At 57.5% G+C, this 461,373-nt stretch carries 387 protein-coding genes, 4 tRNA genes, 2 rRNA genes, 1 other RNA gene and 2 pseudogenes (2 of these 396 cut by a window edge); 209 read left to right on the top strand and 187 right to left on the bottom strand.

Translation table 11 applies throughout. From position 1 onward, the window contains the following. The 5 genes from ETAA8_RS27445 to hpf form a co-directional block, all read right to left on the bottom strand. Window positions 1-44 carry the 5' end (the start) of a hypothetical protein gene (locus ETAA8_RS27445; RefSeq protein ID WP_145096313.1) on the bottom strand. 580 nt of this gene lie to the left of the window's left edge, so the window shows 44 of its 624 coding nt (coding positions 1-44); it begins with the start codon at window positions 42-44; its stop codon lies beyond the left edge, outside the window. 19 nt (window positions 45-63) lie between these two features. Further along, on the bottom strand, window positions 64-393 hold the full coding sequence (locus ETAA8_RS27450) for a Flp family type IVb pilin (protein ID WP_145096316.1): 330 nt from the start codon (window positions 391-393) through the stop codon (window positions 64-66). Between the two features lie 215 nt (window positions 394-608). Continuing rightward, window positions 609-917 (bottom strand): HPr family phosphocarrier protein, encoded by a 309-nt coding sequence (locus tag ETAA8_RS27455; protein ID WP_145096319.1) that lies wholly within the window; start codon window positions 915-917, stop codon window positions 609-611. A 195-nt stretch (window positions 918-1,112) separates the two neighbouring features. Further along, complete coding sequence (locus ETAA8_RS27460) at window positions 1,113-1,589, bottom strand: PTS sugar transporter subunit IIA (protein WP_145096322.1); 477 nt, start codon at window positions 1,587-1,589, stop codon at window positions 1,113-1,115. A gap of 122 nt (window positions 1,590-1,711) precedes the next feature. Then, window positions 1,712-2,089 (bottom strand): ribosome hibernation-promoting factor, HPF/YfiA family, encoded by a 378-nt coding sequence (gene hpf / locus ETAA8_RS27465; RefSeq protein WP_238397585.1) that lies wholly within the window; start codon window positions 2,087-2,089, stop codon window positions 1,712-1,714. Window positions 2,090-2,436: 347 nt separating this feature from the next. Here hpf and ETAA8_RS27470 point away from each other — a divergent pair, with 347 nt between their 5' ends. Then, complete coding sequence (locus ETAA8_RS27470; RefSeq protein ID WP_145096325.1) at window positions 2,437-2,916, top strand: hypothetical protein; 480 nt, start codon at window positions 2,437-2,439, stop codon at window positions 2,914-2,916. Further along, complete coding sequence (locus tag ETAA8_RS27475; RefSeq protein ID WP_238397586.1) at window positions 2,888-4,258, top strand: YifB family Mg chelatase-like AAA ATPase; 1,371 nt, start codon at window positions 2,888-2,890, stop codon at window positions 4,256-4,258. Before ETAA8_RS27470 ends, ETAA8_RS27475 begins: the two co-directional genes overlap by 29 nt. A 394-nt stretch (window positions 4,259-4,652) precedes the next feature. On the opposite strand, the pseudogene ETAA8_RS35455 reads toward ETAA8_RS27475, so the two are convergent. Beyond that, window positions 4,653-5,831: pseudogene (locus ETAA8_RS35455) on the bottom strand (recombinase family protein); the annotation flags it as partial. 519 nt (window positions 5,832-6,350) lie between these two features. On the opposite strand from ETAA8_RS35455, the gene ETAA8_RS27485 reads away from it, so the two are divergent. Beyond that, window positions 6,351-7,229 (top strand): type IV toxin-antitoxin system AbiEi family antitoxin domain-containing protein, encoded by an 879-nt coding sequence (locus ETAA8_RS27485; protein ID WP_145096331.1) that lies wholly within the window; start codon window positions 6,351-6,353, stop codon window positions 7,227-7,229. On the opposite strand, the gene ETAA8_RS27490 is transcribed toward ETAA8_RS27485, so the two are convergent. Further along, window positions 7,206-8,129 carry a nucleotidyl transferase AbiEii/AbiGii toxin family protein gene (locus ETAA8_RS27490; RefSeq protein WP_145096333.1) on the bottom strand — a complete coding sequence of 308 codons (924 nt, stop codon included), beginning with the start codon at window positions 8,127-8,129 and terminating at the stop codon, window positions 7,206-7,208. The two genes, ETAA8_RS27485 and ETAA8_RS27490, sit on opposite strands and share 24 nt — an antisense overlap. Before the next feature lie 107 nt (window positions 8,130-8,236). Between ETAA8_RS27490 and ETAA8_RS27495 the strand changes: the two genes are divergently transcribed. Beyond that, window positions 8,237-9,040 carry a TIR domain-containing protein gene (locus ETAA8_RS27495; protein ID WP_145096335.1) on the top strand — a complete coding sequence of 268 codons (804 nt, stop codon included), beginning with the start codon at window positions 8,237-8,239 and terminating at the stop codon, window positions 9,038-9,040. A gap of 99 nt (window positions 9,041-9,139) precedes the next feature. Here ETAA8_RS27495 and ETAA8_RS27500 read toward each other — a convergent pair whose 3' ends face one another. The 10 genes from ETAA8_RS27500 to ETAA8_RS27545 form a co-directional block, all read right to left on the bottom strand. Continuing rightward, complete coding sequence (locus ETAA8_RS27500) at window positions 9,140-9,997, bottom strand: phage minor head protein (protein ID WP_145096337.1); 858 nt, start codon at window positions 9,995-9,997, stop codon at window positions 9,140-9,142. Between the two features lie 10 nt (window positions 9,998-10,007). Beyond that, window positions 10,008-11,315 carry a phage portal protein gene (locus ETAA8_RS27505; protein ID WP_202921302.1) on the bottom strand — a complete coding sequence of 436 codons (1,308 nt, stop codon included), beginning with the start codon at window positions 11,313-11,315 and terminating at the stop codon, window positions 10,008-10,010. Next, window positions 11,296-11,559, bottom strand: a complete 264-nt coding sequence (locus ETAA8_RS27510; RefSeq protein WP_145096339.1) for a hypothetical protein — start codon at window positions 11,557-11,559, stop codon at window positions 11,296-11,298. The genes ETAA8_RS27505 and ETAA8_RS27510 overlap by 20 nt, the downstream gene beginning before the upstream one ends. A 5-nt stretch (window positions 11,560-11,564) precedes the next feature. Next, on the bottom strand, window positions 11,565-12,089 hold the full coding sequence (locus ETAA8_RS27515) for a hypothetical protein (RefSeq protein WP_145096342.1): 525 nt from the start codon (window positions 12,087-12,089) through the stop codon (window positions 11,565-11,567). Between the two features lie 43 nt (window positions 12,090-12,132). Then, window positions 12,133-13,488 (bottom strand): phage major capsid protein, encoded by a 1,356-nt coding sequence (locus ETAA8_RS27520; protein ID WP_145096345.1) that lies wholly within the window; start codon window positions 13,486-13,488, stop codon window positions 12,133-12,135. Between the two features lie 43 nt (window positions 13,489-13,531). Beyond that, window positions 13,532-15,061, bottom strand: coding sequence for a terminase large subunit domain-containing protein (locus ETAA8_RS27525; RefSeq protein WP_145096348.1), 1,530 nt, complete (start codon window positions 15,059-15,061; stop codon window positions 13,532-13,534). Next, complete coding sequence (locus ETAA8_RS27530) at window positions 15,051-15,380, bottom strand: hypothetical protein (protein WP_145096351.1); 330 nt, start codon at window positions 15,378-15,380, stop codon at window positions 15,051-15,053. The genes ETAA8_RS27525 and ETAA8_RS27530 overlap by 11 nt, the downstream gene beginning before the upstream one ends. Then, window positions 15,380-15,826 carry a hypothetical protein gene (locus tag ETAA8_RS27535; protein ID WP_145096354.1) on the bottom strand — a complete coding sequence of 149 codons (447 nt, stop codon included), beginning with the start codon at window positions 15,824-15,826 and terminating at the stop codon, window positions 15,380-15,382. The genes ETAA8_RS27530 and ETAA8_RS27535 overlap by 1 nt, the downstream gene beginning before the upstream one ends. A gap of 147 nt (window positions 15,827-15,973) precedes the next feature. Continuing rightward, window positions 15,974-17,872, bottom strand: a complete 1,899-nt coding sequence (locus tag ETAA8_RS27540; protein ID WP_202921303.1) for a CHC2 zinc finger domain-containing protein — start codon at window positions 17,870-17,872, stop codon at window positions 15,974-15,976. Between the two features lie 194 nt (window positions 17,873-18,066). Continuing rightward, on the bottom strand, window positions 18,067-18,537 hold the full coding sequence (locus ETAA8_RS27545) for a hypothetical protein (protein WP_145096360.1): 471 nt from the start codon (window positions 18,535-18,537) through the stop codon (window positions 18,067-18,069). Between the two features lie 131 nt (window positions 18,538-18,668). Here ETAA8_RS27545 and ETAA8_RS27550 point away from each other — a divergent pair, with 131 nt between their 5' ends. The 10 genes from ETAA8_RS27550 to ETAA8_RS27595 all read left to right on the top strand — a co-directional run bounded on the left by ETAA8_RS27550 (window position 18,669) and on the right by ETAA8_RS27595 (window position 27,869). Continuing rightward, a complete protein-coding gene (locus tag ETAA8_RS27550) occupies window positions 18,669-19,208 on the top strand; it encodes a magnesium chelatase subunit ChlI family protein (RefSeq protein ID WP_145096363.1) in 540 nt (179 codons plus the stop codon). 318 nt (window positions 19,209-19,526) lie between these two features. Next, window positions 19,527-20,177: a DUF1579 domain-containing protein gene (locus ETAA8_RS27555; protein WP_145096366.1), complete on the top strand. Its 651-nt coding sequence runs from the start codon at window positions 19,527-19,529 to the stop codon at window positions 20,175-20,177. A gap of 220 nt (window positions 20,178-20,397) precedes the next feature. After that, entirely contained in the window at window positions 20,398-21,306 is a 909-nt protein-coding gene (locus tag ETAA8_RS27560; RefSeq protein WP_145096369.1) for a dihydrodipicolinate synthase family protein, read from the top strand. Then, window positions 21,307-22,245, top strand: coding sequence for a proline racemase family protein (locus ETAA8_RS27565; RefSeq protein WP_145096372.1), 939 nt, complete (start codon window positions 21,307-21,309; stop codon window positions 22,243-22,245). It begins immediately after the preceding gene. After that, entirely contained in the window at window positions 22,242-23,495 is a 1,254-nt protein-coding gene (locus ETAA8_RS27570; RefSeq protein ID WP_145096375.1) for an NAD(P)/FAD-dependent oxidoreductase, read from the top strand. The genes ETAA8_RS27565 and ETAA8_RS27570 overlap by 4 nt, the downstream gene beginning before the upstream one ends. A gap of 120 nt (window positions 23,496-23,615) precedes the next feature. Beyond that, complete coding sequence (locus tag ETAA8_RS27575) at window positions 23,616-24,089, top strand: VOC family protein (protein WP_145096378.1); 474 nt, start codon at window positions 23,616-23,618, stop codon at window positions 24,087-24,089. A gap of 10 nt (window positions 24,090-24,099) precedes the next feature. Next, window positions 24,100-24,519, top strand: a complete 420-nt coding sequence (locus ETAA8_RS27580) for an iron chaperone (RefSeq protein ID WP_145096381.1) — start codon at window positions 24,100-24,102, stop codon at window positions 24,517-24,519. Window positions 24,520-24,539: 20 nt separating this feature from the next. Next, entirely contained in the window at window positions 24,540-25,274 is a 735-nt protein-coding gene (locus tag ETAA8_RS27585) for a DNA alkylation repair protein (RefSeq protein ID WP_145096384.1), read from the top strand. Window positions 25,275-25,463: 189 nt separating this feature from the next. Continuing rightward, entirely contained in the window at window positions 25,464-26,948 is a 1,485-nt protein-coding gene (locus ETAA8_RS27590; protein WP_145096387.1) for an FAD-dependent monooxygenase, read from the top strand. Between the two features lie 390 nt (window positions 26,949-27,338). Then, window positions 27,339-27,869, top strand: a complete 531-nt coding sequence (locus tag ETAA8_RS27595) for a hypothetical protein (RefSeq protein WP_145096390.1) — start codon at window positions 27,339-27,341, stop codon at window positions 27,867-27,869. A 179-nt stretch (window positions 27,870-28,048) separates the two neighbouring features. On the opposite strand, the gene ETAA8_RS27600 is transcribed toward ETAA8_RS27595, so the two are convergent. From ETAA8_RS27600 to ETAA8_RS27610, 3 genes are all read right to left on the bottom strand, one after another. Beyond that, window positions 28,049-28,336 (bottom strand): DUF1330 domain-containing protein, encoded by a 288-nt coding sequence (locus tag ETAA8_RS27600; protein ID WP_145096393.1) that lies wholly within the window; start codon window positions 28,334-28,336, stop codon window positions 28,049-28,051. Between the two features lie 33 nt (window positions 28,337-28,369). Beyond that, entirely contained in the window at window positions 28,370-29,125 is a 756-nt protein-coding gene (locus ETAA8_RS27605) for an SDR family NAD(P)-dependent oxidoreductase (RefSeq protein WP_145096396.1), read from the bottom strand. A gap of 66 nt (window positions 29,126-29,191) precedes the next feature. Next, window positions 29,192-30,073: an RNA polymerase sigma factor gene (locus tag ETAA8_RS27610; protein WP_145096399.1), complete on the bottom strand. Its 882-nt coding sequence runs from the start codon at window positions 30,071-30,073 to the stop codon at window positions 29,192-29,194. Window positions 30,074-31,042: 969 nt separating this feature from the next. On the opposite strand from ETAA8_RS27610, the gene ETAA8_RS27615 reads away from it, so the two are divergent. The 4 genes from ETAA8_RS27615 to ETAA8_RS27630 all read left to right on the top strand — a co-directional run bounded on the left by ETAA8_RS27615 (window position 31,043) and on the right by ETAA8_RS27630 (window position 35,424). After that, the gene (locus ETAA8_RS27615) at window positions 31,043-31,264 is read left to right on the top strand and encodes a hypothetical protein (protein WP_145096402.1); all 222 of its coding nucleotides are present in this window, start codon (window positions 31,043-31,045) and stop codon (window positions 31,262-31,264) included. A 50-nt stretch (window positions 31,265-31,314) separates the two neighbouring features. Beyond that, window positions 31,315-33,612: a DNA primase family protein gene (locus tag ETAA8_RS27620; RefSeq protein WP_202921304.1), complete on the top strand. Its 2,298-nt coding sequence runs from the start codon at window positions 31,315-31,317 to the stop codon at window positions 33,610-33,612. 353 nt (window positions 33,613-33,965) lie between these two features. Further along, complete coding sequence (locus tag ETAA8_RS27625) at window positions 33,966-34,739, top strand: hypothetical protein (protein ID WP_145096408.1); 774 nt, start codon at window positions 33,966-33,968, stop codon at window positions 34,737-34,739. Continuing rightward, the gene (locus ETAA8_RS27630) at window positions 34,717-35,424 is read left to right on the top strand and encodes a hypothetical protein (protein WP_145096411.1); all 708 of its coding nucleotides are present in this window, start codon (window positions 34,717-34,719) and stop codon (window positions 35,422-35,424) included. Before ETAA8_RS27625 ends, ETAA8_RS27630 begins: the two co-directional genes overlap by 23 nt. A 160-nt stretch (window positions 35,425-35,584) precedes the next feature. Here ETAA8_RS27630 and ETAA8_RS27635 read toward each other — a convergent pair whose 3' ends face one another. Further along, the gene (locus ETAA8_RS27635; protein ID WP_145096414.1) at window positions 35,585-36,577 is read right to left on the bottom strand and encodes a helix-turn-helix domain-containing protein; all 993 of its coding nucleotides are present in this window, start codon (window positions 36,575-36,577) and stop codon (window positions 35,585-35,587) included. A gap of 104 nt (window positions 36,578-36,681) precedes the next feature. On the opposite strand from ETAA8_RS27635, the gene ETAA8_RS27640 reads away from it, so the two are divergent. From ETAA8_RS27640 to ETAA8_RS27685, 12 genes are all read left to right on the top strand, one after another. Then, on the top strand, window positions 36,682-38,376 hold the full coding sequence (locus ETAA8_RS27640) for an arylsulfatase (protein WP_145096416.1): 1,695 nt from the start codon (window positions 36,682-36,684) through the stop codon (window positions 38,374-38,376). 6 nt (window positions 38,377-38,382) lie between these two features. After that, complete coding sequence (locus ETAA8_RS27645; RefSeq protein ID WP_145096419.1) at window positions 38,383-39,375, top strand: MBL fold metallo-hydrolase; 993 nt, start codon at window positions 38,383-38,385, stop codon at window positions 39,373-39,375. 56 nt (window positions 39,376-39,431) lie between these two features. Next, complete coding sequence (locus ETAA8_RS27650) at window positions 39,432-39,800, top strand: cupin domain-containing protein (protein WP_145096422.1); 369 nt, start codon at window positions 39,432-39,434, stop codon at window positions 39,798-39,800. Between the two features lie 39 nt (window positions 39,801-39,839). Continuing rightward, window positions 39,840-40,706, top strand: coding sequence for an SMP-30/gluconolactonase/LRE family protein (locus ETAA8_RS27655; RefSeq protein WP_145096425.1), 867 nt, complete (start codon window positions 39,840-39,842; stop codon window positions 40,704-40,706). Window positions 40,707-40,710: 4 nt separating this feature from the next. Next, complete coding sequence (locus ETAA8_RS27660; protein ID WP_145096428.1) at window positions 40,711-41,130, top strand: hypothetical protein; 420 nt, start codon at window positions 40,711-40,713, stop codon at window positions 41,128-41,130. Window positions 41,131-41,301: 171 nt separating this feature from the next. Then, window positions 41,302-42,330 carry a fumarylacetoacetate hydrolase family protein gene (locus ETAA8_RS27665; RefSeq protein ID WP_145096431.1) on the top strand — a complete coding sequence of 343 codons (1,029 nt, stop codon included), beginning with the start codon at window positions 41,302-41,304 and terminating at the stop codon, window positions 42,328-42,330. A gap of 43 nt (window positions 42,331-42,373) precedes the next feature. Continuing rightward, on the top strand, window positions 42,374-42,766 hold the full coding sequence (locus ETAA8_RS27670; protein ID WP_145096434.1) for a carboxymuconolactone decarboxylase family protein: 393 nt from the start codon (window positions 42,374-42,376) through the stop codon (window positions 42,764-42,766). Between the two features lie 120 nt (window positions 42,767-42,886). Further along, window positions 42,887-44,314, top strand: coding sequence for a DUF2252 domain-containing protein (locus ETAA8_RS27675; protein ID WP_145096437.1), 1,428 nt, complete (start codon window positions 42,887-42,889; stop codon window positions 44,312-44,314). A gap of 202 nt (window positions 44,315-44,516) precedes the next feature. Beyond that, entirely contained in the window at window positions 44,517-44,690 is a 174-nt protein-coding gene (locus ETAA8_RS34975; RefSeq protein ID WP_202921305.1) for a hypothetical protein, read from the top strand. 216 nt (window positions 44,691-44,906) lie between these two features. After that, window positions 44,907-45,161, top strand: a complete 255-nt coding sequence (locus ETAA8_RS34980; RefSeq protein ID WP_202921306.1) for a hypothetical protein — start codon at window positions 44,907-44,909, stop codon at window positions 45,159-45,161. Further along, the gene (locus ETAA8_RS27680; protein WP_202921307.1) at window positions 45,152-46,651 is read left to right on the top strand and encodes a recombinase family protein; all 1,500 of its coding nucleotides are present in this window, start codon (window positions 45,152-45,154) and stop codon (window positions 46,649-46,651) included. Before ETAA8_RS34980 ends, ETAA8_RS27680 begins: the two co-directional genes overlap by 10 nt. A 442-nt stretch (window positions 46,652-47,093) precedes the next feature. After that, window positions 47,094-47,864: a hypothetical protein gene (locus ETAA8_RS27685; RefSeq protein ID WP_145096443.1), complete on the top strand. Its 771-nt coding sequence runs from the start codon at window positions 47,094-47,096 to the stop codon at window positions 47,862-47,864. An 8-nt stretch (window positions 47,865-47,872) separates the two neighbouring features. On the opposite strand, the gene ETAA8_RS27690 is transcribed toward ETAA8_RS27685, so the two are convergent. Next, window positions 47,873-49,204, bottom strand: coding sequence for a reverse transcriptase domain-containing protein (locus ETAA8_RS27690; protein ID WP_202921308.1), 1,332 nt, complete (start codon window positions 49,202-49,204; stop codon window positions 47,873-47,875). A 655-nt stretch (window positions 49,205-49,859) separates the two neighbouring features. Next, window positions 49,860-50,498: a DUF1016 domain-containing protein gene (locus tag ETAA8_RS27695; RefSeq protein ID WP_145096448.1), complete on the bottom strand. Its 639-nt coding sequence runs from the start codon at window positions 50,496-50,498 to the stop codon at window positions 49,860-49,862. Window positions 50,499-51,233: 735 nt separating this feature from the next. Here ETAA8_RS27695 and ETAA8_RS27700 point away from each other — a divergent pair. The 7 genes from ETAA8_RS27700 (at window position 51,234) to ETAA8_RS27725 (ending at window position 58,842) form a co-directional block, all read left to right on the top strand. Then, window positions 51,234-51,464, top strand: coding sequence for a hypothetical protein (locus ETAA8_RS27700; RefSeq protein ID WP_145096451.1), 231 nt, complete (start codon window positions 51,234-51,236; stop codon window positions 51,462-51,464). A gap of 246 nt (window positions 51,465-51,710) precedes the next feature. Next, on the top strand, window positions 51,711-51,884 hold the full coding sequence (locus ETAA8_RS34985; protein WP_202921309.1) for a hypothetical protein: 174 nt from the start codon (window positions 51,711-51,713) through the stop codon (window positions 51,882-51,884). Between the two features lie 1,067 nt (window positions 51,885-52,951). After that, on the top strand, window positions 52,952-53,248 hold the full coding sequence (locus ETAA8_RS27705) for a hypothetical protein (RefSeq protein WP_145096454.1): 297 nt from the start codon (window positions 52,952-52,954) through the stop codon (window positions 53,246-53,248). A gap of 107 nt (window positions 53,249-53,355) precedes the next feature. Next, window positions 53,356-54,717 carry an IS1380 family transposase gene (locus tag ETAA8_RS27710; RefSeq protein ID WP_145096458.1) on the top strand — a complete coding sequence of 454 codons (1,362 nt, stop codon included), beginning with the start codon at window positions 53,356-53,358 and terminating at the stop codon, window positions 54,715-54,717. 442 nt (window positions 54,718-55,159) lie between these two features. Next, window positions 55,160-57,307 carry an SUMF1/EgtB/PvdO family nonheme iron enzyme gene (locus ETAA8_RS27715; protein WP_145096461.1) on the top strand — a complete coding sequence of 716 codons (2,148 nt, stop codon included), beginning with the start codon at window positions 55,160-55,162 and terminating at the stop codon, window positions 57,305-57,307. Window positions 57,308-57,713: 406 nt separating this feature from the next. Beyond that, window positions 57,714-58,052 (top strand): hypothetical protein, encoded by a 339-nt coding sequence (locus ETAA8_RS27720; RefSeq protein WP_145096464.1) that lies wholly within the window; start codon window positions 57,714-57,716, stop codon window positions 58,050-58,052. Window positions 58,053-58,329: 277 nt separating this feature from the next. Continuing rightward, the gene (locus ETAA8_RS27725; RefSeq protein ID WP_145096467.1) at window positions 58,330-58,842 is read left to right on the top strand and encodes a hypothetical protein; all 513 of its coding nucleotides are present in this window, start codon (window positions 58,330-58,332) and stop codon (window positions 58,840-58,842) included. A gap of 306 nt (window positions 58,843-59,148) precedes the next feature. Here the strand turns inward: ETAA8_RS27725 and ETAA8_RS27730 are convergent, their stop codons facing one another. Then, a complete protein-coding gene (locus ETAA8_RS27730; RefSeq protein WP_145096470.1) occupies window positions 59,149-59,730 on the bottom strand; it encodes a hypothetical protein in 582 nt (193 codons plus the stop codon). A gap of 892 nt (window positions 59,731-60,622) precedes the next feature. On the opposite strand from ETAA8_RS27730, the gene ETAA8_RS27735 reads away from it, so the two are divergent. Continuing rightward, window positions 60,623-61,036 carry a reverse transcriptase family protein gene (locus tag ETAA8_RS27735; RefSeq protein WP_145096473.1) on the top strand — a complete coding sequence of 138 codons (414 nt, stop codon included), beginning with the start codon at window positions 60,623-60,625 and terminating at the stop codon, window positions 61,034-61,036. Window positions 61,037-61,386: 350 nt separating this feature from the next. Here ETAA8_RS27735 and ETAA8_RS27740 read toward each other — a convergent pair whose 3' ends face one another. The 5 genes from ETAA8_RS27740 to ETAA8_RS27760 form a co-directional block, all read right to left on the bottom strand. Next, window positions 61,387-62,247: a hypothetical protein gene (locus tag ETAA8_RS27740; protein WP_145096477.1), complete on the bottom strand. Its 861-nt coding sequence runs from the start codon at window positions 62,245-62,247 to the stop codon at window positions 61,387-61,389. A gap of 2,255 nt (window positions 62,248-64,502) precedes the next feature. Beyond that, window positions 64,503-65,081 carry a hypothetical protein gene (locus tag ETAA8_RS27745; protein ID WP_145096480.1) on the bottom strand — a complete coding sequence of 193 codons (579 nt, stop codon included), beginning with the start codon at window positions 65,079-65,081 and terminating at the stop codon, window positions 64,503-64,505. Window positions 65,082-65,127: 46 nt separating this feature from the next. After that, window positions 65,128-65,781 (bottom strand): hypothetical protein, encoded by a 654-nt coding sequence (locus ETAA8_RS27750; RefSeq protein ID WP_145096483.1) that lies wholly within the window; start codon window positions 65,779-65,781, stop codon window positions 65,128-65,130. Between the two features lie 848 nt (window positions 65,782-66,629). Then, window positions 66,630-67,046: a hypothetical protein gene (locus ETAA8_RS27755; RefSeq protein WP_145096486.1), complete on the bottom strand. Its 417-nt coding sequence runs from the start codon at window positions 67,044-67,046 to the stop codon at window positions 66,630-66,632. A gap of 33 nt (window positions 67,047-67,079) precedes the next feature. Next, on the bottom strand, window positions 67,080-67,955 hold the full coding sequence (locus ETAA8_RS27760) for a DUF1559 family PulG-like putative transporter (RefSeq protein WP_238397588.1): 876 nt from the start codon (window positions 67,953-67,955) through the stop codon (window positions 67,080-67,082). A gap of 279 nt (window positions 67,956-68,234) precedes the next feature. Here ETAA8_RS27760 and ETAA8_RS27765 point away from each other — a divergent pair, with 279 nt between their 5' ends. After that, a complete protein-coding gene (locus ETAA8_RS27765; RefSeq protein WP_202921310.1) occupies window positions 68,235-68,669 on the top strand; it encodes a response regulator in 435 nt (144 codons plus the stop codon). Between the two features lie 350 nt (window positions 68,670-69,019). On the opposite strand, the gene ETAA8_RS27770 is transcribed toward ETAA8_RS27765, so the two are convergent. Continuing rightward, entirely contained in the window at window positions 69,020-69,361 is a 342-nt protein-coding gene (locus ETAA8_RS27770; protein ID WP_261343582.1) for an integrase core domain-containing protein, read from the bottom strand. Between the two features lie 718 nt (window positions 69,362-70,079). Between ETAA8_RS27770 and ETAA8_RS34990 the strand changes: the two genes are divergently transcribed. After that, window positions 70,080-70,223, top strand: coding sequence for a hypothetical protein (locus tag ETAA8_RS34990; protein WP_202921312.1), 144 nt, complete (start codon window positions 70,080-70,082; stop codon window positions 70,221-70,223). 79 nt (window positions 70,224-70,302) lie between these two features. On the opposite strand, the gene ETAA8_RS27775 is transcribed toward ETAA8_RS34990, so the two are convergent. The 4 genes from ETAA8_RS27775 to ETAA8_RS27790 all read right to left on the bottom strand — a co-directional run bounded on the left by ETAA8_RS27775 (window position 70,303) and on the right by ETAA8_RS27790 (window position 75,893). Next, window positions 70,303-74,091, bottom strand: coding sequence for a serine/threonine-protein kinase (locus ETAA8_RS27775; RefSeq protein ID WP_145096497.1), 3,789 nt, complete (start codon window positions 74,089-74,091; stop codon window positions 70,303-70,305). Window positions 74,092-74,240: 149 nt separating this feature from the next. Then, a complete protein-coding gene (locus ETAA8_RS27780; RefSeq protein ID WP_145096500.1) occupies window positions 74,241-74,870 on the bottom strand; it encodes an RNA polymerase sigma factor in 630 nt (209 codons plus the stop codon). Between the two features lie 88 nt (window positions 74,871-74,958). Further along, window positions 74,959-75,411, bottom strand: a complete 453-nt coding sequence (locus tag ETAA8_RS27785) for a hypothetical protein (RefSeq protein WP_145096504.1) — start codon at window positions 75,409-75,411, stop codon at window positions 74,959-74,961. Window positions 75,412-75,602: 191 nt separating this feature from the next. After that, the gene (locus ETAA8_RS27790) at window positions 75,603-75,893 is read right to left on the bottom strand and encodes a transposase (RefSeq protein ID WP_145096507.1); all 291 of its coding nucleotides are present in this window, start codon (window positions 75,891-75,893) and stop codon (window positions 75,603-75,605) included. A 167-nt stretch (window positions 75,894-76,060) separates the two neighbouring features. On the opposite strand from ETAA8_RS27790, the gene ETAA8_RS27795 reads away from it, so the two are divergent. Then, on the top strand, window positions 76,061-76,459 hold the full coding sequence (locus ETAA8_RS27795; RefSeq protein ID WP_145096510.1) for a response regulator transcription factor: 399 nt from the start codon (window positions 76,061-76,063) through the stop codon (window positions 76,457-76,459). Between the two features lie 26 nt (window positions 76,460-76,485). Here ETAA8_RS27795 and ETAA8_RS27800 read toward each other — a convergent pair whose 3' ends face one another. The 6 genes from ETAA8_RS27800 to ETAA8_RS27825 form a co-directional block, all read right to left on the bottom strand. Next, a complete protein-coding gene (locus ETAA8_RS27800; protein ID WP_145096512.1) occupies window positions 76,486-77,688 on the bottom strand; it encodes an efflux RND transporter periplasmic adaptor subunit in 1,203 nt (400 codons plus the stop codon). 2 nt (window positions 77,689-77,690) lie between these two features. Continuing rightward, window positions 77,691-80,054: an ABC transporter permease gene (locus tag ETAA8_RS27805; protein ID WP_145096515.1), complete on the bottom strand. Its 2,364-nt coding sequence runs from the start codon at window positions 80,052-80,054 to the stop codon at window positions 77,691-77,693. Between the two features lie 3 nt (window positions 80,055-80,057). Then, window positions 80,058-80,789 (bottom strand): ABC transporter ATP-binding protein, encoded by a 732-nt coding sequence (locus ETAA8_RS27810; RefSeq protein ID WP_145096518.1) that lies wholly within the window; start codon window positions 80,787-80,789, stop codon window positions 80,058-80,060. A 441-nt stretch (window positions 80,790-81,230) separates the two neighbouring features. Beyond that, complete coding sequence (locus ETAA8_RS27815; RefSeq protein WP_145096522.1) at window positions 81,231-82,337, bottom strand: hypothetical protein; 1,107 nt, start codon at window positions 82,335-82,337, stop codon at window positions 81,231-81,233. A gap of 96 nt (window positions 82,338-82,433) precedes the next feature. Continuing rightward, window positions 82,434-82,871, bottom strand: a complete 438-nt coding sequence (locus ETAA8_RS27820; protein ID WP_202921313.1) for a CBS domain-containing protein — start codon at window positions 82,869-82,871, stop codon at window positions 82,434-82,436. 117 nt (window positions 82,872-82,988) lie between these two features. Then, window positions 82,989-83,438, bottom strand: a complete 450-nt coding sequence (locus ETAA8_RS27825; RefSeq protein ID WP_145096528.1) for an Hsp20/alpha crystallin family protein — start codon at window positions 83,436-83,438, stop codon at window positions 82,989-82,991. 397 nt (window positions 83,439-83,835) lie between these two features. Here ETAA8_RS27825 and ETAA8_RS34995 point away from each other — a divergent pair, with 397 nt between their 5' ends. Together ETAA8_RS34995 and ETAA8_RS35460 are read left to right on the top strand one after the other, a co-directional pair. Further along, window positions 83,836-84,303, top strand: coding sequence for a universal stress protein (locus ETAA8_RS34995; protein WP_202921314.1), 468 nt, complete (start codon window positions 83,836-83,838; stop codon window positions 84,301-84,303). Next, on the top strand, window positions 84,296-84,775 hold the full coding sequence (locus ETAA8_RS35460; protein WP_238397589.1) for a hypothetical protein: 480 nt from the start codon (window positions 84,296-84,298) through the stop codon (window positions 84,773-84,775). Before ETAA8_RS34995 ends, ETAA8_RS35460 begins: the two co-directional genes overlap by 8 nt. Here ETAA8_RS35460 and ETAA8_RS27835 read toward each other — a convergent pair. From ETAA8_RS27835 to ETAA8_RS27895, 13 genes are all read right to left on the bottom strand, one after another. After that, complete coding sequence (locus ETAA8_RS27835) at window positions 84,750-84,929, bottom strand: hypothetical protein (protein ID WP_145096535.1); 180 nt, start codon at window positions 84,927-84,929, stop codon at window positions 84,750-84,752. The two genes, ETAA8_RS35460 and ETAA8_RS27835, sit on opposite strands and share 26 nt — an antisense overlap. 557 nt (window positions 84,930-85,486) lie before the next feature. Further along, window positions 85,487-92,056 (bottom strand): calcium-binding protein, encoded by a 6,570-nt coding sequence (locus ETAA8_RS27840; protein ID WP_145096538.1) that lies wholly within the window; start codon window positions 92,054-92,056, stop codon window positions 85,487-85,489. 833 nt (window positions 92,057-92,889) lie between these two features. After that, window positions 92,890-93,294, bottom strand: coding sequence for a hypothetical protein (locus ETAA8_RS27845; protein WP_145096541.1), 405 nt, complete (start codon window positions 93,292-93,294; stop codon window positions 92,890-92,892). 53 nt (window positions 93,295-93,347) lie between these two features. After that, entirely contained in the window at window positions 93,348-94,973 is a 1,626-nt protein-coding gene (gene groL / locus ETAA8_RS27850; protein ID WP_145096544.1) for a chaperonin GroEL, read from the bottom strand. Window positions 94,974-95,492: 519 nt separating this feature from the next. Beyond that, window positions 95,493-96,440 carry a PAC2 family protein gene (locus tag ETAA8_RS27855; RefSeq protein ID WP_145096547.1) on the bottom strand — a complete coding sequence of 316 codons (948 nt, stop codon included), beginning with the start codon at window positions 96,438-96,440 and terminating at the stop codon, window positions 95,493-95,495. A gap of 15 nt (window positions 96,441-96,455) precedes the next feature. Then, window positions 96,456-96,710, bottom strand: a complete 255-nt coding sequence (locus ETAA8_RS27860; protein ID WP_145096550.1) for a hypothetical protein — start codon at window positions 96,708-96,710, stop codon at window positions 96,456-96,458. 10 nt (window positions 96,711-96,720) lie between these two features. Further along, window positions 96,721-97,197, bottom strand: a complete 477-nt coding sequence (locus tag ETAA8_RS27865) for an aminoacyl-tRNA deacylase (protein ID WP_145096553.1) — start codon at window positions 97,195-97,197, stop codon at window positions 96,721-96,723. Between the two features lie 45 nt (window positions 97,198-97,242). Beyond that, the gene (locus ETAA8_RS27870) at window positions 97,243-97,707 is read right to left on the bottom strand and encodes a universal stress protein (protein ID WP_145096555.1); all 465 of its coding nucleotides are present in this window, start codon (window positions 97,705-97,707) and stop codon (window positions 97,243-97,245) included. A gap of 499 nt (window positions 97,708-98,206) precedes the next feature. Next, the gene (locus tag ETAA8_RS27875) at window positions 98,207-98,629 is read right to left on the bottom strand and encodes a PD-(D/E)XK nuclease family protein (RefSeq protein WP_145096558.1); all 423 of its coding nucleotides are present in this window, start codon (window positions 98,627-98,629) and stop codon (window positions 98,207-98,209) included. A 638-nt stretch (window positions 98,630-99,267) separates the two neighbouring features. Continuing rightward, window positions 99,268-100,230: a RecB family exonuclease gene (locus tag ETAA8_RS27880; RefSeq protein WP_145096561.1), complete on the bottom strand. Its 963-nt coding sequence runs from the start codon at window positions 100,228-100,230 to the stop codon at window positions 99,268-99,270. Between the two features lie 360 nt (window positions 100,231-100,590). Then, on the bottom strand, window positions 100,591-100,797 hold the full coding sequence (locus ETAA8_RS27885; RefSeq protein WP_145096565.1) for a DUF2997 domain-containing protein: 207 nt from the start codon (window positions 100,795-100,797) through the stop codon (window positions 100,591-100,593). A 69-nt stretch (window positions 100,798-100,866) separates the two neighbouring features. After that, window positions 100,867-101,415: a hypothetical protein gene (locus ETAA8_RS27890; RefSeq protein ID WP_145096568.1), complete on the bottom strand. Its 549-nt coding sequence runs from the start codon at window positions 101,413-101,415 to the stop codon at window positions 100,867-100,869. 276 nt (window positions 101,416-101,691) lie between these two features. After that, window positions 101,692-102,330, bottom strand: a complete 639-nt coding sequence (locus ETAA8_RS27895; protein WP_145096570.1) for a hypothetical protein — start codon at window positions 102,328-102,330, stop codon at window positions 101,692-101,694. 457 nt (window positions 102,331-102,787) lie between these two features. On the opposite strand from ETAA8_RS27895, the gene ETAA8_RS27900 reads away from it, so the two are divergent. After that, entirely contained in the window at window positions 102,788-103,024 is a 237-nt protein-coding gene (locus ETAA8_RS27900) for a hypothetical protein (protein WP_145096573.1), read from the top strand. Between the two features lie 1,048 nt (window positions 103,025-104,072). Here the strand turns inward: ETAA8_RS27900 and ETAA8_RS27905 are convergent. From ETAA8_RS27905 to ETAA8_RS27945, 9 genes are all read right to left on the bottom strand, one after another. Beyond that, window positions 104,073-104,294, bottom strand: coding sequence for a hypothetical protein (locus tag ETAA8_RS27905; protein WP_145096576.1), 222 nt, complete (start codon window positions 104,292-104,294; stop codon window positions 104,073-104,075). 12 nt (window positions 104,295-104,306) lie between these two features. After that, complete coding sequence (locus ETAA8_RS35995) at window positions 104,307-104,669, bottom strand: DUF1580 domain-containing protein (protein WP_145096579.1); 363 nt, start codon at window positions 104,667-104,669, stop codon at window positions 104,307-104,309. 214 nt (window positions 104,670-104,883) lie between these two features. Next, a complete protein-coding gene (locus tag ETAA8_RS27915; RefSeq protein ID WP_145096581.1) occupies window positions 104,884-105,927 on the bottom strand; it encodes a hypothetical protein in 1,044 nt (347 codons plus the stop codon). Between the two features lie 31 nt (window positions 105,928-105,958). Next, window positions 105,959-107,239, bottom strand: a complete 1,281-nt coding sequence (locus tag ETAA8_RS27920; RefSeq protein WP_145096584.1) for a tyrosine-type recombinase/integrase — start codon at window positions 107,237-107,239, stop codon at window positions 105,959-105,961. Between the two features lie 110 nt (window positions 107,240-107,349). Beyond that, window positions 107,350-107,424 (bottom strand) — tRNA-Pro (locus ETAA8_RS27925). Between the two features lie 85 nt (window positions 107,425-107,509). Then, entirely contained in the window at window positions 107,510-108,514 is a 1,005-nt protein-coding gene (locus tag ETAA8_RS27930) for a ParB/RepB/Spo0J family partition protein (RefSeq protein ID WP_145096587.1), read from the bottom strand. Continuing rightward, window positions 108,507-109,253, bottom strand: coding sequence for a ParA family protein (locus ETAA8_RS27935; RefSeq protein ID WP_145096590.1), 747 nt, complete (start codon window positions 109,251-109,253; stop codon window positions 108,507-108,509). The genes ETAA8_RS27930 and ETAA8_RS27935 overlap by 8 nt, the downstream gene beginning before the upstream one ends. Window positions 109,254-109,711: 458 nt before the next feature. Next, window positions 109,712-110,212: a hypothetical protein gene (locus ETAA8_RS27940; RefSeq protein WP_145096592.1), complete on the bottom strand. Its 501-nt coding sequence runs from the start codon at window positions 110,210-110,212 to the stop codon at window positions 109,712-109,714. Window positions 110,213-110,313: 101 nt separating this feature from the next. Beyond that, window positions 110,314-111,660, bottom strand: coding sequence for a DUF1015 domain-containing protein (locus ETAA8_RS27945; RefSeq protein ID WP_145096595.1), 1,347 nt, complete (start codon window positions 111,658-111,660; stop codon window positions 110,314-110,316). A 461-nt stretch (window positions 111,661-112,121) separates the two neighbouring features. Here ETAA8_RS27945 and ETAA8_RS35000 point away from each other — a divergent pair, with 461 nt between their 5' ends. Further along, window positions 112,122-112,295: a hypothetical protein gene (locus ETAA8_RS35000; protein ID WP_202921315.1), complete on the top strand. Its 174-nt coding sequence runs from the start codon at window positions 112,122-112,124 to the stop codon at window positions 112,293-112,295. A 100-nt stretch (window positions 112,296-112,395) separates the two neighbouring features. Here the strand turns inward: ETAA8_RS35000 and ETAA8_RS27950 are convergent, their stop codons facing one another. The 5 genes from ETAA8_RS27950 to ETAA8_RS27970 all read right to left on the bottom strand — a co-directional run bounded on the left by ETAA8_RS27950 (window position 112,396) and on the right by ETAA8_RS27970 (window position 117,051). Continuing rightward, window positions 112,396-112,944, bottom strand: coding sequence for a hypothetical protein (locus tag ETAA8_RS27950; RefSeq protein ID WP_145096598.1), 549 nt, complete (start codon window positions 112,942-112,944; stop codon window positions 112,396-112,398). A gap of 8 nt (window positions 112,945-112,952) precedes the next feature. Further along, window positions 112,953-113,402 carry a hypothetical protein gene (locus ETAA8_RS27955; RefSeq protein ID WP_145096601.1) on the bottom strand — a complete coding sequence of 150 codons (450 nt, stop codon included), beginning with the start codon at window positions 113,400-113,402 and terminating at the stop codon, window positions 112,953-112,955. A 190-nt stretch (window positions 113,403-113,592) separates the two neighbouring features. Beyond that, on the bottom strand, window positions 113,593-114,933 hold the full coding sequence (gene ahcY, locus ETAA8_RS27960; RefSeq protein ID WP_145096603.1) for an adenosylhomocysteinase: 1,341 nt from the start codon (window positions 114,931-114,933) through the stop codon (window positions 113,593-113,595). A 280-nt stretch (window positions 114,934-115,213) separates the two neighbouring features. Then, complete coding sequence (locus ETAA8_RS27965; RefSeq protein WP_145096606.1) at window positions 115,214-115,930, bottom strand: hypothetical protein; 717 nt, start codon at window positions 115,928-115,930, stop codon at window positions 115,214-115,216. A 431-nt stretch (window positions 115,931-116,361) separates the two neighbouring features. Then, window positions 116,362-117,051, bottom strand: coding sequence for a phosphoribosylanthranilate isomerase (locus tag ETAA8_RS27970; RefSeq protein WP_145096609.1), 690 nt, complete (start codon window positions 117,049-117,051; stop codon window positions 116,362-116,364). A gap of 146 nt (window positions 117,052-117,197) precedes the next feature. On the opposite strand from ETAA8_RS27970, the gene ETAA8_RS27975 reads away from it, so the two are divergent. From ETAA8_RS27975 to ETAA8_RS28005, 7 genes are all read left to right on the top strand, one after another. Further along, the gene (locus tag ETAA8_RS27975) at window positions 117,198-117,992 is read left to right on the top strand and encodes a hypothetical protein (RefSeq protein ID WP_145096612.1); all 795 of its coding nucleotides are present in this window, start codon (window positions 117,198-117,200) and stop codon (window positions 117,990-117,992) included. A 67-nt stretch (window positions 117,993-118,059) separates the two neighbouring features. Continuing rightward, the gene (locus tag ETAA8_RS27980) at window positions 118,060-118,929 is read left to right on the top strand and encodes a hypothetical protein (protein WP_145096615.1); all 870 of its coding nucleotides are present in this window, start codon (window positions 118,060-118,062) and stop codon (window positions 118,927-118,929) included. Next, a complete protein-coding gene (locus ETAA8_RS27985) occupies window positions 118,914-119,471 on the top strand; it encodes a hypothetical protein (RefSeq protein ID WP_145096618.1) in 558 nt (185 codons plus the stop codon). The genes ETAA8_RS27980 and ETAA8_RS27985 overlap by 16 nt, the downstream gene beginning before the upstream one ends. A 352-nt stretch (window positions 119,472-119,823) precedes the next feature. Then, entirely contained in the window at window positions 119,824-121,302 is a 1,479-nt protein-coding gene (locus ETAA8_RS27990) for a GumC domain-containing protein (RefSeq protein WP_145096620.1), read from the top strand. Between the two features lie 278 nt (window positions 121,303-121,580). Then, window positions 121,581-123,179 carry an ExeA family protein gene (locus ETAA8_RS27995; protein WP_145096623.1) on the top strand — a complete coding sequence of 533 codons (1,599 nt, stop codon included), beginning with the start codon at window positions 121,581-121,583 and terminating at the stop codon, window positions 123,177-123,179. Between the two features lie 51 nt (window positions 123,180-123,230). Next, window positions 123,231-124,232, top strand: a complete 1,002-nt coding sequence (locus ETAA8_RS28000; protein WP_145096626.1) for a P-loop NTPase family protein — start codon at window positions 123,231-123,233, stop codon at window positions 124,230-124,232. A 45-nt stretch (window positions 124,233-124,277) separates the two neighbouring features. Beyond that, on the top strand, window positions 124,278-125,207 hold the full coding sequence (locus tag ETAA8_RS28005; RefSeq protein WP_145096629.1) for an SDR family oxidoreductase: 930 nt from the start codon (window positions 124,278-124,280) through the stop codon (window positions 125,205-125,207). 186 nt (window positions 125,208-125,393) lie between these two features. Here the strand turns inward: ETAA8_RS28005 and ETAA8_RS28010 are convergent, their stop codons facing one another. The 3 genes from ETAA8_RS28010 to ETAA8_RS28015 all read right to left on the bottom strand — a co-directional run bounded on the left by ETAA8_RS28010 (window position 125,394) and on the right by ETAA8_RS28015 (window position 127,720). After that, on the bottom strand, window positions 125,394-126,161 hold the full coding sequence (locus tag ETAA8_RS28010) for a polyprenol monophosphomannose synthase (protein ID WP_202921316.1): 768 nt from the start codon (window positions 126,159-126,161) through the stop codon (window positions 125,394-125,396). A 241-nt stretch (window positions 126,162-126,402) separates the two neighbouring features. Further along, a complete protein-coding gene (locus ETAA8_RS35005; RefSeq protein WP_202921317.1) occupies window positions 126,403-126,570 on the bottom strand; it encodes a hypothetical protein in 168 nt (55 codons plus the stop codon). Window positions 126,571-126,676: 106 nt separating this feature from the next. Next, window positions 126,677-127,720 (bottom strand): FAD:protein FMN transferase, encoded by a 1,044-nt coding sequence (locus ETAA8_RS28015; RefSeq protein ID WP_145096631.1) that lies wholly within the window; start codon window positions 127,718-127,720, stop codon window positions 126,677-126,679. Between the two features lie 134 nt (window positions 127,721-127,854). Here ETAA8_RS28015 and ETAA8_RS28020 point away from each other — a divergent pair, with 134 nt between their 5' ends. The 3 genes from ETAA8_RS28020 (at window position 127,855) to lpxA (ending at window position 132,331) form a co-directional block, all read left to right on the top strand. Next, entirely contained in the window at window positions 127,855-129,426 is a 1,572-nt protein-coding gene (locus tag ETAA8_RS28020) for a hypothetical protein (RefSeq protein WP_145096634.1), read from the top strand. 100 nt (window positions 129,427-129,526) lie between these two features. After that, a complete protein-coding gene (locus ETAA8_RS28025; RefSeq protein ID WP_145096637.1) occupies window positions 129,527-131,170 on the top strand; it encodes a pyridoxal phosphate-dependent decarboxylase family protein in 1,644 nt (547 codons plus the stop codon). A 297-nt stretch (window positions 131,171-131,467) separates the two neighbouring features. Further along, entirely contained in the window at window positions 131,468-132,331 is an 864-nt protein-coding gene (gene lpxA, locus ETAA8_RS28030) for an acyl-ACP--UDP-N-acetylglucosamine O-acyltransferase (protein ID WP_202921318.1), read from the top strand. A gap of 30 nt (window positions 132,332-132,361) precedes the next feature. Here lpxA and ETAA8_RS28035 read toward each other — a convergent pair whose 3' ends face one another. After that, window positions 132,362-132,805 carry a hypothetical protein gene (locus ETAA8_RS28035; RefSeq protein WP_145096642.1) on the bottom strand — a complete coding sequence of 148 codons (444 nt, stop codon included), beginning with the start codon at window positions 132,803-132,805 and terminating at the stop codon, window positions 132,362-132,364. 350 nt (window positions 132,806-133,155) lie between these two features. Between ETAA8_RS28035 and ETAA8_RS28040 the strand changes: the two genes are divergently transcribed. Further along, window positions 133,156-134,040 (top strand): tetratricopeptide repeat protein, encoded by an 885-nt coding sequence (locus tag ETAA8_RS28040; RefSeq protein WP_202921319.1) that lies wholly within the window; start codon window positions 133,156-133,158, stop codon window positions 134,038-134,040. Between the two features lie 14 nt (window positions 134,041-134,054). Here the strand turns inward: ETAA8_RS28040 and ETAA8_RS35745 are convergent, their stop codons facing one another. From ETAA8_RS35745 to ETAA8_RS28060, 3 genes are all read right to left on the bottom strand, one after another. Beyond that, window positions 134,055-135,719 carry a DEAD/DEAH box helicase gene (locus ETAA8_RS35745; RefSeq protein WP_315851579.1) on the bottom strand — a complete coding sequence of 555 codons (1,665 nt, stop codon included), beginning with the start codon at window positions 135,717-135,719 and terminating at the stop codon, window positions 134,055-134,057. Window positions 135,720-135,999: 280 nt separating this feature from the next. After that, window positions 136,000-137,028, bottom strand: coding sequence for a metallophosphoesterase (locus ETAA8_RS28055; protein ID WP_145096647.1), 1,029 nt, complete (start codon window positions 137,026-137,028; stop codon window positions 136,000-136,002). 145 nt (window positions 137,029-137,173) lie between these two features. Continuing rightward, on the bottom strand, window positions 137,174-140,116 hold the full coding sequence (locus ETAA8_RS28060; RefSeq protein WP_145096650.1) for a PAS domain-containing hybrid sensor histidine kinase/response regulator: 2,943 nt from the start codon (window positions 140,114-140,116) through the stop codon (window positions 137,174-137,176). A gap of 212 nt (window positions 140,117-140,328) precedes the next feature. Here ETAA8_RS28060 and ETAA8_RS28065 point away from each other — a divergent pair, with 212 nt between their 5' ends. Both ETAA8_RS28065 and ETAA8_RS28070 read left to right on the top strand, forming a co-directional pair. Next, window positions 140,329-141,024: a phosphoribosylanthranilate isomerase gene (locus tag ETAA8_RS28065; RefSeq protein ID WP_145096653.1), complete on the top strand. Its 696-nt coding sequence runs from the start codon at window positions 140,329-140,331 to the stop codon at window positions 141,022-141,024. A 59-nt stretch (window positions 141,025-141,083) separates the two neighbouring features. Further along, entirely contained in the window at window positions 141,084-142,352 is a 1,269-nt protein-coding gene (locus ETAA8_RS28070; protein WP_145096656.1) for a serine hydrolase domain-containing protein, read from the top strand. Here ETAA8_RS28070 and ETAA8_RS28075 read toward each other — a convergent pair. Further along, a complete protein-coding gene (locus ETAA8_RS28075; RefSeq protein WP_145096659.1) occupies window positions 142,328-143,080 on the bottom strand; it encodes an SDR family NAD(P)-dependent oxidoreductase in 753 nt (250 codons plus the stop codon). The two genes, ETAA8_RS28070 and ETAA8_RS28075, sit on opposite strands and share 25 nt — an antisense overlap. A gap of 370 nt (window positions 143,081-143,450) precedes the next feature. Here ETAA8_RS28075 and ETAA8_RS28080 point away from each other — a divergent pair, with 370 nt between their 5' ends. After that, on the top strand, window positions 143,451-145,046 hold the full coding sequence (locus ETAA8_RS28080; protein ID WP_145096661.1) for a hypothetical protein: 1,596 nt from the start codon (window positions 143,451-143,453) through the stop codon (window positions 145,044-145,046). Window positions 145,047-145,115: 69 nt separating this feature from the next. On the opposite strand, the gene ETAA8_RS28085 is transcribed toward ETAA8_RS28080, so the two are convergent. Further along, entirely contained in the window at window positions 145,116-147,107 is a 1,992-nt protein-coding gene (locus ETAA8_RS28085) for an ammonia-forming cytochrome c nitrite reductase subunit c552 (protein ID WP_145096664.1), read from the bottom strand. Between the two features lie 301 nt (window positions 147,108-147,408). Then, window positions 147,409-147,621 (bottom strand): hypothetical protein, encoded by a 213-nt coding sequence (locus tag ETAA8_RS28090; protein WP_145096667.1) that lies wholly within the window; start codon window positions 147,619-147,621, stop codon window positions 147,409-147,411. A 264-nt stretch (window positions 147,622-147,885) separates the two neighbouring features. Here ETAA8_RS28090 and ETAA8_RS28095 point away from each other — a divergent pair, with 264 nt between their 5' ends. Further along, the gene (locus ETAA8_RS28095; RefSeq protein WP_202921321.1) at window positions 147,886-150,396 is read left to right on the top strand and encodes a heparinase II/III domain-containing protein; all 2,511 of its coding nucleotides are present in this window, start codon (window positions 147,886-147,888) and stop codon (window positions 150,394-150,396) included. 502 nt (window positions 150,397-150,898) lie between these two features. Here ETAA8_RS28095 and ssrA read toward each other — a convergent pair. Beyond that, window positions 150,899-151,259, bottom strand: a transfer-messenger RNA (tmRNA) gene (gene ssrA, locus ETAA8_RS28100). 267 nt (window positions 151,260-151,526) lie between these two features. Here ssrA and ETAA8_RS28105 point away from each other — a divergent pair. Further along, entirely contained in the window at window positions 151,527-152,093 is a 567-nt protein-coding gene (locus ETAA8_RS28105; protein WP_145096672.1) for a YqgE/AlgH family protein, read from the top strand. An 18-nt stretch (window positions 152,094-152,111) separates the two neighbouring features. On the opposite strand, the gene ETAA8_RS28110 is transcribed toward ETAA8_RS28105, so the two are convergent. After that, window positions 152,112-152,999, bottom strand: coding sequence for a LysR family transcriptional regulator (locus ETAA8_RS28110; protein ID WP_145096675.1), 888 nt, complete (start codon window positions 152,997-152,999; stop codon window positions 152,112-152,114). Between the two features lie 146 nt (window positions 153,000-153,145). Between ETAA8_RS28110 and ETAA8_RS28115 the strand changes: the two genes are divergently transcribed. The 6 genes from ETAA8_RS28115 to ETAA8_RS28140 all read left to right on the top strand — a co-directional run bounded on the left by ETAA8_RS28115 (window position 153,146) and on the right by ETAA8_RS28140 (window position 157,917). Continuing rightward, on the top strand, window positions 153,146-154,765 hold the full coding sequence (locus ETAA8_RS28115) for a catalase (protein ID WP_315851580.1): 1,620 nt from the start codon (window positions 153,146-153,148) through the stop codon (window positions 154,763-154,765). 107 nt (window positions 154,766-154,872) lie between these two features. After that, entirely contained in the window at window positions 154,873-155,499 is a 627-nt protein-coding gene (locus ETAA8_RS28120) for an ankyrin repeat domain-containing protein (RefSeq protein ID WP_145096678.1), read from the top strand. Window positions 155,500-155,600: 101 nt separating this feature from the next. Further along, window positions 155,601-156,332 carry a 3-keto-disaccharide hydrolase gene (locus ETAA8_RS28125; RefSeq protein ID WP_145096681.1) on the top strand — a complete coding sequence of 244 codons (732 nt, stop codon included), beginning with the start codon at window positions 155,601-155,603 and terminating at the stop codon, window positions 156,330-156,332. 91 nt (window positions 156,333-156,423) lie between these two features. Further along, window positions 156,424-156,759 (top strand): DUF3634 family protein, encoded by a 336-nt coding sequence (locus tag ETAA8_RS35010; protein ID WP_202921322.1) that lies wholly within the window; start codon window positions 156,424-156,426, stop codon window positions 156,757-156,759. 127 nt (window positions 156,760-156,886) lie between these two features. Next, window positions 156,887-157,348 carry a hypothetical protein gene (locus ETAA8_RS28135; RefSeq protein WP_145096688.1) on the top strand — a complete coding sequence of 154 codons (462 nt, stop codon included), beginning with the start codon at window positions 156,887-156,889 and terminating at the stop codon, window positions 157,346-157,348. A 122-nt stretch (window positions 157,349-157,470) separates the two neighbouring features. Beyond that, complete coding sequence (locus ETAA8_RS28140) at window positions 157,471-157,917, top strand: hypothetical protein (protein WP_145096691.1); 447 nt, start codon at window positions 157,471-157,473, stop codon at window positions 157,915-157,917. A 56-nt stretch (window positions 157,918-157,973) separates the two neighbouring features. Here the strand turns inward: ETAA8_RS28140 and ETAA8_RS28145 are convergent, their stop codons facing one another. From ETAA8_RS28145 to ETAA8_RS28155, 3 genes are all read right to left on the bottom strand, one after another. Continuing rightward, a complete protein-coding gene (locus ETAA8_RS28145) occupies window positions 157,974-159,041 on the bottom strand; it encodes a formylglycine-generating enzyme family protein (protein ID WP_145096694.1) in 1,068 nt (355 codons plus the stop codon). 148 nt (window positions 159,042-159,189) lie between these two features. Further along, the gene (locus tag ETAA8_RS28150; protein WP_145096697.1) at window positions 159,190-159,390 is read right to left on the bottom strand and encodes a carbon storage regulator; all 201 of its coding nucleotides are present in this window, start codon (window positions 159,388-159,390) and stop codon (window positions 159,190-159,192) included. 102 nt (window positions 159,391-159,492) lie between these two features. Beyond that, window positions 159,493-159,816 carry a hypothetical protein gene (locus ETAA8_RS28155; RefSeq protein ID WP_145096699.1) on the bottom strand — a complete coding sequence of 108 codons (324 nt, stop codon included), beginning with the start codon at window positions 159,814-159,816 and terminating at the stop codon, window positions 159,493-159,495. A gap of 265 nt (window positions 159,817-160,081) precedes the next feature. On the opposite strand from ETAA8_RS28155, the gene ETAA8_RS28160 reads away from it, so the two are divergent. Then, a complete protein-coding gene (locus ETAA8_RS28160) occupies window positions 160,082-160,642 on the top strand; it encodes a hypothetical protein (RefSeq protein ID WP_145096702.1) in 561 nt (186 codons plus the stop codon). A 67-nt stretch (window positions 160,643-160,709) separates the two neighbouring features. Next, the gene (locus ETAA8_RS28165) at window positions 160,710-161,915 is read left to right on the top strand and encodes a TolB-like translocation protein (protein WP_145096705.1); all 1,206 of its coding nucleotides are present in this window, start codon (window positions 160,710-160,712) and stop codon (window positions 161,913-161,915) included. A gap of 98 nt (window positions 161,916-162,013) precedes the next feature. Here ETAA8_RS28165 and amaB read toward each other — a convergent pair whose 3' ends face one another. Continuing rightward, on the bottom strand, window positions 162,014-163,534 hold the full coding sequence (gene amaB, locus ETAA8_RS28170) for an L-piperidine-6-carboxylate dehydrogenase (RefSeq protein WP_145096708.1): 1,521 nt from the start codon (window positions 163,532-163,534) through the stop codon (window positions 162,014-162,016). Next, a complete protein-coding gene (locus tag ETAA8_RS28175; protein WP_145096711.1) occupies window positions 163,534-164,931 on the bottom strand; it encodes an acetyl ornithine aminotransferase family protein in 1,398 nt (465 codons plus the stop codon). Before ETAA8_RS28175 ends, amaB begins: the two co-directional genes overlap by 1 nt. Before the next feature lie 348 nt (window positions 164,932-165,279). Here ETAA8_RS28175 and ETAA8_RS28180 point away from each other — a divergent pair, with 348 nt between their 5' ends. After that, complete coding sequence (locus ETAA8_RS28180) at window positions 165,280-165,501, top strand: BON domain-containing protein (RefSeq protein WP_145096714.1); 222 nt, start codon at window positions 165,280-165,282, stop codon at window positions 165,499-165,501. Window positions 165,502-165,592: 91 nt separating this feature from the next. Here ETAA8_RS28180 and ETAA8_RS28185 read toward each other — a convergent pair whose 3' ends face one another. Continuing rightward, complete coding sequence (locus ETAA8_RS28185) at window positions 165,593-165,973, bottom strand: STAS domain-containing protein (RefSeq protein WP_145096718.1); 381 nt, start codon at window positions 165,971-165,973, stop codon at window positions 165,593-165,595. A gap of 269 nt (window positions 165,974-166,242) precedes the next feature. On the opposite strand from ETAA8_RS28185, the gene tpx reads away from it, so the two are divergent. From tpx to ETAA8_RS28200, 3 genes are all read left to right on the top strand, one after another. Continuing rightward, a complete protein-coding gene (gene tpx / locus ETAA8_RS28190) occupies window positions 166,243-166,761 on the top strand; it encodes a thiol peroxidase (protein ID WP_145096721.1) in 519 nt (172 codons plus the stop codon). Between the two features lie 436 nt (window positions 166,762-167,197). Then, window positions 167,198-169,150, top strand: coding sequence for an SHD1 domain-containing protein (locus tag ETAA8_RS28195; protein WP_261343583.1), 1,953 nt, complete (start codon window positions 167,198-167,200; stop codon window positions 169,148-169,150). Window positions 169,151-169,249: 99 nt separating this feature from the next. Next, the gene (locus ETAA8_RS28200; protein WP_145096727.1) at window positions 169,250-170,242 is read left to right on the top strand and encodes a rhomboid family intramembrane serine protease; all 993 of its coding nucleotides are present in this window, start codon (window positions 169,250-169,252) and stop codon (window positions 170,240-170,242) included. Between the two features lie 370 nt (window positions 170,243-170,612). On the opposite strand, the gene ETAA8_RS28205 is transcribed toward ETAA8_RS28200, so the two are convergent. Next, on the bottom strand, window positions 170,613-174,383 hold the full coding sequence (locus tag ETAA8_RS28205; RefSeq protein WP_145096730.1) for an AsmA family protein: 3,771 nt from the start codon (window positions 174,381-174,383) through the stop codon (window positions 170,613-170,615). A 202-nt stretch (window positions 174,384-174,585) separates the two neighbouring features. On the opposite strand from ETAA8_RS28205, the gene ETAA8_RS28210 reads away from it, so the two are divergent. From ETAA8_RS28210 to ETAA8_RS28225, 4 genes are all read left to right on the top strand, one after another. Continuing rightward, a complete protein-coding gene (locus ETAA8_RS28210) occupies window positions 174,586-175,071 on the top strand; it encodes a low affinity iron permease family protein (RefSeq protein WP_145096733.1) in 486 nt (161 codons plus the stop codon). Between the two features lie 271 nt (window positions 175,072-175,342). After that, window positions 175,343-176,494 (top strand): acyl-CoA desaturase, encoded by a 1,152-nt coding sequence (locus ETAA8_RS28215; RefSeq protein ID WP_238397590.1) that lies wholly within the window; start codon window positions 175,343-175,345, stop codon window positions 176,492-176,494. 100 nt (window positions 176,495-176,594) lie between these two features. Next, window positions 176,595-177,818 carry a sulfatase-like hydrolase/transferase gene (locus ETAA8_RS28220; RefSeq protein ID WP_145096736.1) on the top strand — a complete coding sequence of 408 codons (1,224 nt, stop codon included), beginning with the start codon at window positions 176,595-176,597 and terminating at the stop codon, window positions 177,816-177,818. A gap of 148 nt (window positions 177,819-177,966) precedes the next feature. Continuing rightward, entirely contained in the window at window positions 177,967-178,815 is an 849-nt protein-coding gene (locus tag ETAA8_RS28225; RefSeq protein WP_145096739.1) for a ParA family protein, read from the top strand. A gap of 124 nt (window positions 178,816-178,939) precedes the next feature. Here the strand turns inward: ETAA8_RS28225 and ETAA8_RS28230 are convergent, their stop codons facing one another. Next, the gene (locus ETAA8_RS28230) at window positions 178,940-179,194 is read right to left on the bottom strand and encodes a hypothetical protein (RefSeq protein ID WP_145096741.1); all 255 of its coding nucleotides are present in this window, start codon (window positions 179,192-179,194) and stop codon (window positions 178,940-178,942) included. A gap of 321 nt (window positions 179,195-179,515) precedes the next feature. Between ETAA8_RS28230 and ETAA8_RS28235 the strand changes: the two genes are divergently transcribed. The 3 genes from ETAA8_RS28235 to ETAA8_RS28245 all read left to right on the top strand — a co-directional run bounded on the left by ETAA8_RS28235 (window position 179,516) and on the right by ETAA8_RS28245 (window position 181,743). Continuing rightward, a complete protein-coding gene (locus tag ETAA8_RS28235; protein ID WP_145096745.1) occupies window positions 179,516-180,208 on the top strand; it encodes an RNA polymerase sigma factor in 693 nt (230 codons plus the stop codon). A 68-nt stretch (window positions 180,209-180,276) separates the two neighbouring features. Then, a complete protein-coding gene (locus tag ETAA8_RS28240) occupies window positions 180,277-181,083 on the top strand; it encodes a hypothetical protein (protein ID WP_145096748.1) in 807 nt (268 codons plus the stop codon). A gap of 162 nt (window positions 181,084-181,245) precedes the next feature. Then, on the top strand, window positions 181,246-181,743 hold the full coding sequence (locus ETAA8_RS28245; protein WP_145096751.1) for a hypothetical protein: 498 nt from the start codon (window positions 181,246-181,248) through the stop codon (window positions 181,741-181,743). A 42-nt stretch (window positions 181,744-181,785) separates the two neighbouring features. Here the strand turns inward: ETAA8_RS28245 and ETAA8_RS28250 are convergent, their stop codons facing one another. The 3 genes from ETAA8_RS28250 to ETAA8_RS28260 form a co-directional block, all read right to left on the bottom strand. Then, window positions 181,786-182,784, bottom strand: a complete 999-nt coding sequence (locus tag ETAA8_RS28250; RefSeq protein WP_145096754.1) for a methyltransferase — start codon at window positions 182,782-182,784, stop codon at window positions 181,786-181,788. 77 nt (window positions 182,785-182,861) lie between these two features. Beyond that, entirely contained in the window at window positions 182,862-183,917 is a 1,056-nt protein-coding gene (locus ETAA8_RS28255) for an agmatine deiminase family protein (protein WP_145096757.1), read from the bottom strand. Then, the gene (locus ETAA8_RS28260; RefSeq protein WP_391484826.1) at window positions 183,907-184,749 is read right to left on the bottom strand and encodes a carbon-nitrogen hydrolase; all 843 of its coding nucleotides are present in this window, start codon (window positions 184,747-184,749) and stop codon (window positions 183,907-183,909) included. The genes ETAA8_RS28255 and ETAA8_RS28260 overlap by 11 nt, the downstream gene beginning before the upstream one ends. Window positions 184,750-185,014: 265 nt before the next feature. Here ETAA8_RS28260 and ETAA8_RS28265 point away from each other — a divergent pair, with 265 nt between their 5' ends. From ETAA8_RS28265 to ETAA8_RS28280, 4 genes are all read left to right on the top strand, one after another. Further along, window positions 185,015-187,144 (top strand): DUF1559 family PulG-like putative transporter, encoded by a 2,130-nt coding sequence (locus tag ETAA8_RS28265; RefSeq protein ID WP_145096761.1) that lies wholly within the window; start codon window positions 185,015-185,017, stop codon window positions 187,142-187,144. 156 nt (window positions 187,145-187,300) lie between these two features. After that, a complete protein-coding gene (locus ETAA8_RS28270; protein ID WP_145096764.1) occupies window positions 187,301-188,641 on the top strand; it encodes a PhoH family protein in 1,341 nt (446 codons plus the stop codon). 128 nt (window positions 188,642-188,769) lie between these two features. Further along, the gene (locus tag ETAA8_RS28275; protein WP_145096767.1) at window positions 188,770-189,705 is read left to right on the top strand and encodes a DUF1559 domain-containing protein; all 936 of its coding nucleotides are present in this window, start codon (window positions 188,770-188,772) and stop codon (window positions 189,703-189,705) included. Window positions 189,706-189,739: 34 nt separating this feature from the next. Next, the gene (locus ETAA8_RS28280; protein WP_145096770.1) at window positions 189,740-190,156 is read left to right on the top strand and encodes a carboxypeptidase-like regulatory domain-containing protein; all 417 of its coding nucleotides are present in this window, start codon (window positions 189,740-189,742) and stop codon (window positions 190,154-190,156) included. Between the two features lie 35 nt (window positions 190,157-190,191). On the opposite strand, the gene accC is transcribed toward ETAA8_RS28280, so the two are convergent. From accC to ETAA8_RS28325, 9 genes are all read right to left on the bottom strand, one after another. Further along, window positions 190,192-191,550, bottom strand: coding sequence for an acetyl-CoA carboxylase biotin carboxylase subunit (accC, locus tag ETAA8_RS28285; protein ID WP_145096773.1), 1,359 nt, complete (start codon window positions 191,548-191,550; stop codon window positions 190,192-190,194). Window positions 191,551-191,577: 27 nt separating this feature from the next. Further along, complete coding sequence (accB, locus tag ETAA8_RS28290; protein WP_145096776.1) at window positions 191,578-192,084, bottom strand: acetyl-CoA carboxylase biotin carboxyl carrier protein; 507 nt, start codon at window positions 192,082-192,084, stop codon at window positions 191,578-191,580. A 285-nt stretch (window positions 192,085-192,369) separates the two neighbouring features. Beyond that, window positions 192,370-193,011 carry a hypothetical protein gene (locus tag ETAA8_RS28295; protein WP_145096779.1) on the bottom strand — a complete coding sequence of 214 codons (642 nt, stop codon included), beginning with the start codon at window positions 193,009-193,011 and terminating at the stop codon, window positions 192,370-192,372. Between the two features lie 471 nt (window positions 193,012-193,482). Next, window positions 193,483-193,905 carry a hypothetical protein gene (locus ETAA8_RS28300; RefSeq protein ID WP_145096782.1) on the bottom strand — a complete coding sequence of 141 codons (423 nt, stop codon included), beginning with the start codon at window positions 193,903-193,905 and terminating at the stop codon, window positions 193,483-193,485. An 85-nt stretch (window positions 193,906-193,990) separates the two neighbouring features. Next, on the bottom strand, window positions 193,991-195,025 hold the full coding sequence (locus tag ETAA8_RS28305; protein WP_145096785.1) for an ROK family protein: 1,035 nt from the start codon (window positions 195,023-195,025) through the stop codon (window positions 193,991-193,993). Between the two features lie 42 nt (window positions 195,026-195,067). Then, a complete protein-coding gene (locus tag ETAA8_RS28310) occupies window positions 195,068-196,117 on the bottom strand; it encodes an isoaspartyl peptidase/L-asparaginase family protein (protein ID WP_145096788.1) in 1,050 nt (349 codons plus the stop codon). A gap of 41 nt (window positions 196,118-196,158) precedes the next feature. After that, window positions 196,159-199,830, bottom strand: a complete 3,672-nt coding sequence (secD, locus tag ETAA8_RS28315; RefSeq protein ID WP_145096792.1) for a protein translocase subunit SecD — start codon at window positions 199,828-199,830, stop codon at window positions 196,159-196,161. Between the two features lie 105 nt (window positions 199,831-199,935). Then, window positions 199,936-200,349 carry a preprotein translocase subunit YajC gene (gene yajC, locus ETAA8_RS28320; RefSeq protein ID WP_145096795.1) on the bottom strand — a complete coding sequence of 138 codons (414 nt, stop codon included), beginning with the start codon at window positions 200,347-200,349 and terminating at the stop codon, window positions 199,936-199,938. A 232-nt stretch (window positions 200,350-200,581) separates the two neighbouring features. After that, the gene (locus tag ETAA8_RS28325) at window positions 200,582-201,637 is read right to left on the bottom strand and encodes a lysylphosphatidylglycerol synthase transmembrane domain-containing protein (protein WP_202921324.1); all 1,056 of its coding nucleotides are present in this window, start codon (window positions 201,635-201,637) and stop codon (window positions 200,582-200,584) included. 241 nt (window positions 201,638-201,878) lie between these two features. On the opposite strand from ETAA8_RS28325, the gene ETAA8_RS28330 reads away from it, so the two are divergent. Continuing rightward, window positions 201,879-201,951, top strand: a tRNA-Ala gene (locus ETAA8_RS28330). Between the two features lie 756 nt (window positions 201,952-202,707). Here the strand turns inward: ETAA8_RS28330 and istB are convergent. After that, window positions 202,708-203,529 carry an IS21-like element helper ATPase IstB gene (gene istB / locus ETAA8_RS28335; RefSeq protein WP_145086466.1) on the bottom strand — a complete coding sequence of 274 codons (822 nt, stop codon included), beginning with the start codon at window positions 203,527-203,529 and terminating at the stop codon, window positions 202,708-202,710. Further along, window positions 203,526-205,040, bottom strand: a complete 1,515-nt coding sequence (gene istA, locus ETAA8_RS28340) for an IS21 family transposase (RefSeq protein WP_145086469.1) — start codon at window positions 205,038-205,040, stop codon at window positions 203,526-203,528. The genes istB and istA overlap by 4 nt, the downstream gene beginning before the upstream one ends. A 25-nt stretch (window positions 205,041-205,065) precedes the next feature. Between istA and ETAA8_RS28345 the strand changes: the two genes are divergently transcribed. After that, complete coding sequence (locus ETAA8_RS28345; RefSeq protein ID WP_145096801.1) at window positions 205,066-205,881, top strand: DUF1214 domain-containing protein; 816 nt, start codon at window positions 205,066-205,068, stop codon at window positions 205,879-205,881. Between the two features lie 479 nt (window positions 205,882-206,360). Next, window positions 206,361-207,434, top strand: a complete 1,074-nt coding sequence (locus ETAA8_RS28350) for a linear amide C-N hydrolase (RefSeq protein ID WP_145096804.1) — start codon at window positions 206,361-206,363, stop codon at window positions 207,432-207,434. Between the two features lie 103 nt (window positions 207,435-207,537). Here the strand turns inward: ETAA8_RS28350 and ETAA8_RS28355 are convergent, their stop codons facing one another. After that, window positions 207,538-209,154, bottom strand: coding sequence for a sigma-54-dependent Fis family transcriptional regulator (locus tag ETAA8_RS28355; RefSeq protein WP_145096807.1), 1,617 nt, complete (start codon window positions 209,152-209,154; stop codon window positions 207,538-207,540). A 227-nt stretch (window positions 209,155-209,381) separates the two neighbouring features. Here ETAA8_RS28355 and ETAA8_RS28360 point away from each other — a divergent pair, with 227 nt between their 5' ends. The 10 genes from ETAA8_RS28360 to ETAA8_RS28405 all read left to right on the top strand — a co-directional run bounded on the left by ETAA8_RS28360 (window position 209,382) and on the right by ETAA8_RS28405 (window position 220,591). Continuing rightward, complete coding sequence (locus tag ETAA8_RS28360; RefSeq protein ID WP_145096810.1) at window positions 209,382-209,969, top strand: carboxymuconolactone decarboxylase family protein; 588 nt, start codon at window positions 209,382-209,384, stop codon at window positions 209,967-209,969. 72 nt (window positions 209,970-210,041) lie between these two features. After that, complete coding sequence (locus ETAA8_RS28365; RefSeq protein WP_145096813.1) at window positions 210,042-211,004, top strand: alpha/beta fold hydrolase; 963 nt, start codon at window positions 210,042-210,044, stop codon at window positions 211,002-211,004. Between the two features lie 128 nt (window positions 211,005-211,132). Further along, window positions 211,133-211,717 (top strand): carboxymuconolactone decarboxylase family protein, encoded by a 585-nt coding sequence (locus tag ETAA8_RS28370; protein ID WP_145096815.1) that lies wholly within the window; start codon window positions 211,133-211,135, stop codon window positions 211,715-211,717. Between the two features lie 81 nt (window positions 211,718-211,798). Further along, entirely contained in the window at window positions 211,799-212,260 is a 462-nt protein-coding gene (locus ETAA8_RS28375) for a nuclear transport factor 2 family protein (protein ID WP_145096818.1), read from the top strand. A 69-nt stretch (window positions 212,261-212,329) separates the two neighbouring features. Next, complete coding sequence (locus ETAA8_RS28380) at window positions 212,330-212,962, top strand: pyridoxamine 5'-phosphate oxidase family protein (protein WP_145096821.1); 633 nt, start codon at window positions 212,330-212,332, stop codon at window positions 212,960-212,962. Window positions 212,963-213,418: 456 nt separating this feature from the next. After that, window positions 213,419-214,336 (top strand): YHYH protein, encoded by a 918-nt coding sequence (locus tag ETAA8_RS28385; RefSeq protein WP_145101038.1) that lies wholly within the window; start codon window positions 213,419-213,421, stop codon window positions 214,334-214,336. Window positions 214,337-214,464: 128 nt separating this feature from the next. After that, window positions 214,465-214,995 (top strand): sigma-70 family RNA polymerase sigma factor, encoded by a 531-nt coding sequence (locus ETAA8_RS28390; RefSeq protein ID WP_145096824.1) that lies wholly within the window; start codon window positions 214,465-214,467, stop codon window positions 214,993-214,995. Further along, window positions 214,992-216,395 carry a FecR domain-containing protein gene (locus ETAA8_RS28395; protein WP_238397592.1) on the top strand — a complete coding sequence of 468 codons (1,404 nt, stop codon included), beginning with the start codon at window positions 214,992-214,994 and terminating at the stop codon, window positions 216,393-216,395. The genes ETAA8_RS28390 and ETAA8_RS28395 overlap by 4 nt, the downstream gene beginning before the upstream one ends. A 110-nt stretch (window positions 216,396-216,505) precedes the next feature. Beyond that, a complete protein-coding gene (locus ETAA8_RS28400; RefSeq protein WP_202921325.1) occupies window positions 216,506-219,145 on the top strand; it encodes a PSD1 and planctomycete cytochrome C domain-containing protein in 2,640 nt (879 codons plus the stop codon). Window positions 219,146-219,184: 39 nt separating this feature from the next. Then, window positions 219,185-220,591 (top strand): DUF1501 domain-containing protein, encoded by a 1,407-nt coding sequence (locus ETAA8_RS28405; protein ID WP_145096830.1) that lies wholly within the window; start codon window positions 219,185-219,187, stop codon window positions 220,589-220,591. A 351-nt stretch (window positions 220,592-220,942) separates the two neighbouring features. Here the strand turns inward: ETAA8_RS28405 and ETAA8_RS36000 are convergent. The 7 genes and pseudogenes from ETAA8_RS36000 to ETAA8_RS28440 all read right to left on the bottom strand — a co-directional run. Then, a pseudogene (locus ETAA8_RS36000) lies at window positions 220,943-221,084 on the bottom strand (sigma 54-interacting transcriptional regulator); the annotation flags it as partial. A gap of 43 nt (window positions 221,085-221,127) precedes the next feature. Beyond that, the gene (locus ETAA8_RS28415; RefSeq protein WP_145096832.1) at window positions 221,128-222,216 is read right to left on the bottom strand and encodes a heparan-alpha-glucosaminide N-acetyltransferase domain-containing protein; all 1,089 of its coding nucleotides are present in this window, start codon (window positions 222,214-222,216) and stop codon (window positions 221,128-221,130) included. Window positions 222,217-222,219: 3 nt separating this feature from the next. Beyond that, window positions 222,220-223,161 (bottom strand): hypothetical protein, encoded by a 942-nt coding sequence (locus ETAA8_RS28420; RefSeq protein WP_145096835.1) that lies wholly within the window; start codon window positions 223,159-223,161, stop codon window positions 222,220-222,222. Then, complete coding sequence (locus ETAA8_RS28425; RefSeq protein ID WP_145096837.1) at window positions 223,158-224,528, bottom strand: flavin monoamine oxidase family protein; 1,371 nt, start codon at window positions 224,526-224,528, stop codon at window positions 223,158-223,160. Before ETAA8_RS28425 ends, ETAA8_RS28420 begins: the two co-directional genes overlap by 4 nt. Window positions 224,529-224,596: 68 nt before the next feature. Next, the gene (locus ETAA8_RS28430; protein WP_145096840.1) at window positions 224,597-226,030 is read right to left on the bottom strand and encodes a DUF1501 domain-containing protein; all 1,434 of its coding nucleotides are present in this window, start codon (window positions 226,028-226,030) and stop codon (window positions 224,597-224,599) included. A 64-nt stretch (window positions 226,031-226,094) separates the two neighbouring features. Next, on the bottom strand, window positions 226,095-228,539 hold the full coding sequence (locus tag ETAA8_RS28435; RefSeq protein ID WP_145096843.1) for a PSD1 and planctomycete cytochrome C domain-containing protein: 2,445 nt from the start codon (window positions 228,537-228,539) through the stop codon (window positions 226,095-226,097). Between the two features lie 69 nt (window positions 228,540-228,608). Beyond that, window positions 228,609-229,052 (bottom strand): hypothetical protein, encoded by a 444-nt coding sequence (locus ETAA8_RS28440; RefSeq protein ID WP_145096846.1) that lies wholly within the window; start codon window positions 229,050-229,052, stop codon window positions 228,609-228,611. Window positions 229,053-229,423: 371 nt separating this feature from the next. On the opposite strand from ETAA8_RS28440, the gene ETAA8_RS28445 reads away from it, so the two are divergent. Both ETAA8_RS28445 and ETAA8_RS28450 read left to right on the top strand, forming a co-directional pair. Then, on the top strand, window positions 229,424-229,981 hold the full coding sequence (locus ETAA8_RS28445) for a sigma-70 family RNA polymerase sigma factor (protein ID WP_238397593.1): 558 nt from the start codon (window positions 229,424-229,426) through the stop codon (window positions 229,979-229,981). Further along, the gene (locus tag ETAA8_RS28450) at window positions 229,982-231,598 is read left to right on the top strand and encodes a FecR domain-containing protein (RefSeq protein WP_145096849.1); all 1,617 of its coding nucleotides are present in this window, start codon (window positions 229,982-229,984) and stop codon (window positions 231,596-231,598) included. An 840-nt stretch (window positions 231,599-232,438) separates the two neighbouring features. On the opposite strand, the gene ETAA8_RS28455 is transcribed toward ETAA8_RS28450, so the two are convergent. Then, a complete protein-coding gene (locus ETAA8_RS28455) occupies window positions 232,439-232,864 on the bottom strand; it encodes a hypothetical protein (RefSeq protein ID WP_145096852.1) in 426 nt (141 codons plus the stop codon). 1,617 nt (window positions 232,865-234,481) lie between these two features. Between ETAA8_RS28455 and ETAA8_RS28460 the strand changes: the two genes are divergently transcribed. The 5 genes from ETAA8_RS28460 to ETAA8_RS28475 all read left to right on the top strand — a co-directional run bounded on the left by ETAA8_RS28460 (window position 234,482) and on the right by ETAA8_RS28475 (window position 237,593). Beyond that, window positions 234,482-235,078: a hypothetical protein gene (locus tag ETAA8_RS28460; RefSeq protein WP_145096855.1), complete on the top strand. Its 597-nt coding sequence runs from the start codon at window positions 234,482-234,484 to the stop codon at window positions 235,076-235,078. A 134-nt stretch (window positions 235,079-235,212) separates the two neighbouring features. Continuing rightward, on the top strand, window positions 235,213-235,377 hold the full coding sequence (locus ETAA8_RS35020) for a hypothetical protein (protein WP_202921326.1): 165 nt from the start codon (window positions 235,213-235,215) through the stop codon (window positions 235,375-235,377). Window positions 235,378-235,526: 149 nt separating this feature from the next. Next, window positions 235,527-235,964, top strand: a complete 438-nt coding sequence (locus ETAA8_RS28465) for a hypothetical protein (RefSeq protein WP_145096858.1) — start codon at window positions 235,527-235,529, stop codon at window positions 235,962-235,964. A gap of 44 nt (window positions 235,965-236,008) precedes the next feature. Beyond that, a complete protein-coding gene (locus tag ETAA8_RS28470; RefSeq protein ID WP_145101049.1) occupies window positions 236,009-236,929 on the top strand; it encodes a DUF1559 family PulG-like putative transporter in 921 nt (306 codons plus the stop codon). A gap of 130 nt (window positions 236,930-237,059) precedes the next feature. Continuing rightward, on the top strand, window positions 237,060-237,593 hold the full coding sequence (locus ETAA8_RS28475; protein ID WP_145096861.1) for a hypothetical protein: 534 nt from the start codon (window positions 237,060-237,062) through the stop codon (window positions 237,591-237,593). 11 nt (window positions 237,594-237,604) lie between these two features. Here the strand turns inward: ETAA8_RS28475 and ETAA8_RS28480 are convergent, their stop codons facing one another. From ETAA8_RS28480 to ETAA8_RS28495, 4 genes are all read right to left on the bottom strand, one after another. Further along, a complete protein-coding gene (locus tag ETAA8_RS28480) occupies window positions 237,605-238,060 on the bottom strand; it encodes a gamma-glutamylcyclotransferase family protein (RefSeq protein WP_145096864.1) in 456 nt (151 codons plus the stop codon). Window positions 238,061-238,083: 23 nt separating this feature from the next. Next, a complete protein-coding gene (locus ETAA8_RS28485) occupies window positions 238,084-238,899 on the bottom strand; it encodes a transglutaminase-like domain-containing protein (RefSeq protein ID WP_145096867.1) in 816 nt (271 codons plus the stop codon). A 310-nt stretch (window positions 238,900-239,209) separates the two neighbouring features. Continuing rightward, window positions 239,210-240,187 carry a cytochrome c gene (locus ETAA8_RS28490; RefSeq protein WP_202921327.1) on the bottom strand — a complete coding sequence of 326 codons (978 nt, stop codon included), beginning with the start codon at window positions 240,185-240,187 and terminating at the stop codon, window positions 239,210-239,212. Window positions 240,188-240,351: 164 nt separating this feature from the next. Further along, window positions 240,352-240,588, bottom strand: coding sequence for a hypothetical protein (locus ETAA8_RS28495; protein ID WP_145096873.1), 237 nt, complete (start codon window positions 240,586-240,588; stop codon window positions 240,352-240,354). Window positions 240,589-241,507: 919 nt separating this feature from the next. Between ETAA8_RS28495 and ETAA8_RS28500 the strand changes: the two genes are divergently transcribed. Further along, window positions 241,508-242,674, top strand: a complete 1,167-nt coding sequence (locus ETAA8_RS28500; protein WP_238397594.1) for a pyridoxal-phosphate-dependent aminotransferase family protein — start codon at window positions 241,508-241,510, stop codon at window positions 242,672-242,674. Between the two features lie 251 nt (window positions 242,675-242,925). Continuing rightward, window positions 242,926-243,978: an aldose epimerase family protein gene (locus ETAA8_RS28505; protein ID WP_238397595.1), complete on the top strand. Its 1,053-nt coding sequence runs from the start codon at window positions 242,926-242,928 to the stop codon at window positions 243,976-243,978. A gap of 62 nt (window positions 243,979-244,040) precedes the next feature. On the opposite strand, the gene ETAA8_RS28510 is transcribed toward ETAA8_RS28505, so the two are convergent. The 4 genes from ETAA8_RS28510 to ETAA8_RS28525 all read right to left on the bottom strand — a co-directional run bounded on the left by ETAA8_RS28510 (window position 244,041) and on the right by ETAA8_RS28525 (window position 248,032). Further along, entirely contained in the window at window positions 244,041-245,399 is a 1,359-nt protein-coding gene (locus ETAA8_RS28510) for an outer membrane protein assembly factor BamB family protein (protein ID WP_145096876.1), read from the bottom strand. Between the two features lie 140 nt (window positions 245,400-245,539). Continuing rightward, window positions 245,540-245,980, bottom strand: coding sequence for an SRPBCC family protein (locus tag ETAA8_RS28515; protein ID WP_145096878.1), 441 nt, complete (start codon window positions 245,978-245,980; stop codon window positions 245,540-245,542). Window positions 245,981-246,032: 52 nt separating this feature from the next. After that, window positions 246,033-246,986 (bottom strand): transglutaminase-like domain-containing protein, encoded by a 954-nt coding sequence (locus ETAA8_RS28520; protein ID WP_145096881.1) that lies wholly within the window; start codon window positions 246,984-246,986, stop codon window positions 246,033-246,035. 83 nt (window positions 246,987-247,069) lie between these two features. After that, window positions 247,070-248,032: a transglutaminase-like domain-containing protein gene (locus ETAA8_RS28525; RefSeq protein WP_145096884.1), complete on the bottom strand. Its 963-nt coding sequence runs from the start codon at window positions 248,030-248,032 to the stop codon at window positions 247,070-247,072. Between the two features lie 288 nt (window positions 248,033-248,320). Between ETAA8_RS28525 and ETAA8_RS28530 the strand changes: the two genes are divergently transcribed. From ETAA8_RS28530 to ETAA8_RS28540, 3 genes are all read left to right on the top strand, one after another. Further along, window positions 248,321-249,871, top strand: coding sequence for a BBP7 family outer membrane beta-barrel protein (locus tag ETAA8_RS28530; protein WP_202921329.1), 1,551 nt, complete (start codon window positions 248,321-248,323; stop codon window positions 249,869-249,871). 75 nt (window positions 249,872-249,946) lie between these two features. Next, window positions 249,947-250,720, top strand: coding sequence for a hypothetical protein (locus ETAA8_RS28535; RefSeq protein ID WP_145096889.1), 774 nt, complete (start codon window positions 249,947-249,949; stop codon window positions 250,718-250,720). A 921-nt stretch (window positions 250,721-251,641) separates the two neighbouring features. After that, window positions 251,642-251,995, top strand: a complete 354-nt coding sequence (locus ETAA8_RS28540) for a hypothetical protein (protein ID WP_145096892.1) — start codon at window positions 251,642-251,644, stop codon at window positions 251,993-251,995. Between the two features lie 55 nt (window positions 251,996-252,050). On the opposite strand, the gene ETAA8_RS28545 is transcribed toward ETAA8_RS28540, so the two are convergent. The 3 genes from ETAA8_RS28545 to ETAA8_RS28555 form a co-directional block, all read right to left on the bottom strand. Next, window positions 252,051-252,314, bottom strand: a complete 264-nt coding sequence (locus tag ETAA8_RS28545) for a hypothetical protein (RefSeq protein WP_145096895.1) — start codon at window positions 252,312-252,314, stop codon at window positions 252,051-252,053. Window positions 252,315-252,731: 417 nt separating this feature from the next. After that, on the bottom strand, window positions 252,732-252,965 hold the full coding sequence (locus tag ETAA8_RS28550) for a hypothetical protein (protein WP_145096898.1): 234 nt from the start codon (window positions 252,963-252,965) through the stop codon (window positions 252,732-252,734). After that, window positions 252,965-253,159 (bottom strand): hypothetical protein, encoded by a 195-nt coding sequence (locus ETAA8_RS28555; RefSeq protein ID WP_145096901.1) that lies wholly within the window; start codon window positions 253,157-253,159, stop codon window positions 252,965-252,967. The genes ETAA8_RS28550 and ETAA8_RS28555 overlap by 1 nt, the downstream gene beginning before the upstream one ends. A 75-nt stretch (window positions 253,160-253,234) precedes the next feature. Between ETAA8_RS28555 and ETAA8_RS28560 the strand changes: the two genes are divergently transcribed. The 3 genes from ETAA8_RS28560 (at window position 253,235) to ETAA8_RS28570 (ending at window position 257,272) form a co-directional block, all read left to right on the top strand. Further along, window positions 253,235-253,492 carry a hypothetical protein gene (locus ETAA8_RS28560; RefSeq protein ID WP_145096904.1) on the top strand — a complete coding sequence of 86 codons (258 nt, stop codon included), beginning with the start codon at window positions 253,235-253,237 and terminating at the stop codon, window positions 253,490-253,492. A 145-nt stretch (window positions 253,493-253,637) separates the two neighbouring features. After that, window positions 253,638-256,325, top strand: a complete 2,688-nt coding sequence (locus ETAA8_RS28565) for a PVC-type heme-binding CxxCH protein (protein ID WP_145096907.1) — start codon at window positions 253,638-253,640, stop codon at window positions 256,323-256,325. Between the two features lie 191 nt (window positions 256,326-256,516). Further along, the gene (locus tag ETAA8_RS28570) at window positions 256,517-257,272 is read left to right on the top strand and encodes a hypothetical protein (protein ID WP_145096910.1); all 756 of its coding nucleotides are present in this window, start codon (window positions 256,517-256,519) and stop codon (window positions 257,270-257,272) included. A 60-nt stretch (window positions 257,273-257,332) separates the two neighbouring features. Here ETAA8_RS28570 and ETAA8_RS28575 read toward each other — a convergent pair whose 3' ends face one another. Further along, a complete protein-coding gene (locus ETAA8_RS28575) occupies window positions 257,333-258,055 on the bottom strand; it encodes a platelet-activating factor acetylhydrolase IB subunit (RefSeq protein ID WP_145096913.1) in 723 nt (240 codons plus the stop codon). Window positions 258,056-258,288: 233 nt separating this feature from the next. Here ETAA8_RS28575 and ETAA8_RS28580 point away from each other — a divergent pair, with 233 nt between their 5' ends. From ETAA8_RS28580 to ETAA8_RS28610, 7 genes are all read left to right on the top strand, one after another. Beyond that, window positions 258,289-258,903 (top strand): SRPBCC family protein, encoded by a 615-nt coding sequence (locus tag ETAA8_RS28580; protein ID WP_145096916.1) that lies wholly within the window; start codon window positions 258,289-258,291, stop codon window positions 258,901-258,903. A gap of 45 nt (window positions 258,904-258,948) precedes the next feature. Further along, entirely contained in the window at window positions 258,949-259,323 is a 375-nt protein-coding gene (locus ETAA8_RS28585) for a DUF1428 domain-containing protein (RefSeq protein ID WP_145096919.1), read from the top strand. Between the two features lie 12 nt (window positions 259,324-259,335). Further along, window positions 259,336-259,746 carry a DoxX family protein gene (locus ETAA8_RS28590; RefSeq protein ID WP_145096922.1) on the top strand — a complete coding sequence of 137 codons (411 nt, stop codon included), beginning with the start codon at window positions 259,336-259,338 and terminating at the stop codon, window positions 259,744-259,746. Window positions 259,747-259,813: 67 nt separating this feature from the next. Continuing rightward, complete coding sequence (locus ETAA8_RS28595) at window positions 259,814-260,680, top strand: Hint domain-containing protein (RefSeq protein WP_145096925.1); 867 nt, start codon at window positions 259,814-259,816, stop codon at window positions 260,678-260,680. Beyond that, entirely contained in the window at window positions 260,677-261,795 is a 1,119-nt protein-coding gene (locus ETAA8_RS28600; RefSeq protein ID WP_145096928.1) for a WD40/YVTN/BNR-like repeat-containing protein, read from the top strand. Before ETAA8_RS28595 ends, ETAA8_RS28600 begins: the two co-directional genes overlap by 4 nt. Before the next feature lie 131 nt (window positions 261,796-261,926). Continuing rightward, the gene (locus tag ETAA8_RS28605) at window positions 261,927-262,226 is read left to right on the top strand and encodes a MoaD/ThiS family protein (protein WP_145096931.1); all 300 of its coding nucleotides are present in this window, start codon (window positions 261,927-261,929) and stop codon (window positions 262,224-262,226) included. Between the two features lie 145 nt (window positions 262,227-262,371). After that, window positions 262,372-264,318: a tetratricopeptide repeat protein gene (locus ETAA8_RS28610; RefSeq protein ID WP_145096934.1), complete on the top strand. Its 1,947-nt coding sequence runs from the start codon at window positions 262,372-262,374 to the stop codon at window positions 264,316-264,318. Window positions 264,319-264,492: 174 nt separating this feature from the next. On the opposite strand, the gene ETAA8_RS35025 is transcribed toward ETAA8_RS28610, so the two are convergent. After that, entirely contained in the window at window positions 264,493-264,633 is a 141-nt protein-coding gene (locus tag ETAA8_RS35025; protein WP_202921330.1) for a hypothetical protein, read from the bottom strand. 82 nt (window positions 264,634-264,715) lie between these two features. Here ETAA8_RS35025 and ETAA8_RS28615 point away from each other — a divergent pair, with 82 nt between their 5' ends. The 5 genes from ETAA8_RS28615 to ETAA8_RS28635 all read left to right on the top strand — a co-directional run bounded on the left by ETAA8_RS28615 (window position 264,716) and on the right by ETAA8_RS28635 (window position 269,904). Further along, window positions 264,716-266,374 carry a tetratricopeptide repeat protein gene (locus tag ETAA8_RS28615; protein WP_238397596.1) on the top strand — a complete coding sequence of 553 codons (1,659 nt, stop codon included), beginning with the start codon at window positions 264,716-264,718 and terminating at the stop codon, window positions 266,372-266,374. A 164-nt stretch (window positions 266,375-266,538) separates the two neighbouring features. Then, complete coding sequence (locus ETAA8_RS28620; protein WP_145096941.1) at window positions 266,539-267,414, top strand: transglutaminase-like domain-containing protein; 876 nt, start codon at window positions 266,539-266,541, stop codon at window positions 267,412-267,414. Next, window positions 267,395-268,255: a transglutaminase family protein gene (locus tag ETAA8_RS28625; protein WP_145096944.1), complete on the top strand. Its 861-nt coding sequence runs from the start codon at window positions 267,395-267,397 to the stop codon at window positions 268,253-268,255. Before ETAA8_RS28620 ends, ETAA8_RS28625 begins: the two co-directional genes overlap by 20 nt. Window positions 268,256-268,871: 616 nt before the next feature. Next, window positions 268,872-269,333, top strand: a complete 462-nt coding sequence (locus tag ETAA8_RS28630; RefSeq protein WP_145096947.1) for a helix-turn-helix domain-containing protein — start codon at window positions 268,872-268,874, stop codon at window positions 269,331-269,333. A gap of 1 nt (window position 269,334) precedes the next feature. After that, window positions 269,335-269,904 (top strand): PIN domain-containing protein, encoded by a 570-nt coding sequence (locus ETAA8_RS28635; RefSeq protein ID WP_145096949.1) that lies wholly within the window; start codon window positions 269,335-269,337, stop codon window positions 269,902-269,904. Between the two features lie 113 nt (window positions 269,905-270,017). On the opposite strand, the gene upp is transcribed toward ETAA8_RS28635, so the two are convergent. Next, window positions 270,018-270,659, bottom strand: a complete 642-nt coding sequence (gene upp / locus ETAA8_RS28640) for a uracil phosphoribosyltransferase (protein WP_145096952.1) — start codon at window positions 270,657-270,659, stop codon at window positions 270,018-270,020. Between the two features lie 507 nt (window positions 270,660-271,166). Between upp and ETAA8_RS28645 the strand changes: the two genes are divergently transcribed. The 11 genes from ETAA8_RS28645 to flgL all read left to right on the top strand — a co-directional run bounded on the left by ETAA8_RS28645 (window position 271,167) and on the right by flgL (window position 283,532). Continuing rightward, window positions 271,167-271,940 (top strand): DUF6655 family protein, encoded by a 774-nt coding sequence (locus ETAA8_RS28645; RefSeq protein ID WP_145096956.1) that lies wholly within the window; start codon window positions 271,167-271,169, stop codon window positions 271,938-271,940. A 20-nt stretch (window positions 271,941-271,960) separates the two neighbouring features. Next, a complete protein-coding gene (locus ETAA8_RS28650; protein ID WP_145096959.1) occupies window positions 271,961-273,007 on the top strand; it encodes a glycosyltransferase family 9 protein in 1,047 nt (348 codons plus the stop codon). A 376-nt stretch (window positions 273,008-273,383) separates the two neighbouring features. Further along, a complete protein-coding gene (locus ETAA8_RS28655; protein WP_145096962.1) occupies window positions 273,384-274,214 on the top strand; it encodes a flagellar hook-basal body protein in 831 nt (276 codons plus the stop codon). Window positions 274,215-274,274: 60 nt separating this feature from the next. Beyond that, window positions 274,275-275,081: a flagellar basal-body rod protein FlgG gene (gene flgG, locus ETAA8_RS28660; RefSeq protein WP_145096965.1), complete on the top strand. Its 807-nt coding sequence runs from the start codon at window positions 274,275-274,277 to the stop codon at window positions 275,079-275,081. 3 nt (window positions 275,082-275,084) lie between these two features. Beyond that, window positions 275,085-276,173 carry a flagellar basal body P-ring formation chaperone FlgA gene (gene flgA / locus ETAA8_RS28665; protein ID WP_145096970.1) on the top strand — a complete coding sequence of 363 codons (1,089 nt, stop codon included), beginning with the start codon at window positions 275,085-275,087 and terminating at the stop codon, window positions 276,171-276,173. A 30-nt stretch (window positions 276,174-276,203) separates the two neighbouring features. Beyond that, a complete protein-coding gene (locus ETAA8_RS28670; protein WP_145096973.1) occupies window positions 276,204-276,923 on the top strand; it encodes a flagellar basal body L-ring protein FlgH in 720 nt (239 codons plus the stop codon). Between the two features lie 39 nt (window positions 276,924-276,962). Continuing rightward, a complete protein-coding gene (locus tag ETAA8_RS28675; protein WP_145096977.1) occupies window positions 276,963-278,024 on the top strand; it encodes a flagellar basal body P-ring protein FlgI in 1,062 nt (353 codons plus the stop codon). A gap of 93 nt (window positions 278,025-278,117) precedes the next feature. Continuing rightward, window positions 278,118-278,429: a rod-binding protein gene (locus ETAA8_RS28680; protein ID WP_145096980.1), complete on the top strand. Its 312-nt coding sequence runs from the start codon at window positions 278,118-278,120 to the stop codon at window positions 278,427-278,429. Between the two features lie 58 nt (window positions 278,430-278,487). Then, complete coding sequence (flgN, locus tag ETAA8_RS28685) at window positions 278,488-279,075, top strand: flagellar export chaperone FlgN (protein WP_145096983.1); 588 nt, start codon at window positions 278,488-278,490, stop codon at window positions 279,073-279,075. 18 nt (window positions 279,076-279,093) lie between these two features. Beyond that, complete coding sequence (gene flgK / locus ETAA8_RS28690) at window positions 279,094-280,791, top strand: flagellar hook-associated protein FlgK (protein WP_145096986.1); 1,698 nt, start codon at window positions 279,094-279,096, stop codon at window positions 280,789-280,791. Between the two features lie 50 nt (window positions 280,792-280,841). Continuing rightward, window positions 280,842-283,532, top strand: a complete 2,691-nt coding sequence (gene flgL, locus ETAA8_RS28695; RefSeq protein WP_145096989.1) for a flagellar hook-associated protein FlgL — start codon at window positions 280,842-280,844, stop codon at window positions 283,530-283,532. Between the two features lie 78 nt (window positions 283,533-283,610). Here the strand turns inward: flgL and ETAA8_RS28700 are convergent, their stop codons facing one another. The 4 genes from ETAA8_RS28700 to ETAA8_RS28715 are packed head-to-tail and all read right to left on the bottom strand — an operon-like array spanning window position 283,611 to window position 287,117. Further along, window positions 283,611-284,045 (bottom strand): ExbD/TolR family protein, encoded by a 435-nt coding sequence (locus tag ETAA8_RS28700; protein WP_145096991.1) that lies wholly within the window; start codon window positions 284,043-284,045, stop codon window positions 283,611-283,613. Further along, the gene (locus tag ETAA8_RS28705; RefSeq protein ID WP_145096994.1) at window positions 284,046-284,969 is read right to left on the bottom strand and encodes a MotA/TolQ/ExbB proton channel family protein; all 924 of its coding nucleotides are present in this window, start codon (window positions 284,967-284,969) and stop codon (window positions 284,046-284,048) included. A 47-nt stretch (window positions 284,970-285,016) separates the two neighbouring features. Further along, window positions 285,017-286,039 (bottom strand): hypothetical protein, encoded by a 1,023-nt coding sequence (locus ETAA8_RS28710; RefSeq protein WP_145096997.1) that lies wholly within the window; start codon window positions 286,037-286,039, stop codon window positions 285,017-285,019. A 58-nt stretch (window positions 286,040-286,097) separates the two neighbouring features. Further along, the gene (locus ETAA8_RS28715; protein ID WP_145097000.1) at window positions 286,098-287,117 is read right to left on the bottom strand and encodes a vWA domain-containing protein; all 1,020 of its coding nucleotides are present in this window, start codon (window positions 287,115-287,117) and stop codon (window positions 286,098-286,100) included. Window positions 287,118-287,562: 445 nt separating this feature from the next. Between ETAA8_RS28715 and dnaG the strand changes: the two genes are divergently transcribed. Together dnaG and rpoD are read left to right on the top strand one after the other, a co-directional pair. Continuing rightward, a complete protein-coding gene (dnaG, locus tag ETAA8_RS28720) occupies window positions 287,563-289,440 on the top strand; it encodes a DNA primase (RefSeq protein ID WP_202921332.1) in 1,878 nt (625 codons plus the stop codon). Window positions 289,441-289,651: 211 nt separating this feature from the next. Then, entirely contained in the window at window positions 289,652-291,313 is a 1,662-nt protein-coding gene (gene rpoD / locus ETAA8_RS28725; RefSeq protein WP_238397597.1) for an RNA polymerase sigma factor RpoD, read from the top strand. Between the two features lie 74 nt (window positions 291,314-291,387). On the opposite strand, the gene ETAA8_RS28730 is transcribed toward rpoD, so the two are convergent. Both ETAA8_RS28730 and ETAA8_RS28735 read right to left on the bottom strand, forming a co-directional pair. After that, window positions 291,388-291,807, bottom strand: coding sequence for a hypothetical protein (locus ETAA8_RS28730; RefSeq protein WP_145097006.1), 420 nt, complete (start codon window positions 291,805-291,807; stop codon window positions 291,388-291,390). Beyond that, window positions 291,804-292,208 (bottom strand): hypothetical protein, encoded by a 405-nt coding sequence (locus tag ETAA8_RS28735; RefSeq protein ID WP_145097009.1) that lies wholly within the window; start codon window positions 292,206-292,208, stop codon window positions 291,804-291,806. The genes ETAA8_RS28730 and ETAA8_RS28735 overlap by 4 nt, the downstream gene beginning before the upstream one ends. 282 nt (window positions 292,209-292,490) lie before the next feature. Between ETAA8_RS28735 and carB the strand changes: the two genes are divergently transcribed. Next, window positions 292,491-295,781, top strand: coding sequence for a carbamoyl-phosphate synthase large subunit (gene carB / locus ETAA8_RS28740; protein ID WP_145097013.1), 3,291 nt, complete (start codon window positions 292,491-292,493; stop codon window positions 295,779-295,781). 45 nt (window positions 295,782-295,826) lie between these two features. On the opposite strand, the gene ETAA8_RS28745 is transcribed toward carB, so the two are convergent. Then, the gene (locus ETAA8_RS28745) at window positions 295,827-296,312 is read right to left on the bottom strand and encodes a hypothetical protein (protein WP_145097016.1); all 486 of its coding nucleotides are present in this window, start codon (window positions 296,310-296,312) and stop codon (window positions 295,827-295,829) included. Window positions 296,313-296,339: 27 nt separating this feature from the next. Further along, on the bottom strand, window positions 296,340-297,026 hold the full coding sequence (locus ETAA8_RS28750) for a hypothetical protein (protein ID WP_145097019.1): 687 nt from the start codon (window positions 297,024-297,026) through the stop codon (window positions 296,340-296,342). A gap of 337 nt (window positions 297,027-297,363) precedes the next feature. Between ETAA8_RS28750 and fba the strand changes: the two genes are divergently transcribed. From fba to ETAA8_RS28765, 3 genes are all read left to right on the top strand, one after another. Beyond that, window positions 297,364-298,383 (top strand): class II fructose-bisphosphate aldolase, encoded by a 1,020-nt coding sequence (gene fba / locus ETAA8_RS28755; RefSeq protein WP_145097022.1) that lies wholly within the window; start codon window positions 297,364-297,366, stop codon window positions 298,381-298,383. Window positions 298,384-298,630: 247 nt separating this feature from the next. Next, on the top strand, window positions 298,631-301,513 hold the full coding sequence (gene uvrA / locus ETAA8_RS28760) for an excinuclease ABC subunit UvrA (RefSeq protein ID WP_145097025.1): 2,883 nt from the start codon (window positions 298,631-298,633) through the stop codon (window positions 301,511-301,513). After that, window positions 301,506-302,417, top strand: coding sequence for a hypothetical protein (locus ETAA8_RS28765; protein ID WP_145097028.1), 912 nt, complete (start codon window positions 301,506-301,508; stop codon window positions 302,415-302,417). Before uvrA ends, ETAA8_RS28765 begins: the two co-directional genes overlap by 8 nt. Window positions 302,418-302,506: 89 nt before the next feature. Here the strand turns inward: ETAA8_RS28765 and ETAA8_RS28770 are convergent, their stop codons facing one another. The 3 genes from ETAA8_RS28770 to ETAA8_RS28780 form a co-directional block, all read right to left on the bottom strand. After that, entirely contained in the window at window positions 302,507-305,554 is a 3,048-nt protein-coding gene (locus ETAA8_RS28770) for a hypothetical protein (protein ID WP_145097030.1), read from the bottom strand. A gap of 45 nt (window positions 305,555-305,599) precedes the next feature. Beyond that, the gene (locus tag ETAA8_RS28775; protein WP_145097032.1) at window positions 305,600-306,124 is read right to left on the bottom strand and encodes a KdsC family phosphatase; all 525 of its coding nucleotides are present in this window, start codon (window positions 306,122-306,124) and stop codon (window positions 305,600-305,602) included. 84 nt (window positions 306,125-306,208) lie between these two features. Further along, window positions 306,209-307,363, bottom strand: coding sequence for a KpsF/GutQ family sugar-phosphate isomerase (locus tag ETAA8_RS28780; protein ID WP_145097034.1), 1,155 nt, complete (start codon window positions 307,361-307,363; stop codon window positions 306,209-306,211). A gap of 384 nt (window positions 307,364-307,747) precedes the next feature. Between ETAA8_RS28780 and ETAA8_RS28785 the strand changes: the two genes are divergently transcribed. From ETAA8_RS28785 to ETAA8_RS28805, 5 genes are all read left to right on the top strand, one after another. After that, on the top strand, window positions 307,748-310,942 hold the full coding sequence (locus ETAA8_RS28785) for a beta strand repeat-containing protein (RefSeq protein ID WP_145097036.1): 3,195 nt from the start codon (window positions 307,748-307,750) through the stop codon (window positions 310,940-310,942). A gap of 413 nt (window positions 310,943-311,355) precedes the next feature. Next, the gene (locus ETAA8_RS28790) at window positions 311,356-315,783 is read left to right on the top strand and encodes a beta strand repeat-containing protein (protein WP_145097038.1); all 4,428 of its coding nucleotides are present in this window, start codon (window positions 311,356-311,358) and stop codon (window positions 315,781-315,783) included. 804 nt (window positions 315,784-316,587) lie between these two features. Beyond that, the gene (locus ETAA8_RS28795; protein ID WP_145097040.1) at window positions 316,588-317,973 is read left to right on the top strand and encodes a serine/threonine protein kinase; all 1,386 of its coding nucleotides are present in this window, start codon (window positions 316,588-316,590) and stop codon (window positions 317,971-317,973) included. 45 nt (window positions 317,974-318,018) lie between these two features. Next, window positions 318,019-318,801 (top strand): SDR family NAD(P)-dependent oxidoreductase, encoded by a 783-nt coding sequence (locus ETAA8_RS28800; protein WP_145097074.1) that lies wholly within the window; start codon window positions 318,019-318,021, stop codon window positions 318,799-318,801. Between the two features lie 55 nt (window positions 318,802-318,856). After that, entirely contained in the window at window positions 318,857-319,465 is a 609-nt protein-coding gene (locus ETAA8_RS28805; protein WP_145097077.1) for a hypothetical protein, read from the top strand. 161 nt (window positions 319,466-319,626) lie between these two features. On the opposite strand, the gene ETAA8_RS28810 is transcribed toward ETAA8_RS28805, so the two are convergent. The 4 genes from ETAA8_RS28810 to ETAA8_RS28825 all read right to left on the bottom strand — a co-directional run bounded on the left by ETAA8_RS28810 (window position 319,627) and on the right by ETAA8_RS28825 (window position 323,564). Beyond that, complete coding sequence (locus tag ETAA8_RS28810) at window positions 319,627-320,406, bottom strand: sugar phosphate isomerase/epimerase family protein (protein WP_238397598.1); 780 nt, start codon at window positions 320,404-320,406, stop codon at window positions 319,627-319,629. Window positions 320,407-320,513: 107 nt separating this feature from the next. Further along, entirely contained in the window at window positions 320,514-320,729 is a 216-nt protein-coding gene (locus ETAA8_RS28815) for a hypothetical protein (RefSeq protein ID WP_145097080.1), read from the bottom strand. A gap of 48 nt (window positions 320,730-320,777) precedes the next feature. Then, window positions 320,778-322,871 carry a protein kinase domain-containing protein gene (locus ETAA8_RS28820; protein WP_145097083.1) on the bottom strand — a complete coding sequence of 698 codons (2,094 nt, stop codon included), beginning with the start codon at window positions 322,869-322,871 and terminating at the stop codon, window positions 320,778-320,780. 111 nt (window positions 322,872-322,982) lie between these two features. Beyond that, the gene (locus ETAA8_RS28825; RefSeq protein WP_145097086.1) at window positions 322,983-323,564 is read right to left on the bottom strand and encodes an RNA polymerase sigma factor; all 582 of its coding nucleotides are present in this window, start codon (window positions 323,562-323,564) and stop codon (window positions 322,983-322,985) included. A gap of 293 nt (window positions 323,565-323,857) precedes the next feature. Between ETAA8_RS28825 and ETAA8_RS28830 the strand changes: the two genes are divergently transcribed. The 5 genes from ETAA8_RS28830 (at window position 323,858) to ETAA8_RS28845 (ending at window position 327,564) form a co-directional block, all read left to right on the top strand. Continuing rightward, window positions 323,858-325,138, top strand: a complete 1,281-nt coding sequence (locus ETAA8_RS28830; protein WP_145097089.1) for a beta-ketoacyl-[acyl-carrier-protein] synthase family protein — start codon at window positions 323,858-323,860, stop codon at window positions 325,136-325,138. A 129-nt stretch (window positions 325,139-325,267) separates the two neighbouring features. Further along, window positions 325,268-325,420 carry a hypothetical protein gene (locus ETAA8_RS35030; RefSeq protein WP_202921333.1) on the top strand — a complete coding sequence of 51 codons (153 nt, stop codon included), beginning with the start codon at window positions 325,268-325,270 and terminating at the stop codon, window positions 325,418-325,420. A gap of 160 nt (window positions 325,421-325,580) precedes the next feature. Next, entirely contained in the window at window positions 325,581-325,841 is a 261-nt protein-coding gene (locus tag ETAA8_RS28835; RefSeq protein WP_145097092.1) for an acyl carrier protein, read from the top strand. 123 nt (window positions 325,842-325,964) lie between these two features. After that, entirely contained in the window at window positions 325,965-327,017 is a 1,053-nt protein-coding gene (locus ETAA8_RS28840) for a TlpA family protein disulfide reductase (RefSeq protein ID WP_202921334.1), read from the top strand. 250 nt (window positions 327,018-327,267) lie between these two features. Continuing rightward, complete coding sequence (locus ETAA8_RS28845) at window positions 327,268-327,564, top strand: hypothetical protein (protein WP_145097098.1); 297 nt, start codon at window positions 327,268-327,270, stop codon at window positions 327,562-327,564. Window positions 327,565-327,586: 22 nt separating this feature from the next. Here the strand turns inward: ETAA8_RS28845 and ETAA8_RS28850 are convergent, their stop codons facing one another. Both ETAA8_RS28850 and ETAA8_RS28855 read right to left on the bottom strand, forming a co-directional pair. Next, window positions 327,587-329,260 carry an AMP-binding protein gene (locus ETAA8_RS28850; protein WP_145097101.1) on the bottom strand — a complete coding sequence of 558 codons (1,674 nt, stop codon included), beginning with the start codon at window positions 329,258-329,260 and terminating at the stop codon, window positions 327,587-327,589. Window positions 329,261-329,311: 51 nt separating this feature from the next. Then, on the bottom strand, window positions 329,312-330,451 hold the full coding sequence (locus ETAA8_RS28855) for an LptF/LptG family permease (RefSeq protein WP_202921335.1): 1,140 nt from the start codon (window positions 330,449-330,451) through the stop codon (window positions 329,312-329,314). A gap of 268 nt (window positions 330,452-330,719) precedes the next feature. Here ETAA8_RS28855 and ETAA8_RS28860 point away from each other — a divergent pair, with 268 nt between their 5' ends. The 9 genes from ETAA8_RS28860 (at window position 330,720) to ETAA8_RS28900 (ending at window position 344,879) form a co-directional block, all read left to right on the top strand. Further along, window positions 330,720-331,025: a hypothetical protein gene (locus ETAA8_RS28860; protein WP_145097107.1), complete on the top strand. Its 306-nt coding sequence runs from the start codon at window positions 330,720-330,722 to the stop codon at window positions 331,023-331,025. 55 nt (window positions 331,026-331,080) lie between these two features. Then, a complete protein-coding gene (locus tag ETAA8_RS28865; protein ID WP_145097110.1) occupies window positions 331,081-332,460 on the top strand; it encodes a DUF1501 domain-containing protein in 1,380 nt (459 codons plus the stop codon). A 26-nt stretch (window positions 332,461-332,486) separates the two neighbouring features. Continuing rightward, the gene (locus ETAA8_RS28870; protein WP_145097114.1) at window positions 332,487-334,832 is read left to right on the top strand and encodes a hypothetical protein; all 2,346 of its coding nucleotides are present in this window, start codon (window positions 332,487-332,489) and stop codon (window positions 334,830-334,832) included. Further along, window positions 334,829-337,270 carry a DUF1553 domain-containing protein gene (locus tag ETAA8_RS28875; protein WP_145097117.1) on the top strand — a complete coding sequence of 814 codons (2,442 nt, stop codon included), beginning with the start codon at window positions 334,829-334,831 and terminating at the stop codon, window positions 337,268-337,270. The genes ETAA8_RS28870 and ETAA8_RS28875 overlap by 4 nt, the downstream gene beginning before the upstream one ends. A 45-nt stretch (window positions 337,271-337,315) precedes the next feature. Continuing rightward, complete coding sequence (locus tag ETAA8_RS28880) at window positions 337,316-340,447, top strand: HzsA-related protein (protein ID WP_145097120.1); 3,132 nt, start codon at window positions 337,316-337,318, stop codon at window positions 340,445-340,447. A gap of 295 nt (window positions 340,448-340,742) precedes the next feature. Continuing rightward, a complete protein-coding gene (locus ETAA8_RS28885; RefSeq protein WP_145097123.1) occupies window positions 340,743-341,207 on the top strand; it encodes a CBS domain-containing protein in 465 nt (154 codons plus the stop codon). 148 nt (window positions 341,208-341,355) lie between these two features. Then, window positions 341,356-343,236, top strand: coding sequence for a 2-oxoacid:acceptor oxidoreductase subunit alpha (locus ETAA8_RS28890; RefSeq protein ID WP_145097126.1), 1,881 nt, complete (start codon window positions 341,356-341,358; stop codon window positions 343,234-343,236). 69 nt (window positions 343,237-343,305) lie between these two features. Then, window positions 343,306-344,325 carry a 2-oxoacid:ferredoxin oxidoreductase subunit beta gene (locus tag ETAA8_RS28895; RefSeq protein WP_145097129.1) on the top strand — a complete coding sequence of 340 codons (1,020 nt, stop codon included), beginning with the start codon at window positions 343,306-343,308 and terminating at the stop codon, window positions 344,323-344,325. Between the two features lie 41 nt (window positions 344,326-344,366). Next, window positions 344,367-344,879, top strand: coding sequence for a CBS domain-containing protein (locus tag ETAA8_RS28900; protein ID WP_145097132.1), 513 nt, complete (start codon window positions 344,367-344,369; stop codon window positions 344,877-344,879). Between the two features lie 62 nt (window positions 344,880-344,941). Here the strand turns inward: ETAA8_RS28900 and ETAA8_RS28905 are convergent, their stop codons facing one another. The 3 genes from ETAA8_RS28905 to ETAA8_RS28915 form a co-directional block, all read right to left on the bottom strand. Then, window positions 344,942-345,628, bottom strand: a complete 687-nt coding sequence (locus ETAA8_RS28905; protein WP_145097135.1) for a hypothetical protein — start codon at window positions 345,626-345,628, stop codon at window positions 344,942-344,944. A 275-nt stretch (window positions 345,629-345,903) separates the two neighbouring features. Continuing rightward, window positions 345,904-346,590, bottom strand: coding sequence for a hypothetical protein (locus ETAA8_RS28910; protein WP_145097138.1), 687 nt, complete (start codon window positions 346,588-346,590; stop codon window positions 345,904-345,906). Between the two features lie 15 nt (window positions 346,591-346,605). Then, window positions 346,606-347,877, bottom strand: coding sequence for a radical SAM/SPASM domain-containing protein (locus ETAA8_RS28915; protein WP_202921336.1), 1,272 nt, complete (start codon window positions 347,875-347,877; stop codon window positions 346,606-346,608). 134 nt (window positions 347,878-348,011) lie between these two features. Here ETAA8_RS28915 and ETAA8_RS28920 point away from each other — a divergent pair, with 134 nt between their 5' ends. Further along, window positions 348,012-348,707, top strand: coding sequence for a DNA-3-methyladenine glycosylase I (locus tag ETAA8_RS28920; protein ID WP_145097141.1), 696 nt, complete (start codon window positions 348,012-348,014; stop codon window positions 348,705-348,707). Here ETAA8_RS28920 and ETAA8_RS28925 read toward each other — a convergent pair. Both ETAA8_RS28925 and ETAA8_RS28930 read right to left on the bottom strand, forming a co-directional pair. Continuing rightward, on the bottom strand, window positions 348,590-349,834 hold the full coding sequence (locus ETAA8_RS28925; RefSeq protein WP_202921337.1) for an MFS transporter: 1,245 nt from the start codon (window positions 349,832-349,834) through the stop codon (window positions 348,590-348,592). The two genes, ETAA8_RS28920 and ETAA8_RS28925, sit on opposite strands and share 118 nt — an antisense overlap. Before the next feature lie 73 nt (window positions 349,835-349,907). Next, window positions 349,908-350,783 (bottom strand): tetratricopeptide repeat protein, encoded by an 876-nt coding sequence (locus tag ETAA8_RS28930; RefSeq protein WP_145097147.1) that lies wholly within the window; start codon window positions 350,781-350,783, stop codon window positions 349,908-349,910. Between the two features lie 432 nt (window positions 350,784-351,215). Between ETAA8_RS28930 and ETAA8_RS28935 the strand changes: the two genes are divergently transcribed. Then, window positions 351,216-351,920 (top strand): TylF/MycF/NovP-related O-methyltransferase, encoded by a 705-nt coding sequence (locus tag ETAA8_RS28935; RefSeq protein ID WP_145097150.1) that lies wholly within the window; start codon window positions 351,216-351,218, stop codon window positions 351,918-351,920. A gap of 157 nt (window positions 351,921-352,077) precedes the next feature. Here ETAA8_RS28935 and rpsI read toward each other — a convergent pair whose 3' ends face one another. Together rpsI and rplM are read right to left on the bottom strand one after the other, a co-directional pair. Next, the gene (gene rpsI / locus ETAA8_RS28940) at window positions 352,078-352,491 is read right to left on the bottom strand and encodes a 30S ribosomal protein S9 (protein WP_145097153.1); all 414 of its coding nucleotides are present in this window, start codon (window positions 352,489-352,491) and stop codon (window positions 352,078-352,080) included. A 48-nt stretch (window positions 352,492-352,539) separates the two neighbouring features. Continuing rightward, window positions 352,540-352,983, bottom strand: coding sequence for a 50S ribosomal protein L13 (gene rplM / locus ETAA8_RS28945; RefSeq protein ID WP_145097156.1), 444 nt, complete (start codon window positions 352,981-352,983; stop codon window positions 352,540-352,542). Window positions 352,984-353,293: 310 nt separating this feature from the next. On the opposite strand from rplM, the gene ETAA8_RS28950 reads away from it, so the two are divergent. After that, window positions 353,294-353,479: a hypothetical protein gene (locus ETAA8_RS28950; RefSeq protein WP_145097160.1), complete on the top strand. Its 186-nt coding sequence runs from the start codon at window positions 353,294-353,296 to the stop codon at window positions 353,477-353,479. Window positions 353,480-353,547: 68 nt separating this feature from the next. Continuing rightward, the gene (locus tag ETAA8_RS28955; RefSeq protein WP_145097163.1) at window positions 353,548-354,759 is read left to right on the top strand and encodes a hypothetical protein; all 1,212 of its coding nucleotides are present in this window, start codon (window positions 353,548-353,550) and stop codon (window positions 354,757-354,759) included. A 55-nt stretch (window positions 354,760-354,814) separates the two neighbouring features. Here the strand turns inward: ETAA8_RS28955 and ruvX are convergent, their stop codons facing one another. Beyond that, the gene (ruvX, locus tag ETAA8_RS28960) at window positions 354,815-355,315 is read right to left on the bottom strand and encodes a Holliday junction resolvase RuvX (RefSeq protein ID WP_238397599.1); all 501 of its coding nucleotides are present in this window, start codon (window positions 355,313-355,315) and stop codon (window positions 354,815-354,817) included. Window positions 355,316-355,866: 551 nt separating this feature from the next. On the opposite strand from ruvX, the gene ETAA8_RS28965 reads away from it, so the two are divergent. The 3 genes from ETAA8_RS28965 to mqnC all read left to right on the top strand — a co-directional run bounded on the left by ETAA8_RS28965 (window position 355,867) and on the right by mqnC (window position 359,401). Next, window positions 355,867-357,195 carry a DUF1501 domain-containing protein gene (locus tag ETAA8_RS28965; RefSeq protein WP_145097166.1) on the top strand — a complete coding sequence of 443 codons (1,329 nt, stop codon included), beginning with the start codon at window positions 355,867-355,869 and terminating at the stop codon, window positions 357,193-357,195. Between the two features lie 190 nt (window positions 357,196-357,385). Beyond that, window positions 357,386-358,225, top strand: a complete 840-nt coding sequence (locus ETAA8_RS28970; RefSeq protein ID WP_145097169.1) for a menaquinone biosynthetic enzyme MqnA/MqnD family protein — start codon at window positions 357,386-357,388, stop codon at window positions 358,223-358,225. Window positions 358,226-358,267: 42 nt separating this feature from the next. Next, on the top strand, window positions 358,268-359,401 hold the full coding sequence (gene mqnC / locus ETAA8_RS28975; RefSeq protein WP_145097172.1) for a cyclic dehypoxanthinyl futalosine synthase: 1,134 nt from the start codon (window positions 358,268-358,270) through the stop codon (window positions 359,399-359,401). A 12-nt stretch (window positions 359,402-359,413) separates the two neighbouring features. Here the strand turns inward: mqnC and ETAA8_RS28980 are convergent, their stop codons facing one another. The 8 genes from ETAA8_RS28980 to ETAA8_RS29015 form a co-directional block, all read right to left on the bottom strand. Continuing rightward, entirely contained in the window at window positions 359,414-360,283 is an 870-nt protein-coding gene (locus ETAA8_RS28980) for a phosphorylase family protein (protein WP_145097175.1), read from the bottom strand. Window positions 360,284-360,286: 3 nt separating this feature from the next. Further along, the gene (locus ETAA8_RS28985; protein ID WP_145097178.1) at window positions 360,287-360,583 is read right to left on the bottom strand and encodes a DUF1232 domain-containing protein; all 297 of its coding nucleotides are present in this window, start codon (window positions 360,581-360,583) and stop codon (window positions 360,287-360,289) included. Between the two features lie 19 nt (window positions 360,584-360,602). Next, window positions 360,603-361,715 (bottom strand): hypothetical protein, encoded by a 1,113-nt coding sequence (locus ETAA8_RS28990; protein WP_145097180.1) that lies wholly within the window; start codon window positions 361,713-361,715, stop codon window positions 360,603-360,605. Between the two features lie 106 nt (window positions 361,716-361,821). Next, window positions 361,822-362,793: a class I SAM-dependent methyltransferase gene (locus tag ETAA8_RS28995; protein WP_238397831.1), complete on the bottom strand. Its 972-nt coding sequence runs from the start codon at window positions 362,791-362,793 to the stop codon at window positions 361,822-361,824. 86 nt (window positions 362,794-362,879) lie between these two features. Continuing rightward, window positions 362,880-362,987 (bottom strand): 5S ribosomal RNA (rrf, locus tag ETAA8_RS29000). Window positions 362,988-363,152: 165 nt separating this feature from the next. After that, window positions 363,153-366,049: ribosomal RNA gene (locus tag ETAA8_RS29005) — 23S ribosomal RNA — on the bottom strand. 708 nt (window positions 366,050-366,757) lie between these two features. Further along, window positions 366,758-366,830 (bottom strand) — tRNA-Ala (locus tag ETAA8_RS29010). Window positions 366,831-366,923: 93 nt separating this feature from the next. Next, window positions 366,924-366,997 (bottom strand) — tRNA-Ile (locus ETAA8_RS29015). Window positions 366,998-367,388: 391 nt separating this feature from the next. Here ETAA8_RS29015 and ETAA8_RS29020 point away from each other — a divergent pair. The 3 genes from ETAA8_RS29020 (at window position 367,389) to ETAA8_RS29030 (ending at window position 370,051) form a co-directional block, all read left to right on the top strand. After that, complete coding sequence (locus ETAA8_RS29020; protein ID WP_145097186.1) at window positions 367,389-369,347, top strand: TlpA disulfide reductase family protein; 1,959 nt, start codon at window positions 367,389-367,391, stop codon at window positions 369,345-369,347. A 93-nt stretch (window positions 369,348-369,440) separates the two neighbouring features. Beyond that, window positions 369,441-369,671: a type II toxin-antitoxin system Phd/YefM family antitoxin gene (locus ETAA8_RS29025; RefSeq protein WP_145097189.1), complete on the top strand. Its 231-nt coding sequence runs from the start codon at window positions 369,441-369,443 to the stop codon at window positions 369,669-369,671. Continuing rightward, complete coding sequence (locus ETAA8_RS29030) at window positions 369,668-370,051, top strand: type II toxin-antitoxin system VapC family toxin (RefSeq protein WP_145097193.1); 384 nt, start codon at window positions 369,668-369,670, stop codon at window positions 370,049-370,051. Before ETAA8_RS29025 ends, ETAA8_RS29030 begins: the two co-directional genes overlap by 4 nt. On the opposite strand, the gene ETAA8_RS29035 is transcribed toward ETAA8_RS29030, so the two are convergent. The 3 genes from ETAA8_RS29035 to ETAA8_RS29045 form a co-directional block, all read right to left on the bottom strand. Continuing rightward, window positions 370,052-370,678 (bottom strand): FMN-binding negative transcriptional regulator, encoded by a 627-nt coding sequence (locus tag ETAA8_RS29035; RefSeq protein ID WP_145097196.1) that lies wholly within the window; start codon window positions 370,676-370,678, stop codon window positions 370,052-370,054. Window positions 370,679-370,713: 35 nt separating this feature from the next. Beyond that, entirely contained in the window at window positions 370,714-371,706 is a 993-nt protein-coding gene (locus ETAA8_RS29040) for a bestrophin family protein (protein WP_145097199.1), read from the bottom strand. Between the two features lie 66 nt (window positions 371,707-371,772). Beyond that, window positions 371,773-372,399, bottom strand: a complete 627-nt coding sequence (locus ETAA8_RS29045) for a universal stress protein (protein WP_145097202.1) — start codon at window positions 372,397-372,399, stop codon at window positions 371,773-371,775. Window positions 372,400-372,918: 519 nt separating this feature from the next. On the opposite strand from ETAA8_RS29045, the gene ETAA8_RS29050 reads away from it, so the two are divergent. The 9 genes from ETAA8_RS29050 (at window position 372,919) to ETAA8_RS29090 (ending at window position 384,727) form a co-directional block, all read left to right on the top strand. After that, entirely contained in the window at window positions 372,919-373,842 is a 924-nt protein-coding gene (locus ETAA8_RS29050; protein ID WP_202921338.1) for a LysR family transcriptional regulator, read from the top strand. 472 nt (window positions 373,843-374,314) lie between these two features. Further along, entirely contained in the window at window positions 374,315-375,832 is a 1,518-nt protein-coding gene (rho, locus tag ETAA8_RS29055; protein WP_145097205.1) for a transcription termination factor Rho, read from the top strand. A gap of 95 nt (window positions 375,833-375,927) precedes the next feature. Beyond that, window positions 375,928-376,809, top strand: coding sequence for an SMP-30/gluconolactonase/LRE family protein (locus tag ETAA8_RS29060; protein WP_145097208.1), 882 nt, complete (start codon window positions 375,928-375,930; stop codon window positions 376,807-376,809). A gap of 1,286 nt (window positions 376,810-378,095) precedes the next feature. Then, window positions 378,096-378,935 carry a hypothetical protein gene (locus tag ETAA8_RS29065; protein WP_145097211.1) on the top strand — a complete coding sequence of 280 codons (840 nt, stop codon included), beginning with the start codon at window positions 378,096-378,098 and terminating at the stop codon, window positions 378,933-378,935. Window positions 378,936-379,129: 194 nt separating this feature from the next. Beyond that, window positions 379,130-380,578, top strand: a complete 1,449-nt coding sequence (locus ETAA8_RS29070) for an outer membrane protein assembly factor BamB family protein (protein ID WP_145097214.1) — start codon at window positions 379,130-379,132, stop codon at window positions 380,576-380,578. Window positions 380,579-380,602: 24 nt separating this feature from the next. Next, window positions 380,603-381,757, top strand: a complete 1,155-nt coding sequence (locus ETAA8_RS29075) for a lactonase family protein (RefSeq protein WP_145097217.1) — start codon at window positions 380,603-380,605, stop codon at window positions 381,755-381,757. Window positions 381,758-381,776: 19 nt separating this feature from the next. Continuing rightward, window positions 381,777-382,238 (top strand): hypothetical protein, encoded by a 462-nt coding sequence (locus ETAA8_RS29080; protein ID WP_145097219.1) that lies wholly within the window; start codon window positions 381,777-381,779, stop codon window positions 382,236-382,238. A gap of 43 nt (window positions 382,239-382,281) precedes the next feature. Continuing rightward, window positions 382,282-383,184: a hypothetical protein gene (locus ETAA8_RS29085; RefSeq protein WP_145097222.1), complete on the top strand. Its 903-nt coding sequence runs from the start codon at window positions 382,282-382,284 to the stop codon at window positions 383,182-383,184. A 10-nt stretch (window positions 383,185-383,194) separates the two neighbouring features. Then, a complete protein-coding gene (locus ETAA8_RS29090) occupies window positions 383,195-384,727 on the top strand; it encodes an oligosaccharide flippase family protein (protein ID WP_145097225.1) in 1,533 nt (510 codons plus the stop codon). On the opposite strand, the gene ggt is transcribed toward ETAA8_RS29090, so the two are convergent. Further along, a complete protein-coding gene (gene ggt, locus ETAA8_RS29095) occupies window positions 384,721-386,436 on the bottom strand; it encodes a gamma-glutamyltransferase (protein ID WP_145097228.1) in 1,716 nt (571 codons plus the stop codon). The genes ETAA8_RS29090 and ggt overlap by 7 nt on opposite strands. Before the next feature lie 55 nt (window positions 386,437-386,491). Further along, complete coding sequence (locus ETAA8_RS29100; protein WP_145097231.1) at window positions 386,492-386,809, bottom strand: metal-sulfur cluster assembly factor; 318 nt, start codon at window positions 386,807-386,809, stop codon at window positions 386,492-386,494. 180 nt (window positions 386,810-386,989) lie between these two features. On the opposite strand from ETAA8_RS29100, the gene ETAA8_RS29105 reads away from it, so the two are divergent. Further along, window positions 386,990-387,544, top strand: coding sequence for a hypothetical protein (locus tag ETAA8_RS29105; protein WP_145097234.1), 555 nt, complete (start codon window positions 386,990-386,992; stop codon window positions 387,542-387,544). Next, window positions 387,541-389,343: a hypothetical protein gene (locus ETAA8_RS29110; protein ID WP_145097237.1), complete on the top strand. Its 1,803-nt coding sequence runs from the start codon at window positions 387,541-387,543 to the stop codon at window positions 389,341-389,343. The genes ETAA8_RS29105 and ETAA8_RS29110 overlap by 4 nt, the downstream gene beginning before the upstream one ends. On the opposite strand, the gene ETAA8_RS29115 is transcribed toward ETAA8_RS29110, so the two are convergent. From ETAA8_RS29115 to def, 3 genes are all read right to left on the bottom strand, one after another. Then, entirely contained in the window at window positions 389,309-390,877 is a 1,569-nt protein-coding gene (locus ETAA8_RS29115; protein ID WP_145097240.1) for an Nramp family divalent metal transporter, read from the bottom strand. The two genes, ETAA8_RS29110 and ETAA8_RS29115, sit on opposite strands and share 35 nt — an antisense overlap. A gap of 107 nt (window positions 390,878-390,984) precedes the next feature. After that, entirely contained in the window at window positions 390,985-391,941 is a 957-nt protein-coding gene (gene fmt, locus ETAA8_RS29120) for a methionyl-tRNA formyltransferase (protein ID WP_145097243.1), read from the bottom strand. A gap of 17 nt (window positions 391,942-391,958) precedes the next feature. Beyond that, entirely contained in the window at window positions 391,959-392,537 is a 579-nt protein-coding gene (gene def, locus ETAA8_RS29125; RefSeq protein WP_238397600.1) for a peptide deformylase, read from the bottom strand. A 231-nt stretch (window positions 392,538-392,768) separates the two neighbouring features. Here def and ETAA8_RS29130 point away from each other — a divergent pair, with 231 nt between their 5' ends. Then, a complete protein-coding gene (locus ETAA8_RS29130; protein WP_145097246.1) occupies window positions 392,769-393,149 on the top strand; it encodes a GlsB/YeaQ/YmgE family stress response membrane protein in 381 nt (126 codons plus the stop codon). Between the two features lie 6 nt (window positions 393,150-393,155). On the opposite strand, the gene ETAA8_RS29135 is transcribed toward ETAA8_RS29130, so the two are convergent. From ETAA8_RS29135 to ETAA8_RS29145, 3 genes are read right to left on the bottom strand one after another with little or no spacing between them, the layout of a single operon-like run. Then, window positions 393,156-394,694, bottom strand: coding sequence for a pilus assembly PilX N-terminal domain-containing protein (locus ETAA8_RS29135; RefSeq protein ID WP_145097249.1), 1,539 nt, complete (start codon window positions 394,692-394,694; stop codon window positions 393,156-393,158). A gap of 1 nt (window position 394,695) precedes the next feature. After that, window positions 394,696-395,490 (bottom strand): type IV pilus modification PilV family protein, encoded by a 795-nt coding sequence (locus ETAA8_RS29140; RefSeq protein WP_238397601.1) that lies wholly within the window; start codon window positions 395,488-395,490, stop codon window positions 394,696-394,698. A gap of 58 nt (window positions 395,491-395,548) precedes the next feature. Further along, window positions 395,549-396,178 carry a type IV pilus modification PilV family protein gene (locus ETAA8_RS29145; RefSeq protein ID WP_145097255.1) on the bottom strand — a complete coding sequence of 210 codons (630 nt, stop codon included), beginning with the start codon at window positions 396,176-396,178 and terminating at the stop codon, window positions 395,549-395,551. A 407-nt stretch (window positions 396,179-396,585) separates the two neighbouring features. Between ETAA8_RS29145 and ETAA8_RS29150 the strand changes: the two genes are divergently transcribed. The 6 genes from ETAA8_RS29150 to ETAA8_RS29175 all read left to right on the top strand — a co-directional run bounded on the left by ETAA8_RS29150 (window position 396,586) and on the right by ETAA8_RS29175 (window position 403,322). After that, window positions 396,586-398,196, top strand: a complete 1,611-nt coding sequence (locus ETAA8_RS29150; RefSeq protein ID WP_145097258.1) for an ABC transporter substrate-binding protein — start codon at window positions 396,586-396,588, stop codon at window positions 398,194-398,196. Further along, on the top strand, window positions 398,193-399,200 hold the full coding sequence (locus ETAA8_RS29155) for an ABC transporter permease (RefSeq protein WP_145097261.1): 1,008 nt from the start codon (window positions 398,193-398,195) through the stop codon (window positions 399,198-399,200). The genes ETAA8_RS29150 and ETAA8_RS29155 overlap by 4 nt, the downstream gene beginning before the upstream one ends. A 109-nt stretch (window positions 399,201-399,309) precedes the next feature. Beyond that, a complete protein-coding gene (locus tag ETAA8_RS29160; RefSeq protein WP_145097264.1) occupies window positions 399,310-400,167 on the top strand; it encodes an ABC transporter permease in 858 nt (285 codons plus the stop codon). Between the two features lie 238 nt (window positions 400,168-400,405). Next, window positions 400,406-400,990 (top strand): flavin reductase family protein, encoded by a 585-nt coding sequence (locus tag ETAA8_RS29165; RefSeq protein WP_145097269.1) that lies wholly within the window; start codon window positions 400,406-400,408, stop codon window positions 400,988-400,990. A gap of 194 nt (window positions 400,991-401,184) precedes the next feature. Further along, window positions 401,185-402,540, top strand: coding sequence for a GTPase HflX (gene hflX, locus ETAA8_RS29170; protein WP_238397602.1), 1,356 nt, complete (start codon window positions 401,185-401,187; stop codon window positions 402,538-402,540). Window positions 402,541-402,542: 2 nt separating this feature from the next. Then, entirely contained in the window at window positions 402,543-403,322 is a 780-nt protein-coding gene (locus ETAA8_RS29175; RefSeq protein WP_145097275.1) for an SDR family NAD(P)-dependent oxidoreductase, read from the top strand. On the opposite strand, the gene ETAA8_RS29180 is transcribed toward ETAA8_RS29175, so the two are convergent. Next, window positions 403,257-404,837 (bottom strand): hypothetical protein, encoded by a 1,581-nt coding sequence (locus ETAA8_RS29180; protein WP_145097278.1) that lies wholly within the window; start codon window positions 404,835-404,837, stop codon window positions 403,257-403,259. The two genes, ETAA8_RS29175 and ETAA8_RS29180, sit on opposite strands and share 66 nt — an antisense overlap. A gap of 550 nt (window positions 404,838-405,387) precedes the next feature. Between ETAA8_RS29180 and ETAA8_RS29185 the strand changes: the two genes are divergently transcribed. Together ETAA8_RS29185 and ETAA8_RS29190 are read left to right on the top strand one after the other, a co-directional pair. After that, window positions 405,388-407,868 carry a type II and III secretion system protein family protein gene (locus tag ETAA8_RS29185; RefSeq protein ID WP_145086001.1) on the top strand — a complete coding sequence of 827 codons (2,481 nt, stop codon included), beginning with the start codon at window positions 405,388-405,390 and terminating at the stop codon, window positions 407,866-407,868. 125 nt (window positions 407,869-407,993) lie between these two features. Then, entirely contained in the window at window positions 407,994-408,572 is a 579-nt protein-coding gene (locus ETAA8_RS29190) for a hypothetical protein (protein WP_238397603.1), read from the top strand. Window positions 408,573-408,596: 24 nt separating this feature from the next. Here ETAA8_RS29190 and ETAA8_RS29195 read toward each other — a convergent pair whose 3' ends face one another. Beyond that, a complete protein-coding gene (locus ETAA8_RS29195) occupies window positions 408,597-408,902 on the bottom strand; it encodes a hypothetical protein (RefSeq protein ID WP_145097281.1) in 306 nt (101 codons plus the stop codon). 503 nt (window positions 408,903-409,405) lie between these two features. Beyond that, entirely contained in the window at window positions 409,406-409,813 is a 408-nt protein-coding gene (locus tag ETAA8_RS29200; RefSeq protein WP_145097284.1) for a hypothetical protein, read from the bottom strand. On the opposite strand from ETAA8_RS29200, the gene ETAA8_RS29205 reads away from it, so the two are divergent. Further along, window positions 409,812-410,225 carry a hypothetical protein gene (locus tag ETAA8_RS29205; RefSeq protein ID WP_145097287.1) on the top strand — a complete coding sequence of 138 codons (414 nt, stop codon included), beginning with the start codon at window positions 409,812-409,814 and terminating at the stop codon, window positions 410,223-410,225. The genes ETAA8_RS29200 and ETAA8_RS29205 overlap by 2 nt on opposite strands. A gap of 77 nt (window positions 410,226-410,302) precedes the next feature. Here the strand turns inward: ETAA8_RS29205 and ETAA8_RS29210 are convergent, their stop codons facing one another. From ETAA8_RS29210 to ETAA8_RS29225, 4 genes are read right to left on the bottom strand one after another with little or no spacing between them, the layout of a single operon-like run. Then, the gene (locus tag ETAA8_RS29210) at window positions 410,303-411,103 is read right to left on the bottom strand and encodes a YqjF family protein (protein WP_238397604.1); all 801 of its coding nucleotides are present in this window, start codon (window positions 411,101-411,103) and stop codon (window positions 410,303-410,305) included. Window positions 411,104-411,148: 45 nt separating this feature from the next. Next, window positions 411,149-411,388, bottom strand: a complete 240-nt coding sequence (locus ETAA8_RS29215; RefSeq protein WP_145097291.1) for a hypothetical protein — start codon at window positions 411,386-411,388, stop codon at window positions 411,149-411,151. Next, window positions 411,385-411,945 carry a hypothetical protein gene (locus ETAA8_RS29220; protein ID WP_145097295.1) on the bottom strand — a complete coding sequence of 187 codons (561 nt, stop codon included), beginning with the start codon at window positions 411,943-411,945 and terminating at the stop codon, window positions 411,385-411,387. Before ETAA8_RS29220 ends, ETAA8_RS29215 begins: the two co-directional genes overlap by 4 nt. A 16-nt stretch (window positions 411,946-411,961) precedes the next feature. After that, entirely contained in the window at window positions 411,962-412,231 is a 270-nt protein-coding gene (locus tag ETAA8_RS29225) for a WXG100 family type VII secretion target (protein ID WP_145097301.1), read from the bottom strand. A 204-nt stretch (window positions 412,232-412,435) separates the two neighbouring features. On the opposite strand from ETAA8_RS29225, the gene ETAA8_RS29230 reads away from it, so the two are divergent. The 5 genes from ETAA8_RS29230 to hisH all read left to right on the top strand — a co-directional run bounded on the left by ETAA8_RS29230 (window position 412,436) and on the right by hisH (window position 418,034). Continuing rightward, window positions 412,436-414,319, top strand: coding sequence for an Nramp family divalent metal transporter (locus ETAA8_RS29230; protein ID WP_145097304.1), 1,884 nt, complete (start codon window positions 412,436-412,438; stop codon window positions 414,317-414,319). A 688-nt stretch (window positions 414,320-415,007) separates the two neighbouring features. Beyond that, window positions 415,008-415,382, top strand: a complete 375-nt coding sequence (locus ETAA8_RS29235) for a rhodanese-like domain-containing protein (RefSeq protein WP_145097307.1) — start codon at window positions 415,008-415,010, stop codon at window positions 415,380-415,382. Between the two features lie 83 nt (window positions 415,383-415,465). After that, window positions 415,466-415,672, top strand: a complete 207-nt coding sequence (locus ETAA8_RS29240) for a hypothetical protein (RefSeq protein WP_145097311.1) — start codon at window positions 415,466-415,468, stop codon at window positions 415,670-415,672. A gap of 117 nt (window positions 415,673-415,789) precedes the next feature. Continuing rightward, window positions 415,790-417,223: a DUF1501 domain-containing protein gene (locus tag ETAA8_RS29245; protein WP_145097314.1), complete on the top strand. Its 1,434-nt coding sequence runs from the start codon at window positions 415,790-415,792 to the stop codon at window positions 417,221-417,223. Between the two features lie 199 nt (window positions 417,224-417,422). Further along, window positions 417,423-418,034 (top strand): imidazole glycerol phosphate synthase subunit HisH, encoded by a 612-nt coding sequence (gene hisH / locus ETAA8_RS29250; RefSeq protein WP_145097317.1) that lies wholly within the window; start codon window positions 417,423-417,425, stop codon window positions 418,032-418,034. A gap of 110 nt (window positions 418,035-418,144) precedes the next feature. Here hisH and ETAA8_RS29255 read toward each other — a convergent pair whose 3' ends face one another. Next, a complete protein-coding gene (locus ETAA8_RS29255) occupies window positions 418,145-419,473 on the bottom strand; it encodes a PQQ-binding-like beta-propeller repeat protein (RefSeq protein ID WP_145097319.1) in 1,329 nt (442 codons plus the stop codon). A gap of 779 nt (window positions 419,474-420,252) precedes the next feature. Between ETAA8_RS29255 and ETAA8_RS29260 the strand changes: the two genes are divergently transcribed. Then, on the top strand, window positions 420,253-420,543 hold the full coding sequence (locus tag ETAA8_RS29260) for a hypothetical protein (RefSeq protein ID WP_145097322.1): 291 nt from the start codon (window positions 420,253-420,255) through the stop codon (window positions 420,541-420,543). Between the two features lie 187 nt (window positions 420,544-420,730). Here the strand turns inward: ETAA8_RS29260 and ETAA8_RS29265 are convergent, their stop codons facing one another. Together ETAA8_RS29265 and ETAA8_RS29270 are read right to left on the bottom strand one after the other, a co-directional pair. Next, window positions 420,731-422,128 (bottom strand): sigma-54-dependent transcriptional regulator, encoded by a 1,398-nt coding sequence (locus ETAA8_RS29265; RefSeq protein WP_145097325.1) that lies wholly within the window; start codon window positions 422,126-422,128, stop codon window positions 420,731-420,733. After that, complete coding sequence (locus ETAA8_RS29270; protein ID WP_145097327.1) at window positions 422,094-423,743, bottom strand: sensor histidine kinase; 1,650 nt, start codon at window positions 423,741-423,743, stop codon at window positions 422,094-422,096. The genes ETAA8_RS29265 and ETAA8_RS29270 overlap by 35 nt, the downstream gene beginning before the upstream one ends. A 179-nt stretch (window positions 423,744-423,922) precedes the next feature. Here ETAA8_RS29270 and trmB point away from each other — a divergent pair, with 179 nt between their 5' ends. The 4 genes from trmB (at window position 423,923) to ETAA8_RS29290 (ending at window position 428,607) form a co-directional block, all read left to right on the top strand. Further along, window positions 423,923-424,582: a tRNA (guanine(46)-N(7))-methyltransferase TrmB gene (gene trmB / locus ETAA8_RS29275; protein ID WP_238397605.1), complete on the top strand. Its 660-nt coding sequence runs from the start codon at window positions 423,923-423,925 to the stop codon at window positions 424,580-424,582. A gap of 166 nt (window positions 424,583-424,748) precedes the next feature. After that, window positions 424,749-425,627: a hypothetical protein gene (locus tag ETAA8_RS29280; RefSeq protein ID WP_145097330.1), complete on the top strand. Its 879-nt coding sequence runs from the start codon at window positions 424,749-424,751 to the stop codon at window positions 425,625-425,627. After that, window positions 425,624-426,676, top strand: a complete 1,053-nt coding sequence (locus ETAA8_RS29285) for a DUF362 domain-containing protein (protein WP_145097333.1) — start codon at window positions 425,624-425,626, stop codon at window positions 426,674-426,676. Before ETAA8_RS29280 ends, ETAA8_RS29285 begins: the two co-directional genes overlap by 4 nt. Before the next feature lie 158 nt (window positions 426,677-426,834). Further along, window positions 426,835-428,607: an arylsulfatase gene (locus ETAA8_RS29290; protein ID WP_145097335.1), complete on the top strand. Its 1,773-nt coding sequence runs from the start codon at window positions 426,835-426,837 to the stop codon at window positions 428,605-428,607. Window positions 428,608-428,669: 62 nt separating this feature from the next. Here the strand turns inward: ETAA8_RS29290 and ETAA8_RS29295 are convergent, their stop codons facing one another. The 7 genes from ETAA8_RS29295 to ETAA8_RS29325 all read right to left on the bottom strand — a co-directional run bounded on the left by ETAA8_RS29295 (window position 428,670) and on the right by ETAA8_RS29325 (window position 443,898). Beyond that, on the bottom strand, window positions 428,670-431,060 hold the full coding sequence (locus tag ETAA8_RS29295) for a synaptonemal complex protein 1 (protein WP_145097337.1): 2,391 nt from the start codon (window positions 431,058-431,060) through the stop codon (window positions 428,670-428,672). Window positions 431,061-431,087: 27 nt separating this feature from the next. Beyond that, on the bottom strand, window positions 431,088-433,667 hold the full coding sequence (locus ETAA8_RS29300; protein WP_145097340.1) for a hypothetical protein: 2,580 nt from the start codon (window positions 433,665-433,667) through the stop codon (window positions 431,088-431,090). Window positions 433,668-433,705: 38 nt separating this feature from the next. Then, window positions 433,706-435,364: an outer membrane protein assembly factor BamB family protein gene (locus ETAA8_RS29305; protein WP_145097343.1), complete on the bottom strand. Its 1,659-nt coding sequence runs from the start codon at window positions 435,362-435,364 to the stop codon at window positions 433,706-433,708. A 30-nt stretch (window positions 435,365-435,394) separates the two neighbouring features. Next, on the bottom strand, window positions 435,395-439,414 hold the full coding sequence (locus ETAA8_RS29310) for an outer membrane protein assembly factor BamB family protein (protein ID WP_202921339.1): 4,020 nt from the start codon (window positions 439,412-439,414) through the stop codon (window positions 435,395-435,397). A 57-nt stretch (window positions 439,415-439,471) separates the two neighbouring features. Then, on the bottom strand, window positions 439,472-441,823 hold the full coding sequence (locus ETAA8_RS29315) for a BatA domain-containing protein (RefSeq protein WP_145097350.1): 2,352 nt from the start codon (window positions 441,821-441,823) through the stop codon (window positions 439,472-439,474). Further along, complete coding sequence (locus ETAA8_RS29320) at window positions 441,823-442,737, bottom strand: DUF58 domain-containing protein (protein WP_145097353.1); 915 nt, start codon at window positions 442,735-442,737, stop codon at window positions 441,823-441,825. Before ETAA8_RS29320 ends, ETAA8_RS29315 begins: the two co-directional genes overlap by 1 nt. A 96-nt stretch (window positions 442,738-442,833) precedes the next feature. Next, window positions 442,834-443,898 carry an AAA family ATPase gene (locus ETAA8_RS29325; protein ID WP_145097356.1) on the bottom strand — a complete coding sequence of 355 codons (1,065 nt, stop codon included), beginning with the start codon at window positions 443,896-443,898 and terminating at the stop codon, window positions 442,834-442,836. 890 nt (window positions 443,899-444,788) lie between these two features. Here ETAA8_RS29325 and ETAA8_RS29330 point away from each other — a divergent pair. After that, entirely contained in the window at window positions 444,789-446,375 is a 1,587-nt protein-coding gene (locus ETAA8_RS29330; RefSeq protein ID WP_145097359.1) for a chromosomal replication initiator protein DnaA, read from the top strand. A 178-nt stretch (window positions 446,376-446,553) separates the two neighbouring features. On the opposite strand, the gene cimA is transcribed toward ETAA8_RS29330, so the two are convergent. Both cimA and ETAA8_RS29340 read right to left on the bottom strand, forming a co-directional pair. After that, window positions 446,554-448,125, bottom strand: a complete 1,572-nt coding sequence (cimA, locus tag ETAA8_RS29335; protein ID WP_145097362.1) for a citramalate synthase — start codon at window positions 448,123-448,125, stop codon at window positions 446,554-446,556. 340 nt (window positions 448,126-448,465) lie between these two features. Continuing rightward, complete coding sequence (locus tag ETAA8_RS29340) at window positions 448,466-448,696, bottom strand: hypothetical protein (protein ID WP_145097365.1); 231 nt, start codon at window positions 448,694-448,696, stop codon at window positions 448,466-448,468. A gap of 1,274 nt (window positions 448,697-449,970) precedes the next feature. On the opposite strand from ETAA8_RS29340, the gene ETAA8_RS29345 reads away from it, so the two are divergent. The 7 genes from ETAA8_RS29345 to ETAA8_RS29375 all read left to right on the top strand — a co-directional run. After that, entirely contained in the window at window positions 449,971-450,615 is a 645-nt protein-coding gene (locus ETAA8_RS29345) for an SOS response-associated peptidase (protein WP_145097367.1), read from the top strand. Between the two features lie 5 nt (window positions 450,616-450,620). Continuing rightward, complete coding sequence (locus tag ETAA8_RS29350) at window positions 450,621-452,042, top strand: aldehyde dehydrogenase family protein (protein ID WP_145097370.1); 1,422 nt, start codon at window positions 450,621-450,623, stop codon at window positions 452,040-452,042. Between the two features lie 90 nt (window positions 452,043-452,132). After that, a complete protein-coding gene (locus tag ETAA8_RS29355) occupies window positions 452,133-453,014 on the top strand; it encodes a YihY/virulence factor BrkB family protein (protein ID WP_202921340.1) in 882 nt (293 codons plus the stop codon). Window positions 453,015-453,016: 2 nt separating this feature from the next. Next, window positions 453,017-454,663, top strand: coding sequence for an L-serine ammonia-lyase, iron-sulfur-dependent, subunit alpha (locus ETAA8_RS29360; protein WP_238397606.1), 1,647 nt, complete (start codon window positions 453,017-453,019; stop codon window positions 454,661-454,663). 503 nt (window positions 454,664-455,166) lie between these two features. After that, window positions 455,167-457,941, top strand: coding sequence for a flagellin N-terminal helical domain-containing protein (locus tag ETAA8_RS29365; protein ID WP_145097376.1), 2,775 nt, complete (start codon window positions 455,167-455,169; stop codon window positions 457,939-457,941). Between the two features lie 222 nt (window positions 457,942-458,163). After that, window positions 458,164-461,250, top strand: a complete 3,087-nt coding sequence (gene fliD, locus ETAA8_RS29370) for a flagellar filament capping protein FliD (RefSeq protein WP_145097379.1) — start codon at window positions 458,164-458,166, stop codon at window positions 461,248-461,250. A 27-nt stretch (window positions 461,251-461,277) separates the two neighbouring features. Further along, a protein-coding gene (locus ETAA8_RS29375; RefSeq protein WP_145097382.1) for a flagellar export chaperone FliS crosses the window boundary here: on the top strand, window positions 461,278-461,373 show its start. It continues 429 nt past the right edge of the window; 96 of the gene's 525 nt are visible here — the first part of the coding sequence; it begins with the start codon at window positions 461,278-461,280; the stop codon falls past the right edge of the window.

A 461,373-nucleotide genomic window follows, 5' to 3' on the forward strand; every position in this document is an offset into this window, starting at 1 on the left:
ATCGTGGCAGGCGATGATCGCAAAGGTGGAGATGCGGTTTGCATTGGCAGGCGTTTCCCAAACCTACGGACAAACCGAACTACCGCCGGAACTGCCACCCGAACTGCCGGAATCGGTGGATTCGCCGGACGAACTGCCCCCCGACGATGAGCTGCCGGACGAACCGCTCGAGTCGCCCGAACCGCTGCTGCCCGACGATGAGCCGCTGGCACTGCCGAAGCTGCCCACCAGACTGCTCGGATTGCCGACGTTCGACGCGACTTGCGTCATCTGCGATTTGCTGGCCGAACCGAGTTGGCTAATGCTGCCGATCACTACCAGGGTGACCGCGCCGAGTACCACGGCAACTTGCACTGCAGTTGCTCCCCGTCGAAGCGTTGCTTTCAGTTTCATTTCAATCCCTCCACAAAACAAACGAGACACGGGACCGAGTTGTCCCGACTTCAGACCGTAGGTTTCTGCGGTAGGGCAAGATTGGGGACGACGCCCAGAAGTGGTCGTCCAGGACCTGAAAAAATCAATCGACGGACACTTCTGCCGATTACGTCAAAGTGCCAGGAAGTCTCGACAAATTGTCGCAGTGCAGCTCGGTACGCTTGCCGACAAAACTAGTTGGCGGCTGGCTCATGGCCATTTTCGTTTAACTCGCCAAAGCCACCTTCGACCAGTTGCGCCAAGGCTTCGACAGCTTCTTCGGCATCGGCTCCAGTGGCCTGCAATTGCAACTGTGTGCCGTTGCCGGCACCGAGGGTGAGCAGATCGAGAATGCTCTTGCCGTCGATGACCTGGTTCCCCTTGCGAATCTGCACTTTGCACTTGTAGGACATTGCCAACTTAACGAACAGATGCGCTGGCCGGGCGTGAAAGCCCTGCGTATTTGCGACAACCACCGTTCGCTGGGCAGACGTTTCAGACATAGCGCACGACGCCGAACTGGGGAAAAGGAACCAACTCAAACCACGAACGGGGCAGGCACGAAACAACGAAGAGATAAGACCTGCCGCTAACGAGAATCAACACACGGGGCGAACATCCATTCACCCGCCGCCAATAACTGCAGCTGGCGAGCCCGCCACAATCGCCAGCGAAAACCAGCTTCGGCCGCAAATGCCTTAGGTGGAGAACTGATTGTGATCGGCTTCGTCCAGCAGTTGACGAATGTCTTGCACCGACTGGGCCTGCTTGAGGAACCGACAGAAGGTGTCGTCGCGCAACTGGCGCGAGATGTTCTCGAGTGCTCGCAAATGGTCGCCGGGGCGATCGGGGGGAGAGACGAGCAGAAAGAACAGGTGGACCTTGTCGCCATCCAAGCTATTGAAGTCGACACCTTCGTGGCTCACGCCGACGGTACCCACCAGCTTTTCGACACTGGGGTGCTTGGTGTGAGGAACGGCGACGCCGCGGCCAATCCCGGTGCTGCCGAGCTCTTCGCGCTTAAGAATCGCTGCGATGATGCCTTCTTGATCGCCGGCCTTGATCGCGCCTGCCGCAGCGAGCGACTCGACCAGTTCGCGAATTACGTCGGGTTTGGCGGTGGCCGTTACGCTCGCTTTGATCGCATCGGTCTGAACAAAATCACTGAACTTCATAACCAGTTTCCTTGCAAGGATGGGGTCCAGCCACGCCAGCGAGTGCGGTGGTCTTAGTCCACAGAGCAGGTATTCCAAGGGGCAATTATTTGTTTGTTCTACGTTCGCTTTTGGTCCTAGGCCTATTCGGCCTCATCTTCAGCGATTTCGGGCAACGGAGCTTCCAGGTGCTTGTGACCCGTGGCCTTGTGATCCTTCAGTCGTTCTTTGAACTTGCGCACCTGAGCTTCGACCTTGTCGATCACTCCATCGAGTGCGGTCAGCACATTTTCGGCCTTCACGGTAGCCACGAACTCATCGTGATGCTCGGCGAGGATTTTGATTTCGACGCTAGGCTCGTCCCGATGCTCCAGATCGACCACGACTTGAATCGCCGTGATGCGGTCGAAGAGTCGGCGGATGGATTCAACCTTATCCGAAATCTTCTCCTGGGTGCCAGTACTCAGGTGGCCATGACGTGCCGAGATGTTGATCTGCACCGAAGATGTCTCCATAGGCATAAAGGGAAGCCCTCTAGTGTAGCTTCTGCTGTCCGCAGCAACAGGGCAGGGAAACCGCCCCCCACCATCCAGGGCAGGATTGCGCCCAGCCGTAAGGCCAGAGGCACCCACGGTTAATGTACCTCTCCTTCTGGCTGGCAGGCTAGAGCCAGAGCCGGCAGTCATCCGTCCCGGATCGGTCTGTTCTAGGCCCACAACCGGCAATTGTCACAACCGGGAGAATCCATCCATATTGGCTGCCGCGCAAAATGTCTCGCCGGTTTTTGCTTATCATTCCCACAGCTTCCTTCTGCAAACTTCGCTCAGCGCCACTAGCCTCCACCGCGGCTCACCGCCACAATATCACCATGACTTTCGACGACCGCTTACGCCAGGCAATTGAACGGGGCCAACGCCGCGGGGAAGATACCGCGCGCGAAGCTAAAGCCAAGCAGATGACGGAGGAAGAATTCCGTCGTTTGCACTCGCAACATCGGCTGGCACTTTCCGATTACATCGAAGACTGCGTTCGCCGCCTGCCAAATTTCTTCCCCGGCTTCAACTACGAAACGATGTTCGGCGATCGCGGTTGGGGTGGTGCTTGCTTTCGAGACGATTTTCAAACCGGCGTCAGCCGCTCCAGCACCTATAGCCGGCTGGAAGTGACCGTCCGTCCTTACTCAAGCCTGCACGTACTCGATCTGGCCGCGAAAGGGACAATTCGCAACCGCGAGGTCTTCAATCGCAACTACTTCGAACGGTTGGAAGAAGTCGACATCGATAAATTTCGCACGCTGATCGATGCCTGGGTGCTCGAATATGTCGAGCAGTTTGCCACGCGCACGTAAGTCGTTCACACGGGTTCGCTTTACCGGTCGCACGCCGCACTTGACTTTCACCACTTGCGAACCTGCCATGCTCGCAAAGCTGCAAACCTTCTCGCTCCTCGGCATCGATGCGGTCCCGGTCGAAGTAGAAGTCGACGTATCGCCCGGTGCGCTGCCGAAGACGATTCTGGTCGGACTGCCTGAAGCGGCCGTCAAAGAAAGTCAGCATCGCATTGACCGCGCCATTGCCAACAGCGGCTTCCTGCGGCCCAACGATCGCGTCGTGATCAATTTGGCCCCCGCCGAGCTCGCAAAGTCGGCTGCCTCGTTCGACCTCCCCATCACGCTCGGCATTCTTGCCGGCAGCGGACAGCTGCAATCGGAACTGCTAGAGCAATATGCCGTCGTGGGCGAGTTGTCGCTCGAAGGCACCACTCGCCCAGTGAAGGGCGCGCTCTCCATGGCAATGGCCACTGCCAAACAGCGGGGGCTGCGCGGCTTGATCTTGCCCGCCGAGAACGCGGCCGAAGCGGCCGTTGTGGAACAGATCGAAGTCATCCCCGTCACCAGTTTGACGCAAGCCGTCGGTTACTTAAGTGGCGTCGTCGATATCGCTCCGGTCCCATCGCGCGTGGGAGAACTGTTCGACGAATTGGGCCGCTACGATGATGACTTTGCCGATGTCCGTGGCCAGGAAATGGCCAAGCGGGCCGTCGTGGTGGCTGCTGCCGGATCTCATAATCTATTGATGATCGGCCCGCCCGGATCGGGCAAAACGATGCTCGCCAAGCGCGTGCCGACAATTCTACCCTCACTCACCGCCAGCGAATCGATCGAAACCACTCGCATCTATAGCTCACTCGGTAAGCTCACGCCGGGTCAGCCGCTGCTCGCCCGGCGGCCATTTCGTTCGCCGCATCACACCATCAGCGAGGCCGGACTTGTTGGCGGCGGCAACCCACCGGCACCGGGCGAAATCAGCCAGGCACACAACGGCGTACTCTTTTTGGACGAACTCCCCGAGTTCAATCGCCGCACGCTCGAAGTCATGCGTCAGCCACTCGAAGATGGCACCGTCACTATCTCGCGAGCGATGAATAGCACCACCTTCCCCGCCGAGATCATGCTCGTGGCGGCACTCAACCCTTGCCCGTGCGGCTATAAGAACGATCCACGCCGCGATTGCAATTGCTCGATCCCTCAACCGGAGCTTGATGTACCTTGGCAAGATTTAGGCTCGCCTGCTGCTCACCAAGGCGGTAACTACAGTCAGTTGCTAGCTGATAATAATTCCGAATTTCTTTTCCCCACTGCTTCTTTTCACAGGTCCAACGTAGGCGCACTTGAGCGCCGAGCTGCCTAAACACTTCGCGGGTGCCCAGCCGGTCGTGCGAGAAACTGTCCTCGCACCACTTACGCCAGTTCGCCAGTTCGACCAGCAGCTGGTCAGTGATCGGAGCATTGTCCCAATCGAGCGGCTTGTTCGCATTCTTGGCGTGCAACAGTTGCTCTTCGAGCGCGTCGTATTCAGTGAGCCACTCATTCACAGTGTCGCTGAGTTCGTTGCGAAGCCGCGCGTGTTTGACTTCCAGCAAAAGGCCCTCTTTCCCGATTCGGATTTTTTCACCGAGTACGCGCAGACTCTGTTCCAGTTCTGAGACGGTGTTATCAACTGGCTCATCGCTAAAAAATCGCTCGGGCTTCGGTCGGATCAGCTCGGCTTGAGCTTCGTCAATCTCGGCCTTCATTCGCTCCATGAGAAACGGAAGGATTTTCTCTTCGCGAATCGTGTGATTGCCACACACACTGGCTCCGAATCGTGTTCGGCCCTCGCAGCGGTACTCGGTGTGCCGGAACACTTTTCCGTTGTACTTCTTCTTCACGTCGACGCCGTACATCCGGTTGCCACAGTGATCGCACACAAGCACGCCGGTCAGCACGAAAGGTGTTTCTCGCGTGCGAAGCCGCGCGCTCTTTGCAAAGCTTGCAATGCGATCCTGCGCGGCCTGCCAGGTCTTTTGATCGACGAGCGCTTCGTGGGCATCGTGATGACGAATGACGCCGTCTTCAGTCGGCTTCCAGGCTTGCCGTAGCGGGCCTCTCTCTGGTGCCTCAACTACTTCGCCGTCTTTGTTGAGGATGAAGAACTCGCCGGTCTTTTTCAGGTTGTACGTGAACGTCCCCTTGTAGACTTCATTCTGCAGGATGTTTTTCACCGTCTGATTCGACCAGTGCTTGCCGCGGGGCGGCTTCACTCCCTGCGAGTTCAATTCGTTGGCGATATACAACATGCTGTGGAACTCGCACACGAAGCGATTGAAGATCGACTTCACTACCTGAACCTTGGCGGGATCGCCAAGAACGATCGTTCCTGAATTTTTCTCACCGTTGTTGTAGCCGTACGGTGCGTTGCCGCCCGACCGCTTCCCTTCACTGGCCTTGTTCCGGCGCGTGAGCGCAAGACGACGGCCGAGCTTGCGCGAGAAGTCGTTTCCGCCGTGAATGTCGATCACGAGTTTCAGAACTCGGCCGATGTCGTTCTGGCCAGCGCCAACCAAGTCGTACTTGCCTTGCTTGACGCAGTGCAGCGCCACGACGCCACCATTTTTCAGCGTGAGCAAGTCGGTGAAGACGTCCATTACGCCGGCGCGGCTGAACCGGTCGATGTCGTCGCAGAGGATCACGCGGAAGTCGCCCAGCTCTTTCGCCTCCCGAAGCATGCGATCGAACTGCGGCCGCTTGCCGTCACGCTTCCAACCGCTCACACCTTCGTCGATGTACCAGCGGATGATGATGTAGCCGTTCGCAGCTGCAAACTGCTCGATTTCCCTCCGCTGCTGCGCTAACGAGTTCTCTTGGCGCTCGGTGCCGTCGGCGCGTGTTCCCTTCGTCGATTTGCGGAGGTAAGCGACGGCGGGGATGAGCTTTGGTTTCATTGGATCGCTCGCTCTGTTGTGGAGATTCGGTAATATATATATTACCGAATCCCCTTAAGAACATCCACACGCTTGGAGTCTTGAGCGGAAAGATTTTGGTGCAAATGATTTGAAAATCAGCGGTTGCTGCGAAAAGTGCGGGTAGCCGGGAGCAAATCTCGCCAGATTTTGGCCCAGACTGTGTAGTATATATACTCCACAGTCCACGCAAGACGTTGGGGGTGGTAGATCACCAGCTCAGAGCGAACACGCTGTATATATACAGCGTGTTCGCTCTGAGCTGGTGATCCAGGGGGGTGCTGGCGTAAACCCTTACAGGAAAGCATCTTGCGGATATAGACCTGTGTTTGCCGATTTTCCGGCTCGGATGTGCCATGCAAAGACAGCCGTTTTTTTCTCGGAGTGCGTTACTCGTTTCGCAGGAAGAGCTTGCGTGCATTGGGCTAGCTCCAGCGGCCTTTACTTGCTGGTGTCTAGCAGTATATATACTGCTAGACACAGCCTTAACCGGAGTAGAACATGCCAGTTTCCTATAAAAGCCGCTTCCTTGTCGCCCGACAGGATATCGAAACCGCACTGGATTCGTTGTCTTCGAGGGTTCTGACAGCTGACGTCGTGACTGATCTGCTGAATCAATTCCGCGAGAACTGGCGACTGGGCAATATCGCTCCCTTGGCTTTCCTTCGCCTGCTAGAAGAACACTCCCACCTTCACACAGTCAAATTGCGATTTCCGACTCGCCCCGTAACTCGCCTCGTTTGGAGGGAGGCCAGCGAATTTGAGATTGTGCAGTCTCTAAGCGAGAAGGGGTATTTCAGTCACTACTCGGCGATCTACTTCAACGGTCTAACGGAACAAGTTCCGAAGATATTCTATTTCAATATCGAGCAAGCCGTTCGCCCCGGTGGCGGAACATTGGTTCAAGAGGCCGTTGATCGGGTGTTTCGAGGCAAGTGCCGACAATCATCTCGCATCGCTTCGTTGGGTGAGCGATCAGTGTGCATGGTGAACGGCGGAAACACCGACAACCTCGGAGTCTTCCCAAGGAAACTCGCGGAGTCGACATCTGAGATTCACGTCACCGACATCGAACGGACTCTGATCGATGCGGCCGTCCGCCCTGCGTACTCCGGTGGCGTTCATCAGGTTCTCGCGGCATACAGGGCCGCGAGCAAGAATGTCTCAGTCAATCGACTCGTATCTTACCTACTTAGAATCAACTACACATATCCATATCACCAAGCGATCGGTTTCTATATGGAGCGCGCGGGCTACCGGGCCACACAGATCGAGCTTTTGAACGAGTTCAAAATAGAATTTAACTTCCACCTAGACTACGGACTGAAGAACCCCGACTTCAATTCACGTTGGCGATTATTTATTCCAAAGGGGTTCTAACTGTCGGCACTTCTCTACAACGAAAGCGAAATAGAGTTCAAAGTCGTTGGAGGGCAGTTCCACGCCGGGCAATATCGTGTCAAGTACAGATGGAAAAGCCAAAACGTGAACGTCAAATGTGTCTTTGATCTTGCCGATCCAGTCGAGAGGGACTCGCTTAGCCTCGAACATCTTCTGAACTAAGGAATGAAACTCAGCGGAGCCAAAATCCACTTCCAGGCCGAATTCCGGATGGTTGCAAATCACATAAATATCTGTGAAGTCTTTCGGCCTAGCTCCCGCTCCACGCGATCGCTTAACAATCAAACCATACTCCGGCATCTGCTGACAGATTGCCCTGATCTTTTCGGCGACTAGCGCCGCGGGCGTATAGATTGCGATCTTCAGCCCCTCGAATACTACAAACTTCCGCGATTTGTTGTACTCGTGCTTGCTAATATCTATTTCAAATTTAGTAGACCCATTTGAACCAACTTTCTCACACTCTCTCCTTATTTGCTCTTCATTTCCCTTGAGTCTTTCGTAGTCTTCCGCGCTGATGATCTTGAAGTCAACTGAGTAGCCGCCCCAAAACTCGATCAGCTCTGGATCTTCTTCGACTCCTCTCGGGACTGCTCGGAAGTTGAAATCGATAACGCGGTACTTTTCCCGGGCAAAGCCATCTTCGATTGCTCGCTGAATCCTCTCCCTAAATTCATCGTTCGTCTCGAACTGCTCGTCCATCGATAGATCGAGGTCTAACGAGGAGCGGGTCGATACGTTTAGACCGAGATCGAGAGCGTTACCGCCCTTTAGCACGAGGTTTTCAAGGATAGTGTCGTCAGAGAACAGCGATTTGAGCGCGATGCTCTTGATCTTGCGAATGAAGTCCAATTCGCTCGTACTGACCTTCTTAGCCATTGTAATCTCGCATCGGTTGAAAAGAGCTTGGCATTCTAGTTGACCGATGAAGCATCGGAAACCATGATCTAACTCGCAATCTGCTAAACAGCTTTGAGAACACTACCATGCGCGTTTTCGTCAGTTGGTCCGGCCCCCGCAGTCAAAAAGTCGGCGAGGCACTCAGCAAGTTCATTCGTCGCGTACTACAGCGAACCGAGCCGTGGTATTCGAAGAACAGCATCCGCTCGGGGCGTCTTGCCTACGACGAACTTGTAAAGGCGCTGATCGGAACGAAGTTCGGCATTCTCTGTGTCACCGCGGACAATTGGGAGCGACCGTGGCTGAACTTTGAGGCCGGCGCATTGCTGCGAAGTGTGGAAGCGACGCAAGTCACGCCGTACCTACTGGATATTAAGCCGAGCCAGTTGCAAGCGCCTCTCAACCTGTTTCAAGCGAGAGCAGCTAACCAGAGCGACACGCTTGAGCTGTGTAGGGACATTAACACCGCACTAGGTAGCGACTCGCTTCCGCCCAATGAATTGAACGATCATTTTGAAAAGTGGTGGCCCGAGCTGGAGTCGCAACTTAATGCGATCGAGTCAACCGGCGCTGAGCCGCCGAAAGCTCCTGACGAGAAACAGCTAATACTAGAGATGAGAGAGATGCTGTCGCTTGCCTTATCGCAGAAGCGGCCTGAACATCCTGTAGTGCTGTTGCCAGACACCGTACCGAAGGTAGCCGAAGAGACTTATCTCAGGATGCAAATTCGTCAAAACGAACGCGAACTGAAGAAGCATCAGAATCTACTGAAAGAGGCAACAGATCAAGAAGAAGCTGATCGGGCAAGGAGTAAGATATATCGATCACAGCAAGCAATTGAGCACGCTCAAAATCGACTCAATCTGATTAACAAGGGAACATTAGACTAACGCGCTCGATTATCCAGATCGCAGCCATCGCCCTTTTCGATTACGTCGATTTTGCTCATTGCGGCATTGTCGATGCTCACAGTTGCTCGCACCACTGGCCTATAGCATTCCGGCCGCGGCCATCAAGTTGATTAGCTCGGCGTCGTCCTCGTACTCATCCTCCGTGCCTTCCTCAAACGCGCTCTTCGTTGTCGTGAGGCATCGACAATTCACCCGCTGTTGAGCTGGTAAGCTCCAATGCCCGGGATAGGGAACTAGAAAGCCACCGACGTTGAAGTTCTCGTCCGGCTTCACCGTGACGCCATGCAGGGACAGGTGAGCCGCTCGCACGTCTTTGTCGAGCGTCGCCGACCACGTTTTGCCGGTGATGAGTCCAGCATCGCCGAGCGTCTTGTGAACGGCTGCATGCCCCGCATTCATCAGGCCAGTTGTTTCGGTGCGAGCGATTGCCAGTGCGCGGGCGGCACTCCCCGCGCCCAGCTCTTCGGCAATCAGTTTCGCTAGGTCGCGATTCGTAAGGCCGTCCGCTATGCCGCCTGTAATGAGTTCGGTAAGCCGCTTCTCAGTGGAAGCTTGTATCCCGGCCCAGAACGGCTGAGCTTCCAAGTCGTGCAGGTATTCCTTCAGCAGCTCGAATGCTTCTTTCGGAAGGCCCTTCAGTTTGAGAAGCGATTCTTCGAGTGAGTCATCGGCCTTGTTGCGTTTCTTCGGTTTCGCGTGTCGCCGCAGCTCGGCGAGAGCGGCCCCAGCGATCGTAGTGGCCATCGGCGTGCGAACCGCCTTCAAAAACGCCAGGTGTTCGACGTCGGCGCGGAAGATGAGCGGCACAAGCGCCGCGGTAATTGTGCCGTGCTGACGAACTTCGGCCGCGACGCGCCGGGCTTGGCCGGTGAGAAAGAGGCGAATCGGTTTCGCGAGTCGACGCTCATTAGTGCCGTGCGTTTTCTCGGCTGACATATCACACTCGCTAGTTGCTGAGACTGGCCAGCGTGTACGGGTCGAAACCCTTCATCGGCTCCAGCGCCTCGCGCAGTTCGTCGCCCCCGTCGATATTGGGCAAGCTGAGCACGTTCCGCCGATACTCGTTCGGCGTGACGTAGCCGAGCTGTGCGGCGCTCTGCCAGCGCTTCAGGCTCAACTCCGGATCGTGTGCGACAGCGGGCTCAATCCAAACGGTGAGCCGCTTGTCGTCGGGAGCGAACAGCGGCCCGAGCCATTCAGTCATTGCCTGTGAAAGCAGGGTGAGCAGCGGGTTCACTTTGTTGCTGACGAAGATTTCATCGGCGACGGTGGCAGACGCTCGATTGGCCCCCTCAACTTCGCCCAGCAAGATCGGCGAGACGCCGAAGCCTTGCAGAATTTTGGCCTTCGTGAGCTTGGACGAGTTCAAGAAGTCCATTTCAGCGACGCTGCTGGTCAGCTTCGTGATATTGTCGATGAGCCCGTCTAGTATCAGGGGCTCGCCGGCATTCATCGCCCCGCGGTGCATATTGCGAATGGCCGATACCAGTTCGCGGCGTTGCCATGATTCGAGAATTGGCCGCTCGCCTTGTTCACCGGTCACAGGATCGGTAGGGAGCCGGCCAGCGTGAAGGATGAGCCCGGGCAGCAATCCATTCTCGAAGGCCGCACGCTGAGCGGTGCCGATGGATTCATCGGCGAGCACGGCATCAGCAATTCGCTGCAGCGTGGAAATGCAGCCGAACGGGTCGCAGGGGTCCGGATAGAAATAGTGGGCGATTTGCTCGCCGGGAATCGGGAAGGATCGAGTCGAACCATCGGGCCGAATGTTCCAAACGGTACGACGCCGATCAGTCGACTCGATCCAATGAGTCGGCAAGTGAAAGATGCGATCTTGGCCATTCTCCGACGTCACCCACCACAGCGCCCGGCCGGTCAGTTCTAAGCTCGCGACCGTACAGAACATCAGCGTCCACTGCGTGTGCAGGTCGCTGGGGTCGCTCAGCACGTTTAGCAGCCGGTGCGAAGAGAGCGGCTCGACCGCGTTGCCACCTTTCCTCACAGGCAGCGAACCGGCGCGGTAGCCCACATTGATCGCTTGGCCGGCGACGCGAGTGGCAATCAGCCGCACGGCCGCGAACACCCACCCTTTGTTGTGATCGCACAGTTCGCGCGCACCGCTTGGTGCGGGTCGTGTTTCGCCAATCGTGCCCCCGCTCTGGATGGCGGACAGAGCGGGGGCGACGATGGCAGCTTTTGCATTCGCTCGCAAGGATTCGAGACGTGCAAAAGCTTTAGCGATTGCGGACGACATGGGCGAGCCCTTCATTCTTTGCCGTCTTACGGGCGAACGTAGACGTTTCGGCTTCGATTCGAGCGCGATCGCGGGCCAAAACAGCGGCCAGCGCCTCGCATTCGGCCTGTGAGACAGAGAGCGTTCGCCGCGTCGCTTCGTGTGCAGCTTGCTCGTCTGCGAGCTGTTGCCGCGCAGTATCGAGTCGCAGCAGCAAACGACGCTCACGAGCCGAGCCCTTGAATCCAAACAGCAACCACCGCATGGGCGTTACTCCTTAGAGAGCTTGGCCAGGAGAGCCGACATCAGTTCGTTCTGCCGTTCCATCGCAGCGAGAAAGCGATCCTCGCGCGTGTTGTCAGCTGGCTTCGTGACGGTGATAAAGCTCTTTTTCACCGGCCCGTCCAGCTTCTTTGGCATCGTTCCCTGCGACACGCGAGCGATGCCGGACTCAACGCCACGATTCAGCCAGAACAGCCAAGTCGAAACGTCGACACCGGGAAATGGTCGGCGAGCTGGCGCGATGCTCAGACCGCGGCCTTCGATCCGCTTCCGCGTCGCTACGTGATCGGGCTCATGCAAGGGCTCGATGATGTAGCCCTCGCCGAATTCCAAATCAACGCCGATGCGTTGACCGGGAACTGGTTCGGGGAAGTCCACGATCTTCATGCGGGCGAGCGGTTCCGTTTCGCGGTTCAAATCGAACCGGCCGCGGATTGTTTCGCCAATTGGGCGGAAGTGAAAACAGTCGTTTCGCTTTCCGCCCGTAATCTCGATTTCAAAAACTTTGGCCATCTATCAATCTCCGACTAACGGGAATGGGTAATTAAATTTGGGCCTAGCTTTGGCCGTCCGACCACTTGGCGAAGGCATTGCCATCAGCCACGCGGCCCCCGAAACGGCCCCTGACGATCAGCAGCGCCATGTTCTTCAGCGCCAATTCCTTGCCGCCCATTTCCCAACGAACCTCAAAGCCCTGCCTCCGGTAAAGCCGGTAGCGCGAGAGAGCGCCGAAGATCGCAGTCGCGTTGGGAATGTCACCATTAATTCGGTGCGGCCAGTCGAGCGTGATGTAGCTATTGACGGCGTCCAGGCCGAACACCGGGCGCTGGTCGCGAGTCTGAATCGACGGGTCGATCTGGATAGCCCGGCTGCGACGATAACTGACATCATTCGACAAGAAGGCCGGCCGCATGGCCTTCGAGCGATACTGCTTACCAATTGCGAACATCAGGCCTTCGTAGTCGCTCAACGACGGCGGGCCGCTGCTGCCTTCATCGGTGTTGACGGTGCCGATGCCGCTCGCATTGGCGATGCCCTGCGGCTCGCTGGTGCCGTTGCCGGCCGCGATAACACGATCCAACTCTGCCGACAGCCGCTGACCGACATTCTCGACAAGTTGCCGCCCGACGTCTGCCGCGGCATCGACAAGCATATCCTTGCCAACTTCGATAGCGACCGTGACGGCGTGAATCGAGCTGTTGATGTCGTCGATCAAGTTCGACGTATTGAACACCGAAATCGACGTGCCTTCCGGAGTGCCCCAAATTACTGTCGGATTGCCCACGCTCGCAGCTTCGACGCTGTTGGCACGTGGAACCGGTCGCAGGTCGACGAACGGGAGCAGCTCGCCGCTGAGCAGTGGGAAGGAAATCAGATTGTCGTCGAACCATTCCGGCACAATTTCAGCGCCACCGCTCACAGCGTCATTGAGCACGGCCTTGGCGTTCGAGCCCGGGATGCCGGCCAGATAGTGCGAATGGAACTTGCCGGCCCACGCGTCGCCGTAGCATTCTTCCAGCAGCTCGCGATCGGTTCGGGCGAGCGAGTTGCCGAGCCCGGCCCGCGACGCCAGGTGTTTCAGGAAAGCGCCGGCCTTGGCGTTTTCGTGTTCGCTCGGCTGCATGGCAATTCGGCCGCGCTCATCCTTCACAGTCTCGCCGGTTTTGTTGTGTCGGCCGACCGCTTTGGTCGTGTTGAACTTGCCGTCACCCTTGTTGCCACCGTTCATCGAACCGAAGAGGGCATCGGGCGTGAGTTCGTCGCCGTTCAGCAGCTCGGCGAACTTGGCCGGCGAGAGCTTGCCGCTTTCCACAGCGGACGCGGCTTGAGTTCTCAGGACGTCAGCATCAGCTGCTTCCGAGACGCTGTAGTTCTTAACGAGCCAGTTGCGGAGTCCATTCGTGATCTTCATTTGCAGTTCCTTCTGCTATGTGAAGTCAGAGCTAAGCTCTAACTTAGGGATAAAGTACTAAACTTCTATCAACTTTTTTCGTTGGCGATAGATTGAATTTGCGAGCAGCGTACAAACTGAGCACCAAAGCTTGTGCCGCATCGCCGTGATGAGTGCCACCTTTGGCGGTGCCGCGGTCAGATTGCAGCCGGAAGCCATAATTCTTTTCTGCCACCTTCAGCCCGCTCAGATCGGCCAGCAGCTCATCATGCGGATATAGGTCGATCATCCGTTCGCGGAATGAGTCGAGAGTGGTCGTTGCCATTGCTTGCAGGTTTTGGCCGGTGAAGTGAATGGCTTGGATCGGCACGCCACGCTTCCGCAGTCGCTGCACCATCAGTTCGGCCTGCCAGTAATCCGCGGCGACCGCTGAGAGGCGATATCGCTGGTGAGCTTGGACGACAGCCTCTTCGACTTGTTCGAGGTCGATCTTGCGGCCAGGGCCCGGTTGCCACGTTTGCATATTGAGCAGTCGCAGCCGACCGGTGCCCTCATGGCGAATGAGCTGGTCTTCGCGATGGGGCGCATCGAACACCCCGACGTCAATCATCGCGGCCATTTGCGGCGATAGGTGTCGCTGAGCTTCCGATTTGACTTCGGTATAGCCCACGTGGGCCCCTACGATTGCGAGCCCGGTAGCGTCGCGGGTGGTTGAGAGGTCGAGCCCGGCGACTGAGACGTAGCCCTGCGGTGTTGCGCCTGATGGGCCTGTGAGTGTAAGAGCGTCGCGGAGTTCCTGCTCAGTAAGGGCATCGCCACCGCCACCGGTCCACTGATTGAGCCACAGCCGACGATAGGCGACGAACGGTAGCAGCCGCTCCTGCTCGGCAAGGCGCTCGGGGGTGATCCATTTCGCTTGCGGGCCATCGAGCGAATGGAAGTACCACGACGCGTCGGTTCGGATCGCTTCGCGGAGTGGCCAGACCCAATGCGTTTGAAAGCCGGCGTTGAGGATGCAAACGACCACGCAGTTCGGGCGTTTGGCCGCGGCGCTGATGAGTGACTGCCACAGGTCAGGCTTCGACCAGTGGGAGATTTCGTCGCACACGATGAAGTCGGGTGTGAGCCCGTACGAACTGGCCACGTCGCTGCTGATGATTTCGAGCCGCGATCCGGTGTGCGGGTTCACGATCACGCTGCGCTGCACTTCGAGGCATTGCAGCAGCCAGGGATTAAGCCGCGTGAGCTTGTCGACTGCCTCACGGACGAGCGTCGCTTGATCGTGGTCACTTGCCGCGACGACACCGGTCAGCTTCCGGCGAGCGGCGAAGAGCACCCACGCGGCCGTCACGGCGATGTCATGCGTCTTGCTGTGACCGCGGGGGCGTTCGAGCCATGCCCGCGTGTGCTGGGGTTCGGTTGCGATGCCTGCCAGTCGTCGCCACGCCGGGTCGAGCGCCGCGAAGTCTTGCAGCTGGTAGGGTTCGAGCACATCGCCGAACTTCACCGGTTCATTGCCGGCCGCGTCGATCATCAGGCAGCGTCGGAACTCCGCGGGATCGGCCTGCAGCCTGCGGAGTTGGTCAGTTCGCACGGAAGCTGTCCCTTAACCGCTCGTCAATTCGTTCGCGAGTTGCATGCGGATCGTCTCCATGTTCTAGCACTACGTCAAGGATCGCAATTGCCAGCGATTCCTTGGTGACAGCTTGGTCTACCCAAAGCGAATTGAACTCAGCCATGAGCAGTTCAAGGTCTTCAAAGGTGACCGCAGCGTCTAGTTTCCCCGTTAGTCGGCAGCACGCAGTCGCAATCGCTGGCACAAAGTCATCCAGCGGCTCAAATCCCACTGGCAGTAGACTCCGCCCATAGTCTGACTGCCTCACGAACATGACGTACGCTTTTGACGTGTCCATTAGTTGCTCCCAGGAGAAGAAATTGCAGGGGCATCCGAAATAGTGTCCTGCTGCGCCAGTGTGGCCGGTGAAGTGTAGAGGGATGCGAAGCCCGCGTCCTCAATTTCCAGGTCGAGCAGTTTCAGCACGCGGTCACGTTGGTCGCTTGCGGCCCCTATCTCACGCAGTACCGCCATTCGCTCCAAAAGCTTGAGCCCGGCTTCACCGTCACGCAGCCACCGCGTAAGGAGCTGCGCGCGGCCTTCATGACGAACCGCGGATTGGATTAGCGCGGCCCTGTAGAGCGTGATTGCGCCGTGCTTATCCTTGACAGCATTGGCGACAAACTTCTCGAAAACGCCGAGCTGCCGGCGAATGTACGATGCCCCCTTGGGCAGTGAGCCGATGGCCAGAAACCCATAGGTTCCGTGCGTCGTTCTGTTCCTATTCCCTTTGGGACCGGGCATTTACGTCGTCATCCGTGACTGGTGGCTAAGGGGTCGCGATGGTCAGGTATCAAGTTCCGTGTGCGGAGCGTGTCACCTGACCATCGCAGCGGGGGCCGATCCGTCGAACCCCGCGGGCAAGGTCGTTTTTCAAAAACGGGCTTTCGATTAGTTATTTAATATCTCAGTTAATTCTATATCGATACTAGCAATCGATTCCACAATATCGTCGTCAACTTCAACGTGGTTCCAAGAGAGCACGCGAATGTAAGCACCGGTGATGTGCCCAAGCTTGTACAGAAACTCGTCATGATCGAATTCCTTGCCTGCATCGAACACGGTGCGAGGGAATCCACCCTTCGCGGTGTAACATTGAAGCGAGGTAATGACACCCGATTGCCGCAGTTCTTGAAGAGCCAATTCGATCTTCAACCACTCTTGGCGAGTTGGCGTTAGGATCATCTTCCACTGGCAGACTGGTTTGGGGCGTTTCCAGCCCTGACTGCTCGTGAGAGGCCGATGGCGGTTGGCTCGCATTTCGGGCGTGATCGCGAGAATTTGCTTCGCAAGCTCACGCTGCGCTTGCTGCAATGTAATCGGCCGCGAACCTTTGAACTCGACCGTCGCGATCAGCGTTGCGCGGCTGGCATCTTCGCTGTGCTCGACCGCGACATACTGAATTGCAGCCGAGTCGATTCCTGTGCGATCGGTTGCCCGGTTGATGTACTTCGTGATCGTGGGCAGTGATGCCTTCCGGATATCGGCGACGTAGAACTTTTCGCCGCCATACTTCGCCTGATGCTCGACAAGGTAAGGCACCGAATCCGGTTCGGTCGCCGCGGCCTGTACGAACTGCGAGACGTAGCCGGCCTTGTAGTGATCGTGGCAAACCGAGCATCCCGAACATCCGCATGGGTAGAGGCCGAAGAGGCCCTTGTTCGCATTTTTTGACGCGATACCCACGAAGTAGCCGTGCTTTGGTTCCGGGCATTTCTGTTTGCTTAATCCAGCGTGGAAGTCCGGAAGATTGCCGCTAGCAGCTTGCGAACTTCCCGCCATGTCCGAGTTTTCAGCAGGGGCCCCAATACCCCTGCTGTTAATTCGGACATCGTTCTGCAAATCCGTGTGTTGTTGAGCTTTAGGGCGATCAATCTGCAGCCCTAAAAATGCTTTCGCCGCTTTGAAGTCCAGGCCGCGGCGTTCCTGCAGCCATTCGAACACGTCACCCGTTTTGCCGCAGCCGTGACACTTGAACCGCCCCCGCCCATCACGATTGTCGACGAAGGTCGATAGCGACGGGCTCCGATCATCGTGGAACGGGCAGCACCAGCTATCGCCGCGATGTGGCTGGCCAAGGTCGTGGGTGATGAGCGAGTGTAGGTTGTCGACACTCAAAGCCCCCTGCAAATCGGCAGGAGCGAAGTACAGGTCATTGGGCGAACTTGCCACCACTCGCTTCGGCCGGCCTTCCCACGCAGCCAGGGCGTCGCCTGTGAGCGGGACGAACTTCTTAGCGTCAACCAGGGCACGCTCTAAGTGACGCTTGAAAACGACGTGGTTCGGATCGCTGCAGTGAAGCGCCGAAACATCTTTCGTTGGAAGTGTGAATGTCCGTACGCCGGCTGTGTGACCGTGTTGCAGCACGAACTGTGGGACATCGACGGCGAACTTCTCCCCGGCCTTGTCGTGCTCCTGAATGACGAACACAGGAACTCGAATGTGCTGGACGAACTTCTCCAAACACTTGTAGAGGTTGGCACCGGGAATGCCCAACGACGGGAAGCCATGAAACTTCAGCGTCCAGCAGTCGGTCTCCCCTTCAACGATGATGAGAAAGCCAGCTTTGTGAGCTTCGCTGAGTCTGTCGAGAAAGTAGGGAACGATCTGAAGTGCTGATTTTTTTGGTAGCAACTTGCCGCTGTCGTCGCGGCCCTTGATTGGTACCAGCCATCGCGACTCGCTACCGCTTACACCGTGCCGCACGCGGACGCGGCAGGGGGAGCCGTCCAGCCCCCGATAGAGAATGTGCAGGTGTTGCCCGTTGCGATGTTCGCTTGCGTATTGCAATATATCTTGCTTAGGAAGACGCTTCGAAATAGACACTTTTTCAGTAAGTGTACTTGCATTAGTAGTCATTGTGTGTTCAATTCATCGGTGGTGTAAAACGGTGTTGCGTGCGTGCGGAATCCGCCATAGACTCCGCTCGCATCCGTGATCGAAGGGCTCCCCCAGCAGCTATCCTTGCCTGCTGGGGGAGTTTTTTATTTCTTGGCAGTGTCTGCCTTCGCGACCGCTGCCGCAGATTTGCCGGCAAAAAGCTTGCTCAGGTTTGAGTAGGCGCGGCTCAGGTCGAACACGCTGAAGGCCCGCAGCACGTCATTTTGCTTTTGCATGACGTCAGCGAGCTGCTCGCCGCTGATGAGCCAAGCATCGTCGTCGCCCACGAAGAGATAGGGCCGCGATTCTAGGTCGCAGATCAGTTCTGAGTAGTCCATCGCCTGAATGAAGCGACAAGCACTCTCAGCTGTTTTGTGGCTCGCTCCAGCGCGACGCAGGCCGCTCGCGACACCCGCGGCTAAAAGATCGTGCTCGCTGCAAAGCACAGCGCCATTGCCGGCACCGTTTGCTTGACGAATAGAGGGAATGAAAACTCTACTCGCGATCCATGAGGCCAAAGTCTTGGCCGGTGTACCGGTAAAATTTTCGACGTCCGTGATCGTGAATCCATTCATGACTGGCTCCTTAGTTTTGCCGGGCCAATCCTAGGTTCCGCGGATTCCTTGTCAAGTTCGCTGCAAAGTGCAATCACTGATTGCACTTTTGAAAACATTCGCAGTAGTTGAGCAGTTGTCTGCCGGCCTTAATGCTGTGTCGAGTCGCGGAAAAGACTTCCTCAGATCAAGCGCCGACCCGTCAAATATGCGAAAAACACGGGAAAACTGCACCTTTAGTCTTTGCCAAGGTACGTCAACTTCCGCAAATCGAACGCTACATGGCGAAGATCTCCGGACCGCTCATCGACCGCATCGACCTGCACATGGAAGTTCCCGCCGTTCCCTACAAAGAATTATCTGCCGAGCGAGCCGGCACCAGCAGCGCCCAAATGCGTGAGCAGGTTGTAGCGGCCCGGGCCATTCAGGCGACGCGTTTCACTGGCGTCAACACCCGCTATAACGCCCACATGAGCAGTAGGCTGATCCGCCAGTTCTGCAAACTCACTCCTCCCTGCCAGGAACTCATCAAGGCCAGCGTGAATGACCTCGGGCTCTCTGCCCGCGCTCACGACAAAGTCCTCCGCGTTGCCCGCACCATTGCCGACCTCGAAGCCAGCGACGCCATCGACGAAAACCACCTCAGCGAGGCCATCAACTACCGGATGCTAGACCGGCAAATGTGGACGTAAGGCAGATTATACGGAGTTGCCTTTTTCGATTTTTTCAAATCGATCACAAAGCGCTGTGTTCTGCAGCCAGCTGCCGCGCGATTCAGAATTGACCAAGATATGAGCCCGTGGTGGACGCACCTTCAGCAGTGCTCGATAATTGGTTCCCAGCAGGAATTATTTCGACACCACATGTCGATCCGAGGCGTATTCAAGCGACTAGGAATGTCGGGGATTCGTCGTTTTATTTGATATGCACACTTCACACCTGTGCATTCACGTCCGCCGATTCGACTTCTGTCCTCGTGGGGCGGCGAATCGGCACTCATAGGAGGTCTAATGATGAACGTAAGGAATTGTTGCGTCGCGGGAATGTTGGCGGTTGTCACGGTCGTGGCCGCTGCGAATTTGGCGGTGATTGCCCAAGAAAAGGAACCAAAGCAGGCAGCACAGCCCGATTTCAAGCTGCCACCAGGTTGGACTTTAGAGGACCTGCAAAAGTGCATGGCCGCCGGCACTCCTGGCAAAATGCAAGCCCATCTGACAAAGGGCGTTGGTACGTGGAACGGTAAGACCACGATGTGGATGTTTCCCGATGCACCCCCGATGAAGAGCGATTGCACGAGCAACGTGACTTCGATCCTCGACGGGCGGTTTATCAAGGTGGAAATGAGCGGCGATTTTCCCGGCATGGGCCCGTATCAAGGGCTGGGAACTTACGGCTTCGACAACATCGGCCAGAAGTTCGTGTCGACCTGGATCGACAATCACAGCACCGGAATCATGAGCGGCGAAGGAGAGATTTCAGCCGACGGCAAAACAATGACCTGGAAGTACAAATTCAACTGCCCGCTCACGCAAAAGCCGGCAGTGATGCGCGAAGTCGAAACGATCACCGGTGAAAACACAAAGACTCTCGAATCGTTCATGACCGACCCGAAGAGCGGCAAGGAGTACCGTATGATGCTCGTCGAGCTGACGAAGAAATAGTTCCTTCGCAGCAAGAATCGTGATTGAGAATGGATGTCGCCCTGTGACGATGCTGGGGTCGCGTCGTCACGGGGAGTGAGCGTGCTAGATGCTCAAGTTGCACGTCGACACGAAGGCAGAAAGTTAGTGTTCCTGTGCCACCCTTGCGGCAAGCGCGTCGCGAGCCTTCTAATGATGCAGCTGAAATTAATAGCACCGTTGTTTGGAGTAAGGTTCGCCGATGTCGCAAGCAAAATGGCAGGGTGTGTTTCCCGCAGTGACAACGCAGTTTCATCAGGACTTGTCACTCGATCTAGCCGCTACTTCAAAACACATTGAGGCGCTGATTGCCTCGGGCATTAGCGGGTTGATCGTCGCGGGCTCGTTGGGTGAGAATCAAACGCTGGAACCCGCGGAGAAGCGAGCCTTGGTCGCGGAAGCGGTTAAAGTGGCAGCTGGGCGAATTCCCGTTTTGAGTGGCGTGGCTGAAACCAGCACCGTCGCAGCCTGCCAGTATGTGCGCGATTGCGAACGTCTGGGGGCCAGCGGTTTCATGGTCATGCCCGCCATGGTTTATAAAGCCGACGGTGCGGAGGCGATGCATCATTTTCGCCGCGTCGCAGCAGCATCAGAACTGCCTTGGATGCTTTACAACAATCCGGTTGGCTATCCAGTCGATATCAGTCCCGCGCAGTTCGCCGAGTTAGCAGACATTCGCAACCTGGTCGCCCTCAAGGAAAGCTCGGCAAATACACGACGAATTACCGAACTGCGAATTGAAGTAGGCAATCGTTACCAGATTTTTGTCGGTGTCGATGACCTCGCGCTCGAGTCTTCGATTCTGGGAATCGATGGTTGGGTCGCGGGGTCGGGAATTGCGTTTCCCACTGAGAATCAATACTTCTGGGAACTCACCCGCGCGCAGAAGTGGGACGAAGCACGAGCCCTCTATCAATGGTTCTATCCGCTGCTCAAACTCGATACGCATGTAAAGTTTGTGCAGTACATCAAGCTGGCCGTGCAAGAGACCGGCCTGGGAAAAGAATGGGTGCGCGAGCCGCGCTTGGCGCTCACCGGTCAAGAGCGCGAGCGCGTCTTGGCAATCATTCGCCATGGCATTGAGAATCGGCCCACGCTGCGAGGTCGCTAAATGCAGCGGATTCAGGTCATCGACTCGCATACTGGCGGCGAGCCCACACGCGTCGTTATCAGCGGAGGACCACAGTTAGGCAGTGGCACGCTCGCGGAGCGACGCGAGCGCTTCCGTGCCGAGTTCGACCACTTCCGCCGCGCGATCATCTGCGAACCACGCGGCAGCGACGTGATTGTAGGTGCGTTGCTTTGCCCGCCCGTTGATCCCACTTGCGCCGCGGGCGTGATCTTTTTCAACAACGTCGGCTACCTTGGCATGTGCGGCCACGGCACCATCGGATTGGCAGTGACTCTGGGGCACCTCGGCCGGATCTCAGCAGGCTGTCATCGATTGGAGACTCCTGTCGGGCAGATCCCGTTTGAGTACGACGGTCGCAACACGGTTTCGCTAGAGAACATCGCCAGCTTTCGGCTGGCCGCAAATGTGCAAGTTGCCGTCGAGGGTCTTGGCGAAGTCAGCGGAGACATTGCTTGGGGAGGCAATTGGTTTTTCCTGGTGCGCGATTGGCCTGAACCTATTTCGCCCGCAAACGCAGCCAAGCTGACGGATATCGCCCAGAAGATCAAAGCGGCGCTGCGGCAGCACGGCATTACAGGAACTGGTGGCGCGGAAATTGACCACATCGAACTATTCGGTTTGCCTAGTGAACCTGGGAATCACAGCCGCAACTTTGTCCTGTGTCCCGGAGGTGCCTACGATCGTTCTCCCTGTGGCACCGGGACCAGCGCAAAGATTGCTTGCCTGGCCGCGGATGGCAAACTTGCACCCGGCAAGGTCTGGCGACAGGAGGGAATTCTCGGCAGCGTGTTTTCTGCTACTTATCGTCTGCACGAAGGGAGCATACTGCCACGGATCGCTGGCGAGGCCTATCTAACCGCCTCAGCTGAGTTGCTGATTGACGAAGGCGATTCGCTAGCCTGGGGCTTGCGGTCATGAGTGCCACGGAGCGAGTGGTGGTGGTAGGCGGCGGCGTGATTGGTGCCGCCTGTGCCTACTACCTGCGGCAGGCCGGGCGCGACGTCACACTCATCGATCAAGGCGAGTTTGGTCGCGGCTGTTCGCACGGCAACTGCGGCTACGTCTGCCCCAGTCATGTGCTGCCGCTCGCAGGCCCGGGTGCTTTATGGGGAACGTTGAAAACGCTGCTCGCCCGCAACTCACCACTGAAAGTGCGAATGCGGTTCGACCCGGCCATGTGGCGATGGTTCTGGCAATTTGCCCGCAAGTGCAATCAGCGAGACATGCTCGCCGCCGGTCATGCGATCCAATCACTCTTGACATCGTCACGCAATTTGTACGACGAACTGCTACAGTCCACGCTCGCCGACGTCGAGTGGGAACCGTTAGGCCTGCTCTTCGTATTTCGCTCGCAGAGTGGACTAAAGCACTACGAAGAAACAGACAAGTTACTCCGCGGTGAATTCGACTTGGGCGCGACGCGCTACGATGAGCAGTCATTGTTGCAGCTTGAGCCAGCCCTTAAGCCCGGCTCGGCTGGGGCGTGGCATTACGAAACCGATGGCCATTTGCGCCCCGATAAGTTGATGCGTGCTTGGCGAGCGGTGCTGGAACGTGGCGGAGTTGAAATACGCGAGCATTGTGAACTACGCGACCTGATTACAGATCGTCGCCAGGCAAAACGCTTGAGTACGAGCCAAGGTGAATTGGCTGCCGATCAAGTGGTGATCGCGACGGGCGCCTGGACGCCTCAATTGCACCGCCTACTACTTCGGCCCATCGCCATTCAGCCCGGCAAGGGTTACTCGATAACGATGCCCCGTCCCGAGATCTGTCCGCGGCATTCCATGATCTTCGAAGAACATCGCGTGGCCGTTACTCCCTTGGCAAGTTCCTATCGCATCGGCTCCACCATGGAGTTTGCCGGCTACGACAGCAGTATGAATCCCGATCGCATCAACTTGCTGAAGCAAGGTGCGGAAATTTACCTGCGCCAGCCACTGGCCGAACCAATACTCGAGACCTGGGCCGGTTGGCGGCCGATGACGCCCGACAGCTTGCCATTTTTGGGGCCCGTGCCGAGTTTCGACAACGTGTTTCTCGCCGCCGGCCATGGCATGCTCGGCGTATCGATGTCGCCGAGTACCGGAAAGTTGATAGCAGAACTGGTTACCAGCCAAACGCCGCACATCGATCCGCAACCCTATGCCGTGGACCGTCGGCTTTAAGGGACGAAAGCACTGCGAAAATAATTCCTCGCATCTGTCGAATCGGTCTCTGAGCCTTCGACTACTGATATCGATTCAGTATGACCTTTCGTCGACGGCTGAATTTCCAGGAACTGAAACATGCAGAAGATCTCGCCCTTTTTGTGGTTCGATGGCAAAGCTGAAGAAGCCATGAATTTCTATGTGTCGATCTTTAAAAACTCCAAAGTCGGCGACGTGATGCGTTGCGGCGAAGCTGGTCCGGGGCCGAAGGGTTCAGTTCTTGGAGTAACTTTCTCGCTGGATGGCATCGAGTTTCATGCCATCAATGGCGGGCCGATGTTTCAGTTCTCGCCGGCTATCTCGTTCTATGTGAATTGTGAAACACAGGCGGAAGTCGACGACTTATGGGATAAGCTCTCTGCAGGAGGCGAGCAACAGCGTTGCGGCTGGCTCAAAGACAATTTTGGTGTCTCCTGGCAAATCATTCCGACAGTTCTCGGCAAGTTGCTCAGTAACAAAGACCCTAGCAAAGCGGGCCGGGCTATGCAGGCCATGATGCAGATGACCAAGCTCGACATTCTAGGTCTTCAACAGGCCGCTGAGCAAAAGTAGGATTCTCCTCATGGCTAAAGCAAGAGCTGCATCGCAAGCGAAATCACCTTCGCAGGCACGAATCAAAGCCGCAACGGTCGACGAGTACCTCGCCAGCGTAAGTTCCCCCCAGCGCGAGGCGCTCGAGAAACTGGGACGATCGATTCGCTTGGCCGCTCCTCAAGCCGAGGAATGCATCAGCTACGGAGTACCCGCCTTCAAGCAGAATGGCATGCTCGCCAGCTTTGGTGCCGCAGCAAAGCATTGCTCGTTCTATGTAATGAGTTCGTCGATTCTGGCCAGTTTTCAAAAGGAACTGGCAGGCTACGATACGAGCACAGGGACAATTCGCTTTACAGCAGAAAAGCCGCTTCCCGCGTCCCTCGTAAAGAAGATCATCAGAGCCCGGTTGGCCGCGAATGCAGCTCGCCAGGCAAAGGCACGAAAATAAGCAAACCATCGACGACAATCATGTCTGCCAAAAAGCGACAACCCGCGCCAAAAGCGGCGTCCCCACCAGCGGCCGACGAGGTAATTGCCAAACTCAAGAAGATGGCCAGCGCGAAAGTGCGCGATGGGATGGCTCGCTACGCAATCCCTGCAGACAACGCGTTTGGAGTTTCAGTTGGTGCGATGCGAAGCTTGGCTAAGAAGTTAGGGCGGAATCACGATCTGGCCGCTGATCTCTGGAAATCGGGCTGGTACGAGGCTCGCATGCTCGCAACGTTTGTTGACGAGCCAGAGCGAGTGACCTCCCAGCAAATGGACCGCTGGGCAAAAGACTTCGACAGTTGGGCAATTTGTGATACCGCCTGCTTCGCGCTCTTCGATCGCAGTCCATTCGCCTGGAAGAAGGTGGACCAGTGGGCTCCGAAGCGGGAGGAGTTTGTCAAACGGAGCGCGTTTGCGCTACTCGCCAGTCTGACAGTTCACGACAAGTTGGCCGAAGACGATAAGTTCGCGCATGGCCTGGAACTGATTGAGCAAGCGGCCTGCGATGAGCGGAACTTTGTCAAAAAAGCGGTGAATTGGGCCCTCCGCTCCATTGGCAAACGAAGCTTGCTGCTGCACTCTTTGGCGATTGCGTCGGCACAAAAGCTGGCCGCCTCGACGGATCCTACTGAACGCTGGGTCGGCAAAGATGCGTTACGCGAACTAACGAGCCCCGCGGTCGTGAAGCGATTGGCCAAGCGACGGAACAAATAGCCTGCTCTCGATCCCGCCGACTGATGATCGGTCACAATTGCAGGCTGAAGTCGACTTGCTTTCTGACCTTCAACGCGAGCTAAGAAAACGGTTAGGATTCAGCAGCGCGACGGCGTACCAGCAGCGAGGCTTTCTAGTTGCACACTCTCTGGCTAGGAGATTGTGCCGCGCACCCTTCAGGAGTGAACGATGAGTGCACAGGTATTGATTGTGGGCGCAGGCCCGGTTGGCTTGACCCTGGCTGCTGAACTGGCGCGCTATGGGGTGGCTGTTCGGATTGTGGAAAAGAGTGCACAGCGAACCGACAAGTCAAAAGCTCTCGTGCTGTGGAGTCGCACCCTGGAATTGCTAGCCCGTGCGGGCTGTAGTGAAACATTCGTTGCCGCAGGTCATAAGGTACTCGCTGCAAATATCGTCACGGGCAACAAACTGATCGGCCACATCAACATTTCTACGGTTGATAGTCCATTTCCGTATGCTCTGATGTTGCCCCAATCCGACACTGAACGACTTTTGGAGGAGCATCTTCTTCGCCAAGGTGTGAGTCTCGAACGTCAAACAGAACTCCTTTCTTTTTCGCAAACGGACCAAAGTGTTACATCGATCCTGCGTCAAGCAGACGGTTCGGAAGAAACCCTCGCAACAGAATGGCTCGTCGGCTGCGATGGTGCGCACAGCACCGTGCGCCACGGCCTCGGTCTCTCGTTCTTAGGAGACACACTGCAAAGCAACTGGATACTTGCGGACATTCACGTGAAAGGCTTCCCATTTCCCGATTCAGAGATTGCCACGTACTGGCATGAAGATGGAGTGCTCGTCGTGTTCCCAATTCTGCCTGGTCGCTTCCGAGTCATTGCGAACATAGATCTTGCGGCCGGAAGTCAACCAACAGAACCATCACTTGAGCAAGTTCAGGCCATCATGGATCGTCGTGGCCCCGGGGGAATGGTTGCTTCTGATCCGATCTGGCTCGCGGGGTTTCGCATCAACGAGCGCAAGGTGGCCGACTATCGACTGGGCCGCGTATTTGTGGCAGGCGACGCCGCCCACGTGCATAGTCCTGCTGGAGGCCAAGGGATGAATACCGGCATGCAAGATGCCTTTAATCTCGCGTGGAAGCTGGCGTTGGTTTGTCGCAAGAACTGTGCGGACGGCAAGTTGCTGACTAGCTATAGCAGCGAGCGTAGCGCCATCGGTGCCCAAGTCCTGGCCGCTGCCGGTCACTTAACCGCTGTCGCGATCATGAAGAATCATGCCGCCCAAACAGTGCGAAACCTGGTCGGGCACTTCATGCTGGGATTTGCTCCCGTTCGCACTGCAATCGTGAATAACATGACCGAAGTCTCCATAGGCTATGGCCACAGTCCGCTGAATGGACCAAGCGACAGCGGCCTGGGCGCACCAGTGCCGGGGCAGCGCGTGGCTCCACTTGCCGATCGAGCTCCCGCGGGCTCAGGCAATAGTCCGCGCTTTGTTCTGTTTGCGTCGCCAAGCAGCGAAGTGCAGCGATTAATCGAGGAATTTCCCACACTGCTCGACTCCCAATTGCGCATGCCCTTCAAACCCGATGGTCTGTGGCTCGTGCGCCCCGATGGCTACGCGGCCTGCGCCGTCAAGGCTGGCGAGGAACAAGCGATCGCCGAATATTTGGTAAGCATCACTGGCGGCAACTGAGAATGCCATTTAACGCTCGACTTCAATAAGGAGGCATTGCTAGACCAAATCCGCGTTCAAGCCACGATCGGTTCACCCGTCCAGGCAAGTGAGTTCTCTAGCAGCGTCGATTTCTCAGCGTATGCTGGGTTGATGAAGAGAACGTTTAAAGGACTGCCCAATAACACCTGAGCCCCATTCGTCGGCCACTCAAGTTCGTTGATGGCGGCACAGCGGTTGAGGAACTGTTTTCATAAGTCGCGAAATTAATCACTTCTCGTTAGCAGAAATGAGTTCTCTATGCTGTTCCTCTCTCGATGTTGTCTGGCGGGGCTTATCTTCGTGATTGCGTTGAGCACTAGCCGCGGTGCAGATCGTCCGGCCAAGCCCACGCATATACTGCAACCTGTAATGTTGGAAGTTCAGCCGACGCAGCCGAATGGAAATCCCTGGGATACCGGAATCGGCGCCTTCGCCCGTCCTGATCCGCAAGTCACGATGATGCGCAACGATCCGAAGTTATTGCAAGTTGCTACCGACATGCTCATTGATGTGATGGAGCAACGGATGAAGGACCTAGGAAGGCCCGTTCCTCCGCGGTTCCGCGAAGTATTCGCGCGCGGGGCAATGACATCACTCCGCTGCGGAAAATCACTTGAAGCACTACAAAACCCAGAACTGACGGCGATCCGCGGCAAGTTCGCGAGTGACACTACCGTCGCCAGTGATTCCCTCCTGACAAAACTTGTCGATGGAGGAATGAAGGTGGCCGTCGACGACAACATCTTGATTTTTGTGAACGATACCGATCTCGCCGCTCACGACCTGATGGGACAAACTGAACTGAAAATCACGAAGGATCTGCTTGCCAAAGGCGAGGTCGAGCTGAAATTCAACTCCGTCGATTCGCTGAGGCTCAAGCTGTTACCAATTGCCGACTAGGTGATCGCCTAACGAAAAAAGCCCTCGGACAGGTATGCCAAAGGGCTTCAATGAGTCGAGATGACAGCACACCAATAGAACTTTTTCTCACCGGGTTGCGAACCTGGGATGTCGTCTTGCAACGCATTTTCGCGGTGAAATCAATGCAAGTGTGATCCGAACCGGACTGCGTAAGGCAGTCACACGCCTTCGACGATCAAGCCGCGATAGACGGCACCGCGATGCCGGTGTTGGGCTGCCTCCTGGTAGGCAGGACTGTAGTACCAGTCACGGGCTTCTTCCAAGGTCGGGAACTCGGCAATGACGACGCCCTCAACCTCCTGACCCTCGAGAGTCAAGTGCTTCCCGTAGGCGGCTAGCGACTTGATCGGGCGGCCGTCAAGCGTCCCCATGACCTTTTCCCAGTAGGCCTCCAATTCGGATTGGTCGAGTGTCTTTTCACGCATGAACACCATATAAGCGGGCATGATCTTTCTCCAGTTAATGAGTGGGAATCGAGACTAGCGCAACCCGCCGGAAGCGAGGATGACTTCGCCGGTCAGCCAGCCGGAATCATCCGAGGCGAGAAATGCAACAACCTTGGCGATGTCCGATGGCCTGCCCGTTCGCCCCAGCGGGGTCATGGCCACGAGTTGCTTTTCGAAGTCGCTGCCGACTCCGTATAGCCCAGCCTCCTTAGTTCCTTCGCTGAGTGTGGCACCGGGATTGACGGAGTTCACCCGAATCCGTCGGGGAGCCAGTTCTCTGGCAAATACACCGGTCACGGCATCAAGGCCTGCCTTGCTTGCGGAGTAGATCGAGTATCCGGGTGCGTGCGCGCGGGAAGCAACAGAACCGATGTTAATTATGCTCCCGCCATCGGGGCGGAAGTGCTTGAGCGATTCTCGAATGGTCAAAAGAGGCCCGAGCAGATTGACGTTGATCTGGCGATGAAACTCTTCCTCTGTCAATTCAGCGACAGGCATGGCCTGATAGACTCCGGCATTGTTTACCAGAATGTCGAGAGCGCCAAAGGCTTCCTTCGCCCGCTCAAAAAGCCGGGCGACGTCAGCGGACTTCGCGACATCTGCCTGAATCGCGATGGCACGGCCACCGGCCGTGGTAATCGCATCGACGACGGATTGCGCACCGGTTTGGTCCCTCGTGTAGTTCACCACAACTGCCGCACCAACAGCGGCAAGTTCCTTGGCGATTCCGGCTCCGATGCCTTTGGACGCTCCCGTTACGAGAGCCACTTTGCATTGCAATTTCGACATGACTTGTCCTCCTTACTCCCGTAGACACCACGGGAAGGAGACTGTGACAAGCGATTTCCAGATTCTTCAATTGAGTTGCAGGGCTGTCGCAAAATCGCCTTTGTCGAGCAGTTGTCGCAGCCAGTCGAACTGGTTCTTCGGTTCGAGAAAGGGGTGCTCGCGGAAGATCGCTGCGTATTGTTCATCCACGGTATTCTCGATGGTCCGCACGATACCCACTGCCGCTTCCGAGATTCGTCGTATGCGGAGCGGGACAAATTGCAGATGATCGGGATCGACATGCCCCGCGGCGATGAAGCCTTTGGTCTTTTTCGGGCAGCGACACGGATTGTTTGCGTTAACCAGGCCGCACTGGCCGTGCATGAACTGGTAGAGGTCGCGGCGGGCGCGGGAGAGGCTCTGCCTGAAGTTGTCCGCGCTAATCTCCAGGATCTCGCCACCGACCGAATCGCTGGCTTCGAAGATCTCGCCGAGCGTGAAGATCAGCCGTTGCCTACGGTCAAGGCAGAGCAGCATCCCGGTCGTACAAGAGATTTTGGCTTCTTCGACCAGCAGTGGCACATCCACCGGTACGGTCTGTGGGTCGGGCAGGTCGAGGTCGGGAGTATTGTTGATGGCATCAGCAAAGCTGGAGAACGTCTGGGATTCGATTTCCCCGCCGCGGCGCCTCATGTTGAGCACATGGTTGGCCGTGACGCGATATAGCCAAGTGCGGAACTGACTGTCTCCCTGAAAAGTGCTTAGCCGGGTGATGGCCTTGATCAGCACTTCCTGGGTGACTTCCTCAGCGTCCTCCGGTCGGAAGACCATCCGCACAGCGATATTGTAAATCCATGACTGATGCCGAAGAACCAACTTTTCCAAAGCCTCACGGCTGCCATGCTTCGCCTGCTTGATCAGGTCTGTATCGGTCGATTCATCAATGACCTCGGCAAAGGGATTGTGCATCGAAGCACTCCTCGTTCAGCGCATCTTATTGTACTGGGATGGACATCAACTCCTTGGACACGTGAGGCAAAGGACTGTGACAATCGCGTCTGAAATTGCAGCTTCGGCCCTAAAAGTTCTAATCCCGCCAATAGTCGCTTTCGCAACCACTGACGGGATTTGAGTTTAGGAATCAGTCGGGGTGACTGCCAATCGGTTGAACCACGGGAGCGGCTGGTCGATTTGTACGTTGAGGCGATGATCGAAGCGTCGGGTGTGCATCTCGACACCGTTGCCGAACTTGCGCGGGAATGCGCGTAGTCGCTAGCGGATGGCGAGATGCGGGGGTGTGGTGAAAGTCCCTTACGGCACCGCTATTTTCTTCGGCCCTTTCTGGGCCATGTTGCCCGCGGAGTAATGCTCCGAATTTCCAGGGACAACTCGTTCGCATTTTGCGGATGTTATTAATAGCAGCCGATGAAACTTTTTTCACATTTCTTGAGATTGATCCCGCTAAATCGGCCCGCCGTCCGGTAGGTAAGTAATAGAGGGCTGTAGTCAACGCAGCCGAATTGGTCGCGACAACTCAGCCGCATAAATCACATCCCGTTCGGTGATTTTTGTGGTGGGTTCGTCAGTTTGCGCCCCAACCGGGTTCTTAACAAATAGCGGACGACGTTATTTGGCAGAATTTTCGTCAACTCGGCCGGCAACCGGGTAGGTCATCAGATAGGCGGGCAACTTTGTTCGTGAATTGCGCGCAGGCTCGCATCGTCACGGCATAGATAACCAAGGGGAGGAACGCTTTCGTAAGTTGCGCGGCAATTCGGTCAGCCTTCCAATTATTGCGGACACCGAGGTCACGGCGAGCATAAGTAACACCTCGCGGCATTTCGTCGACGCCGAATTGCGGACTAAACGACATTTCCGCGGCATACAAATCCAGGGGAAGTCAAAACATCTTTGCCCGTACACGGAGTCATCCCAGAAATGTACTTAACCCTCGAAGCGGATCTCAATTTCCCCATGCCGAGCATCTACCAGATCGCCGCGCAGTTGCGAGCCATGTACGACGGGCGAACTCCGGTCAAGGCAGCGGCACTGGCGAAGTCGTATGAACTGGCGGAGGGAGCTATCGCCCAAGTGCTGCGACGCGCGGAGCAATTTGAATTGGTGCGCAACATTCCCGGCCAAGGATGGATTCCTCTGTAAGCCAAACCGACTGCCGCTTTCCTTCTATCCCTTCATTGAGGCACCACCACATGTTGCTCGACCGCTTGGCTCTTCTCGATTGGTTGCTCCCGCACTGCGAGCCAGGCACCGGGAGCATCATGTATCCGAAGGGAAAGAGCGACGGACCGGGTTGGGCCAACGGCGAAGCGGATGTTGCTCGCGCCGTCGCTGCGTATCGGGCCGGCACGTTGAGCGCCGAGCAATTTGCATCGATCACCCAGGACGGAAAGCAGTATGCCATCGCCGGCGGCAATCGCCTGGGGCTTGTTCCGCACCGCGACCGATTGGTCGCGCGCTTCTGCCTCGACTTTGATGATCACGATGGCGACGGCGGTAATGTGCATCTGGCGCAAGCCATCGGCCGTTTCCTCGGCGCAGAGGCGATAAAGTTCACCAGCAAAGGCGGCAAGGGACTGCATTGCTACTACGCGCTGACCGAGCCGATTTCGGTTGAAGCGTTCGTCGAGTGGGCCAAGGCCTGGGGCTTCAACAAGCGTGGCGACATCGAGTGCTTCCCCAAGACGCCGAAGCGCTCGCAGATGTGGTTGCCGAATGAGCCGAATGAAGATGGTGGCGATGCTTTCCGTGGTGGCGACTTTGATTCGTGCATAATCAGCGCGCTGCCTGCCGCGCCGTCGCGACGCCTCAACAAGGCGACGCTCGACTTCCTACGCGGATTCGTCGCCCCTGGCTATCGCAACGACGCGCTCAACAAGGCCGCCTACCAATGTGCCAAGCAGCGAATCGGCGAGACGGAAGCTCGCATACTCTGCCTGCGTGGCGCGGAACTCTGTGGACTCCTGGCTGACGAACCCGATCAGACGCGAACCACCTTCACCAGCGGTTACCACTCGGGCAGCGAGGAAGTGCGGGCACGACAACTGAAGGTCACCGAGGATCGCACCGCTGCGCCAGATCTGCTTCGCGGCCTGGGCTGTACCGACTTCGGCAACGCTCAACGCCTCGTGCGCCGGCATGGTCATAACTTGCGGTACTGCTACGAGTTCAACCAGTGGCTCGCCTGGACCGGCACGCATTGGTCGTTCGGTCCGGCTGTCGCGGAGCGCCATGCGAAGGACACCGTCCTCAGCATTTACTCGGAGGTCGGGCAACTGGCGGACGCCAAAGAGCGCGAGATCATGCATCGGCATGCGGTCGTCTCGGAGCAGGCGTCACGGATCGCAGCCATGTTGTCGCTAGCCCGCAGCGAACCAGGCATTGCCATTCGCCCCGATGACATGGACCGCGATGCCTGGTTGCTGAATTGCACCAACGGCACCGTGGATCTGACCACTGGCGAACTGCGTCCGCACCGGCAAGCCGATCTGATCACGCGCTGCCTCAACTTCGGATTCGACGCCGAGGCCGAGTGCCCGCGGTGGGAAGCGTTCCTGCACCGCATCATGGATGGCAACGCCGATCTGCTCGGGTTCATTCAGCGGGCCGTGGGCTATACGCTCACCGGTTCAACGGCCGAACGCTGCATGTTCATCCTCCACGGCGGTGGAAAGAACGGAAAGACGGTCTTCCTCGAGGGGATGCGACTGTTGCTTGGCGACAGTTATGTGGCGCGAACGCCGACGCAGACGCTCCTGGCCAAGCGGGGCGACACCATCCCCAACGATGTGGCCCGCCTGCGCGGCGTCCGCTTGGTGACCGCCAGCGAAACCGGCGACGGCAACCGGCTCGACGAAGCGCTCGTGAAGGACATCACCGGCGGCGACCGGATCGTGGCTCGCTTCATGCGAGGCGAATGGTTTGAGTTCACGCCGCACTTCAAGATTTACTTGAGCACGAATTATCGGCCGCGCATCTCCGGCACCGACGAAGCGATCTGGGATCGTCTGCGGCTCGTGCCGTTTCTGATCCGCATCCCCGAAGACGAACGCAGGCCGATGGAAACCATGCTGGCCGAGTTCGAAGCGGAATTGCCGGGCATCTTGAATTGGACGATTCGCGGTTGTCTGGATTGGCAGCGTTACGGCATGGGCGAACCCTCCGAGGTTCGCATCGCGACGACCGAATACCGCGACGACATGGATGTGCTCCGGGATTTCATCTCGGAATGCTGCGTGGTTCATGCCGACGCGAAAGTTACGAGCCAGGACATCTATGCCGAATACCGGCGGTGGGCGACGGACGCCGGTGAGCGCGTGCTGCCACAGAAGCGCTTCTCGCAGTGGATGGAGCATCGTGGAACTCAGGGAGGCTTTTGCAAGCAACACACGAACTCGGGCAAGAAGTGGAAGGGGATCGGGCTGGCGTTCGCGCTGACAACCCAGACTTCCGAAACGGAGGAATCAGACGGTGACGGGACGAATTTCTGATCGGTCACTCCCGTCACTTTGCGCACGGAATTGAACCGGAATGTTGCCGTCACATCCGTCACGGCGGTGTTTCGAGGCTTCTGAAAAGTGACGGGTGACGGGTAGTGACTGCTTTTTAGGATTAATCGCTCTAAGGCCAAAACATGAACATGAATACGCATAACACACTCATGCTCACACGCGAAATGGTCTCTATGGCCCGTTATGCCCCAGCAGCCGTCACTTGCCGTCACCCGTCACTTACGCCTACCGAGCGGTTCCTTACTGGGCATGACGGCAGGTGACGCCAGTGGGAACAAACGCAAGGTTAGGCAGAATTTGTTTTAGTTGTCCGAATTTCTGAAAGCCAATGTATGAAACAAGTTACGCAACAGAACCCCACTGTGGGCCACCTTGGCGACCACGGTGCCAGCCCGCTGGCCAAGGCCGAAGCGCTCTGCCGCGCCGTAGCTGGTCGCGACTTTAGCGAGACGCCGTTGTACATCGTGGCGCAGTCCGCCCTGCCTGCCAGTTACTACTCCGGCGACTATCACGGTGCGTTCACGGTGGAGGCGCTCGACATCTACCTTCGCGACCACATTCCGAACTATCGCGGCCGCGGGCCGTGCATGGTCATTAACGATCTGTCTTTGGCGGAAATGTACGAACCCGAGGACCAGGAGTATTTGACGCAGCAGTTCGCGTTGCACGAATTAGGACACATCTTGAATCGGCCAGCCCTCTTCGAGGACCGCACTGGCGTCGATCCCGACAAGTTGCTGTTCGAGTCGCTCGTCGTCGCCGATTGCACCAAGCGCCCGCCGCGCGAGGACATTCCGCTCTACCACGGGCACGAAGTCGACTTCATCCGGATTGCCTTGCACCTCTGCTATCGCGCCCAACAGGTCGGCTTCGACGCCTATCACGTCGCGATCTGTGCCGGTTACCGCTACGGATTGTCGCACGCCAGTCTCTATCTGGATGCCCTCGGCGACGAACCAGCCCGCTGCGCCGACATGCTCTTCAGCGACATTCGGGCCACCGAGCCCCCGCAATCGTTTTCGTCCCTGTGGTGCGACGACTACATCGCGTACCACCAGAATCCCCGTAACCCAGGAGTCTCGCATGAACGTGACAACGCTCTTTGAACGAATCGCCGGCAAGCAGCACGAACGCCGGAAGCAGCGCATCGATGGCTACCGCGAGTTGGTCGCAGCCATCGCCACCGGCAAAGAACCTGACGCCGACGAGGTCGAAGCGACGCTCGCTAACGCCGGTAAGTCGCTCGATGAACTGCGGCAGGCGGTCGCACTGTTTCAGAAGCGAACGGAGCTCAAGGCAAAGGTCGCTGCCATGCCTAAGCTCGAAGCGGAGCAGCAGGAAGTACAACGCCAGATCGCTCAGGCTGACGACGCTCTGGCTGACGCCGAGCAGCGACATAACGAGGCGACCGCGCCGCTGTATGGCAGGTTGCAGCAGATCAGGTCCACGCTTTCGGATGCCGAGTCGGCGAAACGCGAGCTATATCACACCTGCGATGATTCGCAGTTCCGCCATCTGCTCGATGAAAATGCGGCCGAGGCTGAAAAGCTGCGGCAACGATATTCCGACCTGCAGAGCCAGGCGTCCGACCTCGACTATCAAGCGAAGAAGCAGTTGGACCAAGCCGACCGCGAGTTGGGCTACGCCGATGCCGACCATCGTCGCAAGCAAGCGGCTGTATTCCAAAAACAAGCCGCAGCACTCCGTCGCACCGGGGATGCTGTGGCCCAGGAATTAAATGCGGTGGGCAAACGCCGCGAACAGATCGAGCAGCAGATGCGCGACTTCTGATCGTGGCCAGCGACAAGCACTCGGCCAGCCCGGCTTCACTCACCGCGTGGGTCGACCGGACGAGGATGTGCGTCCGCGAATCGCTCTTTGACAATTTGGTTGAACCGTAGTGAGCCGTCGGGCTGGCAACCCGACGGCTCGGCGAGATGCAAACGACGGTTTAACGACGCAACGTCTCCGATGGCAGCTCGCCGAAGCATTCCTTGTAGGCGCGAGAGAAATCGCCAAAGTGCCAGAAGCCCCATCCCAGCGCCTCGGCAGTCACGGTCGTCGTACCATGAGTCGCCGCTCGAAGCGATTTACGCACTTGATGTAATCGGAGCCGGGTCAGATAGGCCACCGGGGTCATCCCCATCAACTCTTTGAAGGCGTATTGCAGGGTCCGCTCGCTCACCCCCGCCGCTTCGCACAGGTCTGTCACATGAAGTCGTTCCGCGGTTTGCGACAGCACGAAGTCTTCGGCAATCCGCACGACCCGGCTGTGACCCTGTCGCGACAGGTCGTAAGGCGTTGATACGGTCCGGACAGTTGAGCGGAGGGTCGCCAAAAGGTTTTCGATCAGCTCGACATTAGCAAAAGTCCGCGTTTGCTGGATGTCGAACACTTCTGGCTGTCTAGTGGCCAAATCAATCAAGCGACGCCCCCAGCGATATAGTCCGTGAACGTCGGCGGCACTTGGTGTGATTAACTCGATACCGTCGGGAAGGTGAAACTCATCTTCCCGATGGCGGCTCCGAAGATGGGCCCGGATATCGTCGGGCGGCAATAGGAAGGCTACGCTCTCGTAGCCGGCCGCAACGACGAGTTCCACCTCAATGCCGGGCATGCACGCCAACAACCGGTCGGGGCTAACCGGCAACCCATTTACGGTGCCAATAGACTTGGGGGCAAAGGCGGTATAAGCCACGAAATCGGTATGCAGGCGGGTGCGCGTGCGAACCGCAAGGTTCGTGGAATGAAACAGCACGAGTGCATTTCCCAACCGGACGACAACCCTTCGCACCCTGATGGGCTTCGACTCCAGCTGCACGACGTCCTGCTCGATCACCTCGATGGACTCGCCGACCGCCGTAGGGTCGCTGATCTCGGCAATCGTGACAGCCGGGTCGTGGCAGGTGGCGGCGGTCTTGGAGGGAAGCTGCACAGTTTTCACGGTTTGCGGAATTTCGATAGACGGCAGCGCCCGCCCAGCGAGATACTGATGGAATGTTTTCCTCCATTTTTCCAGCCTGAGGCGACGAGCCGGGAGTCACGGACATGCCACACATTTGGCCGATCGCGTTTGCCATAACTCTAGCAATTGCATTGCCTTGTGGACAATCAACTAGCTTAGCAGCAGACGGCCCAAGGGACCAGCCGAACGTCCTACTGATCGTCGCCGATGACATGGGCTACTCCGATCTTGGCTGTTTCGGCGGTGAGATCAATACTCCGCACCTCGACGCGCTCGCCGCGCGGGGGCTGCGGGGAACGAACTTCTACGTCGCCCCCAGTTGTTCCCCGTCGCGCTCGATGTTGCTGAGCGGAACCGACAATCATATCGCCGGGATCGGCAACATGGCCGAGTGGACCGGCCCGACACAACGAGGGAAACCAGGTTACGAAGGTCATCTAAATAATCGCGTTGTCACCATAGCCTCGCTCTTACGCGAGGCCGGTTACCACACTTGCATGGCCGCCAAGTGGCACTTGGGTGAGAAACCCGACCAGTGGCCGGCGAAACGAGGATTCGAGCGGGACTTCGCGCTGCTGCAAGGGGCCGGTACCCACTGGTCCGACATGCTGGGACTGCTTCCTTCGGAACCTAGGGTCACCTTCACTCGCAACGGGGAGAAGGTAAAGGAATTGCCAGCCGACTACTACTCGTCGAGGTACTTCACTGATTTCGTCATGCAGAGCATCGACGAGAACAGCCGTGACGGCAAACCGTTCTTCGCCTACCTCGGCTACCAGGCCCCGCACGGCCCATTGGCGCTGCCGGCCGAGTGGCGCGACAAATACAAGGGCCGGTACGACAAGGGGTACGACGCCATCCGGGCAGAACGGCTGGACCGGCAGAAGAAACTAGGGATAGTCGGCAAGGATGTGGTCACGTTCCCGCGACTGCCGAACATCCCCGCCTGGGAAAAGCTAACCGACGAACAGCGACGCCACGCCGCCCGCAAGATGGAACTCTACGCGGCGATGATCGAGTACATGGACGACCAGATCGGACGGTTGATTGAACATTTGAAAAAGTCTGGCAAGTACGACAACTCGCTGATTGTCTTTCTCTCCGACAATGGCGCGGCCGGCGAGGACATGGCCGAGTTAGTCGCAAAGCTGGCCCCGACGGCAAAGGACTGGTTCGACAAGACCTTCGACAACCGTCCGGAGAACTGGGGCCATCCGGGTTCGTGCGTGGAATATGGTCCGTCTTGGGCCCAAGTCAGCAGTGTGCCGTTTCGCCTGTTCAAAGGTGTCGAGGCCGAGGGGGGCATCCGCGCACCTCTCATCGTGAGCGGTCCAGGCGTCAAGCACGCGGGGGCAATCAATCACTCCGTCCTGCACGTCATGGATATCCTACCGACGCTCCTGGAGTCGGCCGGTGTCGAACATCCGGCAATGAAACAAGGGACCACGGTCGCGCGGCCGCAGGGGAAGTCGATGTGGCCGCTGCTCGCCGGACGGGAGACAGCCACTCGCTCAGATTCGGACTGGCTCGGTTGGGAGTTGTTCGGCAACCGGGCGATCCGGCAAGGCGATTGGAAGCTCCTGTACTTGATGAAAGGGGCCGGCGGTACTGGCGATTGGGAACTGTTCAATCTCCGTGAAGACCCCGCCGAGTTGCATGACCTTTCCGCGAAGTACCCGGACAAACGCAAGACGCTGCTCAAATTCTGGGATGAGTACGTGACGAGAAACGGCGTGATCGTTTCCGAAGCCGGCCCCTACGCCCAACAAAAACCGTAATTCTGAGTGGAGACGATCCCCATGAAAATGCATCAAGTCAGCGATCACTGCTTCGCGGTGATTAACGAAAAGAATCGGGTTTGCGACGCCAATTCCGGACTCATTAACTGCGGCGGCGGCGTCGTGATCGACACGCAGTCGGACCTGGCACACGCCCGTCAGATGATTGAGATGTTCGGCAAGGTGTGGCCGGCCATGCCTCAGCGGGTGATCAACACCCATGAAGACGCCGACCACGTGTGGGGCAATCAGCTCTTCAAAGGCGCGGAAATCATCGCTCACCGCTCGGTGCCTGAGCGCATGAAGCAAGTCGCCGAACCCAAAGAGAGCCAGAAACTACTTCACGGTGTCGGCCGATTTCTGACGCGACTCGTCCTCAAAACTCTGCATCCGGGTTTGGAGGCTGCCGGAGAGCAATTGCTGGAAGACTACAACTTCGACGGGATTGAACTGGTCCTGCCGACGACCTTGTTCGACACGCGCTATGAGCTGAATCTCGAAGGCAAAGAGGTCCACCTGATTTACGTCGGGCCCTGCCATCAGGTTGGCGACACCATCATCCATCTGCTGGAGGAACGTGTCGTGTTTGCCGGCGACGTGTTGTTTCGGCAGTGCACGCCGATGGGCTGGACCGGCTCTTACGAGAAGTGGTTCCAGTGCCTTGATCTGCTGATCGAACTCGATCCCGAGGTCATCGTCCCCGGACACGGCCCGCTGTGTGGGATCGAGGGAGCGATGGAAATGAAGGCGTACCTGCAGTACGTCCGTGACGAATCCCGAAAGTGCTTCGATGCTGGAATCACATCGCTTGAAGCCGCCAAGAAGATCGAGTTCGGCCCCTATGGTGAATGGCGCGCCCCGGCGCGGCTTTACATGAATGTCGAACGGGCGTACCGAGAGTTCCGCAACGAACCCCCTGATGCCCCGTGGGACTCGGCCGCCACGTTCGACGCGATCTACCAGGTGGCGAAGGCCAAAGGGATCGAAGCGGAATTCTAATTTGCCGAGATGCATTCAACGAACTTAGTAGCCACATACCAACGAAGTCACCAGACATGAAATTCGCCATGATCCATGCGGACGAACGGGGTGAGACGCACTTCGGCGTCCAGGACATCCCGGAGGGTGAGCTTGCCGTGGGACCACCACCGAACCCCACGGGGCAGATGAGCGATCTCGGGGCGGTCACGACCATGTGCGTCATCGCGTTCCGCGCCGGGACGGAGGCACCGGCCCACAACGCCCCTCAGCCGTACGTCTGCATCATTCTGTCCGGCGAGGGAGAGGTGGTGACCAGCGACGGCGAAGCGCGACGATTCCACCCCGGCGACCTGCTCTTCTGCAACGACCTCTCCGGCAAGGGGCACGTGACTCGGGCGCTCACTGATTTGGTCCTGGCGTTCGTCAATCGAGTCAAATCCTGAGAGGAAACTCGAACCCAATTACCAACGAGAAATTACGCTATGAAGTCCCCGATTAAAACACTGGCAGATGCCACCACCGGCCTCAAGTTCACCGAGAGTCCCCGTTGGCACAAAGATAAGTTGTGGTTCATTGACATCCACGACAAACGGATCAAGACGATGGACCTTTCCGGTACTGTGGCAACGGTACTCGAGTTGCCGTTCATCCCGAATGGCTTCGGGCTCACTCCCGACGGCGGTGTTGTGGTGGGTGATGCGTTTCAGCGGCGGATTTACCGCAGCAGCGGAGCTTCCCTGCAACCGTTGGCCGATATCAGTGCACTCACTACGTTCTGCCTGAGCGACGGCATCGTGGATGCCAAGGGCCGACTGTACGTGGGAGACATCGGCTACAACTTTGTCGATCCGGCGGCCAAGCCCGTCGAAACCTGCGTGATCGTTCTCGTCGGCCCGGATGGTCGAGCGTCCGTGGTCGCCGACAAACTCTTCTTCCCGAATGGCATGGTGATCACCCCCGACAGCAAAACGCTCATCGTTGGCGAGACGATTGGCCATCGCCTCACCGCCTTCGACATCCGGGAGGATGGCTCTCTCGGCAACCGTCGCGTTTGGGCGCAATTGCCCTCGTCCGTTGGCCCTGACGGTATCTGTCTCGACGCCGAGGGAGCCGTGTGGTGCGCGAATCCGGAAGGCGCGGACAGTGTGGTGCGGGTCCGCGAAGGCGGAGAGATAACGGATCGAATCAGGGTGGACACGCACGCCTATGCGGTAATGCTGGGCGGGCCCGAGCGACGACACCTCTTCATTAGTACGTCAGCGTCTCACGATCCGGCGGAGATCCAGCGACACCCGAGCGCGAGCTTTCAGGTTGTCGAGGTGGAGGTTCCAGGTGCGGGAACGCCATGATGGAATGCGTAGCGCGGCTGCTTATGCTTTGGATACGCAGGAAACATTGGCTGCCAAGCCCGTGAGAAAACAACAATTTTGTGAAACGACGGCAATGACTCAGCTCCAGCATGTCCCTGATTCCGATTTCCAAGCAACTACTGGAGAGCGGGATATGGTTATAGCCTTGGTGGAAACACAGATGAAGATCGCCAGAGGTCTAACCATGCACGGGCTCATCGCCGGTGTTGCCATCGCTTTGGGCGTACCACTCATCGTCATCAACCTCGCACCGATGAACGAATGGATGCCTTGGGTGGTTGTCTGCAGTGCAGCCATTACCGGCGCGGGGATTATTATTACCACGCTAGCCGTAGTGATCGTCTCTTACCTAAGGACATCGCGCTGTCTCATGAAAATACTGGAACGGAATCGTGCGGCATGACATCCGATGGGGGAAACTTACCTGTTGATATGCTGCGGAAACGAGAACATTTCCGACAATCGACGCCGGCAGACTTCTCGTCGTCCTGCGAAAAGCAGATCCAGAAGCCAAAACTAAAGACATTGAAACTGAATTCTTTTTTGATACGTAATCACCAGAGGGACCACCGTCATGAAACTGATCCGCTTCCTCACCGTCGACTCGCCGAGCCCTGAGTTAGGTGTCATTGTTCGAGACCAGGCTGTTTCGTTTGCCGCACTCCAGTCCAGAGCGGGGAAAGTGTCCCCTCATTTGGACAACAGCCGATCCTATCTCTCGAATCTTCCCGGCAGTGAGCAAGTCGCCAAAGAACTATTGGCATGGGGAGAACAGCATTTCGACGAATTCAAGCCAAGAGAACGGTTCCCCCTCGAAGCCGTAAGATTGCTAGAGCCGATCGAAGTGGTTGCATTATTCGACTTCGGCTTGACGCCTCGGCACTTGAAAAACTCCGGCGAAACGATCGGGAAGTACGAGAAAGACAACCCGCAGACCGCTCCGCTTTTGCAAGCGTTCGCGAAAGCCGTCATGGCTCCGAAAGCCAAGCCTCCTGCCGGTCAGCCCGAACCGTTGTCCTATTACAAGAGCAACATGAACACCATCGTCGGCGACGACGAGACGATTCCGTGGCCAGCATACACGTCGCGGTTGGACGTCGAGCCGGAACTGGCGGTCGTTTACGGGAACGAGCGGCAGCCTGTGGCGGGATTCTGCATCTTCAACGATATCTCGGCCCGGGACATCCAGGCCACGGAGTTCGTGGGTGGATTCTGCCTGACGAAGGACATGGCTAAAGGGAATCAGCTGGGACCGTACTTGGTAACGCTCGATGAGGTCGGTGATCCCTACAACCTCAAGGTGACGGTTCTCGTGAATGGCCAAGTGAAGTACCAGGGTTCCACTTCGGAGATCAGCCACAAAGCCGAAGATGTGTTTGCGTGGCTGGGGTTCATCGCTCCGCTTAAGCCCGGTTCCGTAATGGGCTTCGGCACCATCCCGGATTGCACCGGCTGTGACCACGACGACTTCATTGATCCCGGTGTCGAAATCCAAATTACGTTCGAGCGCCTGGGCACGCTCCATTGCCGGTTTGCCGAACCGCAAGGCAAGCTGCTGCCAAGCCGCTGGCCCATCCGGGAGACGTTGAAAAAGTATCACTGATTTGTCCTGCGATCCCCGGATCACAACTGCGGAGAGCCTGAATATGCAGCCCGAAGAAACTCGCTATGACCGTGGTCTCGCCACGATGCGGAAGATGTTCGGACCAGGGATCGACTCCGCACTGAAGAGTCTGGAAGCGGCCAGCCCGGATCTGGCGCGCTGTCTGGTCGAGTTTCCGTTCGCCGACGTTTACACGCGTCCTGGACTCGATTTGAAGACGAGGGAAATGCTCACGGTTGCCGCCTTAACGGTCCTCGGCTATCCGCAGGCCGAGTTGAAAGATCATATCCGAGGTGCCTTGAACGTCGGCTGCACTCCGGATCAGATCCTGGAAATCATTTTGCAGATGGCCGTCTATGCCGGATTTCCTGCGGCGCTGGAAGCGGTCAAGACGGCTGCGTCCGTATTCGGGGAATCCGCAGAAGCCAAGAATTGATCCGGGTCCGAATCCGAATCATACTCGATGGAATTGGCCTGACACGGTCTGGTGCGATCCGCCCGCACCGATCTGAGTCCGTGAAATCAGCTAGTTTCCTGAGTGACATCGAGAATCAATATGTCTGTTGCTGACGAATCGCTTGGGAATACCAAACCGGTAGGAGCAAAGACCGGAACAAGCGCGCCGGTGTTTCGTTCACGCGACGAACGGATCGCCGCCGGCAAAGCGTTGCGCGACAGCGTGCCGCGTCAAAGTCACGCCAATTGGAAGCCGCCAGCGAACCACCGCGATCCGATCGAGATTCTGAAGGGATCCAATCAGGATCGACTAGCCGAACTTGTCCCGATTCGTTACGGGCGCATGCTGCCGAGTCCGTTTACCTTTCTACGCGGTTCTGCAGGACTAATGGCTTCCGATCTGGCCGGCACCCCAACCACTGGCCTGCGGGTCCAGGCCTGCGGTGATTGCCACCTGCTCAATTTCGGCCTGTTCGCGACCCCCGAGCGCAATCTGATCTTCGATATCAACGATTTTGACGAAACACTCCCTGCGCCGTGGGAGTGGGATGTCAAACGTCTGGCGGTCAGTTTTGCCGTGGCGGTGCGTGACATCAAACTCGGCGACAAGCGAGCCCAAGCTGCCGCCATCGAATGCGTTCGCGCATACCGGGAGCGATTGCGGGAATTCTCAAAGATGAGCCCTCTAGATGTCTGGTATTCCAAATTGGATGCCCAAACCATCATCGACATGGCTCCTGATGCGAAGATCAGAGAGATTCGTGAGGATATCGTCGCCAAGGCCAAGCATCGTATTAGCGATTATCTTTATCCGCAGATTAGCGAAGAGATCGCGGGACGCCGTCGTCTGATCGACCAACCGCCGGCGATGTTTCATGTTAACCAAGAGCAGGAGCCGGAACACGAGACGCTCGTTCGGGAAGCATTGGAACAATACCGATTATCGCTGCCAGACGAGCGCCGCGTCCTCTTAGACCGCTACAGCCTGGAAGATGTCGTCATCAAAGCGGTGGGCATCGGCAGCGTCGGCACATTCTGCTTTGTCGGATTGTTTTTCTCTGCGGAAAATCACCCACTTTTGCTTCAATTCAAGCAAGCCTGTCCCTCCGTGCTGGAACCCTACGCGGGCAAAAGCCAGTATGAAAACCACGGTCAACGCGTCGTTGTGGGGCAACGCCTGATGCAGTCCGCCAGTGACATCTTCCTCGGTTGGACGCGGGGTCGGCGAGGTCGCGATTTCTTCATCCGACAACTCAGAGACATGAAAATGTCGGCTCGCATTGAAGAAGGTGCATCAGCCCAGCAAACGATGCTGTACGCGGAGTTGTGCGGTCGAACCCTAGCCCACGCCCATGCCAAATCTGGAGATGCGGCGTTGATCAGCGGCTACCTCGGCAAAGCGGATGTCTTCGACCAGGCCATCGGTGAGTTCGCCTTGGTCTACGCGGATCAGAATGAAAGAGATTACGCAGCGCTCGTGGAAGCGTTTAAGGCCGGGAAGATCGAAACGATTGTTGAAGAACATTGATGAATCTGTAGAAATCGCCGGTCGGCTGCGTTTCTGATCGAAGGCGATGGCCATGAAGGGATTGGAGCAGCCCAGGCGGCGTGAACCCCGTCGCGACGCTATAAGCCTCGACCCTTCGGGACATCAACGCCAAGGGCAAAGACGCCCGCTTCAAGAAGACCGACCGGGGCCAGTTCGCCCTGGCCAGCCGCAAGACGAACCCATGGCGACGCAGATGCAAGTTGCCGACGCCATCCGCAAGGTGACCGCTGCCATGCAGACGGAACTCGAAGCGGGCCGGCGTTCTGCCAATCTCGATGCCCACGATCTGGTCGAGGTGCTTTTGGCGGTCGCGGATGGACTCGCCCCGCCCTTCTCGGACGACGCCAACGGCTAACGTCCGTTTGGCCCCTACGTCGCCCACGAGGCCGCACTTCGCGGCCTCTTATTACGGTAGGACCGTTCTTTCGACCACATTCCGAACGCCCCGGTGGCCCACCCACGCGTTCGCGTGACGAGCCGCTGGATGCCTGCGGCGATGTTGAGGTAACTGTGGTGGTTGGCGTGGCGGCGGTCGCCACGCGGGATTCCCGTTTCATGGAGGGCAAGTTTCATGCAGATGCAAACGACGACCAGCGACTGCGAACGCAGCGGCGAAACGCCATGCGATTCATCATCAGCGGTGAGCGTGCGCGCGTTTCATCCCTGGATCACCGACGAATTGTTCGCGGATACGCGGCGTATCTGGTCCAAGGCGTATGGGCGTGTGCTCAGCGACGAGGAGGTGGTGGAGATTTTGGGCAATGTTCGGCGGATGGCGGAAGCGATCATGTTTTCTCGACGAAGGAGGTATCAACGATGCATGTGATCATCTGGGCGCGGGTTTCGTCGCGCGAACAACGAGAAGGTTATTCCATCGATGCGCAGCTGCGTGCCAACCGCGAGAGCGCTCAACGCAACGGCTGGACCGTGGTGCGCGAGTTCGTGGTGGCGGAATCCGCCAAACGCGGTGCCGAGCGGACGGTCTTCAATCAAATGTTCTCGTGGGTCAAAGCCAACGCGAAGCGCGAGAAGATCAGGGCGATCCTCAGCCACAAGCTTGACCGCGTGTGCAGGAACATGCGAGACGCCGTTCGCTTGCAGGAGTTGGAAGATGACTGCGGCGTGCGATTGGTGTTCGTCGAGAATCAGTTCGGTCCTGGCGCGGCGGGGGCATTATCCTTCAACGTCATGGCGGCGGTTGCACAGTATTACAGCGATAACTTGCGAACCGAAGTTCTCAAGGGGATGGACGAGAAGGTGCGGCAGGGATGGCCGACCGGCCTCGCGCCCTACGGTTACATCAACACCGACGACCGCGAGGCACCGGTGCAGCCGCATCCGGAGAAGAGCAAGACGGTCCGTCGAATCTTCGATCTCTATTCGTTGGGCAATCACACATTTCGCAGCCTCGCCGAGAAGCTCGAGCGGGAAGGGCATGTGTTTCGGACAAGCCAGACCAGATTCGGTCGCACGGCCCTGTCGTACATCCTCAACAATCGGTTCTACATTGGTGAGCTTCGCCGCAATGGGACCGTTTTCGAGGGACGATACGAACGGCTCATCGAGAGCGCGACCTTCGACGCCTGCCAGGACATTCTGCATGGTCGCAATCGCCGCATCAGCACACCTTCCCACCCATTGGCCGGCGGCTTGCTGACCTGCGCCTTCTGCGGGCAGGCGATCACCGGCGAGCGCATTCGCCGCAAGCTGCGCGGGGGCGGGGTGCGCGAACATCTTTACTATCGCTGCGCCAACAACGAGCCGAGCCCTGACCATCCGATAGTGCGTTGGAAGTCCGATGACTTGGAACGAGCCATCATCGATGACCTGCACTCGCTCAGGCTACCAAACGTGGAAATGGCGACCTGGTTCCGCTCGACGCTCCAAACCACGCTTGGCGATCTACTCGCGCATCACCAACGGCACGACGCAGCGTTGAAGAAGCGCCAGTCCGAGGTAGCCACGATGCATGATCGCCTGCTCAACACATATCTCGCGGGTACGATTGATGAGCCGACGTTCAAGGCGAAGTCAGCCGAACTCAAGAGCGAGAGCTTGCGGATCGAAGAGGCACTCCACAAGGCGGGGGCGGGCGACGCCGAAAGGAACCAGCGGGCGTTGGCCCTCTTCGACTGGTCGCAAAAAGCCGCCGAAGTCTGGCAGGGTTCAAACAATACCGTCCGGCGGCGAATCTTGGACGCGGTCTGTTTGAACCGTATCCTGAGCGACGTAACTCTAGTCACCACAAAGAGAAAGCCGTTCGACCAATTGGCCGAACGGCTCAAAAACGACTTTAGTCGGGATGATAGGATTTGAACCTACGACTTCTTGGTCCCAAACCGTTCAATGCCGACCAAGCAATTCAGCTTCAAGCGCTTACAGCGGTGCAGTTTAGCGTTCTCCAAAGCCTCATCAATACCCCCGCAAATCCGCGCAAAAAACAAGCGAAAAACGTAGTACTTAGCAGCTTTTGGTAGTACCAGTAGTACCAATCGGCAGCAACGCGAGCGATACTCGGTTGATCAATAACAAGGTACGAAGCATGCCACCTTGGTCCTCGTTCTCGTCGATCAGTCGGCGGACTTGATCATCGAATTCGCCCGATTGCTAACCAACCTTTTTTCGTTGGTGGGTTGGAACATGGACTGTCCTCCACTTCGCCGCAAATCCAGGTTCCATCGTGACATCCGTGACGTTCTATCATCTCGCTTATCGGCCCAGCCCGCCCAGGGGAGACGAGTCACGCCGGGTTGCCTCCTTGGTCTACCGCAAGCACATCGTGCGTGGGACCGGATTCCCTCAGTCATTGTGCGCCTCGTTGTTGACCGCTGAGAAGGCCGAAACTTCGATTCACCGCGGCCAGGTCAAGATGAAGCCGGTAACTGAAACGTACTACGAACGGACCAAAGGAGGTGAGGTTACGCTCCCGGCTGGGCTCGGAGATCGTCTGGTCGAAGCACTTGAGAGGGAAGGCTACACGGTACAGCAGTTCAACAAGACGGAGTGGCCCGTACTGAGGTCAGCATGGAGGTTGCTTCAAAACAGCAAGGCAGAACTCGAATCGGAGGAGGTAGCTCGGAGATCGCTCTTCGCAACCTTACCCAGAACACAGTTCAAGGTCGCCAATACGGATCAAGCGGCGAGTTTACTAGTTTCAGCGACCAGCACCCACCCAACCGTGACGATTCATGTGATCGCCAACAATCCAAGGACGGCATCGGATTTGGTGAAAGGGCTGAAAAGGCGGGGTACTACCAAACTCCACGGGCCGGATAGCACTGAAAACTGGCGAAAGGGAGATATCATCGTCAACACGCCGCCCTATCTCCAATCGGAAGTCACGCGAAATAGCGGAATGGTTGCCTTTGTCGGGGCCGAAGTTTTCAGGAGCGAACAGGTGTTGTCCAACCTTGATTTGCTGAACGACGTAATGCGGTGCGGAATCCTGATCGGCGAGAAATCCATCAGCGCTCGAGAGCAACTGACGATCGAAGGCCTCGTCGGACGCATGATTCCGATTGAACCATGAGAATCAAATCAGAACGGACACTCATCCTGGTCTTGAACGACGATTGCTGGAATTTGCCTCTGTTTCCTGGGCAAAACTAAGCGTGGATTGGGGTCGGTTAATCGCGACCACCGCCGCTGCGAATTGCGCCAGGCGTCTCGCAGCTCGCGTGTCGGCACGCATCCGTTGCTGCTAACCCTGTCAGCTAGATCTTTCGCGCCGCGGAGCACTGATGCGCGATCTTCGTGGTCGTAGGTCGGCCCCAAGTAATCGAACCACCCCTTCAACACACTTTTGGCCGAAGATGCACCGTCTTCGGTCGCGCTGGCACGTTCAAGGCCACGTTCGAGCCGCCGCCATCTCTGCTCGCCAATTCGCACGGAAAGATTGGCCTGCGTTGCAACCGTGAACCCTAGCCAGTCAGCAGATTCTCCAGCGCCAAGGTTGGAAGTTGCGTCGCGTGCGTTATCGCGGAGCTGAAACCCGGAGGGAGTCAACAAACGGCGGAGCAGCGCGTCAGCCGACTGTGCTCCTTCGTTATTGCCGACCAGCACCAAGATGTCGTCAGCGTAACGCAGCATCGGCGTTAAGGGGCACTGCAATTGCCACGGCGTATCAAGATGCTTGGTAAGGTAGAAGTTCAGGAGCAAGGGAGACAGCGCAGACCCTTGGGGAATGCCATGCTTGCGGCCAGTGTCAATCAAACGAGACAGCACCCTGAGCATGGCGCTCGGCACCCAGGCCAGCAGATCGAGCAAGCGGTTGCGCGGCACTCGATCAAATGCACTGACCAGATCATGGCACAGCCAATGATAGAGGTCATTTCTCGTTGAGACCCGGACTGCCTCTCTCAACGCGTGCCATGTGCCACGTTGGCTCCGGAATCCGTACGACCTGCGGTAAAAGTTCGGCTCCATCCAAGGCCAGAGCCATTGATAGGTGGCTCGTGCCACGATGCGATCGATCAAGTTTGCAATCTCAATCGTGCGAAAACCTCGACCGGACAGCTTGGCGATTTCCACTTTGCGGGGAGGGCTGGGGTCATATTCGCCGTTGATTAGCAACGGTTGAATCTGTCGAAAGACATCAAACCATTCATTGATCGTGTAGTGCTCGGGACGGATACCGTCTGGTCCAGGTGATTCACCGCCGCGCTGCTGGATGTGGATGAGGGCGAGCGCCAAGTTCCTTGTGTCGTACCAGTGCTCCAACAAGGGTACGGACTTTTCCGCCCTTGGAACCTCGAATTGCTTGTGGCAGGCGCGAACGTCTCGTTGGAATCGATGAGCGAAGTCTTCGAGCGTGCCTGCGTGAGCGCCGACCGGAATGGGCCGACCGGGCGTGTAGCCAGCTTCGTACATTGGCATCTCCGTGTGTTGGCTCCGGCAGCTGCGGCCCACTAATCTGCGGGCCGCAGCCTCGGATACGATTGCGCTGACCGCGATCGCGATGGCAGGCGGAGCCGCCGGTGCATCCAGTCCTCTGGTCTGTTCGGCCGTATCCCGGGTACGTGTGCCCTTGGGGCTTGGGTAACCGGTGTTCAGTGCCGCTCAGTTGCTACTGGAGATCTGTCTGTCCTAACGGTCAGAGTAGTCTGCCAGAGCGTCCAGTGGATGTGGGTGATTGGCCCATCCGCCGTGAGAGCCGTGTCGGCTCGTCCGGCAGCAGGGCCACCGGGGAGCGGGCATCGACTCTGAGTCCGACCATGGCCGTCCTCAGCTATCCATTGTTATCGGATCGCGAATCGGTAAGCAACCCACGGTGGCCATATTTGTAAACGTTTACACTTCAGCACAAACGGCTGAGGTGGCGGCCTTTCCCAGCGATCAGGGCTTTCTGCCCCTTCAGTTTTTCACCTTGCCCCGGGCCGAATGCTTGCCTTTGCCATTTAGCCGGCTAGTACGTGGAGGCTGAGCCTCCGTAGCCATTGAACATCCAGCGTGGACGGACTCCACTGGGCGAGCACTGTTTGTAGTCAAGGCCAGAGCTCGGGTTGTAACGCACGGCATCCAGCAACTAGGAATTCCGTCGCCCACCGGATTGCACCTTGGCTACTTCGCCAGCCAGCTTTTGCATTGCCAGGGTGACTTCATCGACCCGCTTCCTAAGGTTCTCGGGTAGCTGTGCGGCGGAGAATGCTCCTGATTCTCTGGCCACATCGAGGTGTCCTACCCACCGATTCCACTGGTCGCACTTCTCCGCCAATTGTCGCAGCGCTTCGTCTGAGTTTGTCGGCAATCGAGGAATCCTGCCACCCTTTCTGGCCAGCTCGCGTAATCCAACGCGACGCCGAACTTCAGCCTCCACGTCACGGATAGACCAACCGCTTTCTGCCGCCCGGCGTGCAATTGACGTTCTTCGTTGGCGGTTGGCGACATACATGATCTGGTACGCCACGCTGATGCTGAGCGGGCTACCGCTGGGCGTTCGCAGCCGCTGAAACTCCTTTAGCTCTTCGGTCGAGTACGTCTGATAGAACTTGATCGCTTTGCGCAGTGACGGTTCCGAGACTCCTCCTTCCGCGGCAATTCTCGCAACAGCGCCGGCTGAGTATTTTCCGCCAGCCTTTTTGATCTTGGCGACGGCGTGCGCTCCCAGCAAATGGACTCTCAGAACATCCTGTCGGATCGCGCGGATCTGGTCACGTTGGGTCATGTCGGCTGACTTTCGTTACCAGGGAGTGCGCCGCTGTTCGATTGGGGCTTGGTCGTCCGCATCTTAGCCTCTGGTGGAGTTCCTTTGCATCATACTCGCTGCCTGGCCGGATTTTAGCTGTTCCCAACGGTGTACATCTGGGCTGCACAGCATGGGCTTTGCAGATAGAAACGGCGTTTGGTCCACCGTGCCAGGTCTCGGTTTAACGGCTATAGGACCGGACGACTACATCCGCGAACAACTTCTGAAAGTAACGATCCCTTCTGGAGGCCGCCGAAGGGTCGCGAAAACGCGTCGGCGTTGCGCAGGAGCGTTGTCCTGCGGAATCCCAGAGAATGTGGTGGCCTAACCGGACTCTGCAGGGCACTCCGCTGAGACGACCAGGTCCCGGTGTCGTAATATATGTAACCGTTTACACAACGGCGGTTCGTCACTGCTCAATTACTCACTACCGGTTCTTCCTGCACTTTTCCTTTGAACGCCCTTTCCGACTCCGGACATGATGTCCGGAGTCGGTGCCGCAACTTCGGGAACGGTCTTGCAGACTGTCCAGACGCGGGACCAAGCCGCGGGGCCCCTCCCAGAGGCCCTGGGCGTCGTTCTGGAGCGTTTCTCGGTTCAGGCATGGGCAGGACGCCGCCTCAGCTGGATGAGCCCTCTCCTGGCTCGGCGAACTGCTTGATCGCACATCATCTGTAAACGTTTACAGAGCTTGGTTGCCCGAGACTTGATGGATTGCAACGCACCTCGGCGCCAGGTCCGGCGTGGCAATCTACAGAGCAATGGGATGGTGTGCTCCGGCAGAACCTTGTGGGAACGGCTGCCCCTCCAAGTATTCAGGTGCGAATTGCGCTGGCTGACTTCGTCTACGGCAATCAGGGCCGCGACTGGGCCATCGACTTTGCCCTCTTCGATCTCCTCCTCGATTTCAACGGCAACGCCACCACAGGTGACAAGAAAAGCTAACTTCTTCCTCAGTACCTGCGCGACCAAGACCAATCCTCGCTTGTAAGTGGAAACGCGGCACGCTGCGTCTACCATGGGATTGAGCTACCACCAGACATACCTGCCGTAGCACCGAGCTACCACCAGCCATACCCGCAGTAGCACTGAGCAGTCCTTTGTACGTGATCCAAAAGCCTACGGGCTTCGTAGCATGATAGTTCGACGTGGAACCGTCGAGTTGAGCTGGGGTCACGGAGGGGTTGGGTCATGTTGCATGAGGAAGTGTTTCAGCGATTGGCGGTGAAGCATCCCGAGGCGGTGGTGGTGCGAGCGACGCTGGAGCATGCGTTGCCACCGTCGTTGGTCAACCCTCCAATGCCGACGAACGCTCGCGACCCCCGCCAGAACGCCCCAGGCGTCACACAGGGGCGTTTTTGTTGACAAAATGAACCTGCCTAGCCAGCGGCATTCACAACGCCCTGTGAGTCCTGCAGTCGACTGGTGGTTGTATTGGGTGAGTGCGGTGGAATGGGCCTCCTACAGAACACAGACCCTTGCTGTAGCGGCGACCTACAGAACACAGACCCTTGCTGTAGCGGCGAGCTACAGAACACAGACCCCTGCCGTAGCGGCGAGCTACAGAACACAGACCCTTGCTGTAGCGGCGAGCTACAGAACACAGACCCTTGCTGTAGCGGCGACCTACAGAACACAGACCCTTCCCGTAGAGAACAGCTGCTTTATCGGATGCGTATGCTCTGCAATTCCTCTCGCGTGGTTCCTGCGTTTTGTAAACGTTTACAAAACACAGAGGCTGTCACGTAAGTGACTGTAAGCATATCCAGATGGATAGAGCTGGCCGTCGTCGGATCAATGACATAGAACGCGGCGCTATCCGCCTCAACATTCAAATTACGATTGGAGCCTGTCGTGGATGAATTGTGTGTGCTCGCGTTGGGATTCGTTGCCGTGCTGTGTGTCACGACCTTCTGGAGTTTTCTGCGCGAGTTCTCGCCATTCTAGTCGAATCGAGGCGGCGATTTCCGGGAGGAAATGATTCAAACCGAAGCGGCCGTGGGCCACGAGTACGATCAGCTCAATATGGTGGTGCTCCAGGGCTGACGCACTACAGCGGCATTGGGCAGTTCAGCCGTTCGTGAGGCGCAAACCCAGTTTTGGCCTCTAGCGCCAGCAGCGAGGGCAGGTATGTCGATACCCGCAACTTGTACCGGTGGGCCTGGGGTGAACGCGGGCACACAGACTGATCTGGGAAGGTGCAGCGCCCAGGAGTCTTCGCTCCGATCCCGGGTTGCCCGGGCAAGGGCGGGATGTACAGGTTGGCCCTGCAGGCCGCACAGCTTCGGATCGTCAGTTCATAGTGGACGGTGCTACCGCAAGATTCTTAGAGATCCTGTGGCGGGGGATGCAGTCGATTTGCGGGCTAAGGGTGACGAAGCAACGAACGCTTCGCAACACGAACAAAACCCCTCAGATTTGGAGTCCTGACCATGAAACTTGCAACTCTCGCCGCTGCCCTGGTTGTTGCCGCTGTCGCCCTGATCGCCGTCGAATCGGCTTCCGCTCAAGGATACGGTGGTTTTCAACAAAGCTTCTCCCAGGGTTACGGCTGCCGCCCAGCCCCTTACTGCCCACCCCAGTTCTGCCCGCCGCAATACGGTCGGCCTTACTGTCCCCCAAGCTTCCAGCCCAACTGCTACCCAAACCGCCCGCAGCCTTGGTGCGGTACCGGGATGCAACGCCCAAATTACGGTTACGGCTTCGGTGGCGGCTACGGCAACCCCTAAGCCCGCATTCCCCAGATGAGTTCTCGATCTTCGGCATGTAATTTGCGCCAGACCCTGGAAAACCAAGTTGATTCTGCCAATTCATGTCCTGCTGACCGAGGAACCCAATGGGTGACTGCCAAAAGAGCGATTTGCGGGTCGGTTTCGACCGCATGCTGAAGCTGAAATTCCTCGGTAGTCAGGTCACCACGGATGCCGGGTTGCTTGCCTACCGCGAGTTGGATGAGGCGCTCGGGCTGACGGAAATGGGCGCAGTGGTGCTGACCGATTCCCGCCAGGGGAGCAACAAGCAACACCAACTCGTGCCGCTGCTACGTCAATCCATCTTTAGCCGCTTGGCCGGATACGAAGATGTCAATGATGCCGAGCGACTGTGCATTGATCCTGCGATGCGCCACGTCGTCGGCGGGCGAGCGGCGCTGTCCGATAAACGTGCGGCTTCCGCCAGTGAGGTCGGCCGCTTCGAGACCGAGACGCTCAGCAGCAAGAGCAACCTCACGGCGTTGATGAAACTCTCCGGCCGCTGGGTCGACACGGTTCACCAGCGGAAGCCGCTCCAGCAACTGATTCTCGACCTGGACAGCTCGGTCAGCGAGACCTACGGTCGGCAACAGGGCACGGCCTACAACGGGCACTTCGAGTGCCTCTGTTACCATCCGCTGTTTCTCTTCAACCAGTTCGGCGATTTGGAAAGCGTCCTGCTGCGGCGCGGCAACAAAGCCAGTGCCAAGTACTGGCGGCGGGTGCTGTTGCCGGTGGTCGAACGGTATCGCCACCTGAGCATCCCGAAGTTCTTTCGCGGCGACGCCGCGTTTGCCATCCCCGAGTTGTACGGCTTTCTGGAAGCGGAGCAGTTTTGGTACGCGATCCGCCTGAAAGCCAACGCCGTGTTGGAACGGGAAATCGCGCCTCTGCTCACCCGACCGGTCGGTCGTCCTTCGCATCAGCCGAAGGTCTTCTATCACAGCTTCCAGTATCAGGCCAAATCCTGGCAGCAAGCACGCCGCGTAGTAGCCAAGGTCGAATGGCACGCGGGCGAGTTGTTCCCGCGCATCGGTTTCATCGTGACCAATCTCTCCTGGCGGTCCAAGAACGTAGTCAAGTTCTACAACGGTCGCGGCACGGCCGAGCAATGGATCAAAGGGGGCAAGAACGCGGTGAAGTGGACCAAGCTCTCTTGCCGCACGTTCAACGACAACCAGACTCGGTTGCAACTCTTCGCGTTGGCTTACAACCTGGGCAACTTCCTGCGGCGACTGGCCTTGCCGAAAGCCGTACGGCACTGGTCGCTGACGACGCTCCGGGACAAGCTGATCAAGATTGGGGCCAAGGTGACGAAGCACTCGAAGTACGTGACGTTTCAACTGGCGGAGGTGGCCGTGACGCGGAACTTGTTCGCGGCCATTCTCAACCGGATCGCGCAGTTGGCGATCCCGCCGCCGGTTCTCGTGTGCGGAATGCCCGTCTAGGAACAGGATGACGACGAAAACAGGTTAGCCCCAGGGGAAGGTCTGCGCGGTGCCCGTGTTGAAGGCTGAAAAACGACCGTTTCGGTCTCAAATCCAGTCGTCGAAACGAGGGAATCGGAATCAGGACGGAGAAAACGATGAAAATTCATTCCGCGCTAGACGCGGGGGGGGGGCGCGTTGTTAAAATTGCGACCGTTACGAGCTGGGATCGGTTCCAGGCTCAAGCCATCTGGGGAATCCCGGGTGAACCATAAACGAAGAGAACTGAGCTCTCCGAGGGCTTAACGCGGAAACTCATCGGTACAGGAAACAGACCGACACGATTGGAGAGGTGCACCATGGAGAGTTCTGGCACGCTGATGAAAATTCCCTTCACGTCAGTGCTAAGATCATCGAGCCAGTCATCCCCGTTCTCGCCCACGATCGCCACCTGGAATCGATCATGAAGAACGTCCTCGTTGGACTCTCGTTGCTCTTCTTCGCGACCTCAGCCGTCGCACAGCAAGCGACTGCACAGCCCCGATCGATCAACGCGCCCACCGCGAATCGTGAGCCTGCGGTTCCGTTGCGCACTTGGCAAGGAATCCCCGGCTTGGAGCGCACGGCCAAAGGTCGGGTGTTCGTTTCTTGGTTCACCGGTGGTCCGAAGGAGCCTGCCCCGGAGAACACCGTCTTGCTCTGTTACAGCGATGACGGCGGCGCGACCTTCACGCTTCCTCGGGCGATGGCCGGGCCGCGCGACGGCTCGCGAGCTTTCGATCCCACGCTGTGGATCGATCCGCTCGGTCGGCTCTGGTACATCTTTAATCGGGGTAACAAGGACGCGGCCGTGCATGGTGTGCAGGCTCGCATCTGCAACGATCCGGACGCGAAGACGCCGGTGTTCGGCACCGAGTTCCGCGTCGGCTACGACGCTCCTTACAGCTTCCGCATGAATAAGCCGACCGTGCTCTCCACCGGCGAGTGGATCATGCCGGTGACGCACGCGGCCGAACCGATTCACGAATGGTTCGCCGGGCCGAAGCAACTGCAAGGCGTCGGGATCTCCACCGATCAAGGAAAGTCCTGGAAGCTCCATGGCTCGCTCCAGGCACCGAACTGGGCCTTGGAGTGCATGATCATCGAGTTGCGTGATGGTCGGCTCCGGCTGTTGACCCGCACCGGGGGCGGCTTCCTGTGGGAGAGCTATTCCACCGATCGAGGGCGATCTTGGAGCGCAGCCCAAGCCAACAAGATCGCCAATCCCGGCTCGCGCTTCTTTATCCGGCGTTTGTCCTCCGGCAATCTGCTGCTGGTGAACCACTACAACTTCAAAGGTCGCAGCCACCTCACCGCGCGACTATCCACCGACGACGGAGCGAATTGGAATGAAGGCTTACTGCTCGACGAACGGAGCGGCGTCTCTTATCCCGACGGAGTTCAAGACGCCGACGGCCTGATCTGGATCGTCTACGATCGCGATCGCAAGGGAGCCGGTGAGATCCTGCTGGCGAAGTTTCGCGAGGCCGACGTCGCCGCAGGCAAGGATGTCTCCGGAGTCGTGAACCTAAAACGTGTCGTCGATAAGCTGGGCAAGCCATCTGCGAATACGACCCAGACGGCACCGCCGCCGGTTCGCGTCCCCTTTGATGCACGCCAGGCAAGAGCTGCGCAGGAGGCCTGGGCGAGTCACCTTGGTTTGCCGGTCGAGTCGAAGAATTCCCTGCAAATCAAGTTCGTCATTATTCCGCCGGGCGAATTTCCGATGGGGAGCACCGATGCGCAAGTCGTCCAGGCGTTGAAGTGGTCCGACCCTTTCCGCATGAACGAGAATACCCGCAACCGCATCCGTGAGACGGAGCGACCGCAACACAAGGTTACGATCGAACAGCCGTTCTTGCTGGCGACGACCGAGGTCACGATCGGACAGTTCCGGCAATTCGTTGCCGAGACGAAGTACGTCACCGAGGCCGAGGTGTTCGGCAACGCCAATGCGGCCGGGCCGAGTCCTTCCACGGAGGTGAAGAAAAACGGATTCGATTGGCGTAATCCGGGCTACGCCCAAATCGAGGAAGACGCCGTCTCCCAAGTCACCTGGAACGATGCCGTCGTTTTCTGCAATTGGTTGAGCAGGCGCGAGAAGCTCCGACCTAGTTACGAACGGAATGAAAAAACCGGCTGGCGATTACTCCCGGACGCCGACGGCTATCGTCTGCCGACCGAAGCCCGGTGGGAGTATGCCTGCCGGGCCGGGACGACCACGCAGTATTCCTTCGGCGACGATCCCGGAGAGTTGGAGAAGTATGGTTGGTTTCTGCTGAAATCGGGGAGCAACCCCGTGCGCAAGGTGGGATCAAAACCGGCCAATCCTTTCGGCTTGTACGACATGCACGGCAACCTCTTTGAATGGTGCGAGGATTTCTACGAAGCTCGGCGCTACGACAATCCCGACGGGGAAAATACCGGTGGTGTTCCCGACGATCCACCACGAGTGCTACGCGGCGGCGACTGGTATGGAAACGCGCTGCGTTGCCGATCGGCCTTCCGGGGGTACGGTGCTCAGTCCACTCGTAGTGACGACGTCGGCTTCCGATTGATGCGACCGCTGTAGCGTGCCGAGCTTCGCCCAACGGCGATTCGTCGTCGGACTGCAAGGTATCGATCAAGAAACCACCCGCGCCCGGCAACACCGAGAAAGTGTCGAGACTTTCGCCACGCGATAGGCGCGCGTGCGTTGTTAGAATAGTGACCATTACGAGTCGGGATCGGTTCCAGGCTCAAGCCAGCCGCGAAATGTCCGCTAAGTTGTTTCTGAATCACAGCCCAAGAAGATAGCCCCGGTGTCACAGCCGGGGCTTTTTTTGTTGTTGCCGTGTTCTCCCGTTTCTTTCGGGCCCAACTACGGCCGCCAAAGAATTCTCTAAATACGTGGCGGGTGCTCCTGTCCGTTTACGGGCTAAGTGTGACGAGGCGAATGACGCTTCGAAAAACAAACACTCAGGTTTAGGAACTTGGCCATGAAGCTCGCATCTATCGCCCTGTCGCTCGTCGTTGCTGTGATCGCCCTGGTAGCCGTCGAATCGGCGTCCGCTCAAGGCTTCGGCGGGTACTCCTACAGCTGGTCGAGTGGTGGCAACTGCCAACCCGGTTTTCAACAGAACTGCTCGCCCTACGGCCAACCCAACTGCCAGCCTGGGATGGGCCTGTACAACCGACCTGTGTGTCCACCGCAGTACGGCATGAACCCCGGCTACTGCCCGCCCAGCTTCCGGCCTTATGGCCAGCAGATGACGCCCCACTGTGGCACCGGCATGACACCTCGTCAGCACAGCATGGGATACGGCTACAACCCGTAGAGCGACCGGCAGGTCATGAGCCACACCAGCCCCGCCAGCTACGCCCCGCCAAGCTCTGCACGTTTGCAACTGGCACTACGTTTCTAAGGAAGACTTTGCCGCAGATATTCAGTCAGCAATTGATGCCCAGATCACGGAGCAGGAACTCGATGCCCAATACGCCCAGTTCCTCGATGAAGTGGAAGCTGTACAGTTCGAACAGATCGACGAGCTGCGAAAACTGATTCACGAGCACAACCTAAAGCACATCTGGCTCGAAGGCCTTACCGAGAGCCGAATGTCCGATTTCGAAGAACTGATCAAGCAAACCAAGGCAATCGAAAACGAGAACCTGCCGGAGGCCAATGCAGAACTGAGCAAGGTACGCGAGCTGTTAGCAACTCTTGAATCCGATTCTCCGGAAGCAGCTGCGGCACGCGAAGTCGAGGCTCGGCTGGTCGCTCTAGTGCAAGAGCAAAGAGAGCGGCGGTTACGCATCGGGGCCGCTGGTCTGCTCTACATGAAGGGCGAACTTGAACGGATCATGCCGCTAGAAGATGAGGCTGCGTTTGCGAAGGCGAATCCGGTCACTTCTGAAGGAAAGGTTGTCTTCGACGATGCGGCGAATGATGAACGCCAAGATGCGATTGCCAAAAGGATTATCGATGCCCGCGAACCAGTATCGCTGATCGTGCTCGGCGGCGGCCATCAGTTATCGGACAACTTTAAACGCAGTTCGCGAACCAATGTTCAATACGAACGAATCGAGTTGCCGGCCTGGAAGACGCTTATGGAGCAGTACGGCCGATGACATTAGGTCCACCGCGATGCTGGGAGCGTGGCTGCAAACATTTTATCGGAGTTGATCAGCCGGATGGTACCGAGTTCACAGAGCGGGTTGCATGCACCGCGTTTACGAACGGGATTCCAAGCAAGATCGCCTATGGCGAGAGCCTTCACACGGAATCGTTCCCTGGAGACAATGGCAACCGCTTAAACTCGTCCGAAAAATCAATCGGGACAACCACGCGCTGTTTCGGAATCCAGGACATTGGAATCTCTCCCAGAGAGGTGGATCTGCGGAATGCTGTAGCAGCGACTGATTCGACTCTGCCCGCTATTTCACGGCCTGCATAGGCGCCGGTACAGCGATCGACTGGAGGGCTTTTTGGCGAGCGCGGGCGACCACGGCCTCAAGTTCCGGGGACTCCACAGCGGCCATCTTCGAATGCCGCACCAGCTTATGACACTTGATGCAGTTCATCGTCATTTCTACATAGGCCAGCGCGGCGCCATCGAGATTCTTTTTCTTCGCCGCAGCAGTGATCGCGTCGGCGGAGCGGCGGAAGGCAATGCTTTCGTGCAGATAATCCTCGGTTTGCAGCAACTGCCACTGGGCCGCCAGCGTCAACAGGCTCATTTCCTGGGAGCTTTTCGCCATCGCTTCGTAATCCTCCCCGGCCAAAGACTCGATCAGCTTTTGGGAATGCTGCAACTTGGCCCGCATGAACTTGCCGATGTCGGGTTCATTTTCGTCCAACAACCGACTTTTCGGCTTGGATTCCTGAGCGCTGGAGAGCAGGGACAAAGGGCTAAGGATCAAGACCATCGCAATCAGAATGAGCCGGCGCATCGTGACAATTCTCCACTCGGGATCGGTTTTGCGCCAGCAAACATAGCTGGCAGCGAAGTAACGCATTATGCAAACCCTGGTCCCTGATGGAAACCTGGGCGCTGCTGCGCGTCACAACATTTGGGACTTTTGTGCGCGAGTTCTCGCCACCCCACGTATGGGTGACTGCGATATGCCCGTTCTTGAATGAGGACAACGCGTTACGGCAATAAGGGTCTGAAGCAGAATCGCTAGGTGGTATTTCCGGCCAGCCCCCCTTTTTTGGATTGGGTGGCGAGAACTCGCGCACAAAAGTCCCAAATGCTGTGACGCGCAGCAGGGCGAGAACTCGCGCGAAAAGTCCCGAATGTCGGTATGCCGTGAAAAGACGTCGATCTCCAGCAGGTGCGAATCCTGTCCGGCTAATCGATGACGCGCAGCAGGGCGAGAACTCGCGCGAAAAGTCCCGAATGTCGGTATGCCGTGAAAAGACGTCGATCTCCAGCAGGTGCGAATCCTGTCCGGCTAATCGATCGCTCAGCCGGAAGCAGCCAGAGCGGCGAAGGAGGTAACAAATTCGTTGAAGTACTCTGCGTAAAGGTCACCTTGGGTGATCGAGCGAACGCGTAGGCCGAAACGTGAGTGAACGCTGAGCAGGCCCCGAAAAGGACCATGGCGGAAGCCGACCCATCCGACATTTGGGGAAGGCCGTCGCCGGCGGATGAGAGTTAGCGATAGCATCCTGCTGGTTCCGCCGGGGTAATGGCGTCGGCATGCGTGGAAGAGGAGACGGACGGAACACGGGAAGCCCGATGCGGTGGTGGCGCGTGACTACCAACCAGACGCCGGTGACGGCAGGACTGGGTCGCATGGGGCGGCGGATAGGCCCGTAGTAGCGATGAAACCGGGTAATGCCGGTGGAGCCAAGGGGCCTTAGTTCAAGGCCAACGTAAGAAGTGGTAACAGCCGGGAGATTGGCGTGAGCCTATTACCTCCGACAAAGGTTGGGAAGCTACAGGCGACGTTGCATGCTAAAGCGAAGGAATCGCCCAGCTACCGATTCTACGCGCTATACGACAAGATGTATCGAGCGGATCTGCTGTGGCACGCCTTCCGCATCTGCCAGGTCAATGGCGGAGCGGCCGGTGTGGACGGCCAGACGTTCGACGACATTGAGGAGTATGGAACGAAGAAGTGGCTGGTCGAACTGGCGGAAGAACTTCGAACGCATCGTTATCATCCTGAGCCTGTTCGGCGGGTGCATATCCCCAAGGCAGGAAAACCAGGGGCAACGAGACCGTTGGGAATTCCGACGATTAGGACTCGTGTCGTCATGACGGCGGCGATGCTGGTCTTGGAGCCAATCTTCGAGACCGACTTGCAGCCGTGCTGACAACCACAACATTTGGGAGTTTTCTGCGCGAGTTCTCGCCACTTGGGGTGCGGGAGGCCAAGAGATGTGCGAGTCCGGGCAAGAGAATCGCGGCTACACTCCCCGGAACGACGGCTTGTCCGCTGCCCGGAGCACCTTTCAAGCCGTTCGCGCGCACCTTCGACGTCGTACATGCGGGTGGTTTCGGGCAGCGGCAGTGGAGGACTCAGCGGCAGTTTATGGATCTTCCAACGAGCAGCCTCCAACTTAGCGTTGGGTTGACGATGACTGGGGATTATCCCACAGTCGCTGCAGGAATTGGGTTCCACGCCTGTAATGGTACATGGTATTACAGCTACCAGAGTCCCTGCTTATGGCGAAGAGTCTGTGGCGCGAAATACCCCGGTCGAGCTCATCAGTCTCAAACCTTCCCGGAGTTCGAGAACCTGCTTGACCTCAGCCGCTGGCCTAGTCAACAACCCGAAGGGATATTCGCAGTGACGGCCGACGAGCTTCGCCATCTCGTGTTTTTTGCCGTAAGTCCTATGGTACACAACGCTGAGACCAGGGGAAGCAGTCTCAACGCATTTCTCCGTAAAATTCAGGGGTACAAAAGCCAGTACCCGGGCCTCCACCTTCCACCCGGCTGTGGTTGGCTCCAGTACGGCTAGCCGGAGGGTCCCGGGTGATTTAGCCGCTCCTAGCGTCGCCACCAGGGCCTTACAGGCCCCGCTCAGCAGTAGTCGGATGTTCTCCAGTGGTTGACTAAACGGCTCGACATACTGTGTATTGACCGCTTCCAGCAGCTGCTGGCGGGCAAAATAGTACGGCCCTACCTTCCGCATTCTCTGCCACTGGGCCGCGGCCACCAGCCGGCCCCAGCAGAACGGGCACCAGAGCGACTTACAGGTCCAGTGCTTGGCGTCTGTGTTCACGAAGCTGGGCGGACAAAATGTCTTGTCTGGCAGTCGCCGGCAGTCGGCCCGGTCCAGAGCCACCAGCTGGATGGCTCGCAGGTTGTACAACTTGGCGGCGTACTTCGGCACCCAGCGGGGCAGTGGTCCGCGGTAATTGACTGGTACCATTTTGGGATTTACCCAGGGGAACAGGGTGGCCCCGCACATCGCCCAGGCCTCCTGATCGCGTCGCATCTTGCCGATATCTTTGGGGTGCGTTCCCCAAGTCGGGAACGGAAACCCGGGCGGGATCGTGTAGTAGCGATCTAACTCCATGTCACCTCCGGAGGTTGTGTTAACGTTTACAGAACTAGCGCGGGCGGGCGTATTGCCGTTACCAAGCCACGGCGAGGCGCAGGTACGTGGGATTGGTTCCTGGGCCAGGTACAAAGCCTTTGGCCGGGCACAGTTTCTATGGCCGGCGGACCCGTACAAAGCCCAGGTCCGGGCGATGCAAAGCATGTCAAGGCGTCTCCTACTAAGCCGGAAACAGGCGTCGCCAGAAGGGCCGATGTGCCGAGAACGAGGCCCTCGCACGGGCACAATACGTACACTCCGCCAACTGGTCGCGATTAAGAAGCCATCGCGAAGGCGCTGATCAGCTGTGAAGCGGGTCCCGTACAAAGCCCAGGACCGGGCGCTGGCATGTACAGTCGAAGTGTCCCCTAATAAGCCGAGAACAGGCGTCGCCAGAAGGGCCGAGGTGTTTTATGCCTCATGTGGAGTGTGGAGAACGAAGCCCTCGCACGGGCGATAGGTGAGTTCATGGTGTGGCTAGAACGAAGCCCTCGCCAGGCGCAGTACGTAGATTCCGTGTCGCGATTAAGAAGCCATCGCGAGGGCGCCGAAGAGTTCAGGGGCGGGTCCTGTACACTGCCCAGGACGAGGCGTTTTGTACTCCAAAAATGTCCCGAAAACAGACCCAAAAATAGACCCAAAAATAGGGCTGAAAATGACCCAAAAACCGCTTGTTTTTACCAGTGGCACTCGGACACGCGTTTGGATGCATGATTTAGGCCTCCAAATCGCTCCTTAGAAGTAAAGAGCTTTACTTCTAAATGTAGATTACTTAGCGTAATCTACGTACCGGTCGTTCAAAGAACAGTACGTTCTTATCACCCGGTTCAAAAACTTCGACCTCCGGTCTCCGTTTTTGGTAATGGCTCCGGCCATCGTGGCCGGAGCCGAAAATACATTCACATGCCTCCGGCGGTTCCGATCAAGACGGTCGGCCTGGTTACGAAACCACCAGACAGGTTTTGACATCGTTCGTTTCTGGTCGACGTTTTTGAACCGGCGGATAAGACCTGGTTACGAAACCACCAGGCAGGTTTAGAAGGTCGTTAGTTCCTGGCGCTGTTCGAATCAATCGTTCCACTCTGGTCGGATGTTATTGGTGACGACCAGTCACTGGGTACAACCGGTGTCGATGGAATCGAAGGCATATACGGCCCACCTACGAAGCCGGTGGGCAGGCAACATGAAAACTCGTTTCGACGGCGAGGTGCCAGTGGTCGCAGCCTACGAGGCCGGCTGGCAGGCGTTAATCGAACGTCGCCGTCGGTCCCGCCAACAAAGCCGGCTGGCTGGCGTTAACGGAAGGCGGCTCGCCCTGGCGAGGCAGCGGCCGGCGGCCAACCTACGAAGCCGGCGGGTGGCGTTAACGGAAAGCGGCTCGCCCGATGATGAGGGAACGCTGGGCGGCCAACCTACGAAGCCGGCTGGCGGGCACTGATCGGGCAGGGTTTGACGCGGCCAACCAACGAAGCCGGCAGGCGGGCACTGACGGCGACAGAAACCCGGAGCCCTGGGTACGAGGCCACCAGGTGGCACTGATCGAACCGACAGGAGCAGCCATGGCCCGCCAACAAAGCCGGCAGGCGGGCGGGTTGACGGTGATTGACCGTGGCCCGTCAATCACGCCGACGGGCTGGCACTAAGCGAGTTACGGCTTGTCCCGGCTATACGGCCGCTAGGAGGGCACTAATCGAACCGGCTGAGTAGCCATGGCCCGCCAACGAAGCCGGCGGGCTGGCTACAAAGCCGCCGCCGGGGCACGCCCTGGCTACGGCCAGCCCACAAAGCCGGCTGGCTGGCACTGCGGGCACCCACGTTTCGTCGCAGCCTACGAAGCCGGCCGGTGGCGTTAACGAGATCGATACGGCCGGATAGCGCTGGCCAGCCTACGAAGCCGGCGGGCGGCAATCGAACGGCTTTCCTGGCAACGACGCCACCAGGGGGCCCAGAATCGCTGCCAAGGCCCTGGTGGCTGTCCCCCAGGACCCTTTTTCCAATAAAACGCTGTAGCGTGAAGCCTATTGCGTTACACGAGGGGTTTGAGACGGCCTACCGCCGCCTAAACCTCTGCAAACCACGTGGAGGAGGCTGGGGAGGCCGAATAGGGTCTTTTGGGACCTTCGCCTCGTCCTTTTTCGCCGGGGCCGTAACGGGGCTCTCCGGCGGTTTAACAGGGTCCTCAACTGGGACAATTGGCAGGGTGCGAGGGGCCTCCTCAGCACGGGTTTGCGGCACTAGTTTTTTGTTGGTGGTTCTCCACCCAGCGGGATCGTGCCGGTGCGGTCCACCTTCGGCGGCTGCCTTGGCTGAGCATCGTCAGCCGGGTCTCGCGACGGAGGTAACGTAGCCGGCCTTGGCGGACCTTCGGGCAGACTAATCAAGGCCGAGGCACCCTGGTCGACAAGGCGCTGAAACTCCTGTTCGTCGACCAGACGCACCTCGCGAACTGGCCAGGTCTTCTGGGCAGCACCGGTCGGTTCATAAACACCAAGGTACATTTTGCACGTGGCCTGCGGCCGTTCCCCGAGGCGAGGTACCTCGATTGTCAGGCTACGGGCGTCGACCACCAGCTTGCCGGCATTGTCGTGAACCAGTGCCTTACGCAGATCGCTGGTGCACAGCGTCAGGGTGATGCCCTCGTTACTGTCGCTTTGCCGGGCCAGCCCGGGAGAGAGCGGAGCTTCTTCCTTTTCGAGGAAGCCCGGGGCTTCGCGTTCCTGCCCGGTAGTGTCGTGCACCACAAAACTTACCAAGAGCGACAGGGTGATTATCGTTAGCCAGAACACGGGCTTGTTACTTATTTCATTCGACATCGACTTCTCCTTCGGGAGGTTGCGGCTCTGTTAACGTTTACAGAACCTAGTTACGTCTACGTTTCTTACGGGGCCGGTCTTCGTCCTCGTCAGCGACAGCGCCGGGTGCCCGCTGCAGTAGGGCGTCGGCCGACAACCGGGCCAGCGTTCCGGTCGGCACGTGCCGGTACTCATCGGACGTGACCATCTCCCGGATCGCGTTGACTTCGTCCCGCGTGAGTCGCTGCGGCGAGGATCGTGGACAGGACGCTTGGTCGGCCAGGCTGCAACGCGTCTCGTTGCTCCAGGCGTGGTACCTGGTGTGAGACAAGCCCACCATGCGGAGCACGGCACGCAGGGTGAAATGCGATCGGGAGCGGTCAATGGCTCTCAGCAGCCGTGTCGTAGCAGTCCCGTCCGGCAACCGCACGTTGGCCAGGGAAAAGCCCGCGACCTTAAGCAGCAGCGTAATCAGTCGCAGCAGCGAGACGAGGCGGTCAAGGCGACGACGGAGGGCCAGGACCTGTTGCTGCAGGTGAATGTTGTCATGGTTGGCGGCTGGCAACGTGACGACTGGCAGCGTCGTCGTCGGTGCGAGCCAGCCTCGCGCTGTAGATCGGGGTACTCCGCGACGGACAGCCGCGTCGATGTTCTTGCTGTTGCAGACCATCTCTCGCAGGCGATGATCATACCGGCGTTGGGTCCGGGTGGTTGAGGTCATCCCTCAATAATCACCCAAAACACGTCGGATTGAAATTCAATGGGGCAGTTAGAAGGGCAGTCCAAGTGGCGAGAACTCGCGCGAAAAGTCCCAAATGTCGTGACACGCAGCACGGCAGGTAATCGCCGAATTAGTCAGACCGACTGATGAGGAGGTTCGACGTACAATTGCGGCACTTCCGCGTCCTGACGCGGAACATCAACCAAAAAAGTACTGGTCGGGACGCAGATGCTAACTGGGGAGCGCAAAGTAAAGTGAAGTCCCTACCCTACCTGCTGCTCTCGGCTGTCCTCGCAGGTTCAATACCAACTGCCGCTTCAAGCCGTTGCCGAGTGATGCCGATCTCCTCAGGCGACCTTAGGCCGGTGTTCGATCACTGGTTCAAACTATCGTCGCTTTGATTCGCCAGCCAATCTACGAATGCCGCTCGGTTAGCGAACCGACTGATAACAGGTGTCGTGTCGAAGACTGCCGGTGCTCCAGTCTGATTCGCGTAACCGTACAGAAACTCACTGCCGATTCGGGCAAGGCAAACCTCGTCAAAATATGGGTGGCGACTTGGGATCTCGCCGCCTGCCTGAAGGAAGTTGGCTACCCGCTCGGCCAGTGAACACCCGAACTTAATTTTGTCCAACGGCGGCAGAGGCAGGGAAACCGTGAACCGAGTGCGGCAGATTAGGCAGACACGAGAATCGCCTTGGCGAAAGGTATCATTCGCACCAGAGTTCAATACGTTTCCGCAGTTCGGACACTTACGCTGTTCGGCCTGACGCATGTCCTCTCCTCAATCATATTCCGCGGCAAATTCGCTACCCAGCGCGTTCGCTCGCGCGATACCAACGTTCGGCCTACCGCGGTAGCTCAAGCATCAGTTGGTTATGCTTCGCCTCAATCGTCACTTTCTGCGGCAAGGTAATTGGTGGGGAATAAGCGACAGTCTGATCAACGTTTACCGGCTCATAGACGACGGTGTATTCCCCAGCGGGCGCGCCTGGCCGGCGCTCGCCACGGCTATCGGTAGCACGAACCGTGGTGAGTTTAAACTTACCGTCGGCCTCAACCAGGCTGTTGATGATGAAGTCTTCTTTGTCTGCCACTGGCGTGAAGCGGACCATACCACCACTCATCAGCTGCCCACCACGACGGACGGTTCCGTTCGCCGTAAACAGCGGAGCGAATTCAGGTTGCGGAACGCCATTGCCGCAGCCTAAGGAAAGTGCCGAAACCCAGACAATGGTTACGGCAAGGATAAAACGATTGTGCATGGTTCAAGATTTCGCGGTTGATAAGAGCACTCGTTACCAGTCACCGCCCAAGGGTTCAGCATCTCGCGGGTCGACGACGCGTTGCCACGTCAGGTCTGTCATGCTTGCGGACAAAGTCTTCACGCTGCCGTCTCCACAAGCCACAACGATGACCGTCGGGTGAATCCCCTGTGGCCTGTCAGACAAACAGTTCTGAAAATAGTGGGGACTAATCTGAAACTTGGGTGAGGCGGGAAACGTAGTCAGTCCACCGCCGCCTTTGCCAGATCCCAGGTTGAACGCCGGCCGCCAGATGCTGTTGGCGTCGGCCCATAGAGACCCGTGGGCAATCGACACGCTGCCTGTGTTACCGCAGGTGCCGTACATTTCTGCCAGAAAGATCGTATTTGATAAGCCATCGGATACGATCCGGCCCATTTCAATCTTGTCCATGGAGTAGGTTCGGCTCTTCAGTGGTTCACCGAAGACATAGTTATTCACGCCGTAGTTTGCGATCCCCCAATTCCACGCGCTGCCATGGGGTGTGAGACACTTACCAGCTTTGTGAGTGATGTCGGATGGACAGATAAGGCTTTTGATCACTGCCGGGTACTCGCCGCCCGCATACCCAGTGATCGTGAATTTACTGGCGAGATTACCCTGCTCCATATACGGAAAGATGAAGTGGTAAGCCGTGTAGTTGTGCTTTCCGAACGGACTGTCGTCGGGCGTAAAGCAACTAGCATTCGCTGGATCAGCGCAGGGAGAGGAGGTTGGGGGCAACGTGCGCAACGCATCATTTAGGTTATGAATCGCGAGGGCAACCTGCTTGATCTGGTTGGAGCATTGCGTTCGCCGGGCCGCTTCTCGGGCGCTTTGAACGGCCGGCAAGAGCAGTGCAACGAGAACCCCGATGATGGCGATAACCACCAACAACTCAACGAGGGTGAACGCCGCTCGCGTGTGACGAGCACTTCTGCTCGGAATCCAGCAGCACAGACCCTTCATACTCCCTCCGACGATCCACGAAAGATATGCGGGGGCTAACCGGCGATTAGTTTAACCATCTTTCCCGGCTTGATGCCAAGCGAATTCGCAGCGTTTTCAATAAAAAATCGATCAGGTTCTCGTGGACCTAGATCATCACAATCGGAGACTGCCTGCGTAGCCCTCCTACCAGGCAATGACAAAATGAGAGAAGATTGCTCGGTGGCGACCTCTCCGCTCTCCTTTCGCCAAGGACAATCCGTGTCTGAAACTTTTGAATCTCACACGCCTCTTCGGATTTTAGTCGTCGAGGACAACAAAGACGCAGCGGATAGTCTGGCAATGCTGTTACGAATCGAATGCGCCCACTCGGTCGATATAGCCTACACCGGGCTCCAGGCTTTGCAGATCGCCAACATTCGTCGCCCGGACGTGGTTCTGCTTGACCTTGGTCTGCCGATCATGAATGGCTATCAAGTTGCCGAGGCAATTCGCTCAATACCAGATTCTGACGAGATCGTGATCATCGCCATCACGGGCCACAACCATCCCGAGGATCTGGAAGCGTCCAAAGCGGCTGGCATCGATCTCCACCTAACAAAACCGGTCGACATTCGACACTTGCTCAGCTATTTGAGCGGCCGTGTCATGAGTTGATCACTTCGCTGCGGCCGCTAGGGCATCGACTAGCTTGCGGACTCATCGGTACGAGCTTTCGCATCGGAGGCTGGTCCAGTGTGCTGAAGCCGGATAATGGCCTGCACCGCATCTCCGAAATAGCCCTGCAAGCCAAGCGTTTCACGCGTGCTGACAACCACAACATTTGGGAGTTTTCTGCGCGAGTTCTCCCCACTTTGGGTGCGGGAGGCCAAGAGATGTCTGAGTCCGGGCAAGAGAATCGCGGCTACACTCCCCGGAACGACGGCTTGTCCGCTGGCCGTAGCACCTTTCAAGCCGTTCGCGCGCACCGGCACCCAACTTCGCCCGATTCCTTCGTTCGACCGGCGTCAGTTGCTGATGGCCACTGGTTCGCTGCAACTCTGGCAGCGGACGGCCCGATTGCCCGCCAGACGCGCTTGCCGAGCCGCGACTTTCGCAGCCGCCAACTGTTTGGGAATGTCTGCGCCCGTGCCGAAGTACATCTCGTCGGGTGTCTGGCCCTGAAACGCGGCATGCGGGAGATGCTTGTTGTGCTGCTCGACGTAGAACGCGACGAGCTTCTGCACCGTTGCCCGGGTATCGAGCCTGTTCAGGTACAGCCACTGATGTTTGAGAACTCGCCACCAGGATTCGATCATCGCCCTCGGCGCGCGAGCCATCCTCGCGCTGTAGATCGGGGTACTCCGCACCCGACTGCCGCGTCGATGTTCTTGCTGTTGCAGACCATCTCTCGCAGGCGATGATCATACCGACGCTGGGTGCGGGTGGTTGAGGTCATGCCTCAATAATAATCACCCAAAACACGTCGGGGTGAAACTCAACGGGAGCGAGGAGAGTAGCCGTCCGAGTGGCGAGAACTCGCGCCGAAAGTCCCAAATATCTTGGCGCACAGCACGATTGTCAGCACGGTGCAGATCGTAAGGCTTGAGACGCTGGGAAGTCTTGTCTGACTCAGCGAGTAGCCGGACATTCTCCATACGACCAAGAACACTCGCAGCAGCGCGATCATTTTCTGAACGCGTCGGCGGAGCCGTAACACTTCCCGCTGCAACTGAGTCGCGTCTAGGTTGAGGGCCTCGACGGTGACGACTGGAACTTCTGAATCCGTCAGCCAGCCACGTGCGGTCGAACGAGGGACCCCTCGTTGGATGGCGCAGTGAATGTCCCGTGTTGTGCGGACCAGATTCCGGAGACGGTGATCGTAACGGCGTTGCGTGCGAGTTGCGGTGGCCATGCCTTCATCATCGTGGCCGCGGCATGCGGCTCAACGGGCCGCATGGCAATCACGGCCTCGATTCGACTAGAATGGCGAGAACTCGCGCAGAAAAGTCCCGAATGTCGTGACACACAGCACCGCTTCGCGTCAGCGAACTCGCGAGCGAAGAGAACAAAAAAACCGCGAACGATTTGCTCAATCGCTACCTCAAGCGCCTGGGTGAAATCGACGCCGAAATCGAAAAGCACCGCGCCGATCGCCTTCGCAACGAAGAGAAGCTGAGCAAGGCCAAACCGGCGCTGGAGCAATTGCTGGCCGACATTGTCGTGGAGTAGGCTGTTGCTCCGCCGCAACGCCCGCAAGCAGCTCCGGACCAGATGACGAATCCTGCCCAAGTCGCCGTCTTTTGCCTTGCTACTTGCGGGCGTGGATGTTGCGGGGGATGGCGGGATCGTTTTTCCAGTCGAAGCGGGCGGCGAACTCGGCAGGGGTGAAGTGCTTTTGCTCGCCCGATTCGAGTTCGGCGAGGTAGACGATGTCGCCCCGTTTCACATTGTCAGTTTCCCAGAAGTGCCCTTCGAGCGACACAGCCAGATACGCATCAGGCGTGCGGGGAACCCAGGAGAGGCCCCGCTTTCCGGCCGGCAAGTTCAGCGTCCGAACCATCTGGCCATGATCGACCCACGCGAACTGCGTCCCATCGCGACCAAAGGCCCCCAGGTAGCCGTTGACATAGGGATAAGTCGCCGTGAACGACTGTGTGGCCGGATCGTACAACCGCAAGCCGGTGCGATTCGCCATTGCCAGCGTCTTGCCATCGGGGAGCCAGACGAGGGAGCGAATCCCGCTGACGCCCTGGGGAATTTCGAGGATCTTTTGGTTCTGGGCATAGTCCCACAGTTGAACGACTTTATCCGTGCCGATGGCCAAATTGGTCGTTCCCGGTTGGAAGGCGAGGGCATTGAGATAGCTTGTCGGCTTGAATTCAAAGCAGTGCTGTTTCTCACCGAGACGCCAGACGATGCCCCGCCCGTGTTGCCGAGGTCCGAAGGCGATGACGGAACTGTCGGGCGACCAGGCAATGGGCCCGATGTCCGAATCAGTCAGAACATCGGGGTGCTCCAGTCTGTGGATCACCTGTTTGGACCGGATGTCGAAAATATGGACGAATCGCCTTTTGTCCTTCTCCGAAATGGCTGCGAACTGGCTGTTGGGTGCAAAGAAAATATTGTTTCCAGTCACGTCTGGCAGCGGAATCGTCTCCTTGGCGCCCGTTGCCTGATCCACCCAGTCCAACTGGTTTTTCTTGGGATGTGCCTTCCACTTTTGATCCGGGCTGGAATCACCGGGATGGGATCCGTAACGTTCGTAGTAACTAAATTGCGTATTGCCAACGCTAACAGGTTGAGTGGGATCAAACGAGTTCCCATTGCGGGACCAAAAGACGTTACCTGGATTAAGAGCGCCCTCGGGACACCATTCCGTCTTGGCGAATGTTTTGCCATCGCCTGGTTTCCGCCAGGCAATGGCTAAACTTCCACCGTCAACCAGTAGTCCGCCCGTGTGTGACCAAGCCGGACGCTCAATCACGCTGCTGACGTGATCAAATTTCTGCCTAACCGTTGAGGTGGCTAGGTCGTACAGTTCCAAGCCAATTTGGCTGCGGACTGCCAATTGCTTGGAATCTGAGGACCACGCGCAAGACACTGTGCGCTCCCAGCCGTTCGTCTTGATGTTTTGTACGTCCTGACCCTTGTTCACATTCCAAATGCGAACGCCCTCCCACTTCGACGCCTTAACTCCCACCGCCAACTGCGAGGAATCAGGTGACCAGGCGAGGGTGTTATTACTGGTTTCGTTCGCAAGCTTATCGGACCATTGAGGCGTGACGAAGACGATTAGCGTTTTCGAATCCCAAATTGCGGCTCGAGCGTTTTTATGCACGGATCGGGATATTTCGCCGGATGCCAGGAACTTGCCGTCGGGTGACCAACGCACCATGCCAATGGTTCCGTCGTGACGGAGTTCCTTGTGCAGCTTGCCCGTCACCGTGGACCAGATGCCGATCACGCCCGAATTGTTGTTGCAAGTGGCGATCAAGTCGCCATCCGGATGCCAATGAATGCAGGTCGGCGCTGGGATGGCAGCGCTCAGCGTCTTGATTCGTTTTCCCGTGACGGCGTCCCAGACATGGACTTCGGCATTCCCTTCACCATCGCTGCCGCAGGTGGCGATGGAATCCCCTTTGGGTGACCAGCAGAAATAGTCTTCGGTGACGGTTCCAGGCGTGCTGAACATGTTTCGCAACTGCCGCGTCTTCGTATCAAAGATGCGAATCACGCCGCCGCTGTAGGCTGCGGCCAGCCATTGATCGTCGGGGCTGAACTCGGTTTGCAGGCACTCACGCCGGCCCAGGAGCGGCTCGATCGTCCAGCTTTTCACGCCCGGCAGCTTGGCCGGCGTGAGGACCATCGCCGCGGGATTGAGGGGCGGCGTGACTTCGACTTTGGTAAGCGCGGAAGGGTCATCGACATTCGCGGGAATGGCCGGCATCTTGACGATGGCCGGCGCGACGGGCGCAGGCAGCGGTTTGCTTTCGATCAGCTTGCCGTCGTAGACAACCTTTACTTCGCCGGGGAGCAATTGAATATCGAGGATGGTCTCCCCCTTCTTTTCCAGCTTGAACTGGGTGGTGATGAATTCGGCATCCCCCCGCTTGATGACGATCCCCTGTTCGCCGAACTTCAGGTCAATCGGTTTGGGATCGATCCCTTCGACGATCGCGCCCGTCTTGTCAAACTTCACGCTGATGGATGGATCATTGATCGTGACTTTGACGGCGCCGTGTGGCGTTTGGACGAAGAAGACGATGGCGGCGAGCAGGGCGGCAGCGGCGAGGGCGATGGTTTTGACGCGAGTCAACGGCGCGCGGGGCCGAGTGGGTGAGGGCGAGCTGATAGGGGCGAGCGTATCGACGGAGGCGGATTTGAGGCTGGAGTAGGTATCTTCCTTGTTGGTTTTGATGCCCGTTCCGGCAGCTTGGGCGGCGAGCGCCACGAGGTTGCTGCCGGCCGTGAAGGGAGCGAGCGCCGCGGCGACGGCGGCGGGAGTGGCGTAGCGGTCTTTGGGTTCCTTCGCCAGCATCTTGGTGACGACGGCGGCGAGCGGGGCGGGAATCTCTGGACGACGATCACGGATGGGGAGTGGCTCTTGCACGGCGAGGGCCATCAGCTTCTTTACGGGTGTATCGAACTTACGATCGCCGAAGGGGGCGACGCCGGTCAGCAACTTGTAGAGACTCGCGCCGAGGGAATAGATGTCGGCGCGGATATCGACGTGGTGCGTATCGCCCCCTTGCTCGGGCGCCATGTAGTCGAGCGTTCCCATCATCTGGCCGGTGGTCGTCAGTTCGCGGCCGCCGGGACTGCCGTCGCCGGAGAGGAGGGCGAGGCCCAGATCGAGGATTTTCACGTTGCCGGACGGCGAGAGCATCAGGTTCGAAGGTTTGATATCGCGATGGACCAGCCCCTGTTCGTGGACATGCTGTAACCCCGCTGCCGACTGGCGAATCAACTCGCAGGCGTCCGCAATGGCGAGCGGCCCTTGCGCCTTCACCAGTTGCGAGAGGTCGGAGCCCGCAACAAATTCCATAACCAGGAAGTGCATGCCGTCCGCTTCCCCTGCATCCATTGCGCGGACCAGATGCGGATGCTCCAGTTTGCCTACCGCTTCCATTTCTCGCTCAAAGCGGGCGATGGAATCGGCCCCAATGACGCGGTCGCGGGGCAGGATTTTGAGAGCCACGATCTTCTTTAACCGCGAATGCCGGGCCTTGTAGACCGCCCCCATGCCGCCTTCGCCGATCTTTTCCAGAATCTCGTAGTCGCGAACCGTTTTTAGGGCGCTCCAGGAGTCTGTTGCACTCGGGGAAGAGTTTAACGAAGCCGCCGTTGGCGGTTCATGAGTACATGCCAAAAGCCGCGGCAGGGCCTGCTGCAAGGCGGCTTCGCCAGCGAATGGCAGTTCGGCCGGCCGGCGAAGCGCGGCCGCCAAAGGATCTGGCGTGCTTGAAATCGCTTCGAGCAGGGTTCGGCAATTCTCGCATGAATCAACATGCGTGGCGAATTCCTCTGCGGAAGCCTCGGTTAAGTGTCCGAAACTAAATTGGGCAAGTTCGCCGCGATCTGGGCAGGAAATCAACATAACGGGCTTGCCTCGATATATTTCGGTAGACGACTGACAGGTAAAGCAGGGCTCTACCTATACAACGGCGGAACCTCACACGACTTTTTTGGGGATTAAAGAGCTGCGTACGAAGTAAGCGGATTGCACCGCAATATCACCCCCCCGCTTTAGGTGCTTAGCTCCTGCCGTAACCGCTTAAGCACCCGGCTTTTAGCCATGTAAACCGAGCCGATTGACAACTGTAAGTCGTTCGCGACATCAGCCGGGCGGCGATCTTCAACCACCACCTGCCAAAAGGCCTGCCAGGTGCGGGGTTCAAACTCGGCTTGCACGGTCCGCAAAAGCTGTCCGCTTAGATAAGACTCGCTGACCGAAACACCGCCGAGCGCGGTTTCATCGGGGGGCTTAACCGGCACGTCCTGGAGCAACAGACGCTGGTTGGTTCCGCCGACGGCCGGTGGGCGACCGGTAAGCTCACGAAAGTGGTCGCGAATTTTATTGCGAGTGATGGTCCAAAGCCAGCCGCGGAAGGTTTCTCCTGGTTCTGAATTGCGAAACGCACCGACCCGCGCGACAAGGACGCGAAAAGTCTCCTGCATGACGTCGGCTGCGTCGGCTTCCTGAAGCCCAGTCTGCCGGGCCCAGGAATAGACGATGGGAGCGTAAAGCTGCGTGAGGCATAACCAAGCCTGCGGGTCGTTGCCTTGGACGCGCCGCAGCAGGCTGGACGACGTGTTTGAGTCAGTACTGGTATGGGCGTCAACCATCGAAGGGGGAACCACCAAGCAGGTGCGCATGGCCGCAACCAACACTCGTACAATAACCCACCCGGATAGGTCGGGCAAGCGATGCGACCCTAGTGTAGCGTTTCACTCAGATGGGATCTTATCCAGAACCTCCCGGGCGCGGCGGACTTTCCTGCTGTGTGTCACGACTATTCTGAATTTTTGTGCGTGAGTTCTCGCCACTTTGGCCCATGCCGGTCCCGGCTTGGTAGATCCCGCTGGGATGAAAGGTAATGGAAATGGTGCCTTCGCGCCCGTCGTAATCAACGCGCTCGATCAAGAGTTGCAGCAGGCGGGCCTGCTCGCGGGTGCTGAGTGTTTCCCACAACGGATCGAACAACGCCAGCGCCTGGGCGGCCTCGGCCTCGTCGATCTGGTCGCGTTGCAACCGCTCCCGTTCGTCACGCAATTCGCTTAGCCGCCGCTCGGCCGTTTGCACCCGCTCTTGAATGTCGGCCAGGAGCGCCGTGGCCACATCGTTGGCGCTGGCGGCCCCCAGTTGTTCAATGAGCTTGTACAGATCCTTCTGGTGGCCCACCGTGCTGCGTGTCACGACATTTGGGACTTTTCGCGCGAGTTCTCGCCACCGAAGACGCGGGAGCCAAACATTGGCCACGTAGTGCGTTTCGGAATTACGTGGGGACGCCTGGACGGAGGGCTTTTCGATACCTTTCGACAACCAGCAGTCCTTGCGGTGCGCGCAATCCTGCGAATGGTTTGGGCAGATTCCTCACTCGACCGACTTCAGTTAATGGCGGCAACGGACTGGCTGCAGCTTTGGCAACGCAGGGACCGATTGCCCGCCAGACGCGCTTGCCGAGCCGCGACTTTCGCAGCCGCCAACTGTTTGGGAATGTCTACGCCCGTGCCGAAGTACATCTCGTCGGGTGTCTGGCCATGAAACGCGGCATGCGGGAGATGCTTGTTGTGCTGCTCAGCGTAGAACGCGACGAGCTTCTGCACCGTTGCCAGGGTATCGAGCCTGTTCAGGTACCGCCACTGACGCTTGAGCACGCGCCACCAGGATTCGAACATCGCCCTCGGCGCGAGCCAGCCACGCGCTGTAGATCGGGGTACTCCGCACCCGACAGCCGCGTCGATGTTCTTGCGGTTGCAGACCATCTCTCGCAGGCGATGATCATACCGGCCCTGGGTCCGGGTGATTGAGGTCATCCCTCAATAATCACCGAAAACACGTCGGATTGAAATTCAACGAGAGCGAGGAGAGTAGCCGTCCGACTGGCGAGAACTCGCGCACAAAAGTCCCAAATGTCGTGACACGCAGCACGGCGGATGGCAAAGACAGGCGATGTCGATTAATTAACGGATACGTTGGTGCCGCAATCACCCAACGGATTGTGAACCAAGCGCTCCGCAGCGTTGACGAGTCGAAGTCGCCGATGGAGCGGCTCTCCGATCGCAAGTTGGAGATTTTTCGCATGATCGGCGAGGGCCTCACCAGCGGTGCTATCGCCAATCGTCTTTTACTCAGCTCTCACACGATTGACACCCACCGCGAAAACCTGAAACGCAAACTAGAACTCAAGAATTCTGGCGAGCTATCACGCGCCGCGGTGCAATGGGTGCTGGAGAACGGTTGATGTACTACAAACGCATCGCTGATCCATCACTTCTCCTTCAACGAGACGCCGCTTCGGACTTGATCGCTGGGAAACGCTACGACGGTCTCACCTTCCGAAAGTCCCTGCAAGATCTGCGTCATCCTGCCATTGCTGCGGCCGCTGCTCACCGCGCGAAGTTCGGCTCGCCCATTCTTGTTTACAAAGACGGCCCATTCTGAGCCGCTACGAAACAGCGCCCCGGCAGGCAACTGCAGAGTGTCATCGATTTCCCAGATCACAATTGCAGCTTCGACTCGAAAGGCGTCTCCTAAACTGCGGAGCCGCTCGGGCGGTTCATCAAAATCGGCAATCACATTCACGCGTTGCTCTTCCACACCCAGGGCAGAGATCTTGGTGAAGCCCGATGGCTCTACGAGACGCACTCTTCCCTTGAGCGGCACTTCGCCTCCCCAGTGCTGTAGAATGACCCGTGCCCCAGACTGAATCTGCGCCGCGTCGGCCGACAACACATCGATTTCCATTTCCAGCTCCTGCGTGTTGCCGACTTCGAGCAGGGATTTGCCCGGCGTTACGACAGCGGCACTTTCCTGCAATACCCGCAGCACGCGTCCCGAAATCGGCGAACGGATTTCGAGCCGCGTTTGGTCGGATTCGACGTCAGTGATTGGGCGGGTTCGGACAAAAGCAGACTTCGCCAGATCTAATTCATACTTGGCGACCTGTAAAGCAAACACCGCAGCCCGGAGAGTCTCCGCGGCGATTCGTTCTTGGTGTTCAGCCGCATCGAGCAGTTCTTTGGAAATTGCGTTGGTCAGGCTGAGTCCCTTCGCTCGCTGATACTGGTGGTCCGCAAGGCCATGAGCTTCGCGAGCTGCAGCGCTGCGAGCCTCCGCCTGCTGCGTTGCCGATTCGGCGGATTTCACCCGAGCTTCTGACTCCGCACGCAGGCGGGCATCGAGCAACGCGGGATCGGTTGGCTGAATCGTCGCCAGCACAGTCTTTTCAGCTTCGATAGTATCGCCAGCTTCCAATTCGATGCGAGTTAGTTGACCTGTCAACGGTGCCGAAACTATGTACCGCTCCTTGACTCGCGTTTTACCGTCTTCCTCGACTACTACCTGCAATGGCCCGCGAGTTACCCGTACGACATCCACTTCCACCGGCCGCGGCCAGAGCGCGTACGCAAGCAAGGCAGCGCCTCCGAGAGCAGCAGCAACGAGTGGTAATTGGCGGACGATTGCTTTCATAACTAATCGCGAGTCTTAAGCACTTCGACCAAATTGACGTGATCCATTCGTCGACGTACCGCCAGTGCCGAGGCCATGGCTGCAAGAATCACGACGACAATGGCGAAGGCATAGGTTCGGCCGTGAATGATCAAAGGAAAACGATGGACTTCCGTGTTCAGGGCGGCCGTGAGGAGCCAAGCGAACCCATGCCCCACTACCAACCCCCAGGGAATCGCTGCCACCACCAGTATGGCGAGTTCGCCGAGCAACACCCATGAAGTCTCGCCGCGTGTGAATCCGAGCACGCGTAACGTGGCTAGCTCACGGCTCCGCTCAGCGAGTGATACTCGGGCGCAGTTGTAAACCACGCCGATTGCGACGATGCAGGCGAACAACACGTTAATTCCTTTCATCCGGAGCAAATTCTCTGCCATCGTCTTTTGATAACTGTCGATTGCGGCTCGTTTGATGCTAATGCCTGCAACTCGCGGCGTCTGTTTCAGTTCCCGATACAGTTCAGGCATTTGATTGCGATCCGCCAGCAGAAATGCACCCGAGATAGCATCCTGCTCTCGCAACAAACGTCGCAATGTTGCCAGCTCAATATAGGCATTCAGATCGAGATAGTCGTCGATCACCGCCACGATGGAAACGTCGGAAGCAATCCGTAAGCCTTCGAGCACTTCGAGTTTCACGATATCTCCGACGCGGCATTGCAGCACCTCCGCCAGACGACGCGAGATCACCAGTCCAGACTGAGGAAGCGGCATGGGGCCCCGCTGAGGATCAACAACTCGCATCAACTGTGCATCAGCAGTAAGTCCCAGCAAATCCAGGCGGCGCTGGTTTTGTCGATGGACAAGGCGGACGGGAACAGCTCGAAAGGGTTCCACCACGATAACTCCGGGCAGCTTCCCCAAGTCTCGTGCGGCCTGCCCGGTTGTGGGCTCTACGAAAGAGACCATCAGATCCTGACGTTGTGTGGTGAAGAACTGAAAGTCCATGACGTGATCGACGGTATCTTCCAAAAAGTTGCCCATGACGAGAATCGCAATGGACAAAGCGATTCCGAGTGACGAGAAAAACGCACGCAATGGTCGCCGCTCCAGCTGCCGCAATATCATGCGCACGATCTGTGGTAGCCAGGATTGCAACCCCATCCGCTCCAGCAAACTGCGTTGATATTTCCGCGGAGCTTCCGGCTGCATCGCTTGGGCGGGCGGCAACGACGCCGCATTCCAAACAGCATTCCACACGCCAGCGAGAACGGCTGTGACACCGACCGCGGCTGTAAGCAGGACCAGCCACCAGTCCAGCCGATATTGCATGACGGGAAAGCGAAAGAATTCGGCGTACATGATCGTTAAGTCGACTCCGAACTTTGCACCGATAGCTGTACCCAGGAGACTGCCGACCAACCCAATCACAAGTGCGTACTGCAGGTAATGAATCGCAATCTCTCGCTGCAAGTACCCAAATGCTCTCAGCATGGCAATGAGTTCGCGCTGGATTGCAATTTGCCTGGTCATTACCACTTGGAGAAGGAAGATGGTGACGGCCAGAAAGATGGCCGGCGGCACGAGAGCCATCGTACGTAGCTGAACGAGTTCGTTCTCCAGGAACCGATGCGACGGCTGCAGTTCACGGCCATACGCATTGGAGCCCCCATACGGTGCCAGGAGTTCATCGAGCTGCGCAAGTACAGCCGCTTCGCGGGCCGAAGGTAATAGTGTGACTGATACGTCGTTGAAGGCTTCGTGCATGTCGAACGCCGACGACAGTTCCTCGTAACCCATCCAGAGCACTCCGAACCGCCTGTCATCCGGGAGTAATTCACCAGGCCGTACGGAGTAAACAAACTCGGGCGACAGCACGACGCCGACGACCTGCAGCCGCTGTTGTTTTCCGTTGATCACGGCGGTCAGTGGCGAACCTGGATGCAATTGATGCGTACGGGCAAAAGCTTCCGAAACCAGCACCTCCCCGCTGCGGCGAGTTCCCAACATACGACCTTCACGCAGGTACAATCGGTTGACTAGCGGCAATCCCCTGTCAGGATGTGAGACCAACCGGCCGGTTCCTGGCTCCAGCAAACCAGGAATATCGAGCGTGACCATCATTACGACTCGCGCCTCCGCCGCAGCGACTCCATCGATCGCCCGAATTCGCGGCAGCAGTGCGAGCGGAGCACGCTTGAGGTGCACGAAGCCCTGTCCGAAGTTGGCCTGAGAGTAAAAGTCGGCTCTGGTGCGATTCAGCGAAAGTAGCGTGCTGATCGACATCACGACCGTTGCCACACCAGCCGCCATTACCAGCACGATGGCCAGGTTCTGCCAGCGCAATTGCCAAAGCTCGCGCCACAACTTGGAATGAATAGCCCGCATGGGTCACCAGACAATTTCTACGGCTGGCGCCCGCCGCTGGTTGACGACAATCTCGACGATGCGACCATCGGAGAGTCGCAGTACGCGGTCTGCCATGCCGGCAATTGCCGCATTGTGGGTAATGATGGCAGTCGTCGTTCCCAACTGGCGGTTGATTTGCTCAATCGCCTGCAAAACAACAATCCCCGTCTTTACGTCCAGCGCTCCAGTCGGTTCGTCGCACAACAGAACGTCGGGTTGTTTGGCAATCGCCCGCGCAATGGCCACTCGCTGTTGTTCACCGCCGCTGAGTTGCGCCGGGTAATGGTTCAAACGTTCGCCAAGTCCGACCAGGCGCAACGCTTCCGCAGGCGGGATCGGCCGCTCTGCGATTTCAGTCACTAGCGCGACGTTTTCTTCGGCGGTCAGACTAGCGACCAGATTGTAAAACTGAAAGACAAATCCCACATGCTCGCGGCGATAGTGGGTCAGCAGGGCATCGTCGTTCCGCGAAAGATCATGATCGCGAAACCGCACCTGCCCCGAGGTCGGCACATCAAGGCCTCCCAGGATGTTCAATAACGTCGACTTGCCACTACCCGAGGCACCTAGCAAGACCACAAACTCACCAGGAAACAGATCGAGATCGACGCCGCGCAAGGCGTGAATGTCCGTCTCACCCGCGCGGTAGACCTTCGTAATACCGCGAGCTTGAAACAGCGGTAAGCGGTCAGTCTTTGATTGTCGAGTCGTCATAGGTTCGCAACATGGAAGAACTTTCGAATCGACAGCGGTTGCCTCGCCATTGCAATTACTGCACCGACGCATTTGAGCGGCAATAAGGAGGCGCACACTCCTCGCGACTGTGCGAATTAGCGCGCGAGTGTGACAGAAAGAGGGTCGCTGCAACTCACTGACATTTACCACTTGGCTCGAGATTACGCAGATGACGGCCTCCGAAATGGAATTGGCAAAGCCCAGTACAGACGCTGAATGACACCAAGGTGAACCGGTCAGCTGCTGAATGACGAAAAACTCGACTTGCCGCGTGCAGTTCAAACGAACGCGAAGTTGTCCGCCGCTATCGCTGAAACCAGCACGACGACATCTGCGAAAACGAACGGCATAAACGCGAGTACGTGGACCAGTCACTTAACGATACCCCTGCGTTTTCTCAGGCTGTTAAGCGCCTAAGCTTCATGTACCTACGATAGCGAGCACAATCTCCAAGATGATTAGCACCACGACGCTCAACTCCAGCAATTCGAGCCGGAACATCGAAGACTGCTCGGCCAATGTCTCGTGGACATCGGAGGTGACATCGATCGCTTGTCGAACATTTTGTGCCCACTCTCGCAAGTGAAAACGATCTGCAAGCAGACGATAGACCCTGGAAAGATACTGATCGCCTACCAATTGGAGGGTGCTATCGGCTCGTTCAAATGTACCGACTGCGTCCATGCGGATCTCGGTAAGGAAGCGAAGCGGTCTGGCGTGCGTCCGCCAAAATGGGAGCCACGAGCGAGCCGAAGCTTGTATCTGGCGTCGCGCAATTTTCAGTGCAGAGTCTACTTTCTGATCCAAGTATCGATATTCAAGCAACTGAAGATTTGCAAACTCGATCGTATGCAGCGTCTCGTCACAATCGCAGTCGATAATTACTGTGGCAGCCCAGTCAATAAACACGATATCGTTTCGGCCATAGGATATCTGGCACCGTAAAGCCTCGGACATCTCTACATCAGACAAAGGTTCTTTCGTGAGTCGGAGCAAGCTGACAATCGATGGAGCCAACTGAGTGTTCACTACGCCATTCTCAACGAGCAATGGGTGCGGATCGATTTGGAATATAAAGTATTCCTCGTAAGACTCGTTCCAAAGCGGTTCGTCGATCGTCGGGAACAGTTTGTCGAAAATGGGCTTAGCGACAGAGTGCGCCAATGACTGAAGCCAATTCTGATTCGCGAGATTCACTGCCAGTTCGCGTAGTTGGCCCAGCTCTAAATTAATCGGAACTCGGAACGCAACATTTGCTGCTCCAAATTCGAAGACAATAACCTCCGCATCCGCGGCAGATTCGAGACTTGGAAAAGGCAATCGGATACTTCCTAAGCTACACCGAACCGGCGACGGTCGATAAGCGATTGCATCGGGAGTGCGCCTGCGGCGGGGAAGATCGCCAACTTCTGCGGGGATTTGCCGTATTGCTTGTTCAAGGTCAACTGACTCACCCCAGTCAAAAGCAATGATGCAATGTAACTTACCCGAGACGCGTATCTCATCAACCTTTGCTTCGCTTGCCATTTCCACCTTTAGTCACTTCCAGCATGGCCGACATAGGGAACGTTGCAAATCAGTTGGACGGGCAACCGGACTTTCGGGGACGCCATTCATTGAATGCTACTCGCAACGCGAGGCTGCGGCTTCAGCAATACCTTGCGGTGTTCCGGACCGGAGCAAAGCAGCAATCCGTTGAAAGTCCTCTCCGTAAGCTGCCAGGATATCGTCGAGTGTGACAATCCCGCAGATGCGTCCGAGTTCGTCTTCAACGGGAAGTCGTCTTACGCAATTTTGCTGCATGACTTGTAGTGCCCGAACACTACCCTCGGTTTCGGCAATCACCACGGGAGACGTGGTCATGACATCAGCCAAGAGAGTGGTAGTCGGGGCCTTACCTGCAGCGAGGACTCGTTCGACTAGATCTCGATCGGTGATCATTCCCACAGCTGCATAAGCATCATTCACGACGACAAGTGATCCGACCGCTCGCTGCCGCATACGCACGGCGGCCTGTTGCGCAGTTTCCTGCGCTTCCGCAAAGTCTGGAGCACGGCTCATTATGGTCTTCACCAACATGTGTGGTTCCCTCGATCATGTTGCCCTACTATCTTCCCTCACTTACCGTCCCCAAGGCCCAATCCTGGGGATATTGCTCGTTTAGCGGGAACGAATTGCCTACCCTTGACCGGCTTTGACCACGATCTTTTTCGGCCGCGCTTCTTCAGTTTTGGGAAGCTTGACCGTTAGCACTCCGGCCGTATATTCCGCTGCAACTTCATCCGCCTGAATATTGCACGGAAGAGTCACCGTGCGAGCAAACTTACCGGTTCGGCGTTCTGTGCGATGCCAGGTTTTGCCTTTCTCCTCTTTTTCTTCTTTGCGTTCGCCGCGAACGGTAACGACGTTGCCGTTCACATCGATATCGAAGTCTTGAGCATTCATTGCTGGTGCATCCAGCCGCAATTCGAAAGCATTGACCGTCTCGGCAATGTCCAGGGGGGCTGCGATTTCCGACGTCAGCCAACCATCTGTGGGCTCGCCGAGGAAACGCCCCAGCACATCTTCGACTTCATCGCGGAGATGCTTCAGTCCCTGAGTTCGGCGAGTTGCCAGTGTCCCAATCATGACGATGTTCCTTTCTGCTTGAGAAAGCCAGCGAATATGATTCGTTCTTTTGCAATCAGGATGCCAAGAACTTTAGAAATGTGATTTGGGCGACTTAGTCGAAGTAGAACGCATTCTTGATTTACCTCACGCTAGTCGGATGATCGCTAAAACGCTTCAAATGACACATAGCGCGCGAAGCCGCACACCCACCTCGCTGGTACTGATACCGACACAGTGGAGCATCGCCAGCAATTCGGCAAATGGCGGACTGCATTCAGCAATTTCTGTCGTAAGTCGAGTCAAAGAGTGCGAGGTTAACTATTTGTGCTCGACGGCATTCCAATTGCGATCAAGAGGGAGAGGAACGATAAGTCCGTTAAGCCTCGTTCGGATTCACCAATCGGAGATGCCTTCCATGACCACGAGAATTCTCTTCCCTGTTGATTTTTCCCAAGGATATCAGCAGGCACTGAAGCTAGCCGTTTCTCTGGCCCGCGATCACCGGGGCGAGCTCTTGCTGCTCCACATCGAAGAACCGCCCATGGCGTACGGTGGCGGTGAGTTCTACTACGGACCCGCAGAACCCAATCGCGAACACCTTCAACGAATGCTCGATGAAATCGTCGTTGATGATCCTAATATCCCGGTTCGACGGTACGTCGGGATGGGATCTCCAGGCTCGGAGATCGTCAAATTTGCCGCGGACCACCGCGTTAGCAATATTGTCATGCCGACGCATGGCCGGACTGGTTTACGACGCCTGTTGATGGGCAGCGTCGCGGAAGAAGTCGTTCGCAAAGCCCATTGTCCGGTGATCACTATCAAGTGCACAACAGCCGCGGCAGAAGCCGCGACTCAAAAAGAGGAGTGCTCCAATGTCTGAACATGACGACTGCCGCGCTTACACGGACCTTATTCGGCTGCAACACCGAGAATTGCGTCGCCTAATCGAGCAATTACTTCCATTGGTTCGGGTTGCTGGGGAGTGCAATTCGGCCTTTAATGACGCAAAGCAATTGGTCGGTGATCTGGCGGATCATTTCGCGAAGCATGTGGCACAGGAAACTGGCGGAGGCTGTGTTGAAGAGGCTGTTTGCCGATGTCCACGGTTGAAATTGCAAGTTCGCGATGTGTACGCACAGTATCCGAAAATCCAGGCAGAAATCGCCCGCATTTTCGCCAAGTTCGTGAGTTGCGGTCAACTTGGATCAACCAGCCGGATGGTCGAGCAGGAACTTGTCCAGTTAGCTCAAAGCTTCGACCGCTTAGAGAGCGATGAACGCTATATCCTGCGCGAGGCATTCGGCTCGGACGAGTCGTTCGCTTCGATCAAAACAGAGTCGAGTCCTGAATGATGTAAACGACGGTCGAATAGTGCAGCGCGCGGCGGAGCCGATGGTCGGTCGCTGCCACCTGTCGCGAAACCAGGGGCAATACGGCGTCCACGTGCTCGTCGGGAACCGGCTTCACCTTCTCGGGCTCGCGGGCGGTCGTTCTGCCCTTCTTCAAAGGCGACACCGACCGCAGGCCCTCCAACACTAACGGTGGAATCAGCTCATTCTCCACGCCCCAGCGGAAGATTCGCCGGATGCGGAGAATCCGCCGATTGATTTCGGGCCCTGCTGTGTGTCACGACATTATGGAGTTTTATGCGAGAGTTCTCGCCACCCCACGTATGGGTGACTGCGATATGCCGGTTCTTGAATGAGGACAACGCGTTACGGCAATAAGGGTCTGAAGCAGAATCGCTAGGTGGTATTTCCGGCCAGCCCCCCTTTTTTGGATTGGGTGGCGAGAACTCGCGCACAAAAGTCCCAAATGTTGTGACGCGCAGCAGGGCAAAGAACCAATCGGCAGTAGTCGTTCTAAGCTGAAGAAACTTCGGCAGGTGGGCATGATCTAGATTGTCGACAAACTTCAGGATTTCCACCTCAAAGATGCATTGCAGCAGTTCACCGGTTCGGCTGTGTTGGGCCGACTTGGTTTCATGGCAGTTGCAGCTGTATGGTTTTCGGAGGTGTCGTCTCAAATGCAAAGACGACACCTCTCGAACATCTGGAGTCGACCTAATTCGCAATCTCGCCAACCGTTTGGTCGGTGAGGCTATCCTTGTATGGAGCTGCGAGTTTAGCGAAGTACCAGTCGAGACCGGCGTTGCCAGTCAGCACATCCACGGAAGTATCCTTTTTTACAGTAGTGCTCGTCAGCCGGTAGGTTCCGTTGAGTCCTCCCGTCAACGTGCCGTTGAGATTGGCCACCCGGGTGGCATAGTCTCCTGCCGAATTCCATTCGTTGAGTAGTGCCAGTAGTGCAGCCGCATTCGAGTCATAACTGGTCGTGCCGTCGATCAAAAGGTCTTCGTTTCCGCCGCCCACCAGTCGATCGACTCCAGTTCCGCCGATCATTAATGTGCGCCCCGTTGCAGCTTGGAGCAGATCATTGCCCGTACCGCCGAGGAGAATCGCAGGGCCGGCACCACTCTTCAGCGTGTCATTGCCTGCGCCACCGGAGAGTTTCAACTGTCCGCTGAAACCGGTTGCATCGAGCACGTTGTTACCTGTACCACCCGTGAGGTCGGCATCCTCAATGCTGGTCAAAGCGAAGGCGGCTCCCACCGAACGTGTCAACTGCGAATCGCTAAGCGTGAAGTTTGCGTTGCCGGCGACAATGAGCTTATCAATTCCGCCCCTTCCGTCGACCGTACCCGATCCGCTCCAGCCGGTGACATTGAAGGAGTTCTTACCATTGTCACCCACCAGTGTGGCCTGCTCCAATCCGTTTAGATTGTTGGTTTCTGAACCCACCTTCAGTTGAGTGCTTGTTACGACGAACGCGCCAGCGCCCGATTCCGTAAAACTGTCCACGCCAGCACCGCCGTAAAGGTAATCTCCTCCCGAGCCACCAACGAGTTGATCGTTTCCGTCGCCTCCGGTAAGCCGATCGACACCGTCACCGCCATAGATCAGGTCTGGTCCGCTCCCTCCATAAAGGTAGTCATTCCCGGCGTCGCCGTACAACTCGGTCGGCTTCGTAATCGTCGAGTAGACATAGATGTAGTCGGCTCCACCCAATCCGTGCACTTCAATCTTGCTGATCGAAGCCGCAGGAAATCCTCCAAGAATGCTTCCCCCAATACGTACTTGGATAACTTGGATGCTGCTGCCACTTGGGTAGACATAGATATAATCAGCGCTATTTGTGCCAATCACCAACAGAATCTTCTTGCCGGGATTTGCCGGATCGTCGATTAGTTGGGTGCCGCCTTGCGTCACAACTTGAACGGAGTAGTCCTCAACTTCGCCATCTGCAGCGGCGCCTAGCGACGACAACCCACCAGCGCTACTCACCCGAAAGCGGGCGAACGACGTTCCGGCAATTGCGGTCGACGGCACTGTGAAGGCAAGTGAATTTTGCCCCGCAATGACGCTTAGATTCGTCGCAATTTGTTCGGTTGCTTCGAAAATCCCGTCTCGGTCAAAGTCGATCCAAGCATCGAGCTTTCCAGCCAGCGAAGCGGTTACCGTGATCGTGGTGCTCAACCCAGAGAATAGGCTGGCTGGCAAGATGACTCCGTCTTCATCGTCCCCATTCGCATCGAAGTCATCCCCCGTTGCGCTCGTGTTCGGCTGCCCGTTCAATTCGGCGTCAACTCCGCTTCCCAGGAACAACTTCGAACCTGGCAAGTGTCGGGCACCATTGCTGGACAACAAAGTTGGGTATCGTCCATTCGCGTTCAGGAACGGGTCAGGCGCATCGCCGAAATCAAACAGACTTTGGTAAAGACGTCCATGAACTCCTTCCACGTGATCGGGGCCCTGTCCGAGCCAGAAGATGCCGAAATCACCGCCGGGAGCCTGGGCAACAACAGGCAGAATCTGCGGCCCCATCTGCCAACTGTTGACCGACAGTTCTCCCCCTTCAGGGCTCCCGTTGGCACTGTATTGGCGGGCAAACAGATCCCAACTACTCCCTTCCGGACTCCCAGGTTCCTGCTCGCCACCTCCACCTCCACCGCCACTCCCGCCATCCGTAAGTTCAGCGCGGGTATTCGACTGCCAGGTGACGACAAAGCGGCCAAACTCGTCCATTCCCAATCCGACGTAGCGTTGTGGTCCCATTCGTGTTTCGTTGACGACGAACTCGCGCCGTTCAATTGGCGTTTTGTTCGCCTCAAAACGCCGAGCAAAAATGCCCCAGGAATTGCCGTCCTGATTGATGCTTTGCCAGGCGACGACGAATCGTCCTGAACCGTCGATGCCAACGGCTGGGGCTTCCTGCCCGTCCTTCACGTACCTGTGGACGAGCACTTCGTTGCCGGCCGCTGGCTGCCCGTTGCTGTTGAAACACTGGGCGAAAATGCTCTTTTCCGTGTCTTCTGTTCCCGGCACCGCGGCTGGGTGATCGCTTACCCAGGCAATCACGAATTGCCCTGCGGCATTCATCGCAATAGACGGATCGAACTGGTCCAGAAGGACTTCGTTATTCACACGGAATTCCGAGCCGTCCATCGCACCACTGGCCAAATATCGCTGGGCCTTGATATCCAAACCGTTTGCGCCGGCGCTCTCCCAGGCGATGACGAAATGTCCGTCGGGTGCAATCGCCACGGTTGGGGCCCTTTGATCACCGGCAGTCACGGTGTTGACCTTGAAGATCGCTCCGTCGGGAGATCCGTTCGCGAAATAGCGCCGGGCGTAAATGCCGTAACCGCTGCCGTCCTGGTCTTCGCTTTCCCAGGCGATGACGAAGCGGCCATCGGCGGCCCGCGCCACCGCCGGTGCCCCTTGGTTTCCTTGGGTGAACTCGTTAACCGTAAAGCGGCTGCCGATGGGCAGTCCCTGGTCGTTGAGCAACTGAGCAAATACGCCCTGCCCGCTGCCGTCCTCGGCATAGCTTGTCCAGGCGACGACTGATTCACGTCGACCATTCATTGCCGCCGCAGGGGGCATTTCTTCGAGGCCCGCGTAGCTTGTGAGAATGATCTCACCCTCAACCTCCGTGGCAGGCAGATCGAAAAGGTGAGCAAAGATGGATGGCTCGTGGGTTGAACTGTTTCCGAGCCAGGCAACGACCGCGTCTCCGGTGGCATTACTGGAAACAGTAGGAGCCGTTTGCGGCCCTTCCACACGATGATTGACGATCACTTCTTCGCCGACGCGCCCGCCAGCGGCATTAAACGCTTGGCGGTAGATGCCCCAGCTATAGCCGTCCTGATGCTGGCTCTGCCATGACACGAGGGAGTTCCCTGCCGCGTCCACGGCCACAGATGGTAGACGCTGCGGCCGTGTCTTCGTCGTGTTGACGAGTACGTCGGAGCCTAGCAAATTTCCCGCGGCCGTCATTTGGCGGGTGTAAACGTCCGAGCCGCTGTTACTTTGCCCCTCCGACTGCCAGACAAAAACCACATTGCCGGCGGCGTCCATGCCCAGGTCGGGAAGAATCTGGTCTTTAGTGAGAATGGAGTTGACGACGAATTCACTGCCCTGCGGCGCGCCGGCGGGGCTCAAGCGGCGAGCGAAGATTTCAACGCTCGCCTCCGTCACCGCCTCGCCCGGCCCCTGCCAGGCGATCACGAACTGGTTGTTTCCTGGACTGCTATCGAATGCTGCGGCGCTGACACGGGGCGATTGTTGGTCCCCGGCAGTGCTGACGTTGGCTAGATGTTCGCTACCGCGGATGTCGTCACCGACCGTGTCGAGCAATGTGTAATACACACCGAGACCGGCGCCATCCTGACCGACACTTTGCCACGCCACGATGGCCGTGCCGTTCTCGTCGATGGCAACATCTGGGTTTGTCTGGTCGCCAATTATGGTCGAGTTGAGCCGGAATTCGCTCCCAACTTTTACGCCTGCCGCACTCAACCATTGGCCAAAAATACCGCTGCCGCTGGTGTCTTTGCTTTGCCAGACGATGAGCACATTGCCAGCGCCGTCGCTGGCAATGGCGGGTGCCGACTGATCGTCAACAACCGTCGTGTTAACTTGCACTCGCGACCCTGGGATGGCATTTCCAGTAGCGTCAAATCGCTGGGTGAAGATGCCGAAACCGCTGGTGTCTTCTTCAAACGTCTCAAAGGCGAGCGTGAACGACCCATCGCCATGGACTGCAATCGCTGGCGAGCCGAATTCGAACCCAATGGTCTGACCCACCAGGAATTGATCCCCAACTGGAATCCGGCTGGGCTCGCCCGGATCATCCACCAGGTTCACGTCATAGAGCCGGCCATGAACACCATCGATGTGGCTGAAGCCCTGCCCCATCCAGAAGATGCCGTAGTTTCCCGTTGCGGCACGAGCCACCACGGGCAACGTCTGTGGACCGCCACTCCACGTGTTGACTAGGTTCTCGTTACCGTTTGCAGTGCCATTGGGGAAGTACTCGCGACGGTAAATATCGGTGCTGATGCCATCATCAGTTCCAGGCAACGTGTTTTCGAAGGCGATGACGAAGTTCCCTGCCGCATCGACACCTAATCCCACCAGTCGTTGGAGTCCTTCGGTAATCTGGTTGACCTGGAACTCGGTGGGTTGGACGGGTGACTTGCTCGCCAGGAATTGCCGGGCGTAGACGCCCCACGTGCCACCATCCTGATTGATGCTCTGCCAGGCGACAACAAAGTTGCCGGCTGCATCCATGCCGATCTGTGGTGACTCTTGGGCGTCCTTGACATAGGCATGGGCGAGAACTTCCGAGCCAGTCGAAACACCATTTTCGTTGTACCACTGAACAAAGACACTCTTTTCAGGGTCGATCTCGGGAATGGTTGCGGCGGGATGACTACTGACCCAGGCGATGGCGAATTTACCAGCCGCATTCATGGTCACGGCCGGCATGATTTGATCTGTCGCCTCCTCCTGGTTCACCTGAAATTCGAGCCCGATTGGAGAACCAGCGCTGTCGTAACGTCGTGCAAAAATGTCACTCGTGCCGTCGGCGATGTCGCTGCCAACGCCGTCATCGTCCTGATCGGCCCCTTGCCACGCGATCACAAACCGGCCATCGTCTCCCATTGCCACCGTCGGAGTTACCTGATCCCCGATTGATTGGGTGTTCACCTGGAATGCACTTCCAACCTGCGCCCCCGCCGCGTTGTACCGCTGGGCGAAAATGCCGTAGCCGGAGCCGTCTTGGTCTTTGCTGTGCCAAGCTACGACGAAGTTACCATTCGGGGCTCGCCCAACGGCTGGCGCACCCTGATTTCCTGTGGCGAATTCCGTGTTGACCAGAAAGGCACCGCCGAGCGGGTCGCCAAAGTTGTCGAGTAACTGGCCAAACACCCCCAGGGCGTCGCCATCCTCGTCGTAGGACTCGAACACGACGACCGAGTTTCCGAGTAGATCCATCGCCGCGGATGCACGGCTTCCCTCCAGCTCAACGAACGACGCCAACTCCGTCTCACTGCCGACTCGAAACAGATTCAGGTCGGTATTTGGTACCTGGAATCGCTGAGCAAATAGCGCTGACTCGTGATCTTCATTCTTGCCATGCCAGGTAACCACCGCCCGTCCAGTACCATTCATGCCAATCGAAGGAACACTCTGCGGACCTTCGGTCACTGTGTTTACCTGGAACTCGTCAACCAATGTATTGCCATTGAAATCGTATTCTCGGCCGAAGATCCCTTCGCTGAAGCCATCCTGATGCACACTTTGCCAGCCAACGAGAAAATTACCGGCCGAATCCATCGACACGACACCGCCCACTTGCGACGCGGACGTCGTGTTGTTGACGCGAAATTGCTGACCCGCTCGGGTCCCCAACTCGTTGAACCGTTGTCCAAAGACGTCAGAACCGCTGCCGGGAATACCACCGGCAACCCACACCACGACGAAGTCACCATCGGCATCGATGGCGGCTTGCGGTGTGACCTGATCACGTAGTTGGTCGGAGTTGACCAGTTGCTCGCCCAGAGTGATTTCCCCTCCGGCAGCGTTGTACGCTTTGGCGTAGATATCGAGACTTGCGTCGTCGCCTGCCAACGGTTCGATCGCTTCCCAGGCGATCACGAAGTTGCCGTTCGCAGCTGCCACCACCGTAGGGTTCTGCTGGATTCCCGCCGTGGCATCATTGACCAGAACGTCGCCGGAGGGCGTTGTGTCGGGGGCAACGCCGACGACGGCGTCAAGCCGCGTGTAATAGACGCCCCAATCGCTGCCGTCCTGTCCAAAGCTCTGCCAGGAGACGATGGCCTTGCCAGAGCCGTCGATCGCAACTGACGGGGATTTCTGATCGCCAGAAGTCGCAGTGTTGATTTTGAATTCAGAGCCCAACGGCCCCGCGTTGTTATACCACTGGCCGTAAATACCGAACGTGTCGCCGTCGACGTCGTCCTGGCCCTTGCTCTGCCAGACGATGAGATGATTTCCCGCGGCATCGACCGCAATCGCGGGAGCTGACTGCTCACGGTCGTCCACCGTATTGACCTGAAAGGATGGGGCAACGGGGGTGCCATCCGCATTGAATCGCTGGGCAAATACTCCGAACCCGCTGCCACTTGCCTCCTCTTCGAAACTCTCCCACGCAGCGGTAAATGAGCCGTTAGCCTGCACCGCGATCGCCGCGGGTGTGCTCGCAAAGCCTACGGTCTCTGCCACAACGAACTGGTCTCCCGCTGCGGCAGTGGCCAATAGCATTCGTGGTTCCAGAGGCTCGCAGAATAGTTCCACTCTTGCTCGCTTACGAGCTTCCGCCGAACTTTTGCGGCGACGTTGATTAGATAGCGCGAAAGAAGATTGCTTGTGAGTCAAAGTTGCAGATGCCATTTTCCCCGCTTGCTCCCCAATAGTGACAAAACCGCACACGCCCGGCAAAATGCCGCAAACGGTGCATGAACGTAAAATGCCAGTTGCAATGGATATGCCAAAAGTGCTGAGTTTCCGTAGCTGATCAATGCACTTTTTGCGCATACTCCCGATTCAATGGGGAATGCCTTCAACTATTTCCAGAAAGACGGAAGAGATTGCGGCAACTTTCGCTTCTGGCGAACCTGGCGATAACGTGGGTCGATGCGAAAAACCTGGCGGGAACCGCACTTATTGCGCGAATGGGCACACTACCGTACCGCTGTAGCAACAGAATTGGGATGAGCAGAGTCGCCGATGACGCGTGTGCGTTGTCCTGTACCTGGGTTCGTCACGCCTCAACCTCTCGCTCGTATCGAGAGCCCCGGTTGCAACGCCTATGCTCTTTCGGCATCGACCCGTACAAAAGAGGCACCAGAAGTCACCACGAGACTGAATGCCATTTGAAGAACATGGCGTTGGCAATTGGTAAACTCCACATGCCCGCACGCGAATAAGGAGTTCATTTGCACGAGGGTCAGGCCGTTCAAGCTCACTTTCCAGGAGCGGTACGCCGGGGATGGAAGCACCATCGCTCGCATCTTACTGAACTCTCTGGGACCAAATGAACACAGCAATCTTTGGCCAAGTTCTCGCTTCCATTAGAAGCGAAGCATTGATTATGATCACGCGAGACGTTGGAGCACTTTTACGAGTTGTCCCCAATGAGCGATGAACTCATGGTGATGCCGCTTGAGCTCTTCGTGCTTGGTTCTTTGCTGAGTCTGGCGATCAGCTTCCGCTTTGTGCTTAGGGACCAGCCCCGGCAAGTCGGTTCCCGTTCCACCCATTTCAAACTCTGCAATCGAATGTTCGTGTGCCGCGATTCGTTCTTCGTCCAGTCGAATCGATGCCGCATGCTCGCGCAACGACTCTTCGTGCTTTTTTAGGGAGGTTTCCAATTCCTTCCATTGATCCCAGGCCTTTTTGCATTCCAATTGCCAGGCATGCAGATCAGCCCGCCAGAACTTGATCTCACTCTCCCACAAATGATGGTCTTGATGCATTTCGATATGTAACTGGGCAGTCATGGCGGAAAGTCCTGGAACGAGGGGTGAAATGAACTTGCTAAAATGTGATGAACTTATTCTGCGGGGTAGCCAGCGGCCTTGCCGCCTTCCCTGGTTGTTTCTGGGATTTCCGTAAGGGTGGCTTCGGTCAGCAGCAGGATGCCTGCCACGGATACCGCGTTTTGCAAGGCGAGTCGCACGACCTTGGTGGGATCGATAATGCCGGCCTCGACTAGATCAACATAGTTTCCGGTAGCGGCATCGAACCCAACGCTGCCTTGAGATGCTCGCATCTGAGCGACAACCACTCCGCCGTCGACCGACGAGTTCTCGGCGATCTGGCGTGTGGGGGCTTCGAGGGCCCGCTTGAGAATTCGCAGGCCAGTCCGTTCGTCACCATCGCAGTTCGCTTCCTCGCGTTCCAGCGCATCGATGGCTCGCAGCAAGGTCAGACCGCCACCAGGCACGACCCCCTCGGCGATCGCAGCTTTCGTGGCGCTGATTGCATCGTCGAGCGCTTCCTTATGGCTTTTCATCTCGGCCTCGGAGGGCGCGCCGACGCGAATGACCGCCACACCTCCGGCTAACTTGGCTAGGCGCTCTTCAAGCTTCTCCCGATCGTATTCGGAAGTCGTTTTTTCGATCTGCCGGCGCAGCTCTTGGCAGCGACCTTCGATTGCCTCCTTGCTTCCAGCTCCGCCAATGATGGTTGTGTTGTCCTTGTTGATTACCACGCGGCTGGCGCGGCCGAGATCCGTCAGCTTCAAGCTGGCGAGATCGACGCCAAGTTCACTGGCGATGAAAGTGCCGCCGGTCACCGTGGCAATGTCACCCATCAGTGCCTTTCGCCGATCGCCGTAACCGGGCGATTTCACGGCGATGCAATTCAGAATGCCTCGCAGCTTGTTGACAACCAGTGTCGCCAGTGCGTCCCCATCCACTTCCTCGGCGATAATCAGCAGCGGCTCGCGGGTCTTGGCAAGCTGTTCCAGGAGTGGGAGCAGATCTTTGATGCTGGAAATCTTCTTCTCACAAATCAGAATGACGGGAGATTCCAGCACGGCCTCCATCTTTTCCGGATTCGTGATGAAGTACGGCGACAGGAAGCCGCGGTCGAACTGCATCCCTTCCACAACTTCCAGCGATGTCTCTGTCCCTTTCGCTTCCTCGACCGAGACAACTCCTTCGCCGCCGACCTTTTCCATGGCATCAGCGACCAGTTCACCTAATGTGGGGTCGTTGTGGGCCGAGATCGTCGCGATTTGCGCTTTCTCTTTGCGACTAGCCACAGGACGCGATAGCGCGCGGATGACTTCGACAGCGACTTTCAGCCCTCGATCAAGTCCCCGTTTGAGATCGATAGCACTGGCACCTGCCGCCACATTACGAAGACCGTCGGCATAGATGGCATGGGCGAGAATCGTTGACGTGCTCGTGCCATCGCCCACCGCATCGCCCGTTTGTTCAGCCGCCTCGCGCAGCATGCGAGCGCCAAGATTCTCCTCGGGGTCCTTGAGTTCAATTTCTTTGGCGATGGTCACACCGTCGTTGCAGACGAGCGGCCGCCCCCATTTTTTCTCGATTAGCACGCACTTCGAGCGTGGGCCAAGCGTCACGCGGACAGCATCGGCGAGAGCGGTGGCGCCTTTGAGGATCTTTTCACGAGCTGCGGCGCGAAACAGAAGTTGCTTCGATGACATGATCGTCTACCTTTCGAAAAACATCGCAACGCCCAGTTGCAACGATCGTGCCGCAATTGCGAAGTCCTAAGGCCACACAATTCCATGCTTAGATGCCATTTATGCGACCCCTAGCGATCGGTTCCGCGCGCATTTGTGTGCGCCGGTGCGCGCTGCGATGTGCGTGGATTGCGGTTTCAAGCATTCGAATGCAGCGGTGGCGATTTTCATTACTGGACTCGATTGCCGCGGGATATAATCCAACAGAAGGAGCGATGAGGGGCTCAGGGATGGGTGGGCGCGAGTCGCAGGGGCCAATCACCCCACGACCGGCATCTGTGGTATCTGCCAAGGAGGTGTAGAACTTGTTTACGACCTGTAGCGTAAGGGAGCCCCGTGTGGCTCGGACGTTTCGCGGCTAAATGGCAGCGGCGCGAGAAAACGGTGGCCGTTGCATCCTGCGGGCGGGAATCAGCGACGGCGAGCAGGGCACGAGGCTCGGGTGGCAGTGGACGCGGTCGCATCGGTGGTTTTTGCGACCTAGCTTTTCTTTTTGAATAGATCCAAAAAGCGATCTTCATACTCGGCAAAAACACCCACGCGATCTAGCTCGCGTTTCAGTTCGTAAGCCTTGGAACGATCCGCCGCCGATTCAGTGAACAGCGTTTCGATTCGCTCGCGATCGACTGGACTAAGTCGATCTTCTTCAGCGGGAATGGTTTCGAACTCGCCTTCTTCGTATCCCCCAGGCTCGCCTAGTTCATCTTCGCCGTTTTCACGCTCCACATGCTTGAGGAGATCGGTAAGCTTCATGTTCATCATTTCGGCTTGGCGTTCCATTTCGCCCAAATCGATTTTGACTCCCGAAATTTTTTCAAAGGCTTGCAGTACGGCCAACGAAGCCTTGGGGAAGGGCAACTGGGCGAAGATGTGCGGCATTTCTCCCAGCAGACACGCCCCCTCGATGCCGGCTTCGACCGCAGCGGCGAGGAGCACGCCATTGAGTCCGCTGATTTGGCCTTGGGTCAAAACTGCCAGGCCATGCGGCTTGAGCGATTCCAGTAAGCCCTGATTTGAGGCCGTGCAAAATACGCAGGCTCGCTCCTTCAAGCCCACCTCAGTCGCCATCGCGGCGAAGGTGAGCACGCGTTCCACGCCCCAGCCTTTGGCCAGTTCGATCAGGCTGCGACAGAAGTGGAATTTGCCCAATGGCGGTTGGGCCTCGCCAATGAAAACGATCAGATCGTGCTTCTGGTTCGGATCATGCCAGATGAAAAATCTGCTCCGCGGGAAACGGCCCGCTTGGAGAATGACGTCCTTGATCTCGACCGCATCAATGTCAAACAGATCTTGCGCCGCGACCTCCGTAAAAAGGTCCATGTGCAGTTTGGCCATCAAATAGTAGCCGGCACTGATCGCAACGTGCCCCATTCCGGGCCAAACCGCGACGAGCCTGGGATTGTGCAATTTGCTTTCCTCCGTCGCCATCGCGGTTCATCCCAATCAACGGTTAAGCGCCGGAAATTTATTGGCGATCACTCGCACTCGCCACGGTGAATTGCCGGTCCCGAGAACGGAATAGATCTCCGGCGGTGTCAGGGCTTCGTTACCGGGACAGAACGGGCAACTGACTGGAACGGTCGGCGGTCCTTCTGCAGTATCTTCCACCTTTTTCGCCGTTTCGTGCGGCCGCAATCCTCGCGAAGGAGCGAGAATTACCCAACCCGAAGTCGTCGGATCGAATCGCAGAATGGACATTGTCGAGTTCTCAAGTAGAAACCGGTTCGGCAACCGCAAATGAAGCTACCAACGGATTCTCCAGAGTCGCAAAATCGTGCCATTTCATGCGAATCGCCTCCTCGTGAGTATTGCAGTCGAAGACGATGTACTCGCCACCTGCCAGCGACGCATCAACAATCGTGCGCATACCATATTGCGACCCGAAGGGAGGCAACACGCCACGTTCGCAATCTGGACAATGAATCGCTAGGTCATCCTCGTCGCCGAACTTTACTTCAGCGCCGCCGAGTAACTTGCTCGCTTGCTCGGGGTCAACTCGTAGGTTAGCAGGGAGCACGGCCACCACGTCGCGGAAGCCGTGGTTGACCTGCAGCAGTACGGTTTTTGCAACGTGTGCACCTGTCACGTGCACTGCATGAGCCAGGTGAGAAGCTCCCTCCGTATGCTGATGCGAAAGAATCTCATACGGGACATGTTTCTCGTTCAGAAATTGTTTGATGTTCATGAACGGTCTCCTGCGGAAATTGGTAAAGAATGCGCCAGCCGTCGCTTACGTGTGACTCGGACTGGGTTCTTTGACTTCACTGGGTTTTGCAGCCTTGGGGCTAACCGTCACCACCGGGCACGGCGCTTTTCGAACTACTTCTTCGGCCACGCTTCCCATAAGAAGGCGACGCAAGCCAGTTCGGCCATGAGTCGGCATGACGATATAGTCGATCGCATTATTGGCAGCGAACTCGACGATTGCCGTGGCTGGTAAACCAACGACTAAGTGACGCTGCACGATCATTCGCGAATCATCGATTGAAACCTTCTTGAGCATGGTGAGCAACTCTTCACGATTCGGCTCTGCGATTCCGTAGTACATATCGCCCGCTCCATACACCATCGGAGGCTCCTCGACGTGCAGTAGCACGAGTTCTCCTTGGTGATCGCGAGCTAACGAGGTCGCGAGCTGCAACGCCTGCTCAGCGCCAGTTGAGAAATCAACAGGAACAAGAATCTTCAGTGCCATGGCGAATACCTCAACTGGATAGGCAAAAGTCCTAAAGCGTCGCGAACATCCGCCCGCAAATGTAATGCCACATGCGATCTGCACGGCGAGAAATGCAGTTCCGTCTCTGATGGCTGGGCCAGATCCTTTTGGCCAAAAAACCCTGAAAGACTAGCTGTGCACATCCGCACGCATGAAGGCATAGGTTGCGCGCGGATTCACTACTTTCTTTGACACACTGCTCGTAGCACTGGGAAAATGCCCTGCTGCGCGTCACAACATTTGGGACTTTTCCGCGCGAGTTCTCGCCACCGCTGGATCAAAATGCAATGGAAAAGCGACTAGCGACTCCTCCGGTCGGCAACCACAATCGGGAGAATGGCCAGCACGACAAAGCTGCCCCTCTCAGTACTCGAACCTGCGACCCGGCGGTTAACAGCCCCGGATCCCACATGCTAAAGAAAAGCTTTATCAGCCCCGGCCGCCTGGCGAGCGACCGGGGCCAACTGATTCTTAACTGTTAGCCTGGCCACTTACGACAGGGATCGCGAAACGGGCAGCCACCACAAGCCAGCGGCGACGGAGCAGGATAAAAGTGCTCGGAGTTGATCGCATTCCAAACGCGTTCGACGACGCGCTTCATGCGATCGACTGGCGCCCGCTGCACCGCGACCGAGTGCTGCTCGATGGCGACGGTCTTTGTCTTCGTTAGCACTGCGAACTCAATGCGAACCGGCTTGCCTGGTGCAAAGTCCGCGGCCAGCTCTGAGTACAGCAAGAGCTGCTCGGTCGATTCCTCGACTTGCTCCGCCGACCAGCGCGAACGGCTTGGTGGTGTAGGCCGCGGAATTTCACCTCGACCCCAACCCCAAACCGGACGTGCAAGTTTCCAAGCATCCGGCTTTCCAGATGATTCTTCACGTTGGACTTCGTCGATGTTCATTTGGAAGCCTCCAAATTAAAGAACACTTCAGTCATCCTCCACGAATCATCCTGCACCCCTTCGCCCTGTGGTCGGCTTTCCCGACCTCCGACTACTACGGGTGCTCCGCCACTCGGCTGTCTCATCGGCAGGTGCTTGGGTCGGTCTTGCGATCGGCCTAGCGGTGTAACTGCCATACTCAGCCGAGCTTCCCTGGTTCCCTTGTTGGCACTCAAACGCATCCGTTTAGACTCTGACTTTTTCATACCCAACAGCGGTCTGCTGCTCCCCTAAACATCACGGGATACTTGGTTGGCCCGTGAATCGTTGGCACAGTTGCCAGGGATCGCGAAGCCGGAAAACAGAGCTTGCGATCGTTTAGGACACTCCCTATCCCGGTGTCCGAATCCGGGCGGCTCTGATATTGGCGGAAGTGTGGTTCCGATTTACCGAAGGTAATAGCCAGTTCCTTTCGTAGTCGTGCGGATACTCTGGTTAGCAGGACTTCCAAGGCTACAGAGCGTTGCCAGTGTCCCACATTGTTGGGGTAGCTTTCTTGCCGATGAATTACACACTTCATCAACGTAACCCCTTAGCCACGGTGGCCGACCAAACGGCCACGGTCTTTCGACATTGTCAACAAGGCTTCCCGTGCTTGCTCATTGCTGAGCCAGCACGGATACATCAGGCGCACTTTTCCAATCGCTGACTAAAAGCTCGCTCGGTGTCTCCACGATCAGATCAACGCGACCGAGCAAGTCTGGCAGGCCTGAAATGAGCGGGCCGCGAAGTTCTTCTTCGATGGCGAGAATCGTACCCGAGGGCTTGGCCAATTCGCTTTCCCGAAAGGCGGTCAACATTCGAGCAGCCAGATCGGTGAGTGCAGCCGCATCATCCTCACGACCGAAACGCACAGGCTTCGCGTCCCGTTCTTGCCATTCGGCCTGATAGTGCGTGAGCAATTCATCCACGCCTGGCGCGGCACCGCCAATCATCTGCTGGCGATAGAGATGCTCGATCGCCCGATGGATCGCACTGCCAAACACGAGGCTGGCTGAAACTGATTCTTCGGGCAAGCCAGCGATGTACTTGAAAAAATACTTCAATGGGCATGACTGGTACGTGCGGATCGAACTGAAGCTAAGGTAACTACGCACGGGTTTCATTTCAGCCGGCGGCGCGCGTGACGGGAGTGGATGCTCAACCACTACGAACAATTTGTCGAGTTCCGTGGGCGCCTGGACCACGGGCGACAAAATAATAACGAACGTGCGCGATTGCTTGCCGGCGGTGAGCTGCCGACTCAGAGCCTGCACAATCTCCGCCGACTGCAGGAAGCGGTGGAAATTGACGAGCACCAGAATCCCGGTGCTGCCGGCAGCGGCCAGCGTGCTGGCCGAACGGATGGCTGCGAGGGGATCAACGGCGCCAGCTGCACTTCCCGCCAGGCTCTCCTGCCCAGGAATGCACAGGCCCTGCTCCAGATCCCAGACGTTTAATCGCCAGGCTTCCTGCTGGCACAGTGTACTGATTTCGGCCAGAGCATCTTCATGCTCGTGACTTTCGACCCAGATGCCCGTGAAGCAAGCCTGGATCAGTTCCGATAGACGATCTTGAAGCATGGAGTGACTCCGAAGGTGGTGAAGCAGACTTAAACGAAGCCGGACAAATTGCCCGGCGAGTGGATTGATTGACTCGGGTACACGCGTTCCCGACGTAACCTGAGTGAAGGAAATGGCGGAGAGTGCATCCAAGGTGGGCAGCCAAGGCAGCCCCGAAGTAGGTGTTTTTGAGGCTCGCAAACTCACCCGGCACGCTTCCTGCTGTTTTGGTCTTCCGGCAGCGCTACGCCTTGCTAACTTGGGAACTGCGTGACGCAAAGAGTGCAGGGAAATCAGCGAGCTTCGTAGCAGGCTTGACCCTGCAAGGTCGCAGCCAAGATGCGAATGCAGCTGGGTATTTCTCCCACCAGTCGGAGCCTTTTAAAGGCCGCAACCCTGCTGCCGTTCGACCTGGTCCTGGTTGACTTGGCTGGCATAGAACTCGGGTGACAGCGATTCCAGCAGCTTGGTACCCAGAGCCTGTTCGAGGAATTGGCTGGCTTGTCGACAAGCTCCGCCGGCGAAGCCGCGAGTTTCCAAGCGTGTCTCCCCAGAGGCAGTGATCGTAACTTCGATCGTCTGATGCACGTTGCACCTCCTGTCACTTGTGGGACATGCAGACCTTTCTGGACGAAGGTGGTTCGATGGACGAACGTACTACAAGGGCGGAGGCTGTTGATCCTCGTCCGGTGTTTCGGGCTTTGAGCGATCGGGCTCTGGCAGCAAAGGCAGTGGCTCAGCCAGTAAGTGGTGGGCAAGTTCTTCGATGAGAACCTGGCCTTCCTCTTCCTTCGTCGTTTCCCGCCATAGACCGATAAGTGAGATGGCTGCAAGCACTAGCGGTGCCAGGGTTGCGAGTAGCGTTCCCACGGCGGTAAGCCCGCTGGTAAGAAGTGATTCTTTGTGTCGAGCCTGAGCGACTTCCCGTCGTTCGACCTCCAACACGTCGCGCTGTTCAGCGATCCCTGCCTGGTCGCGACGCAGCTCGTGCTGAAGGTCGATTAGTTCACGGCGCGCTTGCGCATCGGCCACGACGAGTTGTTGGCTTCCCAGGGCGACAGTCTGGGAGGCTTCAGCCATCCGTTCATTCTGAGCAGCCTGTTCATGCGTGACCTGCTGAGCCAGGTCCGCCAGGCGTTCGTCGGTGCTGCAACCGGCGAGAGCGCAGCCTGCGGCGATGCCGATCACGAGACCGAGTCGTTTCATGCGTGCTTGTTCTCCTTTGAAGAAGGAACCTTCCCAGCAGCCTGCGCGTCGCTCGGTACAGCCGAACTTGCCGCACCAAAGCTACCGCCAAAGCCGCCAAGGACAACGAAAAACAGACAACCAACGTGGTGAGCTGCAAGCGCACCTCCTTTCAAGAAGCTGGGATGAAAGAACGCCTACGTTTGCAGGGCAAGCTGGCACTGCGTTCAGCATCTCCGCGGCAGACCTCGCAGCCGCGGAGAACTCCAAACGATTGCTACACTCGGTAAGCTAGATTCAAGCCGCGGCAACCTCCTTCGCCTCACCCTGAAACTGCTCCCAGGCCTCTTTCAGCTCTCGCCTGAGCTGACTAACCCGACTTTGACTCAGGCCGAGCTGCTGAGCGGCATCCATCGTGGTCGCACCGCCAGCCAACAATTCGGCAGCGGTTCGCTTTGCCCGTTCGAGCCCACGCAGCCAGGCCCGGAAATCGAGTCGGCAGGCAGCCACATCAGCGGGCGTCGCGCGCCGATCTTCGACGGCCAATTCCTCCCACTGGCTGCTCTTGTGGCAATAAGAGAACGAGCGCGACGCCAGCCCATTCCGCTTCTGGCAATTTGGCGACAGGACATCATGAACATTAAGCGATGAGCCCACGCGCCGGCCAGCGCGGTACTGAGCCACGGCGTAACGACTCAGCGGCCAAGCGTAGGCGATCGACTCTTTGCCACGTTCGACTAGTCGGCCGTAAGCCGCGAAGGTGTTGGCAATCACCTCTTCAATCGCATCTTCGCGTTCTTCAGCGGGAAGCTTGCGAAAAGCACAGCGGGCGATCAGGCGAATCTTGGGCAGCAGCAGTAAGTAGCGATCTTGCCAGTTGTTCTGGGTGTTCGTGCGGCGGGGAGCGGGGGAAGAGATAGGCGCAATGGCAATCATGGGTACGATCCTTGGGAAAGGGACCGCCCCAGCACGGGGCGGTCGTGCTGAAGAACACAACCGCCCCGCGGAAACGCCGCGAGGCAGGGACAAATTGTCTCAGGCTCGCAAGACGCAAGCCTGGAAGGCGGCGATCGTTAGATCACCGCTGAAATCGAGCCCGGGGAGCGTTGGAACGAGGGGTCCCAATAGTTAGCTTCCGGGAGCATGTTATTTTGACACGCTTATCGAAAAAATTCAGGTAAAGATTTGGCGGACAAGCCACCACGGGAGAGGCAGGGCAATCAGTGGTAGGAAACGGTCTTAAAGCAGGTCTAGCTCATCCAGCGTGAGCTGTTTCTTGACGATGGCTGCTTGAATGAGAAGTGCTGGATCACCCATCGAGACGGCCCTGTAAACGTGCAACAGTTGCCGAAACTCGGCCCGTGTAAGGCCTTCGCAGGCAGCGTGCTGGAAGATGCCAACAGCCCGCCGATCGTCTACTCAAAAGAAGGCTCAAGCACAGCAACTTCGTTTATCGGGAATCACTCATGCCCGGCGAACGCTGGTCCGCTTGTTGAGCCTGGTCGTCTGCCGCGTGCGGCCCTCGGTTCATGCGGCGTACCAGGCGATGGAAGGGACGCTGCAGGTAATCGCCAAATCGGTCTATAAAAAACTCGATGGCACGGAGGCCACGGTAGCGAAGCTTTGGTGAGCGAATCCGCGCGGCGAATGGCAGCGATGGCGGATGAGCTCGATGCGCCGTTGCCACCGCTTGTGCCCGGCTAGCGGCGGGAGCTCTTTAGCCTCCGCTCGCTTCCGCAGTATTAGCTCCGGCGGCGGCTGAGTCCTGTTGCCGTTAGGGGCTTGGACTCGGGGACGGATCGATGCGTTCATTGGTCAGTTTCCGGTCCGGCACGACCATGATGTAATTTCCCACGCTGCCGGCGTGCTGGATTTTCTCTCTGCCGAGACCAACGAGCATTTCAATCAACAAAGAATCGGTTGCACCGGCCTGCTTTGAGACCGGATGATCAGTTGCGGATCAAGTCGCCGTGTGGGGCCGGGCAATAGAGACAGTGCGGGAGTATCGGTCGCTCACTTGAGCGACCCCAATTGAGCTGACCCTAGCTCGTTACTTGCTCCCAGCGCGTCACAAACGATCCTAGCTAGCTCTGGGAGATTTCTCAACCCCAGTTTGGCGTCAAGTCACACAGTCGATCGAGAATTGGGCAGCAATTTCGGCGGCGCACGGCGTGACGAGTTGCAGTAAACGTCTACAAGAGCGCACCCGATGACTGGTGACCAAACCGATGACAGAGAAGAGGCCGCCTAAGCCCGTCCCTCGCTGTTATGCGAGGGACGGGTGGCTCTGCCCTACTGCTCGATTGGCATCATCTGGCGAAGCCGCCGGAATGAAGCCAGCCACATTGACCAGTGCAGGCAGTCTGCGGCACTCGCCGGACATCATGTCCGTCTTGGTTAGACGCGTGACGAGATGCTGTAAACGATTACTCAAGTATGGCGAGAAGAGGACGACTCTCAGGCCATTGTCTGGGGAGATCAGCCGATGGCTCGTGCCGCGGAGGGGCCTTTCGTCGGCTGAAAGTAGCGGTCGAACTAACTCACCAGAGCCCATTTATCCAATTCACGATGAACCAAAACAATCGAATTCCTTGCATTTCGCTGCGGAACGCTTCTTCAATCGCTTGAGTTCAACATTCCCGACTTTCGTCTCCGCCGACCAACAATCCCAAATCAGATCATGCGAGTCGGCGACATTCGCTCCCAGAACCTGGACCAACCATCCAGCCGCGCCCACTCGGATCGCCCTCGTGGCGCTGCATCCGAGTTGCCTGCAGTTCAATTTCTTCCGCCGTTTGCCGAGCATTAGCAATGTTCACATCGCCCGAGCCGAGCTTGCGATTCAACAGTTCAAAATAATCAAGCCATTCTTTCGGAGTCTTATTCGAGTTGTTGTTCATATGGGGCATCGTTTAGTTAAGTTTTTTAGGCGTTGCAATCTTTGCAACTCGGGGAGTTCGTTTCTCGGTGCTATGCGGTAACAATCCTTTGGCGGCGAGCTTGGCATCGATGGCGGTTCGATTGATCGAGATCTCTTCGATTTTGGTGGATTTAGGCGAGATCTCGGCGATGAATTCCGAAAGCCAGGTAGCCGTTGTGCACAAGGTCGCTCCGATACGCACCGAGCGCAGTCGCCTGCCTCGCAGGCCTCGCAAGGCCCACCTGGCTACAGTACTCGGATGCACCGGTCGTCCTGCTCGCAGTCGCGGTAGTAGCGATGTAGCCTCCGCCATCGTCATGAAGCGTTCGGCTGCAAGATCGAGAGTGGCGCTCATTGGCCGCGACTCGTGGCGAGGAGGCTCTCAGCTCCTTTCCGCTGCATTGGCAGCCAATAGACGAAGACAATACAGGGTCGGTCACCTCGACAACTTGCGGACCTCATGCGGTTCTCCAACGTTACTAGGGAATGGACGAAACTTCGCCCATCTTGCGAGCTCCCCGGAAAAATGTCCAAGTGGGTATACCCACCCGCCGACAGAGAAAAGTCGGTTAAAGTCCGAATTGCTTGAGTGACCGCAATTCACGCTCAGTTTTGGCTTTCCGAAGCCCGGCTTTGACCGGTTCGGTGTCTTTCAGCACACCAGGGAAATCTGGGCAGATCTTTCGCCGTTCGCTGTCAGGCAAATTATTCCACCGCTCCATAAGGCGTTTTTTGAGCTTTTTGGAGTCTCTGGGGGGCAAATTTTCCGCCCACTGGAGAAACAACTGATCTCGTCCAAAACAGGCGCGAGGTCGCCCCGAGTATTTCGTTCGGAACAAGAGTTCGGGCGGAAACCATCCCGGAAAGATGGCGGGAATGGTTTGTTCGTCGATGATCAATTTCTGAACCGGATCATAGGGATTCCAGGACGACGGGGCGATTTCCTCCCCTTGAACGGACAGCTTATCGGCCAAGTTTCTGACTATTTCCAGATTCTTAATTTCGGGCGAGAAGCGTTCCCGGCTCGAGAACTCAAGTGGTTCGAGGCCCGGCCACTCTTCGGGAGGAGCCTCTGTGTCGCGTTCGTCGAAACAATCGGAAACGACGAGTCCTAACTGCAACCATGCTTCGAGAAGCGGACAATCACGATGTCGCCCAACTTGGCGAATCGAAGAAATTGCAGCTTCCTCGACTTTGTCAAGAAGCTGCCCCGCTTCGCTCTTGGCTTGCCCTGGCCAAATGACTAACCCTCCATGAACCGTGTAATCGTAAGTCCACTCCTCTACAGGCGCGCGCCAGTCGCTGATGGTCTGGCAGGCATCCAGCAGGATGCCGACGCTCGATCTTTCGAGTTCCGTAGCACCTGAATCAATCAGGTTCTTCCTTAACTCGCTCGTGATCCTGACAGCGCGCATGGCCCGCGCTCTAAAGAGCGCAAGTATTTCAAAATCGAAATCTGAATTCGGCGACTGGCGCTCGGGAACATCGAAATACGTTCGGCCCATTACCCAGTATCCGGCTACCTGTTTAGCTTGACTGATCCGCAGGCCAAGGCCAAAAGCTAGTGCTTCAAGTTGCTCGGAATTTTCGCTGGTCGATTCGGTTTTCGACATTCGTAACTGCATTCATTCAGGAGGCAAGCAGCTAGCCCGACTGTCGCATAATGTCTGCCGCCTTGGAAAAATCGCGCTCGGCGTAGATTTGGGTTACAAACGCCTCCGAATGCCCGAGGACGACCTGAGCCCCATCTAGGCCGTGTACCTTTCTCAGTTCCGTAGCGCGGGTGTGCCGCAGCTGGTTGGGATGCCAGCGGTGTCGTCGCCGCCATTCTAGCGCCAGGGTTTCACGTCTCAAGATTTCTGCGTCGGTTAATTCGGCGGCGGTTGCGATCACTAATTCAGGAGGTAGCGGAAACGCTAGATCGCACGCCCGTTCAATCGAGCGACGGTAGCTCGTTGTCGTATATCGGTCGCCTGCGGTTCGTTTCGGTTTGGCTTTGCGATTCGTGCCAGCGCGATTACCACGATCGAGCGGAGTCCTGCGGCGAGATGCCTTGAGCGAACGTTGGTGAGCTACGGCTTCTAGCGGCGAGAAACAAAACGTCTCAGAATCTCGATCAAGCCAGGGCCGAAGGATCGCCTGGGCACGCGGCCCCAGAAAGATCCTTCGTTCAATGTCATGATGTGCTGTCTTGTGACAACGTGGTGTGTAGCACCAGATGTCTTCGCTGCGCTCAACGTCAACCGGGCGCAAGATGCAAATTTCACCGGGCCGACAGCCGGTCAAACGCTGGAGGCGAACCATGGCCTCCACCGTGGGCGTAAGGTAACGCAACGTGGCCTCAATCGCGGCATCGCTGACAGAGGCAATTGGCGCTGATTCGCGAACATCGCTCCGCCCCTTTTTTAGGCCGCTCACCGTTGCCAGTGCTTGGTGTACCGCGACCGGAATCAGTTCATTCTCGACGGCCCAGCGAAACATTCGCTTAATCCGGCTAATGTTGTTGTTGACCACGGATCGGCAGTGGCCATCGCGAACGAACTCATCCCTCACGAGCTTCAACTTGGAGGGACTAAATTCGATGGCAGGCAGATCACCGAAGAGTTTGAGCAACCGACGCAAAGCCTGCTGCACACAGACCACCTCGGAGGTAGCTTTGCCGTCGCGACGGTAGTACCCTTCGCAGTACGTGAAGAAGTGAAGCGAAAGCTCCTTAAGGGTGAGAGAAGCGATCCGTTCATCGGGTTTGGGGAGCTCGACCGGGTCCGAGTAGAACCGCTCAGCGATCAAGCGATGGTATTTCTCCCAGCTGGCCGGGGAACCATACGGACCTAGATAGAAATCCTGGCCGTGGATTCGAACCACGGCAAGATTCTTGGGCTTGTAGTGCCGATACGCGGGGACTTGTCGGGGACGGTCGAACATGGCGGCAGCTCTCCGGTAGTACTGGTACTACCATTTTGAAGAACTTAAAGCCGCACTGCCGACCATCGGCAGGTAATGTAACCACTTATTCGGCAAAGATTTACGAAAAGTCGGGATGATAGGATTTGAACCTACGACTTCTTGGTCCCAAACCAAGCGCTCTAGCCAGGCTGAGCTACATCCCGAATGTGAATAGGTAGTTTATCGGCGAAAGCCGAATTGGACAATGCTAGTAAGAGCCCCATTTCGACAAGTCCTGGTGTCAAAAACTCAGGCCGCCCGCTTGGCTCGCGGGGCAGAATCGCTGAGGAGTTCGCGCAGGCGGTCGAAGTCGTCGGAATCGGTGAAGTGAATCACGACGGTGCCGCGGCCTTTTGCCGACTGCTTAATCTCGACCTTCGTGCCGAGAGCAATCCGCAACTCCTGCTCTAACGACGCGATTTGGTCGTTTCGGGTTCGCTTCTTTTTAGCCGTCGGAGCAGTAGCGGTGTGGCCGTCGTCTTCGGCAGCGACCTGCTCGTTCACTAGGCGTTCGACTTCACGCACGCTGAGTTGTTCATCGGTAATGCGGTGAGCCAAGGCAATCTGCTCGTCGTCGTCCCCCAGCGGGAGCAGCGCGCGGGCATGTCCGGCCGAAATCGCGCCAGTCCGCAGGCTTTCGAGGACTTCGGGCGGCAATTCCAGCAGCCGCATCAAGTTCGCGATGGTGCTGCGGTCGATGCTCAGCCGCTTGGCCAATTCGTCCTGCGTGCAGCGATGCTCGTCGAGATAGCGTTTGAAAGAGAGAGCCTTTTCGATCGGATTGAGATCCTTGCGCTGCAAGTTCTCGACAATGGCAAGCTCGGCAACCAGGCGATCGTCGGCTTCGCGGACTCGGGCAGGAATGGTTTTCCACCCTGCGCGAATGGCGGCGCGCAGGCGACGCTCGCCGGAGATCAATTGATACCGGCCCGCGATGCGGCGCACGAGAATCGGCTGCAGCAGATCGTGCTGCTTTAAGCTCTCGGCCAGCGAGGCGATTTCTTCTTCGTTGAATTCGCGGCGAGGCTGGAACGGATTGTCTTGAATTTCTTCGACCGCCAACTGCAGCAGTCCGGTATCACCGGTGCTAGCAACTTCAGTCACTGAGCCCTGCAGCACGCTGTCGTCGAACAGTCGCGGCTCGGTTCGCAGCGGCAACGAGACCGTTTCCACGGGGGTTTCGAGATTCTGCTCATCTAGCGGCGAGCCCAGGAGTGCCGCAAGTCCACGGCCTAGTCGACGGTCTTTACTCATGAGCCAAAATCTCCAAACAGAGTTCAATGTAAGCCCGAGCGCCGCGCGAGCGAGGAGCGTAGTCCATCACGGCCTGGCCATGACTGGGTGCCTCGGCGACGGCGACGTCGCGGGGGATGACTGTATCAAAAACCACCTCGCCGAAGAAATCCCGAACTTCGGCATCGACCTCGCGGGTCAGTTCCAGCGAGGCATCGTACATGGTGAGCAAGATGCCGCCGAACTCGAGCCGCCCCGGATGCTTCTTCATCACCGAGCGAATGACGTTAATCATTTGCGTCAGCCCTTCCATGGCGAAATACTCGCACTGAATGGGCATGAGAACTTCGGTGGAAGCAGCGAGGGCTGTTTGCGTCAGGCCGCCCAGCGACGGCGGTGAATCGATCAGGACGAAGTCGTACCCTTCGAGTTCGCCGGCCAGGTGCAGGCGAATCGCATCGGCCTGGCTGTCGTTGCTCTTGGCGAGTGCGTCGACATCCTGGAACGAGCGACTTCCGGGTAACAGCGACAGACCTTCGTAGGGTGTCGGCAAGACCGACTCGTGCAGCGGATTGCGTTGAACCAAGGCATGGCGGGCCGTCGGTTGCTGGCCGAGGCCGGAAGTGGCATTGCACTGTGGATCGAGGTCGATCAGCAGGGTGCGTTTACCGGCGCGTGCAAACCCGGCAGCCAAATTAATGGCTGTGGTCGTCTTGCCGACGCCTCCCTTCTGGTTGGCCACGCACAGAATCCTTCCCACCAGTTCCCTCCGCTGGAGTTCCGGCTTTAGCCGGTGTCTTTGCCGCACTGCAGTCAGCCGGCTAAAGCCGGAACTCCAGCCCGGTTCCGCGGCGGATGATAGTGGCAGGTGACAACTGGGGAAAGAGCGTTTGCGGTGAAGGCAGAAGTAAGTAGGCAGAATGCAGAAGTAAAGACAGGAGGATTCGGCGGGTCGCGGTGTTTCACGTGAAACGGCAAGGTCGACGCGGCCGGCGTTGTTTCACGTGGAACGGGCGTGCCGGTTCACTCGCTTGATTGCGATCTGGCTAGGCACCAGGGAATCACTTCGCTCTCAATCGCCCTTCGAATCCGCGAGTCATCGCCCGTGGCTTCCAAGAGGAAGGCGATGCCGTCAGGCACATTCCCGGAATACACGCCGTCGAGATTGAACACTTCCGCACCGACACCGAAAGTGCGTCTTCGATTCAGCGGATCATCCTAATTGCTAGCGTCAATCAACTTCAGCGAACCGAGACACCACGCCGAAACGATCTTGGGCACACCGGGAAAATCGTTTGGTAGATAGCCATCCAGGCAGGTTTCGTCTTTGATAAGGCAATAGAGTTCGCCATGTTGGTCCCAGTCGAACGATTGCGGTTCACGCAGCCAGCCCTCGATTGCTTGGAGCACCTTACTTGGAAACTCCGGAGCTACGTTGTCTGGAATCATATCTCCGTGCTCCTGAAACGCCGCCCGCCAATCGGGAAGGAATTCTCGAAACGCCGCCAATCCCATTCTCAACGCAGCTTCGTGAGTGTACGGCCATAAGGTTGCCGGACCATATTCAAAACCATTTGGCAAGAAGTCGGCAGTCGACATGAACAGGCGAATGCCGTCGTCGAGCGACTGACGATCCGAGTTCGAGAGTCGAGCGATAGCGACCGTGCTGCCGAGTGACGCGGCCAACTTCAGGAGCGATGCGGGTTGAGTTAGTTCCATTCGAGGCACCGTCGTGTTGCGGATCAGCCCCTCATCCCGGCCCTATCCCCGTAGTACCGGGGCGAGGGAGTGACTCGTCGCTACGCGACCACATCTTGGACCTACTCCAGCGGATGCACCACCATGCCGCCGAGCAGCTTGGGATAGAAGTAGGTGCTCTTGGCGGGCATGCGTTCGCCGTGTTCGCTGATGAGCCGAACGTGCTCGACGGTGGCCGGCATGACGAGGGCGGCCAGTTCGAAGCGGCCACCGGTGCCCATTTGGCCCGTAGCATCGCGGCCCGCTTTATCGCCACTCTTCAGGTTTTCGATCACTTCCTGCACCGAGTGAACGTACATTGGCTTCGGCAGCGAAGTTAGGCCGAGCAGGTCTTCCATCACCAGGCGATGTAAGATCGAAACGCCCAGTCCTTGCCAGTCGCTGCTGTGCTCCGAGGCGAGCTTAGCTAACTTCTGTGAACCTTCTTCCGTGGCGAGTGCTAGCGTCCAGGTATCATCCTGGGCGGTGTAGAAGGCGAGCTTGTTCTGCAGTCCACCAGCCGCGATCTCCTGCCAAAGCGCACTGGCCAGATCCGCGCCAACGCCAATTGGCCGGGTGATGAACGAGCCTTGCAATTTCGACGACAGCTCGACCGAAGTAATCGGCGGCACGCCGCGGAACAATCGATGCGTCGGCAGCACCAGCAAACCCGGATCGTTCATGCTCACGCACTGCGTCAGCACGAAGTTCGCCGGGTGATTCGAATCGAGCGGACCCGCAGCGGCCAGTTCATCCCGATAGTTGCAGGCGGTCTCATAGCGATGGTGACCATCGGCAATGAACATTGGCTTGGCGTCCATGATGCTCGCCACAGCTGCGATGGTTCGCACATCGGTCACCGGCCAAAGGCGATGCACCACGCCCAAGTGATCGGTCGCCGTCAGCGGGGTTTGCTGGGATACGGATTCCTCGAGCATGTTCTGGGCTTCATTGGCCGGATCTGGGTAGAGGCCAAAAATCTGGCTGAGGTTTGCCTTACAGGCCTTTGTCAGCAGCAGGCGATCTGCCTTCGGACCCGAGTGCGTCTCTTCGTGCGGATAGATCTTGCCTTGGCCGAAGCGTTCGAGCCTTACGCGGCACATAAAGCCCCGGCGCGTGAACGTCTGCCCAGCAGCTTCAAAAGTCTGATGATAGACGTAGAGCGCCGGATCGGGGTCGAGTTGCATCACCCCTTCGCTGCGCCAGTTGCGGAGGAACTTCGCAGCCCGGCTGTACTTATTCGATTGCTCATTGTCCCCCGGTTCGTCCCGGTTCAATTCGAGGCGAATGAAATTAGCCGGGTGCTTCTTATAAAGCTCGTCTTGAAACTCGGGGGAGATAACGTCGTAGGGAGGCGTGACAACGTCGCTCAAGGAACCGACATGGCCCAGGTCGTAACGAAGTCCGCGGAAGGCTTGAATCGTTGGCATGGAAGAAACTGCTCGGCTGCGAGAGGAACGCTCAGTTTTTGAACTGATTGGCCCAGAGGTTGCAATACGGTGCCCAGCCTACCTGCCGCGTCCACTGCAACCCGACGAATGTACGAAGTTGCGATTGGAACGGTTGTAGGCGAAGCCACAATTTTATCGCCGGGTCGCACCGATGAGCAGGGGGCGAACCACTCCGAAATGGCCTGCCGGTCGGATTAGTCCGCCGAGCACCAGCCAATCAGGGGCGGTCGGGTTGTGCCGCACAGTGAAGATGTGCTGCACGACTCCCTTAAGACTTGCCGAGAAAATGGTCGTATAGCAATCACGATGACTGCTAGCTGACCGGATCTCACTTGCTTGGATTCCTGCCAGGTGAAGATGCAACCCGTTGGTTCAAGGGTGGCCTGCCACTTGATTTCAGTTCATTGGTCACATTGCACAAAACACTTGGGAGATTTCGCATGAGGACTTTACTGGTTATTGCCCTTCTGACCATTGCTTTCGCACCGATGGCCGAGGCTCGTGGCCGTCAATACTCGGGTGGTCATGTCGTTCATAGCCGTCGCGGGCTGGTGATTCTGCACCGCGCTGTGCCAGGCGGTGGCGGCGTGCATGTGTATGCCGGCGGTCGATAATTGGAACTTAGCCGCACCGGCAGCAGCCCGTAATATTTGCGGGCCGAATAGGAGTGGTGCTGGGATCAATTTGAGATCCAGCACCGAAGTGATAACATCCCTACGTGGGCCCCGAGCCACCAGCATCGGCAATCTTGGCCAGGTCTTGATAGGTCAGGCCTCTCTTCGCCAGTTCAAAGGCGTGCCTGGTCGTGGGACTAAGATAGATGATTAGCCCGTAGATCAAAATCGCCAAACCCGTCGGCAGGCAGTAGCAGGTCATGCCACCCACAATCAGCGATCCGAGCGCCGCGAGTCCCCACCGATAGCCGCGCAGCCAGAAGTTGCGAATGCCGGCATAAATCTGCAAGACCCCGGCGATCAGACCGCCGCTGGCCATACACACATAACTGATCACAAGCACGCTTTTCATCTGGTCCATCCGCGGATCGTCGGGACCATTACCGCGGTACATCAGGTCTGGAATGACGAAGGCCGAAACGATGTACATGCCTCCCATCATCAGGGTCAGCAGACCGTGAATGATCAGCAGCACGCAGATGACGCGCTGCTGCAATAGAGTGGCCGGGCTCAATCCGCCGGGCAATATAGTCTCCGGCGCGTCGTCATGAACCGGCGATTGATAAGGGTTGTGCGATTCCGGAACCATAGATTTCGTTACCGCTCCTCAAACTGCTTGAGGTCAGCTCCCATGAAGCCAACCTTGATTCCGCCCGCGGTTAGCTTTTTGGTTGCCGCGCCGTTGGCCATCAGCATGAACAACAAACCAACGCAGGGAACAAACGAAACTAAGGCAAGCCCAATGGCACTGGCCGAGCCATAAACCCGCTTTCCCAATCCGTACATGGCGACCGACTGCAACACTGAAATCACCAGCTGAAACCCCAGGATAATGTAAACGCCAAAACTCTCACCCAAGCCGCTAATGAACCGAGCCAGCACACCGAACAACAGCCCGGTGAGCAAGACATAAATCAAGAATCGCTGCGCCTTGGCAATTTCCAATAATCTCGCGCGATGGGACGCGTCTGACAGCTTGGGAAATTCCTCGACCGAAACTGGCGATGCGTACGGATTGAAGGGCTCTTGAGACATAGAACTGGCCATAACCTGATGGGTGAAGACTTGAAGACCAGCATCGTAGTCCACTGCTCGATGCTTCGCCAATGATCCCTCAACTTCAGCCACCGCGCAGCAAAAAGCCCGGCAGCATGCACTCACACCACCGGGCTTCCCTGTTGGAGTTCCGGCTTTAGCCGGTCTTTCGCATTTACATCTTCCTAATTCTGCCTTGGCATTAGTACCGATAGTGCTCGGGCTTATAAGGACCTTCGACTGGCACGCCCAAATATTCCGATTGCTTGGCCGTCAGCTGAGTCAACTTCACGCCGATGTGCTCGAGGTGCAACCGAGCCACTTCTTCGTCCAGCTTCTTGGGCAGGCGATAGAGGCTCACCTCGTACTTGTCGGTGTGTTGCCACAATTCGAGTTGTGCTAGCACCTGGTTCGTGAAGCTGTTGCTCATCACAAACGCCGGGTGGCCAGTGGCACAGCCGAGGTTCACCAGGCGACCTTCGGCGAGCAACAACACGCTGCGGCCAGTCGACTTGAAGGTGTAGCGATCGACCTTACCCTGCTCGGCAGGCTTGATGTTGACCTTCGTGGCCTTGCCGGCCTTCACTTGGGCTTCCATCCAAGCGACGTCGATTTCGATATCGAAGTGCCCGATGTTGCAAATGATGGCATCGTTGTGCATCTTTTCGATGTGCTCGCCGCGAAGAATATCGCAGCAGCCCGTCGTGGTGACGAAGATGTTCCCTTGCGGAGCAGCGTCTTCCATCGTCGCCACTTCAAAGCCTTCCATCGCGGCTTGCAAAGCATTGATCGGGTCGATTTCGGTCACGATCACGCGAGCACCGTAGCTTCGCATGCTGTGAGCACAACCCTTGCCCACGTCACCGTAGCCAGCGACGACGCAGACCTTGCCGGCAATCATCACGTCGGTCGCGCGCTTGATGCCGTCGGCCAGCGATTCGCGGCAGCCGTACAAGTTGTCGAACTTGCTCTTGGTGACCGAGTCGTTGATGTTGATGGCTGGAACCTTGAGGGTCCCTTGTTCCAGGCGCTGAGCCAGGCGATGCACGCCCGTCGTGGTTTCTTCCGACAGACCCTTGATGCCCGCGAGCAACTCGGGGTACTTGTCGTGGACCATGTTCGTCAGGTCACCACCATCGTCCAGAATCAGGTTCAACGGCTGGCCGTCGGGGAAGAACAAAGTCTGCTCGATGCACCAATCGAACTCTTCGTTGCTCATGCCCTTCCAGGCGTAAACCGGCACACCAGCAGCGGCGATGGCGGCGGCCGCTTCGTCCTGGGTGCTGAAAATATTGCAGCTGCTCCAGGTCACTTTCGCGCCCAGTTCCACCAGCGTTTCGATCAGCACGGCGGTCTCGATGGTCATGTGCAAGCAACCGGCAATCCGGGCACCGGTCAGCGGCTTGGTCTTGCCATATTTACGACGCAAGGCCATCAAGCCGGGCATTTCGTTTTCGGCGAGCATGATCTTCTTACGACCGAGCTCGGCCAGGCTGAGATCCTTCACTTTGTACGGCAGACGTTGAGCAACGGCAGTAGACACAGGCAAAACTCCTAAGCAAACAAACGGGCCGCGCGGCAGACTCGCCCGCGGAACAGATCCCTGCCATGCCAACCGTTCGCAATCGAGCCAGTTAACGCAGGCGGTGAGTACGGCACTATCATAGGGTTGAGGCAAGCAGATCGACAACCCGGAAGGCCCCCAGCAAAACCCCCAATACAGGTGGACTGAATTAGCGGTCCGGAGTCTTTGGCGAGCAGTCGCTCACCCAACTGAAAAAGCGCTTTTCGCCAAAGCCCCCCGTCTTCTCTCACCCGTTTACTCATTCCTGCGTCCGCCGTCGTCGCCGCGCCCCCGGCCGCGGTTGCCGAAAAGACTTTGCCGCTTCCTCTTTCCCGTGCTCCACGAACGCGCACATTTCGATCGCCGTGCGGCGATCGTCGGCCAGCTTGGCCTGATGGCGTTCTTCCTTCTCTTCTTCGCTCAACGGTCGCGGATTTTTCGCCCGATGCGTCAAGTACCAGGCTGCCGCCCGCCAGTTCTTGCGCGCTTCCGTCATCAGCGTCAATTCGGGCTGCAAATCACTCAGTTCTTCTGCCCGGCGCAGTTCGAGCGCCAGATTGGGATCCCGCTTTACAGCGCGAGAAATCGAACTCTTATCGATTCCTAAATGGGCAGCTGCCTGATTCCGCGAGAACCCGATCGAAAGGAGCAACCACAACTGCTCGATGAGACTTTCAGTGAAGACGGTTAGCCGTCCCCCTTTGCAAAACGGCGCAGAATTGGGCAGTGACAGTGGCGGCCCTTCATTGGGCTTGCGCGGGATGAGATTCTCCGGCAGTGCGGGCGTGGCAATCGCAGAAGTTCCGGACTGACTTACGTCGATCTGGGCCAAACTCAATACATCCTGTTTGTTGATTTTCTCAGGGAGGCTATCACCACTAAACTCGCGATTTCCTGGGGAAATCGCTACTTTTTGCCCCTTGGACTCAGCAGGTTTATCAACACCCCCCTTTTGCGGTTCTGGACGTAACTCCATTCCGCAGACCACCACCTTTCCACCATTTTCGCTCGTATTAATGACAATCTCCCAACAACAGGCGCACCTACTCCGCAGCAACACCTTGTTAACTGCTGACGAAATTGTACACATGCACACCTCGCCTGCCAACAACTTTTTATCAGGTGTTGTCAACTTTGTGGACAAGAGACTGCGGCCTGTGCTGAACCCAAATCATTGGCAGCACCGAAGGTGCGACCCTGCCAGTTGAACTATCGATGGATGTCAGGGTGCCAGATCCGGTTAACCGGGCCGCTTGCGGCCGTTGAACTGGTGGTTCGTTTGTTTTGCAGTTCACCCGCGCAAGCGCGTGGGTGAACCAGATTTTAATGAACGCTAGCCGGACGCCTACGTCAGCCAAGGGCCGGGAGCCGAAAATGCTGATCGCAGTGGTGCGCTCAAGTGTGTTGTTAAATGGCCGCTAACGCCGCCTTCGCGGCGGCAATAAAGTCACGCACTTTGGCCGAATCCTTCTTGCCCGGCGAACTTTCGACGCCGCTGGCGACGTCGACCGCGTCGGGCTGAGCGATCCGAACTGCCTCGGCAACGTTTTCGGCGGTCAGCCCACCGGCCAAGATCACCGGCAGGCCAAAGAGTTGGTCGCGTTCGTCGCGGACCACGTTCCAGTCGACTACTTTGCCCGTCCCGCCGAAGGCATCCGGGGCATAAGCGTCGAGCAACACGGCAGAAGGGAGGGCAACTGCCGCATCGCAGGCGAGCAGGTCGTTGGCAATCGCCGATAGATCCCGCTCTTTGCAGCGATAGGCCCGAATCATGCTCACGCGCACGTCAGGATGCGTCGAGAGGGCCGCCAGAAACTGCACCGGCTCATCGCCGTGCAGCTGCCAGGCATCGAGCTTCAACTGCTCTTGCAGCGTCATCAGCCCGGGCTGACTTTCGTTGACAAACACCCCCACAATGGTCACGCCCCGCCCGGCAGGCGACGTTCGCACAGCCCGCACAATTTCGGCTGCCTGTTCCGGCGTCACATAGCGCGGGCTCCGCTTGTAAAAATTGAGTCCCAGCGCATCCGCGCCAGCTTCAATTGCCTGCAAGGCGTCGTCAACGTTCGTAATGCCACAAATCTTAATGCGAAACAAAGGGAACTCCGGGAGAAAGCTGAACAGGCACGTCGGGGAGAGGTTGAAATCGGGAGGGCAAGGCTCCCAAAACTCATTCTAATGGACAACTGCTACTTCGTAGGATTGGCAGACCGCATCACGACCATTGTTTGGGCAACGCGCCTATGACTCCCAATCCACTTGTCACTTCACAACGATACGGGCTATTCCTGTTCGGTATGGGACAGTTTGTGGCACCCTTTCTTTGTAATACAGAAGGAGTTCGAGAATCGATGATCTTGGCTCAAGTTGCCTTGGTGGCAGTCTTTGCCGGGCTGAGTGGACTGGATTGGGCTCGATTATTTCTGCTGGCACCAATCGTCCCCGCTACTTTCGTTCTTTGGCTGGGACAGACTCCGTTGCTGTACCAAGGGTACATGAATCAGCTTGTGTTTTCGCATGCCCTCTTTAGTTCACTCGCCATACTGGGGGTACGGCTGAGCGGAATCCGCGGTGGCTGGCCAAACCCGCCTAGTTCAGAGGGGAAATGTTGGCAGATTTCGATAAAACAACTGCTGATCGTGACGACCGTTGTCGCGGTGGTGGTTTCAGGGGCCACCTCATTGCGCCGACTTGTCGAGGGACAAGCAGAAACAGAATCCTATGTGCCGCTCTATGCCTTGGTTGATGCACTCGCTACTAGCCTGCTAACTCTCTCGATTGTTTGGGCACTAGGAACTTCGTGGCGGTGGTTGAACTTCAGCCTGATGCTAGTGTTGGCAGTTTTCGTCTACACGATTCAGGTTTTTGCCTTTCGCATGGAGAAAAGTTGGGATTCCCATGCCCTTCAGTTTACGGCGTGGCAAGCATTCATGATTGCCTCACTAATGGTTCTGCGGCTTGCCGGCTGGCGATTGATTCGCCCTCACCAGCAACTTAACGAATCAAGAAACTTGGACGGCGAGTACTCCATCGAATGAAATGGGGCGATCGTCGATGGCCCCGTGAAACGATCGGCCGAGTCTTTCGTCTAACTAGCAGGTAGTAATGTCCGCCGAGAACGAATCTGAGAACGAACCCGTGAACGCGGTTGCCACCATCTCGACCAGTGAACCCAACCCGTTATCCTTGGCGATCATCTGGCTCCAGCGCGCGATGATCGGCCTGTTACTCGTCGGCCACCTTCTGCTGCCTCTTTGTGCAAACGGCGATTTGTTGCGGGATGCGGCGTTTTGCGCTCAACTGGGTTTGTTCACGAGCGTCGTTTTTCTCGGTGGACTCTCCTGGCGGACAGCGGTTCCGTTTCTGCTAGTTGGGCTCTTGGTTGGCGCCATTTGGATTCGCGTCTTTCCTGCGGAATATATTCGCGATTACGTCGTTCCCGCACTGCTCGTTCCGCAGATTCTGGCGGTTGTTTGCCTCCTGCTCGCGGCCCTGTTCTGGGTCCAAGGAACTTGGAACGCTGTTGAGACTCGCGACTTGGGACCGCTGCAGGTTTCGATTCGCGGACTGCTAATCGCGACGACCCTGATCGCAATCACACTCGCCGGTGCGAATTGGCTGCAGACGATTGCCAGCTTTTACGATGGCTCGCCAACGTACTACGTTCTCGTTTGCCTTGTCGACGGCTTCGGTTCAGCGCTCCTCAGCCTGGCCGCGGTCTGGGCGATAGGCACTCGCGGAGCAACTGTCGTGAAGTCGCTGATTCTGCTCCTGCTCACCGCGTTTCTCGCGCTGGTGCAGATCATTGCGTTTGGGATGGCGGATTTTTGGCAATACGTCGCCGTCTATTGGGGCTGGTATGCGCTGCTGACATTCGGTTCGCTCTGGACGATGCGTCTGGCGGGCTGGCAACTTATTCCTTCGGACCGCACTCTTCTCTCTCGTCTGCGAGGTTCATCATGGTCAGCCAGCTGAAATCCGTCGCCAAACATCCTTCGCTCGATCTGATTGAAGTCGCTTCTCCCTGCACGGCCGATTGGAACGCGATGCAAGGAGAAGAGCGGAAGCGATTTTGCTCGCAGTGCAACTTGAATGTCTTCAATCTCTCCGAGATGACGCGCGAAGAGGCGTTCGCGTTCGTCGCAAAAAGTGAAGGGCGCACCTGCATTCGCATGTACAAGCGGGCCGACGGCACGCTCATCACGCGGGACTGCCCCGTTGGCCTCGCTGCGGTCCGGGCGAAGTTCGTTCGCCTGGTCGCAGCCTCCGTCGGTTTATCGGTGGCCCTGTTCGCGAGTCTACTAACTGCAGCGGGCGCGATTCCCGGCATCCGCGCCTTCACGGCGCAATCAAAAGTCTGTCGCCTGAAAAGTCACAACATGCCCGTTACCGGCAAAATGGTGATGGGCAACGTCGCTCCGCCGGTGATGGGAGTCATGCCAGCAGGTGCCGTCATGGCGCAGGGGGGCATGCAACCACCGCCCCTGCCGCCAGCACCGATCGCACCCGCAAAGTAGGGTGGGTCGACGTCGCGCCCGTTGTCACTTCCGAATTGATCGACCCTCCCGCGACGAGGCCCAGCAGCACGGCGGGATGACTGGCGCTCTCGCGTTCCTCTGAGCCGGCAGCGTCAGCGCCCGGAGGTTTCTCCGCGAAGAGAGAGAGAGAGAGAGAGAGAGAGAGAGAGCAAATACTCTCCGGGCGCTGACGCTTCTGGCTCATCAGTTTCCATGGAAGCCACGCTAGCAAACGAGTCCACTTGTAGCGGTCCTGACAGCATGGCCACCTGCCTTGAAGGGCGAGGATGGTCTGCGTCGATACCACCGGAGGATTCTCCCCACAGGTCGAACAAGCCAGGATGCGCTTGCGATGCACGATGGACCGTATGCCGCGCGAAGTGAGCCCGGGTTTGCTGACCCGTCGGCAATGTCGCGGAAATATGCGCCGATTCTGCTCGTTGCCACGGCTGTCTTCCTGCTGGTGTTGGTTCTGGCTCGCTCGCCCCTCGAAGGGTATATAGTCAGCCAGAAGATTCAGGCGGCCGATGACCGCGCGATGACGACCGCGCCGCTCGCGACGGAACAGGTAGCCGCCTGGATCAAGACCGATGCCGTTTTGGCTGCCACCGTGCAGCAAGTCTGTCCGCGGGACTCGCTCGCATCGCAGAACGACCTGATTCGGCAATTGCAAAGCGGTCTATCGGTGAAGCCCCTCTCCGCTGAGGCTGCGAATTCTAGCTGGCAGTTGGCCCTGCAACATCGCGATCGCCAATTGGCTTCGCGCTTGATTACGAAGCTCAGCCAGTCGCTCACCGAACAGCTGAAGCATCTCGATCAAAGCGAAGCTCAGTTGCTCGTGCAGCACTATCAAAAAGTGCTGACCCAGGCCCGCGATGAAGAAGAATTCGCTCGGCAAACGCTCGAACGGGCCCGCCACGAGCAACTTGCCGCCGCAATGCAGGCCGCCGAGCGCGAAACCAAAAGTTCCAGCGCGGTGGCCGCCAATCAAGTGAATCCCGCCTGGCAAGCTTTGCAGCAGAAGTTGCAATTGGCTAAAGCCCGGCTCGACCAATTGCTCTCCGCTCGCACGCCCGAGCATCCGCAAGTGATCGAAGCCGAAGCTCAACTCGGTGCGCTGCAGTCGCAACTCAATGCCACGCCGCAAACACTGGACGGAAGTCGCGCAGAAGAAGGTCAACATGCCCCCGCCTTGCGCGGTCCACAATTGCAAGAAGCGGCCCGCAACGACTCGCGCCTGAGTGTGCGACTGATCAGTTCGGCCGGTGAGTCGGCTGATGTAAATTCACTCTCGAGCGTCGGTCACATTCAACAACTAACGGCCGCCTGGTCGACCGCGACTGGCAAGCGAACCATGGCCGAACGGCAGTGGAGCGAAGCTCAGCAGCAATGGGTTCGCGGACTGAATACGACGGGCTGGCAAACTTCGCCCGCCTGGACGCAGCTGCAAGTTGGCGGTCGCGTGCAGCCGTTTCAATGTTTGCTGGCAGGAGCGCTCGCCCTGTGCGCTGGTCTTGGTACCTGGCGGATCAGTTATCTGGTCGCCAGCGATGGCTCGCTGATGAGCGTCGCGCAATTGGCCGAGACCTTGCCCCTGCCGGTGTTGGGCGAAGTCCCGCTCACAACCGAGTTGCCCCGCCGCACGCCAGAACGCATGAGCTGGCACTTGCAGCGCCTCACGCAGTTAAGCCTGGCCATCATTGCGGCCGTGATCCTCGTCTCGGCCTGGGCTTCGGCCGCTGATAGCAACCTGAGTGCCCAGTGGACCAGCGATCCGGCCTCGACACTCGGCCAGGCTTTCGACCTGCTGCATCACCGCGTACTGGGCTGATTCAATCGCTAGAGTTCGTTGAGCCGGTCTGTTTCCGAAAAGTTCAACCAACTCCCGGCCGAAATTAACCTCTCCACCCTGCAGTCAGCTGCAATGTTTGGTCGATGCAGAAGGTGATTCGATTGAACGCGAGTGGTGGTGATGCGCTGCCCAGGGCCCGCTAGCAGCTGGCAGCCAGCAGTTCCCCGCTCGCGCGATGGCGTCTCTCCCGCCTGAGTCGTTTGCACTTCCGCCGTGGATTCACTGACGCCTGACAACGATGCTTCCAGGATAGGCCGATGTACGAAAGCTCCTTTCAGATGGCACAACGTCCCTTCGCCTCCGCACCCACGGCAGCCGCCTATGTGCGCACCGGCACGCACCAGGCAGCGCTCGAAAACCTGGTTCGGTGCATCGAGCGGGCTGAAGGTGTGGGGCTGGTCGTGGGCCCCGCAGGATCGGGTAAATCGCTGCTACTGCAATTGCTGGCCGCCGGTTTCCGCAGCAAGTTTCACATCGCCATGCTCAACAGCGCTCAGCTTTGCACCCGCAAGGCACTGCTGCAAAGCATTCTGTTCGAACTGAAACTCCCCTATCGCGAGATGGACGAGGGTGAACTCCGCCTGTCGCTCTTGCAGCATTTGGAACCGCGCGAAGGTGGTCCGCTGGGGTTGTTGCTCCTCGTCGATGAAGCCCACTCGTTGCCGCTTCGTTTGCTGGAAGAAATTCGTCAGTTGACGAACACAGTTCGCGATGGTCAGCCGCGCGTGCGACTGGTGCTGGCCGGCAATGCGTCGATGGAAGAACGCCTGGCCAGCCCCAAGCTCGAATCGTTTCAACAACGACTCGCAACCCGCTGTTACTTGCAACCCTTGACCCGCGAAGAAACGCTGCACTACGTGCGCGAACAAGTGCGCAACATTGGCGGCAAGCCCGAGGCGATGTTCACTGCCAGCGCGCTCGAGGCGGTCTTCATCGCCACCGATGGCATTCCCCGGCTAATCAATCAGTTGTGCGATCACGCGCTCGTCCTCGCCGCGCTCGGCGGTCATCAGCAGTTGGACGACTCGGGCATCGAAGAAGCCTGGGCCGATCTGCAGCAGCTGCCGCTTCCTTGGAGCGAAAAGAGCGTCCCCGTTGCCGAAGAAACCGGCAACATCATCGAGTTCGGGCAACTCGACGAGCCCGGCCTGCAAGTGACCGCCCCAATCGCCGACATGCTCAACAGCGATCCAGCCGCCGAAGCTGCCGCACTCATCGATCAGATCGATGATGAAATCGCCGCGCTCGATCTGCCCGAAGGTGTTCTCGCGCAAGCTGCCGGCCCCGGTGCCTATTCGCGCGACTTTTTACCGCTGCACGCTAGTAGCACCGAAGTGGAAGTGATCTTCCAGTCGGCCGCTGATCCGTTCGGCAAAGACTTCTCCGAAGAAGAAATTATCATCGACCGTTATGCTTCGCTCGAAGCGGCTGCCATGCGTGCTCGGCCGCAAGTCTATAGCGAAGAAGGTCGTCAAATCGCCGCAGCCTTGTTCAGCATTCAAGAAATGCAGGCTGCGACCGCGCCGCAAATTGCCCGCACCGAAAGCACGCCAATCGTGCAGCCGATGATTGTCGCCTCGAAGCCCGTCGAAATCAGCGAAGAGATGTACGCGGAGCCCGAGCCGGTGATTTCGCGCATCGAACCTTCGCCCGCGGCCAACGATCCGGTCTATCCGGAGCACGATCTCGCGGCCAGTGGCCAACGCGCCACTCTGCCACTCAAAGATTTTGGTAGCGACGATCGCGACATGATCATCATCGAAGAAGAAGCTCCGCGGCGTAAGACGCACTCGGCTCCCGGCAAGCCGAAGCGGGCCGAGTATCGTCAATTGTTCAGTTCGTTGCGGCGAGGTTAGTCCGGCGAAAAAGCAAGCGGGCAGTTTTGGTTTAACAGGCGAGGAACAGTCATGAGTCGGATGCGGCAAGCGCTAAAGAATCTCGAAGCGCGCTTTCCCAGCGCCGGCTCGCAGTTGCCCTACGGAACCGAATCGACCATTCCACATTATGTCGGCCCGCTCCAAGGACTCGTCGATTCGTCCTGCGCACATTTGGTCGTCCAGCCTGTCATTGCGGAAAACGTGCGTGTGGCCCTCGCCGAGCCCGCCTCGCGCCCGCCACAACCAAGCTTGGAAGACTATTTGCAGCAGCGGACCATGCCGCGCCCCGAAGTAATGGAAGCCCCCGCGCCCGTTGTTCCTCCAGCGCCGACCGCGGCCCCTGTCAGCAATGCTCCGCTCGCGACCGATGCCGACGCCCCAGCTTGGAAATTGAACGGACCGAAGCAAGAACTTTCCGCACTTGAGCAAACAATGGTCCGCCTGCTCGCCGATCCGCGGTTTGCCGGCGCGTATGGCGACCTGGCCGAACGCTTGTCGCAAGACTATGCGGAGCGAGCCGTTTCCAGCTTTGCCCTGGCAGCGATCGAACCGTGGCGCGGGCACACCGAACTCGCCTTGGGCATTGCCGGGATGATCGCCGATCGTGGCGGAGATATCCTGCTCGTCGATGGTGGCGGATCAGGTTCCACGCTCTCGTTCGAAATGGGCTTGCCCCGCGCGCCTGGTTTGGCCCAATGGCTGGCCGCGCCGAACAGTTGGTCCAAATGGGTTCAACCCACGGGCCTGCGGAATCTTTATTTTCTTCCTGCAGGTACCGGTGAACCGGCCGCCGATCGCGACTGGGGATTAGTCCTGCCGTCGTTGCGGAATACTTTCCGCCAGGTAGTTTTTCACACTATCGAATCGCCGCCAGCGCGGCTCGAACTCTTAACGCGCGCGGCAACTGCGACCTATCTGACAGTTCCGCTGGGCATCGCTGAGACAATTCCTGCCCAACAAATGCTGACTCGGCTGCGCAGCAAGGGAGCCCGGGTGTTAGGCTGTATTGCCGCTCAGGCATCTGGCTCCTAACTTTCGAATATGGTCCGGCAAACCGCCCCCCGCGCATCCCAGCACATGGCAAAAATACTCGTCACCGGCGGCTGTGGCTTTATTGGCTCGCATCTGGTCGATGCCCTCGTCAAACGCGGCGATCAGGTTCGCGTGCTCGATCTGCCAGATTCGGATAAACGCGAAAACCTCGGGGCGAATCGGCATCGCGTGCAATTGTTCGTCGGTGATGTCGCCGACCTGCAAATCGTGAAGCAAGCGGTGGACGGCGTCGACATCGTCTTCCATCAGGCAGCCTTGGCATCGGTGCCCCGCAGCGTCGAAGATCCGCTCGCCACGCATTCGGCCTGCGTCACCGGCACCCTTGTGGTTTTGCATGCCGCCCAGCAAGCGGGCGTCAAGCGAGTGGTCTATGCCGCCTCGAGCAGCGCTTACGGCAATCAGCCCACACCGCTGAAGAAAGAAACGGACTTGCCGTCGCCTATATCGCCTTATGCTGCTGCGAAACTGGCGGCCGAACACTATTGCCATTCGTTCTATCACAGCTATGGCCTGGAGACCGTTTCGCTGCGGTACTTCAACGTGTTTGGTCCGCAGCAGGATCCGAATGGTCCCTACGCAGCCGTAGTTCCCCTCTTTGCGCAAAAGCTGCTCGCCGGCCAGGCACCCACCATCTATGGCGATGGTAAACAAACTCGCGATTTCACCTACATCGATAACGTGGTGCAAGCGAACCTACTCGCCTCGCAAGTGCCCGCAGCAGCTGGGCAAACCTTCAACGTCGGTAGCGGACAGGCCACCAGTTTGCTCGACATGCTCGGCATGCTGCAGCCCATTATCGGCACCAATCTCAAGCCCAACTTCGCCCCTTCCCGCGCGGGCGATGTGCGCGATAGCCTCGCCGATATTTCTCTCGCCCGCCAAGTGCTCGGATATAACCCGACCATTGATCTGAAAGAAGGGATGCTGCGAACCGTCGCCGCGATGAAGGGCTAACCTAAACCCACTTAGCGCGACGCGTCAGCGAGGGGACATTCGCTGCCGGGTTCTAATTCAGCCGCGCATGCTTTCTTGCGCAATTGATTGACCGTGGTCCCTCACGCCTGAACGCTGGTTCACAAAATCCCCTCGTTGACGCGTCGGGCTGTGTAAGGCGTGCAATTCGAGGCAAGAGCGGGAGTATTAAACGCCCAGCCAATTCTTTACGCCGAGGCGAAAGATGATCCAGAGCGCTGCGAGAGCTTCGCGACTGTTGATCTTCGACTGACCACGCTCGCGATCGGCGAACAGAATGGGGGACTCAGCAAACCTCGCCCCCACTCGTTTCAAGTGCCACAGAATCTCTTCTTGAAACGAGTAGCCCCGACTGCGAATCTGCTCGAACACTATTTTCTTCAGCGTAGCAACACGGAAGCAGCGGAAGGCACCGCTGCAATCGCGGGGCTTAAGTCCGAGCGAAGTGCGGGCATAAAAGTTGACTGCCTTGCTCATCAGTTGCCGTTTAAGCGGCCAATCTTTCACGCCGCCGCCGGGGCAATAGCGCGAGCCGATCATCACGTCGGTTGTTTCCATCCCTGCGATCAGTGCCGGAATGTACCGCGGATGATGACTGAAGTCGGCATCCATGTTCAGCAGGTAGTCGTAGTCGTGGGCAATTGCGTACTGCATTCCCGCAATAATCGCGGTTCCCAAGCCAAGTTTGCCAGCCCGATGCAGTACGTGCACGCGCGGGTCCGCACTTGCTCGCTCATCGGCCCACTGACCAGTTCCATCGGGCGAGTTGTCGTCGATCACGAGGATGTCGACGTGCGGCGCGACGGCAAAGATTTCATCGACCAACTGCGGTAAGTTGGCCAGTTCGTTGTACGTGGCCACACTCACGAGCGTGCGTGCCGAACTCTGCGCGGGAGGAATTTCGTCGACGGGCATGGGGAGAGTCGAAGTGGTCATCGGGCGTAGCTTCCTCAGAAGAAATCGCCCTTTTTTGTGGCGATATTTCGATTCTACGTCCGCAATTTCTCACTCCGCAAAAGTTGCTTCGCTGCCAGGCAATTCGATCCGCACAGCCCGCACATTCCGAACTGCGGCCAACGCAATCGAGTGGGGTCGGGAGTCTTCGGCGATTAATGGCTCAACGATGTGGTGGCCGGTTGCTCGCCAAAGACTCCCGACCCCGGACCAACGGTGCTTCTTAACCGCGCAGCTTGGTTGCTTCCGCTTCCATGGCCGCAATGTCTTTTTCCAGTTTGCGAACTTCTTCCACGTCGTCCATTTGCTTTTTCGCGCCCGCCAATTGCTGCTTCAGCATCGGCAGCTTCTGGCGAATCACTTCCAACCGCTTCTTGGCTTTGCCATCCATCTTCGTTGTACCTCGCACTGATTCTGATCGCTCGTCTGTTTGTAAATTACTTGACGACTTAGCCGTTTGATAGAGCCTGGCGAAAGAGCGCCAGAGAATACATCGCTTATTCGTTGGCGACAGTTGCAAACCTCGCCGAAGCATGCTTTTGCACATTCGTGCCGTCATCGGCGGCCGTGATCATCAGCGCGCTGGTTTCAGGGCAACTGTCGATGAGCTTGTTTCCCTGCTCGGGCCCCAGCACGGCAACAGCGGAGGCGAGTGCATCGGCTTCGATGCCGCGCGGGGCGATCACAGTCACGCTCAAGCGGCCGCTTAGCGGTTGGCCAGTGCGTGGGTCAATCAGGTGCGAATAGCGCCGCCCGTTCACAATCAGGTGCTGACGTGCTTCGCCCGAAGTGGAGATCGCCTGCTGTTTGAGGTAAACGAATGTCGTGGGTTCCTCGGTGGGATTGAGCGGAGCGAGGCCCACCTTCCAGCCCATTTCACCGGGGGGCGGATCACCAGCGGCGATGTCGCCGCTGGCGCGCACGAGTGCGCGGGCAATGCCACTCTTCGCCAGTGTTTTCAGCCCTTCGTCCGCCGCGAACCCCTTGGCGATGCCACCCAAGTCCAACCTCATTTTCTCGTGGTGCAAAGAGACGCGTCGCTGCTTCGAGTCGGTTTGCAGTTTTCGATAGCCGACGCTGGCAAAAGCCTCTTTCAATTGCGCTTCGTCAGGAAGTTGGTGCTGCCGACGAGCACGCCGCCACAACTTGGTGAGGGGTCCAATGGTGGCATCAAAGGCCCCGCCCGAAAGCGAAGCCACCTGCTCGGCCTTGGAAAGGACGTGGAAGAGATCGTCGCTAACCGGAACCGGTTGGGGTGTTGGCGCAGAAGCGCTCAACTTCGAGAGCTCGCTCTCCAAGTTGTAGTCGTTGAGTTTTCCATCGAGTTCGGCAATCCGGGCAAAAGCCGCAGCAATTCCCTGGTCGGCAAGCGACTTTTCGGCGGCATACACGACAATCTCAAACTCAACCCCCATATGGACTTGAGTTTGATTGAAACGGGCCAGTTCGGCAGCCTTCGCCGGTTCCCAGGGGCAAACGATGGCCCAGCAGCAGATGGCGAGGCCCAGCCATCGCTGCCCCGCAAAGTTTGCCAGGTTCATGCCAACGGTCCTCTTCGACGGGCTCACTGCAATTTGCGCAAGTTTAAGCGGAGAAACGACTTCCCTGCCGTGATTGCAGCCGCTATATTAAGCAGCTTGGCAGAAAATCTTCTCCTTACAAACTGTACCACGGCATGGCTGATACACCAAGAAAAGACCACTGGGCATCGTTGCTTGAAAGCATCGGTCTCGCTTCCTCGTCTCCAGCAGCAGCTGCTGCTGCTCCCGAGGCCCCGCCAGTCGAGCCGCCACCGGCACCTGTCGCGCCCGAGCCCGTCGCTGCTACTCCAGTGGCAGCTGCGCCAACGGTCGCTGCGCCAGCTCCGGTAGCTGAAGTTGCCAAGCCCATCGCCAAAAAGCCCGCCAAGACCTCCGGTCATTGGGGCAAACTAGCTGGCATGCTAGGACTTTCGGTCGCCCAGGCCGAACCCGAGCCAGAGCCAGAGCCTGAACCAGAGCCCGCGCCAGCGCCAGTGCCCACTCCGGTGGCCAAGGTCGAAATTCAACAACGTGAAGTCGCGCGGATGGCACCCGTCGCCGACGATCTTCCTGCCGACCTGTTTGCTCCGCCCGCACGAGCCGAAGCCGATACTCGTCCCGCACGACCAGAACGCGAAGACCGCGGGCGCGGCAATCGCGAGCGGGCAGACCGCGATCGCAGTGAGCCACGCCGCGAAAATCGTGGTGGCGAACGAGGCGAACCACGTCGCGAACGTGAGCCACGCAGCAGCGAAACACGTGAAACCCGCGAGCCTCGCGGAGCTGAACCACGCAGTGCCGAACCTCGGGCTGCCGAACCTCGCGACTCGCGCGGTCCAGATTCACGCGGGCGCGATCATCGCGGCCACGATGCCGGTCGTCGTCCCCCACGCGAGACTCCCACTCCACGTCGCGGCTTTGGCGATGGCGTGATTGAAGATTGGCCGCCAGAAACACATCCCGAGCCTGTGAGCGAAGCCGTCGATCACGAAGATGACTTTGTGCCCGCCCGCGAACCACTCGATGAACCAGCTGCCGACGATCGTTTGGGCTTTGATCGCCCGAGCGAAGAAGGTGGTGAAGGTAGCGATCCACGTCGCCGCCGCCGTCGTCGTCGCCGTGGTGGCCGCCGCGATGAAGTCGAAGCAAGTGCCGCACCGGCACGCGCGCCGCGCGACGAGGATTTCGATTTCGCACCAGTCCCCGATGCTTTTGTCGACGACGAGTTTGCTCCTGAACCCCTCGCAGATGACGACCACCTGGCTGCCGAAGATCGCCCCAGTCGGCCCGAACCACGCGAAGGCGAAAGTGAAGACCGGGGGCCGCGCCGTCGTCGCCGTCGTCGCCGTGGTGGCTCGCCGCGCGAAGAAGGTGCCGAAGCTCCCCGCAGTGCAGCACCTGCACGCAGTGTGGATCGTGACGATTCCGATTCTGATCTGGACGATGAATTCATTAGCCCGGCACCTCCCCGTCCAACTTCCGCTTCACGTGGTCGCCCCCAGCGCGACGCGCGACACAATCCCGAAGATGATGAAGTCGACGAATCCCTGGCCGCCGAGTTGGGCGAAGGGGGCGATGAGGGTGAAGAAGGCCACGCTCACAAGAAAATTCCCACCTGGCAAGATACCGTGGGAATGCTGATCGACGGCAACATGAACGCTCGCTCCGAACGGCCCGAACATCGCGGTGGCGGTGGGCGCGGTCGTCGTCCGCCAAATCGGCGATAGTTCGCACCGCTCTGTTCTGAAGTTACGATTGAGAGACAGGTAAGCCTTGCATTTGCTTTCCTGTCTCTTCACTCAAAACAATTAGCTCAGAACCTCTCCCATGTCTCGTTATCACGAGCTGCTCGAGCAATTGAGGCAGGCATTTCCGGCACCGGTTTCGAATCCGGTGCACGACGGTTATGTCGTCTTCTCGTTACTGAAAGCACTTGATCGCGTCGATGCCCTGAAGACGCAGGCTCCCATTCTGGGGACGCCGCGACTTCCCGACTATGCAGCAGCGGGCCTCTCGCAGTTGCCGGCCTGCGGCTCATCGCTGGAAGAAGTGATTCCTGAATTGGTCCGCTGCCTTGATGGCCAGCTGATCTTTGGCCATCCGCGCAGCCAGGTGAACGTCGTCGCACATCCTTCGATCGCCAGCATTATCGGCGTCGTCCTGCCGTCGATGTACAACCCGAATCTTTGCAGCGATGAAACCAATCTCGGATTCTCCGAAGCGGAAGTTCGCGTAGCCGCGATGACGGCTCAACTGGTGGGTTACGACGCGGCGAATGCCGGCGGGCTGTTCACCTTTGGCGGCACCGGCACGCTGCTGTACGGCATCAAGATCGGCCTGGAAAAGGCGATTCCGGACGTCTTCGAGCGCGGGCTTCAGCAGCCGGCGGTCGTGCTTTGTTCCCAGCAAAGCCACTATGCCGCCGCCACAGCTGCCGGCTGGCTGGGACTCGGGCAGCAAAGCGTGGTGCGAGTCAAAACGCATCCGAACAATTCACTTGAGATTGCAGCACTCGAAGTTGCCTTTCGCGACGCACATGCTGCTGGTCAGCGCATCGCCGCGATTGTGGCGACAATGGGCACGACTGATGCCTTCGGTGTCGACGACCTGGCAGGCATCTATGGCCTGCGCGAACGATTGATCGACGAGCTAAAACTCGACTATCGGCCCCACATTCATGCCGACGCGGTCATCGGCTGGGCCTGGGCGGTGTTCAACGACTACGACTTCTCCGCCAATACGCTTGGCTTTCGCGGGCGAACATTGCGGGCCCTCGCGGCCACTCAACATGCCATGCAGCACCTCAAGCTGGCAGACTCCGTTGGTATCGACTTCCATAAAACCGGGTTTGCACCTTATATCTCGTCGTTGTTCCTGCTGCGCGACCGCGCCGACTTCAGCCAGATTGTTCGCGATCGCGCGACGACTCCGTATTTGTTTCATTCGGGTGAGTATCATCCGGGGCTATTCTCGCTCGAAACATCCCGCAGCGCGACAGGGGTGATGGCAGCCCTTGCGAACCTGCTGCTCTTAGGTCGTGAGGGTTTTCAAACGCTCATTGGCCATGCTGTCGAAATGGCCGAACTGCTGCGCGAGCAGATCGGCGCTCGGCCAGAACTATCGGTGATGAACGACCAGAACTACGGGCCGGTCACGCTGTTCCGCGCTTATCCGCGCGGGACCGATACCTTCTTGGTCAAGCAGCGCGAGCAGCACGACCCGACCTATCGCGAGCAACTGCGGCAGAACAACGAGCTGAACCGGCTAATCTACGAACGGGTGCATGCAGAAGCGATGGCCGGACGCGGTGTGGCTTTGGGCTATACCGGCGAATATCGCACGGCCGATTGCGGCGAACCGATCTCCGCGCTCAAGAGTTACGTGCTATCACCCTTTGCCGACGAGGGTCGCATGGGCTCGGTCATCTCGCATGTGCTGGCAGCGCGCGAGCAGTTGCTCACCAGTTCTTAGAACGCTTGCCGAGCATACTTTCAGGTCGAGATCGGTCTCTGCTAGCGTCGATGCGGAAAGCTAGGCAGAGCGTGTGCCGTGGGAAGAAAAAATTGATGTCGACAGGTTCAGCAAACTTGGCATAATCCGCACCTGCGCTTCAACGCGCAGACCGGGTTTTTCCGATTTCATTGCTAGACACGGAACGATGTGGGGCGGCGACGAGCGTCGCAATGAGTGCGACTGTTCGGCCCACTACTGCAACTGACCCAAAACCCCCATGAGCGACGACCCAGCTGTCGCGAGAAAAGAGCACCTGTGGCCCACATTCATCCAACGGCGATTGTCGATCCCCGCGCGGAACTTGGCCAGAATGTAACCATCGGGCCGTTCTGTGTGGTCGAAGCCGAAGTGCGCATTGGCGACGATTGCAAGCTGGAAGCCCGCTCGGTGGTCAAGAATCGCACCACCATGGGTGTGAATAACGAACTGGGCGAAGGGGCCGTGCTCGGCGCGAAAGCTCAGCACCTGGTCGAAATGCAGCCCGGTGGCGTGCTGATTATCGGCGATCATAACCGCATTCGCGAAAACGCCACGTTTCATCGCGGCCACGCCAACGACGCGTCGACGGTTGTCGGCAATCACAATTTGATGATGGTCAACTCCCACGTTGGTCACGATGTGCGCATTGGCAATAACTGCGTCCTCGTAAACAACGCCATGATCGGCGGCCACTGCCACCTGGAAGATCGCGCGTACATCTCGGGCGGTGTTGGCGTTCATCAGTTCTGCCGCATCGGCCGTCTGGCCATGGTCGGCGCACTGGCCAAAATTGTGCAAGACGTGCCTCCCTTCATGATGGTCGAAGGTGGCGGTTCGACCGAAATCGTCGGCCTGAATCGCGTCGGCCTGCGGCGCAACGGTTACACTCCCGATCAAATCCTGCAACTGAAAAAAGCCTATCGCGTCATCTATCGCCAGGGTCTGCGGTGGACCGAAGTGCTGCACATTCTCAAGGCCGAGTTCAACGAAGGACCAGCTGCCGAGTTCTTCGAGTTCCTCAAACAGGGCAAGCGTGGCTTCGTCCAAGAGCGCCGCATCAGCCGCCGGGCGACACTGAAAATCGTGGGTGCCGACGAAGACGATCTCGACGAAGTCGGCGACAAGCGCGAAGCTGCCTGAAGCGCTCAGTCAGCAGGAAACTAGCCGCTACTATTCAGGCAGCGGCACCAGTTCCTGCAACATGCTAACCGCGATCGCCTGAAACACCGGCTCGCGGCGTTCGAACTCGCGGCTTTCTGCCTGATAGTGCCAAATCAGCGTCGCTGAAGGGGTGCGCAAGGTCCGAATTCTGGCTTCGACCAGCAGGTCGAGATAGAAGAAGGCCAGGTCGACTCCCTTGGTCTTGGCATCGCCGATGATCTCTTCCCGCGGCAGCACTTCAATTTCTTTATACTCGGCTTCGAGGCTTTCGCAGATCTCTTTGACCTTCGGCCGCACTTCGTGGCCGGGCGGATAGATGTACAGCGTCCAGTAGGCCGTTTCTTCGCTTTGCAGAGTGAAGGCGTAGGGCTGTCCCTCTGCATCGAGATCGGTGATTTGCCAATTCTCGGGGTACATCAACTTGACCCCGAACTTTTCGAAAACCGCCGGCATATTCAGCTACCAATAACGAGCAAACGAAACCTCAAACACCATTGCCAACCTAACCCGCGTGTTGCCAGCTGAATAGTGCCCGGTGCTGGCAGGCTGTTCGCTGTCGCTAGCAATTGGCCGCGCGGTTCTTCTTCTTTTCAATTCGCCGAGAATTTGTTATTCCCCGTTACTACCGGTTCCGACCTTTCCGCGCTCAATGATTGATCGCGGCCTGCCGATACCATCGATACCCGGCAGTAGGTCTTGAAGTTCCATTCAGCAGACAGGCACGGATGCCCAAGTCGTTTCCGCCTTGCACGACGCTGCGCGAGCGCGCTCCTCACAGGTGTGCCTGCGGGATCGTTGTTTCTATGCTGATCGCTGCCGGGCTGGTCGGTTGTCGCTCGCTGCCTTGCAAGAAGGAATCGGACGAGACCATTTCCCTCACGCGGCAACTCTCGCTGCGGGGAAAAGACGCTCAGCAAAAGGGACGTTGGGATCAGGCCGAGACCTACTTCGCGCAGGCCGTGCAGAATTCACCCAAGGACGAACGGGCCCGGTGCGGTTATGCCGAATCGCTCTGGCGTCGTGGTGCTCAAGACCAGGCTGTCAGTCACATGGTCGAAGCTGTCAAGCTTTCGGGTGACGATCCCGAACGGCTAGTGCAGCTTGGGCAGATGTATCTAGAGCAGAACAATCTTCCGGCAGCTGGTCGCCAGGCAGACAAAGCGATTATCGCGAACAAGCATCTGCCGAGCGCTTGGGCGCTGCGCGGCAACGTGCACCGAGCCGCTGGCCAGCGAGAAGAAGCGCTGGCCGCCTATCACCGGGCGCTCAGTTATCACCCCCACTTTCCCGAAGTGCAGGTGGCTCTCGCCGAGATTTATAGCCAAAGTCATCGTCCGCAACGTGCGCTCGCAACGTTGCAGTCGTTGTCCGATCAGTTCCCGCCGGGATCTGTTCCCGCCGATGTGCTTTTTCGGCAAGGTCTGGTGCTGCGGCAGTTGAATCGCAATCACGATGCGGCCGAATGCCTGGCCAAGGCCGCCAATCAGGGCCAGCCGTCGGCAGAGCTTTTGTACGAACTGGCCCAAACGCGGATGGCAATTGGCGATCAGACTGGCGCAGCGATCGCTTTGAATGGCGCGCTGCAGATTGATCCGCGCCATGCCAGTTCGCTGCAGATGCAAAGCGAACTTTCTCTCCAGCAAAAGCGGCTCACGGCCGCTTTGATGCCGGTCAACATCGAGCGTTAAACCGCTCCGTCAAACTAGCCCCGCCCAGCAGTTGCCGGACGTCGCTTGCTCTTGAACTTGAACTTACTGGCGCCCCCAAACGACTTGGCCGGTCGATCGCCCTGCGGACGTGGACCATTGCTGGGGCGCGATTCACCAGAACGCGATTCGCTGGATCGCTGGGGCCGCTCGGCACCGAACGGACGTTCGCTCCGCGACCGACTTTGATCGGCCGAAGGACGATCGCCTTGCGGGCGATCCTTCTGAGGGCGATCTCCGCCAAAACTGCTCGGCCGACCTTCACGGGGCGGTGCCGATCGGTCGCCGCCATTGCTGGCTGGACCGCGCGACGACTTGCCGAATGGCTTGCGATTACGAACAGCACCACCGAAGCGGAACTTACCGGGTGGATTGGCCGGAGCCGACTTCACCTGGGCAGCTTGCAGAACTTCGACACCGTCCGGATGATCTTTCTGCACGTCCAAGCGGCGATTGATCAGCCGTTCGATATCGCGCAGTTCGGTCCGTTGTTCCTGATCGCAGAACGAAATCGCCAGACCAGCAGCCCCCGCGCGGCCGGTGCGGCCAATGCGGTGAACGTAGGTCTCTGGTTCGTTCGGCAGATCGAACTGAATCACGTGCGTGATGTTATCGACATCGATACCGCGTGCGGCGACATCGGTGGCCACGAGCACTTGAATCTGGTTCGACTTGAACGCGTTCAGGGCTCGCTGGCGAGCATTCTGGCTCTTGTTGCCGTGAATGGCTTCCGAGCGAATGTTCGCGCGATCCAACTGCTTGCAAACGCGATCGGCTCCATGCTTCGTCTGCGTGAAGACAATCACGCGCGAGAAATCGGGGCGTTGCAGCAGGCCAGTCAGCAAGTCGGCCTTCTGCCCCTTCGCAACGTGATAGACCTGTTGCTCGATCAGTTCCGTCGTCGCCTTTTCGGGAGCGATCTTCACGTGCGCGGGATTGCGCAAAATCTGATCAGCCAGGCGTTGAATCGGGTCCGGCATCGTGGCCGAGAAGAGCAACGTCTGCCGTTCGGAGGGCAAGCAATCGCTGATCCGCTTCAAGTCGGGCAAAAAGCCCATATCGAGCATGCGGTCGGCTTCGTCGAGGACGAACATTTCGATGGTGCTGATGTCGATCCAACCTTGCTGAATCAAATCGACAAGGCGACCCGGCGTGGCGATGATGATATCGACGCCTTGCTGCAACATGCGCACTTGCGGACCTTGGCTCACACCACCATAGACAGTGACGAACCGCAGTCGCGTATTGCGACCATAGGTATCGAGGCTATCGGCAATTTGCGAAGCCAATTCGCGGGTGGGCGAAAGGATCAAAGCGCGCGTCGGACGACGGTGCTTGGGGGCATGCCGCGTGCGAGAAAACGCATTGAGCATGTGCCCGTGCTGCGGACGATCGTCATGAAAACGACCTTCGCGCGACGGGGTAACTTCGCCGCGAGCCGGTTCGGGCTGCTGCTTGGGTTTCGTCGTGGACAGGCGATGCAAAATCGGCAGCGCGAACGCAGCGGTCTTGCCGGTACCGGTCTGAGCGCAGCCGAGCAAATCTCGGCCAGCTAACAGATGTGGGATCGCCTGAGCCTGGATAGGAGTAGGAATTGTGTAGCCTTCGGCTAACACGGCGCGCAGAATCTCTGGCGCTAACGAGAGCGATTCAAAGGACATGCTTGGTCTCTGGAGAGCAGGTGCTCTCGCTGGGAGAATCCCAGGACCGTAAGGTGGCGACCGCAAAACACGCGGCAGCGAAAAAACCATTGGACCTGGCGGAAATCCGATGGCTAAAAACCGAAAGGATCAATCCGTAGTTCGTTCTAACATCCGCCCCGGCGAGTGGTCTAGGGGAGAAAATGAATCTGAGGACGAATTTCTCAAAAAGTGTGAAACTGCCATCCACGCAACCTAACTCGCCATGGCAGCAGCCGCACTCTTAAGCCGGAAGTGCCGGTTATTGCGGTGATTTCGGCGGCCCGCTGGCCGAATGCACAATCGGCTTTTCGAGCAGGAATTTCCAGGTCCACGTTGGGTTTTCGAGTATCGCGGGGTCCATTTTCACGTGGTAGCCCAGACGCATCCGCTGCTCCGAGACTTCAACCACGAAGAAGCCCTTTTCGGTCTGTCCCGTATTTACCCCATCGAGCGGCCGGTCCTCTGCTGTGGGCTGCCATTTGCGATAGCCAGTCCCGCTGTGACCGTAGCAATAGGCAATCACGTTGTATGGCTTCACTGCTTGATAGAAGGCGGTCCAGTCTTCAGCCACCCACCAATCGGTATCGAACCCACAATGGGCCACGATTACCACCGGGCGGCCACTGTTGCCAACCTGGGCTGCCAGATCGTCCTTCACAAATTGCAGCGCCATCTGCGGGTCGTGCCAGGGGAGCGAATAGCGAACTTTTGCATTCTGCTTATCGGCCGGGTAGAGATTCGTTTGAATGAAATGCACACCATTCCAGTCCCAGGAGTAATGCAGGCCATTCGGACTAACCGCGGTAATCAACTTTTTCTCGAGTCGCAGGAGATTGCGCCGCTTAATCTCCGCCTGCACACTACGTCGCTGTTTAATGAACTTCTCGGGCGGCCCATCGTGATTGCCCCATCCTTCAAACACGGGAAACTTGAGCAAGCCATCGGTTCCATCGAGCCCAAATTGCTTTTCGAAGTGCTGCCATTCGATCTCGGTCTCGCCGTTCTTGTCGCCGTCGTCAATCAAGTCCCCCAGGACCAAGACGCCTAGCGGTTTACCAATCTTCCCACCGCCAATTTTCTCCGGCCAACTTTGTTCGGCAATCGAGTTCATTCTCTCGATTGTCACACGATTCCGGTCATTTCGTTCCACCTTCTCGACCGCTTCGTAATGCGAATCGGAGGTAACAATAAACGTGAATGGCTCGGCCGCAGTGAGCGGCGAAACAACTGCAGTGATGGCCAATAACAGGAGATTTGATCTTGTCAGCGCACGAAGAGGCTTCAGCATTTCGGCTCACTCGGAGAGGTGGAGGCGGGCACTTACAGGTGAGGTACTTGCAACAGCGACTTATTTTCACTCTGCAAGTAACTCGACTAAATGATAATCGCCGCAGCGACGTAAGAGTACTCAGAGAACTCTTCTTTTCTCATTTTCACGAGTTAACCACCAGCGAATTCAGCAGCTTCTCGAGCATCCCCGGGTCGACTGGCTTGACCAGGTGATAGTTAAAGCCAGCTTCCTTCGAACGTTGGCGGTCTTCATCTTGCCCCCAGCCAGTGAGAGCGACGAGATAGATCTTCTTGCCCCACTCTTGTTCGCGAATGCGGCGGCAGGCCTCGTAACCATTTAAGTTTGGCATGCCGATATCGAGCAGGATCACTTCGGGGCGAAACTCCTCCGCGGCAGCAACAGCTTGCAGGCCATCGTGCGCCATCCGCATTTCATTCCCCATGTACTTGAGCATGAGGGAGAGACTGGTGGCAGAGTCGACATTGTCGTCGGCCACCAGAATCTTCCGTTTAGGCCTGTTGCTGGCCGACTTGATTGCCGCCGCGGGTGCGGCCTTTTTCGCGATCGGATCGACGACTGGCAAACGAACCGTGAATACGCTGCCGCGATCGTCCCCTTCGCTGAGCGCCGTGACTGTGCCGCCATGCATGTCGACCAGTCGGCGCACGAGCGTGAGGCCAATGCCCAAACCACCCTGCGCGCGTTCGAGAGTGCGGTCAACCTGCGTGAACATGTCAAAGACTTTGGGGAGCATGGCGGCAGGAATGCCCAGGCCGTTGTCGGTGACGGTGACGACAACCTCATCGCCGCGACGCTCGGCGTGCAATTGAATCTTGCCGCCGCGGGTGGTGTACTTGGCTGCATTGTTCAGCAGGTTCGAAAACACCTGAGCTAGGCGCACCAGGTCGGCGTCGAGCAAGATTGGTTCACTTGGCATTTCGACCGTCAGGTTGTGACCGCAGGATTCAATTAACGGGCGACTTGTTTCGACCGCGCTGCTGATGACTGTGGCCAGTTCAACGCGATCTTTCCGCAATTCCAGCTTGTTGCGTGTAATACGGCTGACGTCGAGTAAGTCATCGACCAGCCGCACCATCTGGCCGAGTTGCCGTTCCATCATCGTCCGCGTTTGAATGACGGTGCTATCGGCCGAACCGGCAATTTTCAGCACCTGCAGGCCGTTGCTGATGGGTGCGAGTGGATTGCGCAGTTCGTGAGCCAAGGTAGCGAGAAACTCATCCTTGCGACGATCGGCCTCAGACAAGTCAGCAGCCAGCTGTCGCAGTTCGTCGGCCATCTTACGCTGCTCGGTCACATCGGTATTGGTGCCGAACCAATGCAACACTCGACCCGTTTCATCGCGAATCGGTACAGCCCGAGAAAGAAACCAGCGGTATTCGCCCTCCTTGCTCCGCAGTGGAAACGTATCCTCCCACTGCTCGCCCTCAGCGACCGCCTGCTTGTATTTGGCAACAACGCGGTCCAGATGATCGGGATGATGGACCTGCTGCCAACCCCAGCCCTGCATCTCTGCGGGCGTGGTGCCGGTGTAGTCGTACCAGCGCTGGTTGTACCAGAACAACGCGCCGTCCGAGTCGGCCATCCACGCTAGCTGAGAGATGTTATCGGCCAGCGTGCGGAAGTGCTCTTCGCTTTGCTTGAGCGCTGCCATGGCCGTTGTGAGGTCAGCCATTCGCCGTTGCACACGATCTTCCAGATCGTCGTTGATCCGCTTCAATTCAGCTTCGGCCTGCTTGCGGAATGTGATGTCGTGCATGGCGACCACCGCGCCAAGCAACTCGCCGCGATCATCGTGAAACGCTCTACCACTCGCGGCCAGAGTGCGGGGCGCTCCTTGCTTGGGAGCAATCACCATTTCGACGTCGACCAGGTTCTCGCCCCGCAATGCGCGAAACAGGGGAACCTGATCCATCGCCATTCGCGACGCTCCATCCGCCTGGAATAAGTCGTAGTGGTCGGCCCATTGCTCGGCCGGAATTTGCGTGAGTGGCAAACCATGAAACTCACGCGTGGCTCTGTTGAACAGAGTGAGAACTCCCTGCTGATCGCAGGCCACAATCCCGACCTGAATACTTTCGAGCAATGCCTGCTGAAACCGATTGGTAGTAGCCAGTTCTTTGGTCCGCATCTCGACTCTGCGTTCCAGTTCTGCGTGAGCGCGAATTAGCTCGTTCTCTTGTTCCTTGCGCTCGGTGATATCGCGGAATACCAGCACTGCGCCTGCAATGCCGCCGCGGGGATCGCGAATTGGTGCTGCGCTATCATCGATTGGCCGCTCGGTGCCATCCTTGGCAATGAGCACAGTATGATTCGCCAGCCCCACGATGACTCCCTCACGCAGGGCGCGCAGCGCCGGGTTGTCGACCGGTTGGCGAGTCGACTCGTTGACGATGTTGAACACCGTTTCGAGCTGAACCCCCCGGGCTTCCTCGTTGGTCCAGGCGGTTAATTGTTCGGCCACCGAGTTGAGAAACGTCACTTTGCTGTTGATATCGGTGGCGATTACCGCATCTCCAATACTCGCCAGCGTCGTGTGCAGCAGCTCGCGTTCGGCTGCCAGTTCGGTCATGGCTTGCGATAATTCGAGTGTCCGTTTCTCGACCCGCTGTTCCAACTCAGCATTGGTCAGTTGAAGTTCGTTCTCGGCCTTGGTACGGGCGGCAATCTCTCGTTCCAGTTCCTCTGGCGCGCGCATCGCTAAGACGCGCGGCACCACTTGCACGAGTGCCACCACAGTTCCCCACGAGACCACGGCCGTCACAAACTTCAGCACGCCGGCGAAGCGATAGATGGGCCACCAGAAAATGGCTGCATCGACGAGATGGGTCGCCCCACACAACAAAATGAACGCGCCGAACAAGACGAAGATGCGGCGAAAGGGAAGATCCTTCCGTTGCACAATAAAGTAGATCAGCACCAGGGGAATGGCGAAATAAGCAGACCAAATTCCCAGGTCCGAAAGGATATGCAGCCAGCCCAGCCAGGGAGACTCCGACCAGCCAGGCCCGCAGCTCCAACGGGCTGGGAATCCCGCGGAGTCGAAGAGCCGAAACAAAAAGGACATGATCGCCCCTGTTTACTTGAAAATACGTTGGACTGCGGACTCACATGAGTACGGCGGGGCAGGCTACCGCGACCCGGAATAACAGGTGTGTGTTTCCAGAATACACAAATCTGCCTTGAACCGGGGAGGGATGAACCTTGGCCAACTCAAGTTGTCTTTGATTTAAAATCGGCCGGCCACTACAAACACGACATTCGGGCGAGAAAGACCAGATGTTTCGACCACCTCGTGCCAAAATCTGTTGCATTGCCAGTGTGCAAGAGGCGGCCCTTGCCGTGCGCTGCGGTGCCTCAGCAGTGGGACTCGTCTCGCAAATGCCCAGCGGTCCGGGGCCGATTGAGGAAACGTTGATTGCGCAGATTGCCGCCACGATTCCCCCGGCAATTGGCTCCTTCCTGCTCACCAGTCAGCAAAGCGTCGAGCAGATTGTTATCCAGCAGCGCCGGTGTGGAGTGAATACGCTGCAAATCGTCGATCGACTGGAAGTGGGCGACTATCACGACCTGCGGACTGCGTTGCCCGGTATCTCGCTGGTGCAAGTGATTCACGTCACGGGGGAAGAATCACTCGTAGAGGCTTGCCAGATTGCCGAGCGCGGTGTCGATGCTCTGCTGCTCGATTCCGGAAACCAAAGCCTGGCGATCAAAGAACTCGGTGGTACGGGCCGGACCCACGATTGGTCCATCAGCGCGCGAATTGTAGCCGCCGTGCAGATTCCTGTCTTTCTCGCCGGGGGCTTGAATGAGCACAACGTCGCAGCTGCGATCCACGCGGTTCGTCCCTTTGGCATCGACGTATGCTCCGGCGTACGGACGTTGGGGAAATTGGACGAAGTCAAACTGCGAGCCTTCGTTGCCGCAATCGCAGGCAGCAGTCCTTCTACAGGCAGAGATGCAGATAGAACATAGAATCTCTGCGGACTATATTCAGCAACGATCTTCTGACGACGCTCACCCAAGGCTTTGCAATGAAGCACTACATCCTGCTGCTGGCTGCCGGTCTCTGCTTCCTGCAATCTGCCACCGCTGCGGAGCCCACCGGACCGGCTACGAACGTCTCGCTCGATCAACTGTTTGAAAGATTCATCACCGAGCAAGAGGTTGCCGGTTGCAGCGTCGCCATCACTGAACAAGGACGGCTCGTTTATGCCCGCGGCTTTGGCTGGGCTGATGTCGCCGCTCGCAAGCCCGTTGAGCCCACCAGCCTGTTTCGCATCGCCAGCATTTCCAAGCCCATCACAGCGGTCGCGATCCTGCAATTGATTGAACAGCGCCGACTGAAACTCAATAGTCGGGTCTTTGATATTCTCGAGTATGAACCGCTACTGCTGGGTGATGCCAAACTCGACGAGCGGCAGACGAAGATCACGATTCGCCACCTGCTCGAACATCGCGGGGGCTGGGACCGCGCGAAGTCATTCGACGGCATGTTTCAATCCGTGCGGTTTGCCGATGCCTTGAAGAAGCCCGCCCCGGCCAAACCCGACGACATCATTCGAAACATGCTCGGGCTGCCGCTCGATTTTGAACCGGGCGAGCGCTATGCCTATTCCAACTACGGCTACTGCCTGCTTGGCCGAGTGATCGAGAAGCTCAGTCGGCAACCGTACGAAGAGTATGTGAAGGAGCATGTACTTGCTCCGCTTCAGATTCGTACGATGCGAATCGGCGCATCTCACCTTGAGGGGCGCGCCAAGCACGAAGTTCGTTATTACGACTCTAAAGAGTCCCCCTCAGTTATTGAGGCGACGCGCGGCAAACCCGTTCCGTCGCCCTACGGCGGGTTCTATCTCGAATCGCTCGACTCCCACGGCGGTTGGATTGCCTCGGCTGTCGATCTCGTGCGATTCGCCAGCGCATTCGATGCACCGCAAAAATGCCAGATTCTGAAACCGGACTCCATTCGAGCGATGTTCGCCCGCCCCGAACAGATTGCGACGGATCAATCGACCAGCAACTCAGCTGAAACCTACTATGCTCTGGGCTGGAATGTGCGGCCTATCGATGGCAAGCTCACCACCTGGCATACCGGTTCGCTTCCTGGCACCGCAACAATCTTGATTCGCCGCTATGACGGCCTGAATATCGCGGTGCTCTTTAACGGTCGTACGGGCATCAAAACCGAAAACCTCGTGCGGGCGATCGAAGGGCCGCTGCATCAGGCCCTGGATGACGTTCGCGATTGGCCGCGTAAAGACTACTTTCCTCAATTTCAACGCATCCCGCCCGAGATGTAGAGCGTTTCACCGGTCACCCAAGCCGAGTCGCTCGACGCCAGATAGACCACTGCCGGGGCGATGTCTTGTGGCTGGCCGATTCGACCGAGGGGCGTTTGCGATTCGACCTGTTTGCGGAAGTCGCTTTCAGCGATCCCCGTTGTGTGAACCCCTTCGGTTTCGACCATGCCGGGATTCACAGCATTGACGCGAATCTTACGCGCACCGAGTTCTTGAGCCAATGCGCGAGTGATCGAGTTCACTGCAGCCTTGGTCGCACTGTAAACCGAGCCCTGAGGAAGACCGGCAGCTGCGACGGAACTGATATTCACTAAACTGCCACCCTCCGAATCGAAATGCTTAACGGCTTCTTGGGTCGTCAGTAGCAAACCGAGCACGTTCAGGTCGAACTGTTTGTGAAAGTGGGGAGCGGTGACTTGTTCGAGTGGAGCGAACTCGTAGATTCCTGCGTTGTTGACCAGCACATCAACGCGACCGAAGGCCTTCTTGGTTTCGGCGAACAAGTTTTGAATATCCTGCTCCTTCGAAACGTCTCCTTGTACGGCAACTGCCCGCCCGCCAGCCGATTCAATATCGGAGACAACCTTGTCGGCCCCGGCCTTGCTCGAAGCGTAATTCACTACGACAGCAGCCCCTGCGGCCGCCAGTTGACGGGCGATTTCGGCCCCAATCCCTTTCGAAGCTCCGGTGACGACAGCGACTTTTCCACTCAATTTATTGGCGGACATGGCTTCATTCCTTCAAGCTGAGGTGTTAATGTCGCAGCCGATTCAGCCGCGGCAGGTGTTTGACACAGGGGACTACCGGCCAACGCGAACGATCCAACACGAATTGGGACTTTTTCTCAGCTCGAGTTGTAACTCGTGCTGCAGCTTGGTTCTTCGCTCCTTATATCCCATTGTTCCCACAAGAACACGCGGGAAGCACGGTTTGGAACGTCATCGTACCGGCTGCAACTTGCTACGAAGATGAAGATCGATCACGATCCGTTGGTGTTTAGCTTGCAATTCGCCCCGGAAAGAGTCTAAATGGTGCCGCTGAGAAGTTGTTTTGCCCCTGCTCAGCGCCTGAACCATTATTAGTTTCCGGAGAGTTCGCATGCATCTGATTCGCACCTGCGCGGCGCTCGCTATGGGATTGCTGCTTGCTGCGGCCGCTGGTTCCGTTCAAGCAGACGTCAAGCTGCCTCCCTTCTTCAGCGATCACATGGTCTTGCAGCGCGAGGGAAAGGCCCCGTTGTGGGGCACTGCCGACGCGGGCGAAAAGGTGACTGTTCGCTTTCGCAACCAAGAGCAGCAAGCAACGGCAGACGACAAAGGTGCGTGGCGTATTGAGTTTCAAGGCCTGAAGGCCGGGGGACCGGATGAATTGAACATTGAGGGAAAGAACAAAATCACGCTAAAGGACGTGCTCGTCGGCGAAGTGTGGGTCGGCTCGGGACAATCGAACATGGCAGGCACCGTCGGGGGCTATGCCAAGAACGATCCGACGCTCGCCAAATTGGCCGCCACAGGTTATCCCCAGATTCGTGGCTGCAAAGCCACCGGGGGCTGGACCGTATCCGCAACTGGCACGAATGGAGCCTATTCTGCTCTCCTCTTTCCGATGGCTGTTCGCTTGCATGAAAAACTGAATGTTCCCATCGGGATGATGCTCGGTGCGGAAGGCGGCACACCATCGGGAGCTTGGCTCAGTCCCGAGGCAGTCGCAGCTGATGTTCCGACCCAAAATCTGATGGCCGAATATGTCAAAGCCTATCCGGCTCTTGCCAAGAAATTTGAAGAAGTCGATCTGCCCCATTGGAAGCAAGGCGCAGAAAAGGCCAAGGCCGCTGGCAAAACGGTGGGACGCTTACCAGCTGCGCCTCCCGTTCCAGGCACGGTGAGGGGCAAGCCCATCGGCTACCTTTATGCCGCCCACATCAAGCCGTTTGTCGGGTACGGCATTCGCGGCGTACTGTGGGACCAAGGCGAAGCCCGTACGCAGGTCGGTGGCGTCGACCAGTACACAATGATGGGCGCACTGATTCGTGGTTGGCGGAATGAATGGAACGTCGGCGAATTCCCCTTCATCTACGTGCAAAAACCAAGCGGCATGGGATGTGCCTGGGAAGCTCCGCCCGCTGTCGCGACAACACCGGCAACGACCGCCGCCCCTGCCAATCCACTACCTCCGGTGATTCAAGCCTTCACTCCCTTGCCGGCGGCAGTTCCCAGCACTCAAGAGGGCATTTACAACGAAGACTACCTCAAGCTGATGAAACTCCCCAATGCTGGAATGGTCATCAGCACTGACCTCGGCCCTGGAATTCACCCCATCATCAAATCTGGCTATGGTGCCCGCGCCGCGAACGTGGCCCTTGGCATTGCCTATGGCAAGCCAGTCGAATACTACGGGCCGGTTTACGAATCACATGCCATTGAAGGCAATACCGCGCGCGTGAAGTTCAGCCACGCCGGGAAGGGGCTGACCGCCCGTCACAGCGACAAGTTGCAAGGCTTCGCCATTGCCGGCGATGACAAGGTCTTCCACTGGGCCGATGCCAAGATCGACGGCGACACAGTTGTTGTCTCGTCAGCAGCAGTCCCCAAGCCCGTCGCCATCCGTTACGCCTGGGGCAACAACCGCACCTGGGCCAATCTGTTCAATAACGACAAACTCCCCGCCGTCACCTTCCGCACTGACGCTTGGTAAGTCCATTCTAAGCTGGTGGTGCAGAATCAGCCTGAAGAACGCTCGCCAATTCGGACTAGAACTCAGGTGCTAGTCCAGAGTCTTGTCCGGCGGAGCGACGGTGCCTTGTTGTGCCGCAGCACCAACGGCCGGCAGGACCTCGCGGCGTTCGGTTGGCGTCATCCAAAATCGGTAGCCGAAGTCACGTTCGAGGTCGCGCTGCAGGAGAGCCTCAACGGCATCATGCGCAAATTGCCGATGAACCAGCTTGGGTGCGTCGAGTTCCTTGATGATCTCCGGTAAGAGCCACTTGGCCTGTTGGCGCTTGGCGGCAGCGAGACCGGAGAATCGCACAGTTGCAATCGGACTGCTTAAGTATTCGCGCCCGGCAAGATTGTCGGGAGCAATCCCTTTGACATCGTCCTTTGAAAAAGTGCGGCCGTACCAGTCGTTTAGCCGCGACAAAGTCCAGGCGGTGCTCTTGTCTAAGTGGCAAAGATTGCACGCATTTGCGCTGCCAGTCAGGACATTGGCAGTATCGGTTGGAGATGAAATGCGATGCGTTCGCACAACATCTTCCAGCCCCTCAGTCGTGTGTGGCATATGGCAGTTCATGCACCGGTCTCCCCTACTGCCGGCCGAATGATGAGTATGAGCCGCGCGCGCGCCTGGCGACGAGAGTTTTTCGTGGCAGCGGAGGCAGCTGTTGTCGTCTTGTTCTGCTGTCTTACCCCATTTAGTACCAGTCGCCGTGTGGGGTTCATGACAGTCGGTGCACTTAAGCTGCGAATAGCAAGAACCGGCGATCGCGTCTCGAAACTCCGCCGAATTCTTATGCGATTCACCGCTGGGATGCAGATCTCGAACGGCCGAGTGGCAACGCCCACAAACATGGTTAATGTTACTGGGCGTGCGACCAAGTTGATTCGCAACGCGCGAAGCTTCGACGAGATGCGGCGAACATGGAACGAAACGCGGGGGTGCCTTCCCATTCGCCTGCGCATGTTCGCGGCCGCCGAAATGGCATGCCTCGCAACTAATCCCCAGTGAGACGGTGCGTTCCGCTGATATCTGTCTGCGCATTTCATCGAGCAGCGGCAATAGCTCCTGCTCGTTTAGCGCGGGATGAGTGTTCCCATTGGCAACCAATCGAGGCAGCGACTGTTCCAATAGCGGCCAGAGACTCACTTGCAATGGCGACCGATTGCCGGCTGGTGGATAAGTATCAAGCAGCAGGCGATCGGCCTCGGGCAGAGTAGTGTGGCAGAGGCTACAACGCTCGTAATAACGCACCGGCTTGAAGCGGTCGTACAAATCGAATCCGCTGGTCGGTTGGTCGTGATCGATGAAGTCGAACACATCGTAGGCCGGCACCCACTTCTTTCTGGTAATCCAATAGCCGACCGGCAGGACAACTTCTTGATCAGGCAACGCACTTTGATCCACCGACTGGTCGGGTAGCGGCGCGCCAGCGACGAGCTTCCCCACGTAAAATTGAAAGATGCGGGAACCAATTGTGCGAGAAACGCAGAATGTGCGGTCGAGGTCGCCGCGTTGTAAGCGTACAAAGCGTTCCTTGTCGCGAGTGAACATCGAGATCACTCCGCCTTGCAATGACAATCGATCGCCCTGGAAGCTGCCAACTACCGTCTGGTCGTTCGCCGCGGCGTTCATTCGCGCATGCGGATGTTGCTGCCATTGACGGAACTGCTCAGCATGACACTTCCCGCAACTTTCCGGGCGTACATAGTCCTGAAACAGCACATTGCTGAATTCGCTATGAGTCGCATCGGCACGGGCGACTTCGTCTGGAAGATACTTGTAGCACTCCAGCCGTTCATTCAGAGTGGCCACAATCGGCGATTTTTCAATCGGGAGTGAGACCTGCTCCCCCAGCAGTTGCGGATCCGGGGCGCGAAACATTTGCCAGGCGATGATCGCCACGGCCATGCTGACTGCAATTGCCAATATGCCGGTGACTGTTGGCTGATTTAGCTGACGAGGTGTATTTTGACTCGGCGACGATTGCTTGTCAGGCGCAGAACTAAGTGCTTTGCCTTTAGCACGTCGAGATTGGGACAAGTTAGACCTCCGAATCAACCCGCCCGAATCAGGACCAACTCTTGAAATTATCCGTGCGACCATGAAGATTTGGCCGGCAAATGATGAAAATACGGTGAGCTTCAGACTATTTGCTCGGTGCAGCCCTGGTAACGATGGCTGATCCAGCGAAGTCTTACCTCCGCAAGCGAGCGGCCTCAGTCCCATAGCGTTTGATTCGCGTAGATCGGCGCGCGAAGAACTAAGCCTCGAAAGCAACTAATACTGAATTGATTGCCGATCAAGCTTGGCGGGAAGGGCCGCGCGTCAAGGCAATCGAATCTTATTCTCCGCAAAAACCGTAGAGAATCCGTTCCAGGAAGTCTTCGTTCCAGCCTGCTTGGAGTCTTTTGCCCCGCAGGCTTCCTTTTGGAGAAGTGTCACGCTGGAGCACCATCAGCGCCAGCTTGCGAAAGATCGAGGCGACATCTGACGCGTTGCCGGAGCGGATGCGCGAGCGGTCGTCTGAAAAAATTACATCGAGCGTCCGGTGCAATCTCTCGGTCGGAACCCGAGAGGCCGTCCTCGGAGAGGATTTACTTATAGGCGCCTGGTAAACTGCAAAGCCTGTTCAAACTCACCGTCAGCAACGATGGATCACCTCGGAACTAGATTCCGGACAAGCCGTTGACCTATGACGATTGATTCGGCGACATATCCAATGTGTTTCAAAAGAGACGAGACTGTGAATACAAAAACTGCTCGCGCTGCTCATTTCGTCCCAGGTTTGTTAACTGGAAAGCTCGGGGCACGACTGGGCATGATGATTATCGTTTGGTTCGCGACCGGGATGGTACGAGCCGACACGCGGGTCTCTGAAGATTACAAGGCAAGGACCTGGCAAAAGCTGGCCGACGGCGGGCTGGAGTACCGTTTCAGCTTCAAGTTGCAAGGTGATAGCGAAAGCCATACTCGGGTGATTGCCCAAACCGGCCCGACGGAACATTTCAAGATCAACGTTTCCCCGCCCGCCGACGTTCCCGCAAATAAAGAGGTCGCGTTTGAGGTCATCGCCACGCTCGATGCAACCTCGGCCAAGAATCTGCCTCCCTTCACATTGGATCAATGTGAATTGACATTCTTCAGTCAGGAGAAGCGTTTGCGTGAACTGAAGCGCGGGACCTTCGTCTTGCGTCTGGCGACGCCGGCGGAACTCACGCCCCCCGGTGAAGAATTCGTCAAAACCATTAGGCACAAGGTAGCGACGGAGGAATGGGCGCAAAGAAAATTCAGGGCAATCACTAAAAGCATGGATGAGAAACTCAAAGAGTTGGGAAGTCCCATCCTACCGCCTGCCGAAGGTCAGTGGATCAAGGGCGACTTTCACGTCTGGCATAGCCCCAAGAAAGTGAAGCTCATCCAAGGGGAAAACGGCGTCGTTACATGCCAGGAATGCGAGAGGAGTTGGACGCCGGAACAGATCAAAATGGGGAGCGAACGCGTCGGCCTGTTTCGAGCCACGCTGGCGGAGTTGGGGATGGCCGCCATGGTCAGCGGCGACCAGCGATATGGCCAAGCGGCTCGCCAAATGCTGCTGGGAATGGCTGACGTTTATCCGAATCTGCCGCAGTGTAAGTATGGAACCCGTTTAATTTGGTTGGTCGGCGATGAAGCGCGGTTCTCCCTCGAAGGGCTCCTGTGTATCAGGCGTCTGCGGGCGGCCAACATGCTTTCGGATGAAGATCTGAAAACCATTGGTGCCGGATGGATCATTCCCAGCCTGGAGGAAGCCATGCAGCGGGGATCCGGCACTCCCAATCTGGCGATGGCTACCGCCTGCGCAGTCTCCATGGCGGGGCTAGCGTTGGATTGGCCTCCCTTCGTCGCGTGGTCCTTAAGGGACAGGAGGGGGATCATGAACATCGTCGAGAAGAGGATTGGAGATGACGGAGGATGGCTGGAAAACAGCCTTTCCTACCACATCACCACGGAGATCTTCTTCACGCCCATGCTGGCCGAATTAAAACTCTACGGGTTTGATTTGCTGCAAATCGACGAAGCGCTAGGTGAGCGGCTACGGCGGTTCTATCGCTTTCCCATTTTGGCCATGCGTCCCGATGAAAAATTGGTTTCCATCGCCGATGGCGGCCTAGGAAACCCGTATCCGGCCAGCAACATTGCCGCCTACTGGGTCACTCGCGATCCACACCTCATACCGTTCATTAAAGGCAAGGATCTGGAATTCGGCGTAACGGATCTGCCGCCGGCGCAGAAAGTCGAGATGAAGTCGCGAAATTATCCCGACTTTGGGATCACGATTCTCCACGACGGAGGGCCGCCGGGTGAGGAGAACTGGGCCCTCATTCGCCACGGCAAACAGCACGGCGGCCATTGCCACTACGATATGCTCGGCATGGTCAGCTATGCGGGCGGGCAACCTCTGCACGACGACTGCGGATCGAGCTATAGGAACCCGCTGCATTACAGTTGGGCCAGAAACACGATCAGTCACAACACCATCACCGTCGACAAAGCTTGCCAGCAGAAAAGCGAGGGGAAGGTCGAATATCTCAGCACACCGGCGAAAGGGCCGCAGGTGGTGGTCATATCTGACGAAAGCGCGTATCCCGGAGTTCGCCTAGAACGGGCGCTGATATTCGTTGAGGGAATCCAGTTGTTGGTCGACCGGGCGACTTCCGACACCGAACACACCTATGACTGGACTTTTGCCTGCTACGGCGATGTTCGCGGAACGAGCGCCGAGTCCAAGGCCATCCCGCCGCTTGAGGGCACAGCCCTTTCGGAGTCCGTCTATCAGAACAGCGATGTCAGTCCGACGCCGCCGGGCGTCGGCTACGATGTTCCCCGCAATCTGAAGGAAATGAACGTCAGCGGTGATTGGTGGATCGATTGGGGCAACATTCAAGCCCCCTACAAGAGCATTCTCAAAAGTCCCCCGTTGTCGATGAAATGGCTCTGCCACAGTTCGAATCCCGTCCGGGTCGTTTGGGGCGACGCTCCAGGCGTCGGACTCGTTCCCGATCGGCAACGGTGGGTAATGGCCCGGCAGGTAGGCAACGAGGCGCTGTGGGTGACGGCGCTGATTCCCGAAAGCCGACCGGCGAAGGTGGAAGGCATGAAAGTCGTGCCGGCCACCGTGGGAAGAGGCATCGCTATTCAACTGAAGTCCGCCTCATCCGAGACCTGGGTGGGCGTGAACTGGCAAGCGGGGAAACCTCTCACTGCGGGCCCTGTCAGCACTGTTGACAAGGTGGTCGTTCAACCGAGTCACTCTAGAAAGACAATTTCTGGTTCACCCGGTTCCCCATAATTGCTGCCGAAATCCAAGCCTTAAAACTAAGAACCCTGGCCCGAAGTTAACTCGCATCGAGTCGGCTCCGGGCTTTTTCTTTCCTAGGGCTTCGACGGGGGCGTCATATTCCCCGAAGAATATCGCAAGCGGGCCCAAGGGCCGGGCCGGTGGGCGAATGCGAACCTGCGGACGACGCTGGAAAAGATCATTGGTCGCGCTGGACTCAAGAGTTCGACACGCTTGTGGCATTCCATGAGGGCAAGCGATCAGACAGATTTGGCTGGCGAGTATCCCTTGCACGTTGTTGCAAAGTGGCTTGGCAACACTCAAGCGGTGGCGATGCGACACTATGTCGATGTGACGGATGCTGACTTTGAACGGGCAATAGTAGGCGATGAAAAAGTGACGCAGTACACTGCCGTTTCGGGTGGCACCGAGTCGCATGGAGCTACCTCCGCGCACGAAAAAACCCTTGGTTTATTGGGAAATGCGGTAAATGCCGCAATTCAACAAACCAAGGGTATGGAGGCGGCGGGAATTGAACCCGCGTCCCGCGATCTTTCCACGGCAGCTTCTACGTGCGTAGCAATCAATTTAAGTCTCGTCGATCACGTCGTCTGTTTGCACACTACGTTCTCGACCAGCCAGAAACTTTTTGAACCGCGTGCGTTTCCGACATGACACGCGGCGAACCGGAATTGGCAACGGATTTTTGGATCTCTCCGGTGAAGACCCGCAATCCGTGCAGACTATTTAACTAGGCTGCAAGGCTGAGATTGCTCTCGGCTAGTAAAGTGTGATCTGCTTTTAACGTGGCCAACAGATCAACCACGGCACGCCACTGACGCTTCTAGCGACCCGGTCGAATCCAGTTCGCCCCCAGTGCTGCGAGTGGTAATTCCTCGCAACGTTCATTCTAGCGACATTCGGCGGGAAGAGAAGGTTCGCTTGAGTGCGGAGTTCAGATTGTGGAATGGGTAATGGAAAGGCAGGAATTGGGAGTTAGGAAATGAACTGAGCGTCGCCGTACGTTTTCTCCTTCACTCCCTCTCTGGCTCTGCCCTGTCTCACCTCGTTGCGCCAGCGGCTAAACTAGTGAACTGACTCCAGAGCACCGCACACGCCTCATTGGCTGCAAGGTTTCACCGATGCAATCGTTGCAAGGCAAGTTACTCGTTGCTTCGCCTCACTTGGGAGATGGCAACTTCTTCCGCTCTGTCGTACTAATGGTGAAACACGACGATGAAGGGGCGTTTGGGTTGATCTTGAATCGCCCTCTGAATAACTCGCTGGCGGAAGTTTGGGAGTCGATTGCCAAGGAGTATGGCATCGACGGGACCGTCGCCTCCGATCGACCCATTCACTACGGCGGGCCTGTGCAGGGCCCACTCGTCGTTGTCCATACGCAAAAAAAGCAGTCGGAAGCGCAGATCATCAATGGCGTCTACTTTGCAGCTCGCGAAGATCACTTGCGCGAAGTAATCACACACTCCAAGAAGCCGTTTCGCGTTTTTAATGGCTACGCGGGCTGGGGTTCCGGTCAATTGGAAGGGGAGCTTGAAGCCGGGGGCTGGCTTGTGACTGAAGCGGGCAAAGAGTTGATTTTCTACGAGGCCGACGACCTGTGGGAACGAGTCGTGCAAGGCATTGCCGAGCAGATTATGGCACCAGCGATGAAGACAAAGCATGTGCCGCCCGATGCCTCGCTGAATTAGTCGTTCATTGGTAAGACGTCACTTTCTCATCGTATATCGGAACGACTTTACGAAGTCGCGAAACAGCTTCACCAGCCGGCTCTCGAAGCGGTAGGGATTGGAAACGAGCGCTACGGTACGCGTTGGCTGAGTGCCGGCCAGGTGGCGGTAGATGCGGCGAGGACTATCGTCGAGATTGCAGGCCATGGCTGGGACGAGCGAAACTCCATGACCTAGTGAGACCAATTCCTGAACCGTGGCGAGTTGGCTGGTCCGTTCGACTGAGACTGGCTGAAGCGACCGCTGGCGACAGAACGAGACGATGTCGTTCGACAGGCAGTGCGTTTCGTCCAACAGCACGAACGAATAAGGCTGCAAGTCATCGAGTACGATCTGCTTCTTCTTGCTCAGCGGATGATCGACGGGAAGTACCAGTCGCAATTCCTCTTCAAACAATGTTTCGACATGCAGGTACTGCTTGGGAACCGGTAGCGCGAGAATTGCCAGATCAATCTCGCCATGCAGTACTCGCTGCAGCAGTTTCTCGGTTACTTCCTCGTAGACTATCACATTCGACTGTGGACACTTAGTGGCGAACCCGCGCAAGAGGGGTGGCAACAGGTAGGGAGCGATGGTGGGAATCGTCCCCAGCCTGATTCGCCCGGTTCGACCATCATCGGTGATCTCGGCAACCGTATCGTCGACAAGCGTCAAAATCTGCTCAGCCCGTGCGAGGAGCAATTTGCCGGAGTCGGTAAGTTCCACTGTCCGCGCATGTCGTTCGAACACGGGCTGGCCCAGTTCCGCCTCGAGCTTGGCAATCGACCTGCTCAGCGCCGGTTGGGTGATCAACAAATCCTCTGCTGCGCGGGTAAAATTTCCACGTTCGGCCAGCTTGAGGAAGTAGCGGAGTTGAGTGATTTCCATGTTTCCCATCCCATCTATGCTTTTTGTGCATAGTAACTAGGATTGCAATGAATTGGAATCATTGCTTGCCCTAAGGCAATAATGCTTCACGAAGCTGGAGCCGCGCGCTGCTGGCAAGCCTTTCCCTAAACCAGAAGGAATTTGACATGACTCTCACCAAATATTTGACCGCAATGGCGGTGGCTGTTGCCATGGCCACGAATACGCTTCCGGCAATAAGTGCGGCGGAACCCGGCCGCGTTTTGACGGAAGATGGCGGGCAGCCCGTGGGAGACAACCAGAACTCGCGCACGGCTGGTCCCCGCGGCAGCGTGCTGCTCGATAATTTTCACCTGATTCAGAAGCTATCGCGATTCGATCGCGAACGTATCCCCGAACGAGTTGTGCATGCCCGCGGCGTTGGTGCGCATGGCGAATTCGTCAGCTATGGCGACTATTCGCAGCACACCAGGGCAAAACTTTTCGGAGCCAAGGGAAAGAGGACGCCAGTCTTCGTCCGATTCTCGACGGTGATTCATCCCGGCGGTTCGCCCGAATCGCTGCGCGACCCGCGCGGCTTCGCCGTGAAGTTCTACACCGAAGACGGCAACTGGGACTTGGTCGGCAACAACCTGCCGGTGTTCTTCATTCGCGATGCGATGAAGTTTCCCGATATGGTTCACTCGCTGAAGCCTTCGCCGGTGACGAACCAACAGGATCCGAACCGCTTCTTCGATTTCTTTAGCCATGTGCCCGAGAGCACACAGATGTTGACGTTTGTCTACTCAGACCAGGGAACGCCAGCCAATCTGCGGCAAATGGACGGCTTTGGCGTGCATGCCTTTAAGTGGGTGAACGCCGATGGCCAAGTGACCTATGTGAAGTTCAACTGGCGATCAATGCAGGGACACAAGCGGCACACTGCCAAGGAAGCCGCCGAAGCGACAGCCATGAATCACAGCAATCACACCGAGGATCTTTATCAGGCGATTGGCAAGGGTGAGTATCCCTCGTGGGAACTGGGCGTGCAGATGCTGAAGCCCGAACAACTCGATGGTTTTGATTTCGACCCGCTCGACGCGACGAAGGTCTGGATCGATGTGCCGGAATTGAAGGTCGGCAAGATGACGCTCAACCGCACGCCAGGTAACTTTTTCGAAGCAACCGAACAGGCAGCGTTTTCGCCGGGAATGATTGTGCCGGGGATCGAGCCCTCGGAAGATCGTTTGTTGCAAGGGCGATTGTTTTCGTATGCCGATACGCAGCGCTATCGCATCGGGGTGAACTACTTGATGTTGCCTATCAATCGCCCCGTCGTTGATGTAGTGAATAACAGCCAACATGGGGCGATGAACTTCGGCGAAACTAAGTCGGACGTGAATTACGAACCAAGCGTGTCGGTGAACGTGCACGCAGACCCGGCGGCCAAGTACTCTCAAGCTAACCTTGTCGGCAGCGTCGAGCAGCAGCGAATTGCGAAAACGCTGAACTTTCAACAAGCGGGCGAACTCTATCGCAGCTTCTCGAAGTCGGAACAAGCGAACCTGATTTCGAATCTTGCGGGCGATATGAAAAAGGTCCGTGACAAGCAGGTTCGTCAGCGGATGGTGGGCTTCTTCTATCAGGCAGACGCCGACTACGGCTCTCGCCTGGCAGAAGCGCTCGGTGACGATCTGGGCGAAGTCAAAGCACTCGTCAGCGCCACGAAAGACGTAGAACCAACCATGTGGAAGCGGGCACTCAATGCTGCTACTCCTGCCGCGCGGGCAACTGGCGGCGGCAAGTAACAATGTTTGCTGGAGGTTCAAAGTTCGAAGGTTGTCCTTCGAACTTTGATGCCCGTTTGTAGTTTGAATATCGCCTTTTGAAATCTCTTCCGTTTGAGGAATTGGTCATGCGTCGTACTCTCCTTCGCGCAGCAATCGCCGTTATCACAATCGTGGTGATCGCGTCAGCTGTTGGGGGTGGCTACTACTATTCGCTGCCTACTCCTCATTCGCCACAATTGGCAGATCAACAAGGCGTCGTGCTCGATGAGGCGACGCAGGCCAAGCTCACCGAGATCGTGTTTCAAGCTGCTCGCGACGATGACGCCGTGACAATTGCCGAGTACCTGAAAGAGGGCTTCACGCCCAACGTTCGTAGTCCACGGGGCGACACGCTTTTGACCGTCGCTGCCTATCACGATAGCCGGCAAGTGATGGAGCAACTGCTTACGCAACCGACGATCGAGCTTGAAGGGCGCAACCGCATGGGACTGACCGCGGTTGCAGCGGCGGCGTTTAAGGGACACGACGAAGCACTGCGCCTGTTGCTCGGGCACGGCGCGCAGGTCGATTCGCCCAACAGCACCAATCAAACGGCCATCATGTTCGCCGCGCTCGCCGGCCGTTCTTCGACGGTTCAATTGCTCAAAGAGGCCGGTGCCAATACTGCCCGCCAGGACGAACTCGGCAACTCGGCCGCTTCGCTGGCCAGTTCGCAAGGGGCCGACGAAGTGCTCGAAGTGCTGGCGAAGTAGTTTCGCCGACGATAGTGCGAGTCTCGACCGTGCCCAAGGCGAAGCGTATCATCGGAGCTTGTTTGGCTCCCGTGAACACCTCCCGCCGAAGGATGCTGCCGATGTTGCTCGCCTCATGGATTCGAATGCTTGCTGCCGCTCTGCTGATTGCCAGCAGTTCAATTGGTGGAGTAATGGCCCAGGATGCTTTACCCAAGGCGACCATCGATGGCACGAGTGGTCCGGGCTGGGTTGCACTCGGCGAAGCGGATTTCAAAAACGTCAACTGTGCGGATGATACTTGGTCGTGGAAAGACGGGGTCGCTCACTGCACCGGCAAGCCGGTCGGCGTGATTCGCACCGAGAAACAGTACAAGAATTTTGAACTCGTCGTGCAATGGCAGCACCTGAAGAGTGCCGGTAACAGCGGCGTGTTCGTATGGGCGATTCCCGAATCGCTCGAAGGGCTGAAGCCGAACTCCCTGCCGCAGGGAGTTGAGGTGCAAGTGCTCGATCATGGCTATACCGAGAACTACGAAAAAGCGACCGGCAAGAAGGCCGATTGGTTCAGCACCAACGGCGACGTGTTTCCCGTCGGCAAAGTGAAAATGAAGCCGTTCCCGCCGACATCGCCCAATGGTCAGCGGAGCTTTCCGACGAAGAATCTAAGCAAGGGAATCAACGAGTGGAACCACTATTATATTCGCGCGATCAACGGTGAAGTCCGCCTCTGGGTCAATGGCGAAGAGGTCTCCGGCGGCACCGACATCACTCCGAGCAGTGGTTTTCTTTGTCTCGAATCGGAAGGTTCGCCGGTCGAGTTCAAGGGAATCAAGATTCGGGAACTCCCTTGATCCGCGGTTAATTCCCGTAGCGTGGGCTGAAGCCCACGCTACTCGGAACGCGCTACTCCGACCACACTATCTTTCGACGCGAGTCGTTCCCTTGGACCCACTCATCATCGGAGTGCTGATCGTCACCCTTGTCGTTGGCTGGTTGCTATACAAGAGCAAGCCGGCGGCCCAATTTGTCGTGGAGATACAAGCAGGCGTGGCGCGGGCGAAAGACGGCAAGGTGACCGAGGCATTCTTGAACGAACTGACCGAGCAATGCAGGGAAGCAGGGATTCGAACGGGTGAGGTTCGTGGCCTGCCGCGGGGGCCAAGGATCGGGCTCTGGTTCTCGCCGGAGTTTCCCGCTGAGGTTTGTCAGCGACTGCGAAACTGGTGGGGGATGAACGGCTGGCTGGTTGTGCCGCGTAGTTCGCAACGAAGAAAGTAGCACCGGGAGGGAGGTCGCTAGCACCCGCGACAACCTGACGTTGTCCCCTCAGATGCACATTGCTAAAGTGCGGCGAGCGGGCATTGCCCGATCGATTGCCGTCAGAATTTTCAGGATTCGATTTCTCATGATGTTTGCGTACGTTCGTCGTTTCGTCGTGCTGACTGGTCTTGGCTGCCTGACGCTATTGACCACTGGCTGTAGTCCGGCACAGCAAGTGGTGGGAACGTGGAATATCGATCCCAGTAAGCCGATTCCCGCGGAGTTCTTTGATGCCAATCCGCTGGTGGCCTCCCTCATGTCTGTCGGCAGCCCGGAAGTTCGAGTGACGATGAACGGCGACGGAGCGTTCAGCTCGATTGCCGGCATTGGCCCCATCAAGCAAGAGAGAACGGGGTCGTGGCGTTTCGTAAAAACCGAAGGGAAAACGTTACTTTTAATGGTCAAAGAATCAGGAAAAGACGAAGAAACAGAATTAAGATTCACACCGCTCGATGCCGAACATGCCGATCTTCGCATGGAGTTGGATATCAACGGTAAAAAAATCAAGCCCGCGTTTTCGTTTGTCAAAGCGAAACCCGGAAGTTAGGTCGATAATCTTAGTGGAGCTTCGCGCAGCAGGCAGCGATCGGTTAAACGCTCGATAGCTGACAGCTCGCCAGCATCCGCTGAGCTACAGCTCATCACCCTGGTCGATCAAGGAGGATCACCATGCTACGGTTCGTTCAATCCACAGTTCTCGGTTCTTTTCTCGCCGCCCTGGCGGTTGCTTCCGTTGGCTGTGGCTCTGGCAGCCCACCACCGGCACAGCGTCTGCCTGGTGCCTGGCACGGCAAGATGGTCGTCGACAAGGAGTCGGTCGGCTCATCGCTCACGCCGCTGCAAATTGCCGATCTCGAAAGAATGGAGATGGGCATTGAGTTCACCAAGGAAGGCGCGATGGTCCTTTCGGGCGTGAACAACAATCAGCCCTACAAGAGCGAAGGAAAGTGGCAGTTCATCTCGCAAGAAGGTGATCAGCTGACGATCAAGTCGCTGGAAAGCGACGGCACGCAGAAGGACGTCATCATCCTGTTCGATGGGACCGACAAGTTCCACATGCCACTGAAGACCGAAGTGGCTAACATCGGTGCGATGACGTTTGAACGGCTGCGATAGGAGAAGGGGTGAGGGACGAGAGGCGAGGGAGAATCGCTCGCCTTCTTACCTCTGACTCACTCGGGTTTCTTCACGCGATCGATTTGCGGCGGTTCTGATTTATCCCACTTGGCAGCCCGTTCGGCTGCAGTGGGTTCGGTCAGCGGACGCACGACGCGAAAGCCTACACCGAGAGCATCGGTCAGATACCAGATGCTCTGCGGCAGTTGTGGATCTTGTTGTTTCCAATCGGCGTGCGAAGCCACCCGAGACGCAGATCGAAGAGCCACTGCATCGCTATCCCACGAGCCGCCGCGGACCACGCGGTTGTATTCAGTGAGCGGAATAGCCAGCGGGTTCACGGCGATCTTACCCATCAGCTTGCCATAAAAATCGGTCGAGTGCTGATCGAGCACCCACTCGGCAACATTGCCGTGCATATCGTGCAAGCCCCACGGATTGGGCTTCTTCAGGCCGATTTTCTGATACTTCTCTTCGCTATTGTCGGTGTACCAAGCGTAGTCGCCAAGATCTGCCGGATCGTCGCCAAATGAATAGGCCGTGGTTGTTCCCGCGCGGCACGCATATTCCCACTCCGCCTCGGTGGGCAAGCGATAGTAACGTCCGGTTTTCACACTCAGCCATTGGCAAAACACGCGGGCTGAATGCTGAGTCATGCAAATGGCGGGATAGCCGCGTTTGCCCATGCCGAAGCTCATATCGGTGTACGGTTTGGTCGGCTGTGTAAGTTGATACTTATCGGCCGCTTTGTCCCGCGCGTTGGGAGCTGTCCCCAGTGCCTCGCGGCGAAAGATATCGAGGTCCGAGGCCCAAACGTCGTAAACGTCCCATGAGATCTCGAATTTGGCCATCCAGAAGGGATCGACTTGCACCTCGTGCTGCGGACCTTCGTCGGGCTTTCGCCCCTTTTCGGTCGGCGGGCTCCCCATCAAGAACTTGCCACCTTTGATCGGCAGCATTTGAAACTTCCCCTCCGCATGTTCGAGCACTTCGGTGTAGGGTTTCATCTCCGCTTCGGTCTTTGCCGTTGAATCGGGCACATCAAACGGCGGAGGCAGTGCCTCTTGGGCGATGGCAACTAGCGGAAGCAGTCCAAGAACGAACAACGAACATATACGTCGCATCGGTGCCGGCACTCTCAATGGAAGAAGAAACACTCGCCAAGTTGATGGTCCAGCGCGGCGGGCAACGTTGTTGCGACCTGTCGCGCCGGACCAGCTTCTCATTAGAACATGGAAGCAGGCGAGATTTCGAGGGTGCGGCTTCGGGAAATTAGCTGAGGCCAATCGCCATGTCTTCGAACGACAGGTCGGCCACGGCCGCATGCGGTTCGAGTTCTTCGCGGAGGACGACAATATTTGCGGGTGCATCGATGCCCAGTCGGACCTTGTCGCCCGAGACCCGGACCACAGTCACGACAATCGAATCGCCCAGACGAATTCTCTCGGCCTCTTTACGCGATAGTACAAGCATGGAACATACCTCCGTGTATGAAATGGTTTTTGTTATTGTGATTCAGAAAGCTGAGCACTGAACATTAGTCAGCACTGGTTGAAAATCTGTGTCGATCTGCGATTACGCACCAGCGCCAACGGCGGACAGTTCCGCTTCTGGCATGGCAAACTTCGGGGCGCGAAGCAAACTAGTCTTATGAATCCGTTCGCCTTGAGAGTTGTAAAACAGGATCGTGTTACGATCCGTTTCCCAGATGGCCGTGAGCTTCACGCTACGGGGGCCATGCAGGCAAAAGAACAGACCGCAGGGCCGCTTGCCGCGGATCAGAATCCGTTCCGAAATCTCAAAGGCACCGGGTTCTAAGTGATTTTGTTCGCACAGGGTCTGTTGGACGTAACTTCGCAGGCCGCTCAAATCTTCAATGGGGAGAACGCTGGCCACCATGTTGGCTCCGCAAGGATGTGGGGCAGAGGGAAGGTTATCACTGGGGAATTTGGATAACCTGGCGGGGTGTTGATAGAGTTACTATCGGCAAGCTGCGCGGACTGCGTTAAGAAACGAGACTCTGCGGACTGGTAAATGTGTGCTTGCGACGCAAGACGAAACGAATACGCGCAGGCCGGCCACAGGCGCATCAGCATGTTGAACACGTTGCAAAATCGCGGAATAATCGAACCTTGAATCTCCGCCAAACCTGGTGAGCCCCATCATGAAGCTTTTGAGCATTTTTCTGCCAGTGGCTGCTCTGTTTCTGCAGGCGACAACTGGCCACGCTCAAACACTGTTCGATCAGACCCTCAACACTTGCTTGCATCCCAAGAGCGAATGGGAGCGCTGGTCGAGCACAAAAGCCGGAGACTTCGTCGAGTTCAGCGATGAGACTAGGTTGTGCTTACGATTCGAAGCGGTGAACGTTGGCGATCACGAATTGTCCGTTCAAACGAAGACATATCATCATCATCCAAATCACCTCGGCCATATACCTGGGCCAAGCTTGAACGTGATTAAGCACGTCTTTAAGCTCGCAGAGCGCAAATCCGTCAAGCCGACGAAGGTGACCGACGACACACTGAAACTGGGCAATCGCGAATTCTCGACAAAGCTCGAAGAGTTCATCTACCAAAAGCGAACCGTAAAGAAGTTTTGGTTCAGCGAAGCAGCGCCCTTCGACGGTATTCTCCAGCACCAGCAATATGTGCTCGGCAAGGTCGGCCAGACTTACGTTGCCACCCGTTTCAAAAAAGGTGACACGACGTTTGGCAAAGAGTAGTCTTGTGCATGCTTGTCGGGCAGCGAGTGCCGTTTCGAAACCTATCGTAAAAAGTTAAGGCGGACCCATGCGCAGTGTAGTCCTTGTCGCACTTGTAGCGTTTCTACGGCTTCACTCTGCCAGTTTTGCGGTTGCTGCGGAACCGGCATCGCCCAACTCACTCGCAACTTGGGAACAGAAGGATAATGTTAAAGTCTCGCTCGTCTCTGACAACGAACGCCATTCGCTGCATACTTACTTCAACACCTCGCCCGAAAGTCCCGACGGTAAGTGGGTGCTGTTCTTTGCCTCGACAGCTGCGCACGGACATGCGGGGGAGATTCGCATTCGCGAGCGCCAGTCGGGTGAAGAAATTGTGTTGGCGACGGACATCGCCACCGAAGATGCTCACCGCGCGGCCTGTCAGCAATGGGCCTGCGGCGGCAAACAGGTCGTCTTTCACAACGTACTGCCCGATGGTCAATGGGCAGTGATGGCTGTCGATGTGCCAACGAGCGATGGAAAAGTCGGCAAACCGCGCGTCGTCACCCTCGGTCGGCAACTGGGGTTTGGTCAGCCCGGTCACGCGGTGTTCCCCATCTATGGTCCCCATTGGAACCCCGGCGATCATCGCGACCTGGAATTGGTGAACATCGAATCGGGAGACGTAATCAAAACCGGCATGACGGCAACCGGTGTGCGCGAGCAGTTTCCCGAATTCATTGAGAAGAAATTCGGCGACAAGCCGATTTCGATCTTCTTTCCCATTCTCAGTCCCGATAGGAACCGCGTCTTCTGCAAAATCGCTTCGCCCGCCGGTGGCGATTTCCGCAGCAAGGCGGCCAGCTTTCGTTTTGGTCAGGTCGCCTATGACCTGAAGGAACAAAAATTCCTTAGTTTGACCGAACAATGGGGCCATCCCTCGTGGCATCCAAACTCGCGCGACATTCTCGACTGCGGCCGTGTAATCGACTGCACGACCGGCAAATGGCAGAAGATACCCGATTATGCGAAGTATCGCGGCGACCACCCCACCTACAATCCAGCTGCGACACTATTTACTACCGACACAATTTCCGAGGGCTTCGGCGGACCAGCTGGATACTGGGACGTAGTTGTCGGCGACGTCATCACCGGAAAAACCGCGCTCGTGCATCGCTTCGATCATTCGAAGGGCGCACGCTCCTGGCGAGTTAGCCATCCGCATCCCGCCTTCAGCGCCGATGGGAAGCGACTGTACTTCAACGTGAGCGATGGACCATGGACGCGGGTGCATGTGGCGGAAGTAAAGTAAATATTTCTTCTGAGCCGGAAGCGTCAGCGCCCGGAGGGTATTTGGAACTTATATGCGGTGTACTCTCCGAACGCTGACGCTTCCGGCTCAGATAGGACTCACACACCCACATCAAACTTAACACCCTGCGCTAGCGGCAAAGTCTTGCCGAAGTTGAGCGTGCAAGTTTGGCGACGCATGTAGGTCTTCCAGGCATCGCTGCCCGCTTCGCGACCGCCGCCAGTTTCTTTTTCGCCGCCGAAGGCTCCGCCAATTTCGGCGCCACTGGGGCCGAGATTGACGTTCGCAATGCCGCAGTCGCTGCCCCAGGGCGATAAGAACTGTTCCGCTTCGCGAAAACGATCCGTGAAAATAGCGCTGGAAAGACCTTGGGGCACACCATTATGCAGGGCGATGGCCTCCTCGAGTTCGCGGTAGGTGAGCACATACAGAATCGGGGCGAAGGTCTCGTGCTTGATGATCTCCATCGCAGGCTTCGCGCGCACGATGGTCGGCTGCACGTAGTAACCGGCTCGGTCGATCTGCTTACCGCCACAAAGAACTTCGCCCCCTTGCTGTTTGATTGTGGTAATCGCTGTGGTGTATTGCTTAACCGCTGACTCACTGATGAGCGGCCCAAGTAGCGTACCCTCTTCCCAGGGCAACCCAACGGTAATATTTTGATAAGCCTTGGTCAGGCGAGTTACAAGCTGCTCGGCATGAGACTCGTGAACGATCAGCCGCCGCAATGTCGTGCAGCGCTGACCAGCAGTGCCGACGGCAGCAAAGAGAATCGCTCGCAGAGCCAAATCGAGATCAGCCGATTCAGTAACGATGCAGCCGTTGTTGCCGCCGAGTTCCAACAAGCTTCGTCCGAGTCTTTCCGCGACTGTCTTCGCCACACTCTTGCCCATAGCAGTGCTGCCGGTCGCACTGACCAGAGGCAGCCGCCCATCCGCAGCCATCTGCTCGCCAACATCACGATCCGCAGCACATAAGTTGAGTACGCCGGCCAATCCGCGCGGTTCGAGAATGTCGTTCACCAGTTGCTGCACGGCAATCGCAGTGAGAGGCGTAAGCTGCGAAGGCTTCCAGATGACCGGATCTCCACAGACCAGCGCGAGCGCGGCATTCCAAGCCCACACAGCGACGGGAAAATTAAAGGCTGTGATGACACCAACAGGCCCGAGCGGATGCCATTGCTCGAACAGTCGATGCTCGGGGCGTTCGCTGGCGATGGTCAGGCCGTAGAGTTGTCGCGACAGCCCGACGGCGAAGTCGCACATGTCAATCATCTCTTGAACTTCGCCCAGACCCTCGCTGCGGATTTTGCCTGCTTCGAGCGTGACGAGCATGCCGAGGTCATCTTTGTGTTTGCGCAATTGCTCGCCGATCAGCCGAACAATCTCGCCTCGTTGGGGAGGTGGCATTTTTCGCCAGGCTGCAAACGCAGCCAGCGAATTGCCGGCCACAACGTCGTAATCGTTCTCGCCGCCCAGAAGCACCCGCGCAAGCACTTCACCCGTCGCCGGGTTGAGCGATTCAATCGTCTCACCACTCGGACGATCGAGCCAACGACCGCCATAGACACCCGAATTGATATCACGCAGTCGCAGGCGGCCAAGCAAGGATTGCCACATCACCAGGTCCTGGAAGCTGAAGGAGAGTTCGTATGGGCCGCCAGCTCAGCTGGACTGCTGAGCACGGAATCGATGATCTGCACGGCAGTATCAACTTCGTCACGCGTGACGACCAGCGGCGGACAGAAGCGCAGGGTACTCGTGCCGCAGCCCAACATCAGTAGGCCGCGGTGAAAGCAGGCTTGAACCACGGCATCGCGAATCGATGCCGCCGGTTCCTTCGTTTCGCGATCCTTCACCAACTCGGCCCCGACCATTAAGCCCAGACCGCGCACGTCACCAATGATTGCATGTCGGCTCATCAGTTCGCGCAGTCGCTGTTGAAGGTAGTTACCCACTTCGGTCGCGTTAACCATCAACGACTCTTCCAGCAGCTCAATAGTTGTGAGAGCGGCCACACAGGAAATGGGATTGCCGCCAAACGTACTGGCATGCGAACCGGGGCCCCAGTCCATCAGATCGGCCCGAGCGATAATAGCACCCAGAGGCAAACCCGAAGCAATTCCTTTCGCCAGGCAGATGATATCGGGCACCACGCCCCAATGCTCGATGGCGAACATCTTGCCAGTGCGTCCCATACCCGATTGCACTTCGTCGACGATATACAGAATGCCGTGTTTCTCAGCGAGGGCCTTGAGTTCACGATGAAATTCTGGGGGCGGCACAACGTAGCCACCTTCACCTTGAATGGGCTCGACGATGATACCGGCCACTTCGGTTGGCGGCACAGTGCGACGGAAGAGATCCTCCAATTGATTGAGTGTGTTCAAGCAACAAGATGTTGCTTTTTGATGGCACTCGCCGCGCTGTGGGCAGCGATAGCAATTGGCATAGTCGATATGCGTAACTTGCGGGATCAGCGGAGCAAAGCCGCGGCGCTGAATCATTTTGCTGCCGGTGAGTGACAACGCTCCCATCGTGCGACCATGAAAGGCACCGAAGAAGGCGATCATGTGCTGCCGACCCGTATGAAAGCGGGCCAGCTTGAACGCCGCTTCGACACTTTCGGCACCACTGTTGGTAAAGAAGACTCGCTTGTCGCCCGAGCCGGGCGCAAGTTCGGCGAGCTTCTGCGCCAGGTTGCCTTGGGGTGCATAATAGAAGTCTGTCCCCGACATGTGGATCAGCTTCCTGGTCTGCGTTTCAATCGCAGCCACGACGCGGGGATGGCAATGTCCGGTGGAACAAACGGCAATCCCGGAAGTGAAATCGAGAAAACGATTCCCATCGACATCCTCAATCGTCGAGCCTTCGCCCCGTTCAACCGCCAACGGATAAGCGCGAGTGTACGACGGGGACGTGTACCGCTCGTCGTTGGCAATCAGCTGCTTTCCCTTGGGGCCGGGTAACTCAGTAAGAATCCATGGCGTTGGCAAGGTGCTTTTGGGAATGTTCATGGCAATGTTCCCTCGTTGCAAATCCCGGTGAATGGCCCGCAAAGGGCAAGGCTGGCGGTCTCTGCCAGCAGTCTTTCACTGAATCGTACGCGGTTGAAAGGTTGGGGCAAGCGATTGCGCGCCGAATGGGCGATTTACGGCTGTTTGCCCCGGCGAACCGGGTCTTGGCAGCCGGTTGTTCCCCTACCATCACTGCAAGCGGCGAGTCTTCACACAAATCCCAACAGAACTGCATGAGATATTTTCAGCCGAGCGGCAAAGTTTACCGATATAGAAAGAGTTCGCGCGCTGCGAAGCGTCACTTTGACGCTATCAGCCTGTCGATACGATGGGAGCTAATTCGTACTTATGCCGCTTTTCGATGCTACTCTGGCTGAACGTGTAGGTTCCGCCATCCAGACCAATCCCTATCTGAGTGGCAGGACGCTGCGGTTTGAAGCCCATGAAGGGCGAATCACCTTGAACGGGGTCGTCGCCTCGTACTTCCAAAAGCAGATGGCTCAGGAAGTTCTCAAGCGTGTTGAAGGAGTCGAGCAGATCGAGAATCAGCTCGAAGTCTCCTGGTGCTAACCAGAGAGTTCAGCGGTCACAGGATAGACGTCAGAGATCGCAGTTCCGATCTCTGACTCCTCACCTTCGACTTCTACCTTTCTCGATATTCCTAACGAGGCTGCTTCGGTCGATGCCCCATCACGGCATCGCCGCGTGTGGCATACTGTGGAAAGCGCTCATCCAGCCGGACCATGTGCAGCACTTGCTGATTGCTGTCATTCATTCCAGCTAGTCGCATCAACCCTTCGTGGGCGACCACGCGTTTGTGAAGCATCACCAACTGGCTAATGAGCCAGCTGCGCAACAACGTCACCTGGTCCATCTCCAGCACGACGCGATGATTGAACTGTTGCTGCATGCGATCCCAAATCGCTTCGGCCAGTTCTACCTCGGCGATCTCTCCGCCCGCTGGCGGCACCACCTTGATAAATAGCCAATCGGGCCCGCGATCCATCTCCAAATTCCAGCCTGGCGCAAGATCAACCAGCATGGCGATGCTCCCATGCAAAGGGTTCAGAACGAACCCGCCTAAGAATTACCCTAACCCCTAACGGTTCATCTTAGGGGGTGCCTTTCGGAACGCAATTCTTTTTGCCCGCTTCCCAGCGAGTTTGTCATGAAGTCGTCAGCCGTCATGCGCGGCCGCTAGCAAACGGCGTTCATCCCCTCTACGACAATTGCTCGCGGCGTTAGAATGGGCACTCCGATCGCCATGCTAATCAGGCAATCTCCACATCCCATTCTATAGAGGAAAACACCATGTCCCGAGCCGCTGCTGTTACATTCAAGGGCACCCCGATGACACTCGCCGGCGAGGCAGTGAAAGTCGGTCAAGCAGCCCCCGACTTCACCATCCACTACTTCGAAGGTGGCCTGAAGGCCATCACGCTGGCCGACCTCAAGGGCAAGGCCACGATCCTGAGCGTGATCCCGTCGCTCGATACCGGCGTCTGCAAGATCCAAACGAAGAAGTTCAACGAAGAACTATCGGCCCTGGCCGGCAACGTGAACGCCGTCGCCGTCAGCTTGGATCTTCCCTTTGCGATGAACCGCTTTTGTGGTGCCGAAGAGATCAAGAACCTGCGCGTCGGCAGCGACTATCAGAATCGCAACTTCGGCGAGGCCTATGGTGTGCTGATCGAAGAGTTGAAGCTGCTCGCCCGCAGCGTGTTCGTCATCGACAAGGATGGCAAGGTTGCCTATGCCGAAGTCGTGCCCGAAGTAACCAGCGAACCCAACTACGCCGCGGCGGTCGAAGCTTTGAAGAAGGCTCAGTAGAACCGAGCACTTATTACTAATGGTATAGCCGTTTGTATGAATGACCCTGCTCAAAGCAGGGTCATTTTTTTTGCAACCAAGCTTTTGCAGACCAATTACGGATTGGCTAAAATCGCTCCGAATGTCGCTGGCGATTCGAACTTATGTGAAGTGAATTCTTATGCGTAACTGCTTCAAATCGGCTGCAGTCATTAATCTTTTTTGGCTTTGCACTTTGCAATGCTTGAGCTTCGCGCAGGTTCCTAACCAGGCGGCCCCAGCGATTCCGCCGTCGGGAACGGAAGTAGAGTATCTCGATCTGCGTGGAGCCCTGAAACGGGGTAAGTTTGTCGACGTAGCGCCGAATGGAGCGGTACGAATTCGAATTGAAGATGGCTCGACTCGGTTAATGCCACCAAATCGCGTGCGCGTGGTCGGTGGAACCGTTCCTCCTCCCATGAACGCCCCTGCGGCGCAACCGGCAGCACCCGCGCCGGGTGTCGACGCGAAGTCAAGAACCTGGGCAGATGCGAGCGGCATGTTCAAGATCGAAGCGGAGTTTATCAGCCTGAAGGACGACACGGTCGAACTTAAAAGGCCAGATGGAAAGGTGATCACGTTAACTCTCGACAAACTGTCCGTCGCCGATCAGGCCATTGCCAAGTCACTTGGGGAAGCCACGAAGATTTCAGGAGATCAACCGGTTGCTAGTACTCCGTTTAAAGCAAGTCAAGGTATTCAAAGTGACTCGGGAGTTGTAAACGTCACTGTTCAAGAAAACGAGACCAAAGTCAGCTTTCAGGGAGCAACACAGGTTTCGCTCACACCTCCTCCAACATGGAACGTCACACCAGATCCAGCAACCACCGCACCTTCGCAGCTGAAGCTGCGGAAGATATCAATCCCAGCACGACTTCAGGCTTCCAATCAACCTGGACATGTACAGGCAATGCTTAGCGACCCGCGGCGAAATTGGATGTGGCTGGGAATTGCGCCAGATTCAAACTCCTTTAAGACCTATCGGTTCGAACGCGTAGATTTGGAAAGCGGCAAAGTGTTGCCCGCCGTCGAGCTTTCCATTGCCTCAATACCACTCGCCATCGATCCGACGGGAAAGTTCATGGCGAGCCTCCGCTGTACACGTTACTACTCGCACTACCGGGACCAGATAGATCTTTGGCAAATTGACGGCGAATCGGTCAACTATTCTCAGTCCTTCCGCCCCTATCCGCCGAGCGAAGTTGCTGTTTTTTCGACAGATACCATCAAGAAGGCAGAGTTCATCGATGCCGAAAATTTGATTACGGTGAGCACGAAAGGACGTCTAGTTGTCTGGTCTCTCCCTTCGCTGACGGCGAAGTACCAGGTTAACTTAGGCCGCGATTTCTCGACGTTCGCCCTAAGCCCTGGACGTAGGCAACTTGCCATTTCAACATCGACCGGACAGTACGTGCTCGAGGCACTAACGGGTAAGGTGCTCGGTAAGTTCGCCGCAAAAACCAATGAAGTGCGTTTTTCGCATGTCAGAGTGTTGCACTTTAAAGATGATGGTTCCCAGCTTGCTGGCTACGACTCCTACACAGGAGGCGGATTGACGGATCTGCGAGTTTGGGACGTCAAGAGTGGCGGTGAACTGGTGCATCTAACAGGCCACGTGAATGCGGGGCCAACCGAAGGAGACAACTCTGCCATCTGGCTGAGTTCGGGCCACCTGCTGGTGGGAAGCCACTGGGCCGTCGACCTCGAGCGAAGAGTTTCGACAGCGGTTTTTCGCGGCTCCTGGTTTGCATCTACCAGCGTTGGCGAAGCATCGTGGTATTTGTTTGCCGACGAGAGAAGCAGCACTTTCCAGCTCGTGAACTGTTCGCCAATCACCGACCAACTTGTTCAGCGCGCCCGGGCGGTGCCTGTCGATCAACTTCTGGCCATCAAGCCGGGTGATAAAGTAGCTCTGTCACTTGAGTTTCCCACCGACCACCCAACCGATGAAATTCGCGCGGCGTTTACCGCGAGAATCGAAGCCAATGGCTGGAAAGTTGGAAGTCCCAATGATCCTTGTCGGGTATTGATTCATTGCATCAAGCGACTTGCGGGGTCTAGGGAAGTGACCTATCGAAGTGCCGGCCAGGTAAGTCGTGGCAACCTAGAATTGAGCGACACTCGTGTCGAAATTTACTCACTTCCAGACAGGAGACTTCTGTGGTGTTCATACGTTAACTACGTCGAACGATACAAAACCTACGAGCTCGCGCCGGGTGCAACGTTAGCTGAATATGGGCGGAACTTTCCTGGGCCGGCCGATTTTCAGAACTTTGAACTTCCCAGCCGCATTCTTGACTACCAACGAATCAATCCGGGCATTTTTGATGGCACAATTAGTTTGCAGCGTGGAGTCACGTTCTCGAAATAGCCACTGGCTACTATGCACCGGGCATTGTGAAACTCGTCATCGGCTGCGACGATTTAGCGATTGATTCCTGTTCGCTCGGCCACTCGAAAACTCCATTCCATGCGCCAACTGACTACTTTCAAGGATGAGGCCACTGCCCAGCGGTTCGCGGCGTGGCTGGTGACGCAGAAGATCGAATCGCATGCCGAGAAGGAAGGGGAGCAGTGGGCCGTCTGGGTGCGTGAGGAAGATCAACTTGCCAAGGCTAAAACTGAACTCGCCGCGTATCAAGCTGAGCCCAATAGTGCCCGCTATCAGGGGGCCGAACGTCAGGCAGCAGCGCTCAGGCTCGAAGAACAGAAGAAGCGCGACCAGGCGCAGAAAAATCTGATCGAGATGAGCGGCAAGTGGGGCAAAGGAATGGCCCAAACCCGCTCCAGCCCCATCACGCTCGCGATGATCGCCGCTTGCGTGCTGGTCGCCGTCCTGACCAGCCTGGGCGAATCGCGCGACCCGCGCATCCTGGGCACATTACAGTTTTCTGGCGGCCGGTTAGCTGCCGTCCAAGATGCCGACGGTGAATTGCGTATGCCTGTAGTGCCGGTTTGGCAAAGCGTGAAGTCGGGCGAAGTCTGGCGACTCGTCACGCCGATTTTCATTCACTTCGGCATTATGCATCTGGTTTTCAACCTGATGTGGCTGTACGACCTGGGGGGCCAGGCCGAATCGATTATGAAGAGCGGACGTTTCATCCTGTTCGTGCTGATCGTCGCTGTGATCTCCAATATAACTGAGGTCTTCACTGGTTCGTTTTTGAACCGACCTTTTTTCCCAGCCGCCGGCAATTTCGGCGGTATGTCGGGTGTGAACTACGGGCTATTCGGCTTCATTTACATCCGGTCGGCGGTCCTGCACCGAGGCAACTACATGCTCCGCCCGGGCACTGCCTTGATGATGTTCCTCTGGCTCTTTTTCTGCATTGGTCGCGACTTTATGTCCGCTGACTTCGCTGGCGGCATGTCATACGTCGCGAATGGCGCGCACGTTGGCGGCCTGCTCATTGGCATGGCACTCGCCTATGTGCCGAAGCTCTTCGATCCGCCCGGCCAGTAAGCCGCGAACTGAACGCCGACTTGTCGACACATAATTGACAATTACCTTACAACTAATTAAAATATTGCTCGGTTATTTGACATCTTGGTTGCGGAGTTGCGCGCACAAATCGCGGCCATTTGTGCTGAGTTAAGTCATTGTCGCGATTGAAAACGGGGGGGGTAGTTCAAGGCGGTTACTCGCGGGCTTAGTTGGAATTTTTCAACAAACAGGCTGTTTCCGGCATCCGCAAATTCACCGCAAGTCGGTGCTGCTGAATCACTTCTCGCGAAGACCGAAAACATACCCCTGTTGATAAATTCCACGAACTGCCCGGCTCGCTATCGAGGGGCAGCGGCTGGGCGACAGCTGCAAACCGGCTGCGTGCCAGTTACTTCTTGAAGATGTTGCGGAACTGATCGAGCGGGTTGACCGCTGGAGCGGGAGTTGTACCAGGGGCAACTGGTGTGGTGCCTGGGGCTGCAGCGCCGGGATTGAAGCCGGGGAGGAACTTGTTGATTGCTTCGCCGGCTTTGTCTTGGAAGATGCCGGTTGCTGCGCGGCCGGCGAGGTCTTTCGTCAAGTTCGCAATGACGCGCAGGTCGGGCGATGGTGCCGCGAGAGTGCCACGAATGGGAATCTGCAGCGATTGTCCCTTCAGCCCGGCGAGTGCCGAATTCTGTTTCAACCAACTGTCTTGAATGGGGACATCGGCCACAATTTCCATCGTCTGATCGAGTCCGACGCTGCCGCGGGTCGTGATCGTGACGTTACTCACATTCATCTTTAGCCCATGATGATGCACGCGGCCGTCGATCAGTTCGAACTTCACTTGTTGTTCGGGCATGGTGAGAACGCCACGCGTGGGCGAGTTGGCGGTTTCCGTGAGCGCGGCTCCCGCAGCGCCGGGAAACAGATTGGCAATGCCCGCATAGTTCCCTTCAGCAATGTCTTTCAACTGCTTGGCCAGGTTGATGTATTGCTGCGATAGCGGACCGGGGCCCACTTCGGCCGTGTGAATGGTCATCACGCCGCCGATGCTGCTCTGCATGGTCTGGGTGAGCGGTACCTTCGCGCCATCAAGATCGATCGAGAACTTTCCTTCCGCGCGAGTAACGCCGGCGAGCATCGGGGCCACGAACTTCATCCAGCCGTCGCACAACTCGGGAGAGATGCGCAGGTTTTGAATCACCGGCCCCTTGTCCATTTCCAATACCGGCGTGCTGCTGGTTAGATTCAAGCGCGGAGCACCGAGAACTTTACCTTCGTTCACGGTGAGGTCGAGCGGGCCGACGAAGACAATGCTTTTTTCCAGCTTCGCTGGAATTGCCCCCTGGCCCATATCCAGCCCCATGTAGCGGGCGGTCTTCCAGCCGATTTCGACCTGCGCGCCAAGTTCAGAACTCACCAGGCCGCCATCACCGGCCGATCCAATCAGCGGGCCACGAATAGCGAACGGGCGGGTCTCTTGGCCCGTGAGTTCAGGAGTTAAGAGCGGCGATGCCTTTGTTGTCGTGTTATTTGCGCCGGGGATGTAACCGTACTGGGCAGCTTCGCGAGTGAGGACAGCCCAGTCGTAGGCAATATTGCCCTTGATATCGGCCACGCAGTTTTTGGTCAGTTGGTTGATCGTACCATCGGCATTGAAGCTGGCTGCCGATGACTGCAACTGCGCTGTCGTCAGGACGAGCACATCGGTGGCCGGATCGTAGCTGGCTTGAGCCCCGACCTTTACCAATTGCTCGGTGCGCCGAACCACGAACGGCCCAGCCGTCGAACCCGAGACGAGTGTTGCAGGCCGAGCGCCCGCGACCGGTGCATCCGGCGTGGCATAGGTGAGATTCTTGATATCGTTCGACCAGACTGCTTCGACCTTGCCATTTCTAAGTGCGGCTTCGAGGCGACCCTCGAGCATGCCGGTCACTTGATAGGTGGGTGGCTCGGCAGAGGGTATCCAGGTCATCAGCCGGGCAAGATCGCCGCGGTAATCGACCACACCTTGCACGGTGGGTGTACCGCCGCTGAGAACGGCTTTCACATTTTCCGCACGCAGCGCGACGGCCGAACTGGCGAGAGTAGTCGAGGTGCTGGTGAATGTCAGATTTTGCTGATCCCAAGTGCCGCTCGTTTCGAGTACGACCTGCGGCTCGGACATCGCCAGACCAGGCCCCGAGAGAGACAACTTGCTGAGCACCAGCTTGCCGGTTTGCAGCTCGGCAGTTTGGAGAGAGAACGTTCCCGCGCCTTGCAGATCAATTCCGCCGGCCGTTCGCCAACCAGCAAGGGGAACGAAAGCTTGTACGCGAGGTTGCCAGGTGGCGAGATCCCCCTTGAGTTTGAATTGCAGCGGCCAGGCAGTGGCCATGCTCGGTTCCGTAACTGGTTTGGTCAGGTTTGCGTCGAGTTGATCGGCCGACGACAGCACGCTGAGCGTCGCACTCGAAATCTCTTCGAGCGAAGTGCCCGAAATACGGCCGCCCACTTGCAATCCGACTTGCAGGTTCTCTTCTCGCCACGGCACCACGCCCGGCGCTTCGAGCGCGAACTGTTGCACCGAAGTAGCGGCAGTTGCCTGCCATTGTTCCCCTTGGGTCTGTTGCCAATTGAGTTTGGCAGACAGGTTGCCTGCGAGGCGAGTATCGCCAAAATCGACGAATTGATCGAGCTCGGCGACCAGGCGATTCAGATCGGCGCTGGCGGTGATTTCACCTTTGGCAAGTGCGCCAGAGCCGTTGAGTTCGAAGAAGCTGGCCTTGCCGACGAGTTGCTCGATGGTGATGCCCGCAGCTGACTGCCGCGCAGTTCCTTCGAGCTTGAGTGGTTCATCCCAGCGGACTTGGCGACCGGCAGCTTCGGCGACGAGGTTATCGGTTTGCACCAGAACCTGCCAAATTCGGCCAGTCGGTTCGTTGCGACTGGCAAGGCCCAGGTTGACGCGGCCACTGGTGATGCGAGTATCGTTTTTCAGATGGAGCGTGGCCGGTAATTGGGCAGCGATCGCAGCTAGATCGAGTTGACCCTGCAATTGAAGTTGCGAATCGCCGGCGATCGCGCCGCCAGCAGTCGCGGCCTTCAGTTCGTCGACGACAGCTTGGCCGCTGCCGGCAATTTGCAGCAGGCTAGTGCGGATATCGAGACCAAGGACCGTTAGCTTGCCCCCGGCAAATTGCATCTGTCCCTGACCGGACTGAATGCTGACTAAAGGACGATCGGTGCTCAGATAAGTGGCCGAAGCAACTTGCAAGTTCGGCGCGCTGAGTTGCTTAAGGTTCAACTGATGATCTTGAGCGTCGCTGGCAAAATCGTATTGCAGATCGGTCGATAGCGCCCCAGCTGCCTGTATATCAACTCCCGCGCGGCGCAGAGCACCTTGAGAGATATCGAGCGCGAGGCTATTGGCTTTGAGGAGTACTTTGCCCGAACCGAGTCCCGCTGCGGTGGGTTGCCAGGCGAACTCAGCCTGCAAATCACCGGTTGCGACCGCGACGGGAAGTTGACCAGCGGGCTGAATGCCTGCCGAGAGCTTTCCGGTGCGGGGAAGATTTGCATCGGCGGGCCAATCGACATCGGCGTTGATGCCGGCGACGAGCCACTGTTTGCCGGCGATTTGATCATCTAACGTTACTTCGCCACGCAGTAGTTCCAGTTGAAATTGAATCGGCTGCCCAGGACCGGTGGGTTCCCCTTCGCTCTTGGGAAGGAGCTTCAAGAAGTCCTCCCAATTGCTTCCATCGGCCCGCAGCACGACACTCGCCTTGGGATCAAGCACGCGAAACTTGCCCAGTTGATTGCTATTGAGCGCCAGTGCATACAAGGGCTTCACGCTGGCCACCTCGGCCACTTGCGCGAGGACGCTTCCCTTGTCGTCTTTAAGGATCAGGCCTTTGATGCGGATATCGGAGAGCCAGCCAAGCGATAGCGAATCGATGTGAATGCGGTCTTTGAGTTCCGGCGCGGCGAAGCCTAGGCCCGCTTTCCAAACCGCGGGCTGCGAGATAATCGCCGGCAGAAAGAAGACGAGCACGCCCAATAGCAGTAGCATCACAACGAGGCGACTGATGAACCAGCCTAGTCGCGAGGGGCGAACTCGTTCGCTTCGGTCTGAGGTGGTCGAAACTTCATCATCCAGGTCTTCGGGCGGGGCAACTTTGGTTTTGGCCATGGGGCGGCGCTCACTCACTGCACGAGGGATCCATCCATTCGACGGGCGGATTGTAGCGGCCAGACGCTGTTTCGCCCTAGATCGACTTCAGCTGGCAACAATGACGAAGTGGTCAGGATTCAGGGGCAGTCTTCGACAGGCGCGCAACGTGCTTGCATGAGGGGCGGCTGCAACGACCTGACAGCAGAGAGTAGAGGAGACGATGAAACGAGAGTCTTGGATTGGGCAGTTTGCTCGCTGGGCGACCGATTGGACGGGTAGCACGACAGCGTTTTTAATGGCGCTTGGCGTCATCGCAATCTGGCTCCTAACGGGTCCCATCTTCAACTATAACGACACCTGGCAACTGGTCATTAACACCAGTACCACGATCATTACCTTTTTGATGGTCTTTCTGATTCAGCGCTCGCAGAACAAGGATTCGCGCGCGATTCACCTGAAATTGAACGAACTGGTGGCCGCGGTGCACGGTGCCAGCAACCGTTTGCTCAACGTCGAAGATCTCTCCGAGGAGGAGCTGAAGTTGCTTCACAGCCACTATTGCCACTTGGTGAAGTTGGCAAAAAAGGATGGGAGCCTTACCGTCTCCCATTCGGTCGAAGAAGCCGAAGACCGACACGAGCTGAAAAGATCTCAAACTCTATCGGCAAAAACAGACCGACATCGCTCGCGGGGCAAATCTGGCTGACTTTTTTCGCACTATGCCCCAATCCCAATCACGGGTAAATTCCCGCAGATAAGGCATCACGGCTACGGTCGGGGGCAGTGGAAGGCTCTTCCCAAGTCCTTTGAAGGCCTTGTCTTAGCCCAAACGAGGGGATGACTCGCGAGCGCTTACAAAGGTTTTACGCATGTGAACCGCTCGCAAAACTCAACTCTGGTCGATGACCATTACAATTCTGCTGTAGAGACGATCCGGCACACTTCGTGTGGGAAAGTCGAAAATCGGAAATGACCCAGTGGCTGCTGCAAACAGCGCCGCGCATTACAAGGGAACGACCGTGTCTGTTGGCACCAAGTCCTCTGTCCAAAAGCTCAAAGCCCGCCGAGCGAAGAACGATAAGAAAAAAGCGGCCCATCTGGCCGAACCTAAGCATCCTAAGTCGCACGTCACGGCAGAAACGCATGCCGCCAAGCTGGAGTCGCTTCTGAGCGATGGCCAACACGCCGGCAAAGTGAACCAAAGCGAAACGAACAAAGCGGCCGACGAGCGGACCGCAATCAACTACGCGTCAATTATCTGGATTGTGCTGTTGCACGTGGGTGCGTTGGCTGCCCCTTTCTACTTTACGTGGGAAGGTCTCGGCCTGATGCTGTTCATGCATTGGGTAACCGGCTGCGTCGGCGTCACGCTGGGCTTCCATCGCTTACTTACACACAGCAGCTTTCAAACGTGGAAACCAGTTCGCTACTTCCTCGCAACCGTCGGCGGATTCGCTGGCGAAGGGGACGTTATCGAATGGGTGGCCAATCACCGTCAGCATCATGCTCACAGCGATCAAGAACACGATCCGCACTCGCCTCGCGATGGTTCGTGGTGGAGCCACATGTGGTGGTTGTGTTGGACCTTCCCGTCCGAAGCTCAAGTTCGCCATCACAAGCGTTGGGCTCCCGACCTAGTAAAAGACCGGGGCATGGTTTGGGTTGGACGGATGTTCCTCCCTTCGCAGTTCATTCTCGGTGGTCTATTTATGGCTGCCGGTTATGGCGTGGGCCTGCTGACCAAAACCGATCCTTGGTTCATGGCCACGTCGTTTGTCGTCTGGGGTGTGTTTGTTCGCATGGTTGCCGTGCTGCACACCACTTGGTTTGTAAACTCGGCCAGCCACATTTGGGGCTATCGCAACTACGAAACAACCGACGACAGCAAGAATAACTGGTGGGTTGCCATCATCGCTTACGGCGAAGGCTGGCATAACAATCACCACGCCTGGCCGCGGATGGCTCCGCACGGTCACCGCTGGTGGGAATTCGATGTCACTTTCCGCATCATTCGCCTGATGCAGTGGACGGGCCTCGCCTGGAACGTGGTCGACTACAAGCGTAAGAGCGAAAAAGTCGATCTGAAGGCAGCCCCCGCCGATGGCAAAGTTGATAAAGTAACGGTATAGCCGTCCCTGATTCGACAGTCTGAAATCTCGAACGGCCCGCAGCTAAAACTTGCGGGCTGTTCTATTTCTTGATCCGGAAACTGCCGGATACGATTGATCCATGCCACAACCGCGCAGCGTCATTGTCCTGGTTATCGACCGTTTGGGAGCCGGCTTTCTCGGCCCCTATGGCAACACCTGGTTGGAAACGCCAGCTTTCAATCAGCTCGCCAGCAAGTCGCTCCTCTGCGAACAGATGATCGGCAGTTCGCCTGACCTAGCGACCATCTACCGTGACTACTGGTTGGGTGCTGACGCGTGCGGACAAACGAAATCTCTCCCAGCCATAGCCAAAGCAGCCGGCTGTAGTGCGATCCTGCTAACGGACGACGAAGAAGTTCAACGATTGGCGGGCTCGGCCGACTTTGACGAGTGTCATTTCATCAGCACCTCGAGGGACAACTCGCAGTTTCAACAGCCTGTTGACGATCCGGCGGCCAGTGCCTTCGCTGCCGTCATGGAGCTAGCACGCGAACTGCTGCGAACTCGCCCGCAGCCTTGTTTCCTATGGATTCATGCTCGGGCAATGAATGGCCTGTGGGATGCGCCCGTGGAACTCCGCCAGCAGTTTGGCGATGAAGACGATCCAGCACCAGCCGAAATTGTTCAGCCTCCAGAAGAACAAGCAGCCAAAGGTGAGCAAGATCCCGATTATCTACTTAGTCTTGCGCATGCTTATGCGGGGCAAGTCTCAATGGTCGACATCTGCCTGCAATCGCTGCTGGAAGCGGTCGACGAATTGCCGAATACGGAGGAGTGTATTTTCGCCGTGACTTCCCCGCGTGGCTACCCGCTCGGAGAACATGGACGTATCGGTCCCTGCGACAACGCGCTCTTCGGCGAATTGCTGCAAGTGCCGTGTCTAATTCGCCTGCCCGACGGCGAGGGCGCACTTCTGCGGCTGCAAGAGCTCACCCAACCCGGCGATTTGCTGCCGACCATTGCCGAAGGCGCAGGTTGGCTGGAGCCGACCGATACCAAACCAATAAACGAATGCCTGCAGCGCAGTTTGCTACGACTCGTACGCGGTGAGCCCGGTTCGTCGCGACAGTTAATCCAAGCCTCAGCTCCCAAGCAAAAGCTGATTCGCACTCCAGCCTGGCAATTGCGCGTGACCACCACCGAGGCGGGTGAGCAGTACGAGTTATTCACCAAGCCCGACGACCGCTGGGAGGCCAATGACGTCGCCAACCGTTGCGGCGACATCGTTGCAGCACTAATCGACCATGCAGCGAATCCCCTGCAGTCCGAACTCGCGACGGAACTAACTTCGCCGTGGCGGTAGAATTCGAGTTTTGGAAGTTCATTCTGCCTTCTACCTTCGCACTTCTGCATTCCCACCGCTAGCACCGTCATTTTCCATCTGGCTTCAAACGGCACTCGTCCCTAAACTCCGCCGGCCGATTTCTCGATTGCTGGCAAGGAGTGCCGCCATGCGCATGATCGCTGTGATGAATCAAAAGGGAGGCGTGGGAAAAACCACGTCGGCCGTCAACCTGAGTGCCGCGCTGGCTGAAGCAGGCAAACGCGTCTGCGTGATCGATCTCGATCCGCAAGCCCATGCATCGTTGCACCTAGGAGTGTCGCTCCGCGATGGGCAACAGTCTGTTTACGACGTGCTGACCGGCGATGCCATGCTCCCCGATGTCCGCATGCAAATAGATAAAAGCCTCTGGCTGATCCCTGCCCATCTCGATTTGGCAGCTGCTGAAGTCGAACTGGCCAGCGAGGTGGGGCGCGAGGTCATCTTGCGCGACAAGCTCGTGCAAGACGACATGCAGTTCGACTACATCATCGTCGATTGCCCGCCGTCTCTCGGCGTCCTCACAATCAACGCACTGACGATGGTTCGCGAAGTCTTTCTGCCACTGCAGCCTCATTTCCTAGCGCTGCATGGACTGTCGAAATTGCTCCGTACGATCGGCATCGTCAGCAAGCGGCTGAATCGTGGCCTGCGATTGAGCGGCGTGCTGTTTTGCATGTATGACTCGGGAACTCGCCTGGCGGCAGAAGTCACCAGCGATGTTACTGCCTACTTTGAAGGCGAAAAAACTGCGGACAGCATCGCGACCGGCGCGAAGACGTTCGAGACGCGCATTCGCCGCAACATTCGCCTTGCGGAAGCCCCCAGCTTCGGGCAATCGATCTTTCAGTACTCGCCCCATTCACCGGGCGCTGAAGACTACCGTTCGCTCGCGGGCGAAGTGCTGAGGATGAACTTCGAAGAAGCGCCCACAACACTCAAACTGACGACGCACGCCGCTGCACGCCGCGCAGCATGACCTAGCTCACTCGAAGCTGCAAGAAATAGAACCAGGGGCGAAGCAAGAAGCTTCGCCCCTGGTTCGTTGAGTATCACGATTCGATCACAGTCTGCGGTGACTGCGATCAACTAACTGAAGGAAACTATTCCTTCTTCTCTTCTGGCGCTGGGGCAGCGGGAGCCTCAGGAGCAGGAGCTGGTGTGGCTTCTGGCGCTGGGGCAGGAGTGCCTTCCGGAGCAGGAGGAGTCGTGTCGCCAGTGGTCGGAGGTGCTTCGACAGGAGCTTCGGGAGTCACGGCGGGGGTTTCGACTTTGGGTGCTTCAGCAGGCTTTGGTTCGCAACCAACAGTCGACAGACCCAGACCAGCGATCACGAGCAGAGCAAACAACTTCTTCATGATTTCTCTTCCTCACACGGAAATGGACAAAAACCGTTTAACGATCAGCAGGACGACCCTGCTTGAGTTGCCAAAATACAAGTCGACAACATTACGAGACCGTCACTGGGCAGCGTATTCCCGGAATCTTCCAAAAAGTGGAAAAACACCGGCGAACCGCTTTCGCGGCGCGCAAAGCTACCCATGTTGGGAACTTAGGTCGCTGCTGGGCGGCTGATTGGTCCCTTCAGCCGATTTTCTCGCCAATAATGCGGGCAGGAGGAGCGAATTTCGGGAATAATCAGGCGCTAGAACGGTTCTTCACTCAAAGCGAGGCGATCAATGGCGGATCAGCCCCGGCCGGGCACGACGCAATCACCAGTAACTCCTGCGGACCTTTTGTCCGCCCAGGGAGTTACTTCGTCGACCCAGCCAGCTGAATTGTCACTCGCAGACTTGATTCGCGATCATGCGGCTCCGTTGTATCGGTATGCCTTTCGGTTAACTGGCCAGGCCAGCGACGCGGAAGATCTGGTGCAGCAGACGTTTCTGATCGCACAACAAAAATTGCATCAGATACGAGCAGCAGAGCGTGCTGCGGGCTGGCTGTTTGCTGTTTTGCGAAGTTGTTTTTTGCGGTCGCGGCGGAAGAAGATTCCCCTCACCAGCGAGGATCAGTTTCCGCTCGACAATGTGGCAGCGCAACCGGCCGGCGAAGCCGACGACAGTTGGCTCGACCGCGAAACGCTGCAAGCAGCACTCGCGGAAATGCCCGACGAGTTCAAGCTGGTCGTGCTGATGTTTTATTTCGAAGACTTGACGTATAAGGAAATTGCCGCCCAGCTAGAAGTTCCGATCGGCACTGTTATGAGCCGGCTTTCCCGAGGCAAAGCCCATTTGCGCCGGCGCCTAGCTCCCGAGACTGCGCCCGAACCTCTAGCTGAACGCAGCGACAGTACAAAAAATGACAAACTGGCCGGTGACATAACCAGCCGCACCAGTTCTCAATGGAGTATTCCCTCAGCCAAGAGTTAACCCTCGCAGCTGAGGCTGTAATGGATTGCTAACCCGAGTCGATTGCCGAGCAAAGTGATTGATCCTGCATGGAAACGAAACCAAACTGGCGCGAATTGCTCGATGCTTGCCGCATCGATCAGAACGACCCTCAGCGGCCCGAATTGGCTGCCGAGTTGGCTCCTCTCGCGCGCGAACTACCAACTCAGCCCGACTTGGTCGAGGCTTTAAATCGCTCGCAACAGTTCGACCGCAACGTTCGATCGGCGCTCGAGGACGTCCCAATTCCAGCCAGTCTTGCAGAACGTTTGCTCGCCGGTTGTGACGCTCACATGGTTGCGCCCGCAGATGCTCCAACGGTTCCGACAGCCCCCGAGCCGGTTTTCACATCCACAGCTTGGTCGCGGCGCAAGGCGTTGACCGTGCTGGCGACAGCAGCCAGTCTGCTTGTGCTGTTGCTCGGAGGAATTGGCACCGCCCTTCGGCTCAACAAACCCCAGCACGTTACCAATGACGAATTGGCGCTTCGCGCTACGCAGTGGTTCAATCACTGCGGGCCCGCCGCCAAGTGGCTGCCAGGCTCGCAGGCTCCGCTCAAGCAATTTCCACTCGACCGGGCAATTGTAGTTAGGCCGAGTCGCTGGGCCCAAATCGATCCGCAAACGGTAGCCTACGAACTCGTCTTGCCGCGAACCGGACAGCGCGCGTTGCTGTTCGTCCACCATAATTCATTGCCTCATCCGCAACTGCGGACTTACCCTTCGACTCGCCTCAATTCATCCGGCGGGATCATGCTTGGTGCCTGGCGTAGGGGGGAAGTGATCTATGTGCTGTCAGTCGTCGAAAATGGCGATCAACGGCTCGACGACTTCATCAAATCGGTGCCACAGGCCTAATGCTTAGCCGTCATGTTTAGCTGACCGTTAAAGTTTGACACGACTTTGCGGGGCGTGCGCGTTGTATTGGTTTTTTCGGGCAAAGCAGGACGATGCCTTGCCTATGCACGGGCCATTCTTGTCGGAAGCCCGGCCAGCCAATCCGCAGCAAGGATGCCTGCAATGAAGCTTTTCGCCGCCAGCGTTTGCCTATTCACCATCAGCTTGTCGGCTGTTGCCTCCGCTCAAGAAGGCCCGCTCGGATTCGACCGGCCATTGCCGCCGCCGATGCCCGCCGCTGTACTGCAACCGGTACTGCAAACCATTCCCCAACAGGTTCGCCCCGGTGATCAGTCCGAAGACCAAGTGACGCTTCCTGGCGTTTCGTCCTCGCAGATGACGCCCGAAATGTACCTGTACTTGCACGAACTCAAGCGGCACGATGACCCCAAACAGGCCGTTCGCCGCAAGGCCGAACTGAAGACCGCTCAACGGATGCAACGTCTCGCGGCCCAGAAGTGGTTCGGCGTTTCGAACGCTCGCCCCATGGCCTCGGCCCAGCCCTTCATGGACCTCTACTCGCCCCGCTGGATCGGCAACAGTTACAACGCCATGGATTGGGCAGCCGTTCAAGGTGGCCCAACTGTATTGCGAATCGAAACACAGAACGTGCAGCGGTAAGCAATGGCGACTCGGCAAGCCCCTCACCTTCCCGAGTAAAAGCTACGCCGGCACAGCTTCCAAAATATCGAGTTCGCCGGCGGTATGCACGACGCGCTGGAGCTTGAGGCCGGCGGCGGCGAACAGTTCGCGATATTCGCTTTCGGTTCGCTCTTTCCCTTCGGGGATGACAAGCATCGTCAGGTCGAGCCACTTCACGAAACCGGGCTCGTTGCCTGTGGGAACCACGCTTTCCACGACCAGTACCTTGCCATTCGGGCCGATGGCCGCGCGGCAGTTCTTCAGAATCGTAATGCACTTGGCATCGTCCCAGTCGTGAATGATGTGCCGCATCATGATCGCGTCGGCGGTGACATTCACCTGTTCGAAGAAGCTGCCGCTCACCAGTTCGCAGCGAGCAAGCACACCGGCGGCCGAGAGATTGGGCTTTGCACGCTCGACGACGTGAGGCAAGTCAAACAACACGCCTTTCAGTTTGGGATTACGTTGCAAAATGGTGGCGATCGTCGAGCCGTTTCCGCCGCCGACATCGCACAAAGTGCCGAACTGCGAAAAGTCATACGCGTCGGCCATGAGCGCCGTCTCTTTGCCGTGGATGCTGGTCATCGCGGCATCGAAGACCGCGGCCTGCTCGGGATGCTTGCCCAGGTAATCGAAGACTCCTTCGCCGTAGACCTTTCGAAAACTCCCCTGCCCCGTTTGAATGCTGTAGAGCAATTCGCCCCAGGCAGAAAAATGCTCTTCGCCCATCATCACAGCCATTGCCCACTGCGAATCCTCGGCATTCTTTCGCAGCGGGTCGGCCAGTGGCGAAAGGGCGAACTTTCCATCGGCCTGTTGCGTGAAGACACCCACGCTGGAAAGAGCCCGGAGCATGCGAAACAGCGCACCTTCGTCGGTGCTAGTTGCTTTCGCCAGCTCGGCAACACTTTTGGGTCCGCTCGCTAACTTGTCGGCCAGTTCTAACTTCGCCGCGACATAGATGGCCTGCGAAGTCCAATAACCGGTGATCATCTGCTTTAGAGCGAGGACGTTGTTCATAGCAGGTCAAATCGATGGTAGCTGAATTCGCCAGAATTCAGTCGTCTCGAGTATTTCCTGAATTCTGGCGAATTCAGCTACAAATGAGCCAACGGCTCTTGTTGGCTGAGGCAATGGAACGAGCCCAAGCCCCAGACTAGATCAAGCGATGGGCTGCCGACGACCTGGTGCTTGGGCATCAAATCTTGCAAGATGCCGATGGCCGTCGCATCGGCGGGGTCGCCAAACTGAGGCACGATTACGGCGTCGTTCACAATCAGGAAGTTTCCGTAACCGGCCGGCAGACGTTGATCGTCAACGAACAAGGGCTTCGGTAGCGGCAGCCTCACGACTTCGAAAGGCCGTCCTTCCAGGTCGGTGAGATTCTGCAACTCAACGAGATTCTGCTGAGTAGGGCCGTAGTTATCGTCGGTGGGATCGTCGCAGACGCAGACGACGATCGTGCGCGGATTGATAAAGCGCGCGATCTGGTCGATGTGCCCGTCGGTATCGTCGCCCGCCATCTCACCGCCGGTGAGCCAGAGGACTTTCTTAATCGCCAAATAGTCGGCGAGGTACCTTTCCACTTGCTCGCGGGACAAGTGTGGATTGCGATTGGGATTCAGCAGGCACGATTCAGTCGTTATCAGCAGCCCCTCGCCATTTCCTTCGATCGCGCCACCTTCGAGGATGATGCCCGGAGTAAACACTTTTCGTCCCTGCAACTTGCCAATGATCTTCGGCACCAGGTTGTCTTTGTCGAAGGGCGGATACTTGCCGCCCCAAGCGTTGTATTCCCAGTCGACCAGCGCGGGCTGAGTTCCCTTAGGCCCGCTGAGGAAAATAGGCCCGTGGTCGCGACACCAGGCATCGTTGGTGGCGATATCGTGAATCGTCACGTTTGGCAGATCACCGACCAGCGACTTCGCCTGCGCGAGAATCTCGCTTCCGCCCGCCAGGATGTTCACGGGCTCGTAGCGGGCGATGGTCCGGACGAATTGCGCAAACTCCGCAGGGACTGGCTCGAACTTGTCGGGCCAGGTTGCGGGATTGCGCGGCCAACTGAGCCAGACCGAAGCCTGGCGTTCCCATTCAGCGGGCCAGCGATAGCCGAGAGAGGCAGGAGTCTGTGCAGGAGCAGTTTCAGCGGGCATCGTCTATGTACCGTTTTGTCAAATCGCCGTAAGCGTCAATGCGTCGATCGCGCAGAAATGGCCAATGCGTGCGGACAACATCGATCAAACCCAAGTCGCAAGGGACGATCAGCGTTTCTTCCCCTTCGTGCTTAGCCTTCGCCAGCAAATTACCGTTGGGATCGCTGACGAATGAACCGCCCCAGAATTGCAGGGCGCCTTCGAGGCCGACACGATTCGGGGCGGCGACGAAGACGCCATTCGCAATCGCGTGGCTGCGCATCATGGTTTCCCAAGCACTGTGCTGGCTGGCACCGAAGACTTCTTTCTCTTCCGGCAGCCAACCGATGGCCGTGGGATAGAACATGATCTCTGCGCCGCTCAGGGCCGTGAGGCGAGCTGCTTCCGGATACCACTGGTCCCAACACACGCAGACGCCGACCTTGCCGAACTTGGTCTGAAAGCTGCGGAAACCAAGATCGCCGGGCGTGAAGTAGAACTTCTCGTAAAAGAGCGGATCGTCTGGGATGTGCATCTTGCGATAAAGGCCAAGTTGCGTGCCGTCCGCATCGAAGATGACCGCCGTGTTGTGATAAAGTCCCGGCGCACGACGCTCGAAGAGCGAGCCGACAATCACCACGCCATGCTGCTTGGCAGCTACTTGGAGTGCATTGCTGGTGGGCCCGGGAATGGACTCAGCCTGGTCGAACTTGGCGTGGTCTTCGCTCTGGCAGAAGTAGTGCCCGGCAAACAGCTCTTGCAGGCAGATGACATTCGCCCCCTTGGCCGCGGCGTCGGCAATCTTCGCCAGCGCTTTTTCGACGTTCGGTTCTTTTGCCTCAGTGCAAGTCATCTGCACAACGGCAACATTCACAACCCGCGAGTTTTTGTATTGATAGGTCATCGCACCGGAGGGTGAAAATGAAGGGAGAAGGCGAAAGCGTGGCATTATACGCAATCGTGTGCGGCCTGTGACGGGCCAGCCTGACCGCGGCCAACCAGACGGCTATTTTTCTTCGCAGAAAGTTCATCGATTCTTCACGCTGAGGCGGGAAAGTGAGTCGGCTCGTAGGTGGACAGTTCGTACTATTGTTTTTGTCAGTCGACCGAGGTTGAACATGAATCGCAGTTGGTGCCTGTTGTGGGGTGTGGTGCTGGCGATTTCGCTCCTCGGCTGTGGCGAAAGCAAGCTGGAAAGAATGAAGCGGCTCGCCGGCGTTGGAAATCCAGATGATCCGCCTGGAGACCCCGCGTTGGTGGCTGCCACACCACCGAAAGAGATCGAGCCGGCGAAGCCTGAAGCTGCCCCACCACCAGTAGCTCCACCCGCACCAGCAACGACCGTTGCTCCGCCGTCCACAGTCGTTACCACAGTTCCTGCCAGTGTTACTCCCGCAGCCAATGAACAACTGCCGCAGCCGACAGTTGCTGTCCAGCGCCCACCAGCCGTCAGCACGCTCACCCAACCGGAACGACGCGAGCGAACCATCAAGAATCTTGCAGCAATTGCAGCCGCGCTGGAGAGCTACATGCAATACTCCAACTCAGTTCCAGCACCGGCGTTCTGCGACGAAAACACCCAGGCTCCGCTACTAAGTTGGCGTGTCGCGATACTTAAGGAACTCGGGCATGCTGAACTTTATCGTCAGTTTCACCTGGCTGAATCGTGGGATAGTCCACACAACTTGAAATTGCTGCAGCAGATTCCACCGGAGTATCAATCGCCCGACCGCCTCGATGAAAAGACCAACTATCTATTTCCCATCGGCACGTCGGTGGCGATGGCTCCCAACTCTAATCGCCCTTTCACGCAGTTCAATGATGGTCTGCAGAATACGCTGTTGGTCGTCGAAGTCGACGATGCCCACGCAGTACCGTGGACCAAGCCGGCCGATCTACCTGTAAATCTCGATGTGCCGCAAACGGGGCTAGGTTCGCTGCGCGAAGACGGATTCTTTGCGATTCTGGCAAATGCGACCGTGCGACGAGTGCCTAAAGAAACCACCGCGGAACAAGTTCGCGCTCTACTGACTTTCGCTGGCGGCGATGGACCCAAGGCTAACGAAATTGTGAAGGACGTCATCACGGTCGCTGGTGGACCGGTGGCCGGAGCCCCAGCCAATCCAAATGCCAACATTCCAGTAGCGGTCGTCGGCACATCGTTAACTAGCCCAGATTCAAACGCAACTGCACCAGAAAGCACTAATCCTCTGCCCCCGATGGCTGCAGCTGCCAAAGTCGACCTGCCAGCAATTACAGCGTTATTAGTTACCAGCAGCAACCAGCGAATCGGCGTCCTTCCCATTCCACACGAGGCCGACTTGAAACTGGCACGCGACTCGTTGCGCGAAGTCTATGCACCTGACTATGCCAGAGCTCGCACACCGCAAGACCGGCAGAAACTAGCCGTTCAACTGCTGGCCGACGCTGCCACGCTCACCCGACCGGCTGAACAATACGAATGCATGCGGATTTCACGCGATTTGGCAATTCAGATTGGCGACTACGCGACTGCGCAAAAATCTCTCCAGGCGCTAGAAAAGACGTTCGACATCAATGTCCTCGCCTTGCGAGCGAAGACGCTTGCCGACTTACAACAACCGGCAGGTCGGTCAGGACAGCTAGGTGCGCTGCAAGGAGAAGCGCAGAGCCTGGTGATTGCCGGCATTCAGCAAAACCAATTCGACGTCGCCAACACCGCGCTCGATGTGATGGTTGCCTGCTACCGTGCCCAGCAGAACAAGCAGGCACTCAATAGCACTGAATTTTTGCGGCAATACATAGAAGCCGCCAAGATCGCCTACGAAGAAGTTCCCGGCGCACTAAGCACGCTCGCGCAGCAGCCGACCGATCCCCAGGCCTGCGACACTATCGGCAAGTATCTGTGCCTGGTTCGCTGCCGCTGGGATTTAGGTTTGCCACTATTGCTGCAAAGTGAAGATATCCGGCTGAAGTTTGTCGCTACGATTGACTTGGAACCCAACAAGACCCCGAAAACGCTCGTGCAATTGGGCGACAGTTATTGGCAACTGGCTGACGAATTCAAGACTTCACAACGGGCCGCAATGCAAGTCCGGGCGTACTCTTGCTATCAACAAGCGATGCCGCATTTCACGTCCGGCATCGAGCGAATCAAGCTGCAAAAGCGGATCGCCGAATTGGAGAACGGCATTGGGCGAGAAACAATTGAAAGAATGCTGGCCGCGGACCCCGCCTTCGTCAAATCCATGCCCCCGGCGAATGACTAAGAGCGACCTCACAAGGCCCGCTGAGGATTGGCAAGCAGTCAGTCACTATCAGCACCGCCACTTTCCTGGCCCCATCCGTCCTTGTCAGCTTGGCGGGAATCGGGCAGACTGAGGTGCGTTCTCAGGAGGCACTTCTCGCCATGCACGGAGCGCAGAATGACTGAATCAGCGGCCCTCACGCCCAAGCTGTTTGTTCTCGATACGAACGTCATCCTTCACGACAGCGGCTGCATTCAGAACTTCGAAGAAAACGATATCGCCATCCCGATTACGGTGCTCGAAGAACTCGATCACTTCAAACGAGGGAATGAAGCGATCAACTTTCAAGCCCGCGATTTTTTGCGGCGTATCGACGAACTGACTGGCGATCTACTCTCTGCTAACGGCATTAGTCTCGGCCCTGGTCTCGGTTCGATTCGTGTCGTGCTCGGCGGCGAAATCGAGCCGCGCGTCAAAGCCGCCTTCGCCGCCGATACGCCCGACCATCGCATTCTCAACTGCGCGTTGGTGATGCAAAAACGCGAAGCCAAGCGCCGCGTGGTGCTGGTAACCAAAGACACCAACCTGCGGATGAAGGCCAAGGGACTCGGGTTGCCGGCGCAGGATTATACAACCGACAAGGTCGAGAGCTTCGATAAGCTCTACACAGGCAAACGCGTGATTGAAGACGCGCCCGGCGACGCGATTTCAATGTTTTACAGCGAGGGTGGGCTCGTTCCTGTTGAGAGGATTCCGTCGATCGTGAATCCGTTGCCCAACGAGAACTTCATTTTGCGCAACGGCAGCAAGAGCGTACTGTGCACGTTTCGTCATGCAGACAAGATGCTGGTGCGGGTCGAAAAATCGATGACGTACGGTATTTCTCCCCGTAATGCTGAGCAGTCGTTCGCACTCAAGATGCTGACCGACGACAGCATCAAGCTGGTCACGCTCGCGGGTACCGCGGGAACAGGCAAGACGTTGCTCGCCCTGGCCGCAGCACTGGAATGCCGTCAGAAGTATCGCCAGATCCTGCTCGCCCGGCCGGTGGTGCCACTCAGCAATCGCGACCTGGGGTTTTTGCCCGGCGATATCAGCGCCAAGCTCGATCCGTACATGCAACCGCTGTATGACAACCTTACCGTGATCCGACATCAGTTTGGCGATCACGATGTGGCCGCCCAACGCATCAACGAAATGAGGGAAAGCGAAAAGCTGCTCATCACGCCGCTGGCATATATTCGCGGCCGCAGCTTGCAGCGGATTTTCTTCATCATTGACGAAGCGCAAAACCTGACGCCACACGAAGTAAAAACGATTATTACCCGTGCGGGCGAAGGGACAAAAATCGTCCTGACCGGCGACATCAAACAAATCGATCAGCCCTACCTCGACGCTCTCTCCAATGGCCTGAGCTATCTCATCCATCGCATGATGGGGCAGCCCATTTACGGCCACATCACACTGGAAAAAGGCGAACGCTCAGCACTGGCCGACCTCGCCAGCGAACTGCTGTAAGCTCTCGAACGCGTTCATCCAGCGCCGGTAATTGCAGAATTTTCCGGTGGATTTTAGTTGGCGCTCACGCTACATTGCCGACTACCTTTTACTGCCGAGGGAACGCTGCTGAAATTGGTTCGATCTCTATGAATGGTTCCTCTCCAAGGCGTGCCTTCACGCTGGTTGAGTTGCTGGTCGTGATTGCCATTATCGGCGTGCTCGTGGCCTTGTTGCTACCCGCCGTGCAAGCTGCCCGCGAAGCGGCGCGACGCTCCCAGTGCTCGAACAATTTGAAACAACTCGGGCTGGCGATTCATAACTATCACGACACGTTTCAATATCTTCCCATTAGCATCAGTCGTTGGTCGGAAGGGGCACGTCCGACCCCCGTGCGGAATGGCAAAGGTTGGATTGTCAGCATTTTGCCGCACGCCGAGCAGACGGCCCTCTACACCCGCTTCGAAAAATACTTCAACGGCGATTTTACAGGAGGGGCAGGTCTCAACGATCCAGCAGTCGAGTGTCGCGACGCGATGAAGACACCCGTCAAGTTCCTGCAATGTCCATCCGATCCCGATGCAGGTAAAGCTGCCTTGGGTCAGTGGCAGTGCGAGACGTTCTTGGTAACTCGCACCAACTACAAGGGAGTGATGGGTGATCACAAGATGGGAAATGCCAGCAGCGTGCATCCCAGTCCCACGCCCGATCGGCACAACACCAATCTGTGTAACGGCATCTTCTATCGCAACAACTATCAAGACGGAGTGCGGCTCGGTTCAATTACCGACGGCACCTCGAATACGTTCATGGTGGGCGAAGACGTCGTCTCGCAGAATTTTCATTCGGCCGCGTTCTATTCCAACGGCGACTACTGCAGTTGCCACGGCCCACCGAACTTCTTCGTCTATCCGCCGACCGTGGGCAGCTGGTGGAACGTCATGACCTTTCGCAGCAAGCATCCGGGAATTGTCCAATTCGTATTGGGCGATGGCTCGGTGCGCATCATTCAGCAGAACATCAACTACGACTTGTATCGCTACCTGGCCACCAAAGCAGAAGGGGAAACGGCGATTGTTCCTTAACCTCGATGTCTGCGTACAGAGTTGTATTCGTCCGATGTTCAATGATCGCCAGCTAAAACTCCCCACCTTGTTACTGGCCTGCGGACTATTGGCGCTGGTGGGCTGTCAGGGCCCTATTTCCACGGTCGAAGGACAGGTTACGCTTGACGGCCAGCCGTTATCGAGGGGCGACATCTCGTTCTACGCGCCAGGCGGAGCACTCGCCAACGGAGCAATCGATGTATCAGGGCGATACCGGATTCAGACAGGCACAGAACGTGGCCTGACTCCAGGGACGTACCGGGTGGTCGTCGTCGCCAACGACGTCATTCTTCCCACGGAACCCGGTGGCGCGCCAATGCCCAAATTGATTACCCCGGCCAAATATAGCGATCCTGCGACCAGCGGGTTCACAGCTGAAGTGAAGCCCGGGCACAACAAATTCGACTTTGAATTGAAGTCGTCGCCCTAAGTGGCGGGTCCGCTAAGCGTGCCAAAAATGCCGAGCTATTTGTGAACTTCGGGGGCGAGGAACGTCCGTTCGACGAAGCCGGTATCGACCAGTGCATCGGCAAAGGTGGCGTGACTAAGCACCTTCTTGTGGAACATTGCAGTCGTCGCTATGCCTTCGACTCGCAGTTCGTCAAGCGCGCGAATCATCGTGGCAATCGCTTCGGCCCGAGTGGGCTTATAGACGATCAGCTTGCCGATCATCGAGTCGTAATGAGGGGGCACGACATATCCGGCGTGAGCATGAGAATCGAACCGCACGCCCAGACCGCCGGGAACGAACATCTGCTTGATGAGCCCCGGATTGGGCTGGAAGTTGCGGTCGGGATTTTCGGCATTGATGCGGCACTCGATAGCACAGCCCGTCTGCTTGATGTCTTCCTGCTTGAATGGCAGTGGCTCGCCGGACGCTACCAGAATCTGCGTCTTGATAATGTCGATGCCAGTCACCATTTCGGTGACAGGGTGTTCGACTTGCACGCGCGCGTTGACTTCGATGAAGTAGAAGTTGTCTTGCTGGTCGACAATGAATTCGACGGTGCCGGCGTTGGTGTAGCCGACTTGCTTGATGAGTCGCACAGCCGCTTCGCACATCTCTTTCCGCCGCTCGGCAGGCAAGCGAGGAGCGGGCGATTCTTCGATCAGCTTTTGATGGCGACGCTGGGTCGAGCATTCGCGTTCGAAGAGGTGGCAAACATTGCCGTGATGATCGGCGATGATCTGCACTTCGACGTGGCGCGGCTTTTCGATGTATCGTTCGAGATAGACGCCACCATTGCCAAACGCAGCTGCGGCTTCGGTCTTGGCAGCTTGCAACGCGGGCTTGAGCGCCAGTTCGTTGGCGGCGACGCGCATTCCTTTGCCACCACCACCGGCAGTCGCCTTGATGAGGACGGGATAGCCAATTTCGCGGGCAGTGCGGACAGCTTCTTCGTCGTCTTCAATCAGGCCAGCTGAACCGGGAACGACAGGGACGTTGGCCTTGCGGGCTGCTTCGCGAGCGCGGTTCTTATCGCCGAGGGCATCCATCGCTTCCGGCGTAGGGCCAATAAAGTCGATCTTGCAGCTGCGGCAGACTTCGTTGAAGTGGGCGTTCTCGGCGAGAAAGCCGTAGCCAGGGTGAATGGCCTCGACGTTGCCGACTTCGGCGGCGCTGATGATCTGATCAATCTTTAGATACGACTGCGCGCTCTTGGCGGGGCCGATGCAGTAGCTTTCATCGGCCAGCTGTAGATACTGCGAACCGCGATCGGCAGTGCTATAGACGCACACCGTCTCAATGCCAAGCTCTTTGCAGGCCCGGATGATCCGCAAGGCAATTTCGCCGCGGTTAGCAATCAAAATTCGTTTGTACATATGCTCGATGGCCGGACGACCGGCGGCTTACTTGCTGGTATCGACCTTGAACAGCGGCTTGTCAAACTCGACCGCTTCGCCATCTTCCACCAGCACGGCGACAATCGTGCCCCGTACTTCGGCCGGGATTTCGTTGAAAACCTTCATGGCTTCAATAATGCAAACGGTCGTGTTGCTGTCGACCCGGTCGCCCACTTTAACAAAGGCATTCGCCTTAGGATTGGCCCGCGAATAAAACGTGCCGACCATCGGGCTCTTGATGACTGTGATGCCCGGACCATCGGCCACGGGTCCCTTGGGTGCGGCGGTCGCAGCAGCTGCGACGGGTGCCGGCGCTGGTGTGGCGGCTGCCATGATGGGAGCGGCGAACTGCTGCGGCGCGTATTGAACAGCGGCTCCGCGTTGAATGCGGATGCGATGCCGCGACTCGCGGAGGTCGATCTCGTTCAGGTCGTGCTCTTTCATGAGCTCGACCAAACGGCGAATCCGGTCCACATCGAACACATTGCCAGTAACCGCTTCCGAATCTGCCATGATATTTTTCCGAGGCTTCTTGACCGCGACCGCCTTGGTAGCGGGCCGCGCGGACGTCCCGGCTCGCTGGGAAGGCTTGCGGGCGTCGGCCATACCTATTTCCTATGAATCACTAGATGAGCAAACGATAAGCAATCATGCGGGCTGCGAACGGACGCAATCAGCCAGCAGCAGGTAGTGGGCAAAAGCTCAAGTTGCAGATTTGCGGAAGAACTGCTGAGCACCCGTTTTCGGAGGAGACTCTCGCGGCACAAACCGTTATCTGTCCTAGAGTTTGGGCGGATTCTAGCTTTGCTTGACGGGCCCGTCAAGCCGCGACTCCGTAGCCCGCCGAGTCCAGTATTTCTCGAACAGGTCCATCAGCAGAAAGACCCCGCCGGCGCAGGCTCCGGTCAGGTACCCGAGGAAGCCACCCAGCGGCACACTGATCAACAGCGAGCAGAACAAAGCCAGCATGGGAGCCCGGCGATCCACAAACATAGCCATCCCAACGACAAACAGCGGCAACAGCACTGCTCCGGCGACCACCGATACCTGCCGAGCAATGCCTCCCCAGCGCATTTGGACCAGGCAAATAATCATTGCTAGCAGCCCGAAAAACAGGTACAGCAACTCGTGGGCACTGACCGCGCGAAGCAAACCGAACAGCAAAGCTAACGCTGTTGTAATTCCTAAAATTGCCGACATTCCAAATCGGGTCGGCACATGAAACGACGGAGCCGCCGTGACTTGGGCCGAATAGTGCCGCCAGATCGAGACTGATTGGGTCCAGGGGAAGGTTAGCCACGACCAGAAGACCGGACCTCGCATCGCCCGCTCAGACCGAACCTGCTGTTGAAACTCTGCCTCCGTGGCAAAGCGATAGCCGGTGAGGCCGGCCGCTGGGTCGGCGGGCTGCTGCTTGGGATCTGGGTCAACGTTGGACATGGCCTCATTGTCACGCGCTCGCTCGTCACTTGCCAGGGAGTTCTCTCGGTGGCTTCGCAGTCCATGCTGGTGCAGCGTCCCTAGGCTTATCAACACCCCCCTTTTGCGGACAAACTTGCAACCCGTTTCGCGACAACGAATTGCACCAAATTTGGCAACCCTGAAATCATCCTATCTGTTGAAAAACCCCTGCCGGTGAACCCTTGTGGCTCTAGCCGTTGACGCCAGCATGATGTCGGGGGTACTGACACTCAATTTCGCCTACCTGTGGCTCGTCTCGCCGCACTCGATGAATTCCCTGCAATGCCGCGAAACAGTTCCAGGGTACAGCGCGAATCGCTTCCACCGCGCAGCCTCCTCCACCAAGTTGCCAATCCAGCCACTCCTATTATTTATACTTAGTGACTACTTGCCAAGCAACTGCCGATGATATTTGTCGTGCTGTGTTAGCAACTGGCAGCAAGCGAATTACTATTTCTGGCGGTTGCGCATGGTTGCCGTATACGACCGCTTGGTTCGTTGTGGGTTGGGAGTTGCATCCATGGCAACCGTCGCGGGGCGCTCGAACAGTTGACCCAAGCCCGGACCATGACCGCTGAGATTGGGGCCAGCCTTGACCCACACCCTCACGATTCCCTTACCGAAATGAGAGCCCGACCCACCGATTGTCAGTTGTCTCCCTTGCAGGTTTTCGTACCGCTGCACCGAGCCGTCGGAGTACTGCAACGCGACGTTCGACACATCGAGCAGCGAGGAAATTTCCACGGACGACTCGTGAAATTGCACAGCGATCGTCGGCCCGCTCATTCCTCTCAGTTGCGGGGGAATGGCCTGCGCTTGCGATAAGCCCAGAATTGTCGCTGCCACGACGAGCCCAACCACTCGCTGATTCATAAGGCACCCCAGAGAGAGAAAGACGCCATCCGCAGCAACTCATTCTGGCGAGTTCGCCGCGCTGCGACAACGAAATTCGGGCGAACTATTTTTCGCTATTCGCGGCCAATGCCAAAGCGCCGTGCACGACGGTCAACTCGCCCAACTCGGCAGGGAGCAAACGATAGGAACCGCGCAGCGCTGGAAAGACATAGCGCTCGATCTGCTCAGCCAGCGGTTCAAAGAAAAGTTGATCGCCGGCCAGCGAGACACCGCCACCGACAACGACGACCTCGGGCGCGACGAGCGTAATGGTTTGAGCAATCGCCCAGCCCAACACCTGCGTGGCATGCAAGTAAACATCGCGGGCGATATCGTTGCCGTCCTGCGCTGCTTGGGCAATGATCTTGGCCGTCAGTCGCTCGGGGTCTTGCTCGCAGCGCTGCAATAGGTCGGCGATATACTCGCGCTCGGTCTCAGCTACGAGCGCCATGCGCTGCAGAATCTGCTGACGATGGGCAGGTGTTACTCCTTCGCTCAGCACTTCCAAACGGCGCGAGACTTCGCCGCTGATGCGGGCCAAGGCAGTGGCCGCGATGCCCCAACCGCTGCAGTGAGACTCGACGGTCATTTCGGGTCGATCGTCGTGCAAGCCGGGGCGCAGGTGACCAATCTCGGCCACGGCTGGCCGGCCGCTGCCATGCACTTTCCCTTCGATCACGAGACCGCCGCCAACACCGGTTCCCACAGTGACATAGAGCAAGCTTCGGCTACCGCGCCCGGCACCCAACCTCGCCTCGGCCAGCGCTGCAACGTCGCAATCGTTCCCCATCACCGCCGGCAATTGGAACGACTCTTGGCACCAGCGGACGAGCGGGAAATCATCCCAGCCATCGACTTGATGACTCTTGGTCACGATGCCAGTGGCCGAATTCACAGGACCGCCGAAGCCGATCCCAATTCCTTGCAACTTGTACTTTTGCAACAGCGCGGTGCCGACCGCTTCAATATTCTCGAGAATGCCAGCTGAACCTCGCCGCGCATCGACATCGCGCCGCTCGATAGCCACCAGATGTGTGCCGCGGCCGTCGCTGACGCCCAACTGCAGTTTGGTACCACCAATTTCGATGCCCAAGAACATGAGGCTCGTCCAGAGACAGCGAGTGAGGAGGCCAGCGAGTAATTACCGTCCGAGTTTAATCTCGCGTTTGCCGCGCGAATCGCCCGCAGCGCGGGCCATGCCGTCGGTCGTGTAGTCCATCACAATTTCGCCGGACTTACTGACCGCGATCAAGCCGCCATCATCGGGCTTGAGGACCTGTTTGAGCAAATGGTCGACGGCTGCGGCCAGTGTATCGCCACGATAGGCAACCCGGGCAGAAATCTCGTGAGCCACATTGTGCCGGATGAACTCTTCGCCGGTGCCAGTGCAAGAGATGGCGCACGTGTTGTTATCGGCGTAGTTCCCGGCACCGATAATGGGCGAGTCGCCGATCCGTCCCCAGCGCTTATTCGTCAGCCCGCCGGTGCTTGTACCAGCGGCGAGATTGCCGTGAACGTCTAAGGCGACGCAGCCCACGGTTCCCATTTTCTTTTCGAGCGATTCTTTCCGCTCCGCTTCACGCGCTTTCGCGCGTGCTAGTTTCTCGCGTTGCAGATCTGTAGAGAACCATTCATTGGCAACTCGCTCGACTTGCGCTTCGTCGGCGAATTGCTCGGCGCCATCACCCATCAACAGCACATGGCGCGTCTTGGTCATGACCAGGCGAGCGAGCGAGATGGGATTGCGCACCGTGCGAACGGCAGCGACCGCGCCACACGCTTTGGTCTTGCCATCCATGATCGAGGCATCGAGTTCGTGCTTGCCAACGTGATTGAAGCACGCACCGCGGCCGGCGTTAAATTGCGGATCGTCCTCCAGGTGGCGGATGACCTGCTCGACGGCTTCGAGGCCGGTCCCATGCTTGGCGAGAATCGCCAGGCCGATATCGAGCGCCTGGCCGAGCGAAGCTTCCATCGCCTGCCGCTCGGCAGCGGTCATCTTATCGGGCTCCGTTCCCGCACCGCCATGCAGCGCGAGAGCGTAGACGCGGCCTGGCTTGGCGGCGGGTTCTTCGGCAAGCCCCAATCCCTGAGCATTCACAAGCGAACCTCCGATGATCGCGGCCAGCGAGCCCTGCAGCCAATGGCGGCGGGAACGATTCGGTTGACGATCGAACCCGCGCTTGCTCATGACGTTTTCTCGCTTGAATGCCTGCCGAAATGTAAACCGCGTTAAGCCGCTCCGCGCGTCGAATTGTTGGGAGTCGGCTTGGTGCTCCCCACCTGGTCTAACTTTTGGTCGAGACCAATCAGGTACACCAGCAGCGGTGAAGCAATGAACACGGTGCTATACGATCCCGAGATCACACCGACCACCAAGGCAAAGGCAAACGCGTGAATGCCAGAGCCACCCATGAAGAATAGAATCGTGATTACGATTAACGTCGTTCCTGCGGTGAGGAACGTGCGGCTAAGGGTTTGATTGACGGCCAGGTTAATCATGTCGCCATTAATGTTGGGGCTCTTGCCGCGAATCTCGCGCACGCGGTCGAAGATCACGATCGTATCGTTGACCGAATAACCGATGAGCGTCAAAAATGCGGCCACCACGGGGAGGCTGATCTTGAACTCTTCGATCATCAAGAAGCCGAGCGGACCTGCCAGCCAATAGCTAATGGCGATCGCACCCAGCATCACTAGAGCGTCGTGAGCCAGAGCGACGGCGGCTGCGATGCCCCAGCTGATCTTATGGAAGCGAATCCACATGTAGACAATCATGCCGACGATGCTGCCAATGATCGCCAACACCGCGCGCCATCGCGTATCTTCCGAGACTTGACCGCCGATCTTGCTCGACGTTTGCCAGACGGGCTGATCCTTCAGGTCAAGTTCCAGTTGCTTAAGAACCTTCTCGGCTTCCTCTTTGGGGAGCGAGAACGTCACGGTCCATTTGCTGAACGATTTGTTGTCGCGCGGTGACCAACCAGGGTTGGAAACTTCGACCACCGTTCGCTGATTGATGGCCTTTTCGGCAGCTGCCTGAATTCGATCGACCAGGGCATCGCCGCTGATGGTCGTATTCTTCAAATCAACAACTGCTTCGGTCAGCGCGATCCCCTCCGGAGCTGTGGGCTTGGTTGGCAGAACGATCGGTGGCAAGGCAGGAATCTGCTTGGTTGGATCGGCGTCCACCGCGGCTGGCGCTTCGGTCTTGGGAGTTTCTGTCTTCGGCGTCTCCGTTTTTGGCTCTTCAGCCTTCGGCGACTCTACCTTCGGTTCCGCAGCTTTATCAGCTGGCTTGTCATCAGTCTTTTCAACCGGCTTATCTTCGGCCTTGGGAGTTTCGTCTTTCTTTTCCTCTTCCGGCTGGCAGTCGGACGAGTCCTGCTTTTCTTCTTCCTTCTTTTCTTCGTCCTTCTTAGCTGGCTCTTCTCCCTTTTTGGCCGGCTCAGTCTTTTTCGGTTCTTCGGGCTTCGGTGCCTCTACCTTTGGTTCCTCAGCCTTGGGCTCTTCCTTCTTGGGTGTTGCTTCGTTAGCTGGTTCTGGCTTGGCCGGTTCTGGCTTAGTTGCTTCCTTGGCAGGTGGTGCTTCAACGCTGGGCTGGTCAGCTGCAGGAACCTTCTTCTCGGGCGTTTCCGGAATGTCCGGAGTGGCTGGCAACGGAGGCGCAGGAGCCTTTGGTGGTGGGGCAGCTTCGCCCGATTGGAGTTCCTTCACATCGTGATAGGAAACACCATAGGTTTGCAGCCCTTCGCGGCCATCGGGTGTGCGGAAGGCTTTGAGAATGATGTCTTGCAGCAGTTCGACATCTTCGAGCGAACTATCGACCTTCCAGACCATTTGGTCTTCGGCGGCAGCGCCTTCAACAGTCGTCTGGGCCACAAACTTTTGATAGGTGTTGTGATCGATCGAGCTCTTGGTTGCTGGATTGATCTCTTTACCGATCGCATCCTTAATCCGAGCGCGAATCTGATCGGCGGTCTCTTTCCCGTAAATGGTTGGATCGAGAATGAACTGAACGGATGTCCCACCCGCCAAGTCGATATCAAAGATGCCCGCTCCGCGGTACACGGTCGCCACCAGACCAGCAGCAATCAAGACGACGGACGCAATCGCGGCCGGCTTGAAGGACCCCATCCAGTCGATGTTGGCGTGAGTGAAGAACTTCAACATCGAGAGCGTATTCCAGCGGTAAGCTCGTTCGCCAATTTCGAGAATGGCTCGCGAGCAGAAAATCGCGGTGAACATGCTGGTGACGATACCCAGGATCAGGGTCATGCCGAAGCCGCGAACCTGGTCGGTACCGATTACATACAGAATGACCGCCGTGAGCAAGGTCGTCACGTTCGAGTCGATAATGGTGACCAAGGCTTTATCGAAGCCGTTGCGAATGGCCATGCGGAGCGCGGCCCCGCGTTCTAATTCTTCGCGAATGCGCTCGTAAATCAGCACGTTGGCATCGACCGACATACCGACGGTGAGCACCAATCCCGCCAGACCGGGGAGCGTGAACGGGGCCTTGAGGGCGAACATCAGGGCGACCGTCAACATCATGTTGAGGACCAGCGCAAAGCAGGCAATCACGCCGGCGGTGCGGTAGTAGAACATGACGAATACCAACACGATCGAGAGCGAAATAAGAATCGCCTGGCTTCCCTTGCGGACGGTATCGAGCCCGAGCGTGGCACCAATCCGGTCGTCGCTGATCGGATCGCGTTTGAGCACCACGGGCATACTTCCCGAACGAAGGAGTTCGACCTTTTCCTTCACTTCACGCTGTGTAAAGCGGCCGGTGATTTGACCGCTGTCGCTAATCACGCTTTGAATGTTGGGGGCCGAAACCAACTTGTTATCCCAAACAATCCCCAACTTGCGCGTGGTGTTGCCGACTGGCTTGTTTTCGTTGGTCAAGTGACGCATCTTCCAAGCGCCATCGGGCTTCATGTTAAAGCGAATGCACCAGCCGCCACCTTCGTCGATATCTTCGCTGGCGCGGGCCAGGTCGCTGCCGCGCACATCGTAATCGGGATCGAACGTCATCAGCACTTCCACATCGCGAATGCCGCGCTTGGCGAAAAAGCTGACCGGATCGCGCTGAAAGTCTTGTTGCGCCGTCGGGCCGCCGGCGTTGATATCGATCAATTGCCCTGTCTCGCCGTTACGAAGGCGAGTGCCGTAGAGTGCTTCGGGGGCTAGGAACGGGCGAGTTTCTTGATCGGAACCGGGCTGACGGTCAAGTCCCACCCAGACGCCCATAATGCGTTCGCCCGTGGGATCATCGGGATCGATCACGTTACGGGCCAGGCGATTCTTCGCGCCGACCGCATCTTCGGACTGAGCAGTGGCAGCTTCCCACAGCCGTTGATCGCGTGTGGCGCTATCGGCCAGAATCAAAAACCGGAGCACGCCGGCTGCAATGATCCTCTCCTTGATGACATCCACTTCGTCCTTTTCCACTTCGGGAACGACGATTTCGACCTGCTTAGGACCGAACGGGCGAATGACAATTTCTTTCAAGCCGTCGGGATTCAAGCGCCGCTTGAGCACCTGCATCAGGTCCGACATCTTCCAGTCGTCGCCGCGCCCTTGGGGATGATTTTCGGCAGTCGCCTCGACGTCCACCTCGTAAACGAGAATGGCACCACCTTGCAGATCGACCCCCAGTTTGTACTCCCAAAAGAGAATGACCGAGAGGGCAGCCAAAAAGCTGGCAGCAATCAGACCGACGCGCCAACCGTGGTCGGGCATGCGGATGAAGTTGCCGTACAGAATGCCCAACACGATTCCCACCACCGCCAGAATCAACGGCAGTACCGAATCGAGTTGCACGCCGAAGTAGGTGGGCAACGCGGGCAACAGCCGGTTTTCGGCAGCAAGCAGGAACTGGAAAAAGGGAGAGAGCATGTCAACACGTCCCAAAACGCGAACTGAGAAATAAACTCACCCGGCAGCAATTCACCGGCGAAACAAGGAAGCCCCTGGATGCACGCCATCCAAGGATGCGGACATCTAGGCCAGCTCTTTTTTGCCGTCGCTGGGCGCGTCAGGTTCGCCAACGCGAGCTACAGCGGAGCGGAGAATCTTCAGCCGGGTATTGTCATCCACACGAATGGTGATGGTGGCTGAGCCAGGCGATATGTTCACGACCGTGCCGCAGATGCCGCCGATCGTCACCACATGATCGTTTTTTTTCAGGCTGTTGAGCGTTTGCTCGGCCTCTTTACGTTTCTTTTGTTCGGGCCGCAGCAGCATGAAATACATCAGCAGCAGCATGGCCATAATAGGCAACGCGAATGTGCCGAAAATCGTATCGGTCAACCCACCGCCGCCTGCTGCAGGAGCAGCTCCGCCGGCAGGTGCAGCTGCAGCGCCTTGCGCCAGCAGCAGACCGGTCAAATAAATCACCCCTAACAATCCGCTCAAGACCCGCTCCTTGTTGGTACGGCGGCACAACACCTAAACAGGTAGGACCGCCGAAAGAACTGCCAACGGAAGCCCGTTGAATGGAAACGGGCCTCATGCGCATGCGCCGGCCCGTCCAGAGACTCCCGCGCCGTATCTTAAGGCCTTGCACAGTAACGAACAAGGGCAGCCAGCAGCGTTCAACTGGCCCTGGCAGAAGCCGCCAAAGCGATCCGTTTTGCCGCGCAAATGACTAGGCCTTGCCGGCCGCGACATCGGCCGCGACTTGCTCGGCCAGCAGTTGCTTCACTTCCTGACGGCCAGCCAGGTAATAGACGACACCAATCGTAGCGACCGACACTTGCAACAAGCGATAGATCACCGCAATCATCAGCCCCTGGCTCTCAGGCACACCAACCGGCGAGAAGGCGTAGTAAAGACCGTTGAGCGTCGCTTCGAAGGCCCCAATGGGTAAAGCACCAGCGACCATCGAGATGGGCACAAACACAAAGTGAGTCGCCAGCGATGGCTGAGGAAAGGGCTGCGGATGAGGCAGGATGCTAGCGTCTAGCAGGCCGCGCCCCGCGAAGTAGACCATGGCCACGTAAAAGCAGTGGACGGCAAAACTCATCGCCACCGCCACCATCAGCCGGCCCGACGATTGCCGGTAAGTCCGCATGGTAGCGACCAGTTTTTTAAAGACGCCCCCGACGCCCGGCCAACGTTCGAGGCCATCCCAGAACTTCAGGCCAGTCACGCCGGGAATCAACATGAAGACAAAGCCCACGGTGTTGGCGAGGGCCAGATACTGGGCAAATCTGCAAAGAAACAGCGTTCCCGCGTTATTCTTGTCGGCAAAAAACTCGGGCTGACTGCGCTCTAACAGCAAGGCGGCGACCCCCGCCATGACCAGCAGCGCATAGAGCCCGAGAATGCGATCGATAATCACCGAAGCAATTGCCTCGGTCTTGCGCGAGGGATTCCGATGGATTAAAAACCCAGCCTTCACGGCATCGGCACCGGCCAGCCCCAGCGGCAACAGATTGAACAGATAGCCCATGAACCCGGCCCGCAGCGATTCCCGGAGCGTGAATTGCAAACCCAGCGTGCGCAGGAGCAAATGCCAGCGAAGAATGGTGGTGAGCACCGCCGTTAGCACGGCACCAAGCGCCACCAGCAGCATGCCCCAGGCTTTGGGCCCTTCGACCAGTTCTGGCAATTTGGGGTCCAGCGAGGCGCGGTACCCCAAAAAGCCGAGCAGGGCCACGGAAATGCCGATTTTCGCAATGGTAGGGGCAAACTTGTTCAACTGCCGCAGCCTTTCCCGTCGATGTAATCGGGCGTGTTGCTACTCGAGATTCGCGGATGGGCCAGGTGAACCAACGGTCACCGTCGTCCGTCCTTGACATCATCGGGCAGCATCAGTAGTTTACGTTATTCGGCGACTACGTTAGCCGGCAGAAGGCCAAATCAACAAGAGCGATTGCTGCTTCCCCAAAGTGGCAGACGTCGATTTTCCTTCGCCGGAAGCAACATCACCGAACACGATCGGGGGATTAGCTCAGTTGGGAGAGCGTCTGCATGGCATGCAGAAGGTCATCGGTTCAAGTCCGTTATCCTCCACTCGCTATAAGCTCTTAGAAATAAGCAACTTACAGCAACTGCCCTTCGGGGCAAAAATCGTTCTGACACGCAAAATGCAGAGTTTTGTGCAGAGATAGCCGCCCGGCTGTCCCCTTTCGGCCTAGTCTTTAGCCGAGAGGGTATCTTTCCATGCGTGTTCCACTCCCGTTCTTCCGCAAGCAAACAGCGTCGTGGTATGTCCAGATAAAGGGTAAGCAAGTCCCACTTGGACCCGACCGCGAAGCGGCTTGGCAGAAGTACCACGATCTTATGGCGGGCCATCGTGAAATGGCTCCCTCGACTCCCGTGGTCGAAGTGCTAGACCAGTTCCTAGTTTGGGTCGGCAACAACCAGGCTCCCAAGACGCTCGAATACTACAAGCGTTACTTGGACAGCTTCGCCCGGCATATCGGAACTAGGGTCCGAGTCCAAGACTTGAAGGCGTACCACGTTACCCGGTGGGTAGATCAACAGTACAGCAGTCAATCGGATTCGTCTAAATTCGGGGCCTTCCGCAGCGTCCAGCGGGCATTCAATTGGGCGAAGCGGCAGGGGGTTATTCAGGCTTCACCGGTCGCAAACTTGGACAAGCCGACGCCCGGATGTAAACGACGGTCGAATAGTGCAGCGCGCGGCGGTTGAAAAGTGTGGCGCTGAGGTGGGGAAGGGTCTCAGTCTAAATCAGGGTGTTGGGGCATTCCAGTAAGAATCCTTCCTCCTCCGGAGGAGGAAGGATTGCGACGGTTGTAACGACGGCTAGGATTCTGCCGTTTCATCGGCGGGTGACAAGGATGAGGTCGCCGGTTTCGGGCGCGATCCTTTGCGGCGGCGCCGCGCGTCTTGCAAGCGATAACTTTCGCCGGTCGATTCGAGGATGTGGCAGCGGTGTGTCAGCCGATCGAGCACGGCGCCGGTCAGGCGCTCGCTGCCCAGGACTTCGGTCCATTGCTCGAACGGCAGATTGGTGGTCACGATCAACGATTGGCGTTCGTAAGCGCTACTGATGACCTCGAAGAGCAACTCCGCGCCCAGCTTACTGGCGGGGACGTAACCCAGCTCATCGAGGATCAGCAGATCGAACTTGGCTAGTGACGACTTCATCCGCAGCAGCGTCCGTTCTTCTCGGGCTTCCATAAGTTGCGTGATCAGTTCCGTCACGCGGCAGAAGCGGACCCGTTTACCCCGCTGACAGGCGGCAATGCCAAGCGCGATGGCCAGGTGCGTCTTCCCCGTGCCCGGATGCCCGAGAAAGATCACCGACTCGCGGCGTTCCACGAACTCGCACCGCAGTAGTTCTGCCACCAGCACGCGATTGAGCGAGGGCTGGGCGGCGAAGTCGAAATCACCAGGCGATTTCAGGTTGGGAAAGCGCGCTGACTTGAGCCGCCGCTCGCTGGCACGCTTCTCACGGTTGAGTAACTCCAGCTCACACAGTTGCAGCAGAAAGCCCAGATGATCGACGTTCTCCGTCGCACACCGCTGGGCCGTTTTCTCGCAGCCCTCCAGGAACGACGGCAACCGTAGGGCCTTCAAGTGATGCTTGAGCAGCACCGTGCTTTTGGTTTCGAGAGATTTCATAACACACCTCCCGTCGTCAGCGCGCAGGTCAGTTCACGGTAAGACAGGAGATTGGGAGGAGGGATCGAGTGCGACTGCAGATGCGGATGATTGTCCAGCCGAAACCACCGCGTCGGCTCTTCCAGTCCCTGCTGCACGAGCAGCCGAATCGCATCGACGGCCAGAACGTCGATCTCCAGTGCCCGCTCAATCGCCGCAGTTAATGCAGCCAGCGAGATAGTCTCCAGCAGCCGCAAGGTTTTGATGAACTCCCGGCGGCCGTGTGCGCCGCCATCTGCTTCCAGACGCCGCCGGAGGAGATCGAAACAGTCCGGCAAGCCCCAGTTTTCCAGGGGTTTCGCGAAGTCCAAGCCCCCTGGCTTCCGCTCCAAGAGTGCCAGGTAATGCAGCGGGTTGTAATGGACCTGCTCCTTCGACCAGTCGCGTGGATGCTGGGCAACCAACTTGTCGTTAACGACCAGCCGAACTTCCTCCAGGCCGCCAATTGCGGTCACTTTCTGATGAGCATACTGCGTCGGCACCGAGTAATCGTTGCCGTCGAAGCGAACCAAGGAAAGAGAGTTGGCCTGGGCCGGTTCGACTCGCCGCGCTTCAAAGCCCGACTTCGGCAGCGGCAACAACGCAGCCTGCTCCTCTGCCAACAACGTGGCTTTGTTCGCCGGTTGTCCGCGTAACTGGCGTTCCAGATCTTCACAGCACTGCCGCTCGAGTTCGGCATTCAGCACTTCCAGGCTGCCGGTCCGTGGTACCGGCACCAGGAAGTTCCGCCGCGCGAAACCGATGAGGTTCTCCGTATGCCCCTTCTCCATCGGCCGTCGCACCAGGCAGAAGTGATGCTCAAACAGATAATGACTCTGCAGCCGTAGGAACTCACGCGTCGGCGTGTCACCCCGTTTCCCCACGAACCGGGCCACAGCAATCCGGCTGTTGTCGTAGCTGATCCGGCGGGGCACGCCGCCGAAGAACTCAAAGGCCCGCTGATGGCCCGCTTGAAACGTCTCGGTGCATTCGCGAGGAAAGACCTGCACGAAGAACGCGTCGCTGTACGGCAACGACATGACGCAGTACGCGACTTTCGTCGGCATGCCTTGCAGCACCACCTCCGCTTCGCCGAAGTCGAACTGGGCTTCGCCCGGTTGATGCGACAAGGGTAAGAACACCTCCGCCGTGGTCGTTCGCCACTCCCGCACGACCTCGCCGACCACCGTGATCCCGCCGGTGTAGCCATGCTCGGCACGCAGGCGGTCGAAGATCCGTTTAGTGGTGTGGCGCTGCTTGCGGGGCGCCGTTTTGTCCTGCTCCAGGATCTCGTGGATGATCGGCAGGAACGGATCGAGTTTGGGCCGCTCCCGGGGCAGACGTTGTCGATAACCGGGCGGCTCAGGGTGCTGCAGGATCTTTTCGAGGGTCTGCCAGTGAAGGGAAAATTCCCTGCAAACCGCTCGTTTGGATTTCTTCTCGGTCAGGACAAGACGACGGATTTCGGTCCAGTTATGCATATCTCGCAGCATGGGCTACGCTCGCGGATCGTAAGGCTTGAGACGCTGGGAAGCCTCAAATCTGCCTTACGGATTCTCACGAGCAGGGCTAGCGCTGCACTTTTCGACCGACCATCGGCTCCGCCGCGCGCTGCACTATTCGACCGTCGTTTACATCGTCCCGGAGAAATACTTCGATCAACTGGGCGCCGTGCTTGATTCTGTGCCGCCACTTCCCGGGGAAGAGGCGCTCTACGGCCAGTTTCGCGTGCTGCTCGATTCCGCGGAGAAAGATCCGGCGATCAAGAAGGCGCTGGTCGATGTTGCAGTCGAAACCGAGCGCGGAGTACTCGAACCCTTCTTCGAATGGAACCGAAATGGCCGCCCTGCGGGCAACGGCTGGCATCGCTCGACCAACAACGCGCGGTTTGGCTTCGATTATTTCAATCGCACGGGAACCGCCAAGTCGAACATGTTCGACAACAAACCGGAAGAGACACAGTATCTGTACACCGACAACGACTCGGCCGGTGGATCACTCGATGGCAACCAGAGCTACGAAGTTACTTTTGCCGCCGGGCAGGAACCACCGGTGAGTGGGTTCTGGTCGCTGACACTCTATAATGAGCAGCACTTCTTCCATCCCAACGACTTGAAGCGCTACTCGTTGGGCACGAAGAACAAGAACCTCAAGCGCAACTCCGATGGTTCGCTCACGCTCTACGTCAACAAGGCTTCTCCGGGCAAGGACAAGGAATCAAACTGGCTGCCGGCTCCAGGGGGTCATTTTTCTCTGTACATTCGCGCCTATTGGGGCCAAAAAGGCATCCTCGATGGATCATGGAAACCGCCCGTCATTCGAAAGGTGAAATAGCGCATGATCGAAGTTACCCGGGTAACTTCGGAACACTGTCTTTGAGACCTCAACTCGCAAGTGCTTGTGCGATAGCGATTAGCGCCTTCGTCCGGTCGCCAAACGAACCCGATAAAAGTTCAATAGACGTCTGTCACCCCGACTTGAGCTTTTCACGGCTCGCAGCGGTTACTCGCGGAGAGCCGCTTTTCGTTGTGGGACAAGGGTTTGCAAGAATTGGCTCCTTGTTCAATCGACTGGTACCCGGAAGATCGATTTGGTATTACGGTAGCTGGAAGTTGAGGTGGCTTAATGGGATACGGAGTTCAAATCCCGCTTGAAGAGGCCGACTGATAAATTCGCGGATGTCAGTCTGGGGAGGCTCTGCACTTTCCGGTTGGGGCTCCATTCATCGGCCTTTGCTCAGCCGACAACGGAACAACTCGGCAGTCAATTGCTACCGCACGTCATCGATCAAACACCCGTTGGGCGAGGAAATCATGTGTCTAAGAATTGAGAGAATTGCCACGTCGAGTCGTCTTTCAGCGTTGCTGATCGTGGCTGCTGTGGCAGCGGTTTTGTCGAGTTTGCACTATGCGGAAGCCTGCACTCGCGCCATCTACTTCGGCAAGGAGGGGCAGACGGTTACCGGCCGGTCGATGGACTGGGTCGAGGATATGCACACCAATTTGTGGGTGTTCCCTCGTGGAATGAAACGCGATGGCGGCCTGGGGAAAGGGTCGCTGCAATGGACCAGCAAGTATGGCAGCGTCGTGGCCTCGGTTTACGAAGGCGGCAGCGCCGACGGCATGAACGAGAAAGGGTTCGTTGCGAACTTGTTGTACCTGGCTGAGTCCGAGTACCCCGCAGCCGATGACAAGCGGCCGGGTGTTTGTATCACCGCCTGGGCTCAGTACCTGCTCGACAACTTCGCGACGGTCTCGGAGGCGGTTGCTGAGGTCGAGAAAGAAGCATTCCGCATCGTTCCCGTCGTGGCACCGAACGGAGCGAAGGGAACCGTCCACATGGCCATATCCGACCCCACTGGTGACTCGGCCATCTTTGAGTATGTGCAAGGTAAGCTGGTTATTCACCACGCCCGGGAACACCAGGTCATGACGAACTCGCCAACCTACGACAAGCAACTCGCAATCAACGAATACTGGAAAGAGTTCGACGGAGCTGTGATGCTCCCGGGCACGGTCCGGGCTGCGGATCGCTTTGCACGGGCTTCGTATTACATCAACGCGTGCCAGCAGTCGGCGGATGCTCGTGAGGCAGTGGCCGCCGTGTTCAGTGTGATGCGAAACGTCAGCGTTCCTCGCGGTATTCGCAAGCAAGGAGCGCCCAACGTTTCATCAACGATTTGGCGAACGGCGGCCGACCAGAAGAACCGCGTCTACTTCTACGAAGACACTAACAGTCCGGGTGCCTTGTGGGTGAAGCTAGACAAAATTGACTTTCAAGCCAGTGCCGGCGTGCGTAAGTTGACTCTTGCCGGCAAGCTGGATGTCGTCGGGGATCAGACGGCGAATTTTGCGCCGAGCGAACCGTTCAAGTTTCTTGCACCGTAACTATTACCCGAAACACAAATCATTTTGCGATAAGAAGTTCAAGACAGGGTTGCCGTAAGGTGCAAGTTGTGCGGCAACTTGGATGGCTTGGCACGGTCAAGGTTCATGCATTCTTGATACCGAGGGACTTGATTCGGGAGTTGAGTGTTGTCGGTTTGACTCCCAGCAGCGCCGCTGCCCCATTGGCTCCGTAGACCTTGCCGTGACATTTCGACAGCGCGGCTTGGATGTTCGCGGCTTCAAGCGATCGCAGTTCCTCGTCGGTCAGAATGCGTTGAGGCGAAGGAGATTCTGAAAGCTCAGATTGCCGCTTTGCGGCAGTCGTCGGTAAATCAAATCGCAAGCGACCGTCAGCGGCAACGATACATGCCCTTTCCAATGAGTGTTGCAGTTCGCGCACGTTTCCGGGCCAGTCGTAGCGCTGAAGCTCCTGGACATTCGCCAGCGTCAGTCGTGGGCGAGGGCGTCCCAATTGACGAGCAAACCGATTGAGAAAGTGCTCCGCGAGCAATGGGATGTCTTCCACTCGCTTTCGCAGCGGCGGCAGTTCCATTGGGAACACGCTCAGTCGATAGAATAGATCCTGTCGAAAGCGACCCGCCTCAGATTCGGCTCGCAGATTGCGATTGGTCGCGGCGATGATGCGAACGTCGATCTTGCGAGTTCGTTCCTCCCCGATTCGCTCAATCTCCCCTTCCTGTAGAACTCGCAACAACTTGGCCTGCATGTCTAGCGGTATCTCGCCGACCTCATCCAGAAACAACGTGCCGCCATCGGCCAGTTCAAACCGACCGGCCCGATCCCGCAGCGCGCCGGTGAACGCACCTTTGGCGTGTCCGAAGAATTCGCTTTCGTAGAGTTCTCGTGGAATCGCCGCGCAATTGACTTTGATCAAAGGTCGTTGGGCTCGACGGCTAAGACGGTGAATCTCACGGGCGACGACTTCTTTTCCCGTGCCACTCTCCCCGAGGATCAAGACAGCGGCATTGGTGGGCGCGACGAGTTCGATCTGACGAGTCACCGCTTGTAGCGCCGGCGCCTGTCCGATCAAGTCGCCAAACATTGCCGCCTGCTGCACTTCCTCGCGAAGATACTCATTCTCCTGTTCGAGCCGCTTCTTCAGCGAGTTGATCTCTTCCAAAGCGCGCGCATTGGCGATGGAAGCGGCGAGATGATCGGCAATCATTCGCAGCCACTCGAAACACGAGTCGCCTGGCCGTTCGCGAGCGAAGAGTCCAAGCACGCCCAGCACTTCCCCTCGGTGGATTAAGGGATGTCCGACGAACGATGTGATGCGCTCGGCAGCGATCCAGTCCGGTGCGGCAACCCAAACTTGGTCTTGTTCCACGTTCGCGACTTCGAGCGACTGTCCCGTGGCAGCGATTTGCCCGACCTTTCGCACGCCGATGGGAAAACGACGAAATGCTCCATCGAGTCGTTGCCAATTCGCATTCGTGTCGGTGACCGATCTGCCGGAACTTGCCACCAGATGTAAGCAGCGTTCTCGGTTTGAGCACTCACTCGCCAAACGGCAGGCCGAACAATCGTTGGGCAGAGGCGGCTGTGTGAGCCAAATGCGAACGAGCGCCACCGAGGACGCTTCCGACAATCGCTGAACCGCCAGCGGAAGTAGTTCTGAGAATTGGTGGAGCGACGCGAGTTCGAGGAGGAGCCGTTTGGGATCACCGACGATTCCGGAACTTAGATGTTGGTTTGCCATACGGCCATTGTGACGAAATCTCGTCAACCATCAACGAGATATCGGTGAACAACGATATCTCGTTGATCTGTCTGGTTGGCCAATATGTTCGTAAGTCATTGCAATAAAGCGACTTGTAGCAATCCGGCGAGTGTGGCACGGAAAGTGACTTGTATGTCCCATCGGCCGCTGAACTGCTCGGCTGGCCAAAGAGGTCCATCAAATTCCGTTCTCGAAAGGTTTTGCACATGTCACGAATTCACCAGATCGTCCCTGAATCAGCTACCGGAAAAGCCAAGGAGCTGCTCGATGCCGTGAAGGGCAAGCTGGGATTGGTTCCCAACATGACCCGCGCGATGGCCAACGCTCCAGCGGTCCTGGAAGGTTATCTCTCGCTCAGCGGCGCGCTGGGCAAAGGAGCGCTGTCGGCGAAAGATCGCGAGCGGATCGCACTCGCCGTGGGGCAAGCAAACGGCTGTGAGTATTGCCTCGCCGCACATTCGACAATCGGCAAGATGGTCGGACTCACCGCAGATCAGATTTTGGATAGCCGCCGTGGGACATCCGTCGAATCGAAGTCCGCGGCGATTGTCCAGTTCGCTCGGCAGGTGTTGGACAAACAGGGACGCTTGAGTGACGCGGACCTTGCGGACGCTCGCATCGCGGGTCTTGACGATGCAGCCATTGCCGAAGTCGTGGGCAATGTCGCGCTGAACATCTTCACCAACTACTTCAACCACGTTGCCGCGACGGACATTGATTTCCCGAAGGCCGAACCAATCGTCGATCACCATGAGGTTTGTGCAACGATCCCAGGTTGCGATGAAACTCGCTAAGCATTTTCAACGCTCCGTTCGCTGAGCATCTCATTAAGTAAAAACAAACTAAGCCCCTTGGAGAAAGAAGCCATGAACCTGTTCCACAACTCCGTCGCCGTGCTGACTCTTACCACGATCATTGCGTATGGCTTGCCTGTCAAAGCCGCTGAGCCGCAATCACCGACGACGCAAGTGTTGCACCGTACGATCAAGGTCGACAACCTGGATATCTTTTACCGAGAGGCCGGGCCCAAGGACGGCCCCACCATCCTGCTGCTGCATGGCTTCCCGACTTCTTCCCACATGTTCCGGAATCTGATTCCGGCGTTGGCGGAGAAGTATCGCGTCGTTGCCCCGGATTACCCTGGCTTCGGCCATAGTTCGGCTCCGTCGGTCAACGAATTCGACTATACCTTCGACAACCTGGCGAACGTGATCGAGAAGTTCACCGAGAAGGTCGGCCTGAAGACGTATTCGATCTACTTGATGGACTATGGCGCCCCCGTGGGGTTCCGTCTCGCTGCAAAGCACCCGGAGCGGGTCGAAACGCTGATCGTGCAGAACGGTAACGCCTACGACGAAGGAATCGACAACGCATTCTGGAAGCCGATCAAGGCGTACTGGAAGGACCGCAGCAAGGACAAGGGCGACGGCCTGCGTTCGCTTTTGACTCTCGATGCAACGAAGTGGCAGTACACCGCTGGTGTCCGCAATGTGGAAACGATTAGCCCGGACACCTGGGGACATGTGCAGCCCCTCTTGGATCGACCCGGCAATCAAGAGATTCAACTCGCTATGTTCTTCAGCTACGGCAGCAACCCGCCGCTCTATCCGAAGTGGCAGGAATACTTCCGCAAGCACCAGCCACCGACGTTAATCGTCTGGGGCAAGAACGACCAAATCTTCCCTGCCGCCGGTGCATTTCCTTACAAGCGTGACCTGAAGAACTTGGAGTTTCACCTACTTGATACCGGGCATTTTGCCCTCGAAGAAGACGGAGCGGAAATCGCCACGCTGATCCGTGGCTTCCTCGGCAAGCAACTCACCAAGTAGCCCCTCGATTCCATCTACAACCACACCAACAAGACCTGTCTGTTCTTTCCGAATCGGGTAAAGCTGAGCCGAGCATGTTGCTCGCCTCAGATCACCCAAATGTCCTTGAATTCCTCTGGAGAAGTTCCATGCAACGCCTCATTTCCGTCAATCCTCAAGTCGCCACCGGCCGCACGAAGGAACTGCTCGACACGGTGCAGCAAGCCTTTGGCATGATCCCCAACACTGCCAGGGTCATGGCGAACTCGCCCGCGGTACTCGACAGCTTCCTTGCCTTTAGTACGGCAATGGGTGGAGCCGGAATCGGCACAAAGCTGCACAACCAATTGAAGCTCACGACCAGCGAAACGAATTCCTGTAGTTACTGCACGTCAATCCTGAGTGCCGTCGCTCCATCGGCGGGACTGACTGCCGACGACATTCTGGCAGGTCGCACCGGCAACTCCGAAGATCGCCGTACCAAGGCGGCGCTGGCGTTCGCAAGCGATGTGCTGGAAAGCCGGGGCAAGGTCAGTAACCAGCAACTCACAGCCGTTCGGGATCATGGTTTTGGCGATTCCGAAATTGTCGAGATCGTCGCCAGTGTGGTGCTGGGCTGTTTCACCAACTTTCTCAACAACGTGGCCGATACCGATCTCGATATTCCGAAAGCCGAACCAGTCGAAGCCTGCGCGACTTCGACGTGCGGCACAGAAGCTTGCTCCGCTCATTAACCATACGGACATTGACCGGATGCCTGACCTTCTTCAGGCATCCGGTTTACTTCGATCTCAGTTGATTACAAGGGAACTGCCATGACGATCATTCGGCCGCCATTTACTTTGGAGACCGCAACGGCCAAGGTCCGAGCCGCAGAAGATGCGTGGAACAGTCGCGATCCGCAGCGAGTGTCGATGGCCTATTCGGAAGATTCGGAGTGGCGCAATCGGGACCGATTTCTGCGTGGTCGCGATCAGATTCGAGAGTTTCTGACAACCAAATGGGACCGAGAACTCGACTACCGCCTTACCAAGTCATTGTGGAGTTTCACAGAGAATCGAATCGCCGTCCGGTTTCAGTACGAATACCACAATGTCCACGGTCAGTGGTTTCGGGCTTATGGTAATGAACTGTGGGAGTTTGACGATGAGGGGCTGATGCTGCGTCGAGAGGCGAGCATCAACGACCTGACGATCCAAGTCGCCGAACGCAAGTTTCACTGGCCCGCTCCGGGGCCACGACCTGCGGACGACTCGGGGATTCCCACCGTTCGATGAAAACAGCGCACCCTGTCATTCGGTAAGCGGTCCTCGCAACGAATCACCAAGAAACAAAGGCATCTTTCCATGCGACAATTTTCCAGCGATATCGCTTTTACTCCTGCGGTGAAGGGGATTCAGTCCGAAAAAGGATCTCGCTCCGGCTACGCCCGCATGGAAACAGGAGGGAGTTGGGAAACGACAGTGACCCCAGAACTCGAAGCGTTTTTGGCCGATCTGGATATGTTTTACCTGGGTACGGCGAACGCTGAGGGGCAGCCATATATCCAGTACCGAGGCGGTACCCCCGGCTTTCTCAAAAAGGTCGACGAGAAGACTCTTGGCTTCGCCGACTTCGGCGGCAATCGCCAGTACATCACGCTCGGCAATTTATCGGAGAACCCCAAGGCGTTCATCTTCCTAATGGACTACGTCCGCAGCCGACGAATCAAGCTCTGGGGCAAAGCCCGTGTCGTGGAAGACGATCCCGCGCTGCTCAACAGGCTGCGTGACTCAACCTACCCGGGCAAAGTCGAACGGGCCATCCTGTTCGAGATCGAGGCGTGGGATGTGAACTGCCCGCAGCACATCCACAAGCGATTCTCGCAGAAGCAGGTTGCTCCCATTATTGAACAGCTTCAGGCAAAGATCGCAGAACTGGAAATGAAGCTCACAACGCTGGAATCAGTTAGGGAAGGGAATACCCCGGGGCGTACTTGAAATTCTGTTCAACTGACTGAGCTCGCAAGTGCTTGGCCGCTGGCGCTCGTGCCTAGCCGCCGATCGAATGTGATCGGTGGCTTTTTTCGTGGGCATTTCGCAAACAAGGGCTTCTCTCGGAAAGTTCAATCAGCTCGGGCAATTTCGGCGAAGAATTCTTAAGTGGCTATTCTGTAAGCACTTGCGGAGTTTCACCGTCCACTATCCTTCGCCTGGTTCTACGCCAGTTCCATCGGAAGTACGAGCTTACCGAGGCGTCTAAGGAGCAGGGCAATAGACAGGAAGCCTTCCCAGCATTGGGAAGCCAGCAGAATTTATTGGAAATTCTGTCACGCCGACAGCGGTGTGCGGAGAGATATCCGTGAATAAGGCTTCGCCCCAGTAACTACGCCACGAGGGCGAAAGGGGCGTGGACCATCGAAGGCTTGATTGCCGTTTGAATTGGGGAACCAGAGCATGAGTATCAGCCGTCGTGATGTGATTACGGGAGCCGTCGGTGCGACAGTTGGCGCTGGAGTACTTTCCCTCATCGGACTTACAAATAGGGCAATGTCCGTTGACGAAGCTGCGTCAAAAATGAGCCTGCGAATGGAAGGAGACTTTCGAGTTCTTGAATCCAACGGTTTACCCGGGCACGCCATCGGTGACTTTCCTAATCGACACGATCCAGTCGCAGTCCGTCCTCAGTCGCATCAGCTGCGTATGCCGGCAAAGCCAATCCAGAACGAAAAGCCGATACCCATCAACATGTGGTGGTTCGGAGTTGCGGTGAATGGCGTCCCCTTCGATCCGTCTGGACCATTCTGGAATAGTGATGTTTCCGCTGGCTGGCAGTTTGAAGTCTTGCATCCGGCGAATTCGATTGCTTTAGGAATCGATCGAAACAATGCACATACACAAGGCGGAGGGATGTACCACTACCACGGAATGCCTGCAGGACTTCTGGCGAGCTTGATGAGTTTAGATCCCTCGCGCCGAATGATGTTGGTTGGATACGCTGCGGATGGATTTCCCATTTACGGACCGGAGTCGCCTGAGTCTCCGGGCGATCTGCAAAGCCCCATTCGCCGGCTACGATCGAGTTATCGACTCTCGGATGTCAAGCGAACCAGCGGGCCACTTGGAAAACCGGACGGACGATTCTGCGAAGACCACATCTACGAACCAGGATTCGGCGACCTGGACGAATGCAACGGACGGTTTGGATGCACGCCGGAGTTTCCTGACGGAACGTATTATTACGTTATCACGGACAGTTTTCCGTTCATTCCGCGACTTTACCGCGGCCAGCCTGACGCGAGCTTTACACACGGCCCGCCCCCGGGTGTGTCGCCGCCGATTCCGCAGGAATTACGAGCATATCGCGGTGCCTAGGGAGCGAGACACTCCGATGGGAGCCCTGGAATCAATGAGCAGGGTAAAGATTCTTTCAGAATCCTGTCACACTACTCCCACTTCGTGGAGAATCATGACAGCCACGATGGATCAGGACTGAAATTCAGATGCTCGATGAAGACCAACAAATTCGATTCACGCAACTTTGGACTGACGCTCAGCCGACGGTCAGTCAGTTCGTCGTGTCGCTGGTCAGAGATCCCTGGGCAGCCCGCGACATCGTGCAAGAGACATCGCTGGCCCTGCTGCGGAAGTTTGCCGAGTACGACGAGTCGAAACCGTTTCTTCCATGGGCGCTGGGAGTGGCGAAGTTTGAGATTTTGGGGCATCGCCGAGACGCGGCACGGGATCGGATGATCTGCGACTCGGTGTTTCTGGATCAATACACACAAGCCTGGGCGGACGTTGCGCCTCGCATCAGCAATGAGGCGGAAGCGCTGCGGCACTGTGTTGGCGAGCTGGCAGGGCGACCGCGAACGATCATTAAGATGCGATACGCCGAAGGTGAGACTTCTGAAACGATTGCCGAAAAATTGAACATCACGGCGGATAACGTGCGAACCATCCTGAAGCGGACGCGTGATGTGCTCCGGCAGTGCGTCGAGAGACACGTCGGCCTGCAAGGAGAATCAGCTTGAGCCAGCCAGATGACAAACTGCCGGCTGACGGAGCACCGTTCGATCGGCTGATGGAACAGTGGCTCGAGAGTTCGCTCGACGCGGGCCAGCAAGCCGAACTTTCAAATTGGCTGAAAGATCATCCGGAACAGATGCAGCGATTTGTCGAAGCCAATGTTCGTGAACAGATGCTGTGTGATGCCGCTCGCGGACTGCTTCTCTCGGACCAGGTTCACGAACTCACTCCGAGTTTGAACAAGCCACTGCGTTGGTCGACCAAGCGAATCGTGGTGGTTGCGGCCAGTGTTGCAGCCTGTTTGATATTCGCACTGTTTCTGTTGCAGAAGAGCGAACGAGGTGGACCGGCGATCGAACCCTCTGTGATCGAACCCTTTGCGTCGGTTGCAGCCATCGATCAGACAGATAGTGTGTTGCGGAATGGCGATCGCCTTGGCAATAAGACCATCGAGATTCAGCGCGGACTCATTCGTCTGCAATTTGATGATGGAGTGGAAGTCACATTGCAGGGGCCGGCCCGTTATGAATTGATCAGCCCGGGAAAAACACGATTGCACTCGGGCTTGCTGACGGCCACGGTTCCGCCCGGCGCGGAGGGCTTTCAAGTCAGCACGCCGACGGCCGAAGTTGTCGATCTCGGCACGGCCTTTGGAATCGAGATTGATTCTGAAGGGATTCCTGTGGTTTCGGTGTTCGACGGAAAAGTTGAGGTTACTCCGGCCGACAGCGGTGCTGGGCGACTGGTTCAGGAAGGTGAAGCGGTTCGCGTGACCCAACGTCATGAAATCCAGGCCGCGAAATTCGATGCCGATGTGTTTGAAAAGGTCTGGCCGGTTGCGTCGGGAGTTTCTGGTTCCACGGGTGCCTTCCGGTTTGCACCACACTGGCCTCGACCGATGGGGCTCGTTCAAAGTAACACGGATATTTTCGTCCTGCCGGAAGGCTACGCACGGATTCTGAGCGAGCCAATCCGCGTGAATGTCACTTCGCCTGGGAAGGTTCGTTTCGCTGCAGACTTGACAACGGCAGATATTCCGTCGGGCAAGCGTGTGAAGTCATTTCTTCTGCAATTCCGACCGCTGGATCAAAGGGACGAAGCGGGCCCGCCACAGTTGCAACCCAACCCCAATGAACTGAAACGCATCGTCGGCGAAATCACTTTCAATCGCCCTGTGTTGGGTCTGATTGTTGTCGGCGATGACCTGCGCGCAAGTGATGGGCTTTTCTCTAAACGTGGCGGGCAGTTTCCGCAGAAGGGGCGAGCACTGGAATTGTCCGGCACGCCGCGCGATGACACGATCACGCTGAGTGACGATCGTCGCACCGTGAAGCTTGATCTGGCAGCGTTTGGAATCTTTGGCGATCACGTTCGTGTGATCGTTGACCAGTCGTTGGAGAATTGAGGACGTCTATGAATACCAACCAACACCTGCTGACGCCGACGATGAATTGCGATTCCATAAGGTCTTGTCGTTTTCGATCCGCTTGTATAGTTGTCGCTCTGCTGCTGTGGATGATATCCAGTGACGCACTGGGACAGGAGAAGATCTCTCCAGAGCAGTTGCAGTTCTTTGAAGCGAAGATTCGCCCTGTGCTGGTCGACAAGTGCTACTCGTGTCACTCGGCAAAAGCGGGTGACGTTAAGGGAGGTCTGCTGCTGGACAGTCGCGAGGGGATTCGGCGCGGCGGGGATTCGGGGGCGGCTGTGGTACCGGGAAATCTGCAGGCCAGTCTGCTGATCTCCGCGATCCGATATGCGAACGACGATTTGAAGATGCCCCCTAAGGACGACGGCGGAAAACTTCCCGACAGCGTCATTGGCGACTTTGAGACCTGGGTGCGCATGGGTGCCCCCGATCCTCGCGACGGAGCATCGAAAGTCGTGACGCGATACGACACGTCGCAGGCGCGAAAATGGTGGTCTCTCCAGCGGCTTGAGTCTGTCACGGGGCCATCTACGACAATCGCGACACAATTTGCCAAGTGGCCGCAGTCAGACATTGATCGCTTTGTCGCAGCGCAGTGGGAACGAACCAAACTTTCGCCGGTGGCAGATGCTGAGCCGCTGGTTCTCTTGCGCCGACTGCGGTTTGATCTGACCGGGCTTCCTCCGAGCGATCAGGAGTGCGAAGACTTTTTGAATCGATGGTCATCGTCGGGTGATCGCGAGTCCCTGCTGAAAGAGACGGTTGATCGCTTGCTGGACTCGCGTGAATACGCGGAACGCTGGGGACGTCATTGGCTGGATGTCGCGCGCTACGCGGAGTCGTCGGGAAAAGATGCGAACCTTGTTTATCCGCATGCCTGGCGTTACCGCGATTACGTGATTGATTCGTTCGACAAAGACAAACCGTTCGACCAGTTCGTGCGCGAACAGATCGCTGGAGATTTGCTGCCTGCAAAGATGGATTCGCAGCGTGCAGAACAATTGATTGCCACTGCCTTTCTGGCGATTGGCGAGATCCCAATCAACGAGCGAAATCCGAAACAATTTGCCGTCGACCTGGCCGACGATCAGATTGCGGCGGTTGCGCAGGCGTTTCTCGGGCAGACCGTTGCCTGTGCGCGATGTCACGACCATCGGTTCGATCCCATTTCTCAACGCGACTACACTGCGCTGGCAGGCATCTTTCTCTCGACAGAAACCAAGTATGGAACGCCCGGCGCGGTGGGTGGGCGCAATCGTGCGGGATTGGTCGACCTACCAGCCCAAGCAGGTTTGCCGGTGGTCGCGAGTGGACTCAATGCCGCCGAAATCCAACAGAAGCAGCAGAAACTAGAGCGACTCCAGCAACAACAACGTTCTGCACGGGCTCAACGCGCGAATGGTGGCAAGCCCACCGATGGACTCTCCGACTTCGACGTGGTTCGGATCAGTACTCAAGTGTCGCAACTGGAATTCGAATTGAGTTTCGTCAACGAGGATGGATCGGCAAAAGCTTTGGCGATGGGCGTCAGCGACCGACCCAACTCAGCGCCGCAAGCTCGTCGACCTGGCCCGGGTCGTCCGATGCCAGGTGGTCGGCCCAGTGGTGCTGGCCCAGCAAGGCCAATGCCGCCGGACGGTCCACGACAACCCGGCGGTCCGAAGCAGCAACCGGGCGAGCCAATGGCGGGAAGTCCGGCTGGACGACGCATGCAATCCAGCGGCTTTGAGGCCATCGCCGATAGTCCGTTGTTCCTCCGCGGCAGCATCGAGAATGTGGGCGAAGCTGTTCCGCGAGGTGTTCCGGGGCTGCTCGGTACAGGAACAGATCTTCTGATTCGCCAGGGCAGCGGTCGGCTCGAATTGGCCAATGCACTTGTGTCGGCAGAGAACACGCTGACTTCGCGAGTGATCGTGAACCGAGTATGGCACTGGCTGTTCGGACGCGGGCTTGTCGAGAGCGTTGATAACTTTGGGACCACCGGCGCTCAGCCAACTCATCCGGAGTTGCTGGACTATCTGGCGGCTCGATTTGTCCGCAATGGATGGTCCATCAAACAGCTGATCCGCGAGATTACTCTCAGCCGCGTCTATCGCCTGTCATCCAACTACGACGAGACATGCTTCGCGGCCGATCCCGACAATACCATGTTGTGGCGACACAATTCGCGACGGCTGGAAGCGGAAGAAATCCGCGATGGCATTATGACGGCCTCGGGACGGCTTAATCGACAGCCTCAGCCAGGTTCGCTCATCGGTCGAGCTGGCGATGGACCCATCGGTGGCGAGCGTTTTCAAGCGGTGACTCTGCAACAGATCGAAGGCGCGAACAACAACTTCCGCTCCATCTACCTGCCGGCAACTCGCAGCCTGACGCCGGCAGTGCTGTTTGCGTTTGACCCGCCCGACACTTCGGCCACCGATGGAGCGCGCGACGCCACGAATGTGCCGTCGCAGGCGCTGTTCATGTTGAACAGCGATTTCGTGGCGGAGCAATCGCAGGCTCTGGCGGATATTGTGCTGAAGGCATACCCAGCGGCAACTCCTCTGGCTTCGTTCAAAGAAAGACTGCGGTTCGTATTCCGCCGAATCCTCAATCGCGATCCTTCCGAGACCGAATCGATGGCCGCTGAGACTCTGGTGAAGGCAACTGGTAACTCCCGCGCGGCGTGGACCAGCGTCGTTCGCGGATTGTTCGGATCGGCGGAGTTCCGTTTCCTTGATTGAATTGCAGTCTCTCTCAGGACTTTTCAAAAGGGTGACATCATGAATGATTCGAAAACCTGTTCGAGAGTCAGCACGCTCTTCACACGGCGCGATGTGCTTCAGACGACCGGGTGCGGTTTTGGTTGGCTGGCGTTTTCCGCCCTGGCTGGCACGCAGGCATCACTTGACGCACAAACGGCAGACAACGGATCGCCTCTGGCTCCGAAGAAAACTCCGCTGAAACCCCGAGCCAAACGAGTGATCTTTCTCTGCATGAGCGGCGCTCCGTCTCACGTGGACCTGCTGGACTACAAACCTCAACTGAATCGTGACTCCGGAAAGCCGGGGCCTCGTCCCGGATCGAAGTGGCTGGGGTCTAAATGGAAGTTTTCTCAGCACGGGCAGAGTGGCTTGTGGATGTCGGAGTTGCTTCCGCAGCTGGCAAAACATGCCGATCGAATGTGTGTGGTTTCATCTATGCAAACCGACCAGCCGGCGCACCCTCAAGCCTTCATCAAGTTGCATACGGGAACTGCCCAGTTTGTTCGACCTTCCCTCGGTGCATGGACCTTGTATGGGCTGGGAACCGAAAACCAGAATCTACCGGGATTTGTCAGTTTGACGCCTCCGAGCGGCTTTGGTGGAGCGACGAACTATGGCAGTTCGTTTCTACCAGCCGTCTATCAGGGAACGCGTGTTGGGCAAAGTGATCGCCCAATTCGATACGCAAGCGTTCCGAATCTGACCGCCAAACGTACCGATGTCGATCAGCGAAAGGAATTGGATTTCATTCAGTCGCTCAACCGCGAAAAGTTGAACCGCGACTCATTCAATCCAGCCGTGGATGGCGTGATTCAATCCTACGAACTGGCGTTCCGCATGCAGCGAGAAATGCCGGAGGTACTGAATCTGTCTCGTGAAACGGAAGCGACTCAGCAGGCTTATGGCATTGGTTCAGAGCAGTGCGACGATATGGGGCGCAAATGCTTGCTCGCGCGGCGCATGGTCGAAGCAGGCGTGCGCTTTGTCGAGATCACTCATGGCAACTGGGATCATCATTTCAATCTCAACGCCAAACTCAAGCAGAGTTGTGATGAGGTCGATCAACCGATCGCCGCGCTACTGGCCGATCTGGCCCAACGAGACCTTTTAAGAGACACGTTGGTTGTCTGGACTGGCGAGTTCGGTCGCACGCCATACGCCGAAGGTCAGGAAGGTCGCGATCACAATACAAAAGCCTTTTCGATGTGGATGGCGGGCGGCGGCGTGAAGCCCGGCATCGCTTACGGACGGAGCGATGACTACGGCTACGAAGCCGTTGAGAACCCGGTCCAGATCGCAGACCTCCACGCCACCATGCTGGCCATTCTGGGCCTGGACCACAAATCGCTCACCCACCGCCACGCTGGCCGCGATTTCCGACTCACCGATGTAAAGGGTAATGTCATCAGCGACATCATGGCGTGAGAAGTTGTCTGTTCTATTTGAGGGCTCTCACGTCCTCCGGTTGTCTCAACCCGAATTCAATTGCGAAGTTCAAACGGAACTTCACCCCAGTGCGCCCAGCGATCGAATCAGGGAAGAAGTTGTGGTTGCAAAGCCACTGACCCCGGTCAGAAAAAGTTTTATTGGTGTCCTTTTGCCTCCACTGACCCGGGTAAGGCAATGTGCCATTACCCGGAACACAAATCATTTTGAGATAAGGAGTTCAAGACAGGGACGCCGTAAGGTGCATAGTTTGTGGCAACTTGGATGGCTTGGACAGCGCGGCTTGGATGTTGTTGGCTTCGAGCGATCGCAATTCTTCGTCGGTCAGAATGCGCAAGTGAACGCTCCCTTGGCGTGCCCGAAGACTTCACTTTCATAGAGCCCTCGCGGGATCGCCGCGCAATTGACCTTGATCAGAGGTCGTTCTGCTCGACGACTCACGTGCGACGACTTCCTTTCCGGTGCCACTCTCAACTTGAGTTACACTTGCCGCCAAAATGCGAGACCCAGTGAATTCAATCACAGAGCCAACGCATCCAGGATTCAATGCCGTAGGTTCGATCAGGGCCGAGTCGTCGCAGGATGCCATAGCAGCAGGCGAGAAACAGGATTGCCAGCAGGATCGACGTCGTGATCGGCAACGCTGTCATCCAAAAGTAGGTCGGATCGAAGCCATTGGCCGAGCCGTAAATCCAGAGGGGCCACAAATGAACCACATGATGCAAGATGTAGATGGTGAATGAATAACGACTGAACGTCTTGGCGATGTTAAGCAAGCCATGCCAGCGTAAAGCCCGTGGGTTGTGATCGATAAAGCGGTGCGTGAGTCCCAGCAGCATCAGGGTCATACCCAATGTTCCGAGCACATATTCAATCGTGGGCGGAAACATGGTCCAGCCTCCCAAGTAGTTGTTGGCGAGTAGCTCCGGCAAGTAAGGTCGTGACAGGCGCGCGAGCTGCGATGTCGCGATAAACGCGGCCCCTAACAGAACAAGCGGCCAAAGGGAGGGGAGCGGTTCGTCGCTGTCGGTCTCGGCGAACAGCGTGGCGGCGGCGACATATCCGCTGAGCGAAAAGGCGATCCAAGGGAAGATGGGAAAGTAGCCGGTACACAAGAAGCCGATCAGCACATCGGACAATGTGAGGTCGCATTCGAAGTAACCGTTTTCCCAATAGGCGGCATAATCGGCTTGCCCGCGTAAGATGGGACTCACCAGCAGCGCCATCACCGCGGCCAGCACGGTGATCGGCAGCGGCAGGCGGCGAAAACCATTGAGCAGGATCAGAGCGGTTCCCACAAACGTGAGGACATCCCAGTTGAAGGTATCTTCGGGTAGCCACACGAGAATGTTGAACGCGAAGCCGATGCCGATCACAAACAGGCCACGGCGGATGGAGACCTTGGAGATATCTTCTTCACTCGTGCCGCGGGCTGTCTGCCCTTGCACCCAAAGGAGATAACTAACGCCACTGAGGAATGCGAAGAGCGGCGCTCCAAAACCGGTGAATGGCGACGTGAAGCCGGAGAGGTTCTCGCCAAAGTGTACCAGCACCATCACAAAGATGGCGAAGGTACGAAGGATATCTATCGAAGGAAATCGCATTGCTTACGATTCCACGTGCGTCGTAGTGGGGATCGTAGGTTGAGCGCTGGCAGGCTCGATGCTGGCCAGCAGTTCGAAACCCGACAGCAGAAGCTGCACCACCAATAGCACAATGATCACCCACTCCAGCATGTGGCCTGTACGGGCGAGTTTGAAGTCACTCGCCCGTTGGCCGCACATTTCGTAAACGCGTTCAAAGACCTCTAGCTGTTCCCCCAGGAACTCATGGCGATGCATCATCCGAGTACGCTCGCGGAACCGCTCGCCGATCTGGCTGGCCAGAGTGGGTGGATGCAGATGAGGTGTATGCACAAACGGCCCCAAGCGTGCCAGTCGGGCACGCGACAACAACACTTGCTGAAAGCGTCGTTGCAGTGTTTGGTGTTTGCCGAGCGATTGCTCTTTGAACTCAAAGGCCGATGGCATGTCCGCTTCCATTGCAGGCCACGCTTCGCCTAAACTCCGTTCGATCTCGTTTAGTTCGGATTCGTAAAAGTAGACCTCAATCACCGCCCGCTTCACAGACTCTAGACGTTCGGCAGGGGCCAGGATGGCACAGCGCTGAGGGGTCCAGCAGATTTGCGTTCCCTGAAACGTCATCCATTGCGCGACAGCGGCGCAGGAACTTTCTGCCGCCTCGACCCAGTGCTGCATCTGCCCCTTGCATTCGCCATCGTTAGCTTGGTTTGCCGCTCTGGACACACTGGAAACCGCCAACAATGTGACGGTCGGTTTCTCATCTTCGGCGGAGGTGGAATCGTTCGCCAGAACCACAGCCCGCTGGTGAATGGGAGGTGGGAAGGTCAACAACACTTCCTGACCCAGCGCAGGCTTGGCAACGAAGGCAATCCGTTGCAGGGCCGCTCCCTCCGGTAACGTGGCAACGCCGTTCGTAGAAAGTGTGGAATGGTTTTGTTGGTAACGCGTTTCGCTAGTCAGAATCATGTGTCACTTTCGGAATAACTCGTCAACCGTGCTGCCAACCACGATGCTACATACTGCGCAGAATCGAGCACGCCATTCAAAGTTGAATCAAACAGATAGTCCCCCACTACAAACAAATTGGGATGGTCGAGTGGTTCAGGCTGGTGTCGGCGATCCAGGTTTTGGACCTGCAATCCGCCGGGAATGGCGTTGACCGCGCCGATCCAACGATGCACCCGCCCTTCCAACATCGAGTGCCGGCCAGACTCCAGGAAGGATGGGAGAGAATCGAGCGCTTGTGCCAGCAATTCCTCGTCGCTGCTGTCACTCATTTCTTCAGCCGCTTGACCGGCCAACAGCCACCCCAGCACGCCGTGGGTGATGTTGGGGTCACGCGAAGACTCGTCGTACAAACAACACCCCCCAAATTTGTCGAGCATCCAATAGGAGTCGGTACAGGAATTGCGCCAAAACGGTTGCTCGAACAAAATGGTGATTCGCAGATAATGCGCGGGGAAATCATAGTGCGCGTGATGGGAACGCAGAGCTGCCTCCAGCGCCTCGCCACGATAAGCAACCGTGTTGAGACGGTTGTGCGGGAGCGCGATCACGACGAAATCGAATTCGTCTTCACTTGGCACGCCTTGGTGAGTGGAAGCGATGCGCAGCCGACGCCCGACTCGTTCCACCGATTGAACCGGTGATTGCAGCCGGATAACGGCGTCGATTCTGGCCGCCAATTCCTGGACCAACCGTTCGTTGCCCCCTTCGATGCCATACAGGTGCATGTACGCCGGATCGTTCATCAAGTAATTTTGCAGGCCGTAGCCGATACTGGTCTGCGCCGGCTCGGTCGCTAAGTCGCTATGGATCATCTTCTCGATGTAGCCCCGAGCAGTTGGTTCAGCGACGGTTGTCAGCAGGGCATCGAAGCGTTTCTCCTCTACAAGCTCCGTCGTTCCCTCAGGGTTGTCGGAATGATAAAACTCTTGCGGCGTCATACGGTCTTTCGCACGCCGATCGAACTGTACAAGCGACTGATAGGCTGACGAGCCCAGTTGCTCCCGAATGTCATCCCAGTTCTCCAGAATCTGGCCATTCATCACGACAGATGGGCCACCCATAGGGCGAATGGGGAGCCCCAATTCCATGATCAGCTCTTTCAGCGGATCGTCATCAAACTGGGAATAGTCGTAGAATTCCGCAGCTCCTGCTTCATAGCGAATGGGAAGTCTGTCGAACTGCGGAGTTAGGATTTTCCCTCCCAAGCGCGGACTCGCTTCAAAAAGGGTCACTACCAATGGACGGTTCGCAAACTTTTGCAGCATGTAGGCAGTCATCAGGCCGCCTGGCCCACCTCCCACAATACCGATTCTTGGAACATGCATTGGCGACTCGCGAGAAAACCGTTGCAAAGGCAAAATGTGCAACGTGGTTTGTTGTTCGTCTGAAAATGTTAGGCGATAATCGCCTTGGCTACGGAACCGGCCACTTCAGTTAGCCGCATCTCTCGGCCGCCGTAGCGGTAGGTGAGTCGCTCGTGATCGAAGCCAAGTAAGTGCAGAATCGTGGCATGCCAGTCGTGAATGTGCATCTTGCCTTCGACGGCTTCGTAGCCGTGATCGTCGGTCGCGCCATACGCAAATCCGCCCTTGACGCCGCCGCCGGCCAGCCACGTCGTGTAGCCTTTGTGATTGTGATCGCGGCCGTTGCCGTCGGGTGAATACGGAGTGCGGCCGAATTCACCACCCCAAATGATGAGCGTGTCTTTCAGCAAGTCACGACGCTTCAAGTCGGCGATCAGGCAGGCGATGGGCTTGTCAGTCTCGGCACAGTTGTCGGACAGCGCCGTTTGCAGGTTGCTGTGCTGGTCCCAAGTGCCATGCCCCAGTTCGATGAAACGGACGCCGGCCTCCACAAAACGGCGAGCCAGCAAGCACTGGCGGCCGAAACCGTCCGTCGGGTCCTCGTTGACGCCATACAGCGCGAGCGTCTCTTTCGTCTCTTTCGACACGTCCATCACTTCAGGCACTGCTTCCTGCATGCGGAAGCCCAGTTCGAAGTTTTCAATTGCTCCTTCAATAATTGGGTTGTGCTTGTCGCGTGACAGCTTGTCTCGGTTCAGTGACGCAATTAGGTCGAGCTGTGCACGCTGGAGGGGCTTGGAAAGTTGTTTGTTGACTGCATTGTTAATGCCGTAGGGATTCACCTCGCCTCGCCGCAGTTGATCGATACGGCGGTTTCGAGCGCTGCTGTCGGCGACGGTGAATTTGGTTCCTTGATAAGCGGCCGGCAGAAAGGCACTGCCGTAGTTCTTCGATCCCCCATTGGCTGAGGTCGGATTGATCGAGATGAAGCCGGGTAGGTTCTGATTCTCAGTGCCCAATCCGTACAGCGTCCACGCTCCCATCGACGGTCGCACGAACTGAAAGTGCCCTGTGTGCATTTGCAAGTACGCTTGCGCGTGTGCCGGCTGATCGCAGTGCATTCCCCGCAACAAGCACAACTCATCCGCTTGTTTGGCCAAGTGCGGGAACAGTTCCGACATCCACAGACCGCTCTTACCGTGCTGTTGAAACTTCCAGTGCGACGCACACCAAGGAGTCCCGTAGTGCGACGGCTTTCCGTGATCTTGCTGAAGCCGCGGTTTGTAGTCGAACGTGTCAACGTGCGACGGCCCGCCGCGCATGCAGAGAAAGATCACTCGCTTTGCCCGCGGCTCGAAGTGCGGCGCGCGCGGAGCCAATAGCGAGCCATTCCTTTCCTCGGCAGCTTGCGCAGACGCCAAGCCGGCGAACGCCAAGAAGCCAAAACCTGCCGAGAGGGACTTGAGCGCGTCTCGCCGTGAAACGGCCGAGATCTGGTTTGAGCAAAACAGTTTTCGTTTCATGGTTTGTCCGTGGAGTGGGGAATGCTTCTTGTGGTGCTTCGCAAGCTGATAGCTTTCGCCACGATCAATCAATCGAACAGAACTCCGTGGTGCAGATTAACGCCTGACAATAGGCTGTTAACTTCTGCTGCGTGCTTAAACGAGCGCTACCAATGTCGTTCATGAATGAGTTGGCAAGCTGCTTTTCTTCCTCGCGTGGCTTGCGGCCCAAAGCGAGGAGATACGCATATTCGATCTGTTCGCTCGGCGGGCGATTGGCGACGAGCTGGGCGAGTCCTTCCGCCTGACGCTGCACGAAGGGGTTGTTCATCAAGAAGAGCGATTGCAGCGGGCTGGAGGTCTGCTCGCGCGAGCCGGCCACAAGGCTAGCGTCTGGCGCGTCGAACAACTCCAGCAGTTCGGGCAACACCCCGCGAACCCGCGGCAGATAGACGGATCGGTGGTTCGAATCGATCGCGCGAATCACCGGCTCGAAGACGTTTTGACCGACGTTGCCTTCGCCCACTTCGCGAAGCAAAGTGCCCAACGGCCGCTGCGGATCGAGATTGCCGCCGACGACCAACATGGCGTCGCGAACCGCCTCGCCCTCCAGGCGTCGCTGGTGCATTCGCCAGAGATATTGATTGTCGGGATCGACGGCAAAGTTATCCTCTTCGAACGAGGTCGAAAGTTCCCAAGTGCGCGAGAGGGCGATTTCACGAATCAGCCTCTTGGTCGACCAGCCATTCTGGATGAAGCGATTTGCCAGGTAATCAAGCAATTCCGGGTGCGTGGGGCGATCACCGGTAGAGCCGAAATCGTCAACCGTCCGCACGAGACCACGGCCGAACATCCAATGCCATACGCGATTGGACATGACGCGGGCAGTGAGCGGGTTCTGTTGCCACGCGATCCAATTCGCCAAATCCAACCGTCCGCTTCCCTTGCTGACGGTTGGCAAAGAGTGCTTTCCCCGCGGACTAAGCACTTGCAGCACCCCACGCGGGACGCTTTGCGCCGGCTTGTCAAGTTCGCCGCGCACGAGCAACCGAGTCGCCAACGGGAGGTCGCGATCCTGCGTCCCCATCGCAAACACGCGCGGCTGTCCGCGATTTGAGTAAGCTTGCAGTGCCGCTTCAGTCTCATCACGATCTGACCGATATTTGCGGAGCAGTCCCCGAAAGACATTTTCGCCGGAGCGGATCTTCTTCATTGCATCTGCGATTTCCTGGGCGGCATCATCACGTTTTTTGACAAGCGCTGCGTATTCTTCCGCGTTGAGTTCCGGAGTTCCCGCCGGTGGTCCCAGGCCAGTCAAGTCGAGCAGGGTCGTGGCTTGTCGCGCCTGCGCCTTCAGCAGACCGTAATGCGTTTCGGTCGAGCGGAAGATTCCCGCTATCGCGTAATAATCGAACTGTGGAATCGGATCGAACTTGTGATCGTGGCATCGTGCGCAAGCCACGCTCGTCGCCAGGAACGCCCGCGTCGTGGCGTCGATCTGCTCATCCACTAAATCCGCGAAGAATTTCTGTTGGTCCTCTTCGCCAACGATTTTCGTGCCCACCGCGAGGAAGCCGGTGGCGATCACGTTATCGGCCCACTCCTGATCGTTGGCGATCGGCAGCAAGTCGCCGGCAATCTGTTCACGGATGAACTGGTCGTATGGTTTGTCGCTGTTGAAAGCGTTGATCACCCAGTCTCGATACCGCCAAGCGTGCTGAAACACGTTGTTCTGATCGCCGCCGGTCGATTCGGCAAAGCGGGCCACGTCCATCCAGTGCCGCCCCCAGCGCTCGCCGTACTGCGGCGATTCGAGCAAGTGATCGACGAGTTCGGCAAGAGCGTCCTGCTTTGCCTTTTCGGACGGTTGCGTTTCGATCCTTTTCGTCCAGTTCTCTATCTCTTCGGGCGTAGGGGGCAGGCCGGTGAGCACGAAGTACAGACGGCGAACAAGCAATCGTGGCGGCGCGTCAGCAACCGGCTTCAGCTTGTGTTCGTCGAGCTTCGCAATAGTAAACTGGTCGATCGGCGTCCGAGCCCAGGACGAACTGGGGCTGCTCGGCGGCTCGGGTCGAACCAGGGGGCGGTACGCCCAATACTCACGCCCCTTTTCGACGTCAATCACCGTTTTCACGGCGGGATTGATTTCAGTGACGCGCGGGTCGGGCGCGCCCATCAGAATCCATTTACGAATGTCAGCGATCACATCGTCAGGCAATTTTCCTTTAGGAGGCATCTGGAAATCACCATCGTGAGTGATCGCCTTGAACAACAAGCTCTTTTCCAACGAACGCGCGACAACCGCCGGCCCCGTGTCACCGCCAGCCAGCAGGCCGTCACGTGAGTCGACTTTCAGGCTACCCCGCGCCTTGCCCGACTTTGTCGAATGGCATTCGTAACAATGGGCTACCAATGCGGGACGGATCTTTGCTTCAAAGAATTCAGCCTTCGCGCGATCGCTCTCCTGCGCACGCGCAAGAGTCGGACAAAGCAGGCAGAAAGCGATGAGTATCGAAAACTTTTGTCGCATAGCTTTCACCACGTGGCGCGAACGTTCAGACCGGAAAATGCTTAAGGCAGACAGCAATGCTCGCTTCTGTTATTTTTTCTTCAGCGGGGGGCGTTTGGGGCGGATTGCAATGACCGTCTGTCCGCTCGCATCCGTCTGTGACTGGTTGATGTCAATCTGCGGCGTAATGACGTTGATCTCGGTGATACGGTTACCTTCCGTTACGATGCGGGCGGAAAGGGGCCCTTTCATCTCTCGGAAAATGCCGTGTTGCAAGCCGCCGGCCAACTCACCGCCGACACGAAACTCGAATGTTCGTCGCTCTCGCATCGCGGTTGTGATCTTCGCATCGGCTGGAACGGTTAGAACCGTGGGTTGGCTGGCCGCCGCCGCTCCGCCTCGACGACCTCCTCCGACAGCATCCTTGACGACCGCAATTTGATTGCCGCGCACTTGCTGGATGGTCATGAACGTCTCTTCGGCCCAGCTGGCCCCGGGCAGGAGCATTAGCACGATGCACAGGATGGAACGCATTTCACATTGCCTCTGGTGGACAGGGACGTTTCGCCTCAGGGCTTGACACCACGTTTACTTACGGCGATTGCCGGATTGCCCGAAGAATTCCGTAAAATTCTTCGCGACACGTCCGTTTCGGAGGTTCGTCGCGGTTTTCTGCGGGAATCGCGAAGAATCCGATTTTTTGCCGTCCAATTTGCTGCTGAGCGTAAGAGAATGAGTTGGGAAGCGGTAAACCCGGTATTCGAGGGCGTTCCGAGAGCCCGTTCGGTGACGAATGCAGAGAAGAGTTTCTGCGGGACGATAGCCGACCATCAGAATGCCAAGGCCGTCACACCGAAAGAAGTAGGCACGGTTCGAGTCGAGAACCTCGCGGATAACATATAGGCATGCCAGACTCTCCCAGCAATCACGAATCAACGACAAGCGACAACGCCAGCGATCTGTTTGTCGCTCAGCTCATGGAGCATCGACACCGCATCTACGCTTTCATCGCCAAGCAACTTGTTAATCCGGCCGACGCCGAGGACGTGTTTCAGAAGACAAGTATCGTGCTCTGGAAAAAGATGCAGGATTTCGACGCCGAGGGTAGTTTTTTCCACTGGGCGTGCGGTGTCGCTTTCAACGAAGTGCGAAACTTTTTGACTGTGCAGCGCCGCAGTCGGCTGCACTTTGACGTGGAACTGGTCGAATTACTGGCCGAAGAAGCCAAGTGCGAAGGTGAGCTAAGTGAGTCACGGTTATCGGCACTTCGCCAATGCATGGAGAATCTTTCGGAGCGACAACAGGAGATTCTTCGCCGCAGCTACATGGGAGCGTCAACCATCACTGAGGTTGCGGAGGAACTCGGTCGCGAACGTGCGGCGCTCTATAAACAACTCGCGAGACTGAAAGAGAAACTGATTGACTGTATCCGTGTTCGGCTTGCCCAAGAGGGGGTCGGATAGATGAACGAAACAGAACTTCGGAACCTGATTGACCTTTGTGTGGCCGGCGACATCAAACCGGAACAACACGAGCTCTTGCAGGCGGAATTGAAAGCCAGTTCGCAAGCTCGCGCCGCTTTTCGTGAGCAGCTCGACATGGAAGCCGCACTGCGCACTTGGGCCGCGGAAGACGGAACAGCAAGCATTCACTCTACCCGCCAAGAAAGTTCCGAGAGCCGAAAGATTTCGCTACGAGTCAAGCTCGCCATTGCAGCATCGGTTGCATTCATCGCCGCCGGTTGGTGGATGTGGGGTCTCCGTGAAGATCAGCCGCAACCGATCGTCGAATCTCCCGGCGACTCCAATGTCAGTCGCGTGGTTTATGTTGGAACCATTGGGTCGCAGCACGATTGCGTCTGGCAAGGCGATTCGCCCGTGATCACGGGCGGCAGGTTTTCGTCGCGGAAGCTATCTCTTACCTCCGGTGTTGCGGAATTGAAGTTTGACTCCGGTACGAACGTGATTCTGGAGGGGCCGTGCGAATTCAAGGTTGTTGACTTTGATACCGCGCACTTGTTGGCAGGAAGCGTTGTTGTGCATGTCACCGAGCTGTCGGATGGCTTTGTGCTCAGCACTCCCGAGGCCACGATCATCGATGAGGGAACCGAATATGCAGTAACGCTGAATGAAGAGGCAACGGAGATTCACGTCTTCGATGGGGCAATACGTTGGGAGCCAATTTCTAAGGATGATGCACCGGCAACTGAACGTATTGAGACCGGCGAAGCCCGGCGCTATTCCAGATCGCAGCCCGGGCATGGCGCGCGCATTCCGTTTGGGCAACGGCTCTTTGTGCGGCAAATCGAAGCCGAGGTGCGAAACGAAGCCGGGCAGGCATTGCTCGCCTACGACGGGTTTGAAAACCTTGCCGGCCGCATCCAGCGGGATCGCAGCGGCTTCGGTTGGTCCGGCGGTTGGCAATCAGGCCGTCGCGGTCGCGGACAGCTCGGCGAGATCGTAAACACCCCCAGCGACACCGTCTTCGGCATCGAGCGATCCGGGCGAAGGCTGTTGCGACTTTCCGCGGGGGAGGCGATTGTTCGCGAGTTCGAGAAGCCGTTGCCACTGGACAAGGGAAATGCCTATTACGTCAGCTTTCTTTTGAGGCGTTCGGCCGTCAATGCGTTGTCAGAAAGCGCAGCCAATGAATTCTTCGAACTGGCGCTGATCAACGACGGTGAGCGAACCGGTCATCGATCCCGAAAGTGGTTCACGTTTGGAATCACGTCATCTCGACAGCCGTTTATCAAGAGTGTTGGCACAATCGCGTCTGCTGCCCGCGTGATCGACGTTGATGAGCACTACTTTTGTATTGGCAAGATACTTGTGACTCATGAGCAAGTGACAACGTCGTTTCGAATCTACGACTCATCCGAATCGCTCGACACTCAAGAACCAACGGCGTGGACAGTCGTAGGTAGCACGGGACCATGCGACTTTCGCCTGGCTGGAGTCCGGGTCGGCACGGCTCAAGATGCCAAATACGACATCGATGAGTTAAGGATTGGCACGACCTGGCTGTCGGTCGTCGCAACTCCTTCTGATGGCAAAAAGCCGTCTGAAATCTCAACGGAGTGAGATGGGATTAGACCCCATAAGCCTCCGACAAAGGGTAGGTTTCGCTGCAAAGAAATCAAGTTGCTGGGACGGGGAGCCGCGGCGCAAGTCTATATCAGAACGGCCCTTCCGATAGCTCAAATGGAACTCTATCCCAAAGGAACTAGCGATCGAACCAGCAAAGTTGTCGAGGTTTCAAATCCACTGACCCCGGTCAGAAAAAGTTCTATTGGTGTCCTCCCGCCTCCACTTTCGCCAGCCCTCATGGGGCCCCTTGGTTCGATCGCATGAACCAAGGCACAGCTTGCAAAGCCTTTCAGTTCCCTAACTGAAGGGCTTTTTTTATGCAGTGGGACTGCCCGCCAGCATGAAGCAACCTTCTTTAGGCGTGTCACTGGCTCCCCTGGCCCAGTGCAGATGCGGTTACCATGCTGATATCGCAGCTAGACGCCAAGCAAGTTTTTGGCACGAGGCATCAGTTCTAATCAGGCCAGAACTCAGGCGAGCCGAACAACGTGATTGCATAAGTTGCGGACGATCCGGCCGTGGGTCGCTCATCTGTGCACTCTGCAACCCAAGGCGCTTCCCATCGAAGGTCGATTGTGCCCAGCGAGAAGTCAGTTCGCTACCCAATTCAGCAGTGCTGCGAACAACCAGAAACAACGCCACGGCACCTTGCCAAAAGATCGCTTGGGCCGCTGTTGCCAATCAGAGTCTGTACCCGCCTCAGCACTGGCCAAGGCAGCCAGTGGCACACCTTAGAAACTCTTGATTAGGTTGGCGGTGCCACCCAGCCGGCATCCGTCGATAACACGAAAACGTGAGTTCATGCACGTCACCCGGTTGCTCACATCGCAATTGTCAGCGCGCGGGAGGACATGTCTTGCGCAGTACTTCATCTGGCCTTCCGAGTTGGCTTTCGAGATCCTTTCGCCGAATTGGCACTTTAATCGATTTACCATCGACGATGACAGCGAAATGCTTGTCGGGATTTAATTCAGTGGTTTTATGGATAGAGATACGAACTACACGACCGTTTTCGACAAATGCATGAAGGCCAAGATCAGTCGCGAGTTCGTAGTTGCCCATTTTATCATCAAAGTCGACCCTAGCGTTTAGACCAGCTGCCGTAATGCTTGCAACTGATAGTTCATTGATTGCAGACACTTCTTGACCTGCAATTCCAATCTTGATTGCAGGCGACGCTACTCTCGTAACAATGACAATTTTGTCGTACCGCGTAATTCCGTCGGTGCTAAGAAAATAAACACCACCATAGCGGGCCATGTCAGGTGCTTGCGGCGAAAACTGCTGACTAGGGAATCCGCACCCACATCCGATCATTATTATCGAGAGTGCCTTAATAACGAAATAGGCGATAGTGTATTTTAACATCTTAGCAAGTAGCACCAGTTTATAGGTTAGGTCGGTACTCCGCCCTGATAGCATAGCAAATCGTCGTGACGCAGGTCACTCGCCAATCCTGGCGGAAGGTTGCTCGTACCTGCCTTGGTTCAACCAGCGGCGAGTGAATTTGCTGAGATGTACTTCGAGCAACTTGTATCGCGATCGTCGACGGGAGCAATTGTCCCGACACGCGTGAATGATCGGGCAGCAAAATCACGGCAATCACGGTGAATTGCCGCTGACACCGCAACCCTCACCGGCCTGCTCAACCTGGTCCCCTCGCATTGTGTCCGGGCGGAGTACCGACCTGACCTACCGGCTCGAAATCGCAGGCTATGCATTAACACTAGATATACACCTAAAAAGAACCACGACTGCAGCTGTATAGCATAGCAATACAACAATGTAAGAAATAACAATCGACTTACCTGGCAAGTAAGCATTCATCGCTCTAATGAAGCAGTGCTTAGAGTATATCCTCCGGCTACCGATCTTAGGTTGTGCAACTCCCGCCAGAATGAATGCTACGGTAGCAATTCCCGTTGACGCAACAATTGGAGCAGCAGCCATCATCATTGTGTCGAAAACAGACAAGCCAGCTACTACAGTCATAATCGCAATTGGTGCGAACACGACTATCCACAACCAGGCACTTATGCAAACAAAATGGCCCAGGATAAGTCGAGCGAACGCCCAGTAAAGACCGATTTTCCTCACTGGTCAGCCCATTCTGCGCGGATGGTTGATGTTACTCTCTTGATGAACGATCCAAATCCAAGCAAGTAGCAAGTAACCTAGCAGGATAGCAAATCGTCGTGACGCAGGTCACTCGCCCATTCTGGCGGAAGGTTGCTCGCACCTGCCTTGGTCCAACCAGCGGCGAGCAACTTTGCTGAGATATTCTTCGAGCAACGTGAATCGTGATCGTCGCCGGGAGCAATTGCCGCGACACGCGTGAACGATCGGGCAGCGAAACCGCGACAACCACGGTGAATGGAAGCTGACACCGCAACCCTCGCCGGCCTGCTCAACCTGGTCCCCGCGCTATTGTGTCAGGGCGGGTGCCGACCTGACCTATCGACTGATGTGGGCACAGCCGTCATGCGGCAACAAGAAATCGACGTAAGTCGAGAATAGCTAAAACGGGTGGTGTCCAACTATTGCCGCAGCCACCTGCGATTATTCTCGGTAAATCCTATCATTAACCACCCGAAAAAACTGGTCTTAATTGGACAAGTTGGTGGCGTGGAGTGACCGGGCCCGCAAAGTTACGTCGCGGATAAGCGGGGCGGGGTCCCCGACTTCGCTGGATATTTTCGAGCGACGGAGAATGGCCATTGTTGGTCGAGTTCAGGCCGTTTTGAGATAAGGCTTTTTCGTGCGCTGATGAGAAGAAGACTGGTCTGCCTCGCTAATTTCTTAACCTGCTTGTCGTCAGCTGATGCGAGGGCTTAGGCTAAGGAGAAAGAGCAACCGCCAGCAACGGAGACGGACATCATGACACGTTCTGATTTCGATGGACTTTACGCTCGTGGCAAAAGCCTCGAGGATCTGTTTTTTGCCAAACGCGATAGCGAGTTGGCTGCGGCCCTGCAGCGCAAATACACCGCCGAGGAGAAGGAGCAATTGCTCGCGATGGCGGTCAATATTCGCGACGACAAAACGCTGGGCGAAATTGCCAAGCTGGACAGCGGAGTGGAAATCGTCGCAGCGATGGCCCTGCTGCCGCTGGTCGAAGTGGCCTGGTGCGATGGTGACGTCTCGCCGGCTGAGAAGGCTGCCGTGCTGAAATCGGCCGTCGAAATGGGTGTGGATTTGGACTCGCCCATGTATCAGCTGTTGCAAGGTTGGCTCGGCCAGCGCCCCACTCCGGCCGCAATCGAAGCCTGGAAAGGCTACGTGAAAGCCTTGATCGCCACCGTCACACCAGACACGGCAGATAAGATCAGACACGGCGTCCTGGGGCGCACCGAAAAAATTGCGCAGGCGGCAGGGGGCTTTCTCGGCCTCGGCAGCAAGATTTCGGCTGCAGAGAAGGCCTGCCTCAATGACCTGGCGACTGCGTTCGAGCCGCCTGCTTCGGAACCGACGTAAACTGCCTGGCAGATGTTTTTGGACGAGTTCCCGGCAAATTGAGTGTGGAGGAGCGATTAACAGGCCGCCAGTGGAAGTTGTCGGCTAGGATGCACAGGATTCACGTCAGCCAGAACAAATCGATCGGAATCCTTATGAAAATCCCTAGCGGCCTTGGCATCATCCTGTTGGCCGTGTGGCTCATTCTGTTTGGAATTCTGACGGCTCCATTTCTCGGAATTCGCTTCGCGAATAGTGGCGACGTATTGGCGATTCTGGCCATCGTCACGGGTGTCATCCTCTTGGTGCGACGCGGCTGAGTTCCGCCAACTCGGCAAACGGGAGACAGCGCCGAGCCCAGTGCTCGCGCGCATTTTCCCCACCGGAAAATATTTGACATTCCTAATTCCCCCCCGACTACGATGCGACCTCCTTGAGATAGGTCCTCGTTGATTGGTAGGGAAAATTGATGCGAACCTGGGTGGATGTCGCTTATTTCTTGCTGGTTGCAGGCATTCTCACCCTGGCCCTGGGGTGCGAACGAACGTTGCCCCCCATCCCAGAAGCGACCATCGATCGACTCGACACCATCAGCTGGGCTTATCTCAAGGCGGCAGAATCGCTCAATCGGGGTCCCAAGGACATGGCCGAGTTGCAGAAGTTCTTGCCGCCGGATCAAGCTGTTGATGAGCTGCTGAAATCGCCCCACGATGGCCAGCCGCTGATTCTGGTTTGGAATATCGACCCGCGCCAGCCTCCAGAAACCGAAATCCCGCCGGTCATGGCTTATGAACAGCAGGGCGTAAACGGTGAGTTCGATGTGCTGACCACGATGGGGATCATGCGAGTCAATCAACAAGAACTCAATAAACACCTGGCAGCCACGCCCGGAGTTCGCCAGAAGTAACATCAGTCGCAGGCAAGCGTTTCCCTCTCCCGGAATGAATTGTCATGACTTTCCACGCACGTCGCGCCTTCACGGTTGTTGAACTGCTTGTCGTGATCGCCATTATCACCGTACTGATGGCGCTGCTGATGCCAGCCGTGCAAGCAGCTCGTGAGTCGGCGCGGCGCACAACGTGCGCGAATCACCTGCGCCAGATTGCCGTGGGAACGCTGACTCATAATACGCAGTGGGAATACTTCCCCAGTGCCGGTGTTCACTGGAGCGATGCCCGAACCAAGGCCGGCAACTCATCGCCGCACATCGCCAAACGACAGAACTGGGGAGCCTTCTACCAGTTGTTGCCGTACATCGAGCAAGAGGCGGTACACGAGGGGGCCGACGACGCCAAGGTCGCCGCCACGGTAATCAAGATCTATTTTTGCCCCACCAGACGGAAGCCGGTCGCACTTCCCGGCATTGAGAGCGGGCTGCCAAAGGGCCTGCGAGGTGCCGTTGACTATGCGGGCAACGGCGGCAGCGGACGGGGCGGCAAGACCGTTTTTCCTGCTGCGGCAAGCTTTAATAGCCAGGATGGAATTATCATTCCCCGTACAGCCACCGGCCGCAACTTTCCTTGCAAGAACGAATTGATCAGTCTCGGAATGATCAAAGACGGAACCTCCAGCACCTTGATGTTTGCCGAGCGTAACTATAATCGCAAACGAGCAGGTCAAAGTTCGCAATACGACGAAAACAACGGCTACATCGGTGCCTGGGACTGGGATACCATTCGCTGGAGCTATCACCTACCGGCCCCCGATCGTCGCGACACTTCGATATACGACCGGCGTTTCGGCAGCTCACATTTCGCGGTGCTAAATGCCGCGTTTTGCGATGGTTCGGTGAAATCATTGCAGTACAACATCGACCTGCAGGTGTTCCGGCAGTTGACCGTTCGTAACGACGGCAAAGCGCCGCAACTGTAGTCTGTGGTATAATCTTGCTTTGCGGCTGTAAGGTCGCACCTCTCCACAGGTAAGTACGGTAGATGCACCGGCCAACCGATCACATCGATCGGGCCCGTGCAGGCCCTCCATCCCGAGGAAATGGTGCCTTATGAACGCCCTGCTCGCTTTTACTCTGGTTCACGTTGTGATCAGCCTGGTAGCGATTGCCGCCGGTTTTGTGGTGATCTGGGGCCTGCTGACCAATCGTCCGTTGCCACGCTGGACGGCCTTTTTTCTGACTACAACGGTACTGACGAGCGCATCGGGCTTTGGCTTTCCGTTCGAGAAGTTTCTCCCCTCGCACGCGTTCGGCATTCTCTCGCTCATCCTGCTGGCAGTGGCGATCTACGCCTTGTACGCCCAACAGCTAGCCGGCAGTTGGCGCGTCGCTTATGTCGGCACCGCGATCTTCGCCCAGTATCTGAACTTCTTCGTGCTGATCGTGCAGGCCTTCTTGAAGGTCCCGGTGCTAAAGCTGCTCGCCCCCACGCAATCCGAACTACCGTTCGCGGCCGCCCAGTTGATCGCCCTCGTCGGCTTTATCGCGATTGGCGTGCTGGCGCTACGCAACTTCAAACACAGTGCTGCTCCGTTGGCACAACAGGGAACAACTGCTGTTTCGACAAGCAAGTCACACGTTTGAGTGAAGAAGCATTAGCCCCAAGCCAGCAGCTCAATGGCTTGGATGTGCTCGGCGGGTAAGCCGTGCTCACGAGCACCCTTGAGGATCGTTTGCAGGTAAGTGGTGTTGGGCCTGCTGCCCGGGGCGATGTTTTCCAGGCGGGACAGATAGACCCACGCGGTGATCGGTTCCTGCTGTTCGTTGGTCACCACAACTTCGCGGCGGTCGTAACCAGTCTCGTAGGCGTCGAGCTTTTTAAATGCTTCGAGATCGCAGCGATACAGCACCCCATGCACGCCGCTGCCGGGCCACACAATGTTGGCGTAGAACTCGCCATCCTCGCCGCGCATGTTAAACGCCAGCTGATAGTTCGGCAGGTAAGCCCGCTGAAAAGTATCGGCCGCGTCAAACGAGAGCTTAATCCGTCGGCTGAGTTGCCCACGATGCAAGTTGCTGCCGTAGGCAAAGTACCACTGATCTCGCTCCATGTGCCGCGCCTGACTTCCGTGTGCTAATTGCTGGGGACTTCGTCGGTCCAAACCTTGAATGACTTTAGCGTATTCACGCCGAAGGTGGTCGTCAGGGCCACGTCGGCCGCATCGCGACCGCGAGCCATCAGCACGCGACCGACGCGCGGTTTGTTGTTTCGTGCATCGAAAGCATACCACTGGCCACCGAGAAAGACCTCGAACCACGCACTGAAATCCATTGGTGCATCGGAGCGCGGTACGCCAATATCGCCGAGATAGCCCGTGCAATAGCGAGCAGGGATATTGCAGTTGCGGCAGAAGGTAATAGCCAGGTGCATATAGTCGCGACAAACGCCCACGCGCTCGCGGTAGACTTCAAGGGCCGTGCGCGTGGCCCGGGCTTGCATGTAGTCGAAGCGAATGTGGTGATGGACATAATTGGTGATCGCTTGTACGCGAGCCCAGCCAGCGGGTACCTGGCCAAACAGAGTCCACGCCACATCCTTCAGTTCACTATCGACTTCGCAATAGCGGCTGGCGAGCAGATACAGCAACACTTCTGCGGGCAGATCTTGCACCAGGGCTTGCGGCGCATGCGGGGCCTGCAAATCGGGCAAGCCGCAATCGTCGACGAGGGCTTCGTTGCGAAAAGTGATTCGTCCCGCCGGTGCGACGATACGTCCACAGCGGTTGCCATACGAGTCGTAGTACTCGGAAACGAACTGCGGCGGATTGACTTGCAAAAAGTCGGGCTGCAGTGTTGTCGGCACCCGCGTGGGATGCAGGTAGAGCATCAGCAGCATCGGTGCTGGCTGGGGGGAATCGAAAGAAATCTCGTAACCAACTTTAATGCGCATCGAAGGCGTAATCCTCTGCCAGATAAGAAACTCAACACACTTTCCGGGCCGTGAATCGCAACGTGCGAAACCAGCTGGCGGCAAGCGGGATGGTGCAGGGGTTAAGTGAACGCCAAGAGCAGAGAGGGTGACGAACAGATAAGAAAGAGGGCCATCCGGCCAACTTGTAGCCGTCATCTTACAGCGAGAGAAGATAAAACGCCAGACGCAGAATACTCGCCAAATTTGGGTGGCTGCGGCTAAAGGCGTACTCGCCGTGCCCCAGGATTCGCTCCCACACGCTGCGTTTCGCCACCAACCACCGAGAGACTTACGACCGATAGTTTTCGTGGCATTCCACGCAGCTTTTGCCGATTTCGATCGACGCTTTCGACGCGCGATCGAAGTCCTTGGTCTTGCAAGCTTCGACAATTTCCGTTGACGCATTTTTCAGCTTATCGCACAGCGCCGTGTACTCGCTGGTATCGGCGTCTTCCATTCCTTCCTTAGCGAGCACCGCACCGATGGCCGCGAACAGTTCCGCATCGAGCAATATTTTGTCGATGTTCGCCGCAAACTGCCCCTTATCAGAGAGGGCCGGCTTGAGCTTGGGTTCCCACACATTTTCGAGGTGCTGCATCAAAGGCGAACGGTTGCAGACGCTTCCCCAAGTAGCTTTCGGCTCTGCCGATTTTCCTTCGAACGGATTGGCTCCGCCGATTAAGTCCTGCAGTTCCTCCTTACGCTTCTTCGCTTCGTTATAAACGCCTTGCGTGCCGACCTTGGCATTGGCGGCGGTCTGGGCGAAGGCGTCGCGAGCGGCGGGGGCATCTTTTTTCCAACGTACATCACCTTCGTATTCGCCAATGATCGCAAACGTCATCGCCATCACGCTGAAGTCTCGGCGAGCCGCTTTGTAACCCTTGCCGGCGAATTCGCTGGGGGTCGTCACTCCGGTATCGATCTGCAACTTCAGCGTTTTCACTGCGTCTTCGAGCGTCGCCGGCGAAACGAGGGCCGCCCAACCCGAGCCTGCCACACCGGTATTGCCTGCCGGTGCAGCCGTCGGCGAGCCGGTATTCCCCCCCGTCGAAACAACCGCTGCAGCGGCGACACCAAGATTGCCGGGGCGTTCGCCCGTCAAACCTTCCTTGAACGCATCGGCAAAGTAGGTGCTATCGGGCTTATCGAACTTCGGCGGCTGCGCGCGACGAACCACCTTAGGCTGCTTGGTTTGGGCCCAGGCGAAGGTAGTCACCGCCAGCGCGAGCAACACATATGCAGTCCGTACCAACATCGTGCGAGCCATAGCCCGAGCCTCCCTGGCAAGAGTGTTTCTGAAGAGTCCGTTCATTATCGAATACTCGGCCTCCGAACGCAACGGATTTGCTGTGGGGGTTGTGAGCTAATTTGAGCGTTTAGCTGGTTCACGGCAGCAACCGGCGGGGCGTCGACTCTTGTTCCAGAGAGTGCCTACCAAAGATACCAGCGGTTCGGTCTCAGTTTCCGGTCGATCTGCTCCAGAGGCCAAAACACTTTGGCAGCATAGGCCCCGCCCCAGCGATAGTGCACGTATTCCATCTCCAAAGTGCCTTTCACGATCCACACAGAACGATGATAAGGCTGCACAATCGCGACATAGCTCACCACGTACAACAACGGGAGCAGCAGCAAGACGATGGCGACGATGAGTGGTGCGCGGTTCGTCATTTGCTGTCGATTTGAACGGGTTGGTTTTCTCGAATGATAAATGGGCCAAGATCGTCATCCTCGTGCAGGTAAAGTGACGGTTGAAGGCACCAGGTTCCGACGAGCCAAACGGCAGCCAAGAGGGGCGGTAGTATCGCCAACAAAATCAAGCTGGTTCGTAGACTCAGTTGCATCGCCCCATTTTAATCGCGCACGAAACAGCCCCGCTACATTGGCGCAGACGGGATGTTGCCAAGTTTCGAGCGACCAGAGTAGTCACGGACTTATACCTCCAGTCGCAATTGCCAGGCCTGTTACTTGGAGAAAGTCCGCTCCAGAACCCAATCAAGTCCAACGAATATTGCCACAAGGAGCCCTGTTCCTGCGAGTAGAAATAGTGCCCTTTCGAAAGTCGAAAGGCTGGCGTTTGTGCTTAAGAGCGGAACACTACTAGCATAAATCAAAAGTACTGCGTCTCCGCGAATCCCAGTCCACTTAGCGCCCCACTTGAGGATGACTGGCCAACTAACACGACGCGTATTTGGTTCACTGTCGAATTGTGGTGATTCATAGGGATTGGGTTCCATGCGGTCCATCTAATTACCGGTTTCAGTGCACGGCGAGCAACAGCCAACGAAGCGCGACGACCAAGAGTGCAACAACCACAAGCTCGATCCAGCTGAACCCACTAGGTCGCGACTTCACCGGCGAGTTTGTTTCATCGGCACCTGCTTTCGGCGACTCGTAAGGATTTAGCTCCATAACCCCATTCTACCCACTGTCAAAATATCCCTACCAGAGTGGCGGAGGCGGGTTGCCTGAGAGAAAGTCGAAACTCCGCGGGAGCCAAGCGGACAAACGGGTGGGCGCTCGGCTATCATGGCGAGCAATTGGCAACCACCTTTCCGCGGCAGCGGAGTCTGCTTGAGGAGTCTTCAACGTGATCGCACCAGAACTGCACCCTCCCGTTCGTCTGCTGATGGGCCCTGGTCCCAGCGATACTCATCCCCGCGTGCTGCAAGCCTTAGCCAAGGGTACGGTCGGCCATCTCGACCCGTTCTACCTCGAAACAATGAACGGGCTGCAGGATATGCTGCGGCAAGTCTTTCGCACCCAGAACCCCATGACGATGGCCATTAGCGGCACCGGTTCAGCCGGCATGGAAGCCACGGTCGTCAACCTGATCGAGCCGGGCGATGCGATGGTCGTGTGCGTGAACGGTGTGTTCGGCGGCCGCATGGTCGACGTGGCCGAACGGGCCGGAGCGAAGGTCACGAAGGTCGAAAAACCGTGGGGGCATGTCTTCACACCCGAGGATCTGGCCCCCGCTTTAGCGAGCAAGCCAAAGGTGGTCGGCATTGTCATGGCCGAAACATCCACCGGCGCTCATCAGCCCATCGAAGCAATCTCGAAGGCGGTACATGAGGCTGGCGCACTACTCTTGGTCGATGCCGTGACGGCGCTCGGAGGTGTGCCATTGGAAGTCGACGCCTGGAACATCGACGCAATTTATTCGGGCACGCAGAAGTGCCTCAGCTGCCCGCCGGGTCTTTCGCCCGTCTCGTTCAGTCCGCGGGCGATGGAAGTCGTTATGTCGCGGAAGACGAAGGTCCAAAGCTGGTATCTCGATGTCTCGATGCTGGCAAACTACTGGGGGCAAAACCGGGTCTATCATCACACCGGGCCGATCAACATGACCTACGGCCTGTACGAAGCCCTCCGCCTCATCCTCGAAGAAGGACTAGAAAACTGCTTTGCCCGGCATAAGAAGAATCATGAAGCCCTGCGCGCCGGCCTGGCCGCGATTGGCATTCGCTATAGCACCCAAGAAGGGCACATCTTGCCGCAGCTGAATGCGGTGCATATTCCGGAAGGGGTCGACGACGCCAAGGTTCGGAGTACCCTGCTGACTCGCTTCGGCATCGAAATTGGTGCTGGTCTCGGCGCGTTCAAAGGCAAGGTCTGGCGCATTGGGCTGATGGGTTACGGATCGCGACAGGCCAATGTCTTGCTGTTCCTTTCCGCGCTCGAACAAGTTCTGGCCGAGCAGGACTACTTGTTCCAGCATGGTTCCAGCGTGGCCGCTGCGAACGATACGTATGTCTAGTTCCTCAGTAGCCCGACGCGTGAGCGAGGGAGAGATGCTCTCAACGGTTGCTCACAATTCACCCTCGCTAACGCATCGGGCTAAGTAATGCGGGCAAGTCTCTTCCCCCACAAAAGGCCTCTCCCATGCAACCTGCACTGAACATGTTTCGCCAGGCCCTGTTGAATAAAACAGCTGCCTGCGGAATGATGATTGCCCTTCTATCTCTCCTCTCCCATACCTCCGCACTTTGCGGAGCAGATAAACCTTCTATGAGCGTTGACATCAAAGCGGTCGGCAAAGCCGAAGATGGATCGATCCTGAACGAAATCACCATGCAGAACAAAAACGGTCTGCGGGTGAAAATGATTTCCTACGGCGCGACGATCACCAGCGTCGAAACGCCCGATCGCAATGGAAAACTGGCGAACATCACACTCGGCTTCCCCGAACCCACGGGCTATTTCCAGCGGCATCCTTATTTTGGCAGCACCGTCGGTCGTTACGGCAACCGAATTGCCAAGGGTAAGTTCACGCTCGACGGCAAGACCTATACGCTGGCTGTTAACAATGGCGACAATCACCTGCACGGCGGCTTGAAGGCGTTTGACGCTGTGAATTGGTCGGCCCGGAAAATCCCGACGACGGACGGAGTCGCGGTGGAGTTTACTTACGAAAGCCCCGATGGCGACGAAGGATATCCCGGCAATCTGAAAGTTGCCGTCACCTATGCCCTGACGAATGAAAACGAATTGAAGATCGACTACGTTGCCACGACCGATAAGCCGACGGTGGTGAACCTCACCAACCACGCCTATTGGAATCTGGCGGGGGCAGGAAGCGGCGATATCCTCAAGCACGAGTTGACGATCAACGCCGACAAGTGGATTCCTACTGATGCCGGTTCTATTCCCACGGGCGAACTCGCGCCCGTCAAAGGAACGGTGATGGATTTCACCACGCCCCACGTGATTGGCGAGCGAATTGCCGAACTGAAGAAGCCGCCGCACACGACCAAGGGGTATGACCACTGCTACGTGCTGCGCAATCAAAGTGGCAAACTGGAACTGGCAGCAAAGGTGACTGACCCAAGTTCCGGTCGCGTGATGGAAGTCTTCACCACCGAGCCAGGCATTCAACTTTACTGCGGCAACTTTCTTGATGGCGACCCGAAGGGAAACAACCACCAGCAGCACGAGGGATTCTGCCTCGAAACGCAACACTTCCCCGATTCGCCAAATCAGCCGACCTTCCCGAGCACAGTGCTGAAACCCGGCGAAACCTTCCGTTCGCAAACCGTACACAAGTTCAGCGTGGCGAAGTAGCGACCGTTGGTCAGTAACTCCGAGACCGACTTTTATCGTTGCTCAGTCACGCCCTGACTCGCCTACGGGGTGCCGATGCAATAGAGATGTTCCTGGCAGCGGAGATACATTCGCTGACCAGCGAACACGGGATTGGAACCGTAATTCTCGAGCTTGTTCGAGGCAACTTCCTCGTACTCACGACCGGCCTTGATGACCAGCGTCGTACCTCGGGTGCAACCGAGGAAAATATAGTCGCCCGCGCAGGTGACGCTCGAATAGAGATTGCCGTCGAAGTCGAGCCGTTTGCGATAAACGATCTCGCCATTCTCGGTATCGGTCACTTCCAAGATTCCTTCCGTCGTGGCGCCATACAGCAAGCCCCGATGCAGCACCGGAGATGGAGTGCGGCGACCGCGCGACGCGCTAACCTGCCAGAGAACTTCCAAGCCATCTTTCGCATCACCACTCGGCAGCTTGAGCGCCGACGTTTTCCCTTCCTGTGTATAGAGGATGTCACCGGCAGCGATAGCCGAGCATTCGGAAGTTCGCAGCGCTTGGTCTGCCAAGATCACCTTGCCGTCACTGGGCCGAATCACGCTGCCAGCGGGAGAAACGATCAGGTCCTCTTTGTTGTGGCGAAACAAAACCGGGCTCGCATGGCGGGCAGGGAGTTCCGTTCGCCAGGCAATTTCGCCTGTCTCGGCATTCAATGCCACCAGGTCGTGAAAGTGAACGATTAACTTGCCATCGACCAGCAGCGGGGAACTGGAATGGCCGAAGCCGATGACCGAACCTTCGATGAACTTAATCCAACGCCGCTCGCCAGTGAGTGTGTAGCAAGCCACGATTCCGGTGCCATAGACCGCGTAAACATGCTTGCCGTCGCTGATGGGTGTGGCCGTCGAATTGCCGCTGCCCCGATCGGAATGGATCGGGCTCTTGCGCTTCATCACATCGAGTTGCCGTTCAAGCTCGGTTAGTTCGTTGCGCCGCCGCTCGTTCTCTTCTTTGGCTTCGGGATTCGCCTTGCGAAACTCATCGGACGCTTTCTGAAAGTCGCGTTTTCGGTCGTTCAGAGCTTTCCACTCGTCAGCTACTTTGATGGCCGCTTCCTGCCCGAGCACTTCCACTGCAGAGTTGGTGTGTTGCCAGACGACTTTTCCATCGCTGGCTTGCAAGCAGAGCAGTTCAGCAGGATCGGACGGGACGAAGATTTTGTCACCCACCAGAATGGGCGAACCGTAGCTCTTGCCAGGCATTGGCGTCTGCCAAACGATGTTTTCTTTCGCCGACCATTTGGTTGGGGGCAATGCTTGGGGATAGTAGCCTTGTGCATCGCTGCGCCAACCGACGGCTGGCACATCCGCAGCAGATGTCGGCGAAACTAATAAGGCACCAAAGCAAGCGAGCGCAAGCAGGGGCAATCGGTAATCCTTCACGGCGAGACTCCTGGCAGTTCGAGAGGCGGGGCTAGATGCAGGCGCTGTACTTTAACGCACGACCGTTGCGGTTCGCAAAGTGAATATGCCAAATAGGGCCTGCTAAACCCAGATCTGTCGGGAGCGAGGCCGCCAAGAAATCAGACAACTTCTGCCAGTTTGACCAGCATTTGAGTCCACCCGGCATGTGCCTTTTGCGCGAACGCAGCCCACTTCGGTTGCATCTGGTGCTGCAGGGTCAAATGGCAGTCTTCGCCTTGCGGGACGATCTCGATTTCGACGCGCGAAACATCAGGTAGCGTGTCGACCGTGGCCCAAGTAAATGCCAGTCGCGTCGGACGGACAAGTTCGAGATACTCGCCCACGTGCGCCACTTCTGCACCTTGGCGAAGTACCACAAATTTGAACTGGCCGCCAACCTGAGGATCGAGATCGAGGCTGATAATCTGCTCGTCGCGAATGTTGGGGCCAAACATCCACTGGGCCAGCTTCGATGGCTTTAACCAGGCATCGTAAACTCGCTCGGCTGGTGCCGCGAACTGATGCATAGCGCTGGCGCGAACGGGGAATTCCTGATCCATCAAGGCGATCCTTCTATGGGAGCGAGACGAGACCAAATGACGCGTCAGTGAGTTACTTCTTCACCCGCTCACCGATGAACTTCACGATTGGGTCGGCCTGGGCATTGGCCGCCTTTAGGAACTGCTTTACGTACCGCTGCGGGAGTTTTTCTTCGGGCACTTTGAAGTTGTCCCCCTTTTGCAGAATCGGACGGTCTTCGAAAATGGTGCCAAATTCGCGAGCAGCGCCCGCCGCCTGACAAGGAAACCAGTGGCCGTTGCCGGCGGCATCTTCCAGGTAATACTCGGGATACGTGTGTCCAGGAACCCACACGGCCCGCGCGGGAATCTTGTTGGCTCGGCAGAAGGCGATGAACAGGCTAGAGAGTTCCTCGCAGTCCCCTTCTTTATCCTTGAGCGCCGCGATCGCCGGTTTGATATCGACCGCGAACTTGTACTGCACATTCGCCCGCACCCAGTCGAGAATAGCGCCGGTCTGATCCCAGGCTGTTGCCTGACCTTCGATAATCGTCGGTGCCAATTGCTTGATCTGAGCGTCGTTGCTTTCGATGAAGGGGCTCGGCTGCAATAGTTTCTGCAGATCTTTATTGAGCTTGGTGGGGATCACAAAATCCGCTGTAAGATCGGGCGCAAGAATTTCGCGCTTGGTGATTTCATATACGACTTCAACGCCGGCTTCCTCGCCCTTTGCCAGGCGAGGAATGTTTACCACCATTTGCTTCACGCCGTTGTCGATCACCCGATAAGTCACGCGGCATTTTGGTGTGACATCTTCGCTGATGACCTTCACGGTCTGTTCGGGCCAGTCCATTGGCACTGCCATGGTCGCCACAATACCAGTTACCGCGCCAGCCGGAGCTTCGACCTTGAAACCAAAACGATACTGCTTGGTCACTTCCTTGCCAAAGCGGATGCGAGGCTCCGCGCCGTAGGCATTCGCCACCAGCAAGATTCCGATGCCGAGCAGCAGAAGGTACAGACGGCCACGATAGTGCGATTTGATCATAACTGCGAGCTTGCCGCTTGAATTGACCGGAATGGACTAATCGTCATCGTGACACTTCGTGATCGACAACTCAAGTTGCGATCTTAGTGTTCCACGCGGCGGACGAACTCAACTTCAGGACGCCCCCCCGTACCACCTTTGCCGGTCAGATGTTCCGCCACAAAGCGCTGCGGGTCTTTCAACTCTGGAACGCGGACGTTATCGCCTCGCTGCAAGATAATCGTCGCTTCGGGGCGATAACCAAAAGCCTTGTCTCCTTCGATCACGCACGGGAACCAAAAGCCTTTGCCAACGGCGTCTTCCAAATAGAATTCCGCATGACAGGAGTCGGGCACGAACATCGTGCGAGCGGGAACCTTATGCGCGCGGCAGCAAGCGACAAAGACCGCGGCCACGTCTTCTTCCGCACCATGCCCATCGCGCAAGGTCAGGGCCGCACCTTTCAGTTTGTCGTTTTCCAGCTTGACCTTCTCGCGCACTCCCTCGTAGATCGCAGCGACCTGTTCCCAGGCAGTTTCCTTGCCGTCGGTCAATTCTTTCGTGAACGCACGAATCTTGGGATTGGCAATCTCAATCTGCGGGCTAGCTAGCAAGTGCTTGCGGACCTCACGTGGCGGGTTCTTGGGAATCACAAGCCCGGCTGTATCAGTGGGAACTTGGGTTGCATTGGTGACGACTTCAAACGTGAACAGAATCGTCGCGGTTTCTTCCGCCGGAAGTTGAGGAATTTGAAACACGATCTGCTTCAGTCCGCTATCACCAGATCGCAAGTTGAACTGGCGAACATGCGGCGAGACCTTCTCCTCGAGCTTTCTCACTTGTTGATCTTCCCATTCGGCGGGAATCGCAAAGGTACCAGACAAGCCGTTGACCGGTCCGCCAATCGCACGAATCCGCATCCCCACCTGGTAACGATTGGTTACCGCCTTATCAAGCTTCGGGCCCGTGGCTTCCGTGGCTGGGGTTTCGGGTTTCTTATTGAACTGGCACCAAGCTGGCGAAGCAGTCGCCACGACCAGCAAGCAACTCAGGAAGGGACGCAGCATAGAGGCAATCTCGATCGGAGTGAGTCAGTACAAAGCACCTCGCTAGCTTATGTCGCAGCGGCGATGCCACTCTTCCAGCATAGCTAGCAGTGAAAGCTCATGCGTGACATTTTCGGCTGCAAAACCGCTGTGACCAGAAAAGTCGATGCAAATTGCCAGGTTCATTCAACCGGCACGCCATGCTTTGCCGAAAAACTCGATGCAACCGGAACATGTTCCGGTTGCCAAGGCATTTTGCGACACGGTTCTCCCCCCGAGACCTTTCCGAGCACGTACGAGTCGTCCCCCATGACCGAACGCAAACAGATCGTCGGGCTTTCGTCACTTCGTTGCACCTGGCCGGATTGCACCTGGCTGGCCGCACTTGTGGTGGTCGCGGCAATTGCCTCGAGCGCTCAAGGCCAAACCAGGCCCGTGCCGCGCGGAGCAGTCAGCCCCTATCGGGCTCGTCCTGCCGCCTGGCAAAACACCGATCCGAATCAGTTTCCCGCTGAACAAGCTCCCATGCTGGAACAGTCAATGCCGCAGGGCCGAGCTGCGCCTCATCAGGCCCAGCCTCAGTCGCGGCTGGTCAACCCTCCGCCAGCTGCCCCGCAAAGTAGCTATCCCCAGGGTGGTCCCGTTCATCAGGACTTTGCTGCGGAATCGCTCGATCAATGGATGCAAGGCGATGGCGGCTGCGCGACCTGTGGTCCTGGCGGTTGCGGTCCCTCGTGTGGACCAAGCAGCTGCGGACCTCGTTGCTGTGGTCCTGGCGGCTGTCTCAACTGCCCCAGTCCCGAAGATCCCTGCTTTCGCTGCCGACCGAACTTGTGGTGGTTTGATGCCGACCTGATGCTCGGGTTTCGCAAAGGACGAAGCTATCCGCCATTAGTGACAACCGACCCCTCGACGGAAGACTCAACTACTTCAGGCGTGCTGCCAAATGCGACGATCCTCTATGGCGACGATGCCGAAGGACGTAACACGCAAATGCAGCCTGGCGCTCGTTTCGATTTTGGTACGTGGCTGAACGATTGCCAGAGCATTGGTTTCGGCGGTCGCTACTTCTTCCTGGGTGCCGACAACGCTGACTTCTCGACCAACAGCGGCGAACACGCCGTGCTGGCCATTCCCTTTTTCAGTCTCGATCTGGGAGCTCCGGCCGCACTACTGCTGGCACACCCCGATGTCGGCGGCGAATTGCGAACCGGAGCCGTTTCGATTCGTGCCAGCAACGAAGTCTATGGCTTCGATGCCTATGCTCGCTTTTTGTACTGCCGCACTCCGAACGGACGGGTCGACTTCGTCACTGGTTGGCGCACGACAACCGTCATCGACTACTTCACCCTGCGGATGCAAACCGACGGCAATCAAGTCGACAACGACGTTCGCCTCTTCGATCAGTTCGATACCCGCAACACCTTCAATGGTGTGACCTTCGGCATGTTGACCGAATATCAATGCTGCTGCATGACGCTCAAGACCCGGACGCGCATTTCGGTCGGCAATATGCACCAGCAAGTGGATATCAACGGCGGCACCACGGTGAATGGAGTGCTTGACCAGAACGAACCAGGCGGCCTGTTCACAGCTGAGTCGAACATTGGCAATCACAGCCAGGATCAATTCGCGGCGATGAGCGAAGCCGGCGTTTCGCTAGGCTACTTCATCAATCCTAATGTGCAATTCACGGTCGGCTACAACTTGCTCTACTGGAGCAACGTGGTTCGCCCCGGTGCTCAAATCGACACCACCATCGACGATGTCAACGTACCGCCTACCCGCCCCACCTTTAACTTCAACACCAGCAGCTTCTGGGTGCAGAGCGTAACGCTCGGGCTGAATTGCGAATTCTAATGGGCGACTTGCCGGGGGTTGAGATATCGGGCAATATTCAGCAGGCAATTCACAGCTCCTGCTGAACTGACACGCATGTTCGATTGGCTCTTCCCACCTTCCTGCCCTTGCAACTTGCCGGCGAAGGAATGGATCGAATACCGACTCCAGTGGCTGAGCGAAGAGTTTGACGATCATGCGTTCAACGGACGCCGGATCGTCCTGCCCACTGCCGACTTCTTTCCGAGTAACTACGACCGCTCGTACGACGCCGTCCGCGATCTGCTTGACCAGACGTGTGAGTATATGGACGTCGATCCGCAGTTCGTGCATCTCAAGATCCTGGATGACACAGAACAGAAGACCTACTTAGAAAATGAGTACGGTCAGTCGCTCGTAACGGCAGGCACCTATGAAGAGGGTCGTCGTATGACGATCATCACGATCGCCAAGTCGGGCCTCCACGACCCGATGAGCCTGGTGGGGACGATGGCTCACGAACTGGCCCACAAGCGATTGCTGGGCGAAGGGCGGATTATGCGGGAGGAATTCGATAACGAATTGCTGACCGATCTGACTACTGTCTTCTTTGGTCTCGGCATCTTTCAGGCCAACTCCAACCGCCCCCTCATTCGCAGCGACGAGCTTTGGCAAGGGACCGGCTTCGTTCGGCCCGAATATATGACCCCGCCCATGTATGGCTACGCGCTCGCCCACCTTGCCTGGTTTCGGGGCGAACAGAGTCCAAGCTGGGCGAGGCACCTGCACTTGAATGCTCGCCCCGATTTCAACCAAGGCCTCCGCTTCCTGCAGAAAACCGGTGAATCAGAATTCAAGCCGCCGAAGATGCGCAACCAGCGACGGCGCTGAACTGCCAGCTTCCAGCGGCGTCGCAGAGCCCCGAGGTTTATCAACACCCCCCTTTTGCGTGCATCACATTCAAGCCGTTTCGCAGCAACGAATTGCGCCCATTTTGCAAAACCCGAAATCATCCTCTTTGTTGATAAACCCCATTCGTTGAACCTCCGTGGCGTGATTCACGGCTACTGAGGAAACCCGAAGCGTCAGCGAGGCGCGTGCTGATCGCGGTTTCGATGCGTCGTGGTTGCCGGGCCATTCGCTTTGCCAAGTTCTATTGCGCATGCGGGCGTCGTCTCCACGAATCACCAGAGAAATATACTTCGGTGCCCCCGTTTCGCTCTCCTCGCTCACGCTTCGGGTTCCCTAAAAAGGTGCTGGCGTGACTCGCCACGATCGGTGCAGCGTCAGGAACGCCAAGAACGAGGCCCTACCGCGACGGCGCGCACAGCTCCCGCATCGCAGTAACACTTCTTCAACCAGATTGCCAACACAGACAATTTATTTATCACTATTTAGTGCGTACTTGTCAAGCACATGCCGCCAACATTTCCTTGTCGTTTTGGCATGGCCCATTCCACTCACGCTCGGCAGCTATCCGGATTTGAGCTGTACCGCGAAGCGGCTAAACAACCTAGTGGCTGAGCTACCGATGGATGTCGGGGTGCCAAACTTGGTTAACCGGGCCGCTTGCGGCCGTTGAACTGGTGGTTCGCTTGATTTGCAGTTCACCCGCGCAAGCGCGTGGGTTAACCAGATGACGTTGATCGCTGGTCGGACTACTAGCCCAGGCCTGTGAATAACTTCCGTTGGCTCACGCAGATCATCGTGTACTTCAGGATGTGGCGGAGTGAGGACATGGAAGCAAATATAGTCTTGCGTGGATAGAATGGGGGCGAAGAATCATCGCTGTCCTGCGGAATGGGCGTGCTCATGGTTAACTACAACGAAAGTCCATTGCATCCGAATATCGATCAGCCGCACCAGTTTCAAATTGTGCGGTTTGACTACAGGTTCGACCCCGACGATTGGCGGAACTCCTTCATCGACTTGGTGCTCCGGCGAGGTCCAGTCACGCGACGATTAAGGTTTCACCGGCCTCAGAATTTGAAAATCGAGGAGGGATTTCCGCTGGCAACCGGTGGCCTTCAGTTGCTGGATATCAGCCATCGACAGTTAGACGGCTTGACTGTGGAGGTCGCCGATTTCGAAGCCACCCCGGGTGCGATCACATTCTATGCAGCGAACGTGATCGATCTCGATAAGTCCGATCCAATATCAGACTGAACCACAACCGAATTTCTGTTGGCGGGTGCTTTGAGTGGCTCACTGCGTTACGTGTTCATTTCGTAATCAGCGTCTTGAAAACATCCCACGCTTCAGGACGAACCTTTCGGTCGATCTGTTCAAGTGGCCAGAACAATCGCCACGCCCAATCGCCACCATTCCAATAGCCGTCCTGGCAACGCACTCCGTCACTTTCAACCGCGAATGATCGGCCGCCGAGATATGGGTCCACCATTACCAAATAGCTCCCCACGTACAGCACCTGCAGGATCATCAAGATCGCGACTAAGATCGGCGCGGCTGTACGGGTGGTGGGCATGACCTGATTCTACGTGAGTGGAACTGGCCACGTTAACCTGGCATGGCTTCGTCGCGCGAGTAGAATCGGCTGATATGAACACAAACACCCCCAACAGAATGTCCAAGGTCGGCAACTGGATCTGCACCGCTGGATGGGCAGCCGGCACCTTGGCTGGATTCGTTGCGATAAAGGCGATAGAGGCCGACGGATTGTTGGGTGCTGCAATCGTGGTCGGACTCGGCATCGTCGGCTTAACAGTCGCGTGGCCCATTGCCGTCCAGTTCCGGAGAACCGACTAGCCAGTACCGGAAACGGAGTTACCCAATTCGGCCTGCAGAATCGGGCAGTAACGAGCACCTGGTAGTGGGTCAGTTTGAAATTGGCGGGCGAAGTGGACAGCTACTCGACTATCGCTGGGTTGGTGTTTGTGTTGAATCAGAGGGAATCCCAGGCTTCTGGCCGTACCCTACGGTCAATTCGTTCCAGGGGCCAGTACACCCTCCAGGCCCATGATGCAGTACCGAAGCGGTAGGTGGGAAGGTATTGCAGGCTGTTCGCCAATTCGAATCGCTCTCCATCCGGCAACACCAGCGCCAAATAGCTCCCGACGTACAGCACCGGCAGAATCAGCAACACGATGGCAACGATGAGGGGTGCGCGGTTGGTCATTAGCGAAAGTTTTGCTTAAGCAGGTTCCTGAGCGGAGGAAAATGCTCTCCTGTAAGTGCAAAGGTTATTGCCTCAATCGTGATCCACAGCAGGATGGTGAACACAATCAGCACCAATAAGCGAATCTGGCGGCGTTCCAGCGGCCTTGTCGATGCAGTGGCAACTCCCGGCGACTCGTAGGGATTCAGGTTCATTTCTGCCATTCTACCCGCGCACGAAAAAGCCCCGCCAGATTCGCGAAGCAAAATCGCCAGCCATAGAATGCTCCCATGTACACCACCCGCTCAGCCGCGCCAATCTTCGCCGCCATCCTGCTGCTAGTTCCGGTGATTTACGTGGGTAGTTACCTGGCGCTAGTCAATCCACCAGGCAGCCCCGTGCCGTATGGGAGTGGTACTGATTGCTATCGCGCGGGCAAGCAATGGTCAGCGCGAATCTTCTGGCCCCTCGAGCAGATGGATCGAAAGGCGCGACCGGGGGCGTGGCGCGATGAGCTGAATTGGCAATCCTACCCAGCTTTGCCATGACCTAACTGGCCCGGCAAAACCGAGCACCACTGAGCAGCTTACCTAGTTGAATCGCTGCTGCAGCCCAGTCAGAATACGAGGTTCCACCGCCTTGCTGGTGGTTCCTGGATCGGTTTACCTGTTCCCACCTCGCCGAGAACTTCGCATGTTCCGTTTCTTGCTCCGCAGTACCTGCCTGCTGCTCTGCACTGGCTTATTAACCCTGGCCTTGAATCGAGCTACGGCTGCCGATGCGCCGCAGCTGAAGTTGGCCAAGGGGAACAAGATCGTTCTCATTGGCAACACACTTGCCGAACGGCAGCAGCACTTTGGCCATTTCGAAACGCTGCTCCACTCGCGCTTTCCTGAGTTGAATCTTGTGGTCCGCAACCTGGGCTGGTCGGCCGACGAACTGACGCTGCGTCCACGATCGAAAGACTTCAACGATCACGGCCACAAGCTGACCGATCACAAGCCCGACGTCATCCTGGCGTTCTTCGGCTTCAATGAATCGTTCGGTGGCGAGAAGGGCTTGGAAAAGTTCAAAGGGGACCTACAGAACTTCATCCAGGAAACAACGACCACCAAGTACAACGGCTTGAGCGCTCCGCAGCTGGTCTTGTTCTCACCAATTGCTCATGAGAATCTCGGCAAGCGCGAACTACCCGATGGCGCTGCCAGCAATCGCAACCTGGCGATGTACACCGCCGCCATGAAGGACGTTGCGGCGAAGGCCGGCGTGGTATTCGTCGACCTGTTCGACCCCACCCAGGAATTGATGGGGAACAGCAAGATCAAGCTGACAATCAATGGCATCCATGTGAACGAATACGGCGACGAGCAAGTTGCCAAGATCATGGACAAGAGCCTGTTTGGCGATCGTCCGGCCAAGGAAGCAGACCTGGCCAAATTGCGAGCCGAAGTGAACGAGAAGGCACTGCAGTTCTGGTACGATCATCGCGCGGTGAATGGCTTTTACATCTATGGCGGGCGCAAGGCTCCCTTCGGCGTCGTCAACTTCCCCGCTGAATTCGCCAAGCTGCGAAAGATGATCGCCAAGCGCGACGAGCGCATTTGGGCCGTCGCTCAAGGCAAGAGCGTGCCAGAAAAAATCGACGACAGCGAGACCGGTGAGTTCACCAAGATCGAGACGAACTTCAAGGGTGTGATCAACATCTCGCCACCGGAAGAGTCGATCAAGAAGTTCACGGTGCCCGAAGGTTACGAAGTGAATTTGTTCGCCTCGGAAGTCGAGTTTCCTGAACTCGAAAACCCGGTTCAGTTCACCTTCGACAATAAGGGACGGCTGTGGGTCGCCACGATGTCCAGCTATCCGCAGTACCTGCCGGGTACACCGGTGAACGACAAGATTCTGATCCTCGAAGACACCGATGGGGATGGCAAGGCTGACAAGAAGATCATCTTCGCCGACAAGCTGCACATACCAACCGGTCTCGAAGTGGCCGATGGTGGCGTGTATGTCGCCCAGCAGCCGAATCTGATGTTCCTCAAAGACACCAACGGCGATGATGTGGCTGATGAACGGACCATTGTGCTCCACGGGTTCGATTCGGCCGACTCGCATCACTCGATCAGCGACTTCACGATCGATCAGGGTGGCGCACTTTATTTCTCTGAAGGAACCTTTCATCACTCGCAGGTCGAATCGCCCTATGGCCCGGTCCGCGTCAAGGATGCTGGCTATTTCCGCTTCGAACCGCGCACGAATCGCTTGAGCGTATTTATCTCGTACGGCTTTGCCAATCCTTGGGGCCACTACATCGATCGTTGGGGCCAGAATCTGATTGCCGATGCTTCGGGTGGTGCGAACTACTTCGGTGCTGCGTTCTCGGGAGATGTCGACTATCCCAATAAGCATGCCAGCATGAAACAGTTTCTCACCAAGCAATGGCGTCCTACGGCCGGTTGCGAATTGGTGAGCAGCCGGAACTTCCCCGATGAGGCTCAAGGGAACTACCTGCTCAACAACTGCATTGGGTTCCAAGGGACGCTGCAGTACAAGATGAAGGACGAAGGAGCCGGCTTTCACGCCGACCCAGTCGAACCACTGCTGCAATCGAGCGAGCAGGCTTTCCGCCCTGTCGATCTCGAATTCGCTCCCGATGGTTCGCTCTACATTTGCGACTGGTTCAATCCGCTGGTCGGCCACATGCAGCACAACCTGCGTGACCCGAACCGCGATCACGCGCACGGCCGTATCTGGCGGGTGCGTTACACCAAAAAGCCGCTGGTGAAGCCCGCCAAGATCGCTGGCGAACCGATTCCTCAACTCCTCAGTTTGCTCAACACCGAACCAGAAGAACGAACTCGCTACCGCGTTCGTACCGAACTGGCGACTCGCGACACCAAAGATGTACTAGCCGAAACCGAAAAGTGGTTGGCTGCCTTGGACAAAAAGGATGCCGATTACGAACATCAGGTGCTCGAAGCCCTTTGGATTCATCAGCGTCAGGATGTGGTCAACGAAAAGCTGCTAAAGCAAGTTCTCCGCTCACCCGACTTCCGTGCTCGGGCTGGCGCGACTCGCGTGCTCTGCTATTGGAAGGACCGTGTGGCCGATCCAATCGCCCTGTTGCAAGTTCAAGTGAACGACGAGCATCCGCGCGTTCGCCTAGAAGCGGTTCGTGCCCTAAGCTTCTTCAACTCGCAGCAAGCCATCGACACCGCGGTCGAATCGCTCATCTACGAGCAAGACGACTACTTGAAATACACTTTCAACGAAACGATGAAGACGCTCGAACGTCGCGTGAAGGGGAGCACTGCCCTACCACACGTGCCGACGGAGCGTGAAAAGAAGAATGCGGAAAGTGACAAGAAGGGTAAGAAGAAATAGCTCTTGCCGTCAGCGACTGCAATCAACAACGCCAAGGGGGACCAACTCGGTCCCCCTTTTTTTGTCACGCAGATTCTCCACCTGGAACTGTTTCCTGAGCTAGTGTTTCTGTTAACCCCGCGCGAAGTGCGCGCGGGTTGTACACACACACTGGTCTGCGGTGCCGCTCTGGCACGGAAACGGATATTCAGATGAATCGCTTCTTTCGTCAACTCTGGAGCATCTGCTGCCTGGCATGTTGCCTGGTTGCCACGTGGGTCACGTTTGCCACGGGCGAGGAGTTCATCCTGGCAGATGGCAGAGCCTGGCCGGGGAAAATTGTCGTTGCCACGGAGCAGGCAGAAAGTGTGTTTGCCACGCGCCCCGACCGATTGCCAACGGATCTCACGCCGCGGGTACAGAGCTTGACCAAGCTTAACGATGGCCGGATTATCTTCTGTAGCGGGCTCGATCGCTCACTGATCGAACTGTTGCCGCGCGGCGAGCGGGTCTTTAAGCACGGTGGTTATTTAGCTCGCCAAGTCCGCACTGATCGCGATGGCACTCTTTACTGGAGCGGGCTGGAAACACCACTGAACAGTAATCCGCTGCCGGATGGTTTCATCTATAAGTTAGATGCCAGCGGCAACACGCAAACGGTGATGACGTTTTCGCAGGGAGATGTTGGCCGCGATTGGTGGGGCGCGTTCGATGTGGTCGATGGTCGCATCTTTGTGGGCACCATTTCCGGCCGCACGACCATCTACGACGTTTCCGTTTCGCCCGTGCAGCGCGTCTGCACGCTGCCGATCTCGGCCACGGCTTTTCGCTTTAGAGCGGATGGCAGCATCTATGCCTGCGATGGTCGCGGCACGCTCCATCGCTATGCCGACCGGAACAATCCCGAACGCTCGGAGGTAGTTCTGCGGAGCACCACGCCGTTCGTGGACTTTGACTTTAGCCGATAGTGGGATAGGCATCTTGCCTGTCATGAACTGTCCACAGGCTGCAAGCCGATGCCCCGGTCGCTATTCGCCGAGCATCTTCTTCACGCTCGGCTCGATGGCAGCGCCCCAAATCTCGTAGCCTTTGGCCGAGAGATGCAAGAAGTCCGGCATAATCTCCTTTGAGAGCGTGCCGTCTTCACTCAGAAACTTGTTGCCGATATCGAGATACTGCACACGCTCGCTATCGGCCAGCTTGGCCAGCCCGTCATTGGCGGTGGCAATCCGTTTGCGAAAATCGGTCCCCGGCTTCTGATCGCGGGGAAACATACCGAGTAGCAGGATCTTGGCCTCGGGCAACTTCTCTCGCAGGGTCTTCACTACAGCGGCGACACCGCGAACGACATCTTCGGGTTTGTCGTTGTGCAGTCCAAAGTTATTGGTGCCGATCATCAGCACGACGGCCTTGGGGTGAATGCCATCCAACTCGCCATTAGAGATGCGCCACAAGACATTCTGCGTCGTATCCCCCCCAATACCAAAGTTGATCGCTTTGCGTGGCACGAACAGCTTCTTCCAGGTTTCGTTGTTCCCCCAGCCTTCGGTGATCGAGTCACCCAGGAACAGCAGGTCGCAGTTCCCCTCCTTGGCCCGCCTTAAGTACTGCTCATGCCGCGCATCCCAGGTGGCGACTTTCATCCACGAGTATTCTTTCGTTCGTTTCATTGGCACCGCAGGGTCTTCGGCGGCGAGCAAAGAAACGTGAGCAACGAACAGGAGTGCGAGTGACGCCAGTTGGGAATTCATGAGGAAACCTCGAGGGAAAACGACAGTGATTTGGCGAGTCCGATTCTACTGGCCGTTGGCGGCGAAGAAAATTTGCCTGGGAGTGATTTTCCTGTCGAATTCGCAATTGCACCAAACGACTATTCATCGAAAATCAACTCGGATTTGTCCTCTGGATGGCAGTTTGCAACTTGAACTAGTAATCTGAGTTGCGACTCCCCTGTCTTCGCAAAACCTGCCTGGAGAATTAAGCGATGGTGAAGAAAATCGTGATCGTCGTCGGCACCTTATTGCTGGTTGTGGTGCTTGGATTCCTAGCCATCGTGGCCATGCAGCCCTCGACTTACACCGTCACTCGCACTGCCAAAATGCAAGCACCGCCGGAGGTCGTGTTCGCGCAGGTGAACAACTTTCAGAATTGGAAAGCCTGGTCGCCGTGGGAAAAGCTCGATCCAGAGATGAAACGAACTTTTGCAGGACCGGAGGCAGGAACCGGTGCTAAGTATGGCTGGAATGGTAGCGACAAGGTGGGAGAAGGGTCCATGACCATTACCGACAGCCAACCCCATGAGAAAATCCTCATCAAGCTGGAATTCAAACGCCCGATGGTCGCGGATTGTCCCACCGAATTCAAATTCTCCCCCGACGGCAACGGCACCGAAGTCGCCTGGACCATGCGTGGCGAGAACGACTTCATGGGCAAAGCATTTTGCCTGCTAATGAACATGGACAAAATGATTGGCGGCGATTTTGAAAAAGGCCTCGCCAGCATGCAGGAAATTGTCGAGAAGTCGCCGGCACCAGCAACCGAGTCGCCAGCCCCGGAGTCTTCAGCACCAAGTGATCCAGCCAAGTCAGCCAATGATTAGTTGGTTTTCGTTTTCTCATCGTCCCCAGCAAACTGCGAGTTCAACATGAGCTACGTCGATGGATTTTTGTTCTGTGTTCCCGAAGCCAAATTGCCAGATTTTGTGAAAATCGCCAAAAAGGCATGCAAGATCTGGCTGGAGCACGGTGCCCTTGAGTATTTCGAGTGCCAAGGGGAAGATTTGGAAATTCCCAACATGCTCTCGTTCAACAAAGTCGCCAAGCCTAAAGCGGGCGAAGTGGTCCTGTTCTCGTTCATCATTTACAAGTCGCGCAAGCATCGCGACCAGGTCAACAAAAAGGTGATGGCAGACCCCCGAATTCATGAGGGTATGGATCCCAACAACATGCCTTTCGATTGCAAGCGAATGGCCTATGGTGGATTCAAGGCACTCGTCGAAGCCAAAGCCAAATCTGCTTAGGAGTTAACAACCGTGTCTCAGATTCCCAACCAATCAACCGCCGTTACGACTCAGCCCAAGTGGCTGACCATCACGGGCTGGGTTCTTACGTTGCTTATTTGCGCGCTGCTGACCTTTAGTGCAGTGACAAAATTCATTCCCCCCGAAGGTGAGATGAAGGCGCAAATTGAGAAGATGATGCCGCTCTCTCTGCTGCCGATCATCGGCATGATTGAGATCGGCTGCATGGTGGTCTATCTCTTTCCGCGAACTGCCGTGCTTGGGGCGGCGTTGCTGAACGGCTACCTCGGCGGAGCGGTCATGACTCACTTACGTCTCGAAGATGGGAATTTTCCTGGAGCAATCGTAATTGGCGTGGTCATGTGGCTTGGGATCTACCTGCGCGAGCCTCGCCTGCGAGCAATTATGCCGTGGCGCACGTAGCCAGTTAGAACAGTAGCGTAGGTGCTAAAGCCCACGCTACCTTCGAAACCCTTCGCAGGTTCTGATCATGACCACCCAAGTTCCGCGACGCTGGTGGAACTTCAGCCTGCGAACACTGTTCGTGCTGGTGACGCTGCTGTGTTGCTACCTGGCATATCAAAGGAGCTACATTGGCGAGCGGCAAGCGTTTCTGGAGTATCTGCGCGAGGAGCGCTCTGTCGCAGTGGTCACTGCCGCGCAATGGCGGAGCGGGATGCTCCCCGGGGAAATCCCGTTTGATGTGAAACCTGAGTTCGTTGCCCGGATTCCCCTGACCCGCAAACTGCTCGGGGACGAAGCAATTCAGTACATTCGTCCTCAGTATTGGCCGGGTCTGGAGACCGCAGACCGACAGCGTTTTGCCCAACTTTTTCCGGAGGCCAAAGTGGAAGAGGCAGCGGTGCCCGTACCATGCCATCCCGGTTGCTTCCCGCACGGAACTCTGGTGAGCACACCCTCTGGCCCGCGCAATATCGAAGAAATCGTCGAGGGAGACGCCGTATTTACGGTCGCGCCAGCGGGAGAAAGAAAATCTTTGGCGGTGCTGTCGATTTTCCGCACCCAGAATCGACTATGGGATGTCGAGACCAGCCAAGGAGTGCTCCGCACGACAGAAACCCAGCCCTTTAGCATCAGCCTGGAAGAGTCTTTGCCCGCTGGCAAATTGCAGCCGGGGGCCAAGATTCTGCGCTGGGCCGATGACAAGGTTCAAGTTGCCGAGGTTATGGCCGTGCACTGCACGCAGCAGATGGTTCCCGTGATTAATCTGGTGCTCGGCAACCGCGAGCCCTTTATCGCCAACGATTTTCTGGCGCGTAGCAAGCCGCCAGAACTGTCCTCAATTGTTACGACAAATTCAACTAACACGAACTCACATTCCAAGGATCAACCATGAGTCGCGTTCGAGTCTTAGTGGGAACTCGCAAAGGGGCCTTCATCCTCACCTCGGATGGCAAGCGCGAGAAGTGGAATGTTTCCGGCCCTCATTTCGCCGGTTGGGAGTTGTATCACCTCAAGGGCTCGCCCGTCGATCCGAATCGCATCTATGCCTCGCAATCGAGTGGCTGGTTCGGCCAGATGATACAGCGTTCCAACGACGGTGGCGAAACTTGGGAAGCTATGGGCAACAAGTTTGCTTACGAAGGCGAAGTGGGTACGCACCTGTGGTACGACGGCACGCCCCATCCGTGGGAATTCAAGCGGGTCTGGCATTTGGAGCCTTCGCTGACCGATCCCGATACGGTGTATGCGGGCGTGGAAGATGCCGCCATGTTCCGCACCACCGATGGAGGTGCGTCGTGGCACGAACTGACCGGCTTGCGTGGGCACGGTGCCGGCAAGTATTGGCAACCTGGTGCGGGCGGCATGGGCTTGCATACGATTCTGATCGACCCCAAGGATCACCAGCGAATCTTTGTGGCCATCTCAGCTGCCGGTGCGTTCCGCACCGACGACGGCGGCCAAACTTGGAAGCCGATCAATCGCGGGCTGAAGAGCGAATATGTCCTGCCCGATCCCAACGCGGAAGTCGGTCACTGCGTCCATCGCATCGCGCTGCATCCGTCCAAGCCCAGCACGCTGTTCATGCAGAAGCACTGGGACGTGATGCGCAGCGATGACGCGGGGGACAATTGGTACGACGTCGGCGGCAACCTGCCCACCGACTTTGGCTTTCCGATCGACGTACACGCACACGAGCCCGAGACGGTATACGTGGTACCGATCAAGAGCGACTCCGAGCACTTTCCGCCCGAAGGCAAGTTGCGCGTCTACCGCAGCAAGACCGGCGGTAATGAATGGGAAGCGCTCACCAATGGCCTGCCGCAGGAGAACTGCTTCGTCAACGTGCTGCGCGATGCAATGTCGGTCGATTCGCTCGACGACTGCGGCATCTACTTTGGCACCACAGGGGGCCAGGTCTATTGCAGCCCCAACGGCGGTGACACCTGGCACACGATCGTGCGCGATCTTCCCGCCGTCGTCAGCGTCGAAGTTCAAACGTTGAAATGAAATAGGGATGAAGGGTGGAAGCGAGGAACGGTTAAACAGAAAATCCATTTAGCCACACCTACGTTCTACGCTCAATCCTTGTTCCAATCTCTTCGTCTCTTCATCGCCTCCACCCTTCATCCCTACCCCCCATGCCTGTTCGCGTTCACTTGCCGTTTCACCTTCGCACCCTGGCGAAAGTCAGCAGCGAGGTGCAATTCGATTTGGAATCGCCCATAACCCAGCGGGCGATTCTCGATGCACTTGAAGCTCGCTATCCAATGTTGCTGGGAACCATTCGCGATCACACCACCAGGCAGCGACGCCCATTCATTCGCTTCTTTGCTTGTCAGCAAGACCTCTCGAACGAATCGGCCGACGCCCCACTTCCCGAGCCCATCGCCACCGGCAAAGAGCCGTTCTTAATCATCGGCGCGTTGGCGGGCGGATAGTCTTTCGAAGAAATGCTGCCGGACGTGCGTTGAGTCCGGTGCTTTGCGAAATCTTCATACTGCGCGGCGCCACCTTGCCTGCAAACCAGATGATTGCTGGAATGGTGGCTGCAGTTATCGTGCAGCCCTTCGTCAGTTTGCCAACATGTCCAAACGCTTGCGACAACCGATTCGCCCTGCCACATCTCGGGTCGGTAGCTTGCCGCGGCGTGACACCTGCAATTGGTGCGACTTGGCAGCCATCGCCTGCATCGTTGCAGCAGGAGCCCTTGCCTATGCAAATAGCTTCGAGGGTGCGTTTGTCTTCGACGACATTGGTTCGATTGTTGAAAACTCGACCATTCGTGATCTGACAGACTTGCCCGCGATATTTTGGTCCCCTCCGCGCGGCGGGACAACAACGGACGGCCGTCCAATTCTGAACTTGAGCCTGGCCCTCAACTACGCAATCCATGGACTCGACGTCCAAGGTTACCACGCCCTGAACCTGGCACTTCACATCGGCAATGCGCTGTTGATTTGGCTGATTTTGCTCGAGGTCTTCAACTCGCCACAGATCCCGGAGCGGCTTCGATCACTGCAGCGAACTCTGGCGTTTTCGGTGGCGCTCCTCTGGGTTGTTCATCCGCTCACGACAGCTGCAGTGACCTATACAGTTCAGCGCGCCGAAGTGCTGATGGCAACATTTTATCTACTTACGATGTTTTGCTTTCTGCGGGGTTGCCGGGCGAAGCAGGCGAAATATCGCTGGTTTATCGCAGCCACGGTGCTCTGTCTGATTGGCCAAGGCACGAAAGAAGTCGCCGCTACGGCACCGCTGGCACTCCTCCTGATTGATGTGGCCGTGGTCAGCGGATCGTGGGCGGAGACATTTCGTGCGCGACGATTCTGGCACACTCTAAATTTTCTGACGCTGCTTGGGACGGTTGCAGTGGTCATTAGCCAAGGTGGACGGAGCGGCACTATCGAGGTCGAACGGCACGCTGACAGGTGGGCCTATCTGTTTCTACAAACGCAGCACCTACTCAACTACGTACGGCTCTGCTTCTGGCCCGCGCCCCTTGTTTTCGACTACGGGGACGTGATTCCCGCATTGGATTGGTCTCAGGTGCCAGCGTTCCTTTTGGTCTCGGCGATCGGATTGCTATTCGTCTGGTTGTTCTGGCGAAACCCCGTGGCAGGACTGCCAGGAGTTCTGTTCTTTGTGATTTTGGCACCGACATCCAGTTTTGTCCCGGTGGCTACGCAGGTTGCTGCAATCCACCGCATGTACTTGCCCTTGATGTTGGTGCTCACGGGCTGTGCGACGCTTGTCGCCACGGCGCTGACTTTAAGAACTGAGCAGCAGGCGCCCAATGTTGATGGTGCCGCTCGCCACAGCGAGCAGTGGCTGATTGCGCTCACATGCTGCTTGGCTGTTGTTTTGGGCATGCTGACGTTCGCTCGCAACGAAGCCTTCCGAAATGCCCAGTCGCTGTGGCAGGACACTGTTCTGAAGGTGCCGACAAATGTTCGCGCTTGCAGCGCACTCGCGAAGGCTCGATTGGAGGATGGCCAGACGGAGGGAATCACCAGTATTTTCTCTGCTGCAGTTGCAAGCCCCCGAGCCGTTGACGCACTTGTCGCAAGGGCGGAAATGCTGGCCAGCTTGAACCAGTTTGACCTGGCCGAGCAGGATTGCAGGGCAGCCCTCAAACTGGACCCTCGTTCCGATCAGGCCTACAACTCCCTTGGCGTCATCGCGTTCATTCGCGGAGAGAATGCGCAGGCGATGGAGTATTTCGATGAGGCCATCAGGTTATTTCCCCGAGCAGAAACTTATCTACGAAATCGGGGCAACTTGTTCGTTAGGCTGGAACAACTCTCCGCAGCTCGGCGAGACTATAACGCAGCACTCGCTGTCCGGCCTAGCGACACGGAAAGCCACTTCTTGCTGGCACTGCTCGATTACAAGGAAGGTCGTTTGCAATCCGCTGCGGTTGGCTTCCGCCTTGCAACGTACTACAACGCCAATTATCAAAAAGCTCAGCAGTCACTCGCAGTGGTCGAGGAGGAACTACGTCGAGGGGGAGCAGCATCTCCCACGCCATAAGTAGTGTGATTGAACCCCTGCGGAACCGACCTGGAGACCGTATAACTTCTCACTGCCCACCGGTTAGACTGGGAAAGGCAATCCGGAAAGTCTCTCTGGTTTTTGGCAACTCAAAATCATGTCTAAACTCTCGCGCGGTTCGAAACAGCGCGCGGCAACGCCCGATCTCGCCGTTCAGCCGAACATCTCGCAAGCGTGGCGAAACGCAGCAGCGGCCGCGAGCATCATCGTGGCTGGCTTGCTGTCGTATTCCAATACCTTTTCCGTACCCTTCACCTTCGACGACAAAGAAGGGATCGTCAAGAACTCGACCATTCGCGACCTCACCGACTTGTCCTCCGTGCTTTGGGCCCCTCCTCGTCGCGGTGCTACGACCGATGGCCGCCCTGTCCTCAATTTGAGTTTAGCGATCAACTACGCATTGCACGGACTGGATGTGGAGGGCTATCACGCCACAAATTTGGCCCTGCACTTGCTGAATGCGATCTTGATTTGGCGCATTTTGTTCGAAGCCTTTCGGTCCCGCTTTTTGCCGGAACGAATACGCTCCTTTGCAGAGCAAATTGCTTATTCCGTCGCGCTCGTGTGGGTAGTTCATCCCTTACTAACGATCGCCGTAACGTATGTGATTCAACGAGCTGAAGTGCTGATGGCCACGTTCTACTTGTCGGCCATTTATTGCTTCCTGCGCGGTAGCCGTGCTGACAATCCGCGCCCTTGGTATCTTGCCACCGCATTCCTGTGTGCAGTCGGGCAAGGAGCCAAAGAAGTCATGGCCACCGCTCCCCTTGCAATCTTACTCATTGATGTCGCATTGATTGCTGGATCGTGGAGAGACGCATTTCGTGCTCGGCGATTCTGGCACGCTCTGAATTTCCTCTCGCTCTCCATCACTTTCATTCTGATTGCCAGACAAGGCGGTCGAAGCGGCACAGTGGGAGCAGAGAATCTGGGCGATCGGCTCGCGTACCTCGCTCTTCAATCCGAAATTATCATCCGCTATCTGCAACTATGTGTTTGGCCTTCGCCACTCGTATTCGACTATGGCACATACATTCCTCCCCTTAGTGCCAGCCAACTCCCAGCGTTCATCACCGTCTCTGTGCTGGCCGTTCTGTTCGTAGTCCTGTATTGGAAAAAACCGGTTGTCGGACTTCTCGGAGTATTGTTTTTCGTCATTCTGGCTCCCACCTCCAGTTTTGTGCCCGTGATCACGCAAGTTGCAGCTGAACACCGAATGTATTTACCGTTGGCTTTGGTTCTCACCGGTGGAATGGTCGCAATTGTCGCATTCTTGCCGCGCCTGCGTCCTGACCAATCTGGGATAGGCGAACCTAATAAACGAGGGCTAACTGCAATCACGGTGGTTTTAGCCATTTGCCTCGGAACGTTTACTCTCTTCCGAAACGGTTACTTTCGCAATGAATTTACGTTATGGCAGGACACCGCCCTGAAAGCTCCTACGAATCTGCGAGCCTGTCGATGGTATGCAACAGGCCTGCTTGCACTTGGTCAGAAAGAAGCCGCCATGCATGTATTTGACGTTGCAATAAACAGCCCGCGGGCAGCTGAGGCATACTGCGGGCGCGCCGATATCTACCTCAATTCCGGCGACACTGAGCAAGCGGCGGAAGATGTGGAGGCTGCCCTGAAAATCGATCCTAAGTGCCACCAGGCACTCAACATGTTAGGAGCCATGGCTCTCAATCGGGGCGACAACGAAACTGCTTTAAAGTACTTCACGCAGGCGATTCAAGTGAGCCCCCAAAATGAAACCTATCTTCGCAATCGTGGCAATGCACTTGTGGTGCTCAATGAGTTGCACGAAGCGAGGTCCAACTACGATGCCGCCATTGCAATCTCGCCGGGTGACCCCGAAAGCCATTTCGTCCTCGCCATGCTTGATTTTAAGGAAGGTCACTTGACCGCCGCTGCAGCAGGCCTGCGCCGCACGCTGTACTACGATGCTGCTCATCCCGAAGCGCTACAGTGGCTCCCCGAGGTCGAAAAACAAATCCGAACCGGAGTTGCTACGAAACTGGCGCCCATTCGCTGAGCAGTCAGCAAAACACAAACTAGCTTTCGCGCCTGTATTTCCCGCACAGCCAGATGTTTGGAACGCGCCTTGCTATAAAAGGTGAATCCCAATGTGCCCAGGCGGACCCACGTTGGCGTTTTGCAAAAAATCACCCTCTTTCACCACGGTTTGAGCTACCTGCCATGCGTTTTCTTGTTTCTGGTCACCTCGAGTACACTGTCGCTTTTCCGTCCACACTGATCTTGAACATTCACGCTCAGCGTAACTCCGGTCAAACAATCCTCGACGAAAAGTTCGAAGTCACTCCTTATGTAAAGTTCGAAGAGTTCGTGCTCGAGAATGCCAGCAGTCGCTTTGTGCGGCTAGAAACCGGCAAGAAGAAGGCCCTGACCATCGACTATCACGCCACGGTCGAATGTACCCACGAAGTCATCTCGGCCAGCAAACTCGACTTCACTCCCGTGGCCGAAATGGACCGCAAAGCGATCCCCTACCTGTTCCCAAGTCGCTATTGCCAGTCAGACCGTCTCGGCCGCCTGGCGTGGGACTTATTCGGCAAGATTCCCAATCCTTACGAGAAAGTGATTGCGATCGTCGATTGGATTCACGCGAATGTCGAGTATCTGCGGGGCAGCACCAATAGCGAAACATCGGCCTACGACACCGTCACGCAGCGGACGGGCGTCTGTCGCGACTTTGCCCACCTGGGCATCTCGCTGTGCCGCGCGCTCAATATCCCGTCGCGCTACTTTTCGGGCTATGCCTACCACTTGCAGCCCCCCGATTTTCACGCCTGCTTCGAGAGTTACATCGGTGGCCGCTGGCTGGTGTTCGATGCCACCCGCCTCGCGCCGCTCAATGGACTGGTCCGCATCGGCACAGGTCGCGATGCCGCCGACGCCGCCGTTGCCAGCTGCTTTGGCCGCGTAGAATTGGTTTCGATGCAGGTCGATTGCCAACTGGCACCCGATCAGAAGTTCACCCCGCTGGAGCGAAAGCAGCTCGGTCGCAAGGGGATTTCGCTGGAAGCGCACAGTAATGTCACGCCTACGAATTGAACACGGAACCACGTACACGTATCGACGTCCTGTCTCCTTCGGTCAACATCGTCTGGTGCTCCGCCCGCGCGAAGGGCACGACCTGCGCGTCGAAAGCATGTCGCTCGAAATCTTCCCTGCCCACCGCCTGGTCTGGGCGCGCGATGTCTACAGCAACAGCGTGGCCATTGTCGACTTCACCGAAGAGGCCAATCGCCTCGAAGTGCTCAGCAACATCATTGTCGAGCGCTCGGGCAAGTTCCCGCGCGAAGACCTGCACGAGCCGTGGCGAATTCCCTGGCCGGTCACCTACGACGAGCGCGAACTCCCCATCGTCAACGGCTATCGCAACGTCTCCTATTACGACGATCGGAACGACGTCCGCCAGTGGATGCAGCAGCACGACAGCCTGACCAGGGCAACCGACGCCGAGTCGCTCCTGATGTGCCTGTGCGAACTCATCAACAGCCAGATCAGGTATCAGCGGCGAATGGTGAAGGGGGTGCAATCTCCCTCGCAAACGCTGACCATTCGCAGCGGCTCCTGCCGCGATATGGCCGTGCTGATGATGGACGCTGCCCGGCTCCTCGGGCTCTCTGCTCGGTTTGCCAGCGGCTATCTCGATTGCCCCGCAGCGGAGGCCGGCCGCGCGGCCATGCACGCCTGGACTGAAGTCTATCTGCCCGTGCTCGGCTGGCGCGGCTTCGACCCGACCATCGGCGAACCCTGCTCGCTCAAGCACATCGTGGTCGGCGTCTCTCATCACCCCCGCGGTGTCATGCCCATCTCCGGCATGTACAGCGGCGACTCTGCCGACTATCTCGAAATGACCGCCCCGGTCAAACTCGAACGCCTCTCCTAACTCGCCCCGCTCGCGCCGTAACTTCACCCTGCGCACGATCCGAAAACATCGTATTCGTTGATAATGCTCTGGGGTAAATCAACACCAACCAGCGCCAAACCCGAGCGCCACGCCTTTCGCTGTTGAAAAACCCCGACCATTTATCAACACCCGGCTGCCGATGGGCCCCCAACTTACGTCAACTCAACCGGCTTGGGTGCCACTCACCGACAACCTCGAAATGACCGCCCCGGTCAAACTCGAACGCGGCTCCTAACTCGCCCGCTCGCGCCCAAATCGCGCCCCTGTTTTGCACCAACTTGTTCAACGAGCACCCTCTTAATTGGACACACTCCTGCAGCCAAACCCGAGCGAAACTCACCTCGCTGTTCAATTAAGGCCCCCTTAATTGAACACCCCTCGTTTTTGGAGAAGTCACGCACTCGCCAGATTGGCGGCGTGAAACTACGTTGAGGCGACAGGCCGTGGAACAAATCCGCCGGAGAACGAAAAACTCCAAGTCATTACAGGAAAATCACTTAAGTCACACACAGGCTCGTTTCGATAGTTTCGATTGTTTCACTTATTGCACTTACTGCGGATAATGCTACTGTTGTCCTTTCAAAGGAGCCACGCAATGAGCGCATTAACCGACAAGCTGGAAACTGTCACACCAACTGAACATGATGCGACCCTAGCCAAGAAATCTGGCATACAGATTGCGCGCGCCATGGGGAAGACCGCCCGTGATTTGCGTGTGAAAATCGAAGGGGACGATGCCGAGACAATCGAATTACCCCACGCTGCGCTCCGATTGCTGGCAAACATTCTTGCTCAAATGGCACAGGGAAACGCGTTTACAGTCATTCCTGTTCATGCAGAACTAACCACTCAGCAGGCAGCCGAGGTGCTAAACGTGTCGCGGCCTTTCGTAATCGGACTAATAACAAATGGAAAACTCCCCTGCCGCCAGGTTGGAACCCACCGGAGAATTTTGTTCCGCGACATCATGAATTTCAAGAACAAGATCGACGAAGACAGGATGAAAGTTCTGGATGAGTTGGCCAAAGAAGCGCAAGAGTTGAACATGGGTTACTAAATTGAGTAAGTTCACTGTCGTCTACGATGCCTGCGTCCTTTATCCGGCACCGTTGCGCGATTTCCTCATGCACTTGGCTATGACGGATTTATTTCGCGCGAAGTGGACGAACAAGATTCATGAAGAATGGATTTCGAATCTGCTCCTCAATCGTGATGACCTGACAAGGGAAAGGCTGGAGCGAACACGAGACTTGATGAATCAGCACGTCCGTGATTGCCTGGTCGAAGATTTTGAGCACTTTGAGAAAGATCTTGAGCTTCCAGACCCCAACGACAGACACGTCCTCGCAGCGGCAATTAAAGCCCGAGCAGATGCAATTATTACGATAAACCTCAAGGACTTTCCCGATTCGACCTTGTCGAAATATGGCATCGAAGCAATGCATCCTGATGACTTCATTAATTCCCAAATCGGCTTGTCGAGTGCTGCCGTTTGTGGGGCAGCAAAACGGCAGCGAGAGAGCTTGAAGAACCCACCAAAATCCGTTGAAGAGTATCTCCAAACGCTGGAAGCCCAAGGGCTTCCGCAAACGATTGCTGCTCTTCGATATTATGCAGAGTTAATTTGAATCGCCTTCACCATCGGTTGGCCATCGGTCAGTTTCAAGTGAGGCCACCAGTGCTGCTGTGAATTCTCAGGTAATTCTCGCTGCAAAGGTGAATCCGCTTGTCACAACAACCTTCACTCGTCCCCATGCCGAATCGTATTAAAAATGCGGTCGCCGGCGTCGCCGAGGCCGGGGACAATGAAGCGGCGATCGTTGAGTTCGGGGTCGATCACGCAGACGAAGATTTGCGCGTCGGGGAAGTCGCGCTGGACGGTTTCAATCCCTGCCCGCGAGGCGATGACCGAGAGGATCTTGATTTGCTTCACCCCCCAGCGCTGGAGCGTGCTGAGGGCGGCGAGCGCGGAGCCGCCGGTCGCGAGCATTGGGTCGAGGAGTAGAGCCACATCGACGGGGCGCGTTTGCGGCAGCTTGCTGTAGTACTCGACGGGCTGGGCGGTGGCTTCGTCTCGATAAAGCCCCAGATGCCAGACTTCAGCCGTTGGAATCAAATTCAAAATCGGATCGACCAATCCGAGCCCGGCGCGCAAGATCGGCACCAGCCCAATCCGCTGCGACAGCACCTGGCAAGTCGTCGTGGTAATCGGCGTCTGCACTTCCAGGGGCTGCAGCACTAAGTCTTGCGTCGCTTCGTAGGCCAGCAGCCCGGCCAACTTTTGAATCAGCCCGCGAAACTCCGCCGGCGAGGTATGGACGTCGCGCAAGCGGGCCAGGTGGTGACGAACCAGCGGATGATTGACTTCGACGACGGGCTGCATGGTGAATGCTGAGTGTTGGAGATGGCGAATAAAGTGCTAGCTGCTGAGACAATCGTATCGCGCGACGCACGCCAAGTAACCCGTGCTAGCATTTTTCGCGCAAGGGCCTGGCGATTGTGTGCCTGGTATCGCCAACTTCTGTCAGGTAACCCGCCAGTTATGAGGCCGGTTGCAAAAACGTAGCAGCCTCAAAAGAGATTGGACGATGTACGCCAGACGGGCGAATTGACCGGGCATAAGTCCCGCAATGCGCGCCACCAAGTCAAACGCGGGACCGACCTGCCGAAATGACGAGATGCCCCAACTGAAGTGAGGGCTAGCAGCCAACTTCGGTCACACCCCATCCTGCGGACACGGCGAAAAAGTGCGTCGCTAGCCACCTAAACTCACGTTCAAGGAAATCTGGAAGAGTGTTAAACTCCCGCCATGCGTCTCCCCTCTCTCTCGACATCTCAAACTTGCCTGTGGGCAGCTTGGACCTTGCTGCTTGTGGGCGGAGGCTGCTCTGTGAATAAGTCGCGCCTGGCGACCGAGCAGCTCGTCGTGGCCGATGCGGTGGATCACGCGGTGAGCCAGATCGACTTCAGCCCGCTGTCGGGCAAGAAGGTCTTCTTCGATAAGCAGTACATGCCCGCTTCGAATGCGCCGAACAGGCCGCCGATGAACAACTCGAACGTCGAGTATGTGATTAGTTCGCTGCGGCAACAAATGCTGGCTTATAACTGCCAGCTGCAAGACAAACCCGAGACGGCAGATATCATCGTCGAGGCTCGCCTGGGTGCGCTCGGTTCCGATGGCAACGAAGCCACCTATGGCTTGCCTACCGGCGTGGTCGTGCGGACCGCAGCTGCCGCGATGGCTCCCGGTGGCGAATCGCTGCCGACAATGCCCGATCTGGCGCTCGGCCGGCGCAATCATCAACTGGGTGCCGCGCGCATCGGGGTCTTTGCCTACGACCAACGGACGCGCGAGCCCGTGTGGCAGGCCGGCGTAGCGACCGGCAATAGCCAGGCGCGCGACCTGTGGGTGCTGGGAATTGGCCCCTTTCAGAATGGGCGAATCTATGACCAGGTGCAGTCGACAACCCACGGCCCCAAGCTAATCCAGGGCAAGGATAAAACTCCTAAAGGAATGGCCAACTATCTGCAGCCGCAGACTTTTCAACGGGCACTCGCAGCCGATGAACAGAATCCCGCGAGAATTTTGACACCAGCGTCGCTTGAAACAGATTCCAATTCCTCAATCAATCCCGCGAGTTCGATGGCCGGCAGTCGGCCCTGAACCAAGTCAAAGCAATCCCCATGACAAGTCAGCTGCAGACGCGATTCTTAATCACTCGCCTCAGTGCCATTGGCGATTGCGTCTTGACGATGCCGATGGCCTGTGCGCTGCGAGATGCGTTTCCCCAGGCTTGGATTGGTTGGCTAGCCGAGGCGCCTGGCGCGTCTCTGTTGCAAGGACACGCCGCGCTCGACGAAGTGATTGTGGCTCCCCGGCGCGTGTTGCAAGACCCGGTTGAACTGTGGAAGCTGCGTGGCAAGCTCCGCACGTATAAGATCGATATCACGCTCGATCCTCAAGGCCTGACCAAAAGTTCGGTGCTGGGCTGGCTCACCGGAGCGAAGCAGCGAATTGGCTTTCATTCGCCTGTCGGTCGCGAGATCTCGCGCTGGTTCAACAATTGCAAAATCACCAGTCGCCAGTCGCACGTGGTCGATCGCTATCGCGAACTGCTGAGCGTGCTCGACATTCAACCGGGGAAGGTGCGGTTCGATGTGCCGCGGCAACCAGGCGCGACCCAAGTCATGGCGCAGTGGCTCAAAGAGCAGAACCTGACGACCCAAGCATTCGCCATTATCAACGCTGGTGCCGGTTGGGATTCGAAGGTCTGGTTGCCCGAGCGATATGCCGCGGTCAGCCGGCACCTGCTGGCCAAACACGGCCTGCCGACGGTGGTTGTGTGGGCCGGTGACCGCGAAGAAGGCTGGGCCAAGGAAGTCGTCGCCGGTTCGCAGCAGGCGGCCCGGATGGCGCCGAATACTACGTTGCCGGAGTTGGCGGCGCTATCGCGCCACGCGCGGCTGTTTGTGGGTTCCGATACGGGCCCGCTCCATCTGGCCGCAGCCGTGGGTGTGCCCTGCGCGGGGGTTTATGGCCCGACGAATCCGGCCGAATGCGGCCCGTATGGTTCGGTCCATCGCTCGGTCCAGACCTTTCTGCAGAAGGGCTCGGTCAAAGAACGACGCAAGGCCGAGAACGTGGCCATGCAGGCCGTCACCGTAGAACAGGTCAGCGCAGCTTGCGACCAGGTGATGGAAAACTCGCGCGCCAGCCGAGCTGCGGCGTAGTCTTTGATCGCGTAGTCTTTGATCGCGCGGATTTTAATCGCATGGTCTTTAATGTTGCCTGATGCGGCTGCGAAGCGAGTGCTTCTGACGGCACGAACGTGTTGTCGCAGCCAGCCATTCGCTACGAGGTTCTTGAGACAATAGTGGCGTGAACGCCCGCTCAGAACTTGAGTTATTTTTTGCGCTTGTTACAGAGGCAGTTTTCGCCTCTGCCCTTCGGCAACTTCTGCGCGTCACAGCTTACTGCGGTCATTTCTGCTGGTCGCATTCTCGCTCGTCGCCTGGGCAACTAAGTAGCGACTGAATGGGCACTTAGTCACGCTAGCACTCGCTGTTTTTACCCTCTCAACGCAGCTGGGCACGACGATTGCTTTAGATGCATCATCGCGACGGAGCACCACTTGGCCGCCGCGAACTCATCCACACTCTGCTCGCTTGTGCTGACATGTACTACGGACTTTATACCGCTGCCGCCGGTGCGAACGCCTTGAGCCAAAAGGTCGAGGTGCTGAGCAACAACCTGGCGAACGTCGACACGATTGGCTTCAAGCGGGAACTGGCGCTGTTGCATGCTCGCGAAAGTGCAGCCATCGAACTCGGCCAGGACTATCGGGGTTCAAGGTCGCGCAACGATCTGGGTGGCGGCGTCGATTTGGCTGCCACAGCCACCGAGTTTGGCCTGGGCAACTTCAAATCGACCGGCATGCAAACAGACATGGCCCTCGAACAGCCCAACATGTTCTTCATGGTTCAACGGGGCGATGAACAACTCCTGACTCGTGCCGGCAACTTTCAATTCAATAACGAAGGCCAGTTGCAGACCGGCGATGGCGACGCCGTGCTGAGCGCCGATGGCACTCCGATTCAACTCGACCCGACGTTGCCGTGGCACATGCTGCCTGGCGGTCGCATCAATCAAGCGGGGGACATCACGGACATTGGCCTGCGTCGTCCCACCAATCTGGCTGACCTGCAAAAGGTCGGACAGAACTATTTCAAGAGCACCACCGATCAATGGTCCACCATCGAGCCGGAAGATCGTCGCGTGCGGAGCGGCTTTACCGAAGTCTCGGGTGTGAACTCGCTGCAAGAGATGACCGAGCTGATTGCCACCTCGCGAGCTTATGAAACCAACATTCGGATGATGCAAACTCACGACCAGACCACCGGCTCGCTGATCTCGCGATTGCTGCGGCCCGCTACCTAATTCGACAACGCCTAACGATTCACGAACTGTCTCAGCAGACATTGTCAGGGAAGACAAACGATGAGCGTACAAACCCTCTACACCGCCGCGACTGGCATGGAGTCGCTGCAAACCAAGCTCGACGTCATCGCCAATAATCTGGCGAACGTAAACACCACCGGCTACAAGAAGGGCCGGGCCAACTTCGAAGATCTGTTCTACCGCACCTACGAGTTTCCGGGTGCCCAGGATCAGCAGCAGAACTATACCGCGGTCGGCACGCAGGTTGGTCTCGGTTCGCGCGTGCAAAGCGTGCAGACCAAGTTCTCGCAGGGTGCCTTTCAAGATACCGGCAGCCCGCTCGATGTGGCCATCGAAGGAAACGGCTTCTTCCAAGTGCAGGATCCTTTCAACGGCCAGTCGGTTTATACCCGGGCCGGTAACTTCTCGATCAACGCCAACAATCAACTCGTCGTGGGTAGTGCCCAGACGGGCCGCCTGGTGGTGCCAAACATCACCCTGCCCACCGATACCACGGCCATCTCAATCACGGCTGACGGCCGCGTGCTGGTGCAGCAAGCGAACCAGACTCAGTTGCAGCAACAGGGTCAGATTGAACTGGCTCTGTTCCCGAACCCGGAAGGTTTGCTCAAGCTCGGCGAAAACTTGTACCAGGTGACCGATGCTTCGGGCGCTGCCGTCACAAGCAACCCCGGGCAACAAGGTGTGGGTGTGCTCCGCCAGACGTTTCTGGAGGCTTCGAACGTCGAGCCCGTGCAAGAACTGATCGACCTGATCACCACGCAGCGGTCATTCGAACTGAACAGTCAGGCCATTCAAGCCGGCGATCAAATCCTGCAGCTCATCTCGAACCTGCGGCGGAGCTAACCGATGACTGTTCAACTGCAGAAGAGCATGTTTTTCGCCGCAATCCTGGTCGCCAGCCAATGGTCGGCCCGGGCTGCGGAAATTCATTTTCAAGCCGATGCCACCGTCGCTCGCGGGATCGTTCGCCTGGGCGATGTTGCCGAAATCATCACCGGCGACGATGGCGAAGCTCGACTGCTCGAAGGGATCGCGCTCGTACCGGCTCCCGATGTGGACCAAACCCGCTTGCTCAAGCGACAAGAGGTTCAACAACTGCTGCAGCTGAGCGGTGTGCAACTCCGCGAACATCGCTTCAGCGGGGCTGAGGTCACTCAACTGCGGGCTGGAATGCCGATTGCAACTCACAACGTCCGCAAAGTCGCGTCGGCGGTGGAATTGATTCCCACCGTAATCCCTGCCGAACAACAGCCCGCGACCGAAGCCAACGCTGCTGCCCGGATCGGCCAGGCCCTTGTCAGTCACTTGAATGCTGTCTCGGACTTTCCTGCCGAGTGGCAAGCCGAAGTCGCCTTCTCACCGCGCGTTGCTCAGGCCGTGGAAGGCCAGCAGATCGTTCGCGTCGAAGGTGGCATCTCTCCTTGGCTGGGTCGGCAGACTTTCATGCTGCTCATCGGCAACGAAGCAGCTCCCACTCGCCTGCCGATCGAAGCCGAAGTCTCGGGCACGGCCCGCGCGGTCACCACCATTCGCACCATCGAACGGGGCACCATGCTCACCGCTGACGACCTGCAACTGCAAACGGTCTCACTCAAGAGTGGCGTACGTCTGGTCTTCGATCCGCAGCAACTCATCGGTCAAGAAGCGACTCGCACGCTCAACGCGGGGCAACTCGTCGGCATCGATATGGTTCGCGCTTTGCGGCTCGTCAAGCGAGGCGAAGACATTCAGGTCTTCTCGATTGGTGCAGGCTTGCAAATTGTCGAACCAGCCAAGGCCCTGGCCGATGGCGGACAAGGGGACTCGATCACGGTCGAGTTTGCCGATCGTCGCAAGATGACGGCCCGCGTCACGGGCACTCGCCGGGCCGAAGTCTATGCGATGCAGACCATCCGCTCGCAAGTAGATACCACCACGCAATTGATTCGCCGTTAATTCGCACGCACGCACAGGCACGCTGGCATCATGCAACACCTCAACCGCACATCCTGGCGAACGATTCCTTCAGTGGCTCTGCTGATGGGGAGTTCCACGCTGTACGTCATCGCTCAGCAGCCTCGCCAAGAGGAAGGCCCAAGTTCGAGCTTGTACGCATCGCGGGTCGCCTATCAGGCTCAGATGCAACCGGGGCCACCGATGGGCAACGGCTGGTACGAAGCTCCGCTGCCGCCGCCGAAGGAAGTGAAGAAGGGGGATCTGATCAAGATTCGCGTCGACATCAATTCGCAGATGGCTTCGGAAGGTGAAGTTCAACGCCGCAAGAATACACAGTACGACGCAATCCTGAACGACTGGGTGCTACTCAACGGTCTGCGCTCGGTGAAACCAGCACCGCAGAGCGATGGCGACCAACGCATTCGCGGTACCAACAATCAACTCTATCGGGCCACCGGAGAACTCGACACGGCCGAAGTGATGAAGTTCAACATCACTGCAACCGTCGTCGACATTCTGCCCAACGGCAACCTGGTGGTCGAAGCCCACTGGAAGATCAACAACAACAACGAACAGTGGATTCGTTCGCTGTCGGGCATTGTTGCACGCGAAAACATCGGCCCGGGCAATCTAGTGTTGGGCGAAGATGTCGCCGAACTCCACATCGGCAAAAAGGAACTTGGCACCGTCCGCGATTCCTACACGCGGGGCTGGGTCACTCGCCTGCTCGACGTCTTCAGCCCGTTCTAATTCATCCGACTTTTGCACTTGCTGCCCGAAAATAATCCAATGAAAAACTTCATCCTCTTCCTTGCGACAATCTTCACGCTGGCCAGCACGGCCCGCGCCGAGATCAAGCTGAGCGATGTCTGCCGCATCAAGGGCCAAGAAGAAAACACGCTGCACGGCATGGGTCTGGTCGTCGGCTTGAAGGGGACTGGCGACGGAGACTCGCGAACCACGATGCGGGCGCTGGCTCGCTACATGGAATTGATGGGGCATCGCCTCGGCAACGATCCACGCGGTCAAACCATGCTGGAAGAGTTGAAGGGTGTGAAGAACGTCGCGATGGTGTTTCTCACCGTCACGGTTCCCGCGGGTGGAGCCCAACAGGGCGACTTGATCGATTGCAAAGTGAGTGCCCTCAGTGCCAAGAGCATCGAAGGTGGTTACTTGATGCTGACCGAACTCCACGGCCCCGTGCCGGGCGATAAAACGGTCTATGGCATTGCCAAGGGTCAAATCTCGATCGACGACATCATCAAGCCCCAAACGGGCACCATCGCCCGTGGCTGCCAGATGGAACAGAAGTTTCAGAACGAGTTCGTGAAGGACGGCAAGTTGCTGCTGGTGATGAGCAAGGACCAGGCCACCTTTCAAATGACTTCGCTCGTCGAACAAAGCGTGAACCGCGAACCTGACTTTCGCATCGGCAGCACCGGCGAAGGAATCGCCCGTGCTCTCGATCAAGTGCGCGTGCAAGTGATCATCCCCGCCACCTATGCCGACAACCCGGCTTTGTTCGCTTCGGTGCTGATGGAAACTCGCGTCGGTCGGCCGCAGACCGATACCACCGTCATTATCAACGAACGAAAGCAGGCCGTCATTGTCGGGGCTGATGTGGAAATTGGCCCCGTCGCAGTGATGCACAAGAATCGCCTGATTCAGGTTGGCGGCGAACAGTTGAATCAGTTTGTCGAAGTGAATCCCGCTGCCGAAACCCAAAAGCCCAAGTTGGCCGCTCTGGTCGACGCCCTCAATACGTTGAAGGTTCCCGCTGAAGACGTGATCGACATCATCAAGATGCTCAAGCACAAGCGGGCCCTCTACGGCGAATTAATCATCGAATAGTTCCCAAGTAGCCCGACGCGTCAGCGAGGGGAACTCCTTCGCAGGTCACCTTCGCCAACCACACTAAACCTCACACTTCTGCATACAACTCCCATGCAAATCAACGCCGCAACCCTGACGATGGCTGGCCCGCGAGGTGAAGCACCCACCGGCTTGATGGCCAAGACGACTTCGCACGACGAAGCTCGCGAAGCGTTCACCGATTTTGTCGGCCAGACGATGTTCGGCCAGGCTTTGTCTTCGATGCGAAAAACCGTCGAGAAGTCGGAGTACTTTCACGGCGGTCGTGCTGAGGAAGTGTTTCAAGGCCAGCTCGATCAAATCCTGGCCGAAGAATTGACGGAAGCATCGGCCGATTCCTTCGCCGGCCCGATGTTCGACATGTTCATGCTGCACCGCTCTTAGTTTTGCTCGCGACCCGCAGTTCACCCTTGCTCCTCACCTGAAAATAGTGCGATCTTCCATGACGACAGCCTTAGCCACATCGCCAGTTGCCGTGAACGCTGTAGTGCCACCGGTGCAGATCGCTCCGCAGGTTGCTCCCCAGACCGCCACGAAGGTCGATTGGGAAGCCGAGATTTCGCAACTACTGGCCGAACTGAGCGGCGTGCAAGCAGAACTACTGGCCGTGCTGGGCGAGAAACGGCAACGGTTGGCCGCGGTCGAAATCGGCAGCATGTCCGAACTGCAGGTTCGCGAACAAGCACTCTGCGATCGCTTGCAAGCGTGCCACACGCGGCGCGAGGAATTGCTGGCCGCGGCCAAGCAGCAAGGTCTGCCAGCCGACAGCATGACCTCGCTAGCGAAAGCTGCTGTCGGGACCACGAGCACATCGCAGCGTGACAAACTGCGCAAGGACCTGGCAAACTCGGCAAGCCGTATGCGACTGTTACAGGCCCAGAGCCTGACAAACTGGGTCGTGGCTCAACGTTCGCTGCTGCATGTGTCGCAATTGCTGGAGATTATCGCCACCGGTGGCCGCTTACAGCCGACCTATGGAGTAGGGGAAGGTGTGCACAATCGTGGTGGCATGGTCGACCACGAAGCCTAAGCCAATAGCGACCAATCCATGTCACTCTTCAGCACCATCCAGATCGCGAAGAACTCGCTGGTCGCAGCCCAAATGGGACTGCAGGTCACGAGCAACAACGTAGCCAACGCGAACACTCCCGGCTACATTCGCCAGAATCTGGTCCTGACACCCGCCCCCACGCAGCGTTACGGCGGCCTGCTGCTTGGCCTGGGCGTCAGCGTGCAAGCGGTCGTGCAACAGACCGATCGCTTTCTCGAAGAGCGGGTGCGCAACGCCGCCAGCGATCTGGCCAACAGCCAGGCCCAGGAAGATACCTACGTTCAACTCGAGTCGCTGATCGGCGAACTGAGCGACACTGACCTCAGCACCGGCCTGAGCGAGTTCTTCAACAGCATTCACGACATTCTCAACCAGCCCGATAGTGCCAGCGTCCGCAACCTGGCCGTGCTGCAAGGGAAAACGCTGACCGACGATATCCGCCGGCTTGATACGCGGGTGCGCGAAGTGCGCGATAACGTGAACGATCAGATCGGCGCTGCGGCCGACGAGATTAATCGCCTGTTGAAGGAAGTCTCGACGCTGAACGTGCAGATCTCGATTGCCGAAGGAGGCGGGGCAGTTGCTAGCGATGCCGTCGGCCTGCGCGATAAGCGGAGCCAGGTGCTCACGCAACTCTCGTCGATCATCGATATTCAAGCGGTCGAACAGACCAGCGGCGATGTGACGGTCTTCTCGGGCGGTGATTACCTCGTATTTCAGGGCACTTTTCGCCCGGTGACGACGGTCACCAAGTCTGACCGCGATTTGAACTCCTACGAAATTCGCCTCGCCGAAACCGATTCGCCCATCAACACCTCCAGCGGTTCGCTCGCCGGACTGATCTCCTCGCGCGATAACATCCTGGGGGGCTTTCTCGATCAACTCGATACGTTCACACAGAACTTGATGTTCGAGTTCAACAAGCTGCACAGCAGCGGGCAGGGACTCACCGGGCTGAGTGAAGCGACGAGCGAATTCGCCGTGAATAACACGGCTGCGGCCCTCGATCAGGCTGGCTTGACCTTCAATCCCGTGAATGGATCGTTCGAAGTCCTGGTGCGCAATCAACAAACGGGCCTGACCACCACCACGCAGGTGCGCGTCGATCTCAACGGCCTCGATGGCGATACCACGCTCGACGAACTGGCTGCTGCGATCAACAACATCGACGGCATTTCGGCCATTGTCACGCCCAATCGCAAGTTGGAGATCAAAGGGGACTCGCAACTAGTCACCTTCAGTTTTGCCAACGACACCAGCGGAGCACTCGCAGCCCTGGGTGTGAATACGTTCTTCACCGGTTCCGGCGCGTCGAGCATTGGCATCAACAAGACAGTGCAAACCGATCCCTCGAAGTTCGCAGCCAGCGGCGGTGGCATTGGCGAAGACACCGCCATTGCCGTGAAACTGGCGAACTTGCTGAACGCACCGCTGGCTTCGCTCGGCGGTTCGAATTTGGCCGTGCAGTACGATCGCTTTGTGGGTGAAGTGACGCAAGGCGCTTCGGTCACCAAGAGCGTGGCGGAAGGCTTTCGTGTTTTTCACGGCACGCTCGAAGGTCAGCTGTTGGCCGTGCAAGGCGTGAACATCGACGAAGAGGCCATCAAGATGATCGCCTATCAGCGGGCCTTTCAAGCGTCGGCCCGCGTTGTTTCGACCATCAGCGAACTGCTGGAGACGCTCGTCAACCTGTAATCGATTGAACTCATTGCCCGCCTCACCGCCCGCAAACTATCCCACCGCCCATGGCAGCCATCTATCCCATTCCGACCACGCGCGTCAGCGAAGCGCTGACCCATTCGCGCATGCTGTCGCAGTTGCAGTCGGATGAAGTTTCGATTCTGCGATTGCAACAACAGATCGCCACTGGCCGGCGCATCTTTCAGCCCAGCGACGATGCTCCCGCGGCCCAGCGCGCCATCAGCTTGCAGCGCTTGCTCGAACAAAAGGCGCAGGCCCGCGAAAACCTGAGTACGAGTCAGTCGTATCTGTCGGCCACCGATACTGCCGTGCAGGGAATCACGAATACGCTTAACGCGGTTCGCTCCGAAGTCCTCGGCGTCACCGACTCCGTCAGCAGCGAAGCAGCACGCGAAGCGGCAATCCAGCAAGTGCAACTCGCGATCGAGCAGCTGGCCGACGTGGGGAACCAGGTCTTCCGCGGTCGCTATCTGTTTGCTGGCTCGCGGACCACGACGCAGCCCTTTCAACTGACGGGGAACCAGGTTTCGTACCTCGGCAACGAATCGCAGCTGCAAAGTTATTCCGATGTCGACCTGCTGTTTTCTACCAACCTGCCCGGCAGCGATATCTTTGGCGGGTTTTCGAACGAGGTGCACGGCACGATCGACCTGAATCCCGTCGCCACGCGCGAAACACTCCTCACCGACCTGCATGGTGGTCGGGGCATCACCAAGGGAAGCATTGCCATCTCGGACGGCACTTCCACGAAGATCATCGACTTCGCCGGTGCCGAAACACTGGGCGATGTTGCCGATCTGATCAATGCCAATGCTCCCACCGGTCGTACGGTCAGCGCGCGAATCACCAACAATGGGCTGGTACTGGATATCGACGATGCGGGGGGCGGCAACTTCACCATTCGCGAGGTGGGTGGTGGGACCACCGCAGCCGAACTCGGCATTTATCAGCCCACAGGTGTGCTGACCGGCGCAATTACGGGTGCTGACCTCAATCCACGTTTGCGACCAACCACCAGCTTGAACGCTGTCTTCGGCAGCCGTGCGCGCACAGTGCTGGAGTCGCCGGGCCTGAACAACAACATCGTTATCGAATCACTCACGCGTGGTACGGCCAATAATGGCGTCACTGTTCAATTGGTCGACGATGCCCTGCTCGATGCTGGGCCCGGTCTGATCGCCGGCTTTGAAACAGCCACCTATTCTGCTGCACCAGTGGCTGCTCGCGCGGGGCTCACGTTCAACGGTTTTGGCAACAACCTGCAATTGACGGGCAACGTAACTGGCACCTCCCTCAACAACGTGCAGATTCAAGTGGTTGATGCGGGAGCCATCGGTGCGAATGCAACGGCTACATTTAACTCGACCACCAAAACGCTGACGATCGGCATTGATAGCGCCGGCGGCACTGAAATTCAAAATGTCATCGCCGCCATCAATGGCGAAGGAACGTTCACCGCGGCCTACGATGCTGCCAATCCGGCCGACGGCGGCTATAACCCAACCGCCACGATTCCTGCCGGCGATGCTGGACTGGTCACTGGCAATACAGGGAACAGTGGCGGCGATGCGAACACAATCTTTGTAAACGTGCAGCGGAACGCGACCACAGCCAACCAGGTGCTCGTGGCCCTACAAGGCAACGCGGCCATTCAGGCCCAGTTTTCGACCACACTCGAACAGCAAGATTCCACGGGTGCAGGGTCGGCGGGAAGTGGCGGCGTCGATCTCAATGCCACGGCCGTTACTAGCGGTGGCAGCGGCTTCGAGCCCGACCTGGCTTCTGGCCTGCGAATCGTGAATGGGAATAACACCTATAACGTTTCGTTTGCCGGCGCCCAATCGGTGCAAGATATTCTCAATACACTTAATGGTTCCGGCGCGGGTGTGCTCGCCGAAATTAATGCGGCTGGCGACGGGCTGGTGATTCGTTCGCACGTCAGTGGGTACGACTTCTCGATTGGCGAGAATGGCGGCAACACCGCGACCCAACTCGGTGTCCGCTCGCTCACTGCGGCGACCGATTTGGCCAACCTGAATTACGGCCGCGGCGTAACGTCGATTGCCGGGACCGATTTCACGATCGTGCGCAACGATGGCGTCCCCCTCGAGATCGATGTCTCCTCCGCCACCAACATGCAGCAAGTGCTCGACCTGATCAACAATCATGCGTCGAACCAGGTTCCCGGCGCGCAGGTAACGGCACGGCTGGCGCAGTTTGGCAACGGCATCGAACTCGTAGATTCGACCGTCGGTGCGGGCTCGCTACACATCGTGCGCGCGACCGGCAGCAATGCAGCTACTGAACTTGGCCTGATTCCGCAGGGGGCCAATCAATCGCTGCCAGCAGTCGTCAGCGGGCCGAATACTGTCCTTACCGGCGTCGATGCAAACCCGCAAGAAGTTTCCGGCGTCTTCAATTCACTGCTGCGAATTAAAGATGCCTTGGTGAACTTCGACCTGGGCAAACTCGAGCGTAGCGTCGAACTGCTCGACGCCGATATGGACAAGATTCTCTTCGCCCGCTCCGAACTCGGAGCCCGCGCTCAAGGACTCGATACGCTAGACGCTCGGCTGGAAGACGAAGACGTCGAACTGCAAGCGGCCCTCTCGAACGAAATTGAAGTCGACTGGACCGCAGCCATCTCGACGCTCGCCGCCCGCCAGGCGTCGTTGCAGGCCTCGCTGCAACTCACGGCGCAAGCGTTTCAGTTGAGCCTGCTCAACTATCTGTAAAGTGGGATAGGCTTCCAGCCTGTCATCCTCAGTAAATGAAAATTCCTGACAGGCAAGATGCCTGTCCCACGTAAACGGTCACTTCGCGCCTTCGCGCTCAAAGACGGCGTAGCTCACGTTGCGAATGCCGTTCTTCGCGCAGGCCAACAGAATGGGGCTGACGAAGCGCGAAGGAACGCTGCGGTCGGCGCGAATGCAAACCTCAACATCCGTCCCCAGCTTTTCGATTCGTTCAGCCAATCGCGACGACAGTTCGCTGGATGGTACCGGCGCGCCGGTCATCAGCAGGGTGCCATCCGCAAGCACGGTGATCGTCAGGCGAGGCTGCTCCGGATCTCCGTCGTCATCCTGGCCACTGTCGGCGACTGGCAACGGCAATGGCAGCGAATTCTCTAACTGCGAGAGATTGCTCGAAAGGAGAAAGAAAATAATCAGCTGAAACACAACGTCGATCATCGGCGTCATGTTGAAGCCCACTTCGCCGCGCGAAGTCGTCGAAGACGGCACGCGCATCTATCGTCCTCCGGCGGCACGGGGCGGAGCTGGTGGGGCAGGAGGTGCCGGCGCAATCGGCGGGGCCTGTGTCCCTCGTTGCCGCTGTTTAAGCGGAGCAAGAATATGCAGCCCGGCATAAGCGGCTTCGGCAATCAGCTCGTCAATCCAGCTGCGGAACATTGCAAAAAATCCGAGAGCTGGAATCGCAATCACCAGACCATAGACGGTGGTCACTAGCGCTTGATAAATACCATCGGCGAGCGCCGCTGCGCCCGCTTTGCCTTCGGTTTCCGCCACTTCCTTAAACGCCAGCAACATCCCGGTCACGGTGCCAAGCAGCCCGACCATCGGTGCCAGGTTACCGATTACGGAGAGGTACTCAATCCAGCGAAACAATTTGGCCGCTTGTTCGGCCGTGGCATCTTCCATCGCCTTTTCAATCTCGGGCCAGTCGCCATCGGCCTCCGTGAGTGCCTGCTGCACAATCGCGGTGAGAAAACAGGGGTTTGCTTTGCACAGTTGCGTCGCTTCGGCCAAGCGACCTTGCTCGACAAGTTTGCGCAGTTCGCGCGAAATCTCCTCGGGCACGAGGTCCTTGCGGCGAATGCGAAGGATGTTGTCGAACACCAGGTAGACCGCAGTGAGCGATAGCCCGATCAGCACGAGCATGTTCGCAATGCCGACGGGGCCACCTGAGAAGAATATCTGCAAAAAGGTTTTCTTCGGCGGCCTGGCTGACGGCTTCTGCATCAGTTCCGCAGGTGCGCCACCAGCTGGCGCAATCGCCGGCGGCGCGGCCGGGTTGGCTGGCGGCAGCGGCTGCAATTGCTGCGCGGGAGCGTCAGTCGGGCTCAGCAGGATTGCGCCCCACAAGACGAGCAGGGGCAATCGCATGTGCCAACCGGCTGAGGACCAGGCATTCGCTCCGCTATTCACTGGCATTCCTTTTCTATTTCTGAGCCGGAAGCGTGAGCGCCCGGAGAGTTTCCTTACGGTTGCTTCGCTGGAGTCGCCAGTTGTTCCCACCGCTGGCGAGCGGTTGCGGCTGCTGGCAACGAAGCATAGTCGGTCAGTACCTCGCGGTAGAGCGAGGCCGCCTGTTCACGACGCCCCATCTTTTCTAATTGCGAGCCCGCCGCCAAGAGCGCTTCAGCTGCCAAAGCTCGCTGACGACCGTGCAAAATGGGAATTCGCAGGTAAGTCAGGGCCGCCTGTTCAGGCTGATCGTGTCTCGCTAACCCATCGGCGGCAATGAAATAGCCGAGCGGTCGAACCTCCGGCGGCAAGCGTTCGAGCCCCGCCAGCCATTGCGCCGGCTCTTCCGCAGGCGCTGCTACCACGCGCGTGCGCCAAAGTTGAATCACGGCCAGCGTGGCGATTTTCTTGTTCGGGCCACCGGCCAAGGCTTGTAACTTGGCGACCGCCTCCGCGCGCTGGGCACCATTCAGCAGCCAACTGGCACCGAGCAACTGCCGAGCGGGATTGGTCGGGTCCTTTAGCCACTGCGCTGCACGCCCCGGCAAGTTTGAATCATCACTCGACCGCCAGGCCAGCGGCGCAACTTCCCAGCCTAAGGTCTCGGGATCGCTGGCCACCAGTGCAAAGAACTCTTCTGCAGCCGGGATGATATTTCCCGCAGCTGCCTGGCACTCGATGCTTCGCTCCAGGATTTGCCGCCGGGCCCAGGTACGAGATTCTTCCTCTCGCGCCCGACCATAGGCGGCCGCAGCTTCGGCAAATTTCTTCTCGGCCAGCAGCGCGTCCCCCTGCTCTTTCGCGGCCGGCCACGTCGTACGCCACTCGGTAATTTGATCGAGCGGAATTGCTTCGACCGCTCCAGTCTGCCCCTGAAAGGTCAACTGATTCCCCAGCAGATCGACGATCTCACCTTGTCGCTGTGCCGACGGTTGCCCCGGCTTGCTACTCTTCACCAAGATGACGTCAGCCGCGACGAGGTTGTTCGCCACTAGCGCAGGCAGCAGCGTGCAGACGGAGATGAAGGAAAGATTCATTCCAACTATTCTAGTGCAGAACCCGTTCAGCACCGAGATGAGTTCAAAGAGAACAAACTTACTGCAGTGGCAGCGATGTAACATCGACATAGGCGTGCTTGCCGTTGTTCTCGTCAGCCAGTTGGCGCAGGAAGGTATAGCGGCCGCTGGAAGGGCCAGAACCGAATTCAATGGTGTTGATCGAAACGCCGCGGCTGCGGTCGCGAATCTTGCGCAGTTCCACCGCGCTTAGGCGCGGTTCGTCAGCATCGGTGAGAAAGAAAATGACGTCGGGTCGCATCTGAATTGCCATCAGCAGGGCGTCGATGTGCCGGGTGCCACCGTCGGCCACAACGCCACCGACAAACGTCGAGGCGAGCCGCTTCCCTTGATCGTCGGCAAACACCAACTGCGGCTGCTGGCCGGGATTCAAGTTCATCAAGTGCGGCCGGTCGTTGTAAAAGATGACCTGGAACTGGTGCACCCGCTCGAGGCTTTGCAAACTGGCAAGCAGTTCTCGCTTGGCGGCAGAAAGAGGTCTCCCTTCATAGCCCGACATACTCGCCGAACGATCGAACACATAGACAAACCGCGAACCTCGCCCGCTAACACCAAAGACGCTCGTCTCGGCCTGCGAGCTATCGCCAATGCCCCGTTTGCCAGTGCCGCCGCTCCCTTGGGTCATGCCTGTGGCACCAGGCAAGCCATTCCTTTGCAAATCGCCAGGCAACGCACCAAAACCGGTGCTGCCATCACCTGTGGGCAACTGTGGACCGCTGTTGAGAGGCTGTTCGGTTAACTCGGGCAGTGCGGAACCGCCAAACGCCGCTGGACTGGCGGCAGTGCTGGCATTGCTCGTCCCGGCTTCTTCCCCTTCTTCCAAATAATTCATTGCCCCGCCGCTGGCACTCGCCAAAACGATGCCGCCGGTGCGCGTGGGTTCGATATCGATGCCGCGCGGCGTTGGTTGCAGGTAAATCGAGAGGACCGTCAGCGCCGACAGATGCACCACCAGCGACATCAACCACGACGGCAAGCTGGCCCCTGTCGCCAGGCCCGCAGCGCGGGGAATTTCTTCGCGAGTGGAAATAGTCGTCATTCGCGAGGAACGCCAAAGTGATTTGAACGCGGTAAAAAGGGCACCGCGCCGAAATTCTAGGTTGCGGGTTAAGGAGGGTCAACGCGGATCGGCTGCCGCAGGTTCAGCCCCCAATGGAGCAGCAATATTTTGGAATCTGGCAACAAAGAAAGCGGAACAACTGATCTTGCCAAAAACTGGGGTTGTTTTGCGCAAGCCGTTCGCGCTAGAATTTCCGCCGTGCTAAGGATGGCACACCCTATCGGCTGACAAGTGCAGTCGATGGCATGGATGCTGCCGCTGGTGGGTTCGACTCACGGCTGGCTGTTTGCGGTTAATCCCAAAAGGGACGACTGGCGTCAACAGCATGCTGAACCTTCCGGTGACTGCTAAACTAAACCTCCAACGGAGGCCCCTGCGAAGTAAGTTGTTTCGCGCAGGCCTTAGCCCCCGTCAGGAGTCGACCGTGAGTTCCGCTAGTTTCGGCACAGCCAAGGACGAAATCCGCCAGGCGATTAATATCGTCGACCTGGTCGGCTCGTACCTCGACCTGCGCCGACAAGGGAGCGGATACGTGGCCCTCTGCCCGTGGCACGACGACTCGAAACCGTCGCTGCAAGTGAATCCCGCCCGCCAGATCTGGAAATGTTGGGTCTGCGGCATCGGCGGCGACATCTTCAGTTTCATCATGCGGCACGAAGGGGTCGAGTTTCGCGAAGCCTTAAAGCTGCTGGCCGATCGGGCTGGCATTCAACTCACCCAGCAAAAGCAGCGGCCAATCACGCCGGGAAGTCCAGACGATAAGGCAGCCCTGCTCGCTGCAACCGCCTGGGCTGAGAAGCAATTTCACGAATATCTACTGAAGTCAGAAGCGGCTGAAGTCGCCAGACAATACTTGGAAGACCGCGGCATCACCCCCGCCAGCGTCGAGAAATTCAACATCGGCTTTAGTCCCGACAGCTTCACCTGGCTGCTCGACCGAAGTCGCAACACGCCCCATTCCCCCGCAGTTTTGGAAGCGGTCGACCTGGTCGGCAAGAGCGAGCGGGGAACGTTCTATGATCGTTTCCGCGGCCGCGTAATCTTTCCGATTCGTGACGCACAATCGCGACCCATTGCCTTTGGCGGTCGTGTGCTGCCGAGCTCGAAGGACCAGGGTGGCAAGTACGTTAACTCGCGCGAGACAAAACTGTTTAGCAAGCGGGAACAACTCTACGCCCTCGATCTCGCCAGCAAAGCTGCGCGAAAGTCGCGACACTTGACGGTTGTGGAAGGATATACCGACGTAGTGCTGTGCCATCAGTTCGGCGTCGACGATGTCGTCGCCTGCCTCGGTACCGCGCTGGGCGAAGGTCATATTCCCCTGCTCCGCCGCTTTGCCGACACCATTACACTTCTACTCGATGGCGACGAAGCAGGGCAAAAGCGAACCAACGACATTCTGGAACTGTTCGTCACGGCGACCATCGACTTGCGGGTACTTACACTCCCCGATGAACTCGATCCCGCTGATTTTCTGCTCGAGTACGGTGCCACTCAGTTCAATCAACTGCTGAAGGAAAAGTCGGTCGACGCGCTCGAACACAAGATTCGTGTGGCCACCCACGAACTAGATATTGCTCGTGAAACACATCGCGCTTCGACAGCACTCGAAGAAATCCTGGCCACACTCGCCAAGTATGCGATGGCCCGCGGTGCCGACCCCAAGAGCTTGCGAACCCAACAACTAATTGCCCGCCTGGCCCGGCAGTTTTTGGTCGAAGAAACGTTCGTCCGCGAGCGTTACAACCAACTATGCCAGGTAAGTCGCGAAGCAAAGCGCCCGGTGATCGTCACTTCAGCGCCGGCTTCTACTTCGCAGATTCCGCTTCGCCCCGAATTCAAACTGAACGCGATTTCGATGGACGAAATCGAGTTGCTCGAGATTCTGGTCGCTCATTACGAATTGGCCGGCACGGCACTTTCGGAACTAGGTGAACTCGATCTGTCGGCCGACGCCACCAAGGTGATTTTTCGAACGTATCGCCAGCTGGAAGAAGCCGGTGAGTCGCTCGACTTTGGCCGTGTGCTGGCAGAAATTGAAGATGCCCAATTGAAGAGCCTGATGGTGCAACTGGTGGAAGTGGCCGACCGCAAGGCCAGCAAAGCGAACCTCGATCCACCCACACGATTGCGGCATTTGTTACAGAAGATTCACCGCGGCCACGAGCAGCGGATCATTCGCGAGAAGGAAGAGTATCTACAGTTACCGGAGGCCAACGACCAACAAAAGCACGATGTGTTTTTAGAGATATTGGAAGCGAAACGCCGGCAGCAAGGATTGATCGCGCCCACGGATGGGTAGCGACTGCCAGTGCCTGAGATCATCGTTCCCGCATGGGGGGCAAGCGATGTGCTTGGGTGCGAACCATTTCGAGTTTGCAGCGTCTTAGCGGGGTGATGTGTAGTCACCACGCGAAGAACATTCGGGGAGCAGGTCTCGCAACTTGCTGCTCGAATGATCCTCCCAGGGATCAGCTGCGGGCTCATCGTCGACACGTTCAAGGAGGAACGAAATGAATCAGAACCACATGCCGAGTCATTTGGAATTCGACCTGCAAGCTTTGGTAACCAAAGGCAAGACGCAGGGCTATCTGACCTACGAAGATGTCAACGGCTATCTGCCCGATCAGGACATCAACCCCGAGAAACTCGACAACTTGCTGGTCGCCATCGATGAAGCTGGCATCGAGCTGATGGATGAGCCACCACCAGGCCCAGGCGACATTCTCAAGTTTCAACCGCGCGAAATCGAAGGGCCTTCGCTGGCCAACAAGTCGACCGAGCCGCCAACCAAGCTGAATAACGACCCGATTCGGCTCTACCTGTCGCAGATGTCGGAGATTCCGCTCCTCTCGCGCACAGAAGAAATCTCGCTCGCCAAGAAGATCGAAGTCACCCGCAAGCGATTTCGTCGCACGCTCCTGAGCTGTGATTATGCGATGCGTGAGACGGTGAAGATTCTGACGCAGGTCTATAAGGGCGAATTGCCCTTCGATCGCACGATCAAGGTCTCGTTGACCGAACAACTGGCCAAGGAACAGATTCTCGCTCGGATGCCGCACAACCTGCGGACCATCGAGAACTTGCTCGACCGGAATCGCGAAGACTTTACTCGCCTGGTACGCAAGAGCACCAGCCGCGAGGAACGACAACTGGCCCGTCGCAACTTCCTGCGTCGCCGTCGCAAGTGCCTGCAACTGGCCGAAGAGATGAGCCTGCGGACGCGCCGCGTTCATCCGCACATGTCGCAGCTCGAAAACTACTCGCGCCGCATGGATCAAATTCAGGCTCGGCTGAACATCATCCGTGGCGATGTCGCTTGCCGCGATGAGCGGGCCGATCTCCGCCGCGAACTGTTCGACCTGATGCGGATCACGCTCGAGAGCCCGAAGTCGCTGCGTGAACGCTGCAAGGCTTTCCGCCGTCAGCATCAAGAATACGAAGATGCCAAGCGCAATTTGAGCAGCGGCAACTTGCGGCTGGTCGTTTCGATCGCCAAGAAGTACCGCAATCGCGGCCTGAGCTTCCTCGACCTGATTCAGGAAGGAAACACCGGCCTGATGCGTGCCGTCGACAAGTACGAATATCGCCGCGGCTTCAAGTTCAGCACGTACGCCACGTGGTGGATTCGTCAGGCGATCACTCGCGCGATTGCCGACCAGGCCCGCACGATTCGCATTCCGGTTCACATGATCGACATTCTGTCGAAGCTGCGAAATATCCAAAAGAAGCTGCAGCAGGAACTGGGGCGCGAAGCTACGACCGAAGAAATCGCCGGCCAGACGGAAGTGCCGATCGAAGAAGTGCGCCGCATTCTCGATATCGGTCGTCACCCCGTTAGCTTGGATCGCCCCGTCGGCGACAGCGAAGACTCCAGCTTTGGCGAATTCATCCAGGACAACAGCAGCGACAATCCTGTCTTCTGCGCCAGCAACGCGATCCTGCGTGAGAAGATCGAGCAACTGCTCAAAACCCTCACCTGGCGCGAACGCGAGATCGTCCGCCTCCGTTACGGTCTGCAAGACGGCTACACCTACACGCTGGAAGAAGTAGGCCGCATCTTCAAGGTGACCCGCGAACGCGTTCGCCAGATCGAAGCGAAAGCCGTCCGCAAACTACAGCACCCCAACCGCAGCCAACACCTCGAAGGCTTCTTGAAGCAGATGGCTGGGTAAATCGAAACACTCGGCAATCGCAATCGTCACTTCATCAGGGCCTGAGTCACCGCAGGCCCTGTTTTCAATTCTTGCTAAGTCTTGGGACGCATCTGCTGCTGATAAGAGTCAATTGCCACCTTGATCTCCGATCGTGCCGGTTCGGCATTGCATTGCTGTAAGAGAGACTCGACGTACCGAGCGAGTTCCACACAGCGCATGGCGCGAATCTGTTCTTCGATGGCGGTATCGGCAAGGCGATAGTCGGCTCGACGCCGGTCGTCGTACAGATCGGCAAGAATCCTGGCTGCATCCATTGCCAATGGGTGCTTGCTCGCCAGCAATGGCTTGTGAAGGTCGTGATCTTTCCCGGTGTTGAAACCTATCCCGGAAAGAAATTCGGTGACCAGGTGAAACGCTCCGTAGTAGGCTCGGCTGATGGACGTGCGAATGCGCGCTTTCTCAGTCTGGACCGATAAAGTTCCCGCGAGGGCAATAAATTCAACGGGCTTCATACTGGCGACACCGCCAAACGAATGTCCCCCGCTTCGTCGGGAAACGCTTCGACCAGGCGACGACCGAACTTCAACTCTCGTTGTATGGACTCCTGGATGTCTTCCTTACAACTCACAAGGAATACGTACCACTGCGCCGATGGATCATCGGGAGCACAAGCGACTTCGATCTCCAATGGGCCGGGAAACAATTCCTCACACAACTGCCGGGCAAAGTCCATGACGGGCGAGTTCAGAGAAAAAAGGGGCGGGCGTAGTGGAGGTTGCTCGGGCTGCCGCGCTTCCAACTGCTGGATTCTTGCGAAGGCCTCGTCAAGCCGCGTTTGCAGGACGAGCAGCTCTTGTTGAATTTCAGGTTGATTTCCGGAAGATGCGGGAATTGACGTGGGTTGAGCAATCATCTTCGCTGATCCGTCCTAAGTCGTTTCGCGTACTCACTATTTCATCATATCTCACGCAAACGTGTGTGTCGCCGCTCGCATGCGACTTAACATCTTCGTCAACTGTCGCATCCTGCCCCTTGAACGCTAGCGGCGAACCGTGTTACCTTCGAGAGATTTTACACGCCACTCGGTTTTGCGCTGAGGCTGCGCGCACGCAATTGGTGCGAGGCGGTCCTCAAGGGTGGTTAGCCAGAGCCTGTCTGCTGTCCGCGTTCTCGTTTTCCAAGGATTGATCTGCCCGTGCCAAAGCGAACTGACCTCAAGAAGATTTTGCTGATTGGCTCCGGTCCCATTGTGATCGGCCAGGCTTGCGAGTTTGACTATTCGGGTACGCAAGCTTGCAAAGCGCTGCGCGAAGAGGGGTACGAAGTGGTGCTGGTGAACAGCAACCCGGCCACGATCATGACCGATCCGGAAATGGCTGACCGGACCTACATCGAACCGCTGACGTGGGAGATCGTCGAAAAGATCATCGAAAAAGAGCGTCCTTGCGCGATCCTGCCTACACTTGGCGGCCAAACGGGCCTCAACCTCGCGATGGATCTGGCCAAGCACGGCGTGCTCGCGAAGTACAACTGCGAAATGATCGGCGCACGCCCCGATGTCATCGCCAAGGCCGAAGAACGCGAGCTGTTCAAGCAGGCGATGCACAAGATTGGCCTCTCGGTTTGCAAGGGTGAAACCGTCAAGACTGTCGAACACGCCCGCAAGGTGCTCGAGATGGTCGGTCTCCCCGCCATCGTCCGCCCTAGCTTTACGATGGGTGGCAGCGGTTCGGGCATCGCCTACAACCGCGAAGAATTCGACCGGATGGTGCGGAACGGCCTCGATTTGTCGCCCGTCACCGAAGTGCTGGTCGAAGAATCAATCATCGGCTGGAAAGAATACGAGATGGAAGTCGTCCGCGACATGGACGACAACGTAGTCATCATCTGCTCGATCGAAAATTTCGATCCGATGGGCGTTCACACCGGCGACTCCATCACCGTCGCTCCCGCTCAAACCCTGAGCGACAAAGAATATCAGCGGATGCGCGATGCGAGCATCGCCGTCATTCGCGAGATCGGCGTCGAAACCGGTGGTTCCAACATTCAATTTGCGATTAATCCGAAAAACGGCCGGATGATCGTCATCGAAATGAACCCGCGCGTCAGTCGCAGCAGCGCGCTGGCCAGCAAGGCGACGGGCTTTCCGATTGCCAAGATTGCCGCGAAACTCGCTGTTGGCTTTCGGCTGCACGAATTGGCCAACGATATCACGCGCAAGACGCTGGCCTGCTTCGAGCCTTCGATCGACTACGTCGTTACCAAGATTCCCCGCTTTGCCTTCGAAAAATTCCCCGAAGCTGATGCGACGCTGATGACGCAAATGAAGAGCGTCGGCGAGACGATGGCCATTGGCCGGACGTTTAAGGAATCCTTCCAGAAAGCGCTGCGTGGACTCGAAGTCGGCGCGTTCGGCTTTGGGTGCGACAACAAGGATCTCTGGGGCACACCGCATCAGCCCTCGGCCGACGACATTCGCGCGAAGCTCGCCGTGCCCAACGCCGATCGAGTCTGGTACTTGCGCTATGCGATCAAGAGCGGAATGTCGCTCGCCGAAATCTTTCAACTCACGTTCATCGATCCTTGGTTTCTCGAGCAGTTGCTCGGCATCGTGCAGATGGAAGATTCGCTGCGCGCGATCGGCGATATCTCGCGCGTCGACGATGCCACGTTCCGCAAAGCCAAGCAATTTGGCTTTTCCGATCGCCAACTATCGACGATGTGGGGAGTGCCCGAAATCGATGTGCGCAGCAATCGCAAAGCGCGCGGGCTGGTTCCCACGTACAAGGCGGTCGATACCTGTGCTGCGGAGTTCGAAGCCTACACTCCTTACTTCTATTCGACCTACGAAGAAGAAGACGAAACGCCGCCGCGCAAGCCGGGCAAGAAGCGGGTCATGATCCTCGGTGGTGGTCCGAACCGCATCGGCCAGGGGATCGAGTTCGACTATTGCTGCTGCCACGCCAGTTTCGCGCTACGAGAATTGGGCATCGAATCGGTGATGGTCAACAGCAACCCCGAAACGGTCAGTACCGATTACGACACCAGCGATCTCCTCTTCTTCGAACCACTCACCACCGAAGACGTGCTGAATATCTTCGACCGGATCGAGCCCGAAGGAGTGATTGTGCAGTTCGGCGGGCAAACACCGCTGAATTTGTCGCGGGCGCTGCACAACGCCGGCGTGCCGATCATTGGTACGAGTGTCGAAACAATCGAAGCAGCTGAGGACCGCGAAAAGTTCGCCAAGATTCTCACCGCGCTCAATCTCAAACAACCGGCCAACGGCATTGCCCGCAACATGAACCAAGCGCGAGCCGAGGCCGAGCGAGTTGGCTTCCCGTGCCTCGTTCGCCCCAGCTTTGTGCTCGGCGGACGGGCGATGGAAATCTGCTACGACCATTCACAGTTCGAACGCTTTGTGGCGGAAGCATTTGTGGTGGCTCAGGGTCAGCCAGTGCTCATCGATCGCTTTTTGGAAGATGCCACCGAAGTCGACGTCGACTGCATTTGCGACGGCGAAAATGTCATCATCGCTGGCATTATGGAACACATCGAAGAAGCCGGCGTCCACTCGGGCGACTCGGCCTGCGCGATTCCTCCCTATAGCTTGCCCGGACCAATCGTTCAGGAGATTCGCGAAGCAACCGCAGCCATGGCCCTGCACTTGAAAGTGATTGGGCTGATGAACGTGCAGTTCGCGGTCAAGAAAGAAGATGGCAAGATGGCCGTCTATGTGCTTGAGGTGAATCCTCGCGCCAGCCGCACGGTGCCGTTTGTTGCCAAGGCCACGGGAATGCCCGTGGCGAAGATCGCGGCCAAGGTGATGACCGGCGTCACATTGCCTGAACTAGGCGTCACGCGCGAGCCGATTCCCTCACACGTCAGCGTGAAGGAGAGCGTCTTTCCGTTCCGCAAGTTCGCTGGCGTCGATATCGTGCTCGGTCCCGAGATGCGCAGCACGGGCGAAGTGATGGGCATTAGCGAGCGGTTCAGCATCGCGTTTGCCAAGGGGCAATTAGCCGCAGGGACGATTTTGCCGACAGAAGGAAAGATCTTCGTCAGTGTCTCGGCTCGGCACAAAGAATCGGTCGTCGAACTTGCCCGCCGCTTGAAGAAGCTGGGGCACGAACTGGTGGCCACCGAAGGAACCGCTCGCCGACTGGAAGAAGCGGGCATTCTGGTGACGCACGTGAAAAAGATTGTCGAAGGGCGGCCAAATCTGCTCGACTATTTGAACGATGGACAAATCAAGCTCGTCATCAACACGCCGAGCGGCAAGGGAGCACGGACCGACGAGGGGCGCATTCGGGCAGCAGCGGTGCAACTTGGCGTCCCGTGCATCACCACCATTCAAGCGGCCGAAGCAGCAGTGAAGGCGATGGAAGCGTTGCGGGAAGAAACGATGGAAGTGCAGGCGCTGCAAGATCGTTTTCCCGCCATCAAACCCACGCCAGTTCTGTTGCCCGTGGAAGCGGGAGAATAGAGTTGTCGACGGCCGACAAGGTGCGCGAGTCAGGTACTGTCGCGCCTACGGCTTGACTTTGGTCTTGCGAAGAATGATATCGCCCTGGCAGCATTCGCAGATTTTCAATTCGTACATGGCGATTGAGCAGATCTCGCACCAGTAGTCGATTTCGAACTTCCCTTCGCCGGTCACTTCGTACAGGCGAATGATCTGGCCCGCGGGTGAGCCGCGAAATTTGCGGACGAGGACTTCCAGGTCCATCTTTCGCAGGCGCTCATCGTTTCGCAAAGCGCGGCCGCGCACGTCTTCCACAATCGGCAGCAGTGTCCCCTCTTTCGTTTCAATGGCCAGCGTGCGTTCAAGCGCCTCATCGACCGACTGCACGTTGTGCAATCGCTTCAGCGCCTCGGCAAGAAACACCGCCTTGCCGCGATAGGTTTGCAGGTCAAATGGGGCCGGAGCATCAGTAGCGGGCTTCGGCTCTGCTGCCAACAGCGACGGCCCGATCAATAAGCAACCGCCAGCAATCAGCAATTCACGCCTTTTCATTCTGCATTCTGCCTTCTAACTTCTGCATTATTCTCCGGCGTTACCAACCACGACCAATTCCATCGCCTGGTCTGCACTCTTCCCCCCCTGCGAAGTCTTGCCGACAAAGCGAATGATCCACCATTCCTTCTCTTCGTTATGACGCACTGCGAGGGCTTCGGTCGAGTCGCTTAAGCGTTGCAACGAGAGGATTGCCGGATGCGTGGCACCGGTTGTTTCTTTGCTGGCTGCAACCAGTGGCTTGTATTCGAGTGCCGCGGGCGAACGATCGTTGGCAGCGGGAAGCAGCAGCAGGAAGTCGCGCGTGGGTGAAGTCCCCACGTGGGCACCGTCGACAGGTTGCTGGCCGTAGCGCAGCACATAAGTGCCCGGCGGAATGTCTTGATCGCGGAAATCGCCACCCTTGCGCGGGTAACGAATGACGCCAATCACCTGGCCAGGCTGCAGAGGATAGATCACGTCGCCGCCAACCTTGTCACCCTTCAGTGGCCATTCTTTGCAGGGCCAGATTTCGCAAACCGTGCGGGATTCACCTTTCACAAACTTAAAACCGGTCGGCTGCAATAGACCGGCGATCTCCGGGGCCAATTCATCGGCCGGGGCGGCCTGATCGATCTTTTCAACCTTGTAATCCTGGGCACGTGCCTCCGTTGGGCACAACGAACCGATTACGAGGAGCGAGCAGCAAACCGACGAAAAAACACGACAAAGCATGGGCGGGCCTCGGGCTAGGAGGGTGGGGCGGGAGAAATCTTCTCCCCTAGTATACCCCGCAGCGTGCCCGAAAGCTCCCTCGGGGCGCTGCAAGGCAGCATCCTTTTCCCTTGCAGAGACCCGTGATTTGGGCCCATTGGCCGTTTCGAACAGGCATTGCGGGCCGGCGAATCACGGCGATAATTGCGGTTTCTGTTTTTGCTGTTATCTCGTTGCGGAATTCCCGTAAGAGAGGACTCGCAACGACGACAGTTGGCGGTTCTCCCTCGCTGACACGTCGGGCTTTTTCGCACCCGCTACTCGGCCACCCCTATTCCGCCAATAAGGAGTTCATCGAATGCCACTCGTTACCCTGCGCACCGTTCTGGATCATGCTGCTGAAAACAACTACGGCGTTGCTGCCTTCAACGTCAATAACATGGAGCAGATCCAGTCGATCATGGAAGCGGCCAAAGAAACCGACTCGCCCGTGATTGTGCAGGCCAGCCGCGGCGCTCGCTCGTACTCGCAAGACAACTACCTCCGCCACTTGATGCTCGCCGCTGCGGAACTCTATCCGCAGATTCCGATCGTCATGCACCAGGATCACGGCAACAGCGTGAAGACCTGCTTGTCGGCCATCGAAAATGGCTTCACCAGCGTGATGATGGACGGCAGCCTCGAAGAAGACGGCAAGACCCCGGCCAGCTACGAATACAACGTGAAGGTCACCAGCGAAGTGGTGAAACTCGCCCATGCCAAGGGTGTGGGTGTGGAAGGTGAACTCGGCTGCCTCGGTTCGCTCGAAAGTGGCGAAGGCGAAGCGGAAGACGGCCATGGTGCCGAAGGGGTCCTCTCGCACGATCAACTGCTGACCGATCCGGTCCAGGCTCAAGACTTCGTCGCCAAGACCGGCATCGATGCTTTGGCCGTCGCCATCGGCACCAGCCACGGCGCTTACAAGTTCACTCGCCCGCCCAAGGGTGACGTGCTGGCCATGGACCGCATCATTGCCATTCACAAGCTCCTGCCGAACTGCCACCTGGTGATGCACGGCAGCAGCAGCGTGCCGCAAGACCTGCAAGACGAATTGAACAAGTACGGCGGCAAAATGAAGCCGACCTGGGGCGTGCCGGTGGAAGAAATCCAACTCGGCATCAAGAACGGTGTGCGCAAGATCAACGTCGACACCGACAACCGTATGGCCATCACCGCCGCAGTCCGCAAGGCTCTGATGGAAAGCCCCGAAAAATTCGATCCTCGCGACTACATGAAGCCCGCTCGCGACGCCATGAAGAAGGTCTGCGTCGCCCGCATGGTCAGCTTCGGCCAAGCCGGCAACGCCAGCAAGCTGATGGCCAGCGGCACGGTGAAGTAGTCGCTATAGTAGGGCACATCCGCTGGATGTGCCCTGGACCTGCAGTTCCCTTGGACTGCATACCACGACCTGCGGTAAATCAATTCGATCACCGCTTCAAGGCCACATCGAGCCGATGTGGCCTACTTTTTTAGGCACGACCATCGCCGCTGAGCCTTCCTTCCCCCACCTGCCTGCTGCGGCCCAAGGGCGATAAACTGCGGGATGCGTTTGTGGGCTGGGGACCAGGCAGGGCGGGGGCCGATTCGTGGAACGTGGGCAGATCGAACTTCGTGGCGTCGAGGTGCATAATCTCAAGCACATCGACCTCGATCTGCCGCGCGGCAAGCTGATTGTCTTTTGTGGCGCGAGTGGCAGCGGCAAGACGAGCCTGGCCCTCGATACGCTCTATGCCGAAGGTCAGCGGCGGTTCATCGAGAGCTTTTCGACCTACACGCGGCAATTTCTCCAACGGCTCGAGAAGCCCGCGGCCGAGCGCATCGACGGCATTCCTGCAGCGATTGCCGTGACTCGCGACGAAGGGAGCAAGTCGAATCGCACGACCATTGGCAGCGTTACCGAGACGATCGACTATTTACGGCTGCTCATGGCGCGCATCGGCCGCCTGACCTGCCCCAGCTGTGGTCAGCCCATCGAGCGGGAGTCGCCCCAAGAGGCCGCCGCCGTCATTAGCGAGCTTCCCGCTGGCGCCAAGCTGTTGATTGTGGCTCCCTTGGCACTTACGCCGGAGCAAGCGGCTGCTGGCCCGCAGCAACTGCTGACCGAAATGCGCGAGCGTGGCTTTGCGCGAGCTATCGTGGATGGCCAGACGTTGCAACTCGATCAGCCCGCGACCTGGCCGAAGCAATCAGCGGGAACGATCAGGCTGGTGATCGACCGCCTTGTCGCTGGCCAATCAGCCCCACGGCGCGTGGTCGATTCGCTCGAAACGGCCTTCAAGCAAGCCCAAGGACATTGCGAAGTCTGGTGGCAGGCCGATGATGCAAACTCGTTCACACGCTCCAGCATTACCGAGCAACTCGATCAACAGGCTTGGCGAGTCTGGAGCTTCGTTTCCGAATTACGTTGTCCTCGTTGCCAAGTGACATATCCGCAGCCCGAGCCGCGCCATTTTAGTTTCAATAACGCACTCGGGGCTTGCCCGACCTGCGAAGGCTTTGGCAATCTCGTCGACCTCGATTTCGAGTTGATCGTCCCCGATCCGAGCAAATCGATTCGCGAAGGGGCCATCGCCCCGTGGAATACGCCAGCCTACGAACACGAGCTTCAAGAGCTCTTGGCCTTGTCGAGCGACTACCAAATTCCCATTGATGTGCCGTTCGGCGAATTGCTCCCCAAGCACGTGGAACTGATTCGCGAAGGAGTGCCCGAGCGGAACTTCGGTGGGCTGAAGGGCTTCTTTGCCTGGCTGGAAAAGCGGAAGTACAAGATGCACCTGCGGGTGTATCTCAACCGCTGGCGCAGCACTCGTGATTGTCCCAGCTGTCATGGCGCGCGACTTAATCCGCTGGCACTCGCGTGGAAGATCAACGGCCTCAATCTCGCCGAGCTTTCCGCCCTGCGACTCGATGCCGCGCAGCGATTGTTTCAAGACTTGCCACTTACGCCCCGCGATCGTCAGGTCAGCCGCACCATGCTGGAGCAAGTTCGAGGCAGGTTGCAGTTTCTCGTAAAAGTCGGTCTCGGCTATCTCTCACTCGATCGGACGTTGCGCACCCTCAGCAGCGGTGAATCGCAGCGCGTTGCACTCACGTCGGCTCTGGGGTCCAGCCTGGTCAACATGCTGTATGTGCTCGATGAGCCTTCGGTGGGACTTCACCCGCGCGATGTCGAACCACTCGTGCAGGCTATTCGCGCCTTGCAGCAACGCGGCAATACGGTAGTCGTCGTCGAGCACGAAGAGGCCATGATTCGAGCTGGCGATTGGATCGTCGAAATTGGCCCCGGCGCGGGCGAACTCGGTGGTCGCGTTACCTTTCAAGGGACGCTGCCCGAACTGCTGAATGCCCAAGGTAGCACCACCGGCGATTTCATGGCTGGCCGTCGCGGCGTTTCCCGTCCGGCCCAACGCCGCGCACCGCGGGGTTCGCTTCGCCTGCTCGGTGCCCGCGGCAACAATTTAAAAAATCTCAAGGTCGATTTTCCTCTCGGTGTGCTGTGCCTCGTCACAGGCGTGAGCGGCGCGGGCAAGAGTACACTTGTTCAAGACACGCTGTACGGGGCACTATGTCGGCGGAAAAAGAAGGACTGCGACAAACCGCTGCCGTACGACGACGTGATTGGCGATGGGCAGATCGATGACGTGGTCTTGGTCGACCAAAGCCCAATCGGACGTTCGCCTCGTTCGAATCCGGTGACTTACATTAAAGCGTTCGACGAGATTCGCAAGGTGTTTGCCGAAACGGTCGAAGCCCGCACGCATAACTACACTGCGGGGCACTTCAGCTTTAATGTTGACGGTGGACGCTGCGACGCGTGCCAAGGCGAGGGCTACATTCAGGTCGAGATGCAGTTTCTAGCTGACGTCTTCATGAAGTGTACGCAGTGCCACGGGACGCGTTACCGGCGCGAGATCCTGGCTGTCACTTACCGCGGCCGCAACATCGCCGATGTCCTCGATATGACGGTCCGCGAGGCGTTTTCTTTCTTTCGTGGGCAGGCGAAGGTTCAAGGCAAACTGAAACAACTGATTGATGTGGGGCTCGATTACCTGCGGCTCGGCCAGCCCGCAAATACACTCTCCGCTGGCGAGTCTCAGCGACTCAAGTTGGCCGCGCATCTGTCCGAAGCGACTCGCAGTCGCACGCTGTTTTTGCTGGATGAACCGACGACCGGGCTGCACTTTGCCGACATCGTGCAACTTCTCGATTGCTTCGATGCATTGCTCGCGATCGGGCACTCGCTGATTGTGGTCGAGCACAACCTGCAACTGATGCGCTCGGCCGATTACATCATTGACGTTGGTCCCGGCGCTGCCGACGAAGGTGGCACCATTGTGGTGCAGGGGACTCCTGAAGAGGTCGCAGCTCATCCCGATTCCATCACGGGACAATACTTGAAGGAAGCTCTGGAAGCAGTGGAAACGGCCATTGCCGAGGCAACTGCGGCGGAAGCTAACACTAATGAATAACGAAATCGAACTCGATCCCGATGTCTTTCATGGCGAACTAACGACGAATCGCGCGCAGATCTTCGTGCGAGTTCCCCGCGAAGCGGAATTTCAAGATTGCATGCTATACGGCAAGGTAATCGGACCTCGCTGCGAACTGGCGCACACGCTGCCAGCCAAGTTTGCCCTGACCGATTTGGGCGCTGGTCCCACGCTGCTCGCGCGGACGACAATTACCGATCCGTGCTACTGGACCGGCGATTTACCACAGTTGTACGACGTGCAGGTGGAGTTGCGTCGCGGGACCGAAGTGATCGCCCGCGAGCAGAGAATGATTGGACTGCGGGGAATTGGCGGACGTAGTTCACCAACTGGCAATCAGTTAATTCGCGAAGGAAAGGTGTGGGTGCCGCGCGGGGTGGAACTCAGTTCGCTGGATTCGAGTGAACTGTTGTCTTTGCGCGAGCAGTTGCTCGTTGGCATTTGCCAGGCACCGCCGCTCGATTTACTTGTCGAAGCAACGAGGCGCGGGGTCTATTTGATCGTACTGGTTGACGCCGCTCAGCAAGAAATCGTTGCTGCGCTACGGCAATTGGCACGCTGGCCAGCCGTGATGATGGCAGTAGTTCGCGGCGCTGATTCGCACGATCGCGGGCTCGCGCAAGTTGCACCGAACCTGCTACTGGCACAACCGGTTCCCGCCGCGGACTTGGGATCCTTTCAGCCCGCGGCGTGGGCGAGCGTGATGATTGCCGAAGTGGCAGGTGATTCGGTGCCAGTAGCTGGAATAACAAATTGCCCGTTGCCAGTGATTATTCAGCGGCCGACTCAGCAGAAACTGTCTGCGGAAGCTGCGCGGGCCGAGTGCGATCGGCTACAGAGAGATCTGGCTGCGAGTGGGCAATTTGCCGGGTATTTGGTGTGAAAGTAAAAGCGAATGGCCGGACAGCGATCAAGCTTCGAGCAGGTGCAAGTACACTCCTCGCTCACGCTGCGGGCTTCCTGGGAATACAACTATCGCTGGCGATTGGGGCGCGGCTTATTAATATTGCCCAGCTGTTGCAGGTCGATGACGCGGGCATCTTCGACTTCGAGCGCGCCGGTCTTGGGCCAGAAGCGGAATTCACGGGCCGCTTGATAGGCATGGGCTGCAGCGCCCCGCTGCTGATACCACAGTTCAGCATCGGAGCGGCCATCTCCTTTGACGACGAGCATGTCTTTCATCGACGTGTACGAAATGCGATGTGCCCGCGCGGTGAAAGCCCGACCATCGACGCGAGTATTTCCCTCGGCCATCAACTCGTACCACGGTTCGCCACCCGCCGGTGGTAAAGCCTGAGCCACCTGCATGGCGTCGCTCGTCATCAGAATCCCTTGCTCACCGAGGGCAGCCAAACCGCGCTGATCGATCATCTCGATGGTGAGGCGATCTTTCCAGTCGGGAATCTTGGTATAGACCGTCTCTACGTTCTGTTCGAATTGCACCGTGCGGCGATTCAAGTCGCCGGTCATGCCACGATGAAACGATACGAGCAAGTGCGTCAGCTGATTGGGATCGGGTGGAGTACCAGCCACTGCGGTGGGGTCAGGCGCGCCGGGGACTTTGATCGCGCCCTTACGAATCGTCAACAGTTTGCCACGCCCCACGGCCCGCATGGCGCCGGTGATTTGATTGAGATATAAGTTGGGCGTTTCGAGCGTATCGAACGAAGTCTGTTGGCCGGCGAGATCGAGCGTGCGATTCTCCAAGTAAACGCCACCGTCGAGCTTCATCTCAGACAGCCCGACCTTCTCCGATGTGCCGGGATTCGCAAAGTCGATCCGCTCGGTAATCGTCGCATCGAGCAGCCCGCACAGGACAAGTTGCGTCGGCGTGCGAGCTTGCACGTCTTGTTCCAGGCGAACCGTCTGACCATCGAAGTTCATTCGCTTCTGCCAGGTCACACGCATGAACTGCGGCGGCTCGACCGGGCGACCTTCGGGAGCAATCTTCGTGGGCAAGGGAAATGTCGCTTCGCCGGGGCCATCGATCCAGACGCGATTCTCGCCGCGGTGCAGGTGAATCGCATCGCCGTTGAGCGACAATCCGCGGGCCGAGATTTGTGCGGGCTGACCCACCACATGCACAATGGCGTCGGGCGTGGTGCCCCCCCGCAGTTCGACAGCTTCGCCGCGCAACTTGAGTGGCACTTGCCCGGGCTGAGAAGTTTGGATTTCGTCGATCAAGGCATTGCCTTGAATGGTCAGGTCTTCGATGCCCGACGCCTTGCCACCACTGGCAATGCGCATCTGCACCAGCTGACCACTAACGTCAAACTTTTGCGTCGCCTGGTCGGGGCGAGGGGGGCCACCAAAAATTGTGCCGGGCTTGATCCCTGCTGGTTGCCGCGCCGCAGCAGCTTCGGCAGCCGGGTCGGGAGTGAAGAACCAGGCTTCCAGTCGTTCCGTCTTGGCGTGCAACTTGGGCGAATCGACTTCCACGCCGCGGAGGGCCAGCAGACGGTCGGGAATGATTTGCACCTTGGGCTGACCGGCGGTCGAATTGGGCGCGGTGCCAAACTCGGTCGAGCCGAGCATGTCGTTTTCGACAGGAATCAGACCATCGTTACCCGCTTTGTGGCGTTTGGTTTCGTGCAGCCAGAAGTGAAGTTCGTCGGCTACAAAGATGCCCAGCGATTGCAGAGACACCGACGCCTGCGAAACAAGCGAGACAACCTGCGAACCATCTTGCGGCTGAATTCGCAGTTCTTTGTTCCACTTGGCATCGAGCGTGCGGGCCTGCCCGCTAACGAGTTGCATCGTTTGCAATCGGCCCGGACCAGCGGCCCAGAGTCGACCCAAGCCACCCGTAGCGGACATTTCGTACTGCAGTTCGACTGCGTCGAAAGCGTGCGGTCCTTGCCGCAAAGAAACCTGCTTCAGCCCCTGACCACTCTCGAGCGCCAGGCGGCGCAGGGGGGGCGTGAGTTCCATCCGGGCCGCTTTCACGTACAGCCCCGTGCTTGGTCCTTCGAGAATCACTGGATTGCCGGTGGCCACAATTTTGGCCACAGCCACCGCCCGCATGGGATCGATAGCCGGCGCTTGTCCTGGGGGAACGGCCACAGCCAACTTGTCTTCGGTCGCACCTTTGTCTTCATCTCCGCCCAGGTAAAGTCGCAGTCGTGAGCAGGTTAAACGGTCGGGCAATGCACCGGGAAGAAGACGCGTGATTTCGACCTGGTCGTCAAAGGCAGCAAGTCGCTGTTCGAAATCGAACACAAAGATGCCGCGGCACGTGATTTCGATGGGAGCTTTGCGTTTCGTCGCCGCCGGGTTGGCCCCCTCGGCGCCAGGTAAGGTGGGCATGAAACCTTGACCGGGGAGATCGAGATGGAGCCGCTCGATGCGCGAGAGTTGTAACGTGCTGATGCCGCCAATGGCCGTCTCGGCACCGTTTTTCTCGCTCGGCTTGAGAAACAGGGTGAGATCGCGACCGCGACCGAAGCTATCGCCATATTGAAAATCGACATCGTGCGGCGTGAAGGCCCGCTGAGCGTCCATTTGCAAATTGCGCGTCGTCAGTTGCAGGGCATCGTTCGCATCGGGCTTGCTAGGTGGACTGAAGATTGTGATTTCGCCGGGCAAGCGACCGCCGATCAGGCGGCCGAAATCGGCGCGGGCAAAATCAAGCTTGCGATCGAACTGCAGAATGGCTCCTTGCGGCGCGCGCAAAACGACGGGGCGGCCTTTGTTTCTGCCCCCGGGAATCGCCGGCATTCCCTTTTGTGCCACATAGAAAACAAGCGTGCAGGGCTTTAGTTCCAGCCGGCCATCTTCGGTCGGTTGATAATCCTTGATGAGCAGAGTGCATTGCTCCGTCTCGATGATTTTGACCGCTTCCCGTTCCCAGGCATCTTCGGGAAAGAGCTGCATCAATTCGCGGCGCGCGTCGCTCGCGACGGTCGGAATCGTGGGCGCGACAGGGCCCGCCAAGCCCGGCTTGACCGGCGGGGGCTCGAGCAGCGGCGCGGCGAAGTAAGCGTACGTGGCAAATGCCACTACGATTACCATTGTCGCCATCAGCCACCGCCGAATGTGGATCACTACTAACTGCCTCGTCGTCGCCTAATCGGCCAGATAGGTTTGAATCGTTTCGTCCCAGCGCCCCTTGGCTTTGAGAATCACTTCAATCAGTTCGCGCACGGCACCTTGGCCACCGGCCAAGCGCGTGATGTGTCCTGCTGCCGCGCGAACTTCATCGGCTGCATCGGCCACGGCCACACCCAGGCCCACGTTGCGAATGCAGGGAAGATCGGTCAAATCGTCGCCGATATAGCAGCACTGTTCGGGAGTCAGGTTCAGTTGCTTCAGCACTTCGCGGGCGACTGGCAGCTTGGTCTCGAAGCCCTGGCGAACGATTTCGATATTCAGTTCGCTGGCCCGCAACTTAACGAGGTGCGAGGTCCGCGCGGTGAGCACGCCGAACTTAAAGCCCGCGCGCTGCCACAGCTTGATGCCGAGCCCATCGCGAATGTGGAACTTCTTCTGCTCGATTCCCTGGTTGTCGTAGGTAATGCCGCCATCGGTCAGCACGCCATCGACGTCGGACAGGATCAATTCAATTCGGCGGCAGCGGTCGATCAGTTTCATGGAGCGAAGGGAGTTTGAGGTTCGAAGTCGACTTGATAATCTCCCTCGCTTCGGCTGTGCGGGGAGAAGGACCGAGGCTGGGAGCTAGTCCCAGCAGCTTTCGACATTGCACGTGGATGAAGGTGGAATCACTGAGTCCATCGCATGCGGAGCGGGCACATCTCCTTGGTCGCGATAAACGGGGCGATGCAGCTTCAGAATCTTGCTCCGATCGGACTCGACTTTCGCCGCGGCGACCGGCACATTCCAGACGTCGGTGATGTCGATTAAACCGGCAGGACGATGGGCGGAATCGACGACCGGCAGTTCACTGATCTTGCGATCGGCCAGCAATTGACAGGCAACGACCAGGCGCGTGCCAACTTCCACGGTCGTGGGAGAGGAGGTCATGACGTCGGCAATCGGACCGTCGATGCACGACTCGCGGCGGGCTTCGAGCAGTTTGGCGAGGTCGCTATCGGTGAAGATGCCGCTCAGCTGGCCCTCGTCACCGACAACCATCACGGCCCCGGTGCGACGGCCAGGACGGCTTTGCAGCAGCAGTGCCTCGCGCACGGTTTGATCCGCGCGAGCTAAGCGACATTGATCGAGCGGGCGCATCGCTTCTTCCACCTTCGCCAGTTTGCGTCCCAAACTGCCGCCGGGATGAAAGCGAGCAAAGTCTTCTTCGCTGAAGTGCCGCATTTGACTCAGCACCAGCGCCAGCGCATCGCCGAGAGCCAGCATGGCCGTGGTGCTCGCACTCGGTGCCAGGCCCAGCGGGCAAGCTTCGCGAATGGAACCGAGGTCGAGAGTGACCGCGGCGAATTTTCCCAGCGTGCTGCTGGGCTGGCCAGTCATGGCGACCACCGACGCGCCCAATTGGCCCACGGCAGGTAGGAGCCGGACGATCTCTTCGGTCTCTCCGCTATAAGAGAGAACCAGCAGGACATCGTCGCGATGAATGCGACCGAGGTCGCCGTGAATCGCTTCGCTGGGATGAACAAAATGACTGCGCGTGCCGGTTGAAGCCAGCGTAGCCACGATTTTTTGCCCCACGAGGCCGGCCTTGCCCATGCCGGCGACCAAAACACTTCCTTGGCAATCGTGTAGCAACTGCACGGCCGAGCAAAAGTCTTCGCCCAAGTGTTCGGCCAGTGCGACAAGGGTTTGCGCTTCGGCCCGAATGACCTCGCGCCCCTGCCGCAGCTGTTCCATCGAAGACAGCAGTCCGTAGCTACCCGCCGGTAAAGCGCTCATGGCTCGTCATCCTTGACGTAGCGTCGAAATAGGCCCGCCGCTGACAGTTGCCTGCGAACAGACGAGGGGCCCGAGAATGCAACGGCTGGGATTGTAGGTAAGCGAGCTGAATCGAACAATGCGAACCCTCGCGGTCCGCCGGTCTGCTAGCAAGAATTCGCCCGCCCAGAGAAGTAACATCAACAACGATGGATTCTCGCCCAATCGAGGTAATGTAAGCGGAAAAACACTGTTTGAGTCGAACGCCAAACATGCAATTTGCTGTGTATTTCTCGCATCCCTAATTATGCTAGCTGAACTTGGCATTGAGTCGCTTAGCTATTGCGCTCGCTTTTTGCCTGATTTCCTCCTCGATCTGCACTGCAACTTTAAGGCTTTCACTCGATGGCATCTTCGTTCTCGACTCGTAAACGGCAAGCACGTCAGAACCAAAAACGCCGGCAGACCTTTCTGGGCATTGAGACCCTGGAAGAGCGGACCGTGCTAGCGAGCAATGTCATCGCGGCCGCCGCGGGTGGCTACCTGACCCTGGTGGGTAACGCCGACGATAACCGCATCGAGATTCAGCGGTCGGGCGAATCCGATGTGGTGGTTACTTCGCTAGATGGCGTAACCAAAATCAATGGGCGGGAAGGCCCGGTCACGTTCCGCAAAGTCACGCACGGAATTATCGCCGTGACTGGCAGCGGCGACGACGAAATCCACATTACCGGCAACGATACCACCGTGTTCCGCCTGCTCGGCAGCACCACGATCAACACCGGCAATGGTGACGATATCGTGCGGTTCACCAATGTCTCAATGGCTGGCTCGCTGGTGGTCGCCACAGGAAATGGCGAAGATCAGTTTATCGCCGAGCGCGATCCCGACTTGAACCTGGTGGTGAACGGTCTGCGCGTAGCCGGGGCTACGGTCATCAACACCGGCAATCAAGACGACATCGTCTCGATTCAAGGTTCGTACTTCAACAAGAACTTCGTGCTGCATACGGGCTTGCAGAACGACTCGACCGATATCCGCTCCAGCGAATTCCGCTCCTTTGCTTACCTCTACGGTGGCTATCAGTCGGGAGATGAGTTGAACCTGTTTGGTAACTCCTTCCGCTTCACCCCCTTTGCTTTTGGTTTCGCCACGCGCACAACCAGTGGCGGTCCGACTGCCGTCGCCGACACCGCCACCGTTGACGAAGGGGCGAGTATCGACATCGAGGTTCTCGGCAACGACACGATTGTGAACGGCACCATCGATGCGGAAGCTGTGGAGATTATCGCCGGTCCCGATCACGGCACCGCGACCGTCAATCTCGACGGTACGATCACCTATGAACACAACGGTGACGAATTCGACACCGATACGTTCACTTACACTGTTCGCGACAGCTTGGGGTTCATTTCGAACGTGGCGACCGTCACCGTGACCGTTACGCCGATAAACGATGTGCCCGTTGGCACTGACGATGAGTTCACGGTGGCTGAAGGCTCGACGACGACCCTTAACCTGGCCGCCAATGACTCGGACGCTGAAGACGAGTTGGATCTGGACTCGATCACGATCCTGTCTCAGCCCACCCTCGGTGCGATCGCCATCAACTCCGATGGCACGGTGAGTTATACGCACGATGGCTCGGAAACCACCGATGACTTCTTCACCTATACCATCGCCGACCTGGCCGGCGAAGTTTCGTTGCCAATCACGGTGAATCTGACCATCACTCCCGTCAACGATGCGCCGACGATTGCCCCGTTGGCACCTGCTGTCACCGATGAAGATATCGCCACCGATCCAATCGACGTGGCGATTGACGATGCCGAAACTCCCGCCAATCTGCTGACCATTTCAGCCACCTCCGACAATCAAACGCTGGTACCCAATGGCAACATCGCATTCGGCGGCTCGGAAGGTGCGCGGACGCTCGTCATCACACCCGCTGAGAATCAGTCGGGCAGTGCCAATATCACCGTCTCGGTCAGTGACGGCACCACCACCACGACGCAGACGTTCCTGGTGACCGTCAATCCCTTGAATGACGCGCCGACCGTCGCCGTAGCTGCCAACGTAACGACCGCCGAAGATACACCGACCGCGGCAATTGCTGTCACTGTGGGGGACGTCGAGACCGCCGCAGCTGACTTGACGATTTCTGCCACGTCGAGCGACATCACGCTGGTACCGAACATCAACATTGTCCCCGGTGGTTCGGGGACGGACCGAACACTTGTCATCACGCCCGCCCCCAATCAATCGGGCACTTCGACAATCACGGTCTCGGTTAATGACGGCACAACCACCACTTCGCAAACCTTCCTCCTTACTGTGACTGCGGTAAACGACGCACCGTCGATTACCACGATTGACGACATCACGGCAGCCCTCGGCACTCCCCTCGCTCCCATCGACGTAACGATTGAGGACCTCGAAACGGTCGAGGCCAGCCTGACGATTGCGGTCGAGTCGGACAATCAAGCCCTGATTACGAATGCCAATCTGGTGTTCACTGGCACGGGTACCGATCGAGTCCTGACCATCACTCCAGAAGCGGGTGTAACTGGCGTGGCGACGGTGACGGTCACTGCCAACGACGGCAGCGTCACCACGACCGAGACGTTCACGGTTAGCATTCAGGCCGCACCCACTATTTCGGCAATTGTCGATCAGCCAATCGATGAAGACGGTGCCACGGCAGCCATTCCTTTCGTCATCGGTGATGCCGTCACCGACGCAAACGCTCTGGTGATCACGGCGACGAGTTCTGACTTGACCTTGATTCCCGAAGTAGGAATCGTCATCGCCGGCACGGGAACGGATCGAACCGTCACCGTCACGCCTGCCTCGAATCAATTCGGACAGGCCATGATTCGGCTCACTGTTACGAACGAATTTGGCTTGAGCTCATTCGTGGAGTTCGAGGTGGACGTGGCCTCAGTGAACGACGCGCCGCTCGTAGCAAGCCCCACATTATCGGTCGACGAAGGAGCTGCCGCCCTGTTTGACCTGGGTGCGTTAGCCTCAGATATCGACGGCACAGTTGACGTGACTTCGATAACCATTGTTCAAGGGCAGGGTCCAGTGAATGGAACCGTGGATGTTCACCCCGACGGTACGATCACCTATACACACAACGGCAGCGAAACGACAACGGACTCTTTCAAGTACACCATTCTCGATAATCTCGGGCAGGCGTCGGCAGAAGGGACAGTTACCGTCAACGTGTTTCCCGCGAACGATGCTCCCGACGCGGTCAACGACCTGGAAGCGATCAACTCCGACTCGCTGCCGGTGACGTTCAACGCCCTGGACAACGACACCGATGCGGAAACTCCCGCCGGTTTAACGGTCACGAGCGTCGCGAATGGTGCCACTCAACAACAGGTCGGATTCCAATACCTGGGCAGCTATGGCTTCGTGACGCTTGGCACCGACGGCGTGCTTTCGTACTCCATCGATCCCGCCGCTGTCGATCTGCTACTGCCCGGTGAAACGGCCGACGAACTGATTACGTATGGCATTACCGATGGCGAATTGACGGATACCGCAGTCTTCACCATTCGAATCACCAAGGTCGCAGTTGCCGCTCCGTAAGGTAACAGGCGACTAACTTGCTTCGCAACGAAATTGCGCTGGCCGGACCAACCTGGTTCGGCCAGCTTTTTTTGCGAAGTCTGCGATTGTCCCACGCGCTGAGGGAAATCTCGGATCATTCGCTCAATTGCGGCTAAGCGCCAAGCGAGGAAGCGATTGCAGCAGCGGTCTGGTTGACTGAACGTCAGGCTGCTGCGGACAAGTTCATCTCCGGCTGATAGCAGGCAGATCGTTGCGGAGCCGGCAACAATTCTTAAAGTCTTGCGCAGCGGCAACTAAGCCGCTCATTGCTGGCTACATCGCGAATTGCCACCGCGAAACTTGGCGCTTGGTACTGCGTTTGCAATTGATGGCAACTTCTCGTCCTGCCGCATTCGATCCCCTCCTCTGCAAACCTCAAAGGTTTTTTTGCCATGGCAGCTTCGTTTTTTGGCCGCAATCGGTCTTCCCGTACCGCTCAACAGCGCCGCCGAACTTTCCTCACCGTCGAGAGTCTCGAAGAACGAACCGTACTGGCTGGCAACATTGCCGCTACCGTCAGCAATGGCTATTTGAATTTGACAGGTGACAGCGCCGACAACCGCATCGAAATCATGCGCTCCGATTCCAACGACGTAACCATCCGGTCGCTCGATGGGACCACGCGAATCAACGGGCAGGACGGGCCGATCACACTCAGTAATGTTTCGAAGGGAATTATCGCCAACACGGGCGATGGGGACGATGAACTCGACATTACTGGGTCGAGCACCACAGTTTTTCGCGTGCTGGGGGACGTTCGGCTGAACACCGGCAACGGCGACGACATCATCCGGTTCACGAACTTCTCGATGGCTGGTTCGCTCACCGTGACCATGGGTGCGGGTGAAGATCAGTTCTATGGCGACCGCGATCCCAACTTGAATCTCGTCGTCAACGGCCTGCGCGTCTCGGGGGTTACGACCATCGACACAGGCGCCGATGCTGACCTGGTTTCCATTCAAGGTTCGTACTTCAACAATCGCTTTTTGGTGAATACCAACCTGGGAAACGATACGCTCGACATCCGTACCACCCGCTTCAATAGCCTGGCGTCACTGAATGGAAGTTCCGGCACCGACCGCTTGAATCGGTACGACAACTCCTTCGGCAGTTCGCTCTATATTTATAGCTTTGAAACCAGAACGAACGATTTCGAGCATTCGCCAGGAAGCAACCTGGGCCCAACCGTTGGGAATGACACCGTCACTGTCGCCGAAGGGGGGAGTGTGACGGTCAGCGTGCTGACGAACGACACTGCCAACAATGGCACGATCAACACCAGCAGCTTGGCGATTGTCCAGCAACCGGCCCGCGGTTCTGCCACGGTCAATACCAATGGCACGATTACCTATGTGAATAACGGCAGCGAAATCGCTTCCGACACATTCACTTATACCGTGCGCGATAGCTTGGGAAACATCTCGAACACGGCCACCGTGGCGGTGACGGTTACTCCCATAAACGACATACCGGTCGCCGGTGCCGATTCCTTCACGATCGTCGCCGGAACAACCACCGCGCTCAATTTGGCTGCCAACGATACCGATGCAGAAGGTCGTCTGTCGCTCGGTTCGATCGTGATTGTTCAGCAGCCCACCAACGGCACGATTGGTGTGAACGCCAATGGCACGGTGAGCTTCACTCAGAATGGGACTTCGGTCACCAGTGACTCGTTCAGGTACACCATCGCCGATCTTGATGGGGGCGTTTCGCTCCCCGTGACCGTCAATCTGACGATCACTCCAGCCGCCAACACGGCCCCGACGATTGGAACATTGGCCGGAGTTACCACCAATGAAGATACGGCCACCGGGACGATTGCGGTTTCGGTCAACGATGCCGAAACGGCAGCTGCGGCACTCGTGGTCACCGCGACTTCCAGCAACCAGACCCTGGTGCCGAACGGCAGCATTGCCGTTGGTGGCTCCGGAACTGCACGCACGCTAGTTATCACGCCTGCTGCGAATCTTTCCGGCACTTCGACGATCACCGTCACCGTGAGTGATGGCACCACGACCAGTTCGCAGTCGTTCCTGCTGACGGTCAATGCGGTCAACGACGCGCCGACTATTCAGCCCATCAGCGACCTGACTCTCAATCAAGATACCGCCAGCAGTCCGTTCACCATTACTCTTGCCGATTTGGAAACACCAAACGGGCTCACGGTGAGTGCAACTTCTTCTGCGAATGGAGTAGTCGCGCCGGCCGGAGTATCAATCACGGGATCCGGTCTTACTCGGACCGTGATTGTCACCCCAGTAACCGGAGCTTCGGGAACGGCTGATATCACGCTGACAGTCAGCGACGGCACTGCGACGAGCACGCAAACCTTTACGGTCGACGTGAGTGCCACGAATCAGCTGCCAACTGTCTCCACACTGGCCGATGTAACCACAACCGTCGGCACCACGATTAACCCAATCAATGTCACGGTCGGTGATGCGGAAACTGCCGCCGGCAGCCTGACCGTGAGTGCCACCTCGAACAATCAAGCGCTGATTCTCAACAACGGGCTGGTATTCACCGGTTCCGGCAGTTCACGAGTGCTGACGATCACTCCCGTCAGCGGCGCAACGGGGACTGCGAATGTCACCGTGACGGTCAACGATGGATCAGGCGGAATCACCACTGACACTTTCGTCGTGACGATCAATGCCGCTCCGGCCAACACTGCCCCCACGATCACTTCGATTGGCAATCAAACCATCGCCGAAGATGGCGTGACCAGCACACTGGCGTTCACCATAGGGGACGCGGAAACACCGCTGGCCAATTTGCAACTGTCGGCCACTAGCAGCAATACCAACCTGGTATCGCTCGCGGGGATTCAGTTCGGCGGCAGCGGCGGGAATCGCACGGTCGTGGTCACGCCCCTTGCCAACGCCTCGGGAAGTTCGACGATCACCGTCACCGTGAGTGATGGCACCACGACCAGTTCGCTGTCGTTCCTGCTGACGGTCAATGCGGTCAACGACGCGCCGACCATTCAGCCCATCAGCGATCTGACTCTCAATCAAGATACCCCCAGCAGTCCGTTCACCATTACCCTCGCCGATCTGGAAACGCCGAACGGGCTGACGGTAACGGCGACTTCTTCGGCCAATGGAGTGGTCGCGCCGGCTGGAGTATCGATTACTGGCTCTGGACTCACGCGCACCGTTGTAGTCACGCCAGTGACGGGAGCTTCGGGGACTGCTGATATCACGCTGACAGTCAGCGATGGGTCTGCGACCAGCACGCAAACCTTCACGGTCGACGTGAGTGCCCAAAATCAGCTGCCAACTGTCTCCACACTGGCCGATGTAACCACAACCGTCGGCACCACGATTAACCCAATCAATGTCACGGTCGGTGATGCGGAAACTGCCGCCGGCAGCCTGACCGTGAGTGCCACCTCGAACAATCAATCGCTGATTCTCGACAACGGGCTGGTATTCACCGGCTCCGGCAGTGCCCGAGTGCTGACGATCACTCCCGTCAGCGGCGCAACGGGGACTGCGAATGTCACCGTGACGGTTAACGACGGCTCAGGCGGCATCACTACGGAAGTGTTTGCGGTCACCATTAATGCGGCAGTGGCGAACACTCCGCCCACGATCTCCGCCATTGCCGATCAAACCATTGTCGAAGATGGTACAACCGGCGCACTGGCCTTTACCATTGGCGACACGCAAACACCACTGGCGAATCTGCTGGTAACTGCCACTAGCAGCAACACGAACGTCGTCCCACTGGCGGGCATTCAACTCGGTGGCAGCGGTGGAAGTCGTGCCGTGATTATCACACCCGCGGCGAACGCCGGTGGAACGGCCGATATCACCATCACTGTTAGCGATGGCATGGCAACGGCAACCGAGACCTTTACGGTTACGGTGACTTCTCAGAATGACGCGCCCACGATCTCGTCTCTGGCCAACGTCAGCGTCGGGGCTGGCGAAACCATTAATCCGATCAGCATCACTGTCGGCGATGTCGAGTCGTCCACGTTCCTGATCGGGGTAACAGCAACTTCCGACAATCAAGCGTTGATTGCCGATAGCGGACTGTCTGTCACGGGTTTTGGTGACAATCGAACCCTAACCATCACGCCTGTCGCCGGTGCCTCCGGCACTGCCAACGTAACTGTATCCGCGAGCGACGGCTCAGGCGGAATCACTACCGAAACGTTTACAGTCACCATCGGCGCGACTGGAGCGAACATAGCTCCCGTGGCGGCCAATCGCACGGCCACGGTGGCAGAAGCCGGTTCGGTGAATATCGACCTGGGAGCTTTCGCGACCGATGCAGACGGTACCATCAACGTCGCTTCGATCGTCGTCACGCAGAATCCGACGCACGGAACCGTCACGGTGAATGCGAACGGCACCGTGACTTACGTTCACGATGGTTCAGAACTGGCAACCGATACGTTCCAGTACACCATCAGCGATGCCCAAGGGACCGCTTCCGCGCCTGCCACCGTCAGCCTGACCATCACGCCGGTGAACGACGCTCCGGTGGCGATGAACGACCATATCGAGGTCAATTCCGACGTGACGACGGCGATTATGCTCAATGTGCTCGATAACGACATTGATGTCGACACAGAAATGCCGCTCAACGTGACTGCGGTGATTGGCCAACAGGTGGGACAATCGTACCAAGGGATGTACGGGACCATTCAGCTGAATTCGAACGGCACCCTGTCGTACACCATCGACCAGACCGCAGTCGACGAACTCATGGCTGGCGAAGTGGTCGAGGAGTTCATCATCTATCGCATCTCGGATGGCAGCTTGAGTGCCAATGGCCTCGTCAACATTGACATTCGTGGTGTGTAGTTCGCCTTAACACCGTCTCGAAACAGCTTTCAACTGCTGGCCGGACCCTTTTGGTCCGGCCTGCTTTTTTTTGTGCAGATGACGCGAAATAAATGTAGCTGAATTCGCCAGAATTCAGGCGGCAATCAGCTACAGAATAAGGCACGACAGCGCAGAGAAATACAGCTGTTTTCGCTTGACACATGCGCACCATGTTTTCACAATCTAACAAACAATAACTGCGATTCTTAACTTCAGTTTCGCAATAATCCACCCGCTGGGGAGGCCTTTCGTCTCCGCGGCCAGTGGATTGCCATGCGCGCTGAGCATTAGCACCAGTTGCGTCGGGCGTGTGAAACCAGATAAGAATCAACGGACGAAGGCTCATGAGGAAAGGATCGCCAGGCATTGATTTGACCAGGACAGGCCCAGTTCGAAACGGAAATTTCCGGAAACCGATTTTGGAACTTTCCTCTCGAGCAGACTTTGCAAAGGAGACAAGACAAGTGACTTAGGTCGATTTTCTGACAGTGAATTCAATTCGAATTATGGAAATTTCCGTTACCGCGGCGGTCGCAAAATGGGTGAAATGCACCCTTCACCAGCGGGGGTATTGGAGAGGTAGAGTTAATCGCGAAGAGCGAATCCTTGGCAATTGGCGAATTGCCACCATCAGAGTGGCCGCAGCGGGGCTGGAACCGAAGGAGGGATGGAATCGTCTAACTTCGGTCCTTTTGCCGCGCCCCCGCGTAACGCTGGCCTGGCGCGCGGTAACTTAAGAGTGTTGGCCCAGCATTTTTTGTTCACCTTAAGGACCAGTCACCCATGAGCACGACGCGATCGATGTTTCGCTCGTCCGCGCTCCTCAGCGGGCTGGTGACGCAGGACCAATACGACGAAGCCACCAAGGCCGTGCGGGCGGCGGCGCTCATTCCGTCGGAAGTGACGGAAATTGACGAAGCGGCGCTCGCCACCAAGTTGATTGAGATGAAACTGCTGACGGTCTATCAGGCCGAGCAGATCAAAGCGGGGCGGACCAAGCTGAACCTGGGGCCGTACGTCATTACCGATTCGATCGGCCATGGTGGGATGGGCCAGGTGTTCAAAGGTGTGCATCGGATGATGGGGCGGGAATGTGCCGTGAAGGTGCTGCCGCTGCATAAGGCGACGCCCGAAGCAGTCACTAACTTCATGCGAGAGATCCGCACGCAGGCTCAACTCGATCACCCGAACCTGGTGCGCGCTTACGACGCGGGCTGCGATGGCAAGGTGCACTACCTGGTGACCGAATATGTGCCGGGCATGGACTTGCGCCGGCTCGTTCGTTCGCAAGGTCCACTCACCCAGCAACAGGCAGCCAGCGTGGTGCTGCAATCGGCCCGCGGACTGGCCGAAGCGCATGAGCGGGGACTCATTCACCGCGACGTGAAGCCAGGCAACATTCTGGTGACACCGGAAGGAATCGCGAAGGTTTCGGACCTGGGGCTGGCTGGCTTTATGGAAGAGGCCGATCGCGACCCACGCGCTGGCAAGGTCGTTGGCACTGCAGATTATTTATCGCCGGAGCAAATTCGCACGCCGCGCGACATTGGCACCGTCAGCGATATCTACTCGCTGGGCTGCACGCTCTATTACTCGGTGTGCGGCAAGGTTCCCTTCCCGGGGGGGACCGCCCGCGACAAAGCGCGCCGGCATTGCGAAGAAACCCCTTGGCATCCGCGCAGGTTCAATCCCGAACTGCACGAAGAGTTTGTCGACGTCATTGCCGACATGATGGAAAAGGACCCCACCAAGCGCATTCAAACGTGCGACGAAGTGGTCGCGCGTCTGGAGCAATGGGCCGGCGACTTGAGCCCGATTGCGACTCCCAAAGTTGCGTCCTCCCCCTGGACCACGCAAGCGCTTCCGGTCATTGAAGACGATCGCAGCAAGGGTGATGGCGCGCAAGATACCGATGCCAGCGATCACTCGGTGAGCAGTTCGGCCCCCGGCCAATTCTCGCAAGTCACTGGTTCATTGGCCGGCGGTAGTCAAGACACGACTACGCTGAGCAAGTCGCATCACAAGAGTAGTTCGGTTTTCGGCTTTCATTTCACCCCGCCGGCGAACCCCGCTTCGATCGTGCTGCTGACCCTGGCGGTCTCGGTACCCATTTCGATGGCCCTGGGCGCGCTGGTCGCGTCGTTTCTTTTGTGGCTGATGCGCAGTTAAGATTAGCTCACACTAAATCTTGACTCACTCCACACGAGACTCGCCATGTCTGTGCTCGATCGCTTTCGCCTGGATGGCAAACGCCTGTTGATTACCGGAGGTAGTCGCGGACTTGGCCGCGAAATGGCCTTGGCTTGTGCCGACGTTGGTGCTGACGTGATCTTGCTCGGGCGAGATGTCGAGAGCCTGAACAAGACGGCCGACGATGTGCGGGCACGCGGCCGGCAGGCCTTCACCATTGAGACCGACGTCGGCGATATGACGCAGTGCCAGGCGGCCTGCGAGCGAGCGCTGGCCGAGTTTGGGCCGATCCATATTTTGATTAACAACGTCGGCGGCAGGCGGCAGAACATTCCCACGCACGAGATGCCCCTGGAGACCTGGCGGCAGTTGATGGACCTGAATCTGACTAGTACTTTCCTCTGCACCAAGCTGATCGGCGGCGCGATGCTGGCCCGCGGCGAAGGGGGGCGGATCATCAACATTGCTTCGATCAATTCGTTGGTTGCCGGGCGAAAGATCGAAGGGCGGCATTACGAAACTGCCAAGGCGGCGGTGCTGCAATTCACCCGCGCGCTGGCCGCCGATTGGGCTCCGCATGGGATTACCGTGAATGCGATTTTGCCGGGGGGCTTTATGACGGAGCCGAATCAGCGGTGGAAGAAGCTGCACCCGGAAGTGGTCGAGACATTCTTGCAGCAGATTCCGATGGGCAAATATGGCGAGCCCGAAGACCTTGGTCCGCTGGCCGTTTATCTGGCAAGCGATGCTTCGCGATACATGACGGGCGCGGGGCTTGTGATCGACGGCGGCTATACGCTGTGGTAGGAATAGAGGTACTACTCTGTCCTGCATTCGCTTGCTCGTCCCTGTGAGCCGGTTCGTGTCTGCTAATCGTATGTTAGAACTTTGGCCGCTGCCGGTGCTCGCCATCTATTTCATCCTCAGCGCTTCGCTGCTGGGACGTTGGATGTTGCAGCCAGTGAACGAAACGGCGGGCCGCTTGCAAGCGCCACGCAAATTCATGCTCACCGACTTTGCCTGGTTGGTGCTGCAGTTGCAACTGGCATTGGGCTTCAGCGTATCGTGGATCGGTCCCGAGCAGCGGGTGTTCTTACCAATCCTGGGCTTCCTGATGTTCGCCGTTACGATGCTCTGGCTCTTCGGCGTTGGCTTTCTGTCGCGGGCTAATGTCACTCAACCGCTGCGGCGAGCGATCTTCACGACCATCCTGCTGCCAGCGACTTTGGGCGTCATGATGGCCCTGCCGGCACTGGTGCTGATGCTGGGAATTCTCGAAACCGACTTCACCAACTGGGGGGACCTGGCGATTCCGCTGCACGAGTACAATCGCTGGAAAGTGCTGCTGTGGATTGTGACACCGCTATTGCCCGTGCTGGCCTGGCTGCTGCGGCAGATCTCGTTTTGGGTCGTCAGTGCCCAAGCCGATGAGAAGCTGAAGGGCGAGCCGACCCGGCTCAAGCCCACGTAACTAATCACAAAAAGCTACGGAAATCGTTCACACCGGCAACGTGAGATAGCTAAGTAGCCCGACGCGTTAGCGAGGGAGCTATGCTGATTTCGCATTCCGCTGCGAGGAACGGTTGTTCTTGATTTCCCCTCGCTGACGCGTCGGGCTATCTGCAGAGGCTGCTACAGCAGGCTTTCGAGCAGCAGGCGGAGTTTGCGCAGTTCGCCGGCGTGGTCGACCCCTTCGACCTCGGTGATATACACGCTGAGGCCGTAGTTGTATTTCACCTTTTGCAGTTGCGAGATCAGCTTGCCGTATTCCACATCGCCTTGGCCGACGCGAACTTGAAAGCCCTTCTTGTTCGTATCGCGCAGTTGGGTGTGGAAGGTGTATTTCATCAACTTATCGATAGCTTTGCCCTGGGCATTGCCATAGATGTACACGCTGGGATCGAGCGTGAGGCCGAGCCCCTTCACGTTGTCGCAGAGGACCGTGACGGTATCCATGTCTTCGCTGAGGCGGCCGATCTGGCTCTTCATGCCGACGCGCACACCTTGCTGAGTCGCGATATCGACGAGGCGGCGGAGGTGATCGACCTCTTCATTGAACGGCGTACCCACTTCGGCCGAGGGGATGGTGAGTGTGACCACTTTCACCGTCTTCGCCAACCGGCAAATGGCCAGGAACTGCTCGTAGTGCGCTTCGCCGGTGGCAGCGATGCGAACATCAAAGGCGATGATATCGAGCCGCTCCGTGTTGCGACATTGTTCGACCGCTTTGTCGAAATTGGCGGCAATGAACGAAGGCTTGAACTGCTCGCGATCTTCGAACATCGCTAGTTCAACGCCGGTATATTCCAAGCCACTGAGGCGGTCCAAAGCGGCAGGCAACGACAAGTCGGGAAGGCAATCTGTAGAGGCCGAGACAAACACCGTGCAAAGCTCCTCGTGCGTGCGAACCATCCGTGACGGGCCAACCAGGAGAGGAATGGTCCCCAGTCGCGTAGCTTAGCGGCAAGTGCCATCTGCGGGCAACACCACCCAGGCAGTTGCGGTGCTAGCGAGGCAGGTCACTTGCCATCGTCTTCCGGCTCGGGTTCGGGTGCCACGTAGATGAAGCGCGAGACTTGCATGAGCACGATTCCCACGCCCCCCAAGGCTAACGAACCCCAACGAACTCCGGTCAAATCGATCCGGGCGAAGCGAAACAACAGCGAGTCAGCAATGGCCAGCAGCATCAGCACGACGCCGAGCCAATAGATGCCGCGAATCACGGAGGGAGACATGATTTATTCCGCCAGAGATAGCAACGCTTCACCACGCAGCGGAATATCTTAGCGGATAGCCGCCACCAGCGCGCGGGCGAAAGCAGCTCCATCATCGGCACCCTTGCCAGTGATGATCTTGCCGGAGGTAACGACGCCACTTTTCTCTCTCTGAGCGGGGCAAGCGCGAAAATCGGGCAGCAACTCAGCCGTGAGCCCGCCAGCAACATGTGTTTCACTGGTGAGCAGATCGAAGGCCGCGAGGACGTTCTGGCCCCCGCAAATCGCAGCGATTGGCTTGTCCTCCTGCTGGAACTCACGGATGAGCCGTTCGGTCTGAATGCGACCTTCACCCGGGCTGGTCAATTCGCCCAACGAATACCCGGCAAACGCCAGCGCGTCGTAATCGCGGGCACGAACGGCACTCGACAGTTTCAGATCCGGCACTAACTTTCCGCGCGGGCTTTGCTGCACCAAATTGCAAATCGTTCCATCGCTGGAAGCAGTCACAAGGTCGACAGTATTGGGCAACGCGTCTTTGACGTTCGCATAGTCGGGGTAATACAACTGATATTGCGGCACGATCATCAAGATCTTAGCTCGATTCCCCACCGCAGGCGGCACCACCTTCGGACTGGTGCTGCTGTTCGTTTTTGGGTGCTGACTGACGGGCGGGGCCACGGGGAGTTGCTGCTGTCGTTCGATTTTCGGTGGCTCGTTTGCCTTGGCCAATTCGGGCTGGCGCGTTGCCTTGCCACTGCCGCCGAAGATCAGCCACGCGACGGTAATGACCAAGGCCGCGGCGGTGGCGATTGCGCCACCCCACAACAGCGGCGGAACGCTGTCGGGCTTTTTGGCGTGGATGCCCGAGAGTGACTTGCCAACAACAGGGAGGGCTCCCAGATCGATGGCGTTTAAATCGGGAAGGGCCAGTTCAGGAACCAGATGATCGCCGGCCAGGGACTTTGGTGATTCAGCTTCTGCCAGCATCGTTGCCGCGGGAAGTGGCCGAGGTTTGGGTTCCGTTGATGTCGTCGCCAGCGACCGCGAGCGGGCTATCGGCTGCAAAGCTTGAGCGAGATCGGCTGGTCGGGCGTAACGGTCCGCGGGATTCTTGGCCATCATCCGTTCGAGAATCGCAGCCAGATCATCGGGGACTTCCGGCCGGCGGAGTTGAATCGGCGTGGGCTGACAAGTCTTATGGGCGTGCAACTTGTCGACGATGGAACCACCGATGAATGGTGGTTCGCCAGCCAGCAGAAAATAAAGGGTGCAGCCGAGGCTATAAATATCGGCCCGGATATCGGCGGCATGAGCGTCGGTCGCCTGTTCGGGGGCGATGTAATCGGGCGTTCCAAGCACTGAGCCAACACGGGTGGCATTCGCGGGACGTTCGGGCTCTTCGCCCGCTTCGTGGGCACTTTGCCAGGCCTGACTAGCCAGCCGCGCGAGGCCAAAGTCGAGAATCTTCAAAACACCGGCCCGAGTCACCATCAGGTTTTGCGGCTTGATATCGCGATGGATCATTCCCTTCTCGTGCGCGTGCTGCAAGCCGAGTGCAGCCTGACGAATGAGGTGAGCGGCCTGCTGCGGCGGCAAGGGGCCCGTCTTGGCCAGCAGGCGATCGAGACTCGCGCCGTCGACGAACTCCATCACCAAAAAGTGCAGGTCGCCGGCATGCTCTGCATCGTGCGCGGTCACGATGTTGCCGTGAGACAGCTTGGCGGCGGTCTTCACTTCTCGTTCGAACCGTTCGAGCGCGGCAGGACTGGAGACGAGCGCGGAGTTAATCACCTTGAGGGCAACCATCCGTTCCATCAGGCGATGCTCCGCCTTAAAGACCGCCCCCATACCCCCTGCACCGAGCAACCCGAGGACGCGATAGCGCGCGTGGTCGCGCAGGGGCTGCGGAATCTCGTGCAACTTGGCTGGCTTGGCTGGGACGGTCTTATCGCTGGCACGAAAGCCGCTCGTCGCCGCTTCGCGAGCGCGAATGAGGAGGGTATCGTCGGGAGTGCTGGCCAGCGCTTCGCAGCACGTCGTGCAGCTGCCCAGGTGCGATTCGACGGCGATCATTTCCGCAGGTGACAACCGCCCCTGGCCATACGCCAGCAGCGAGGCCGGCGACGGATGCTCAGGCGCAATGGAAGCTGCTGGTTTCATGATGACGAGAACTGCCCAGTCTGCGAACGATTCGGCGGACCGCCTTACCTTCTTAATGTACCCCCCGCGAACGATCTTTCAGAGCTTTTCTGGAAAATCTGATTTTGACAACTAGTCATCGATCAGGCCGCGAGATTCCTGCCGCAGGCGGGCCAGGATGCGGCTCTTGGCGATGAACACGGCATTCACGGTAAGCCCTAACTCCGTTGCCACTTGCGCGGCGGGCGTGCCATCGAGCGCTACTCGCTCGAAGGCTTTCCAGGTGGCCGGCTCAAACTCGCTTCGCAGCCGGCCCAGCAACTGCTGGGTAACGTAGCGGTCGTGTTCCAGATCCCAGGCCTGCGTCAGACCGCTGTTGGGGTCGGTCAACTGATCGAGCAGTTCCTGCACCTGCCCCTGGTTGGCATTTTCCCGTTTCTTCGACCGCCAGGAATCGCGTACGCAGTTGATCGTCACCGTTCGGAGCCAGGTGCGGAAGGCCCCGGTCCGGCCGTTATGTTCGAAATCTTTCAACCGTCGCGCCACCACCGTCAGCACGTCTTGCACCAAGTCGTCGGCATCCGCCTGCAGCACCGATTGCCGCTTGAGCCAGCCACGAATCAGCGGATCGTACAGTTCCACCAGCGTTTGCCACTGCGACGCAGCCGGATCGTGGCGGATTCGCTCGAGCAAGCTGGCCGAAGTTGTGGACATGGCAGATGGTCTCGCTGAAGGCAGCGAATCTCAAGGGGACGAAGTTGTCCGCGGTCCGCAATTCTACCCCAGTCCGAATTCACGAGCGGAGGCGTTCTGGCGGCTGTGGCGAAAGAATTCTCGGAAGATTTCCCTGCGACCAGTGAACCACTGTCCACGTTGTGCGGTTACAAGGGGAGCGAGCCAGGAATACTTGTGGAATAGGCAGGAGCGCGATAGGTTCGAGCTTTTGGCTGCAGAAGTTCGTTGGCAGGATATGGGGACGCGCTGCCCGCCCCGGCAATGAGAAAAAAATGCCCGTTTCGCACATCATACCGACGCATCAACCGGCCCAACTGCCGGACCATCAACGGATTGTCATTACGGGCATCGGTCTGACCGCGCCAAACGGCAACAACCTGGCCGAATATCGGGCTGCGCTGCTGGCTGGCAAGAGTGGCGTAACGGCCTACGAAATTCGGTACGTCGGCGAGACCCTGGCGGGCATCTGCAAGTTCGATGCGCTGCGGTATCAATCGAAAAAAGATCTGCGCCGCGGCACTCGCGCCGGCAGCGTGGGGATTTATTGCACGAACGAAGCGATTCGCGATGCGGGACTCGCCTGGGACACGATCGACAAGAGCCGGGTCGGGATTTATCTCGGCATTACCGAGCACGGCAACGTCGAAACCGAGAACGAAGTCTATGCGCTGAAAGGCTACGACTACGACGTGCAGTTCTGGTCGCACCATCACAATCCGCGCACCGTGGCGAATAACCCGGCCGGTGAAACCTCGCTGAATCTAGGTGTGACCGGTCCGCACTACACCATTGGCGCCGCCTGTGCCGCCGGCAATGCCGGGCTGATTCAAGGGGCTCAGATGCTGCGGTTGGGCGATTGCGATGTGGCACTGGCCGGCGGCGTGTCGGAAAGCGTGCACACGTTCGGCATTTTCGCCAGCTTTAAGAGCCAGGGAGCGCTCGCTTCGCATAGCGATCCGGCGAAAGCGTCGCGGCCGTTCGACACTCAGCGGAACGGCATCGTCGTGGCTGAAGGTGGTTGTACTTACGTTCTGGAAAGGCTGGATGACGCTCGTCGTCGCGGGGCAAAGATTTACGGCGAATTGGCCGGCTACGCCATCAACACCGACGCCACCGACTTCGTGCTGCCCAACCCTGAGCGGCAGGCGGAGTGCGTTCAATTGGCGCTCAAACGGGGCGGGCTCGAGCCGCGCGATATCGATATCGTCAGCACGCACGCAACCGGCACTGGCCAGGGTGACACGCAGGAATGCGATGCCTTGCGACGCGTATTTGCCTCCAGCGACAAGACCTATTTCAACAACACCAAGAGCTTCATTGGTCACGCGATGGGCGCGGCCGGGGCCCTGGAACTGGCTGGCAATTTGCCCGCGTTTGACGACGGCATTTGCCATCACACGATCAATGTCGATGAACTCGATCCCGAGTGTGCCCTGACCACGCTGGTGATCGATGCTCCCCGGCCAATTGGTCCGGTGAAATACATCCTGAATAACTCGTTCGGCATGCTGGGAATCAACTCGGTCGTGATTATTCAGAAGTACATCGGCTAATGATGATGCAGGGGTCGGGAGTCTTTGGCGAAAGTCGATTCAGCTACGAAGAAGGGTTCACTTCGCCAAAGACTCCCGATCCCGGACGCCTCACCACAATTGCAAACCGCAAAAGAGGGATGTTGATAAATGCCAGCATTTATCAACATCAATTTGCATGGCGCACGGGTTTGGCGCTCGATGCTGTTGATTAATCGCGGTGATAAATCAACAAAGAGGATCAAAATGGTGCTGGATTTTCGCGAGGGATGGTGGCGGCTGAGGGAATCGGCCCGCTGCTGAAATTCTGCCAGGGACCAAGGCCTGCCCGTCGCCAATGGCGGCGTTTTCGCTACAATTCGGGATTCCGGCCAGTTCGGGTGGGGCACAGAGGCCCGCGCAGTCTGCCAGGCTGGATCATGGGTGGCCTCACAGGTTTTGATTTGAAACGGTTGAATTTGCTATGACGAACGCTGAAATTCGCGACGAAATTCTCGATATTCTTTCCGACATTGCCCCCGATGAAGACCTCAGCGGGCTGGTCGACGAGAAGCCCTTCCGCGAGCAGTTAGAGCTCGACAGCATGGACTTTCTCGACATCGTGATGGAACTGCGCAAGCGGCACCGCATCCAGATTCCGGAAGGGGATTACACCCATCTCGCCAGCATGGCCAGCACCGTGGCCTACCTGGAACCGACCATGAAGGACATGGTGAAGAAGTAGTTCGGTCGCCCGCCCAGCAAACAGCACTTGAATTCTGCAAGTGGCGTTTGGTGATGGCTGGCGATACATTCAAGGCTGCCGATGGGCGTTTGTGGGCTGCATTTTCTCCTGCGGAGTTTAGTCATGTACCGTAATTGGCTCCTGCTGTTGGTCGTCGCGCTGGGCTTGGCATTATCGTCGCCGGCGGTTTTCACCTCGCAGCAGACTCTGGCGAATCAAGACGCAGCTGGTGACGCCTTGCCGGAGGGCAAAGACGCGGCAGATGTCGTCCAGCAGATTCAGCAGCAGCTGTTCATGAAGGGGCTCGAAGGAATCGATACCTTCAACAAGCAGAAGGCCGCCTTTTATAGGAAGTACGCCGACGATCCGGCCCGCTGGCAACTCAAGTTGGTCGAAGTGCAAGTGGCTATGGTCAGTGGCAAGGCAAACGAAGCCACCGCACTCTTGAAAGAGATCGAAGCCGCCAAAGACGCACCCGAAATGGTGAAGGGGAATGCCAGCGCGTTTCACTTGCAAGGACAAGCCCGCGACGTAATGGCTGGCAAGATCAAGCTGGACGATTTCGGTGCCCAAATCGAATCGCACCTGAAGAAGTATCCCCGGGTGCCAGCCAATCGCCAATTGGCGTATATCCTGGTCGAAGCTTCGGCCGCTGATCCCGCGCAAGCCGAACAGCGGCTCACCGCGCTGGCCAACAACTCTTATTTGGCGATTGCCGACCTGGCCGAGAAGAAATTGAAGGTCGTGAAAATCCGCAAGGAACTAGCGAGCAAGCCACTGGAGCTGAGCTTCACGGCCGTTGATGGTCGCGAAGTCGATTTTGCGAAGCTGCGGGGCAAGGTTGTCCTGATCGACTTCTGGGCGACCTGGTGCGGGCCCTGCATGGCCGAAGTTCCAAACGTGGTGCAGATCTATAAAAAGCTGCACGACAAGGGCTTTGAAATTGTGGGCGTCTCGCTCGACAGCGACAAAGAAAAGCTGATCCAGGTAGCCAAGGAAAACGAGATGTCTTGGCCTCATCAATTCGATGGTAAGGGCTGGGAGAACGAGCTCGCCCAGAAGTACGGCGTGCAATCGATTCCTGAAATGTGGCTGGTCAATAAGAAGGGAATCATGAGAGTCTTCAACCGCAGCCAGAACTTGGGCGAAGAAGTCGAGAAGCTGCTGGCCGAGTGAGGTCATTGCAGATTGAGGGAATTGGCGGTTTGTCGCCTTTCCCTCTCCGCTTGGTGCCAGCCCCTGGCAAAAGCCGCTAGCACGGGCAAATGTTGGGCTAGAACTGCGGCAATCAGCGGCCAGGATTCATCTTTCCGCAATTCGCGGACGAACCTAAGATTCCAGGGCGATCCTCAACTAGAGTGAGGATTGCTGGTGATCTACCAGGTTAGAGTGCTGATTGGAACTATTGCTGCTGAAGCAGGAGAGTATGCCCGTGCATCATTTTCGCATTGTTTGCGAAGACGTCGCCAAGGCTCGCCAGGTCGAGGTTTTGGTCGATTACACCGTGCTCGGCGGACTGGTTCAGGTTGGTGCGATTCGCCCGACAAAGGTTACGCTCTACGACGTCGCGACGAATAAGATTGCCCGGGAACTGCCTGTCTGGACTTCCACCGGCCGGCGTCTCCTCCGCCGCTCGTTCCTGAAAAATCGCTCGGGCTTCGTCGCGCTGCAGCACGAGATTCAAAGTCACTTCGAGCAACGCGAAGCGCTGACAGCTGTCTAGATTTGGCACGCGGCACAACCGCTTAGGCCATGTCCTGCTCTTTCAGTCCGAGTTCTTCTTTCATGATTTCGCGGATGCGAAATTTTTGGATCTTGCCGGTCACGGTTTGCGGAAACGCCTCGACAAATTTGACGTAGCGAGGCGTTTTGTAGTGCGCCAGTTTCTGCCTGCAATACTGGCGAATCTCGTCTTCTGTTGCGGTCTGTCCGGCACGTAGCTTAATCCAGGCGCACAGTTCTTCGGTGTATTTGGGATCAGGTACGCCGACCACCGCAGCTTGCTCGACGGCCGGGTGGGTGAAGAGGAACTCTTCGATCTCTCGCGGATAAATGTTCTCGCCGCCACGAATCACCAGATCCTTCAAGCGGCCGGTGATCTTGTAATAGCCGTTGGGCAAGCGAACCGCGAGATCACCAGTGTGCAGCCAGCCGTCGGCGTCGATAGCACTCGCAGTTGCTTCAGGATTGTTGTAGTAGCCGAGCATGACGCCGTGACCACGGGCACAAAGCTCTCCCTGCTGGTTGTCTGGCAGAGTTTTGCCAGTTTCGGGTTCGACGATCTTCACGTCCCAGCCCGGCAGCGGCCGGCCGACAGTCTCGACCCGCAGGGCAACATCATCGTCGCAGCGGGTCTGCGTAATGACCGGCGAAGCTTCGGTTTGACCATAAGCAATCGTTAAGTCGGGGACCCCGAACTTATCGCTAACTTGTTTCATTACTTCGATCGGGCACGGACTGCCTGACATGATGCCGGTGCGTAACGAAGTCAAATCTCTTCCCGCTAGCGTGGGGCATTGCAGCTGCGCGATGTACATGGTTGGCACGCCATAGACGGCGGTCGCTCGCTCTTTCTCCATCGCCTCCAAAGTAGCCTGGGGTTGAAAGTACTCGGCGGGAATGATCATCGCTGCACCATGGACGGCACACGCGAGTGTGCCTAGGACGCAGCCGAAGCAGTGATAAAAGGGAACGGGAATGCAGAGCCGATCCTGCTCCGTCATCCGCTGGCAGTTGCCAACGTAATAAGCATTGAGGAGCAAGTTGCGATGGCTGAGCATCGCCGCCTTGGGAAAGCCAGTGGTTCCCGACGTGTACTGAATGTTGATCGCCTGGTTGCAACGCGTGGCTTCCTCTCGGGCGTGCAGTTGCTCGGCTGATATGCTGTCTGCCAGTTTCAGCAACCCGGGCCAACTGAGCATGGTTGCCGGCGGCGAATCACATAGGGCAACCACGCGCCGCAGTTTGGGGAAATTGGCGCAATGGATCAGGCCATCGCTCGTTGCTGCCAGTTCAGGGCAGATTTCGCCCAGCATGGCGAAATAGTCGGAAGTCTTGAACTTCTCCACCAGCATGAGCGCGACGGAATCGCTCTGCCTGAGAACGTATTCCAGTTCGAACGGGCGATAGGCTGGATTAATATTAACCAGCACGACGCCGATGCGGGCCGTGGCGAATTGCAGCAGCACCCACTGCGGGACGTTCGTAGCCCACAGAGCCAAGTGCTCGCCATGTTGCATGCCCAGGGCAATCAGGCCGCGGGCTACGCGGTCTACATCGGCATCGAACTGCTGCCAGGTCCACCTGCGATCTGTCTGGGGGAACACGAGGGCATCGTGCGTGGGAAACTTGCGCGCGGTCTCACGCAGCACTTGTCCCATCGTCAAACCATCGACCCACGGAGTATCAGCCACCGCCATCGGCTTACCTCTTTGGCATTGATGCGCGGCGTTTCCAAGTGAGTCAGTCAGCTAGTCCCACAGCGGCCGCGCAACCGTGAAGGCAATGGGGCCGAAGATCATCAGGGGCATCCAAGCTGCGACCGTGGGCCGCAGCAGGAAGTTGTTCCCCAATCCCTGGCAGATGAGGGAGACGATAAAGAACGTCGCCATCAGCCCGAGACAGACTCCGCCCGCTACGAAAATATTACGGCTGGCGCGGCCAAGTACCAGCGGCAATCCGAGAAAAACCAGCACGATGTCGAGGAGCGGTTTGACAAACCGGCCGTGCATGGTCACCAGGATATCTGCTCCCGATTGCAGTGAACGGTTCTTTAAGCCGTGGACGAGTTCCTTGGTCGACAGGTTTTGCCGCCAGCCATTGCCGAGGGCAAACTGCTCGAACGTGACGACGCTTACCACAAAGCATTCGTCGGGCTTGAGCCAGGGAGTATCGCGGGGGCTGAGCAGGATTGGCTCGCCAGCGATAAGGAGCGTACCAAGGCTAGCAAGGTTTGCCGGCTGCTTCACTCCGCTCAGCAAGTAGCCGGCCGGACGACCTTGGTCCACCGGCAAGTACCAGGCGGAGTCAGCTGTAATCTGTCTTCCCCAAGTGGCAAACTCTGGCGAGAGGAGACGAAACATAGGTCCTTCAATTCTCTTCTCCTTGCCAATTGTTTTCTTGCCCGAGAGCAGAACATCACTGCGTGGATCGAACTGCGGTGTGCAGTTCTTCGCCTTGTCGCCACGCCAATCTTGAGCGTTGCGCGCTAATTGGGAACGGAACGAGGGGAGCCAAACTTCGCGATTGGCCACGCCCAGGCCCGCAACAATCAGCGTGCAAAAGAAGATGGGGCGCAGGACTCGCGTCGGGCGAATACCTGCCGAGAGAATTGCCGTCAGTTCCTGCGTTCCCTGCAGCCAGGTGACGGCGAAGATCGCAGCACTGGCGGCCAGAATGCCGGCAGTCTTATCGAACACCCACAGCAACCGCGGGCCGTAATAGTCTGCGAGTAGGTGGGGGACCTTGAAGCGGTAGTCGGCGGAGTTGGCAATGTGCTCTTCGAGGTTGGCAAAGACATCGACGAGCATATACATGCCCGCCATTACCAGAAAAGACATGAGCAGGGCCTTCAAATAGAGGCCAAGTACATAGCGGTCGATGAGCGTCATACGAAAATCCTTCTCGGGCCAAACCCAGCCATCCTGGCGGGGCAATCGACAGCTTCTGCGTGAGAAATCGGGAGTTACCGCGGAAGTTTGGTTTTTTGCTGCCAACCGGTCAAGACGAATTGGGTTGCTAGCGAAGTTGACACAGCCCCGGTGCCCGTTTCCGCCATGCAAGCCTTTGCGGAATTCCATTGATTTTGCGACATCAATCGGTAACAGTAGATACGTTCTCGCCCCGCCCTCCCAATCTCACCACCCTGGAGCGCTCCCGATGGATCAGAAATTCGATGTCCCTCCCCAGGCGGAGATTCGCCTGACTGGCCAGCGAGTGGAGCGCGGTCCTGTAAAGAACGACTGGGGCCTGCGATTGCAGTGGGAAGTTCGCCACAACGGCAAAGTGGTTGCTACTCCACCAGCGCGGGCTGACGTTGCTTATGAGCATGCAGCGAGCGAGGCCGGTACGTATGAGATCGTGCTGCAGACCTGGCAATATATCGACTACAAAAAGAAGCCCGACGGCGAATTCATTAACAGCAAGTTCATCGATATTTCGAACAAGGTGAGCTACTCGATCTGACGGTTGCCTCCCCACCCTCACCTCTCGCCTTCCGCCCACTTGGAGTTCCCTCCCGATGTTCAATATTGGCGAAGTTCCAGTTCCTGTGTGCCACGGCGTTACCCGCCGCAGTTTTCTGCAAGTTGGCACCACTGGCCTGGCGGGAATGACCTTGCCATCGCTGATGAACCTGCAAGCGCAGGGCGCGGTGGGCATTGGTGGCGGCAAGATCAAAAACTGCATCACGATCTTTCTCGTTGGTTCGCCCGGGCATCTCGACACTTGGGACATGAAGCCCGATGCACCTGCAGAGATTCGGGGCAAGTTTCAACCGATCAGCACGAATGTCGCTGGAATTCAGATTTGCGAACATTTTCCGCTGATGTCGCGCATGATGGACAAGGTCGCTCTCGTCCGCAGCTTGCACCACAAAACGGGGTCGACGCACGAAAATGGTCAGCGCTGGATGATGACCGGCCATGAGTTCAACGCCGATAGCGTGAAGCCTCACAGCGGCAGCGTGATCTCCCGCGTTTTCGGCCAGAAGAGCGAACTGCCAGCCAATGTGATTCTCCCCGCACCCATTGGCAACACGGGCGCAGGTCCGTTGCACGGTCAGTCCGCTGCCTATCTTGGTAGCGCTCACGAACCCTTCTTTCTCAACAGCGATCCTGCTCGTCCTGACTTCAAGGTGGCCGATCTGGAGCCTCCCAAGGGGCTATCGGAATTTCGGCTCGATGCGCGTCAGAAATTGCTCGGTCAACTCGACGCCATGCAGCGGCGCACAGAGACCCGCAGCACGCAGATGCACGACAGTTCGTACGAACGGGCCTTCCGACTGCTGACTTCGCCCAAAGCGAAGGAAGCGCTCGATTTGAACAAGGAAGCTGATACGCTGCGCGATCGCTATGGGCGTAACACGTTTGGCCAAAGCTGTCTGATGGCGCGCCGGTTGATTGAAGGGGGCGTGCGATACGTGACGGTGAATCACTTCGACACCGTCTTTAATCTTACATGCTGGGACATGCACGCCGACGGCGGCGGGCTGAACAACACCTACCTCGACTACGAGCGCCATCTCTGCCCGCAGTTCGATTTGGCCTTTACGGCCTTGATCGAAGACCTCGATCAACGGGGCCTGCTACAAGAAACGGTCGTTGCCGTGCTGAGCGAAATGGGGCGAACGCCGCGCATCAACCCGCGCGGTGGTCGCGATCATTATCCAAGTGCCTGGACCAACTTCCTGTGCGGTGGCAACATTCGGGGTGGGCAGGTCGTCGGCTCGACCGATAAGCAAGGTGCGCGGCCGAATGATAATCCCGTCGAGCCGCCACAAATGCTGGCCTCGATCTATCACGGCATGGGGATCAATCTCGATACCACCATGATGCCCGGGCCCGGCGAACGTCCGGTTCGCTTGATCGAAGCTGAACCCATTCGCCAACTTTTCGCTTAGTCCAATCTTGCTCGAGGATCGAAGCGATGGCTTTTGGTTTCGTAAAACACCGACCGATGCTGCGCGGTGCGCAATACTGGGGAGTGTTGTTCACGCTCGCTGCCACGATCGCTGGCGGAGCAGAGCCTTCCCTGCGCGCGATCAGTGTCCGCGGGCTGCAAATCGGCGGGACGACCGAGTTGATCTGCGATGGAGATGATTTCTCGACCGAACCGCGTCTGCTGCTACCCTTCGCAGCTGAGCAGATCATCAAGCCGGGCAACACTGACAAGCGGGCAACGATCAGCGTGACGCTCGGCGATGACGTTCAGCCTGGCTATTATCAGCTGCGAATGGCGACCGCCGGAGGCCTTAGCCTGCCGGTGGTGATTGGTGTCGATCGTTTGCCGCAACTCGTGACGGCGGCAAGAATCGAACAACTCCCTGCTGCCTTGCACGGCAGCCTCGCAGGGAGCACCATTGCCGAGACACGGTTCGTCGGCAAAAAGGGAGATGCAGTCGCGGTGGAAATCGAGGCCCAGCGAATCGGCAGCAAACTGCGCCCCGTGATTCATCTGGCGACGGCTGCGGGACGCCAATTGACTTGGTCCTGGCCGCAATCGACTCTGTTTGGCGATACGCGACTCGAAGCAATCCTGCCTGAGGACGGTGAATATCGCGTCACCTGGCACGACCTGGAATATGGCGGTGGTAACCCCGGTTTCTATCGCGTGAAGATCGGCCAATGGTCTCGCGTCGACCAGGTTTTTCCTCCAGTCATCAAAGCCGGCGAGGCGCAGTCTGTGGAACTGCTTACAGCCGGCGCTGGGGTAGTCAAGCAAACTGCAGGCCCCACGACCGAACCGATCGCACAACTCGCTTGGCCCACCATTGGGCAACAACAGACCGTGTTCAGCGGACCACGGCCGTTTGTGCGCATTAGCCCGCAGCGAGAACTGATTGAAGAAGCCGCTAAAGGTGAGCAATCGTTGCCAGATGGATCGCTAGGCATCAGCGGCCGGCTGTTGCAACCGCAAGAGGAAGATCGTTATTCGCTGACGGTGACTCCAGGCGATAAGCTCAAGTTGGAAGTGACTGCGCAGCGGACGGGATCACCGGTGGACATCGGATTGATTGTGCGCAATTCGCAGGGAGCCGTGCTAACACAAGCCGAAGATTCTCCCGGTTCGCTCGATCCGGTTTTAGAATACACGGTTCCCGACAAAGTAACTTCACTCGTCGTCTGCGTCATCGATTCTCAAGGGCGCGGCGGCCCGCTGGCTGCCTACCATCTGCAGCTGAGTACTGCGACTGAACAAACTTCAACCAGCAACTTTCACCTCGCCACAAATGTGGAGCGGACAGCAATTCCCCGCAACGGTCGCTGGGTATTTCCCCTCTGGGTCGACCGGCGTGGCACGACCGGGCCAATCGAAATCACTGCCCATGGTTTGCCGCCGGGGGTCACGCTACCAACCACAGTTATTCCTGCCGAAAGCGACGGCACACTGGTAACCCTGTCGGCCGATGGCAGCGAGGTAAGTGCTGAGCAACAGGCAACCATCACGCGCTGGCAGGGAACGGCCGGTGATCGTAAGCGAACCGTCGTCGTAAGAAATCATCCGCTAGAAGTTCTGCAGCCCTGGCTAGCCGAAGAAATTGCTCTGGCGCGAGCGAGTGCCTCGGCCGATGCGTTCACCATCGATTGGCGGGAGTTCCCGGAATCGGCAGTGCTGCAACCGACGGTCAAGTTGCCGCTGCCCATCAAGCTGACGCGGAACGAAGATAAGACAGCGGTTCGTTTGTCCCTCCTTACCAGCCAGTCGGTGACGCTGGTTAATAAACAGCCCGATCCCCGTTCGACGCTGCGAGTTGAACGGGCGGTGGAACTCGGTGCCAAGCTGAACGACGGAGATTTAACCTTACTCGTTCCAGCGGAACTAGCCGGGCATGCTTACGACCTCGCCGTGCAAGCGGAACTCCTTTCAGCCGACAAGCAAAAAGTGCTGGCGACGGCGTTCACTCCTGTGCGTCGACTGCCGGTCCAACTACCCATTGAAGTTCAGCTGGCGAGTGGGCCCGTCATGGAAGTTAAACTCGAATTGCAAAAAGGTGGTACTCACAAAATCGATGGCAAGATCAAGCGATCCGCAGGAAGCAGCGGCGACGTGGTGGTCAGCATCGCCGGCCTTCCGGCTGGCGTCCGCGCGGCTCCTATCACGCTGAAAGCAGATGCAACCGACTTTGTGCTCGAAGTTGTTTTTCCTGCCGCCCAACCAGTTGGCGAACTCGCCGGCCTTAGCCTCTCTGCCACGATCACTCCCGACCCCAAGCAGGCCAACGTGCGAGTGAAAAGTCGCGACGTTGAACTGAAATTGCAGGTGGTTCGATGAAGTCTGTCCTGACAACTCTACTCTGCCTAACCGCACCATTGCTCGCTGCGGGGCAATCGCCAAAGTTAGCAACCGTGCGTGTCGTGCCCGAGCAGATCAAACTGCTCGACGTGCGCCGGCCGCATTCGCTGCTCGTGCTTGGCACAACGGACGATGGATATACACTCGATCTTGGTTCGCAGGCTAAATTCAGTTCCGCGGACGAAAAGATTGCCCGCGTCGATGCTCAAGGCTGGGTTCACCCGGTCGCCAGCGGCAAGACCGAGATTCACGTGCAAACCGGCGAGCAGCGGTTTTTGGTAGCGGTCGAAGTCGATCTTCCCGCTGAACGTCGAGTCCTCAGTTTTCGGCACGAAGTGATGCCGGCCCTCTCGAAGGCCGGTTGCAACATGGGAGCCTGTCACGGCTATTCCCTGGGGAAAAACGGCTTCAAGCTCTCGCTCCGCGGTTCCGATCCCGACCAGGACTTTGCGGCCATCACGCGCGAGGTCTTCGGCCGCCGCGTGAACCCCGCCGTGCCAGAGGCGAGCATTCTCATCAGCAAACCGCAGGGAGATGTGCCACACGAAGGGGGCGTCCGGTTCAAGAAGGGAAGCCTGGTCGCCAACACGTTGATCGATTGGGTGCGCGATGGCACACCCGGCGATATTAAGGACGAACGCCAAGTCGTACGAGTTACGCTCACCCCCGCGACCCTGGTGCTGCAGCCCCAGCAGCGACATCAACTGCAGCTTACGGCTGAGTACAGCGACGGCACTGTGCGCGATGTGACCAAGTGGGGCATATTCACCGCCAACAACACGCAGTTTGCAGAAGTGGGTGACGATGGCCTGGTGACAGCTGGCGATGCTGGCGAAACGGCTATCGTCGCCCGGTTCGAGCGAACCTTCGCCGCCACTAGTATCATTGTGTTGCCTACTGGCAAGGACTTCACTCCTGTGCCGGTGCCTGAACAGAATCTGGTAGATCGCCCGGTCATTGAAAAACTGAATCGGCTAAAGATCACGCCGTCACCACTGGCCAGCGATGAAGAGTTTCTTCGCCGCGTCTATTTGGATTTGATCGGCATTCAACCCAAGCCGGACGAGATCCGGGCCTTCACCAGCAGCAGTGACCCAAACAAGCGGCTGCAAACCATCGACGATCTGCTGCAGCGGCCCGAGTTCGTCGACCATTGGTCGCTGAAGTGGGGCGACCTGCTACAGAACTCGCGCAACAGCGTCAGCTCACCGTCGATGTTCCTGTTTCGCGAGTTTATTCGCGGCGCAGTTGCCGAGAACATGCCCCTCGATCAATTCGCGAAGCACATCCTGACCGCTAAAGGTGGCGCGGCCGACGATCCGGCCAGCGTGTATTTCGCGATCAGCAAAGATGCCAACGATACGGTCGAACGCTCGACTCAAGTCTTTTGCGGCGTGCGGATGCTCTGTGCCCGTTGCCATACGCACCCCATGGAAAACTGGACGCAGGGAGATTACTACGGGCTGGCCAGTTTCTTTAGCCAGGTGAATACGCGGGCCGATACTCGTTTGCCCGGGGTGCAGAATGCGAAGATCGTGCAGTTGAACCTGGCCGCTGGACTGGCAATGAATCCGCGCACCAACCGTCCGCAGCCACCACAATTTCTGGGTGGCTCGCCCGTTACGGTAACCACCGGTAACGACCGCCGCCTGCAATATGCCGACTGGCTTACTTCGCCGGATAACCCATTCTTTGCCCGCGGGCTGGTGAATCGGATTTGGAGTTACTTCTTTCATCGCGGCATCATTGAGCCCGTCGATGATATTCGCAGCACCAACCCGCCCATCAATCCTGCTCTGCTCGAAGCGCTGACAAAGGATTTTGTCGCCCACAAGTTCGACGTTCGGCACTTAATGCGCACCATTGTGACGTCGCAGACTTATCAGCGGACGAGTTTGCCGTTGCCAACGAATCGGCACGATGAGCAGAACTTTTCGCACGCAATTCCCCGCCGCATCGCCGCTGAATCACTGCTCGATTGCCTCGTGCAAGCGACGGGTGTGCCAGAAGCCATCAGCGGAGCACCAGCTGGCTTTCGCGCGGCTCAGTTGCCCGACGCCAACGTTACCAGTCCATTCCTGAATCTGTTCGGCAAGCCACAGCGGATGGAAGCCTGTGAGTGCGAACGCGACAATCAATCGAACATGCTGCAGGCACTTCACTTTATCAATGGCGGCAGCATCCTTGGTAAAGCGCAAAATGGCAACGGTCGCCCTGCCACCATCGTCAAGCAAAAGCTGCCCGACGCGGAACAAGTGACCGAACTCTTCTTGTGGACATTGGCTCGGCAACCATCGCCTGACGAGCTGAAGCTCGGCGTCGATCATTTGCAAGCCTATGGCGATAAACGGGCTGAAGCGTTGCAGGATTTGATGTGGGCCTTACTCAACAGCAAAGACTTTTTGTTAGTGCACTAGGAGTAGTGTGGGCGTTAGACCACACTTTTTCCGGAGACCTCTTCCATGCGGACTGCAGTTTTCATTGCGACCCTGTTGCTTATCGGCAGCATCTCCCGTGCCCAGGACAAAGAGCCTCTCTTCACGCAGGAGCTCGACGTCAATCCGCCGCCGATCAAGACCGACAAAGAAGTGAACTACAACTATGACATTGTCTATGTCCGGGCTCAGCGCGCCGGCGACGACAAGCACAAGCGGTTTTACACCGACTTCTCCCAGCCTGTGACGATGGAGCCTGGTGCCGACCTGATGCTGCTGCATCCCGACGGTTCGGAAGAACTACTGGTCGCAGGGGGCAGCGGTTCGATCACCGATCCGGTTGTCTCGTTCGATGCGCAGTGGTGCTATTACGTCCACCTCTACAACCTGGAGGGACGCTCGCAATGGTCGCCGCCCAAGCAAGGTGCGGACATCTTTAAGATTCATCTCGCCTCGCGCAAGATCGTCAGGCTCACGAATCAGCAGTTCGCGCCCAATACCGGCGCAGCCAATTGGACCAGCACCTATCGGGCCGAAAGCCAGAATGGCGAACGGAAAACGCACTATGACTACGGCGTGTTCAACATGGGGCCGCATCCGTTGCCGGGCGGCAAGATTGTCTTCACCAGCAATCGCGAAGGCTTCGAACCAAGCAAAGGCTATCCTTCGATAGCCTTGCAACTGTTCGTGATGGACGACAGCGACGTCGATGTCTCGCCGCAGGAACAATATCCCGCCAACATCGAAAAGATTGGCCACCTGAACATTGCGGGCGCTTTGCACCCCGTTACGCTTGCCGACGGAAGAATCATGTTCAGTTCGCTGGAGTCGCAAGGGATCCGCAGCCAAATTTCGTGGGGCATTTGGACGATGCACCCCGATGGCACCAATTGGAATCCGCTCGTCAGCGCGTTCGATCCCGGCGGCGCGTCGAACGGCTTTCATTTTCAAACCCAACTCAGCGATCGCTCGATCATCATCGAAGAGTACTACAACCAAAACAACAGCGGTTTCGGGGCTTATCTCAAGCTGCCGCCGTCACCGCCCAAAGGCTATGCCGCGTTTGGTCCCGCCTCGATGAACGACCCACGCAATCCCCCGCTGCGGTTCGGTCGGCACGACAACGGCAAGGGCAAATACTATCGACTTCCCTTTCTTCCCACCGGCGCAGTTTCGTTCACTCCCTTTGCGCTCAACAACGAAGGGCCTGCTGATCCGTCCATCTTGAAAGATAAAAGCTCGCCCAAGGTCGGCAAGTTCACGCATCCATCGGGAGCGCCGGAGAATCACCTGCTCACCATTTGGTCGCCGGGACCAGCCAATCATCAATACACCTACCTGCCGCAGATCGATGGTGGCATCTACCTGATTAAAGACGGCAAAGTGGTGGAAGAGCCCGGGCAGATGAGGCTGATTAAGAACGACCCCAAGTACAACGAAAGCTGGCCGCGGGCTGTTGTGCCCTATGGCCGCGTGTATGGAATCACCGAACCAAAACAACTCCCGCGACTCGCCAATGACGGCAGCAAATCGAAACTGCTTCCCGCAGGAACTCCCTTCGGCCTGATCGGTACTTCCAGCATGCTCAAGCGTGAGAGCTATCCGAATGCCTCGGTGCCTGAAGGAAAGGTCACATCGACTTTTGGCGGCAATAACAAAGATCCTTGGCGCGGGCTGGATGCTTTCACAAGCCATGGCAATGGGATGCCTCTGAATTGGCACAACCAGGGTGCCGAAGCGGGCCTGTACGAGAACGAAGAGGTTCACGCCGTGCGCATTCTGGCGATGGAGCCAACCACTCATCGCAACCGCGGCGAGAAATCGGGCAGGCTCTTCTTCAGCCATGCGATGGAACGGCTGCGAATTCTCGGCGAGTTACCGGTTCGTAAGTTCGCGGCGAAAGGCGACCAGCCTCTCGATCCGGACGGACTGCCCGATACCAGTTTTCTGGCCAAGATTCCCGCCGATCTGGCGTTCACCTTTCAAACGCTCGATCGCAACGGCCTGGTGCTCAATGCAGCGCAGACCTGGCATCAACTGCGGCCCGGCGAAGTGCGGCACGATTGCGGCGGCTGCCACGCCCACAGCCAGCAGCCTACTGATTTCAATCTGACCGCAGCCGCAAAGGCTGATTATCAAGTGTTCGATCTCACCGAGCGGAAGACTCCGCTGCTGACCGACAAGAGCCGGGACGAATCGAAACGGCAATGGGACGTTGAGGATCAAACCGGGCTGCGTTATTCAAATGCAGAAATCACGAGCGTCGAATATCACCGCGATATCAAACCGATCCTGGCCCGCAGTTGCGTCGCCTGTCACACCAAGGAAGCCAAAGAGCCCGCCGGCAATTTGGTGCTCGACGATGACGAGCCGATCTCGTTCGAACAGCACGGCAAGTTCCCGGGCACGTACTACCGGTTGGCCGTCGACGAGCGGGCCAAATTCGGCCACAAGCCCATTGGTTACGATTCGTGGGGTTATCCGAATGCTTCGCGCTACGTGCGCAAGCTGCAATCGCACCGCAGCCTGCTCGTGTGGAAAATCTTCGGCCAGCGCTTGGACGGTTTCAGCAACGACGATCATCCCTCGGAGACCAAGCCGGGTTCGGGCGAGCTGCAACTTAAGGGTGAGCCTGTAGAGACGGCCAAATACCGCGCAAAATGGGATATCGACTTCACCGGCAGCAGCATGCCACCGCCGGAAGCCGTTGCCGCAGGTAAGGTGAAACCACTTTCGGACGAAGACAAACGGACGCTGGTCCGCTGGATCGACCTGGGCTGCCCCCTCGACCGCGACTACGACCCGGCTCATCCCGACCAGCGCGGCCTGGGCTGGATGCTCGACGATCAGCGCCCGATGCTTACACTCACAACACCGGTCGCTGGCGAAAACGCCAAGCTCGAGCAGATTTCGCTCGGTGCGTTCGACTCCTATACCGGGCTGGATGCCGCGAGTTTGAGCATCGTCGCCGATGTGCCCCTCGCGGGTGTCGCAGCCGGTGAGAACCTGGCGGACAAGTTCCGCGAAACTTCACCCGGTGTACGAGTCTGGAAGCTGCCGCAGCCCATTACCGACCTGCCGGCAGCGAAGTTGACGGTTTCCATTCGTGATAAACAGGGGAACACCACTCAAATCGTGCGACGGTTTTCGGTGAAGTAGCAATTCCGCGACCTGCGTAGCGAGCGAAAGAAGCTTGTTCAACGTACGGCCCCGCACCCCAACCCTTTCCTCGTGCGTACACGTGGAGAGAGAGTTAATGCGCGAGACCTCTGTCCTCTGCCCCCCGTCTCCCGCCCCGGTGGCATCCCCGTAATTTTCCCAGCCGGCAGAATCTGTCTCTTGTCGCAGTCGGACCAGGGTGGTAGGCTTCTAGTGTGGGTTAGAGCGGCGGCGCAGTTTATCACGTACGGAACAACTGCAGTTTCACTGCCTCCCTGAATGGTCGGATTGAGTCGTGGATTTTCAACTCCATCTTGAGACCGATACGGTCGAGCAAGCCTCGCCTTCGCCGGCAGTATGTGCTGCGCCGGAAGAAAGCATTCGCAACGTCCTTCGCCTGCTGCGTGAGGCCCAAACCGGGGCCGCGATGGTTTGCCGGGACGAAAAGTTGCTGGGCCTCTGCACCGAACGCGACTTGGTTCGTTACTTGGCGTCGGAAGGTAACTTAGGTGCCAGCGTCAGTACGATCATGGTACGCGACCCAGTGGCCTTGCAGCCACAGGATTCGCTAGCGACAGCAATCACTTTGATGGCAGGCCGCGGTTTTCGCCAATTGCCAGTCGTGGATGCGGCAGGCCGCATTTTGGGCGTCCTCAACGCAACGGGGATTCTGCACTATCTGGTGCAGCACTTCCCCAAGGTGGTTTATACGCTCCCACCCGCACCACACCACAAGACGTCGGAGCGGGAAGGGGCTTAAATGGCCTATTCCGCTCAGTCTCTTCCCACCTTAGTCCGAGAGCAAAACGGCCGATATTAATTCGATCTTCTGTGCTGAATAAACTGCCTGAGATCGCTCACCTAACAATTTTTTGACGAGTATTTCGAGAAGGGGCTAATTGCCAGCCATGTCTACCACGATCGAGCCAGTAGTGCAGTCGCACAAGCAAACGACCAAGATTCCTAGCGCCACTATCCGCTTTGCCGGTGACTCCGGTGACGGTATGCAGATCACGGGCGACCAGTTCACCCGCACCACGGCCCTGCTTGGCAACGACATCGCCACGTTTCCCGACTATCCGGCCGAAATCCGTGCTCCTAAGGGGACGCTGGCCGGTGTTAGCGCCTTCCAAGTTCACTTTTCGAGCGAAGACATCTTCACACCTGGCGATCAACTCGACGCGCTGGTGGTGATGAACCCAGCCGCGCTCAAGACCAACCTCAGCGACTTGCGCAAGGGCGGTATTCTCATCTGCAACTCCGATGGCTTCGAGAAGAAAGATCTCGAATTGGCCGGCGAGACGGAGAATCCGCTCAACTCGCAAGTGCTGGAAGACCAGTACCAGTTGTTCAAAGTGCCGATGAACAAGATCGTCGAAATCGCACTCAAGGAGCTGAAGGCTGCGGGGATGTCGACGAAAGAAATCGACCGCTGCAAAAACTTCTTCGCGCTGGGCCTCGTGTATTGGCTTTACGGCCGCGATATGGACGCCACGATTCGCTTCTTGCAAGCGAAGTTCGGGAACAAGCCGCAGATCATCGAAGCCAACACCAAGGCACTCCAGGCAGGCTGGAACTACGGCGAAACGACCGACGCCTTCGTCAGCAATTATAAGATCGATCCCGCTCACTTGCCCCCTGGCAAGTACCGCGATATCAACGGTAATCAGGCCATGGCCTGGGGCCTGATGACTGCCGCCAAACTGAGCGACAAAGAGCTGTTTCTCGGCTCCTATCCGATCACTCCCGCCAGCGATATTTTGCACGAACTGGCCAAGTTCAAGAACATGGGCGTGCGGACCTTCCAGGCCGAAGATGAAATCGCCGCTATCACGTCGGCCATCGGTGCTGCCTACGGCGGTGCCATGGCCATCACCACTTCCAGCGGGCCGGGTATTGCCCTCAAGGGCGAAGCCATTGGCCTGGCTGTGATGCTGGAGATTCCACTGCTGATCATCAATATCCAGCGCGGTGGTCCAAGCACCGGGCTCCCTACCAAAACCGAACAAGCGGACTTGTTCCAAGCGATCGTAGGTCGCAACGGCGAATGCCCGCTGCCAGTGATCGCCGCCCGCGGCCCGGGCGACTGTTTTTATGTCGCTCAAGAAGCCTGGCGAATTTCAACTCGCTTCATGTGCCCCGTGATGATCCTTTCGGACGGCTACATCGCCAACGGCAGTGAGCCCTGGCTGATTCCCTCGATGAAGGATCTGAGAAAAATTCCTGTCACACATGCTCCCGAGCAAATCGATGGCAGCAAGTTCCTGCCCTACAAGCGAGACGAATATCTTTCGCGTCCCTGGGCAATTCCTGGCACTAAGGGCTTGATGCACCGCATCGGTGGTCTCGAAAAGCAGGACGTGACGGGCAACGTCAACTACGAGCCCGACAATCACCAGCACATGACGAACACCCGTGCTCAAAAGGTGGAAAACGTCGCCCTTGAGATTGGGCCACAGGAAGTCGAAGGGCCAGAATCCGGCGACGTGCTCGTCCTTAGCTGGGGTGGCACATATGGCGCTTGCCGGACAGCAGTTGAAGCTTGCCAAGGCCAAGGCCTGAAGGTGGCTCATGCGCACCTCCGCTGGCTGAATCCCTTCCCCAGTAACCTGGGTGATGTGCTGAAGAACTACAAAAAAGTGCTGATCCCCGAACTCAACATGGGTCAACTCCGGACGTTCATTCGCTCGAAGTATCTGGTCGACGCCATCGGCTTCAATAAGGTGAAGGGGCGTCCCTTCGCCATCGCTGAACTGATTGCCGAGATCAAGCGGGTACTGCCCAAGTAATTGCTGCTGACTCACTAAACCAAATCACACGACCGCTCAAACTCAAATGTTTCGGATGAAATAGCTGCTATGGCCAACGACATTGCTCCTGCTTTGACTTCTGCTGATTTTGCCAGCGACCAAGACGTTCGCTGGTGCCCTGGCTGCGGCGATTACTCGATTCTCGCCCAGATGAAAAAAGTGATGCCTCAGTTGGGCATCCCGCGCGAAAAAATCGTGTTCATCTCCGGCATCGGTTGCTCGAGCCGGTTCCCGTACTACATGAACACCTATGGAATGCACAGCATTCACGGCCGTGCGCCAGCCATCGCCACGGGCCTCAAGTGCGTGCGCCCCGATTTGCAAGTCTGGGTTGTTACCGGCGACGGTGACGGCCTGTCGATCGGCGGCAATCACTTCCTGCACCTGATGCGCCGCAATGTGGATCTCAAGATTCTGCTGTTCAACAACCGGATCTACGGTTTGACCAAGGGGCAGTACTCGCCCACCTCACCACTTGGCAAAATCAACAAAAGCGCGCCGATGGGCGTCATCGATAACCCGCTCAATCCGCTGTCGGTGGCGATTGGTGCTGAGGCGACCTTCGTCGCCCGTTCGATCGATGTGAACATCAAGCACCTGGGCGAAGTTCTCAAGCGGGCTGCCGAGCACAAGGGAACTGCCTTCGTCGAAATCTATCAGAACTGCAACATCTTCAACGATGGTGCCTTCGATTACGCGACGGACAAGGTTTCGAAGTTCGATACCACCGTCGAACTGGAGCATGGCAAGCCGCTGATTTTCGGCAAGAACAAGAATAAGGGCATCCGCCTGAACGGTACCGAGCCAGAAGTGGTTGAACTTGGCAAGGGAATCAGCGAAGATGACTTGCTGTTCCACGACGAGAAGGCCCCCGAGCCGACCCTCGCTTATCTGCTCAGCCGCATGCGGCACCCAGAATTCCCCGAGCCGATTGGCGTGTTCCGCGCGGTGGACCATCCCAAGTACGATGTTGAATTGAACAAGCAGGTCGAGACGGCCCGCGAGAAGAAGGGTCCTGGCGACCTGGACGCTCTGTTCAACAGCGGCGAAACTTGGACCGTCGGCTAAGTTTGGCACCATTGGTAAGGCAACTACAGGGTCTCTCCCGCATGGAATGTCCTTACTGCGATCACCCGGTCATTGAAGGGGCCGACCACTGCGACGAATGTGGTCTTCCCCTGGACGATACCTCGTTACCGGAACCAGCCAACGCGGTCGAGTTGGCCTTGCTCACCGACCGCGTGTCGCTGTTCGAGGGACGACGACCGCTCCTCATATCTCCTTCGCTGCCCGTTCGCGAAGCGATTCGCTTGCTCGCCCTGAACAACATCGGCTGCATGCTGGTGGTCGAGAAGGGAGAGCTAGTGGGCATCTTCACCGAACGAGACGTCCTGCTCAAAGTGGGCGAAGACCTGGCCACCAGCGGCGAGAAACCCGTGAGCCAGTTCATGACGGCCAACGTGCAATCGCTACCCGTCACCGCCAAAGTTGCGTTCGCACTCCACCGCATGGACCTCGGCGGCTATCGCCATGTTCCGATTGTCAACGAGCATGGCCGACCCGTCGGCATCTTCAGCTTGCGCGAAATGCTGCGTTATCTCACACGCACCCTGGCCGAATAGTTCCTGAGTAGCGTGGGCTTTAGCCCGCGTTGCTTTTGTTGGCGGTCGATGTGGTGGTTGCCTTACGCTTTCTGCATTTCTCGCATCAGCCGATTGTATTCCTCGGGTGAATCCCGTTTGTCCGCCCGCTTGTTGCGCTCCAGCATCCAGGTCGGCTCGAAATACTCCTGCAGCTTGGGGCCGCGAATGAAATACTCGAACATGCTGTTGTCCATCGGTTGGTTTTGGACGAAATAGCGCTGCACCATGCTCTCCTTGAGCACAGCTTGAGGCATAAAAGTTCGGACGAGATCGGCGTCGTCCAGCACGTGTTCGAGTTCGTGCTGAATGATGATTCGAAAGCGATTGACGCTCGATTTGTCTTTGTCGTTCGGTTTGTATTCGTCGAGAATGTACACACTGACGGTGGAATCGAAGTAGACCTCGCCCCCCATGAACTGCCACTGGGGCGGGCCGTTTTTCGTAGGGATTTGTCGCCACTGTTGATTGAAGTTGGCATAGGCCAGCGAGAACTTCGCTTTGGCGACCCCCTTTACGCTGGGACGCGGCTTGCCCAACTGCTGATCGAGTTCCTTGCGAGTGACGAACGACGGCTGTGGGGCGTCCGCTGCTGCGAGTCCCGGGGGCAGTTCGATTTTGTATTTGCCCACATCAACCTTGGCGCTATTCGCGAACTTCAAGCGACCAACAAATTTGGCCTTGAGCAAATTGCTAACGAGAGGCAGCGTAGTCAAAATCGGCGAAGGCATGAGAAACTTCCGAATTGCAGAGAGGTGAAAACGTGCTGGCACGTTCCAAGGCAGGAAAACCAGTTCTCTCTTGAGCGCAATTGGGAGAAATTTGTGACAGGGCGCGCGCAGGCCCGGGTACAGAACGCCCAAACGAGATGGTTTCCCACCAAGTGGGTTAGGCCTAGCGAGGCTGCCAGTTCAACGATCCCGCAGGGATCCAAGCCATTAGCCCCGGGTCGCGCAGCGCACCTGGGGATGAGGATTTCTGTCGGATATTTCTCGCCAAGCCCGACCTACCGGTCCCGAAACACTGGCCTTAACAAGCGGTTCGGCTTTGCTGGAATTCCAGATTCCAGTATGTCTGTACGCAACTTCTTCAGCTCGGCAACCGCCGTTTTATCATCATCATTTTGCCTATTTCCAGCGGCGTCTAATTTGTTGATCGCCCAGTCAATAGCCTCTACTTGCAGTTCAGCCAATCTGCGACCATCGCGTTTTTTCATTTGCTGCTTAGAAATGAGCGGATAGTTGTATCGGTTCCAATGTGGAGCATCTGAAAACCGAATTTTGTTGCGGTAGACCTCCAATTGAGAAGCAATGATATCTCGACAGATAGCACCAACAGAATAGTTGTAGTAGGCATCTCCTTCAGCCCAACTAACCGTCATGCAATAACGCTTGTCGTCCAACGCCTCGACTAGGAATGGCAAGGCAGCTTCGAAATTTTCCTGCAACTCTTTTCGCGTCTGATCTATGCGACGTTGTGCCTCCACATCGTAGCCGGCGGGAAACCGAACGTGCGGTTCACCACCATGTGTGGTCGTCGCATTTTTGTTCGGGCTAGCGAGACCTGCGACTAATTCACGATAGTCGGCAGCTTGAGCCAACTGCTCCGGACCTTGAGCGGTCAGCGTTAAACACGAAAACATTGAGACCCAGAGTAATCCGTCGAACACAGGGGAGAGATGTGTCTTGAGCATGACTACTCCTGCGAGCTATTGACCAATCTGCATTAGCTTAGGTCTTGGCGGCGGCGTTTCCTGTCGGACATCAATCCACTTCTTCTCGTCGAAGTGCTTGCCGTAGGTGCCGTAGTCGTTGAAGAAGAAGTATTTGGCCAGGCGATAGGCCCACGATTTTTCGGGCACTTCGGCCCCAGGGTTGTATTGGCTCGGGCGGAGGTCCATTGCGGCCAGTTCTTGCAGTTCGGCCTTGCGCGCAGTGGTATCGCGGGCTCCGTGTCGCTGAGCCAGTTGTTCCAGCAGGTCGGGACGTTCGAGAACAATGCAACCACGCGTGTGCTGGGCGGCCGTTTGCCGGAAGTCGCGCAGAAACTCACTCTCTTGAAAGACTTGCTTCAAGGGGCGCTCGTCGTAGATTGTTTCTTTCGCGAGTTGAATGATCGGGCAGGGTTCGATATCGCCCCAGGGACTGATGTGATGCGTGAAGCCGGTCGCAGCAGGACAAAGGGCGCGCCCTTCCCCATCATAGTAGGCATCGACGATGACAATCGGCTTCTTGGCCCGCATCTCGACGACGAATTTTCTGCACTGCAACTGCTGCTCGGGGGTTAACGACAATTCTGGTTTGGCGTCGGGACCGACCGGGCGATAGATGTGAAACCAGGTGTACATCACACCCATTTCAATCAATCGGTCGAGCCATTTTTCGCTCAACAGTTCAAAGTTCGTCTGACACAAGCTGGTGCAGACGCCCGCCATCACCTTGTGTTTGAGACAGTTCTGCAGCCCTTGCATTGTCTGGCTGTAGACGTGTTCGCGCCCGCGGCGCTCGTCGCTGACGATCTCATTCCCCTCGACACTGATCAGTGGCGTGACGTTGCCGCAGCGGCGAAGTTCGCGAGCTACTTCGTCGGTGATGAAGTGCCCGTTGGTGAAGACTTGAAAATAGCAGTCCGGGTGATTCGCAAAGATCTTCAGCACTTCAGGGTGCATGAAGGGCTCGCCGCCGAGAATGCCGAAGAACGAATTTCCCATCGCCTTAGCTTCGGTGATCAGCCGATCCATCGCAGCGACTTCAATTTTCGATTGCTTGGCCGCGACGTCGACCCAGCAACCCTGGCAGCGGAGATTGCAGCTATTGATGACCGAGACGTACAAGAATGGCGGGAAGAACTCGCCCCGCTTGAGGCGCGCCTTGTGCTTTTGGACGGAGAGCACGCCCTTGAAGCCAAAGTTCCACGCAAGCTTCCACAGCAGGCGTTTATCTGTTTCGCGCAGCAGACGCCACGCCATACGAGCATACATCGTCTCACCAGATCCAGTTCGAGCCACGGTTTCGAACTTCGATTATAAGCTGAAGCGACAGCCTACGACAGCGCCGCGCCTGTCACTATGATGGTGCAATGTCCTGTACCAAACTCTGGAATCGATGAAGTTTCATGACCAAATTACCGGCAAGAAAAGAAGTGATCCGCTGCCCCTGGGCGAAAGGTGAGCTTGATCAGCAGTATCACGATGCTGAATGGGGCGTGCCGGTACACGACGACCGGCTGTTGTTCGAGTTGCTGATGCTCGAAGGTGCGCAGGCGGGACTCAGTTGGTCGACGATCCTCAAAAAGCGGGCTAACTATCAGAAGACTTTTCAGCAGTTCGACCCTGCGGTCGTAGCCAAGTTCGGGCCAAAGCAGGAAGCTGCCCTCATGCAGAACGAAGGGATCGTCCGTAATCGGCTGAAGGTCGCTTCCGCCGCCATCAACGCCCAAGCGTTCTTGCAGGTGCAGGCAGAATTTGGTTCCTTCGATGCTTTCATCTGGACGTTCGTCGACGGCCAGCCGCTGCAAAACAAACGGACGGCAATGAGTGAAGTTCCCGCGCGAACCGAGCAATCGGACGCGATGAGCAAAGCCCTGAAGAAGCGCGGCTTCAAATTCATCGGTACCACTATCTGCTACGCCTTTATGCAAGCCACCGGCATGGTCAACGATCACCTGGTGAGTTGCTTTCGGCACAAGCCAGTTCAGGCGCTGGGCAATTGCCGGCGCCAGTCTCGCGGTTCGAGCTTCGCCGGGGGCGGAACTCTGAGCAGCACCTCGTGCATCAACCAAATGAGCAGGGCCAGCAGCACACTGAAGTAGGCAATGGCCTGCAAATTCACGCGTTCGGCGAGCAGCCCGGCAAAGGCAGTGATAGAAGCGCCCCCGAAGGTTGCGGCACTTACCTGAAAGCCAATCGCATGCACAGCGTAGTTAGTCCCCAAGCGCGCCGGTGTGCGCGACATCAGGCAAGGAAAGATCGGAGCTAAACCTAGCCCCAACAGGACGAGTCCTGAAGTACTCAGGATTAAGCCGGGCGCAATGGCAAAGAGCAGGCTGCCGCTGACGGCAGCGATCGTCGCCACCCGCAGCAGGCGATCGACGCCGACCCAGGTTGTGAGCGTGCCGAGCACCACTCGCCCTACACCAATCGCGAAGTAGTAGGCAGTGACCACAAAGCCCGCGGTGGTGGGATCTACGCCGCGCGATTCGGTCAGCATTGTTTTGCTCCACGCGCCAACCATGAACTCCAAGCCGGTGTAGAGGAAGAAAATCGCGATGTGCAGCCAGACGCGCGGAAGCTGCAGCGTGGCAGCCATCGAGACCGATGGCGCTGCTTGCTCGCTCGCGTTCTGCGGGCTGTTATTCCAGGCACGGATGGAAATGCCGAACAGTAACGTCAGCCCCAGCACTATCGCACCGACAATCGCATAGCCCAGTCGCCACGAGTCGCTGCTCGCGATGCTGAGGGTCATGATGATGGGCCCCAGCGTCGCGCCCAAGCTGTAACAGGCATGCAGCCAGTTCAGATGCATCGGTGAAAAATGGCTGGCGGCGTAGTGGTTCAATCCGGCATCGATCGCGCCGGAGCCCAGTCCCCAGATCACCACACAGATCAGAATCACGCTGAAAGCGGGCGAACCGGCGTTGCCAAACATGGCCAATGCCACCAGCAGACTGCTGGTGGTGAGCAGCAATCCCACTCCCAGCCAATTCAGCAGCTTGCCGGCAAAAAAGCTCGAGAGAAAATAGGCGCAGCCCAAAGCGACCGAAACCCAGCCGAGTTGACCTTGAGAAAGGCGAAAATCATCGCGAATTTCCGGCCACGCGATGCCAGTAACCGCGTCGGGAAGTCCGAGGCTAATGAAGCCCAAGTAGGCATTGACGAGCAGCAGAATGTGCGTGCTCGGAGTCACTTGTAAGTCTGTTGAGTCTTTGCGCTTGTCCATTGCCGATTCCGCTTCGTCTTCAGGTGCGACTCGGTGTTTGTCTTGGCAGGACAAGTGAATCAGATCGAACCAATTAAAACAGCGTTTCGTCCGGCTCCCGACCCAGCAGCTCTTTGGCCTTGGCAAAGTCCCGCTTCGCCTCATCCTCGCGCCCCAGCTTTTGCAAATTGAGGCTGCGGTGGTAGTACAGCACGGCCAAAGTTTCGTCTACTTGTTTCTGGCGTAGGCTGGCACCGGCTTTTGGCCGCTGCTGATTGCGGGGTTCCTTCTCGAACGCGCGACTAAACTTCAGTGTTTGCTCGGCCAGAGAAATCGCTTGATCGAAATCGCTCTGAGCATCGGCTGCTTCATCGCGATACAAGCGAACCAGTCCCCGCGTATCGAGATGGCCAGCCACAGTGAAGCGTTTGTTGGCTACGGCCGCTTCAGACTCAAGCACATCCTTTTTCTTTTCTTGAGCACGCTTGAGTTGATTGGCAGCGCTCGCGAGATCCGCTTCGGCCAGCTTCACGGCCTCGTTGCTATGCTCAAAAGCCGCGTCGAGATCAGTTTTGGCGATTGCTTGTCCATAGGCCAGATTGTTCAGCGACAGTGCTCGTTCGGGCTGGCCGGTAGCCTCGCTGATTTGCATGATTTTTTGTAAATCGGCAATCGCCTCGGGATGTCGCTGCAAATGCTGGTACAGCCGACTCCGAAAACCGATTAGATCAGTATTGTCGGTGAAGATCTCGCACAACTCCTGCACGATCGCCAAGGCTTCGGCGTATTCACGGTCCTCGTGTTTCCACTCGGCCAAAACTTGCTTGTATTCCAAGTTGTGGGCACTGCGCTGGCGAGCCTGCTCCAGCAGTTCGTAGGCCTTCTCTTTTTCACCGGCTTCGCGAGCTTCGAGCGCGGCAGCATACTTCCACTTGGCCAGTTCGTTCGGTGCTTCGACCAGCAGAACCATTCCGCCCAGTCCCAGAGCAAGGGCCCAAGCGAGCCACGAACCACCGCTTCGCCGCGGTGATGTGGAGCGTTCCGGAGTTGGCTTTGGCGATCCATTCGACGTTGATGTCGGTTGCTCGGTCATGATTCCCACAGCTTGCGCTGCTAGCGAAGTACGGTGCGAAAATTCATCTTCCTGTCAGCATAGCAGCGCTACCTGCCCCTGGTTTAGCGGTCGATTGGTAAGCTGTAAGCCTTATTGGGCAACGGCTGATGATGCCTGCAGTAGTGGCCGATGCAGACCTAGTGCGCTAACGTGCACGGTCGTAAGTCATTTTTGATAACTTGTATTCAATTCGTCCACTGCTACGATGACGACTGGCCGACGCTGGAGGCGGGGGCACCTGCCGGTAGCCCGCATTCGTCTTTTTGCCCTGAATTGGAGACCCCGCCCATGTTGCTGCGCAATCCTCGTCTACAAAAGCTGATCGGTGGTACGTTCATCGAATGGCTGGGCATCGACATGGCCGCGCGGGCTGAAATGCTCGCCCTGATGATGCACAAGGATTGGAACAAGCTCAAACTGCTCCGCCGGGCCCGCCGCGAACGCCGCTCGATGGTGACTAACTTCGAGTCGTTCATCGTTCACTCCATTGCCACCGGCATGGCCAAGGCTCCGGGCGATATTGCCGAAGTGGGCGTGTTTCAGGGCAGCACAGCCAAGGTCATTTGCGAAGCCAAGGGGGAAAAGACCTTCCACCTCTGCGATACCTTCGAAGGGCTTCCCGAGCCGTCGGAAGTGGAGAAGCACATCGAGGTCAAAGGCCGCTTTGCTTGCAGCATCGAGTCAATTCAGAAGTACCTTAAAGACTACAAGCAGCTCGAGTATCACAAGGGGTTTTGCCCCGAAAGCGTGAAGGGGGTACTCGACAATCACAAGTTCTGCTTCGTTCACCTGGACGTCGACTTGTATCAAAGCACCAAGGAATGTCTCGAGTATTTCTTTCCTCGCCTGATTCCCGGTGGAGTCGTCCTCTCGCACGACTACTCGATTCTGCCCGGCGTTCGCCAGGCCTTCTCTGAGTTCTGCGAAGGTCGGCAAGAACAAGTGATCGAGCTACCCACCACCCAGTGCATGCTGATTAAGACGACCGCGTAGTGAGAGGTGGGAGTTTATAGGAAGTAGGGGCGAGAACCCCAACCGCTGCCGGGACTAAATAGCTGACCCAAGCAAGAAAAGCAAAAGACCCGTGATTTGCACCACAGGTCTTCGGGAGAGGTTGATTTGTTGTCGATAGCGACTGGAATTTTCCAAATTAACGCTTCGAGAACTGCGTTCCACGGCGGGCACCACGCAGACCGTAATGCTTGCGTTCCTTCATGCGGGAATCGCGCGTGAGGTAGCCGCCACCACGCAAGGTGTTGAAGCTTTCGGTATCGGCGGCGAGCAACGCGCGGGCGATGCCCATGCGAATCGCACCCGATTGGCCGGTGGGGCCACCACCTGCGACGCGGATGATGACGTCCATATCGGCGCGGTGACCGGTTACTTCGAGCGCGTCGACAACGTTCATGCGGTCGGTTTCGACCGAGAAGTAATCTTCCAGAGTGCGATCGTTGATCGTTACTACACCGCTGCCAGCACGCAGGCGAACGCGTGCGACGGCCGTCTTGCGGCGGCCAGTACCCAGTGCATCACCAGTAAGCTTGTCTTTTTTCGCTGCAACCATGTTCGTCTACCGAGTCTATTGACAGTGATTGAATTGGTGAGGGATGAACTACTTAGCGCCCATCTCGCGAGCTTCAGGCTGTTGGGCCTGGTGAGGATGCTGAGCGCCGGTGTAAATCTTAAGGCGGGCGAGCATTTTACTGGCCAGCTTGTTCTTGGGTAGCATGCGGCGGACCGCGTCACGCAAGATGCGATCGGGGTGGTTGGCCAATTGGCGCTCGGCCGAGACAGTACGCTGGCCGGTGTAACCCGTGACCCAAGCGTATGACTTTTGCGTCCACTTGCGACCGCTGAAGGCGACCTTCTCGGCGTTGATGACGACGACAGCGTCGCCGGTCAGCACGTGCGGGGTGTACGTCGGACGATGCTTGCCCATGAGCACCATGGCAATCTCGCTGGCCAAACGGCCCACGACTTTGTCAGACGCATCGACAACCCACCACTTTTCAACAATTTCGCCCGGTTTGGCGATGTAAGTCTTCGTGCCAGCCACGAGGTCTCTCCTCAGGGAAGCACCGCTGCATGGCAACGCCAGCGGGGCCTATCTTCTTCGATCCGATTTGGGGAAACGCACAGTTTATCGGTCTGGGCCAGTTCCTTCAAGAGCCAAAGCGGGTGCAATTACCTTTTTGTCCTTCCTCGGTAGTCATCTTACTCCGCAAGATGCTGCCATCTCGGCGGAGCGAGATGCGTACGATTGGATGACCACATTGATCGCTTTCGTCCTTGTGGCCGGCAGGGGAGCTCGATATATTACGGGGCTTACTTCTATTTGTCTTTGGCACTTGATTTGAGACTTTCCGATGAAGACCCGCCCACGCACGAAGTTCGTGCTTCAGACTGGTGAACGCCGCTGCCCCAAGTGCCACGCCAAGCTGAACAATCAGGTTACGCGTTGCAAGAAGTGTCACGCGACCCAGACTAAGCCCAAAAAGCGGATTAAGCGGAAAGTAAAACACCGCGTGAAGGCCGCTGCCAAGAAGGGCTAAGGCGGGGCGAACACTCGGTAGGTTCAGTTCTGACCATTTACCCGAGCCAGTTTTGCGGAGTTGCTGCCATGCGGTGGTTGCTCGCGGATCCCCAGAACCCAGCTGATCGCGAGTGGCAGCAACAAGTGGTTGCCGCGACAGATCGTTGGTGGCAGGCTTTTCAGGCCAATGCGCCGGCCATCTCGCAAAGCTTTTCGCAGCGCGGCAAATTCGATGTCGTCCGCTTCATGGACGAGAACCTGGGCCCGCTCAATGCCGCCGTCTGTTGGCGCGCAGATCTTAGTTGGGAATTCGGCCCCGCTCGACGCGCCGCCAATCAACAGGCCAGTGGAAGTCGCCTCGTTCTCACGCCAGAAAGTTACCATTGGCTGCGACCGGTGCTCGGCTACGTTCTTGGCCGTGCACCGCAAATTCCCAATTGGGAATTTTATGCCCATCGCTTGCCCGAAGATGCCGAACATGTGCGCGCCGCCGTGCAAGGGAGACAGGGAGTCTCGTTTCAACAGGCAGGCATCGAAGCCCGCGTTGGGCGCAATCGCAAGATCGATTTGCTCTATACATTTCCGCAGGAAAAATGGGACGAGGACAAAGCTCGCCAGGTCGCATTTGTCATTACCGAAACGCTGATGGGCGAAGAAATGCTCGATGCCTGGATCGGTGGCGTCGACGTGGCCGACGCGCGCGAACCGGGTCATCGTTGGCTGCCGTTCGAGCGCGGTCAGGCTACAGTCACCGCGCTGGCGCAAAGCCTACTGGAACAGTTGCCGGCACAACCGTGGTTTCGGGTCGATAAGCAGCAAGCCAACTGGTCGAACTACAAGCTCGAAGCGGAGCGGGGACTGCAGGACTATCCGCAGCGGAGCGATCTAGTTGTTGGCTCTACCTGCTGCACCGATGTGTTGGAGGCGGCTCTCTCGGGCACGTTGTTCGACTCTCGCTGCCACTCGCGCCACAACGAGTTCTTCTGCTACTTAAAGATCGACGCCACGCAAGTTCCCAATAGCGCGCGAGTTGAACAGCGGGCCAATATCGAAGATCCGCTCGACGAGGCGTTGCAGCGGGCAGGAGTCGGCGGCAGTATTGGCGGTGGCAGCGGACTGCTTTACAGCTACATCGATCTTTCGCTGACAAACGTCAATCAGGCGGTTCCCATCATCCGCCAGGTTCTCGCCCAGCAACGCGCGCCGCTGCGAACGTGGCTGCTCTTTCTCGATTCGCAATTCGCCCACGAATGGGCAGGAGCCTATCCGCAGACTCCGCCACCACCGGTTGACCCGTAGGCGAGTCATTCCATGACTCGCGGAACCAGTCACGGAGTGACTGGACTATGGGAACTCATTCGAGCGTCGTGGGCGAGTTGAGCGTGCGCGAAGAATCGAGATAACTCAGTAGCAATACGTGCGCGGCGATTTTGTCGCGGCGTTCTTTCCGCTGCTTCGTGGAGAGCCCCGCTTCGGCCATCAATTCGTTCGCTTGCGAGGTGGTGAAGCGCTCGTCGAAGAGTGCGATCGGTACTTTGACGAGTGGCGCAAGCCAGGCTGCGAATTTGCGGACCTCGGCCGACTTCTGACTTTCGGTCCCGCTGGTGTGCAAAGGCAGCCCAATCACCAGGCCCACAATCCGTTCCGATTGAACGAGTTGCTGCAGCCACTCGGCATCCTTGGGCTCGCTGCGTCGAGAGTAGTTCTCGAGCGGGCTGGCGAACTTTTGCTCCGGGTCGGTGATCGCCACTCCGATGCGTACACTGCCGTAGTCGATGGCTGCGATTCGCCCCGTGCGCGGCACCCCATCGGGTTCGTGCGGCGGGGATTCTTTCATCGTGGGCGGTTCCGACATAACGTGCATTCTAATGGGAAGCGATCAAAGGTTTTTTCATTTACCCACCGGGCATTGACCAGACGTGTCACGGCTGGCGGCTTCAATAGGAGGGACAACGCTACTAACGCTGGCCTGACAAAGTGCCTTCGCTGGAAAGGATGTGAACGCGATTCAGCCCACCCCCCTGAAAGAGGCCTGTTCAGCCCTGTTCATTGAACAGCGTTGAGTAGCCCCCGCAGCGACGAATACCGCAACCGCAAACCCTTATTCCACAATCACTTGCAGAGCGCCCACGGGATACATAAGACTCGCAATGACACAAGTATTGGCACCTGTTCAAGCTCCTGTTCACCCCGGCTACTCATAGCGAAATGGCGAGCCCGATCATGCTCATTCCGCGCGGCCTGCAATTCCCAGCTAGCTGCTAGCAATACCGTCCCCTTATTTTTCGAAAACAATTGCATCCACAAAATCCGATCTGTTATGATACGCAGTTGCTGCGCGGGTCATTCTGTCGTGGCTCCTTCCTCCCTTTCCGCTTGCCAGAATTCTCCCGCCAAGGTGCCCTCATGCTCAACCTGTTTCCTGGTCGGACGCGTGATTGCGAAGGTGTCTCACGACGCAGCTTTTTGCAGGTTGGTGCGCTCGGTGGACTGGGCCTTTCGCTCCCCGGTTTTCTCGCCAGCCAAGCTGCTGCGAAGTCCGCGGGCAAGTCTTCGCTGGGGCAATGCAATGTGATTCTGGTTTGGACCCGCGGTGGTACTAGCCATCACGACACGTTCGATCCCAAGCCTGATGCACCGGTCAACGTGCGCGGTGAATATAGCGTGATCGACACGGCAATTCCTGGCGTGAAGTTCACCGAGATCGTGCCGACGTTCGCCAAGGAAGCCAAGCGGTTCGCGCTGCTGCGTGGTTGGAATCCTTTGAACGGCAGTCACGGTGCGGCCGATCAATACGTGATGTCGGGCCGCAAGATGAATCAGGCTGTTCGCTATCCCACGATGGGTGCGGTGGTCAGCCACTACAAAGGTTTCAAATCAGCTTTGCCGCCGTTTGTCCAAGTGGGCACCGAAGTCGATCGCCGCTTTGGTGGCGGCAGCCCGGGCATTCTCGGACTGGAGCATGGTGCGTTCGAAATCGCCGCCGATCCAAGTGCCGAAAAGTTCAACGTCCGCGATATCACACCCCCTGCTGGTGTCACCAGCGAGCGGATCGATCGTCGCCGCAAGATGCTCACTGCTGTCGATCAACTGCAGCGGCAGAACGACCTGCAGCCTGCCGCTTATGAAGCGCTCGATGAACACTACAAAACGGCGCTCAACATGATCACCGCGCCGGAAACGAAGGGGGCGTTTGCTCTCGAAAAAGAAGACGACAAACTGCGCGATGCGTACGGTCGAAACAAATTCGGCCAAGGCCTGCTGCTGGCTCGCCGGTTGATTGAGTCGGGTGTGCGTTTTGTCACCGTGACCGATGGTGGCTGGGACACGCACGCTAACAACTTCAAGACCCTCAAGAACACCCGCATTCCGCCCGTCGATAAAGGTCTGCCCCAGCTTGTGATCGACCTGGAAGAGCGGGGCATGCTCGACAGCACGCTGGTGGTCTGGCTCACCGACTTCGGTCGTACGCCAAAGATCAACTCGGCCAGCGGTCGCGATCACTGGGCCACATCGGGCTTTGCAATGATGGCCGGTGGCGGCGTTCCTGGCGGCCAGGTTCTCGGCCAGACCGATGACGAAGGTGGTCACGTCATCAAGGACGAATACCTGAGCGAAGACATTGTGAACACCATCTATCAGAAAGTCGGCATTCCGACCGACCTGATGGTCAATGCTCCCGACGGTCGCCCGATCCGCCTGCTGGAAGGCAAGCCGATCAAGGAATGGCTGTAAGGGAGGGAGCTAGGAACTGGGGGCTTAGGGAAAGACTTGGTTCCTTAGGAATCACCGGCCGTTAACTCCCGTCTATTTTTGCAGTTAACACTCTGAGAAGAGCCCGCTAGGGGCTTACCTTTCGAGCATTTGCGAGCCCTCGTATAATCGGGGTCTGCTGCGAGTGAATTGACTGCGAAGGATGGACGCGATGAAGGTCGGAGCTGTTTCCTATCTGAATACCAAGCCGCTGGTTTATGGCTTGACTGCAATTGAAAGCAGCACGCGCGAACCCAGCACGCGTGACTTCGAACTGGTCTTTGACCTCCCCAGCAGACTGGCCGATCGTCTGGCCCGCGGCGAGCTCGATGTCGCGCTGATTCCCTCGATTGAGTTCTTCCAGAACCCCAGCTATTCGATCATTTCCGATGCCTGCATCGGCTGCCGTGGTCCTGTCTTTAGCGTAAAGTTGTTCTCGCGCGTGCCCGTTGGCAAGATTCGGACCCTGGCACTCGACGAAGGTTCCCGCACTAGCGCGGCACTCGTACAGATCCTGCTCAAAGAGCGGCACGGGATTTCGCCCCAGTTGTTGCCGCTGCCGATTGGATCGCCCTGGGAAGAATCGCCCGCCGATGGCATCCTGGTGATTGGCGATCGGGCCATGCATCCGCCAAAGAGTCAGTTCGCTGAGATTTGGGACTTGGGAGATGTCTGGTGTCGCTGGGCCGAGTTGCCGTTTGTCTTTGCGATGTGGGTCGCTCGTCCGGGTATCGAAGGGACCGATGAACTAGCAGCACAGCTATCCGCAGCACGCGATCAGGGGCTCGCGAACCTGCCGCAGATCGCCGCGACCGAAGCGCCCCGCTATGGCCTGACTACCGAACAATGCCTCGTCTATCTGCGAGACAACTTGCACTTTTACCTTCACGACCGTGAGCTTTGCGGCTTGCGCAAATTCCACGAACACGCGGTTCGCCTGGGCCTCGCTCCTGCGGGAGTTGCAGTACCGGCTTTAGCCGGCGCTGCCCGAATCAATACGGGCACCACGTAAGAGAAAATTCCGATACAGACCGCCTGAAGGCGGAACTCCAACATGATCAACACCATCCTTAGTAAAGCAGTCGCCGGTGAGCGACTAACGCCCGAAGAAGGGCTCGCGCTGCTGCAATCGAACGATCTCGCTGCGATCGGCCGCGCTGCGGATGCGGTGACGCGCCGGCTGCATCCCGAGCCGATCCGCACGTACAACATCGACCGCAACATTAACTACACCAACATCTGTACGGCAGTCTGCGATTTCTGCGCGTTCTATCGCCGGCCTAAATCGCCCGAAGGTTATGTGCTCCCTCGCGAAGAGTTGCTGCAAAAAGTTCGCGAGACGGTCGAGCTTGGCGGTGATCAAATCTTGATGCAGGGGGGCTTACATCCCGACTACAAGCTTGAGTGGTACGAAGAACTGCTGCACGACATTCGGTCGAACTTTCCGACGATCAACGTCCACGGCTTCAGTCCGCCCGAGATTCATCACTTCACGAAGGTCAACAAGCTGCCGCTGAAAGCGGTACTGCAGCGGCTGAAGGATGCGGGCCTGGGCAGCTTGCCGGGCGGCGGCGGTGAGATCCTGGTCGACCGTGTGCGCGGGGCAATGACGCGCGGCAAGGTGATGACCGACGACTGGCTGAACGTGATGCGCGTCTGGCATGAACTGGGCGGCAACGGCAGCGCGACGATGATGTTCGGCCACATCGAAACGCTGGCCGAGCGAATCGAGCACCTAGAACGACTGCGGCAAGTGCAAGACGAAACGCACGGCTTCACTGCTTACATCTGCTGGACCTTTCAACCCGACCACACCGACATGGCCGACGTGCCGCCGGCTGGCTCGTTCGAGTATCTGAAGACGCAGGCTGTCAGCCGCCTGTATCTCGACAACTTCCCGAACATTCAATCGAGCTGGGTGACGCAGGGCTTAAAGATCGGCCAGCTCGCGCTGCTGTTCGGTGCGAACGACATGGGGAGCCTGATGATCGAAGAGAATGTCGTTGCCGAAGCGGGAACGGTTCACTTCCTGACGCTCGACCAGATTCGCGACTCGATCAGCGAACTCGGCTACACGCCCCGGCAACGGAACGTCCATTACGAACTGCTCGACCTCGCGCACGAAGCTCGCGCAATTGAAGCGAATCGTAAGCCCAAGACATTGCCACTCGTGCAACTGGCGAGTTAGCAAGGCTCTTGCTTACGCGGGCAATTGAGGCAACACCTGCAGCAGGAACTTGGCCAGGCGTTCCGCGGCTTTATTCGCTTCGTCTCGGAGTTTCCACAAGTCAAGCGCCGCCGCGGGGCGCTTCATCAGAGCCTGGATCGCGATGCCTGCCTGCTTGGCGAGATTCTTTTCGTTCATCAGTTGCTCGACTTCGAATGGTAGCTCGTCGCTGAGGCCATCGCTAACAATCCGCACCGAGAGAAACCGCACGCCGGCCAGGCTGCACTCCTTGGCGACTGCAAACGTTTCCATATCGCAGGCAATGGCCGAGTGCTCTGCCCCTGCAGTCAGTTTCTCGGCGGTTGTTTTCAAGAGCCCATCGACGGTGAGCAACCGCCCAACGTGCAACTTGGGGGTGGGCTGCATTTTGAGTTCGATTTGCATTTCTTCGCCGGCCAAATTCACCACCGAATTGGCCATCAGCATGTGACCGCGATGCAATTGATCGTTCAGCGCGCCCGCAAAGCCGGCAGACACAATCCAGCGCGGCTCGTAGGCGCGGATCATTTCACGAGTGGTTAGCGCGGCCGCTTCTTGACCGACTCCACCTTCGGCAATCACCGCGAGTTTGCCAGCGAGGGATCCCGCATGCTCAACGTGCTTCGGCCGTTTGGTCGACGCGACATCTTTCAACTGATCGACCAGTGGCCCCGCTTCCATTCCCAGGGCAAAGATGAGGGCAACATCGCAAGGGAGATCTTCACCGGCAACTTCACCCTCTGCACCACCTGAGGTGGGAACTGTCTGCCCGGCCTGTCCGGAACTTGTGCCGCTGAAGTGCTGCCGTACGGCCTGCTCGGCAGCATCGCGCAAGTAGTTGTTGACCAGCCAACGTAGCAGCATCGCTTAGTTTTTCCGTTCGCTCGTGGTCGGACCGCGTTGAGGGAGAATGTTGATTCCCAAGCGGGCAAGACAGGTGAGGAAAATCGTCGTCGCGACAACTTCATCGATGTTGCCAATGCCGGGAAGATTGTCGGGAAGTAATTCAATGACTCCCCAGCCTGGATTCGCCAGGTAGACCCCTGCCAGCACCAGCCCAACAACGGATACCAGGCTCCCCACCAAACCAGACTGCGTCGGCGGCATTACTTCGCCCTGCAATGGAGGGGAAGCATCTGCGGAATATGATTTCGGCTCAGCCATTCGTCGTATCTCTCCATGGTTACTTGCCACCACGAATCAGCCAGCGATTGCATTCCGGCTCGAGGTTGGCGATCGATTTTCCGTAGGCTTCTTCGAGAGCAGTGGTGGGATCGGCCGCAGTGCGCAGGTTGCGAACGTAGACGAGAAACTTTTTCGGCTCCGTTTGCAGCAGGAACGCGGTCATCCCGAAAATCTGTAGGTAGTCGCGGGCATCCCAATCTCGAATGTCGCGTTCTACCTGCTCGACCCAAGGTCGCAAGTTTTTGTCCACCGCGAATTTTCGCAACTGTGAAACCCAATCGCCCGGCGTTGGGCCCTCTTTTTGATTATAGACCGTTCGCCACAGATTCTTCTTGAGCGCCGCGAATTCGCAATACTCGGCAAATCCTTCAGCGAGCCATTTGGGGGCGCGATTGTTGGTGGCGACGTGCAGTTGCTTGCGGCCCCCCATGAAACAGACGCCATGTACCGGCGGCCGATTCTTGATTGTCTCCGCTGATTCTTGAAAAAACGGGATGAGCGTATGATCGAAGGCGCTCAGGCCGCGACTCACCGACCAGGAAGGGCCACGCTCGTCGACGGAATAGAGCTTTTCCAGTACGGTGCGAAAATGTGCATAGGCCTCGGGGCCAAACAGGCTCATCTGTTCGTAAGTATCGGGCCGTGTGCGGGTCAGCTCCATCGAGCCAGTCAGTTCCTGAAGATGAGCGGCCAAATTTTCGAATCCCTGGCCGATCTTCACGCATTCCGCCACGGGCATCTGAGCATGAACCATGATGTGGCGAGTCTCGACCCGCTTCAGGGCGAAGCCGGTCTCCTTTTCCCACTTTCGGTGGTTTTCGAGGGCCGTTTTAAGCCGTTCGGTTTCCTCGTCGACTAATTCCTGCTCGTTGCGGTCACCGCGACACTTAGGACAGAATCGATGCGGCACGGACTCGGCTGCATTGGCTCCCCCCTGCCCTTCCACGCGAAAGTAAGGCCTCCGCTTTTTGAGCGGCAAGAACCCGAGCCCGCCGCAATCTGGACAGTCGCCGGCAGGATCTTGTGCAAACAAAATTGCAGGGCAGGCCGCGAGAAGCGAACCTGCGGCGGTCGACTTCAGCCAGGTGCGACGATCGACACGAGAAAACATGCGGCAAACTCCGGAACGGCAAAATTCTATTGCGGCCCATTATGCCGAATGCTTCGATGGCAAGCCAGAAATTACCACTCCGCCGACGCTGCGAAGTGGAACTAACTCAGCTTTTTCTGAGAGTGAGGAGCAGATCGATCCCCGAAGCTTCGGCGGAGATCTCAAAATTGTTCGCGGGAATCTCAGCTTCGCTGGCGATTCGAGCCAGATCCGCACGATTTCGGTAAAGAAGGTACCAGTTACCGATCCATTCCATGTAAGCGCGAGTAGGATTCCAGGGGGCAAAATTGAAAACCAAAGCTTGGCCGCCAGGCCGCAGACAATTCCAAATCATTCGGAGCATCTCGGTCGCTGCGTCATCTTCAAGATAATCGAAAAAGCCAGTGCAAATGACCAGATCGGCTCCGCTTAGGCGACTTACTTTGGCAGTCTTTCTGGGGAGCCGGACAAGATTCTCCGACTCGGCAACTAGCTGGATATTGCCCAAATGAGGTCGCAAATTCTGCTCGGCGAGAAGAATTGCCGTCGGATCGAGATCGAGGAGTACAATTTCGCCGCGGTCCTTCTGAGCGGCTGATAACTGCTGAAGTGCAGCTGCCACTTCAAGCGCTGAACCGCTGCCGACCACGACAACTTTTTTTGGTAAATCTGCTGTCAGCAGCAGATCAAAGATCAAATCGCGGACCAGGTACATTCGATTGCGAACTGCGTGGGGTGCTGCCTGGCGAAGAAAATATCGATCAAACGCCTGGCCGAGTGGGTTGTCGGTAACCCGCTCTTGAAAAATGGCTCCCAGCATTTCGTGATCACCGGCATAGCCTCGCGGCTTTTCGCGCGCCCGCAACTGCAACCAACCGGGCTGAAGAATTTCGCCCGCCTGCTGCCACATCAAAAAAGATGGCTCGCGATTCTCACTTCCCCACAGATTGGTGAGTGAGAGTTCGGCCAGGCCGCGGTCGAGAACCAAACTAATGTCGCGACCCGTGTGGATCGCGCGAGGCAACTGCTCGCGCCAATAGGCACCCACACGGGCTGCCGTTGCAGCAGGGTCGAGCGGCAGTGATGGGTGATTCGGCATAAGCACGAAAAAACCCCTTGCAAGTTACCCTGCAAGGGGTTCGTATTTCGAAGTGAGAGTAAACTCGTCACTTAACTATCAAAAAACCCCGGCAATACCTACTTTCGCGTTTGTTGCACTATCATCGGCTCCGAAAGCTTAACTACTGTGTTCGGGATGGGAACAGGTGTGGCCTTTCGGATGTAGTCACCGGGAATGATACGGCAGCCGGTAAAGACTGCCGCACCCTATACATTAAGGTTGTTGGGTAAATGGCACCAGGTTAGTTCAAGTCCGCAGACTTGATTTTGCCCAATCTTAGCCTGAGAAGCTTCAGAAGCTATCATACTTCAGCTGCCTCAGGAGAATTGTGAATAAATGTGGCCAAGCGTTCGTCCATTAGTACCAGTTAGCTAAGCATATTACTACGCGTACACATCTGGCCTATCAACCTCGTCATCTTCGAGGGGACTTTCGGCAAAGCCTACGAAATCTAATCTTGGAGAGGGCTTCACGCTTAGATGCTTTCAGCGTTTATCCTTTCCGCACTTAGCTATCCAGCCGTGCCACTAGCGTGACAACTGGTACACCAGAGGTGCGTCCTTCTAAATCCTCTCGTACTAAAGAAGATCCTCCTCAAATTTCGTACGCCCATGGCAGATAGGGACCGACCTGTCTCACGACGGTCTGAACCCAGCTCACGTACCACTTTCATTGGCGAACAGCCAAACCCTTGGGAGCTTCTTCACCCCCAGGATGTGATGAGCCGACATCGAGGTGCCAAACCGCTACGCCGCTGTGGACGCTCGGTAGCGATCAGCCTGTTATCCCCAGAGTACCTTTTATCTGATGAGCGATGACCCTTCCATACGGAATCACCGGATCACTAAGCCCTACTTTCGTATCTGCTCGACTGATAAGTCTCGCAGTTAAGCACCCTTCTACCTTTGCGCTCGGCGCCTGATTGCCAACCAGGCTGAGGGTACCTTTGGACTCCTCCGTTACTTTTTTGGAGGAGACCGCCCCAGTCAAACTGCCCAACTGACACTGTTCCCCACCCGGATTCACGGGATGGGGTTAGAATTAAAGCACATTCAGGGTGGTATTTCAACGTTGGCTCCCTGATAGCTGGCGCTACCAGTTCACAGCCTCCCACCTATCCTACACAAAACGTACCTCAACCCAATATCAGCCTACAGTAAAGGTTCATGGGGTCTTTCCGTCTAACCATGGGAACGTGGCATCTTCACCACGACTACAATTTCACCGGGTCGGTGGTTGAGACAGTGCTCCAGTCATTACGCCATTCATGCAGGTCGGAACTTACCCGACAAGGAACTTCGCTACCTTAGGACCGTCATAGTTACGGCCGCCGTTTACCAGGGCTTCGGTTGCGAGCTTCGCCTTGCGGCTAACCCTCTTCCTTAACCTTCTGGCACCGGGCAGGCGTCAGACTCTATACATCCTCTTACGAGTTGGCAGAGTCCTGTGTTTTTGATAAACAGTTGCTAGAGCCGATTTTCTGTGGCCTTCAATAAAGAAGGCACCCCTTATCCCGAAGTTACGGGGTGAATTTGCAGAGTTCCTTAACCACCGTTCTCCCGAGCGCCTGAGACTACTCGTCTCGCCTACCTGTGTCAGTTTTAGTACGGTTACTAATGCTTTAACCCTTAGAAGATTTTCTTGGACGTCCTGCAAGTGACTTCGAGAACATAAACGCTCTCGGGCTTACCCCTTGGCTTATGTGGACGGATTTACCTATTCCACACCTCAGAGTACTCCACGGACATTTCTAGTCGTACCGCTCACTATTCAGACGCCGTCCCTCCATCAGTTCACATTAGCAGCGCAGGAATGTTGACCTGCTATCCATCGTCTACGCCTTTCGGCCTCGACTAAGGTACCGGCTAACCCTGGGCGGATTTCCCTTCCCCAGGAAACCTTAGGCTTTCGGCGAACAGGATTCTCACCTGTTTTATCGTTACTCATTCCGGCATAATCACCTGTACAGCCCGGCACCGCTCGTTACCGTGCGGCTTGTATCTGCTGTACAGCGCTCACCTACCAATCTTTCGATTCCATAGCTTCGGTTTAATACTTACTCCCGTTCATTATCGGCGCGACATTACTCGACCAGTAAGCTGTTACGCACTTTTTAAATGGTGGCTGCTTCTAAGCCAACATCCTGGCTGTCACAGTAACGTCACTTCCTTAGTGACTAAGTATTAATTTGGGACCTTAGCTGATGGTCTGGGTTGTTTCCCTCTCGACGACGAAGCTTATCCCTCGCCGTCTGTCTCCCGAGATAGTCGTTATGGTATTCGGAGTTTGGCTCGGCCGGGTAGTCGGGAATGACCCCCATACCAATTCAGTCTCTCTACCCCCACAACGTAGTTTCTCGAGGCTATACCTCAATATATTTCGGTGAGAACCAGCTATCTCTGCGTTTGATTAGACTTTCACTCCTCCCCACAGGTCATCCCACCGGTTTTCAACCCAGACGAGTTCGGACCTCCACGCAGTATAACCCGCGCTTCATCCTGCCCATGGGTAGTTCACGCAGTTTCGGGTCTACCACCAGCGACCAATTGTCGCCCTATTCAGACTCGGTTTCCCTATGGCTTCGGCCCGTAAGGCCTTAACCGAGCCGCTGACGGTAACTCGCCGGATCATTATGCAAAAGGCACGCCGTCACACATTCCCCGAAGGGCATAGTGCTCCGACAGCTTGTAAGCACATGGTTTCAGGTTCACATTCCTCCCCTCGACGGGGTTCTTCTCATCTTTCAGTCGCCCTACTGAGTTTGCTATCGGTCGTCAGAGAGTATTTAGCCTTACGGGATGGTCCCCGTAGATTCAGCCGGGGTTTCACGTGACCCAGCTTACTCAGGTTTCCTTCGAGAGATCAGTTGAATGCCGCTTACGGGGCTGTCACCCTCTGTGGCTGGCTTTTCCTTGACCATTCTGCTATTCACTGATTTTGTAACTCTCATGTGAAGGACCCTACAACCCCACATAGGAAAACCTACGCGGTTTGGGCTGTTTCGCTTTCGCTCGCCGCTACTTACGAAATCGATTTTTCCTTCTTTTCCACCGGATAATGAGATGTTTCAGTTCTCCGGGTTGGCCGTTAACACCTATGGATTCAGTGCTAACTAATTAGGGAACTTCGGGATCAACGCTTGTTTGACAGCTACCCCAAAATTTTCGCAGTCTTCCACGCCCGTCATCGCCTTCTGACGCCAAGACATCCCCCATGTGCCCTTAGTAGCTTGACCACAATTATTCAAAACTCTCCACCAACTACTATCGCACCAGCCTTTCGACTTTTGCGATTTGATTAGTAGAGCATTCTGGATTGAGGCAGCTACGCTTTTGGTACCCAACCGCACGTTGTGAAACGTGGGGCCGGTACATCCAGCGTTTTCTAGTAACGATAGCTCTATTTCATCTCACCAAATCAGGCTTTCGCCCAACTTGGCATACGCTTAAGAGTTTCATCGTGAGTATTCCGTTTTGACTTAGCCCTTTCGAGCCAAACCAAGACGACACTCACATGAAGATGCCATCTACCCAACAACCAAATTGTCAAAGATCTAACCAGGTGGAGCTGGCCGAAACCAGACTCAAGCCTGCCTGTTGACCAGGAGAAGTGGCTCACTTTTGAAGCAACTTCTCGCGATCAACTTGCGACTTTCACTTGGGGTTAACCAAAGTGGGAAAGAGCAAATTTACAACTCTTGGCCACCCTCGTCAACACCACCGACAAAAAAATCACTGCTGCTTTTTAACCGACTGGAACTTCGCTTCCCGAAAGGAAGCGTCCCGCAAGGATGCGGAGAGCAGTGATTCCTTCGACGGGTTCTACTATATGAATTCTGGAGAGGCGGACAAGGGGTGATTTCCGATTCGCCACAGAATTCTTTTTCGTACCCATCCTTTGCACTGCAGAACCGAAGCAAACCGTCAATTTTATCGAAAACCAGTGGAGACGAAGGGGATCGAACCCTCAACCCCTGCCTTGCAAAGGCAGTGCTCTCCCAATTGAGCTACGTCCCCGGCGGGCAGAGCGGAAGCGAAGAAGGGAGAAAGGGTTGAAGAGAAGGCATTCTCTTCGTCCCTGCGTCCCTTCAACTCTTCATCCCTGCCAAGTGCGCGGCACAAGATTCGAACTTGTGACCTCGTCGTTATCAGCGACGCGCTCTAACCAACTGAGCTAGCCGCGCATTTGACCGGCTGTTTCCAGCGGGAAACCTCGAATTGTAAACAAGCTGCGAGGCTTGTCAAACGGGGCTGACCACTGAGAAAGCCGGGCGAAACGAGCACGTCCCTGCTAAACCTGGCTCGGCTCACCCATGTGCCGAGAAGCGAAATTATCGTCCGCCGGCCTCCGAAACGTGAGCAGACTCCGAAAAAATGCTGGAAAATCACTAGTCCAGCCCCATACAATCCGGAAATCTTGCCAAACGTGCTGAATCTGCTGCGGCTGAGCCGCCGAAAAGAATCAGAGTCGCTACGACAGGATTTCAAAAAATCGACAATTTCGCGCGAGTGCGGGTTCGCAGCTGCTGATTTTCTGCCCCCGCATCAAGTCCACACACGGAAGGAACGGAAGCCATGCTGCGAACACTGTGTCTCTACACCGCAGGTCTTTGCGCCGAGGGCTACTGGAAGCATTTGAGCCGCTGGACGTTTTTGGCCGGCTTGGCAGCCCCAGCGTGTTTCGCCACGCCCATCTGGGCCGATTCTCCCTCTGCTGCTGACGCGCTTCGCCTGGTCCCCGTTCAGCCCGGAATCAACTTCGATACACCCGAAAAACAAGACCTTGCGCGCTGCAAAGTCGATGTGGAAACTTTTGGCGGAATCACCGGTTGGGTGGTGCGCGATGCTGGCGGTCAACTACTCCGCCGCTTTCTCGACACCAACGGCGACAACAAGGTCGATCAGTGGTGCTACTTCGCCAACGGCATCGAGATTTATCGCGATATCGACGCGAATTACAACAACAAGGCGGACCAATATCGCTGGCTCGGCACGGCGGGAATTCGCTGGGGAACCGACGAAAACGAAGATGGCCGGATCGACGCCTGGAAGAGCATTTCGCCCGAGGAAGTGACCGAAGAATTGGTCGCAGCCCTGCGAGATGGCGATGCTGCTCGCTTTCAACGCCTGTTGCTCACCGCGGAAGAATTGCAAACGCTGGGACTTGGCGCTGATAAAGTGACCGAGATCAAAGCGAAAATTACCGATGCTGCCGAGAAATTTGGCGATGTCGCCCGCAAGCAAACGATGGTGGGCAAATCGGCGGAATGGATCTCCTTCGGCGCGAGTAAGCCGGGGGTGTTTACGGCCGGCAGTGAAGGTTCGACGAAAGATCTGATTATCTACGACAACGTCACCGCAATTGTCCAGAATGGCAAGGATAAAACGTCGCAACTCATTGTAGGATCACTAGTTCGAGTGGGCGATCGTTGGCGATTGATCGACCTGCCAAAGAACCTCCTCTCCGACCCGAATGCCTCGACCGTGGCAGGTTACTTCTTCCAAGCAGAGCCCAGCACACGGAGCGGTGGCGACGACAATCCAGAGAATCGCAGCGTTAGCCCGGAAGTGCAAAAACAGATCGCTGACCTGGCCAACGTCGACAAGGCCCTGGCGGAAGCGACACCCGCTCAGCTGGGAAAACTCAACAGTGCCCGCTGCGATGTGCTAGACCAACTTGTTCGCTCGACAACCGGCGAAGACCGGATCATTTGGGTTCGCCAATATGCCGAAACGGTTGCTGCAGCTGTGCAATCCGGTGCCTTTCCCGAAGGAGTCCGGCGGCTCAATAGCTTGCTCGACACGATCAAGAACGACCCCAAGTCGCGGGACTTGGTGCCTTTTGTCGAATTCCGCCAAATGAGCGCCGAATACAACCTGAGCTTGCAGGCTAAAGAGCCCGATTTCGAGAAAATCAACACCAGTTGGATGAACAACCTCGAAGCGTTCATCAGCCAATATGCAACCAGCCCCGATGCGGCCGAAGCAATGCTGCAACTGGCGATTGGGTATGAATTCTCGGGCAAAGAAGAGAAGGCTCTGGAGTGGTTCGGTCGCATCGTCAAAGAATTCGGCTCCACCGAACTGGCGAAAAAAGCTGCTGGCGCGAAACGGCGGCTGGAGTCGGTCGGCCAGCCGATGTCGCTGCAAGGGAACACGGTCGACGGCCGGAAGTTCGACCTAAGCGCCTATCGCGGCAAGATTGTGTTGGTGCACTACTGGGCGACCTGGTGCGAACCGTGCAAACAAGACATGACTCTGATCGCAACCATGCTGAACCGTTATCCGAAAGAGTTCGTGCCTGTCGGTGTGAATCTCGATAACGAAGTGGGGACTGCCCGGCAGTTCATCACCACCAAGAAGGTGCCCTGGCCGCAACTCTTCGAGGAAGGTGGCCTCGAAAGCCGCATTGCCAACGAAATGGGCATTCTTTCACTTCCCACAATGCTCCTCATCGATCGCCAGGGGCGCGTCATCAATCGCAACATCCACGCGAGCGAGATTGAGACGGAACTGAAGAAACTGACGAAGTAAGCCTTGACTTCGCCAACTGAAAAAGCCTCCAAAGCCCGCAGAAATCAAGCGTTTCCGCGGGCTTTGTGCTAGAGTGGAGTTGGAGAAAATCAAATGCGCACCGACATCGAAATCCAAGATCTATCTGCCCGACTCGACGAGGCTCTAGCGCTCGCAAATGCTGGTGAAGAGGTAATCCTCGTCGCGAACGGAGCACCGAAAGCGAAGTTGGTGCCGGTCGAATCTGCCGGCGGTCGTGTATTTGATCTACATCCCGGAGCTTTTGTCGTCGGACCCGAGTTTGACGATCCGCTTTCTGATGACGTCTGGCCAAACAAACGATGAAGTTGCTTCTTGATACGCATGCGTTCATGTGGCTCGATAGCAGTTCCGCGAAACTATCGCCAACCGCCAAGCAGGCGATTGGCGACCCCGCAAACGAAGTCTGGTTCAGCACAGCAAGTATTTGGGAAATCCAAATCAAGCTCGCGATCGGGAAGCTCCAATTGCAGGAGCCGCTGGCTCAAATCATCGCCAAGCAGAAGAGCAATCAACTCAGTGAACTTGCAATTCGATCAGAGCATGTGATTGGACTGGCGGGATTGCCTTTGGTTCATCGAGATCCTTTCGATCGAATGCTCATCGCACCTGCCGTTGTAGAGGGGTACACGCTGGTCACCGCTGACGCGACGTTTTCACAGTACCCCGTCAAACTGTTGTGGTAGCTATACTTCCCGCATTAGCGCTGCCACTTGTTGATCGTCGTAACGACTGGAACTCTGCAGGACTTCAATCACGCGCTCTCGCCGGGCTACTGTTTGGTTCTGGTTGAGCTTCCATTTGCCTTGCAATTCGTCGATGGTGATTTCGAAGCCAACGATGCCGCCGAGAAGCTTCTCGATGAACGTCGCGTCTTGATCTTCGAGTCGCCAAGGCTGGGGCTGAGGTGCTTCGTAGACGTTAACAGTTTGGCGGATCAGTTCCAGCAATCGACTTTGATCCGCGATCAATTTCAGCCGACCGGTGGCATGCACAGCGGTGTAATTCCACGTAGGAACCGTATTCGGCTCGGCATACCAGGTGGGCGAAATGTACGTGTGCGGGCCGTGGAAGATGGCGAGCGCCGGAATTCCGTCGGCCAGCCCTTCAGCGGCTCGCCATTGCGGATTGGCTCGCGCGAGATGCCCCACTAACACGCCGCGTGAGCCCTCCGCAGGTTGATAGAGGAGCGGCACATGGCTGGCGAAGGGAACGCCTTCGTACTCGGTGACGACCATCGCAAAGCTATGGTCGGCCATGAACTGTGTTAGCCGGGCGGGTTCGTTGACAGCAAACGGAACAGGGACGTACATAGTTCCTCAACCGTCTGCCAAGTGGACCTGATATGCTACAAGTGCGAATCGATCGGCACGGTGGTGCCTGTTCCATCGCAAAGTTCGCTGGCAGGTGGAGTAATCACCATTCTTACCAGTCGACTCTCGTGATGACTCTCTACACGCGACGTAGGTTCACTGTTCAACAAATAGCGTTGGCTTTCGAACACATTGCGCTCGATGTTAGCGGAGATTTCATCGAGCGGCAAATGACTCAGGCGGTCGAGCGCGAAGGGATTTTGCAGCTCGATTCCAATCTGGTCGAGAGACAAGAGTGGATAGGCCACGACGAGCACGATAATCGGTGTCATCACGCCCGTCTTGTCGACAATCGCGATTGGCAGCGCGACCAAGTAGACGAACAAGAAGCGGCGAATTTTAATCGAAAACACCTTGGCCAGCGGCGTTTTCAAGATGCGTTCGCAAGCGCCGATATGGTCGATCAGTGAAGCCCGCTCATGCTCGGCCTGCATAAAGGCGAAGCGGTCGAGTTGGCCATCGCGCACGGCCCTAGCCAGCAATTGGGCGAGCCGACCGGCAACATACATCGGCGCATGCGGAGCTGCCGCCAGGAGCGCTGTCTGCGATTTGCCGAGCAGTTTTTCCATATCTTGGAAGTCGGTTTCACCGCGCAGGCTATGGCGGCAGGCATGGGCGAATGCAGCCGTCCAGCGACTGAACTCGTCCTGCCATTGACGATCCTGGGGCCCATATACGGCACCGATCGTGGCCAGGTTACGCGTCTGATTCACGATGCCGCCCCAAAGTTTGCGAGCTTCGTACCAGCGGTCGTAACCAGCATTCGTCCGCGTGACCAAGATCAACGCTAAGACTACGCCAACAATTTCGTACGGTGCGACTGCAAGCCCCGTCTGAACATCTGTCCACACCACCACGGCATGCACGAACATGCCGATCAAGCAGAAAATTAACACGCGTACCGCCACTTGCGGCGTAACCGAGCCATTCACGCGAACGACTTCTGACCAAAAGTCCTGGCGATTCATACAACAACCTTTCGATCTCAAAAAACGATATTCGCGGTACGATCATCGCCGATTCGCTGACAACACCTACGCCATGAGATACAGTCCCATGTTTGTCTGCTGAAGAATCAACCGGGCAGGATCGGGCAAGAGAGTGCGCAGAATCGAGTTCCCCTTGGGGATGCCCATGACCACCAGGTCGGCTTGCCACTTCTGTGCATAGGGAAGCAACATGCGGCGCAACGAACCGCGCAGCCAGCCACTTTCACAGTCAAGCTGGCGAGAGCGACTGTATTCAGCCATTTCCCGCAGCAGTTCTTGAGCCTGCTCATCGGTCGCGCCGATAGCCAGCAGGCGTTGTTCGGCCGCAGGAAAGAGATTCTGAGAGAGGAACTGCCGAATTGCCTTGGCAGAAGCAAGTAACCCATCGGTAACCAACAGGACTCTGCGGATCTCACTTTCGGCATCCCGCAGAACCAACAGCGGCTGCACGCCGCACGAGAGCAACGCCAGCGTTTCCGCAGCAGTTAAGCCTTGCTCCCCGAGCGGCCCCTGCTGAGAGAGATGCCCGGTCACCACCAGGTCGTGGAACTGCGCCTCGCGCGGGATGACTTCAAACGGATCGCCTTTGCTCCGCCTAACATCGAAGTTGACGCCGGCTTGAAAACAGGCCGCCGACAACTGCTGGCAAACCCGATCGTGTTCGCGATCCACTCAGTTCAGCCGTCCCGACTCTGAATTGCAGTAAGCGGCAGACTCGCAAGTCGTTGCTAAGGAAGTGAATTGACGTGTGTCCAGGAGCGTCAAGCCGCGCACTCGGGCTCCGCTGCGCTGCGCCAGCTCGACTCCCAGCGCGATGGCCCCTGGAGCCAAACGCGCGTCGGACAGGTGTAGCAGCAGGCGGCTGAGCATTGTGACCGTTTCGCACGTTGAAACCAGTGGCGGGAAAATTGCTACACGACGGAATCCACTGCTGCGTCTAGACTTGCGACAATTTGTCGTAGTTGACCTTGCCATAGACTGGATTACATTTTCGTAACTTTAGGCAAGTCCTCGTCCATAGGCAACTTCAACTTTATCACTTGCACCATTGAAAATTTCTATACATTGGAGTGCGTCAATGCAGCGCATTAGCTCTGCCAACGCAGCTGCTTCTGTAACAGCCAGCTGCAAGAACCTGCCTGCCTAGATCGATCGCACCCCGCCAAAATCCTGCTTCAGAGCCCTGCTGCCATGATGGAAAAACTGCAAGACCTGAACTTTCTCCACCTCTTTTATTTTTGGATGGTGGTACGTCACGGCAGCATCACCGCTGCCTGCGAGCGGCTACACCTCACGCAACCCACGATCAGCACTCAAATTCGCAAACTCGAGAAGTCGCTGGGGCACGAGTTATTTAGCCGAACGGGGCGAGAACTCGAGCTAACCGAAGTTGGTCAGTCGGTGTTTGAATACGCCGAAGATATGTTTGCCGTCGGCCGCGAATTGCTCGGTGCCCTGCGGGGAGTTCCCTCGAAGCGAGCGTTGCGCTTGCATGTCGGCGTGCCGATGGTCATGCCGAAGTGGATTACCTATCGCTTACTCGAGCCGATTCTGCATTTCCCGCAACCGCTGCAGATACTTTGTCACGAGGCCCCGCTCGACATCCTGATCGCTGACCTGATGCGACATAAGTACGATGTGATCCTCTCCGATACGCCCGTTCCTTCCAGCAAGAGAGTCCGCAGCTATAGCCACCTTCTGGGAAGTTGCGGCGTCACCTTGTGTGCCTCACGCGAACTGGCAAGTCGCTTGCAAAGAAGATTTCCGCAGTCCATGGACGGTGCGCCGATGTTATTGCCAGCCGCGAACACCGAACTGCGCCGCTTGATCGATCGCTGGCTGGATGACACCGGCCTGTCGCCGCGCGTCATTGCCGAAATCAACGACAGCGCTTTGTTGCAAGTCTTCGGCCAGGGTGGCGCGGGCGTGTTTCCCATTCCTACAGCAGTGCTGCCTGAGGTGAAGCGGCAGTTCGATGTGGAAGAAGTCGGCCAACTGAACGATCTGCAGCTCAATTTTTATGCGATTACGCTGCAACGCAAGTTGACCCATCCCGCTGTGGTGGCGATCTCAGCGGCGGCCAAAGATGACCTGCTGACGTTTACCACCGCTTGAGTTTTCCCATAACTGTTGCTTGATTCATGGCTGCCGAAGCAATTGGACAGTTAGCGTCGGAATCGAACCTGGCAACGTTTTTAGGAGTGGCAACGATTTGACATTCTCCAGCCATTTATTTCCATTCCGCCCTTTCCCCGGTCTTCTGGGCGGAACATAATACGTGAGTCCAACTTAAGCTGACGCGGCGGAACTATCCGGTTTTGCCCACCCGAGTGACCTCATCCTTTAGCTCGAGTGCTGTCTGGCCTGCTGATCCTACCGCCCAGCCTTTTCATGTTTTGAAGTCCGCAGGCTCCTTTCCCCGCTGCCTGCGCACGGTTTGCAGTACAGGACACAACAGTCAGCTGCCGGATATTCATCCTGGCCAGCTACCGCTTGTTGTTTCCGGAAGGATCGCTTCGCACCCCACCCATGCGCCGTTCGCGCGCCACAGGCATCGTCCCCGCTCAGCTCATCAGGAGCGCCAGGTATGGCTACGTTTAAGAACTTTCGCCGCGGTGATCGAGATTCCCGCCGGCCCGATCCGTCTCGCCCCGACTCTTCACGACCACCCGGCGAGAACGGCAGCACGACTAATCCCAACTTGCCCAAGCACGTGCAGCGCCTACGCGAGATCGAGCAAGAAGGCGAGCCCCTGTCGCTGGCTGAAGAGCTGGCCGACTTGATGGCCCACCATCGCGAAGAAGCAGGCACCGAAGAGCGCTACGAAGAGCTGAAGAAGAGTGGCTTCCAAATCGCCGATCTGCAGAAGATGACGATGGGCGAGCTGATGGAAGAAGCTCGCAAGGAAAAGCTCGACGAAGTCGCAGGCGTTCGCCGGCAGGATCTGATCTTTCGCATTCTGAAAGAACGGGTCAAACAAAGCGGGCTGATGTATGGCGAAGGAACGCTCGAGATTCTGCCCGATGGCTTCGGCTTTCTCCGCAGTCCCGATTATCACTACTTGTCGTGCCCCGACGATATCTACGTCTCGCCCAGTCAGATTCGCCGCTTTGGCTTGAAGACGGGTTGCACCGTTGCTGGCCAAATTCGTCCGCCGAAAGAGAACGAGCGGTACTTCGCCTTGCTGCGGGTCGAAGCGATCAATTTTCAGGATCCGAGTCTTGCCTCGGGCCGCGTGACGTTCGACGACCTCACGCCACTCCACCCCGATCAACGCATCGTGATGGAAAGCGATCCGGAAGACGTTTGCACTCGCGTCATCGATCTGGTCACCCCGATTGGCTTCGGTCAGCGCGGTTTGATTGTCAGTCCGCCGCGGGCCGGCAAGACCATCTTGATGCAGAAGATGGCCAAGGCGGTACTGAAGAATTTTCCCGATGCTTACGTGATGATGCTGCTGGTCGACGAACGGCCGGAAGAAGTGACCGACATGGAGCGGCAAGTCAAAGGCCGCAACTGCGAGGTTGTGAGCAGCACCTTCGACGAAGCCAGTTCGCGGCACGTGCAAGTCGCCCACATGGTCCTGGAAAAGGCCAAGCGATTGGTTGAGTGCGGCGTCGATGTCGTGATCTTCCTTGACTCGATCACGCGTCTGGCCCGCGCCTGGAATAGCGAATGCCCGCAATCGGGCAAGTTGCTCACCGGCGGTCTCGATGCCAACGCCCTGCAACAGCCCAAGCGATTCTTCGGTTCGGCACGCAAGGTCGAAGAAGGGGGCTCGCTTACCATTTTGGCCACGGCACTTGTCGATACCGGCAGCAAAATGGACGACGTGATTTTCGAAGAGTTTAAGGGAACCGGAAATCTCGAAATTCACCTCGATCGCAAACTGGTCGATAAGCGAATTTGGCCAGCCATCGATATCAACAAGAGTGGCACGCGCCGCGAAGAGATTCTGATGGACGCGGACGAGCACAAACGGGTCAGCTTGATGCGCCGCGCTCTGGCCGAACTCAATCCGCCCGATGCCATGGACATGCTCGTCACCAAGCTCGCAAAGACTAAGACGAACGCCGAGTTTTTGATGAGCGTGAACTTGAAGTGATTGCAGATTTGAGATTGAAGATTGCAGATTGAATATAAATTGGCCACAATCTGCAATCTGAAATCAACAATCTGCAATTCCTCGGAGCCTGCCTCATGTCGTCGTTGCTGCTGGTCGTTGCGCTGTTGGCCGCGGAGCCGAATGAAAAACTGTTTCAAGCTTCACCGCTAACGAAGCCGGGCGAATTTACTGCCGGCATCGAGGGCCCCGCTTGCGACAAGGACGGCAACATCTACGCCGTGAACTTTGGTTCACAAGGGACGATTGGCCGCGTAACGCCCGACGGCAAGGGGGAAGTCTTCGTCAAGCTCGACGGAAAAAGTGTCGGCAACGGCATTCGCTTCGATGCGGCCGGGCAGATGTATGTGGCCGATTACGTGAGGCATAACGCCCTGCAGATCGATCCCCAGACGAAGAAGATTTCGGTCTTCGCGCACGAGCCGAAGATGAATCAGCCCAACGACCTGGCAATTGCCGCCGACGGCACTCTCTTCGCCAGCGACCCTGCCTGGGGTAAGAACACCGGACAACTCTGGCGAATTTCGAACAAGGGTGAAGTCACCCAACTGGCCAAGGATCTGGGGACGACCAACGGAATTGATGTCAGCCCCGATGGCAAGACACTGTATGTAAACGAGAGTGTGCAGCGGGGAGTGTGGGCCTTTCCGATCCATGCGGACGGTACGCTTGGCGAGAAGAAACTCGTCAAGCAGTTCGAAGATCACGGCTTCGACGGGATGCGCTGCGATGTGAAAGGCAATCTCTACATCACCCGCTACGGCAAGGGAACGGTCGTCAAACTGTCTCCGCAGGGAGAAGTGCTGCAGGAAGTCGATGTGCTCGGCAAACGACCAAGCAACCTCTGCTTCGGCGGTCCCGACGGCCGGACGGTCTACGTGACTGAAGTCGAGCACACCCGGCTCGTACAATTTCGAGTCGACGATCCCGGTCTCGAATGGCAGCGGCAGCAGAAGTAACTCAGCGTCTCGCTGGACGATTCGCGGCAAGCATGGCCGCAGAGAATCTGTGTAATCATTTCGCGCTATCTTCGGTAGGTTCTGGCCGCTGGCCGGAACCTGAAGCGGTGAGACACCGGATTTGCAATTTGTCGGTCCTGTGCCCAATGACGGCCCCAACTGCGGACCAGGATCACATCCGGCGGATGTGACCTACTTATGGGCGTGAACGGTTAAAAATCTTGCTACTCGCTGACCAGACTTGTCACGCGCCGCGCGTCTAATTGCTGCGGCGATTTATTTTTCAATCTGGCATCATCTGCTTGCAAATTGCGAATTTTGTCTCGACGAATCAGGCAACATGTCATGAGTTATTGATATTTACTAAGGGCGAGTACTCTTCCGTAGTCGCCAGCGGCGGCGTTTGCGTGGACAATTGCCGGCCGGCTGCTGGGGAGCGAATAAGGGCTTAAAATAACGGAAATTAACGGAAATCGACTTTTGGAGCTTTTGGTCAGACGACAAGGACTTACGGCGAGCCAAAAGATCGCAATGATCTGCCACAGAAGCACTTAGCGACGTAGCCGCAGAAGTCGAAGAAATTGAAAATTCCGGAAATTTCCTGCTGTCGTTTTCGCCGCTCGCATGGCAACTGAGTCGCAAGGCGGCCAAAGCCGTTAGGGCGGCTTGTCCGCCACCGACAGAAACTTACTCGTCCCTACCTAATCAAACAGATCTGCCACCGAGTGGCTTTGCCTATAAATCGGATTTGCTATCGCATTTCGTAGGGCCCGGTATGCGGACCATCGCAGCGGGTTGTGGTCCGCACAGTGGACCCTCCAGATTTTGGGCAAAGCCCTACCGTGCCGGCAGAAACGGTGGCGGTGACTTTGCTGCTGCGAAAAAAATCTTCCTCGCTCGGACCTAACTAGTCACAGACATAGCGACAATTGTATACGTCGGAAGTGATTGCACGTTGCGATCGAGTCCGGCGGCCGTCGCTGGAGTTCTAGCCCCGGCAGCGGATCGTCCAAAGTGGTTTTTGGCCAGCCAGGCGTTCGTCTCATTTTGGCGACAAACTTTCACCAAAATGAGAAGTTCCGTTGTAAGAGTGACATTTCGTCGCCGGTACAAACTGGTGAACAGAAATCGCTTGATGAACGTAAAGTCTTGGCAGGACAGCAGCAGCGAGTTGAGTTGCAAATGAGTCGCTGGTTTTGGCCCAAGGCTTGCTTCGATGGCTTTCGCCCATTGAACGCCAGTCCGGAAGGTGGAACCATCCGTCAAACGAAACAGGGAGGTGTGTGATGTCAGGAAACCCGTTCAAATTTCTCGGTGGCATGGTCCTCGAAATCGCCGCGGTCGTCGCCGTGCTGGCATTGCTGCCAGCACTAGGCAGCCGCGAAAAGCAGGCCACTGCGTTGTCGCAGTTGTCGAGTGCCATTCCGAACCAGGTCTTTTTCGATGCCAAGTCAGCTCGCACGCTCGACTTGATTCCGCCCACTCAGGTTCCGCACGACCAACCGGTTCAGAGCCAATACGCTCCGGCGCGGTCGACCCCGCCAGCCGTTTGGGCGAGCGACTTTTCCCGTCCCGCTCCGGTAGCTCAGCAGCGATTTGTAGAAGAGATGCTCGACTACAATAGCCAGCGGGCGATGGACGTGGCCACTCGGGTTTTTCAGCGTGGTGAAGAACTGTTGCCGGCCGAGCTGCGAGTTGCTCGTCAGCCTGCGAACGAAATTCCGCGCCTGGTGCCTGAACACAATGGTTACGCGAGCAATGCCAGCAACGTGGCGCAGCGCGATTGGAACCAGAACGAACTCGACCGCGGCCAGTTGATTGAACTCCCTTCGTCGCGGCCCGTTGCTTCGCCCCTCACCCAGGCACAGCACCCTTCGTTCGCTGAAACCTATCAGCGGCCAACCCAGGGAAATTATGCTCCGAACCCGAGCAAGTATGGCCAAAGCGATTTCGGTCGGACCAATCGCGAATTGAACAACTATGGTCAGTCGCCGGCCGAGTACGGTCAGTCGTCGGTCGAGCAGCCCGTTGCACCAGCCAGCAACTACGGCACATCGTATTACTCGCGAACGCCAGCTGCCCAAACGGCTGAGCCTCGCGTGCGTCAGTACGATGGCCGCTATTAATCGATCGTTTGCCCGCTTGAACTTCGAAATCCAAACAGTCCTGTTTACGCGAATCTTCTCTGACTTTCTTTCCTTGAGGTGCGATCGATTCAGGCGGAATTGCGAGTAGAACCGCTCGCATCCTGAGCAGAAATGGTTGAGAATGTGGGACCAGCCGCTGGTTCATGCCCGCCCTCAATCGTGGATCGCTCGCCATGAAATCTCGTTCGCTATCGGTTCCCTCCCTATTGATTGCCTTGGGAGTCGGCCTGTCGCCATGGATGGCACAGATTCAGGCCGAAGATTGGCCGCAGTTTCGCGGCACTAACTCAGCGGGCGTGGCCCCACTGGGAACAAGTCTGCCGGCCGAGATCGGCCCAGAGAAAAATGTTCTTTGGAAAGCTGCGTTGCCCCCCGGACACTCTTCCCCCATTGTGGTGAAGAACAAAATCTTTGTTACCGGCGTGCGCGACAAGAAACAGCTCCTCACGATGGCCCTCGATCGCTCGACGGGGCAGATCATTTGGGAGCAGGAAGCGCCGCACGAGGAATTAGAAAAGATTCACAGCATTGGCAGCTTTGCCCAATCCACTCCTGCAGCCGATGACGAGCGGGTCGTCAGCTTTTTCGGGTCGAGTGGACTTTATTGCTACGACCATGCTGGCAAGCTGTTGTGGAAGAAAGCGATGGGCCCCTTCAACAACGACTTCGGTGCCGGCAGTTCGCCGATCATCGTGGGGGACCGTGTGATTCTGTGCCAAGACCACGATCAAGGCTCGTTCCTAGCCGCGTATGACAAACGGACTGGCGAACAGTTATGGCACGTCGACCGCGGTATCGATTTTTCGCGCAACTGGTGCACACCCGTCGTTTGGAATGTGGATGGTAAGTCGCAAATTGTTCTGGCTGGCACCTTGAAAGTTGTGGGCTATGACCTGGAAACCGGCAAAACAATCTGGACAGTGCGCGGCGTCTCGCGCGTCGTCTGCATGACACCGGTGATCGGCGACGATCAACATTTGTATGTCGCCGGCTGGTCGGCGGGTGGCGATCCCGGCGAACGGATCGCCTTGGATGCCTTCGACAAAGTGGCTCCTGAATACGACCAGGATAAGAACGGCACCTTCGAAGAGGCCGAATTGCCCAAGGGTGCCTTGCGACAACGCTTTACCCAGTGCGACCGCGATAAGGATGGCAAAGTCACGCGGGCCGAGTACGACGAATTCCGCATGCTGTTCGATCAATCGCAAAATGTGGTTTTAGCCATTGCTCCGGGTGGACAAGGTGACATTAGTGAGTCGCATGTCCGCTGGCGTTTCAGTCGCTATGTGCCATTTTGTGCTTCGCCACTTTACTACCAGGGTCGCGTCTTCACCGTGAAAGACGGCGGCATTTTGACTTGCCTGGATGCAAAGACGGGCGAACCCAAGCGAACCGCGCGGGTCTCGGGAACAGGCGATTATTTCTGCTCGCCGGTGGCGGGCGACGGCAAGGTCTATCTGCTGAGCCAGGAAGGTAAGTTGACCGTGGCCTCGGCCGAAGACCAATGGAAGACGCTGGGCACCGGCGACTTCGGCGAAGAAGCGTATGCCACTCCTGCGATCGCGGACAGCAAACTCTACATTCGAACTGCCGGACATTTGTATTGCTTTGGAAACAAGTAACCAACTTCAACAGCGGAACTCACCATGAAATTCAGCCTCATTCTTAGCTTGCTCGTGTTGGTCTCGGCCACGGCCATTCAAGCGGCCGACGATGCCACACCAGCCAAGCAGCGGGTCTATCTCGGTACTTACACCGGAGCAAAGAGCAAAGGGATTTACCTCAGCGAGTTCGATGCCGACAGCGGCAAACTAAGCGAACCCAAGCTCGTTGCCGAAACGGTGAACCCCACGTTTCTTGCCTTACATCCAGACGGCAAGCACCTCTATGCCGTGAATGAAGTGGGCGAATTTCTCGGTAAGAAGGCAGGCGGAATTACGGCTTTCTCGATTGACGAGAAGGGTGGCCTGACCCAACTCAATCAGCAGCACTCGGGCGGCCCTGGACCATGTCACCTGGTTGTGGATCGCCAAGGCAAGTGCGTGTTGGCGGCCAACTATGGGGGCGGCAGCTGTTGTGCGGTCGTGCTGAAGGACGACGGCAGCTTGGGTGAAGTGACGTCGTTCATCCAGCACGAGAACAATCCCGTGCCCGGCCCCAATGGCAAAGTGCGCGTACCACGCGGACATTCGATCAATGTCTCGCCCGATAACAAGCTGGCACTTTGTGCCGACCTGGGTCTAGACAAGGTTGTGATCTATAGCCTCGATGCTGCAACGGGCAAGCTGTCGCCCCATGAACCGGGCTTTGGCAAGACGCCCGACCGCGCTGGTCCACGACATTTTGCGTTTCACCCATCGGGCAAAACAGCTTATGCCATTAACGAAACGGGTTCGTCGATGACGGTCTTTGACTTCGACGCAGCCAAGGGCTCGCTGACCGAAGTGCAAACTCTTTCGACGTTGCCAGAAGGTTTCACCGCGAACAACAGCACGGCCGAAGTAGTCGTTCATCCCAGCGGTAAGTTTGTCTATGGCAGCAATCGCGGTCACAACAGCATCGCCGTCTTCAAAGTCGACGAGGCAACTGGCAAGTTGACAGCTGCAGGTCACCAGGGTGAAGGAATTAAAACGCCGCGGAACTTCAACATCGATCTCACCGGCAAGTGGCTGCTAGTTGGCAATCAGTCGGGCAATGACGTGCTGGTCTTCAAGATCGATCAGCAGACCGGCGCTCTCACACCAACGGCAAATAGGATTGAGCTGGCCGCTCCGGTGTGCATCAAGTTCCTCAAACAATAATGTGCGGGTTTGAACGTCCATGTTGAATCGGGACCAGGTTGCTTTCACCATCGCCGGCACATTTCTGCTGGCGAATATCGTGGTGCCGGTCGTGTGGGGAGACCTGTACCCCTTCACGTCCGGCCCGATGTTTCGCGATGCGCCCACGCAGTATTGCAACTACCGAGTCTATGGTCCTGATGGCAACTTGCTCGCAGCCGAGGCCTTCTATTGTCAACGAATCTACGATGGCAATCCGGTGGGCTATGGCGTGGGCGTTCGGCCGCCGAAGGTCATCGAAGAATTCGGCACCGCGCGCGACGAAGCCTATTGCCGCGATCATATCCTTTCGCATTTATCTGCCGCAGAAAACCGCCGTTATCCGTTTGTCGAAATCGAGCAGGAAGTAATCGGCCCCATTGATGGCGAGCATGTCGGCATCGTGAAGACGGATCGGTGGAAGGTGGAGAATCCACATTACACTGGTCTCCCAGGATCCTAGTATTTTTGTTCGCCGCTGTGGTCATAGAAGCCTGCAAGTACAAGTGACACAATCCTCTACTATTCTCTCAACTCCTTCCTGGCAAGATTCTCTCTGCCGTCGATCGCTGCCGCACTTTGGTCAGCTGATCAATTGGTTGCTGCTGGCAACTTCTTCAGTGCTGCTGATCTGGTCATTTGAGCCGCACCTTGGCGATCGACAAACGCCGACGTCTGTCCTGTCATGGATGCCGCAGGCCTGGCTCCATTCCGCCATCACCATTTGGCTATGCCGCGGCATGCTCGCAATGGGGGGAGTGCTTTGGTTCTTCAATCGCGGGTTGCCGTGGAGTTGCTGGCTGACGACGGCGGGCTTCACCGCCCTGTGGTCGCTGCATGTGGAGACGACGCACAATACGGCCCACATCTTCAACCTGCCGAACATGCTGATGGTGATTCAGTCGTTGTGGGTCACGTTCGAGGCCAAGGAGATTCGAGCCGCGATCAAGGCGGGCAGGTATTACCAAACACCTCTGATGCCGCGCTGGGTGTTTCTCACGGGGGTGGCTTACATCGGACTGTTTCACACCGCAGCGGGCCTGACGAAGCTGGTCTACAGTGGTCCCGGTTGGGCGAACGGAGTCTCGTTGCAATTGTGGACGCATTTGTGGGGGCACAGTTGGGCTCCCTCGACCTGGCTGATTCTATCGAGTCGCACCTTCACACGGATCCTGCAAGCTGCCACGCTGGTCATTGAGACGGCAGGCGTGCTGGCGATCTTTCCGCGCTTGCGCCCTTGGATTGGTCTGGGCATTTTGGGTTTCTATGCGGGAGTGCTGTTAACGTTCGACTACGGGTTTCATTTCAACGCGCTCTTCACCGCACTCTATCTCCTCCCCGTAGAATCCTGGCTGACGAAACGAGCGGAGCAGCGAGTTGCTGCCGCCGCCTCAACTCACAGCCCATGATTCCGCCAGCATGTCCGTCGATCCCACTTCACCCACTGCCGCCGAAGAGGCAACCCTCGCACACGCCGCGCGGCGAGGTGCGCCGATCGTCCTTGCTGGGCATTTGATCTCGCAGCTGATGGGTCTGGGCACGCTGGGCTTGCTCTGTCGCCTGCTAACGCCTGCTGACTATGGCCTACTCAGTGCGGTGTTGCCGGCGGTGATGTTGCCACGCATGGCAGCGATTCTTGGACCTGGCATTGCGGTGCTGCAGCAACCCAAGCTATCGCAGCAGCAACTGAGTTCGCTGTTTTGGCTACAAGCTGCGGCGGGCGCCGTCGCCGCCATTGCGACCACAGTCATCTGCTGGCTTTTGGCGATCTGGTCGCAGCAGCCACCGTTGTTTGCCCTCGGTGTGGCCTTAGCTGGAGGGACCTTGCTGGCCGCACTCGGCAACCAGCATCAGGCGCTACTTGAGCGAAACTTGCGCTTCGGCACCGGCAGTGCCTTGCGGCTTGTCGCGCAGGCGGTCTCGTGCGTGGCGGCAATTGCCTATGCCTGGCATTGGCCCGATGTCTGGGCACTCGTCGTGCTGCACGTGGCCGAATTGGCGGTTCTGTGGCTTGGAAGTTGGCTCCTCGCCGGTTGGTGGCCCGACGCGCCGCAACGAGCATCGTGGCGTGAATCGCACGTCCGCTTTAGTGCTGCCTATTCGGTCAGCTCGCTCCTGCAGTTCCTCTCCCAGAACAGCGAAAAGCTGCTATTGCCGATTTTCGCGGGCGCGGCTGGCAACCATGCTCTTGGGCTCTACTCACAGGCTTTTGGCCTCATGATCAAGCCCGTCTATCTGCTCACCACGCCGCTCGCTGGCGTCATGATTTCGTCGCTGGCCAAGAGCCAACCGGGCAGCGAAAACTTCACTCAACTCATGCTGAGGTTTTTTCGTATCTCGGCACTCGGACTGTTCCCTTCCGCAGTCGGACTAACTTTAGTGTCCAGTGATGTGATCGCAATCGTCGGCGGCGACCAGTGGCAGTCGTCAGCCTTGCTCTTGCGTTGGCTCGCTCCGTCGCTGGCCGCCATCGGCCTGATGAACCTCGGCATTTATGTACTTAGCTCGCGCGGTCAGGGACGACCCCTCGTGATTGCCGCGAGCATCTTGCTGATTCTCACTTTGCAAACAACGGGCATCGGCTATTTTTTTGGACAGCACTTTCTGACGGGCAATGCCGACCCTGCCTTCCGCGGCACGTTCGGAATTGCGGTGGGTTTTACGCTCCTCAACACCTGCATCTGGTGCGGCGCTTTTCTGTGGTTCACGTTCCGCAGCGTCGGTGTTCGGCCACTCCGTGTTGCGCTCGCCCTGTTACCCTCGCTGCGAGCCGCGCTGCTGATGGGGCTCGTTGTGGCTGGGCTGCGCTACTATTTACGTGACCTAGGAGTTACTTCAGCTGCGAGCAGTCTGGCCCTTAGCATGGCGACTGGAATGATCTTCTACTCGCTGGCTGCCTTGCCCGAAATCTTGTCGCTTCTTCGCGACGATGCGAAGAGCAAACCTCAGTAGCCAACCGCAGCCCCATCTTTCCGAGGTTCGGTAGCGCCTTGCAACACACCTTGCTGCCCGTCAATCAGAATCCCCTGATACCCACCATATCCGCCGCGGCTGCGAAACACTTTGTGCCCCTTCGCCCGCAAAGCCGCGACAGCTTCATCGCTCACGCCTGCTTCGAGGTGTACGGTTCCCGAACCGTTGGCGGGCGAGCCCGTTGGGTCGGCACTGCCGGTATGCATCACCCGGGCTGCATCGCCTGCCGCTTGCACGTTCAGTCCGAAGTCGATCATGTTCAGCAAGATCTGCACATGCCCCTGCGCTTGCATGTCGCCACCCATCACGCCGTAGCAAAACCAAGGCTTGCCGTCCTTGGTAACCATCGCCGGAATGATCGTGTGAAACGGCCGCTTGTGCGGCTCGAGGCGGTTGAGATGCATGTCGTCGAGCGCGAACAGGCACCCGCGATTCTGCATCGCGAAGCCCACATTTCCGGGCACTACCTGTGAACCGAAGCCATTGAAGATGCTCTGAATGAACGAGCAGCAGTTGCGGTCCTTATCGACCACCGTTAAGTAGACCGTATCGCACGTTTCGAGGCGCGGGTTACCAGCGGGAACATCAACACTGGCCTTATTCCGATCGAGCAGCTTGGCCCGCTCGCGCGCGTACTCCTTCGAAATCAGTTCCGCAGTCGGCAGTTTCTCGAAATCTGGATCTGCATAAAACTTGGCCCGGTCTGCAAATGCCAACTTTTTTGCCTCCAGAAATAGATGAATCGTCTCGGCCGAATTGTGCCCCAGCTTTTTCAAGTCATAAGGCTCGAGCAGGTTTAGCATCTGCAGCGCCGCAATGCCCTGGCCATTGGGCGGCAGTTCCCAAACATCGTAGCCGCGGTAGTTGGTCGACACGGGCTCGACCCAAGTGCTGGTGTGATCGGCAAAATCCTTGAGCGAAAAGTAGCCGCCGTTTCGCTCGCTGAAGGCAACGATCTCTTTGGCAATCGGCCCACGATAGAACGCTGCCGGGCCTTGCTCGGCAATTTGTCGATAGCTCTTGGCGAGGTTCGGATTGCGGAAGACTTCACCGACAGCTGGGGCCCGCTCGCCATCGATCAAGTAGGTCGCGGTCGAATCGGGCCAATCGCGCAAACTCGGCACGCTCGACTTCCAACCGCCCGCGATCACTTCGGAAACAGGAAAGCCTTCCTCAGCGGTCGCAATCGCCGCCTGCAGATTCTCAGCCAACGTCTGGTTGCCAAACTTGCCGCGCAACTCTTCCCAGCCATGCACGCAGCCCGGTACCGACCAGGACAAGACTCCGTCGCTGGGAATCTCGCTCAGACCTTTATCGGCGAACGTCTTGCGCGAGATGTTATACGGACTTCGCCCACTCGCATTCAGCCCGTACAACTTCTGGGTCTTGTTATCCCAATAGATGACGAACAAATCTCCACCAATGCCGCAACTCATCGGCTCCACAACGCCGAGCATCGCATTGGTCGCAATTGCCGCATCCGCTGCCGTGCCCCCGGCCTTGAGCACATCGAGCCCCGCTTGAGCGGCCAGCGGATGACTCGTTGCCACCATCCCGTGCCTGGCCATCACGACCGAGCGGCTCTGGTTGCGCATCGCCCCGGAACGTTCATATCCCGCCTGCGGCGATTGAGCGTCAGCAGCAGCCGTCATGAACAAGACTCCGCACAGAACGAAGAAGCGATGCATGGCAGGTGCCTCTTTGCCCGACGCCTTGGCGAAGGGAAGTCACAAGCGAGTTGTCTTAGAAAATTCCCAACTGATCGCGAGCATCTTCGGTCATGCGATCGGGGCTCCACGGCGGATCGAGCACGATTTTTACTTCCACTTCACCCACGCCTTCCACCGCCGTCAACACTTGTTTGCTATTGGCAATCATCTGCGGCCCGGCGGGGCACATCGGGCTGGTCATTGTCATGTCGATCGAAATATTCGTCTTCGCTTCCGGAGTTTCCGCCAGCGTGACGTTGTAGATCAAACCCAGGTCGATGATGTTCACGAAAAGTTCGGGATCAATCACCTTCTTCAATTCTTCGCGGACTACTTCTTCGCTAACTGCCATCGCACCACCTCTAAAAAATGAAAGCTCTCATTCGCATTATGGCCCACATTGGCGGTTCAGAACAGGAGCATTGGTCGCACATCCTTTACACGCCCTTCATCACTGCTTCTCATTCGACAGCGCCAATAATCGGCGATCGTTTCCCCCACCCCCAAACCTGCCACAGGGTGTGCCAGAATCATGTTCGGCCGACTTTACTCGCATCCACACGCCCTAACGGTGTGCCTTTCCACATTCCTCCTCGTCAGTTCGGCAGCCTGCACCCAGGAGGACTTGGATGCCGCCAAGGAACAATTGAAGAACGTGCAGCAAACGGTGGCCAAAGTGACTCCCCTGGCGGAAACGGGCGTAAACTTAGGACCGCAACCAGCGATCAAGACCGAAGATTGCTTCGCAAAATTCATCCCTGGCGATAGCCAGCGCTCGAGCGTCTTGCAACTCACCAGCTATAAAAGCCCCACCGCGGAAGACTATCCCGCGGTATTTTTTCGAGCCACGCTGACAGCGACCAACAGAGCTCAGTTGGCCGATCAATCGATCGCCGGTGAACTGTACGTGCAAACGGTGAAGGGCGGGCCGCTGTGGTCGACGGCGTGGGAGAAACCACCCCAATTCAAGGTCTCGGCCGTTGGTGAGTGGTCGATTACCATCGACGTCCAAAACATCGAGATGTCGCAGGTCGATCAGGATGCCAAGGCGACATTCTCGGGCCAACTGGTGGGAGCCTGGAAATGAAGCTTGTGGCCCTTTCGGTGTTAATCTGGCTGGCGTTCGGTTGTGCCGGGGGAACTGCCTCGGCACACACATCAACCGCCAACCCTGAGGAACTGCTCGAGACATTGCCGGTGGGCGAGGGGCCCGCCTTGCGCGCCCAGGCTCAAGCCAGACTGACGCGCGCTGGCACATTGCTCGCAGCTGCCGAGAACAAAATTGCCAGCGGGAGCATGACCAGAGCCACGATTGTCGACGTGGCCAATGCCGCCAGCGAATTCTCTCTCCTCGGGCATGCGGCCGAGCGATTGACGGTCATCGGCGAAGCCGCCGGCAGCGATTTGCAGCAGCGCCTCATTGCGATGGCAACGCGCATCAAGGCCGCTGCCCGGCAGGCTCAACAAAATCCCGACTTTCGCGCAGAGATCTTGCAGCAAGAGCTTGATGCTATCGTGCGTGCGCAGGAAGTGCGCTTTCCTTTTTACCGCAAGCAGATCGAAGCGGGCAATCGGGTTGCCATCGAAAGCACCTTGATTCAGCTTTTATCGGAAGTACACCGCCGGGCAGTTTTTCTCGAAACCGAAACCGGCCGCTTCTATCAGCCCTTTCGCAAATTGCTCAACGAGTTTCAGCCTGCGTTGCACGCGGCCCGCTGGCAGGAACATAGCGCGGCAGTCCAATCGTTCGCTGCCCCACCTCGCCTTGATAAAGTTGCCGAAGCACTAAATAAATGCGCCCAGGATTTACAGACGGGACCGTGCCTTTGGAATGGAAAAGAATGCACAGCCCTCGAATTGATTGACTGCCTGGCGGAGGACTTGCGCCGACTGCAGTTGGCTGCTCTCCGCACTCGCGGCTGGCAATTGGCGGCCATTCCGCCGGACCTTGCTGCGGAGCCTCAAACCCCGGCGATTGAAGGCAACCACGCCGAACTGATGGCGCAAGTCGAGCCCCTCGTTCTCAACATCGTCAAGCTAAGTGCCTCCCGAGCTACTCCCGAGGCTGCAGAGGCAGAGTATCGTGCCTGGCTGACCACACTCAGCAAGCTGGGCATTGGACAATGGGACGAAAAGACGATCGACAGTTTTCAAGCTGCCCTGGAACCGCTGGTGAACCGTTCGCGTGAGATGCAAAAGCAGGTTGCTCACTACCGAGAGGCAACTGATGATTACCTCCGCTGGCGACAACGACTCACGCTCTCCCAGGCTGCGAAGTTACACAAGACTTGCCCCCCGTTAATTAACGCGATTACTCCAGTGGCACGTGCCCACGATGGAAAGCTTTACCTTATCGGCGAGCGTTCTTCGCTCGAAGTTGCCAGCGTCCTCTCTTCAATCGCCGATGTTTGCCGCGAGTTCAACGCCAAACTAGTCGACCAACCAGTGTCCGCACCTCGCGTTTTCGCACCCCCAGGGAGTAACTGGGGAGCAAGTCGCTACGAAGGACGAGTTCATGCTTCAGTGCCACTCCCTCTGGCACCTGAATTAGCTCAGCAGACCTCTCGGTTGCGCGAGCGGCTACTCTGTCCACCCGGGGCACAGCCTCTTTCGCTGCGCGGTTCGCTCTGCCTGTTGGCGGCGGAGACGGGTTACTATCAACACGTTGGCGGCAAGATACGCGAAATCCGCGTGTTACCGCTCAGCTTGGGCTATGTCCATTTTTGGGACCACCAGGCAGGTCTCGCGCCCTGCAGTCGCCTGCCCAAGGAACCCGTTCATCTCAAACTGCACAACCACGTCATGCTCGATGTCCGACTGGAACCGACCTGGATTCAGCACGAAGCGTTTCTCATTTCACTGACTGCAACTGCGCCTTCGCCGTAAACCGCGCCGCAATCTTTTGCACTCCGTCATAGACTGCCCAACTGCTGAAAAAGCCAAAGAACAGCACCGTCCAGCCCAAGATCGCCAATCGCCACCGAGGAATGCGAATATCGGCGGGCAAGCAGCGCGAGTTCATAAACACCAGCAGCATGGCATACAAGAACATCACGCCGCCATTCATCGCCGCGGTAAGTTGAAACAACGCCAGCGCACCGATCTTTAGTCCCACGTACTCCAGCAGCAGGATTCCGGTTGCGAGCAGTATTTCGCCCCACAAGAACCAGAAGTAGAGCCGCCCTTCGCTCCAGCGCTTGCTCTCACGCAGCCAGGCGATCTTCACCAGGTCGGTCGAAATTCGACTGCTGGCATCGAGGACTCCGAACTCCGTGGTGAATAGAATCGCCACCCCCATGACAAGAAACACAAATTTGGCAGCTGGCCCCACGATCTCACCCAGTCGCAAGGCCTCGGCCCACACAAAGCCGAGTCCCTCTTTGTAGAGCTTGGGGTCGACCTGCAACTCACCCGCTGCGTCGTAAAACACGATATAGCTGATGAGCGTCAGCAGTGTGAGGCAAATAATGCACGTCAGCAGGAATGAGACGAAATGTTCCCAGCAGGCAGATCGCCACCATTGCCGCCAGCGCGTCATGTTCTCGGGCGTGTGCGGAAAATGAAACCCTGTTTCGCTGCTTGCTTCTTCGTTGCCAGTGAACGGGTTGGTCAGACGGCCGATGTGCGCCCCCATGCCGTAACCCTTGTCCTTGATGTAATTCGCTTGCGCGAGGTTCATCGTTCCACCCGCACCGGCAAATGCGAGCGCGCCCAGCAAGGCCATTGGCGTTAGTGACTCATCGAACGTGGGCAACATTTGCGGCCAGCCCAGGGTGGCAACCGAAGTAACTTGTGTCACCACTGCATCGGGCCGCAAACAAATGAGCCAACCGGCCAGGCCAATGACGATCACCAGAATCAGGGCGACCAGTGCGAGCTGGATCTTCTCGACTGTTTCATAAATGACTGGGCCAGATGTCAAAATAATGCCGCAGCCCAGGATTGTGACAATCGCGATCGCGTTGTCATAAGGACCAGGAATGATCGCGCCGCTCGAATCGAACGTCGGCCCGAACACCAACCAGCCCAGCAATTGCGCACAGCCTTGGGCCCACGCGGGTATCATCCAGGGAATGATGTTGAGCATCAGGAACACGGGCGCAACGAATCGATGCATTCGCTGCATGCCAATTAGCGTTGTCTCGCCGGTGGCAAGCGTCCAGCGCATGATCTCCAGGTTCAAAAAGTATTGCGTCACCACTGCGAGCAGGCAGGCCCAGAAAAATACGAACCGGCTCTTGAACGTGATGAACGGCCACAGCACGAACTCGCCGCTGCCCAGCGCCAGTCCCGCCAGAATCACGCTGGGCCCAATCATTCTGAGAATCGGCAGCGCTGCAGGAAGGTCTCGCCACCGCAGCGGCGGCAACACCCCAGCTGGAATCACACTATCGGGCACGGGCTGATCGACATTGCTCATCGTGACAACGCATTGCTGGAGAGGAATGGAACAAGCGTGCCGGCATTGTAGGGGAAGCGGAGCGGGGGCGGTGCCACGAACGGAATGAGGGGAGCAATCAGAGAAGGCTAAGCGCCAAAACGGTCGCCGGGCTTTACCGGATAGCCACGCAGAAACTCGCTGATTTGCAGCACTCGTTTACCCGCAGGTTGCAGGGCATCGATCGCGAGACGCCCCTCGCCGGTAGCGATCACCAGTTGTTGGCCGTCGCTGCTGACGACAGTCCCCGCTTCAGCACCAGCTGGTTCAGTCAGGATAGTTACCCGGTCGATAATTACGCGCAGCGGTTCGCCCGCCGCTCGGAGCCAATGAGTATAGGTGGTTGGCCACGGCTTGAGCGCCCGCACTTGCCGCTGAATGAACGCCGCGGACTTCGTCCAATCGATTTGACCATCGGTTTTGGCAAGTCGAGGTGCCTTGGTGATCAACTCGGCTGGTTGACGACTGCCGATTGGTGAGAAGCGATCCCACTTCGCCAATTGGTCGATGGAGTTGAGTACCGCCCCGACACCCATCTCGCTCAGTCGTTTCTCGAGTTCCGGTGCGGTCTCTTCGCTGCCGATGGGAGTGCGGCAGACGACCAGGCAAGGTCCGCCATCGAGCCGGGGCGTCATGTGAATGACCGTGATTCCCGTCTCTTCTTCACCGGCCAGAATCGCCCAATTAATCGGCGCAGCGCCGCGAAATTTTGGCAATAGCGAGGCGTGCAAATTAATGCCCCCCAGCGGGGCTAAGCCAAGGGCCGAGCGCGAGAGGATTTGCCCGTAATCGCAAACCACAAACAAGTCGGCATTCCACTCGCTCAGCTGAGCTTTCGCCTCATCCGTATTGATGCTGTCCGGTGCATAGATCGTCAGCCCGCGCTCTTCGGCCAGATCGCGCATGGGGTTCAAGCTGGCCTTCTCACGCCCTTTGGCCTGCGGCGTGGGGCGAGTGACAAGTGCCAGGACTTCGTGCGGCGAATCGAGCAGCGCGCGGAACGTGGGGACGGCAAACGGGCCGGTTCCCATCATGAGCAAACGCATGGAGGTCTTCTTTCCGCTCAGCAGTATTTCTGTTCCCACTCAGCTCGTTCCGCCGCGAGCACTTCGTCGCTGCGAATGTTGCCGGTCGACCGCTGACTGTTGAAGAGCATTTCGAATTCCAGCAGCTCTTCCAGGGCATCGGCTTTTGCGCCGGCACTCATGCGGTCGGTGAATAGTACCCCGTCGAGATGGTCGACTTCGTGCTGCACGCAGCGAGCCAATAGATCGGTCGCGGCAATGTCGATTTCTTTGCCATCGAGCCCATACGCAGTGATTCGCACGGTCTTCGGTCGAACAACCGGACCGTACAAGCCCGGCAAACTCAGGCAGCCCTCTTCGGCCTCGGCCGATCCCTTGGGCGCACTGATCACCGGGTTGATGAAAACCAATTCGCGCCCCTTCTCGGGATCGGATTCAAGGTTCATCACGAACAGTCGAAGCGGCAGATTCACCTGGTTCGCGGCCAGTCCAATTCCCTTGGCCTCGTACATGAGGGCGAACATCTCGCGAATCATCTGCTTGAGTTCAGCATCGACGCGGCGAATCGGCTTCGAGACGTGCCGGAGGGTGGGATGGGGGTACGCGATGATCTGCACGACTGGGTCCTGGCAGTGCTGGCGAGCAAGTAAACCATGATTATAGGAAATTGGGGCGGAATACGGGAGGAGGAGAGGCGGAAGTTTGGAGTTTGAACTCGTCAACTTGAAGCCTTCCTCGCTCCACTAACTTCCGCAGCTTCACCCTCCCGCAGGGTCGCTCCCAAGTTCCTGACTGAACCAGCCGATATCAATGACTGGTACGGTAATGTGCAACCAGGGAAGGCTGCCATGGATAACGCTCAATTTCTCGAAACGGCCCAGCAATTCGCGAACACGTTTTTGACCTGGATCGGCTTCGGTACCATCGTCGGGCTGCTGGCCAAGGCGATCATGCCGGGTAAAGATCCGGGCGGTGCTGTCGCCACGCTGGCAATGGGAATTGGCGGCACGGTTATCGGCTGCGGCATTCTCGCCTTCGTACAAGGGACGCGTGTCACGCCGATCAGCCCGATCGGATTCTGTGTGGCCACCGGTGGTGCCTTTATCATCCTGTTCTTCTACAAACTGCTAGGGGGCTATTGGTTTGTCGAAGGCGAAGGGCCGATCAAGCGACGCCCGGCGCGCATTGCTCCTCGCCGCCGCGCGGCAGTCGTCTATGAAGACGATTAATGCCACTTAGAGCGGCTTGACGCGAATGAGATTCCACTTCAGGCCGGTATCGCCCGCAGCTTTGACATAGATGCTTTGCGACCAATCTTGCCAGCGATACTGTACACCGTCGGTGTTGGGACGCAGTCGCAATTTGGGCGAGCGGTAATCGAAGCCATATCGCAGACGCATCCACTCGGGAAAACTCGTCACGGTCGAGGCGAGCGGCGGTTCGCGATACTGAAACTGAAAACTGAGCCGCTCAATATCCCACCAGGTATCGCTCAGATCCCAGTTATCTCGACCGCGCCCCAAGAACTTATTCGTCAGCAGGCGACCGGTGAAATCCAGCGTTTGATCTTCGCCTGCATACGTCAATTCAAAGTCATCCCAGACAATTGCCAGCCCACGAATCGTGGCGCTGCTAGTCCCTAAGAGATGCAGATCATCACCGGCCAGAATCGTCGGCAATTGATAGTTCGTGCTGTTCCCTTCGAGCCCTGGCAAGTTACGGCCGACAAGATTCACGTTCGAACCCGAAATGCGCACTTCTGCCGATGAATCGCCAGCTAAGAGCGTACCCGTTAGCGACACGTTACTGCCCAAGGTGAGTTGCCCTTCGGAGCGAAACACACCCAGCGGATTCGTCACCGGATCGGCAGAGAGCGTGAGATTGCTCGGGCTGCTGCCGTATGTCGCATTGAGCGAAGTGATCGTGTAATTCTTCCCGCCCGGATAAAGCTGATACGACGAAACCGTGCCCGGACGAGTTAAGGGCGCGGCAGTGCTCGCCGATGAGTTGGTCACACCAAGTCCCAAGCTGCTCGTCACACTGTTCACGACATCGGCAAGTTGAGAAGTAGTACCCAGCGTAACATTGCCGCCAAGCGGTCGATTATCCGCACCCGTTGTGAGCCGCAATTGATTCAGGTCGGATAAGTACCGATCGCGGGTGGCAAGCGTTGCCGGATAGTTCGTGCACAATCGGAGACGGCCGAGAAACGTCGTCGTTCCCTCGATTCGCATAGGAAAATTGAGGTGGGCGTCGCTCGTACTCCATTGATAGACGGTGGGACTCAGATACGAGTTCCAACTCGACGGATTGCTGTTGCGTAAAGCCCGCCGCACCAATTGCACCACGGCTTGCAGCCGATAAGTCGTTTGCAACGTGGGCTGCTGCGGGTCGGTGGCAGTGCCGGTCGACGTAATGGTGACGCGAAACGGATACTCAGCGTATTGCGAGTCGGTGGAAGTTAGCTCCGGATCGCCGGTCGCGTATTCCACCAGGTAGCTAGTGTTGGCATCGACGTTCGCCGACAACTGACTGGTCACGCCGGGCCAGGCATCTTCGTGCATCTTGCGCAGCGCGGTTGCGAGCCCCGCCTCGGCGGCCAACCTGGCATCCAATTGCCGTGTTCCATTGCGAGCAATCAGGCTGGCAGTCGCCTGGGTACGCAGCAAGGCATACGACAGTGCTAAGGTGACCGTGAGCAATCCCAGCACCACGATCACGGCAATTCCCGCGCGACGGCCCACGACTCGCTTAGCTTTTTGGTTTCGGCACATGTTAGCGGCTCACCTGAAAGCTATAGGAGCCACTGCCGAAGAATGGCAACACATGCCCACTCGTCGTGACGCCATCGCTGGCATCAACTTGCAATTCAATTTGACAGGCGATCGCGCGCGTGCCGGTCGTACTGCCGTAGCGGTCGAGGGGCCACTCGAGATCGTCCCACGCGGTCGTTCCCGCGCGATAGGCCGTCCACTGCGCATCGGGAGGTCCAGCCAAGATGAGAAAGCGAAGCGCCCCGCGCGTGCTTTGGCCGACAGCTGGCAGGGCCGTATGCAGTCGCGTGGTGATGACCGTGCGAGTTGCTGTGTTGCTCGTTTTCAACTGTGTGACCAGCGTGTTCCAAGCAGTAGTTGAAGTGGCAGCTGGTGCCGTCGCCGTATTCGTAGTGTCGCGAATCTCAAGCAGTTCATTCGGAGCGGATGGATTGTAGGTGTACAGCAACAGTTCATTCACTCGGGGCAAACCAGTCGGAGCCATGGCGGTGGCGAGAGGCTTCCAGACAACGAGCGTATCGGGAAAGGCCGAGCCGCTGACGGTTGTGGCAAACACACGACAACCCGGGAACTGCTCGTTGGCAGTACAGGTCGATAGATTGCGCTCGATGCGCGACAGCGTTACGCGCGCATGCTGGGCCGCCTGCGTTTGCCCGCTGCAGTAGGAATTCGACGAGCGAACGGCCGTCGCCACGCTGCCGAGCGAACCTGCGATAAGAATTAGAATCGTCATCGAAGCCAATAACTCTGGCAACGATAGACCGCGGCGTGGCGATCCCTTCCGTGGGATAGGCATCCTGCCTGTCATGTTCCTTCCCAAGAGTCCACAGGCTGGAGGCCGATGCCACGAAGCCTTAGCTGGGCGGAGGCAAGTACGCATAGACGCGTCTCCGCTTGGCTAAAAGAATGACCCGGCCGTCGACATGGACGTATTCGATTGTCACTTCGAACGCGCGATAGTAGCTGGTGCTCGAACCGGTCAAGCGCACCGAATGATCGGTGGCACTGACAAAGTAGATCTCGACCTTCTGTCGCCAATTGGTGAAATAGCTGCTGGGAACACGAAAATTGCTGTTGCGCAAACTCCCGCTGTCGTTGCCGGTCCCGAGTGCTTCGCCCCAGATTCCCTCGGCTGGTTTGACAGAAAAATTCTTGTAGTCGTCGAGATCGTTGTAGCGCTCGCGGCCACTGCCGGAAGTTTCATACGCAGACGGCCCGCTGATCGACAGCGGGGTGTCACCCACCGCCATGAACCGCTTCAACGCCATTTCGTTCAGCAGCTGGTTCGCCATGCCGTCCGCAATCATGCGGTCGACGGCATCGCCGGTGGAACTCAAGCAGCTTTCAATCGCCAGCAGCATCACGCTGCCAGCGAGCGTGGTAATCGTCAAGGCGACGAGAGCTTCAACGAGTGAGAATCCAGAGCGTTGCCAGCCTAGACGATGTGAGCGAGGGCCAGGCGACCCGAGTTGGAGTGCAGACATGTCGTTCGCTCCTCCGCTCGTTCCCCGTCTCTGAGGTGTGCAAGAATCGGCGAGTAAGTCGCCACGGGAAAATAAAAAGCACGGCGGGGTCCCCTCTAGCTCCAAGCTATCCCCGCCGTGCCCAGAACCAACGCCCCTCCCCGAGGCGCGGTTGCACCAAACCCTAGGTCAAATGGGAACGCTGTCAAATCTGGAAGTGGCAAGCTCCCTCACTGCCCCGATTTCGGCCCACCTGTAGCGGTTGTATCGACTGCCAGCCCCCAAAGTGCTCCTCACGCATCGGCCGGAAAGCGCTCCAGCTGACGCCGCGTGAAGCCCGCCCCGAGTTAACTCGCCTGGAAGGCTGCGGGCAGTGGCACTAGAATCACCAGCGTTCGCGCCGCTTCCCTCATGCTGCGAGTCTCCCTGTGCTGCATCGTCTTGCTTTGCTTCTCTGGCTGCTGCCAGTTCTTGTGCTGTTAACAACTAGCGGCTGCAGCCGCTCTGCCCCATCGAACGAAACACTCATCTACGCGCAGGCCAGCGATCCCAAGACGCTCGATCCGGCCAATACCGACATCGCCGAATCGGTGCACGTCATCACCAACGTCTTCGATACACTCGTCACCTACGATGACCTGCGGGCCGAGCTCGTCCCGTCGCTGGCCGAAAGGTGGAACATCAGCGACGACGGCAAGACTTGGACCTTCACGCTGCGCGATGATGTGATCTTTCACGACGGCACCCAGTTTGATTCAGCTGCAGTGAAAACTACCTTCGAGCGATTGACCGCCAAGGAGCATCCGCTGCTGTTCGATCAAGCCCGGCCCTATCAATCGGCCTATGCCATGATTGAAAAGATCGATACGCCTGATGCGCGAACAGTCGTGTTTCAACTGAAGAGTCCTAGCGCGATTTTTCTGACGAACCTGGCGATGTTCCCAGCGAGCATCGTTTCGCCCACGGCACTTAAGGCAAAGGGTAAAGAGTTTGCTGATGCACCTGTGGGAACCGGCCCGTTTCGAGTGGTGAAATGGAATCGCGATCAACAGCTGGTGCTGCAAAGCTTCGACAAGCATTGGCGCGGCGCTCCAGCGATCAAGAACTTGATCATCGTGCCGGTGAAGGACAACACCACGCGCATTCAACGACTCATGCGCGGCGAAGTGCAACTGGTCGATAGCCTCGCGCCGCAAGATTACGACGCGGTGAAAAAGACCCCGCTGGTGCTACTCGAACAGACGGGGATGAATGTTTCGTACTTGACCATGCAAATGGACAAACCACCGCTCAATCAGTTGAAAGTGAGACAAGCGATTGCCTTGGCAATCGACAAACCCACGCTGATGAAGATCGGCTTCGATGGTCACGCCGAGCCCGCCGTCAGCATGGTTCCGCCCGGCATGTGGGGGCACGATCCGAGCCTCGTCGATCACCCGTTCGATGTTGCCAAAGCGAAAGAGCTAATGCAAGAAGCGGCAAAGGAAGGGAACTTCACGCTTCCCATTCAACTGAATCTGTCGGTGATGAGCCAGGCTCGTCCTTACTTGCCGCAGCCCACATCGATGGCGGGATTCCTGAAGGATTCGCTGCGCGAGATTGGGATCGAAGTCACCGTCACCGGCCGCGATGTGAACGAACACTTCGCGCACTTGATGGCCGGACGGCATGAGTTGGGCCTCGCCGGCTGGAGCAGTGACAACAGCGACCCGGACAACTTTCTCTATCAACTGCTCGATCCCGACAACATCAGCGAAAACGGCAACAACCTCAGCCGCTTTCGCGATCCGAAGTTTCATGAACTGCTGCTGGCTGGGCAAGTCGAAATGAATCTTGCCAAGCGGTTGCCCCTCTACCACGAGGCGCAGGCGATCGCCCTGCGCGAATTGCCCGTCGTCCCCCTGGCCCACACGCAACTGCGCGCGGTACACGCTCCGCGCCTGACGGGTTTCAACTTGCATCCCACCGGATTGATTCGCTTAGGGAAGGCGAAACTCACGAGCGAGCAGCCGGAAACGAAGCCCGGGGCCTCACCGTGATTCGCTACCTCGGTTGGCGCTTGCTGCACGCCATCGTCACTGTTGTGGTGGCAGTTTCGCTCGTCTTCATCGCTGTCCGTCTGCTCCCCGGCAATCCACTCCTCGCGCGGTTTGGTCAACATCCCGACCTGAAACAGATCGAGCAATTGCGGGCGCAGTATGGCTGGGACCAGCCCATTTACATTCAGCTGGGTCAGTTCTTTTGGCAGGTGTTGAAGACTGGCGACCTGGGGAACTCCCTGGCCCGCAGTCACGTGAGTGTGAACCGCGAACTGCTGCAGCGAATTCCCGCGACCGTGGAACTAACCATGGCCGCTTGCCTGATCGCCTTTCCGCTGGGCATCACTGCGGGAGTCGCCGCAGCGGTCTGGCGCAATCGCTGGCCCGATTGGCTCTGCACGGCGGGTTCACTCGTCGGCGTTAGTGTGCCGGTCTTTTTTCTCGGCATCTGTTTGCGACTGATTTTCTCAGGGCTCCCCACTTCGCAGCGTTTGCCGGCGGACGTGTTCGATTTTGAACCGCTCACTGGACTGTTTTTGATCGATACGCTGCTGCGCGGCCGCCCCGAACTTTGGCTAGCTGCCGTGCAGCACTTAATTCTCCCAGCCATGGCTCTGGCCACAATTCCCGCGGCCATCATTGCCCGCATCACCCGCGCTGCGATGCTCGATGTCCTTGCGGCTGACTACCTGCGCACCGCCCGCGCCAAAGGCTGTAGCTTGTGGCGCAGTGTCTGGCGACACGCCCTGCCGAATGCCGCTGTCCCTGTTGTAAACATCGCCGGTTTGCAAGTCGGACTCCTCCTCTCTGGCGCAGTGCTCACCGAAACTGTTTTCGATTGGCCCGGCATGGGAACTTACATTGCCAGCGCCGTCCTCGGGGACAAAGACTACGTCGCCGTGCAAGCGGGCGCGATCGTGATCTGCATCCTGTTCGTCACCATGAACCTGTTACTCGATTTGGTTTTCGTTTGGCTCGATCCGCGCATCAGACTCGGCGAGTAACGTATTTTCACTCAGTACCACGCAGGGATCGGGAGTCTTTGGCGAATAGTGCTTTTGCTATTGAGTGGATCATTGCTCGCTAAAGACTACCGACCCCCAAGCCTACGCTATGTCTCACCCTCCACCACCACCCGACTCACCCGCCGCTCGCGCCTGGCAACGCTTTGCCCGCAGCCGCGCGGCTCTGTTTGGTGCGGGAGTCGTTACGCTGCTGATGGTTGTGGCACTGGCCGCCGATTGGATCTCGCCCTATGACCTGAATGCTACGAGCGAAGTCATTGCTGCGCCGCCATCGCTGCAACATCTGCTCGGAACCGATGCGCTGCGCAAAGATGTCCTCACGCGCGTTCTGCATGGTTCGCGACTGTCGCTCTTTGCCGGGCTCTCTTCGATCGCCCTGGCTTTAGGCATTGGCGCGCCATTGGGCGCTCTCGCGGGATTCTTGGGAGGACGGACCGATGCCCTCGTGATGCGCGCCATCGACGTGGCCCTGGCCTTTCCCAGCATTCTGATTGCCCTGCTATGCTCTGCCGCCTTTCAGCCCGGCTGGACGACCGTGATTGTTGCTGTGGCACTCATCAACGTTCCGGTCTTTGCGCGGCAATCTCGGGCGACGGTGCTTTCGATGGCCAATCTCGACTATGTCACGGCGAGTCGCGCCATGGGAATGAGCACCTGGCAACTTTTGACGCGAGTGTTGTTTCCGTCCCTGGTCGGGCCGCTCACCGTGCTTGCCAGTTTGAGTGTGGGGACGGCCATTCTCGAAGTTGCCGGCCTCTCGTTTCTCGGTCTCGGCGGCGACATGACAGCTGCCGAATGGGGCGCGATGCTGTCGCAGGCCAAAGACTATTGGAGCCGCAACTTATGGTATGCCCTGGCTCCCGGGCTGGCGATTTCGCTCTCGGTCCTTGGCTTCAATTCGCTGGGAGATGGGCTGCGCGATGCGCTTGATCCGCGGAGTGGATAAAGTGAGTTACGTCGCCACGAACTGTGCAAATGGCAAAAGGGGGGTGTTGATTAATGACCGGAGTTTTTCAACACCAGGGCTCATATCTCTCGAGAAATACAGGGGGTTGGTGTTGAAATTCCACCTCGAAAATCAACGAATAGGATGATTTCAACGGATGCGATTTGCCGCGGTGGTCGACGTAAGTTTTCCAGCCAATAAGCAATAACTTCTTAAACGCCTGTTTCGAGATTTTGACATGCAGCCCCCGAACCTTGAACAGATTGATTCGCTCCTTCGAATAGTCGATCGCGAAATCTGGCTGATTACTGCCGCGCACAACGGGCAGCGATCAGGGCTAACGGCCACTTGGGTTTCGCAGGTCTCGCTCGACCCCGAGCGACCGGTTTTACTCGCCGGTCTCTCGCCACGTAATTACACCACCGAACTCGTACAGCAGCGCGGTCTGTTTGCCGCCCACCTGATGACCCATGAGCAACTTCAACTAGCCTATGCCCTGGCCGCTCACAGTGGTCGCCAGCAAGACAAGCTGGCCGGCGTGCAGCTGTCGCCGCACGAATCGGGAGCGCTTATTTTGACCGAGTGTCGCGCTTGGTTTGTGGGAAAAGTCTTCCGCCAGCAGAGTACAGGGGACCGCGAATTTTTCTGGGCCGATGTGATTGCGGCCGGAGAAAACGCAGCTGGTCCGGCGCTGCGCGAACAGGCTTTCTTTCAAGGACTGACCGCTACCGAGCGAATACACCTGAAGGAACTGCGGGCCAGTGATGCGCTCGCACTGCGTGCTGCCGCCCGGTTGTGGCGACAGCAACCGACCGAATTATGAATAAATCCGCGCGTTATAACTGGCCCGTAGTGAGGCCAAGCGGTAGAGTTTGATAGGCAAGAGCAACGTTGGCAGGCACGCGCTTTGCTGATACAAGCAACAGCGAATTCACCTGCCGTTTTGTAGCTGGCCAGCGCCGCTGATGATGAGCGGTGATGGCTTGGCTTCCAAAAATCTCAGGAGGAACTAACTCAGTGCAAAGTCTCGACCGCGCTTCCGGCGTGGCACGCGAGAAGGCCATTCTCGTCCGTGTCGTTCTTCAATCCGAATCTCTGAACGAGCAGCCCTTGGCGGAATTGACCGGGCTGGCAGAAACGGCTGGCGCGAAGATCGTCGGCGAAATGACGCAGCGGCGTGAAACGCCCGACATGACCACTTATCTTGGCCGCGGTAAAGTCGGCGAATTGAAGGCGCTCGCGGCAAACCTTGATGCCGATGTGGCGATCTTCGATAACGATTTGAACCCGGCGCAGATCCGTAACCTGGAGCAGGCGCTCGGTATCAAAGTGCTTGACCGCACAGAGTTGATTCTCGATATCTTCGCTACGAACGCCCGCAGTTCGGAATCGCGCCTGGCGGTGGAACTCGCACAGCTTGAGTACTCTTTGCCTCGCCTGAAGCGGATGTGGACGCACTTGTCGCGCATCAAGGCGGGCATCGGCATGCGTGGTCCGGGTGAAAAGCAATTGGAAGTGGACCGCCGATTGGTCGAAAAGCGAATTCACGACCTGCGCGAAGAACTGGGCGGCATCGAGCGCCGGAAAGAACGGCTCGTTGCTTCGCGCCACGACCGGTTGACCGTCTCGCTGGTGGGCTACACGAATGCCGGCAAGAGCACGCTGATGAACACGCTGACCGGCGCAGGTGTGCTGGCCGCGGACAAGTTGTTCGCCACGCTGGATACCCGCACGCGACGCTGGCAGCTCGACAACTGGGGCCCGGTGCTACTCAGCGACACCGTCGGCTTTATTCGTGATCTGCCGCACGGACTCGTCCACAGCTTTAAGGCGACGCTCGAAGAGGCCCGGCAAGCGGACCTGTTGCTGCACGTGGCCGATGCTTCGAACCCCGAAGTCTTCGACCAGATCTCGGCCGTCTACAAGGTACTGCAGGAATTGCACATCGAAGAGAAAGATACGGTCCTGGTTTTGAACAAGATTGACCGCGTCCATGACCGGAGCGATCTGGCCCGCATCTTTGCCCGCTATCCCAACGCGGTTTCGATTAGCGCGTCGAGTGGTGAAGGCTTGCGAAACTTGCAGCACGCGGTAAGCGAAGCACTCAGTCGCTCGTTCGCCGATCTCGATATCGAGGCCTCGGCCAGCGATGGTCGCCTGTTCGCCTTTTTGGCCGCACATGGAGAAATCCTGGAGCGATCGTATACCGAAGACGACCGGGTGATTATTCACTGCCGCTTGCCGCAGCGTCACTTGGGTGGCATTCGCCAGGAAGGTGTGACGATTCAGCCACATCAGAATCTGGTGCCTGCCGAAACGACGGAGTTTCTCGGCCTCATCGCCGGTGACGATGCCATCGAAGAAGTCGCCTAGTTATGGCGAGGCGCAAGCTGACGGGCCTGCATATTTTGCTAACCGGTGCCTCTAGTGGCATCGGCCGCGAGTTGGCGATTCAACTTATCGAACAGGGTGCCGATATAATTGCGGTTGCGCGCCGCGCCGATCGCTTGCAACAATTGGCAGACACCATTCAGCGGCCCGAGCAGTTTACTTATCTCGTTGCTGATGTAACGAACCCTGCTGATCGCCAGCGTGCAATTGCCGAATGCCAGCAGCGCTGGGGCGGGCTCGATGTGCTAATTAATAATGCCGGCAGCGGAGCCATCGGTCCCTTTTCAACTGCCGACGAAGCTCGCCTGCGTCGCGTGATGGAAGTGAACTTTTTCGCTCCGGTCGAACTCACCCGGCTCGCACTGCCGCTGCTGCGCCGCGGTACGCAGCCCATCATTGTGAACGTCAGCTCCGTACTCGCACATCGTGGCGTACCGCAAAAAACGGAGTACTGTGCGAGCAAGTTTGCTTTGCACGGCTTCAGCGATGCCCTCCGCGCTGAACTGGCGAAAGATAAGATCGACGTGCTGCTCGTTAGTCCGAGCACTACTGCGACCGAGTTCTTCGACAAGGTCGAAGGAGACTTACAGAAGCCACATGGTCGCTTTGGTGCACGTTCGGCGGCCTATGTTGCCAGTGCAGCGATTCGCGCCTTGCGCGCAGGACGGCACGAAGTGATTCTGTCGACTGGCGGCCGTCTACTTGTTTGGCTCGATCGCCTTTGCCCGCCATTGGCCGACCGGCTGGTCGCCTGGTGGGGCTGAGTTCGCTCTTGCGGTTGCTTGCTGTGGTTGCGGAGCAACTACGGGCGCACCGAGTTCAGCTTGAGGCTGCGCAGCAGGAGGCGGTGCGGGCATATTGGCGGCTGGTTTGCTGGGATCGACGATGGCAAACCTGGCTTCTGGGCGCAAGGGCGTCTCGTCGCTTTCTTCGAGCCAGGCAGTCAATGTTCTGCCTTTCCCCAACTTGATCGCCAGCACCCAGTGATCGTTCTGGCGAATGCGATGAAAGCGTCGGCCATCTTCACCGAACAACTGCGCAAGCCGCGGCAAGTTGCTGGAAAGGAGCAAACTTCCGTCGATATCGCGAGTCGCCCACGGCTGCTGGTCGCCGTTGACGAACTCGTCAAATGCACGCTGCGGATCGGCAATCGCTAACTGCTTTCCGCTATCGGCTTTTGCAACAGGAGCTTCGTCTTGCTTAAAGACGACGACTTTTGTATTGACCGAAACCTGCTCGGGCACGGTCTGCCGCTGTAACAACTTCAACGCCAGAATCATCTCACGTTGGAGCATCTCCATTTCCGGGCTGATATTGCTGGCCGGACGATAGATGGGCTGACCAGCAAGCGGCTCTCGTTGCCAACTCACAAATTGCGGTTCTAGTTGTGCAAACAGGCGATTCCCCTCATCGCCGGCAAACGAAGGCTGAACTTCACCCTGACTCGTTTTCACCAGGCCTTCGCCGGGACGACGTCGGGCGACATCCTGGGCGGAAGCGCGCAACATAGCGAAGAAGGCTGGCGCGTGTGAACTGTCTTCTCCTTCGAGCAGAAACTTGATCCGCGCGATTGATTCAGCCCGAACGTCTGCTGCGGGTGTGAGCACGTCCGGCTTCTCGCGGATCGCCCGCCACTGCTGACCGCCGATGTTTGCGGTTGTAGGCTTGGGAGCCACCCGTGCGAGAGCGTCCTCCGATTCGCCACGTTGAGCTAAATAGCCGGCAATTCCCTCAGCGACCCAGTCGGGATACTGCACATCGAGTTCGGTCGTGCGCAGAAATGCGAGCACCGTTGCTTCGCGCAGCCGCTCGGCCTGCTGGTCCAACGTTGGACCACCGGGTGTGACGTGCAGTGTGATCTGACTTTTCAGGCCGACCACATTCAGCGTGGTCAAAGGCGCATCGCGATCGCGAAGCGGTTCTTTGTCGATCACAATTTGCAACACGCCAATGCCGAAGCTGCGCTCGCGATGGACCTTAGTGAACTGATCGGCCAGGTCGCCTGCATCCTTCCAAGCCCGCGTGGCCTCGGCCGCAGCCCGCCGCGCGTCTTGAAGATTCGTGCCGCACACAATGTTCATATGGTCATTGAACAACTCCACGCCGCGATGCGTCCATCGTTCGGTGTACCGCGATTGATGCAATTCATCCCACATTCGTGGCCGCAAGTCCGCGACGCTTCGATAAACGCGTTCCTCCGCGTTACCTAGCTGGAAAGGAGTAACGAGCGGCGCGAGAGCAAGTCCACCGAAGGCGATGCACAGGTGCCAGTGACGCATTGATAGCAGTCGATAATGCCGCATGGATTGAACCCCGCGAAAGTGCTGGCAGTCGCCGACCAGAATTAGCCAATCGGAATGGCCGGTAATAGAGGTATCGACCAAATCAGCGTTGCGCTTCGCGCCGACTATAACGATTGTTCATAACTTTTCACTCACAGGCCAGGGTTTTGTCCCTGTGTTTTCGTCGCAGACGCGCTAATCGGGTCGACCCGCACAAGCGTTGTTGTGTGAATTACCGGCACAATTTCTCAATTGGATTGGTTGGGGGGTTCGATAGGAATGAGGCAGGGATTGGTCTGCGAGCGGAGGGCGCGGGGAATGCGCCGGAAGTTGGCAGTTCGAATGAGGACAACGAGAGTCGACAGCTGGGCAGAAGCTGGCCGGTGATTGGAAACGGCTGGCGGGTGGGGAGTGAGACTCGCAAGAGCATCGTTCCTGGCAGTGCCCGAGAGCAACCTGCAACGTAGTCAAGGACGACAGCTGAGCGCTGGCCGGGGACCCAAATTTTGGGAGGCACGCCGCTCAGAACATTTAGAGGGGGAAGGCGATGCTTGGATCGTCACGTAAACGTCGTGCGCGGAGCGCTCGTCGGTGGCAACGCTGGCTGGCGGCTTCGCTCTGCACGGCCAGCTTCCTGACCGGACACGTGCTGTTCGGACAGCAGCCGGGCACCTTAGCGCAGCGCAGCACCAAACCGCTGCAGCGTGTGGCCATCGAAGCCGCGCCCAGCGAACTCCCACCAGGCGAGAGCCAACCGGGATTGCCGCCGATTCTCGCCGGCTCGAACGTGCCGCGACCGGTGCGCCCCGCTCAAACGCCCGCGCTGTTGCCGCCGGTACCCCGGCAGACGCCGGCCACGAACACCTTAGCGCCCATCGTGGCAGCACCTGCAACGACGGCAGCGCCCCTCGCGTTTCCCGCCGGTGCGCCCAGTTCGGCCAGTCCTTGGATGCAAGACATCCGCCAACTGGTCGAGACCACGCCCGGCGTGAAGAGGCCAACACCAACGCCGAGCAATGCGGCTGCGACCAGTCCCACAACCAACAACCCAGCGCCGATTCTCTCGGCCAGTGAGTTGCCCCGACCCGGCAGCCAGATCAAGCCGGCCAGTGGCATCGACGGCGCCGAACAAGCGCGGACCGCTCAGTTCGATCGCGCTCCGGTCGAGCCAATCCAGTCCGCTGCTTCGCCCTTCGCACCAGCGCCGCTGCCCCAATCGCAGTTAGCGATTCCGCAGCTGTCGATTCCGCAGCCACCGCCGCTCGAGCCCGTCTCGCGCCAACCGCTGGCACTGCAGCCCGAAGCGCCGATCAACGCAGCGCCTATTCAAAATACCACGGCCAACCTGGCACCGAGCCAGCGCTTCCCGCTGGCTCCGACCAACGACGCGGCCCGGCCCTTCAACCAGCCAACGTTCAACCAACCGGCCGATTCGCAGACCATCGAGTTGCCTGTGCCGCGGGCTCCGCAGCCTGTGAACTTCGCTCAGCCCGCGCCGGTGCCACCCGCACCCCGGCCACTCAACCTGGCCCCGATGGCTGACCCCGTCGCGCCCCAGGAAGATGCGATGCGGCGCGCCAACAGCCCGTTCGAAGTCATTGATGAAACCGGTGCCGTTCAGGTCATGGTCCGCCGCAGCAAACTCCTTCGCACCAAGGTCGACATCTACCGCACGGCAGTCGTCGACGACTCGATCTGCGACATCGTCCAGTTCACACCTCGCGAAGTCTCGCTGATCGGCAAGAGCCAGGGCTCGACCCACATCACCTTCTGGTTCGACGACCCGGCCATGCAGCCCGTGACGTACCTGATTAAGGTCGTGCCCGACGTGGCGCAAGTGAAACAGACCGAAGACACCTACAAGATGCTGCAGGACGTCATCAACGAGATGTTCCCCGACAGCAAGATTCAACTCCTGCTCGTCGCCGACAAGCTGATCATTCGCGGCCAGGCCAAAGACAGCGAAGAGGCGGCTCAAATCGTCGCCCTCGTTCGCAGCCAGTCGAGCGGCGGCGGCAATGGTGCGGGCTTTGGCGGCGGCTTCGGTGGCGGTCTGAGCGAAGGGGCAGCTGCCCAAGTCCTCAGCGATAGTGCTACCGGCAGTTCGCAGCGCTCGCGGTTGCAAGTCATCAACATGCTCCGCGTCCCTGGCGTGCAGCAGGTGGCCCTGCGGGTGAAGATCGCCGAAATGAACCGTTCCGCGGCCCGCGGCATCGGCGTCGGCGTGCGAGGGAACATCAACTTCACCGACAATCCCGATGGGAGCCAACTCTTTCTGCAGTCGATGCTCAACGTCGTCGGCGGAGCGGGACCAGCGCTGCTCACACAACTCGACGGCGACGACATTCAAATCGGCGTTCGCTACCTGCAATCGCGGGGCGTGCTCCGCCTGCTCAGCGAACCAACGCTCGTCACGATGAGTGGTACACCCGCCACCTTCATCGCCGGTGGTGAGTTCGCTGTGCCGACCCTCGTCGGTTCGGCCGGCCTCAACGCGGTGACGACCGACTTCCGCGCCTTCGGTGCGATCATCAGCTTCATGCCGACGGTGGTCGATAAGGACCGCATTCGCTTGCAAGTCTCGCCCGAGTTCAGCCAGATCAACAGCCAGTTGACCGTGAACAACACGCCGGGGCTTAAGGTGCGAGCCGCGACCACGACCGTCGAAATGCGGGAAGGTCAGACGCTGGCCATCGCCGGCTTGCTCGAAGACAACATGACCGGCAACACGGTCGGCGATCTTCCCTTCCTGGCGAAGATCTTCGGCAATCGCGACATCGCCCGCAACGAAACGGAACTGCTGATCCTCGTCACACCCGAACTGGTGCAGGCGATGGAACCCGAAGAAGTGCCGCCACTGCCTGGCTTCGATATCACCGAGCCCACCAGTGCCCAGTTCTTCCTGCATGGCGACCTGGAAGGTAATCCGACCCAGGATTATCGCAGCACCGTCTGGCCACGCCTGAAGAAACGCTACGGTGCCGGCGGACCCGCCATGACCAGCGGACCGTTCGGACATGGGCAATAAGAGACAAGGAGGGGGTGAGTGGGTGACAAGGACACACTTGTCACCTTGTCACCTTGTCACCTTGTCTACAGACCAGCAGCACCACTCAACTCACACGCAACACTCAACCCGCAGAGTGACCCGCCATGAAACACACCATACTCTTCCTGACGATCCTCGGTGCGGCAGCCTTCAGCGGCTGCTGCTGGGACGAATTCGACCGCCAGGCCAGCTCGCATCGCGGCGGGCATTTCGGCAAGGCCTATGGCGCCCCGCCGCATGGACCGGCCTTCGATCGTCCCTTCCCGATTGGGCAGTCCACCGACTCGTTCTGGGAAACCCAGCAGACGAATGCCGAGGCGGCTGACTTCACGTTCTACGATCAGGAGTTCCGCGGTGATACCGCCGAACTCGGCCCCGGCGCGAAGAAGCACCTCGAGAGCGTGGCCCTGCGATTGGAACACGTGCCGTTCCCAATCGTCGTCGAAGAAAGCCGGCACAATGCCCGGCCACAACTCGACGAAGCACGCCGCAGGACCATCGTCATGCACTTGAACCGCATGGGCATCACCAACGCCGACGAACGAGTCGTCGTCGCCAATGCCTTCGCCGAAGGCTTCACCGCCATCGAAGCCGAGGACTCCTACTACAGCGGCATCCTCTCCGGCGGCTTCGGCGGCGGAGCAGGACGACGCTTCGGCGGCACCGGCGGTATGTACAGGTAAGTACGAGCAGCGGGCAACGCTAGTCTAGACCGTCACGCCGATTGCTGCCGCGCGACGGCGCAGCCCGTACTGAAAATAGTAGAAGGGAAAATCGGGCCGTTGTTCGGCGGCCCAACGGTAGGTTCCCAGGACCAACTCGGTCGTTAGCTTCTTTTGATCGACTAGCAGGACTACCGCTTCGACGAAAGCGAACTCTTCGGGCCGCCGGCACTTCAGCCCAGCATTCAAGCGGTCGGCCAGTGTGATCGGCTGTTGTGCCGACGCGAACGACACGCCCAATGACATTGCCACCAGCGCAACAATCGAGGCCAGCCAACTTCGACGGTGCATAAGCGTGATCTCTACGGGGTGCGAAACCATCCCAATTCCATGCTTGGGTTAAGTATTCGATTCACAGTCTGACAGCAAGATGAATTCTGACATTCGAGCCCCTCATGAACAGCGGGATGCCTATCCCGTTAGAGAACGCTAGCGGCGGCCAAATCCCGCCAAGTCGTTCTTTCAAAGGCCGACTCGATAAGCTGCGAAGTTCGGGGCCAGTTTGTCGGTAGGCGTGGATGTAGCGGACGATCTAAAAGTTCTCGCTATGCCGGTTTCGCCGGTTCGATGTGTTGTAAGAGTCGCAATAGATTTACCGGGACTTTCTTGCCCAGGCAGCTGGCAACGGTGCAAGCGGCAAGACGAGACCAGTCCCGGAAACTTGTCAGGGAGGGGAACATGAAATCGCTTTGGATCGCACTCGGAATCATGGGGATGATTCCGTTGCTGGCCGTGGCTCAATCGTCCACGCCCAGTCGTTCAATCATTCGCCCAGCCGGGTTTGGGAAATTCGCTCACGGCGGTTGCAGCACATGCTCGTCGCCGGCACCATCGTGCACCACTTGTGCACCCGGCTGTAGCACACCGATGCCTGCTCCGCCAATCGGCAACTGCTGCCCGCGGCCGTGCTTGCTCGAGAAGCTGCGACGTGGACTTCGCTCGCTCGATTGCTTGATTCCATGCAATCTGGGCTGCCGTTCCAAAGCTGCCTGCGGTTCATCGTGCAGCAGTTGCACCGCAAGTTGCCCAACCGCGTCATCGTGCACCTCGTGTTGCACAAAGACTCGGGCACACTTCTTCGCCTGCCGCAAACCGTCTTGCTGCAGCACCTGCGGAGACATCGGCTGTTCGACCGGCGTTCCCACCGAGATGATGGCTCCGCCGACTCCGATGCCAGACAATCCGTTCAAAGACGACAACATGCCGCCTCCGGGCCGCGACACCTATTACAAGCCGTACTGGAAGAAGAACAGCGCGACGCCAGATGTTATGGCCCCTGCCTCGCCTCGCATGCCCGCGAATCTTGATCCCTACGCCGTCGCGCCACCCGTCCACATCAAGGCCAAGCCGATTCGCATTGCTACCGGCAAGCCAGTTGCCAAGCCGTCACCCACGCCGGCAGTGCAGGCTGCTGACTACTCGGCAGTGAAGGTGGCTGCGGCCGTAGAAGTCGAAACGGTCTCGCTCACCATTGGCGATGACGAACCACCAGCTCCGCCGCAACTGCTCCCCATTAGCACTGTCGCGACGAGCCCTGTGAAGTACAGTCCAGCGAAGCACAGCACCGCGAGTCACTACGACAATTCGATTCCGGTGAATCCACTCCGTCGCTAAGCGATTCGGTCAGCTCGACTCCAAAACGATTGCATCTCAGTTGAGGTTCTCAGCTGGGATGTTTTCGTTTCTTGAAGCTAGGCAATTCGCAATGGCTGATAGACCTTCACTGCGGACCCTTCAGCGAGGAAGGCACTGCTGGCAGGGCTGCGGAGAGCCTCAGTCCAAGGATGGCCATAAAAGTGTGGCACATCACCGAGCCAGGGAAGCTGTTCTGCTTGCCAAACATTCCATGAAGGATGTTCCACTTCGTACTCCACGGTTCCACCGTCGCGCTGTCGACAGTAGCCCCAATAATGTTCGGCAATGAACTCTTCCAACGTACCAGCGGCCGGAAGTTGCTTCGGCCCCTGTGTTTTCACCTGAAGCCCCAGCCAACCGGCCGATGATTTCCAACCGTAACTGACGCTGTGCTGGGAACTTGTCGCGTCATCGGCTGTGATCGCAGGCAAGTCAACTTCGCTCCGCATGGCAAGCGAGACGTACGGCTCGTTGTAACACCAGCGAGCAACTGTTGCGATCGAGCGGCGGGGCACAAGTTCGCGGACAAAGCAGACACCTCGTCGCAGTTCGTGGCCAACCGAGCGTTTTACATAGAACCGCAGGTTCACCTCTTCAAAATTGACATGCCACGGCACCGTGCAGCCCAATAACTTCGTCTGGCGAAAGAGAAATCCAACCACGCTGACATAAGCCACGCCGCCAAAGAAGTCGAGCTCGGTTCCTTGGGGCACCAGTGGCTGAAGCAAGGTGGGATCGACGGCGAAGTTGATCATCGCCAAAGCCTGCCAACGAGCAGTGAGAAACACTCGCTTGCTGGGCGCAATGCGGGTGATCCTCACCGGAGTCAAACAGTCGTTTTCTACAGGCTGGCTCACAAGCTACTTCCCCCCTGCCGGCTTAACCGCCGCTGGACGACCCAGTTAACTGCGTTCAGAAGGTTCGCCGCATTCTCGCTCGGCTTCAATCAGAATCTCGGTCAACCGGTTCACTGCAGCAGCCAACTGTTGCAGCCGCGACGGAATCTCGTTCAGTCGCTGTTGATCGAATTGCCGGTAAGCATCGTCGGTCCAAACTTCGCTAGTCTCGACCATCCGCTCTTTAAGCTTGGCATAGCCCTGGCTGATTTGCCCCATGCCCGAATTCAAGTCACAGATTCTCATTGGTTTCCTTCTGGTGCTGGAATTTCGGCAGATTCACTGGTTCGACTCGAAGCGGAACGATCGTCGGCGGGCTGACGAAACGTCTGTGTATAGGCATCCAGGGCGGCAGCCATTCGTTGCAGCTCCGCACCGGCAACAGGGACGTCGTTCTCTAAATACCGCAGCAGCTTGGCCAGTTGAACGTCAAAGTCTTCGACCGCCTTGCGAATCTCAAACTTCCAGCGTTTGACCGCCGCCATCCGCTGTTCGGTAAGTTCAAGCCGCCGCTTGGCCTTCTCCAGCAACTTCTTCTCTTGGTAACAGGCTCGCCGATCTTCGCCGCTGATTGTCAGTTCGCAGCGCTGTAATTCCAGTCGCGCTTCAGCCAGTCGATCCGAGGCTTTGCGCATCTCGCGCGGCCAATAGAACGTACGGTCTTGCTCGACCCAATCGATCGCGCGGCGAGCTTCCATCGAGAGCGACGTCACCCCATGCGAGGCATCTTCGGCAAACTGCAACAGCGCCGAACGGAGCGCCGTGACCGCTTCGGTGGAAGTGATGTGTGCTGATTTGGCCATGACCAGTACCTTCAAACTAGGACCGCATGTAGTCTTCGATGTGCTCCGCCTTCCGCAGCAGGTACGGCACATAGGCGTCGGCCGTCTCGGTGAAGCGCAGCAGCACTTTCATATTCTGCTCGAACTCCTCCGAGAACTTCTTATGCTCCTGGTCGCGCCAGCTGGCACTCAGCGTCGCCAATTGATTGCCGAGCGCCGCCGAGCGATCGCGCAGCTGAGAATTGAATTTCTTCAAGCTCTGGGCGAATTGCCGGAGCTCTTCAGGATCGACAACAGCTTGGGGCATGGCTCGCTACCTTCGACTGAATGAAATGAACGCCAGCGCGGGCGTGAAGACTTCTCTTCATTGTACGCACTCGGGGCACGACATTCCTTGCCGGGACGATCTCCAAGTCAGTTTGTCATATTCGCCATATAGCCCAGCGGTCAGATTCGCCGGCGCAGCTCATTTTCCACGTCCTTTAGGTTGACCCGCCGCAGGCTGCAGCCGATGATGGGCAACCTCTCGATCTTGTTCCCCTCCCAACCGCTGTTTGAGCTAGTGCCGATGAGTCCCGACAAGAAAGCCGACGCTGAACTAGCCCCGTGGCCCGGGTCGCACGCTATGCCGCGCTGGAGCGTCGGAGAACTCACCGATGCGCCACTGTTTCAATGGAAAAATGCACTCGCGATGATCGGCCCCGGCCTCGTCATGGGTGCAGCAGCCATTGGTGGTGGTGAATGGCTCGCGGGCCCTGCAGTGACGGCCAAATATGGCGGCGCCCTCCTGTGGATCGGCACCGTCAGCATTTTGTTTCAGGTCATCTATAACATCGAAATCAGCCGCTACGCCCTCTATTGCGGCGAGCCCATCTTCAGTGGCAAGTTCCGCATTCCACCGCACCCCATGTTTTGGGTGCTGATCTATTTCATGCTCGACTGGGGCTCGATCGCCCCCTATCTGGCCGTGAACGCAGCCATCCCGCTCGAAGCCATTTTTCTTCAGCGACTTCCCGACCCCGATAACATCCCGCGCGACTGGTGGGTCCATAAGTTCGTGGCCACCGGTCTCTATCTGCTCGTTCTGATTCCACTCATTTTCGGCGGCAAGATTTATAACTCGCTCAAGGTGGTCATGAGCTTCAAGCTGGTCGCCGTAATCACGTTTTTGCTCTTCCTGGGCATCTTCTTTTCCCGCCCGGCAACTTGGGGCGAAATCTTCTCGGGGCTGTTTCAGATTGGCACCGTTCCGGTACTGCGTGGTGAAGATCTGAATGGCAACGGTATTCTGGATCCGGGCGAAGACTTCGATCGCGACGGACGGCTCGATGTGAACGAAGGTTTGCCACCAACGATTGATACGAATGGCGATGGCAATCCCGATGCGTGGGAGAAGGACGCGGAAGGTAACGAGATTCGTTTTCGCGATCAGGATGGTGACGGCAAGCGCGACGGCTACGCCACCGAGAACGTCTTCGTCTATCTTTGGAATCACGGCACTTTCCCCACGCTCAATCTCTCGTTGATTGCCACGCTCGGCAGCCTGGCCGCCATTGCCGGCAACGGCGGTTTGACCAACGCGCCAATCAGCAATTTCACTCGCGATCAAGGCTGGGGCATGGGTAGCAAAGTCGGCGCGATTCCTAGCGTCGTCGGTGGCCATGGCATCAGTTTGTCTCACGAAGGGTGCGTCTTTGTGGTGGATGAAGAATCGCTACCACGCTGGCGGCGATGGTATCGGCATATCTTGCGCGACCAATTGTTCGTGTGGATGGGCGCGTGCCTGATCGGCGTCTCCCTCCCCAGCATCCTTTCGGTCGAGTTCTTGCCCCGCGGCACCGAAGCCAGCAGTTGGACCGGTGCTGCCATGACCGCCGGCGGCGTGCAAGACCGCGTAACAGACCCCGCCCCTGGCACGCTGGCCTACATGCCCGCATTGCGGTCGTTGATATCGGGGCCGAACTTGGGGCGATTCTTTTGGGGTGCAACTCTTTTCTGCGGCTTCCTGGTGATGATTACCAGTCACACAACCACGACCGATGGTTTCGTTCGTCGCTGGGTCGATGTGTTTTGGACTGCGAGTCCGCAACTGCGCAAGTTACCCGGCACGGCAGTGAAATATGTCTACTTCTTCGTCCTTTGCGGCTGTGCAGTCTTAGGCCTGACCATTCTCTGGACAATGGACAAGCCGGGCAAAGTCTTCGAGATGTCGACCACCTTCTATAACTTTGCCTTTGCCTTCAGCTCGTGGCACACGCTGGTGGTTAACACCACGCTGCTGCCACCTCAGTTGCGCCCCAATTGGGGCGTGCGCATCGGCCTTGTACTCTCGGGCCTCTACTTCGCCGCTCTCGGTCTGCTGATGTCGATGAAACTGTTCGGATACATCAGCTAAGGATTGCGGTTGAATCGACCTCGCATTTCGGAAAGTTCCTGAATTCGCGTTCTAAAGTCTCACTTGATATCCAACAAATAGTTGATCTATCGGTCTTTGTCAGCTTGCTCATTGCTGCCTAACCGGGCCGCTTGCGGACGTTGAACTGTTAGCCAACTGTTTTCACATTTCATCCGCGCCAGCGCGGCCGCAAGCGGCTCGGCTAACCGGTTGCGCCACATTGCCGCCGGGGTTTATCAACACCCCCCTTTTGCGTGCATCACATGCAAGGCGTTCCGCGGCAACGAATTGCGCCTCAATTGCAAACTCTGAAATCATCCTCTTTGTTGATAAACCTCCGCGGCCAACTCGCCGCGATTGGTACTTCGCAAGCAAAGTCCAGCAACAGCCCCGCGCGCGGACTCATCCCGCCACGCCATGCATAGCTTCCACCACTTTGCCAATCCACTCGCTTATTTTATTTTGAATTAGTGATTACTTGTCAAGTAACTGTCGGCGATATTTCGTGCTAATTTGAGCGGGGCGAACCCCGGCTGGTTCCCCAGGCTAGCTACAAAGCGAGCCAAAATTCTATTCGGCAAGTAGTTCGCGAATTCCACTTCCCCTCGCCAGTGCGGTTGCCACGCGCCTGGTTCGTTCCTCTAATGTCAGGCTGGGAACCTCGTTTACGTTTGCAGGAGTTTGTGTCGTGCCTCATCCGCCTCGCTTCGAAAAGTTAGCTGCAGACGCCAAGACCCGCATTCGGGAAATCTCTGCTGCCGATGCCTATAAGCAACAGCAAACCGGCGCGCTCTTGATCGATACGCGCGAGGAATCGGAATTCGCCCAGGAACACGCCATCGGCTCGATCCACTTGAGCAAGGGCGTGATCGAACTCAAAATCGAGCCCACCGCGCCGGACACTGCGACACCCATCATCTGCTACTGCGGCGGTGGATATCGTTCGGCAATCGCGGTCGATAACTTGCAAAAGATGGGCTACACCAACGTGCAGTCTCTCGCTGGCGGCTTCAAAGCTTGGAAAGCGGCCAACCTGCCGATTGAACCAGGCACGGCGAAGTAATTCGCGGGTGGTTTATGGACCTAAATCCCTACGAATCGCCCTCCTATGTACCCTCCACGGGCCCGCAAACATCGACCAACTGGTTGGCCAGCAAATATCCGCTTTGCATCTTGATTTGGTTCGCGTCGATCACCTTTCTTTTGATGCTCCACGCCATCATCCGGCCCGCGGGGCCTCTCAACATCGCGCTGATGATCGGCTGGATCCTGTCTGTAGGTGGCGTGATTGTGGTGCCAGCGCTGCTTATTGCCGAACTGATCGAGGCCGTGAACCGCCGGCAGCAAGGTTAGCGCGCAACTTTCGCGACGACTTTCCAGCTATTTTTGATTGCGATTGACTGCCAAGTTCGATATATAAAAGAGGTTAGATGCTTCCTGCCATCCCTCGCCCCCTCCGCGAGCCCGCCGATGCTATCGCCTCAAGATCTCCAGCGTCTCAGTTTGCCCCGTGCCTGCGCCGAATTGCGCAAGCAGGCCCAAACCGATCAAACTCGGGTGAGTCGTCGTGGCTTTGTGCATGCGGGTGTGCTGGGGACTGCGGGCCTGTCGCTGGCCAACTTGCTGCGCAGTGATGCCGCTGCGTCCGAGCAGCGGGGCAATCACGTGGCCCGCGCGAAGCAAGCAAACAACGTCATCATCCTTTGGATGCGTGGCGGCCCCAGCCACATCGACATGTGGGATCCCAAGCCCGCTGCGCCCGAAGAATTTCGGGGTGAGTTCGGTACGATCAATTCGGCGGTCCCCGGCATTCAACTGACCGACATGCTGCCGAAGACAGCGAAGATCATGGACAAGTGGTCGATCGTCCGCAGCTTGAATCATGGCGATGCTGGCCATAGCACGGGCGACCAGATGTGCTTCACCGGGTACGGCCCCGGTCGCAGCCCAGACGAAAACTCTCACCCCAGCTGCGGCTCGTATGTCTCCGAGCAACTGGGCCCACTGAATCCCAAGCTCCCCGCCTATGTGATGATTCCCAAGATGGTCCCCGGCACAGGCAGTGCGTACTTGGGGGTTCCAAATCGTCCGTTCGAGACGGGTGCCGATCCTGCTCAGCCGGGGCCGTTCAAAGTGCAAAACTTTGAACTGGCCGAAGGACTGTCGGTCGATCGCCTCGACTCGCGCCGGCAATTACTGACCGGTCTCGACAGGCTGCGCAAGAATGTCGATGCCAGCGGGCGAATGGATGGCATGGATCGCTTCAGTCAAAAAGCGGTGCAGATGCTCCTTGCCCCCGAAGCCCAAAAAGCCTTCGATCTCGATCAAGAGCCGATGGCCCTCCGCGAGAAGTATGGCTTTGCGCCAGCCTTCGATCCGGGCGATCCGACCCGCTGTGGCGCTCCCGCTTGGAGCCAGCGGATGATTCTCGCGCGACGTCTCGTCGAAGCGGGCGTGCGACTCGTCACTGTCGATCTCCGTTGGTGGGATACACACGTCCAAGGCTTCGACTCTCTCCGCCGCGGTTTCCTCCCGCGTTGGGACCAGGCCTATACCGCGCTCATCGAAGACCTGCACGACCGCGGTCTGCTCGAGACGACGCTGGTCGTTGCTTGGGGCGAATTTGGTCGTACCCCGCGAGTGAACAACAACGCCGGTCGCGATCACTATCCGAATGTCTTCAGCGCCGCGCTGGCTGGTGGCAAAGTGAAAGGTGGTCGCGTCGTCGGCTCTTCGGACAGCAAGGGTGCGTTCCCCAAGGACAACCCCAAGCCGCCGCACGATATCCTCGCCACCATCTACGATCACCTGGGCATCGATACCGCTCGTCACTATCTCAACGACAGCGGCCGCCCCATGCGCCTGCTCCCATACGGCCAGCCGATCAAAGAGCTGTTTTCGTAGGGAACAACGCCGCTCTTGGGTGTGACCTTCTCTGCACGATTTGCCCGCGAACTTCGCGTAGTTCAGCGTGTCTATCTGGGCGATAACGCTCCGTGCCGCGGTTGACCATATTTCGCCGCGAGATATCCTGAAACAGGTATCCGGCAACGCACTCGTCAGCGTTTGTCTATCGCCGCCCCCTAGAAAGAACGTTTTCCAAATGAGCCGTGTTGCCATCATCGACTATCAGATGGGGAACCTGCGGAGCGTGCAAAAGGGGTTCGAACGTGTGGGCTGGCATGCAGAGATCGTTTCCGATCCGCGGCAAATCGGCCCGACCGACAAGCTAGTCCTGCCCGGTGTGGGTGCCTTCGGCGATGCGATTGCCGAACTGCGGCGGCGCGATTTTGTACCGGTCATTCAAGAAGCCATTGCCGCCGGGCGGCCCTTCTTGGGCATTTGCTTGGGGCTGCAAATGCTCTTCGACGTGGGCTATGAACATGGCGAGCACGAAGGGCTGGGGATCTTGCGCGGCAAGGTGCTGAAGTTCGATCTGCCCCACGAGTTCAAGGTGCCCCACATGGGGTGGAACAAAGGGCACATCGTGCGTCAGGCACCGATCCTGAAAGACACCGCCCAAGACACGCACTTTTACTTCGTTCACTCGTACTACGTGGTGCCCGAAGACCCCAGCGTCGTCGCCATCGAGACCGACTACGGCCATCCGTTCTGTGCCGCGGTCTGGCGTGACAACCTCTTCGCTACCCAATTCCATCCCGAGAAGAGCCAGGCCGACGGCCTGAAACTGCTGAAGAATTTTGCCGAACTTTAGAGAATGCAGAATTTAGAACGCAGAATGAAAAAAGTTTCCGCCTGCATTCTGCATTCTTCGTTCTGCATTCTTCGTTCTGCATTCTTCGTTCTTCGTTCTTCGTTCTGCATTTACTCACTAACGCAGTACAAAAACTTCTTCCCGCGCAGGTAGAGTTCTTTGCCCGCGATGGCGGGCGATGCATCGAAGTCGTCATCGAGTTTATTCTCGGCAAGGACTTCAAGTTCATCGGCGTGCTTGATGACCAAAAAGACACCGCGACGAGACGTGAAATACACTTTCCCCGCGGCACCCACGGGCGAAGCATAAGCTTGCGAAATGCCCGGCAGGCGAGTCCGCTCGATCAAGGTTTTGCCAGTCGCCGCATCGACGCACGAGAGAATCCCTTCGTTCGACTGCGTGAAATAGAGTCGACCGTCGTAGAGCAACGGCGAAGGAATGTACGGCGTGCCGCGATCGAGTCGCCAGGCGATCTTGTCGCTATCGGTCAGATCACCCTTTTGATCGAAGGGCAAGGCATAGAGCGCACTGCCTCGGTAGCCACTCATGCAATAGACAAGATTCTCGGTGGCGACCGGCGAGGGCGTGACGTTGGTCACTTGTCCCGCGCATTGCCATAGGACTTCACCATTCTTCAGGTCGTAACTGCGAACCAGATTCGTCGCGTTGGTAATCACCTGAGTGTGGCCAGCCCGCTCGACAATCAGCGGCGTAGCCCAGGCGGTCTTCTCGTCGCGATCTTTACGCCAAAGCAGTTCACCCGTATCCGCATTTTGAGCAATGATGAACGATGGGCCGTCCTGATCCCAAGTCGTCACCAAAATATTGCCGTGCAGCGCCGGCGAACTTCCCTCGCCAAAGCTGTTGCGAGTGGAGAGGGTGCCAAATTCTTTCTGCCAGTTGAGATTGCCATCGAGGTCGTACGAATAGACGCCCCGCGAACCGAACGAAACGAACAGCCGTTTCCCGTCGGTCACCGGCGAGGACGAGGCGAAGTCGTTATCGGGATGAACCCCTTCGTGCGGCACGCGCTCGGTTGCCACCTTTTGCCACAGCGTTTTGCCGGTTTTGCGATCGAGGCACATCACCGTGAATTGATAGAAATTTTTCGGGAAGGTGATGCCAAAGGGACGCTTGGGCTGGTCGGCCGCATCGGGCACGGTGTCGACCGTTTTGTCGGTCTTGACGGCGGTTAGCAGAAAAATGCGGTCTCCCCAGATGATTGGCGTCGAGCTTCCTTCGCCGGGAATCTCGACTTTCCAGCGGATGTTTTCGGTCTCGCTCCACTTCGTCGGCGGATCGCCGTGTGGGGCCACACCATTTGCCTGTGGACCACGCCAGGCGGGCCAGTTTTTGCCAGCGTCGGCATCTTGTCCGTGTAACTGCAGACAGCAACAGGCGAGAATGGCTACGCAGCAGAAGGTGGCAATTCGAGACATGCAAACCTCGCGAGGAGAAAAATCGGCCAAGGGTCAGATTATTCAATCTAAGCGGCTTTTGGCCGCTGTTACCAGCGGTGGTTCAGCGCAGCTTGATAAATCGGCCTTGAATTAACTTCGCTGCCTGCGAAAATGAATGGCGTAGAAGTAGCTCGGTCCTGCTCACAGTCGCTGAACCCATGCTTCGCATTCGTCCCTCACTCCCGACTCGCTGGCTCGTCTTGAGCCTGCTTACGGTCCAACTGGGCTTCCTCCCAAGCGGACTGCTGGCAGCGTGCGCTTGTGCGGGAGAAACTTGTGCGGGACAAGGGAGTTGCTGTGCGACGGCCAGCCAGGAAACGGGCGAATCGGCCTGCTGCTGCAATTCTGCCGCGAGTTCTTGTTGTCAGGTTGAACCGCTGGCAACCAGTTGTTGCGCGGGCGAACTTATCGCCAGCAACTGCGGCCCCCTAGGCAATTGTGCCTGCTGCGTCACCCCCGCGAAGCCCGCTTCTTCACAACCGCCAAGGCAGCAAACGGCGGAAAAAGAGACCAAAGCGGTTTCATCGCCGGTTGTCATTGCGCAATTACCCGTCGTTGTCGCTGCCATTCACGACGGCTGTCAGTTGCCCCACTTTGGTCCTCCAGCGCGAGGCCCTGCGATTCAAATCGCCTTCTGCATCTGGCGGAATTAATCGCTCCTGAGCGCGCCCTGCTGAGTTGCCGTGATCGTTCACCGCTTGGTGCTGCGCGCATGTGTTTTCTTGTTTGTTTGAACACATGTTTTCAGGAGAATTCTCATGTCTTGGATTTTTGTTGCGTTGATTGCCCTGTTTGGTTTCGCTGCCTCGCCAGCGGCCGCCGATGTTGCCGTGGCTCAAGCCGGTTGCTGCTGTGGCGCGGCGTGTGTGTGTGACGACTGCGCTTGTGCCGAGTTGGGCTGTGCCTGCGATGTCGGCGGGCCTTGCGTCTGCGACGCTGCCTGCTGTGCAAGTGGCGCTTGCTGCGATTCAGCGGCGCAGAAGCCAACAGCCAAGTTGGCTGTCAGTGAGCCAGCCGTCGCTTGCGGCAGCAGTTGCTGCGCGAAGTAACGATTGATTACTGAAGGAAATAAAAAGCCCCGCGCTCGACTTCGAGCGCGGGGCCGGTTGTATTGAGTAGCCCGACGCGTCAGCGCGGGTGCTATTCTGAGTTCGCGTTCATTCGCTGTAAAACCGCCACGCAATTTTCCCTCGCTCACGCGTCGGGCTAAGTTGTAAGACGTATTTATGTTGTCCTTCAGCCAGCTTTATCAAGCTGAGTCTGGCTCAACTTGTTGTAGAGCGTCTTCAAGCTGATGCCCAGTTCATCGGCGGCAGCTGGTTTGTTTCCTTGATGCCGGTCGAGTGCTTCGAGAATCGCATGATTCTCCAGTTCGCGTAACGAGATCGGCGAGACAATCTTCAGCTTGGGTGGTCCGCTACTCTTGCGGCCAGCCCCAAACCGCTGCGGCAAATGCTCGGGCGAAATCGGCGGCTGATCGCACAGGATTGTCGCATGCTCAATCACATTCGCCAGCTCGCGCACGTTGCCCGGCCACGAATGCTTTTGCAGCAAGTCGATGGCGTCCGGCGTGAAAAGTTCATCGCCCGACTTGAGCGTGGGGCGGAACCGGCGAAACAAGTGTCCAGCGATTTCCGGCACGTCGTCGATTCGTTCTCGCAGCGCGGGAATATGAATCTCGAACGTGTTGATGCGATACATCAAGTCTTCGCGAAAATCGCCGGTCTCGACCATGTCCGGCAACTGACGATGCGTCGCGCAAATCACGCGCACATCGACCACAAACGCGGTGTTATCGCCCACGCGGCGAATCTCGCCACTCTCCAAAACTCGCAGCAGCTTGGCTTGCATCGACTTGGGCAATTCGCCGATTTCATCGAGAAAAATCGTGCCGCCGTGAGCCACTTCAAACAGCCCGGTGCGGTGTTCGTCGGCACCCGTGAATGCGCCCTTGCGATGGCCGAACAGTTCACTTTCGATGAGCGCCTCCGGTAGTGCTCCGCAGTTGATAGCGACAAAGGGAGCTTCGCGCCGCAAGCTATGTTGATGAACGGCCCGAGCCACGAGTTCTTTGCCCGTGCCAGTTTCGCCCAAGATCAACACAGTGCTGCTAGTGGGAGCCACCTTCTCGATCAGCTTTTTCACTTTGGCCATCGACGGACTATCGCCGACGAGCTCGGTCTTTCCTTGCACGCGTTCCAGTTGATGTTTGAGCGCTTTGCACTTGTTCACCCATTCGCGCTTCACCGCCACGCGCAGCAGCAGCCCCTTCAAGTCGACAAGCTTGCAGGGCTTGGTCAGATAGTCGAAGGCGCCGAAGCGAAGTGCATCGCGGGCTGTTTCGAACGAGGCCTTGCCGGTGAGCACAACGGCATCGGTATCGGGCGAAAGTTCCTTGCACTTGCCGATGACTTGAATGCCGCTCATGCCGGGCATATCGAGGTCGACAATGATACAGTCGTACGAGTTGCGCTCGAGCGCAGCGACAGCCGTGGGACCATCTGGGCAGACGGTCACTTCGTGCCCCATGCGGGGCAGCTCGATACTCATCAATTCCTGTAACGAGAGTTCGTCGTCGGCAAACAGGATTTTCAATCGACTAGGCGGCCGCGTATCGCCTTTGGCCGAATCCATTCTGGAGGGCTCTTTCATGGGTTGCCTTTAAATCTACCGACAAGGGGAACAGCACTCGCATGCGCGAGCCCTTTCCCGGACCATCACTGAACACTTCAATCGTGCCGCCGTGCTCGCTCACGATGCGATAGGTGATCGAGAGACCGAGGCCTGTGCCCTGGCCATCGCGCCGGCGCGTAAAAAACGGTTCAAACAGGTGCTTCAATACTTCAGGGCTCATCCCGCAGCCGTTATCGCTCACCACAATCTCGGCCCACTGTCCGCTCCGGCGCAGCTCCACCTTTACCGTGCCGCCGTTGTCCAAGCTGTCGAGCCCGTTGGTTATCAGGTTCAATAGCACTTGCTTGATTTCTTGTCCATTGACGCGCGAACGAACTTCATCGGCTCGAACCAACTCGACATTCTTCTGCTTGTAGTTGCCCAAGTGCCGAACCATGTCGATCACGCCTTCGGCCAACTCGCCCAGGTCGGTGTCGTCCTTTTCGGCCGGACCGCGCCGCGAAAAATCGAGCAGCTGATCGGTGATACCCTTGCAGCGGAAGGCTTCGTCCTGAATGCGCCGCAAATATTTACTGAGGACGGCGATTTCGGCGTTCTGTTCTTCGCTAGGCTTATCGCCATCGGCCACGATGATGTCTTCGACCCTGGACTCGAGCGATTCTGCAGCCATCGCGATCGCAGCGAGCGGATTGTTGATCTCGTGTGCCACACCCGCGGCGAGAAAGCCCACGCTGGCCATCTGTTCGCTCCGGACAACTTCCTGCGTCCGTTGGCGTACCTGGTCGTCCAGGTCGTGACGAATCTCTTGAAAGCGGCTCGTCATATCGTTGAGCGCGCCTGCCAGCTCCGAGAACTCGTCATTCGTGCGCAAGAAAATTCGGTGATTGAAATCGTCTGCCTTAGCAATACGCCGCGAACCGGCCAGCAGCACATGCAGTGGGGCAACGACCCAGACATAGAACATAGCCAGCAGCACAACCATCATGCCGATGGCCAGAAAGAACATGATCCACGAGGTGATGATCCAGGTGCGATACTCGTCTTTCACGTCGCCACCGAACTGTCGCATGCGATCGTGCAACTGGGCGGGCAAGATGCCAGCCAGGTCGTACATTTCATCAACAGTGGTCGCCACCGACGAGATGCCAACTGGATCGACGACCCAATCTGGATCGTCTTTGGCTTTGGCGAGGACTTCGAGCTTTCTCTCGAGCGTGGCGAGGATCTCGCGCTCTTTGCTCCGATCGCCGAGGCGGGGATCGGTGTCGAAGTCGTTGGTAAGTTGCTTGCCGTAGCGGCGGAGCGTTTCTTCGACAGCGAGATACTCCGTGCGGAACTCGTGCTGCAACATCACGTTGTCGACTTCCGGACCATTCCGCTCGGTCAGCAGATAATTCACCGAGTTAGCCCGGCTGAGCGTGACTCGCATATCGCCCAAGCTTTGGGCCAATTCGCCGGCCACGGGGAGCTCGCTGGCGCGTAGGCTCATCGTGCGCACGAGGGTGCGATAAGAGTACGCCCCCTGAAAACCGCTGACGGCCAGCACGACGACCATTGCCAAGAGCAAGGCTACGCACAGCAGCAGCTTCGTTTGAATTGACCAGCGCCAGTGCAAGACGAACCTCCTTGTTCGCTCTCGTTTGGTACTATAAGGCTCGCGAAGTGTAGCACGAGTGAGCGAAAATCGACAAGTTCGATGTCGCTCGAAGTGCAAGGTTTCACGAGCTTTAGCGGCGATCGCGCTGCCAGCATTCCCCCTCCTCAGTGCCACCGCATTGCCAGCAGCCCCCAAGAGTGACGGTCCCCGTGACGAACAAAGACGACGATTTTGGCGTAGCCATTCCCGGACGGATTTTGCCGCAAGAGGCTTGGGCCCAGACGGCAATCAAGAAAATGCCGGACCCGCCGCTCGATTGGCAGGCCATCTTTGGCCGCTCCGCGCCGGTCGTGCTCGATCTGGGTTGCGGCAACGGTCGCTTCTTAATTTCCAGCAGCCTGGAGCGACCGAAACTCAATCACTTGGGCGTCGATATTCTCCCTATGGTGATTCGCTACGCCACACGCCGCTGCAATCAGCGTGGTCTGCACAATGCGAGGCTGGCGGTGATCGGTGCCTTTGAACTGCTAGCGGAGTATGTGCCAGCAGCGAGCGTCGCCGAGATCCATCTCTATCATCCACAGCCCTATGAGAAGCGCGGGCATATCGACGATCGCCTCATCACGCTGGAGTTTCTTACCTTGGTGCAAAATGCACTCGTCCCTGGCGGGCTGTTTGTCATTCAGACCGACAACAAGAGCTATTGGAAGGACATCAGCCGTTTTGCGCCCCAGGTGTTCGAGTTCGAAGAATTAACCGGACCTTGGCCCGACGCACCGCAAGGACGCACACGCCGCGAGATCTATGCCCGGCAACACGGGCTGAAGATTTACCGCGGCCAGGGAACGCCAAAGTAGTCATCTCGCTCCGTCGAGATGACAGCAGCGCGATTTGCGTCACGAAGTCGAGCAGCAGCATCTTGCGGAGCAAGATGACTACGGTGGGGAGGGACCAAGAGGCTGCACGCATGAAATCGCAATAACTGCTCTTGGGGATTTGGGCCATTCGCTGGAAAATTCTCGGATGGATGACTGGCTGCAAACGGTACTCGATGATCTGGCGAAATCGTCAGCCTGTGGCTATTTGCCGCAGCAGACCGCTGCAACCGAACCGAGCGTCCTCGCGGCGCTCGCGCTGAACGGTCACGGGCGAACAGAGGCAGCCCAAGCGGTTCTCGATTACCTCGCGCGAGCACAACAGACGGATGGTTCTGTCGGTGTGCGCGCTACTGAAGCCACGCCAGGTTGGCCGACGAGCCTGGCAGTGATTGCCTGGCAGTTGTTCGCTGCGGACCAACATCAGGGTCGCATCGCCCGCGGGATGAAGTGGATCTCGGGCATGCATGGCGAAACCTTGGAGCGCTCTCCCGAGATGGGACACAACACGCTGCTCGATGGCTGGCCGTGGGCAGCCGGAACTCACAGCTGGTTAGAGCCAACCGCCTTTCACTTACTCGCTTATCGCGCGGTCAAACAGCGGTCGCATCCGCGCGCGGCCGAAGCAGTTCGCTTGCTCATCGATCGTCAGCTGCCGGATGGTGGCTGCAACTATGGCAACACGACTGTGCTTGGCCAAACGTTGCGACCCCATGTGCAACCCACGGGCATCGCCCTGCTAGCGCTCGCCGGCGAAAGTGACCCCAGCGGGCGAATGGAAAAATCTCTCACCTGGCTGAAGTGGTCGCTGGGTTCCCGCACCACGGCCTCGTCCCTTAGTTGGGCCTTGCATGGCTTACATGCTCATGGTCGCGAAGTTCCGCAGGCAGCTGAACTGTTAAGGGGCGCCTATCAGCGAGTTCAATCGCACGACCAATCGCCGCATAAATTTGCCCTGCTGGCACTGGCCGCTCTCGGGGAGCAATCTCCGCTCATCGGGATCACCAGAATGGATACGCCAGCATGAGCGAGCAGAGAAAGCCAGAGCCGTTTTCGACTGTACCTCGGCTGCAATTGCCGAACGTCAATCGCCGCACGCTGATTGTCGGTGGCGGCCTGGCAGCAGCAGGGATCGTGCTTGCCAGCCAAATTCGCGAGCTTACGCGCGGACGGGCCAGCGTGTTCGTTGCCAAAAATCAAAAGTACGACGGACCGCTCGTGCAAACCATGCGTGATGGGCTGATCGCCTGCGGACTGGTGCCTGACCAAATCAAGGGGAAGCGCATCCTCCTGAAGCCCAATCTGGTGGAGCCCTCGCGCGATGCCCCCCACATGACCACGCATCCCGCAATCATTCTCGCCGCCGCAGAGGTCTTTCGGACTTGGGGGGGCGACGTGATCGTTGGTGAAGGGCCCGGACACGTACGCGATACTGAGATGGCACTCGTCGAGTCGGGCGTTGCCGACGCGCTCGACTCGATGCATCTCCCCTTCAGCGATCTCAATTACGAAGAAGTCGTATGGACCCCTAACCGCGGCCGCGCGAGCAAGTTGCCCGGCTTCTTCTTTCCCCGTAGCGTGGCCGAAGCAGACCTGGTCGTGTCGCTCCCAAAGATGAAGACGCATCACTGGGTTGGCGTGACCGCGGCGATGAAGAACCTGTACGGCGTCATCCCCGGCATCAAGTACGGCTGGCCGAAGAACGTGCTCCACCACAACGGCATTCCCGAAACCGTCTTCGATATCAACGCTTCGCTCCCCCAGACCATTGCCATTGTCGACGGCATCGATTGCATGGAAGGGGACGGGCCGATCATGGGAACCAAGAAACCGATGGGACTGCTGGTGATGGGAACTTCGCCCACCGCGGTCGATGCCACAATCTGCCGCTTGATGGACGTGAACCCGCAACAAGTGCCTTACCTTGCCCTGGCCGCCAATCGACTTGGCCCGCTCGATAAACGACTCATCGATCAGCGGGGCGAAGCCTGGGAACCGCTGCAATCGACCTTCCAGATGCTCGATAAGCCACACCTTCGCGCGCTCGTTCGCCATCGTGGTGTGCTGGTGAGTTAGTCTCACCCGAGCAGAAAGCGTCAGCGCCCGGAAAGTTGTTTGGGAATGAGCAAGTACTCTCCGGGCGCTGACGCTTCCGGCTCAGGGGCGAACATGTTGCCTCATGGCATCCCCACCATTACAGTGCGGGTTCCCATCCTTTCCCTGTGAGAAGAACCATGCTCTCTCCCCGTCTTGTCGCGTTACTAACGCTGTTGATCGTCCCCGCGGCGTCCTTAACTTGGGCAGCTGATTCGCCCCGCAAGCCCAACGTCCTGATCGTTATGACCGACGATCAAGGTCTCGGCGATTTTTCGTTCATGGGGAATCCGGTCCTCAAGACTCCGCACCTCGATTCCTTTGCCAAGGAGTCTGTCCGGCTGACCGATTTTCATGTTTCGCCCATGTGCAGCCCCACGCGCGGGCAATTGCTGACCGGCTTGGCAGCACTGCGCAACGGGGCGACTTCGGTAACTGCGGGGCGGACCTTCTTGCGCCCCGGTTTGCCGACGCTGCCGGAACTGTTTGCCAAGAGCGGCTACCGCACGGGCCTTTTCGGCAAATGGCATTTGGGCGATTCGTATCCACATCGGCCGCAGGACAAGGGGTTTCAAGAGAGTATCTATCATTTGGGCTGGGGACAGTTGAACTCGACTCCCGAGTTCGATCATCCGCTCATTGATGGCCGTTATTTTCACAACGGCGAAGAGAAGCGATACACGGGGCACTGCACCGACTTCTGGTTCGATTCGGCCATGGCCTGGATGAAACAATGTGCGGCCAAGGATGAGCCGTTTCTCTGCTATCTGCCGACGAATGCGCCGCATGCGCCGCACATCGACCTGGCGAAGTACATCGAGCCCTATCAAGGAAAAGGGCCCGCTCCCTTCTTCGGCATGATCGCCCACATCGACCAGCGGTTCGGCGATCTCGACAAGTTTCTGACCGAGCAGAAACTGCGCGACAACACGATCGTCATTTTCATGACCGACAACGGTGGAACAGCCGGCGTGAGCACATTCAACGCCGGCCTGCGGGCTGGCAAGACGACGTACTACGACGGCGGCCATCGCGTCCCGTGTTGGATTCGCTGGCCCGCGGGCAAAATCGGCGAACCGCGAGACATCGCAACTCCCACACAGAATATCGATCTGCTCCCCACACTCTGCGACTTTTGTGGCGTGCCCCAGCCGGAACGTGCTGCTGCCGATTTGCCTTATCAAGGACAAAGTCTCGCGGCGCTCCTGCGGGGCGAACAGGAACCGGCCGAGCGCAAGTTTGTGGTGCAGTATGGCCAGACGCCCAAGAAGTTCGAGGCGTGCGTTGTCGGCGGCAAATGGCGATTGGTGAAGGGGGAGGAACTTTACGATGTTGTGGCGGATCGAGCGCAAGCGGAAAACGTCGCCCCCCAACATCCCGACGTGGTCAAGTCGCTGCGCGACTACTACGAAGGCTGGTGGAGTGGCCTCGAGCCGATCTTGAGCGACTTCGTGCCGCAGAGTATCGGCGCGAGGGAGCAGCCCGTCGTCGAACTAACGAGCGGCGACTGGGAAGGCATCTATGCCGACAATACGGGGTTTGTCCGCGAAGCGGTCGGCGGTCCGACAGGTGGACATTGGCATTTGCAGATTGAGCAACCAGGCGATTACGAGTTCACGCTGCGACGCTGGCCCGCTCAAACGAAGGCTGCGCTGGGCGCGAAGTACGAACCCTCGGCGAAATCTCCGGCGAACAAGAAGCAGATCAAGACGGTTGGCTTTCCGACGATTGCCGGCGCGAATGTCAGCATCGCGGGTAAAGAACAATCGGGGGATGCGAAAGCCAGCGACACGGCTGCGACGATCGTTGTCCGCGACCTTAAGCCCGGTAAAGCCATCCTCAAAGCCTGGTTTCAGGACGCGGCTGGCAAAAACCTCTGCGGGGCGTTCTTCGTGACGGTAGTCAAGAAGTAGAAGCACTTGCCGCTACCGTTGGAACAAGACTACGAAACGAAGCATCCTGTTCCAACCTGCGTTTACTTATTGCCGGGCGGAGTCGATTCCGCCGGCTTGGCACCTTCGAGCAGCTTTTTGATACGCTCTTGCTGTTCCTTGATCGTCCGGTCGAGCACGTCCTGCTGCGACTTCTGAATCTCGTACAGCAGATTCACGGCTTCCTGATAGCCTTCTGACTTAACCATCAGCGCCAGGACTTGTTTCATTTTGGCGATGGTCGCTTCCTGCTGTTTGAGTAGCGTGGTAATCGCTTCGTTGCGGGGCTGTTGGGCGGCGGCCTGGCGACGAACCTGGTCAAGCGTTTGCACGAGGCCGGGCATATCCTGATCGGCCAGTTCCCGCAGCGGTTTGATGATTTCCTGCAAACGCCCCTGCAACTTGCCATTCGCTTCTTCCAGCCGGTTGTTTTCGACTTCAATCAGAATGTTTGCCATTCGCTCGCCGATCGCGCCGGTATTCGTGCCGTACACCTTCTGCCGCTTCTGCATCTGCATCAGCTGGTCTTTTTGTTCTTGCGTGAGGGCGGCGACATCGCGCGTGGCCGCTTCCAATGCCTGGCCATCGGTCAGCAGTTCTTCTTCGCTCTTTACCAGCCGTTCGAACTCCTGACGTTGTTCCTTCTCGCGGCGCAGCAGATCGGTGCGCAGTTCTTCTTCAGTTACCACACGCACGAGAAAGTCGGACGAGGCACCCACGTTGGGAACGGGGGCGCCCACTTCATCGGGCACGTTGTCGTTGTCCTGGGCAACGAATGAGAACGTCAGCCCGGAGCCTGTGGGAATTTGATGTGGGCCCAGTTCGATCGCCTCGTCGAGCGCCAGTTCACCCGGAGGCTTGCCTTGAAAGGCATCCTTCAGCGATTCGAAGGGGATCTCGCCCGCGCCGCTCGATTTGCCGGCATCCTCACCACCTTGGGCCAGCAGATCCCAGCGGAACTTCGCCCGCAGATCGGTCAGACCGAAGTCATCGGTCACGCGACACGAAAATGGAATGCGTGCCTTGGGGACCACCATCCCGCTGATACCGATCAGCCGCGCTCGCACGCGCGGCTCACGATCCGCGCGGATGCGCAGGCCGAAGGTCGTGGGCCGGCGCGAAGTCAGCCCCAGCGTATCGGTGAGCAGAATGGTGTACTGCGTGCCCGCGACTTCGTCGGGCGGCAGTTCCCCCTTCAGCTTCATTCCCTCGGTGATGCTGAGGGGCGTATGCCGTTCAACTTCGTAAGTGCGTGTCTTTTTCGGCTCGGGTTTGGTTGGCGCAGGCGAAGATTCGGCAGTTGCTTCGGTGGAGTCCCCTTCCGCCAGTTTCTCGGCTGGCTTTGCCGGTGGCGGTTCGATCACTTCGACTTTTTGCAATCGATAAGAAAGTTCCGCTTTTGTCAGCTCTTTATTGGCGGTCCCTTGCAGACGCAGAGTGCTCCCCTTCAAGACAAAGTAGGGGCCGCGACCGGCAGCCAATGGCTGGGGCGAAAGCCCGGTATAGGCGGGTGGCACCACTTCGAGTTGCAGATCGTCCAGTGCTGGTTGTTCGACAAGCTGCACTTGAACCCACGGCGTATAGGCATCGCCCCCCTGCGCGCGGAATTCGAACGGCTCGATCACGCTGGCGAAAATGGCTTCGAATTGCCGCTCGCCCGTCTTCTTCATGGTCTGTGTGGCCCGGCCGCGAGCGCGACGGAACTCAATAGAGACATTCTCGGGAACGACTTCGCTCTCCTTGGTCACCGTGACGAGTTGTGTCCAATCTTCGCCGCGGGGGAACACAACTTTGCCGTTCTCAGCCCTTTCAACGAGCAAATACGTTTTTTGTGGCCACTCCTTATCGCCCAAGAGCAGATTGCGATTGGCCCAGATGTTCAAGAGTGGGTTCGTGAAGGTGCCGACAACCAGCGCGCCAAGCAGTACCAGGGCGAAGAGCAACAACATGCTGTTGACCCGAAACTCGCGGTCGTCGAGCACGTTGCCGAAGTTCAGATCGGCCGAGGCAGTGGCTCCGCGCTGCACTGTCTGCCGAATCATGACGGGCGAATAACCGCGCTCGCTCAGATCCTCCATGCGTGAGAACTGGAGCGCGCTAATGACGCTCTCGTGCAGGTGCGGATTCAGCCGTTCGACTTCAAGGGCCAGCGCATCGTCCGAAATCGTGGCCGACAGCGGTTTGACCAGCCGACGAAAGACGATGTACAGCAGCACCGCGCCAATGATCGCCAGCATCACCGCCCGCTGCGGCTTGTCCATGCGAAACAGCCAATCGAGCGCCAGATCGGCGGCGAGCAGCGCAATGGCGGCCCAGGCGAGACGACTGAGCCCATCGACCCAGAACCAGGTGGTTACTTGTCGCCGGAGCTTGCTCAGGCGAGTAAGGACGCCCGCCGTCATTTGCGAAAGCTGTGGCAGAGGAATATCTGACATGGTGTATCAATCTTGCGCACGCGGCGCTTACATGAGTTTGTATTGCTTACGGACGAACCATTCGACACCGAGCAGCGCAACGAGGCCAATGAGCATGCCGCGCACGTCCCACAGCGGATCGGGCTTGTCGCGAACTTCGATAGTTTCCGACTTATCGGGAATGGCCGCGGCCAGTTCTTTCAATTGGCTGACGTCGAAGTATTTGCCCCCCGACAACTCGGCTAAATCCTTGAGCAACGGCTTATCGAGCCAAACCTGGCTCGTCTCGACGCTGGGAAGTTCAATCGTGAACGGCGTTTCGATCAACGAGCCTTCGGCTTCACCGCTGGGCAAGTTGATGCGGACAGTGTTGATACCAGTCTTGCGCGCGGTGAGCGTCGCCTGATAGGCACCCTTTTGGTTCGCAATTGGCAGCAACGGCACAGTCTCGGGCGTGTCGCTGCCGATTTGCAGGGTGGCGTCGATGCGGGGCAAATCGAGCGGGTTGTAGGTCGAGTCCTGCAGCCGCGCGGTGATCTGAATTTTCTCCCCCACTTCGTACCGGTCGCGATCGGTCTGCACATAGCCGCGACGCCGCCCTTCGAGCGAACGACCTTCAACCAGGTATCGCACGCTTTGAATCCAGAACTTATCGAAGAACTCGGCTTGCCGGCCCGCGCGGCGCCACCGCCACGTGCCGTTCATGCCCAGATAGAGCGTGTGTCCGGAACCATAGCGACCAGCCACAATCAGCGGACGCGAACCTTCGACGCTACGGAGCGTGGGATCGCTATGTTCGAGCAGAACTTGCGCGGTCGGTTTGGGCCCCTGCGAGGGAAAGCTCCAGAAGATGCCGGGCAAGGTTTCCCACCGCTGCAACGTTTCCTGACGATCGGGATAGAACCGCATCGTCGGGTGATCGGCATTCGCTTGGACCACTTTCAGCGGCCAAGCACGTTGATTGGTGGTAAGGAGTGAAGCGACTTCCATCGCCCCGACATCGCCAAAGCTGACAGGCAGCACCTTCTGAAACTCGCTCGTCCGCGCACTGGTCAGGAAGCGGCCCGAATACTTCGGCCCTGCCATGAACAAGAGTCCGCCCGAATGTTCGCCGACGAATTGCTTGAGCAGTTCGATCCAGGGTTGATCGAATTCTTGCGGATTGGGATCGAACATCATGATGACGTCGTACCAGAACAGATCCTCGCGCGTGACCGGCAACCGGCTGATCGGGCGAGTACCTTCCTGGGCACGTTCTTCGTCGAGGGTTTGCAGCCAGCAGCTAACGACAATCGTCTTATCGCGCGCGAGCAACTTTTGAACGAGGCGGAACTCCCAAGTGGGAGCACCGGCGATCAACAGCACGCGAACGCGTTCGCGGCTGAGAATCTTGACGACCGACGAAGACTGTTGATTATCGGCCTCATCAAGTTCGTCATCCAGCGGCTCGACTTTAACCTTGTATGTGGCCCGGCCCGCTTCTTTCGCCGTGTGCGAAAACTGAGCCCGCAGCCGACCGCCACCATCGGGCACCGGTAATTGCAGCGATTGGACGACCGTTCCGTCCCCCACCGCCTGGTCGCTGTCGGAAACGCGCTGTTCGATTAGTTCGACGCGCACTTCGCTGGCATCGAGTCCCTGGGCAACGATCATCGCATCGATTTCAAATGGTTCGTCCTGCCAGACCTGCGGGCGAACGTAAACGTTGGTCACGCGCAAGTTGCGGGGCTTGCTCGGATCGCCCACACCGACGATGAACAGCGGCATACCCCGTTCTTTGGCCTCAGCGGCCGCCACGTGCGGATCGTCCTTCGCCGTGTGCTGCCCATCGCTGAAAATGACAGCAGCTGCCGGATTGTCGCTGGCCGCAGCTTCGCGAATGACAGTCCACAGGTCAGTGCCGCGCCCTTCGGCCTTGAGTGGCGGTAGCGCAGGAACTGCGGCGATCTCGCTTTCTTTTCCCGTAGCGCCGGTAGCGGGCTTCTCGTCCGGCTTCTTCGACTTCTCGGCAACTGTCGCTGTCGAACCACGAATGTCGAGCTTCTCGACGCGGTCGGCGAAGTCCATCGTCTGCACGCGGCCGCGCTTGGCCAACTCAGCCAGCAATTGCGATTCACTTTGGGGATCGAGCAGGCGATCGACAATTTGCGCACGCGTCAGGCGCTGCGCACGCAGTTCTTCGACCGTAAGTCCAACCCCAGCTGCGGTGGTCTTGGCCGAGTCCTCATCGGCGTAACGATCGGCGGTGATCATCGATTGCGAAGCATCGCGAGCGACTACGAGCGCCGGTTTGATCGTTCGCTGCTTCACTACAACCAATGAGGGACCGAGGAAGATAATCGTCAGCAACAGGACCACGCCCGTGCGGAGGACGGCGAGAATCGTCTTGACCCACCGCGGACACGTGTCGAGTTCGCGGCGATAGAGAAAAAAGACTGCGTAGACCAAAGCGCAGATCACCGCGATGAGCAGAAACACGCCCGCGCTGGTGGGCATGTTGGTCCACTGAAATTCGATCTTCTCGCCGGGTGCCACGTCTTTGAAGTCGTGCCCCAGCAATTTCAGCAGGCTCTGCCACCACGACTCTGCGGCGGGCGGGCTGTCGGCGGCTAGTAAAAATGGGTTCAAGGCTGGCTCGTAATTTCTGGTTGTTCTGCTCGAGAGAATTAGTATTTGTGTGCGCGGCTGATGCGCGGAGTGACGATGTGGTTGACCACTTCGCCCACAGGATTTATTTCGTGCACGCCCTTGCGATCGACGACCATTGTGTTGCCGTTGCTCAAGCGCTGGGCGGTGTAGGGCGTGAGAAATTTCCCTTGCGACCAGACCACCTTACCGCCGCGGTCGAACTCGCGGACCTGCGAGTGTCCGACCGTGCAAACCAGCGTGTTGCCACTTTCCAGTCGCTGGGCGGAAAAGACATTACCGACGCCGCTTAGTTCCCAGACGTTTTTGCCACTGATGTCGAGTTCGACGACCTTCTGCAAATTCTGCAGCGAAACCAGCGTACGACCATCTTCCAAACGTCGGGCATCGACGGGACGACCGTCGATTTTCGCGCGCCAGGTAATCTTCCCCGCCCGATCGACTTCCACCACTTCCGAGGCTTCGGTACAGGCCAGAAGTGTGTTCCCATTTTCCAAGCGTTGCACGCTGGTGGGGCCACCGGGGAGTCCCGTGGCGCGCCAGATCTCGGCACCTTGGGCGTCGTACTCGACAACGATTCGCTCGGCGAAGCAACAGACGAGCCGATGGCCGTTTTCGAGTCCCTGACAACCCCACGGTTGCGCTGGAGTCGATTTCTTCCAGATCTCTTTCCCTTGCTCGTCGTACTCAATCAGTTGGTTCTGCTGTTGATCGCAAACGAGGAGGCGTCCAAGTTCGACCGTTGACTCACGCAGCGGAAACTTAAGCTCGGCGGTTTGGCCAGCTATATCCACCCAGGCCTGCCAGGCCATCCGTTGCTCGGTTCGTTTCTCGGGGGTGTCGTAAACGACGAACGGCAGCGACTGGCCCGTCACCGCCTTTAACGTGCGAAAGGCTTCGACCCGAATCGGCAATTCGTTCGAGTTCAGCAAGTCGACCAGCACCGGCAATGTTTCGCGCCTGCCACGATTGGCCAGCGAGCGGGCAGCCGCTAATTGCACGGCCGCCACATCGTCGCGCAGTAGCGCCGGCAGATGTTCGTCGGCCGCCGCCGGTGAAGCTAAGGGCAAAGTCGCTGCAGCTAACGATCGCTGCTCGGCTGACGACGACTTCAAGGCTGCCAGCAGATGCGGCACATCTGCGGGCGATAAGGTGGCGGCAACCGCGCGGCGCAGTGCCGTGCGAAGTGGTTCGGCCGTGCACAGACCGGTGACCTTGAGCAGCGGAGCCGTTAGTTCGGGAAACTTCTGCCGCTGCACGGTCGAGAGAACTGCGTGTAACAGGGCCTGACTCTCGCGCGAGGTCTGGTCAGAAATCAGCTGGGCTCGCCAGCGAATCTCCGGATCGGGGCCGGCGACAGCTGCCGCCAGCAGTTCGGTCAAACCGGCCGGCTGTTGCATCAATTGGCGAGTGGCAGATTCGCGCTGAGCATACGATTCATCCCCCAGTTGATGAATCAATTTCTGCATGGCCCGCTGATGATCGGCTGTCGGCAACAGCGATTGCAGATAGTCGGCGATCGATTCTGCTGTGGGTTGGATGTCATACTTGGCAAGCTGCAGGGTATAAACATCGGGCTCATCGGCGGCACTCGCTAACTTACTACCCACTGCCAGGCCCAGTGCGCAGCAGCAGGCTGCGACAAAGAGTTGGCGGAGATAGTCAGGTTTCGCGAGCATGAGCGAGGCCGGGAACTCTTTCGTGAATGGTTAGAACTGAGAGACGCCGGTGACGTTATTCTGAGCGTGACGCCAAATGACTTTTTGTCCGGTCGGGTCGACTTCGATCACACCGTTGTTATCGGCAATCAGCGTGTTTCCGTTGGTTAGGCGCTGGGCGCATATCGGGTTCACCAGCGGAACTTTGCTGTTCCACACTGTCTTTTGTCCCGAGGCATCGACCTCGACAACTTGCCCGGTGTGCATCTGCACGATCAGGGTATTGCCGGTATCGAGCCGTTGGCAGAAACAGGGGCCGTTCATCCCGCGAGCTTCCCACACGGTCTGATTCTTGGCATCCATTTCGACCACGCGGCCCCCCTGCTGCAAAGCGATGAGCGTGTTGCCGTTGTCGAGTCGTTGGGCGTACATGGGGCGGCCTGCGACCTGCGTCGACTTGGTGGACAAGTCGGGAGCGATCTCGAGCACTTGTTGCACGTCGGCACAGCAGACCAGCGTGCTGCCGTTTTCGAGCCGCTGCACGCTATACGGAATGCTCGGCAGTTTTTCTTTCTTCCAAATCTCTTTTCCGTCTTCGCTGTACTCAACGATGATGTTCTGGTTCTGCGCGAAGGCAGCAATCAGCCGATTGCCGTTCGGCAGCCCTTGGCAGGCCCATGGATTTGACAAGCGATGACGCCAGCGCTCTTTGCGGTCGGCATCGAGTTCGACAATCGTCGATTGGCCAAACGAAACAAACAGCGTGCGACCAAGGGGAACGTCCGTCTCGGGAAGGGGAATCGTCAACTTGGCCGTTTTTCCCTCGGTATCGACCCACTTCTTCCAGGCTTCGACACTTTTCGCGCGATCTTCTGGCTTTCCCTCTGCCGAGAAGGCGATGGCCTGACCCGTCATGGCCCGCAGTGCTTGATGGCTGCGGAGCCGAGTGCGACTGTTATCGGCCGAAAGGAGCGCGAGGAAAGTATTCAGGCTGTCGCGCTCGCCGAGATTCGCCAGCGCGCGAGCGGCGGCCAGTTTTACCCGCTCATCGCCGGAGGTGACCGCTTTGGTCAGCGAGTCCTTGGCATCGGCCCCGGCAATCTTGGCGAACCCACTAACGGCGATGGCCTGAGCATTGGGGACCGCGCTATCGACTGCAGCGACCAGCGAATCGCGATCGGCAGGAGTAGCGCTCGCTTGAATCGCAGCTGCGGCCGAATGAACCAGGTGGTCGCTATCGAGGAGCGACGCCAGTTGCAAAATGGCGGGGGTGAGGCCGGGCGATTTTTTCTGCCGGGCAATTCGCAAGGAACTAAGGAGCACGTCGGCTCGTTTGGCCTTCAGTTCACCGGTCAGAGGCGGAGGCGAACCACTGACGAAAAATTCGTGCAGCAGTCCCAAGGCGATCAGTGGTTCTTCTTGCGGCAGCTTCAATTCGTGAATCGCCAGGAACAAGCGATTGACGGACTCCTCGGGATCCGTCTTCTGCCGAAACAGTTGATACGCGCCACGCAGATCCGTAAGGGCCGACTCAAGCTTCTTGTCCTTGAACATCAGCCGCATCCGCGTGAGTTGAGCCTCGGGATCGCCGGCGGCAATCTGCTCGCTCAACGTCTTCAAGCGATGTTCGAGCGTGGTCATCGCATAAATGCGCCCCGCGCCGGCCACCCACAACTTTTGTCCATCGGAATAAACATTCCCCACCGGATCGTCGGTGGGCAGAGCCACACCAACCTGCCCCAACTCAGCGCCCGTTTTCAAATCGAGTTTGAGAATGGAATCCTTCACGGGAATGTAGAGGGCATCGGCAGTCAAAGCGCCGTGGCCGTAGGAGTGCTCGATTTCGCGATCCCAGCCAATTCTGCCACCGGGGAGCTTGATCGTGCGAATAATCTTCTGACCAGCCAGGTAGAGCAGGTTGTCTTTGATCCCCAAACAATAGGTGACACCACGGTCGTCCTTGGTCGGCATATCGGTGCGCGGTGAGGTCCAGAGGATTTCACCCGTGCGACGATCGAGCGAGGTGATGGTGTTGGAATCGGAAGCCATCACGATCAGACTGCGGCCGTGAGGAATGACCACATCGTCTTCAAAGCCTTCGGGCTGAATGCGGTTCTGTTGATTGCCGTAGTTACGCATCCGCAGGTCGGGCTTGCCATCGCGCTGATAGCGAACCGCCCAGCGCACATTGCCGGAGACAGCATCGACGGCGAACACGACGCCCGTGCCGCAAGTCACGTACAAATCGCGGCCATCGAGCGCGGGCACGATGGTGGACCAGGCATCACTCCCCGCCGAGGGTTCATCGCACAAATAGCTCTTCCAGACGGTGGGCATGTACTTGCCCTCTTTACTCAGGCGAGCATCTTCCATTGCATAGAGCCAGATCGCGCCGCCATCGGTGACAGGGGCAATGATCAGGTTGCCAAAACCAATCGGAGCGCCGAGAAAGCCGACATCTTGCGAGCCTTCTTTATCTTCGTCGCTGGCAGCACGGTGGCCCGCAAACTTGCCGGTGCGCACGTGATAAGCGGCCAGGAAGTTGCTGCGCGTGCGGCGGGGCGTGACATTCCACTGCCAAGGCTTGCTGAGAAGCGATTGGCCGGGAAGTGTGGGGCTATCGGCATGGAACTGCCGCCCCTCAATCGTGTAGACAATGCCATTGTGCAGCGACATGGCTTGATGCACCCGGTCGCCAAACAGGAAGACTTCGGGCGCGGAGCGCGGTTGGTTGTTCGTTTGCCCTTGCATGCCACCCTGCATTTGCATGCGCGACATATCGGCCGTTTGGCCGTCGAGCACATATTCGTTCTTCATGAACGTTTGCCAGACCGGCTTCGATTCGACCGCGGCAACATTGAACGCGGCCAGTTCATCCGCCGTTTTGACAATCACCAGCCCCTTGTCGAAGAGGAGCCCGGCCGTAGGCATCCAAGCATGTTGCCGCCATTGACTCACGAGTGGTTCGCGGGCAATCGCCGCCACGTTGCGACCGTTGGCATTGAAGGGACGCCCATGCAGTCCCATCGCCCCCATCATGCCGCCCCACGGGTTCTGCTGCATGCCGTCGCTGGCTGCGATCGGAAATTGATGAACCCAGGCTTCGGTCAGGGTGCGAGCGGTGGCTTCACTGGGGAGCGATCGTTGGTGACCGGTGCGCGATGGTCCACCGAGCGTCATCGGCCAGTTCTCGGCCGTGGCGCCGGCGGCAACCGCTTGTTGCATGGCCTGCTGCACGTCGGCGAGCACCATATCGAACACTTCGCTACTGGGGCGCTCGCCACCAGCGGAGGCATAACGCGTGAGCCATTTGCCCGCAGCTTCGCGATCGCCCATGCGGGCACTGGCCACACTCAACCGTAGCAGCACTTCACTCGGCGGCATCGACGGATCGGGGTGCTGCTCCATGATCTTGGCAAGTAGGCGACTAGCACCCACAAAATCGTGCCGGTCGAGTGCCAGGCAGGCAAGTTTGTAGGCGGCATCGTCACCGGCCGCACTCATGAAATATCGACGCACGACTTGAGCGAGGGCATCTTCTTCATCACCGGCGGTTGCCTGCGACAAAATCAATTCAGCCTGGCCATCAGCAGTCAGACGATACGTGCGGAGCGCTTCGGGTGGCAGCTTGATGATGGTGCGCTCGACTTCTTCGGCCAGCGAAGTATAGAAGCGGCCATCGCGGGTCATCAGCGTGTCACCCGCTTCGTCGAGCACTTTCTGCCACAAGACGGTGGCCAAATCAAAGCGACCATCTTCGACGCAGATTTCAGCCCGCTTCAACAGACGTTGTTGCTCTGGATCGGTCTTGAGGGGGGCGCCGCCGGGAAACTTTGTTTCCGCCAGATCTTTCATCGCTTCGTCGGCATCATCGCCTGCTTTGACTTTAACCGCGGGATCACCGGCTGGGATTGGTCGCTTGACGAGCGGAGCCTGGGCGACGGCCAAGTGAATGGCCAGCGGCGCGAAAATCAGGCCGGCAATGAGCAACGTCAGCCCCAATGTGTTTGGGTAGGGCATCGCTGGAGACTCCGGCGAGCGACGGGACCGACCTTGGGAATTCTTGGACATGCACCACATCCTTACACAAATCCGGCCGGCCGATTCCTCGACCTCAGCCCCTGGTCGTTACCGACCCCAACCAAACCACCAGGCCAGCAATTGCTCGGAGCAGAGAACCACGACCACGCCCCACAGCAAATACCACCACACTTCGGTATCCGATCCGATACTGCTGAGCGTGCCAACCTGCTCGGCTGAGACGATCTCGATTTTTGCCTCGCCGAAGTTTTTCTTCAGCGTGGGGATATCGACCCGCTTCAGGTCACCTTCGAGGGGATCGACATTCGCCGCAAACAGCACGCTTTCGGGCGGAGCATCGCGACGAGCTAGTTTCAATTCGTAAAAGCCCTGTAGATCGGTGGCGGGATACTCAAGTTGCCAGACGGTCTGCTCGCCCGCTTTTTCGGCAGCGACGGCCTGCATGTTGGCCTTTCGTTCGCGCGGGCCCAGCAGGGCGGCATCGATTTCGAACCTGGTCAGGTCGAGAGGCTGACGAATGGGCTGCGAAACTCGCAGCAGCCCGCGATCGCCGCGGTCGCCCGATAGATACCGCACCATTTCCTGCATGACGATCAGATAGCTTGGGTCGCTGGTCCAGTTCGTCCAATCGGCATCGGCGGGAATGGCGAGTGTGACGACGCGTCCCTTGCCAAAGGATTTCTCGGCGATGGCTGGCGATTCGTCGGGGTCGTTGAGGCGAGCAGGAATGGAAACTACGTTGCCCAACTGTTCAGGCTTAACCGAGGTGCCCCAGTAGCGGAACAGCTTGACGTTATCGAGAAACGGATTGTTCTGCCCGGCGAAGACCTTTAGCACTTCGTGATTAGTCTGGTCCACTCGCAGTAGTGCCCAACTTGCTTCGGTCTCGTCTCCTTTGATGTTCTCCAGCTTGAGCGCCGACAAACCTTCGCCATTCTTGAAGTAGAAGTCGTTAAAAAACTGCTCGTCGATCTGATCGCCAGGACAAAGCACCAAGCCACCGCCGGCAGCTACCCATTTCTCCAGTTTGGCGATCGTTTCCTGCGGCTTATCGCCCAAACGATAGACGTTGCACAAAAAGATGACCTGATACTTCTCGAGCGACAGCGACTCGAACTCATTTTCGGTCACCACATCGGCTGCCACGCCACTGGGGACGGGCCCCTGCGGAGCCAGCGAGCGACGCAGGTAGAACGACTCGGCTTTGCCAAAGGCCGACGACGGATCGCCATCGACAATCAGCGTGGGAATGCCACGGACGAGTCGGGCGGGAAAATAAGAGACGCTGTCCGCGGGGAGGCGGTCGTCTTCACCTTGACCGGCCGAGGCGACTTCAATCCGCACTTTGCGCGGCGAGAGCTGCCCGGGAGCAGCGTTGGCATCGAGCTCTTCATCGCCAGTGAACGCGAAGGAAAAACTGGTGCTGACGGTTTCGCCCGGCGCAATTCGTTCGATTTCGTTTTGCAAAGGCAAGGCTTCGCCGGCGATGAACTTGACGCGCACATCCTTGGCTTCGCCGGTGCCGAAGTTCGTGACCGACACATCGAAGCGTGACGAAACACCCTCGACAAGCGTCCCTTCGGGCTTTACTTCGGAGACGGCCAGATTGCGGTCTTCGTTATCGCCGACATCGACGATGTACGTGGCCGAAACCAGCTTGCTGATTCGCTGCATCATCTTCGCGGGAGACTCGGAGGCGTCGTCGGTTGACTTCCAATCTTGTTGACGAAGGTCCGAAACGATGTACACGACGCGATTGATGTTAGCCGCTTGCGAAGAGAGGTTCTGCTCCAATTCCTTAAGCGAAGCGGCAAGTCCCGCCGGGCGATCGCTGGGCTCGAGCTTGCCAATCGAATCGTTGATCTCGGCCACGGTATCGCGCGCCAGGTGTGCACCGTTGTAGATGGGCTTGTCGGGCCGCGAAGTAAGAATCAGCGTCAAGCTATTATCGGCTTCTTCGTCGGCCAGCGCATTGGTTAGATCGGTCAGGCGTTTGCGAGTGACTTCCCAGATCGAATCGTTCCCCAGCCGCGCCTGCATGCTGAGCGAATCATCGAGCAGGACGATCCGCTCGAACTGAGCAGCATCGATCAGGCCGCCCGTCATGCTCGTGGGCAGAAAGGGGCGCGCAAGGAGCATGCCGATGAGAAAAATAGCCAGGCAGCGCAGCAACAGGAGAATCAGATTCTCCAAGCGCACACGGCGGCGGTTCTTCTTCTCCGCATCGAGTAGAAATTCCATCGCCGCCCAATCGACGATCTTGAACTTCCGCTTGTTCAGCAGGTGAATGATGATCGGCACGCTGACAGCTGCCGCCCCCGCCAGGAACATCGCGGGATTGGTCAACCAGCCACCGAGGCCAGTCAGCATTTCTGCTTGACCGAGCAGCGTGGTGAATCCGCCGGTGAGAGCGTTCGAAGTTTGCAGGAGGGGAAGCATCAGTGGCGTAGCGCCGAACGGCGAACCTTTTGGCGAAAGGTGAGGTAGGTGCCCAGCACCGCATCGAGCGGTTCGTTGGTGTTCATCAAGACGTAGTCGATGCCTGCGGAAGCGCAGGTCTTGCGGACTTGCTCGAGAAACTTCTCGACATTCTCCAGGTAACTTTGTCGCAGGGCCCGCGGCTCGGTGTGCAACTGCACATCCATTTCCAGCCCGCGGAAGAGCGTGTTGTCTTCGAACGGAAAGGTGAGTTCGTCGTTGTGCATCACCTGAAACACAATGACTTCATGCTTGCGCAGCCGGAACTGACGCAGCGCTTCCGAGAGCGTGGGGATATCGGTGAACAAGTCGGAGAAGAGCACCACGAGGCCGCGGCGACGAATCTGCTGAGCCAATTCGGGAAACACGCGCGAGACGTCGGTCTGATCGTCGGGCTGCAAGTTCTCCAGTTCGTGCATCAACAGTTTGAGATGATTCGGGTGCGAGCTCGACGGAATGTGCTTTTGCACTTTCGTGTTGAACGCCACCAGGCCGACGGCATCTTGCTGCTGCTGCAAGAGATAAGCGAGGCTGGCCGCGGCAGTTGCGGCATAGTCGAACTTCGACCACGGGACGGTATAGCGCATGCTCTTGCTGCAATCGAGCAAGATCGTGCAGCGCATGTTGGTTTCTTCTTCGTACTCCTTAATGTAGTGCCGATCGGTCTTCGACCACACCTTCCAGTCGATGTGGCGAATGTCGTCGCCCGGAGCATATTCGCGGTGCGTGGCGAATTCGACCGCATAGCCGTGATACGGGCTGCGGTGCTGACCAGAGATGAATCCCTCGACCACCAGCCGAGCCCGCACGTCGAGCCGCTTGATACGATCCAAAGTCTTGGGATCGAGAAACTTGGGGAGTTGCGGCGCGGTCATGAACGGTCCTGACTACGTTGAAGCGGGCGAGCGTGAGAGGCCGGAACAAGCGCTCGCGCACAGTTCCGGCCAATTAGACTTGGAAACTTCAACTCCTTAAGAGAACGCACGCTTGAGTTCAGGGGCCACATCGTCTCCCTGACGACGGGCAGGCACTTCTTCCAGCAACTTGTCGATGACCTTGTCGGGCGAGATGCCAGCCGACTCTGCATTGAAGTTGGTAATTACCCGGTGCCGCAGCACGGGGTGAGCCACCGCCTTGATGTCGTCGGTGTTCACAAAGAACCGGCCTTGGAGCATCGCCCGGGCTTTGCCGCCGAGCAGCAGATATTGCATCCCGCGCGGACCAGCACCCCAGCTGACCCAATCCTTGATGAACGCAGGAGCTTCCCCTTCGTGCACGCGGGTCGCCCGCACCAGTCGCAGAGCGTAGTGGATCACGTGCGGTGCGGCGGGGACACGCCGAACCAACTGCTGCAGGCGGATGATTTCTTCGCCCGAGAGGACTTCCTTGACTTGCGCGGTCAGAGTGGCGGTCGTGGTTTCGGCAATTCGATACTCTTCGTCATAACCGGGATAGCGGACGAAGACCTTGAACATGAAGCGGTCCTGCTGCGCTTCGGGCAGCGGATAGGTACCTTCCTGTTCGATCGGGTTCTGAGTGGCGAGCACAAAGAACGGTGAAGGGAGAGTGTGACGCTGACCGCCGATCGTTACCTGGCGTTCTTGCATCGCTTCGAGCAAGGCCGCCTGGGTCTTGGGGGGCGTACGGTTGATTTCGTCCGCGAGAATGATGTTCGAGAAGATCGGCCCGCTGAGGAAGCGGAAGCCGCGCTCGCCGGTCGACTTGTTCTCTTGAATCACTTCCGTGCCGGTAATGTCCGACGGCATCAAGTCGGGAGTGAACTGAATCCGGTTAAAGAGCAGGTGCAGCGAGCGGGCGAGGGTACTTACCATCAAGGTTTTGGCCAGACCGGGCACACCTTCGAGCAGACAGTGCCCCTGGGCAAAAATGGCGATCAGAATTTGCTCGACCACTTCTTCCTGACCGACAATCACTTTCGCCAGCTCGGTCCGAACCGCGTCGTAGGCGGTCTTCAGATTCTCGAGCGCTTTCAGATCGTCGGGGCTGGCCGCGTCGGCTGCCGCTGGATTACCCATGAGCACTGTTCCTTCAGGAAGAAAATCAAGGATGAGGACGTTTGTTCTTTGACGGACTGTTCACAGACGAAGTTCGAACCGACCAATCCACAGACGAAGTGCTGCAGCCAATCGTTTGGTTGCCTCCCGAGAACGCCGACGGCTGCCGGTTTCTCTGGCGCGCAACATCTGCCTATGCACTTTGTGCGCTCAGCTGGCACAAAAGTTCACATAGCGGCTGCAGCTTTGAGGGCGGGAGAATCTGGCGACCGTCTGCCGCTCTAACCCGAGAAGTCACTGCGACCGCAAACTTCATTCTAAATGCCCGCCCGCGCATTGCCAGCTAGAGAGGGGGGAGGGGACGGATTTAGTTCAGAATGCAGATCGTGAGAAGATTGGAGGTAATCAACATAAACAGATGCTGCGACGAATCGCCAGGCAAAATGCTCCAGCCCTAGTCCGGAGCGCGGTCTGCTTGCGAGCGCTGAAGCGCGACCGAAAGGACGTCCCCTTTCTCAAACTGATTCAAGCGTAACGACTTCCGTTACGGCTTTCGTTTTTCACTCGCTCGCGCTGACACGTTTTCCACGTCTCACTGGTCACTCACAATCTTCACTCGCGATACACGCGGCGGCTATTTTTCGCTCTTTCCTGCGACGCATGAAGACGGAGTGAAGTTTTCTCTGGCCCGGGCTCGTGAGCCTGTTTGACACCTCCGCTAGCACGGCTACAATCGCCGACGTCGTAACGGGCAATCAATCACGCGAGCCAGCAATTGAAGCGAGCTCGCTTTCCTTTCAGGACTCGCGCTGCAGTCGCCGGCAGCCACCAATCAGCGTCTTCTCACTGATTGGTGTAAATCCCCCCTCGGATTTTCGGCGCTAGCGGTGCGCGCGTAGGATGCGTTAAGCGTGACCAAGGACGATATGGAGATCGTGTCGGCTGTGCAATCTGCACTGCTTGGCAAGGTCGGTGAAAATCGATTTCGAATGTGGGCGACCGAAGGCGTCACCTGGCGGGCGAACGGCCCCCAGTTGTCGTTACTGGCTCACAATACTTTCCGCCTGGAACGGCTACGCCGATTGCGCGCGGACGTTTTGGCCGCTGCTCAGCAAGTGCTGGGTGCGCAAGCCACCGTTGATATGAAGGTCTGTGAAGCGAATGTAGCGACGGCGGATTCGACCGCAGTTTCTCGGTCCACGCAGCCGATGAATGTTTCGCCCACTATGCCAGCCGCCACTCTCTCATCTCCGCTCTTATCTGCCGCTGCAACTTCCAGCGCAGGGCTGTCTCAACCGGGACCGCAGGTCGCGCCGGTTCTTGCGCCACAGGCCAATGAGTCGGCCAATCCACTGCCGGTCATATTCCGTTTGCCGAGTGTGGCCCCCTCAGGTAACAATGGTTCTTCGTCGAACCCCGCCGCCGCTCCCTCTGATCCGCCCCCTGCCAATCGAATGACCCGTCGAACCTTTGCTGCCCTGGATTCGTTTGTTGTGGGAGAGGGGAATCGCCTCGCGCATGCGGCAATCAACAACCTGCTCTCGCAGCTGGGCCGCTATTCGCCGCTGTTCATTTCCGGTCCGCCCGGGTGCGGCAAGACGCACCTGCTCGAAGGTGCCTGGCGAGCCGCACGGCAAACCGCCCCCAACCGCCGGACGATTTATCTGTCGGCCGAACAATTCACGACACAATTCGTCGAAGCGCTCCGCGGCTCCGGTCTCCCCAGCTTTCGCCGCAAGTATCGAGACGTCGAACTCCTCCTGATCGACGATCTGCAGTTCTTCATGGGCAAGCAGTCGACCCTGGTCGAACTCCAGCACACGGTCGATACACTCCTCCGTTCCGGTCGGCAGATTGTGTTTGCCGCTGACCGCACTCTGGGTGAACTAAAGAATCTGGGGAGTGAACTCGTCCATCGCATTTCGGGCGGTCTGGTGTGCGCCATCGATGCCGCCGATATGCAGACTCGCTTGGGCGTGCTCGAACAAATGGCTTCCAGGCACTCGACCCCGACGCCGCGCACCGTGCTCGAATGGCTTTCGACTCAGCTCGATGGCGATGCCCGCCAATTGGCCGGCGCGCTTAACCGCCTGCATGCCACGAGCGAAGCGCTGCACTGCCGCATCGACTTGCCCTTTGCTCAGCGGGCGCTGGCCGACCTGGTTCGCGTTAATCGCCGTGCCGTTCGCCTGACCGATATCACCAGCACCATTTGCGATATGTTCGGCATCGACGAGCAGTCGTTGCAGTCCGAAAGCAAGTCGCCCGCTGTCAGCCATCCCCGCATGCTCGCGATGTGGCTGGCCCGCAAATACACCCGCGCTGCTCTGTCCGAAATCGGCAAGCACTTCAACCGCAAGAGTCACACCACGGTGATCTCGGCCGAAGACAAAGTCAGCCAATGGCTCATCAGCGGCAAGAGTCTCCTCCTTCCCGAAGGAGACTGCCGCCTGGAAGATGTCGTCAAGCGCGTCGAAAACCAACTGCGCTTGGCTTAGTTTTCAGGTGGCCCGAAGCGTCAGCGAGGTGAGCGCCGACGCCGTCAAAGATCCGAATTTGCCGGCTGGAGCGTAGAATCGATCCAGCCGGACAATCTGCGAACGAGTCACGAGAGCAACTTAGCGCCAGCTGTCGTGGCGCGCTCCTCGCTCACGCTGCGGGTTTTCTGGATAATTTCTACATCTCGTCCTTGAACAGCTTGTACTCGATCGCGTCGACAAGCGCGAGCCAACTGGCCTCGATGATGTTCTCGCTCACACCGATGGTTCCCCACACGTCGTGGCCATCGGTCGACTCGATGATGACGCGAATCTTGGCAGCGGTACCCGCTTCACCATTGACCACGCGCACCTTGTAGTCGATGAGCCGCATTTCTTGCAGCCCCGCGAAAGTACCATTGAGCGCCTTACGGAGCGCCGCATCGAGCGCATTGACCGGACCGTCACCTTCGGCCACCTCGTGCAGGTTTGTCTCACCCACCCGAACTTTCACCGTGGCTTCGGTCACCGGTTCGCCGCTCATTCCTTCGGCACTGACGGCAACGTGATACTTCAATCGTTCGAAATGCGGCTGGAACGTCCCCGCGACTTTTCGCACGAGCAAGTCGAAGCTCGCTTCGGCCGCTTCGAACTGGTAGCCCACCGCTTCCAAGTCGCAAACCCGCTGCAAGATCGCGTCCATCAGCCCGCGGTTGTCGTCCAGCTTATGCTTGGCCGTCAGCGCGGCAATGTTCGACCGCCCCGATAGTTCGCTGACCAGAATCCGTCGCTCGTTGCCGACCAGCGCTGGATCGATGTGCTCGTAAGAACTCGTCGCCCGGGCAATTGCGTGGACGTGCATGCCACCCTTGTGGGCAAATGCGCTCTGCCCCACGAAGGGCTGGTTGTTCCGATGATGCTGATTGGCCACTTCGTAGACAAACCGCGAGAGCTCGGTCAGATGTTCGAGCGAATCCTGGCGGAGGGCAGCGTACTTTTTCTTCAGGCACAAGTTGGCGATAACCGTGATTAAGTCGGCGTTGCCGCAGCGCTCGCCAAAGCCGTTCATCGTTCCTTGCACTTGCGAAGCGCCCGCATCGACGGCTGCCAGCGAGTTAGCCACAGCTAGTTCGCAATCGTTGTGGCAGTGGATGCCCACTTTTGCGCCCAGCGGTGCCAGCACTTCGAGTGCCTGGCGCGCGCGCTCGGCAATCGCGTCCGGCATGGTGCCGCCGTTGGTATCGCAGAGGATGATCACACTCGCGCCAGCTTCGGCGGCGGTGCGAATGGTCGAGAGGGCATATTGCGGATTCGCGGCGAAGCCGTCGAAGAAGTGTTCGGCGTCATAAAAAACTTCGCGACCCTGCGACTTCAGAAACGACAGCGAATCGCGAATCATGTCGAGATTTTCTTGCAAGCTGACTCGCAAGATCTCGGTCACGTGAAAATCGGAGGTCTTGCCGACGACGGTACAAACCGGCGCCTGCGAATTCACAAGCGCCTGCATGCCGGGATCGTCTTTCGCGGCAATGCCCTTGCGCCGCGTCATGCCGAAGGCACAGACCTTGGCATGGTTAAGCTTCAAGTCGCGGACGCGGTGAAAGTACTCTGCGTCCTTCGGGTTCGACAGGGGGTAGCCCCCTTCGATGAAGTCGATGCCGAATTCATCCAGCCGGCGAGTAATCAGCAGCTTGTCCTCCAGAGACAGGCTAACCCCTTCTCCCTGCGTGCCGTCGCGCAAGGTCGTATCGTAGATCTGGATGGTTCGCATAACTGGTGCTCGCAGTCGAATTGACAATCACGTTCTCAGAAAATCAACAAAAAAAGCCCTGACACCTTGGGGGCGTCAGGGCTGACAACTTCACGTTATTTGCCGAGTGCGCCCCTAAGCCCGTCCCCCAATAATTCGACCGGTAATGATCTGCAGCACAATCGCAATCTCCCCGCGGTGGCCAGCGGCCAGCGGCAAAGTTCGCAAATTGTGGAATTGGGTAAACATGGTTCGGCACTCGCCTCACGGATTCAATCACTTAACAGTACGTCCCGGGACGAAAACTGTCAACTCAGGCCTTAAAATCGGTAATGTGTCGGTTTGAGATTCGGAATTCTGGCTACCCCCAAGCTCCCGGCCTCACCGTCCGGTCGATCTGCTCTAAAGGCCAGAAGAAAAGAACGGCATAAGGTCCGCACCCACGATAACCCGACACGAACACCGTCACCTCGTGCCCTTGGTACATGGCGCGAATAGGAACGTGCTCAACTAGTGCGAAATAGCTCCCCACGTACAGCACCGGCAGGAGCAGCAAGACGATGGCAACGATGAGGGGTGCGCGGTTGGTCATGGCTCTGGGTCAATCGGTACAACCATCCGCTCGGGGACAAATCCATGGTTGCTGACGACAGGCTCCAATGAGCCTGTCTGAATATTCCACTTCTCCCAAGCACGGTAGGCGATAGCGCACGTCGGCCCGGCCAGTAGCATAAAGAGAAGCAGCGTTTGGAGTGAGAATCGCATCAACCCATTCTACCCGCGCACGAAAATGCCCCGCTAGAGTTGCGGGGCAAGGTAGTGGGTTAGTTTGAAATCAGAAATTCTTAGCGAGTGAGAACTATTGACCTACTAGCTGAACTATCGATGGATGTCAGGTTGCCAAACTTGGTTAACCGAGCCGCTTGCGGCCGTTGAACTGGTGGTTCGCTTGTTTGTATTTCGCCCGCGCAAGCGCGTGAGTTAACCAGATGACATTGAGCGCTAGTTGGCCTACTTCCATACTCTTTCCCACGGCAGTTCCCAGGCTCCCGGCCTCACCTTCCGGTCGATCTGTTCCAGCGGCCAGTAGACGAACTTCGCCCAATCACCATCAACTCGATAGTGATAGACTTTGCCAAATGCTATTCCATGAATTGAATCGTCTACGACCGGTATTCGGCCCGCCGGCACCACCAGCGCCAGATAACTCCCCACGTACAGCATTGGCAGGAGGAGCAAGACGATGGCGACGATGAGGGGTGCGCGGTTGGTCTTTTCAATTGGTCGCAGAATCTATCTCCTCTGCGGTGAATATCTCCGTTTTGGCCCCTGTTATCCATTCCTCAATACCAGCCGCAGGGCGATAAATAAGGACCATCCACGAGCTTGGGTAATCGCGCACGATTCTTCGACGACCATCCACCGCATCCCAGGTCACAAATTTTCCTAGCAATAGATACCCCGCCCCATACGCACATATCAGCAGTAGGAGCATAACTGTTAAGGCTGCGATGATCGACCCGGCGGATGATCGTGTTTTGTCCATCTCCCAATTCTACCCGCGCACGAAAATGCCCCGCTAGAGTTACGGGGTGGTGAGGAGAAGGCTGGGCGGGCAAACGGCAAAAGGGGGGTGTCCAACAATGTGTGTCATTGTTGGACAGTACCGAGCGCAACTCTCGGGTTTCCGAGCATTTGGTGTCCAACAATCGGGGGCATTGTTGGACAACTTGGTGCAAATCGGCGGTCGGGATCTCGCCGTTTGGTGACGAGCCACGGGGAATCGCGGCAGAGAATTCCTGGTGCCTGGCCACGCGATATAATCGCAGCATCCCCCGTTTCGAGCCTGAGCCGGCGCGCCCCATCATGTGCGGACGAATCAACCAAAAAACGAACCTGCGCTTGGAAGTGCCCGACTTCCTGCAAGGCTTGGAATTCCCTGCTGAATATGTTCCGCGCTATAACCTGGCACCTAGCCAACCGCTGCTGGCGCTGCGCGGCACCGACCAGCGAGAACTAGTCCTGTTGCGCTGGGGGCTGATTCCCGCCTGGGCCAAGGACGAGAAGATTGCGTATAGCACGATCAACGCGCGGGCCGATACGGTCGCCACGAAGCCCGCGTTTCGCGCGGCGTATAAGAGTCGCCGCTGTTTGGTCGTCGCCGATGGCTACTACGAATGGTTGCGGCAAGGGAAGTCGAAGCTGCCGTACCTTTACAATGTCGATGATCGGCCCTTTTGTCTGGCCGGCCTGTGGGAACGTTGGCACGAGCTCGAAACATGTACCGTGATTACGACCGAAGCGAACGACCTGGCTGCTGCCGTACACGACCGGATGCCGGTGATTGTCGATCCGGCGGATTACTCCGCCTGGCTAGCCGGCGAGCCGATTCCGCTCGTACCTTTTCCTTCCGATCGCATGAAAGTCCGCCCGGTGAGCCTGGTGGTCAATAATGCCCGGAACGAAGGCCCTCAGTGCGAAGCACCACCCGCCACAACTTTATTTGAATAGCCACCATGAAAATGTATCTTGCCGGTGAATGGGTCGATCGCGAGCAGAAGATCGAAGTGAGGCATCCGTTCGACGGTCTGCTGGTCGACACGGTACCGCAAGCGACGCGCGACGATGTCGAGCGAGCCCTAGCTGCCGCTGTGGAAGGCGCGCGGGTGATGGCCAAGGTCACCGCCTACGACCGCTTTCTCATGCTCCGCCGCGCTGCCGATGTAGTGCTTTCGCAGAAGAGCGAACTGGGCCGGCTGATTAGCTTGGAAGAAGGGAAGACGCTGGCAGAGGGAGAGTTTGAAGTCACGCGCGCGGCGACGACGTTGGAAGTATCGGCCGAAGAGGCCAAGCGACTGACGGGCGAGATGCTCCCCCTCGATGCCGCGCCGGGTGCTGCGGGCAAGATGGGTTTCACATTGCGAGTTCCCTGTGGCGTGGTCGTGGCGATTGCCCCGTTCAACTTTCCGCTCAATCTGGTCTGCCACAAAGTGGGCCCGGCGCTGGCCGCTGGCAATGCGGTCGTACTGAAGCCGGCGAGCAATACGCCACTCTCCGCACTTAAACTGATTGAGATTCTGCTGGCGGCTGGTGTTCCTCCGTTGGCCGTGCAATGCCTCACCGGTGCCGGGGGCGAGATAGGCACGGCGCTCTGCCAAGACGAGCGCGTGCGAAAGATCACCTTTACCGGCAGCGTGGAAGTGGGAAAGAAGATCTGTGCGGTCGCTGGTCTCAAGCGGGTGACCATGGAACTAGGCAGCAACAGCCCGCTGATTGTGCTCGACGATGCCGATCTCAACAAAGCCACCGATTCCATTCTGGCCAGCGGTTTTGGCAATGCTGGCCAGGTTTGCATTTCGGCCCAGCGCATCATCGCGCTGCCGAAGGTTTACGACGAACTTCTCGACCGCTTGCAGCCCAAGGTCGAAGGGCTGACGGCCGGTGACCCCATGCACGCCTCCACGCGCATGGGGCCAATGATTCGCGAAAGCGATGCGGTGCGAGTCGAACAATGGGTGCACGAAGCAGTTGCCCAAGGCGCTCGACTGCTGACGGGCGGCTCGCGGCGGGGCACATTGCACGAGCCGACCTTGCTGGCCGATGTGCAGCCAAATATGCGCATCAGCCGCGATGAACTGTTCGGTCCCGCGGTGGGTGTGACGCGGGCCGCCAGTGTCGACGACGCGATTCGCCTGGCGAACGACAGTCGGTATGGACTAAGTGCCGGGTTGTTTACGCAAGACCTCGATGCGGCGATGAAGTTTGCTCGCCATGTCGAGTGCGGCAATGTGCACGTGAATTGGGGCCCTGCCTGGCGGGCCGACTTGATGCCCTATGGTGGCCTGAAAGAGAGCGGGCTGGGCAAAGAGGGACCGAAGTACGCCATTCAAGAAATGACCGAGACGAAGACGGTCGTCCTCCATTTGCCCCCGGATTAAGCAGCACGTGAAAAGTTTTGCATGTTCGTCTGGATGTGGCATCATGCTTGCATCCATGCCGGGAGATCGATCATTTCTTTGAGCTACCTCATGCGCTTGCTGCGACATATCGTGTCGGTCCTGACTGAAGCCGCCACCGAATGGCAAAAGGATGGCGGCTCGCGCATGGGCGCTGCTCTGGCTTTCTACAGTGTCCTATCGCTGGCTCCGCTGTTGATGATTGCCTTAGCCCTGGCTGGACTTTTCTTCGATCAGGCGCTAGCCCGCGATCACTTGATGACTCAAATGGGCGATCTCGTCGGCCCCGAAGGCGCCCAAGCCATCAAGGTAATGCTCGATAGCGGCACGAAATCAGGAGGGCGACTGGCGACCATCCTGGGCATTGCCACGCTCTTATTCGGTGCGTCGGGTGTGTTTGGCGAGTTGCAGGCAGCTATGGACGCGGTGTGGGATGTCAAACCGAAGCGGATGGCGTGGCTCAGCATGCTTCGCGCGCGGTTTCTCTCCTTCACCATGGTGATTGGAACAGGCTTCTTGCTGTTGGTTTCGCTCGTCATCAGTACTGTTATTGCCAGCTTGCATAAGTCGATCGAAGGGCGATTGCCGCAACTCGAACCGATTTGGCATTCACTTTCGACACTGGTTACCTTCTTCATTGTGATGTTGTTGTTCGCGCTGATTTTTAAAGTCCTGCCCGATGCCAAGGTTGCCTGGCGCGACGTCTGGGGCGGTGCATTCCTGACTGCCGCACTCTTTTCAGTCGGCAAATTGGCCATCAGTTTGTATCTGGGCCGTAGCGGGCTGGCTTCGGGCTATGGTGCCGCGGGCTCGCTCGTCGTGCTGATCGTTTGGGTCTACTACTCCTCGCAGATTCTCTTCTTCGGTGCCGAGATCACCCACGTGATCGCCCGCCGACGCAATAAAAAGATCGAACCGACGGAAAACGCCGTGCTTGTGGCCGAGAAAGATTGAACATGAATAAGACTTCGCTACCTGTCAGCATTTTCAACGATGTGATCGGCCCGGTGATGCGCGGGCCTTCCAGTTCGCATTGTGCCGCGGCCCTGCGGATTGGCCGCTTGGCGCGCGATCTAATGGGGCAACAGTATGAGGAGGTCCTTGTCGAGTTCGATCGGACTGGTTCTTTGCCAACCACGCACGAAAGCCAAGGCTCGGACATGGGACTTTTTGGCGGACTGATGGGCTGGGAAGCGGACGATGAGCGACTTCCTGATTCGGGCCAGCATCTAAGTGCCGCCGGTGTGCAGGTGCGAATCGAAACGGTCGATGTGGGCGACGAACATCCGAATACCTACCGCCTGACTTTGCGAAACGGCGAGAAAACTCACTTCCTCCGCGCTATCTCGACCGGCGGCGGCATGATTGAAGTGCTGGATATCGACGAGTTCGCGGTATCCATGTTCGGCGATTATCACGTCACGCTGTTGTGGTTGAAGCAAGACGGAGCGCGGTGCCGGGAGCAAATTGTTGCCGCAAAATGTGCAGCTGTTGATGTAGTTCACCTGCATGAGAGTTCTGGCGGGCAACTGTTGGAAGTGCGTGGGACACGTTTCTTGCCTGCTGCATTGCTCGGCGAATTACAGCAGGCTTTTGCCATTCAAGAAGTGCAGCAGCTTGCGCCGGTCTTGCCAATTCCTTCTTTCGCCGGGATGCGCGTGCCGTTTAACTCCTGTGCCGAGTTGCTCCGTGTCGATGCCGGCCGGGGACTGTCGCTCACGCAGCATGCAATCGATTTTGAAATGCAACGGAGCGGGCTTAGCGAGGAGGCTGTCGTCGAGAAGATGATTGGCATCGTTCGCATTTTGCGCAAATCTATTCAGCAAGGCATTGCCGGAACCACCTACGATGATCGAGTCCTGCCGCCACAGTCGCCCGAATTCCAGAAGCAGTTGCAGGCAGGCAATTTGCTTGATGGCGGCGCGCTCAACAAGATCGTGCTCTATGTTTCGGCACTCATGGAAGTAAAAAGTTCCATGGGCGTGATTGTGGCCGCTCCCACTGCCGGCGCGTGCGCTGCGCTCCCAGCAGCGATCATCGCCATTGCCGAATCACAGGGAAAAACTGAACGCGAAATGGCCGAAGCGCTCCTCGCCAGCGGGCTGATTGGCGTGTTCATTGCCGCGCACTGGACGTTCGCTGCCGAAGTGGGTGGTTGTCAGGCCGAAGGGGGCTCCGCAGCCGCGATGGCGGCAGCGGCTCTTGTCACCTTAGGTGGCGGAACACTGCCACAAGCAGTTGCAGCCGCTTCGATGGCCATGCAGAGCATGATCGGGCTGATCTGTGATCCTGTTGCGAACCGCGTCGAGGTTCCTTGCCTCGGTAAAAACGTTATGGCCGCTACCAACGCCCTGGCCTGCGCGAATATGGCGATTGCAAACTTCGATCCGGTAATTCCGTTCGACGAAGTGGTAGCCACTGCCAAGCGCGTTGCTCTGCAGATGCCGCGCGAGCTGCGGTGCACCAATCTTGGCGGCTTGTCGATTACGCCGACATCGATCGCGCTCGAAGCTCAACTGGCAACCCGCAAATCTGCAGGGTGCGGCTCCGGGTGTGGTTGCGGGATCGCTCCGATGGCTTCGCTCGTATCACTGAATAAGTAATGCCCTCGGCAATCAATTGAGTAGAAGTTCTGGGCAGCGACTTTGCCGCTTGTAGGGGTCGCACCACTTGCGCGTTGGCAAGCTGAGTCGATTCTCGCGGGTCGTACGGTTCACGCGGTTGGTGTGACAAGGTTGCGGCCTTCTGACTGCTATCAAAACCTCCGAATGCTTAAAGCGCAGCAGGGTTCACGTCGAATGAATCCCCTAGTAGGGCCTTTTGTAGACGCGTTGGAACGGGCAGCAAGGACGCAATCACTCGAAGGACTCGGGGCTCAACCGTAACAACCGTCAGGGTTCAACGCCGCACGCGGAAAAGTTTCACTTTTTGGTGTGCTGCGATTTGCGACCTAGGGTTCTTTGACTCACGGTTCGTTAATTCGATGGTGATGACGGTTGACTTGAACAGCCAACGTGCCAACCGCGCAGCCAATGCCGATTTCCGGAACCTTGTTCTTCCGGCTAAGGCTTCACAAGGTTCACACAGTACATAAGGGTGCAATGGCATGAGCCGTATTAACACGAATGTCAGTTCTTTGATCGCTCAAAAGACCCTGTCGCGGTCGAATGGGCAGTTGCAGGAAGCTCTGAGCCGGTTGAGCACGGGTGTGCGAATCAACTCGGGCAAAGATGACCCGGCCGGTTTGATCGCGAGCGAAAACCTCCGCCGCGACATCACCTCTTCGCAACGCGCTATCAGCAACACCGAGCGGGCCACGCAGCTCATCTCGACCGCTGACTCGGCTCTTGGCCAGATCAGCAACCTGCTGAACGACATTCGCGGTCTGGTAACTGAAGCAGCCAACACCGGTGTGCTCAGCGACGAACAGATCGCTGCTAACCAGCTGCAAGTCGACAGCTCGCTCGAAGCCATCGACCGCATTGCTCAAGTCACGACCTTCCAAGGTCGCAAGCTGCTCGACGGCAGTCTCGACTTCATCAAGACGACGACTTCGGGTGCCAACTCGGTGGTCGACCTCAACATTCAAAAGGCCAACCTGGGTGCCACGGGTTCTTTGAACGTCTCGATCGACGTCACGGCCGCCGCGACACAAGCCTCGGTTACGGCCAATGCCACTGCGATCAACTACGGCGCCGGAGCTGCTGCCAGCGGTTCGATTACGTTGCCGACCGTCACGACCCCGCAATCACAAGCTTCGGGCAATTTGAATCTGACCGGCGCTGCTGGACAGATCAGCATTCAGGCCGTGAACGGCGGTGCTGCTCAAGGTGCCCTTGGCAATGCAACCGACGTGACCATTCAAGCCGCGGCTGATGTGGCTCAAGCGACGGGCAATGTCTCGCTCGCCAGTTCGGGTGCGGTGATTAGCGTTACCGCGACTGCTGGTGGTGCTGCAGACGGTACGGTTGGCAATGCGACCGACGTGACCATCCAAGCGGCTGCTGGCATCGCCCACGCATCGGGCACGCTGGCCCTCACGAATGGTTCGATCAACATCTCGGCCGCTTCTGGTGGTCCTGCTCAAGGCGCCACGGGCAACGGTGTGAACATCGTCATCACGAATGTCGGCGGCACGACCACTGCTGCTTACGATTCGGGCACCAACACGTTGACCATCGATGTCGCGACTGGCGACGACGTCGACGCCATTAGTGCAGCGATTGACGGCACTGCAGCTTTCGTTTCTTCGGTGGCCTCAGGTAGCGGCGGCCTCTTTGACGCCGGCGATGTTGACCCCGGTATCACGGGCCTGCTCACCGGTGGTAACAACGGTACGACGAGCGCTTCGTACGACGCCGGCACGAATGTCATCACCGTGAATGCGGCTCTTGGAGCCACGGTTACAAGTTTGGCGAATGCCATCGATGGCCTGGCCGACTTTAGTGCGATCTCGACGTTCGGCGGCGGCAACACCTATCAACAAGCGGACAACGGCACTGACCCGAACGCGCTGTCCGGTGGCAACAACGGCACGACTTCGGTCAGCTACAACGCAACCAGCAACCTCATCACTGTGAATGCTGCAGTGGGTGCGACGGTTGGTGCAATCGCCTCGGCCATTGATGGCTTGGCCGACTTCAATGCTTCGGCCGTGCTGGGCAGCGGCAACTCGCTGACCGGTGCCGACTACACGACGACCAACAACCTGTTGTCGGGTGGTGCTAATACTGTCAATGCGAACGACGTGATCACCATCACATCGAACACTGATGGCGCTGCCTTCAACGGCACGCTGACCTTCGCCTCCAATGGCTCGGTGGCTGCCAACGGCGTGAGCGTGACCCAGACTGGCCCGAACATCACTGTCAACCTCAACAACACCTCGACTTACGATGTCGATGACCTGGTCACTGCGATTCAAGGTCAGCTGAGCGGTTACACGGTCACCCGCACGGGCTCGGCTGGCGACGGCAGCTTTGTTGCAGGTTCCGAAACCTCGTCGACCACGGCCCTGACCGGTGGTACGAACGACACTGGTACCGGCCTGGCTGCCGACCTGGTCTTCAAACTGTCCGGTGCGACCGGTTCGCAAGTGTTCAGCTTCACGGCTGGCAACACGCTGACGAACATCATCGACAGCATCAACCTGGTCTCGGATGCGACTGGAGTCTCGGCTTCGAACAACGCCGGCACGCTGCAACTCAACTCGACGGCCTATGGCAGCGACGCCTTTGTCGATATCGACGTCCGCAGCGAAGGCTCCGGTGGCTTGTTTGCCGCCGGGCTGAGTGCGACCCGCGTTTCGGGTTCGGATGCGGTGGCCACGATCAACGGTACTCAAGCCAATGCTTCGGGTAATCGCTTGTCGATCAACACCTCGTCGCTCGAACTGAACCTGACCCTTTCGAACGGCAGCAGCACCGATGTGAACTTCACCATCAGTGGTGGTGGTGCGGTGTTCCAACTCGGTCCAGACGTCGTCAGCACGCAGCAAGCCCGCATCGGCATCAGCAGCGTGAACACCGCCGACCTGGGTGGTACGAATGGTCGCTTGTTCGAACTTCGCTCGGGCAGTGCCAAGGATCTGCAATCGGATACGACCGGTGCCGCTCGCGTCGTCGACGAAGCGATCAACAAAGTCACTTCGCTCCGCGGTCGCTTGGGTGCGTTCCAACGTACGACTCTCGAAACGAATATCGCTTCGCTGTCGGACACGCTCACCAACCTGACCCAAGCCGAAAGCTCGATTCGCGACGCTGACTTCGCCGCTGAATCGGCCAAGCTGACACGGGCTCAAATTCTGGTGCAATCGGGTACTTCGGTGCTGCAGATCGCCAACCAGAATCCTCAGCAAGTGTTGTCGCTCCTCCGTGGTTAAGCCTCGGTAGGTCGATCGACTGAGTCAAAATCATAACCGCCGGCTTGAGACGATTTCTCTAGCCGGCGGTTTTTTCATGCGCTCATTCCGACCTGTTTTTCTTTCCCTCCCAGCGCGGAACTGCCGATCTTAAACGATGAGGCAAAGTCTCCGGCCGTGCGCACGCTAGCAACAGGCTAGCCGCGACGGCAGACTTCGCTCCCCGCAACTCACGAGCTTCGCATGGGTCGGATTACTTCCAGCGTCGGTCTAGCGACCGGCATCAACATCGAAGACACGGTCAATAAACTGATCGAGTTGTCGGCGAAGCCGCGCGAACTGGCGTCCGCTCGCAAGGTCGCGATCGGTACTCAACAAGCGGCCATTACAGACCTGACGGCGGTGACGCTTGGTGTGCAGTTAGCCGTGCGCCGTTTGAAGAACGCCAGCATCTTCACCAAAAGCACAATCACCAGTAGTTCGACGGCGCTGACCGCGGTTACGACCGGTGCCGTGGCCGCCGGCAATTACCAATTCACCGCAGTTCGTAAGGCTCAAAACGCGCAGTTGCTCAGCGCGGGCGTGGTTGCCAAAGATCAGCCTCTGGGTGCTGGTTCGTTCACCTTCCGTTTCGGTGGGGCAATTACGGAGCCCGTCTCACTCGATGCGCTGAATGGCGGCCAAGGTGTGACGCGCGGCAAAATCCGCATTACCGATCGCAACGGCGACTCGTCCGTCATTGACCTGCGATTCGCTCAAACCATCGACGATGTCCTGACTGCAATCAACTCGGCTGATGGCATCGAAGTGAATGCCAGTGTCAGCGGCGATCGCCTAATCCTCACCGACCAGTCGGGCGGCACCAGCAATCTGCGCGTGCAGGAAGTCTCGGGTGGGAGCACGGCTGCTGACCTGGGCCTTGCCAACATCAACGTGGCCGCAAACTCGGCGACCGGCAACGATGTCTTGAGACTCTCGAATAGCACCGCTCTTGCGCAGTTGAACGACGGCACGGGACTCAGCACCCGCACCGGTGTCAGCGATTTGAACGTCACGCTGCGCGATGGCACCTCACTCGAGATCGACTTCAACCTGGTCGGCAAAGCGGCCACGGCTTCTAGCGCAACCACTTCCGCCGCCAACGGGGTGAATGCCCAGTTGAAGTTAACTGCCAAGACAGTAGGCGGCGATTACGACGGCGTGCAGATTCAGTTTGTTGATTCTGGCAATGTCACAGCCGGCAATGAAGTGGCCAGTTACGACGCGCAGAGCAAGATTCTGACCGTCGATATCGCTGCCGGCAGTACCACCGCCGACAACGTCATCAGCGCTATCAATAGCACGACCGCTACCTCCACCCTGTTCACCGCAACCACGGGGACTGGCGGCAATGGCGATGATCTTGTCTCGCTGGCAGATACAGCGACCACCACCGGCGGCGCGGCAGTTGCCGCTCGTAGTGAAAAGACGCTGGGCGAACTGATCGCCACGATTAACGGAGTGAATCCAGCCAAACTGAAGGCCGAGATCAGCCCGGATGGCGATCGCATCGTTCTCACCGACTTGAGCACCGATACCGGTGGCACCTTCGCTGTGAGCAATACGGCTGGCGGTACTCTCGCTGAAGACCTGGGGCTCACCGGAACGGCCAGTGGTGCCACGCTCACCAGCGATCGTCTGCAAGGCGGATTGAATTCGCCCCTGCTGCGCTCGCTCAACGGTGGTCGCGGTTTCGGCGCATTAGGTGAGATCGATCTGACCGATCGGAGCGGAGCCACCGCGACGATCAGCTTGTCGGGCGCAGAAACGCTCGATGATGTGATCGCCGCCATTGCCGGCTCGGGGCTAGGCTTGAAGGCCGAAATCAATGCGGCCAAAAATGGCTTGCAGATTGTCGATACCACCGGTGGCACTGCCAGCAACCTCATTGTTGCCGATGGAGATGGCACCAATAGTGCCACCAAGCTCGGCATTGTCGGCAATGTGGCCGATAGCAGTGTGCGCGGGACTTCGCTCAATCGCCAGACCGTCAGCGAACATACCTTGCTCAGCGATTTCAACGCTGGCAAGGGTGTAGCGAAGGGCTCGTTCCTGATCACCGACTCGGCCGGAGCGGTCGGCGCTGTGAATTTGACGCAGCTCAATGCCACCACACTGGGCGACGTGATCGACGCCATCAACGCGCAGTCGATCGGTGTCGAAGCGCGCATCAACGATACGGGCGACGGTATCGCGCTCATTGATACGGCCGGTGGCAGTTCACGACTCAAGGTCGAAACGGTCAACAACAGCAAGGTCGTCGCCGATTTGCACCTGGGAACTGAGGCAGTCGATACCACTGAGGATGGCAATCCAGCGCAGGTCATCAGCGGCACTACGGCCTTCACGGTCACGCTCGATGCCGACGACACACTGACCGACTTAGTCACGAAAATCAACGCTCTCGGCGCCAATGTTACCGCCAGCGTCATCAGCGACTCGGCCGGCACGTTGCGGCATCACTTATCGCTGGTGAGTGGCATTAGCGGCAAGGCAGGCGACTTGAACGTCGACGGCAGCTCGCTCGGGCTGAAGTTTCAATCGCTATCGACTGCCCAGGATGCCCTGCTGCTGGTCGGTTCCGATGCCTCGTCGGGACGCCTGATAACGTCGACGTCGAACACGTTCGAAAATGTCGTCGATGGGCTGAACATCACGGTTTCGGCGACTTCGACCGAGTCGATTTCTGTCGGCGTCACGCCCACATCGTCCGACATCGAAGGGGCAATCCAAACTTTCGTCGATCAGTACAACAAGCTGCGCGACAAGATCGCAGCGTACACCTTCTACAACCAGGATGACGACACGAAGGGGACGCTGTTCGGCTCGTCCGACGTGCTGCGACTCGACTCGGACTTGAGCCGTGCGCTCACCAGCCGCTTCTTCGGTTCCACTGTCAGGTCGTTCAACGAACTGGGGATCAGTGCCGATGAAGAAGGAAAGTTGACGTTCGACAAGACACGACTCCAAGCACGCTACGCCAGCGATCCCCAAGGCCTGGAAAAGTTTTTCTCCGACGAAGAGCAGGGCTTTGCGACCAAGGTCGATGCCGTGCTCGAAAAGCTCGTCGGCCGCACCAACTCGACGTTTGTGAATCGGGCCGCCACACTTCAGCGGCAGTTGGAAGATACGACTAAGCGCATCGATTCGCTCACACTCTCGCTCAACAAGGAACGAGAACGACTAACCTTGCAGTTCTACAACATGGAACTGGCCATCAGCAAAATCAAGAACAGCCTCACCGCGATCGAGTCCATCAAGTACATCAACCCTGATGGAACCACATCGTAAGTAGTCCCCTACTCCTGGCAGGAAGCCATGACCGACCCCCGCAACGCCTATCTCGAAACCCAAATCTCGACCGCGACTCCGCAAAAGCTCCGGCTAATGCTGATCGAGGGGGGGATTCGTAAG

This window comes from Anatilimnocola aggregata (assembly GCF_007747655.1).
GTDB classification, from domain to species: domain Bacteria; phylum Planctomycetota; class Planctomycetia; order Pirellulales; family Pirellulaceae; genus Anatilimnocola; species Anatilimnocola aggregata.

Excerpts from the sequence above, each read along its gene's own strand:
- ETAA8_RS28555 (WP_145096901.1), bottom strand. The coding sequence starts at position 253,159 with ATGAACCTGAATCCCTACGAGTCGCCGGGAGTTGCCACTGCATCGACA.
- ETAA8_RS28220 (WP_145096736.1), top strand. The coding sequence starts at position 176,595 with ATGCCACAACCGCGCAGCGTCATTGTCCTGGTTATCGACCGTTTGGGA.
- ETAA8_RS28970 (WP_145097169.1), top strand. The coding sequence starts at position 357,386 with ATGAAGGTCGGAGCTGTTTCCTATCTGAATACCAAGCCGCTGGTTTAT.
- ETAA8_RS27870 (WP_145096555.1), bottom strand. The coding sequence starts at position 97,707 with ATGGCACTGAAGATTCTTGTTCCTGTTGATTTCTCAACTGGCGCTGAG.
- ETAA8_RS28020 (WP_145096634.1), top strand. The coding sequence starts at position 127,855 with ATGGCTGATACACCAAGAAAAGACCACTGGGCATCGTTGCTTGAAAGC.
- ETAA8_RS28225 (WP_145096739.1), top strand. The coding sequence starts at position 177,967 with ATGCGCATGATCGCTGTGATGAATCAAAAGGGAGGCGTGGGAAAAACC.
- ETAA8_RS28890 (WP_145097126.1), top strand. The coding sequence starts at position 341,356 with ATGTCTACCACGATCGAGCCAGTAGTGCAGTCGCACAAGCAAACGACC.
- ETAA8_RS29320 (WP_145097353.1), bottom strand. The coding sequence starts at position 442,737 with ATGACCGCGCCGCAACTCCCCAAGTTTCTCGATCCCAAGACTTTGGAT.
- ETAA8_RS27505 (WP_202921302.1), bottom strand. The coding sequence starts at position 11,315 with ATGTCGTCCGCAATCGCTAAAGCTTTTGCACGTCTCGAATCCTTGCGA.
- ETAA8_RS27930 (WP_145096587.1), bottom strand. The coding sequence starts at position 108,514 with ATGAGTAAAGACCGTCGACTAGGCCGTGGACTTGCGGCACTCCTGGGC.
- ETAA8_RS28360 (WP_145096810.1), top strand. The coding sequence starts at position 209,382 with ATGTCACGAATTCACCAGATCGTCCCTGAATCAGCTACCGGAAAAGCC.
- fba (WP_145097022.1), top strand. The coding sequence starts at position 297,364 with ATGCCACTCGTTACCCTGCGCACCGTTCTGGATCATGCTGCTGAAAAC.
- ETAA8_RS27565 (WP_145096372.1), top strand. The coding sequence starts at position 21,307 with ATGCAGCGGATTCAGGTCATCGACTCGCATACTGGCGGCGAGCCCACA.
- ETAA8_RS28370 (WP_145096815.1), top strand. The coding sequence starts at position 211,133 with ATGCAACGCCTCATTTCCGTCAATCCTCAAGTCGCCACCGGCCGCACG.
- ETAA8_RS27720 (WP_145096464.1), top strand. The coding sequence starts at position 57,714 with ATGAAGCTCGCATCTATCGCCCTGTCGCTCGTCGTTGCTGTGATCGCC.
- ETAA8_RS28785 (WP_145097036.1), top strand. The coding sequence starts at position 307,748 with ATGGCATCTTCGTTCTCGACTCGTAAACGGCAAGCACGTCAGAACCAA.
- ETAA8_RS29360 (WP_238397606.1), top strand. The coding sequence starts at position 453,017 with ATGAATAAGACTTCGCTACCTGTCAGCATTTTCAACGATGTGATCGGC.
- ETAA8_RS28230 (WP_145096741.1), bottom strand. The coding sequence starts at position 179,194 with ATGAAGAAGTTGTTTGCTCTGCTCGTGATCGCTGGTCTGGGTCTGTCG.
- ETAA8_RS28365 (WP_145096813.1), top strand. The coding sequence starts at position 210,042 with ATGAACCTGTTCCACAACTCCGTCGCCGTGCTGACTCTTACCACGATC.
- istB (WP_145086466.1), bottom strand. The coding sequence starts at position 203,529 with ATGAAATCTCTCGAAACCAAAAGCACGGTGCTGCTCAAGCATCACTTG.
- ETAA8_RS28260 (WP_391484826.1), bottom strand. The coding sequence starts at position 184,749 with ATGACTTGCACTGAGGCAAAAGAACCGAACGTCGAAAAAGCGCTGGCG.
- ETAA8_RS28435 (WP_145096843.1), bottom strand. The coding sequence starts at position 228,539 with ATGCGACAAAAGTTTTCGATACTCATCGCTTTCTGCCTGCTTTGTCCG.
- accB (WP_145096776.1), bottom strand. The coding sequence starts at position 192,084 with ATGGCAGATTCGGAAGCGGTTACTGGCAATGTGTTCGATGTGGACCGG.
- ETAA8_RS28815 (WP_145097080.1), bottom strand. The coding sequence starts at position 320,729 with ATGTCTCCCTCCGTGATTCGCGGCATCTATTGGCTCGGCGTCGTGCTG.
- ETAA8_RS29345 (WP_145097367.1), top strand. The coding sequence starts at position 449,971 with ATGTGCGGACGAATCAACCAAAAAACGAACCTGCGCTTGGAAGTGCCC.
- hisH (WP_145097317.1), top strand. The coding sequence starts at position 417,423 with ATGAGCCGTGTTGCCATCATCGACTATCAGATGGGGAACCTGCGGAGC.
- ETAA8_RS27950 (WP_145096598.1), bottom strand. The coding sequence starts at position 112,944 with ATGGTTCCGGAATCGCACAACCCTTATCAATCGCCGGTTCATGACGAC.
- ETAA8_RS28655 (WP_145096962.1), top strand. The coding sequence starts at position 273,384 with ATGCATCATCGCGACGGAGCACCACTTGGCCGCCGCGAACTCATCCAC.
- ETAA8_RS27575 (WP_145096378.1), top strand. The coding sequence starts at position 23,616 with ATGCAGAAGATCTCGCCCTTTTTGTGGTTCGATGGCAAAGCTGAAGAA.
- ETAA8_RS27450 (WP_145096316.1), bottom strand. The coding sequence starts at position 393 with ATGAAACTGAAAGCAACGCTTCGACGGGGAGCAACTGCAGTGCAAGTT.
- ETAA8_RS29075 (WP_145097217.1), top strand. The coding sequence starts at position 380,603 with ATGAAATTCAGCCTCATTCTTAGCTTGCTCGTGTTGGTCTCGGCCACG.
- ETAA8_RS28745 (WP_145097016.1), bottom strand. The coding sequence starts at position 296,312 with ATGAAAAGGCGTGAATTGCTGATTGCTGGCGGTTGCTTATTGATCGGG.
- ETAA8_RS29035 (WP_145097196.1), bottom strand. The coding sequence starts at position 370,678 with ATGTACGTCCCTGTTCCGTTTGCTGTCAACGAACCCGCCCGGCTAACA.
- ETAA8_RS28245 (WP_145096751.1), top strand. The coding sequence starts at position 181,246 with ATGAAGCTTTTCGCCGCCAGCGTTTGCCTATTCACCATCAGCTTGTCG.
- ETAA8_RS28440 (WP_145096846.1), bottom strand. The coding sequence starts at position 229,052 with ATGCGTTCCATCCTGTGCATCGTGCTAATGCTCCTGCCCGGGGCCAGC.
- ETAA8_RS27550 (WP_145096363.1), top strand. The coding sequence starts at position 18,669 with ATGCTGTGTCGAGTCGCGGAAAAGACTTCCTCAGATCAAGCGCCGACC.
- ETAA8_RS27880 (WP_145096561.1), bottom strand. The coding sequence starts at position 100,230 with ATGCTTCAAGATCGTCTATCGGAACTGATCCAGGCTTGCTTCACGGGC.
- ETAA8_RS29355 (WP_202921340.1), top strand. The coding sequence starts at position 452,133 with ATGCGCTTGCTGCGACATATCGTGTCGGTCCTGACTGAAGCCGCCACC.
- ETAA8_RS28995 (WP_238397831.1), bottom strand. The coding sequence starts at position 362,793 with ATGCCGAATCACCCATCACTGCCGCTCGACCCTGCTGCAACGGCAGCC.
- ETAA8_RS28375 (WP_145096818.1), top strand. The coding sequence starts at position 211,799 with ATGACGATCATTCGGCCGCCATTTACTTTGGAGACCGCAACGGCCAAG.
- ETAA8_RS28095 (WP_202921321.1), top strand. The coding sequence starts at position 147,886 with ATGATGATTATCGTTTGGTTCGCGACCGGGATGGTACGAGCCGACACG.
- ETAA8_RS28825 (WP_145097086.1), bottom strand. The coding sequence starts at position 323,564 with ATGTCCACAACTTCGGCCAGCTTGCTCGAGCGAATCCGCCACGATCCG.
- ETAA8_RS27965 (WP_145096606.1), bottom strand. The coding sequence starts at position 115,930 with ATGGAGTTACGTCCAGAACCGCAAAAGGGGGGTGTTGATAAACCTGCT.
- ETAA8_RS28520 (WP_145096881.1), bottom strand. The coding sequence starts at position 246,986 with ATGATCAAATCGCACTATCGTGGCCGTCTGTACCTTCTGCTGCTCGGC.
- ETAA8_RS28735 (WP_145097009.1), bottom strand. The coding sequence starts at position 292,208 with ATGATTGCTCAACCCACGTCAATTCCCGCATCTTCCGGAAATCAACCT.
- ETAA8_RS27860 (WP_145096550.1), bottom strand. The coding sequence starts at position 96,710 with ATGTCCATTCTGCGATTCGATCCGACGACTTCGGGTTGGGTAATTCTC.
- flgL (WP_145096989.1), top strand. The coding sequence starts at position 280,842 with ATGGCAGCCATCTATCCCATTCCGACCACGCGCGTCAGCGAAGCGCTG.
- ETAA8_RS29025 (WP_145097189.1), top strand. The coding sequence starts at position 369,441 with ATGCGCACCGACATCGAAATCCAAGATCTATCTGCCCGACTCGACGAG.
- ETAA8_RS28605 (WP_145096931.1), top strand. The coding sequence starts at position 261,927 with ATGCCTGTTCGCGTTCACTTGCCGTTTCACCTTCGCACCCTGGCGAAA.
- ETAA8_RS28715 (WP_145097000.1), bottom strand. The coding sequence starts at position 287,117 with ATGACGACTATTTCCACTCGCGAAGAAATTCCCCGCGCTGCGGGCCTG.
- ETAA8_RS29305 (WP_145097343.1), bottom strand. The coding sequence starts at position 435,364 with ATGCTCGCGAAACCTGACTATCTCCGCCAACTCTTTGTCGCAGCCTGC.
- mqnC (WP_145097172.1), top strand. The coding sequence starts at position 358,268 with ATGATCAACACCATCCTTAGTAAAGCAGTCGCCGGTGAGCGACTAACG.
- ETAA8_RS28310 (WP_145096788.1), bottom strand. The coding sequence starts at position 196,117 with ATGAGCAAGCGCGGGTTCGATCGTCAACCGAATCGTTCCCGCCGCCAT.
- ETAA8_RS28485 (WP_145096867.1), bottom strand. The coding sequence starts at position 238,899 with ATGCGCATTAAAGTTGGTTACGAGATTTCTTTCGATTCCCCCCAGCCA.
- ETAA8_RS34975 (WP_202921305.1), top strand. The coding sequence starts at position 44,517 with ATGGCGACGCAGATGCAAGTTGCCGACGCCATCCGCAAGGTGACCGCT.
- ETAA8_RS28035 (WP_145096642.1), bottom strand. The coding sequence starts at position 132,805 with ATGCCGGCGGTTTTCGAAAAGTTCGGGGTCAAGTTGATGTACCCCGAG.
- ETAA8_RS29195 (WP_145097281.1), bottom strand. The coding sequence starts at position 408,902 with ATGCACCGTCGAAGTTGGCTGGCCTCGATTGTTGCGCTGGTGGCAATG.
- ETAA8_RS35025 (WP_202921330.1), bottom strand. The coding sequence starts at position 264,633 with ATGGTCGAGTTCTTGACGATCCCTTCTTTGTCGTCGAAGGTGAAGGGT.
- ETAA8_RS28870 (WP_145097114.1), top strand. The coding sequence starts at position 332,487 with ATGGCTTTTGGTTTCGTAAAACACCGACCGATGCTGCGCGGTGCGCAA.
- ETAA8_RS28235 (WP_145096745.1), top strand. The coding sequence starts at position 179,516 with ATGGCGGATCAGCCCCGGCCGGGCACGACGCAATCACCAGTAACTCCT.
- ETAA8_RS28560 (WP_145096904.1), top strand. The coding sequence starts at position 253,235 with ATGTACACCACCCGCTCAGCCGCGCCAATCTTCGCCGCCATCCTGCTG.
- ETAA8_RS28620 (WP_145096941.1), top strand. The coding sequence starts at position 266,539 with ATGCGTTTTCTTGTTTCTGGTCACCTCGAGTACACTGTCGCTTTTCCG.
- ETAA8_RS27985 (WP_145096618.1), top strand. The coding sequence starts at position 118,914 with ATGGTCAGCCAGCTGAAATCCGTCGCCAAACATCCTTCGCTCGATCTG.
- ETAA8_RS28355 (WP_145096807.1), bottom strand. The coding sequence starts at position 209,154 with ATGGCAAACCAACATCTAAGTTCCGGAATCGTCGGTGATCCCAAACGG.
- ETAA8_RS27995 (WP_145096623.1), top strand. The coding sequence starts at position 121,581 with ATGTACGAAAGCTCCTTTCAGATGGCACAACGTCCCTTCGCCTCCGCA.
- ETAA8_RS28280 (WP_145096770.1), top strand. The coding sequence starts at position 189,740 with ATGTTCAATGATCGCCAGCTAAAACTCCCCACCTTGTTACTGGCCTGC.
- ETAA8_RS29080 (WP_145097219.1), top strand. The coding sequence starts at position 381,777 with ATGTTGAATCGGGACCAGGTTGCTTTCACCATCGCCGGCACATTTCTG.
- ETAA8_RS28210 (WP_145096733.1), top strand. The coding sequence starts at position 174,586 with ATGAAACGAGAGTCTTGGATTGGGCAGTTTGCTCGCTGGGCGACCGAT.
- ETAA8_RS28985 (WP_145097178.1), bottom strand. The coding sequence starts at position 360,583 with ATGGCTGAGCCGAAATCATATTCCGCAGATGCTTCCCCTCCATTGCAG.
- ETAA8_RS27600 (WP_145096393.1), bottom strand. The coding sequence starts at position 28,336 with ATGCCCGCTTATATGGTGTTCATGCGTGAAAAGACACTCGACCAATCC.
- ETAA8_RS28155 (WP_145096699.1), bottom strand. The coding sequence starts at position 159,816 with ATGGTGGCCAGCGTTCTCCCCATTGAAGATTTGAGCGGCCTGCGAAGT.
- ETAA8_RS28920 (WP_145097141.1), top strand. The coding sequence starts at position 348,012 with ATGACCAAATTACCGGCAAGAAAAGAAGTGATCCGCTGCCCCTGGGCG.
- ETAA8_RS28980 (WP_145097175.1), bottom strand. The coding sequence starts at position 360,283 with ATGCTGCTACGTTGGCTGGTCAACAACTACTTGCGCGATGCTGCCGAG.
- ETAA8_RS28205 (WP_145096730.1), bottom strand. The coding sequence starts at position 174,383 with ATGGCCAAAACCAAAGTTGCCCCGCCCGAAGACCTGGATGATGAAGTT.
- ETAA8_RS28680 (WP_145096980.1), top strand. The coding sequence starts at position 278,118 with ATGCAAATCAACGCCGCAACCCTGACGATGGCTGGCCCGCGAGGTGAA.
- ETAA8_RS28930 (WP_145097147.1), bottom strand. The coding sequence starts at position 350,783 with ATGGTTCTGCTGGTCGAAGCACCGAACGAACTGGCCAAGTGGAAGTAT.
- ETAA8_RS28875 (WP_145097117.1), top strand. The coding sequence starts at position 334,829 with ATGAAGTCTGTCCTGACAACTCTACTCTGCCTAACCGCACCATTGCTC.
- ETAA8_RS27520 (WP_145096345.1), bottom strand. The coding sequence starts at position 13,488 with ATGAAGATCACGAATGGACTCCGCAACTGGCTCGTTAAGAACTACAGC.
- ETAA8_RS29145 (WP_145097255.1), bottom strand. The coding sequence starts at position 396,178 with ATGTCTGCACTCCAACTCGGGTCGCCTGGCCCTCGCTCACATCGTCTA.
- ETAA8_RS28080 (WP_145096661.1), top strand. The coding sequence starts at position 143,451 with ATGCATCTGATTCGCACCTGCGCGGCGCTCGCTATGGGATTGCTGCTT.
- fmt (WP_145097243.1), bottom strand. The coding sequence starts at position 391,941 with ATGCGTTTGCTCATGATGGGAACCGGCCCGTTTGCCGTCCCCACGTTC.
- ETAA8_RS28835 (WP_145097092.1), top strand. The coding sequence starts at position 325,581 with ATGACGAACGCTGAAATTCGCGACGAAATTCTCGATATTCTTTCCGAC.
- ETAA8_RS29340 (WP_145097365.1), bottom strand. The coding sequence starts at position 448,696 with ATGACCAACCGCGCACCCCTCATCGTTGCCATCGTCTTGCTGCTCCTG.
- ETAA8_RS27940 (WP_145096592.1), bottom strand. The coding sequence starts at position 110,212 with ATGGAACTAACTCAACCCGCATCGCTCCTGAAGTTGGCCGCGTCACTC.
- ETAA8_RS28610 (WP_145096934.1), top strand. The coding sequence starts at position 262,372 with ATGTCCAAACGCTTGCGACAACCGATTCGCCCTGCCACATCTCGGGTC.
- ETAA8_RS28400 (WP_202921325.1), top strand. The coding sequence starts at position 216,506 with ATGATATCCAGTGACGCACTGGGACAGGAGAAGATCTCTCCAGAGCAG.
- ETAA8_RS35020 (WP_202921326.1), top strand. The coding sequence starts at position 235,213 with ATGAAAATCCCTAGCGGCCTTGGCATCATCCTGTTGGCCGTGTGGCTC.
- ETAA8_RS28810 (WP_238397598.1), bottom strand. The coding sequence starts at position 320,406 with ATGGTTCGCACGCACGAGGAGCTTTGCACGGTGTTTGTCTCGGCCTCT.
- ETAA8_RS28955 (WP_145097163.1), top strand. The coding sequence starts at position 353,548 with ATGCGGTGGTTGCTCGCGGATCCCCAGAACCCAGCTGATCGCGAGTGG.
- ETAA8_RS27730 (WP_145096470.1), bottom strand. The coding sequence starts at position 59,730 with ATGCGTTACTTCGCTGCCAGCTATGTTTGCTGGCGCAAAACCGATCCC.
- ETAA8_RS29070 (WP_145097214.1), top strand. The coding sequence starts at position 379,130 with ATGAAATCTCGTTCGCTATCGGTTCCCTCCCTATTGATTGCCTTGGGA.
- ETAA8_RS27745 (WP_145096480.1), bottom strand. The coding sequence starts at position 65,081 with ATGTCGAATGAAATAAGTAACAAGCCCGTGTTCTGGCTAACGATAATC.
- ETAA8_RS27610 (WP_145096399.1), bottom strand. The coding sequence starts at position 30,073 with ATGCACAATCCCTTTGCCGAGGTCATTGATGAATCGACCGATACAGAC.
- ETAA8_RS27715 (WP_145096461.1), top strand. The coding sequence starts at position 55,160 with ATGAAGAACGTCCTCGTTGGACTCTCGTTGCTCTTCTTCGCGACCTCA.
- ETAA8_RS27615 (WP_145096402.1), top strand. The coding sequence starts at position 31,043 with ATGTACTTAACCCTCGAAGCGGATCTCAATTTCCCCATGCCGAGCATC.
- ETAA8_RS34980 (WP_202921306.1), top strand. The coding sequence starts at position 44,907 with ATGCAGATGCAAACGACGACCAGCGACTGCGAACGCAGCGGCGAAACG.
- ETAA8_RS29265 (WP_145097325.1), bottom strand. The coding sequence starts at position 422,128 with ATGGATTCGGCCAAAGGCGATACGCGGCCGCCTAGTCGATTGAAAATC.
- ETAA8_RS28150 (WP_145096697.1), bottom strand. The coding sequence starts at position 159,390 with ATGCTTGTACTATCGCGTAAAGAGGCCGAGAGAATTCGTCTGGGCGAT.
- ETAA8_RS27740 (WP_145096477.1), bottom strand. The coding sequence starts at position 62,247 with ATGGAGTTAGATCGCTACTACACGATCCCGCCCGGGTTTCCGTTCCCG.
- ETAA8_RS34995 (WP_202921314.1), top strand. The coding sequence starts at position 83,836 with ATGACCACGAGAATTCTCTTCCCTGTTGATTTTTCCCAAGGATATCAG.
- ETAA8_RS28040 (WP_202921319.1), top strand. The coding sequence starts at position 133,156 with ATGCTGATCGCTGCCGGGCTGGTCGGTTGTCGCTCGCTGCCTTGCAAG.
- ETAA8_RS28895 (WP_145097129.1), top strand. The coding sequence starts at position 343,306 with ATGGCCAACGACATTGCTCCTGCTTTGACTTCTGCTGATTTTGCCAGC.
- ETAA8_RS29140 (WP_238397601.1), bottom strand. The coding sequence starts at position 395,490 with ATGCCTATCCCACGGAAGGGATCGCCACGCCGCGGTCTATCGTTGCCA.
- ETAA8_RS28250 (WP_145096754.1), bottom strand. The coding sequence starts at position 182,784 with ATGAACAACGTCCTCGCTCTAAAGCAGATGATCACCGGTTATTGGACT.
- ETAA8_RS28240 (WP_145096748.1), top strand. The coding sequence starts at position 180,277 with ATGGAAACGAAACCAAACTGGCGCGAATTGCTCGATGCTTGCCGCATC.
- ETAA8_RS27840 (WP_145096538.1), bottom strand. The coding sequence starts at position 92,056 with ATGCTATTGGCCACTGCCGCAGCGGGAGACCAGTTCGTTGTGGCAGAG.
- ETAA8_RS29090 (WP_145097225.1), top strand. The coding sequence starts at position 383,195 with ATGTCCGTCGATCCCACTTCACCCACTGCCGCCGAAGAGGCAACCCTC.
- ETAA8_RS28425 (WP_145096837.1), bottom strand. The coding sequence starts at position 224,528 with ATGCATGTTCCAAGAATCGGTATTGTGGGAGGTGGGCCAGGCGGCCTG.
- ETAA8_RS28110 (WP_145096675.1), bottom strand. The coding sequence starts at position 152,999 with ATGGAAATCACTCAACTCCGCTACTTCCTCAAGCTGGCCGAACGTGGA.
- ETAA8_RS28845 (WP_145097098.1), top strand. The coding sequence starts at position 327,268 with ATGCCCGTGCATCATTTTCGCATTGTTTGCGAAGACGTCGCCAAGGCT.
- ETAA8_RS28910 (WP_145097138.1), bottom strand. The coding sequence starts at position 346,590 with ATGCTCAAGACACATCTCTCCCCTGTGTTCGACGGATTACTCTGGGTC.
- ETAA8_RS27805 (WP_145096515.1), bottom strand. The coding sequence starts at position 80,054 with ATGCGGGCTATTCATTCCAAGTTGTGGCGCGAGCTTTGGCAATTGCGC.
- ETAA8_RS29180 (WP_145097278.1), bottom strand. The coding sequence starts at position 404,837 with ATGCGTCACTGGCACCTGTGCATCGCCTTCGGTGGACTTGCTCTCGCG.
- ETAA8_RS27470 (WP_145096325.1), top strand. The coding sequence starts at position 2,437 with ATGACTTTCGACGACCGCTTACGCCAGGCAATTGAACGGGGCCAACGC.
- ETAA8_RS29310 (WP_202921339.1), bottom strand. The coding sequence starts at position 439,414 with ATGTCCAAGAATTCCCAAGGTCGGTCCCGTCGCTCGCCGGAGTCTCCA.
- ETAA8_RS27725 (WP_145096467.1), top strand. The coding sequence starts at position 58,330 with ATGTCCGATTTCGAAGAACTGATCAAGCAAACCAAGGCAATCGAAAAC.
- ETAA8_RS28380 (WP_145096821.1), top strand. The coding sequence starts at position 212,330 with ATGCGACAATTTTCCAGCGATATCGCTTTTACTCCTGCGGTGAAGGGG.
- ETAA8_RS29060 (WP_145097208.1), top strand. The coding sequence starts at position 375,928 with ATGTCGTCGTTGCTGCTGGTCGTTGCGCTGTTGGCCGCGGAGCCGAAT.
- ETAA8_RS28460 (WP_145096855.1), top strand. The coding sequence starts at position 234,482 with ATGACACGTTCTGATTTCGATGGACTTTACGCTCGTGGCAAAAGCCTC.
- ETAA8_RS29160 (WP_145097264.1), top strand. The coding sequence starts at position 399,310 with ATGTCTCACCCTCCACCACCACCCGACTCACCCGCCGCTCGCGCCTGG.
- ETAA8_RS28015 (WP_145096631.1), bottom strand. The coding sequence starts at position 127,720 with ATGAACCTGGCAAACTTTGCGGGGCAGCGATGGCTGGGCCTCGCCATC.
- ETAA8_RS28060 (WP_145096650.1), bottom strand. The coding sequence starts at position 140,116 with ATGTCCTTTTTGTTTCGGCTCTTCGACTCCGCGGGATTCCCAGCCCGT.
- ETAA8_RS28505 (WP_238397595.1), top strand. The coding sequence starts at position 242,926 with ATGAGCGTTGACATCAAAGCGGTCGGCAAAGCCGAAGATGGATCGATC.
- ETAA8_RS28850 (WP_145097101.1), bottom strand. The coding sequence starts at position 329,260 with ATGGCGGTGGCTGATACTCCGTGGGTCGATGGTTTGACGATGGGACAA.
- ETAA8_RS28405 (WP_145096830.1), top strand. The coding sequence starts at position 219,185 with ATGAATGATTCGAAAACCTGTTCGAGAGTCAGCACGCTCTTCACACGG.
- ETAA8_RS28025 (WP_145096637.1), top strand. The coding sequence starts at position 129,527 with ATGTCTCGTTATCACGAGCTGCTCGAGCAATTGAGGCAGGCATTTCCG.
- ETAA8_RS28580 (WP_145096916.1), top strand. The coding sequence starts at position 258,289 with ATGGTGAAGAAAATCGTGATCGTCGTCGGCACCTTATTGCTGGTTGTG.
- ETAA8_RS27855 (WP_145096547.1), bottom strand. The coding sequence starts at position 96,440 with ATGGCGACGGAGGAAAGCAAATTGCACAATCCCAGGCTCGTCGCGGTT.
- ETAA8_RS28005 (WP_145096629.1), top strand. The coding sequence starts at position 124,278 with ATGGCAAAAATACTCGTCACCGGCGGCTGTGGCTTTATTGGCTCGCAT.
- ETAA8_RS28600 (WP_145096928.1), top strand. The coding sequence starts at position 260,677 with ATGAGTCGCGTTCGAGTCTTAGTGGGAACTCGCAAAGGGGCCTTCATC.
- ETAA8_RS28475 (WP_145096861.1), top strand. The coding sequence starts at position 237,060 with ATGAACGCCCTGCTCGCTTTTACTCTGGTTCACGTTGTGATCAGCCTG.
- ETAA8_RS29260 (WP_145097322.1), top strand. The coding sequence starts at position 420,253 with ATGTCTTGGATTTTTGTTGCGTTGATTGCCCTGTTTGGTTTCGCTGCC.
- ETAA8_RS28925 (WP_202921337.1), bottom strand. The coding sequence starts at position 349,834 with ATGGACAAGCGCAAAGACTCAACAGACTTACAAGTGACTCCGAGCACG.
- ETAA8_RS29165 (WP_145097269.1), top strand. The coding sequence starts at position 400,406 with ATGCAGCCCCCGAACCTTGAACAGATTGATTCGCTCCTTCGAATAGTC.
- ETAA8_RS29215 (WP_145097291.1), bottom strand. The coding sequence starts at position 411,388 with ATGAGAATCTGTGACTTGAATTCGGGCATGGGGCAAATCAGCCAGGGC.
- ETAA8_RS28550 (WP_145096898.1), bottom strand. The coding sequence starts at position 252,965 with ATGACCAACCGCGCACCCCTCATCGTTGCCATCGTGTTGCTGATTCTG.
- ETAA8_RS27535 (WP_145096354.1), bottom strand. The coding sequence starts at position 15,826 with ATGCCCGGTCCCAAAGGGAATAGGAACAGAACGACGCACGGAACCTAT.
- ETAA8_RS28585 (WP_145096919.1), top strand. The coding sequence starts at position 258,949 with ATGAGCTACGTCGATGGATTTTTGTTCTGTGTTCCCGAAGCCAAATTG.
- rpsI (WP_145097153.1), bottom strand. The coding sequence starts at position 352,491 with ATGGTTGCAGCGAAAAAAGACAAGCTTACTGGTGATGCACTGGGTACT.
- ETAA8_RS29065 (WP_145097211.1), top strand. The coding sequence starts at position 378,096 with ATGTCAGGAAACCCGTTCAAATTTCTCGGTGGCATGGTCCTCGAAATC.
- ETAA8_RS28010 (WP_202921316.1), bottom strand. The coding sequence starts at position 126,161 with ATGACCACTTCGACTCTCCCCATGCCCGTCGACGAAATTCCTCCCGCG.
- ETAA8_RS27605 (WP_145096396.1), bottom strand. The coding sequence starts at position 29,125 with ATGTCGAAATTGCAATGCAAAGTGGCTCTCGTAACGGGAGCGTCCAAA.
- ETAA8_RS28000 (WP_145096626.1), top strand. The coding sequence starts at position 123,231 with ATGAGTCGGATGCGGCAAGCGCTAAAGAATCTCGAAGCGCGCTTTCCC.
- ETAA8_RS28570 (WP_145096910.1), top strand. The coding sequence starts at position 256,517 with ATGAATCGCTTCTTTCGTCAACTCTGGAGCATCTGCTGCCTGGCATGT.
- rho (WP_145097205.1), top strand. The coding sequence starts at position 374,315 with ATGGCTACGTTTAAGAACTTTCGCCGCGGTGATCGAGATTCCCGCCGG.
- ETAA8_RS27510 (WP_145096339.1), bottom strand. The coding sequence starts at position 11,559 with ATGCGGTGGTTGCTGTTTGGATTCAAGGGCTCGGCTCGTGAGCGTCGT.
- ETAA8_RS27825 (WP_145096528.1), bottom strand. The coding sequence starts at position 83,438 with ATGATTGGGACACTGGCAACTCGCCGAACTCAGGGACTGAAGCATCTC.
- ETAA8_RS28675 (WP_145096977.1), top strand. The coding sequence starts at position 276,963 with ATGAAAAACTTCATCCTCTTCCTTGCGACAATCTTCACGCTGGCCAGC.
- flgK (WP_145096986.1), top strand. The coding sequence starts at position 279,094 with ATGTCACTCTTCAGCACCATCCAGATCGCGAAGAACTCGCTGGTCGCA.
- ETAA8_RS28275 (WP_145096767.1), top strand. The coding sequence starts at position 188,770 with ATGAATGGTTCCTCTCCAAGGCGTGCCTTCACGCTGGTTGAGTTGCTG.
- ETAA8_RS27570 (WP_145096375.1), top strand. The coding sequence starts at position 22,242 with ATGAGTGCCACGGAGCGAGTGGTGGTGGTAGGCGGCGGCGTGATTGGT.
- ETAA8_RS28535 (WP_145096889.1), top strand. The coding sequence starts at position 249,947 with ATGTTCGATTGGCTCTTCCCACCTTCCTGCCCTTGCAACTTGCCGGCG.
- ETAA8_RS27865 (WP_145096553.1), bottom strand. The coding sequence starts at position 97,197 with ATGAACATCAAACAATTTCTGAACGAGAAACATGTCCCGTATGAGATT.
- ETAA8_RS28160 (WP_145096702.1), top strand. The coding sequence starts at position 160,082 with ATGAAGCTTTTGAGCATTTTTCTGCCAGTGGCTGCTCTGTTTCTGCAG.
- accC (WP_145096773.1), bottom strand. The coding sequence starts at position 191,550 with ATGTACAAACGAATTTTGATTGCTAACCGCGGCGAAATTGCCTTGCGG.
- ETAA8_RS27660 (WP_145096428.1), top strand. The coding sequence starts at position 40,711 with ATGCGTAGCGCGGCTGCTTATGCTTTGGATACGCAGGAAACATTGGCT.
- ETAA8_RS29350 (WP_145097370.1), top strand. The coding sequence starts at position 450,621 with ATGAAAATGTATCTTGCCGGTGAATGGGTCGATCGCGAGCAGAAGATC.
- ETAA8_RS28115 (WP_315851580.1), top strand. The coding sequence starts at position 153,146 with ATGACTCTCACCAAATATTTGACCGCAATGGCGGTGGCTGTTGCCATG.
- ETAA8_RS27495 (WP_145096335.1), top strand. The coding sequence starts at position 8,237 with ATGCGCGTTTTCGTCAGTTGGTCCGGCCCCCGCAGTCAAAAAGTCGGC.
- ETAA8_RS27915 (WP_145096581.1), bottom strand. The coding sequence starts at position 105,927 with ATGTCGAAAACCGAATCGACCAGCGAAAATTCCGAGCAACTTGAAGCA.
- ETAA8_RS28595 (WP_145096925.1), top strand. The coding sequence starts at position 259,814 with ATGACCACCCAAGTTCCGCGACGCTGGTGGAACTTCAGCCTGCGAACA.
- ETAA8_RS27905 (WP_145096576.1), bottom strand. The coding sequence starts at position 104,294 with ATGAACAACAACTCGAATAAGACTCCGAAAGAATGGCTTGATTATTTT.
- ETAA8_RS28165 (WP_145096705.1), top strand. The coding sequence starts at position 160,710 with ATGCGCAGTGTAGTCCTTGTCGCACTTGTAGCGTTTCTACGGCTTCAC.
- ETAA8_RS35995 (WP_145096579.1), bottom strand. The coding sequence starts at position 104,669 with ATGAGCGCCACTCTCGATCTTGCAGCCGAACGCTTCATGACGATGGCG.
- ETAA8_RS27655 (WP_145096425.1), top strand. The coding sequence starts at position 39,840 with ATGAAGTCCCCGATTAAAACACTGGCAGATGCCACCACCGGCCTCAAG.
- ETAA8_RS27545 (WP_145096360.1), bottom strand. The coding sequence starts at position 18,537 with ATGAATGGATTCACGATCACGGACGTCGAAAATTTTACCGGTACACCG.
- ETAA8_RS29040 (WP_145097199.1), bottom strand. The coding sequence starts at position 371,706 with ATGAATCGCCAGGACTTTTGGTCAGAAGTCGTTCGCGTGAATGGCTCG.
- tpx (WP_145096721.1), top strand. The coding sequence starts at position 166,243 with ATGTCCCGAGCCGCTGCTGTTACATTCAAGGGCACCCCGATGACACTC.
- ETAA8_RS28530 (WP_202921329.1), top strand. The coding sequence starts at position 248,321 with ATGACCGAACGCAAACAGATCGTCGGGCTTTCGTCACTTCGTTGCACC.
- ETAA8_RS28430 (WP_145096840.1), bottom strand. The coding sequence starts at position 226,030 with ATGAAACGAAAACTGTTTTGCTCAAACCAGATCTCGGCCGTTTCACGG.
- amaB (WP_145096708.1), bottom strand. The coding sequence starts at position 163,534 with ATGTGGCAATCCTTGCTTGGCCGCCTGCGACTGCGTGATATCAATTCG.
- ETAA8_RS28195 (WP_261343583.1), top strand. The coding sequence starts at position 167,198 with ATGAACGCCCCTGCGGCGCAACCGGCAGCACCCGCGCCGGGTGTCGAC.
- ETAA8_RS28800 (WP_145097074.1), top strand. The coding sequence starts at position 318,019 with ATGTCTGTGCTCGATCGCTTTCGCCTGGATGGCAAACGCCTGTTGATT.
- ETAA8_RS27680 (WP_202921307.1), top strand. The coding sequence starts at position 45,152 with ATGCATGTGATCATCTGGGCGCGGGTTTCGTCGCGCGAACAACGAGAA.
- ETAA8_RS27475 (WP_238397586.1), top strand. The coding sequence starts at position 2,888 with ATGTCGAGCAGTTTGCCACGCGCACGTAAGTCGTTCACACGGGTTCGC.
- ETAA8_RS28145 (WP_145096694.1), bottom strand. The coding sequence starts at position 159,041 with ATGCGACGTATATGTTCGTTGTTCGTTCTTGGACTGCTTCCGCTAGTT.
- ETAA8_RS27980 (WP_145096615.1), top strand. The coding sequence starts at position 118,060 with ATGTCCGCCGAGAACGAATCTGAGAACGAACCCGTGAACGCGGTTGCC.
- ETAA8_RS28515 (WP_145096878.1), bottom strand. The coding sequence starts at position 245,980 with ATGGATCAGGAATTCCCCGTTCGCGCCAGCGCTATGCATCAGTTCGCG.
- ETAA8_RS27900 (WP_145096573.1), top strand. The coding sequence starts at position 102,788 with ATGCCAACAGCCCGCCGATCGTCTACTCAAAAGAAGGCTCAAGCACAG.
- ETAA8_RS27530 (WP_145096351.1), bottom strand. The coding sequence starts at position 15,380 with ATGGACACGTCAAAAGCGTACGTCATGTTCGTGAGGCAGTCAGACTAT.
- ETAA8_RS29325 (WP_145097356.1), bottom strand. The coding sequence starts at position 443,898 with ATGGGTAATCCAGCGGCAGCCGACGCGGCCAGCCCCGACGATCTGAAA.
- ETAA8_RS27590 (WP_145096387.1), top strand. The coding sequence starts at position 25,464 with ATGAGTGCACAGGTATTGATTGTGGGCGCAGGCCCGGTTGGCTTGACC.
- ETAA8_RS28070 (WP_145096656.1), top strand. The coding sequence starts at position 141,084 with ATGAAGCACTACATCCTGCTGCTGGCTGCCGGTCTCTGCTTCCTGCAA.
- ETAA8_RS28300 (WP_145096782.1), bottom strand. The coding sequence starts at position 193,905 with ATGAATCAGCGAGTGGTTGGGCTCGTCGTGGCAGCGACAATTCTGGGC.
- ETAA8_RS28625 (WP_145096944.1), top strand. The coding sequence starts at position 267,395 with ATGTCACGCCTACGAATTGAACACGGAACCACGTACACGTATCGACGT.
- ETAA8_RS35005 (WP_202921317.1), bottom strand. The coding sequence starts at position 126,570 with ATGGATGGCAAAGCCAAGAAGCGGTTGGAAGTGATTCGCCAGAAGCTG.
- ETAA8_RS28470 (WP_145101049.1), top strand. The coding sequence starts at position 236,009 with ATGACTTTCCACGCACGTCGCGCCTTCACGGTTGTTGAACTGCTTGTC.
- ETAA8_RS28795 (WP_145097040.1), top strand. The coding sequence starts at position 316,588 with ATGAGCACGACGCGATCGATGTTTCGCTCGTCCGCGCTCCTCAGCGGG.
- ETAA8_RS28915 (WP_202921336.1), bottom strand. The coding sequence starts at position 347,877 with ATGTATGCTCGTATGGCGTGGCGTCTGCTGCGCGAAACAGATAAACGC.
- ruvX (WP_238397599.1), bottom strand. The coding sequence starts at position 355,315 with ATGTCGGAACCGCCCACGATGAAAGAATCCCCGCCGCACGAACCCGAT.
- ETAA8_RS29365 (WP_145097376.1), top strand. The coding sequence starts at position 455,167 with ATGAGCCGTATTAACACGAATGTCAGTTCTTTGATCGCTCAAAAGACC.
- ETAA8_RS27460 (WP_145096322.1), bottom strand. The coding sequence starts at position 1,589 with ATGAAGTTCAGTGATTTTGTTCAGACCGATGCGATCAAAGCGAGCGTA.
- ETAA8_RS28305 (WP_145096785.1), bottom strand. The coding sequence starts at position 195,025 with ATGTTCTTGGGCATCGAAATTGGTGGTACCAAACTGCAGTTGGGCGTC.
- ETAA8_RS29175 (WP_145097275.1), top strand. The coding sequence starts at position 402,543 with ATGGCGAGGCGCAAGCTGACGGGCCTGCATATTTTGCTAACCGGTGCC.
- ETAA8_RS28710 (WP_145096997.1), bottom strand. The coding sequence starts at position 286,039 with ATGAATCTTTCCTTCATCTCCGTCTGCACGCTGCTGCCTGCGCTAGTG.
- ETAA8_RS28270 (WP_145096764.1), top strand. The coding sequence starts at position 187,301 with ATGACTGAATCAGCGGCCCTCACGCCCAAGCTGTTTGTTCTCGATACG.
- ETAA8_RS27690 (WP_202921308.1), bottom strand. The coding sequence starts at position 49,204 with ATGTACGAAGCTGGCTACACGCCCGGTCGGCCCATTCCGGTCGGCGCT.
- ETAA8_RS29280 (WP_145097330.1), top strand. The coding sequence starts at position 424,749 with ATGGATGACTGGCTGCAAACGGTACTCGATGATCTGGCGAAATCGTCA.
- ETAA8_RS27800 (WP_145096512.1), bottom strand. The coding sequence starts at position 77,688 with ATGAAAGCAATCGTCCGCCAATTACCACTCGTTGCTGCTGCTCTCGGA.
- ETAA8_RS27455 (WP_145096319.1), bottom strand. The coding sequence starts at position 917 with ATGTCTGAAACGTCTGCCCAGCGAACGGTGGTTGTCGCAAATACGCAG.
- ETAA8_RS27920 (WP_145096584.1), bottom strand. The coding sequence starts at position 107,239 with ATGTTCGACCGTCCCCGACAAGTCCCCGCGTATCGGCACTACAAGCCC.
- ETAA8_RS27755 (WP_145096486.1), bottom strand. The coding sequence starts at position 67,046 with ATGCACAATCGTTTTATCCTTGCCGTAACCATTGTCTGGGTTTCGGCA.
- ETAA8_RS27580 (WP_145096381.1), top strand. The coding sequence starts at position 24,100 with ATGGCTAAAGCAAGAGCTGCATCGCAAGCGAAATCACCTTCGCAGGCA.
- ETAA8_RS27500 (WP_145096337.1), bottom strand. The coding sequence starts at position 9,997 with ATGTCAGCCGAGAAAACGCACGGCACTAATGAGCGTCGACTCGCGAAA.
- ETAA8_RS27620 (WP_202921304.1), top strand. The coding sequence starts at position 31,315 with ATGTTGCTCGACCGCTTGGCTCTTCTCGATTGGTTGCTCCCGCACTGC.
- ETAA8_RS27955 (WP_145096601.1), bottom strand. The coding sequence starts at position 113,402 with ATGGCCAGTTCTATGTCTCAAGAGCCCTTCAATCCGTACGCATCGCCA.
- ETAA8_RS28575 (WP_145096913.1), bottom strand. The coding sequence starts at position 258,055 with ATGAATTCCCAACTGGCGTCACTCGCACTCCTGTTCGTTGCTCACGTT.
- ETAA8_RS28770 (WP_145097030.1), bottom strand. The coding sequence starts at position 305,554 with ATGGCGACAATGGTAATCGTAGTGGCATTTGCCACGTACGCTTACTTC.
- ETAA8_RS27820 (WP_202921313.1), bottom strand. The coding sequence starts at position 82,871 with ATGAGCCGTGCTCCAGACTTTGCGGAAGCGCAGGAAACTGCGCAACAG.
- ETAA8_RS29295 (WP_145097337.1), bottom strand. The coding sequence starts at position 431,060 with ATGTCAGATATTCCTCTGCCACAGCTTTCGCAAATGACGGCGGGCGTC.
- ETAA8_RS28950 (WP_145097160.1), top strand. The coding sequence starts at position 353,294 with ATGAAGACCCGCCCACGCACGAAGTTCGTGCTTCAGACTGGTGAACGC.
- ETAA8_RS27695 (WP_145096448.1), bottom strand. The coding sequence starts at position 50,498 with ATGACCCAACGTGACCAGATCCGCGCGATCCGACAGGATGTTCTGAGA.
- ETAA8_RS28185 (WP_145096718.1), bottom strand. The coding sequence starts at position 165,973 with ATGCTGGTTGATCTTGCGCCAGGCTGGAATTTGGAGATGGATCGCGGG.
- ggt (WP_145097228.1), bottom strand. The coding sequence starts at position 386,436 with ATGCATCGCTTCTTCGTTCTGTGCGGAGTCTTGTTCATGACGGCTGCT.
- ETAA8_RS29105 (WP_145097234.1), top strand. The coding sequence starts at position 386,990 with ATGTTCGGCCGACTTTACTCGCATCCACACGCCCTAACGGTGTGCCTT.
- ETAA8_RS27775 (WP_145096497.1), bottom strand. The coding sequence starts at position 74,091 with ATGTTGATTTCCTGCCCAGATCGCGGCGAACTTGCCCAATTTAGTTTC.
- ETAA8_RS29205 (WP_145097287.1), top strand. The coding sequence starts at position 409,812 with ATGCCGCCTCCGGGCCGCGACACCTATTACAAGCCGTACTGGAAGAAG.
- ETAA8_RS27815 (WP_145096522.1), bottom strand. The coding sequence starts at position 82,337 with ATGGCAAGCGAAGCAAAGGTTGATGAGATACGCGTCTCGGGTAAGTTA.
- ETAA8_RS29220 (WP_145097295.1), bottom strand. The coding sequence starts at position 411,945 with ATGGCCAAATCAGCACACATCACTTCCACCGAAGCGGTCACGGCGCTC.
- ETAA8_RS27630 (WP_145096411.1), top strand. The coding sequence starts at position 34,717 with ATGAACGTGACAACGCTCTTTGAACGAATCGCCGGCAAGCAGCACGAA.
- ETAA8_RS28630 (WP_145096947.1), top strand. The coding sequence starts at position 268,872 with ATGAGCGCATTAACCGACAAGCTGGAAACTGTCACACCAACTGAACAT.
- ETAA8_RS28860 (WP_145097107.1), top strand. The coding sequence starts at position 330,720 with ATGGATCAGAAATTCGATGTCCCTCCCCAGGCGGAGATTCGCCTGACT.
- ETAA8_RS28390 (WP_145096824.1), top strand. The coding sequence starts at position 214,465 with ATGCTCGATGAAGACCAACAAATTCGATTCACGCAACTTTGGACTGAC.
- ETAA8_RS29130 (WP_145097246.1), top strand. The coding sequence starts at position 392,769 with ATGGATAACGCTCAATTTCTCGAAACGGCCCAGCAATTCGCGAACACG.
- flgG (WP_145096965.1), top strand. The coding sequence starts at position 274,275 with ATGAGCGTACAAACCCTCTACACCGCCGCGACTGGCATGGAGTCGCTG.
- ETAA8_RS28135 (WP_145096688.1), top strand. The coding sequence starts at position 156,887 with ATGATGTTTGCGTACGTTCGTCGTTTCGTCGTGCTGACTGGTCTTGGC.
- ETAA8_RS28055 (WP_145096647.1), bottom strand. The coding sequence starts at position 137,028 with ATGCTGAAGCCTCTTCGTGCGCTGACAAGATCAAATCTCCTGTTATTG.
- fliD (WP_145097379.1), top strand. The coding sequence starts at position 458,164 with ATGGGTCGGATTACTTCCAGCGTCGGTCTAGCGACCGGCATCAACATC.
- ETAA8_RS35745 (WP_315851579.1), bottom strand. The coding sequence starts at position 135,719 with ATGTCCTTTGAATCGCTCTCGTTAGCGCCAGAGATTCTGCGCGCCGTG.
- ETAA8_RS27705 (WP_145096454.1), top strand. The coding sequence starts at position 52,952 with ATGAAACTTGCAACTCTCGCCGCTGCCCTGGTTGTTGCCGCTGTCGCC.
- ETAA8_RS28855 (WP_202921335.1), bottom strand. The coding sequence starts at position 330,451 with ATGACGCTCATCGACCGCTATGTACTTGGCCTCTATTTGAAGGCCCTG.
- ETAA8_RS28790 (WP_145097038.1), top strand. The coding sequence starts at position 311,356 with ATGGCAGCTTCGTTTTTTGGCCGCAATCGGTCTTCCCGTACCGCTCAA.
- ETAA8_RS28545 (WP_145096895.1), bottom strand. The coding sequence starts at position 252,314 with ATGCCCACCACCCGTACAGCCGCGCCGATCTTAGTCGCGATCTTGATG.
- rpoD (WP_238397597.1), top strand. The coding sequence starts at position 289,652 with ATGAATCAGAACCACATGCCGAGTCATTTGGAATTCGACCTGCAAGCT.
- ETAA8_RS27875 (WP_145096558.1), bottom strand. The coding sequence starts at position 98,629 with ATGAACATCGACGAAGTCCAACGTGAAGAATCATCTGGAAAGCCGGAT.
- ETAA8_RS28445 (WP_238397593.1), top strand. The coding sequence starts at position 229,424 with ATGCCAGACTCTCCCAGCAATCACGAATCAACGACAAGCGACAACGCC.
- ETAA8_RS27595 (WP_145096390.1), top strand. The coding sequence starts at position 27,339 with ATGTTGGAAGTTCAGCCGACGCAGCCGAATGGAAATCCCTGGGATACC.
- ETAA8_RS28065 (WP_145096653.1), top strand. The coding sequence starts at position 140,329 with ATGTTTCGACCACCTCGTGCCAAAATCTGTTGCATTGCCAGTGTGCAA.
- ETAA8_RS28105 (WP_145096672.1), top strand. The coding sequence starts at position 151,527 with ATGCAATCGTTGCAAGGCAAGTTACTCGTTGCTTCGCCTCACTTGGGA.
- ETAA8_RS27945 (WP_145096595.1), bottom strand. The coding sequence starts at position 111,660 with ATGCCAACGATTCAAGCCTTCCGCGGACTTCGTTACGACCTGGGCCAT.
- ETAA8_RS28120 (WP_145096678.1), top strand. The coding sequence starts at position 154,873 with ATGCGTCGTACTCTCCTTCGCGCAGCAATCGCCGTTATCACAATCGTG.
- ETAA8_RS29225 (WP_145097301.1), bottom strand. The coding sequence starts at position 412,231 with ATGCCCCAAGCTGTTGTCGATCCTGAAGAGCTCCGGCAATTCGCCCAG.
- upp (WP_145096952.1), bottom strand. The coding sequence starts at position 270,659 with ATGCAGCCCGTCGTCGAAGTCAATCATCCGCTGGTTCGTCACCACCTG.
- flgN (WP_145096983.1), top strand. The coding sequence starts at position 278,488 with ATGACGACAGCCTTAGCCACATCGCCAGTTGCCGTGAACGCTGTAGTG.
- ETAA8_RS28905 (WP_145097135.1), bottom strand. The coding sequence starts at position 345,628 with ATGCCTTCGCCGATTTTGACTACGCTGCCTCTCGTTAGCAATTTGCTC.
- ETAA8_RS28670 (WP_145096973.1), top strand. The coding sequence starts at position 276,204 with ATGCAACACCTCAACCGCACATCCTGGCGAACGATTCCTTCAGTGGCT.
- ETAA8_RS28490 (WP_202921327.1), bottom strand. The coding sequence starts at position 240,187 with ATGGCTCGCACGATGTTGGTACGGACTGCATATGTGTTGCTCGCGCTG.
- ETAA8_RS29290 (WP_145097335.1), top strand. The coding sequence starts at position 426,835 with ATGCTCTCTCCCCGTCTTGTCGCGTTACTAACGCTGTTGATCGTCCCC.
- ETAA8_RS34985 (WP_202921309.1), top strand. The coding sequence starts at position 51,711 with ATGTTGCATGAGGAAGTGTTTCAGCGATTGGCGGTGAAGCATCCCGAG.
- ETAA8_RS28415 (WP_145096832.1), bottom strand. The coding sequence starts at position 222,216 with ATGCGATTTCCTTCGATAGATATCCTTCGTACCTTCGCCATCTTTGTG.
- groL (WP_145096544.1), bottom strand. The coding sequence starts at position 94,973 with ATGTCATCGAAGCAACTTCTGTTTCGCGCCGCAGCTCGTGAAAAGATC.
- ETAA8_RS28765 (WP_145097028.1), top strand. The coding sequence starts at position 301,506 with ATGAATAACGAAATCGAACTCGATCCCGATGTCTTTCATGGCGAACTA.
- ETAA8_RS28900 (WP_145097132.1), top strand. The coding sequence starts at position 344,367 with ATGGAATGTCCTTACTGCGATCACCCGGTCATTGAAGGGGCCGACCAC.
- ETAA8_RS29020 (WP_145097186.1), top strand. The coding sequence starts at position 367,389 with ATGCTGCGAACACTGTGTCTCTACACCGCAGGTCTTTGCGCCGAGGGC.
- ETAA8_RS27515 (WP_145096342.1), bottom strand. The coding sequence starts at position 12,089 with ATGGCCAAAGTTTTTGAAATCGAGATTACGGGCGGAAAGCGAAACGAC.
- ETAA8_RS28295 (WP_145096779.1), bottom strand. The coding sequence starts at position 193,011 with ATGTCCAACGTTGACCCAGATCCCAAGCAGCAGCCCGCCGACCCAGCG.
- ETAA8_RS28465 (WP_145096858.1), top strand. The coding sequence starts at position 235,527 with ATGCGAACCTGGGTGGATGTCGCTTATTTCTTGCTGGTTGCAGGCATT.
- ETAA8_RS27670 (WP_145096434.1), top strand. The coding sequence starts at position 42,374 with ATGCAGCCCGAAGAAACTCGCTATGACCGTGGTCTCGCCACGATGCGG.
- ETAA8_RS28265 (WP_145096761.1), top strand. The coding sequence starts at position 185,015 with ATGAATCGCAGTTGGTGCCTGTTGTGGGGTGTGGTGCTGGCGATTTCG.
- ETAA8_RS27890 (WP_145096568.1), bottom strand. The coding sequence starts at position 101,415 with ATGAAACGACTCGGTCTCGTGATCGGCATCGCCGCAGGCTGCGCTCTC.
- istA (WP_145086469.1), bottom strand. The coding sequence starts at position 205,040 with ATGCTGCGAGATATGCATAACTGGACCGAAATCCGTCGTCTTGTCCTG.
- ETAA8_RS28990 (WP_145097180.1), bottom strand. The coding sequence starts at position 361,715 with ATGTTTTCTCGTGTCGATCGTCGCACCTGGCTGAAGTCGACCGCCGCA.
- ETAA8_RS27485 (WP_145096331.1), top strand. The coding sequence starts at position 6,351 with ATGCCAGTTTCCTATAAAAGCCGCTTCCTTGTCGCCCGACAGGATATC.
- ETAA8_RS28180 (WP_145096714.1), top strand. The coding sequence starts at position 165,280 with ATGCCGCTTTTCGATGCTACTCTGGCTGAACGTGTAGGTTCCGCCATC.
- ETAA8_RS27975 (WP_145096612.1), top strand. The coding sequence starts at position 117,198 with ATGACTCCCAATCCACTTGTCACTTCACAACGATACGGGCTATTCCTG.
- ETAA8_RS28350 (WP_145096804.1), top strand. The coding sequence starts at position 206,361 with ATGTGTCTAAGAATTGAGAGAATTGCCACGTCGAGTCGTCTTTCAGCG.
- ETAA8_RS28565 (WP_145096907.1), top strand. The coding sequence starts at position 253,638 with ATGTTCCGTTTCTTGCTCCGCAGTACCTGCCTGCTGCTCTGCACTGGC.
- ETAA8_RS27710 (WP_145096458.1), top strand. The coding sequence starts at position 53,356 with ATGGGTGACTGCCAAAAGAGCGATTTGCGGGTCGGTTTCGACCGCATG.
- ETAA8_RS27585 (WP_145096384.1), top strand. The coding sequence starts at position 24,540 with ATGTCTGCCAAAAAGCGACAACCCGCGCCAAAAGCGGCGTCCCCACCA.
- ETAA8_RS28650 (WP_145096959.1), top strand. The coding sequence starts at position 271,961 with ATGACAAGTCAGCTGCAGACGCGATTCTTAATCACTCGCCTCAGTGCC.
- ETAA8_RS27845 (WP_145096541.1), bottom strand. The coding sequence starts at position 93,294 with ATGACTGCCCAGTTACATATCGAAATGCATCAAGACCATCATTTGTGG.
- cimA (WP_145097362.1), bottom strand. The coding sequence starts at position 448,125 with ATGCGAACCATCCAGATCTACGATACGACCTTGCGCGACGGCACGCAG.
- ETAA8_RS29110 (WP_145097237.1), top strand. The coding sequence starts at position 387,541 with ATGAAGCTTGTGGCCCTTTCGGTGTTAATCTGGCTGGCGTTCGGTTGT.
- ETAA8_RS29030 (WP_145097193.1), top strand. The coding sequence starts at position 369,668 with ATGAAGTTGCTTCTTGATACGCATGCGTTCATGTGGCTCGATAGCAGT.
- ETAA8_RS27650 (WP_145096422.1), top strand. The coding sequence starts at position 39,432 with ATGAAATTCGCCATGATCCATGCGGACGAACGGGGTGAGACGCACTTC.
- ETAA8_RS28705 (WP_145096994.1), bottom strand. The coding sequence starts at position 284,969 with ATGCCAGTGAATAGCGGAGCGAATGCCTGGTCCTCAGCCGGTTGGCAC.
- ETAA8_RS29050 (WP_202921338.1), top strand. The coding sequence starts at position 372,919 with ATGATGGAAAAACTGCAAGACCTGAACTTTCTCCACCTCTTTTATTTT.
- ETAA8_RS35030 (WP_202921333.1), top strand. The coding sequence starts at position 325,268 with ATGCCAGCATTTATCAACATCAATTTGCATGGCGCACGGGTTTGGCGC.
- ETAA8_RS28140 (WP_145096691.1), top strand. The coding sequence starts at position 157,471 with ATGCTACGGTTCGTTCAATCCACAGTTCTCGGTTCTTTTCTCGCCGCC.
- ETAA8_RS35000 (WP_202921315.1), top strand. The coding sequence starts at position 112,122 with ATGAGGACTTTACTGGTTATTGCCCTTCTGACCATTGCTTTCGCACCG.
- ETAA8_RS27790 (WP_145096507.1), bottom strand. The coding sequence starts at position 75,893 with ATGTTCGAATCCTGGTGGCGCGTGCTCAAGCGTCAGTGGCGGTACCTG.
- ETAA8_RS27810 (WP_145096518.1), bottom strand. The coding sequence starts at position 80,789 with ATGACGACTCGACAATCAAAGACTGACCGCTTACCGCTGTTTCAAGCT.
- ETAA8_RS28385 (WP_145101038.1), top strand. The coding sequence starts at position 213,419 with ATGAGTATCAGCCGTCGTGATGTGATTACGGGAGCCGTCGGTGCGACA.
- flgA (WP_145096970.1), top strand. The coding sequence starts at position 275,085 with ATGACTGTTCAACTGCAGAAGAGCATGTTTTTCGCCGCAATCCTGGTC.
- ETAA8_RS28540 (WP_145096892.1), top strand. The coding sequence starts at position 251,642 with ATGGTTAACTACAACGAAAGTCCATTGCATCCGAATATCGATCAGCCG.
- ETAA8_RS27665 (WP_145096431.1), top strand. The coding sequence starts at position 41,302 with ATGAAACTGATCCGCTTCCTCACCGTCGACTCGCCGAGCCCTGAGTTA.
- ETAA8_RS29245 (WP_145097314.1), top strand. The coding sequence starts at position 415,790 with ATGCTATCGCCTCAAGATCTCCAGCGTCTCAGTTTGCCCCGTGCCTGC.
- ETAA8_RS28420 (WP_145096835.1), bottom strand. The coding sequence starts at position 223,161 with ATGATTCTGACTAGCGAAACGCGTTACCAACAAAACCATTCCACACTT.
- ETAA8_RS28780 (WP_145097034.1), bottom strand. The coding sequence starts at position 307,363 with ATGAGCGCTTTACCGGCGGGTAGCTACGGACTGCTGTCTTCGATGGAA.
- ETAA8_RS28255 (WP_145096757.1), bottom strand. The coding sequence starts at position 183,917 with ATGCCCGCTGAAACTGCTCCTGCACAGACTCCTGCCTCTCTCGGCTAT.
- ETAA8_RS29115 (WP_145097240.1), bottom strand. The coding sequence starts at position 390,877 with ATGAGCAATGTCGATCAGCCCGTGCCCGATAGTGTGATTCCAGCTGGG.
- ETAA8_RS28730 (WP_145097006.1), bottom strand. The coding sequence starts at position 291,807 with ATGAAGCCCGTTGAATTTATTGCCCTCGCGGGAACTTTATCGGTCCAG.
- ETAA8_RS28820 (WP_145097083.1), bottom strand. The coding sequence starts at position 322,871 with ATGAAACCAGCAGCTTCCATTGCGCCTGAGCATCCGTCGCCGGCCTCG.
- ETAA8_RS28880 (WP_145097120.1), top strand. The coding sequence starts at position 337,316 with ATGCGGACTGCAGTTTTCATTGCGACCCTGTTGCTTATCGGCAGCATC.
- ETAA8_RS28965 (WP_145097166.1), top strand. The coding sequence starts at position 355,867 with ATGCTCAACCTGTTTCCTGGTCGGACGCGTGATTGCGAAGGTGTCTCA.
- hpf (WP_238397585.1), bottom strand. The coding sequence starts at position 2,089 with ATGCCTATGGAGACATCTTCGGTGCAGATCAACATCTCGGCACGTCAT.
- ETAA8_RS27780 (WP_145096500.1), bottom strand. The coding sequence starts at position 74,870 with ATGCGCACCTGCTTGGTGGTTCCCCCTTCGATGGTTGACGCCCATACC.
- ETAA8_RS28075 (WP_145096659.1), bottom strand. The coding sequence starts at position 143,080 with ATGTCCGCCAATAAATTGAGTGGAAAAGTCGCTGTCGTCACCGGAGCT.
- ETAA8_RS28750 (WP_145097019.1), bottom strand. The coding sequence starts at position 297,026 with ATGCTTTGTCGTGTTTTTTCGTCGGTTTGCTGCTCGCTCCTCGTAATC.
- ETAA8_RS29285 (WP_145097333.1), top strand. The coding sequence starts at position 425,624 with ATGAGCGAGCAGAGAAAGCCAGAGCCGTTTTCGACTGTACCTCGGCTG.
- ETAA8_RS29185 (WP_145086001.1), top strand. The coding sequence starts at position 405,388 with ATGCTTGGATCGTCACGTAAACGTCGTGCGCGGAGCGCTCGTCGGTGG.
- ETAA8_RS27895 (WP_145096570.1), bottom strand. The coding sequence starts at position 102,330 with ATGATTGCCATTGCGCCTATCTCTTCCCCCGCTCCCCGCCGCACGAAC.
- ETAA8_RS28865 (WP_145097110.1), top strand. The coding sequence starts at position 331,081 with ATGTTCAATATTGGCGAAGTTCCAGTTCCTGTGTGCCACGGCGTTACC.
- ETAA8_RS28775 (WP_145097032.1), bottom strand. The coding sequence starts at position 306,124 with ATGAAACTGATCGACCGCTGCCGCCGAATTGAATTGATCCTGTCCGAC.
- ETAA8_RS29315 (WP_145097350.1), bottom strand. The coding sequence starts at position 441,823 with ATGCTTCCCCTCCTGCAAACTTCGAACGCTCTCACCGGCGGATTCACC.
- ETAA8_RS28840 (WP_202921334.1), top strand. The coding sequence starts at position 325,965 with ATGTACCGTAATTGGCTCCTGCTGTTGGTCGTCGCGCTGGGCTTGGCA.
- ETAA8_RS28200 (WP_145096727.1), top strand. The coding sequence starts at position 169,250 with ATGCGCCAACTGACTACTTTCAAGGATGAGGCCACTGCCCAGCGGTTC.
- ETAA8_RS27490 (WP_145096333.1), bottom strand. The coding sequence starts at position 8,129 with ATGGCTAAGAAGGTCAGTACGAGCGAATTGGACTTCATTCGCAAGATC.
- ETAA8_RS29230 (WP_145097304.1), top strand. The coding sequence starts at position 412,436 with ATGATGGGCAACCTCTCGATCTTGTTCCCCTCCCAACCGCTGTTTGAG.
- ETAA8_RS29255 (WP_145097319.1), bottom strand. The coding sequence starts at position 419,473 with ATGTCTCGAATTGCCACCTTCTGCTGCGTAGCCATTCTCGCCTGTTGC.
- ETAA8_RS28935 (WP_145097150.1), top strand. The coding sequence starts at position 351,216 with ATGTTGCTGCGCAATCCTCGTCTACAAAAGCTGATCGGTGGTACGTTC.
- ETAA8_RS27675 (WP_145096437.1), top strand. The coding sequence starts at position 42,887 with ATGTCTGTTGCTGACGAATCGCTTGGGAATACCAAACCGGTAGGAGCA.
- ETAA8_RS28700 (WP_145096991.1), bottom strand. The coding sequence starts at position 284,045 with ATGCGCGTGCCGTCTTCGACGACTTCGCGCGGCGAAGTGGGCTTCAAC.
- ETAA8_RS27560 (WP_145096369.1), top strand. The coding sequence starts at position 20,398 with ATGTCGCAAGCAAAATGGCAGGGTGTGTTTCCCGCAGTGACAACGCAG.
- ETAA8_RS27555 (WP_145096366.1), top strand. The coding sequence starts at position 19,527 with ATGATGAACGTAAGGAATTGTTGCGTCGCGGGAATGTTGGCGGTTGTC.
- ETAA8_RS28175 (WP_145096711.1), bottom strand. The coding sequence starts at position 164,931 with ATGAACATTCCCAAAAGCACCTTGCCAACGCCATGGATTCTTACTGAG.
- ETAA8_RS28830 (WP_145097089.1), top strand. The coding sequence starts at position 323,858 with ATGCCCGTTTCGCACATCATACCGACGCATCAACCGGCCCAACTGCCG.
- ETAA8_RS28450 (WP_145096849.1), top strand. The coding sequence starts at position 229,982 with ATGAACGAAACAGAACTTCGGAACCTGATTGACCTTTGTGTGGCCGGC.
- ETAA8_RS28480 (WP_145096864.1), bottom strand. The coding sequence starts at position 238,060 with ATGGAGCGAGATCAGTGGTACTTTGCCTACGGCAGCAACTTGCATCGT.
- ETAA8_RS28455 (WP_145096852.1), bottom strand. The coding sequence starts at position 232,864 with ATGGCCCGCTATGGTGGTGTTTATTTTCTTAGCACCGACGGAATTACG.
- ETAA8_RS35460 (WP_238397589.1), top strand. The coding sequence starts at position 84,296 with ATGTCTGAACATGACGACTGCCGCGCTTACACGGACCTTATTCGGCTG.
- ETAA8_RS28125 (WP_145096681.1), top strand. The coding sequence starts at position 155,601 with ATGTTGCTCGCCTCATGGATTCGAATGCTTGCTGCCGCTCTGCTGATT.
- secD (WP_145096792.1), bottom strand. The coding sequence starts at position 199,830 with ATGCTCTCTCCCTTTTTCCAGTTCCTGCTTGCTGCCGAAAACCGGCTG.
- ETAA8_RS29200 (WP_145097284.1), bottom strand. The coding sequence starts at position 409,813 with ATGTTGTCGTCTTTGAACGGATTGTCTGGCATCGGAGTCGGCGGAGCC.
- ETAA8_RS29135 (WP_145097249.1), bottom strand. The coding sequence starts at position 394,694 with ATGTGCCGAAACCAAAAAGCTAAGCGAGTCGTGGGCCGTCGCGCGGGA.
- ETAA8_RS28525 (WP_145096884.1), bottom strand. The coding sequence starts at position 248,032 with ATGCTGCGTCCCTTCCTGAGTTGCTTGCTGGTCGTGGCGACTGCTTCG.
- ETAA8_RS27640 (WP_145096416.1), top strand. The coding sequence starts at position 36,682 with ATGCCACACATTTGGCCGATCGCGTTTGCCATAACTCTAGCAATTGCA.
- ETAA8_RS27750 (WP_145096483.1), bottom strand. The coding sequence starts at position 65,781 with ATGACCTCAACCACCCGGACCCAACGCCGGTATGATCATCGCCTGCGA.
- ETAA8_RS29190 (WP_238397603.1), top strand. The coding sequence starts at position 407,994 with ATGAAACACACCATACTCTTCCTGACGATCCTCGGTGCGGCAGCCTTC.
- ETAA8_RS29100 (WP_145097231.1), bottom strand. The coding sequence starts at position 386,809 with ATGGCAGTTAGCGAAGAAGTAGTCCGCGAAGAATTGAAGAAGGTGATT.
- ETAA8_RS28495 (WP_145096873.1), bottom strand. The coding sequence starts at position 240,588 with ATGACGAACCGCGCACCACTCATCGTCGCCATCGTCTTGCTGCTGCTC.
- ETAA8_RS27990 (WP_145096620.1), top strand. The coding sequence starts at position 119,824 with ATGCACGATGGACCGTATGCCGCGCGAAGTGAGCCCGGGTTTGCTGAC.
- ETAA8_RS27625 (WP_145096408.1), top strand. The coding sequence starts at position 33,966 with ATGAAACAAGTTACGCAACAGAACCCCACTGTGGGCCACCTTGGCGAC.